Genomic DNA, 461,373 nt, shown 5'->3' on the forward strand with positions numbered 1-461,373 from the left:
ACTTTTAACAGTCTGGATTGAGGTGAAAAGCCCGCGATGAACAAAGAAATTTTGGCTGTTGTTGAAGCCGTATCCAACGAGAAAGCGCTGCCACGCGAGAAAATTTTTGAAGCGCTGGAAAGTGCGCTAGCTACAGCAACAAAGAAAAAATATGAACAAGAGATCGATGTCCGCGTAGAGATCGATCGTAAAAGCGGTGATTTCGATACCTTCCGTCGTTGGGTTATCGTAGAAGAAGTCACTCAGCCAACTAAAGAAATTACGCTGGAAGCAGCGCGCTTTGAAGACGAAAGTCTGAACGTGGGTGAATACGTTGAAGATCAGATTGAATCTGTCACCTTTGACCGTATCACGACTCAGACCGCGAAACAGGTTATCGTACAGAAAGTACGTGAAGCTGAACGTGCGATGGTTGTCGATCAATTCCGTGAACATGAAGGCGAAATCGTCACTGGTGTGGTGAAGAAAGTAAACCGCGACAACATTTCTCTGGATCTGGGCAGCAATGCTGAAGCTGTGATCCTGCGTGAAGACATGCTGCCGCGTGAAAACTTCCGCCCGGGTGACCGTATTCGTGGCGTTCTGTACTCAGTTCGTCCGGAAGCGCGCGGTGCACAGCTGTTCGTAACCCGTTCCAAACCGGAAATGCTGATTGAGCTGTTCCGCATTGAAGTGCCGGAAATTGGCGAAGAAGTGATTGAAATTAAAGCGGCGGCCCGCGATCCGGGATCGCGTGCGAAAATCGCCGTTAAGACCAACGACAAGCGTATTGATCCGGTCGGTGCCTGTGTTGGTATGCGTGGTGCGCGCGTTCAGGCGGTTTCTACCGAACTGGGCGGCGAGCGTATCGATATCGTCCTGTGGGATGATAACCCGGCGCAGTTCGTGATTAACGCAATGGCGCCAGCAGACGTCGCTTCTATCGTGGTGGATGAAGACAAACACACCATGGATATCGCGGTTGAAGCCGGTAACCTGGCTCAGGCGATTGGACGTAATGGTCAGAACGTCCGCCTGGCTTCACAACTGAGCGGTTGGGAACTCAACGTGATGACCGTTGATGACCTGCAAGCGAAGCATCAGGCTGAAGCACATGCAGCCATCGATACCTTCACCAAATATCTCGATATCGATGAAGATTTCGCGACTGTTCTGGTAGAAGAAGGTTTTGCGACGCTGGAAGAACTGGCCTACGTGCCAATGAAAGAACTGCTGGAAATTGACGGCCTGGATGAAGCAACCGTTGAAGCGCTGCGCGAGCGTGCTAAAAACGCACTGACCACTCTGGCACTGGCCCAGGAAGAAAGCCTCGGTGATAACAAACCGGCTGACGATCTGCTGAATCTGGAAGGATTGGATCGTGAGATGGCCTTCAAACTGGCGGCCCGTGGTGTTTGTACGCTGGAAGATCTCGCTGAACAGGGCATTGATGATCTGGCTGATATCGAAGGGTTGACCGACGAAAAAGCCGGTGAGCTGATTATGGCTGCCCGTAATATTTGCTGGTTCGGCGACGAAGCGTAATAAACTGTAGCAGGAAGGAACAGTATGACAGATGTAACCGTAAAAACGCTGGCTGCAGAGATACAGACCTCCGTGGATCGCCTGGTACAGCAATTTGCTGATGCAGGTATCCCGAAGTCTGCTGACGACTCTGTGTCCGCACAAGAGAAACAAACCTTACTGGCGCATCTGAACCGTGAGAACGGCTCAGCGCCGGATAAGTTGACATTGCAGCGTAAAACGCGCAGTACTCTCAATATTCCAGGTACCGGTGGAAAAAGCAAATCGGTACAAATCGAAGTCCGCAAGACACGCACCTTTGTGAAACGCGATCCGCAAGAGGCTGAACGCCTTGCCGCGGAAGAGCAGGCGCAGCGTGAAGCGGAAGAGCAAGCCCGTCGTGAGGCAGAAGAAGCTGCCAAACGCGAGGCGCAACAAAAAGCCGAACGTGAGGCCGCAGAACAAGCTAAACGTGAAGCCGCTGATAAAGCGAAACGTGAAGCTGCGGAAAAAGACAAAGTGAGCAATCAACAGACCGACGATATGACTAAAACCGCCCAGGCCGAAAAAGCCCGCCGTGAAAATGAAGCCGCAGAACTGAAGCGTAAAGCGGAAGAAGAAGCACGTCGCAAGCTTGAAGAAGAAGCGCGCCGCGTAGCGGAAGAAGCTCGCCGTATGGCGGAAGAAAACGAGAAAAATGGCGTGAATAACGCTGAACCAGTTGAAGACACCAGCGATTATCACGTCACCACTTCTCAGCATGCTCGCCAGGCTGAAGACGAGAACGATCGTGAAGTTGAAGGCGGTCGTGGTCGTACTCGCAGCACCAAAGCAGCGCGTCCGGCGAAGAAAGGCAACAAACACGCTGAATCTAAAGCTGACCGTGAAGAAGCACGTGCAGCGGTTCGCGGCGGTAAAGGCGGTAAGCAGCGTAAAGGTTCCGCTCTGCAGCAGGGCTTCCAGAAGCCGGCTCAGGCCGTTAACCGTGACGTTGTGATCGGCGAAACCATCACCGTTGGCGATCTGGCGAACAAGATGGCGGTCAAAGGCTCTCAGGTCATCAAAGCGATGATGAAACTGGGCGCAATGGCGACTATCAACCAGGTCATCGACCAGGAAACCGCACAGCTGGTTGCCGAAGAGATGGGCCACAAAGTTATCCTGCGTCGTGAAAACGAGCTGGAAGAAGCAGTAATGAGCGACCGTGACACCGGCGCTGCGGCTGAACCGCGTGCACCGGTAGTGACCATCATGGGTCACGTTGACCACGGTAAAACGTCTCTGCTGGACTACATTCGTTCCACGAAAGTGGCCTCTGGCGAAGCGGGCGGCATTACTCAGCACATCGGTGCGTACCATGTTGAAACTGACAACGGTATGATCACCTTCCTGGATACCCCGGGTCACGCCGCGTTTACCTCCATGCGTGCTCGTGGTGCTCAGGCAACGGATATCGTTGTTCTGGTTGTTGCAGCAGACGACGGCGTGATGCCGCAGACTATCGAAGCTATCCAGCACGCGAAAGCGGCAGGTGTGCCGGTCGTTGTTGCAGTCAACAAAATCGATAAACCGGAAGCGGATCCCGATCGCGTTAAAAACGAACTGTCCCAGTACGGCATCATGCCGGAAGAGTGGGGCGGCGAGAGCCAGTTCGTTCACGTTTCTGCGAAAGCGGGTACCGGTATCGACGAACTGCTGGACGCTATCCTGCTGCAAGCCGAAGTACTGGAACTGAAAGCTGTGCGTAAAGGTATGGCGAGCGGTGCGGTTATCGAATCCTTCCTGGATAAAGGTCGTGGCCCGGTTGCTACCGTCCTGGTTCGTGAAGGTACCCTGAACAAGGGCGATATCGTTCTGTGTGGTTTCGAATACGGCCGCGTTCGTGCGATGCGTAACGAACTGGGTCAGGAAGTACTGGAAGCGGGTCCGTCCATTCCGGTGGAAATCCTCGGTCTGTCCGGTGTTCCGGCTGCGGGTGACGAAGTTACCGTTGTTCGTGACGAGAAGAAAGCCCGTGAAGTTGCACTGTACCGTCAGGGCAAATTCCGTGAAGTTAAACTGGCTCGTCAGCAGAAATCTAAACTCGAGAACATGTTCGCTAACATGACCGAAGGCGAAGTTCACGAAGTGAACATCGTACTGAAGGCCGACGTTCAGGGTTCTGTAGAAGCGATTTCCGACTCTTTACTGAAGCTGTCTACCGACGAAGTAAAAGTGAAGATCATCGGTTCTGGCGTAGGTGGTATCACCGAAACCGACGCAACCCTGGCTGCGGCATCCAACGCGATTCTGGTTGGCTTCAACGTCCGTGCTGATGCCTCTGCACGAAAAGTTATCGAATCAGAAAGCCTGGATCTGCGTTACTACTCCGTCATCTATCATCTGATCGATGAAGTGAAAGCAGCGATGAGCGGCATGCTGTCTCCGGAACTGAAACAGCAGATCATTGGTCTGGCTGAAGTTCGTGATGTGTTCAAATCACCGAAATTCGGCGCTATCGCAGGCTGTATGGTTACCGAAGGCACGATTAAACGTCACAACCCAATCCGCGTACTGCGCGACAACGTGGTTATCTATGAAGGCGAGCTGGAATCCCTGCGCCGCTTCAAAGATGACGTCAACGAAGTCCGTAACGGTATGGAATGTGGTATCGGCGTTAAGAACTACAACGACGTTCGCGTTGGCGATATGATCGAAGTGTTCGAGATCATCGAGATCAAACGTACCATCGCATAATCTTCGTAATGCCCGGTGGCACTTCGTTTACCGGGCCTACGCTAGGATTGTTAGCCGGGTTGTAGGCCTGATAAGCGTAGCGCCATCAGGCTTTAAAGCGCCACCCGGCAAGAAATTTAAAAAGGGGCTTATGGCCCCTTTTTTGTCTTTATTCTGGAGAATTTATTATGGCGAAAGAATTTGGTCGCCCGCAGCGTGTCGCGCAGGAGATGCAGAAAGAGATCGCACTGATCCTGCAACGCGAAATCAAAGACCCGCGTGTTGGTATGATGACCACCGTATCGGGCGTTGAGATGTCCCGTGACCTGGCCTATGCCAAAGTATTCGTGACGTTCCTGAACGACCAGGACGAAGCGGCCGTGAAAAACGGCATTAAGGCACTGCAGGAGGCTTCTGGCTTCATCCGCTCTCTGTTGGGGAAAGCGATGCGCCTGCGTATCGTGCCTGAGCTGACCTTCTTCTACGACAACTCACTGGTCGAAGGGATGCGCATGTCCAACCTGGTGACCAGCGTGGTGAAACATGACGATGAGCGTCGTGTGAACCCAGCGGACGACAGCAAGGAGGACTGATGAGTCGTCCTCGTCGTCGTGGTCGCGATATTCACGGTGTCCTGCTGCTGGATAAGCCGCAGGGCATGTCCAGCAATGACGTGCTGCAAAAAGTAAAGCGCATCTACAATGCCAACCGCGCGGGACATACCGGCGCGTTGGATCCGCTGGCGACAGGCATGCTGCCTATCTGCCTCGGTGAAGCAACGAAATTTTCACAGTACCTGCTGGACTCTGACAAACGTTATCGTGTGATTGCCCGCCTGGGTCAGCGTACGGATACCTCTGATGCTGATGGACAAATCGTGCAGGAACGTCCGGTGACTTTTACTGAGGAACAGCTTGCGAGTGCGCTGGAGACTTTCCGCGGCGATATCGAGCAAATTCCATCGATGTACTCGGCGCTGAAATATCAGGGCAAGAAGCTGTACGAATATGCGCGTCAAGGCATCGAGGTGCCGCGTGAAGCGCGCCCAATTACCGTTTATGAACTGCTGTTTATTCGCCACGAAGGGAATGAACTGGAGCTGGAAGTTCACTGCTCCAAAGGCACCTATATTCGTACTATTATTGACGATCTGGGTGAGAAGCTGGGATGCGGTGCACACGTAACGTATCTGCGCCGTCTGACGGTCAGCAAATATCCGGTAGATCGTATGGTGACGCTGGAACATTTGCGTGAGCTGGTAGAACAAGCTGAACAACAGAACATTCCGTCCGCACAGTTGCTTGATCCATTGCTGATGCCAATGGACAGTCCGGCATCGGATTATCCGGTGGTTAATCTGCCTTTAACATCGTCGGTTTACTTTAAAAATGGTAACCCGGTACGGACGTCAGGCGCGCCGCTGGAAGGGCTGGTGCGCGTGACGGAAGGCGATGACGGCAAGTTTATCGGCATGGGGGAAATGGACGATGAAGGTCGTGTTGCCCCCCGTCGACTGGTGGTTGAATATCCTGCATAGCGCTCTCTGTCTTGCGATAAGAAGGCGCTGCGAGTAGAATACTGCCGCTTAACGTCGCGTTAATTATTTAACAGTTCGCGCGGCGTGTACACAATATCATTCGAGCTGCATCAAGGCGGCAAGGAAGAGACAAATTCGTCTGGAACGAATTTGAACAGCCGAAGGCTGCCTCTGGTGAGGGACAAGGATGTCCCTCATTACATCCTCAGGAGCTTACTGAAGTAAGTGACTGGGGAGAGCGGACGCAGCCAACGCAGAGTCAGTTTGAAGGATAAAGTGTATACACTGGGATCGCTGAATTAGAGATCGGCATCCTTTCATTCTTAATACTTTGGAGTTTTAAAATGTCTCTAAGTACTGAAGCTACAGCTAAAATCGTTTCTGAGTTCGGTCGTGATGCAAATGACACCGGTTCTACCGATGTTCAGGTTGCTCTGTTGACTGCACAGATTAACCACCTGCAGGGCCACTTTGCAGAGCACAAAAAAGATCACCACAGCCGTCGTGGTCTGCTGCGCATGGTTTCTCAGCGTCGTAAACTGCTCGACTACCTGAAACGTAAAGATGTTGCACGCTACACCGCGCTGATCGAGCGTCTGGGTCTGCGTCGCTAATTCTTTCGAGTTTCAGAAAGAGGGGGCCTTCATGGCCCCTTTTTTCCAGCAGATGGCAGCAATTCGCTGGAAACTAATGTATTGTTGCTATGAATGATCTTCCGTTGCAGAGGTTCGCGCGGCTAATGAGAGGCTTTACCCAATACGCATGGGTTAGGGTTGTCATTAGTCGCGAGGATGCGCAGAAGATCGGGTATTAACGATGGCGCATAAATGTGCCGTCAAAAAAATAGAGAAAGGATATTATTTTGCTTAATCCGATCGTTCGTAAATTCCAGTACGGTCAGCATACCGTTACGCTGGAAACCGGCATGATGGCGCGTCAGGCGACTGCCGCTGTTATGGTTAGCATGGATGACACTGCGGTATTCGTTACCGTTGTTGGCCAGAAAAAAGCGAAACCAGGCCAGGACTTTTTCCCGCTGACCGTTAACTATCAGGAGCGTACCTACGCTGCTGGTCGTATCCCAGGTAGCTTCTTCCGTCGTGAAGGCCGTCCGAGCGAAGGCGAAACCCTGATCGCGCGTCTGATTGACCGCCCGGTTCGCCCGCTGTTCCCGGAAGGCTTCGTTAACGAAGTTCAGGTTATCGCGACCGTTGTTTCCGTTAACCCGCAGGTTAACCCGGACATCGTGGCAATGATTGGCGCATCTGCTGCGCTGACTCTGTCTGGCATCCCATTCAACGGCCCGATCGGTGCTGCACGTGTTGGTTACATCAATGACCAGTACGTACTGAACCCGACTCAGGACGAACTGAAAGAAAGCAAGCTGGACCTGGTTGTTGCCGGTACCGAAGCTGCCGTACTGATGGTTGAATCCGAAGCTGAACTGCTGAGCGAAGACCAGATGCTGGGTGCTGTGGTATTCGGTCACGAACAGCAGCAGGTTGTTATCCAGGCCATCAACGAGCTGGCGAAAGAAGCAGGCAAACCGCGTTGGGACTGGCAGCCAGAAGCGGTTAACGAAGCGCTGAACGCGCGCGTTGCTGCACTGGCAGAAGCGCGTCTGAGCGATGCTTACCGTATCACTGACAAACAAGAGCGTTATGCTCAGGTTGACGTGATCAAATCTGAAACCATCGCGCAGCTTACTGCAGAAGATGAAACCCTGGACGCTAACGAACTGGGTGAAATCCTGCACGCTATCGAGAAAAACGTTGTTCGTAGCCGCGTACTGGCAGGCGAGCCACGCATCGATGGCCGTGAAAAAGACATGATCCGTGGCCTGGACGTGCGTACTGGCGTTCTGCCGCGTACCCACGGTTCCGCACTGTTCACCCGTGGCGAAACTCAGGCGCTGGTTACTGCGACCCTGGGCACCACGCGTGATGCGCAGAACCTCGACGAACTGATGGGCGAGCGTACTGACAACTTCCTGTTCCACTACAACTTCCCTCCGTACTGCGTAGGTGAAACCGGTATGGTCGGTTCTCCGAAGCGTCGTGAGATTGGTCACGGTCGTCTGGCGAAGCGTGGCGTGCTGGCAGTGATGCCGGAACTGGATAAATTCCCGTACACCGTGCGTGTGGTTTCTGAAATCACCGAATCTAACGGTTCTTCTTCCATGGCTTCCGTATGTGGTGCTTCTCTGGCGCTGATGGACGCAGGCGTGCCAATCAAAGCCGCCGTTGCGGGTATCGCGATGGGTCTGGTGAAAGAAGGCGACAACTTTGTTGTTCTGTCTGACATCCTGGGCGACGAAGACCACCTGGGCGATATGGACTTCAAGGTAGCGGGTTCCCGCGACGGTATCTCTGCACTGCAGATGGATATCAAAATTGAAGGTATCACCAAAGAGATCATGCAGGTTGCTCTGAACCAGGCTAAAGGTGCGCGTCTGCACATCCTGGGTGTGATGGAACAAGCGATCAACGCTCCGCGTGGCGATATTTCTCAGTTCGCTCCGCGTATTCACACCATCAAGATCAGCCCGGACAAGATCAAAGACGTTATCGGTAAAGGCGGTTCTGTTATCCGTGCTCTGACCGAAGAAACTGGCACCACCATTGAAATCGAAGATGATGGTACCGTTAAGATTGCTGCGACCGACGGTGAGAAAGCGAAATATGCTATCCGTCGTATCGAAGAGATCACCGCAGAGATCGAAGTAGGCCGTATCTACAATGGTAAAGTGACCCGTATCGTTGACTTTGGCGCATTCGTTGCCATCGGTGGCGGTAAAGAAGGTCTGGTACACATCTCTCAGATCGCTGACAAGCGCGTTGAGAAAGTGACCGACTACCTGCAGATGGGCCAGGAAGTACCGGTCAAAGTTCTGGAAGTTGATCGCCAGGGCCGTGTACGTCTGAGCATTAAAGAAGCAACTGAGCAGTCTCAGCCTGCAGGCGAACCGGAAGCTCCGGCAAGCCAGGGCGAGTAAGGTTGCCATTGCCCTCCGTGAGAGCGGAGGGCCTTTAACCCGGCAGGATGCCTTGTTAGCAACCGGGGAACCTGGACGTTCATTCAATCGTTGTCTTCGGGAGTGGGAAATGAAGCCTTTTTTGCGCTGGTGTTTCGTTGCGACAGCACTCACGCTGGCTGGATGCAGTAATTCCGCCTGGCGAAAGAGTGAAGTCCTCGCAGTACCATTGCAACCGACTTTGCAGCAGGAAGTGATTCTGGCACGTATGGAACAAATTCTTGCCAGTCGGGCTTTAACCGATGACGAACGCGCACAGCTTTTATATGAGCGCGGAGTGTTGTATGATAGTCTCGGTCTGAGGGCACTGGCGCGAAATGATTTTTCACAAGCGCTGGCAATCCGACCAGATATGCCTGAAGTATTCAATTACTTAGGTATATATTTAACGCAGGCAGGCAATTTTGATGCTGCCTATGAAGCGTTTGATTCTGTACTTGAGCTTGATCCAACTTACAACTACGCGCACTTAAATCGCGGTATCGCATTGTATTACGGCGGTCGCGACAAGTTAGCGCAAGATGATCTGCTGGCGTTTTATCAAGACGATCCCAATGATCCTTTCCGCAGTCTGTGGCTTTATCTTGCCGAGCAGAAGCTCGATGAGAAGCAGGCTAAAGAAGCGTTAAAGCAACGTTTCGAAAAATCGGATAAAGAGCAATGGGGATGGAACATTGTCGAGTTCTACCTGGGCAACATTAGCGAAGCAACGCTGATGGAACGCCTGAAGGCGGACGCAACGGATAACACCTCGCTCGCTGAGCATCTCAGTGAAACCAACTTCTATTTAGGTAAGTACTACCTAAGTCTGGGGGATTTGGACAACGCTACGGCATTGTTCAAACTGGCGGTGGCTAACAACGTTCATAACTTTGTTGAGCACCGATACGCATTGTTGGAATTATCGCTCCTGGGCCAGGACCAAGATGACCTGGCAGAATCGGACCAGCAATAGCTGACGTACACATCAGCCCGTAATCTTTTTTGATTGCCATCACCTTCACGGGTGAGGGCGTTGTTGTTCGTTAATACACCTACTTTGAGCCGGTTCACACTTTTCAATGAAAATTGCAGATCAATTTCATGATGAGTTATGTAGACTGGCCGCCATTAATTTTGAGGCACACGTACTACATGGCTGAATTCGAAACCACTTTTGCAGATCTGGGCCTGAAGGCTCCTATCCTTGAAGCCCTTAACGATCTGGGTTACGAAAAACCATCTCCAATCCAGGCAGAGTGCATTCCGCATCTGCTGGGCGGCCGCGATGTTCTGGGTATGGCCCAGACGGGTAGCGGCAAAACTGCAGCGTTCTCTTTACCGCTGCTCAACAATCTTGATCCTGAGCTGAAGGCACCTCAGATTCTGGTGCTGGCACCGACCCGCGAACTGGCGGTTCAGGTTGCAGAAGCCATGACGGATTTCTCTAAACACATGCGCGGCGTGAACGTGGTTGCCCTGTACGGCGGCCAGCGTTATGACGTGCAATTACGTGCCCTGCGTCAGGGACCACAGATCGTCGTCGGTACGCCGGGCCGTCTGCTGGATCACCTGAAGCGCGGTACTCTGGACCTCTCCAAACTGAGCGGTCTGGTACTGGACGAAGCTGACGAAATGCTGCGTATGGGCTTCATCGAAGACGTTGAAACCATCATGGCACAGATCCCGGAAGGTCATCAGACCGCTCTGTTCTCTGCAACCATGCCGGAAGCGATTCGTCGTATTACCCGCCGCTTTATGAAAGAGCCGCAGGAAGTACGCATTCAGTCCAGCGTGACTACCCGTCCTGACATCAGCCAGAGCTACTGGACTGTATGGGGCATGCGTAAAAATGAAGCGCTGGTGCGTTTCCTGGAAGCAGAAGACTTTGATGCGGCGATTATCTTCGTTCGTACCAAAAATGCGACCCTGGAAGTGGCAGAAGCGCTGGAACGTAGCGGTTATAGCAGCGCGGCACTGAACGGCGACATGAACCAGTCCCTGCGTGAGCAGACTCTGGAACGTCTGAAAGATGGCCGTCTGGATATTCTGATTGCAACCGACGTTGCGGCCCGTGGCCTGGACGTTGAGCGTATCAGCCTGGTTGTTAACTACGACATCCCGATGGATTCCGAGTCTTACGTTCACCGTATCGGCCGTACCGGTCGTGCGGGTCGTGCGGGTCGTGCGCTGCTGTTCGTTGAGAACCGCGAGCGTCGTCTGCTGCGTAACATCGAACGCACCATGAAGCTGACTATTCCGGAAGTCGAACTGCCGAACGCAGACCTGCTGGGCAAACGCCGTCTGGAAAAATTCGCCGCGAAAGTACAGCAGCAGCTGGAAAGCAGCGATCTGGATCAGTACCGTGCTCTGCTGGCGAAAATGCAGCCGGAAGAAGAGCTGGATATCGAAACGCTGGCAGCAGCATTGCTGAAAATGGCTCAGGGCGAACGTCCGCTGATCCTGCCGCCAGATGCGCCGATGCGTCCGAAACGCGAATTCCGCGACCGTGATGACCGTGGTCCGCGTGACCGCAACGATCGTGGCCCGCGTGACCGCAATGACCGTGGTGGTGAAGACCGTCCGCGTCGTGAACGTCGTGACGTTGGCGATATGCAGCTGTATCGTATTGAAGTGGGTCGTGATGACGGTGTTGAAGTACGTCATATCGTTGGCGCGATTGCTAACGAAGGTGATATCAGCAGCCGTTATATCGGTAACATCAAGCTGTTTGCTTCCCACTCCACCATCGAACTGCCGAAAGGTATGCCGGGCGACGTGCTGCAGCACTTTACCCGTACCCGCATCCTGAACAAGCCGATGAACATGCAGCTGGTTGGCGATGCAGTACCGCACACCGGTGGTGAGCGTCGTGGCGGTGGCCGTTTCAGCGGTGAGCGTCGTGAAGGCGGTCGTGGTGAAGGTCGTGGCTTTAGCGGCGAACGTCGTGAAGGCGGTCGTGGCGATGGTCGTCGTTTCAGCGGCGAACGTCGTGAAGGCAACCGTGGTCCACGTCGTGACGATTCTTCTGCTCCGCGTCGTGATGACTCCGCTGGTCGTCGTCGTTTCGGCGGTGACGCATAAGCCTCACGGTTTAACAGCGTAAAGTAATATATACAGCCCCGATCGAAATGATTGGGGCTTTTTTTATTTCATTTGTACTCGTGTACTGGTACAGTGCAGCACATTAAGATGTAGTCACAATACAAATGACTGGAGAGATGGCTGAATGGCAACACTAACCACCACCCAAACATCACCTTCGCTGCTTGGCGGCGTGGTGATCATCGGCGGCACCATTATTGGCGCGGGGATGTTTTCTCTGCCTGTGGTCATGTCCGGGGCGTGGTTCTTCTGGTCAATGGCGGCACTGATCTTCACCTGGTTCTGCATGCTGCACTCCGGGCTGATGATCCTTGAAGCTAACCTCAATTACCGTATTGGCTCTAGCTTTGACACCATCACGAAAGATCTGCTGGGCAAAAGCTGGAACGTGGTGAACGGCATCTCGATTGCTTTCGTTCTCTATATTCTGACCTACGCGTATATCTCGGCGAGCGGGTCAATCCTGCATCACACCTTCTCGGAGATGTCGTTGAACGTTCCGGCGCGTGCGGCAGGTCTTGGCTTTGCGCTGCTGGTGGCGTTTGTGGTGTGGTTAAGTACCAAAGCGGTTAGCCGCATGACGGCGATTGTGCTGGGCGCGAAGGTGATTACCTTTTTCCTGACCTTCGGCAGTTTACTGGGACACGTTCAGCCCACAACGTTGTTTAACGTGGCGGAAAGCAACGCCTCGTATACGCCGTACCTGCTGATGACGCTGCCGTTCTGTCTGGCCTCATTCGGCTATCATGGCAACGTTCCGAGCCTGATGAAGTACTACGGCAAAGATCCGAAAACCATCGTTAAGTGCCTGGTCTACGGCACGCTGCTGGCGCTGGTGCTGTATACCGTATGGTTGCTGGGGACGATGGGAAACATTCCGCGTCCTGAGTTTATCGGTATTGCGCAGCAGGGCGGTAACATTGATGTGCTGGTACAGGCGCTGAGCGGTGTATTGAACAGCCGCAGTCTGGATCTGCTGCTGGTGGTGTTCTCCAACTTCGCAGTGGCGAGTTCATTCCTCGGTGTTACGCTCGGTCTGTTTGACTATCTGGCGGATCTGTTTGGCTTTGATGACTCGGCAATGGGACGTTTCAAAACGGCATTGCTGACGTTTGTCCCGCCAATTATTGGTGGACTGCTGTGGCCGAACGGTTTCCTGTACGCCATTGGCTATGCAGGACTCGCGGCAACCATCTGGGCCGCCATTGTTCCGGCGCTGCTGGCACGTAAATCCCGTGAGCGTTTCGGTAGCCCGAAATTCCGCGTCTGGGGCGGCAAGCCGATGATTGCGCTGATTCTGGTATTCGGTATCGGCAACGCAGTTATCCATATTCTGTCGAGTGTGAATCTGTTACCGGTTTATCAGTAAAACCGTTGCCCGGTGGCGCTATGCTTACCGGGCCTACATCACCGTGTAGGCCGGATAAGGCGTAGCCGCCATCCGGCACAAACCGCACTATCCCAATAGTTCCTGCTTCACATCCATCGCCAAATCAAACGAATGTAGACGTGCCTGATGATCAAAAATCTGGCCGTTAACCATAATTTCATCGGCCTGGGTTTCACGCAAAATGGCATCAAGACCGTGACGCACTTTTGCCTTATCACCAACCAGCGACATGCTCAGCGCCTGTTGCACGCCGTACTGTTCGGAAGCAGACCATAGCTGATGCATATTCTCTACCGGCGGCGGTAGCTGCCCGGTTTCGCCACGACGCAGTTTCACGAATGCCTGCTGCATCGAGGTAAAAAGAAATTCGGCATCGCGATTGCTGTCGGCGGCAATGATGTTGATGCACACCATCGCATACGGTTTTGCCAGCCGCGCTGAGGGTTTGAACTGGGTGCGATACAGATGCAGCGCCTGATGCAGCATATCCGGGGCAAAGTGCGAGGCGAAGGCAAACGGCAGACCAAGCTGGGCCGCCAGCTGTGCGCTGTACAGGCTGGAGCCTAATAACCAGACAGGGATCTGCTCGCCGTAGCCGGGAACCGGACGTACATGGGGATTAGGATCGCGGGCGTCAAACCAGTCCACCAGTTCAGAGACGTCGCGTGGGAAGTTATCGATATCACCGCTCATATGGCGGCGCAGTGCGCGCATGGTTGGCTGATCGCTGCCCGGTGCGCGACCAAGCCCGAGATCGATTCGTCCCGGATACAGCGTATTCAGGGTACCAAACTGCTCGGCGATCACCAGCGGCGAATGGTTGGGCAACATCACGCCGCCAGACCCGAGATGCAGCGTGGTGGTATTGGCAGCCAGATAACCAATCAGTACGGAGGTCGCTGCGCTGGCGATGCCGGTCATGTTGTGATGTTCCGCCAGCCAGTAGCGGTGGTAGCCGCACTTTTCAGCCAGTCGTGCGAGATCAAGCGAGTGCGTGAAGGCCTCTTTTGCCGAAGAACCTTCAGGGATTGGCGCCAGATCCAGCACCGAGAACGGAATAGTTTTGTCAGTCATAACGGCTCACTTTGTTACCGGTTAATCTTTTAATACTGCATTAAAGATTAGCGAATGTTGTTAACAAAGTGAGCTTTATAGCGTGCAGGATGAATCTAATATGCATGATGGCGCTGCGCTTATCGGGCCTACGGGATCGCTATTTGTAGACCGGATAAGGCGCTTTTGCCGCCATCCGGCTAGGCCTGCAGCTCCAGACCTGCCAGTCGCTTCCAGTAGCCGTTACAGTCACTGTGGGCGGCAAGCGGTAATGGAGCACTGCCATTTTCATTGGCACGGAAGGCGTCGAGCATGGCGAATGTTTCAGTGCCTGAAGGGGACAGACGCACAATATCAACCAGCCCCTGCATCGATGTCAGCTCGTTGCCGAGATTGTAAACATAGCCGCTCATGGTCTGGATCCCGTTGAGAACAAAGACCTGCTGATTCTCCTGCGACAGCACATCGCGCCCATTCGGGTATTTGATGCAACAGGTTTCACACTCATCTTTTGGACGGTCTTCGGAGCGTGCGGTAAAGCAGCGGGCAGAGTACGCCAGCGGCAGATGCCCGTAGCTCAGCACCTCAACTTCAAACTGATTGCGAATACCCAGCTCATCACACTGGTTGAGCAAGTTTGCCAGCCAGTCGCGGGAAAGCTCTACCGGCATACACCAGCGCACCATGCCTTGTTTGAGCAGCAAACGCAGGGTAACCGCGTTGTAGCAGTTGAGCGCATGTCCGGCGACAAACGGCAGCTTACGCTCGGCGCACATGTTTACCACGCCGAGATCGCTGGCTTCAACAAGGAAGTCGCCGTTTTCGACATAGCGCTTCAGTTCTCCCAGTTCAGAAGAGGCCTGTACCAGAGCCAGTGTTGACAGCACAACCTGTTTACCGCTGCCAGCGAGCGATTTCGCCATATCGAGCCAGTCGCCCACTTTGGTGGCGCGGCGTTTACTGCATACCGCTTCGCCAAGATAGATAACGTCGGCCTGGCTTACGGCAGCCTGCTGATAAAAATCTTCCAGCGTTTCTTTCGGCCAGTACCACAGCACCGGCCCTAAGGAATATTTCATTGCTTTTCTCACTGCCATTTACGGTGATACGCACCAAGCGTGGTCTGCGTGCCTTCGGACATGGAGCCCAGCGTTTCCATCCATTCAGGCTGTGGAACGAAGTTCTGCGGGGAGGCTTTGCAGCGGTCGATCGCCTGACGCCATACTTTTGCTACCTGGCTGACATAGGCCGGGCTGCGTTGACGGCCCTCTATTTTGACCGACGCAATATTGGCGGCCAGCAAGTCGGGCAGCAGCTCCAGCGTGTTCAGACTGGTTGGCTCTTCCAGCGCATGGTAGCGTTCACCATCGACCAGATAGCGGCCTTTACACAGCGTTGGGTAACCTGCGTTTTCGCCGTCCTGATAGCGGTCAATCAGCACTTCATTAAGACGGGATTCCAGCCCCTGTGGGGTCTGTTGCCAGCGGACGAAACGGGCAGGCGAGCAGGCACCCACCGTGTTAGGCGATTCGCCCGTCAGATAGGACGAAAGATAGCAACGGCCTTCAGCCATAATGCACAGGCTACCGAAGGCGAACACTTCCAGGGGAACTGGCGTGACACGAGCGAGCTGCTTCACCTGATGAATCGACAGCACGCGCGGCAGCACCACACGGGCAACGTCAAAGTTGCGATGGTAGAAATTAATTGCCTCTTCGTTAGTCGCAGATGCCTGAACGGAGACATGGCGCTCAATATGGGGATAGCGCTCTGCGGCATACTCAAGCATGGCGAGATCGGCAAGGATCAGGGCATCCGCACCCAGTTGTGCCGCCATATCCACGGCACGTTGCCAGCGTACATACCCATCCGGATGGGCAAAGGTGTTAATCGCAATGTGCAGCTTACGGCGATGTTGATGAACGAAACTCACCGCTTCCTGCAATTTTTTCTCGGTAAAATTAAGGCCGGCGAAATGACGGGCGTTGGTATCATCTTTCAGCCCGATGTAGACAGCATCAGCGCCGTTCTCGATGGCCGCCTTAAGCGCCGGGAGATTTCCGGCAGGGCAGAGCAGCTCCATAATTTATCCTGAAAGTTGCGCCTGAGGACGCAAAAATGTTAACGAAGAGGGATTTTAGTTAACCTTGCTGAGACAATTTTTGATTTGAGGCAGTTAAAGTCGTATTGGTGACACCAATAAAGAGGTAACAATTTCGCATCGAATTGTTGATTTATGCCGCTATGTCGTTTATTTGATATGGCAAAATAGCAGGACTATTGAAACAGGGAGTAAAGCTCGTGTTGGATAAACTGCGTTCACGCTTAGTACATTTAGGTCCTTCTCTGATGAGTGTACCGGTTAAACTGACGCCCTTTGCGCTGAAGCGCCAGGTTCTGGAGCAGGTCCTGAGCTGGCAGTTTAGTCAGGCGCTGGCCGATGGGGAGCTGGAGTTTCTCGACGGCCGCTGGCTGAGCATTCATGTGCGCGATATTGGCCTCAGATGGTATACCTCAGTAGAGAACGGCAAGCTTATCGTCAGTGAGAGCGCAGATGCTGATGTGAGTTTTAGCGCCGATGCCAGCGATCTCCTGATGATCGCGGCGCGCAAGCAGGATCCAGATACGCTTTTCTTCCAGCGTCGCCTGGTGATCGAAGGTGATACAGAGTTAGGGCTGTATGTTAAAAATCTGATGGACGCCATCGAACTGGAGCAGATGCCGAAAGCGTTACGTGTCATGCTGTTGCAGTTGGCGGATTTTGTTGAGGCGGGGATGAAAACGTCGCCAGAAACCAAACAGACCTCGGTAGGTGAAGCATGCTGATTCGAGTTGAAATTCCCATTGATGCCCCTGGTATTGATGCGCTGCTGCGCCGTTCATTTGAGAGCGATGCGGAAGCGAAATTAGTGCACGACCTGCGTGAAGATGGTTTCTTAACGCTGGGTCTGGTTGCTACCGATGACGAAGGTCAGGTAGTGGGTTACGTCGCGTTCAGCCCAGTCGATGTTCAGGGTGAAGATCTACAATGGGTCGGCATGGCGCCGTTAGCGGTAGATGAAAATTACCGTGGGCAAGGCCTGGCGCGTCAGCTGGTTTATGAAGGGCTGGATTCTCTTAACGAGTTTGGCTACGCCGCGGTGGTCACTCTGGGTGACCCGGCATTGTACAGTCGCTTTGGCTTTGAGCTGGCGGCCCATCACGACCTGCGTTGCCGCTGGCCGGGGACAGAAAGCGCATTCCAGGTGCATCGCCTGGCGGAAGATGCGCTGGAGGGCGTCTCTGGCCTGGTGGAATATCACGACCATTTCAATCGCTTTTAAGCTCCGGGGTTTGCAGGCCGCTTAATAGCGCCTCAAACCCTTCGCCTTCGACAAGGCGCTCTTTCTGCCGCTTGGTGAGTTGTTTAACGCGATACTCTATGCGCAGGGCCAGTGAACGGTCGCCGACCTGCGCCGCAAATGCCAACGTGAGTTCCCCCTTTCCGCGTAGCGCCTTCGCGCCTTTCCCACTTTGATGCTGCTTATAGCGGCGCTGCACATCGGTGGTTATTCCGGTGTATAAGGCGTTGTCAGCGGTACGGATCAGGTACAGATACCAGGGTGTCATTGTCACCATCGACGTGATAATTTTCAGGCCTACAGTATAAAAGAGAACAGAAATGGAAACACTGACTGCGGTGACTCGCTGGCTGGCAAAGCAGCACGTCGTGACCTGGTGCGTACACCATGAAGGTGAATTGTGGTGTGCCAATGCGTTTTACCTGTTTGATGCGCAGAAGATGGCGTTCTATGTGCTGACCGAAGAGAAAACGCGTCATGCGCAGATGTCCGGACCGCGCGCACCGATTGCCGGTACGGTAAATGGTCAGCCTAAAACCGTCGCTCTGATTCGTGGCGTACAGTTTAAAGGAGAAATTCGCCGCCTCGAAGGACAGGAGAGTGAGGTCGCGCGTAAAGCCTACAACCGTCGTTTCCCCGTCGCCAGAATGCTGCCAGCACCCGTATGGGAGATTCGACTGGATGAAGTCAAATTCACGGACAACACGCTGGGCTTCGGTAAAAAGATGCACTGGCTGCGTGATCTATAGTTAGAACAGTGATTAAAGACCCTGGGGAAGATAAACGATGAGTCAGGTGTTAATAACAGGTGCCACGGGGCTGGTGGGCGGAAATTTGCTGCGTATGCTGCTCAATGAACCCCGGGTCAATGCCATCACGGCGCCGACGCGTCGACCGCTGGCAGATACGGTTGGTGTCTATAACCCCCATGATCCGCAGCTAACCGATGCTCTGGCCCAGGTTACCGATCCGGTCGATATTGTCTTTTGTTGTTTGGGGACTACCCGGCGTGAAGCGGGCAGCAAAGAGGCATTTATCCATGCTGACTATACGCTGGTGGTGGATACGGCCCTGACGGGACGCCGGTTAGGCGCCCAGCATATGCTGGTGGTGAGTTCGATGGGCGCCAATGCGAATTCACCGTTTTTTTATAATCGGGTGAAAGGTGAAATGGAGCAGGCGCTGATCGCGCAGAATTGGCCGCGGCTGACGATTGTCCGGCCTTCAATGCTACTGGGTGATAGGGACAAACAGCGGACGAATGAGATGTTTTTAGCGCCGTTGTTCAGGCTGCTGCCGGGTAACTGGAAGTCGATTGAAGCGCGCGATGTTGCGCGGGCAATGCTGGCGGAAGCGCTGGCGCCTGGGCATGAAGGGGTTTCGATCCTGACCTCTTCCGAGCTACGCGAAAGGGCGAAATAACATGCCGGATGTCGGCTGAGCTTATCCGACCTACAAACGATTACGTCCTGTAGGCCGGATAAGACGCCTATGCGTCGCTATCCGGCATCTGTATTACTTAATAAAGGTAAAGGCGGTAGTAACGCGTTTCACGCCGCTTACCCGGCTGGCGATATCCGCAGCCGCCTTCGCTTCGCGTTCAGTGACCAGGCCCAGCAGGAATACTTCCCCATTTTCGGTGGTGACTTTCACGTTGGAGGATTTCACCTGATCGCTGGTCAGGAGCTGAGAGCGTACTTTGGTGGTGATCCAGGTATCGTTGGACGCATCGCCCAGGCCGATTGGCTGGCCCTGACGGATCTCATTAAAGACCTCAGTCGTACCTTCTACGCCCATCGCAATTTGTTTTGCTCGTGCAGAGAGTTCGCTATTCGGCGACTGGCCTACCAGCAGAACTTTACCCTGATAGGCGCTCACGTTGATGCGCGCTTCTTTCTTGATCTGGGCATCTTTCGACAACGCCGTATTGACGCGTAATTCCAGGGTCCCATCATCTACCTGGGTGCCGACACTGCGAGGATCCGTTGCTGCCTTCGTCCCGACAGCTGCTGTTCCGACAACGGCGGCAGCGATACAGCCTTGCAACAGCAACGCTGAGAGAACGACGGCGAGCGGCGAAAATGCCTTCATGTGTACTCCTTAATCATCCTGGTGAGGGAAAAGCGTGTTATCAATGAGATCGCAAAGGCAATTGACCGTCAGCATATGCATTTCCTGAATGCGGGCGCTGTGGTGTGACGGGATGCGGATTTCAACGTCCTGTGGCCCCAACAATCCGGCCAGTTCCCCTCCGTCATAACCGGTCAACGCAACGATCGTCATGTCGCGCGTAACGGCTGCTTCAACGGCTTTTACGATATCGCGGCTATTACCACGCGTAGAAATTGCCAATAGAACATCACCTGCATGTCCCAGCGCACGGACTTGTTTTGCATAAACTTCGTCGTGCAGGCGATCGTTGGCAATCGCAGTTAAGACCACATTATCAGTATTTAGTGCAATCGCAGGTAAACTGGGTCGCTCTGTTTCAAAACGGTTGATCATGCTGGCAGCAAAATGCTGTGCGTTGGCAGCGGATGTCCCATTACCACAACAGAGAATTTTGTTGCCATTGAGCAGGGACTGAACCAGCGTCATGGCTGCACGGGAGATCGCATCCGGGAGTGCTTCAGCCGCAGCTATCTGAGTTTGAATGCTTTCTGTAAAGCAGACCTTGATTCTGTCTAACACGCTAATCCTTAAGTACCAGGCACGTCAGGTTAATTTATTTGCCTGATGGGCAGGTTCTGATTCAACTATATGAGCGGTCGTTGAACGCGTTCTTAAACCACTCAACATCATTTCCGGTGAAGGCTAACACATCGAACCGGCAATCCACAGTATCAAAGCTCCCATTGTGGCGCGCAAGCCACAAGCGGGCGGTCTGTAATAATTTGTGTTGTTTGCTCCGGGTCACACTCGCCGCCGCGCCGCCAAATTGAGCGGACCGCCGGTAGCGGACCTCAACAAAGACGGTGGTCCTGCCTTCACGCATTATCAGGTCGATTTCGCCGCCACGTTCACGTACGTTGGCGGCGATAAAACGCAGTCCTTTGCTTTCCAGCCAGTGGCGCGCAGTCGTTTCCCACGTATCACCGGTCTGTTTACTCGTTAACTGGCGGGGACGACCTGTCCTTGCTGGTATTTGAGCCATGATAACTTCCTGTTAATCACGCAATCCTGCGTTGCGGTCAACGCGCCGGTGTTGCCGTTAATTTCGAAGCCCTGCACCTGACGCATTTGCGAGAAATGATTAGCGAGCGACCAGGCATCGACACCCATTGCATACATGCGCGCAAGCGAGTAGTCATTGCGTACTGCACTCAGCGCTTGCTGCATGAGCGGCTCGTTGCCGCCAGCCAGCATGGGAATTTCGCTGTACTGCAGGCCTTCCATCTCCAGACGGAAATCAGGACCAGCGGTACCCTGCGCGCTGCGGGAGCTGGCGTACAGCGTCGCACCGCTCTGGCTGCCGTTACGCATGGCGATCATCGGTTTAATAAACGCAATTTCCTCCGGCGTTGCCAGAATATACACGGCATCAACACGACCGCTGCCGCCAGTGATTTGGGCATCGGAAGGCGCAGCCGGTATCGTCAGACCGCCAATCGTCACGCCAGGTTGCGCAGGCACAGAGGATGCCACCGGGCTGCCCGTCAGGGAAATCCCCGAGCCGCCGTTGACACCCATTTTCAGCTCAGCCGTGGAGCCGAACTTCTGCTGCAGCACTACGCCGCCGCCCAGTTTTTGCCACTCCTGCGCAAAAGCATTAGCCACGCGATCGCCTAACGCGCTACGCGGGATTAACAGCAGTGGTGCTTGTTTTCCTTGTTCGCGGATGTGGCGTGCGGCATCGCGCGCTTCATCTTCTGGTGATAGTGCGAAGTAGCAAACATTCGCCAGATTCTGCACCGACTCTGGCTGGTTTAGCGCCAGAACGTTGAGCGGTGTATTGCTTTTCATCAGCTCTTCGACATTGTTCTTCAACAGCGGGCCGACAACAATGCTGGCTCCATCCTGCTGTACCTGAGCCAGGATCTGATTCAGCGGCTGTGATGAGGTGTCGTAAATTTTCAGCTCTGCGGACGGATTCGCCGGCGCGCTAGCGGTCGCTGGCTGTGCAGGCGCTGTTGGCTGCACAGCTGCAGCTTCTGGTTGTGCTGGCGTATCGTTGGTCAGATCGCTGACAGAAGCCTGAGAAGGGCTGGCAACACCGTCAGTCGTTTGCTGCTGTTCCGTGGTCGTCGCGGCAGCGGTATCCACAGCAGGCGCGGCAACAGCAGGGGCTGCTACGGGTTGAGTGCCCATGTTTTTTGCCGCTTCAAAGCCTTGCTGAATAGTCCGGCCAAATACAGCGGCCTGGCCATTCAGAGGCAGCAGCAGCGCAATTTTACTGGTGGAGGCGGGCTTAAAGCTCTGGACGTTGACCAGTTGCGTTGGCAACAGTTTCGCCCCAGGATTTTGCGGGTAACGTTTTTGCCAGTCAGCAATACCCGCTTTCATCATGTCCGGATCGTTACGGTTATCGAACCAGACGCGCTGGAGATCCAGCCAGCCTTGCAGCACGTTTTCATCGGCATTAATGACCAGCGCCTGCGCTTGCTCTGGCGTCATTGACGACAGGGCCTGCCAGGTGGCATCAATATTTTTCTGCTTATCGTTGGCGGCCAATAGCGGTTCCTGAGCGATCAGTGCGCGTAGCAGCGTGAGCGACGGACGCCCCTGATTGGCGTCAATTTGCGCCTGCCAGTAACGTGCCTGCTGTTTTTGCGAGAAACCGGCTGGTTTTAACTGGCCCAGTAGAGCCTGTGCGCCAGCGATATCTTTCTGCGCAAGTTTGATTTCGACAGCCAGCAGTGACTGTTCAAGACGCTGGGTATCGTTCAGTTGCTGCGGCAACTGGTTGAACAACTCGACCGCCTGCTGGCTCTTGCCTTCTTTCAGCAGTGCACGAATGGCGAGTAATTGCCAGTTGGTCTTGCTATCATCTGAGCTTTGCTGCATTTGCTGCAGATAAAAGCCGGAATCAGCCTGTGCTGTGCCCTGCATATGGGCAGCACTCTGGTCTGGCGCCTGGGTGCCACAGCCTGCGAAAATCAGTGCTGCCAGAATGACAGGCAGCGTGCGTGCAGCTTTCAAACGAGAAAATGTTGAGGGTACCATACTGTATCCAGTGATATTTTTTACGCAATGCTCAATATTAAATCGGCAATACGGACGACACAATGAAACAACACGAATCGGCGGATAATTCTCAAGGCCAACTCTTTATTGTACCTACTCCTATCGGAAATTTGGCTGATATTACCCAACGAGCGCTCGAAGTTTTACAAGCCGTTGATTTAATTGCCGCTGAAGATACCCGCCATACAGGATTGTTGTTGCAACACTTCGCGATAAACGCACGTTTGTTTGCGTTGCATGACCATAATGAGCAGCAAAAAGCCGAAACGCTGGTATTGAAACTGAAAGAAGGGCAAAACATTGCGCTGGTTTCCGATGCCGGAACACCGTTGATTAACGATCCTGGTTATCATCTGGTGCGCACCTGTCGCGAAGCGGGGATCCGCGTGGTACCTCTGCCAGGCCCTTGTGCGGCGATTGCCGCGCTGAGTGCTGCAGGTCTGCCATCAGATCGTTTTTGCTATGAGGGTTTCCTGCCAGCCAAATCGAAAGGGCGTCGTGATGCGATGAAAGCCATCGAAGCAGAACCACGTACGCTTATTTTTTATGAATCCACTCACCGCTTGCTGGACAGTCTGGAAGATATGGTTGCCGTCTGGGGCGAATCCCGCTACGTGGTGTTGGCGCGTGAACTGACCAAAACCTGGGAAACCATTCACGGTGCACCGGTTGGTGAGTTGCTGGCGTGGGTCAAAGAAGACGAAAATCGCCGTAAAGGTGAAATGGTGCTGATTGTTGAAGGACATAAAGCGCAAGAAGACGATCTTCCTGCCGATGCGCTGCGTACGTTGGCCTTATTGCAGGCAGAACTGCCGCTGAAAAAGGCTGCTGCGCTGGCCGCAGAAATCCACGGCGTGAAAAAGAATGCGCTGTATAAGTATGCGCTGGACCAGCAGGGAGAGTAAAAGTGGGTGGATATCAGCCTCCATTCGTTGTCACCCCATTGATACTCAATCAAGTGATTGAGATTGGTGAGCTTATGGGACATTGGGCGGCGATGGCGGGTAGAACATCCCCTCTTTTACGCAAAGAGAATCGCATTCGTACAATCCAGGCTTCTTTGGCGATTGAACATAATTCGTTGACGACAGAGCAGGTCACCGCTCTGATGGAAGGTAAGCGAATTCTGGCGCCAGCTAAAGATATACAGGAAGTCAGAAATGCCATTCTGGCCTATGAAAAAATGTCGGAGTGGAAAAGTGAACGGTTATCCGATCTCCTTCAGGCCCATCAGGTCCTGATGTTCGGGCTGGTCGATAATCCTGGCCAATTGCGTTCTGGGAATGTCGGTGTCTACAGGGAAAAACAACTTATCCATATGGCCCCTCCTGCCTCACAAGTTCCGCGCTTGGTTAATGACTTGCTGGGTTGGTTAAAAACGACAGAACACCACCCGCTTATTGCTGGGGCTGTTTTCCACTATGAATTTGAATGTATTCATCCTTTTTCTGATGGTAATGGGCGAATGGGGCGGTTGTGGCAAACATTAATTCTGCGGGAGTGGCGCACCGAATTGGCCTGGCTGCCGGTAGAAACGCTGATCCATTACCAGCAGGATCGGTATTATCAGGTATTAGGGCAATGCGATCGGCAAAGTAGTTGTACGCCATTCATAGAATTTATTTTGGGAAATATCATCTCTGCTTTGAAAGAGGGATTAGGGCAAGCACCGACGATGTCGGAAGAAATGTCGGAAGAAATGTCGGAAGAAATGTCGGAAGAAATGTCGGAAGAAATGTCGCCTGATTTACTGGATATAGGAAAACGTATTCTACAAATCTTGTCGAATCAGCCGGGCAGATCTGCCAAAAGTATCGCTGATGAGTGTGAAATCTCAGCCCGTACCGTAGAGCGCTATCTGAAAGCGTTGCAGCAAAAAGGAAAGTTGCAACGCGTTGGCGCGAAGAAAGGCGGGATGTGGCGGGTAAAAAACTAAACGATCAGTAATTCAACGCCTGTTTTAGCGAGCGCTGATTTGTCCTGCTTGCTGATGCTATCGTCGGTTATCACGCAATTAATCTTCTCCATTGGCAGTACCTGATTAAAGCCGCGGCGATTGAACTTTGTCGCGTCCAGCACAGCGATGACCTTATGTGCGGCAGCTGCCATGACGCTGCTAATGGAGTAGCCTTCGTTAAATGTCGTAATACCATTTGTGGCATCAATCCCATCGGCACCAACGAACATCAGGTCAGCGCTGATCCCTTGTAGAGAACGTTCGGCGATGGTGCCATGCATCGAGTGGGTTTTATGGCGCACGGTTCCACCGCAGACGACCAGCGTAATGTCTTTGTTTTCCGACAACGTGAATGCGGCGGGTAGGCTATTGGTAATAACGGTGATATTACTTTTTCGGTTTAACGCCTCCGCGATAAGCAAGGTGGTGCTTCCGCTATCCAGAATGACGGTCATGCCTTCTTCGACCATTGCGGTCGCTGCCTGGGCGATCCTTTTTTTCGGATCGCTGGCAAGTTGATACCGCTCTTCCAATATCACTTCCTGATTGTCGCCTTCAGCCAGGTGGCTTCCAGGTTTTGCCGCTCCGCCGTGAAAACGGGTGACAAGACCTTTCTCCTCTAATAACCGCAGGTCGGCGCGAATAGTCACTTCAGAAATACCAAAGGTATTCGAAAGGTCCATTACCAGCACGCTGCCTTGCGTATTAATCAGGTCGACAATTTTGTTCCTTCTCTCAAATGAGTTCATATTGATTTACCTGATAATTTAACTATCACTAGTTTAATCGAAGGATTGCGAAAGGTGAACGCTAAATTTCGAAAGTAAATGTGAGCCAGCGCAGGTTGCTGGCTCGTGAGGTCAGGCAAGTTTGAGCAGAATTTTTCCCTGCATCGGTGCGCCATTGAGTGATGCTACCGCTTTGGCAAAACTGTCCGCGTCGCCGCTATGGGCAATTAACGGCTCCAGTTGCAAACGTTTTTCGGTCAGCAAACGTGCAGCGGTTTCCCACTCCTCTCCTGGCCATGGGCTGGAGTAGTTCATCCAACTGCCGAGAATCGTTAATTCCTTACGCAGTATTTGGCCAAATACACTGGAAGTCAGCGTCAGGTCCTGGTGCAATGTACCCACTAACGCCACCTGTGCGCGAGGGCCTGCAATTTCTACAGACAGGGCTACGGTTTGTGGTGTTCCTGCTGTCTCCAGTACCAACTGATCGAACTGCATATCGGCCAGTGCGGAATAGATTTCCGCCGCACTCATCTCCCGGCTATTGAATACGTGAGTAGCTCCCAACTCTTTCGCTAACGTCAATTTTTGTGGGTTGATATCAATTGCCGTGACACTTTTTGCACCGAGTTCGCGGGCACATTGCATCGCCAGCAAACCGATAGTGCCTGCGCCAACGATAATCACGTTTTTACCTTCGCAGCCCTGGGCCAGATGGAAGGCATGCAAACCGACGGTAATCGGTTCGATGAATGCCCCGTCATCAATCGGCATATCTGAAGGCAGGCGGAACAGGTTGGCACGTTTTACGACCACATATTCCGCGTTGCCCCCTTCGCTACGCGAACCGACAAACTGATATTGCTTACATAACGAAAAGTAACCACGCTCACACTGAGGACAGTGGAAGCAGGGGAGTAGCGGCACACAGGCAACGGCGTCGCCAGGTTGCATATCAGTCACACCGGTGCCGTAGGATTCAACATAACCGCTAAATTCATGACCCAGAGTTATTGGGTAGTAATGCGCACCATGAGAGAAAATACGCGGGATATCAGAACCGCAAAGCCCTGAACTAACCACCCTGACCAATACATCGTTATCGGCTTGCAGTTGGGGCATGGGACGTTCTTCAACGCGTACGTCTCCCTCAGCGTGAATAACCACTGATTTCATAAGATTCTCCAGAAATGTGAAGGGGAGCAAATGCTCCCCAGAAATTAAGATGTGGGCTGGCTTTCTGAGATAGCGGCTGCTTTTTCGGCGGCGACGAAATTACGTGCCCGGCGCCAGGTCAATAGCACACCGGCGAAGTAAATGACGGCAATCACGGCAAACGCCACGACGTTTTGCCAGGTAAAGAGCTGAATCAGTAACCAGGTGATCGGCGAGCCCCCCTGGTCCAGAGAGGCGACCATTCCACCGGCTTTCAGTGCCCCGGCGTTGGCGGCAAGCTGGGTGTGTAAGCCGATAGTCTGGGTGGCGATCCACAAGGTGATGCCCATGATGATGACACCAGAGATCAGCGTGCGGAACAGGTTCCCCTGATGAACGGCTACCGCCATTGCTACGAAGAACCCAATAGTAGCAAGATCACCGAAGGGCAGAACCTGATTGCCTGGAACCAGGACGGCAATCAGAATGGTCAACGGAATAAAGATCAGGCTGGCGGAAACCACCGACGTATGGCCGAGCAGCAATGCGGGATCAAGACCAATTAAGAACTCCTGACCGCCAAATTTCGCCTGCAGACGTTTGCGTGCATGCTTTGCAATAGGTGTTAAGCCATCCATAATCGGTTTAATGACGCGTGGCATGAGCAGCATAACGGCAGCCGTTTTTACCGCCAGTTGCAATACTGCTTTGATGTCATACCCGGCTAACAAGCCGATCACTAAGCCCATAACAAAACCGACGGTGACTGGCTCACCAAAAGGACCGAAGCGTTTCTGTACATCATCTGCACTGAAATGAATGCGATTCAGGCCTGGGATTTTTTCAATGATCGTATCAACCAATACCGCTATTGGCCCCAGATAGGCTGATGAGCCGTGTGGGATGGCAATACCTTCGAGACCGAAAAAGTCGCGCGTGTCTTTCGCAAACCAGTCGCCAAGTTTGTAGACAAATGCGGCGTGAACGACAACGCCCAGGATGCCCAACCAGTATGAGCCCGTCGCCAGATGTAACATTGCGCCAGTGAACGTCATATGCCAGATGTTCCAGATATCGACATTGACGACCCGGGTCATTCGGGTGACCAGCATCAGGATATTGACCCCAATGGCGACAGGGATAGCAATCAAGGCGATCTGTGATGCCCATGTCATCGGTGATGAACCCGGCCAGCCAACATCAATGACATGCAGATTGATTTGAAACTGCTCCGCCATTGCTTTTGCGGCAGGCCCGATAGAATCCAGCATCAGGCCAATAACCAGGCCGATACCGACGAAGCCAATCCCAATATGCAGACCGGATTTAAAACAATCCCCGAGCTTCATCCCCAATAGTTTTGAGAAGATGATGATCACGAGCGGCAGCATGACCGTCGGACCTAAGTCGAGGATATAACGCATTATTTCGCTAAACATGGCGTCACCCCACGAGGATAGTCAGTATTTTTTGCTGCAACGCTTCGATACCCACGCCTGAAACAAAAGGCATGCCGTGGACCACAGGGATATCGCCAAAAGTACGGTCAACACGGGCGGTGGTACAGATAAGATCGGCTCCATCCATATAGGTTTCGATTTCTGTTACCCGGCACTGAACCAGGTCGAGTTGGATATTGTTGGCTTCACACAGTTCTTTAATTTCTTCTGCTGCCATTGTTGAAGTTGCTACCGCACCGCCACACGCCACAATTACTTTACGTTTCATAGGGTATTCCTTTTATTATCAGTTTGTTATCAAGCCTGCGCGCAAGGCTCAGACTCAAGGATTTTTTCCCGAAAGAGCATTGCCAGTTCAGCATCTGGCGCATTCAATAATGCTTCAATGGTGTTCGGGTTTTGCAGCTCACTAAACAGGCGACGTAACAGCTTTAGCTGAGCCGTCGGGTTCTCAACGATTAAGGCAATAATTAAAGAGACCGCTATCTCTTCATCATCATCTGCCTGCTGAAAGTTGACAGGCGTCTCTGGGCGAATCAGATAGATAGCTGGCGATTTCGCATGAACGGCTTCACAGTGCGGGATCGCAACGGCGTGACGTTCCAGCGCAATCCCGGTTGGGAACATGGCTTCACGTTCCATTAAGGCCTGCGGGTAGCTTTCATGCACGACCCCTTTGGCCAGCATCTCTTCCCCAATGTGCGCCAGCGCATGCTGACACGAGCTAAAGTTAATTCCGGTTCGGACAAAGAGTTGGCTCATATATTCTCCAGATTTCAGGCGATAACTGGCGCGCAGCCAAAGCGATAGGCACGCAGAACGTCCTGGATTTTGTCGATAATCAGATTATGGGGTGTAGCTGTGAGCGTTCCTTCTGACAGGCGTTCAAACTGCACGGGCATAAACTGGCTAATTAGCCCCAGCGGTAATGCCACACCGTTCAGGTTGGTAATTAACTTTTCCACGCTTTGACGAATACGCGGATGAGGCCAGTAGTAGCGAATACGGTCAGACAAGCTGAAGTGAATATCGACCATCGCCTGGCTCCAGGTTGGACGATAGTATTTTTTCCAGTAGTCCGGCTCATTCAGCATGACTTCATCAATCACCTCCAGCACCCGGCTCCGTTGTTCCGGAGAGATCAGCTCATTTTCCATTTGCGCCAGCGCAAAAATAGCTTCGCGAAGGGCGAAAGTCAGCGCGGGACCTACTTTCAGAATCGCATAGTGGTCACGTACCAGGTCACGATAGGCCTGACGGGTTTGATAATCGGTGGAGTGCGCCTCGTAGACCATCGGCGTCTCTTTGATCCAGGCGGAAAGCGCTTCTGCGGCTTGTGGTTGATAGTGAATGATCTGTGTGTGATCAAACTCCACGCCTGGCTGGACGACAATGGCGATCACACGGGTTAATGCGTCTTCAAGCCCTAATGCGCGAAAAGCGACCTGGTGTGTTTCCAGGGTACGGGCAGCATCTTCTTCGCGGGTCACATGTACGGTACCAATCGTACTGGCTTCTCCGCCAGGTACAGGAACTTCTGTCCCTATAACGTAAGTTAGTTGGCGTTTCTGTTCTTCAGTGGCTGTTGCTTCTGCGGCCTGGCACAGTACAGCGGCGCGCTCGGCGACAATCATCGGATCCAGCGGCGTGGGATCGTCAGCACAAGACATAGAGGCATCAAGATGGATTTTACTGAATCCAGCAGCGACATAAGCTTTAATTAAATCTACGGATTTCGCCATCGCCTCTGCTGCCGGTTCATTTTGCCAGCAGTTAGGACCGAGGTGATCGCCCCCGAGAATCAGTCTTTCACGAGGGAAACCGACTTGTTCTGCAATGTTATACACAAAGTCACGGAAATCGGCAGGCCTCATCCCGGTATAGCCGCCAAACTGATTTACCTGATTTGATGTCGCTTCGATCAGCACTTTACTGTCTGTATTGAGATCAAAACGTAATGCGGATTCAATCACCAGCGGATGGGCTGAACAAACAGAACAAATTCCCAAATGTTCACCCGCTTTATGACGAGAGATTATTTCTTTCACTTCTATCTCCGATATCTTTTGTTTATCTTCATAATATTTTTGGATTGAAGGCAAAGGGTAAAAGCATCTTTCGTGATCCAGCTTTAAAAACAAACCTTTGTCAGCACCCGTGCAATTCAAATTAATGAAGGACTTACAGCTTTCCTTCGCAGCCGCAGTCGGCGATGACTTTACGTACCACCTCTTTCATCGCCGCTTTTGCTGGCACCATGTAGTGCCGTGGATCGTTCGCATCGGTGTGGGCGCTCAAGTAGTTTTTGAGTGCGTCAGCAAAGGCGATTTTGAGTTCGGTAGCGACGTTGACTTTGCAGATCCCGAGGGCGATTGCGCGTTTAATATCCTGAGGGGGCAGGCCGGAAGCGCCATGTAAAACCAAAGGAATATCAACATATTGACGAATCTCTGCTAACCGTTCAAAGTCCAGTTTTGGCTCTGCGGTGTACAAGCCGTGGGCAGTGCCAATGGCGACGGCCAGTGAGTCGATACCTGTTTTTTCTACGAACTCTCGAGCCTGCTCAGGGTGGGTATAAAGTGCATCCTTGCCATCAACGATCAGGTCATCTTCTTGCCCACCCAGGCGTCCCAGTTCTGCTTCAACGCTGGCGTCATAGCGGTGGCAGTAATCCGTCACGCGTTTGACTAACGCGATGTTATCGGCAAACGGTAAATGGGAGCCGTCGATCATGACAGAGCGAATCCCTGAGGAGACTTTTGCTTCAATATCGCTGACGCTTTCATGGTGATCGAGATGAATTGCCAGGGGGAGGTTCCAGCTTCTGGCCAGCTCGCTGGCGATAGCGACTATATTGCCGACACCAGCGTAGCTAAAAGTACCAGGCGTTCCGGCGACGATCAACGGAGAACGTAGCTCGGCAGCCGTTTCCACGACAACCTGTAAGGTTTCGAGATTGTGGATGTTAAACGCGGGGACGGCGTAACCTTCTTGTTGAGCTTTCTTCAGCATCGTTTTGCTTGAAATGATAAACATACTTCCTCCGAAGTCTTTCGATTTCTTTCTTCGAAATAAAGTATAGGGTTTCGTAATGTTTTTTTGTGATTTTGATCTGAAAAATGAAAGTTTCGAAAGTAATGGGAGGGTTGCGAAAGTTTATGACAAAAAAAAAGAGCATGCCCGTAGACATGCTCCTGAAGAAAAAACAGTGAAAAATCAGGTTACCGGTGCCGGGTTAAATACCGCCAGCTGGTTATGTAATCCCCACTGATCCGAGAAGGTTTTCTTACGCCCGCTGGCCACATCGAGAATGAACTCGAATAGCTTCAACCCTACTTCTTCGATGGTTTCTTCTCCGGTCGCGATGGTACCTGCGTTGATGTCCATCAGGTCAAACCAACGATTAGCCAGTTCGGTACGCGTCGCCATTTTTATCACCGGCACGGCCATCAGACCGTACGGCGTACCGCGACCGGTGGTGAACACCTGCACGGTGATGCCGGAAGCAACCTGCTGCGTACCGCAAACAAAATCACTGGCGGGAGTTGCGGCGTAAATCAGGCCACGCCTGGTTGGACGCTGACCCGGCGACAATACTTCGACAATCGCGCTCTTGCCAGACTTGGCAATGGAGCCCAGCGCTTTTTCCACCACGTTTGCCAGACCGCCTTTCTTGTTGCCCGGAGAGGGGTTAGCGCTGCGGTCAGTTTTCCCCATATCGAGATAGTTGTCGTACCAGGCCATCTCTTCGAGCAGGCGTTTGCCCACCTCTTCGTTAATTGCCCGCGGGGTCAGAAGGTGGATCGCATCGCGCACTTCGGTCACTTCCGAGAACATCACGGTTGCCCCGCAACGTACCAGAAGATCGGATGCATAACCGACTGCCGGGTTGGCCGTTACGCCAGAAAACGCATCGCTACCGCCGCATTGCATGCCGACAACCAGTTCTGATGCCGGACAGGTTTCGCGCTGGCGCTGATTGAGCTTTGCCAGGTGGCGCTCAGCGACCTGCAAAATGTCTTCTACCATGGATTTAAAACCAACGTGTTTTTCATCCTGCAGGCTGACGATACTGGCGCTGTCTACCGGAATACTTTTCACATCGTGCGTCCCTTCCAGCAGGCGCTCAGGCTGGAGTTTTTCGCAGCCAAGGCCGATGACCATGACTTCACCGCCGAAGTTCGGGTTCAGCGCAATATTGTGGATTGTACGAATCGGCACGATGGCGGCTGGGGCATTGATCGCCACGCCGCAGCCGTACAAGTGATTGAGCCCCACCACGCCGTCGACGTTCGGATAGTTGGGCAGCAGATCGCGCTCAATGATTTTCACGACATAATCCACCACGCCCGCCACGCAGTGCACGCTGGTGGAGATGCCGAGCAGATTCTTGGTGCCGACGCTGCCGTCAGCATTGCGGTATCCTTCGAAGGTATACCCCTCCAGCGGCGGCAGCGGTTCCGGAACTTTGGTGGCCAGCGGTAATGTTTCCAGCGGCGGGGCTTTTGGCAGTTCAACCATAGATTCATCGATCCAGCTGCCGCGTGGGATATCGCGAACGGCGAAACCTATCACTTCACCATAGCGGACAATTTCGCCGTGAACAGGAATATCTGTTAGCGCCACTTTATGGCCCTGGGGGATATGCTCTATCAGCGTCAGTCCATCCGGAAAACGTGTCCCGGCTTTCAGACCATTGTCATTGACAATAATCGCCACATTATCTGTGTCGTGTACTTTAATATAAAACGCCGTTGGCGATTCTTGTCTAATTTCGATGTCGGCCATTGTCCAGTATTCTCCAGCCAGGTGGTGATAATAATTGTATGGGTGTTGATATGTTTAATCTAATTAAAAGCAATAAAGACTTGGTATTGTGAAATAAGAATGTCAGGAGATTAAAACTGAGAATGTGACCATGATCACTTAAACTCAGGTACACCATGCTGCCAGCGGTGGCAATACGTAAATGTGTGCATTAGCGCCCATGCTTATGTGCATCCGCCCAGGAGAATATTCTAACGACTTTTCTTTAGTGAGCATTTGCACAATGATTAACCGTGTCGTGCTGATTATACTAAATCTCGGTTTCATAGCGCCTGATAAATTATTGCGTATTTTTATTGGCGGTAATTAATTATTAAAAATACCTGTCAAATAATAATAAAAGACATGTGCCCGAGGTAGCCCGAGGTAAATAGTATGATACTGGATACGGTAGTAGAGAAAAAGAAAGGCACGCACACTCGTTATTTAATATTGCTGGTAATCTTTATTGTTACAGCCGTTAACTATGCGGACCGTGCGACGTTGTCTATTGCCGGTACGGAAGTGGCGAAAGAGCTACAGCTTAGCGCCATATCAATGGGTTACATTTTTTCGGCTTTTGGCTGGGCTTATTTGCTGATGCAAATCCCCGGCGGATGGCTGCTCGACAAGTTCGGTTCGAAGAAAGTCTACACTTACAGCCTGTTTTTCTGGTCGCTGTTTACCTTCCTGCAGGGATTCGTGGATATGTTTCCGCTGGCCTGGGCGGGTATTTCAATGTTCATCATGCGTTTCATGTTGGGCTTCTCTGAAGCGCCGTCTTTCCCGGCTAACGCACGTATTGTGGCCGCCTGGTTCCCCACGAAAGAGCGCGGCACGGCATCGGCAATTTTTAACTCCGCGCAGTACTTCTCCCTGGCGTTATTTTCCCCGCTGTTGGGGTGGTTAACTTTTGCCTGGGGCTGGGAACATGTCTTTACCGTGATGGGGGCGATCGGCTTTGTGCTGACCGGGCTGTGGGTGAAATTGATCCATAACCCGACCGAGCATCCGCGTATGTCGCAAGAAGAACTGAAGTTTATCTCTGACAACGGCGCGGTGGTCGATATGGATCACAAGAAGCCGGGCAATGCGGCATCTGGCGGGCCTAAGCTGCATTATATCAAGCAGTTGCTGACTAATCGCATGATGCTGGGGGTGTTCTTCGGACAGTATTTTATCAATACCATCACCTGGTTCTTTCTGACCTGGTTCCCGATCTACCTGGTGCAAGAAAAAGGCATGTCGATCCTGAAGGTTGGTCTGGTGGCTTCTATTCCTGCGCTGTGCGGATTTGCCGGAGGCGTGTTGGGCGGGGTGTTCTCCGATTATCTGATTAAACGCGGCTCCAGTATTACTCTGGCGCGTAAGCTGCCAATTGTGCTCGGGATGCTGCTCGCGTCGACCATCATTCTGTGTAACTACACCGATAATACCACTCTGGTGGTGGCGTTGATGGCGCTGGCGTTTTTCGGAAAAGGCTTCGGCGCGCTGGGCTGGCCGGTGATTTCCGATACCGCACCGAAAGAAATAGTCGGTCTGTGTGGTGGTGTATTTAACGTATTTGGCAACGTGGCTTCCATCGTCACCCCGCTGGTGATTGGTTACCTGGTGAGCGAGCTGCATTCATTTAATGCTGCGCTGATGTTTGTAGGATGCTCGGCGCTGATGGCGATGGTTTGCTACCTGTTTATTGTCGGTGACATTAAACGTATGGAATTGCAGAAATAAACAAAGGTATAGGCGATGAATAACACGATATTCCCGAACAAATTTAAAGCGGCCCTCGCGGCGCATCAGGTGCAGATTGGCTGCTGGTCCGCGCTGGCCAATCCAATCAGTACCGAGGTATTAGGCCTGGCAGGCTTTGACTGGCTGGTGCTGGATGGTGAGCATGCACCGAACGATATCTCGACGTTTATCCCGCAACTGATGGCACTGAAAGGTAGCATCAGCGCACCGGTTGTGCGTGTTCCGACTAATGAGCCGGTCATTATCAAGCGTCTGTTGGATATTGGGTTTTATAACTTCCTGATCCCGTTTGTTGAGACCGAAGAAGAGGCGGTAAACGCCGTAGCATCTACCCGTTATCCGCCAGAAGGGATTCGCGGCGTGTCCGTTTCCCACCGCGCCAATATGTTCGGCACGGTGCCGGACTACTTTGCTCAGTCGAATAAGAACATCACCATCATCGTGCAGATCGAAAGCCAGCAGGGTGTTGATAACGTTGATGCCATCGCGGCGACCGACGGCGTAGACGGTATTTTTGTTGGCCCGAGCGATCTGGCTGCGGCATTAGGTCATCTCGGCAATGCTTCCCACCCTGACGTACAGAACGCAATCCAGCACATCTTTGCCCGCGCAAAGGCGCACGGCAAACCCAGCGGCATTCTGGCCCCGGTAGAGGCGGATGCCCGTCGTTATCTGGAATGGGGCGCAACGTTTGTTGCTGTGGGCAGCGATCTTGGCGTATTCCGCTCGGCCACACAGAAGCTGGCTGACTCCTTTAAAAAATAACCACCATCGACAGTAGAGAGAGATAGAGATATGACAATGAAAGTTGGTTTTATTGGCCTCGGTATTATGGGTAAACCAATGAGTAAAAACCTCCTCAAGGCAGGTTACTCGCTGGTGGTTGCTGACCGTAACCCACAAGCGATTGCGGAAGTCATCGCCGCAGGCGCAGAAACCGCGACGACGGCGAAAGCCATTGCTGAACAGTGCGACGTGATTATTACCATGCTGCCGAACTCCCCGCATGTGAAAGAGGTCGCGCTGGGTGAAGGTGGCATCATTGAAGGGGCGAAACCGGGCACCGTACTGATCGATATGAGTTCCATCGCACCATTAGCCAGCCGAGAAATCAGCGACGCTCTGAAAGCGAAAGGCGTGGATATGTTGGATGCACCGGTCAGTGGCGGCGAACCGAAAGCCATTGATGGCACGTTGTCGGTGATGGTTGGCGGCGATAAAGCGATTTTCGACAAGTACTACGATCTGCTGAAGGCGATGGCGGGCTCCGTCGTGCATACCGGCGAAATTGGCGCGGGTAACGTCACCAAGCTGGCGAACCAGGTTATTGTGGCGTTGAACATTGCGGCAATGTCTGAAGCACTGACGCTGGCGACCAAAGCGGGCGTGAACCCGGATCTGGTGTATCAGGCTATTCGCGGCGGACTGGCTGGTAGCACCGTGCTGGATGCCAAAGCGCCGATGGTGATGGATCGTAACTTTAAACCCGGTTTTCGTATCGACCTGCACATCAAAGATCTGGCGAATGCGCTGGATACTTCACACGGCGTGGGGGCACAGCTGCCGCTGACCGCAGCGGTAATGGAGATGATGCAGGCACTGCGCGCTGACGGGCTGGGAACGGCTGACCACAGTGCGTTGGCATGCTACTACGAAAAACTGGCGAAAGTGGAAGTCACTCGCTAACAAGAAGGGCGCGGATGCGCGCCCTGTATTTCTTGCCTTGCGCGGCACAGTCAGGCTACATAACTATGAAAATCGTAATTGCCCCAGACTCTTATAAAGAAAGTCTGTCTGCCTCCGAGGTAGCTCAGGCAATAGAAAAAGGATTTCGGGAAGTTTTCCCCTATGCGCAATATGTTTCTGTTCCGGTTGCCGATGGCGGTGAAGGAACGGTCGAAGCCATGATTGCCGCGACGCAAGGGAGTGAACATTCAGCGTGGGTGACGGGGCCGCTGGGTGAAAAAGTGAATGCCTGCTGGGGCATGTCCGGAGAGGGTAAAACCGCGTTTATCGAAATGGCGGCAGCCAGCGGTCTGGCGCTGGTTCCTCCTGAAAAGCGTAATCCGTTAGTCACCACGTCGCGTGGCACCGGGGAGTTGATTTTGCAGGCGCTGGATAGCGGTGCGCAGAGCATTATTATTGGCATTGGCGGCAGTGCGACCAACGACGGCGGCGCGGGTATGGTGCAGGCGCTGGGGGCAAAACTCTGTGATGCTAACGGTACTGAAATCGGTTACGGCGGCGGTAGCCTGGTTTGCCTCAATACCATCGATGTTTCGGGGCTGGATCCGCGCTTAAAGACCTGTTCAATCCGCGTTGCCTGTGATGTGACAAATCCTCTGACGGGCGATACTGGCGCATCCCGCATCTTTGGCCCGCAGAAAGGGGCGACTGAGGAACACATTGTCGAGCTGGACCGCAACCTTTCCCACTATGCCGATATCATTAAAAAATCGCTCAGGGTGGATGTGAAAGACGTGCCTGGCGCAGGAGCTGCTGGTGGTATGGGGGCCGCGTTAATGGCTTTTTTAGGCGCGGAGCTACGCAGTGGTATCGAGATTGTGACTCAGGCGCTCAATCTGGAAGAACATATTCACGATTGTACGCTGGTGGTCACCGGTGAGGGACGCATCGACAGCCAGAGTGTGCATGGCAAAGTGCCGATTGGTGTGGCAAATGTGGCGAAGAAGTACCATAAACCCGTAATTGGTATTGCCGGTAGCCTGACACGCGATGTGGACGTGGTACATCAATATGGCATTGATGCGGTGTTTAGCGTATTAACCCGGATTGGCACGCTGGAGGACGCTTTCCGCGGGGCATCGGATAATATTTACCGCGCTTCAAGGAATATCGCTGCCACGCTGGCAATCGGAATGCGTAGTGCAGGGTGACAAAGGCGCACGAACCCTCTATACTGCGCGCCGAAGCTGACCAGACAGTCGCCGCTTCGTCGTCGTCCTCTTCGGGGGAGACGGGCGGAGGGGAGGAAAGTCCGGGCTCCATAGGGCAGGGTGCCAGGTAACGCCTGGGGGGGAAACCCACGACCAGTGCAACAGAGAGCAAACCGCCGATGGCCCACGCAAGTGGGATCAGGTAAGGGTGAAAGGGTGCGGTAAGAGCGCACCGCGCGGCTGGTAACAGTCCGTGGCACGGTAAACTCCACCCGGAGCAAGGCCAAATAGGGGTTCACAAGGTACGGCCCGTACTGAACCCGGGTAGGCTGCTTGAGCCAGTGAGCGATTGCTGGCCTAGATGAATGACTGTCCACGACAGAACCCGGCTTATCGGTCAGCTTCACTCTTTATAAAACCCCGCTTCGGCGGGGTTTTTGCTTTCTGGGCAGGCTAAATGAATGACTGTCCACGACGCTATGCTCAAAATAACGCGGCTTATCGGTCAGCTTCACTCTTTATAAAACCCCGCTTCGGCGGGGTTTTTGCTTTCTGGGCAGGCTAAATGAATGACTGTCCACGACGCTATGCTCAAAATAACGGGGCTTATCGGTCAGCTTCACTCTTTATAAAACCCCGCTTCGGCGGGGTTTTTGCTTTTTGGGCAGGCTAAATGAATGACTGTCCACGACGCTATGCTTAAAATAACGCGGCTTATCGGTCAGCTTCACTCTTTATAGAACCCCGCTTCGGCGGGGTTTTTGCTTTTTGGGCAGGCTAAATGAATGACTGTCCACGACGCTATACTCAAAATAACGCGGCTTATCGGTCAGCTTCGCTCTTTACAGAACCCCGCTTCGGCGGGGTTTTTGCTTTTTGGGCAGGCTAAATGAATGACTGTCCACGACGCTATGCTCAAAATAACGCGGCTTATCGGTCAGCTTCACTCTTTACAGAACCCCGCTTCGGCGGGGTTTTTGCTTTCTGGGCAGGCTAAATGAATGACTGTCCACGACGCTATACTCAAAATAACGCGCCTTATCGGTCAGCTTCGCTCTTTATAAAACCCCGCTTCGGCGGGGTTTTTGCTTTGTGAGGCGTAGCCCGCAGGAAGTCATCGTTCTATCTGTTGTAACATAAATTATGTTCCCTCTTTTGAATCACACCCTTCTACTTTATCCATATCAGAAATGCCCGTTTTTGGCGTGATAACTAGGTGTCTTTAAATTACTCATAATTGTTAACATTGAAACAACACCATCAACAAAAAAGTACATTATTAATAAACGATCGTCGTGATTTTTTTCCTGATTATTTTAGTGTCGCCTTTGTTTTATTCAGGTCGAATAAAAGGGGACAGAGTCAATTACCGATAAAATGGTTAAAAAGTGAGCAAAAAAACCGCTCAAAAAAAATTGATTAATTATTATTTTTGATTGTTGTCACAATAATGGACATTTCTATTCATAACAATGGCCCACGAATTCAGTACGAATTTCCACTTATTGCAAAATTTTAAATTAATAGGAAACCATTATGGGAACAGTAAGCTCAGGCTCTGCTCATAAAATGGGAGTCATTGCCCTAACGTTAGTGACCGCATCAAATATGATGGGGTCTGGCGTATTTATGTTGCCAACTAATCTCGCAGGAATAGGCTCCATCTCAATATGGGGATGGGTATTTACCATCATCGGCGTTATTGCACTTGCATTAGTTTTCGCTAAAACCAGTTTAATTACACCTCGTACCGGCGGTATCGTGGCTTATGCCAGTGATGCCTTTGGCCCATTCATTGGGTTTCAGACAACAATGTGCTATTGGATCAGCGCATGGGTAGGTAACGTTGCACTATTGGTCGCAGGTGTCGGCTATCTCAGTTTCTTTTTCCCAGAGCTTAAAAATCCAACTTACGGTTGTATTGCCGCAATTATTATTCTGTGGGCATTTGTTTTCCTTGCTAGTTTTGGTGCCAAAGTTGCGGGGCGGGCACAATCCTTTACCGCAACCTGCGGGTTAATCGTAATATTAGGCGTAGGATTTATTGGGTGGTTCTGGTTTAACCCATCGCTCTATACTGAAGTTTATAATGGAACGGGTCATAGTGATTCCTCAGCAATAATTTCTGCTGCGTCGATTGCGCTATGGGGCTTCCTTGGTATTGAATCTGCAGTCGTTTCTACCGGTCAGGTCGAAGATCCTGAACGTACGGTTCCTCGGGCTACCGTTATGGGGTTATTAATCGCTTCCGTATGCTATGTCGGTAGCTGCACCGTTATTATGGGGTTAGTACCACATAACGTTCTGGTCGATTCAGCAGCACCTTTTGCTGATGCCGCACGCTATATGTTCGGTAATACGGCAGGGAACATTGCTTCCGCACTGAGCATCATTGCCTGCTTTGGTTCCATTTCAGGTTGGCTGATACTTCAGTCAGAAGGCCCGCGCGCAGGTGCTCAACAAGGACTTTTCCCGAAATTCTTTGAAGAAACCAACAAGCAAGATGTCCCGATGAAAAGCCTCATTTTTACCGGTGTATTAATGAGTATTGTCTTGCTTCTGACGGCCTCTCCGAATCTGGCGAAACAATTCCAGGCTGTAATCTTAATGTCGGTATTTGCTTCACTTCTGCCATATATGTACGCCCTGATTTCGCTTCCAATTATCCTTGTTTCAAAGAAAGCCAATCGTGGAAGAACGTTTATGTTTTACTGCACGTTGGTTGTTATTGGCATGATTTACTGCATTTTTGCTTTGCTTGGTTCTGGCAGCGACTCCATATTCTGGGGCATCTTGATGATGATGGTAACCATTCCATTATTCTCTTTTGTTGCTGCCGGGCGCAGCAAGAAAGGTCAGGATATTCTTTATTTAGATAAACGTATCTAAACGTATCCAACTGTATTAGTTTCATCCATGGGAGTTTAAAATGACATTATCTATTGTCGATCAGAATAAGCTCGATGCTTTTTGGTCATATTGCGTAAAAAATCAGTATTTTAATATAGGTTACCCGGAGTCAGCCGACTTCGATTACACGATACTGGAACGGTTTATGCGTTTCTCTATAAACAATTGTGGCGACTGGGGAGAGTATTGTAATTATTTGCTGAACTCGTTTGATTTTGAAAAAGAGGTAATGGAGTATTTCGCCAGTATTTTTAAAATCCCATTTGAGGAAAGCTGGGGCTACGTTACCAATGGGGGAACGGAAGGTAATATGTTTGGCTGCTATTTGGGGCGTGAACTGTTTCCAGAAGGTACGCTTTATTACTCGAAAGATACTCATTATTCCGTTGCGAAAATTGTTAAGTTGTTGCGCATTAAATCAAGTCTGGTGGAATCACAACCGAATGGCGAGATGGACTATGATGACTTGATTCGTAAAATTCAACGCGACAACGAAGAACATCCGATTATTTTTGCAAATATCGGCACAACCGTTCGTGGCGCTATTGATAATATTGCTGAGATCCAACAACGGATTGGTCAATTGGGTATCAAACGTGACGATTATTATCTACACGCTGATGCTGCGCTGAGCGGTATGATTTTGCCGTTTGTGAACGATCCGCAACCTTTTAACTTCGCTGATGGTATTGATTCTATTGGCGTTTCCGGCCACAAAATGATTGGCTCGCCTATTCCCTGCGGCATTGTGGTAGCGAAAAGGAAAAACGTTGACCGGATTTCTGTCGAAATTGATTACATCTCTGCACACGATAAAACCATTTCTGGTTCTCGTAACGGCCACACACCGCTAATGATGTGGGAAGCGATTCGCAGCCATTCCTGGAGCGACTGGCAACGCCGCATTGAACATAGCCTGAATATGGCGCAGTACGCAGTCGATCGCTTACAGGCTGCGGGTATTGATGCCTGGCGCAATAAAAACTCAATTACCGTGGTTTTCCCTTGCCCGTCAGAAGCCGTCTGGAAGAAGCACTGTTTGGCCACCTCCGGTGACATCGCTCACCTGATTACCACTGCCCACCACCTTGACTCCAGCAAGATTGATGAGCTGATTGACGATGTCATTGCCGACCTGAACCAACAGGCGGCATGAAGAAAGGGCAGTGATAATCATCACTGCCCTCAGGAGCGCCGCAACCGATGCCGAGACCAATCATTATCGGTTGCGTCTGTCAGGCTCTGTTCTTACAGAGCCTGCAACGAGATTACCGCTTTACCGATGGGTTGTAACGACAAACTTTGGCCCTGAACATGCGCGGGAGAAGTCCCGTTCATCTCACCATGATCTATTAAATGAGGACTGGCATGGATAAATGTTGCGCGAAGACAAACCAAATGGGCCTGCTTGCGCTGACCATGATGACAGCATCAAATATGATGGGTAGCGGTGTGTTTATGCTGCCTGCCACGCTTGCGAGAATAGGTTCAATCTCTGTCTGGGGATGGGGACTCGCGTTTTTAGCGATTGCTGCCCTGGCACTCATTTTCTGCAAAATGAGTGAGTTATTTCCGCGCAATGGCGGCATCATAGCCAGTATTACTGCCAGTTTTGGCCCCTTTATCGGCCTACAAATGACATTGTTCTATTGGTTGTCAACGTGGATTGGCAACTGCGCGCTGCTGTTAGCCGGCGTGGGATATCTCTCTTTCTTCTTCCCGGTATTACACAACCCACTTTATGGCACGACGGCATGCATTGTGCTGCTTTGGTGCTCTGTTCTTTGGGGATTACGTGGCGCAAAACGGGTTGGCTATATGCAAATGTTCACGGGCAGTTGCATGGTGCTGGTGATCCTCAGCATCGGCGTCATGGGCTGGGGGCATTTTGACGTTGCTCGTTATCAGGCTGCCTGGAATCTGAGTGGCGTCAGTGATCATCAGGCAATCATTAACGCGGCAACCATTTCATTATGGGGTTTTCTGGGGATTGAGTCTGCATCTGTCTCGTTTAGCCAAGTGAAAAACCCACGCCGCACTATACCTCTGGCCACCTTGTTAGGTTTGGGGATCGCTGGGTTATGTTATGCCAGTTCAACCAATGTCATGATGGGGCTGCTCCCCCATGATGTGCTGATGAACTCTTCCTCACCTTTTGCCGACAGTGCAAAAGCAATGTGGGGCAGTACGGCTGGGGCGATTATTTCAGCCATGGTTGTTATCGCTTGCCTCGGTGCGATGCCTGGTTGGCAAATCCTGCAAACGGAAGTCCCCAGGGCTGCGGCGGAAGATAATTTGCTCCCTGCTTTTTTTGCCCGTACTAACCGCCATGGTGTTCCCTGGTGTGGGTTGGTTTTTACTGCAGCGCTGATGACTGCACTCCTGCTATTCACATTGTCGCCAAATCTGCAGAACCAGTTCCAGAGCGTGATTACATTGGCCATCTCTGCCAGCTTACTCCCCTATGCATTTGCTGCAGTCTCACTGCCGGTCATGATGGTTGTTCATCGCCGGGGAGGTGATGCCAGTTTCTGGACTTATTGCTGCCTCAGTCTGGTTGCGTTGAGCTTTATTGCGCTGGCGTTAATGACAGAGAGTGCCTCCACCGTGGTATGGGGAATTATTTTACAGATGATCACCATCCCTCTTTACCTTCTTTATGTTGCCCGGCGCCATCGTCTGAACAAGAGTGTCCCGCAGCACAATTTAACTGAACAATCTTTTTCTTTATTAAGCAAGGAGTTGTCATGAGCAAAATTCAGGCCATACGAGGTATGCGCGATGTGCTGCCTGACGAAACACCAATGTGGCAGTGGCTGGAGCGTAAATTTCATCAAATGGCGTTTCGTTATGGATACCAGGAAATGCGTCTGCCGCTCCTGGAACCCGTTGCGCTCTTTGAACGTGCGGTGGGTGAAGCGACCGATATCGTCTCAAAAGAAATGTACGACTTTACCGATAAAAGCGGCGAGCATATTACCTTGCGTCCGGAAGGAACCAGCGGATGTATGCGGGCGGTCCTGGAAAATAACATGTGTTACAACAAGTCACAGCGTTTGTGGTATCAGGGGCCGATGTTTCGTTACGAGCGTCCGCAAAAAGGGCGGTTACGCCAGTTCACGCAGTTTGGCGTCGAAGCCTTCGGAATGTCCGGTGCCGATGTTGATGCTGAACTGATCTTTATGGTGCGCGATCTATTTGAAGATTTAGGCATATCACAGAACGTCCGGCTGGAAATTAACTCATTAGGGACGCCGGAAGAACGCCAGGCACATCGTAGGGAACTGGTGAGTTGGTTTACTCAGCATAGAGACGTGTTGGACGAAGACAGCATCAAGCGCCTGGACGTAAACCCTCTGCGAATCCTCGATAGTAAAAACCCTGAAATGCAAGAAATGATAGAAAATGCACCACGTTTACTGGATTTTTTGGGGGATGATTCACAGCGGCATTTCAATACGTTGCGGACTCTGCTCGACAATGCCGATATAACCTATCACATTAACCCACGACTGGTGCGCGGGTTGGATTACTATTCACGCACTGTTTTTGAATGGATTACCGATGACTTAGGTTCTCAGGGGACAGTCTGCGGTGGTGGTCGTTATGATGGTCTGGCTGAGTTATTTAATGGTAAGAAATTGCCTGCCTGTGGGTTCGCCATAGGTATCGAACGATTGTTGCTTCTGCTGCAGACCGTTTATGACGGCCTGAATCCTCAGTGGCAATTCCATCCTGATGTTGTGATTACCAGTGAGCTGGAGGATGGGGGTATACAGGTGCAAGTGCTGGCTTGCGCGCTTCGTCGAGACTTGCCTGGTTTACGTGTCCTCACTGATTGTAGCGGTACCAAACTTAAACGACAGCATCAAAATGCCCTTAAGAGTGGTTGTCGTTTTATTCTGACCATTAATGCTGATCAACAAATTCGTCTTTGGGATTTACAAAATAACCAGCAAAATTTACTAGCGATTCAAGATATTGCATTACGACTTGATGAGCTTAACCAGAAATAAATGAACTGGGCTATCAAAAGGGTATCTTGTTGTCTTTTGGTAGCTCCTGTAAGATTCTTTAGAAATCGTAATATATTAACAGACGTGGCTTATGCACTAATAAAAAACACTATTTAGCCAACTTAAATATTATTTACACATTATTCCTATGCCACGAAAAAACCGATTATTTATCGATGGAATTCCTCACCTCGTGCAATTGTGCGGGCATAATGATGAAACTATTTTTAAAGGTGAAGAGGATTACCAGTATTTTTATCAATGCGTCGATACCGCAATGAGTATCTATGCAGTAAAATTACATGCGTATTCACTTTCATCAAAGAAAATATTTTTATTTCTGTCCGCTCCTGATAAAGAATGCCTCGGGCGTTTTATGCAATATATCGCCAAAGGTTACACCCACTACTTCAACCACCGTCACCAACGCCACGGAACGCTTTGGGATAGTCGATACAACTGCTGCCCCGTCGAACCCAACGCCTATTTCTTACTGACAAAAAAATACGTTGAATGCCATTGCGTGGATGAAACACCTCATCATAGCTTTGCTGATTCCCCCGAAGTGCGGATCACTCCCCATGAAGAGTACCTGCGTCTCGGAGAAAATGCGGCGCAGCGTTCAGGTGCCTACCAGCGATTTTGCCTGGGGATGATTGTTCCAGCAGTCATTACGCGTATTGAGTCATCACTGGTGCAAAACTGCCTACTGGCAACGACGCCTTACTCTCAGTCGCTGGAAGAAAAATATCAGCGAAATCTGCGGCCACGAAAAAGTGGTCGTCCACGTAAGCATTACCAGAACCCCGCCGCGGACTGGGAGTGGCTGGAAAAAAAAGCGGAGTATTTATTGCAGCAGTATTGCTACAAGGAGATCCGCATGCCACTTCTTGAAAGGCTGGAAGAAAACGCGACGAGGTCTTTTTCCGGTGAAAGTGATGAGCTAATGCTTAATCATCAGGCGTTATTTCGTGGTGATGGAACGATGGGCTGTCTACGGCTTCTATCGCAATATCAGAATTTACAAATCGGCACACGATTATGGTATCTGGGGGCAATGTTCCGCCGTCAGAACCAGCAGAACATCAGCCAATTTCACCAATTAGGCGTGGAAGCGTTTGGCTATCCAGATATTGGCATTGAGATTGAACTCATTTCCTTACAGTACGATTTTTTCAAATCACTACAGCTGTTGCCGTTTGTCGAACTCAAAATCAATGCATTAGGCAATGTCGAGGAGTTCACTCAATTTCGCCGTCACTTGCAGCAATACTATCAGCCGCTGGCATCACTGCTTAATGCCCGGCAGTTAGCTTGCCTGGAGCAACATCCAGAGCGTTTACTGAGTGATAAAGATAATTTGATGCTGCGGCTGGCAGAAAAAGCGCCGCAACTTGAAGCATGCCTGTCATTACAATCCCGTCAGCGTTTTACGCATCTTTGCGACTCACTGACTTCACTGAATATTCCTTTTACCCACGATAAAAATCTCTTCCCCGTAAATGACTATAACGACCAGCTTTTCGAATGGTATGCGGATTCGTTGCATCACAATAAATTACTGTGTCGGGGCGGGCGTTACGACAATAGCGCCAGCCGGCTGATTGGGCATCCTGTCTCTGCATGTGGCTTCGCTTTTATGCTGGAACCGATTATGCAGTTGCTCACCGCGACGAAAAAAAGCAGCGATTACGCTAAGCATGTCGATGTTGTCATCATACCCAGCCAGGAACGGGCACGGGATCAGGCAATACTGCTTGGCCGCCGGCTCAGGCGTAATTTCCCGCATTTGAGCATTGTCAATGATTGCTCCACGCTACGCTTATCGACCCGGCAGAAGAACGCGCAACGCCAGGGGGCACGTTTTATTTTGCTTATCGACGGTAGCGACAATGAGGTCACTTTTTGTGATGAAGAAAACCATTGCTGGGTGCAAATCCCCCTTCATGAAGTGACAGCGCATTTAAGTATGGCGTTAATGATGTAACCCGGCGGCTCGCAATGAGAAGTGGCTTTCCCTTTATTGAAGGGGATAACTTTCTTTTTCTGGCAAAAGGTACTGGTGGATATTTCCCGTTTTGTGACAAGCAACACAAAACGCTGTGCGATACGTTTTTCTCGAGAATAAATGAACGCAATCGATCGCCATCACAAAATTACTTGCTGATAAATCGTACAAAATCAGTGTTAATGTAATGTTGCATATGATAATTTTATGTATTGTTTAATTTAAATATTAATAAATGCAATGTTTCTTTACAAACAAATAAGGCGAAAAAATGTGATGCATGGCGTTATTTATTCATGGTTACAATTAAAATATAATTAAATTTGATAAGTTGCTTATTAAATTTAAGCATCATTTTGCCGGATAATTGCTCTGTAATTGATTGAAATATAGCCTTTCACGATTTTTGGAAATAGCGAAAAAAACAGGTGTGTTATTGCCATAAAATTCCGTTATCCCCCCATCTTTTTTTGATTAAAGTCAGGTTAAAGTGAGATCATGTTTTTGTAATTCATTGATTACAAAGTGTTTTATTGTTTCATAATAATCTTACAAAATGTAAGTGAAGGGGATTTGTGAGTGGTCGCACATATCCTCGATTGCTTAATTTGGTACACTTCCTGCCGTCAACAAAGTAATTAACGCAGGTCGATATGAATACTATTACTCTCCCTAAAACACAGCATTTAGTGGTCTTTCAGGAAGTCATTAGAAGTGGTTCTATCGGCTCGGCTGCAAAAGAATTAGGTTTAACTCAACCCGCTGTCAGCAAAATCATTAACGATGTTGAGGCTTATTTTGGCATTGAGTTAGTCGTACGTAAAAATACCGGTGTGACGCTGACCCAGGCAGGTCAGGTGATGCTTTCATGGTCTGAATCCATTACCCGCGAAATGAAAAACATGGTTGATGAGATGAACAGCATGACCAGCAACGCGGTCGTTGATGTGTCGTTTGGCTTTCCTTCACTGATTGCCTTTACCATCATGTCCGGCATGATTAAAAAATTCAAAGAAGTGTTCCCGAAAGCGCAGGTTTCTATGTATGAAGCTCAGCTCTCCTCCTTCTTACCGGCGATTCGTGACGGGCGTCTGGACTTCGCCATCGGTACGCTAAGTGATGAGATGAAACTGCACGATCTGCACGTCGAGCCGCTCTTTGAGTCAGACTTCATCCTGGTTGCCAGCAAGTCCCGAACATGCACCGGCATCACCTCGCTGAGCGCGTTGAAAAACGAACAGTGGGTGTTGCCACAAACGAATATGGGGTACTACAGCGAACTTCTCACCACGTTACAAAATAATGGCATCAGCAGTGAAAACATCGTTAAAACAGACTCTGTCGTTACGATTTATAATCTTGTTCTCAATGCTGATTTCTTAACAGTAATTCCCTGCGATATGACCACACCGTTTGGCTCAAACCAGTTTATTACTATCCCGGTAGAAGAAACCTTACCCGTCGCGCGTTATGCCGCCGTATGGTCGAAAAATTATCGAATTAAAAAAGCAGCATCTATTTTGGTGGAATTAGCCAAAGAGTATTCATCATATAATTGTCGGAGACGAAGGCAATTAATTGAAATTGATTAAAGATTGAATTTGTTTTAACACAAAATAAACGCCATCTGTCTATATCTGACAATGGTCACGGCTATCTATTTACTTTAATACCCTAGTAAGAGGTTCTAATGCACATTACATACGATCTCCCAGTTGCAATTGAAGATATCCTCGAAGCGAAAAAAAGACTGGCGGGGAAAATTTATAAAACGGGAATGCCTCGCTCTAACTATTTTAGTGAACGTTGCAAAGGGGAGATTTTCCTCAAATTCGAGAACATGCAGCGTACGGGCTCATTTAAAATCCGTGGTGCTTTTAATAAGCTCAGTTCATTAACCGAAGCCGAAAGACGCAAAGGTGTGGTGGCGTGTTCTGCGGGTAACCATGCACAGGGCGTTTCTCTCTCCTGCGCTATGCTCGGTATCGACGGCAAAGTGGTGATGCCAAAAGGCGCGCCGAAATCTAAAGTGGCGGCAACTTGCGATTACTCCGCAGAAGTTGTGCTGCACGGCGACAACTTCAACGACACCATCGCGAAGGTCAGCGAGATTGTGGAAACTGAAGGCCGTATCTTTATTCCGCCATATGATGACCCGAAAGTTATTGCTGGTCAGGGCACTATTGGTCTGGAAATTCTGGAAGATCTGTACGATGTCGATAACGTGATTGTGCCAATTGGCGGTGGCGGACTGATTGCGGGTGTTGCCGTAGCAATTAAATCTATCAACCCAACAATTAGAATTATTGGTGTGCAGTCTGAAAACGTTCACGGCATGGCGGCATCTTTCCACGCTGGAGAAATAACCACGCACCGAACGACCGGCACCCTGGCGGATGGCTGTGACGTCTCTCGCCCGGGTACTTTAACGTATGAAATCGTTCGTGAGTTGGTAGATGACATTGTCCTGGTCAGCGAAGATGAAATTCGCAACAGCATGGTGGCATTAATTCAGCGAAATAAAGTTGTGACTGAAGGTGCCGGCGCGCTGGCATGCGCAGCATTATTAAGCGGGAAATTAGATAGCTATATCCAGAACAGAAAAACAGTCAGCATTATTTCTGGCGGTAATATCGATCTTTCTCGTGTATCCCAAATTACTGGTTTAGTTGACGCTTAATATACTTCGTTGAGGATAGGATATGAGTACTACTGATAGCATTGTATCCAGCCAGACAAAACAATCGTCCTGGCGCAAATCAGACACCACCTGGACACTGGGTTTATTTGGTACAGCCATCGGCGCCGGGGTGTTGTTCTTCCCTATCCGCGCAGGTTTTGGCGGCTTGATCCCCATTCTGTTGATGCTGGTGTTAGCATACCCCATCGCTTTCTACTGCCACCGTGCGCTGGCACGCCTGTGTCTTTCCGGTTCTAATCCTTCCGGCAACATCACAGAAACGGTTGAAGAGCACTTTGGTAAAACGGGCGGCGTGGTTATCACGTTCCTCTACTTCTTTGCGATTTGTCCGCTGCTGTGGATTTACGGCGTCACCATTACCAACACCTTTATGACCTTCTGGGAAAACCAGTTACAGATGCCTGCGCTGAACCGTGGCTTTGTCGCCCTGTTCCTGCTGCTGCTGATGGCATTCGTCATCTGGTTTGGTAAGGATCTGATGGTTAAAGTGATGAGCTACCTGGTATGGCCGTTTATTACCAGCCTGGTGCTTATCTCTCTGTCATTGATTCCTTACTGGAACTCTGCGGTTATCCAGCAGGTTGATCTCAGCAATATCGCGCTGACGGGTCATGACGGTATTCTGGTCACTGTGTGGCTGGGTATTTCCATCATGGTGTTCTCTTTCAACTTCTCGCCGATTGTTTCTTCCTTCGTGGTCTCTAAACGTGAAGAGTATGAGAAAGATTTTGGTCGTGAATTTACCGAGCAGAAATGTTCTAAAATCATCTCCCGCGCCAGTATGCTGATGGTTGCGGTGGTAATGTTCTTCGCCTTTAGCTGCCTGTTCACACTCTCTCCGGCCAACATGGCTGAAGCGAAAGCGCAGAACATTCCAGTACTGTCTTACCTGGCGAACCACTTCGCGTCACTGTCCGGTACGAAGTCCACCTTCGCCACCGTTCTGGAATACGGTGCTTCTATCATTGCGCTGGTTGCTATCTTCAAATCTTTCTTCGGTCACTATCTGGGCACGCTGGAAGGTCTGAACGGTCTGGTGCTGAAGTTTGGTTACAAAGGCGATAAAACCAAAGTTTCCGCCGGCAAACTCAACACTATCAGCATGATCTTCATCATGGGTTCCACCTGGGTTGTAGCTTACGCCAACCCGAACATCCTGGACCTGATTGAAGCGATGGGTGCGCCAATTATCGCCTCACTGCTCTGCCTGCTGCCGATGTATGCCATCCGTAAAGCGCCGTCACTGGCGAAATACCGTGGCCGTCTGGATAACGTGTTTGTTACCGTGATTGGTTTGCTGACCATCCTGAACATCGTTTACAAACTGTTTTAATCCATAAGCTCAGGATGAGCGGAGTAGTGAAATGAATGAGTTTCCGGTAGTACTGGTTATTAACTGCGGTTCATCTTCCATTAAATTCTCAGTGCTGGATGCAGCAAACTGTGAAGTTTTAATGGCGGGAATTGCAGACGGTATTAACTCTGAAAATGCGTTCATAGCCATTAATGGAGGTGAGCCAGCTAAGCTGGCTCACCACAGCTACGAAGATGCATTAAAGGCTATTGCCGTTGAACTGGAGAACCGTAATTTAATGGACAGCGTGGCCCTAATTGGCCACCGTATTGCCCACGGCGGAAATATCTTTACCGAATCAGCAATTATTACTGACGAAGTTATCGAGAATATTCGCCGGGTCTCTCCTTTAGCACCGTTACATAATTATGCGAACCTGAGTGGGATCGAGTCCGCTCAGCACCTTTTCCCAGGCGTGCAGCAGGTCGCGGTATTTGATACCAGCTTCCACCAGACAATGGCGCCTGAAGCGTATATGTACGGTTTACCGTGGAAATATTTTGAGGAGCTGGGTGTTCGTCGTTATGGCTTCCACGGCACGTCGCACCGTTATGTTTCTCAACGTGCGCATGAGCTGCTTGAGCTACCGCATGACGATTCTGGCCTGGTTGTGGCTCACCTCGGGAACGGCGCGTCTATCTGTGCGGTACGTAATGGACAGAGCGTTGATACCTCAATGGGTATGACGCCGCTGGAAGGGCTGATGATGGGCACACGCAGTGGCGACGTCGATTTTGGCGCGATGGCGTGGATTGCCAGCGAAACCAACCAGACGCTGAGCGACCTTGAGCGCGTAGTGAATAAGGAATCTGGCCTGTTGGGTATTTCCGGTTTGTCGTCCGACTTACGTACGCTGGAAAAAGCCTGGCACGAAGGACACGAACGCGCACAACTGGCGATTAAAACGTTTGTGCATCGTATTGCACGCCATATCGCCGGACATGCCGCATCACTGCATCGTCTTGATGGGATTATTTTCACCGGTGGAATAGGTGAGAACTCGGTATTAATTCGTCGTCTGGTGATTGAGCATCTTGCCGTTTTAGGTGTGAATATCGACAGCGAGATGAATAGTCTGCCAAATTCTCACGGCGAAAGAATTATCTCTAATAAAGATTCTCGTGTTATTTGTGCGGTAATTCCCACAAATGAAGAGAAAATGATTGCGCGTGATGCCATTGCGTTAGGCAAAATTAATACACCAGTAGAATTTGCATAATTAAATTTCAGCAGAGAGATTATTTTTCATGAAGGTAAATATCGATACCAGCGATATGCTGTATGCCGAAGCCTGGAATGGCTTTAAAGGTACGGACTGGAAAGAAGAAATTAATGTCCGTGATTTTATTCAGCACAACTACACGCCTTATGAAGGGGATGAATCTTTCCTCGCCGAAGCAACTCCAGCAACCACTGCGCTGTGGGAAAAGGTTATGGCGGGTATTCGTATTGAAAACTCAACGCATGCGCCGGTTGATTTCGATACCAATATTGCAACGACAATTACCGCACACGATGCGGGTTATATTGAACAGGAACTGGAAAAGATTGTCGGTCTGCAAACGGATAAGCCGCTCAAGCGCGCTCTGCATCCGTTTGGCGGCATCAATATGATCAAAAGCTCTTTTGATGCTTATGGTCGTGAGATGGACGCTGATTTTGAATATCAGTTTACAGAACTGCGTAAAACCCATAACCAGGGTGTGTTCGATGCCTACTCTCCGGATATGCTGCGCTGTCGTAAATCCGGCGTACTGACGGGCCTGCCGGATGGTTATGGTCGTGGCCGCATTATCGGCGACTACCGCCGCGTGGCGCTGTACGGTATTCGCTACCTGGTGCGTGAACGTGAACTGCAATTTGCCGATCTCCAGTCGAATCTGGAGTGGGGCCAGAATCTTGAAGCCACGATTCGCCTGCGTGAAGAACTGTCTGAACACCGTCGCGCCCTGCTGCAAATGCAGGAAATGGCGGCGAAGTATGGTTGCGATATCTCCCGCCCGGCGCGTAATGCGCAGGAAGCGGTACAGTGGGTGTACTTTGCTTACCTGGCTGCGGTGAAATCCCAGAACGGCGGCGCGATGTCGCTGGGCCGTACCGCATCGTTCCTCGATATCTACATTGAGCGTGACTTTAAAGCAGGTACCTTAACCGAGCAGCAGGCGCAGGAACTGATCGACCACTTCATCATGAAGATCCGTATGGTGCGCTTCCTGCGTACGCCGGAATTCGACACCCTGTTCTCCGGTGACCCTATTTGGGCGACCGAAGTTATCGGTGGGATGGGGCTGGATGGCCGCACGCTGGTGACGAAAAACTCGTTCCGCTACCTGCATACGCTGCACACCATGGGACCGGCACCTGAGCCGAACCTGACGGTGCTGTGGTCTGAGCAGCTACCGATTGCTTTCAAAAAATATGCCGCCCAGGTATCTATCGTCACATCGTCTTTGCAGTATGAAAACGACGACCTGATGCGTGCAGACTTTGACAGCGATGACTATGCCATTGCCTGCTGCGTTAGCCCGATGGTTATCGGCAAACAAATGCAGTTCTTCGGTGCACGTGCCAACCTCGCCAAAACGTTGCTGTACGCAATCAACGGCGGTGTGGATGAGAAACTGAAAATCCAGGTCGGACCGAAAACCGCACCGTTGATGGATGATGTGCTGGATTACGACACGGTGATGGAGAGCCTGGACCACTTTATGGACTGGCTGGCCGTGCAGTACATCAGCGCTCTGAATATCATCCACTACATGCACGACAAGTACAGCTACGAAGCGTCGCTGATGGCGCTGCACGATCGTGACGTCTATCGCACGATGGCGTGTGGTATGGCGGGCCTCTCCGTAGCGGCGGATTCTCTGTCAGCGATTAAGTACGCGCGAGTGAAACCAATTCGTGATGAAAATGGTCTGGCTGTCGATTTCGAAATCGAAGGCGACTATCCGCAATACGGTAACAACGACGAGCGCGTAGACAGCATTGCCTGCGACCTGGTTGAACGCTTTATGAAGAAAATTAAAGTGTTGCCAACCTATCGTAACGCGGTGCCGACGCAGTCCATTCTGACCATCACCTCCAACGTGGTGTATGGACAGAAAACCGGTAATACGCCGGATGGACGTCGCGCGGGCACGCCATTCGCGCCAGGGGCGAACCCGATGCACGGCCGCGATCGTAAAGGGGCTGTCGCGTCATTAACGTCTGTTGCCAAACTGCCATTTACCTATGCCAAAGATGGTATCTCGTACACCTTCTCCATTGTGCCGGCTGCGCTGGGCAAAGAGGACAGCGTACGTAAAACCAACCTGGTCGGTCTGCTGGACGGATATTTCCATCACGAAGCGCATGTGGAAGGCGGGCAGCATCTGAACGTTAACGTCATGAACCGTGAAATGTTGATGGATGCTATTGAACACCCGGAAAACTATCCGAACCTGACGATCCGCGTGTCTGGCTATGCGGTGCGCTTTAACGCGCTGACCCGCGAACAGCAGCAGGATGTTATTTCACGTACTTTCACCCAGGCGCTCTGACGCCGGAGGGGCTATGAGAAAAGTTATTGCAACCGAATGCGCGCCAGGGGCGATTGGGCCTTACGTACAAGGTGTGGATCTGGGCAGCATGGTGTTGACGTCAGGTCAAATCCCGGTGTGTCCGCAGACCGGTGAAGTGGCTGACAACGTGGTCGATCAGGCACGTCAGAGTCTGGAAAACGTGAAAGCGATTGTCGAGTCCGCCGGTTTGAAAGTAAGCGATATCGTAAAGACGACCGTTTTCGTTTCTGACCTGAACGACTTCGCCACGATTAACCAGGTGTACCAGCAGTTCTTTGATGAGCACAAGGCAATCTACCCCACGCGCAGCTGCGTGCAGGTCGCCCGCTTACCGAAGGATGTAAAGCTGGAGATTGAAGCCATCGCCGTACGTGGCGACACGGTGTAATCCCCTGCGGGGCGATCGTGCGGATCGCCCCGATCCTTTAATGAGTGTGAAACCTGGTCTTCACTGAACGGCAATCCGAGGGTGTGGATATGATTAGCGCATTCGATATTTTTAAGATTGGCATTGGACCTTCCAGCTCCCATACCGTGGGGCCAATGAACGCAGGTAAAAGCTTTATCGATCTGTTGGTCAGCAGCGGGGAACTCTCCAAGGCTACGCATATTGTGGTCGATCTTTATGGATCACTTTCCCTGACCGGAAAAGGTCATGCGACAGATGTCGCCATCATGATGGGGTTGGCCGGTAACAGTCCGCAAAACGTTAATATAGATTCAATCGCTGGTTTTACTCAGGAAGTGGCCCGTACCGGACGTTTACCGGTTGCTGAGGGTACACATGTTGTCGATTTCTCTCCAGATGAAAATATTCTCTTCCATAGCGAAACGCTGCCGCGCCATGAAAATGGCATGCGTATCACCGCGTGGAACGGCACCGAAACGCTATTAAGCAAAACCTATTACTCTGTCGGCGGTGGTTTTATCGTTGAAGAGGAGCAGTTTGGTCAGGCACATGACGTTGAAGCACACGTGCCCTACAACTTTCATTCCGCTGGCGAACTGCTGAAACTGTGCGAGCGAAACGGACTTTCCGTTTCCGGTCTGATGATGCAAAACGAGCTGGCGATGCGCAGCAAAGAAGAGATTGATGCTGGCTTCGCCGCGATCTGGGATGTCATGCACGCTGGTATTGAACGCGGCATGAACACCGAAGGCGTTCTGCCTGGTCCACTCAATGTTCCGCGTCGCGCCGTGGCACTGCGTCGGCTGCTGGTCTCCAGTGATAACTTGTCCAGCGATCCGATGAACGTCATTGACTGGATCAACATGTTCGCGCTGGCCGTGAGCGAAGAAAACGCCGCCGGGTGTCGGGTTGTGACCGCACCGACCAATGGCGCATGCGGGATTATCCCTGCCGTGCTGGCTTATTACGACAAGTTCCGCCGTCCGGTGAATGCCAACTCCATCGCCCGTTATTTGCTGGCTGCCGGGGCGATAGGCGCGCTGTATAAGATGAACGCCTCGATTTCTGGTGCCGAAGTCGGCTGCCAGGGTGAAATTGGCGTAGCCTGTTCCATGGCGGCAGCCGGGCTGACAGAACTGCTTGGCGGTAGCCCGTCACAGGTTTGTATTGCGGCGGAAATTGCGATGGAGCATAACCTGGGGCTGACCTGCGATCCGGTCGCCGGACAGGTGCAGATTCCGTGTATTGAACGTAATGCGATCAATGCAGTGAAAGCCGTCAACGCCGCGCGAATGGCGTTACGCCGGACGTCCGAGCCACGCGTGTCACTCGATAAAGTGATCGAGACCATGTACGAGACGGGCAAAGACATGAACGACAAATACCGTGAAACCTCACGTGGAGGCCTGGCAATTAAAGTGGTTTGTACCTGAGGTTAATGGCCGTGATTACGATTTGCACGCTTTTGTAGGCCGGATAAGGCGCAAGCGCCGCCATCCGGCAATGAATCAATTAACATAGCAGAATAAAAAAGGTGCACTTTAGTGCACATTTTTTGTTGTGATCGGCTTCAAAATTAGAAATTACATTCTTTATGTGAGTTTAAAAGAGAAAATATTTCTTAACTATCAGCAATTACAGGGGATTGTTTGTGAAGTTTTTCTCTAACCCTGCGCGTATGATTTCTTCATTACTCCAATAGCTTGCCTGCATCTCACGTACTGCGTATCGCCTTGAAGCAGTGCGATAAAATAAAAAAAACCTCTACCTACACATTAAGCGGGAAATTATGGAAACGGCAACGAATAGTAGCGTAATACTCGACGCATCAGCGCCTGCGCGTCGGGCGGGAATGACCGAAAGTGAATGGCGGGAAGCCATTAAGTTCGACAGCACGGACACGGGCTGGGTCATTATGAGTATTGGTATGGCAATTGGTGCGGGGATTGTTTTCCTTCCCGTCCAGGTAGGGCTGATGGGGCTGTGGGTTTTCTTGCTCTCCTCGATTATCGGCTATCCTGCGATGTATTTATTCCAGCGCCTGTTTATCAACACGCTGGCGGAATCCCCGGAATGCAAAGACTACCCGAGCGTAATCAGCGGCTATTTGGGTAAAAACTGGGGCATCCTGTTAGGCGCATTATATTTTGTGATGCTGGTTATCTGGATGTTCGTGTACTCCACGGCTATCACTAACGATAGCGCCTCTTATCTGCACACGTTTGGCGTCACTGAAGGGTTGCTGTCTGACAGCCCGTTCTATGGCCTGGTGCTGATTTGCATCCTCGTTGCCATCTCGTCACGCGGAGAAAAACTGCTGTTTAAAATCTCTACCGGTATGGTACTGACCAAGCTGCTGGTGGTCGCGGCGCTCGGTGTATCGATGGTCGGGATGTGGCATTTATATAACGCAGGTTCGCTGCCGCCGATGGCGCTGCTGATCAAAAATGCAATTATCACGCTGCCGTTTACCCTGACTTCAATTCTGTTTATTCAGACGCTAAGCCCGATGGTTATTTCGTACCGCTCTCGTGAGAAATCGATTGAAGTGGCACGCCATAAAGCTCTGCGTGCCATGAACATCGCGTTCGGTATTCTGTTTGTCACCGTCTTTTTCTACGCCGTGTCCTTCACGCTGGCGATGGGCCACGACGAAGCGGTTAAAGCCTATGAGCAGAATATTTCCGCTCTGGCGATTGCCGCGCAGTTTATCAGTGGTGATGGTGCAGGGTGGGTGAAAATCGTCAGCGTTATCCTGAACATTTTCGCCGTGATGACCGCCTTCTTCGGTGTTTACTTAGGCTTTCGTGAGGCCACTCAGGGGATCGTGATGAATGTGCTGCGCCGCAAAATGCCAGCCGAGAAGATCAACGAAACTCTGGTTCAACGCGGCATTATGGTCTTCGCTATCTTACTGGCCTGGAGTGCAATTGTGCTCAATGCGCCGGTACTGAGCTTCACCTCTATTTGTAGCCCAATCTTCGGCATGGTGGGCTGCTTGATCCCGGCCTGGCTGGTCTACAAAGTTCCTGCATTGCACAAATACAAAGGCGCCTCTCTGTACCTGATTATCGTTACCGGCCTGTTGTTGTGCGTTTCTCCGTTCCTGGCATTTTCCTGAGTTATCTGAGCAAGGGTTGTTGTTATGTTTGAGACTACATTGAATCCATTATGGGATAGTTTTATTCGCGCGGTGCAGGAAGAAGTGAAACCTGCGCTGGGTTGTACTGAACCTATCTCTCTGGCTCTGGCGGCGGCCGCCGCTTCTGCTGAGCTGGACGGCGCGGTGGAACGCATTGATGCGTGGGTCTCACCAAACCTGATGAAAAACGGCATGGGCGTTACCGTACCGGGTACCGGAATGGTCGGGTTACCTGTCGCGGCGGCGCTGGGTGCGCTGGGGGGAAATGCCCAAGCCGGTTTGGAGGTACTGAAAGACGCGTCGCCACAAGCGATTGCCGATGCCAAAGCGATGCTGACCGCCGGGAAGGTGGCGGTGATGCTGCAGGAGCCTTGCGAGGATATCCTCTTTTCCCGCGCTAAGGTATACAGCTCGGAAGGTTGGGCGTGCGTGACGATTGTCGGCGGTCATACCAACATTGTGCATATCGAGACCAACAAAGGCGTGGTGTTTACTCAGCCTGAGCAGGTTCAGGCTGATGAGCAGGAATCCCCGCTGGCAGTGCTATCCCACACGTCGCTGGAAGAGATTGTGGCATTTGTGAATGCTGTGCCGTTTGACGCTATTCGCTTTATTCTTGATGCGGCAAAACTGAACGGCGCGTTGTCTCAGGAAGGATTAAGCGGTAGCTGGGGCTTGCATATCGGCACCACGCTTGAGAAACAGTGCGCACGTGGTCTGCTGGCTAACGATCTCTCAACCGCCATTCTTATTCGTACCAGCGCGGCATCGGATGCGCGAATGGGCGGGGCGACGTTGCCCGCAATGAGTAATTCCGGTTCCGGCAATCAGGGTATTACTGCCACTGTTCCGGTGATGGTGGTGGCTGAACACTTTGGGGCCGATGAAGAGAAACTGGCTCGTGCGCTGATGTTATCTCACCTGAGTGCTATCTACATCCATCATCAGCTTCCGCGTTTGTCTGCGCTGTGTGCGGCAACGACCGCAGCAATGGGCGCCGCGGCAGGTATGGCATGGGTGGTGGATGGTCGTTACGGCACTATCGCTATGGCTATTAGCAGCATGATTGGCGATGTGAGTGGGATGATTTGCGATGGCGCCTCGAACAGCTGTGCAATGAAAGTCTCTACCAGTGCGTCAGCAGCCTGGAAAGCGGTACTTATGGCGCTGGATGATACCGCAGTGACGGGGAATGAAGGCATTGTGGCGCATAACGTGGAACAATCTATCGCTAACTTGTGTGCGCTGGCGTGTCGTTCAATGCAGGAAACCGACAAGCAGATCATTGAGATTATGGCCAGCAAGGCACATTAATCTGGCGACTGACTGCCTGATGGCGCGCAGATTTCCGGCCTGCGGGGGCGCATCGTTACAAAACCGTAGGCCGGATAAGACGCATTAGCGTCGCCATCCGGCATAACGCTAAGCCGCCTTTTCAGGCGGCTTCTTCTTCTTCCAGACGCAGCTCGGCATCTGCAACGATTGCTTCCAGTTCCGTTAGCATCTCCTCGTAGCCAAAGACGACGCTTTCCTGTTTTTTGGCCTCAACTCGCGGCTGGCGTTTTTTTGATGACTTCTTGCTCAATAGTCGTACTCCCTTGATTCCAATGACTATACGGGCAAATCTATCAGCAAAGCGCGCAATGGGGTATCGGCAACTAACGTTATGTTAGTTTCATCACGAATAAATGCGCCATCACCGCAGGTAAGCGCTTCTTTTTCGGCACCTGAAGTGACCGCGTGGAACGTGCCATGGATCGACTGCAAATATGCGCGAGGTCCATGCAATTGAAAACTCAGTGATTCACCTTTTTGCAGCTCAACATGATGTACCCACACCTGCTGGCGAAGATGCAGACTGCCCTGTTCACCGTCAGGTGAAGCAAGCAGTTGATGCTTGCCGGCATTCAGCGTCGCTTTTTGCACGCAGGTGTTTTCTCGCTGCGGGCAGGCGTCCAGCCATAGCTGCATTCTGGTCAGGGGCTTGTCTTTGCTGATATTGTGCTCGCTGTAGCTGATCCCAGGTTGCGTAGCGAGCAGTAACACCTCTCCGGCTTTGGCCTGAATATGGTTACCTTCGCTGTCGCGATACTCTGCTTCCCCTTCGAGGATCAGATTGACGATATCAACCTTTGGATAGGTACGTGGCTGGAAAGAGGCCCCCGGTGCCAGAACTTCCTGGTTCAGAACACGCAGCGAGGCATAACCCAGCAATTTAGGATCAAAATAGTGTCCAAAGGAGAAGGTATAACGGGCCTGCAGCCAGCCGTAGTCTGCTTGCCCGCATTGTTTGGCTGTACGGGTAGTAATCATAGTTCTTGACCTCTCTTTACTTCCTTTTATGTTAAATGGCTAGACGCTGCATTGTTAGCCAGATATTCTGCCCGGTATGTTCAAATTTCCTGAATGAGAACGAGATGGCCAAAGAACGGGCTTTAACGCTTGAAGCGTTACGCGTCATGGACGCAATAGACAGGCGCGGCAGCTTTGCCGCGGCGGCGGATGAACTGGGACGCGTACCTTCCGCCCTCAGCTACACCATGCAGAAACTGGAAGAAGAGCTGGATGTTGTGCTGTTTGACCGCTCAGGTCACCGCACAAAATTTACCAACGTCGGGCGTATGCTGCTTGAACGCGGCCGCGTGTTGCTGGAGGCTGCCGATAAGCTGACGACCGATGCTGAAGCGCTGGCCCGTGGTTGGGAAACGCATCTGACGATTGTCACCGAAGCATTGGTGCCAACGGCGGCATTCTTCCCGCTTATTGACCGCCTCGCTGGAAAGGCAAACACGCAGCTTTCCGTTATCACTGAAGTGCTGGCCGGGGCGTGGGAGCGTCTGGAGCAGGGCAGAGCGGATATCGTGATCGCGCCGGATATGCATTTCCGCTCGTCATCAGAAATTAACTCGCGCAAGCTGTACTCGCTGATGAACGTTTATGTGGCGGCACCGAATCACCCGATCCACCAGGAGCCGGAACCGTTGTCAGAAGTCACTCGTGTGAAATACCGGGGCATAGCGGTGGCGGATACGGCCCGTGAACGCCCGGTGCTGACCGTTCAGCTTCTCGATAAACAACCGCGTCTGACGGTCAGCACTATTGAAGATAAGCGTCAGGCGCTGTTAGCCGGGTTGGGTGTAGCGACCATGCCGTATCCGTTGGTCGAAGAGGATATTGCCGCAGGTCGGCTGCGTGTGGTTAGCCCGGAATCGACAAATGAAATAGATATCATCATGGCCTGGCGTCGGGACAGTATGGGCGAAGCGAAGTCCTGGTGTTTGCGGGAAATCCCGAAACTGTTTGCGGGTAAATAGCCTGACTGTTACGCCGGATGCGGTGCAATTGCACCTTATCCGGCCTACAAAAGGGTGTATGACGTCAGGACAGTTGTTTAGGGTCAGCGCCGAAGCGGTTGCTACCCGGCGTGCCGTTTTGACAGTTGAAAAGGATGATGACCAACCAGCCAATGATGGGGATCAGCAATACTAACAGCCACCATGCTGAACGGTCGGTGTCATGCAAACGCCGAAACTGAACAGCCCACCACGGTATAAAAACCAGAATTGCATAAATCGTTGTTAATACGCCTTCTCCCCCGGCGCGTTGCCAGCCAAACATCCTGTCTAACGCGCTCAGCACGAACGTAAAGATGATGTTGACCAAAATAAACATCCAGTACTCTTTGCGCCGTGCACGACCACCAAAACCAAAGTAGTTCTTTAATACGTTTAAATACCAATCCATTTTCGCCTCGTTCTGCGTTCAATTACTTGTTTTTAAAGCAATCAAAATAAGAATAGCTGCGAATATAATGATGGTAAATATTTATGGTGTGAATTATTTGAGCAGAAAATGTGTAATGCTGTTCAGTTAACGCCTCAGTTTCAGAAAGTGTCACCTGAGCGGGTAGAAATTATGAATATGCGCTCTCAGAGAAAGGGTTCCGTTCACTTCATGTTCATCCTTTCTCTGAAACATCGATTCCTGTGAACGTGTAAAGGGCGTTCTCCGCCACGCCCTTTACAATCCCGGCGGGAGCCTGGGATGCAAGGGAGGCGGCGGTGAGCCTCCCTTGCACGTTCACGGGTAACGGCGTTTCAGAGAAATGACACCGCTGAGGTGAACGGAACCCTGAGCAAGAATCACATGTTCACCATAAATGCTTAGCTGAACGGCATTGCCCAAAAGGGGACCCGTGTAAATCACGCGAAACGCTCGTTACGCCCGTGGGGTTCGTTGAGATCCTGCCACGGGCCGATAGAAATAATACCGGTCGGGTTGATGGTCTTGTGACTGCGGAAATAGTGATTGCGGATGTGATCGAAATTGACGGTGTCTGCAATGCCTGGCATCTGGTAGATATCACGCAGAAAACCGTACAGATTCAGATAGTCGCTGATCCGATGCTTGTCGCATTTGAAGTGGGTGACATATACCGGATCAAAACGTACCAGCGTAGTCCATAGGCGAATGTCAGCTTCTGTTAACTGGTCGCCAGTCAGGTAGCGATGCTGACCGAGAATCTGCTCCAGTCGCGCCAGTGATTCAAAGACTTTTTCTACTGCGCTGTCATACGCTTCCTGGCTGGTAGCAAAACCGGCTTTATAAACGCCATTATTGACGTTGTCATAAATCCAACTGTTCAGATCGTCAATTTTGCTTTGCAGGGCTGGTGGATAGTAATCCCCGGCTTTTGCGCCCAGCGCATCAAACGCGGTGTTAAACATGCGGATGATTTCTGCCGATTCGTTGCTGACGATGGTGTGATTTTTTTTATCCCACAGCACCGGAACCGTTACCCGGCCGCTGTAGTGCGGATCGGCGTGTAAATACAGTTGATAGAGAAACTCGTGCTGATAAAGCGTATCACCGGTTGCTGCCGGGAAGTTGTTATCAAACGTCCAGCCGTTTTCCAGCATCAGCGGATGCACTACGGAAACGGAAATGAAGGGTTCCAGACCTTTGAGTTTACGCATAATCAGCGTGCGATGTGCCCACGGGCAGGCCAGAGAAACGTACAGATGATAGCGGTCTTTTTCGGCGGCAAAGCCACCTTCGCCAGTTGGGCCTGGCGCGCCATCCGCGGTAAGCCAGTTACGGAAAGCCGATGCAGAACGTTGAAATTTTCCACCGGTTGATTTGGTATCGTACCAGGTGTCATGCCAGACGCCGTCAATCAGTTGTCCCATTATCTCTCTCCCGGATAGCAAAACGAGGAGTTAATCCCCTCGTCTTTTAATAAGTATATACCCTAAATAATTCGAGTTGCAGGAAGGCGGCAAGGGAAAGACAAATTCGTCTGGAACGAATTTGAACAGCCAAAGGTTGCCTTCGGTGAGGGACATGGATGTCCCTCATTAAACGCCCAGGAGCATAGATAACTATGTGACTGGGGTTTCTGAGTGAAGCCAACACACCTGCAACTTGAAGAATGACGGGTATAGTTTGATTACCACTTTTTATTCAGTACACGGTCGATACTGAATGCGCCCGGACCAGTGATAGCCAGCAGCAGGAAGCCGCCTGCGATGGTCAGGTTTTTCATGAACATCAGAGAGTTCATCCCTTCCGCAAAGTTGCTGTGGAAGAGGAACGCCGTCAGCAGGGTGAAGCCTGCGGTGAACAGCGCGGTAGTACGGGTCAGGAAACCAAACAGGATTGCCAGGCCGCCGCCGAACTCAAGCAGAATAACCAGCGGCAACATAAAACCAGGGACGCCCATGGCTTCCATATACTGTTGGGTACCCGCATATCCGGTGATCTTTCCCCAACCTGCAGTAATAAACAGGATTGGCATCAGAATGCGCGCTACCAGTACACCAACATCTTCTAATTTTTTCATCGTACTCTCCAGGAAACCACTCAGGCGGATTATTTTGTTTTTTGTGCATCAACGCTGCAGAGCGCGTCGTTGCTGTCGATGGAGAGAATCATAGACGTACAGAATGACAATTGTTAGCAAGGAAAACTGTCAGTAATTTTCAAAAAATTTGAGGAACCCGCAAAATAGGGGATACGGCAGGGGTTAACCGCGCAATTGTTGCTGTCTGATTGTCGATTTAATCAAACGCCATGCGCTCCAGACGCTAAAGCCGCGTTTAGCCCAGCGGACCAGCAGATTAGGATTACGAATGGTCCGTACAGCCATAATACTGCTGCCGACCAGCACCCAGGCGCGCAGGTTCAGCAGCGTTTTCCAGCCACGATCGTATACGTCAGTCGCCTCCAGCCAGTCGCGGCGGGTGGCAGACAGATCCAGCCGTTGCTGCTGGATCTGACCAAGCAGTCGTGCCTTACGTTTTTGGCGCTCGACGTTACTGCTCATTAGACATCATCCTCCAGGGCCTGCCTGTCATTAGCGAGTTCGTGGCGTGTATGGCGTAACAGTGTTGATTTACGGGCTTTACGTAATGTCCATATCCCGCCAACGAGCGCCAAAAGCAACAGCACAACGGTGGTGGCAATCATCGCGTTCAGGCGGTACTGAGGGTCAATGGCCCAGATGATAAGCACCATCAGACTCATCAGCCCAAATGCCGCAAAGAGCATAGTCAGTCCCAGCATCAGCACGATCTGGACAAGGTTAGCTTTTTCCTCTTCCAGTTCAACGACGGCCAGCCGTAGTCGGGTCTCTACGATCTCAACGAGAATCGTGAGGACCCGTTGTCCAATCCCCAGGACGCTTTTGCCTGGACCTTGTGCCTGTTGAGAGTCAGCCATTGTTAGCGGCGCGACAGCAGTACACCAAGCACCACACCGACCGCAGCGCCAATACCAACGCCTGTCCATGGGTTTTCGCGCACATAGTTATCGGCTTTGGCGGCCGCTTCACGGGTTTGCTTAGCAATCACATCGCTGGTCTCGCTCAGACGATGGCGGCTCTCGCGCAGCGCATGTTCGGCTTTGCTGCGAATTTTACTCATCTCTTCCTTCGACTTATCGCCAGAGGAGCTCAGTACTTCTTCGAGCGTATCCGCAAGGGATTTCAGCTCAGCGCGCAGATTTTCCGTAGCGTTATCTTTCGACATAGTTTTCTCCAGGTGAGTGGGTAGTTACCGTACTTAGTAATCGCGGGTCTCAAGTTCCTTCAGCTCTTTCTGAGCCTCTGCAAGCTTACGTTCGCGTTTTGCGATTTTATCCGCATCGCCTTTTTGCTTCGCTTCGGCTAAATCACGCTGACGTTCGGCTATCTCATTTTTCTGCTCTGCGATTTTTTTCTGGTGACTCGCGCGCAGTTTGCTGTCAGTACAGTTTGCCCGAACTTCACTAAGCGCTTTGTTTAACCCATTGATGCGGCTCTGATTATTGTGTTTTTCGGCATAGCTAATTTCCCGCTGAATATCTTGTTCTTTTTCCTGACAGAGGGAGTTAGCGTAGCTGCCGGCACTGAGAGCGAAAAGACTCATTGCCAAAGCGATGCGGTATTTCATTCTTGAACCTTCCATTGTGATGCGACCCGATGTTTTGTAGTCGATGCTCCAGAATAATAAAGCTGTAGGTCATAACTTCAGTTTATTAATCATAGGCACTAAACGGTGAAATCACCAAAGTGAGTGATCTAATTCAGATTCCTGGAGATTAACCAAAGCGGTGCGGCGTATCCCGTAAACGAGATAACCACTGCACTGCCTGATTGTCATCATCCTGTTGAGCAATAACGAAGCCGTGTGGCAATGTTCTGTCCAGTACAGCTTTTGCGGCTGCGCTCTGCGCGCTGGAATCAAAGGTGATCAGCAGCGCGTCATTTTGCGGAGTAATACTTTTAAAACGAATGCCGTTGGCATCCAGATGATGCCAGATAGAGAAGCCGTCTGGCATGCTGGCACCCTGGTTTATGGCGCGAATGGCAAGCGTCGATTCCTGCTGGCGAATGACCGACCAGGTCAGGATTAACGCGCCCAAAAACAGCATAAAGGAGGTGGTCCAGGCCAGTCGTCGGAGCGTTATGCGTGATTTCAGCATAATTTACCCTCGGTTCCCGTATTTCTTTTTCCAGAGTACAACCAGTGAGCCGGCCAGGCCAACCACCAGTAATACGACAGGCAGCAGCATCAGGCAGGACATGAGTTGATCTTCATACTTTAGAAAAACAGGTGTTTTGCCCAGTAGATAGCCCAGCGTGGTCAGAATCAGTACCCACAATAGCCCGCTCATCCAGTTGAAGAACTGAAAACGCGCATTATTCAGGCCTGACAGCCCGGCAATGGTCGGCAGTAATGTTCTGACGAACGCAATGAAGCGACCGACCAACAGCGCGGATAAGCCATGCTTGTGGAAAAGATGATGCGCGCGTTGGTGATAATGAGCCGGAAGATGTGAAAGCCAGTTCTGCACGGTGCGGGTATTACCCAACCATCGGCCCTGAATATAGCTGAGCCAACAACCGAGGCTGGCTGCGGTGGTGAGTAGCAGTACCGTTTGCGGAAAACCCATTGCGCCTTTGGCAATAAGTACGCCGACCAGTACCAGCAAGCTGTCGCCAGGTAAAAAGGCCGCGGGTAGCAACCCATTTTCCAGGAACAAAATTGTAAACAGTACAAAATACAGCATACCAATCATGGAAGGATTGGCCAGAGTTTCAAAATCCTGAGCCCATAAAGCATTCAGTAATTGAGTCAGTAGTTCCATTCAGTATTCCTGGAGAATCGGTTATGGTCACGCCGTTGTTCATGAGTTTGTAATGCCACGATTTTATTGGTGTTTTTTGCATGGATCGCGGTCTGCACAAATTCACGGCCTGAACTGTTCCCTGTTAAGTTGTGAAGTAAGCAAGCACTAACACATAAAAAATTCAAAACGCTTTTAATTGTAACAAAGGTCAACGTAGTCCGTTATATAAATTACGGTGGTTGAGCTCTGATTTTGCTTATCGCAAGGGAGTGAGGCGAGAGGATTTACACAGGCTGACACTTTATACCTAATGCTTACCGAGCGTCAGAAACAGGCGCGGTTATCGCGCCTGTGAAAGTCAGAACGTTTATTTTGTGCTGTTTGCCGCGGTATCCAGATGAACGACCGGATTTTCCGTGAAAAGGTAACGATCCGCGTTGAACTCAAAATCATCGCTGGTTTCGTTAAACAGCATCTGTTTCGTGTTCTCAAGGTGCTGCCACATCGCCAGTTTGGCTGCATGCGGATCTTTGCGAATTAATGCCCGCAGGATCTGGTCATGGTCATCACACCAGTTGTCTACCGTGCGCAGATCAATGTGATCGTGCAATTTCTTCCAGTAGGGGTTGTGAACACGCTGAGTCCACATTTTTTCAACAATGGCGGCCAGAGCTGAGTTTTGTGTCGCCAGCGCAACCTGAACATGGAACTGCAGGTCCCATTCGGAGTCACGAAAGCTTTTTTCGTTGCGCGATTTCTCCTGGATTTCCATCAGTTTCATGATGTCCTGCTTGGTCACCTGGGTGGCGGCAAACTCGGCGATGTTGCTCTCAATAAGCTGACGCGCTTGCAGCAATTCAAAAGGACCGTAGCTGGCGAATTCCAGACCTTCGTCGGGAGCAACATAATGTTTAGGTTGGTTAGAGATGACGTGGATACCCGATCCTTTACGCACCTCAACGTAGCCTTCAACCTCGAGCATGATAATCGCTTCACGAACCACGGTACGGCTGACGTTCTTTTCATCGGCAATAAAGCGCTCGGCGGGAAGTTTATCGCCCACCAGATAGACGCCTTGCTCGATGCGTTCTTTTAGATCGGCAGCAAGTTGTTGGTACAAACGTCGTGGTTCAGTGATTTCCATATGCACTCCAGGCATGATACGGCAGACTATATTTGTTATACCACTTTTGCGATGGCGGCTCTACTCGCACCGACAAAAAAGCCGCCAGTCAACTGGCGGCTCTGCATTATATACCTATGACGACTCGCGTCAGGTTAATTTTGCGTAGCGGGAGAGCCGGTTTGCGGGCCCGAATCAATCTCGCTTGCCGACTTGTTCTGCAGTACCGTCCAGATGACTAACGCACCAAGCAGGTCGAATACTGCCAGTACGGCGAACAGTGGGCTAAAGCCGATGGTGTCAGCCAGGGCGCCAACGACCAGGGCAAACAGAGTACTCGCCAGCCAGGCTGACATCCCCGTCAGGCCGTTAGCGGTCGCGACTTCATTGCGGCCAAATACGTCAGAAGAGAGCGTAATCAGCGCGCCAGACAGTGCCTGGTGAGCAAAACCACCGACGCACAGCAGGGCGATAGCAATATACGGGCTGGTGAACAGACCAATCATCCCTGGGCCAATCATCAGCAGTGCGCCCATGGTGACGACCATTTTACGGGACACGATCAGGTTTACGCCGAACCAGCGCTGGAACAGTGGCGGTAAGTAACCCCCGATGATACAGCCGAGGTCAGCGAACAGCATTGGCATCCATGCGAACATCGCAATCTCTTTCAGGTTAAAGCCGTAGACTTTAAACATGAACAGCGGGATCCAGGCGTTGAATGTACCCCAGGCCGGCTCTGCCAGGAAACGCGGCAGCGCGATGCCCCAGAACTGGCGGTTACGCAGGATCTGGCCAAGCGACATTTTCTTCGCGGTACTGTTTTTATGCTGTGATTCCTGACCGTTAAGGATGTAATCACGTTCTTCGTCAGACAGTTTTTTCTGGTCGCGTGGGTGTTTATAGAAAACAAGCCAGGACATCGCCCAGATGAAGCTCAGGGCACCAGAAATAATGAACGCCATCTGCCAGCTGTGCATGACGATAGCCCACACGACCAGCGGCGGAGCAATCATCGCGCCGATAGAAGAACCAACGTTAAAGTAACCGACAGCAATAGAACGCTCTTTTGCCGGGAACCATTCAGAACTGGCTTTCAGACCCGCTGGGATCATCGCGGCTTCTGCGGCACCGACTGCACCTCGTGCCAGTGCCAGTCCACCCCAGCTACCAGCCAGCGCCGTGGCACCACAGAAGACGGCCCACAGAACGGCGAACATCGCGTAACCTACTTTGGTGCCGAGCACATCCAGCACGTAGCCAGCAACGGGTTGCATTACGGTGTAAGCAGCAGAATACGCTGCGATGATATAGGAGTACTGTTGAGTGGAGATGTGTAACTCTTCCATCAGCGTTGGCGCAGCTGCCGCCACAGTGTTACGTGTCAGGTAACCCAGCACGGTGCCAAGCGTCACCAGTGCGATCATGTACCAACGTAACCCTTTAATTTTACGCATGTAAAACCTCATCGTTTTGTTATGTCCGCTAACGAGCGGTCATCTTCCAGTCCAGGGCGGAGGATGTTCTTTTACGAAGGGCGTGACCGAAAAAAAACCGGCACTGCCCCGAACTTTGCCATGTCAATGATTGTGCTAATTCGGTTTCCGTACCGGTCAATCCGATGGTGGACCATCGGTAATTTGCATTCCGTCGGCTTATGTATCGCGACGGCAAAAAGATAACTTGTCATACAGCTTTAAAAGGTGAGTGCCATCACAAAAGTGTGAATCTTCGTGTGGTCATTAATTCGATTCAGCAAAGCCAGTGCTGGCGCGGCTTGCCATGAGTTTTACCTCTTTGAGAGTAATTTTTTTGTCATCATTTGTTGATCTAACTCACGAAAATATCTTCAGTGTATGGAAATTGGTGTGATAACTTTGACAACATCAAAACATAAGCAATCTGACGCACTCGCTGAGAGGAAGACGATAATGACCCCGTTTATGACTGAAGATTTCCTGCTGGATACCGAATTTGCCCGCCGTCTGTATCATGATTACGCCAAAGACCAGCCAATCTTCGACTACCACTGCCATTTGCCGCCGCAACAAATCGCTGATAACTACCGTTTTAACAACCTGTATGACATCTGGCTGAAGGGTGATCACTACAAGTGGCGCGCCATGCGCACTAACGGTGTCGCTGAACGCCTGTGTACAGGTGATGCGTCCGATCGCGAGAAGTTTGACGCATGGGCAGCCACGGTCCCGCACACCATCGGTAACCCGCTCTATCACTGGACGCATCTTGAACTGCGTCGCCCATTTGGTATTACAGGTAAGCTGTTGTCTCCTGCAACTGCCGATGAAATCTGGAACCAGTGCAACGAATTGCTGGCGCAGGATCAGTTTTCCGCGCGTGGAATCATGCAGCAGATGAATGTAAAAATGGTCGGTACCACCGATGATCCGATCGACTCTCTGGAGCATCACGCTGCGGTCGCGAAAGACAGCACCTTTGCTATCAAAGTGCTGCCAAGCTGGCGTCCGGATAAAGCCTTTAACATTGAACTGGCGACCTTTAACGATTACATGGCGAAGCTGGGGGAAGTTTCTGACACCGAGATCCGCCGCTTTACCGACCTGCAAACCGCGCTAACTAAACGTCTTGATCACTTTGCGGCTCACGGCTGTAAAGTCTCCGACCATGCGCTGGATGTGGTGTTATTTGCTGAGTCTAACGAAGCTGAACTGGATAGCATCCTGGCGCGTCGTCTGGCGGGTGAAACCCTGAGCGAGCACGAAGTTGCCCAGTTCAAAACTGCCGTACTGGTGTTCCTTGGCGCTGAATACGCACGTCGCGAATGGGTGCAGCAGTACCACATTGGCGCATTGCGTAATAACAACCTGCGTCAGTTCAAACTGCTGGGCGCGGATGTCGGTTTCGACTCCATTAACGACCGTCCGATGGCTGAAGAACTGTCCAAACTGCTAAGCAAGCAGAATGAACAGAACCTGCTGCCGAAAACCATTCTCTACTGCCTGAACCCGCGTGATAACGAAGTGCTGGGCACCATGATCGGTAACTTCCAGGGCGAAGGTATGCCGGGCAAGATGCAGTTCGGTTCCGGCTGGTGGTTTAACGACCAGAAAGATGGGATGGAACGTCAGATGACGCAGCTGGCCCAGCTCGGTTTGCTGAGCCGCTTCGTCGGCATGCTGACCGATAGCCGTAGCTTCCTGTCATACACGCGCCATGAATATTTCCGTCGCATCCTGTGCCAGATGATTGGCCGTTGGGTTGCTGCAGGTGAAGCACCGGCAGATATCCAGTTGCTGGGTGAAATGGTCAGAAATATTTGCTTTAACAATGCGCGTGATTACTTCGCCATTGAACTGAACTAAGGCCCGGGTGAAGGTATGCAATACATCAAGATCCATGCGCTGGATAACGTCGCGGTTGCGCTTGCTGATTTGGCTGAAGGAACCGAAGTCACCGTTGATGGGCAGGCGATTACCCTGCGCCAGGCGGTAACACGTGGCCATAAATTTGCTTTACGCGATATTGCGCAAGGCGAAAACGTCGTTAAATATGGTTTGCCAATTGGCCATACGCTGGTTGATGTCGCTGCGGGTGAGCACATTCATTCTCACAACACGCGCACGAATCTGAGCGATCTGGACACGTATAGCTACCAACCGGATTTTCAGGCGGAAGTTGCTCAGGCAGCCGATCGCGACGTGCAGATTTATCGCCGCGCGAACGGCGATGTTGGGGTACGTAACGAGTTGTGGATACTGCCGACCGTCGGCTGCGTCAATGCGATGGCACGTCAGATGCAAACCCGTTTTCTGAAAGAGACCCACGACGCCGAAGGTATCGACGGCGTTCATCTCTTCAGCCACACCTACGGTTGCTCGCAACTGGGTGACGACCACATCAACACCCGCACCATGCTGCAAAACATGGTGCGCCACCCGAACGCGGGGGCGGTGCTGGTGGTGGGGCTTGGTTGTGAAAACAACCAGGTGGATGCCTTCCGCGAAACCTTAGGCGAGTATGATCCTGAACGCGTGCACTTCATGGTCTGCCAACATCAGGAAGACGAAGTGGAGGCGGGGATCGAGCATCTCCACCAGCTGTACAGCGTGATGCGTAACGATAAGCGTGAGCCGGGTAAACTCGGCGAGCTGAAGTTCGGTCTGGAATGTGGCGGATCTGACGGCTTGTCTGGGATCACCGCTAACCCGATGCTGGGGCGTTTTTCTGACTACGTGATCGCGAACGGCGGGACTACCGTGCTGACTGAAGTCCCGGAGATGTTCGGTGCCGAGCAGCTATTAATGGACCACTGCCGCGACGAAGAAACTTTCGGTAAGCTGGTGACCATGGTCAATGACTTCAAACAATACTTCATTGCTCACGACCAGCCGATCTACGAGAATCCATCGCCGGGGAACAAAGCGGGTGGCATCACCACGCTGGAAGATAAATCGCTGGGATGTACACAGAAAGCGGGTTCCAGCAAAGTTGTCGATGTACTGCGCTACGGCGAACGCCTGAAAACGCCAGGTCTGAATCTGTTAAGTGCTCCGGGCAATGACGCCGTTGCGACCAGTGCGCTGGCGGGGGCCGGCTGTCATATGGTGTTGTTCAGTACCGGGCGCGGTACACCGTACGGCGGTTTTGTACCGACGGTGAAAATCGCCACCAACAGCGAGCTGGCCGCGAAGAAAAAGCATTGGATCGACTTTGATGCCGGGCAGCTAATCCACGGTAAAGCGATGCCGCAACTGCTGAACGAGTTTGTCGATACCATCGTTGAGTTTGCCAACGGTAAACCGACCTGTAACGAACGCAATGATTTCCGGGAACTGGCTATTTTCAAAAGTGGCGTAACGTTGTAATTACCCTTCATCTTTTGCACCACAGCGGTGTTGGCTGCGTTCGCCCACCCCGGTCACTTACTCATGTAAGCTCCCGGGGATGTGCGAACTTGCCGCCTTGCTGTGGCACAAAATCTTTTGGGTAAGATTGTTTATGGTGGAATCTAAAAACGGCGTTTCATAATATGGAGCGCCGTTTGTTTTCGCATTACCTGACAAGGATCATTCATGACCGCGTATTGGCTGGCCCAGGGTGTAGGTGTCATCGCCTTTCTGATCGGGATTACCACTTTTTTTAATCGTGACGAGCGTCGGTTCCGGCTACAGCTCGCCGTCTATAGCGCCACCATTGGCGTGCATTTTTTCCTGATGGGCGCCTGGCCTGCAGGAATGAGTGCCGAGCTCAACACTATCCGCACAATCGTTTCGATGCATACCCGCAAGATGTGGGTAATGATGGTTTTTATTGTCCTCACGCTGGTTCTTGGCTTGGCAAAATTACAGCATGCGATGGAACTGTTGCCGATAATCGGTACGCTGGCCAGCACCTGGGCGCTGTTTCGTTGCAAAGGGTTAACCGTGCGCTGTGTGATGTGGTGCGCAACCGCCTGCTGGGTTATCCATAATTTTTGGTTAGGATCGATTGGCGGGACGATGATCGAAGGTAGTTTTCTGGTGATGAACGGCCTGAACATTATTCGCTTCCGGCGCATGCAAAAACGCGGCATTGATCCGTTCAAGATTGAAAAAAGCGTACAAGAAGAGAACCCCTCCGCCCGATGACGGAGGGGCGCAGAGATTAGCCGCGCAGGGCGTTATTTGCCAGACGCTCGTCTTCTGCCTGGCAGGCTGCAGCGGTAAACAGGACGTCTGTCGAAGAGTTCAGCGCCGTTTCACAGGAATCCTGCAATACGCCGATGATAAAGCCAACGGCGACCACCTGCATGGCGATGTCATTCGGGATACCGAACATGTTGCACGCCAGTGGGATCAGTAGCAGAGAGCCCCCCGCGACGCCCGATGCGCCGCAAGCACACAGCGAAGCCACCACACTCAGCAACAGTGCCGTCGGTAAATCGACCGGAATACCCAGCGTATTCACCGCCGCCAGCGTCAGAACCGTGATGGTAATCGCCGCGCCTGCCATATTGATGGTGGCGCCCAGCGGGATAGATACCGAATAGGTATCACGATCCAGGTTCAGCTTCTCACACAGCGCCATATTCACCGGAATATTGGCTGCAGAGCTGCGGGTAAAGAAGGCGTACACGCCGCTTTCACGCAGGCATGCCAATACCAGTGGGTACGGGTTACGGCGAATTTTCCAGAACACCAGCAGCGGGTTGACCACCAGCGCAACCAGCAGCATACAGCCAACCAGTACGGCCAGCAGCTGCGCGTAGCCCCAGAGGGTGGCAAAACCCGTGGTTGCCAGTGTGGAAGAGACCAGACCGAAGATACCTATCGGTGCAAAGCGGATAACCAGTCTCACCATAAACGTGACGGCATCGGACATATCATTGACCAGATTCTTGGTCGTCTCATTACCATGGCGTAGCGCAAAGCCAAGGCCGACTGCCCATACCAGAATACCGATATAGTTAGCATTCAGCAGCGCATCAATGGGGTTAGAAACCATGCTCATCAGCAGGCTGCGCATCACCTCAATAATGCCGGATGGCGGCACGATATCGCTGGCGCTGCTGGAAAGATGCAGCGTCGAAGGGAAGGCAAAGCTGAACACCACGGCGGCTAATGCCGCTGAAAATGTTCCCAGCAGGTAAAGGAACAGAATGGGGCGGATATTGGTTTTTTGCCCGTGCTGGTGGTTGGCGATAGAGGCCATTACCAGCATCAGCACGAGGATTGGGGCGACGGCTTTTAATGCGCCGACGAACAGTGTCCCCAGCAGGCCGACGGCTTCTGCCGCAGGTTTTGAAACCAGTGCCAGCAAAATCCCCAGTACCAAACCGACCAAAATTTGTTTAACCAGGCTCCCCTGCGCCAAACGCGAGATCAGCCCCGATGAACGTAGCATAGTCATGTAGTCATCCTTTGAATTGTGTTGTTGCTCACCCGTTGTGCGTTCTCATGACGCATCTTTCTGGATGTAACAAAGTGTTTGCATGGCTGAGTATAAGGAAAGATGCCGGTTCTGGAAGATAAATATCCTGGTTTCCGCGCTCAGATCATATTTTATAACTTTAAATTAACATTGTTTTGACATGTCCAGCAAAAAGCCCGACGCACGCAATGTGCGGTCGGGCTTTATCAACTAGCTAAGTAAAAGTTACTGTATTTGCTGCTTTTTATCGTGCTGGTGGTTGACCCACGCATTCACAACCAGCGTCACAAACAGAATACCGAAGACCACACCTAACGAGATAGCGATCGGGATATGGTAGAAATCGACGATCAGCATCTTGATACCGATAAACACCAGGATTATCGACAAACCATATTTCAGCATCGAGAAACGCTCCGCCACACCTGCCAACAGGAAGTACATCGCACGCAGACCCAGGATAGCGAACAGGTTAGAGGTCAGTACGATGAACGGGTCGGTGGTGACGGCAAAGATTGCCGGAATACTGTCGACGGCAAAAATCACATCGCTCAGTTCAACCAGGATCAATACCAGCATCAGTGGCGTTGCAAACAGCAGACCGTTTTTACGCACGAAGAATTTTTCGTCTTCAATGGTATCGGTCATACGTAAATGGCCGCGCAGCCAACGCACTAACGGTTTGTCGCCAATACCGGAAGCGTCTTCTTTCGCCAGCGCCATCTTCACGCCGGTAAACAGCAGGAATGCGCCGAACACGTACAGCAGCCATTCGAACTGGGCGATAAGCCAACTGCCCGTGAAGATCATGATCGTACGTAATACAATCGCGCCCAGTACGCCATACACCAGTACCCGACGTTGCAGTGCCGCAGGTACGGAGAAGTAACTGAACAGCATCAACCAGACAAAGACGTTATCTACCGCCAGCGATTTCTCGATCAGATAGCCGGTCAGGAACGCCAGCGCCTGCGGGTCGGCAACGGCACGGCCCTGAGTCTCAGCCAGGTACCACCAGAATGCCGCGTTAAACAGCAACGACAACGTTACCCAGACGATTGACCAGGCCGCGGCCTGCTTCATCGACATCGTATGTGCGCCACGACGACCCTGTAGCAGCAGATCGATGGCCAGCATAATGACCACCACGACAGCGAAGCCACCCCATAACAACGGTGTGCCAACAGTATTCATTTTATTTCCCCATGCATAAAAAAAACGGCCAACGCCGAATGACGTTAGCCGCTGCTTTTTATGCATAGACCTTGCCATTCGGCAAGGTCTCACTTACAACAACAAAGGAATACGACAGCGTATTCCTTTGTTATCGCCCGGTGACCGGATGTGGTTTTTCACACATCGTAATGACGATCAACCGACAACGAAGTTACTCCCCTTTGCGGGTTACAAAATATTACAGGCCATGCCTGCAGTCAATGGCCTGCAACATTCGTTTTACACACTTTTACGCAGTCAGCGGTATCTCAGCATCATCTGCGGGGAAAATAACGCCGGTCTGGCGGCGAATCTCCGTTTGCAGTTTGGCGGTAATACGACTGACGGCCAGTGCCGGATGATCCACTTCGCCGGATTCAACCAGATGAGCAAAAGCCTCTGCCTCATAAAGCATAGTATTGATGTGCTGAGGCACCGTAAGATCCTGCGTTTTGCCACCGCGTGGAATAAAGCACACTTTCTGACACTCGGAAATCTTCTCGACAACCAGCGACCCTGATTCGCCCTGAATTTCGCTGGCCAGCACGGAATCACTGACTTTCGAGTGCTGCAACGTGACGCTAAAATCGCCGTAATTGAGTACGACCACACCGTGGGCATCAACGCCGCTTTCCAGCAGGCTGGCACTTGCCTGAACGCTCAGTGGTTCACCCCACAGCGCAACCGCAGCGGCCAGACAGTAAAAGCCGATATCCATAATCGAACCGTTAGAAAACGCCGGATTAAACGTATTGGGATTTTCACCGTCCAGATAACGCTGATAACGTGAAGAATACTGGCAGTAATTGATCAGCGCTTTCCTGACTCGCCCAATTTTGGGTAGTGATTGCTGTAATAGCAGGAAATTAGGCAGGCTGGCGGTCTTAAACGCTTCAAACAGCACGACCTGATTTTCGTGCGCGCAGGCGATAGCGGCTTCGGCTTGTGCCAGGTTTGAGGCCAGCGGTTTCTCGCAAATGACATGCTTTTTGTGTTGTAGAAACAGCGTTGTCTGCGGGAAGTGCAGAGAGTTCGGGCTGGCAATGTAAACGGCATCAATGGCGTCGCTTTGCGCCATTGCCTCCAGCGAGGTAAACAGATGCTCGACGGGATAATCATTGGCGAAGGTCTGTGCCTGTTCAAGGCTACGGGAATACACTGCGGTTAACTTATATTTGCCGGTTTCATGGGCGGCATCCACAAACTGGCGGGTGATCCAGTTTGTGCCAATCACTGCGAAACGTATCATAAATGCCTTCAGGCTGCGAAAAGGGATCCTTGCGTCAATTTAGCATGCCCTGAAGACAAAGCCAGTGCGCGACTACGCAGTTTGCTTCAGCGATTGTTGCGTGAGCCACAGGCGGGTATCAAACTCCAACTGGTGGTACTGCGGTTCCATATGGCAGCACAACTGATAAAACGCTTTGTCGTGCTCTTTTTCTTTCAGGTGCGCCAGTTCATGCACCACGATCATGCGTAAAAAGGGCTCCGGGGCGTTACGAAATACGGTGGCGACGCGGATCTCCGCTTTGGCTTTGAGCTTGCCGCCCTGCACGCGGGAGACGGCAGTATGCAGCCCCAGCGCATTTTTCAGCACGTGTATCTTACTGTCATACATGACCTTATTCAGCGGCGGGGCGTTGCGCAGGAACTGATTTTTCAGATCCTGGGTATATTGCCAGAGCGCTTTGTCAGTTGCGAAGTCATGTGTACCTGGATAGCGCTTCCCCAGCACTGCGCCCAGGCGCTGCTCAGCAATCAGCGTTCTCACTTGAGAAAGCAAATGTTCCGGGTAGCCCTGGAGGTAAGTTAGTTGGTTCATTCATGTCCACGCAAATCATAAAAGTGTATACTCACGCACCCTTTTCAGGGATACGCCGAAATTTTACCATTCAGGAGGGCCGATGAGCCACATAGACAACGGTTTCCGTTCGCTGTCACTTAAACGTTTCCCGGAAACGGATGACGTTAACCCGCTGCTGGCGTGGGAAGCTGCAGATGAATATCTGTTGCAACAGCTGGACGATACCGAGATTAGCGGCCCGGTGCTTCTCCTGAATGATACTTTCGGCGCGCTGGGTAGTGCACTGGCGGAACATACACCATACAGCATTGGCGACTCTTATTTAAGCGAGCTGGGGACGCGCGAAAACCTGCGCCATAACGATATCGCGGAATCCAGCGTCAAGTTTCTCGACAGCACCGCGGAATACCCGCAGGCGCCGGGCGTGGTGCTGATTAAGCTGCCAAAAACCATGGCGCTGCTGGAGCAGCAACTGCGTGCGCTGCGTGACGTGGTGACGCCAGAAACGCGTATCATCGCCGGGGCAAAAGCGCGTGACATTCATACCTCAACGCTTGAGTTGTTTGAAAAGGTTCTAGGCCCAACCACCACCACGCTGGCGTGGAAAAAAGCCCGTCTGATTAACTGCACTTTCAGTAATCCAGAATTGGCTGATGCCTCGCAGACGCTGAGCTGGAAACTGGAAGGCACCGACTGGACTATCCATAACCATGCCAACGTCTTCTCCCGTACCGGGCTGGATATCGGCGCACGTTTCTTTATTGAGCACCTGCCGGAAAATCTGGAAGGGGAGATTGTCGATCTCGGTTGTGGCAATGGTGTGATTGGCCTGACGTTGCTGGAGAAGAACCCGCAAGCGAGCGTGGTGTTTGTGGATGAATCACCGATGGCGGTTGCATCAAGCCGCCTGAACGTCGAAAGCAACATGCCTGAAGCGTTGGATCGCTGTGAATTTATGATCAACAACGCGCTGTCTGGCGTGGAGCCTTTTCGCTTTAACGCTGTGCTGTGTAACCCGCCGTTTCATCAGAAACATGCGCTGACCGATAACATCGCCTGGGAGATGTTCCACCATGCGCGTCGCTGCCTGAAAATCAATGGTGAACTGTACATCGTGGCCAACCGTCACCTCGACTACTTCCACAAGCTGAAGAAGATTTTCGGCAACTGCGAGACCATCGCCACCAACAATAAGTTTGTGGTGTTGAAAGCGGTCAAAACCGGTCGTCGCCGCTAATAGCGTGTGCCGGATGGCGGCTAACGCCTTATCCGGCCTACAACGAGCTACCCCGTAGGCCTGATAAGCGTAGCGCCATCAGGCAATGATGTGGGCAATTACCTTATCCGGCCTACGAAAGACGTGACGTTAAATTTCCAGTGCCAGTCGGGTGCCTTGCGCAATTGCGCGTCGGGCATCCAGCTCCATCGCCACATCACATCCCCCGATCAGATGTACTGTTTTACCCGCAGCATGCAGCGGATCAAGCAGCTCCCGGCGTGGTTCCTGGCCGGCGCAAATCACCACGTGATCCACATTCAGGATCTGCAGCGCGCCGTCGATCATCACGTGTAGCCCGTCATCATCGATCTTCTGATAGCTCACCGCCGGGATCATTTTTACGCCGCGTGAAAGCAGGGTGGCGCGGTGGATCCATCCCGTTGTTTTACCTAAACCTTGCCCTGGTTTGCTGGCTTTACGCTGCAACATCACTATCTGGCGTGGGCTGCGGGGTAGATGTGGGCCTTCCGGGCGTAAACCGCCGGGCTGCTGCAGGCTGGTGTCGATACCCCATTCCACGCAGAACTCGGCAATATTCTGGCTGGTGGGATCGCCGGGCTGACTCAGATACATGGCGGTATCGAAACCGATCCCTCCGCAGCCAACGATCGCCACGCGTTTCCCTACCGGCGTTTTATCACGCAGGACATCGAGATAGCTCAGCACTTTAGGGTGTTCAATACCGTCGATCGGCGGCATGCGCGGTTCGATCCCGCTGGCGAGGATCACTTCATCAAAGGCTTGCAGTTCGTGGGCGTTAACAAACTGATTGAGTTTCAGCGTGACACCCGTTACGTCGATCATCCGACGGTAGTAGCGCAGTGTTTCATAGAATTCTTCTTTGCCGGGGATCTGCTTGGCGATATTAAACTGCCCGCCAATCTCACCATGCGCGTCAAATAACGTCACGTGGTGACCACGTGCGGCGGCGTTAATGGCAAAAGCGAGACCCGCAGGACCCGCACCCACAACGGCCAGATTCTTCAGGTGAGTGGCTGCAACAATGGGCATTTTGGTTTCATGACAAGCGCGTGGGTTCACCAGACAGGAGGTAACTTTTCCCACGAAAATCTGATCCAGGCAAGCCTGGTTGCAGCCGATACAGGTGTTGATCTCATCGGATCGTCCGCTTTGTGCTTTTGACAGCAGCTCAGCATCGGCAAGGAACGGTCGGGCCATCGATACCATATCGGCATCGCCGCGTGCCAGAATGTCATCCGCAACGGTCGGATCGTTAATACGGTTAGTGGTGACCAGTGGGATCGTCACATGACCTTTCAGCTTGCGTGTTACCCAGCTAAACGCACCCCGGGGGACCGGTGTGGCGATGGTGGGGATACGCGCCTCATGCCAGCCAATACCGGTATTAATTATTGTGGCACCTGCGGCTTCTATCGCCTGTGCTAACTGGACGGTTTCGTCAAAGGTTCCGCCTTGCTCCACCAGGTCGAGCATCGACAGGCGGAAGATAATAATAAAGTCACTGCCGGCACGCTGGCGCACCGCCCGTACGACTTCCACGGCAAAACGCATACGGTTGGCATAGTCACCACCCCAGTCATCATTACGCTGGTTGGTGCGCAGGGTCAGGAATTCGTTGATCAGATAGCCTTCCGAGCCCATCACTTCCACGCCATCGTAACCTGCCTCCCGCGCCAGCTGTGCACAATGGGCGAAATCTTCAATCAGTTGCAGCACTTCATCGTGCGTCAGTTCATGCGGCGTAAAGCGGTTAATAGGGGCCTGAATGGCTGAAGGCGCAACCAGATGCGGCTGGTAGCTGTAACGCCCGGTGTGCAGGATTTGCAGGGCGATTTTTCCGCCTTCGTCGTGAACCGCATCGGTAATGATACGGTGGTGCGCCAGCTGGCTGGTGTCGTTCAGCATCGCGCCGCCTTCCATCCCCACGCCCGATAGCGCGGGCGCAATTCCTCCGGTCACAATCAGGGCTACGCCGTGACGAGCGCGTTCGGCGTAGAACGCAGCCAGCCGTTCTGCACCATCGGGATACTCTTCCAGACCGGTATGCATTGAACCCATCAGCACGCGGTTTTTAAGCGTGGTGAATCCCAAATCGAGCGGGGCGAACAGCGACGGATAGCTCATAAAGGTGTCCAGTATGTAAAATTATTGTTATGTGGTCGGATGAGTTACTAATTTAGCCGTCGCCGCGCAAAAGGGAAAAGGGGAATGCCGTGATTGTGATGGGATTCAAAAAAGGAGCGGGGCCAGAGAACGAATTTGCCGGATGTCGGTGCCAGCACCTTATCCGGCCTGTGAAAATGTGGCTTTGTCGGCCGGATAAGCGAAGCGTCATCCGGCAAAATGCCACCGATTACTGTTTTTTAAGAAAATCGTTATACAGCATGTAAAGATGCGCAGCGCTCCAGGAGAAGTTAGGTGCGCCCTGCTGTGCGCCGGTTAGCGGGTTATAGTTTTCCTGAATGGGGCCTTCTGCCGTCAGCCCTTTGGCATGCTGGAAGAAAGTATCGGCCAGTTTTAGCGCTTCATCGCGATAGCCATAACGCTCCATCCCTTTTAGCCCGAACCAGAACTGATCCACCCACACGCGCCCGCGCCAGTATATGTCCGCGCCGAAGGCCGGATTGGTCAGTGCTGCGGTGCCAAGTGGAACATATGTGTTGAACTCTTTCGGATCGAGCATCACGCTAACTACCGCATCCGCGTGGGATTGTGTGGCCGCACCGTTAAACAGCGGTGACCAGCCTTCCGGGCCTTTGCCACGCTCAACAATCGGTTTTCCTGCGCAGCCGTTTGCCAACGGCTGGTCTTCGATCCTGATGTCGTAGAAGAATCGTGTGGTTGAATCAAACATGCAGGTATTGATGTAATCCGCCAGCTTCTTCGCTAACGTTTGATAGTGCTTCGCGTCTGCTGGTTTACCGAGGATCGTTGCCATCTCTGCCAGATAATGGTTATCACTGTACATGTAGCTGGTCTGATCGACAGACTCCTGAAGCAATGAGTAACCGACCAGATTGCCATTTTTATCCCGGTTTTCAGCAAAATTGACCGTCCAGTCACTGCGTTTACCCCCGTTGGCAATGTACTTATCCAGCTGATCTTTATCGATAAAACCAAATACGGCGGCATCATCACGCCCGGATTCCCAGCCAGCGGCTTCCTGTGCCGGGATCGTCAGGCTGTCATACTGCCCCTTACTGATGACAGCTGCGTAGTGACTCAACCCGGAGAGGGTCTCTTCCTTGTCGCCCTGTTTCACCGTGAATAGCATTTCGCCGCTGTCGGTGTTGTGAGCCTTATCCCGTGTGGCGCCGTACTCAGGGACACCATTTCCATTGTGATCGCGGTTACGTAACCACCAGTCGTGGTACGCGACCAGCTTCGGGTACATCTCTTCGAGCCAGGCCTTATCTTTGGTGACGTTGTAGACTTCCATCACCGACCATGCCGCCAGGCTGGGCTTGGTGTTGCGCTCGTTCCAGTTTCCGCCGTCACCACCACGCTCTGGGATCGTGTTCCAGGTCACTAAGTCGAGGATCATCCCGGCATCTTGCGGGCGTATCGGATCGTTGAGCTGGATTTGCCAGTCAAAGAGCGCACGAATGCTGTCTTTGGCAATCTCTGGGTTGAAGTGCACCATTGCCGAGGCAATTTTCCAGCTATCCCAGGCATAGGTCTGGTTGCCGGAGAACCAACGGGCCGTCACCGACGGCGTTACGGTATTGTGTTTTACTGCGCCTTCCGGGACACGCCAGTTACCGGTTAAGGTTTCAATCGCTTTTACTGCGACGCGAGTTTGCTCGGCTGTCGCATCCGGATTGTTCAACCCTTTTTTGAGGTACTCTTCCCAGCGCTGTTGGGAAGCGAGCATGTAAGACGTCGGGCGCGCCAGAATATCGCGGATTTGCGCCTGTTCTTTACTGACTTCCAGTGAAGTCAGCAGATGTGAATAAGTGGTATAGAACGTGGTGGAACCTTTGATATGCGCCCTGCTGGTGAAGCGATGACCACTGATCTTCGTCTTCATCGGCAGCGATTTATGCACCTGATATTCTGACTCGCCAGAGGTAAGCAGATCCCAGGTCGAACGCACTTTGCCGAAGGTGACTTTCAGGCCATCGCGGGTGGTGACGATTTTGCGCTGATAATCTGGATACTCTTCATCGACGGTTTTGGTCGATGTCGGCTTTCCGTCTTTTGCCTCCACTTTTTCCAGCAGCTCGCCATCCCACACCAGATCCAGTGGAGTATCACTCGTTATTCTGGTTTCAAGCAGCGAGGTGTGTGAATCCGCAAAACGCAGGGTCAGGTTAATTTCGATGCCGGGGGCCGTCAGTTTTTGTATCAGTGCGCCCGGAATGCTGTACGCCTGCATCGTGAAGGCCACTTTTTTACCGCTCTGGTACACCGTCAGGCGATCAAAGTTAGTCGCCATAAAATTAATGTACTCTTCAGTTAGCAGAGCGACGCCGGGGAAGCCCCCCATGGTATTTGGGCCGTCTGGCAGCAGGTGCCCATGCCATGAACCCAGATCGAAGAAAGGATTAAAGCGCTGATGGCTGTCGTTATTGGTATCACGCATATATTCAGGTGCGCCGTGGCGATCGATAACATCTTTAAAATCGAATGCGGTTGCTGCATGCGCTGACATGCTAAATAGTAACGCGCAGGCTAGCGGGGTTAACGAATATATTTTTTTCATAATGACGAAGCTCCTTTTCACATTTAGCGAAATAAACAGAGAAATTAATGACCCCAGTAGTAATACTGCATCAGGAATATTTTGTTATCTGAATCGTCAGTACTGTTACCCAGGTTGAATCGGCTATCAAAAGCCGTGGCGAATTTACCGCCGCCATATTCGTACCAGATGCCGAATTGCGCATAGGATGTGGTTGTGTCGGGATCGTTATCCAGGTTGTGTTGCGCGTAGCTGTAGGCTGTAGAGAGATAAAAGCCTTTAAACGCCTCATACATGGCGCTGACCATTGTGCCGGTTTCCGTTCCCGGATTACCCAGCCCTTCGCCACGTCCGGTATGGTGCCAGACACGTGCGCCGAAGTTCGGCGTCAGAATACCGGTGACAAAAAGCTGGCCGGTGCCATCGGTAATTTCTGTTCCGCCCATCCAGGTGACATCTTTCATAAAGTCATACTGGATATAGCCGTTTGCCATTGCAGGGTAGATATATTTATCGGAGTAGCGATCGTATTTACCAAAATGCAGCCACGCTTTATCTTCATCGGTATGACCAGCCGGTGTCGCGATGATGCTATAACGGAAATCACCGCTAAGGTTTTGTACTTTGACTGCTGTGGCAATATCGCGGGTATTGGGAAGTTCATAACCAAACTCTGGTGTGAAATCTGCCCAATATTGCAGATCGTCCAGGGAAGAGTCGTTATGCAGGCTCAGGATAATTTCGGTTTTATCATCGGTACGATACCCCCCCCAAAAGCGGTTTATCCCTCCTTCAAAACCACCCCAGCCATGATCGGGCACCCAGGCATTACCATCGTGGTCTGCCTGTACTGTCCACCCTTCACCATATATAAGCCCGAACCAGTGGTCATATTGACCTTCCACGCCACCTTCAATATAAGTGCCGTCTTCGTATTTTCCTTTATAATCCCCCTCCAGCGCCGTATAACCTCCCACCCCTATCTCGCCATAAAAACGATATGAAGGTTCGGTATTCGTGATTTCTGGCGTTTTGGTGTCGTCATGTTCGGCAGGAATGCTTTCTGCTGCGACAACCAGAGGCAAGTAACAACAAAAGGAAAGGGCGATCAGTACCCTGGAGGTATTAAGATTAAATGTCATTTTTCTATTCCATCAGAAGAAATTATTATATTTTTATATTACTCATGCCGTTATATCATTCATAAGCCCACCGCGCTGTCGTGTTATTGACGGCGAGGCGGGCTTTAAACAATAAATCTATAACGGAAATTAAAGTTAAACTTTATTAAAGAGTGAGTTATCGTGAGGGTTTTTGATCCTCCAGCGGTTATACATAATACTGCAATAATAGAACACGGCAATAATACTAACCGGTCCAAGAATGACCTGAATTAATGCGCCCATAAAGTTTGCACTCCAGTCTTCTGGTCCTGGAATTAATGCCGCAACCGTCGAGGCAGTAAAAATAATAACTATTGGTGCAACGGATAACAGTGCCCAAAAACGCCCTTTTCCCAGGAAGTGGAAATCACGGACGTAGTCATGGTGGTTGGGCTTCATACGTAGCTTGATATAGCCTGCAACCATAAACAGCACAGGAATTGTTGCCGCCCCGCCATCAAGATTTTTAACGGCCACGAGGATGGTATTCATTTCAGAGTTAAACTGACCCAGCATAAACAGGATAATGATAATTGTGACCACGACACCCTGCATCTTCAGGGCATTGACTGGCGTACCCTCACTGTTTACCTCAGAGAGTTTATGGCCAAAGATACCTTTGGGCGCATCAACAAACAGCATTTTAACCGGTGCGGCGGTCCATAACATCAGCGAGCCGCACAGGGTGGTGATCATCAGGAATAAGGCGATGACGTTGGTCCACCAGTCGGGGAAGCCTAACTGTTGGAAGGCCACGTAAATAGCGGATAACAAGCCAAGGTTGGCGGCCTGATCTGCAGGTAAAATAAAATTCATCAGGATAGACGAAATAACAATGATACCTGAGAAGATAAATACGTTAAGAATTAACCCAGTTCTGAAGTTACGATCGCCACCCCGAATGTTACGTTTGTATGCCGCTAATGCTTCCAGCCCACCTAACGATTGCAAGGCCCATGACATTGAGGCTATTTTTGACCAGGATAAATCAATGTGCTGTAAATACTCTGGCGCAATCGGCGTTCCGTTAAATGTGACCGTACCGGAAGATAGCTTCCAGGTTGCCGCGATGATGAACAACATCGTCAGTGCAAATCCGGCGTATCCAGAGAACGACAGCGCACGCGATAGCCATTTTGGCCCCTTCATCGATACCCATGTTGCCAGCCAGAACAGCGCGATTGAAGTGATACTGATCACCGGCTTAAACCAGGTTTGATTGGTTAATGCGGTAACAAAGGCAACATCGCTGGTACAGGTGTAGATAAAATAGGTAATGATGTTAGGTAACAGGTCAACGAAATAAAAAATGTTAACGTAGAAATAGAAAAAACCGGCAATAAATCCCAGTTTTCGACCCAAAATCAGGTTCAACCATGTCTGATATCCACTCTCAGATTCACGTAGCTTTTTAATCGATGACAGCTCAATGATCATGAAGGTGTAAGGAATTGCATAAAATAATGAAGCGAAAGCATATAATAACCAGGAGTTATACCCCCAGTCAGTGTATTGGCTTACAACGCCTTTAAGAACAAATCCTCCTCCGGCAATGGAGAAAAACAGGAATGTTATTAATGACATCTGATATCTTGCATCGGATTTTTCAGACATACCATTTCCCTTTACTTATGTATCAATATAGTTCTATTTAGAAGCGCATTTCGAATGCCCGGTAGCGGACATTCGAAAAGGGGAGAAATAAAAATCACCTTACGTATTGCGACGTACCGGGCGTAAATAAAAATCATAGTGATAAGGTTGGGCCGGTAGTTGATAATCCTTGGGGGGCAAAGAACCCCATGAATTTTGACCACCTGTGCCCATCTGCGCTAAATCGATGTTCCATGTGGTGATATCTCCTGGCTGAACATCAACGCCATGTTTGCGTGATAATGGTGTTAACCCGGATGCGCTACTGCCGTTATTGTCTGCGACAAAATCGAGCTCACTGGCGGCGAAAGGCCAGGCACTGGTATTTAATAATTGCGAGTCGGCAATGGCCTCCAGACCAAGCCCGTCGTGATTGACAATACGCACCCAGCGAACATCCGTTTTATTGCCGCTTTCCTGTGGTCGCGGGTAAGCATGAAATTGCGCCCAGGTCGTTCCGCCGTAGATACCCGCTTTGGCGCCTTTTCTGTCCGCATAGGTTTCCACCGGACCACGGCCAAACCACTGGATATAGTTAAATTCGCTGGACAATGTCAGCTGAGTACCCATACGCAGTAAAAGAGGAAGCTCACGAGTGCCCGGTATAAAATCAACGCTGACACGCATCTCACCGGTCGAATAGATGGTGTAGGTCAGCACATATTTGCAGTCCACGGTGGGGAGCGAGAATTCACTGGTCACGATCGCTTCGTGGCTGGCGGTCTGCGATACGTTGAGGTCGGATAATACGCGCTGCTTAGCGGCATCTTTCCAGACTGCAGACTTTTCGAAAAGTCTGGCGCCCAGATCGTTATCCGTGAGCCCACGCCAGAAATTTGGTTCGATACCGGTAAGGAGAAGATCTTTTCCGCTAACGGTAAAGCGATCCATACGACCACTGAGGCGATCAAACGCAAGAGAGAAATAAGATCCAGTGATCTCAATAGCAGAAGACGTTTCTTGTACCGAGAGAGCAAGAGAATAGGCCTCAGGGGAGATATGAAACGTAGCGGGAGGCGTGATGCTGAACTGCTCCCAGGCAATTTCATAGCCACTGCCAATAAGCGGTGCTTCGTTTTTAGTGACGGCACTGAGTGTCACCAGGTACTCTTTATTCTCCTGAAGCGCCAGGTTTGCTACGGGAACATTAACTGAAAGGCGCAGGCCAGGGGCAAGGGAAAGGGAACCCAGACTGCCGTTGGCGATTTGCTGCCCGTCTTCAGAGAGGCTGTACTGAATATCGAGGTGGCGCAGGTCGATAAAATCGTATCGGTTTTCTATTTCAAACAGGCCTGATGCCGGATTTATTGCATGGAAATAGACAGGCTGATAGACCTTTTTCACTTCCGCCATATGAGGATGCGGAACCCGGTCAGCGGCGACCAGACCATCGTTCAAAAAATTGCCGTCACTGGGTTTATCCGGGTGATAATCTTTACCGTATCCCCAATATTTTTGGCCACGCTCGTTGGTTAATGCCAGCGCGTGATCCATCCACTCCCAAATAAAGCCCCCCTGCAGATTGTCGTGGCTGTCGATTATGTTCCAGTAATCGCGCAGAATTCCGACGGAATTACCCATGGCGTGGGCATACTCAATCATAATCATTGGACGATCGTTACCTTGCCGGGCAAACTGTTCCAGGCGTTCAAGGGTCGGGTACATCGGGCACACAATGTCGCTATAGTGTGCTTCACCGGCAGGTTCGTACTGGACTGGGCGGCTATCGTCCTTTTCTTTTATCCATTGATAAAGCGTTTCAAAGACACGTCCGGTTCCGGCCTCGTTGCCCATCGACCAAACGATAACGCAGGCATGGTTTTTGTCGCGTTCAACCATAGCCTGTACGCGATCTAAGTGTGCGGGTATCCAGGATTCGGTATCGCCAATTTGCGTTTCTGGCTTTAGCGCCAACGGGTGCGATTCGATATTCGCTTCATCAACAATGTAGATGCCATATTCATCACATAACTGATACCAGCGTGAATGGCAGGGGAAATGGCTGGTGCGTACCGCATTGATATTGTGCTCTTTCATGAGCCGAATATCGGTCAGCATGTTTTCTTCCGTAGGCACATGCCCTAGCGTCGGGTGCAGTTCGTGGCGGTTAACCCCTTTTATTTTGATCGCTTTACCGTTTACCGTAAGCTGGCTGTTGATGATTTGTACTTTGCGAAAACCTATTTTATGGCTGGTCGCTTCGATGGTTTCACCGTGCTGATCGGTGAGTGTCAGTAATAATGTATAGAGGTTAGGTGTTTCTGCGCTCCACAAACGAGGGTTCTGCAGGCGATCGCTAAAGCTAAACTGTTGTGTTGTTCCGCTACGCGTAAATGGTTGATTGTACTCTATTAATACAGACAGATTATTTGCGTCGTCCAGCAGTTTGATATTCAGTGACAGATTATCTGGATGGCTATCGTAGTGAGTTAGGCTCACGCTAACGCTTAATATTCCCTGGGTAAAATCATCGTTCAACTCTGGCTTGCAATACACATCATAAATACGTGTTTTCGCTGTCGAATAGATAAAAACTTCCCGTTCAAGGCCAGACATATCCAGCATGTCTTGTTTTTCTACATAACTGGCGTTAGACCAACGATAAATTTGCAGCGAAATCGTGTTTTCCCCTTCCCGAATATAGGGGGTGATATTAAATTCAGCTGGGTTCTTCGCATTCTGGGTATAGCCTACGCGCTGGCCGTTAATCCAGATAAACGATGCGGTTCTGGCTCCGGCCAGTTGCAGGAAAATTTCACGTCCAGACCAGCGTTGGTCGAGGTAAAATGTACGGCGGTAAGACCCCACCGGGTTATAGTCGCGCGGTATCTCTGGCCAGTTGGTGGTGAATGGAAAACGCTCGTCAATATAAATCGCTTTATCAAACCCTTGTGCTTCCCAATTGCCTGGAACCTGAATGGTATCCCAGGTCGAAACATCATAATCTTCTTCATAAAACGTTTTGGGTCTGGACCGTGGGTTGCTCGCGCAGTTAAATTTCCAGATCCCATTCAGAGACAGAAAATTACTGGCCTCGGCGGGAATATTCTTGATTGCCAGATATTGGCTGGTAAAGGGGAACAGGTATGGTCGTGGCAGCTCTTTGTTAATTCCATTGATACGATGGTCTTCCAATACAGCAGGAACATGATCGTGTTCTGTATATAAAGAAATAATCTGTTGCTTGTCAGAGACAACGACGCTCATAATACATCTCCAGATATTATTTATGGCATTTGTAATTTAAAACTATCAATGATATGAATTAGTTATGCGATTTGTTTATATAATTCAGATAAAATATAAATAAATGCGTTTACCATGCACTGGCGCAATAGTCTGTTTATACCAGCCTGGTGTTCTCTTCCGTGATGATTTTAATAACCAATTTTTTCACGATAGCGTGGGTAATGAATCGATATGCCTCGTCAGTATCACAGATGAATACTTGTCCAGCGTTGACCTGTACGGTTTGTCCCAAACCTTTCAGGTATTCACGGTCGGTGTCTGTCCGGTAGCAGTCAATTTCCTGTAGCTGGGTTTTCGGCGCGTATTCGATTTTTTGTGTGCCCTGTAAAAAGTAATGCACCTCAATGCAGCGGCGATGGCCGATAAACAGGGCATCCGTTGTGCTGTCGATTCTGACGTCGTAGTTCAGCGTCTCTCCCTGCGAGTAAACCACACCGGGAGAGAGGCTATCGAGCTTTCCTATCACCTCTGCGCAACGCTGCCAGTGATTTTTCGTATGCGTATGTTGTTGCAACTGTTCTACGTTATCGATAATCCTCATTTTCTTTCCTTACGCATGAATCGACCGTTAACAGCCTGTGCTCAACGACACCATAGGTAATTATTTTAGTAAACTTTTTACTAAATAAAATAGAGGAATTCGATTTACTTTAACTCGATCACGAAATAGAGAAAATTGACGGGCTGTGAGGAAGGGAGGATTTGCCCGACGACACTATCGGGCAAAGCGAACGCTAGCGGGTTGTACCGCGCAGTTTCAGCTGGCTGGGGACATAGACCTGAAGCGGCAACACGCGGCCATCGCGCGCTTTTTCAATCAGCAGGTTAACACCCTGAATGCCCATCATCTCAGAGTGGATACGCACGGTGGAGAGTGGGGGAAAGGTAAAACGCGCGGTAGGGATATCATTGACGCTGATGAGCGAAATTTGCTCCGGAATCCGGACCCCATTTTCATGAATTGCCCGTAATACGCCGATAGCGATAGAGTCAGAAGCAACAAACAAGGCTGACGGATAATCTTGTTTTTCCAGCATTTTTTTGGCTAGTTCATAGCCAGATGCGCTGGAGAAACCGCCCCGGTAGATATCCATTTCTGAAACGACACCTTTCTGCTGCCCGTATTTCACAAAGGCAACTTCGCGGATATCCGCTTCTCCTGGCACGTCCTGACCACCAATAAAACCGATGCGTGTCGCCCCCTGTTTGATGAAAAAGTCGATGATCTCCTGGCTAATGCGTACCAGATCGGTATCAACGAAATCGTAACCGCCGCCCGGCGGTTGATAATCAATAAAACAGATATTGTCCGTTAGCGCTGTGGCGGTCTGGCGTATTGCATCGCTGGCCTTCCCAACCACAAGGACACCCGTCAGCTTTTTGATACTGGGTGGCACATGATGTTCATAGCAGTTGGTGAGCTCAATACCCAGCTTTTCACACTGCGTTTCAATACCGTGGCGGATAGACAGATAGTAGGGATCGTTGATCTCCAGCTTCTGCTGGTAACTGTAAAGTGCGAGGATGTGGTGCTGACTGGCAACACTCACCTGCATTTTGTGGGAAGAACTGCTCCTGTACTCCAGCTTTTCTGCAATCTCCAGAATACGATGCCGGGTTTCCTCTTTCACATTCAGGTTTGGATCGTCATTCAGAACGCGGGAAACCGTTGCCAGAGAAACGCCTGCTTCCGCAGCTATATCTTTAAGTGTTGCCATATTTGCCTTTCATTCCACCATTCGACCGCATGGGCTGTTTATTGTAAATGAAGCCCCATGAGATGCATCTGTTTTTAGTAAATTCTTCGCGCTTTATCTTCCACGAAAAATCGACTATTTTTTAGTAAAAATTTACTAAGGAGAGAGATATGGATACCGTAGCCTTTGCCGATTTTGCCCGGATGGAAATACGTGTTGGAAAAGTAGCGCAAGTGAAGCGCCACGCGAATGCCGATAAGCTCTATATCGTGCAGGTTGATGTCGGCGATAGAACGCTGCAAACGGTAACCAGTCTGGTGCCGTATTATCGCGAAGAGGAGCTAATGGGGAAAACGGTAGTGGTGCTGTGTAACCTGCAAAAGGCCAAAATGCGCGGTGAAACCTCTGAATGCATGTTGCTGTGCGCCGAAACTGATGATGGCAGTGAAAGCGTGCTGTTGACGCCTGAACGCATCATGCCGGCGGGGGTACGGATTGTTTAAGTTTAGGCTAATTGCCGGATGGCGGCTACGCCTTATCCGGCCTACAAAAGGGTGTCTTTTATAGGCCGGGTAAGGTTGTTACACCTGCTCCACGCTCACCCGTAATGCGGCCAGGGCTTTGCGGGTTGATCGCAATACCAGTTCGCATTGCTCGATCGTTAATGTTAACGGCGGTTCGATACGGATCGTCTTCGCGTTATTCAGCGTTCCGGCGACCAGCACTCGTTGACGGAACATTTCACTGGCAAAGCTGTAGCCAATCTCATTATCGACAAACTCAATCGCCATCAGCATGCCTTTACCGCGAACGTCGTGTACCAGATCCGGATATTCACGCGCCAGATGACGGAAACCATCCAGCAACATATCGCCTTTCTGCTCTGCCTGAGCGGGTAAATTTTGCTCCAGCAGGACGTTAATGGTTGCCAGCGCCGCCGCGCATGAGAGCGGGTTGCCACCGAACGTGGTGGTATGCAGGAAAGGATTGTCGAACAGGACGGAGAACACTTCTTCGGTGGCAATGGTCGCGCCAATTGGCATCACGCCACCCCCAAGCGCCTTGGCCAGACACAGAATGTCAGGTTGCACGTTTTCATGTTCGCAGGCGAACATCTTGCCGGTGCGCCCCATGCCGGTTTGCACTTCGTCGAGGATCATCAGCGCGCCAAACTCATCGCAAAGTTTACGTACCGCGGTTAAATACCCTTGCGGCGGCAGGATCACGCCTCCTTCCCCCTGGATTGGCTCCAGAATCACGGCGGCAACATCGTCGCCGGTCTTTTTGCATTCGCTCAGGACGGTGCGCATGGCATCAATATCGCCAAAAGGAACATGGCGGAAGCCCGGCAGCAGCGGCATAAACGGTTTGCGGAAGGTTGATTTAGCGGTGGCGGATAGCGACCCCAGCGATTTACCGTGGAAGGCTCCGCTGGTGGCAATAAATGTGAATTTACCGCGCGGCGATTGATACGCTTTCGCCAGTTTTAGCGCCGCTTCGACTGACTCGGTCCCGCTGTTACTGAAGAAACTGTATTTCAGTTTTCCGGGAGCCAGTGCAGCAAGCGTTTTTGCCAGCATGGCCCGTAATGGGTCAAGTAATTCCTGGCTGTGCAGAGGTTGTTTCGCGAGTTGATTCTGTACGGCGGAGACCACTACTGGATTACGGTGCCCCACGTTGAAAATTCCAAAACCTCCCAGGCAATCGACAAACTCCTGTCCCTGGGTGTCGACAAGCGTATTCAGGCTTCCCGCTTGCCACTCTACGGCTCCGTAATCCCCGCCGGCAGTTACAGATTTTCGATACTCTAAAAACCCCGGATTGACATGCTCTTTGAAGTAATCAATCACCTCTCGGTTTAGTGCTTTCATTTCCTCATGATCAAGCGTTCGCTTCTCGATGAGATTCAGTGCGTGTGCGCTGCAGGCCAGAGCCGATGCGCTGGAAGGTAACCTGTTCAAAATATGCTCCCGGAGCTCGCGTATCACATGATACTGAATTAAGTATTGCAGGGATTGCGCCATCCCGACGCGCTTAACGAAAATCGGGATAAACACCAGGGAAGATCTTGCTTGTGCAACATTTAATCTCAAACATTAACATTTGCTGGCATTTTGCCCAGGTTTACGTGCGTAAAACCGACGGGAAAAACGCGTTATTGCGCTAAAAGTGGGCGAAAATTGCACTATTGCGGTGCGCAGAGTGAAGGTGTGTTGAATAGTTACGTAATGAAAGTATTTTAAATCAATGAATTAGAAAACATACAAATTTTGAGGTTTAATCGCAAATTGCGATCTAAATCAAATTTAACAACTAAAGTTAAAAAGATTAGCGCCGAAATAACATAAGCCGAAAGAGTTAACAACCAGATAACCTGCACAGGACGCAACCATGTCTTCTCATCCCTACGTTAGTCAGCAAAATACACCGCTGGATGATGATATCACCCTCATGTCGACCACCGATTTACAAAGCTATATCACCCATGCGAACGATACCTTTGTCCAGGTCAGCGGCTATCCGCTGAATGAATTGCTTGCTCAGCCGCACAACCTGGTTCGTCACCCGGACATGCCGAAAGCGGCGTTTGCGGATATGTGGTACACCCTGAAACAGGGGGAACCGTGGAGCGGTATTGTGAAAAACCGGCGGAAGAATGGCGATCACTACTGGGTGAGGGCCAATGCGGTGCCGATGGTGCGGGAAGGGCGCGTAACCGGGTATATGTCGATCCGTACCCGGGCGACGGAAGCGGAAATTGCGGCGGTCGAACCTTTATATAAAGCACTCAATGAAGGCCGCTGTCATCGGCGCGTCCATAAGGGGCTGGTGGTACGTAAAGGCTGGTTGGGTAAACTCCCGTCGCTTCCGGTTCGCTGGCGGGTGCGCAGTGTCATGGCTTTCATGTTTGTCATCCTGGCAACTGCGCTACAGCAGATGGGGGCTGAATGGCCGCAACTGTTGGTGAGCGCGCTGGTGATGATGCTGGCGACGGTTATTTTCGAATGGCAGATTGTGCGTCCAATCGAGAATGTTGCCCAGCAGGCACTGAAAGTAGCGACTGGCGAGCGCAACAGCGTGACCCATCTTAACCGTAGCGATGAACTGGGTCTGATGCTACGGGCGGTGGGGCAGTTAGGGTTAATGTGCCGCTGGCTTATTCATGACGTGTCGAGTCAGGTCAGCTGTGTGCGTAACGACAGTGAAACGCTGGCGAAAGGCAGTGATGATTTAAACAAGCATACGCAGCAGACGGTAGAGAATGTGCAGGAAACGGTCACCACCATGAATCAGATGGCGGCATCGGTGAAGCAAAACTCTGCGACGGCAGCGGCGGCTGACAAGCTGTCTATTGCCGCCAGCAGCGCGGCGACACAGGGCGGTGAGGCGATGGATACGGTCATTAAAACAATGGACGATATTGCCAACAGCACCCAACGGATCGGCACTATCACGACCCTGATTAACGATATCGCCTTCCAGACAAATATTCTGGCGCTGAATGCGGCGGTTGAAGCGGCCAGGGCTGGCGAACAAGGAAAAGGATTTGCGGTAGTGGCCGGAGAGGTACGCCATCTTGCCAGTCGTAGTGCAAGCGCAGCAAATGACATCCGTAAACTGATTGATGCCAGCGCCGACAAGGTGCAGTCCGGCTCCGATCAGGTTCATGCCGCAGGGCGGACAATGGATGATATTGTGGCGCAGGTCCAGAACGTGACGCAGTTGATTGCTCAAATTAGCCATTCAACGCTGGAGCAGTCAGATGGACTTTCCAGCCTGACCCGTGCCGTAAATGAGTTGAGCAATATTACGCAGAAAAATGCCGAACTGGTCGAAGAGAGCGCGCAGATTTCAGCAATGGTAAAACATCGTGCCGGTCGCCTGGAAGATGCGGTGACTGTGCTGCATTAATTCTCACCCCATCCCATTTTCCCGCCAAACGCTTATCGTCCCCGGTAGGCGTTTTTGTAATAATTTTGTTAATTATATATTAAATAATACCACTTTGGTATTACGGTTCTATTTTCATTATTCCATTTTGACGGCGAGCGCCCTGTTTTTAAATATTGTTAAATATCGCTTATATAACGATCGGTCTTGCTTGATTCATCGTCAAAAGCTATTTGGTAACATTGATGTAAATTAAAAAACGATCAATATCATAAAGTTAGGTTAATGCTGACCGATAAGGATATCTGTCTGAAGAAAACTGTCTCCAGGGAGAAAATATGTTCTTGCATAACGTAAAGATTCGCTCGAAATTATTTATCGCGTTTGGTTTGTTTATTGTACTGATGATGGTGAGTTCGGGCCTTTCGCTGTTGAGTCTGGATCGTAGTAACAGTGGGATGCAGAACATCATTACCAATGACTATCCGATTACGGTAAAAGCCAATCTGCTCATTGATAATTTTCAGGAGTTTGTCAGTACTCAACAATTGATGTTATTGGATGAGGAAGGCAAATGGACCCAGGCGTCCCAGAAAAAGCTCGATACCATCAGCCAGCAAATTTCTGCTCTGCTGGATGGGCTGAGTGCTGCGCCGCTCAATGATGCCTCCAAAAAAATTGTTGCGGATATCCGCGATGTGCGTGAGCAGTATCTGGCTTCCCGATTCCGCATTCTGCAGGCGCTGCAGAATCACGATCGCTCCGGTGCGATGCACGAGATGATGACCCGCACGGTGAATGTGCAGCAGGCGTATAAAGCAAAAGTGCAGGAATTGATCGCCATTGAAGATGCCCAGATGCAGAAGGCGGGCGCTCAGGTGGAATATGATTTCCACACCAATCGTGCGCTGTTGATTACTCTGGCGCTGATTAGCATTGCCGCTGGTTGTGTGATGGGTTGGTATATTGTGCGCTCAATTACCCGACCCCTTAATGAAGCCGTGCAGTTTGCCGAGGCGATTGCGCAGGGCGACCTTACTCGCAGCATCAGTATGGAACAGAAGGATGAGACCGGTGTGCTGCTGCAAGCGCTGATGGCAATGAAAACCCGACTGTTAGAGATTGTCGAGGAAGTGCAAAACGGCTCCGAGAATATCTCTGCGGCGGCGGCACAGATTGTCGCGGGTAATCAGGATTTGGCTGCGCGTACCGAAGAACAGGCAAGCTCGGTAGAACAGACCGCGGCGTCGATGGAACAAATTACCGCGACGGTCAAAACGACGGCAGACCATACCCATGAAGCGACGAAGCTGTCTACGGGAGCGGCGACGGTCGTGAAAAACAACGGTGAGATGATGAATCAGGTGACGCAGAAAATACGCGTGATTAATGAAACCTCTAACCGTATGTCAGAAATTATCAACCTGATCGATTCGATTGCTTTTCAAACCAATATTTTGGCGCTGAATGCGGCTGTCGAAGCGGCGCGCGCCGGTGAGCACGGGCGTGGTTTCGCGGTAGTTGCCGGAGAAGTGCGTCAACTGGCGCAAAAAAGCGCATCGTCTGCCAGTGAGATCCGCAATCTGATTGAAGACTCCACCAGTCAAACCCGGGAAGGACTGGCGCTGGTTGAAAAAGCCAACGCGTTGATCACTGGAATGGTCACTAACGTTGAAGAAATGGATGTGATATTGCGGGAAATCGGTCAGGCCAGCCGCGAGCAGACGGACGGTATTTCGCAGATTAACAGTGCGATTGGCCTGATCGACACCACTACGCAACAGAACTCCTGTCTGGTAGAGGAGTCCGTTGCGGCAGCGGCGTCATTAAACGAACAGGCATTACACTTAAAAGAGATGATTAAAGTGTTCCGCTTGCGTAAAGAGGACGCGCAGCCTGCTTAATCAAGCTGGGTGATGTCCAGCGATGCGCGATCGATAATACCGATGATCTTCTTGATTTGCGCTTCGCTGGTGTCACCGTGATTGACCCGCAGATCCAGCACGGCTTTAAAATTCTCCAGTGCTCTTTTCATCTGTGGATTCTTGCGTAATTCAAAGCCGACACAGCGTGCTTTAATACGTTCGTGGATATGTTCCAGATGTTCCTGGTTCTCTTCCAGCCATTGCAGGCCTTGCTCCGTGATTGTAATTTGCTTACGTCCACCTTCCTCGTCACGGATGGCGATAAGCGACTGATCCTGCAAGAAATCCAGTGTCGGGTAAATCACGCCCGGGCTTGGGGTGTAATTACCCTGAGTCAATGTTTCAATGGCTTTGATTAGCTCATAACCGTGACTGGCATCGCGGGTCAAAATGTCGAGAATCACCAGACGTAATTCGCCGTGGCCGAAGAAACGCTGACGTCGACCGCCACCACCGCCGCGCCCGTGGCGGTGTCCGCAGCCATGCTCATGGTGGTGTTCTTTGTTACAGCCTTCCTGATGACGTTCTTCACCTTTACAGCAACCTTCGTGGTGTTCACTGTGATGACCTTCGTGGCGATGCCCTTCACCCTTACAGCAGCCTTCGTGCTGGTGTTCTGCATGTTTGCAGCACCCTTCATGATGATCTTGCATCATTCATCTCCTGATGTTGTTTAGATATATCTAATTTATATCTAAACTTTTTCTATTTGCAAGCTTATGTGGAAATATTAATTTAATTTCTTGATTTATATGTATTTATTTTTATTGCGGCGTTTTGGAGGCTCTGTCCAGACCCTATCAAAAAAGTTCTTGCAATATTCTCAATTAGCAATCATTATCATTTGTAATTCATTTAGATATATCTAATCTCTGTCACTAAGGCGAAAAAATGATAAATAACACTTCACGCTATCCACAGCGCGTTCGCAATGAGCTGCGCTTCCGTGAACTGACCGTCCTGCGGGTTGAACGTATCAGCGCGGGTTTCCAGCGCATTGTACTGGGCGGTGACGCTCTGGATGGTTTTAGCTCACAGGGTTTTGACGACCACACCAAGGTCTTTTTCCCTGAGCCGGGCAGTCACTTTGTGCCACCCGTGGTGACGGATGAGGGGATTGTCTGGCCAGAGGGTGTACGCCCGGTATCCCGTGATTACACGCCGTTGTATGACCCGGCACGCCATGAACTGGCGCTGGATTTTTATATCCACGACGGCGGCGTGGCGAGTACGTGGGCGATGAATGCGCGTGAAGGTGACAAATTGACGATTGGCGGACCGCGTGGCTCGCTGGTGGTACCAGAAGACTATGCGTACCAGGTTTACGTGTGTGATGAATCTGGAATGCCAGCGCTACGTCGTCGGCTGGAGGCGATCGGTCGTTTAGCGGTACGTCCAAACGTGACGGCGCTGGTCAGCGTACGCGATGCAGCGTATCAGGATTATTTCGCTCATCTCGACGGTTTTACGATTCAGTGGTTTGTCGGCCATGACGAACAGGCGGTGAATGAGCAGCTTTCACAGCTGACCGTGCCTGCACAGGATTATTTCATCTGGATAACTGGCGAAGGAAAAGTGGTGAAAAACCTGAGCGCCCGCTTTGTTACTGAGGCTTTCGATCAGCAGTTGGTGCGTGCCGCGGCTTACTGGCATCAACGGTCGGAACGTTAATTAATAATGTGACGGTGAAACGCCAAACGCCTGGCGGAATGCATAACTAAACGCTGCGGTGCTTGAATATCCTACATCGAGCGCCACGGCGGTTACGCTTTTATTTTTCTTCAGCATGAGTACAGACTCCAGAATTCGCATTTTTTGCTTCCAGACGCTGAAGGGTAATCCGGTTTCTTTTTTGAAATGACGCGAAAAGGTGCGGGCAGACATACCCAAATGTTGTGCCCAATACTCTACTGAATGTTCCAGCGCCGGAGACGCTTGTATTGTTCGGCATACATTGGTTAATTCGCGATCCTGCGGCCAGGGTAATACAAAGGCGACCTCTGGTAATTGCAGAATAATGTCCACCAGCACACTGACCAGTTTGCCTTCTTTTGACTGGCTATCATAATGGCCTGAAATTGAATTCGTGGCGTAATGAATAAACTCTCTGGCGAAATCACTGATCGCCACGACTTTACACTCATGGATACTTTCTTCGAGAAAGCCCGGTTTAATATCCAGATTCTCTAAATGCACATCATCCAGCGCCCAAACTGCGTGCTCAGTATTATTGGGGATCCAGATGCCGTAATGCGCGGGGATTATCCAGCACTTGCCGGCGACATCAATGCGCATACTGCCTTTGCGGGCAAAATGAAACTGCATAAAAGCGTGCGAGTGCTGCGGAACATGGTGGTTGGCTTCAAGGACATAAGAGCGAAAGCAAACGTCCTGCGGCAGTTCTGCCATGGAGTCGTCCGGGAAGGAATTCCAATGTTTATGTATGAGCGTTTCCATATTGAATTCGATTCTGCTTGCGGTGAGGTGGCCGCTGCTCGATAGATCTTGTCCGCAAATCATAATACATACATTCTTTTTTCCATAATAATCTTGCGTAATAATTAATAGCCCACTTTTGGTAAATACCATGAACACGCTTTGTTCAGACGCTGTCATCGTCAATGAAACAAATGATAACTGGACCCGAATGGGAAAAGAGCTGCTCCAGCAAGCAGATATTCAGATCAATGGTTCCCGCCCCTGGGACATTCAACTTCATCATGCCGGTTTCTTTAAACGGGTGCTGCAACAAGGCTCCCTGGGGCTTGGCGAAAGCTATATGGAAGGCTGGTGGGACTGCGAACGTCTCGATGTTCTGTTCTGCAAAATCCTGAAAGCAAAACTCGACCAGCAAATGCCGGGAAATCTGAAGGATATATTGCGTATTGCCAGTGCCCGCCTGTTTAATTTGCAGTCCCGCAGTCGTGCGTGGATTGTCGGTAAAGAACACTACGATATTGGCAACGATCTCTTTGCGCTGATGCTGGATCCCCACATGCAATATTCCTGTGGTTACTGGAAAGAGGCTACCACCTTAGAAGACGCGCAAAACGCCAAATTAAAAATGATTTGCGAGAAGCTGCAACTGAAACCGGGTATGCGTTTACTGGATATTGGTTGCGGTTGGGGTGGACTGGCCGAATATGCGGCGCGCCATTATGGCGTGGCGGTAGAAGGCGTCACTATCTCGAAAGAGCAGCAAAAAATGGCGCAGCAGCGCTGTGAAGGCCTGGATGTGACCATCCTGCTTCAGGATTATCGTGACCTCGACAAGCACTACGATCGTATTGTCTCCGTGGGGATGTTTGAGCATGTAGGGCCAAAAAATTACGATACCTATTTCAGTATTGCTGACCGCTGTTTGAAATCGGACGGATTGTTCCTGCTGCATACCATCGGTAGCAATAAAAAAGGGATGAGCGTTGATCCGTGGATCAATAAATATATTTTCCCGAATGGCTGCTTACCGGCGATTTCTCATATTGCTGAAGCCAGCGAGTCGCGATTCGTGATGGAAGACTGGCATAACTTTGGCAGTGACTATGATAAAACGCTGATGGCCTGGCATGCGCGGTTTAATCAGGCGTGGCCGGAGCTGTCATCGCGTTATTCCGCAACCTTCAGAAGAATGTTCAATTATTACCTGTGCGCTTGTGCCGGAGCGTTCCGCGCCAGAGATATTGAGCTGTGGCAAGTCTTGTTTAGCCGGGGCGTAGAAGGCGGTATTCGCGTTTATCGTTAATATTCAGCCAGAAGGCGGCGCAAACGCCTTATCCGGCCTACAACCGCGTGCAAACGGTAGGCCTGATAAGCGTAGTGCATCAGGCATTTCTTTGCCGGATGGCGGCGCAAGCGCCTTATCTGGTCTACAAAGGTTTGCACTCGTAGGCCTGATAAGCGTAGTGCATCAGGCATTTCTTTGCCGGATGGCGGCGTAAACGCCTTATCCGGCCTACAAAGGTTTGCACTCGTAGGCCTAGTGCATCAGGCATTTCTTTGCCGGATGGCGGCGCAAGCGCCTTATCTGGTCTACAAAGGTTTGCACTCGTAGGCCTGATAAGCGTAGTGCATCAGGCATTTCTTTGCCGGATGGCGGCGCAAGCGCCTTATCTGGTCTACAAAGGTTTGCACTCGTAGGCCTGATAAGCGTAGTGCATCAGGCATTTCTTTGCCGGATGGCGGCGTAAACGCCTTATCTGGCCTACAAAGGTTTGCACTCGTAGGCCTGATAAGCGCAGCGCATCAGGCATTTCTTTGCCGGATGGCGGCGCAAACGCCTTATCCGGCCTACAAAGGTTTGCACTCGTAGGCCTGATAAGCGCAGCGCATCAGGCACTTATGGCTTAACCCAACTCACTCTCTGCCAGTGCTTTAAATACCATGGCGACGGCGTGTGCGCCGGGGTCCATATTGCCCAGCAGGCTTTCACCGCTGAGATACGATGCGCGACCCGCGTTGGCTTTGCTCGACAGACAGGTACGCTCTGCGCCTGCCTGTGCGGCGTCAAAAGCGGCTTGCAGGTTTTGTGGTTGTGCCAGCAGAGACGTCAGCGCGGGTTGCAGCGCATCAATCATCGTACGGTCACCCTCGTCTGCACCACCGTAGAACTTCATCTGCGCCAGCCCTGTGTTCAGGGCTTCGGCAATATCAGCCCCTTGCTCCAGCTTCTGCCCGGCGGCGGTAAAGAAGATTGACATCAGTACGCCGCTGGACCCGCCCATCACCACGGTCAGGCGTTCGCCGATCAGGGCGAACAGCGTGGCGAGGTTATCCAGTGGAAGCTGCTGGCGATGCAGCAGGTCAGCGATTTCACGTGCACCAGCGGCAAAAGTTGAACCTGTATCACCATCGCCGACTTTGGCATCCAGCGCGTTGAGGTGTGTTTCCAGATCGGAAAGCGTTCCGGTGACCTGCTCAATAATCCCGGCGACCAGCGTGTTGGCTGAAGGCTGGAATTCGACGCGCGCGCTGCGCTGCGATGATGGCACACAGTTGATTTCGCGTGGTGGGACAGGCGTCGGCCAGCTGCTGGTTTCGACTTCGGTTAACAGCGCTTTTTCGATGCTCTCTTCCAGTACGATGGCGGTCAGCGAGAAACCTTTCATATCCAGGGCGGTGACCAGTGAGGCCGGGCCAATCAGCCAGTCGATACGCGGATGCAGTGGGCTGTTTGCCAGTTCCCGAGTGATGATAGCCATTTCAGCAACGGACACGCCGCCCAGATTATTAATCATCACCGCCAGACGGCCGGTTTCCGGCAGTGCCGCCATCAGTTTATCGACCATCAGAGTCACCACCTGCGCACTGTTTTGGGTAGCGATAACCGAGGCGCCAGGCTCGCCGTGAATGCCCATGCCCAGTTCGGCATGGCCTGCATGATGACGCGGTGCGGCGTCGGTTTCCTGCGGCAAATGGCAACTGGAAATGGCGACGCCCAGGCTGAAGGTGTTACTTGCTGCATACTGCGCTTCACGCAGGACGGTTGCGAGGTTGTAGCCGCGTTCAGCGAAATAGCCTGCCACTTTATGAACCAGGATAGTGCCCGCAATCCCGCGAGGGTGCTTGTTATCCGGCAGGGAGATATCGTCGCCAACAATCAGCATTTCGACGTTATAGCCAAGGCGGCGTGCTTTTTCGGCGGCGAGGCCGAAGTTAAGACGATCGCCGGTGTAATTTTTAACGATCAACAGACAGCCTGCCTCGCCTGTTACCGCCTGGATTGCGGTCAGCACTGCATCTACGCTCGGGGACGCAAACACATCGCCACAGACTGCCGCGGTCAACATCCCTTTGCCGATAAAGCCAACGTGGGCGGGTTCGTGTCCTGAGCCACCACCGGAGATCACCGCCACGTTATCTTTGTTGAGATCGCGACGAACCACGATGCGAATAGCCGGATCGCTTTCCAGACGTGCCAGATTGTTCCACGGACTGGTGATAATCGTACCGTCGATGACGTCGTTAACGAGTTGGGTACGCTGATTAAAAAAGAATTGAGACATAACGGCTCCTCGAGGTTGAGTGTAAGACAAACCCCCGAATGCATTGTCATGGTGCGGAGGCGATGGGGAGATTCTGGCGGAGTCAGCGTGGAAAAAAACAGCGGCAAAATGAGTTTCATTACGGAACGTAATTGTTATTTTTTGTTCCGTAATGGAACGTATTTGTGCGAGGAACGATCACAATGCGAGCCCGCTCGACTTTTTTATCGCCTTTTCAGTGTTGGCCACACTGCACAGTAAACGTTTTGTTACTGCTTTTAACGGCGTCAGAGAGGGGCAAAGGGAATTTGATTTTCGCGTTCTGTAAGGATTTGTCGGTAAATGAACGGATCGGGATCGCAAACCTTAGTATTTTTATGGTTAATCGTTTCAATATGGAACGTATGTCATTTTTATCTGTTTCATATCAGAACAAAAAGACGAATGATTTTTTTGTTCCCGCCTCGCCATACAGTTATTGCATCGCTCCGGTACCTCCCGTTTTCGCCGTTCGCAACAGGCTAAACAGGTTAACGCCAGGGCTCACCATGTAAAAACATGTACTTATTTGAGGATGAAAGGAATGCTAAAAGTTATTCAATCTCCAGCCAAATATCTCCAGGGTCCTGACGCTTCTACCTTATTTGGTCAATACGCTAAAAATCTGGCAGACAGCTTTTTCGTGATTGCAGATGACTTCGTCATGAAACTGGCGGGAGACAAAGTACTCAATGGCCTGCACAGCCACGGTATTAGCTGCCACGCGGAACGCTTCAATGGCGAATGCAGCCATGTCGAAATTAATCGCCTGATTGCCATTCTGAAGCAGCACGGTTGCCGTGGTGTGGTTGGGATTGGCGGTGGGAAAACGCTGGATACCGCCAAAGCGATTGGCTACTACCAGAAACTGCCGGTAGTGGTGATTCCAACTATCGCCTCAACGGATGCGCCAACCAGTGCGCTGTCTGTTATCTATACCGAAGCCGGTGAGTTCGAAGAATATCTGATCTACCCGAAAAACCCGGATATGGTTGTCATGGATACGGCAATTATCGCCAAAGCGCCGGTACGTCTGCTGGTGGCCGGGATGGGCGATGCGCTCTCGACCTGGTTTGAAGCAAAAGCGTGTTTTGATGCCAGAGCGACCAGCATGGCGGGGGGGCAGTCCACGGCGGCGGCCCTGAGCCTGGCGCGCTTGTGCTATGATACGCTGCTGGCAGAAGGTGAAAAGGCGCGTCTGGCGGCACAGGCTGGCGTGGTGACCGATGCCCTGGAACGTATCGTGGAAGCGAACACCTATCTCAGCGGCATTGGCTTTGAAAGCAGTGGTCTTGCGGGGGCACACGCCATCCATAATGGTTTCACCATTCTGGAAGAGTGTCACCATTTGTACCACGGTGAAAAAGTGGCGTTTGGTACGCTGGCGCAACTGGTGCTGCAGAACAGCCCGATGGAAGAGATCGAAACGGTGCTGAATTTCTGCCAGAAAGTGGATCTGCCGGTAACGCTGGCGCAAATGGGCGTGAAAGACGGCATCGACGCTAAGATTATGGCCGTTGCGAAAGCCACCTGCGCGGAAGGTGAAACCATTCACAATATGCCGTTCCCGGTGACGCCTGAAAGCGTCCATGCCGCTATTCTGACGGCAGACCTGTTGGGACAGCAGTGGCTGGCGCGTTAATCAGACGTCGGTAAGCCTTTTATTCGGCATCTTCTCCCCCTCTGACAGTCTCTGCCGGAGGGGTTGTCTATGGTAAAACAGCGGAAATGGATATGACGGCGCACACTCATGGCATCGGGAAGGAAGTCTCTTCGGTCATTGCTCAGTCATGGCATCGTTGCAGCAAGTTTATGCAGCGGGAAACCTGGCAGGCACCGCATCAGGCGCAGGGTCTGACTTTTGCGTCGATTTGCCGCCGTAAGACTGCGCTGCTGACGATTGGACAGGCCGCGCTGGAAGATGCCTGGGAGTTTATGGATGGACGTCCGTGCGCGCTGCTGATTCTGGACGAATCGGCTTGTATTCTCAGCCGGTGCGGCGATCCGCAGACGGTGGAACAGCTGGCGGAGCTTGGCTTTCGTGACGGTAGCTACTGTGCGGAAAGCATTATCGGCAGTTGTGCGCTATCGCTGGCAACGATGCCTGGGCAGCCGACAAAAACCTCTGGCGATCAGCATTTTAAGCAGGCGCTGCATCCGTGGTCGTTCTGCTCTACCCCGGTCTTTGATAACCATGGGCGGCTGTTTGGCTCCATCTCCCTGTGCTGCCTGGTGGAGCATGAGTGCGTTTCCGATCTCTCCCTGACGCTGGCGATTGCCAGAGAAGTCGGCAATTCTTTGCTGACCGACAGCCTGTTGGCCGAATCTAACCGCCATCTGAATCAGATGTATGGGCTGTTAGAGAGCATGGATGATGGCGTAATGGCATGGAACGAGCAGGGCGTTCTGCAGTTTCTTAATGCCCGTGCCGCTTTGCTTTTACATCTGGATGCACAGGCCAGCCAGGGTAAAAACATTAATGACCTGGTTAATCTGCCCACCTTGCTGCGCCGGGCGATCAAGCATGCTCGCGGCCTGAATCACGTCGAAGTGACTTTCGAAAGCCAGCACCAGTTTGTTGATGCTGTTATTACTCTGAAACCCATTGTTGAAGAACAGGGCAACAGCTTTATTCTGCTGCTTCATCCCGTTGAACAAATGCGTCAGTTGATGACCAGCCAGCTCGGGAAAGTCAGCCACACCTTTGAACAGATGTCGACGGATGACCCGGAAACCCGTCGGTTGATCCATTTTGGTCGCCAGGCGGCACGAGGGAGTTTCCCTATTCTGTTGTGCGGTGAAGAAGGAGTGGGTAAAGAGCTATTGAGCCAGGCTATTCACAATGAAAGTGAACGCGCCAGCGGGCCTTATATCGCCGTTAACTGCCAACTGTATGCCAACAGCGTGCTGGGGCAGGATTTTATGGGCAGTGCGCCAACCGATGATGAAAACGGTCGGCTGAGCCGCCTTGAGCTGGCGAACGGCGGTACGCTGTTTCTGGAAAAAATTGAGTATCTGGCACCCGAGTTGCAATCCGCGTTGTTGCAGGTTATCAAGCAGGGGGTATTGACCCGCCTTGATGCCCGCCGCCTGATCCCGGTCGATGTGAAAGTGATTGCCACTACCACGGTTGATCTCGCCAACCTGGTGGAGCAAAACCGCTTTAGCCGCCAGCTGTATTATGCGCTGCACTCTTTTGAGATAGTGATCCCACCACTGCGGGCACGGCGTAACAGCATTCCGGCGCTGATTCATACCCGCTTAAATAGCCTGAAAAAACGCTTTTCATCCAGTCTGAAGCTGGACGATGACGCGCTAGCACAACTGGTGGCCTATTCGTGGCCGGGCAATGATTTTGAGCTCAACAGCATTATCGAAAATATCGCTATCAGTAGCGACAATGGCCATATTCGCCTGAGTAATCTGCCGGATTATCTGTTTGCCGAACGTCCAGGCCTGGAGACTGCATCATCGCTGCTGCCGGCCAGCCTGACGTTTACCGCCATCGAAAAAGAGGCGATTATCCATGCCGCCCGCGTCACCAGCGGACGTGTGCAGGAAATGTCGCAACTGTTGAATATTGGCCGCACCACCTTGTGGCGCAAGATGAAGCAGTACGACATCGATGCCAGCCAGTTTAAGCGCAAACATCTGGAGTAGTTTCTTCGATCCTCGCCATCGAGAAGAGGGTATCTGACAGACGATTGATGTAACGCTTAAGCTCATCACGCAGCGTCAACGTTCTGTCCATGGCGATGAGGAGTCGCTCCAGCCGACGCGCCAGCGTGCGCGCAACATGCAACTGTGCCGATGCGAGGTTTTTCCCCGGAATAACAAACTCTTTTAGCGGACCGCTTTGCGTCATATTGTGATCAATAAGCTGCTCCAACGCCTGAATATCCTCGGGGCTAATCGTCTGCGTTAAGCGAGTAAGGCCCTTCTCATCACTGGCAAGTTCCGCGCCGAGCACAAACAGCGTCTTCTGGATGGTATGTAAATCCTGGCGAAGCGCTGTCAGGTGCGTGCTGGCGTAGCAGACGCCAAGCTGGGAAATCAGTTCGTCCACGGTGCCATAGGCATTCACGCGGATATCGTCTTTGTCGATACGGCTGCCGCCAAACAGCGCGGTCGTGCCCTTATCACCCGTGCGGGTATAGATGCGGTACATTTATTTTATCTCGCTGAAAGGAAGCACTTTGACCAGTTGGCCGGCATTGGCGCCAAGCGTGCGGATCTGCGCCATTCCGGCGGTGATATGACCACGGACCAGCGCCCGACCCTCGGGCAACTGGGCGTGGGTTAACGCAATATCACCCGTGGAGTTGAGACCAAGACCGACACGCAGCGTTGAGCTTTTGGCCGCAAGTTTGCTCAACGCCAGCGCACAGTCATTCTCGTCGCAACAGACAGTCCGGCACGGGACGCCTTGCTCTTCCAGTCCCCAGCACAGCTCATCAAGCACGCGGGTATCCTGCCAGCGTGAGTGATAAAACAGATGTACGCCCGGTGATGAAAGTGACATTGCGCCCCCTGTACTATCAGAAAGCCTGACGGAAGATTTCAGCGATCTCTTTCTCGTTCCCTTTACGCGGGTTCGAGAACGCGTTGCCGTCTTTCAGCGCCATTTCTGCCATGTAAGGGAAATCGGCTTCTTTGACGCCCAGCTCCTGCAAATGCTGTGGAATACCAATATCAGCGGAAAGACGGGCGATGGCGTGAATGGCCAGCTCAGCGGCATCCATGATTGACAGCCCGTCGGTGTTCTCGCCCATAAACTCAGCGATATCGGCAAATTTCTCCGGGTTGGCGATCAGGTTATAACGGGCTACATGTGGCAGCAGTACCGCATTGGCCACGCCGTGCGGCATGTCGTACAGACCACCGAGCTGGTGTGCCATCGCATGAACATAGCCGAGGTTGGCGTTGTTGAAAGCCATACCGGCCAGCAGAGAGGCGTAGGCCATATTTTCACGGGCTTTCAGGTTGCTGCCCAGCGCGACGGCCTGGCGCAAGTTACGGGCGATCAGACGGATCGCCTGGATCGCGGCGGCATCGGTGACCGGGTTAGCATCTTTGGAAATGTAAGCTTCCACGGCGTGGGTCAGCGCGTCCATCCCGGTCGCGGCGGTAAGTGGTGCTGGTTTACCGAGCATCAGCAGCGGGTCATTAATGGAAACCGACGGCAGGTTACGCCAGCTGACAATCACAAACTTCACTTTGGTTTTGGTATTGGTCAGCACGCAGTGGCGGGTGACTTCGCTGGCGGTACCCGCGGTGGTATTGACCGCAACGATTGGCGGCAGCGGATTGGTCAGCGTTTCAATCCCGGCGTAGCTGTAGAGATCGCCTTCGTGCGTGGCTGCGATACCGATACCTTTACCGCAGTCATGCGGGCTACCGCCGCCGACGGTAACGATGATATCGCACTGCTCTTTACGAAATACCTCCAGACCGTCGCGCACGTTGGTGTCTTTAGGGTTCGGCTCTACGCCGTCAAAGATGACCACCTCAATCCCGGCTTCACGCAGATGCGCCAGCGTTTTATCTACCGCACCGTCTTTTATCGCCCGCAGACCTTTATCGGTGACCAGCAGCGCTTTTTTACCGCCTAACAGTTTGCAACGTTCGCCGACAACGGAAATAGCATTTGGGCCAAAAAAGTTAACATTCGGCACAAGGTAATCAAACATACGATAGCTCATAATATACCTTCTTAGATTTAAATTATAATTCAGAGAAACAATTCAGTGCGGTCTCAGCCAATAATCTATCTTGTTCCACAGTACCGCCACTAACGCCGACAGCACCGATTAATTGTCCGTTAAATATAACAGGTAAACCGCCGCCAAAAATAACAATCCGCTGTTGGTTGGTGAGCTGTAAACCATATAGAGAAGCACCGGGTTGTACTGCGTCGGTAATTTCATGGGTGCCCTGCCGCAGACAGCAGGCGGTCCAGGCTTTATTGAGAGAAATATCACAACTGGTGACAAACGCCTCGTCCATGCGCTGTATCAGTAGCGTGTTTCCGCCGCGGTCAACAACGGAAAAGACCACCGGAACGTTGATTTCAAGCGCTTTTGCCTCGACGACAGTCGCCATTTTCTTTGCGGCCGCCAGCGTAATGGTGGCGATTTGTTGGCTCTTATTCACAGTATCTCCTGACAAGGTTGTAGGGCTGAGGTCGCAGAAAATATCGCGCTACAGCTATTTTTTCTCATTGGGTTTTCTGTATTTTCTCGCGATGCGTTATTAAGTCAATAGTGTGTATTTTTCTAAAATATTAAATTTTTTCCTGCGTTCGGCATTTATTGATAATGATCATTTAAGCGTGTCACAATTCTTCGTGGATATTCCCGTGGACCGTTTCAATATGAAACGCTGACATTTAAATATGTATCAAATTGGAACGTAATTAATTTTATTTTTTTATCGGCCTGCTCATTTAAAGTTCGGCTATTGCTGATAAAGGCGATTGCTGGGGTGGTAGAGCACCAGCGATACAGCCTGGCGTCCCTATTCTTTATCTTTTGAGTCTATAAACTATGAGAAGATCAAAACGATTCGAAGTCCTTGCGAAGCGTCCTGTAAATCAGGATGGGCTTATTGGCGAATGGCCGGAAGAAGGGCTGATCGCCATGGAAAGTCCCTACGATCCGGCCTCTTCTGTGAAGGTGGAAAAGGGTCGTATTGTTGAGCTGGACGGCAAGAGCCGCGCACAGTTCGACATGATTGACCGCTTTATTGCCGACTACGCGATAAACGTCGCTGAAACCGAGCGCGCCATGCAGCTCGACGCACTGGAGATCGCCAGAATGCTGGTGGATATCCACGTCAGTCGCGAAGAGATCATTGCCATTACTACCGCTATTACCCCGGCGAAAGCGGTGGAGGTGATGGCAAAAATGAACGTGGTAGAGATGATGATGGCGCTGCAAAAAATGCGCGCCCGACGCACCCCTTCTAACCAGTGTCACGTGACCAACCTAAAAGATAATCCGGTGCAGATTGCCGCCGATGCCGCTGAAGCGGGGATTCGTGGTTTTTCCGAACAGGAAACCACGGTCGGGATTGCCCGCTATGCGCCGTTTAACGCCCTGGCGCTGTTGGTCGGTTCTCAGTGCGGTCGTCCGGGCGTACTGACACAATGTTCCGTTGAAGAGGCTACTGAGCTGGAGCTGGGAATGCGCGGGTTAACCAGCTACGCCGAAACGGTGTCGGTCTACGGAACGGAATCGGTATTCACTGACGGCGACGATACGCCGTGGTCAAAAGCGTTTCTCGCCTCGGCCTATGCATCCCGCGGGCTGAAGATGCGCTATACCTCCGGTACCGGTTCGGAAGCCTTGATGGGCTATTCCGAGAGTAAATCGATGTTGTACCTGGAATCCCGCTGCATTTTCATTACCAAGGGCGCGGGTGTGCAGGGGCTGCAAAACGGGGCGGTCAGTTGTATCGGGATGACGGGCGCAGTGCCGTCGGGTATTCGCGCAGTGCTGGCGGAAAACCTGATTGCGTCAATGCTCGACCTTGAAGTGGCCTCGGCCAATGACCAGACCTTCTCACACTCCGATATTCGCCGTACCGCCCGCACCCTGATGCAGATGCTGCCCGGCACCGACTTTATCTTCTCTGGCTATAGTGCCGTCCCCAACTACGACAACATGTTTGCCGGTTCTAACTTCGATGCTGAAGACTTCGATGATTACAACATACTGCAACGTGACCTGATGGTTGACGGCGGCCTGCGCCCGGTAACTGAAGAAGAAACCATCGCCATCCGTAACAAGGCGGCGCGGGCTATTCAGGCGGTATTCCGCGAACTGGGCCTGCCGACAATCAGTGATGAGGAAGTGGAGGCGGCCACCTATGCTCACGGCAGCAAAGACATGCCTGCGCGCAATGTGGTGGAAGATCTGGCGGCAGTGGAAGAGATGATGAAGCGCAACATTACCGGGCTGGATATCGTCGGGGCGCTAAGCGGTAGCGGATTTGAAGATATCGCCAGCAATATTCTCAATATGTTGAGACAGCGCGTGACCGGTGATTACCTGCAAACATCGGCCATTCTGGATCGTCAGTTCGATGTGGTCAGTGCCGTGAACGACATCAATGATTATCAGGGACCCGGCACCGGCTATCGCATCAGTGCCGAACGCTGGGCGGAAATTAAAAATATTGCGGGTGTGGTTCAGCCCAGCTCGATTGAATAAGGCGGTACACCGTGGAATGCACAACTGAACGTAAGCCCGTTTTTACCTTGCAGGTCAGTGAAGGCGAGGCGGCAAAAGCAGACGATCGCGCTGACGAAGTGGTGATTGGCGTCGGACCGGCCTTTGGCAAGCACCAGCACAAAACCCTGATTGATATGCCGCACAACGCGATTCTGAAAGAGCTGGTGGCGGGGATTGAAGAAGAGGGACTGCATGCGCGAGTGGTGAGAATTCTACGCACCTCGGATGTCTCTTTTATGGCGTGGGATGCGGCGAACCTCAGCGGCTCCGGCATCGGGATTGGTATTCAGTCAAAGGGAACCACAGTGATTCATCAGCGTGATTTGCTGCCCCTGAGTAATCTTGAACTCTTCTCTCAGGCCCCGCTGCTGACGCTGGAAACCTATCGTCAGATAGGAAAGAACGCTGCGCGCTATGCACGCAAAGAGTCGCCCTCGCCGGTTCCGGTGGTCAATGACCAGATGGTGCGCCCCAAATTTATGGCCAAAGCCGCGCTGTTTCACATTAAAGAAACCAAACATGTGGTGCAGGATGCTGCGCCTGTCACGCTGCATATTGCATTAGTAAGGGAATGACCATGAACGACAACATCATGACCGCGCAGGATTATCCTTTAGCTACCCGCTGCCCGGAGAAAATCCTGACCCCCACCGGGAAACCGTTAACCGATATCACCCTTGAGAATGTGCTGGCGGGGCATGTAGGGCCGCAGGATGTGCGTATTTCCCAGCAAACGCTGGAGTATCAGGCGCAGATTGCCGAACAGATGCACCGTCACGCCGTGGCGCGCAACTTCCGTCGGGCGGCGGAACTGATTGCCATCCCGGATACCCGCATTCTGGAAATCTACAACGCGCTACGCCCGTTTCGCTCTTCATTCGCGGAGCTACAGGCGATTGCTGATGAGCTGGAGCATACCTGGCACGCGACGGTGAACGCCGGATTTGTGCGTGAGTCGGCAGAGGTGTATCAGCAGAGAAACAAGCTGCGTAAAGGCAGCCAGTGACGGAGGGAATATGCCGTTAATTGCAGGGATTGATATCGGCAACGCCACCACGGAAGTGGCGTTGGCGCAGCATGGTCGGTTTATCGCCAGCGGGATTGTCGCGACCACGGGCATGAAGGGAACGCGGGATAATATTGCCGGGGTGGTCGCTTCCCTGCAGCAGGCACTGGAAAAAACGCCATGGTCGCTTAAAGATGTGGCGAAAATCTGTATCAATGAGGCCGCACCGGTCATTGGTGATGTGGCGATGGAAACGATCACGGAAACCATCATTACCGAATCAACGATGATTGGGCATAACCCACAAACGCCCGGTGGCGTTGGCGTGGGAATGGGAACCACCATTGCAGTGGAGAAGCTGGCGGCATTGAGTGAGGATCGGTTTGCCCAGGGCTGGATCCCATTGGTGGGTGAGGAAATGGATTTCCTCGAAGCCGTTTGGCTGATCAACGACGGGTTGGATCGCGGCGTAAACGTGGTGGCGGCGATCCTGAAAAAAGATGACGGCGTGCTGGTGAACAATCGTCTGCGGCGAACAATGCCGGTGGTTGATGAAGTCACGCTGCTGGAAAAAGTGCCGGAGGGGGTGTTGGCGGCGGTCGAAGTCGCGGCCGCGGGCCAGGTTGTTCGTGCGCTGTCTAACCCCTACGGCATCGCCACGTTCTTTGCCCTGACGCCGGAGGAAACGCAAACCATCGTCCCTATTGCCAGGGCGCTGATCGGTAACCGCTCCGCCGTGGTGCTGAAAACGCCGCAGGGTGATGTGCGCTCAAGGGTGATCCCGGCGGGTAAGATCTTTATCCGCGGAGAAAGGCGCGGCGGCGAAGCTGACGTGGCGCAAGGGGCGCAGGCTATTATGCAGGCGATGAGCGCCTGTGCGCCTGTGTGTGACATTCGCGGTGAAGCGGGAACGCACGCAGGCGGTATGCTGGAACGCGTGCGTAAGGTGATGGCGTCGCTGTCCGGGCATGATATGAACGCGGTGCATATTCAGGATTTGCTGGCAGTTGATACGTTTATTCCGCGTAAGGTGCAGGGCGGCATCGCCGGGGAATGTTCGATGGAAAATGCTGTCGGCATTGCGGCGATGGTGAAATCCGATCGTTTACAAATGCAGGCCATTGCCAGCGAGCTGAGCGCGCGATTAAACACCGCTGTTGAAGTGGGGGGTGTAGAGGCCAATATGGCCGTGACTGGCGCGTTAACGACGCCTGGATGTGCTGCGCCGCTGGCGATCCTCGATTTAGGCGCTGGTTCCACTGATGCAGCCATCATCAATAGCGAAGGTGCAGTAAAGGCGGTACATCTGGCCGGCGCGGGGAATATGGTCAGCCTGTTGATTCAGACGGAACTGGGTCTGAGCGATCCGTTTCTGGCCGAGGAAATAAAAAAATACCCGCTGGCGAAAGTAGAGAGCCTGTTCAGTATTCGTCATGAGAACGGTGCGGTGGAGTTTTTCCGCGAACCACTCAGCCCGTCGGTGTTTGCCAAAGTGGTGTATCTGAAAGACGGCGAGCTGATCCCCGTGGATAACCAGACTTCGCTGGAAAAAATCCGTCTGGTGCGACGTCAGGCTAAGGAGAAGGTCTTCGTGACCAACTGCCTACGTGCATTGCGCCAGGTGTCACCTGGCGGCTCCATTCGCGATATCACTTTTGTGGTGCTGGTGGGGGGCTCATCGCTGGATTTTGAGATTCCGCAGATGATCACCGACGCGTTGGCGCATTACGGTGTCGTCGCGGGACAGGGCAATATCCGGGGGACCGAAGGGCCGCGTAATGCGGTGGCTACTGGCCTGGTTTTAGCCGGGGAAGCAAAAAAATAGCGCAGAAAACAGCCGCCGCAAGCGTTTAGCTGCGGGGTAAATCAAATAAAGGCAACGTTCTCTTTGATATCCCGGCTGAGTTGGGTACATAGTATAAATGTGTCTCTCACGTGGTTAATTTTAAGGATAAGAGCATGCCGACAGCAATTGAGAAAGCATTGGATTTTATTGGTGGTATGAACACTTCAGTGTCAGTACCCCATTCAATGGACGAAAGTACCGCTAAGGGAATCTTAAAGTATTTGCATGACTTAGGTGTGCCAGCGAGTCCGGAAGTTGTGATGGCACGGGGTGAGCAGGAGGGATGGAATCCTGAGTTCACGAAAAAAGTGGCCGGATGGGCAGAAAAAGTTGCCTCCGGTAACCGTATCCTTATCAAGAATCCAGAGTATTTTTCGACCTATATGCAGGAGCAGCTCAAAGAACTCGTGTGAGCTGACTATCGAATAAAACGCTAACGGACGTTTCCATCTTCGGGATGGCAGCGTCCAAAAGCGCTGCCCCGACTCTGATTAATTCCGATAGCCAACCTGGTGCGTTTAAAACGCGTGGCTAACTCTATATCTTAAGAATAACCACGTTTTTATTATCTGGTTCACCTCTGACGATCTCCATTTCATTAAATACGCCATTTCGTTTTGTCCTTCTGGGTACAATAAAAATATGAACATAATCAGGTCAGCGGTGCCTGGGAAATCGTTGTGATCGCAGCGCAACCTACTCTGGGCGGCGTCTGCTCACCAACACGAAGTGTGTTTTTATACTTTCCCGACTGGAATCATCGTTTTTTTATGAATGTGTCACTATAGCTAAAAGCCTCAATGACGAATCTCTCATTATTCAGCCATTCGTTACCCCAGGAATATATCTATGTCTGCTAAAACGCTGTATGAAAAATTAGTTGAATCGCATACCGTTCGGGAACTTGATAACGAAGGGCATGTTTTACTTTATATCGATCGTTCGATACTCAATGAATATACCAGTCCACAAGCATTCAGCGGGTTAAGGGAACAGGGACGGCCGGTGCGGCATCCGGAAGCCTTTCTGCTGAATGTTGATCATGTTAATCCCACCCGACCTCAGCGCGATATGCTGATGACGGATCCCGGCGGTCAGTTACAGGTTGATTATTTTCGGGAAAATGCCGCTGATTTTGGTATCACGTTATTTGATGTGCTGGACCCACGGCAAGGGATAGAACATGTCGTTGCCCACGAGCAAGGGCTGGTCATGCCCGGAATGGTGATTGCGGCTGGCGACAGCCATACCACCACTTACGGTGCGTTCGGCGCTCTGGGATTTGGTATCGGTACGTCGGAAATCGAACACCTGCTGGCGACTCAGACGCTGGTGTATCGTAAGCTGAAAACCCTGCGAGTCAGCGTTAAGGGTGAATTACCTTTTGGTTGTTCTGCAAAAGATATCGTTCTTGAATTACTCGAACGTACTGGCGCAGATGGTGCGACAGGATATGCCATCGAATTCGACGGTGAAACAATCAGTGCCCTGAGTGTTGAGGGGCGAATGACGCTTTGCAATATGGCCGTGGAGGCAGGAGCTCGCGGTGCGATTATTGCGCCGGATGCAAAGGTTTTTGACTATATCTACGGGAAGCCGCAAATGCCCGCAGGTGAACTCTGGCAACAGGCATTGCAGGAGTGGTCGCAGTTGAGTAGTGATGCAGATGCGGTTTTTGATAAGACCGTGACGATCGACTGCCTCGATCTTGAACCTAAAGTGACCTGGGGGATCAGCCCGGATCAAACCTGTGCGATCACCGGCTATGTCCCATCCCCGGAACACGAAACGCATCCACTTAAACGCCTCGCGCTTGAGAAAGCTCTCCAGTATATGGATCTGCTGCCCGGTACGCCGGTGAGTGACATTCATATTTCGCACGCTTTTATTGGCTCATGCACGAATGGCCGTATTGAAGATCTGCGGGCCGTCGCGAAAGTCGTGGCAGGACGCAAAATTGCCAGCCATGTGCGCGGGATTATTGTGCCCGGTTCAACGCAGGTCCGGTGCCAGGCGGAAGACGAGGGGCTGGCGAAAATCTTCATTGACGCTGGTTTTGAATGGCGTCAGTCGGGTTGCTCAATGTGCCTTGCGATGAACGAGGATGTACTGGCAGCAGGCGATCGCTGTGCATCGGGTACGAACCGTAATTTCCCTGGGCGGCAGGGCGCAGGGGCAAAAACGCATTTAATGAGCCCGGCGATGGTCGCGGCAGCAGCGGTAGCAGGGCATCTGGTCGATGTTCGGACATTACTTCAGGCGGGGGAATGAGATGGATACGTTTAAGCAAGTTAGCGGGCGAATTGCGCCAATGCTGGAACCGAATATCGACACCGATGTGATTATGCCGAAGCAGTTCCTGAAAGGGATCGATCGTCAGGGGTTGAATAAAGGGGTGTTTTTCGATCGTCGTTTCCTGGGCAATGGTCAGCCTAATCCCGATTTTATTCTCAATATGCCGGGCTGGCAGGACGCGACGTTTTTGCTGGTCGGCCCCAACTTTGGCTGCGGATCGAGCCGCGAACATGCCGTTTGGGGATTAAAACAGTTGGGCATCCGGGCGCTGTTAGGTTCCACTTTCGCCGGGATTTTTGATGATAACTGCCAGCGCAACGGGATCCTGACAATCTCTTTGGATGACGCGTCTCTGGCTCGTCTGGCACGGTTAGCTGCGAAGGCTGACAGCAATCTGATCACGGTTTCTCTTGAACGCTGCGAGATTGTGACAGCAGATGAAACACTTCCTTTTGTCATTAGTGAACTCAAACGAGAGATGTTGGCCGCTGGCGAAGATGCGATTGCCTGGACACTGCAATATCTGCCAGAGATCGAAAATTTTGAGGCGCAGCATTATGCGCGGCGCCCATGGTTAAAGCGTCCGGTATCCGCACGTGGCTAAGAAAAGAGATGGCGATGAAACGGGGCAATGTCGGGCAAGCAAAGAACGCAGGAGACAGTGATGAGTACAGTTATTGAACGCGGCGCTTCTCCGTTCATTTCTGGGTTTGCATTAAAGGATGTACGGCTGCCAAATGGTTTAACAATCCGGGCCGCCACCGGAGGAAGCGGTTCACCGTTGGTGCTCTTACATGGCCATCCGCAGAACCACATCACATGGCGTAAAGTCGCGCCGGAATTGGCGAAAAGCCACACGGTGATTTTGCCGGATTTACGGGGCTATGGAGACAGCGACAAGCCGGCGAGTGACCCAGCGCATCGTACCTATTCAAAGCGTATGATGGCGCAGGATATTGTCATGCTGATGGAGATTCTGGGTTATCCGCGGTTCGCTTTTGTCGGGCATGACCGTGGAGGACGGGTAGGACATCGGCTGGTCCTTGATTATCCTGACAGTGTGACGTGTTGCACGTTCATCGACATAGCCCCGACAGCCACAATGTACGCGTTAACCAATAAGGCGTTTGCCACGCGCTATTTTTGGTGGTTTTTCCTGATCCAACCTTTTCCATTACCGGAAACAATGATCGCGCACGATCCGGCATTTTTTCTGCGCAAGCATATTGCCGGTCAGTTAAAAACTGCGGGGGCGACATCAGAAGATGCGTTCAATGAATACCTGCGCTGTTACCAGAATCCAGAGATGATCCATGCGGTCTGCGAAGATTATCGTGCCGCGGCATCGATTGATCTTGAAGACGATGCTGCGGATGCGTCTGCGCGTATTGAGTGTCCATTACTGTTGCTGTGGGGGGCCCAGGGCACGGTAGGGCAGTTGTATGATGTGGTGGATACCTGGAGAGAAAAAGCAACGCGCGTGCAGGGAGAAGCATTGCCTTGCGGGCATTCTCCGCAAGAGGAGATCCCAGAGATCTTCATGCAGAAACTGCAGTCATTTTTGCGATCGGTGTTATAACATTGTCATTTTCCGTCATCTCGCTGCGATGTTATGAAAACGACGCCTGTAGGTAAAAAGCATCGCCAGCCCCTTGAGGGCTGGCCTTCTGTTGAAGATCTTTTCGTTTTTGTCACCGTTGCCCGCAACGGTGGATTTGCCCGGGCAGCGCTGGAGCTGGGGCTATCCCCCTCCTATATCAGCAAACGTATCGCTATCCTTGAAAAATGCCTCAACGTCCGGCTTTTTTTCCGTAATAACAGAGTGATGCGTCTCACACCGGAAGGCGAAAATGCGCTGGATGGGGCGATGCAGGTCGTCAGTGAAATGGATGGCTTTGTCAGTCGTCTGGATAATCAACGTGGCGTGTTGGCGGGTCATATCACCATCAACTGCTCATTTGGTTTCGGGCATAAATATGTCGCAGAGGCGCTGTCGTCATTTATGATCGCCTACCCTGATATCACGGTAAAACTCACGCTAACGGATCGTGAAGTGGATCTTGTGGAGGAGGGCGTCGATATTGAGATTCGCGTTGGGGATGACATCAATGACTTGTATATCGCACGGCAGTTGGCCACTAATCGCCGGATCCTTTGTGCTTCCCCTGAGTACCTCGAACGCCACGGTAAACCAGAGTCTGTTAGTGCGCTTGTGCAACATGATTGCCTGATGATTCAGGAAAAAAACTCGGCATTTGGCAACTGGATATTAACGGATGGCAGGCAGCAGACACATTGCCGACTAAACGGTTTTCATTCTTCCAACAGCGGCAGCGTGGTGCTCATTTGGGCACTGAAAGGTCATGGCATTACATTGCGATCGGAATGGGATGTTGCGCAGTATATTGCACGCGGTGAGCTGGTTCACGTGTTGCCCCAGTGGTATCAGGAAGCGAATATCTGGGCCGTATATACCCGGCGTTCATCAAGCTCTGATCGTATCAAAACCTGCATCGATTTCCTCACTGAATATCTTGCACAATGCTTGCCAGGCGGCAAAGCACCGGACGTGTTGTGAGCAATAGGCGCCAACTGTAGTGGCGCCGGGTGCTCTTACTTACGTCTACTGTTGGGTGTTCTTTTTGCCAGCACCCAGTGGCTTTTAGGACTTTGCGTTGGCGGTGCGGTTTTGTTGTCTGCGATAGTGGCAAAGTTATCTTTTACCCCACCACGTGGCCCGACCTCCACATAGATACCTCCGTTGTTACCGGAGTTCTCACCTGGTTTTAGAGTCATATTTTACCTCCTGATTTTTGGGCGACGATTATCGGAGGTTGAGGGGAAGATTAACATCGGCCAGATGGCATTGGCTGAAATGCATAAACACTGGGGGTAACTTATGGGAGGTATAATCGGTACTAAAAAGGACCTGCGATTTCTCGCAAGCCCTTGAAATTTGGTGGCCCCTGCTGGACTTGAACCAGCGACCAAGCGATTATGAGTCATAAAACTGACATGTTTTTAATTGTTCGTCATTGTCTCTGTTTGTATTTTTAATTGTCTATAATCAATCAGTTATGAAGTTATTTTTGTTTCTGATTGGTTCTCTCATTTCCCCATTGTACTATCCTTACCTGACCCATTACCTGACCCAAAATGGGCATTGGGTCAGGTAACGCTTATCCTCAGAAAGGTAACCTCATGGCCGCTAATCTTACCGAGACTGCTATACGTGGATTGAAGACAAAAAGTACGTCGTACTACGTGTGGAGCAACAGTGCTCAACGTGGTACTGGCAGGCTTGGCGTTAAGGTTCAGCCTTCAGGCAGCAAAGTTTTTTATTTCCGTTATTACGTTGAGAAAGGGAAAAAAGAGAAGTTCATCCAGTTGGGCATCTGGCCTGAGATGAAACTCGTAACAGCCAATGAGCTGGCGAAAAAGTATGGTGCCTGGCTTGTTGAAGGAAAAGAACCCCAGCAAGAGCTTGAGCAACAGCGCCTGGCCGAACAGCACATTATACAGATCCATCGTTCTCAGGGCTCATTTGAAGAGCTGGTGCATGGCTACGTTAACAAGATGAAGCTCGACAATAAGCGGACCTGGGCTGATGTTCTGAAGCGCCTTGAAAAAGAGTGCTACACGGTTATCCCTCGCGAAACTAAAGCGAAAGATGTAACACCTCTTCAGGTCAAAACCATCCTCTCAGGCATTATCCAGCGTGATGCGGTAGTCCATGCAAACCGCATTCGTTCCTACCTGATGGCGGCATTTAACTACGGCCTGAAAGCCGATAACGATCCGATGAATACCAGCGTGGGTATTACGTTTGGTCTTGAAGTAAATCCGGTATCGGCCATACCGAAGCAGTCCTCGGCGGAGAAAGTGGGTGATACATGGTTAATGCTGGAAGAACTGCGTTTTGTCATGGAGCAGTTCGCACAGGCCACTAATGTTGGGCCGCTGATGCAGCATCTTATCCGCTTCTGTGTCTATGCTGGTGGACAGCGCCCGTTTGAAATGATTGCCAGCCAGTGGAGTGCTATTGATTGGCAACAGAAGACGTTGCTGGTCATAGCCGATGTATCGAAAAACAAGCGTGAGCACCTGATCCCGCTGACTGAATCGGCACTACAGGAATTAGCCTCAGTTAAAGAGCTGACTAAGGAAAGTAACAGTCCCTATATTTTTCCGTTATCAACGAACGGTGAGCGCCCAGTGCGCACGGATAGTCTGGCGCGTTCCATCATGTATTTTCGGGCCTTTAATCCTGAGTTTAAATTTTTCACGGCGCGAGATTTACGCCGTACCTGTAAAACGCTGATGGGGGAGGCGGGGATCAGCAAAGAGATCCGTGACCGTATTCAAAATCACGCTTTGAACGACGTTAGCTCGAAACACTATGATCGTTATGATTACCTGCCTGAAAAGCGTAGGGCGCTTGAGATCTGGGAAGACCGGGTTAATAACTATCAGCGGCAGCATGAAAACAACGTTGTGAACCTGTTTGGGCGGAAGTAGCATTTATCTGGACAAGGCTACCAGGTAAGAACGTTGTGTGGCTGGTGTTCTCTGCGGCATCAAAAAATTGCGATGCCGCCGAGATACTGGCGGAGGGCTATACGAGACTTTCTTCTTTATTTCGGTGACCGCCTGAGCGGTCACGTCTAATAAATGGCAGTATATTGAAGGCGGCACAGGCTCTCGCCTTTAGCACGTAGACACTCCGATTAATATCACGCTAGGTAATACTACTTTTCTGGCAACACGAACCGAACTTCAATGCGACGCTGACGAGCATCTTCCGGTGCAACACCGGGAATAGGCTGCGAGTCACCATATCCGGCAACAATCACTCGGCGTGCAAAAGCCTGAGCAAGATCGCCAACTATAAATTTACGCGCCTCTCTTGCACGCGCTGCCGATAAGGTAAAATTATCGTCATAGACAGTGCAGAAACTTTCAAAGTTAGTCACCGGACGGGTAACTGGAAGATTATCCGTATACCCTTCAATATAAACTTGTCCGCTTCTAAATTCGGTAAGAAATCTGACGACCTGCGTTTCAATCGTCGCCAATGCCTGGCTTGCCTGAGATGCAATGCAGGCGCTGCCGCGATTGAAAACTCCATCACGCAACGTAATTTTTTGCGAGTTGACATCCAGCGCAACTAAGCCTTCATTTGCCGTTCCATCAAGTGTGGTTTTAATACTTCCCAACATTTCCCCTACCCGGGCTCGCTGGGCATTGACTCCCTGTTCCATTTCCTGCTTATGCTTAATATCTGACCATGTTTTCTGTAGTACAGACATCACCAGCAGTAACATAACTACAGCCATTACTCCCGACATCAGGTCGGAGATCGAGACCCACTCATTAGGTTTATCTTTCATGAGTGAGCACCTCAGACTGCATCATTAACGATGTTCATGGTCGATAACGTTTGGTCGATATGTTGTAATGTATTGGCAAGTGGCGTCAGGCTTTTTTCAATTTGCTGAACCAGGTGGTTCCGTTCTGGCGGTGACAGCATTTTACGAATCCCTCCCAGCTCTTCCAGAGAACGGATCAATCTGTCATCGAGCGAAGAAAGTGCAGCAGAGGCATCAGTATTACTCAGCATTTCATCACGTAATGATTCAATGCTGTGCACCAGTTTACCGACACCTGCAGTGACCCTGTCCATTCCCGGCTGAAGAGGGCTCTCTTTCTGCATGAGCTGGAGTTGATTCACCAGCGTTTCAATCGCATCTGCATTTCTTTCACCTGATGTCGTCATCTCCGCATAACGGTTGTTCAGGCTGGCTACTTGCCGATTGCTGCTGGATACCGCTGTTAGTCCGTTAACTATTTGCTCACGCAAATCATCAACCAGTTTTGTCATAGCGATCACTTTTTCATTTAAAGTTTCACTGGTGATCATAAATTCACGCTGCGCATCACGCTGAGTTTTCATCGATTGATCGATGGAAATTCGAACTTCACTCATTGTGGTGCCAACGTTTTGAGAAAGGTCGGTAACTGCACTGGAAATGCCATCTGTTGCATTTGCCATACTGGTGGATATCGATTCCATATTCTGGCTAAAACTTTCGCCCATTTGGGAGATAGTGGAACCAAGATCGGTTTTAACCGTACCTAACATATCGGTAATGCCTGTACGGAAATCACCGATAACCTGTTGCAAATCACCGGCGGAATCCCCCATTTCTTGTGCTGCCGATGACATTTTTTCGGCTGAATGTTGAATGGCAGACAGGTTACTACTGTTGGTATTAATGAAGTGCTGTAACGATTCTCGGGTCGTCGTTAACTCTGTTATCTGTTGTTGCCCTTGCACAGACTGATCTTTGGTACCCTTAACGATATTGTTTTGAATTTCATGCAAGAGGTCTTGCAGTTTTACCAATTGCTCATTTTGGTTAATACGCTGTTGTTCAGCGTTATCACCCTGACCGGCGATCCTCATATATATCGCGGCTACCTCGGCATGGTGTGAATGGTTAACTTGCCGGGAATTTTCGCTTTCCTCGTGAATACTGTTGCATACGTGCTGCAATCCATCGATATGTTGCTGCTGAGTACTACGGGATATATCTGTCAATTGTTCCAGATATGTTTCCTGTATTTTGCGTTGTTGTGCGGCAGCATGGCCCTGCTCAATCAGGGGCTGTAAAAACGACTCCATACCTGAAGAGAACTTGCTCAGCAACTGCCGTGTGGCTTCGCTTTCCACCTGCATTCTGTCGTTCAAACCCTGTAATGCTGCCAGATACTGTAACTGGGTCTCTTTATGTTCAGCGCGCTTTTGCTCTCGTGACTGGTCGAACACTTGCTTCATCTGCTGTGCGCACCAGCGTAAACGCTTCTCGTCATATCCTAACCCAGCAGCACAGGCTTTAAGGATCAGATACGCCATGATCCCCCATGTCGACGTTTTAAATTTCGTCCCCAGCCCTTCCATCATCCCCATCAGATTCGACATGGCGTTATCCATGCCTGCGGAGTTAGCATCAATCAAAATATCCGATGCTTTATTAAGGGCAATTCCCAGACCGAGGAAAGTGCCTAGCAACCCTAAAATTAACAAAATGCCCGGCATGATATCGGCCATTTTTTCTGCTGGACTGGCAACTGCTGCGCTGATTTCGTTGACTGAACCATGATCAACATCGAGATGGTCTGCCCCATTATTCAGTGCATCACCTTGCCATTTTCTGTCCCAAAAGCGCTGATTTGCCTGCCAGAGCAATAAACCAATCGTCAGTAAAACTAAAAAAAGCATTGTGCCGCCAAACAGCATCTGAATGACGTCGAATTCCGGCAATATAAAGGCAAAAAATTCATGAAACGTCATGCTGCCACCTCGACAAGCTTGCTTGCACGTGCGCGGCTGGCTTTTTCAAAGATATTGGCAAAATCGATAATTAAGCTTTGTTGCTCGGTATTAAGTTCTTCCCAACGCTTACCAAACTGAGCACACTCAATAATAATCATCCCAACCGTGCTGCTGTCTTCCATCAAATATTCTTGGTCAGCAAATTCTTCAGGCTCTTTTTCTAGCATTTGCAGAAATCCTTCTGCTGCAAAAACATAATTACGCATTTCATTGGTTCGTTTGCGTTTTGTTTCCATCTCAGCCTGTTGCACTGGTAAACGAGCTTCCAGGTCGTTGAGCATTGGTACTTCATCTTCCTGAAGATCACCAAGGCGCTGGCCAATCTGTAGACGTCGCAGAAGTACTTGTTCTTTCGACAGACCGTCATTCAGCGATTTCCATTCATTTTCCATATCCTGCAGGTTATACCCCCAGGCCATTATCATTTCTTCGAACACGAAGGGGATAAGTTTCTTGCCAAAACGCGCCATCACAACACGATCCAGGCGTTGCGTTGCCTCATCGCTCAACTGAGGGTTAGGTTTTAGCAATTCGTTGCCAGTTTCAATAAGAAACAGGTCGTCATCGGTTATCGTATCAATGTCCTGCGCACGCGTAAGATGCTGCTCAGTATCTTTCAGTAACTTCTGCGAAGCGCGTAACCGCAGATAATGTTCGAAATCGTTGATCTGAATGTTATCCAGGACGTCCTTAATACGCGTTGAGAGTTGGGCATATAAGGTAATCAGGCTCGCCAGATCAACAGCACTCGCTGCTTCCCCGCGCATCTGGTTACGCGCTTCGCGTAAAGCTTGCTCATGCTCACTGGCCTCATCCATTTCTTCAGGTGTAAGAAACAAATCTTTAAGTTGTTTGGCTTTATTAATTGCCCACTCAATGGCCTTGCCAATACGTTTCGCCAGATCACTCTTATCCCATTCGACCAACAGCCCCAACGCTTTATCCAGCGCTTTCAAAGCGCCACCCACCCACGGGAATTGTGGCAACATCTTTTCAGCTAATTTTGCTGCGTTTTGCACGATAGGGCGAATCACATTACTGATAAATGGCTTCACCTTTTCCCAGATGCTCTTTACACTTCCCACAAAGGTCTCAGCTTTCTCTGCCATCCAGGAAACGGTTTTAGCTGCGGTTTCTTTAATACCATTCCATACCCGGCTGGCAGTGCTTGCCAATCCACTTGCTACGCTGCTGCAAAAACTGCCGACACTTGACCAGAAACCCATAATCTTCTCCTGTTGTTTTTATTGGATACCTAATAATTTTTTTGCTGTGTTGACTTCACTGGCTGTACGTCCCGAATGATTGGCTATCGCTTGGTGGGAGGCCAAAACTTGTTCTATCGCACTCCGTAAATGAGCGATGTTAAGTTGTGCAGTCTCTCCGGTGCGTTCTGCTTCCAGCAGCACTTTAGGCAGTGCCAGACGCATACAGGTACGGATCTCTCGTCCTGCCAGTCCTTCGGATAGTTCGCTTGCGGCGGTGAGAAGAGTTTCTCTTTCTTCTGCGAGTGGAATTTCAGCAACCACGAATTTGTTCCAGAGATGGTAACGGGCTGTAAGATCAGGAAGCGTAAATTCAACGTGATAGCCAATACGGCTGCGGAACGCCTCATCATAGTTACGTGCGAAATTAGTCGCGAAAACTACAATGCCGTCAAAACGCTCCAGCTCGATCAGTAACGTAGAGCGCATCGCATTAACTTCATTATCAACGCCTTGTGTGACAGAGGAGAGTCGTTTCCCCAGTAACGTGTCGGCTTCATCGAAAAAGAGCAGCGCTCCGGTTTCCTTAGCCTGCGCAAAAGCAGCCTGGATATTTTTAGCCGTTTCTCCCATAAACTTGCTTTCCAGTTCTGCAATACCAAGAGCAATAAAGGGCATTCGTAACTGTCCAGCCAGTGCCTCGGCGCAAAGCGTTTTCCCGGTGCCGGGAGGGCCATAAAAATTTAGTATCGCCGTCGACCCCATAGGATCAACGACTGAAAAATTCCATTCCTGGTAGATCGTTGTATGAAAACGCAGACGAGCCATGCATTCATCAAGAGAGGAGCGGGTGGTCTGGGATAAGATGACATCTTTATCGAGAGTAAATCTCGGGTCTGTCGGTATATTTTTTTTTCCATTTTCGTCGTCATCTTGTGGAGATAACGGCTGTCTAAACGGTGCTGAATTGTTACTGTGCGCTGACATAAGATCTTCATTCATAGAGAGATGTTTAAGTTCCGTTAAACCAGGGCTGTCTTGTCCCTGAAAAATTATCATATTGATAATCATGTGAAATATAACTTTAGGTGTTATCGGCCTGTGGCTTGGTCACTTGAGTAAAAAAATTTCGGAAAGTGTACTACCGCAGTCAGTGCACAGTCAGCGCTGCTTGTTGCGTTCTGCTGCTAACGAGTAGTTGGCTGTGAAAGTCATCCTTCAGTGGCGTTATTTTTTGAACATATGAGTGCATGAAATCGTCAACTGAATCGCCACAGGTTTAACAGACACCTCAGAGTCATTTAAGATGACTTAAAGAGAGGTGCCCATGAGCGGTAAGCGTTATCCCGAAGAGTTTAAAATTGAAGCGGTAAAACAGGTTGTTGATCGCGGCCATTCTGTTTCCAGCGTGGCAACACGTCTCGGTATCACCACCCATAGTCTTTATGCCTGGATAAAGGCATATGGCCCGGATTCCTCAACCAATAGAGTCCAGTCAGACGCTCAGGCCGAGATCCGACGCCTCCAGAAAGAGCTGAAGCGGGTTACCGACGAACGGGACATATTAAAAAAAGCCGCTGTAGATTCAATTGGTCAACGCAACAACCATGTGAAAACATGTGGTTGCGGAGGATCGTTTGATGAAACGTACATTTACAGCAAAAGAAAAATCGCTCGTTTTCGACTTGTGGAAGAGTGGGACAGGATTTAGTGAAATAGCTAAGATTCTGGATTCAAAACCCGGAACTATTTTCACCATGTTGAGGGACACCGGCGGCATAAAACCCAATGAGCGTAAGCGGGCCGTCGCACACCTGACCTTGTCTGAACGTGAGGAAATACGCGCTGGCCTGTCAGCCAAAATGAGTATTCGGGCGATTGCTACTGCATTAAGACGCTCTCCTTCGACGATCTCGCGAGAAGTCCAGCGTAATCGTGGCAGGCGCTATTACAAAGCTGTTGATGCTAATAATCGCGCCAACAGGATGGCTAAACGTCCCAAACCGTGTTTGCTGGATCAGAATGAGCCGCTGAGGGACCTTGTTCTGGAAAAGCTGGAATTAAAGTGGTCTCCGGAGCAAATTTCGGGATGGTTAAAACGAACGAAGCCGCGTCAGAAAACGATGCGAATATCAGCTGAGACAATTTATAAGACGCTGTACTTTCGTTGTCGTGAAGCTCTGCACCACCTGAATATTCAGCATCTGCGGCGTTCGCACAGCCTGAGGCATGGGCGACGCCACACCCGCAAAGGGGAAAGAGGAACAATCAATATCGTGAATGGCACGCCAATCCATGAGCGCGCGCGGCATATTGATAACAGGCGCTCTGTTGGACACTGGGAGGGGGATTTAGTCTCGGGCACAAAAAACTCGCATATTGCCACTCTGGTAGATCGTAAATCGCGCTATACGCTTATTCTCAGGTTAAAGGGGAAAGATGCTGTTTCAGTGAATCAGGCTCTTACTGAAAAATTCCTGAGCTTACCGCCCGAACTCAGGCAATCATTGACGTGGGACAGAGGAATGGAGCTGGCCAGGCATCTGGAATTTAGCAGCAGCACGGGAGTGAAAGTTTATTTTTGCGATCCTCAAAGTCCCTGGCAACGAGGCACCAACGAAAATACGAATGGACTAATACGACAGTTCTTCCCCAAAAAAACATGCCTTGCTCAATACACACAGCAGGAGCTGGATCAGGTTGCAGCGCAACTAAACACCAGGCCGAGAAAGACACTGAAGTTCAAAACACCGAAAGAGATAATTGAAAAGGGTGTTGCGTTGACAGGTTGAATCTACAGCGGCGTACTTCGCAAAGCTGTCCGACTGAGGTACGCCTTTATCCGTGACAACACCCATTGCTGGCCTGTCCGACTGCTTTGTCGGGTGCTGGATGTGCATCCGAGTGGTTTTTACGCCTGGCTTCAGCAGCCGGATTCACGGCGGCATCATGCTGACCTGAGGCTGACGGGGCTGATAAAGCAGTTCTGGCTCGAGTCGGGTTGCGTTTATGGTTATCGCAAGATCCACCTCGACCTGCGGGATACCGGACAACAGTGCGGAGTTAACCGTGTCTGGCGACTGATGAAGCGTGCCGGGATAAGGGCTCAGGTCGGGTACCGTAGCCCACGGGCACGTAAGGGTGAAACCAGCATCGTACGCCCAACAGGCTCCAGCGGCAGTTCAACCCGGAAGCACCGGATGAGCGTTGGGTAACGGACATCACCTACATCCGGACTCACGAAGGCTGGCTGTATCTGGCTGTGGTTGTTGACCTGTTCTCGCGCAAAGTTATTGGCTGGTCAATGCAGCCCCGGATGACAAAGGATATTGTCCTGAATGCACTTCAGATGGCCGTGTGGCGACGTAATCCTCAAAAGCAGATGCTGGTTCATTCTGATCAAGGCAGTCAGTACACAAGCTATGAGTAGCAGTCGTTCCTGAAATCACACGGGCTGGAGGGCAGTATGAGCCGTCGCGGTAACTGTCATGACAACGCAGTCGCAGAAAGTTTTTTCCAGCTACTGAAACGTGAACGGATAAAGAAAAAGATCTACGGAACGCGAGAAGAAGCTCGCGGTGATATTTTTGATTACATCGAAATGTTTTATAACAGTAAGCGTCGGCATGGTTCGAGTGATCATATGCCACCAACTGAATACGAAAACCAATATTATCAGCGGCTCGGAAGTGTCTAGATTATCTGTGGCGATTCACACGCTTTAAATGACGTCAGCTCGAAACACTATGACCACTATGATTATCTGACTGAAAAGCGCAGGGCGCTTGAGATCTGGGAAGATCGGGTTAATAACTATCAACGGCAGCAGGAAAACAACGTTGTTAACTTGTTTGGGCGGAGGTAAAAGCTTGTCAAAATATGAGCTTAATTCAGCGGAAGAACGGTATCAGCCGGGCTCTGGGGACTTGGTGCTGGCTAATAAGCTGGGAATCATTGATGAACAGGAAATGGATACGCTGGAGTCTGGCTTGCTGCTGATGCTGTATGAGCATCTATTTATTGAGAGCCAGCCGCCTGAGGCGCTGGTTTTTGAGCACATCAGCAGGTGGCATCGCCAATGGCTGGGGAATGTGTACGACTGGGCGGGGAGGCTGCGTAATGCCAACCTAACTAAGGATGGCTTTCAGTTTGCGGCTGCCGACAGGATTCCGCTGCTGCTTGATGGCTTCGAGAAGCAGTTTCTTTCTCGGTCTGGTGAACTCAAATCCCTGGCTCGTCTGGAGCTGGTAAGTTATCTGGCTGAATGCCATGTGGAGTTTATTTTGATCCACCCCTTCAGAGAAGGTAACGGGCGTCTGTCGCGGCTACTTTGTGATGTGCTGTCGGTTCTGGCAGGGAAGGGCTTACTTGATTACAGCCTGTGGGATGTGCACAAGGCGTTTTACTTTAAGGCAATACAGGCAGGTGTATCAGGGAACTACAGCCCTATGAAGCAACTAGTGAGCGACATCTTGCCAGATTAACGGGCGAGGCCAACGGCTTTCGCCTGTGCCTGATTTTGTTTGAGTTGCTGCTCAATTTTTTGCACAGAAACACCGGTTTCTATTGCGGTTGAGCTGGCAACAGAACGATAGATTTGAGTTTTAGTGATCTGGCTGTGTACTGTTTTTTTTGTCATTTTGAAGCCCTCGTTTTGCTGCACTGATTCTAGTTCGGAAGGGAACTGCCCGCAAGGCTGTTATCAGTTAGGAGAAAGTTGTGAATACCGGCACTACTCGTAGAGTAGTACCGTGCTTCTCTTAGCTTGAAATGATGAAAATTCTGTCCTTTCGTTAAATATTTTTTAAATTTATCGCTCCATTTTGATACAATGCCTTGTAAAATATAAGGTTAATGTATTGGTGGTGATAAATGCAAAACAATTCCAATTCCAATTCCAATTCCAATTCCAATTCCAATTCCAATTCCAATTCCAATTCCAATTCCAATTCCAATTCCAATTCCAATTTTTTCGATGCTACTGATCTTTTTAAAATTCCTGAGCAGCTGAATATCCCTGATGGTTTATGTAGTGCTGGTGACTTCTCTAAAAAATTTCATGTGAGACTAGAGGATATCATTTCCACATGGCTGGACAATAAAATTAACTTGTATGTTAATCTTCGTTCAGAATACTGTCGAATCAATCGTTATGCTAATAAAGAAGAACACCGCTACGATACTTTTGACATCAGTGTTGGTAGAGACTTCTATCAACATGAAAAAAGCCCACAGGCTGCCACAAGGAGTTTCATACCTTGCGCTCAATCTGAAATAAAAGAGGATACAAATTTCAATAGGAGTAGTTTTTATAAATATGTTTACAATGGATATGCTAGTGGCTTTTGGCGACTGCAGCCTACCAACACCACTCACTTGGTAAAAGATAATTACAATCTTAAAAATGCTAATGAATTGTGGGATGAAATTCCAGAAGAGGTTAAAGTTTTTGGTCGGGATGATAAGGATTATTTAATTTTTGATAAAAATATCTTTGTCTCTCATGAATGCTTGTATATTGATAACTTTGGGTGCCAAGAATTATCCCGATTTTTTACAATTAAAGAAAATGAAATTCATGAAGTGGAAGGTTATTATATACAAAGCTTTATTGTTTTAATGTTGCTTAAAATAAGTTTTTCAGAAAAAGATGGTAAAATTAATCGTTTAAACGCAGCTGATATATTGAATGTGGTGAGGAATGACTGTCATATATCCTTAAAGGATGTTAGCGATAAAAGTATATCTAGATGGGTTAACGACTCTTTAATAGAAGAGGGACAGTTATCTTTAGCTGTTGAGGATGGTCGCCTTTCTACAGTAAAGGATAATGTTATATATTTGCTTATTAAATACGGTCATGCAAATCGTACATCAAAAGAATTGGCTAATTTATTGAGCAAGGAGGGGGACGGCTATCAATTACAGCAGAGCATTACATCGTCGCAATTAGTGAACTATATTGATGCTCTTGTTCTCAAGTATGCATCACTTCATTTTAAATAAATATCTCAATAAGGTTCTCAATAGACATTAGCTTAATGGGGACCCATCTTCTTTAAATTTTGATTTGAATCGTACAAACTGCCTCTGTCGAAACGAAGGAGGCAGTATGAGTACAACATCTAACATTCCAACCCCTGAACAACGGCAGCAAATTCTGCATGTCTACGGTGAGAAAGGTGACCGTCTGGTCCGGGAAAAAGAGCGCCAGTATATCACTTCGATTTCTCGCTCGACAGCCTGGAAGCTCGAAAAGGCTGGCAAGTTTCCCCAACGTAAATCACTTGGGGCGAAGTCGTGTGGCTGGTTGCTTAGTGATCTTTTGTACTGGATAAATGAAAGATAGTCATCAAAAATTTATTAGAACAACATTAATTATTTCTAAAAGTGAGGCACGATGAATGTATGTCTAAGATAAATAGATCTAAACAAGATCAAGAGCTCTGTCTTGAATTTCAGATACTACCTACTTTTGTGCAACGGTTAATAAGCTACATACATTACAAAACAGGAGCTCGCGCTGAACTTATTTTAATCGTATTACTTGGGGTAATGGCATTTTCCTGCCAGGATAAATTTGATGTTCAGATTAAAAACGGGAGAACATTTACATCACTTTATCTCCTTTTATTAGCACGTTCAGGTAGCAGGAAATCAACAGTATTCAAAGCACTGATGGAAACAATCCATCAAATGGAAAAGGAACTGAAGAATATCTTTCTGGAAAAGGAAAAACTTTATGAACTGAAAAAATTATCTTGGGATACGGAATTAAAAGAACTTAAAAAGCAATTTAGCAAAGCTGTTCGCCAGAAGGTTAATGTAGCTGAAACACGCGAAGCACTGGAGGAATGTCAGAAAAGTGGACCGGTAGCACCCGTAAGAAAGTATCTGACTAAAAATGATTCGACAAGCGAGGGACTTAAAAAGACATTAGCTCTGGGATCTCCGTCATTAATGCTCGGTTCTGATGAAGCAGGAGGGGTGTTTGACAGTAGCCTTTTTCGAGATATATCAGTTCTAAACTCTCTTTGGGGAGAAGGGCGAATCTCAGACAGCAGAGCATCTCGCGACAGCTATGATGTTGATGATGTCCGGCTGACCATATTGCTTTTACTGCAACCTACATTATTTAACGACTTTATAAACAAGCAAGGAAAAAAGTTAAGAAATTCAGGATTCTTAGCCCGTTTATTATTAATCGATCTTGAGCAAATACCTGAACTGTGCGATATCCCTGATGCCTGTTCATGGTCTGATGAGCCAGGGCTTGATGGTTTTTTATCTATTCTCGTTAAGCATTTACAAGACGGGATAGAGCGTAGAGAAAAAAATGAAGAACGTATCTGTATTACTTTATCTGAAGAGGCGAAAGCGTTATGGGATACACACAACAAACGAATCAGAGAACTCATGCAACCAGGAGAGGAGTTGCATCACTATGATGATGTTGGTTCCAGAATTATGGAGCAAGTTACGAGAATTGCAGCAGTAATACAAATGTTTATTACACCCGAATCATCAATAATTACTAAGGATACTTTTCTATCAGCAGTTAAAATAAGCGAATGGTGTACTACTCATTTAATTTTAAAAGTAGACGCTAACAGAAAACCTAGCGAGAAAGAAAAATTGTTATTTTGGCTTGAGGAACATGTTATCACTAATAAGTCTTTCGACTTCAGGAGGCATAGCATTCGTAGAGATGGCCCAAATTCTCTTAGGAACATAGAGCGCCTGATACCCGTTTTAAAGGAACTTGAAAAAGATGGTAAGGTACAGTTATTTAAAGAGGATGGAATTGACTATGTTAAATTTACTGGTTCAGAAGCGAAATCTAGTGATTTGGCTAAAGCATTAAACATACCGTTAATTTCATCCGGATCTATTGGCTTTAATAAGTTGCCAAAGAATAAATAACTTCAGAGTAGCTAAAGTCTTTCTGGAAATTTTTTTTGTTCTAATGTTCAATAACCATGCGGCATCAACTTAAATTACTAGGGAGATCAATTCATGATTTTAAGGTGGTATATGTAATATACCTTAATTAAGGTGCCATACCTAATCAGTACTTATCAATAGTAACGCCCCTACAGAAATTATATCCAACATCACGTGGGTAGCGTGAGGGCTACCCATTATCCAAAGATTATTATTTACATACTTAAGGATTATTATGGAATCACAATATTCACTTACCAATGAAGAAATCCATGACTTGGTAGAAATAGCCTCCAGAAAGTATAGATCACCCATTGACCTAAATATTCTCAACCCACTGCTTAACATGGTCTACGGCACACTGATGAAGAATAACCGAATACTAGGTATTCGTACTGACTCGAGATTCGCTCAGTCCCATGTACCAGGAGAGCCTGATCTACCAATATGCTTCCAGCGGGATGATGAGCAGGCAATCACTCGCTTCTACGAGTCACTGAAAAGCCAGTTACGAGCAGATCATAACCGGTCCAGAAGACCGGGAGATCCGACATTACCATCTTATGGATGGTGCAGGGAACGCGATACAAGCGTACACCCACATTATCACCTTGTGTTGTTGTTCAATGCAGACGTCTATGGGTACCTGGGGAATTACCAGGACCCCGATGCTGACAATATGGCTACCCGAATACAGAAAGCCTGGTGCAGTGCTTTAGGGCTTGATTACCCAGATTACGCAGCATTAACTGAATTTCCACCAAATACTGTTTACAGGTTTAGCAGATTTGATGCACTGGATCGTAACCCAGTCTACTGGAATTTCCTGGTTCGACTGGCGTATTTGGCCAAAACCAGAACTAAGGATGTCCACAGCGGTTACCGCAACTTTGGCACAAGCCAATACTCAGGCTAATTATTCGTAAGGCATAGTGCTCAACCCAATAACCGTTGCGCCGGGAAAGATGTGATCTTACTCGCATAAAAAACACTCTCCCTAGCGAAGAAATTTTAAATCGTGAATCCAAACCCTGCTACAACCCGCTACATGTAGCAGCTGTAGCAGCCTTTCAGAAAACAAGACGTAAGCGATACGGCTTATAACAACCGGCTTGAACGTTCAAATATCAGCTATCAGCGTAAACAGGCAATGTACATGAGGATGGCAGCGCTCCCGGCGGTGAGGGCGTCCGAGGAGTACTACTTCGCCTTCGCCACCGGTGCCCCTCAAAAGCAAATCCAGTCGTTGCGATCCCTGAGCTTCATCGAGTGTAACGAAAACATCATGTTGCTGGGGCAATCAGGCGTGGGGAAAACGCATCTGGCGATAGCCATGGGCTACGAAGCAGTACGGGCGGGCATCAAGGTTCATTTCACAACAGCAGCGGACCTGCTGCTACAGCTGTCGACTTGACAGCGCCAGGGTCCCTACAAAATTACACTCAATCGCGGTGTCATGGCCCCAAAGCTGTTTATCATCGATGAAATAGGCTATTTTCCGTTCAGCCAGGAGGACGTCAAGATGTTCTTCTAGATATCGCCAAATGTTATGAGAAGAGCGCGATGATCCTGACATCCAACCTGCCGTTCGGGCAGTGGGGCCAGACGTTCGCATGTGACTCAGCTCTGCCCATTTCAAAAAGTAATCCTCCGGCTGAGAATTACCCTGAATAGCTTAAAGCAGAACAGGTTATAATATTTTCCCTCATAGGCTATCGCCCAAAGTTACTGGAAAGGATAAGTAAGGGATGCAATTCATCACTAATGGCCAATAACCGTGCCGTGTCTTTCCACTGATTTTTTTATTATTGCGACATAGTCTGTCGCATGCATCTAGCATACTCAGGTCGTTATCTGGTGGAGAATAAACCGGTTAAGTATTGACGGCTATTGCCGATAAATCTGATATATATAAGTGTGTTACACATTCAGCGTGCTGCTACAGGAACCGTAATGGCAAAGCGAACAAATAGCGTCGATACCACGTTTTTTTCTCTTGAGCTGTTGCGTCGTATTCCGCGCAGTCAGCGCATTACCGCCCAAGAGTTGCATCAGCAACTTACAGATGCGGGAATTGAGCGCAATGTGCGTACCATTCAGCGCCAGCTTGAACGCCTTAGCCAGCACTTCGATCTAGAGTGTGATGATCGCTGCCGCCCCTATGGCTGGCGATGGCGGGCAGGTTCGCGAGGCCTGAGCATGGCGCAGCTATCGCCAGCAGAATCGCTGCTGATGCAAATGGCGCAGGCGCATTTAAAGCATCTGCTACCCGCGCATCTGATGGCTTCATTTTCGCCGTTTTTTAGCCAAGCGGGACACACTCTTAGCCACAGCGAACAGGCGCAGCGAGAGCGGGAATGGTCGCAGAAGGTGCGGGTGGTCGCTGCCAGCCAGTCGCTCCTACCACCAGTGATTCAGGAAGGCGTGTTTGACGCGGTCAGTGAAGCGCTTTATCACAACCGTTGGCTGAATATTGATTACAGCAATGCTCACGGTACTCGCCGTCAGGCGGAGGTGATGCCCCTCGGGCTAGCGCAACAGGGCTCGCGGCTGTATCTGGTTTGCCGCTTTAAAGGCTACGATAACGAACGCAGTCTGGCCCTGAACCGCATTACCTCGGCGGTCTGCAGTACCTTTCACTTTGCACGCCCCGCAGATTTTAACCTCAAACGTTACGACGATGATGGACGCTTCGGATTCGGCGAGGGGAGAAGTATCCGCATTCATTTCACCCTCGAAACTGCGCGAGCGCGATTGTTGCTGGAGTCGCCACTGTCAGCGGATCAACAGGTCAGCGAGCTTGAAGACGGGCGGCTGCATTTTAGCGCCACGGTCATCGACAGCCCGATGCTTGATGGCTTTCTTGCCACCTTTGGCAACACCATTAGCAACATTAAACGCGAATCAAACAATGTCAGTACAGAACAGGAAAACAATGATGAGTAATGGTGATCGTCAACTGCTGCCAGTATTACGCGATGCATCGGATAGCGAATTGGCCCCGCTGGTGGAATACATTACGAAGGCGTTCAGCAACGGTATTGAGAGTAAAGCACGTTATAAATCCCATTATCCCGCACACAGTCAGTATGCCGATCTGATTGCCCATGAGCTGTGCGAGTTTGGTGGCAATACCGTCGTCAATCTGTTTCGCGGCGGCGGCCCGGAGTGGAAAACCGTGGTGATCGATGTGGCGGACAAGTTTGACGCGACCTACGAGACGGACTGGAGCGTTGATCGTATCGAACTAGCTGTGCTGGCGGCAATTACTCGCAAGGCTTGGTCGGATATGGACCAAGCTCAACGCAAAAATCTGCTTGAAAAAATGGATCTTACTCAGGGTAGTACGATGCTTTTCCCAGAAGCAAAATTAATGACGCAGTTGCAGTCTAGCCGCTTCTCAAGTTTGCTCTTGGCATCGTTAATTGCCAACGTCTTTGCCAGCCAACTGCTCGGACGGACGGTGGTGATGTCCGCAGCCTCGTTTGTGGCTGCGCGAGGGGCTGCTTCTTTCCTGGGGCCGATTGGCTGGGTGATTACTGGGCTTTGGACCGCCCTAGATCTGGCGGGACCAGCGTTTCGCGTTACGCTCCCTGCAGTCGTTCAGGTAGCACTACTTCGCCAACGGATTCATGCTACGCCGGAAGCCGATAAAGTTTGGTGGGAGTATCATCGCTGGCAGGATGAGAAAGATGCTGACAGCTGGGTGGCGAACATGTTTCGTATGGTAGGACTTTCTACTGCAGCCAGTGTAAGGCGTGAGCGCAATATGGCGTTTGAGCAGGGAGTAGTGGCCGGGCAACAGCAGACGACGGAAGAGTATGCAGATAAGGTCCTCAAACAAATGGATGAAGTTCAGCGTTTTGAAAAACGTTGTGAGGCAATGCTGGCTGTTGCCTTTGCTTGTGCTAAAGAGGAAGGTATCGCGTCGTCTGACGTGCGTAGCGATATCGAAACCTGCTGCTTGGGGATGATGAGCGGGCATCTTTCCTCGATATTACAAGCCACAATTAATCGTCTTATTGCCAATCCGCCTGATATCCACACTGCGCTTGAACAGGCGTTCGAGTTAGGTATTCAGGAAACTGAGGCTGCTGAGCTAATGGCGGTGCTTCGTGAGGCATTTAGCCAGCGTGCAGGTGTGTTTTAAGGGGAGATTATGGACAGAAAAACACTTTTATTGCGTCTGAACCAGCAGCGTCAACGACAGACAAGAGAGCTCATACCATCACCAACAAAAGAGGTCGTTACAGTATCCGATGTCAGTGTTTGGCAGGCACATCAGCAAGTTCGGCAGTATCAACAGAAGTGGCGCACGGAACAAACAACATTGATGCTGGCTGAGTGCCGACAGCGTCTTCTGCATAGCATTATTGGTCCGTTTGGGCTGGGGAGTATTGTCTCTGCATGGGACAAGGTGGGGGGGAATGTCGATACCATTCATAATGTTCGCTCCGGGGTGTATGCCACGGAAGAGGAGCAAGTGCGTTATGAAAGCCGCGGTAAGTACAACAGTGATCCATACCATAAGCACGACAACTACAAGAAGACCAACGCCGAAAACAGTAAAAAACAGGATGCAGGCGAAGCAGTGGATGCCTATACCGGACAGGCACTGAGCAGGAATACCGATGCGGAGCAGGATCACCTTATTTCTGCCGCCTCAATCCATAACGACCCTGCGGTTTGGCTGGCGGAAGCAAATGGAGCTGATCTGGCGAACCACAAAACCAATCTGCATCAGACGCACCACTCGATCAATGAATCGAAGTTGCAAAAGAGTGCAGAGGAGTACATCGCCTGGTTGAACAAAAACCGCGCCGATCGCGATTCCAAAATTGCCCGGTTGGAAGAGAAAGCCAAAAATGAGCCTCTGAGCAAAAAAGATCAGAACGCACTGGAGAAGTACAAACAGCAGAACGCCGTCGATCAGGAAAAATTGCGCGAGCTGGATGAAGTGGCGCGCAAGCAGTATGAAAGCAGTCTTCGTTGGGGCTACTACGGTAGTGCGAAATTCGGTGCATATTTACTGAAAACCAGTGCTGTCGAAGCGGGGAAAATGGGCCTACAGCAGGCGATTGGCTTGGTGTTGACGGATTTTGTTGACGGCCTGTTGTTGGAAGTTCACGACAGCTGGCATAACGGGTTTTGTGATGGGGTGGACCAGGAGTATGTTTGGGATGCGTTAAAAATCCGTGCTGGGCGGGTGGCAAAGAGCTGTCTCGATAACTGGCGCAACGTGCTAACGGCGTTCCGTTACGGGGCCATAAGCGGGATCATTAGTAACTTGATGACAACGCTGATAAATACTTTCTTCACCACCGCACGCAGCCTAGTGCGAATGATCCGTGAAGGGGTTTTTTCGCTGTTCCGCGCAGCCAAAACCGTACTGATGCGACCAGAGGGTACAAGCCGTGCTGAAGCACTAGATGCAGGGCTGAAGATTGCCGTCAGCGGCGCATTCGTCATTGGTGGCGTACTGCTTGAAGAGTACCTCAGCAAAACTCTCGGTGCGCTGCTTACCGTTCTGCCCGGTGGGCTAATCACTACTCTAGTGGCTGTGTTGACGGGGTGCGTCACCGGCCTTGGTACCGTATTAACGGTCTATATGCTCGATCGATTAGATCTGTTTGGTGCGCAGCACCAGCAGGAAGACAATGCAGTACTAACGATGTTACAGGACGGCAGGGCGCAGGCCGATGCGCGTCTGCAGGCTCTGTTGGGATCGGACCCGAAACCTGTCTAAATACATCAAAGGCACCGAGGAGATATACGCAGAGAATTGGTGTTTGAAACATACACTGCTAAAGAGTTTGATTTGTACCAGATTGAATTTTTTTTCAAAAATATGGCGGAATATTATATATGGACTTACATGGTCATTTGCTTTATGTGGATATCACCCAGATCTGCGGCATCGGCTGTGCGTTCTGCATGTATGCGGATAAGCACGTAACGGGTAAGAGTATGGTGCTGTCAACGCAGGCACGTGACAACCTGTCGGCGCTCATTAATGATCCATCCGTAAAGCGTATTTCCGTGAGTGGCGAAGGTGAACCGCTCAATAACATTCATACCTTTTATGAGTTACTGGCGTTGTCCCGAGGGGGCAACAGCTTTGAGTTTATCACCAGCGGTTTTTTTCGCCATGAGAAGATGGAAAAGATCTTTGATGAGATCAATCGTCTTGTCTCCGCCAATGGTGATACCTGTAATATTCGCCTGAGTTCAGATAGCCACCATATTGAAAAAGTAAAATGGCGTGCACATGGATTTAGCCTGGATTATGTTCAGCGCAAAAAACCGTCATCGCTCAGTTTTTCATTTCGCTCAATTGATATCGATCGGGCCTTCACTCGCGAATATCTGGTGAGTGAACTGGCCTCATGGGGAATTAACGCCAGCATAAAGCCAGTCAGCGTACTGGAAGACAAATTATTAATAGGTGCGGACACGTTTAACATCGACTACAAAAATCTGGTTCATCCGGCAAGAGATACGCCGGAGGGTTATCTGGACTTACAGGGATATATTGCCGCGATTGAGTCCAAAGTGGATAAACCTTTTACCTTTGGCAGCCTGAACCGTGCACCCCAGCCCAATGGCATGGACGTGACAATTAAACCCAACGGCGATGTGTTTATGTACGGTATTGAGACCGAGCGTGTTGCAAATATCCATTCTGATGCGATCGACTGGCATCATCTGGCGAGCCATGTGCGGGATAATCCCTTGTCGCGCGCGTTATATACCCAGCCGTTAACCGAACTGCTGGCGCGGCTGGAAGACACTCCGCAGCTTCGCGCGATCATCGCGACCGCCAATAATCCTTACTGGCTGGTCAAAGAGATGGGGAAGCATTCCGGGTTGCTTGAACAATGGAAGGCAGCATGATTGATTCGCACTGCCACTCGTTCTACTCGAAACATGCTGTAGGTACTATCGACGAACTTGTTTGTGCCTCGATTGCTGCGGGGGTGACGGTACTCACCATCACTGATCATGCTCCGTTCCCTGTGGATGCGCAGAACCGTTTGCTGGAATCGGAACTGGAGAGCTATTTCACCGATATTGATAAGGCGCAGCAGGCCTATAAAGGCGAGATCACGCTGCTACGCGGACTGGAACTCGATTATATGCCGGGTACTGAGCGTTATAACCGGCAATTACTTGCCCGCTATCCAATGGATTTTGTCATCGGTTCAATTCACTACGTCACTGTTGCCGATGAGCCGATGGTGAAGGTCTGGGAACTACCCCGGTTAGCGGCAGACTCCTTTCTGGACAAGTACTTTGCTCAGCTTGAAGCGTTGCTGGAAAGCCGGTTGTTTGATGCGGTTGGGCACGCTGACACGCTACTGCGCGCAATCCCAGAGGATGTGTTTTTGCGTCGCTTTGAACCGTTGATTGCGCCGCTCGTACGCAGCGGTATTGCATATGAACTGAATGCTTCGGGCCTGCGAAAATCCAGCCTTGATCCTACGACGGGTAAAGAAATTGCAGGAAGATGGTCCTATCCTTCCCGCGCTTTGCTGGAGAAATTACTGAGGAACAATGTTCCATTGACCATCGGATCCGATGCGCATGATCCTCGTGATGCCGGAACGGGGATCGCCGAGTTGATGGAGGCACTTAGGCCATTAGGGCTTCAATCCATCAGCTATTATCAGCAGCGTCAACGTATTGATGTTCTGTTGGATGACCTTCAATTTCACACTGTGCCAGTGTCTCGCTAAGGATCTTCACCATGAATGGACTAAAAACTCCGCATTCACTTGCGTGGAACACGTTGCACAACGAACCGCTCGCAACCCAGTTGGCAATGTTTCGCCAGGCCAGTGCACAGATCAATGCGCAGGATGTTAAATCCGGTTTTCGCGCGTTCGCGACCGATTTGCTGGCGCGCGGTTTGATCGACATGTCCGATTACGTCGCTATTTTTGGTGGTAAGGCGCTGCATTATCTGACGCCGAATGCGACTGGATCATTTTGCGATATGCGCACCGGTGCTGACGCTACAACATTGGCGGGCATTTATAGCCGTGCGAAATATGGCGGAGTGAGCGAGATACGCTATCTGGCACGGTGCGTTATCGACTATCTTGCCGCAGAACTGGATGACACCTCTTCTTCATGGTCAGGGTTGTTTTGCCAGGCCAAAGAGGAGGGAGAGAGTGTTGTTATGATGACTACGGGCTGGCGTAATGTGCCTTCCACGGCCAATGTGCTCTACGATATCGTGGTTGAGGAAATTAATCTCACGTTGGCGCATAAAGGATTGCCCACCATTATCAACGTTAAACTGCCCAGGATTGCGCCGCCGTGTGAAAATTACGCTAGCCTTAGTCAGGCCGAGCGCGATCGGGTCAATCTTGTGCAGGATCATGTGATTCCAGCGGAGAATTTTTACCGCTGGAGCGGCGTGCATGTCATTTTTGGAGATGACGTGCTGGTGACTGGGGCAACGGCGGACAAAGTGTTGTATGAATCGCTGTGTAACGGCGCCCGGTCATTTCGTGCCATTTACCCAGTGGCGCTAGATCCCCGGGTGGCATTAACTGATGCGTCGGTGGAGGATCGGCTGAACAGCGTGAGCGTAAAGCAGCATTTGGATGAAAACGTCGCGCAACTGCTCTCTGCTCCGGGCTATCAGCCCATTCTGCGTGCGTTGCGTCTGTTATTTGGCGAAGACAACCGGGATAGTTTACCGGCTTTCCTGCCAAATGTGCCGGTGCTGACCTGGCTTAATCTGTATAAGTCAGCGTTAAATAATGAGTTTTTGGCTCAACCTGCATGCGCGCCATCACTAGTGATGCTCAGAACATATCTGATGCAAAATGGGCTGTTGTGTGCGAAAGGTAAGGTGCTGGTGAAATGATGTCCGACACTACCCATTACGTTAGTTACTGGGAAAACGCACCGGGTCAGACCATGCCGGCTTATGTTGCCCTGGCACTGGTTTCTATGCGCAGAGCTCTGGGCGATCGTTTTCTTCTGCTTACGTCGCGATCGGTAAGCGAGCACATCGATGCTGACATCATGAATAAAGCTTGGGCTTTTGAACCGCTGAGCTTTACGCTGGCGAACGGCATTGAAGCTATTGTGGCGAAGAGCGATTTCATTCGCATGGCGTTTGTACATCGCTGGGGCGGGGCATGGTTGGATGCGGATACGTTGCTGTTTAGAGATCCGAGTGTTGAGTTATTTCCGACAGGGCTGAGCCATAAATTGCACTGGCATAGCGAGTGTATTTTCGCGTCCCTGCCGGGAAACCCCATACTTGCGCAAGCCTTAGCTATAGGGCTTGAGAGCGAGAATCACGCTTGGGGTAATCCTGGGAGAATCAAAAATAACATTGCCCAGGCTGCCGATGCTGTCATCCCGATTGGCGGGGAGGTCATCGATCCCGGATATCGTCCGCTTTACAACTTTGCTGGTTGCGAGGTGATGCGTCGCACCGATATTGCCGTCGGGGCATTTTTGATTAACGACGTGGCCATTCTCAAACTTTACAACACCTATTTCCGGCGTACCGAAGCCCGGAGAGAAACCGTGGCTGAATTTCTGGCGGGTGGCTCGCTGCTGGCAAAACTGTTTTTGCATATTGAGGCGAATACGGATTACTGGGTTGATGAAAGTGACAAATTGATAGCTTCCGTTGCCTGAGTACCGCGTTCGCCCAGTACGATAGCTTCAGCGGGTAAGTGGAGTCGACAGTGCGTGGCGCCATTGAGGTTAATGCGCGGCGCGATTACTTCGTGAATGGTCGGCGTCCGGCGGTGTGGCGAGCTGTGGGCAATATACAGCCATGCGGGGATGCGTTCAGTTAAATGGCTGAATTCAAGTTCAATGCGCAGTAGATCGAATATCTCGGTGGTGCGTCCACTGGGAGTCCAAGCCAGCGGTGCGGTACGGTGATCGGGCCGCACGACTGCGACAGGAACGCTGAATTCAAGGTTGATCGTCCCGGCATAACAGCCTGCAACTTCAGGAAATTTTTCACAGATTAAGGGCAGTTGTCGCGCCAGCGTGCCCGTCGCTACCCCTAGCCCAGGGATGATTCTGGCGTTAAGCGACATGCTGTTTTTCGCTTCTGCTGGCAGTGTTAAGAGAGTCTGCAATGCGTTCATTAATGACGTTAGCGAAAAAGTATCCATATTTTTTTTGCCCGTACGACGGAGTGTGTCTGGCTGTTGCTCGCTGTAGATCACTTGTGTAAAAGGTGAGCGAGGCGGCAACCATGGGTTGTGTTGACCTGCAATCAACGGGTAGATCGCCACCAGCTTCGCTTTCAGGCCAACAGCCATATGCACAATGGCTGTATCCACACTAACAACTGCCTGCGCGCGGCGAATATAGCCTGCAACCTTTTCGGGTGTTAGCCCGTCGTGCAAGACTGCCACATTATCGCGTGCAACTGCGTTTTCCAGATGCTGTGCACTGTGCAGCGTTGAAGGGCTGCAAAGAATTCCCACGGAATGGCCGGGAAACTCGTCGGTGATAGCTTGTAGAGCTGCGGTTGCACGGGAAGGGGATAGCCCCTTGTCTCTTCGGCTGGCATAAGGATTAAAAAGTATTTGGGGGGAAAGTGCCGCAGGCGGGAGCTCGGCAGGCAACGGAACAATGTACTGGGTGTCGATCACTTTCGCGCCCAGATCCTGCAGAATATATTTGTACTGCTCCACGATATTGAGTGTGTTTGCAGCAAAACCCATTTTACGATTCACACAGCGCAGTGAATCATCAAGGGAATAGATACTCGCCGGGCGGAGTAACCGCATAAAAACGATTTCGGCAGGTTGTAGTCGTCCAACCAGATGAACAACGGCATCGACATTACTTAGTTGGTTCACCAATCTGCGTAGTTCACCAAGCCCTGGATGCGGATTCGTAACGATGACGTCATCCACACCGAAGGTGTTGGTATGCATTTCAGCTAACTCGTTAACCGTAAGTACAGTCAATCGGGCATTGAGCTTACGTGATTCGCGAAAAAAGAAAGAAGATACGATGGAGTCGCCCAATTTTGCGTCCCAGCGAAGCAGAAGAATATGCAGTTTTTCGCCGGGGGTTTTCGTGGGCAGAGGTTTGTCCGCCAGCAGGCGAAATATCAACCTGGAAACCGCTTTGCGTAAAATCTGAAAACTTATCATATGCTCACTAGTCTTTTGCTCAGGGGGCCGATCCCGGCCACACGGTTTTTTCAGGGTGATGCGGCGTATTCTAATTAGCCTCAAACTCCATTTAGCTGCCAATTGGGAAGCGCAATAGCAAGCGAGGTGAGCTGAGATTCGGTCAAAGCCATTATTAACAGGGCGGAAAGCAACCAACGGTTTATACCGACTAAGGAACACAAACACACCTAAATCAATGTTGTTCAATACCGAGCGCGCGCCTGATGAACGTCTGATCCACAAACCCAATCGTTCGACTCCAAACGTCCTGAGTATCCCGAAGATACTGGCACAACCCATCCACATCAGCTTGGTCGGAAAATTCCAGCAAATCTACAAGCCGGTGTAACGTCTGAATGGGAATGCCAATCTCCTCCAAGGCACTTACACCTGGCGGAAGATGAAAATTCTCGAACGTCATTTTGACATGCGTGTAATCGACTTTGCTGCGGATACCTCGCTTCAATGCATGGTATTTGACTACATCCTCCATTAAGCTGAGCACCTTAGGTAGGGTGTAACCGAAAGTATTGGTGATGAGCTTCAAATCATTGTTAATGGCGATGGAAAGAGAGCGTTTTTCCTCTTCAGACACCCACTGCCGTGCGCGATCAATCTGGTTTTTCAGATATTCCGAATAGCTTGCAGCGTTTGAATAACAGGCAAGTTTGGCGACCATGACATCAGTAGGATTAACAGGGACTCCATTGCGACTGAACGTAGAGGGAACCAGTCTGGCAATTATCTTTGCAAAGGTCTTGAGGAAGTTTGTTGCAGGAGTCCAGTGAAACACCAGCGAGGCAAATTCGGTGTCGTCCATCATCTCGAACATGCTTTGCAGCACTTCGAGTTGCTCGACACGGAAGTATGAGTGCTTTTTCACAAGTTCGATAGAAACACGCTCGTTTATGAAGACTTCATCAAAGCGATCCTGTGAAAACTCGGACAAGTGGTCTGGTTGAACGCTGGCCAAGAGGCTAATTGGGGTATCAATATCTTGAATACCAAGCGGAATTTCCACCTCTTGATTGAGGCTGTCTTCCGGGATTTCCTCTAGGCAAAAGATTTTGCCGACGAAGTGAACGCCCATGCGCCCGGCGCGCCCTTTGATGTTCCCATGGGTGAATTTGTCAATGCTGCGAGGTCCATCGCGGTTATCGTAGATCACGACGTTTTTGGCGATAGTGTTGACGCCTTCAATGATCGTTGAGGTACAAAGTAAGAAGCGCAGTTTTCCTGCATTGAATTGGTCAGCGGTGTATTGCTGCAGCGCTCTCGGCAGCGCGCCAAAATGCAAGCCGATACCGTTTCTGAGTGCCACCGTGTAATCCCAGTCGGCATCGAACTCTTGGCTGACCCAGTCAATATGAGGACTCTCAGTCAGAGTGCCATGCCCGAGCCTGATCAGCTCGCGAGCCACTCGACCGGCAACAGTTGGTGACTTACAATAGATGATTGTTGCACCGACGCACGCGTGCGCGATTTTCGCCAGCGCTTTGAGCTTGGCTTCGTCGTCACTCGCTTTGATGCCGAACGTCTGAACATCTAGTGCCACCGTGTTGAAGTCGGTGGAAACAAAAGTATGCGGATACCCAAGTCTTTCGAGACCGCGAATGCTGTTAACGAATGGTCCAGTCAGATAAAACTGCCTGGAGACCTTGAGCAGTTTGCTCAACGCAATGTTAAGCTCGATAACTCGCTCGTCTTGATGATCAACTTTCCCGCTTTTGAGTTGCCGGAACGCCAACTTGTAAAACTCGTCAATGACGAAGAGGTCAATGTCGATATCGTCTGTGACCTCGCAGCGCACACTGCGGATAGTCTTGTCACGAAGCATTCGGGTGACATGGTAAGCGGCTACGCAGTCCTGAAATAAGAAACCGTGCTTGGCGGCTACTCCGCCTGAATCGTTCGACTCCATTTAGACATCCGTGACAATTTTGCGAAAATTAAGGAGATGTTTTGACACAGTCCAATCGGATCACTGCATCATCACCAGTGATCTAAATACTTCACAGCCATTCTCGGTCGCAGGTATCAAGCTTTTCAGGATTCCACAAATATTGGAACCCTGACGTCTAATTTGGTTATATAACATACAGTCCCAACTAACGTAAGGTGGGCGCAGCCTTAATCAAGGTTTTAGTTTTCAAATAGTTCAGAGCTGAGACTGCCAACGGCACTACGGCACTACGGCACTACGGCACTACGGCACTATGGCACCGCCAGCGATTGTAATCACACTTGATATTATAAAACACAGTTTCACGCATTATTTCCTGGTTGGTAAGGTCATATCACGATGCTCTTTGAGCAATGTCAACATTGCGTGTTCATGGCTTTCTATGTTGTTGATGCCTTGCCCATCCGGCCCCCACTCCTTATAGCTCATCATGATGGCTTGTTTTAGACTCTCTGCTCGTTCTGTTTCGATGTAGAATTTTTTCTTGTCTGCTGGTGAATAATTACTAAGTCTCGAGTTACTGCTTGGTGAGATCAGGCAGAGGTTACCGAAACGATGGACATCATCCCCCATTTTGTTTGCGCCAGAGGGATCTGTTTGAGGAAAGTAGTGCTCAACCGATGTTCGGCTCGGTGAAAACTGGAAACCGTCAAAATGCTTCTTAATCTCGGGATTATTAAGCCCTTTACCATCAAATGATTGGCCAGCATTAAGATCACGCCACAAACGATAATCGAGTAAATTGAACACAAAGTTCTGCACACTGGTACCACGATGCAGAGCTTCGACATTGAATTGTTCCGTTTCACCACAAATCTCTGACAGGAACTCGTGGCTGAGTTGTTCAAGTTCTCTGAGGTAAGCAGCTCCGTCAACATTAAGTTGGTCCGAAGTCAGGGTATTCAAAATGGCCAGCGAGCGATTGAGCCATCGCTTGTAAACATAGGCAGGGTGGGAGACATGGAACATCGACAAGATCATCGCTAGTTGTTTATTTACACCAGACAGTTCATCTTGATCGAAAGAGTTGTTATAGCTAAAGCTCGAATTCCTGTCTCTGGCATAGTATTCAAGCGTCAGCAGACTCCACTTCTCAGCTTGATCTCGCTTAATGATATAGCGGTCAAACAAGCCCCTAAACTTTAGTAAGTTAAAAGCAAACTGGGTGATTTTTTTTCGGTCATTTTTTATGATTTCAAATGCCTGAAGTAGCTTTTTATCGTCCAAAGACACGTCATTATCCACTGTCACTTTTAGCACATGCAGTAGGAAGTTGGAGAAATCGATAATCGAATCAAAACGCTGCTCTTTTGCTTTTTCATCGTTGTCATCAGTGTGATGAAAGCGTCGCCTTTCGATAATTTCCCGTAGCGTCGGCTTTTCGTGTGTATCAGGATTAGTTTCTATAGCACATTTGATCGCATCAAAATCGGCAGGGAATCCTAGCCACTGTTCACCAAATAATGCTTTGCGAGTCTCTGGGCTAAAGCCCAATTGCACATATCGGTTCATATCAGCGCAGGCATCCCATATGGCAGAAAAGCCGTTTCTTGCGGCAGTATCACCGTTGTAAACTGACATCAAATTCGCTTTCAACACTTCGTGTTTTTCTAGCTGTTCACCACGGTTATTCATGATCTCAAAGTAGTGGTTGAGATCAGTCTCTGTTGGCACCGGAACCCGCAAAATAGTGACGCGCTGGAGTAGATATCGGCAAAAGTTGTTGGTGTCGATATTCTCTTTCTCAAAGTAGCGTTCAATAATAGTAAACGCCGCTCGGATTGAGGGTTCTTCAGGATCATTGCTCTGAGCCTGTTGAAACAGGTTATTTAGCGTTCGGGCTGATTTAGGACGGCTGTCAAAGTCGAGATTAAGGTGAAGCGGGGATAAATCTTGTTCGCTGCAACAAGCAACTTTTTTTAAGTATGCGAGCAAAATCGACAGCGTTGTGTACCTTTGCTGTCCATCAATCGTTTCATAGACTATTACGCCTTGATGTGCGCTATCAGCACCATCTCTGACATATACCACCAAGCTGCCCAGATAGTATTTCGGGTCTTCCTGTTGCTCTGCATTTTTAAGGGCTTCAGCAGCATCTGCAATGTCCCGAATAAGCTGTTCAATCTCCGGCGCGCCCCAGGCGTAGTTACGCTGATAAATAGGGATAACATAATGGCTATTAGCGCTAAATAACTGTTCGATGGTCAGCAAGGCTAAATCATTACTCGTCGGCATCTACATCTCCCAGCATCTGAGCGATTGAATATTCTACGGGTTTGGCATTTTGAAAACGAATGTTTATACAACGCTTTGGCTGAAAGCGTAGGACTTGTTGTGGGTGGATCGCTTTATCGAGCAATCTCAATAGTCCTCGGGGCTCACGCGCATAACCATCAACACTGTCCATACCGATTTTTTGATATTGCAAGCGCAAGTAGTAACTCCAACAAAAACAGATTGTTGCGGCTTTAATTAATTCTTTGTCGCCAAACTTATCGTAATAGGCCATCACTGCACACATAAAGAGATTTTTAATATACATATCCCCTTTGCGTGAACTGCCAGCGTAACTGGTATGTTTTTTTAAGAAATTGCCAAGCAGCGCGTTGTCACCTTCAAATAGGGTGTGATGCAGGGATTTGTAGTGCTGGATATACTCAAAAAAGCGCTTTCCGTTAATTATTAACTGATTAACCTGGAACGGAAAAGGTTTATTCTGCTTGTCCCACTTCCTGATAGGGTCATTATTGTAGTGCTCAACCGCAAAATCCAGGGCGAGCAGAGACTGCAGATAGTGGTAATCAGAAGTGGAGAGGTTGACGCCTTTGAACACCTCAAGATTGTGGCGGCTGAACTGCACGCCATAATCGCCATCCAGCCATCGGCGCAGGCGGAACAAATACTCGCCCATAATGAGGTGAAGGTTAGCGGATTCATCATCCGGACTGACTCCTTGCTCCCACAGGCTAACGTGGTGTAGTCGTTCCGCTTGCTCTGTAGCATCCATCATTTCGCGCAAATGGTATGCCTTTAGTAAGTCATGGGGCGCGAGGGCCTTACCCCTGGCGTTTTGCGAGTCGAAAAACTGAAAGGCTTCGCTCAAATCATCGAGCGTCACTTCGATCAGTTCACACTTGTTACACACGAAGTGAAGTAGTGATTTGCGCTCGTTATCATTTAGTCCCACGAGGCGGTTCTCAATGACTTTGGCATTGTGCTCAAGGTTATTGATGCTAACCCTTGAAGCAAAAGATTGTTCCAACAGGGGCGTTGAAAACTCATCACTCTGATCGAGCACTGAGCAAAGCAAGGTTAAGGTCAGAAGGCGCTGCTGACCATCAACGATATCGAGTTCACCTTCATAAGCAGGTTTTAACTTATCCCGGTGCAACACCACAGTCCCAAGGCGGTAGCTCTGTTTATTTTGGTGGGTTAACACATCATCAATTAGTTGATTGACGTGTTTTTGTTGCCATTTGTAGGGGCGCTGGTATGACGGAATAGCGAGGCGCTGTTCTAGCAGCATCCTCGTTTTTTTTACCTGATAGGATACAGTTCCCATGGCTACATTGCCTGCTCAACAATCGCATCTGCCGGTTGGAGTTGGATATTCTGGCTGGTTCCCTGACGAGTTTTTCGCATATCCCTGAGTGTCATTAGCTCATTTCCTTTTTGTTGTAGTCGGATTCAAGTCCGAAGATAAACGTTAAGCCGCCCTTTATCGTCATGCGAATATTGCCGATGACTACATGTTCCTCAGACACTGATTCGGTCTGCTGCATCACGCGCACAGATAAGTTAATCGCAGCTAAAGTATCTTACCTCAAAGCATTACTCGGCCGTTCCCAGATGAGAAATAACGCCGTGATACAGACGCAAATAATAGATGCCGGACGAAAGCTCAGATGTGGCCATGTGCATAGGTGGCAATTTGTGTACACCATAAACTCACCACCACATGGCCAATCCTTAGTGTCTTACTTGACCACTTCCATCAGCTTACCGAAGCTATCCACTACGTCATACTTCACGTTTTCTGGATCAAACTTCTTGTTGATCTCATCGAAGAATTTACGGGCACATTTAATCTTGGTGGCTTCAATAGGCCGTAAATCCAGTGATGACATCGAGCCCTTGGTCTCAGCAACGAAATACACATGCTTGACCGAGCCTTCTTTAAAGGAAATGGCCCAGTCGGGGTTGTAATCGCCGACAGGGGTTGGGATCAGAAAACCACGTGGCAACTTGGCATATACCACCACATCCTTGCTAGTATCCAACTCTTCAACGAACTTGCGCTCAATCGCAGAGTCGGTAAGCACGTAATCATAGATGTGATTTTGCAATTTATTCCCAGCCTTACTGAGATCCTGTTTGCTCTGACCCGTGGTAAAGATGTCCAAATCAAACTTGTCTTCTAGCGTGTCATAGGCCAAATGCTCGATAATGACATTGGCCTTTTGTTCGTTGACCAAGCGAATGGCTTCGGCAATGAAGCTTTCTGGGTTACTCTTGAATTGTGCGAAGATATCAGCATTAAGGCCTTTAAGAATTTCGGCAACGGTGCGTCTTGTAAGCAAAGTCCCCTCTGCTAACTTGCCAATCAGATCGTACTGCACAGCGGAGTGGATGGAGACGTTGTGCGATTCTGTTTCGGTAACTTTCAACTCGAAGGCATTACCCTTTTTGAGGTCATCGTAAGTTGCCGTATCAGCCTGCTCGCCACGGTGAATGGTGTATTGCAACGGCGTCACTCGCAACCCAGCATTCTTGTCATTGAGCGCCTTGATCGCATTGTTCACTAGCTCAACATCATCAAACAACACGTTGTAAGTAGCCTTGCGATTGATTCGCCCCCACAGCGCCTTAAATTCCTGTTTTTCAAAGTTGGCGTTGGTCTGCAGTCTTTTGGGCTTGCGACCATCGTCTATCTGCATGAGTTGGCTTTCGCTGAATACGCTATCAATCAGCTGAAATATCTGCTCTGCATAGGGTTGCAGTTCATCCGGCAATGCCTCCAGCGTGCCGTCTTTCTTAGCTTGATGGTACTTCTCCGTGATATTGCGTTTCTTATCGACGTAGCCGTTCTGGATCAGATAAAACTCGATGTCCGTGGCCTGGTCCTCTGATACCGTAATTGAGCCTTCCTTCGTGTTCAGCATCTTGCCCGTGAAGTAGGCCTTGTCCGCCACACGAGGACGAGCTGACAAGGACTCGCTAATGTCCTTCTGCAAGGCTGTTACGAAGTCCTTGTAACTTTCGCTGGCCACAACTGTCAGTACGTTAATGTCATGAACAATGGACGGGTGATCCATGCGATCACCATTCTGATTAACGGACAAACGCAGGCCACGCCCGACCTCCTGGCGACGTGAAATGGTGTTATCACTATGCTTGAGCGTGCAGATAACAAACACGTTCGGGTTATCCCAACCCTCACGCAAGGCCGAGTGTGAGAATATAAAACGCACCGGCTCAGCGAGTGATAATAGCCGTTCCTTGTCTTTGAGGATCAGATCATAAGCATCTACGTCATCAGACAAGCCAGCATTTTCACCGCGCGCAGCGGTCTTGGGATCAGTGAGGCGCTTGCTCTTCTTGTCGATGGAAAAGTAGCCGCTGTGTGTCTTATCGGCCGCAATGCGGCGTAGATATTTAGCATAAGGGGCATCCCCCTCCATAAACCCATTATCAAAGGCTTCTTGAAGGTGCTTAGCGTACTCCTCTTCAAAGATTTTTGCGTACTCGCCTTTTTCATCGGCAGCAGAATAGTCCCGGTATCGGGCTACTTCGTCGATAAAGAACAACGAGAGGACCTTCACCCCTTTATCGAAGAGTTCCATCTCCTTGTCAAAGTGCGCCTTGATCGTCTCACGGATCTGAATACGGCGCAGCGCTATCTCGGAAATATCACCAGTCGCATCACCCACCGTCAGCTCTACGCCATTGGTAAAGCTCAAGGTGTCCGTATTGGCATTTATGTCCGATACCACAAACCCATCGCGGTATTGATCCAGCTCGTTCGATAGCACAAACAGATTGTCACCTTTGCCCAGCTTGCGGGTGACGCGCTTGATGTTGCCACCGCTGAGTTTCTGTTCGAACTCCACAACCGCGACTGGTGGTTTTTTATTTGAGATTTCGATGGCTTGTAAATAGAAATAGGCATTGGTTCCCGCCAGTCCCTTCACCGAGATCCCGCGCACCTCAATCTTCTTCACCAGCTTCTGGTTGTAGGCATCAAGCGCATCCAGGCGGTGGATCTTGTTGTGTGTGGTCTTGTGGGTAGCGGAATAGCGCAACACCATCAGCGGTTTGAAATTTGCGAGGGAATCCAGCGTCTTGCTCCCCTCCATCCGCTGTGGCTCATCGAGGATCAAGATGGGGCGGTTTGCGCTGATCACATCGATCGGGCGACGTGACTGAAAATCATCGAGCGCTTCGTAGATGCGGCGATTATCTTTGCCGGTGGCATTAAACGCTTGTACGTTGATCACCATGACATTGATACCAGCATCGGAAGAAAAACTCTCAAGATGGTGTAGCTGCTTAGAGTTGTAAATAAAGAAGCGCGCCTTCTTGTGGTAGGTCTCCTGAAAGTGCTCAGCCGTGATTTCCAACGACTTGACCACGCCTTCGCGGATAGCAATGCTCGGTACCACTATGACGAACTTGCTCCAGCCGTACTGTTTGTTCAGCTCGAAGATTGTTTTGATGTAGCAGTAGGTCTTGCCCGTACCTGTTTCCATCTCGATATCAAGATTTAACTTGGCGACCTTAGTCTTAACCAAGTCCTTCGACAACGGCAGGTTTTGCTGACGCTGGGCCAGTTGAATGTTCTCCCGTAAGGTATCCTCACTGAGGGTTAGCTCAGCATTTTTAAAACCGGTATCTAGCGCAAACAGATCACCCATGCCATTTTTGGTATTACCAGGGTCAAGGCGATAGCTCATGGCTGCATTAGTGGCCGGTGGCTGCCCCTGAAAAATATCTACGACCGCCTGCACGGCGGCAGCCTGATAGGGCTGATGTTTGAATTTAAGCTTCATCGCACGCCCCTCAGATACATTTCACTTCGGTGACGGGCGACAAGAGCTTGAAAATCTGCTCAACGTTGATCTTGACCGCGCTGTTCTTGTAGCCCGCGTCGCGGAACACCACACGCAGTGGCTGACGCTTGGCCAGTTCCTTCACAAAGGCTTCGTCAATGCTGCCACTGGCGTCGAAGCAGGCGGCAAGCACATTCCCATCGACAAAGAACACGTCCTTACCTTGAATGGACTGCTTGGCAATGGGCAACGCCAGATCGACACCCCAATCCAGCATTACCTGGAACAGCAGGTCCTCAGGTGTGCGGTCAGGCTTGATGTTGTCGACGAACAGATCAAACTTAGATTTGTCGAGAGAGTCAGGCGTGTAGTAAACATCGGCCATATTGGATGCGTCGATCTTAAGGACACGGAAGCCAACATCGTGGCGTTTGCCTTCATTGATTTGCCGGCCAGCACGGCGAATCCTCTCTTTGCTGATTTCGGCGATCGTCTTGTATCCAGCTTTGAATGCTTCTGAACTCTCGTCGCATGGTTCAGGTACCTGAACCATGATGAAATGACGATTGCCACCATCTTCTGCATTAAGCTTCATCACGGCATGAGCAGTCGTGGACGAACCAGCAAAAAAATCAAGAATCAGGTCGGATTTTCCAGTGGCTATTTTCAAGCAGCGTTCAATTAACTCTACCGGCTTAGGGGTATCGAATACTTTTTTTCCGAATAGCCCCTTAATGGTGAGACTTGCCTTTTTGTTGCCCTCAATTCCTTCCCAAAGATTAGACGGTTGCTTGAGCCGTCCCTCGAGATAGAACTTCTGATAGGGTTTCCAGCCTTCACTGCTTTGCTTCCACTCGATCCTGTTTTGCTTAACTAAGTCCCAGTATGAGTCTTCACCACAGCGCCACCTACTCTCATAACCAGTAGGCCCAATAGGAAAAACGACTGTCCCATCAGGAGCTTTGATTCCGAAGTGCATGGTTGGTCGATCTTCTCTGCGATCTTCACCACCGGTTTTTCGAAGAGTTCTGTTTAGGTATTTTCCACCGTCATCTTCTTGGTCATAAATTTTTTCATCTTCGCTTGAGAATGGGAGACCCAGAATCGCGCTCTCCGACGACTTCGCGTACACGAGGATATAGTCGATTTCGTTAACGAGTATGTTATATCCCTGTCCACTCGGAGTTCCTGTAGGACGAGAAACGACCCCTCTACAGTTTTCTGCACCAAATATTTCGTCACAAACCTCTTTCAGATTGGACAGCTCATTCTCATCAATGCTGATAAAAATTAGGCCGGTATCCGCAAGGAGATTGCGAGCAAGTCGCAAACGAGAGTACATCATGCTAAGCCAATCTGAATGGAATCGGCCATTGGATGCGGTGTTTGCTACCAATCGGTTTCCTGAGTCATCGACTTGATTAGACTGAAGCAAAAATTTCCCCGTATCCACGGCAAAATCATCGTCATAGATGAAATCATTACCCGTGTTGTACGGCGGGTCGATGTAAATCATCTTGACCTTGCCGAGGTAGGTCTCCTGCAGAAGCTTCAGCGCATCGAGGTTGTCGCCCTCGATGAACAGGTTCTTCGTCCTATCGAAGTCCACGCTTTCTTCGCAACTGGGGCGTAGCGTCTTGGCAATCGGCGCGTTAGCCGCAAGCAAGGCTTCGCGCTTACCCGGCCAGTTCAGGTGATAGCGTTCCTGTGGTCCCTCGACAATCGAATCGGCCAGTTCCTGCCGTAATTGGTCAAAATCTACCGCCAACTTCACGGTGCCGTCCTCGCCCTTGGCTTCGGTGACGCAGCCAGGAAACAGATCGTGAATGCGGGCGATGTTGTCCTGCGTGAGATTTGGTGAATGCATTTTTAGCTTTTCCATGTTCTTTTCCTCTGGACGTCGCACTGTTGCGCGGCGTCCTAATTCTTTCTGGGCTGGTTTTATTCGGCGTCAGAATTGTTTTGGTGTTTGAGCTCGGCAAATTTGGCAGCCATCGTTGGGTTGCCGCGCGTGAGTCGCTTGACCGTCAGGTCTTCGGCTTTATCGTTGGCAAGCCGTAGATTGTTGGCGGACTTGTGCAGGGCTTCTTTGGTCTTTTCAAGGTCCTTGATGGCTTCGTCGATGCGCTTGACCGCTTCTTCAAACCCATCTGAAGCCAAACGCCAGTTGCGACCGAATGCGGTCTTGAAGTCATCGAGCTGGGTTTCAAATTGGGTGATGTCGATGTTCTGCGCCTTCACCAGCGCCAACTCGGACTTGTATTGAAGTGACTTCATCGCCGCATTGCGTAGCAGCGTGATGATGGGGATGAAGAACTGCGGCCGGACGACGTACATCTTCGGGTAGCGGTGAAACACGTCAACGATCCCAGCGTTGTAAAGCTCACTGTCGGGCTCCAGCAGGGATACTAGCACGGCGTATTCGCAACCTTTTTCGGTGCGGTCCTTGTCGAGCTCCTTGAAGAAGTCTTCGTTTTTCTTCTTGGTGGCTGTTTCGTCACCTTCGTTCTTCATCTCGAACATGATCGAGACGATCTCGGTGCCTGTATCATCCATGTCCCGGAAGATGTAGTCGCCCTTGCTGCCGGTGCGCACGTCGTTGTCTTTTTCGAAGTAGGCCTTTGGGAATGCGGTCGCCCGGAGACGGTTAAACTCAATCTCGCAATGCTGCTCCAGGGTTTCCCCAATCATCTTGGTCGACAGCCGTGCCTTCATGTCCCGCAGACGTACGATCTCACCATCGCGATCCTTGAGCTGTGTTTCGTATTTATCCTTGAGCGCAGTCTCGGCAAGTTGCTTTTCCAGCGCAGCTCGATCTAGTCCGCTCTTGAGTTCGTCACGCTCCTTCGCCACCACGCTCACCGCTTCGGTGAGCGCGAGCTTTTGCGCCACTTCGCCCGCTGCAAGCTTGGCCTGCAGACGCTGAATCTCCGCATCCTTGGTGGCCTCGGCTTGCTGTAGCTCACTTAATCGCTTCGCCTCGGCCAGTTGAGCTTTAGTTTCATTCTCTTGCTTTGCTTTTTCCAGCGCGTTCGCCAGCGCATCGCGATCTTTTTCTACCGCGCTCAGCGCCTCACTGACAGCAAGCTTTTGCGCCACCTCTCCTGCATCCAGCCTAGCCTTTAATGCCTGGATTTCGGCATCCTTTGCAGAAGCAGCCTTCTGCAATTCGCTGGTAACCTTGGCTTGAGCCAGCTCGACCGCGTTTTGCTTGTCCCTTTCGGCCAGCTCAAGGCGTTCATGTAGCTGCTTCTCAAAGTCAGCATCGCGAACCTGTTTAAGAATGTCTGCGTAACCAGCTTCATCAATCTTGAAAGCCTTGCCGCAATGGGGGCAGATGATTTCATGCATAGTCATTTTCCTTCAACCTTGGCCAAAATTTGCTGGAGCATCTCTGGCACCGCCCCTGCGGATTTGAGTGTCGCCGTGCGGTATGCGAGTTGATTCTTCGAGAGACGGATACCTGTGGCAACCTCGATTTCACTGCAGGCGGCTAGCCACTCAGGCCAGTTGGCTATGAGAAATGATTCCAGATGGTCTTCAAAAATGGCGACTGTGTCGCCGACGACAGCCTCCGGAAAATCCGCTTCAGCAATGCCGAAGTATTTCAGAGTTGTCCGGTTTTCTCGGGCGTTTTTTGCAAGTTCTTCATCGATCTTGTTTTGCTGTTTTCCTTTGGCTTTTGCTCGTGCCGCACATGCTCTGTCAGCATCGAAAAGCGCATAAACCGGGATACCGAGTGCGGACAGGATGGCATGGACAAGAGGGATCGACGTCTTGCCTCCGACTGGGACAATGGAAATGCCAGCGGCTTCAAGCGCACCAAGAGACATTTTGTCGCCTATACCGTGGAACACCGATGACTCGGTGGTACCCTCCACAAGAAAAGCGCGATGGGCAAAGAGGGCTACAGCCAGTTGATCTGAAACGATGCCATCTAACTGACGTTCGACAACATCAGCGTTCACTATCTGGTGCAGTCTGGTCTTCACATCATCAACGGAGGCAAAGTGGATAGCCACAGTCGGAGTCTCTCCAGATGATCGCGTCAATCTCCTGACTTGATCAAAATGGCGGGCCTCAAGGAAATAAGGGCTGTGCGTAGCATACGTCACCTGGATACACTTGTCGGGGTCTTCGACAAGTGAGCGGAGCACTTTTGCAAACGCCTGTGCCTGAATCGGGTGCTGAAAGAGTTCTGGCTCCTCGATTGCTAAGCAGATGACCCCGTCGGCTGATGCAGAGCCGGACTGTGCCAAGAGCTGGAGCGCCGAGATCAAAATCGTCCGCTGAAAACCATGCCCCTGTCGCTCTACCGCTGTTTCGGTTGTGCCATCGAGCACGGCTACTTCGAACGTGGTCTTGGGGGCTTTGAGCTCCACCTCTGCCGGAGAAACAGTGACTGCCCGACCCGGTGAATAGGATGCAACAACCGCGTTAAGCTGAGTCGTCATGACATCAAGTTGTGCTTTGAATTTCTCGTCGTACACCTTTTGCTGTTGTGTTCGTGATTCCTCGACGATCTTAGCAATCTCTTCATCAGCTGAAGCACGATCAACCGAACGCTCAAGAATGCGTCCAATGATACTCGACTTTCCGTCGATTGATTCTTCACTTGCGCGAAGGTCTGCAGTCACCAGCACGAAATCGAAAAGGCCGCTCATCTTGCCGCCACTGTTGAAACCGAAAAAGTTTGTCTGCAATGATTCGGGGGCGTCTACGAGTAGTTCTGTATGTGATGCTTCCCAAGTAGTCATTGCCTGCTCAATGGCTGTACCGGTAGTGGCTGTAGGAAGCTCCAGCTCTGGGCGACTAGTTCTGAGATTGGTATAAAGCTCCCTCTTCGCCGCTACGCCATTTGCAGTTTTGATTGCGTTGAACTCTGGGAATCCCTTTGCGTTTGCAGAGAGCACATCGGTGCCATCAGACGAAAGGCGCTTCCATGCCGTGAATGTGGCAGCGCCCTCTGGAGTGTACCTACCAAGTGCCTCCCGATCCTTTTCGGTGAGATCTGCGAACGTAACTTGCACCTCAATGTCTTCATTAGCCTCTCCAAAAGAGCAGTCTTTCTCTGTCAATGAGCCGGGCTTGCCGTTGAAGAACCAATCGAGTGCATGTAGCACAGTCGACTTGCCAGCGCCGTTCGGCCCTATGAATGTCGTAACGGAGTCGAAGGGAATCGTGACGTCTTTGAGTGCACGGAAGTTCTTGATGCGAACGGATTGAATTTTCATTTCAGTTTTATTCCCTTACACCTGTTGTGATCTATCAATGTTTGAGCTTTTCCAATTCAATTTTCAATATCCGCAGTTTGGCGTTGATCTCTACCTTGCGGTTGAATTGTTTTTCTTTGGCAAGTCTGCTGGCGGCTTTTTCAACCTCACGCTGCTTGGCTGCAATCAGTTCGACACGTGCGACCAAGTCCACGAGACTTTCTTGTGGGCGCGCAGGGGTGGGGATCAGGCGGTGAAGCATAAGCTCATACAAGCCGCCCAAGTCGAGAGCTAAGGGCATGGCGGCGCGCTCATAGTCACTCGGCAACCAGGCTGTCGTAAAGTAGTCACTCATGACCCAACGGCTGGCGTCTGACTCATTCGGTCGTTTGTATGCAGCGATCACCTTTGTTCGGCCATTAAAGCTCAGCTCGAAGATGATGGGAAACTGCACCGCGCCATCTATGCAACGCAAAACATCCAGATTCAGCTCCGATGTCTTGAGCTGGATTGAGAAAATCTGAAGCTCAGGCACTCCCGGCCTGGCGGGCAGATTGATCGTTTCCGGGGCCAACTTATATTGCCAGACGATCTGCTCTACTTGCTCGACGAACAAGTCCTTCAGCCTTGTATTGGCGCCGCTGTGTTCGTAGATCTTATTCTTTGGCAGGGTACGACCAAAGACAGCCTGCTTCGGATAGTAGATGAACGCGGTATTCGACCCAAATCGCGCAGACTGACTCATCCGGCCTCCTGAATCACGAGGAAGGTAATCAGTTCGAAGTCGTCTAGCCCGACGATAGTATTGACCAACGCGGTGGTCTTTCCGCCGCAGAAGAGGCTGTCCAGATCCTTCTCTTCCTTCACCTCGATCATTGAGCGGATGGCCTTGCCAAGCAGGTCCGAATACATCTGCATCTTGCGGCCATCGGCCGTTTCCTTATTGAACAGGAGACAGGCATCTGTAATAGGCTGGGCTTGTCCCTTGCAGCAGGAGCGAACCAGATCCAGCAAACGTTTGACTTCGGTGTAATCGTGAATGACTTCCCCCTCGCGATTAATGTAGACGAGGTAATAAGGGTGCAGGCGGTTGTGCTGACTGACGTTGACGCTTGGATTCCGGTTGCGTAGCGTGAAGATCACACCCGGGCGTAGGCCCATCTCCGGCTTGGCAGGCACTACGGCGTGCATCCCGCTTGGCACGTTGCTCAATTCGCCATTGACCTTCACATAGTTGAGCAAGTCCATTCGGAAGTCATTGAGCCCGAGATCAGTAATCGACACTCCGGTTTTCAGGTCTTCCAGCTCAATCACTTCCTCTTGCAAACGTCGCAATTGCTCTTTGCGATAAGACACATCGTTGGCTTGGGCGCTCAGCACATTGTCGTCACCGGTGGCTGTGACATCGGCAATCATCATTCGGCTCTCAACCCGTTCCTTCAGGTTGATGTATTCGTCGAGCGAGATGTCTGGCCAGTAGTTAACCAGTTGGATGCTGCTGTTGGGTGAGCCGATGCGATCCACACGGCCGAAGCGCTGGATGATGCGCACGGGATTCCAGTGGATGTCGTAGTTGATGAGGTAGTCGCAGTCCTGCAGGTTCTGACCTTCAGAGATACAATCGGTGCCGATCAACACATCTATCTCTGCCTCCTCATTTGGCAGCACGATGGCTTTCTCCTTCGAGTGCGGCGAGAAGAGGGTAAGCAGTTCCTGGAAGTCATAGCTCTTCTTGAGCGTGCTCTTCGGTGCCCCTTTGCCGGTGACTTTTGCACTGTGCAAGGTCTGTGTAGCCAGCAATTCCTGAGCCAAATTGGCATACAGATAGTCAGCGGTGTCGGCGAAGGCGGTGAAGATCAGCACCTTCTTGTTGCCGGGATTCAAAGGTGCTGCGATCTTCTCCAGAACCAGTGTCTTGAGATGCTGCAGTTTGGCATCATCGGCAGCCGTGATCTTGTTCATCGACGTCAGCAAAGCATCAATGATTTCCAGATCGACCTTCAGCTCGTGCTCCCAAGAAGGCAAGTCCATATCGGCGAGGCTGATTTTGACCTTGCCTCCGATCTCACTGTCGCCATTGATTGGCAGGTCGTCGTCCGCGTCGAGGTTTTCTAACTGGTCGGTGAGGTCATTGATTCTGCTGTCAATGCCACTGAGGCCGCCAGTCTCATTGAAAGTGCTGATCTTGCCTAGTGTATTCGTGTGGTTCGCACGCAGGGACTTGAGCGTCAAGCGGAAAGACTCAATCGAGCTTTCCAGGCGCTTGAGCAGGTTGGTCGTCATCAATGCCTGCAGGCTCTTTTCTCGGTCGACTTGTTTAAGCTTGCCTTTCCCTGCAACCTGAGTGTCATACATTTCCTCGTACTTCTTGAGCCGACTGGGCAGGATGTAGCTGATCGGCGCGTAAACAGCGAGCTTGAGTAACGACAGCTGCTCGAAAATTTCGTTGAAGCTCATCACATCCGTTCGCTGCGTGAGCGGGCTATGGAACGACAAGGGTTTGCGGCGCTCAGGGAATTGGCCGATTTCCTTGGTATCATAGAAGGTCTGAATATGCTTGCGCGAACGTGCGATGGTGACGCTGTCGAGCAATTCGAAGAAGTCGAAATCCAACGAATCCAGGATGGCCCGCGCTGTGCGCTCTTCCGATGGAAGCTTTGCCCACGCATTGAAGCTGGCCTGTGCACTACGGAAAATGTCCTCTACCGTCTTGCCGGTGAGCAGCTTCTTGCTGAGGTTTTCGGAGTCGCCTTCGTAGGCCAGTGCCAGTTGGTTGCGCAGGTCGTTGAAGCGGTTGTTCACCGGGGTGGCCGAAAGCATCAATACCTTGGTTTTCACTCCCTCCTTGATAACCTTGTTCATCAGCTTCTGGTAGCGGGTTTCCTTGTCCTTATAGGCGTCATTGTTGCGGAAGTTGTGCGACTCGTCGATGACGACAAGGTCGTAGTTGCCCCAGTTGATACGATTCAGCGGTGTGCCGAACGACTCACCGCTCGTACGGCTGAGGTCGGTATGACAAAGCACGTCGTAGTTGAACCGGTCGCGAGCAAATATGTTGGTCTTGAGGTTGCGGCTGTAGTTCAGCCAGTTGTCCGCCAGCTTCTTAGGGCATAAAACCAAAACTGACTTGTTGCGCAGTTCGTAATACTTTACCACGGCCAGCGCGGTAAAAGTCTTTCCCAAACCCACGCTGTCGGCCAAGATGCAGCCGCTGTAGCTTTCAAGTTTGTTGATGATCCCGGTAGCAGCATCTTTCTGGTAATTGAAGAGTTTGTTCCAGATGAGCGTGTCTTGATAGCCCGTGCGGTCGTTCGGCAGGACATCCTCGTTGATGTCGTCCAGAAACTCATTGAAGATATTGTAGAGCATCAGGAAGTAGATGCTCTCTGGCGAGTTTTCCTGGTAGACGGATGCAATTTGATCGCAGATCTGCGCCGTTACATCCTCCAGCTTCTCGGGGTCCTGCCAGATCTGGTTAAACAGACTGAGGTAGGTCGCCGTAAATGTCGGCTCGTCCATCTTGTTGACGAAGTTGGAGACAGCGTTGCCCTGCTGGTAGCCGAGATCGACGGCGGTAAAGCCGTGCAGTGGCATGTAGGCAGTATCTGCGGCAGCAGCCTGAATGCAAGTAAACTGCTGCATCGGTGCCTTGCTGCGATTGGACTTGAATGTTGCCTTGCGCCGCATCCAGTCCGCGCACTCTTTTGCAATTGCGCGCTGGGTCAGTTTGTTACGCAACTGAATTTCGAACTCACTCCCGTACAAGCTCCGTTCGCGGTCAGCCTTCGGTATGTGGAATTCTCTGCGTTCCTTGCGAATCTTGTCGGTAACCTCGTTAGCGGTAAACGTCGGCGAGGTAAAGATGAATTGCAGCTCGTCGATTTTTTCCAGCTCTGCTTTGAGCGCTTCGAACGCGTACATCGAAAAGCAGGAAGCGGCGATCTTCAGGCGAGCACCAGGTTTGAGCGTCTGCTTTAGGTCGTCTCCGAGCAGGCGGTTGATATTGTCGATCAGTTCCATTAATAGTCAGCCTTCTTAGTGGCGCTATAGCCTGGTGCCAGTAAGGCATTTTTTACGCCGTAAATTGCGAGATGATCTTTGAGCCATAACCGGTACTCCGGTCCACGAAGGCAATGATCGGGTGAGCAGTCTACCCGCCAGCGCTGCAACATATAGCCCACCACCGCAGCGCGAACGCGCATTCTGATCGAACCATCTGTCATCCCGTAGTCCATCTTGATAATATCGGGCCGCTCAACGCTCGGGTGCGGCACTAAATCGAGCTCGACGATGCGCGTCCACTGGATGTCGTTATCCTGCCGTTCGTTGTCCTGTGGCTCCTCGTCGAGCAATGTTGGTACTTCGATGCGGGTGACGACGAAATCCCGAAACTCTCTACTCTTGCGATCAAAGGCCCGGACGTGCCAGCGCAGGCCGGTATCAACCAAGGCAAAGGGCACAATTACCCGCTCGGACTCGCCGCCGCTCATCGAGTGGTAGCGGATGGCGACAGGTCGCTTGGCGTGGATGGCTCGGCAAATCGCTGCTAACACATCCATCTTGGGGATGCACAGGGCTGCGGGGGATTCACATGGTAGCAGCGCCTGCATTGAGCCGTTCACGCCATCGCCAAAGCCGAAAGCTAGCGCAGACAGAACACGCTGCGATACGTGTTTGAACAACGGGGAAAACGCCTGCCCGATGCGATAGATCTTGTTGCTACCATCGAAGGTGATGTTATGCGGCACGATTTCCCGGTACAAAGCCAAATCGCGTGTCGCCCCTGCTGGAGCCACGCCGAAGCGCTCAATCAGATCTGGGCGACCGATCTCACCGAAGAAGTAGAGCCGAAAATCGATGTAGGCCAGCCGCTCTCGCTGGGCCACACTCAAGTCCTCAAGCCGCTTAGAAGGGGAGCTAGGCATAAATCATCACTATAGGGAAAAAATGATATTTAATACGGTAATCCATAAAGTGCCAAGATTATAATCAAATTGATGACAATCAGCATTAATACTTATGTAACAGCAAGAATTTATGTCTTGAATGTAGGCAGTCATCGTATGGGTTGATGTTTCTATACCGTTAAATTGATGCCATCCAACTATAAAACCTTGCTGCCCAAGGCCCTATAGCCCCCTCAGGCAATTTGCCCTTATCCACTATTTTGGTATTGGGATGAGGGATACCAGAATAACCTAACGACTCAGGGACCGGGATCACAGGCGGCTGTGGCTCGTCGCTTACCTTAATTCAAATTATTTTCAGATAGATATCATTCTTCTGAACATACCCGATTAACGGCAGAATCTCACGATTCTGCCGTTTTTGTATTATTTTTCAGAGGAGTAGTAATGAACAATTCTGAAGGTTTGAAGTCGTTTCACCAATCGCTTTCTGGTCTGCCACAGTGGGCATCAGAGCGGATTCTGCAGCAAATAAACCAGTTAACCGACTACGAGCCAGTGATCGGCATTCTGGGTAAAACCGGCGCGGGAAAGAGTAGCCTTTGCAATGCCTTGTTTGTCGGCGAAGTATCGCCGGTCAGCGATGTGGCGGCCTGCACCCGTGAACCTTTACGCTTTCGTCTGCTGGTTGGCGACCGCCATATGACGCTGGTGGACCTGCCCGGTGTGGGCGAAAGTGGCGCTCGCGATAACGAATATGCTGCGCTGTATCGCGAACAGCTTCCCCGGCTTGACCTGGTGCTGTGGCTGATTAAGGCCGATGACCGGGCGCTGGCAGTGGATGAACACTTTTATCATCAAGTGATTGGGGAGGCATACCGGCATAAGGTGCTGTTTGTTATCAGCCAGTCGGATAAGGTCGAGCCCACCAGCGGTGGGGGGCCATTGTCCAAAGAGCAGAAGCAGAATATCAGCCGTAAAATCTGTCTGCTGCATGAGCTGTTCCAGCCCGTACATCCAGTGTGTGCCGTGTCGGTCCGTCTTCAGTGGGGGCTTAAGGTGATGGCCGAGCGAATGATTAAGTGCCTGCCACGTGAGGCCACCAGCCCGGTGGTGTCGCAACTCCAGCCTTCCTTTCGCACGACGGTAGTCCGGGAACAGGCGCGTAGCGATTTTGGTGAAACCGTCGGTGCTGTACTCGATAGCATCAGTGCCTTTCCCCTGATACCCGCCCCGGTGCGGGCCGTCATTCAGGCCGTGCGCACCACCGTGGTGTCAGTGGCCCGTGCCGTCTGGGATTTCTTCTTCTGAGTATTTAACCCATCCCTGTTATTTCCCTAACCCTGTCGCCGATGCGACGGGGATTTCTTTTATTTGTTTTCCCATTATGAGGAGTCTGCTTATGACCCGTCTGGCTTCGCGCTTTGGCGCAGCAAACCTTATCCGTCGCGACCGCCCGTTAACCCGTGAGGAGCTGTTTCGCGTGGTGCCCAGTGTGTTCAGCGAGGACAAACATGAATCCCGCAGTGAGCGTTATACCTATATACCTACCATCTCCCTGCTCGACAGCTTACAGCGAGAAGGCTTCCAGCCATTCTTTGCCTGTCAGACCCGGGTACGTGACCCGGGTCGTCGTGAACATACGAAACACATGCTGCGCCTTCGTCGGGAGGGGCAGATTACCGGTAAGCAGGTGCCGGAAATCATTTTGCTGAATTCACATGATGGCACCAGTTCGTACCAGATGTTGCCGGGACTATTTCGCGCAGTTTGTCAGAACGGGCTCGTCTGTGGTGAGTCGTTTGGCGAGGTGCGGGTGCCGCACAAGGGGGACGTGGTGAGTCAGGTAATTGAAGGCGCGTATGAGGTACTGGGCATTTTTGACCGTGTGGAGGAGAAGCGGGATGCGATGCAGTCGTTGCTGTTGCAGCCTCCTGCGCAACAGGCACTGGCACAGGCTGCACTGACGTACCGGTTCGGGGAGGACCACCAGCCGGTTGCGCCGTCACAGGTGCTCTCCCCGCGCCGCTGGCAGGATGAGAGTAACGACCTGTGGACCACGTACCAGCGTATTCAGGAGAACCTGATTAAGGGCGGTCTCAGTGGGCGTAACGCCAAAGGAGGACGGTCACATACCCGTGCCGTTCGTGGTATTGACGGGGACGTGAAACTTAACCGGGCACTATGGGTGATGGCGGAAGCCCTGCTCAGTGGTTTTCAGCCTGCGTGAGTTCACACTTTGCATCAAATAACATTACAGCAATGTTAATAAATGACACTTCCTGTCATTTCTGGCGGGGATTTTTGCTGGTTAATTCACCGGAAAATGGCGCAGGCCTGACAGATACAGGCTTCAGGCCTTCCTCAAAATAGCCGCTCCCGCAGACATATCCTGTCAACCCCCTCCTTTAAAATCGCATGCCTTTCAACCGGTTAACCTTCACGGAGAATACATCATGCCACTGGCAGAGCGCCGCTACGACAGACTGGCGGTCAGGCTGTCGCTGATTATCAGCCGCCTCGTGGCGGGTGAAACGCTGAACATGCAAAAGCTCGCGACCGAGTTTGATGTGTCAGTCCGCACCCTTTACAGGGATTTTCGTGAGCGGCTGATTTATCTGGACCTCGAATGTCATCAGGGCTGCTATCGCCTGCGGTCAGGGGCCGGGCCGCAGGGCGAGCTGGATGTCCTGACTTTTGCCCACCGTACCGGCATCGCCGGTCTCTTTCCGGGGCTGGACCGTCGGCTGGTGAACTTGCTGTTAAACTGCGAGGGTGCTCCCTGCCTGACCGGAGATGCTGTTTCTGCGGGCTCGCCCGCGACCCCGCTGTCCTTTTACCGGCTGGTACAGGCCATTACCACTTGCCAGCGTGTCACGCTGCTGGCTGACGGAAAACGATGCGAAAGATTGTCCCCTTATCGGCTGATTGCGCAGCAGGGCCACTGGTACCTGATTGCGGAGCACAACGACCATCCGGCGGTATTTGCGCTCGGTGATATTCACCTTGTGCAGCCCCTTACCGAGAGTTTCAGACGTAACGAGCGCCTTTACCGTCTGACGGAAGATTTAAGTTTTATCCGGGCACTGCCGCATTTTGGTGTTGTCCTGCAGTCGCTTAACAGCCTGTCTTCACCCTGAGTTTTACTGGTCTGCATCCGTCTGGCGGGTGCGGGCCTTTTTATTATTTACACACAACAAGGTACTAATGATGAAGCGAAACCTGAACACCAGCTACCGGCTGGTATGGAACGAGGTTCTGGGAGCATTTGTTGTTGTCTCAGAGCTGGCAAAAGCCAAAGGAAAGCGCAGTACTGCCGTTCTGGCGCTGGCGGTTGCCGGACTGGTGGCAAGTCCTGCCGCACTGGCTGACGATGCGCCGGGAAACACCCGTACGGTAGCGGCCGGTGAGGTAGTCAATGGTGCGGTGATCGGCAATCACGACTCACAGATCGTTTTCGGTAAGACAAACAACACAGTCATCAACACAGGCCTGGAGTTCGGTGCTGATAATGATGACAACAGCGGTGGTCAGTGGGTACAGACGGGGGGCGTGGCAAACCAGACCACCATTAATAATAGCGGGCTGCAGGGTGTACTGGCTGGCGGCAGCGCCACAGACACCACAGTCAACAGCGGTGGTGGTCAGAGCGTGCATGGTCAAGCTTCAGATACCACGCTTGACGGTGGTACACAGTGGGTACACAGCGGCGGTATTACCTCCGGCACGATCATTAATAAAGACGGGGCTCAGCTGGTAAAAGCTGGAGCGCAGGCTACCGGTAGTGTGGTGAATACCGGAGCACAGGGTGGTCCCGATGCAGAGAACAACGACGGGCAGTGGGTTGCCGGTACCGCAACTGATACCACCATTAATAACGATGGTCGGCAGACTATTGCGACAGGAGGCCTTGCCACCGGCACAGTGATTAAAGCGGGCGGCGACCAGAGTGTGCACGGTTCGGCAAATACGACCCGCCTGGATGGCGGTTATCAGTACGTGCATGCCGGTGCATCTGCAAGTGACACGGTAATCAATGCGGGCGGCTGGCAGGTGGTGAAAAGCGGTGCGACAGCCGACAACACCACAGTTAATGCGGACGGTAAACTGCAGGTGGGTGCCGGAGGCAACGCCACGAACGTTACCCAGAATGCCGGGGGCGCGCTGGTGACGAACACCAGTGCCACCGTCTCCGGGACCAACAGTCTGGGTAACTTCAGTGTTGATGCCGCGAATGCCAGTGCCACTAATGTGCTACTGGAAAATGGCGGGCGTCTTGATGTACTGGGCAACGGCAGCGCCGATACCACTACGGTCAATCAGGGCGGTATTCTGGCTGTAGCGACCGGTGGTAAGGCGCAGAACATCGTGATGCATGACGGCGGTGTGCTAATTGCCGATACCGGCGCAACGGTCAGTGGAACGAACACCTCCGGCGCATTCGGCATTGACGGTGCAACCGGTAAGGCCAGTAACCTGCGTCTTGATAACGGCAGTCAGTTCACTGTACTGGGTAATGGCAGTGCGGATAACACCACCGTCGGGGCTGGCAGTACGCTGAACGTGGCACAGGGTGGAACGCTCACCGGCACCACCTCATTTGGCGACGGTGCATCGCTGACGGGGAGCGCCACCAACAGCGGACAACTGCATTTCAGCACGGGTAACGGACAGGGTGCGGCCATCAGCGGTTCGGTAAGCGGTGAGGGGCAGCTACTCAAGGACGGTGACGGCACCCTGACGGTCAGCAACGGCACGCTGTCCCAGTCACAGGTAAACCTGAATCAGGGTACGCTGGCGCTGAACAATGCCATCATCAACAGCGACATCATTGCGCAGTCCGGTACGCAGGTCCGCCTGACCGGCAACTCGGTGCTGAACGGGGCGATTGACCCGACTGACGTCACCCTCGACAGCGGTGCCAGCTGGAATATTCAGCGTGGTGCAGCGGTGAAATCGGTGCTCGACAACCTGGACAATGCCGGAACCATCAGTTTTGCACCCGCACAGGCAAACAGTCCGTTTGTCCCTGAAACCCTGACGGTGACGAATCTCACGGGCCGTAGCGGCACCATGAATCTGTCCATTCGTCTTGATGACCCGACCTTCCCGACCGATATGCTGGTCATTGACGGCGGGCAGGCAACCGGTAAAACCTGGCTGAACTTCACCAATACCGGTGATGCAGGGCTGGGCCTGGCGACAACTGGCAACGGTATCAAAGTGGTGGATGCGATTAACGGGGCCACCACCGAAGCCGGAGCCTTTGCGCTGGGCCGCAAACTGCAGGCCGGGGCGTACAACTACACCCTGAGCCACGGTAGTGCCGATGAAAACTGGTATCTCTCCAGCGAAGCCGGCTACCGTGCCGAAGTGGCACTGTACTCATCTTTGTTTGCCCAGAGCATGGATTATGACCGTGCGCTGGCCGGGACATACAGCCAGCGCAGCAGTGCGGTGAATGACCAGGGATTCTGGGGGCGTATTCAGGGCGGGCATACCGGGCATGACGGTAACGGCGGCATTGCCCAGGGCGACACCCCGGAAAGCAGTGGCAGCTATGGCTTTATTCAGCTCGGCGGAGACCTGTTCAAACACGACACCGGTACGCTTTCGCTGACCAGTGGACTCTATGGCGCGGCAGGCCAGTCGTCGGTGGATGTGAAAAACGATGACCGCTCTGCGGCAGGCTCCGTGCGTGACACGGTGTACAGCCTCGGCGGGTATCTGACAGCCGTTCAGGATGCCAGCGGGCTGTGGGCCGATGTGGTGGCACAGGGCTCCCGTCACAGCCTGAAGGCAAGCTCAGCGGATAACCGTTTTGAAACTGACGGCACCGGCTGGCTGGCCTCTGTGGAAACCGGTCTGCCGTTTAACATCAGTCAGGGACTGGTGCTGGAGCCACAGCTGCAGTACGTCTGGCAGGGCCTGTCTCTGGATAACGGGCATGACAACGGCGGTTACGTGAACTTTGGTGACGGTAGTGCGCAGCATGTCCGCGCCGGGCTTCGTTTCGGCAGTTCGTCTGAAATGGACTTCGGTCAGGGTACCTCCACGGTTGCGGGTTTGACTGACAGCATGAAGCACAGCACAAGCGAAATGCCGATGAACTGGTGGGTGCGTCCGTCGGTTATCCGCACTTTCAGTTCAGACGGCGATATGAGCATGGGCACTGCGACTGCAGGCAGCAATGTCAGCTTCACCCCGTCTCAGGATGGTACCTCGCTTGACCTGCAGGCGGGTATTGAAGCGCGTGTCCGCCAGAACGTGACGCTGGGTGTACAGGGCGGTTATACCCGCAGCGTCAGCGGCAACAGTGCTGCTGGCTACAACGGTCAGGCAACGCTGAAAGTCGCTTTCTGATAACGCATCTGTCCCATTTACGGGGCATCACATAACCACTCTAGGCCCCTGTTGTTCTCGCAGCAGGGGCCTTTTGCATTCAATCGCAACACCGTTTTCTCTCTTTAGACTCACCCGCTTTATCCCGATTTTTATCAACTACATCACGCCAGCCCCTAGCGGCTGGCTTTTCTATTACGGAGCAACTCCATGACCACACAAACTGATACAGCCCACTCGCCGATGAGTGATTCACACATGTCTACCCTCATTACGGCCAGCCTGGTACCCGATGAACAGCGCCTGGGTTTCTGGCCGCTGCACTTCGGGCGTATCCCGCAGTGGATTTTTATCGAGACCCGTATCTTTGGCTGGATGGACCGCTTCTGTGAAGACTACAGCGGCGGTATCTGGCATTTCCACATACTCAGCAACGGTGGCGCGTTTATGGCCCCCGAAGCTGACATTGATGAGAAATGGAGGCTGCTCAACAACATGAATGGCAATGGCGCAGAAATGAGTGCGGAAGCCGCAGGCATTGCCGTGTGTCTGATTGAGTACAGCCATCACGCCTGTCGTACGGAGTGCGATGCCATGACAGAGCATTATTTCCGACTGCGTGATTACGCCCTACAGCACCCTGAATCCCATGCCATTTTTGCCATCATTGATTAAGGAGTTTTGCTATGGAGAAACAACTGACTCTCTTTACACCGGAACTGCCATTGACCTCGCTGCGCACCATCAAACGAGCCCTGAGTCTGCTTGACCAGCACCTGCGCGAACCGGGTGTGGCGTTTACTTCCACGCAGGCTGCTCGCGACTGGCTCAGGCTGAAGATGGGAACCCTTGAGCGCGAAGAGTTTGTCGTGCTGTACCTCAATAACCAGAACCAGCTGCTTGCCCACGAAATGCTTTTTACCGGCACCCTCAGTCACACTGAAGTTCATCCCCGCGAGGTGGTGAAACGCGCCCTGTACTTTAACGCGGCAGCAGTGATATTTGCCCATAACCACCCATCCGGGGAGGTGAATCCAAGTCAGGCAGACAAAGCCATTACCCAGCGACTGGTACAGGCGTTGATGCTGGTGGAGATCCGGGTGCCCGACCACCTGATTGTCGGCGGCAGGCAGATATTCTCCTTCGCCGAACATGGTCTGCTGTGAGGGGGAAGGGTCAGTGAAAATCATCAGCAAGCGTCAGGCGATGGCGATATACCGCCAGCATCCTCAGTCCAGGTTGTTTCGCTTCTGTACCGGCAAATATAAGTGGTCCGGCAGTATCTGCCACTATGCCGGTCGGGAGGTACAGGACATCAACGGTGTGCTGGCCGTATTTGCTGAACGCCGTCAGGACCGTAACGGTCCCTATGTCGTATTGCGCAGCGTTACCCTGAATTAATTCACATTTAAGGAAGGCTAAAATTGTCGAATAAAATACCGCCTGTAAACCACAATATCGCCGAACCCTGGTGGGGGCTTAAACGCGATATCACACCCTGTTTTGGCGCTCGCCTGGTGCAGGAGGGCAACCGGCTGCACTATCTCGCCGACCGCGCCAGTATCACCGGGCAGTTCAGCGACGCGGATTTACGCCATCTGGACCAGGCATTTCCGCTGCTGCTCAAACAGCTTGAACTGATGCTCACCAGCGGTGAACTCAATCCCCGCCATCAGCACGGCGTCACGCTCTACGCAAAAGGGCTGACCTGCAACGCGGATACACTCGGCAGTTGCGGATATGTCTATATAGCGATTTACCCGACACCTGCAACAACAGAATAAACCTCCCGGCATTTTTGCTTCATTTAACTAACCAATAAAGGTTTCCATTATGCAAACACAACCTGTTCCCCCGACACAGGAGGCTTCACCACGCCCGTCACCAGTGGAGATCTGGCTCCGCCTTTTGAGTCACCTGCTGGACCGTCACTACGGTCTGACGTTAAACGACACGCCATTTTGCAATGATGGTGTGATCCAGGAGCATATCGACGCCGGTATCTCACTGTGCGACGCGGTGAATTTTATCGTGGAGAAATACGCCCTGATACGCACCGATCGTCACGGTTTCAGCGCAGAAACACAGTCCCCACTCATCAGCAGTATTGATATCCTTCGCGCCCGTAAGGCCTGTGGACTGATGGCACGCAATGGCTACAGACTGGTGACCGATATCACCACCGGCAAATACAGCGAGGTGACTCGATGAAACTCTCCATGACCGTGGAAGCCGATGCCGTCACTATGCAGGCCCTCAACATGGGGCGGATCGCTGTTGATATCGACGGTATTGAACTGGCCGACCTGATTGATGTGGTCTGTGATAACGGTTATTCGCTTCGCGTTGCTGACGAACCTGGGAGGCTGGTTGTGGAAGATCCACTCCCGTCGGCCGCCCGGCTGAACGGCATTCAGTGCAGTACCGCCCATATCTCCGAAGCTGACAACAACCTGCTGTTCACTCTTTCGCATCAGCATGAAGACTTTGGCGAAAGCGAATGGATTACGTACACCGGCTCCGGCTATTTGTTGCGTCTGGATGCGTGGTCGTTTCCGGTATTACGGCTTAAACATCTCGGTCTGTCGAAAGCCTGTCGTCGCCTGGTGGTGACCCTTATGCGTCACTACTCTGTTGGTATTGTTCACCTTGATGCCTTTGGTGAGGTATTGCCGGGCTTTGACATTTTCGACTGGTAATCCAACCTCAATCACCACAAGGTTTCACATGCCGGAATTAACCACCGAAGCGGCTCTCAACATTCTGATTGGCTGGCTGCAGGACAACATCGATTGTGGCAGCGAAATTATCTTCGATAACGACGAAGACAATACCGATTCAGCAGTGCTGTTACCCTGGATTGAACGTACGCTTCAGGACGTTCGCGATCTCCACCATCTTCAGCTTTTGCAACAGGCCAGTACAGATTAACCACCGAACCGTACTCATCACTTACTCATAAGCGCCAGCCCTCACCGGCTGGCGTTTTGCTTTATATAAAGGAAATGACTGATGTCAGAACTTACTCTCACCGGACCCGAAGTGTTAACCGGCCACACCGACATAATTTGCTCCACCAGCATTGAGCGCATCATCACCGGACGTAATGCCGCACTGGCGCAGATTGAAGCGCTCATTCAGCAACTCGACGATATCTCAATACTGACCCGCAGTATCGGGGGAAAAACCGCTCTGGACTGGGCTATGAAGCAGGACTTCCGCTGTGGCTGCTGGTTGATAGAAAAAAGAGAAACGGCGATGAAAGCCATTACACGCAATCTTGATCGCGGTATATGGCGGGATTTAATGAAAAAGTCGGGCATGCTTTCCATCATGGACGCACAGGCCCGTGATCAGTGGTACAACAGCCTGGAAAAGGAGGATATTCCGGTGGTCAGCGAAGCGAATATCCTGAGCACGTTTGAGCAACTGCATCTCAACAAAATAGATGTCTTCGAACGTGGGGTCATCAACGTCTTCAAAGGGCTATCGTGGGATTACAAAACCAATAGTCCCTGCAGCTTTGGTAAAAAGATCATCGTCAACAATCTGGTGGCGCATAGCCGCTGGGGCTTTAGCTTAAACTGGGGCTGGCGGCGGGATCAATTAGCGGACCTGGAACGAATGCTGTTTCTGCTTGATGGTAAACCGATACCCGACAACCGTGGCGATGTTACTACTCGATTGATGGAGCATATTCGGGACAACCCTTCGAAGGATATTTACGAAGATGATTTCTTCAGTATCCGTTACTTTCAGAAGGGAACAGTACACATCACTTTTAAACGGATCGACCTGACAGAAAAGATGAATGATATCGTGGCGAAGCACTATCCGGGGATGCTGGCAGCGAGATGAAGAGGGCAGGGAGGTAATTCCTTACCTGACCCATTACCTGACCCGATTCGTATAAAACGAAAAAGGAGTCAGACGATTTCTCATCTAACTCCTTGTTTTATTTGGTGGCCCCTACTGGACTTGAACCAGTGACCAAGCGATTATGAGTCGCCTGCTCTAACCACTGAGCTAAGGGGCCGTGGCGGTGGATTATAAAGTAACTCCGCGTTGCAATCCAGACATAAGCGTACGGATGCTGTTTTTATAAACAATGTATTTTCAGTTCGTTATACTTGTCCCTTGATGTATTGTTCGGAGTAATTATGGTTAAGGACATACTGGCGTCGGGGTTGCGGGTGGTGTTTTGCGGCATCAATCCGGGGCTGTCTTCCGCAGGAACAGGATTCCCCTTTGCACACCCCGCTAATCGCTTCTGGAAGGTCATCCATCAGGCGGGATTTACCGAACGCCAGCTAAAGCCGGAAGAGGCGCAACACCTACTGGATTTCCGCTGCGGCGTCACCAAATTCGTCGACAGGCCAACGGTGCAAGCCAATGAAGTGAAGCTACAGGAGATGCGTAGCGGTGGCCGTAAGCTCATCGAGAAGATAGAAGAGTTCCAACCCGCAGCGCTCGCAATCCTCGGGAAACAGGCATTTGAGCAGGGGCTCAGTCAACGTGGCGCGCAGTGGGGGAAACAGACGCTGACGATTGGTGCGACGCAGATTTGGGTATTGCCGAACCCCAGTGGGTTAAGCCGGATCACGCTGGATAAACTGGTGGAGGCGTATCGGGAAGTGAATGTGGTGTTGAAGGCGCGTGGCCTGTAGCCCGGCCAAGCGTAGCGCCGCCGGGGAATGCTTCGATTAACAGGCGAAAAAAAAGCTCCCATCAGGGAGCTTTTTCACGTTTTAAACCTGAAGATTAATCGTCCAGGAAGCTACGCAGCACTTCAGAACGGCTCGGGTGGCGCAGTTTACGCAATGCCTTCGCTTCAATCTGACGGATACGTTCGCGGGTAACGTCGAACTGTTTACCGACTTCTTCCAGCGTGTGGTCGGTGTTCATATCGATACCGAAACGCATACGCAGGACTTTCGCTTCACGAGCGGTCAGGCCAGCCAGCACGTCGTGCGTTGCGGCACGCAGGCTCTCGGTAGTCGCAGAGTCCAGCGGCAGCTCGAGGGTGGTATCCTCGATGAAATCACCCAGATGCGAATCTTCATCATCGCCGATCGGCGTTTCCATGGAGATAGGCTCTTTCGCGATCTTCAGCACTTTACGGATCTTGTCTTCCGGCATCAGCATACGTTCAGCCAGTTCTTCTGGCGTCGGCTCGCGACCCATCTCTTGCAGCATCTGGCGGGAGATACGGTTGAGCTTGTTGATGGTCTCAATCATATGTACCGGGATACGGATGGTACGCGCCTGATCCGCGATCGAACGGGTGATCGCCTGACGGATCCACCAGGTTGCATAGGTGGAGAACTTGTAACCACGACGGTATTCAAACTTATCTACCGCTTTCATCAGACCGATGTTGCCTTCCTGAATCAGATCCAGGAACTGCAGGCCACGGTTGGTGTATTTCTTAGCGATAGAGATAACCAGACGTAAGTTCGCTTCAACCATCTCTTTTTTCGCACGGCGGGCTTTCGCTTCACCGATGGACATACGACGGTTGATGTCTTTAACCTGCTCGATGGTCAGGCCGGTTTCTTCTTCAATTTGACGCAGTTTCTGCAGGCCGCGGTGAACATCATCTGCCACATCGTGCAGTTTTTCAGACCACGGTTTGTTCATCGCGATTGCCGCGTTGAACCAGGTTTCGCTGGTTTCATTGCCGGTGAACAGAGTGATGAAGTTTTTCTTCGGCATTTTGCACTGCTCAACGCAGAGCTTCATGATCAGACGTTCCTGAGTACGCACGCGGTCCATCATGACGCGCATGCTGTTGACCAGGTAGTCGAACTGTTTTGGCACCAGGCGGAACTGCTTGAATACTTCAGACAGCTTCTGAATTTCTTCCTGCGCGGCTGCATGGCTGCGGCCTTTCGCTTTGATAGTGTCGCGGGTGATTTCGTACTGGGTACGCAGTTCACCGAATTTTTCACGCGCTAACTCAGGGTCGATGCTGTTGTCGTCGTCGCTGCTGTCGTCGTCGCCGTCTTCTTCATCTTCGTCTTCGTCATCATCCATCTCTTCCTGAGAAAGTTCAGATCCGACGTGGGTCGCGGTTGGCGCCATGTCTTCTTCTGCGTTCGGATCGACAAAGCCGGTGATCAGATCGGAAAGACGTGCTTCTTCAGCTTCTACACGATCGTACTGCTCAAGCAGGTAGGTGATGGCTTCCGGGTATTCGGCAACGGAGCATTGAACCTGGTTAATCCCGTCTTCGATGCGTTTAGCGATGTCGATTTCGCCTTCACGGGTTAACAGTTCAACGGTACCCATTTCACGCATGTACATGCGGACCGGGTCAGTTGTACGGCCGATTTCGGACTCAACGCTGGACAGAACCTGGGCAGCCGCTTCTTCCGCGTCTTCATCGGTGCTGTTGGAGGTTTCAGCAAGCAGCAGATCATCGGCATCCGGTGCTTCTTCCATCACCTGAATACCCATGTCATTGATCATTTGGATGATGTCTTCGATTTGATCTGAATCGACGATATCTTCCGGCAGATGGTCATTGACCTCGGCATAGGTCAGATAGCCTTGCTCCTTACCACGTTGGACAAGAAGCTTCAGCTGTGACTGCGGGTTTTGCTCCATAAGACGGTATCCACACTTAATTCGTTTGATTGGTGTTGGGCGGTAAAACCGCCAACGGCAAAACGAGGGCATACTTATATTTTGCCGCTGCCTCTCCGTGCGGCTGTCGGGGGCTTCCCGATCGATATTCGGCAGTTAAGCCGTTAAATACTTCATCCTTCACGTTGTCTCTGCGTTAGCTGCGTTCGTTACTCGGCTCATCCTGAGCCTCGCCCCTTACGGGGCCGCCGCAAGCAGCGTTCAAATCCGCTCCCGGTGGATTTGTCATCCTGGTCATGTACTGATGTACACTCCCAGGCGTTCGTTCACTTGCTGCCTTGATACAACGCGAATGATTTTGTCTTTGTTTTGTCTTTCTCTTATTTCTTGGCCAGTTCCTGGTTCAGCGTCCAGAGTTCCCGGCGTTCTTCGCTGCTTAAACCGTGTGTGCGCTCACGAGCTATCAACTCTTCCTGGCGCAGTTCAAGCATCGAGTCAAACATATGGTTGAGTGAGTCGGTGAAGGTTTTTTCTGCGATATCTTTATCTGCTATATCGTCCCACATCGACAGTTTTTCAAGGGTCGCAGCATCATTTGTACCGCGATAGTGTTCTAAAAGTTGTCCGGTGGTCAGACCTGGCTGAGACAGACAAGTGTTGACCAGTTCTCTGAATAAGCCAAGTCCAGGCAGCTTATTTTGATCCAGTGCGTCTAACGGCGGAACCAGCGGGGCCAAATCCGGGTTTTGCACCAGTAACCCTATAAGTATACGCATGGTCGTACGTTTTAGCTGTGGAACAGGGCGGGAAGCCCCATTTTCTGCCAGTTTTGGCATTAAACGTTCAAGCTGGCTGTCATCCAGAATGCCGAGCTTGTTTCCCAACTCCTGTCGCAGGTAAATGCGCAACGTTTCGCCTGGTACCTGAGTAATCAGCGGCAATGCCAGCGTGCTGAGCTGTGCGCGTCCGTCCGGAGTACTCAAATCGACCTGCGGCAACAGGCTGTTAAATAAAAACGCGGAGAGCGGCAGCGCCTGCTCCATCCGGGCTTCAAAGGCCTCTTTCCCTTCTTTACGCACCAGCGTATCGGGGTCTTCGCCGTCAGGTAAAAACATAAAGCGTAGCTGGCGGCCGTCTGTCATATAAGGCAGTGCGGTTTCCAGCGCGCGCCATGCTGCGTCGCGTCCGGCACGGTCGCCGTCGTAACAGCAAATTACGTTGTTCGTCGCACGGAACAACAGCTGGATGTGATCGGCGGTGGTTGACGTCCCAAGGGATGCCACGGCGTAGTTAATGCCGTATTGCGCCAGCGCTACCACATCCATATAGCCTTCGACCACTAACAGGCGCTGTGGATCGGCGTTATCCTGTTGGGCTTCATAAAGGCCATACAGCTGGCGACCTTTATGGAAAATATCGGTTTCAGGGGAGTTCAGATACTTCGGCAGGGCATCGCCCAGCACGCGTCCACCAAAACCAATGACCCGACCACGTTTGTCGCGGATGGGGAACATCACCCGTTCGCGGAAGCGATCGTAACTGCGTCCCTGATCGTTGGTGACCAACATCCCCGCATCGACCAGCGATTTGCGATTCTCAGCATTGCCGCCAAACCGTTTCAGGACGTTGTCCCAGCCGGGGGGCGCAAAACCAATAGCAAAACGGGTGATAACGTCGCTACTTAATCCTCGCTTTTCCAGGTACTGGCGCGCAGGGGTAGCGGCGGGCTGCATCAAAGACTGTTGATAAAAAGTATTCAGGCCGTCCATCAATTGATAAAGGCTTTGCCGTTGATGGCGCTCTATCTGACTGGGGCCACTGCCTGCTTCATAGGGCACTTCAAGGTTGTGCATTGCGGCCAGTTCTTCGACGGTTTCCACAAACTCGAGCTTGTCGTAGTTCATGAGAAAGTCGACGGCGTTGCCGTGTGCGCCGCACCCAAAGCAGTGATAAAACTGTTTTTCACCGTTTACGGTGAAAGAGGGGGTTTTTTCGTTATGGAACGGACAGCACGCGTGATAATTTTTGCCCTGCTTTTTCAGCTTTACCCGCGCGTCGATGAGATCGACGATGTCGGTTCTTGCCAGCAGGTCATTGATAAAAACGCGAGGAATTCGTCCAGCCATAAGCCCCTGTTTTTTGATGACTCATATACACAAAATCATTCAGGATGCATCAAGGCGGCAAGGAAGCGAATCCTCAGGAGCGTACAACAGTACGTGACTGGGGTGAGCGACTGCAGCCAACACTGAGGCAGCTTGAATGATGACGTGTATAAACGAAAATAAGCCGCGCATTCCTTCCGGAAGCACGGCCTTACAACTACAACTCAGTCTGAATTGAGAGCGTTGGCTCTCAATGGATTAGTACAGACGAGTACGGCGTGCGTTTTCGCGAGCCAGTTTCTTCGCGTGACGTTTCACAGCAGAAGCTTTAGCGCGCTTACGTTCGGTAGTCGGTTTTTCATAGAACTCACGACGACGAACTTCCGCCAGAACACCTGCTTTTTCGCATGAACGCTTGAAGCGACGCAGTGCTACGTCGAACGGCTCGTTTTCACGTACTTTAATTACCGGCATGTAACTCTCACCTTTAATAAATTCGGTTTGCCGCTGGCATCAACGCCAGCTTATTTCAAAATGGTGCGGAATTTTACTGCAATTGCTGCTGCTTTGTAAAGCACCGACGCGATTTTGAAAGGGACTTTTATAAGGACAAGGAGTATACACGAGCGAAACTCCTGGGGCGAACAAAGTTTTACATCAACCCGCATTGGTCCTACACTGCGCGGTAATAAAGCGAGGTAAAACAAGTCATGCGTGTACTGGGTATTGAAACATCCTGCGATGAAACCGGCATCGCCATTTACGACGATGAAAAAGGTCTTTTAGCCAACCAATTGTATAGTCAGGTGAAATTACACGCTGACTACGGCGGCGTAGTGCCAGAACTGGCCTCGCGCGATCACGTACGTAAAACCGTACCGCTGATCCAGGCCGCGCTGAAAGAAGCGGGATTGACGGCAAAAGAGATTGATGCGGTGGCGTATACCGCAGGTCCTGGTCTGGTTGGCGCGCTGCTGGTTGGCGCAACCGTGGGGCGTTCGCTGGCGTTCGCCTGGGGCGTTCCAGCAATTCCGGTACACCACATGGAAGGCCATCTGTTAGCCCCAATGCTGGAAGAAAATCCGCCTGCTTTCCCGTTTGTTGCGCTGCTGGTTTCCGGCGGTCACACGCAGCTGATTAGCGTCACCGGAATTGGTCAGTATGAACTGCTGGGCGAATCGATTGATGATGCCGCTGGCGAAGCGTTCGACAAAACCGCCAAGCTGCTGGGGCTGGATTATCCTGGCGGTCCAATGCTGTCAAAACTGGCATCACAGGGCGTTGAAAAACGTTTTGTCTTCCCGCGCCCGATGACCGACCGTCCAGGGCTGGATTTCAGCTTCTCCGGTCTGAAAACGTTTGCTGCGAATACCATTCGTAATAACGAAAATGACGATCAGACACGCGCAGATATCGCTCGTGCCTTTGAAGATGCGGTTGTCGATACGCTGATGATCAAGTGCAAGCGCGCACTGGATCAAACCGGTTTTAAACGTCTGGTGATGGCGGGAGGCGTCAGTGCGAACCGTACGCTGCGTGCAAAACTGGCCGAGATGATGCAAAAACGTCGTGGTGAAGTGTTCTATGCGCGTCCGGAATTTTGCACCGACAACGGGGCAATGATCGCCTATGCCGGCATGGTGCGTTTTAAAGCGGGCGCGACGGCGGATCTTGGCGTGACGGTACGTCCACGCTGGCCGCTGGCGGAATTACCGGCGGCATAAGCTCATAATATCGTAGGCCCGGGAAGCGCAGCGCCACCGGGCAATACGCTACATCCGCAGCATTCCCTTCTCTTCCAGAAACGCGATAATTGTTTCCAGACCCTCTCCGGATTTTAAATTACTGAACGTCCATGGCCGCTCGCCGCGCATGCGCAAGGTATCGCGCTCCATCACCTCCAGCGAGGCGCCGACGTAAGGAGCCAGATCGGTTTTATTGATCACCAGAAAATCAGACTTTGTGATCCCCGGACCACCTTTGCGCGGGATCTTTTCGCCCTCGGCAACGTCGATCACGTAGATCGTCAGATCGGCCAGTTCCGGACTAAAGGTAGCGCTCAGGTTATCGCCGCCGCTTTCCACAAAAATTAGATCCAGATTGCCGAATTTGTCACTCAGCGCTTCTACTGCCGCCAGGTTCATTGACGCATCTTCGCGGATGGCGGTATGCGGGCAGCCGCCGGTTTCCACACCGACGATCCTGTCTGGCTCCAGTGCGCCCGCCTCGGTGAGAATGCGCTGATCTTCTTTGGTGTAGATATCGTTGGTCACCACCGCCAACTGATAGCTGCTGCGCATGGCTTTGCATAACGCTTCCAGCAGCGCCGTTTTGCCGGAACCCACCGGGCCGCCAACGCCCACACGCAGGGGATGCTTGTTGTTACTCATTTTTTCTCCTCAGGAGCGGAATAGTCGGGAATATTGCGTTTCGTGGCGGGCAGAGGCGATGGCGGCCAGTGGCGTTGAGGAGCCGAGACTGGCGTCAGGGCAAGCCAGTGCCTGTGCCAGACCCTGCGCATAGCGATCGCAAAGCGAGATAATCAAGCGCTGCGCCGCCTGCTGACCAAAGGGGACCAGTTTGACGCCGGCCATCACCGCGCTTTCAATCCAGCTGTAGCCGAAGCTTAACGCCAGCTCTGTCAGCGGGATTTTCCAGCGTACGCCCAGCCAGGCCATGCCACAGAGCTGGCTTTCACTAAAGAGCGCGCGCCATTGTGGGGAACAATCGGGCTCCCAGTCGGTGACCAGGCGCGTAAAAGCGGCGCCCCGGCTGCGTTCTTCATCCCGCAGTTCACGGGTTTCCCGGCAGGCCAATAACCAGGCCGTCCAGCGGTGTGCCGCCGTAAGATCGTCCTGCTCGCAGGCACGATACAGCCTTGCCAGCAGCGGCAGGTCGACGGTAAAAAAGTTCTGTTCCATCTGCTGGATTTGCCAGCCAGAGAAGTCATCGACGCTTTTCACCCAGCCGATTTCCACCGCCCACTCCAGACCCTGGGACCAGGTAAACGACCCCACCGGGAGCGCACTGCTGGCGAGCTGCATCAGACGTAGCTGTTGGGTGTTATGCATCAGTGCGCATGACCGTGGTGATGGCCGTGTGACTCGCTGGCATAAGCGCCTGCTTCTGGTTCAAACGGCAACTGGGCGAACGTGACCTCGAGGTTGAATTGGCGCAGCATATCGTCCAGCACATGATCGTGGTGGTAGCGCAATTCAGCGGGCAGGATTTGCAGAGGAACGTGGCGGTTGCCGAGGTGATAACAGGCTTTAGCGAGCAGGAAAGGATCGGCGCAGCGCACGACAGAAACCGACTCCGGCGCGGCGATCACTTCGATGACTTCGCTGCCTTCGTCGTTGGTCAGCAGATCGCCGCCGCGCAACAGTAAACCTCGCGGTAGCATCAGCCCGGCTTCGCGGCCGTCGTTCAACGCGACTCTGGCGCGACTTTTTACCCGAATATCAATGGGCAGCGTGACGCTTGCGGTGACTGTGTGGGCGTGGTTAAGGCGTTGGGTCAGATAGATCATCATCACTCCTTAAAACAGGAAATAGCGTTGCGCCATCGGCAACACATCTGCCGGTTCGCTGGTGATAAGTTCGCCATCAATACGCACCTCGTAGGTTTGGGCATCGACGGTGATATTGGGCTGTAGGCTGTTGTGGATCATGTCGGCTTTTTTCACCGTCCGGCAGCCTTTAACAACAGCGATGGCACTTTGCAGATTGAGCTGTAGCGGGAGGTTTAGCGCATCAGCAGCCTGAGAGATAAATGTCAGACGACTGTGATGCCGCGCCGCGCCGAGCGCGCCAAACATCATGCGGTAATGCACTGGCTGCGGGGTCGGGATCGAGGCATTGATATCGCCCATCGGCGCGCAGGCAATCATCCCGCCCTTAACGATCGTTGCCGGTTTTACGCCAAAGAATGCCGGTGACCACAGCACCAGGTCAGCCAGTTTGCCAGGCTCAATGGAACCGACTTCGTGGGCGATACCGTGGGTCAGCGCCGGGTTGATGGTGTATTTGGCGATATAGCGTTTAACGCGTTGGTTATCGTTATCGCCGGTTTCTTCCGCCAGCGGACCGCGCTGGACCTTCATGCGGTGCGCCACTTGCCAGGTACGCAGGATCACTTCGCCCACACGCCCCATGGCTTGAGAATCAGATGAGGTCAGGGAAAATGCGCCAATATCGTGCAGCACATCTTCGGCGGCGATCGTTTCCCGACGAATTCGCGATTCGGCAAAAGCCACGTCCTCGGCGATATCCGGGTCGAGGTGGTGGCAGACCATTAACATATCGAGGTGCTCGTCGATGGTGTTGACGGTGTAAGGCAGCGTTGGGTTGGTAGAAGAGGGCAGGATATTCGCGTGTGCGCAGGCGGTGATGATGTCCGGCGCATGGCCGCCACCCGCCCCTTCGGTGTGGAAGGTATGAATCGTGCGATCGCCAATTGCCGCCAGCGTATCTTCGACGAAGCCAGACTCATTCAACGTGTCGCTGTGCAACGCGACCTGAATGTCCATTTCATCAGCGACGGTCAGTGCGCAGTCGATAGCCGCCGGGGTGGCACCCCAGTCTTCGTGGATCTTCAGGCCAATTGCCCCCGCAGCGACTTGTTCGCGTAGCGTGTCGGGATTCGAACCATTGCCCTTGCCCAACAGACCGATATTGACCGGCAGCGCATCAGCCGCCTGGAGCATACGGGCGATATACCATGGACCTGGCGTACAGGTGGTGGCATGGGTTCCTGCCGCCGGCCCCGTGCCGCCGCCGATCATTGTCGTCACGCCAGATACCAGTGCCTCTTGCGCCTGCTGCGGGCAGATCCAGTGAATATGGGTGTCCACTCCGCCAGCGGTGACGATCTTACCTTCTCCGGCGATCGCTTCTGTGCCAACGCCGACAGGGATCGTGACGTCAGGTTGAATATCCGGGTTACCTGCTTTGCCAATGGCGAAGATCCTGCCGTTTTTGATGCCAATATCTGCTTTAACGATCCCCCAGTGATCGACGATCAGCGCGTTGGTTATCACCAGATCCACACACGCTTGCGCGCGCATTTGACCCTGACCCATACCGTCGCGGATCACTTTTCCGCCGCCGAACTTGACCTCTTCGCCGTAGGTGGTGAAGTCTTTTTCTACTTCGATCCACAGTTCCGTATCTGCCAGCCGTACTTTATCGCCGGTTGTCGGGCCAAACATGTCAACGTAAGCCTGCCGGGACAGTTCATTCATTTTCTGCCTCCAGTGCACCCATGACTTCACCGCGAAAACCCACGATCCGCTGTGCACCGGCCACACGCACCAGTTCGACTTCCCGCTTTTGTCCGGGTTCGAAACGTACTGCGGTACCCGCAGCAATATTCAGGCGAAAACCGCGTGCGGACTGACGGTCAAAATGTAGCGCCGGATTGGCTTCGTAAAAGTGATAGTGCGATCCCACCTGGATGGGGCGGTCGCCATGATTTTCCACCACGATCGTGCGGGTTATCCGGCCCGAATTGATCGCGATAGTTCCCGTTGAGATCTGATATTCACCAGGGATCATTGCTGCTCCTTAAACGATCGGGGTATGGACGGTGACCAGCTTAGAACCGTCCGGAAACGTGGCTTCTACCTGAATATCCGGGATCATCTCCGGAACGCCTTCCATCACTTGATCGCGGGTGATAACGTGGCGACCGTCTTCCATCAGTGAGGCAACAGTTTTGCCATCACGCGCACCTTCCATAATAAAAGCGCTGATCAACGCTACTGATTCCGGGTAGTTCAGCTTTAGCCCGCGGGCCAGGCGGCGCTCTGCCACCAACGCAGCGGTAAACAGCAACAGCTTGTCTTTTTCTCGGGGGGTCAGTTCCATAATGGTTCTCTTAGGTTTGCCAGATTCGCGGGAGTACAGGAGATTTCTGCGTAAGCAGTGGGCGTACAAATTGCCAGATATCGCGCATCACGCGCTGAACGACCAGGTTGTCATCTGCCAGAAAACGTAGCGTAAGCAATGCGTCGTTAAGCGTGGCTCCGGCGTAATTTCCCAGTGGTGTGAGCCGTTCACGTACTCCTTCCAGCATATTTTCGTTCGCCGGGTAGCACAGCAGTGTGCCAACCCAGGGATGCCGGGCAATGCTGCTCAAGTCTCCATCCTGCAACTTCAGGCGTTCTATCAGGAGCGGTTGTCCATCCCGCCATACTTCCAGACGGTTCTGCAGCGTGCCGTGACTGAACGTTTCCTGCAGTACCGGTCGTCCGAGACACAAGAGATCCCAGGCAAACAGATGACTTTCATGTGTCAGGTGAAAGACTGACTGGAGAGTGGCATTGGCGCCGGGAAAGAGGATCGTGTCCTGCGGTAGCCATTCCAGCGTGGCGTGTGGGGCGAGGGTAAAATGCTGGCGTAGCTGCGCCTGCGGCCCACGGCTACGATAGAACTTGCCCGCACCGGGCATGGTTATTAAGGCATGGCTGTGTTCGCTGAGTGAAACGGAAATATGCAACTCGTCACCGCCGACAATGCCGCCGGGAGGATGCAGTAAATAGAGATGACAGACGTCGTTTTCCGGGTAAAACGGGCGCTGGACCGTTAACGGGCCGTGATGACGCGACGAGGCAAGCACCGTTTTGTGTGTGGTGCGGGTAAACTGCAGATCCAGTTCGGCCTGCCAGCCCCGTGTATGTGTCTCGTGCGCAACCGTATCCAGAGCGTTTCCCTTATCGGCATGAGGGTATTTGCATACAAAAAAGTATGCCTCAGCGCAGTGGGAAAAGGGTCATATGAGAAGCTTATGGGAAAAGGGGCGACAATACGCCGCCCCAATGGGGTTTACAGTAAAACGAGGGGCATCCAGACCAGGCCGGTTATCACCAGCAGCACGAGGAAGATCAGGCCGAAAATGGCACCTAATCGCCAGTAATCTACCGTCGGTAAATAGCCGCTACCGTAGTAGATAGGGCTTGGGCCGGTTGCATAGGGGGTCAGAATGCTGCCCAAACCAATCGCCGCACCCACCATCAGGCAGAAGACGGGTAGTGGGATAGCGGGCATCGCCAGCGCGGCGGCAATCATCATCGGCGCCAGTGCCGAGGTATAGGCCGTGGCGCTGGCAAAGAAGTAGCGCAGCAGATAAAACACCACGATCAGTGCCACCATCACCATCATTGGCGAATAGCCGCTCAGCCCGTTTGCCAGCAGCTTGCCGAACCAGGTAATAAAACCGGTGTTATTGAGCCCGGTGGCGAGCGTTATCAGCGAGGCCAGCCAGAAAAAGACGTTCCACGCGGCTTTATTACTGACGATGTCATCCCAACTGATGATGCGCAGCACCAGCATCAGTGCTACCACGCTGTAACCGACCATCGCGGCATCGATATAGTCACCGCCGAAGATCCACAGCACCAGCGCGCCGACCATCAGCACCAGCATCTTTTTCTCGCGCACACACAGCGGCCCCATTGCTTTTAGCTCGGTGTCTGCCCAGCGCGGTACCTGGTCGCCGGATTTTAGCACCGGCGGGTACAACACGTACGCCAGCCAGGGCACGATCAACACCAGCAAAATACTCAGCGGTAACATCCCTAAGAACCAGTCGCCCCAGCTTAGCGCCGTGTGAGATGCGCCTTTCATCAGACCGATTAGCAGCAAGTTTGGTGCCATCGCCGTTAAGAAAATAGCGCTGGTAACGCAATCAGCGACAATCCCCATCCACATAATGTAAGAGCCGATAGAGCGGGCGCTGGGATCATTGGGCTGTGAGTTATACAGCGGTGGCAGGTTGCGGATGATCGGATAGATAATCCCGGCACCACGCGCAGAGTTAGAGGGTGTGACAGGAGCAAGGATCAGCTCAGAGAACATCACCGCGTAGCCGAGAAACAACGTACGGTGCCCCATCTTTTTCACCAGCATCAGCGCAATACGTCGACCAAGTCCGGTTTTCTCATAGCCAGTGCCAAACATAAAGGCCGCGAAAATCAGCCAGATAACCGAGTTAGAAAAACCCGATACCGCCCATGACAGCGATTTGGCGGTAAATTTAAAACCGTCCTGCGCGAGTTGTTCAGGGCTGAACAGGATCCACGGCGACAGTACCGCGATAATCGAAATACCAATCATCGCGACTACCGCACCCGGTACAGGTTCCAGAATGAGCCCGACAATCACACCGGTAAAGACGGCAAAATAGAGCCAGGTGTGGCTCTCAAGACCGGTGGGAATGGGCAGAACAGCAATAATGGCGATGACCACCAGCGGAGCCAGGTATCGCCACCAACCAGCTAAAGGTGCCATTGTTGTATCCCTGCGAAAGGGGGAGGGGCGTAGCGCCCCTCCGGAAGGGTTATTTGATGTAGTGCACGTGCTCGCAGATTTCTTCCACGATCGGGTCGCGGCGTTCAGCGAACAACTTTTTGTTTTCAGCGATCAGGTTATTGCCGTGGGTGTCGATGGAAACAATCAGTGGGCCGAACTCTTTTACCCGGCATACCCACAGGGATTCCGGCATGCCCAACTCCGTCCAGTGCACTTCTTCGATCTCTTCAACCTGGGTTGCCGCAACGACTGCGCAGCCAGCTGGGAAGATCACGTGTAGCGCTTTGAACTGCTTGCAGCCTTCTTCCGTCAACGGTCCCATACCGCCCTTACCGACCACCAGTTTCACACCTGTTTGTTCAATGAACTCTTTCTCGAAGGCTTCCATACGCATGCTGGTGGTTGGGCCAACGGAAACCATCTCCCATTTTTCACCGTTCTTACGCACGATCGGTCCGGCGTGGAAAATTGCTTTACCGTTTAGATCGTACGGGATCGGGCGCTTAAGTTCGATCAGGCGGCGGTGGCACACGTCGCGACAAGTCACCAGCGTACCGGTCAGGTAAATGACATCGCCAACGCGGATGTCTGCCAGATCTTCGGCTTTGATCGGGGTTGTCAGGATCTTTTTCATAACGCGCTCCGGGTGTGAGACAGGTTTTCGAAGGAGAGGTCAGCATGAACCAGCAGCGTGCCGCGACGGTGCGCCCAGCAGCCAGTAGAGACGGCAACGCCGATAGTGGAGGGATGGCGTGCGGCAGATTCGATATGCACGCCCATGACGGAGCTATTCCCGGTCAACCCTTGTGGGCCAATGCCCAGGCGGTTAAGTCCCTCTTCCAGGCGCAGTTCCAGTTCAGCCGCTTTCGGGTTCGGGTGACGTGACCCGATAGGACGCAGTACCGCTTTTCGTGACAGCACGGCCGCGGTTTCTACAGAGGTCGCAATACCGACACCGACCAGCACCGGCGGGCAGGCGTTGACCGCCAGCGTGGAGATATTTTCGAAGACAAATTTCACTACGCCTTCGTAGCCTTCAGAAGGCATTAACACTTTGGAGCGTCCCGGCAACGTACAGCCACCGCCCGCCATGTAGACTTCGATTTCTGCATCGTCGCCGTCAGGGATGATATCCCAGGTGACCCACGGCACACCGGTACCGGTATTTTTACCGGTATTCACTTCGTCAAAAATCTCGACCGCGTTATGACGCAGCGGCGCTTTGACGGTCGCGTCTTCAACGGCTTGTTTCAAAATGCTTTGCAGTTCGCCCAGTAGCGGAAAGCGGGAGCCGACTTTTACAAAGAACATGATTTCGCCGGTGTCCTGACAGGCCGGGCGATTCAGGTCGATAGCCTTCTGCATGTTGTCAAACATGGTGTGGTAAATGATTTTACCCATCGGCGAGGTTTCGCCTTCGCGTAGCTGTTTTAATTTATCTACGACGTCGTCAGGCATGCGGGTAGAAATCATGGCGGTAAAGTCTGCGACAATGTTCGTCAGCGTATTTATCGCATTTTGGTTATTTTGCTTGCTCATCTTGTTAACTCCAGTTCTTTTATTTATCTGGAAATAAATTCTCCGGCACAAACTACCACTAAAAATGTGGTTTTATATTATTTGCCACTGTGAATATCCAATTAACAGTTCGTGAATGATGTCCGGATAAGGCAATAAAAATTGCGCGAGGGCAGGGTTTCATTCGCATCAGAGAATTACACTGCGGTTAACAACATCACGGATATACTGAACATGCTGAACACTTATCCCCTGGCGAAAGACCTGCAGGTGCTGGTTGAGATTGTTCATAGTGGCAGCTTTAGCGCAGCCGCCGCGACGCTTGGACAAACGCCTGCGTTTGTGACAAAACGCATTCAGATCCTCGAATCTACGCTGAGCACAACACTGCTTAGCCGCTCTGCGCGCGGCGTGGCACTCACGGAAAGCGGGCAACGCTGTTATGAACATGCGCTGGAGATCCTTGCCCGTTATCAGCATCTGGTGGATGACGTTACACAAATCAAAACGCGTCCGGAAGGGATGATTCGTATCGGCTGTAGTTTTGGATTTGGGCGTAGTTATATTGCCCCGGCAATTACCGAATTGATGCACAGCTATCCTGAATTACAGGTGCATTTTGAGCTTTACGATCGGCAAATTGATTTAGCTCAGGATAATATCGATCTGGATATTCGAATTAATGATGACATTCCTGATTATTATATTGCGCATTTGTTAACGAAAAATAAAAGAATATTGTGTGCCGCACCGATATATTTACAAAAATATGGCCAGCCGATGACGTTACAGGAATTAAGTCATCACGATTGCCTGGTAACGAAAGAGCGCGATATGACCCACGGGGTATGGGAGCTCGACAACGGTCAGGAGAAAAAAACGGTTAAGGTGGCAGGGCACCTTTCGTCCAACAGCGGTGAGATTGTGCTGCAATGGGCGCTGCAAGGAAAAGGGATTATGTTACGCTCCGAATGGGATGTGCAGCCGTTCCTGCGCAACGGCGAGTTGGTTCGTGTACTGCCAGGCTACGCGCAGAGCGCCAATATTTGGGCGGTTTATAAGGAGCCGCTGTATCGCAGCGTGAAGTTGCGTGTGTGCGTGGAGTTTCTGGCAACGTGGTGTCAGCACAGATTGGGTAAGCCTGTTGAGGGGTATCAGATCCCACAAGCCGGATAAGACGCGCTAGCGTCGCCATCCGGCAAGAAAATCATTCAGGGTCTTTTTCGCGCTTTTTCTTTAGCTTGGTCCAGATTTTTGTCTCCTGACGACGCCACAGACGCTGGATGTTGTCATGGTGACGCAGCAGAATTAAGCATGACAGCATGGAGACCGGAAAGGTGAACTGAGGGTTGAACCACCAGACGTAGAACGGCGCAATCAGTGCGCTGACGATAGCGCCTAATGATGAATAGCCGCTCAGCAGGACGGTGAGCAGCCAGGTACCGGCCATTACGCCAGTAAGATCCCAACCAATCGGCGCAATCGCGCCAAAGGCGGTGGCGACGCCTTTTCCACCTTTAAAGCCGAAAAATATCGGCCAAATATGTCCCAGGCAGGCCGCGATAGCGATCAATCCCAACCAGAAGGGGCTGACGCCTAGCGCGTATGCCCCCCAGACGGGTAACATACCTTTCAGGACGTCGAAAATCAGCACGGCGACGGCGGCTCCTTTGCCTCCAATTCGCAGCACGTTTGTCGCGCCCGGATTCCCTGAGCCGCTTGTACGCGGGTCCGGCAATCCAGCGAGGCGGCATACCAGAATGGCACTGGAAATTGAGCCGCAGAGGTACGCGAAGATAATCATTCCAGGCGCGATTGCACTCATAAGCTGTTCCGTTTTGAAAATGTCGTGTAAAACGCTACTTCTGTGGATAATACGCATATTTCGCCGGAAGTGGTATCCGGGTTAGCCAAAAAGCAGGCAGGTCGTGATGGATATTGTATTTATAGAGCAACTTTCAGTAATCACCACTATCGGTGTTTATGACTGGGAACAAACTATCGAACAAAAACTGGTGTTCGATATCGAAATGGCATGGGATAACCGTAAATCTGCCAAAAGTGATGATGTCGCTGATTGCCTGAGCTATGCTGATATTGCTCAAACAGTTGTTAATCATGTGGAAGGTGGGCGTTTTGCGCTGGTAGAACGTGTGGCGGAAGAGGTGGCGGATCTCTTGCTCAGCCGCTTTAATTCTCCATGGGTGCGCATCAAGCTGAGCAAACCTGGTGCGGTGGCCCGTGCGGCAAACGTCGGGGTTATCATCGAACGTAGCAATAATCTGAAAGAAAATAATTAACTTAATAATATCTAAACCAAACAGGTATAAAAGGGTCCTGACGTCGGCTCTTTTTTGCCGTGCTTTTTCTCTTTCGTTAGGGGTTTATTGATGAGTGATATGCACTCGCTGCTGGTAGCGGCAATTTTGGGTGTGGTCGAAGGGCTGACGGAGTTCCTACCCGTTTCCAGTACCGGCCATATGATAATTGTTGGCCACCTGCTAGGTTTTGAGGGCGATACCGCAAAAACGTTTGAAGTCGTGATCCAACTGGGTTCCATTCTGGCGGTAGTGGTGATGTTCTGGCGACGTCTGTTTGGTTTAATTGGCATTCACTTTGGCAAGACCCCGCATGAAGGCTCTGGTAAAGGGCGACTGACCCTCGGGCATATCTTGTTGGGGATGGTTCCTGCTGTGGTTCTGGGTCTGGTCTTCCACGACACCATCAAGTCACTGTTTAACCCAATCAACGTGATGTACGCGCTGGTGGTGGGGGGCGTGCTGCTGATTGTCGCAGAGTGCCTCAAACCAAAAGAGCCGCGCGCGCCGGGTCTGGACGATATGACTTACCGCCAGGCGTTTATGATTGGCTGTTTCCAGTGTCTGGCGCTATGGCCCGGTTTTTCCCGTTCCGGAGCGACGATTTCTGGCGGTATGCTGATGGGTGTGAGCCGTTATGCGGCATCTGAATTCTCATTCCTGCTGGCGGTCCCGATGATGATGGGCGCGACGGCGCTGGATCTCTACAAAAGCTGGTCGTTCCTGACTGCGTCAGACATTCCAATGTTTGCTGTCGGCTTCGTGACGGCGTTTATCGTGGCGCTGGTGGCGATCAAGACCTTCCTGCAACTGATTAAACGTATCTCGTTTATTCCGTTTGCGATTTATCGTTTTGTGGTCGCCGCCGCCGTTTACGTGGTGTTCTTCTGATGACTTTCCGTGGTGCCGGATGGCGGCGTTCCGCCTTATCCGGCCTACGGGTTATATCCGTTTCGAAGCTGTAGACCGGATAAGCGCAGCGCATCCGGCAATGCATTTCCTACGCTTTTGGGCAGCGCTGTTCCTTCCAGCTAGCCACCGCCGCAATGCGGCGTCGGGTTAGCTCCTCGCGAATTTCCGGCCCTTTGAATCCTGCCTCAACGACCTCTTTCGTTGGCACAGTCTGTGCAACCAGCCAGGCCTCGCGTAGCAATCTGCCCTGCGGATAATCTGCTGCTTCAAAACCGGTTCGGCCACGAACGTCGGCCTCGCTGGTCAGCGCGATTTGTTCCACACGTTGCGGTTTACGCCAGGCGTCAATGGAATCAAACAGTTTCACGATGGTTTTGGGCTGCAGGATCGGGAAGGTATGAATCAGATCGTGAAATTCGGCTACCAGTTTGGCTAAATCGCGGATGTCATTGGGCACGCGCATGCGTTGGCACAGTTGTTCTACCAACTTAACGCCTGCCGGGCCGTGACCATGGTGGCGCGGCCAGAGTGCTTTGGGTGTCAATGCTTTACCGAGATCGTGACACAGCGTGGCGAAACGCACGTCGACCTCCGGGCTTAACATGGCCGCCATCGATAGCGTCATCAGCGTGTGAATGCCGGTGTCGATTTCCGGATGCCATTGTGCGGGGGCCGGAACGCCAAACAGAGCATCTACTTCCGGGAACAGCACGCGCAGGGCATCGCAATCGCGCAGGACCTGGAAAAATACCTGCGGATTACGGGTGGTTAAGGCGCTTTCTGTCTCTTTCCACACGCGTTCTGGCGTCAGGTGTTCCAGCTCGCCAGCAGCGGCCATGTTGCGCATCAGCGTCATGGTTTCATCAGCAACACGAAAGCCGAGGTGTGCATAGCGGGCAGCAAAACGCGCCACGCGCAGAACGCGCAGCGGATCTTCACTAAAAGCAGGGGATACATGGCGCAACAAACGATTTTCCAGATCGCCACGGCCGTTATACGGATCGATAATCTCTCCGTCGTCGTCACGGGCCAACGCGTTGATCGTCAGATCGCGGCGCTGAAGATCGGCTTCCAGCGAAACGTCCGGCGCGGCATAACAGGTGAATCCGGTGTAGCCTGAGCCCGATTTTCGTTCGGTGCGCGCCAGCGCATACTCTTCCCGGGTGCGTGGGTGGAGAAACACAGGGAAATCGCGACCTACCTGCTGATAGCCCGCGTCAAGCATCTCCTGCGGCGTGGCGCCGACAACGACCCAATCTTTATCTTTAATCGGTAGCCCTAATAACGCATCCCGAACAGCACCACCGACCAGATAAATCTTCACACCACATTCCTTTTGAAAAACAGTATTCCTTAATAATATGTCAGTGTGGCGGAGAAGGCGATTCAGTTCATCCAGCGATCTTTGCGCTTCCGGCTCGGGATCATGTGTGGCAGAACCAGACCGAGAAGCAGGCCGAGTCCGAGCACGCCGCCGCCATACATAAACCATTGCATGATGATAGTACGTTGCTTGTCATCAAGCTGCAGGTTAGCGGCGCTGACTTTCTTTTGCGCCACAATAAGCTCGTTCTTCAGCTTCTGGTTTTCTTCCTTCAACCCGTCGATCACGCTGTCGCTTTGCGCTACTTTTTGCTGCATATCGGCGGTGCGTTGATTCCACGTGGTGTCGATATTATTGAGCTTATCGGTCAGTGTTTTAACCTGGTTTTCCAGATCGGGTACACGGGTACGCAGGCTTGGCGTACTGTTCAGCTCTTTAAGTGGGATCCACGCGGTACGTCCGGTGCTGTCTTTCACCTGGGCGTAGTTGGTGTTGGCGTCAGTCTGTAAAAGCGTGACTTCCTCGCCGGCGTTAACCGTGCCCACGAGGCGATAATTATCTCCCGGACCGCTGCGGACCCAGGTATTCAGTTCATCAGAGACATAGCGCTTCTCTTCGGCATGAGAGACTGCAGTGGCGCTAAGTGCGAGTAAAGTTAATCCAATCAGGCGTAATTTTGGCATCAGGCTGTCGTTATTGTCATAGAAAGTGGAACGATAGTAGTGGCATCAGTGTCTCTACGCAAAGCATTCGACATCAATCGGAATCATCTGTGTCCTTTTTGCCACCACCCGAAACTTTTACGCCCGTCAAATTGCACGTTGCATGGCAATTTGGCGCAAAATACTATCTACTGACAATAAAGAATGCACTTAGTTCGCAGTCTGTTTTCTCAACTGTGACATAACCCATAAGTACAAGACCATGGCCCAGGAAATCGAATTAAAGTTTATCGTCAATAGTGATGCTGTAGATGCGCTACGTGAACGTCTGAATACGTTGGGGGGAGAGCATCACGCCCCCAGTCAGTTGCTGAATATTTACTACGAAACCCCGGATGCCTGGTTGCGAGGCCATGATATGGGGTTGCGTATTCGCGGTGAGAACGGTCGTTATGAAATGACCATGAAAATTGCCGGACGGGTAACGGGCGGTCTGCATCAACGACCAGAATATAATGTCGCCTTGAGCGCGCCGGAACTGGATCTCACCCAGTTTCCTGCTGAGGTGTGGCCCAATGGTGAACTGCCCGCCGATCTTGCCTCTCAGGTGCAACCGTTGTTCAGCACCGACTTTTACCGCGAGAAATGGTTGGTTGATGTCGACGGCAGCCGGATTGAAATCGCTCTCGATCTGGGGGAAGTGAAGGCCGGCGAGTTTGCAGAACCCCTCTGCGAGCTTGAACTTGAGTTGTTGAGCGGCGATACCCGTGCGGTACTGAAGCTGGCAAGTCAGCTGGTGTCACAAACCGGTTTACGCCAGGGCAGTCTGAGCAAGGCGGCTCGTGGTTATCATCTGGCGCAGGGGAACGTGCCGCGTGAAATCAAACCGACGGGTATTCTGCAAGTCCCTGCGAAAGCGAACATTGAACAAGGGCTGGAAGCGGCGCTGGAGCAGGCATTGTCGCAATGGCAGTATCACGAAGAGTTGTGGGTGCGCGGCGTCAAAGGCGCGAAAGACGGCGTGTTGGCTGCAATAGGGTTGGTTCGCCACGTCCTGATGCTCTTTGGTGGTCATGTTCCGCGTAAAGCGAGCGCTCACTTACGTGATTTGCTGACCCAGTCGGAAGCGATCATTGCGTCGGACGTTTCTGCCGTTTCGGCGGTTTATAGTACGCAAACGGCAATGGCTAAACTGGCACTTACCGAATGGCTGGTAACCAAAGGGTGGCAAACGTTCCTTGATGCAAAAGCGCAGGCTAAAATTACCGACTCCTTTAAGCGTTTTTCTGACACCCATCTTTCACGTCATGCCGCTGAACTGAAAACGGCTTTTGCGCAACCGCTGGGCGATCAGTACGCCGATCAACTCCCTCGTCTGACGCGCAATATTGATAGCATGCTGATGCTGGCGGGTTACTACGATGAGAATGTCGCATCAGAATGGATTGCTAACTGGCAGGGGCTGCGTCATGCCATCGAAACCCGCCAACATATTGAAATTGAACACTTCCGCAACGAAGCGATCTCTCAGGAGCCGTTCTGGCTGCACAGCGGTAAACGATAACCAGGACCGAGGCCGGGATGCCTGATGGCGCTGCGCTTATCAGGCCTACGCGATGGATGTCAGTGTCATGTAGGCCGGATAAAGCGAAATGCCGCCATTCGGCACCATTCAAAGGATAACCCGTAAATGAAGCAGCTCTCTTCACCGTTACAGCAGTACTGGCCGACCGTTGTTGAGCGGCTGCCAGCAGCAATATCTGAGTCTTCACTGAGTGTACAGGCGAAGTCAGTGCTTACATTCAGTGATTTTGTTCGCGACAGTGTGATTGCCCATCCTGAGTGGCTGGTGGAGCTGGAAAGCGCCGCACCACAGGCTGATGAATGGCAACACTATGTCACCTGGTTACAGCAAGCGTTGCACGACGTCAGTGATGAAGCGACGTTGATGCGTGAACTGCGTCTGTTCCGCCGTCGCATCATGGTGCGCATTGCCTGGGCGCAGACGCTGTCGCTGGTGGCTGAAGAGAGTATTTTGCAACAGCTAAGTCACCTGGCGGAGACGCTGATCATTGCCGCACGTGATTGGCTGTATGACGCCTGTTGCCGTGAGTGGGGAACGCCCTGTAATCAGGAAGGCACCCCGCAACCGCTGCTGATTTTAGGGATGGGAAAACTCGGTGGCGGCGAGCTGAATTTTTCTTCTGATATCGATCTGATTTTCGCCTGGCCGGAACATGGCTCTACACAGGGTGGACGGCGTGAACTGGATAACGCGCAGTTCTTTACCCGTTTGGGGCAGCGACTCATCAAGGTGTTGGATCAGCCAACAATGGATGGGTTTGTTTATCGGGTAGACATGCGCTTACGTCCGTTTGGCGACAGCGGTCCGTTGGTGCTGAGCTTCTCCGCGCTGGAAGATTATTACCAGGAGCAAGGGCGCGACTGGGAACGCTATGCCATGGTGAAAGCACGTATCATGGGCGATGCCGACGGTACTTATGTCAGCGAGCTTCGCGCTATGCTACGACCGTTTGTCTTCCGTCGCTACATCGATTTCAGTGTGATCCAGTCGCTGCGTAACATGAAAGGAATGATTGCCCGTGAAGTTCGCCGTCGTGGCCTGAAGGACAACATCAAGCTCGGCGCGGGCGGTATTCGTGAAATCGAATTTATCGTTCAGGTATTCCAACTGATCCGCGGCGGGCGTGAGCCTTCCCTGCAATCCCGTTCGCTTTTACCCACACTGAGCGCCATCAATACGCTGCATTTGCTGTCCGATACCGATGCGGAACAACTGCGGACGGCCTATCTCTATTTACGCCGCCTGGAAAACCTGCTGCAGAGTATCAATGACGAACAGACCCAAACGCTGCCGAGCGATGAGCTGAACCGGGCAAGACTGGCGTGGGGGATGCATGTCGATGACTGGCAGCAACTGACCGATGTGCTGGCGGTACATATGAGTAATGTGCGCCGGGTGTTTAATGAGTTAATTGGCGATGACGAAGCCGAAACTCAGGAAGAGTCGCTGTCGGAACAGTGGCGCGAGCTGTGGCAGGATGCGTTGCAGGAAGATGATACGACGCCAGTGCTGATGCATCTGGCGGATGACGATCGCCGCCGTGTGCTGACGCTGATCGCTGATTTCCGTAAAGAGCTGGATAAGCGCACGATAGGCCCGCGGGGGCGTCAGGTGCTGGATCATTTGATGCCGCATCTGTTGAGCGATGTCTGTTCCCGCGATGATGCCTCCGTGCCGTTGTCGCGTATTACTCCGCTGCTGGTGGGCATTGTCACTCGCACGACTTATCTGGAACTGTTGAGCGAATTCCCAGGGGCGCTTAAACATCTGATTTCGCTGTGCGCTGCCTCACCCATGGTGGCCAGCCAACTGGCACGTTATCCGTTGTTGCTTGATGAGCTGCTGGACCCCAACACGCTGTATCAACCCACGGCGACTGACGCCTATCGTGATGAGCTACGTCAGTATTTACTGCGCGTACCGGAAGATGACGAAGAGCAGCAACTGGAAGCCCTGCGTCAGTTTAAGCAAACGCAGTTGCTGCGTATTGCGGCGGCTGATATCGCCGGGACGCTGCCGGTGATGAAGGTTAGCGATCATCTGACCTGGCTGGCGGAAGCCATTATTGATGCCGTAGTTCAGCAGGCGTGGACGCAAATGGTCGCCCGCTACGGGCAGCCAACGCATCTTGGCGATCGCGAAGGTCGCGGTTTTGCCGTTGTAGGCTACGGAAAACTGGGCGGTTGGGAGCTGGGCTATAGCTCCGATCTCGACTTGATCTTCCTGCATGACTGTCCGATGGATGTGATGACTGACGGCGAACGTGAGATTGACGGGCGGCAGTTCTACCTGCGCCTGTCGCAGCGCATTATGCATCTTTTCAGTACCCGCACCTCATCTGGCATTTTGTATGAAGTGGATGCACGCCTGCGTCCGTCAGGCGCCGCGGGGATGCTGGTGACCTCAACAGATGCTTTCGCTGACTACCAACGTAACGAAGCCTGGACGTGGGAGCATCAGGCGCTGGTGCGGGCTCGTGTGGTGTACGGCGACCCGCAACTAACCTCTCAGTTTGATGTGGTGCGGCGCGATATCATGACCCTCGCCCGTGATGGAAAAACATTGCAGACAGATGTGCGCGAAATGCGTGAGAAAATGCGTGCCCATTTGGGCAATAAGCATCGCGATCGTTTTGATATCAAAGCAGATGAAGGGGGTATCACCGACATTGAGTTTATTACGCAATATCTGGTGCTGCGCTATGCCCATGAAAAACCCAAGCTGACGCGCTGGTCGGATAACGTGCGCATTCTGGAATTACTGGCGCAAAACGACATTATGGACGAACAGGAAGCGCTGGCGCTTACCCGCGCTTACACAACGCTGCGCGATGAACTTCACCATCTTGCCCTGCAGGAACTTCCGGGCCATGTCGCACCGGAGAGCTTCAGTGCTGAACGTACGCTGGTGCGTGACAGCTGGCAGAAGTGGCTGGTTGCCGAGTGAAGTGTGCTATTATCGCGCGCAAATTTTAAGACCCTCAGAGAATCTCTCAGGAGACAGGAATGAAAGTAACGCTGCCAGAGTTTGAACGTGCAGGAGTCATGGTTGTCGGTGATGTGATGCTGGATCGCTACTGGTACGGCCCTACCAGCCGTATCTCCCCGGAAGCGCCGGTCCCGGTGGTCAAAGTGGATACCATTGAAGAACGTCCCGGTGGCGCAGCAAACGTGGCGATGAACATTGCCTCTCTGGGAGCGAATTCGCGTCTGGTGGGCCTGACCGGCATTGACGATGCGGCGCGTGCACTCAGTAAAACGCTGGCGGACGTAAACGTAAAATGTGACTTCGTTTCTGTACCAACGCATCCGACGATAACCAAGCTGCGCGTGCTTTCCCGCAACCAGCAGCTGATTCGCCTGGATTTTGAAGAAGGCTTTGAAGGTGTGGATCCGCAGCCACTGCATGAGCGTATCAATCAGGCACTGGGATCTATCGGCGCGCTGGTGCTGTCGGACTACGCCAAAGGTGCGCTGGCAAGCGTGCAGCAGATGATTGCGCTGGCGCGGAAGGCTGGGGTTCCGGTGCTTATCGATCCGAAAGGGACTGATTTTGAACGCTACCGCGGTGCAACGCTGCTGACGCCAAATCTGTCCGAATTTGAGGCGGTCGCGGGTAAGTGCAAGAGCGAAGATGAACTGGTTGAACGCGGCATGAAGGTGATTGCGGATTTCGGCCTTTCTGCACTGTTAATCACGCGCTCCGAACAGGGCATGACGCTGCTGCAACCGGGCAAAGCGCCATTGCACATGCCGACCCAGGCGCAGGAAGTGTATGACGTGACCGGGGCGGGCGATACGGTTATCGGCGTGCTGGCAGCGACGCTTGCCGCGGGTAATTCGCTGGAAGAGGCGTGCTATTTTGCTAACGCGGCAGCAGGTGTTGTTGTCGGTAAGCTGGGGACCTCTACGGTTTCACCGATCGAGCTGGAAAACGCCGTGCGTGGTCGCGCGGACACCGGTTTTGGCGTGATGAGTGAAGATGAGCTGAAGCAGGCTGTCGCCAGCGCCCGCAAACGTGGTGAGAAAGTGGTGATGACCAACGGTGTCTTTGACATCCTGCATGCGGGGCATGTCTCCTATCTGGCAAATGCGCGCAAGCTGGGTGACCGTCTGATCGTCGCGGTTAACAGCGATGCGTCCACCAAACGTCTGAAAGGTGAAACGCGCCCGGTTAACCCGCTTGAACAACGTATGATCGTGCTGGGTGCGCTGGAGTCTGTCGACTGGGTCGTCTCTTTTGAAGAGGATACGCCGCAGCGTCTGATTGCCGGTGTTCTGCCGGATCTGCTGGTCAAAGGCGGCGATTACAAGCCGGACGAGATTGCCGGCAGCAAAGAGGTGTGGGCCAACGGCGGAGAAGTGTTGGTACTCAACTTCGAAGATGGTTGTTCGACGACCAATATCATCAAAAAGATCCAGAAAGACAGCGATAAGTGAACGCTGACCTGATTGCCGGATGGCGCGTCGCCATCCGGCATTTTTACGCTTTATTTTTCCGTCACAGCGCTACTTTCCACTGCTTTCATCGGTTCGGCAAGTGCCGACAGCGAACCACCGGACAAGCCAATTTCATTTAACAGCGAGTCGATCAGCGGCGCTTGTGTACGATAGGTAAGGGCTGCGGATAATGCCTGCTCTGCGAGATTCCCACCGTTTACGTTACCTGCGGTCACTTCACCGACTGCGCCGCCGCGATTGAGACCATCAACCTGAATAATCTTGATCCCATCGATAGACTTCATTGGCTCAACGGATTTCTCAATAACCGCTGGCAGGGACTGCAGCAGCGCCAGCTTAAATTTCAGGCTGGTCTGTTCATCGGAAAGCACGTTGATGGCATCGTTAAGTGCGCGTTGTGCTTCTGCTTCCGCGAGGCCTTTTTTCCGCGTTGCTTCGGCGAGTTCAACAATCGCTGCCGCCTGCAATTCTGCCGCTTCTTTCTCCGCTTTCGCGCGTACGGTCAGCTCAACAGCCTGGGTTTCCGCATCTTGGGCTGCGGCAATCAATGCCACCTGTTTGGCACGATCCGCTTCTGCGGTCTGGCGGGTGGTTTCTACGTTCTGCTGGGCGCGAACCGCATCGGCCAGGGCATCGTTAGCGCGTGCTTCAGCCTGAGACTGCTGTTCGGACTTGGCGGCAATGGCGATGGACTTGGTCTGGTTAGCGATCTCTGTTGCCTGCTGCTGTTCGATCTCTTTGATGCGAACTTCACGCTCGGCCTCGACTTTTCTTGAACGCACCGCCTGTTCGCGATCGATTTCTGTTTCCTGAATTTGGCGTTCGGCAAGGATACGCGTCTGTTCAGCTTCGCGATGACGCTCGGCTTCAAAGGCGGCAATTTTGGCGTTTTGCTCAGCTGTGCGGGTTTTCACCTGCTGCTCCTGCTCGAGCGTCATGAAGGCTTCCTGCTGCTCGATCTCCAGCTTGCGCGACAGCGCATCACGATTTTTCTCACGAACGGCAACTTCTACGTCCTGCTCGACTTCGTTACGTTCGCGACGACGACGTTCCGTTTCCTGGGTCAGTTTGGTCAGACCCTCGGCATCAAAGGCGTTGTTGGGGTTGAAATGGACTTTTTCGGTCTGGTTAAAGTTGGTGAGTGAAACGCTCTCCAGCTCCAGGCCGTTTTTGGACAGGTCTTCCGCGACGGTGTTTTGTACGCCCTGAACGAAGTTTTCACGCGTATCCTGCAGCTCGTGCATGGTCATCTGCGACGCAGTGGCACGCAGGGCATCGACAAACTTATCTTCGATAAGCACACGTAAATCCTCTGGTGACAGCGTCCGCTGTCCCAGCGTCTGTGCGGCGGTTGCAATCCCTTCAACAGACGGTTTTACACGCACGAAAAAGGCGACGACGACATCTACGCGCATACGGTCTTTGGTGATGAGACTGTCGACAGTAGAACGGCTCACCTCAAGTTTGAGGGTGTTCATGTTGATAGGAATGATTTCGTGGAAGATAGGCATGACAATTGCGCCGCCGCTCATCACCACTTTTTGCCCGCCAAGGCCGGTACGCACAAACGCTTGTTCAGCAGACGCACGACGATACAGGCGGGCAAAAATAATCCCGATAATTACTAAGACGACCACCGCGACAATGGCGGTAAACATCCATGAAGGTAACATGCCAAAAACATCATCCATTTATGAGATCCCTCTGTGTAAAATTATAAAACAGTCGGCCAGGGGTTTAACTCGGCCAGGTAACGCGTTGCGGAGAGTCGGCAGATAATCAGTACCTTGTCTCCTTTTTTGAATTCTTTGCCTGCTTCAGGCTCCAGCAGCACATAGTGGATCTGCCCGAACTTGTCGGTAAATTTGCCTTCGCAGGGCGTTCCGGCACTTGCAGAATGTCCGGTAATGATTGCCATGCTGCCGATAAATTCATCTTCAGCGAGGGCGGTGGTTTCATCCCGCGGTAGCCACGGGGCGATGATTTTTCCGCTGTAATGCACGGCAAAGACCGCAAGAATGAAGCTCACCGGCGCGAGCAGCAGGTTGCTGAGCGGAGCCTGCCACAGCGTGACCCAACCATGCTGAAGAAGGATACCGAAGAGCCCAAAGAAACCTGCGAGTAAGCACAGCACGATCAGCGCGGGGATTCGCCCAATATTGAGATAGTGAAGCGCCTGGCCGATATTGCCGGAGGTCAGGGCATCGTAGTGTTCAAGGTGAGCATCAAGCGCGCCTGAAAGGAAATGGCCGCAAATAAGAGAGATGATTTCCAGTAGGCCAATCAGCAGTACAAATGAAATAGCAAACAGGTAGGGGTCGTTATAATCCGCAAATAGAACCAAGTATTTTCCTCCTGTTACTGCGTTCCCTGTCCGTGTCAAAAGTAATAGTTTTACCTCTTACTTTTACATGACGTTACAATAACATGCGTTACCCTGGTCTTAAATCCGAAAAGGGGCTCATCTCCCTCTTAGATTTCGTAGGAAACTGTGAAGCAGGCGGTTTTTTTGCGCACAATATGTACAGAATAACTTCGTATCCAGGGAAATACTGAAATCAGAAAAAGCATATGGCCTTAACAGATATTCAATAACTGGAGGGTATGCTCATGAACAGCAATATGTATTCACTGAACAATTTCGATTTCCTGGCCCGGAGTTTTGCCAGAATGCAGGCTGAGGGCCGACCCGTTGATATCCAGGCTGTCACTGGAAATATGGATGAGGAACATCGCAGCTGGTTTTGCAAACGCTATGCACTTTACTGCCAGCAGGCAACAGAGGCGAAAAAATTAGAACTGGAACACTGACATATTAACGGGCCTTACGGCCCGTTGTCGTTTTTATACTTGTGGATCGACTGGCGGGATTGCGGGCGCCGGCTTAACTTCAGCCGTTTTTTCACGCGCTTCAAGCTCCGTCAGGCGTTGCTCAAGCAGCGCCAGTTTTTCACGGGTACGCAGTAAAACCTGGGTTTGTACGTCAAACTCTTCGCGGCTTACCAGATCCAGACGTGTCAGCTGCGACTGCAGCGTTTGGCGAATTTTCTTCTCAACGTCTTCGCCAAACTCCCGGATCCCTTTCGGCATCGACTCGTGAACCTGACGAGCAATCTGCTCAATTTTTTTCGGGTCAATCATTATGGTTTCCCTGAACTGGTACGTGTTGCTGCCTATTGTAGTGCGAACTGCCCCAGGCATAAACCAGAATTGTGTGAAGCTAAGTCGAGTAAAGGCGTTGATGAAGGTAATCAATAGCGTTATAGTTAACCCGCTTATTCTCAGGGCGGGGCGAAATTCCCCACCGGCGGTAAATCAACGAATGTTGAAAGCCCGCGAGCGCTTTTTGTTACGGCAAAAAGGTCAGCAGATCCGGTGTAATTCCGGGGCCGACGGTTAGAGTCCGGATGGGAGAGAGTAACGATCCAGTCGGGCATGGACCCGCTCACGTTATTTTTTTGCCGCTTTGACGGCACTCCTAAGACTGCCCTGATTCTGGTAACCATAATTTTAGTGAGGTTTTTTTACCATGAATCAGACGCTACTTTCCTCTTTTGGTACGCCTTTCGAACGTGTTGAACATGCGCTTGCTGCGCTGCGTGAAGGACGCGGTGTGATGGTGCTTGACGATGAAGACCGTGAAAACGAAGGTGATATGATTTTCCCGGCAGAAACCATGACTGTTGAACAGATGGCGCTGACCATCCGTCACGGTAGCGGTATTGTTTGCCTGTGCATCACTGAAGACCGACGCAAACAGCTCGATCTGCCGATGATGGTGGAAAATAACACCAGCGCTTACGGTACGGGTTTTACCGTGACCATTGAAGCGGCAGAAGGTGTGACTACCGGTGTTTCCGCTGCAGACCGTGTTACAACGGTGCGTGCGGCAATTAAGGATGGCGCTAAACCTTCCGATCTGAACCGCCCGGGTCACGTTTTCCCGCTGCGTGCTCAGGCTGGTGGTGTGTTAACTCGCGGCGGCCACACCGAAGCCACCATCGATCTGGTGACGCTGGCTGGTTTTAAACCGGCTGGTGTGCTGTGCGAATTGACTAATGATGATGGCACCATGGCGCGCGCGCCGGAGTGCATTGCGTTTGCCGGCAAGCACAATATGGCTGTAGTCACTATCGAAGATTTAGTGGCTTACCGTCAGGCGCACGAGCGCAAAGCCAGCTAATTGCTGACTACCGCGACAACCGCGGTAGGGATAAAAAAACCGAAGTCAGTTTTCTGGCTTCGGTTTTTTGTTGTTATAGCCGGATAATTTAGCTTTAGTTAGATGGGATGCTCTGGTACTACGTATCAACACTAAATAATAGTTATTAATATATTTTTCTTATGCTGATGCGTTGTCATAATTTAATAGTATAGCCCGTAAATGTTTAAATAAATATCCCGCTCCGCGAGAAAATTATTAATTATCAGTGGGTAACATTTTTATTATTCTTTGAATGACAATGAGGGACGTTGTTCTGGATAATGAATTTTTATTTAGTCGTGTAAATGTGATGATATTGTTTCCTTTTTAATGCAGGTTTTTCGATTAGCGTTATCCGTTACGTTATATGATCAAAATCATATATTTGTTTTCATGTTATGCCACTATAGAGGTAGGTCAGAATATAGTTATGTAAAATTTTAACGTTAAATGTTTAATGATGTTAAATTTTAAGGGTAAAAGAATGTTTATTGCCTGGTATTGGATTGTATTAATTGCACTCGTTGCTGTCGGTTATTATTGCCATATGAAACGTTATTGCAGAGCGTTCCGGCAAGACAGAGATGCATTACTCGAGGCGCGCAACAAACTGTTTCGCCATACGGGCGAAGGTGGTACCACCGCCAAGGACCACGAATAGCGGCCCTGCCACCATGAATGAGGCGGATGTTCTGAATCACAGAGCCGCATCCGCCATCGGCTTCACCCGATGCCCATAGATTGCAGGATAACCAGGCTGAGGCCCATTACCGACATTCCACACAGTACCCCATAGCTGGGATTATTATTGGGGTCGATCTCTTTTGCCAGCGGCATCAGCTCATCAACGGATAATGCGACCATAATTCCGGCGACCGCGGCCATAATTGCCGCCATCACCACGGGCGAAATCAAACTACCCAGAATTAACCATGCCAGTACCCCACCTAATATTTCCGCCATGCCCGAGATCCCTGCCCAGAATATAGCGGTACGTTTGGAGCCTGTGGCAGCATAAACGGGCCCGGCAACGGCTAAACCTTCAGGAATATTGTGCAATGCGACGGCCAGTGCAATACCAAAACCCAGCTCCAGGTTGCTGCTGGCAGTAACAAAAGTCGCGATCCCTTCCGGAAAGTTGTGCAGGCTGATACCCAGAGTTAATAAAATCGCGGTACGCTTAATGGAACCGGGCAACGGCTGTGTGGTTTTTTGGACTAAATCCTGAGGGTGAGCGTGCGGCAGTAAACGATCCAGGCCAAAGTAGCCCAGCAAACCAACGATAAACATCCCGTAACCCAGCACCGGCGACATTCCCTCTGCTGCCAGTGCCGCTGGCAACATTTCCATCAGGGAGATCAGCAACATGATGCCTGCGGCAAAACCCAGAGAAAACGCGAGAACGCGGTTAGAGGGTTTTTGTCCCAGCACGCCAAGAAATGCACCGATAAATGTGGCGGCGCCTGCCAGTAAGGTCAGAAGTAAAGGTACTGACATCGACAAATAAAACTCCTTATCAATCTGCTGTTCGGGGCGGATCGTCAAAATAACTGATGATCTTCATCATGGTTATCTGAGTTCTTCATCAACCGAAAAAGCGTATTGTGGTGATATCAAAATGACTCCCTCAGTAAGGATATCATCATGTCTTCAACTCGTATGCCAGCATTGTTTTTGGGACACGGTAGCCCAATGAATGTTCTGGAAGATAACGTTTATACCCGCGCCTGGCAGCAACTGGGGGAAGCGTTGCCGCGCCCGAAAGCGATTGTTGTGGTCTCGGCACACTGGTTCACTCGTGGGACAGGTGTGACCGCGATGGAAGCACCAAAAACGATCCACGATTTTGGTGGTTTCCCGCAAGCACTGTATGACACGCATTATCCGGCCCCGGGATCTCCTGAACTGGCCCAGCATCTGGTGGATCTGCTTTCTCCAGTGCCAGTCACGTTAGATAAAGAGGCGTGGGGATTTGACCACGGCTCATGGGGTGTGCTGATCAAAATGTACCCGAACGCAGATATCCCGATGGTGCAGTTGAGTGTCGATAGCACCAAACCTGCGGCCTGGCACTTTGAAATCGGCCGTAAGCTGGCAGCGTTGCGCGATGAAGGCATTATGCTGGTGGCCAGTGGCAACGTGGTACATAACCTGCGTACAGCACGCTGGCGCGGTGAGAATACACCATACCCGTGGGCGACTTCATTCAATGAGTATGTGAAAGCCAACCTGACCTGGCAGGGACCGGTTGAACAGCATCCGCTGGTGAATTATCTCGAGCATGAAGGCGGATCGTTGTCGAACCCGACGCCGGATCACTTCCTGCCGCTGCTGTATGTTTTAGGCGCATGGGATGGTAAAGAGTCTGTCACGATCCCGGTCGATGGCATTGAGATGGGTAGCCTGAGTATGTTGTCGGTGCAGGTCGGATGATGAATGCCCGATGGCGCTGCGCTTATCGGGCATTAAATTCGTGTCGTAGGCCGGGAAAGGCGAAGCCGCCACCCGGCACTCTCAATTATTCGACAAAAATATGCGGATAGAAACGTGACAGATCCTGGGTGATCAACGCACGGTCTTCACGAATGCCGATCCCGGCAGGTTGATCGTTAATCAGCCAGCTGCCGATCAGCATATAGCTGTCGCCAAACTTTGGTAGCTGATGGAACTGCTGCACGATCATGCCTTCTTCACCGTATGGCCCTTCCACGGCTTCGATGGTTTTACCGTTTTCGATAATGGAAACGTTAGCCCCTTCACGCGAGAAGATCGGTTTCACGACAAACTTATCCATCTGCGGATAGTCGTCTTCGGCGAAATATGCCGGTAGCAGATTCGGATGATCCGGGAACATTTCCCACAGCAGCGGCAACAGTGCTTTGTTGGAGATAATGCTCTTCCATGCCGGTTCCAGCCAGCGAACGCCAGCGTCTTCCAGCTTGGTGGAGAACATTTCACGCAGCATAAACTCCCACGGATATAGCTTGAACAGGTTAGCTATCACCTGATCCTGCATGTCCGTGAACTGACCTTTTTCACCGAGCCCGATATCTTCGACATAGAGAAATTCAGTGGCAATTTCAGCCTCAGCCGCGCAATCCTGCAAATACTGGATCGTTCCACGATCTTCGACCGTATCGCGACAGCAGGTCAGGTGCAGCAACTGAAAACCGTACTGCTCGCGCAGCTCAGTGAAACGTTCGATCAGTTTTTCCTGCAGGCTGTTGAACTGATCGCTGCCTTCCGGTAGGTTGCCCGCATTAAGCTGATCTTCCAGCCAGATCCACTGGAAAAAAGCAGCTTCATACAATGAGGTTGGCGTATCTGCGTTGTTTTCCAGCAGCTTGGGCTCACCCGTGCCATCCCACGCCAGATCGAGACGGGAATAGAGCGACGGCTGCTGTGTCAGCCAGGACTGGCGAACAAAGCCCCAGGTATGTTTTGGAATGCGAAACTTGGTCATCAGCTCATCGCTGTTGATGACTCTTTCCACCACTTTGAGGCACATCTGATGCAGCTCTGCGGTGACCTCTTCCAGTTTTTCAACCTGGGCCAGCGTGAGCTTGTAGTAGGCATCTTCACACCAGTACGGCTCGCCGTACATGGTGTGAAAGTTGAAACCGTATTCGGTAGCTTTGTCGCGCCAGTCCGGGCGCTCAACAATACTGACTCTTTCCATAGGGATCAGCCACCCATCGAACGTGTCGTGGTGCCGCTGGCGCTACGTTGCATGGTGCTCTGTTTTGCCACCGACTCACCAAATCCGCCGCGCGTAACGGTAGACGTGGTGGCAGGTTTTGGTGCCATCGCGGTTTTCGGCACGGTCATGGTGCGGCCCGGTGTGGCGGCACCGTAGTTTTTACCGCCGGCATCGGTGTATTTGCCATATGCTGGGCTGGCCGGATTTTTCGAGCTGAACAGCGGTTGTTGCGCGCCCATGCCGCCGCCCATCATCCGACCCATCATGTAACCCGCCATCAGCGGCATCCAGAAGCTGCCACTGCTTTGATTCTGCGCCTGAGCCTGGCCTTCGCCCGTAGGCGCCATTCCTGCCTGGGCAGGTGCCTGCTGGCACTGACCTTCACCGAACTCGGCAATACAGTCTTCGCGCGTAGCGTATTTTGGCGCCGTGCGTTCAGCTTCTTTCAGTGCGTTGTTGAATGCGGTAGTACATTCAGCGCTTTTACCCGGATTCGCCGCAGAGCAGTCGTCCGCATTCTGATAAAGCGAAACCGTTTCGTCACTCTTTTCACAGCCTGCCAGCATAAAAACAGCGGTCACAGCCAGAGCGACAGGAGTCAGATGGCGTGCGCTCCAGCTTTTGCGGAACGACGCGTGATGTATAGATTTTGTCCGTTTCATTTATGTCTTCCAGGACCCAGTGGTAAATACTGCTCAGAATAGAGGATGGCTGGTCGAAATTGAAGCGGGAAGAGGCGAGAATGCGGGAGAAGGGGCGGATCTTTACGTTGTCTTACGTTCAGACGGGGCCGAAGCCCCGTCATCAACATCAATTACGGAACGGGTTGTTGCCGTTACTGCTGCTGGTTGTCCGTGCTGCTGCCGGTTTGACCGCCGGTGCCGCACTGTTTGCGGTATAACCATCTGCTGCGGCGTCTTGCTGGGTGTTTTCCGGCGCAACGGCGTCAGGCGCGGTGGAAATAGGTTTGCCCAGCGTATTGTTCAGCGCCACCAGATCCTGCTCGTTAAGCGTACCGAGCGCAGACTTGATGTTTAACTGATTGATAAGATAAGTATAACGCGCATTTGCCAACTGCTGCTTAGCGTTGTACAGCGTGGTGGTGGCATCCAACACGTCCACGATGGTACGTGTACCGACAGAATAACCCGCTTCCATCGCATCCAGGGAGCTTTGCGCAGAGACAACGGCTTGTTTGTACGCATTAATGCTACTGATAGACGCATTAATGTTGTTGAATGATGAACGAACGGTCTGTACTACGCTGCGGTGCGCGCTTTCCAGTTGCTCGCTGGCGCCAACAAAGTTGTACTGCGCTTGTTTAACCTGCGAGTTAACCATCCCGCCCTGGTACAGCGGCAGCGAGAAGTTCAGACCAATTTTGTTCTGGCCCTGGTTGCTGTCGTCATACTGAGAGGTGTTAGTTTTAGAACCACTGTAAGAGGTATCAGAAACACCAGTCGAGGCGGTTAAACCCAGTGTCGGCAGATGACCGTCCTGCGCCAGACGAATTTGCTCACGCGCCAGATCCTGGCTTAAACGTGCCTGCAATAACGTCAGGTTGCGGTTTTCTGCTTCTTTCAGCAGCGAATTCACCGCCTGCGGTTTGTTGGTTTTAAAACCATCAACATTCAGCGAGGCCAGTTCCGGGTAGTAATTGCCGGTAACCTGACGCAGCTGCTCAACGGCGTTGTCCAGGTTGTTACGCGCGGTAACTTCGTTCGCCAACACGGTATCGTACTGTGAACGGGCGTTCTGTACGTCAGTGATGGCAACCAGGCCAACGTTAAAACGCTGGGTCGTCTGATCTAACTGACGATAAACGGCGTCTTTTTGTGCCTGGGTATAAGAGAGCACGTCAATCGCGTTCAATACGTTAAAATAGGCCGTGGCGGTATTCAGGATCAGCGTTTGCTGATCGGTCTGATAGGTCACGTCCTGGATGCCCGCTGATTTTTCTTGCAGCGTCAGGGCACGCCATTTTGACATATCGAACAGAGTCTGAGTCAGGCTTAACGAAGCACTGGTCGCGTTGGAGTTGACGCCATTGGCATCACGAAAGCCATTGCTGTAGGTGTAATCGGCACCTAAGCCCAGTTGCGGCAGTAAAGGACTACGCGCTTCGTTAATTTTTTCGAATGCAGCATCGCGATCGGCGGCGGATTTACGTAATTCCGGGTTGCTCAGGCGTGCTTGCTGATAAACCTGCATCAGGTTTTCTGCCTGGCTCAGAGTACTGAACCCCGACAGGCTCAGGCCGATAAGGATGGGGAGCAATTTCTTCATTTGCATTCCTTGTTGTGAAGCAGTATTTAGCGCTGATCAAATTGTAAAAATATTTGCTGATTCTAGCAGAATCCGCCACTTCAAAAAGTTGGCGTTACGTGCCATACGGCGTTAATTTGCATCAATTTAACACAAGGGCGCTCAAACAGCAGTCAAACGACCTTGAAATTCACACTTTAATCACTATTGGTACCAGGACAGCACAATGCGTAAACCAGACAACTTGCCAATGACATTCACTAAAAATGATGTAGAAATTATTGCACGAGAAACACTATACCGCGGTTTTTTTTCACTGGATCTTTATCGCTTCCGTCATCGCCTGTTTAACGGTGGTATGAGCGGTGAAGTGAAGCGTGAAATTTTTGAGCGCGGACACGCGGCAGTCTTGCTACCCTTTGACCCTGAGCGGGATGAAGTTGTGCTGGTTGAACAGATCCGTATCGCGGCCTATGACACCAGCGAAACGCCGTATCTGTTGGAAATGGTAGCCGGAATGATTGAAGAAGGTGAAACCGTTGAAGATGTGGCTCGCCGTGAAGCAATGGAAGAAGCCGGACTGGATGTGAAGCGGACTAAGCCCGTGCTGAGCTATCTGGCAAGCCCGGGCGGCACCAGTGAGCGCCTGTCGATTTTGGTAGGTGAAGTGGACGCTTCGACCGCAAATGGTATCCATGGTCTGGCGGATGAAAACGAAGATATTCGTGTTCATGTGGTGAGTCGGGAGCAGGCTTACCAATGGGTAGAAGAGGGGATAATCGACAACGCGGCTTCTGTCATCGCCTTGCAATGGTTACAGCTGCACTATCAAGAGTTAAAAACTGAGTGGAAAAAATGAAGCGTTACACACCTGACTTCCCTGAAATGATGCGCCTGTGCGAAACCAATTTTTCGCAGTTGCGCCGCCTGTTGCCACGCAATGATGCAGCCGGTGAAACAGTGAGCTATCAGGTTGCAAACGCACAATATCGATTAACGATTGTTGAATCGACCCGATACACTACGCTTGTCGCGATTGAACAAACGGCACCAGCGGTTACCTACTGGAGCCTGCCGTCGCTGACTGTGCGCCTGTATCATGATGCGAGGGTGGCTGAAGTGTGTTCAAGTCAGCAGATCTTTCGCTTCAAAGCGCGGTATGATTATCCAAATAAAAAGTTGCATCAACGCGACGAAAAGCATCAAATTAATCAGTTTTTGGCCGACTGGTTACGGTACTGTTTAGCACATGGAGCGATGGCGATTCCGGTTTATTAGCGTCGTGAAACCTAAGGACACCATTTGGAAAGCCTGTTAACCCTTCCTTTGGCTGGTGAGGCCAGAGTCAGGATCTTACAAATTACAGACACTCACCTGTTTGCCGAAAAGCATGAAACCTTACTGGGTGTGAACACCTGGGATAGCTACCAGTGCGTACTGGATGCAATACATGCAGAGTCGCCAGAGTACGATCTCATCGTCGCGACTGGGGATTTGGCGCAGGATCAATCCGCTGCGGCTTATCAGCATTTTGCTGAGGGCATCGCAAGTTTTCGTGCGCCCTGCGTTTGGTTACCCGGTAATCACGATTTTCAGCCAGCGATGTACAGCGCGCTTCAGGATGCGGGTATTTCCCCCGCCAAACGCATCTTCATCGGTGAACAGTGGCAAATCTTGTTGCTGGACAGCCAGGTTTTCGGCGTCCCTCACGGTGAGTTAAGCGAATTTCAGCTTGAGTGGCTGGAGCGTAAACTTGCCGATGCGCCTGAACGTAATACGTTGCTGCTTCTGCATCATCATCCTTTGCCTGCGGGCTGCAGTTGGCTCGATCAACACAGTCTGCGTAATGCGGCGGAGCTCGACAACGTGCTGGCGAACTATCCGCGCGTGAAGTATCTGCTCTGCGGGCATATTCATCAGGAGCTGGATCTCGACTGGAACGGCCGCCGACTGCTGGCGACACCGTCGACCTGCGTGCAGTTTAAACCGCACTGTTCCAACTTCACATTGGATACCATCAGCCCCGGCTGGCGGACGCTGGAACTCTTTGCCGACGGTACGTTGCAGACCCAGGTGTGTCGTCTACAGGGAAATCGGTTCCACCCTGATACCGCTTCAGAAGGCTACTGATGTCTACGCTTCTCTATCTTCATGGATTCAATAGTTCTCCTCGTTCGGCGAAGGCGTGTCTGCTAAAAAACTGGCTGGCGGAGCACCATCCGCACGTTGAGATGATTGTACCGCAGTTACCTCCATATCCAGCCCAGGCGGCAGAGATGCTGGAGTCAATTATCCTTGAACATGGCGGCGAGTCGCTGGGGATTGTCGGCTCTTCCTTAGGAGGCTATTACGCCACCTGGCTGTCGCAATGTTTTATGCTGCCAGCGGTGGTCGTGAATCCTGCTGTACGGCCTTACGAACTGCTGGTCGACTATCTCGGTCAAAACGAGAACCCCTACACGGGGCAGCAATATGTGCTAGAGTCACGCCATATTTACGATCTTAAAGTCATGCAGATTGACCCGCTGGAAGCGCCTGATTTGATCTGGCTGCTTCAACAAACGGGCGATGAAGTGCTGGACTACCGCCAGGCGGTGGCGTATTACGCCTCCTGCCGTCAGACAGTTATTGAGGGCGGAAACCACGCATTCACGGGCTTCGAAGATTATTTCAACCCGATTGTCGATTTCCTTGGACTGCACAGTTTCTGACGATCAATTCGAATTGCTAATTTAAACCATGACGCAAACTTATAACGCTGATGCCATTGAGGTACTCACTGGGCTTGAGCCGGTACGCCGTCGCCCTGGGATGTACACTGACACGACCCGTCCTAACCATCTTGGGCAGGAAGTGATTGATAACAGTGTGGATGAAGCACTGGCTGGCCACGCGAAACGCGTGGATGTGATCTTACATGCCGATCAATCGCTGGAAGTCATTGACGACGGACGCGGCATGCCGGTGGATATTCACCCAGAAGAAGGCGTTCCTGCGGTCGAGCTGATCCTCTGTCGCCTGCATGCAGGCGGTAAGTTTTCCAATAAGAACTACCAGTTTTCAGGCGGTTTACACGGGGTGGGTATCTCCGTGGTCAACGCGCTTTCAAAACGTGTAGAAGTGAACGTGCGTCGCGATGGTCAGGTCTACAACATCGCGTTTGAAAACGGTGACAAAGTGCAGGATCTGCAGGTGGTCGGTACTTGCGGTAAACGCAATACCGGTACCAGCGTGCACTTCTGGCCGGATGAAACCTTCTTTGACAGCCCACGTTTCTCTGTTTCTCGCTTAACGCACGTACTGAAAGCCAAAGCGGTACTGTGCCCGGGCGTAGAAATTACCTTTAAAGATGAAGTTAACAACAGCGAGCAGCGCTGGTGCTACCAGGACGGTCTGAATGACTACCTGAGCGAAGCCGTAAACGGCCTGCCAACGCTGCCGGAAAAACCGTTTATCGGTAACTTCAGTGGTGAAACTGAGACTGTAGACTGGGCGTTGCTGTGGCTGCCTGAAGGCGGTGAATTACTGACTGAAAGTTATGTCAACCTGATCCCTACTATGCAGGGCGGTACGCATGTTAACGGTCTGCGCCAGGGACTGCTGGATGCGATGCGCGAATTCTGCGAGTACCGTAATATTCTGCCGCGCGGCGTGAAGCTGTCAGCAGAAGATATCTGGGATCGTTGCGCCTATGTGCTGTCGGTAAAAATGCAGGATCCACAGTTTGCCGGACAGACCAAAGAGCGTCTTTCTTCACGTCAGTGTGCGGCATTCGTTTCTGGCGTGGTGAAAGATGCCTTTAGCCTGTGGCTGAACCAGAACGTGCAGTCAGCCGAACTGCTGGCGGAAATGGCGATTTCCAGCGCGCAGCGTCGTTTGCGTGCGGCGAAAAAAGTGGTACGCAAAAAGCTGACCAGCGGTCCGGCGCTACCGGGGAAACTGGCGGACTGTACCGCACAGGATCTCAATCGCACCGAACTGTTTCTCGTCGAAGGTGACTCAGCGGGCGGATCGGCCAAGCAGGCGCGCGATCGTGAATTCCAGGCGATCATGCCGCTGAAAGGTAAGATCCTCAATACCTGGGAAGTCTCTTCTGATGAAGTGCTGGCCTCGCAGGAAGTTCACGATATTTCGGTAGCGATCGGTATCGATCCAGACAGCGATGATCTGAGCCAGCTGCGCTATGGCAAGATCTGTATTCTGGCGGATGCGGACTCCGATGGTCTGCACATCGCGACGCTGTTGTGTGCGCTGTTTGTGAAACACTTCCGAACGCTGGTGAAACACGGTCACGTCTATGTGGCGCTGCCGCCGTTGTACCGTATCGATCTCGGCAAAGAAGTGTATTACGCGCTGACAGAAGAAGAAAAAGCGGGCGTGCTGGAGCAGTTAAAGCGCAAGAAAGGGAAACCGAACGTACAACGCTTTAAAGGTCTGGGTGAAATGAACCCGATGCAGCTACGTGAAACGACGCTGGACCCCAATACGCGTCGCCTGGTGCAGCTCATCATTGATGATGAGGACGATCAGCGTACGAATGCGGTGATGGATATGCTGCTGGCCAAGAAACGTTCAGAGGATCGTCGCAACTGGTTGCAGGAGAAAGGTGACCTGGCGGATCTCGAAGGGTAATTGCATGTAGAAAAGCCGGAAAGGGGCGTAAAATGCCTTATCCGGCTCTCATCTGACGAAGCGATTATATGCCGGATAGCAAAGCGTCACCCGGCAAATCGACAATCTTAAATGCCCGACTCCAGAATACGAATATTCATGTCCAGCACGTCGCCTTTCACGGCTTCGCTGTAGGCTTTCATATGCGGGGTCTGCAAATGCGCTTCAAGATGCGCGATGCTTTCCCACTGTTCAACCATCACGATTGAATCTGGTGCTGTGGTCTGAAAACTCACACCCGCAGCATGATCCACCATCGGCGCATAGCCGTGGCAGCCTTCTTCCTTCAGTACGGTCGGAACGATTTTAGCAAACTGATCCAGTACCGCCTGGCGGTGATGTTGACCTGGACGTGTACGGATTTCTGCAATAACGGTAAGCATGGTTAACTCCTTCTAATTCCAGGTGACTAGTTAACCAAAAATCTCGGTCAGATGCTTGCGATATTCTGCGATATAACGCGGAACATCTGGCATTTTAATCACGTCATTGGTGATAAACGTCGGCAGTGCTTCCATTCCCAGGAACTGATTTGCTTTATGGAACGGCAGATACACGCCATCAACGCCAACACCATGGAAGAATTGGTCTTTTTCAGTGAAGGCTTCCATTGGTGCGTTCCAGGTCAGGGAAAGCATGTATTTTTTGCCCTGAATCAGCCCGCCGGAACCGTATTTTTTAGAGGCATCTGAACGTGTACGACCATCGCTGGCGTACAGCGTACCGTGACCTTCGGTAAACACATCATCGATGTATTTTTTCACCGTCCACGGTGCACCCATCCACCAGCCCGGCATTTGCCAGATAACCACATCGGCCCAGACGAAGTTCTGCACTTGCGTTTTAATGTCGTAATCGCCATCTGCACGCACGATTTTAACATCATGCCCGAGGTCGCGCAGGAGGCCATCCGCGACCTCGGTCAGGGTGTCGTTTAACTGACCGTTAGAGTGAGCGAATTTTTTCGCACCATTGATAATCAGAATGTTGCTCATTTTGTGTCCTCAAGGAAATACGTTTGAGGACGATTTTACCCCCACGGGCGGTGCGGTGAAATTAGCAAAATGTGCAAAGTCTTTTGCATTATTAGCAATAATGCGGTCTTTACCAGCTGATTTTGGCCTCAAACCCGCCTTCCGGGGCATTACCAAACGAGGCAGACATCCCGTGTAAGGTCGCGATACGACGAACGATCGACAGGCCCAAACCACTGCCGGTAACGCTTTGTCCCGGCGGACGATAAAAGCGTTCACCAATGTGTGTCAGGACTTCCGGTGCCACGCCCGGGCCGTTATCTTTGACGCTAAAATAGCGGGCGTTGAGCGTCACTTCCACAATGCTACCCTGCGGGCTGTAGCGAATCGCATTATCCAGCAGATTCCGCACCATCAGGCTGAGTAACAAGGGTTGTCCCATACGCTTGATATCGTGGGCGTTAATCTGCAAACGCACATCAATATGCGCCTGCCGGGCCGAATGGTAGATATCCATCACTGAAGATTGCAGCAACTCCTCCAGCGAGATTTCCGCTACATCCTGAAGGTTGTCGAGGGAGTCAAGGCGCGAAAGCGTCAGTAACTGATCGACCAGACGCGTGGCGCGATCGATCCCGGCCTGCATCTGCATTAAGGCTTTTTGCCTTGCCTGAGGATCATCGTCAGACAGTTGCGCCACTTCGGTTTGCACTTTCAACGCCGTCAGCGGACTACGCAGCTCGTGAGCAGCATCTGAAGTAAAGCGCCGTTCACGCACCATGGTGGTATGAATACGAGTGAAAAGTTGATTGAGTGATTCAACCAACGGGCGGACCTCGCCAGGAATGCCTTTCAAACTGAGCGGTTCTTCTGATTCCGGGTCGCGTAAACGTAGCGCCTGCGCCAGTTTTTTCAGTGGTTTAAGTTCAAGACTTAACAACACAATCAGGATTAACAGCATCAGCGGCAAAGCGACCAACCACGGCACCAATTGTGCTGTCACAATCGCTAAAGCCATATCTTCACGATATTCCCATTCCTGGCCGACAACGATTCGATACTTTTTATCTGCGGAAGTCAGCCAGACAAAACGCCATTTATCGTTGTCGCCATTCAGATAGCCATCGTCAAAACCTTCCCGGCGATAGCTATAGGGAATGTACTGGCCATTGTCGCCATCGTGAAGAACCATTTTCCCTTCTGGCGTGTAGGCCGCAAAGGTCAGAACATCGTCGTCAATATGACCATGTTTGAATTTTTTCGGGGTATGCGCTATGCGTTCAGAGGCTTTTAGTTCATCGAGATCCAGCGTGATAAGGCGTTTGGCGAACAGCATCTGTTGCGTGTCGAACATCTCATTCACGTTATCGGTCGTTTGCTTCCAGGCGACAAAGCTGGAAATCAGCCAGGTCACTAAAACCAAAATCATGAATATAAGCGTTAGCCTGACGCGCAGGCTGAGGCGTTGTGTGAGTTTCATGCGTCACCCAAGGTGTAGCCAATACCATGTACAGTGCGGATAAAGTCGCTGCCGAGCTTACGGCGTAAGTGGTGGACGTGCACTTCAACGGCGTTGCTGGAGACGTTTTCATCCCAGGTATACAGTTTTTCTTCGATCAGTTTGCGGGGCAGCACGCGGCCTTTATTACGCATCAGTAGTTCCAGTAGGGCGAACTCTTTGGGTTTGAGTGACAAAGGTTCACCTGCGACTGTCGCGACCAGCGCGCCGGGATCAAGCGAGACCTGACCATGGCTCAGAGTGTTGCTGGCCTGGCCGCTGGCGCGGCGTACCAATGCTTCCAGTCTGGCGGCAACCTCGATGAGTGCAAAGGGTTTGCACAGATAGTCATCCGCGCCCAGGCGCAGGCCTTCAACGCGTTCTGTCAGCGCATCCCGAGCCGTCAGAATCAGCACAGGCTCTTGCTTACCTTTTGCCCGCCATTCGCGCAGGATATCGCGCCCGTCGATACCAGGCAGCGTCAGGTCAAGGATCACCGCATCATAAGGGGCGCTGTACAGCGCTTCTTTTCCCTGACGACCTTCGGTAAACCAGTCGATGCTGAAACCCATTTTACTCAGACCTGTTTTAAGGCCATCGCCAATCAACGTGTCATCTTCGATCAGTAAAATACGCATATGTTCTTCCCTGCGATAACGCTCTTTGCCGACAGTAAACCTTGTGATAACGGTCTCTGTACAGCAAAAAAAGTATCTTTTTTTGCCTTAAGAACTTGTTAAGGATTAACTTATTAAATAGTCGTAAACCAACATGAAAGGGAGACATGAAGATGAAAAAATTAGCTGCAATGGTTGCTGTGATGGCATTGTGTTCCGCACCTGTTTTTGCCGCACAGCAGGGCGGTTTCTCTGGACCTACGACGACGCAAAGTCAAAATGGCGGGTTTACTGGCCCGAACGGCAGCAGCACCACTGTTGAAAGTGCAAAATCACTGCGTGATGACACCTGGGTCACGCTACGCGGGAACATCGTTGAACGTATTTCCGACGATCTGTACCTGTTTAAGGATGCCACTGGCACGGTTAATGTGGATATCGACCATAAACGCTGGAACGGCGTAACCGTCGGCCCGCAGGATACGGTTGAAATTCAGGGTGAAGTGGATAAAGACTGGAACTCCGTTGAAATCGACGTGAAACAAATCCGCAAAGTAAATCCGTAATCCTACGAAGAGTGCGCAAGATCGGTCAGGATTCAATGCGGCCAGGTGGACAGAATAAGCCACAAGGAGGCAGTGATGAATGACCGATTCAGCGCGGCTTATGCCAGACGATTGCGGTGTGTTTGTGAACACATTGAGCGTCATCTGGATGAGCCCCTTACACTTGAGGCGTTAAGCCGAATGGCGCACAGTTCGCCATTTCATTTTCATCGGCAGTTTACTGCCTGGAGTGGTCAACCGCTTTATCGCTATATCCAGTGGCTTCGTCTGCGCCGTGCTTCATGGCGACTGGCGTTTAACCCGCAGGATAAAGTCATTGATATTGCGCTGGATGCCGGGTTTCAGAATCCGGAGTCGTTCACACGTGCTTTCAAAACTGCGTTTGGTAAAAGCCCTCGCCAGTTCCGGCAAACCCCGGACTGGCTGGACTGGCACCAGCGTATTCCTAAGCAGGTATTTCAGGAGCAGCACGTAATGGACGTAAAAATTGTCGATGTCCCTCGTATTCAGGTGGCGATGTTAACGCATCGGGGCCATCCGGATTTGGTTAACGCCAGCGCCGCAAAGTTTATCGAATGGCGACGCACGACGGGCTTGTCACCGGTTGCTGGCAGCCAGACATTTGGCATTGCCTGGCATGACCCACAGAGCACGCCGCCGGCAGAGTTTCGTTTTGATATTTGCGGTAGCGTCAGCCAGGCGGTCCCCGAAAATGCGTTTGGCGTCGTGAACAGTGAGATTCCCGCCGGACGCTGTGCAGTAGTGCGCCACGAGGGGGCGTTGGATACGCTTTCTGACAGCGTGTGGTTTCTTTTCCGGGAATGGTTACCGGGTAGCGGTGAAACATTGCGTGATTTCCCGGTCTATTTCCAGTATCTCAATTTCGTGCATGAGGTTGCCGAACACGAGTTACTCACGGATATTTATTTGCCGTTGGTATAGCGTTGTTCACAATCAATTCCTGGCGATGCATTGTTATTTCTGCGTCGCCAAATCCACTGAACTTTGTGACTCAACACGCCAGATAGGGTAGTATCTGCGGCAATATTGCCCTTCAATAGACGGGTATAAGTTGAGGAACCACGATTAATGAGCGATATGGCAGAGCGCCTTGCGCTGCATGAATTCACGGAAAACGCCTATCTGAACTACTCCATGTACGTCATCATGGACAGGGCGTTACCGTTTATTGGTGATGGTCTGAAACCTGTTCAGCGTCGCATCGTTTACGCGATGTCCGAACTGGGGCTGAACGCCAGCGCCAAGTTTAAAAAATCCGCCCGTACCGTCGGTGACGTATTGGGTAAATACCATCCGCACGGCGACAGTGCCTGCTATGAAGCGATGGTGCTGATGGCCCAGCCGTTCTCTTACCGTTATCCGCTGGTTGACGGGCAGGGGAACTGGGGGGCGCCAGACGATCCGAAATCCTTCGCCGCGATGCGTTACACGGAATCCCGCCTGTCGAAATATGCAGAAGTCCTGCTGGGTGAACTCGGTCAGGGAACATCGGATTGGGTGCCAAACTTCGACGGCACCATGCAGGAGCCGAAAATGCTGCCTGCGCGTCTGCCGAATATCCTGCTGAACGGCACGACCGGGATTGCCGTGGGTATGGCGACGGATATTCCACCGCATAACCTGCGTGAAGTGGCCAAAGCGGCAATTACGCTGATTGAACAGCCGAAAACGACGCTGGATCAGCTGCTGGATATCGTACAGGGGCCGGATTATCCGACCGAAGCAGAGATCATTACCTCGCGTGCGGAGATTCGTAAGATTTACGAAAACGGACGCGGCTCTGTTCGCATGCGTGCGGTATGGACGAAAGAAGATGGCGCGGTAGTGATTTCCGCGCTGCCGCATCAGGTTTCTGGGGCAAAAGTACTGGAGCAGATCGCGGCTCAAATGCGCAATAAAAAGCTGCCAATGGTAGACGACCTGCGCGATGAATCGGATCACGAAAACCCGACTCGTCTGGTGATTGTCCCGCGGTCGAATCGCGTGGATATGGAACAGGTGATGAACCATCTGTTTGCCACTACCGATCTGGAAAAAAGCTATCGCATTAACCTGAACATGATTGGCCTCGACGGTCGTCCGGCAGTTAAAAACCTACTGGAGATCCTCACCGAGTGGCTGACGTTCCGTCGCGATACCGTGCGCCGCCGCCTGAACTATCGCCTGGAGAAAGTACTCAAACGCCTGCACATTCTTGAAGGTTTGCTGATAGCGTTCCTCAACATTGACGAAGTCATTGAAATTATTCGTCATGAAGATGAACCTAAACCCGAGCTGATGTCGCGGTTTGGTATTTCAGAAACTCAGGCGGAAGCCATTCTTGAGCTGAAATTACGTCACCTTGCCAAACTGGAAGAGATGAAAATCCGCGGTGAGCAGGATGAACTGGCTAAAGAGCGCGATCAACTGCAGGGCATTCTGGCCTCTGAACGCAAAATGAGTAACCTGCTGAAGAAAGAACTGCAGGCGGATGCGGATGCCTATGGTGACGATCGCCGTTCTCCATTGCGGGAGCGTGAAGAAGCGAAGGCGATGAGCGAGCACGACATGTTACCGTCTGAGCCGGTGACCATTGTGCTGTCCCAGAGTGGCTGGGTGCGAAGTGCGAAAGGCCACGATATCGATGCTCCTGGCTTAAGCTATAAAGCGGGTGATAGCTTTAAATCGGCGGTGAAAGGGAAGAGCAACCAGCCGGTCGTATTCGTTGACTCAACCGGGCGTAGCTATGCTATCGACCCAATTACGCTGCCGTCGGCACGGGGGCAGGGGGAACCGTTGACCGGTAAACTCACGCTGCCACCGGGCGCGACGGTTGAGCATATGCTGATGGAAGGCGACGATCAGAAACTGCTGATGGCATCTGATGCCGGTTACGGTTTTGTCTGCACCTTCAATGACCTCGTCGCGCGTAACCGTGCGGGCAAGGCATTGATTACGCTGCCGGAAAACGCGCATGTTATGCCGCCGGTGGTGATTGAAGATGAAACCGATATGCTGCTGGCTATTACCCATGCGGGCCGCATGTTGATGTTCCCGGTGAGCGATTTGCCGCAGTTGTCGAAAGGCAAAGGGAACAAGATAATCAATATTCCTTCTGCGGAAGCGGCGAAAGGCGAAGATGGTCTGGCACAACTCTACGTGCTGCCGCCGCAAAGCACGCTGACTATCCACGTCGGGAAACGCAAAATTAAACTGCGTCCTGAAGAGCTACAGAAGGTAACCGGCGAGCGTGGTCGTCGCGGTACGCTCATGCGCGGTCTGCAACGCATCGACCGTGTTGAGATTGACTCGCCTCGACGCGCCAGTCACGGCGACAGCGAAGAATAACGCCAGCGTCTGGCTCTCCCTGTTTTCGCACAGGGAGAGCTTGTTTTAAAAATTCCCGTGAAACCGTTGTTTATTCGTGCGTTGCGATTAACAATACGCTTTTCCAGAGAGCCGCTCTTAACAATGCCCTAACCTGATGCAGTATCCGGAATCAGGTGACGTAGAATGCCAGGCTCTTAGGCCTTTAGAGGTTGTTATGCTATATATTTTTCGTTTAATTATTACTGTTATTTACTGCATTTTGGTCTGTATTTTCGGTTGCATATACTGTCTGTTCAGCCCAAGAAATCCAAAACACGTTGCGACGTTCGGCCATATGTTTGGTCGCCTGGCTCCCCTGTATGGCCTGAAGGTCGAGTGCCGCATGCCGCCTGACGCCAAGAACTATGGTAATGCTATCTATATTTGTAACCACCAGAATAACTATGACATGGTTACCGCAGCGAATATCGTTCAGCCGCCGACGGTCACAGTAGGTAAAAAAAGCCTGTTGTGGATCCCTTTCTTCGGACTGCTGTACTGGCTCACCGGTAATCTGTTGATCGACAGAAATAACCGCGCCAAAGCGCACAGCACCATTGCGGCGGTTGTGAACCACTTTAAAAAGCGTCGTATCTCTATCTGGATGTTCCCTGAAGGAACGCGTAGCCGTGGCCGTGGTCTGCTGCCGTTTAAAACAGGTGCGTTCCATGCGGCAATTGCTGCAGGTGTCCCGGTTATCCCTGTTTGCGTTTCAACGACCTCTAATAAGATCAAATTGAACCGGCTGAATAATGGGCTGGCGATTGTAGAGATGCTGCCGCCAGTGGATATCAGTCATTTTGGTAAAGATCAGGTTCGTGAACTGGCAGCGCATTGCCGTACGCTGATGGAACAAAAAATCGCAGAACTCGATAAAGAAGTTGCTGAGCGGGAAGCCGCCGGTAAGGTTTAATTCGCTCATTTCGGGTTTGTTACAGGAAATGATTTCCTGCGTGTTAATCGCCAGTTTTTCATGGAGCTTATATGTCATTCAGTCGGCGTCAGTTCATTCAGGCATCGGGGATCGCATTGTGTGCAGGTGCTGTTCCGCTGAAGGCTAATGCTGCCGGTCAGCAACAACCGCTACCTGTTCCCCCCCTGCTGGAGTCCCGTCGGGGACAGCCGCTATTTATGACGCTGCAACGTGCGCACTGGTCGTTTACGCCTGGCACGCGCGCACCCGTCTGGGGTGTTAACGGGCGCTACCTGGGGCCGACAATCCGCGTCTGGAAAGGCGATGACGTCAAGCTTATCTACAGCAACCGTCTGACAGAAAATGTCTCAATGACCGTTGCCGGATTACAGGTTCCAGGTCCTCTTATGGGGGGGCCGGCGCGTATGATGTCGCCTAATGCGGACTGGGCGCCCGTGCTGCCGATCCGCCAGAGCGCTGCGACCTTGTGGTATCACGCCAATACGCCAAATCGCACTGCCCAGCAGGTCTATAACGGTCTTGCCGGGATGTGGCTGGTTGAAGATGAAGTGAGTAAATCACTGCCGATCCCTAACCACTATGGCGTGGATGATTTTCCAGTCATTATTCAGGATAAGCGCCTGGATAACTTCGGTACGCCAGAATATAGCGAGCCGGGCAGCGGGGGGTTTGTGGGGGATACTCTTCTGGTCAACGGGGCGCAAAGTCCGTATGTCGAAGTGTCCCGTGGCTGGGTGCGTTTACGTTTGCTGAATGCCTCAAACTCGCGTCGTTATCTGCTGAAAATGAGCGATGGTCGTGCGCTGCATGTTATCTCAGGCGATCAGGGGTTTTTACCCGCGCCGGTTTCGGTGAAGCAGCTTTCGCTGGCGCCAGGTGAGCGACGTGAGATTCTGGTCGATATGACCAACGGTGATGAGGTTTCGATTACCTGCGGCGAGGCGGCCAGTATTGTTGACAGGATCCGTGGTTTCTTTGAGCCTTCCAGTATCCTGATCTCCACGCTGGTACTGACTCTGCGACCAACCGGCCTTCTGCCGCTGGTAACGGATAGCCTGCCAATGCGTCTGTTACCCACCGAAATTTTGAGCGGTTCGCCGATTCGCAGCCGTGATATTAGCCTTGATGACGATCCCGGAATCAATGGCCAACTGTGGGATGTCAATCGCATGGATATCACGGCGCAGCAGGGCTCCTGGGAGCGCTGGACCGTGCGCGCAGATATGCCGCAGTCGTTCCATATTGAAGGCGTCTCTTTCCTGATCCGTAATGTGAATGGCGCGATGCCGTTCCCGGAAGACCGTGGCTGGAAAGATACCGTCTGGGTTGATGGGCAAGTGGAGTTGCTGGTCTATTATGGACAGCCTTCCTGGGCGCATTTCCCGTTCTACTTCAACAGCCAGACGCTGGAAATGGCAGACCGTGGTTCTATTGGCCAGATGCTGGTGAATCCGGCTCCGTAACGGATATTCCTGTGCCGGGTAGCGGTTTTGTCAACCCGGCATGGGCCGTGCGAAAGCACAGGCACGGTCAGCGTAGCACCAGCAGTGACGAAATTTAACATTCTTACAATACTCCTTCATTTCCCTTGTTGATCCAGCGTATAATCCCCGGCCTTTGATTATTTTTTTACCATTTTTTGGAAGCATTATGAGCGCAATATCCCTGATCCAACCGGACAGAGACCTTTTCTCCTGGCCGCAGTACTGGGCCGCCTGCTTTGGGCCGGCACCATTTTTGCCGATGTCACGCGACGAAATGGATCAACTTGGCTGGGATAGCTGCGACATCATTCTGGTTACCGGCGATGCGTACGTCGATCACCCGAGCTTCGGCATGGCTATTTGCGGTCGCATGCTGGAAGCGCAGGGCTTTCGCGTGGGGATCATCGCCCAGCCGGAGTGGAACAGCAAAGATGACTTTATGCGTCTGGGCAAACCGAATCTGTTCTTCGGCGTAACCGCCGGCAACATGGATTCGATGATCAATCGTTATACCGCCGATCGCCGACTGCGCCATGACGATGCCTATACGCCGGACAACGTGGCGGGTAAACGCCCGGACCGCGCGACGCTGGTTTATACCCAGCGCTGTAAAGAAGCCTGGAAAGATGTGCCGGTTATTCTCGGCGGTATTGAAGCCAGCCTGCGCCGTACTGCACATTACGATTACTGGTCAGATACCGTGCGTCGTTCCGTGCTGGTGGATTCAAAAGCGGACATGCTGATGTTTGGCAACGGCGAGCGCCCATTGGTGGAAGTCGCACACCGTCTGGCGATGGGTGAAACCATTGATCAGATCCGCGACGTGCGGAATACCGCGATTATGGTCAAAGAAGCGCTGCCGGGCTGGAGCGGGGTGGATTCCACGCGTCTGGATATGCCAGGAAAAATTGACCCCATCCCCCATCCGTATGGCGAAGACTTGCCGTGTGCCGACAACAAACCGGTGGCACCGAAAAAACAAGAAGCGAAAGCGGTAACCGTACAGCCGCCGCGTCCGAAGCCGTGGGAAAAAACCTACGTACTGCTGCCGTCTTTCGAGAAAGTGAAGAGCGACAAAGTACTGTACGCCCATGCGTCGCGTATTCTGCACCACGAAACGAACCCAGGCTGCGCACGAGCGCTGATGCAAAAGCATGGCGATCGCTATATTTGGGTTAACCCGCCAGCGATCCCGTTGTCGACTGAAGAAATGGACAGCGTCTTTGCACTGCCGTACAAGCGTGTACCGCATCCGGCATACGGTAGCAGCCGTATTCCCGCCTATGAGATGATCCGTTTTTCGATCAATATCATGCGTGGCTGTTTTGGTGGTTGTTCGTTCTGTTCGATCACCGAGCACGAAGGGCGCATTATCCAGAGCCGTTCTGAAGATTCGATCATCAATGAGATCGAAGCCATTCGCGATACCGTTCCGGGCTTTACCGGCGTGATTTCCGATCTCGGTGGTCCAACGGCAAACATGTATATGCTGCGCTGTAAGTCTCCGCGTGCAGAACAGACCTGTCGTCGTCTGTCATGCGTCTACCCGGATATCTGTCCGCACATGGACACCAACCACGAACCGACGATTAACCTCTATCGCCGTGCACGTGATTTGAAAGGCATTAAAAAGATCCTCATCGCTTCGGGCGTGCGTTATGACATCGCGGTTGAAGACCCACGCTATATCAAAGAGCTGGCGACCCACCACGTTGGCGGCTATCTGAAGATTGCGCCAGAGCATACCGAAGAAGGCCCATTGTCGAAGATGATGAAGCCGGGGATGGGCAGCTACGACCGCTTTAAAGAGTTGTTTGATACCTATTCTAAACAGGCCGGTAAAGAGCAGTACCTGATCCCCTATTTTATCTCTGCGCACCCGGGTACGCGTGATGAGGATATGGTGAATCTGGCTCTGTGGCTGAAACAGCGTCGTTTCCGTTTGGATCAAGTGCAGAACTTCTATCCATCACCGCTGGCAAACTCTACAACCATGTATTACACCGGGAAAAACCCGTTGGGCAAAATTGGTTATAAGAGTGAAGATGTGGTGGTGCCAAGAGGTGATAAACAGCGCCGTCTGCATAAAGCGCTGCTGCGTTACCATGATCCTGCTAACTGGCCGTTAATCCGTCAGGCGCTGGAAGATATGGGGAAAAAGCATCTGATTGGCGGTCGTCGCGAATGTCTGGTTCCGGCCCCGACGCTGGAAGAGATGCGTGAAGCACGTCGCCAGAACCGCCACACCCGCCCGGCTCTGACCAAGCATACGCCGGTCGCGCACCAGCGTCAGACACCTGCGGCGAATAAAAAACGCGGTAAGGTTGCGGGACGTTAAACGGTCTTACCTGGTGGTGAAGTGTGGACCAGGCCTACGAACTGCACAGTTTTGTAGGCCGGATAAGGTGCCTGCACCGCCATCCGGCAGACGTGCTCCGTATTTATGCTTCGCGAATTCTGGCCGCTAATGCGGCCAGTTTTTCATCGTCAGCCCGTTCGTGGTCATGTGACGACAGATACCCTTCATACTGCTCGAAAAATTTAGTCTGCCGGGACTCAATTGGTTTCCAGTGCGTCAAATCACCTGTGCCATGCATAGGGCTGAGCTTACTGTGCACATGATCCACGCCAAACCCTTCGAAAAACATCCCTGTACGGCTGACGTCCGGGAAAGCGTTATCCAGTTTTTTCGCCACCTTTTGGGTCGCCAGCATCAGGTCTGCCAGTGCCTGCGGCGGCATATCAAATGCATAGCTGGGGTAGTGCTTTTTCGGGATCACCACGGTAAAACCGTCGGTGTTCGGGAAAATCGACAGAAAGGCCAGGTGGTGCTCGTCTTCCCAGACTTTATGGCAGGGCGCTTTACCTTCAACAATTTGACAGAAAATACAGGTCATTCCTTTTCTCCGTAGATAAGACGTTTCGTCAGGACGCAGTCAGTTTAGTACAGACCCAGCATCTTCCACCACATCAGCCCTACGGTGATAAAGACGGCTTGATTAAACAGGCTGATGATGAATCCTGTGCGCCACCAGACGCCCGTTGGAACGTACCCGGCACCAAACAGAATCGGGCCGCGAGCGTGGGTGTACTGAGTGAGGGAACAGTACAGGCTACTGGTGAAGGCCAGCATCAACGCCGTAGGCGCTGCGGGGATATTCAGATGCAGACCGACGCCGAGGAAAACGGCGTACAGCGCCGCAATCTGCGCATTACCGCTGGCAAAAAAGTAGTGAGTATAAAAGTACGCGGCGTTGAGCAGCAGCAGGACAACCACCCAACTGGTCCCATGCATGGTACTGCTCAGGCTATCGCCAATCAGGTTGCCAAACCAGGTGGTAAAGCCCAGTTTTTTCAACTGGTTCGCCATCATCAATAGTGCGGCAAACCAGATCAACGTATCCCACGCACCTTTCTCGCTTTTGACATCTTCCCAGCTTAGAACGCCACTGAGCAGCAAGATGGATAAACCAACAAATGAGGCGGTGGTGGCGTCGACGCCCAGCGTATCACCAAAAATCCACAGCACCAGCAGGACACCGACGGTAGCCAGCATCAGCCATTCACCGCGTGACATACGGCCCATTTCCGCCAGCTCTTTACGCGCCAGATTCGGGGCATCCGGCGTGTGTTTAATTTCCGGGCGCACAATCCAGTAGACCAGTAATGGAACCAGCAGTAAGGAAACCAGGCAAGGCAGCAGCGCCGCCATAAACCAACTGCCCCAGGTGAGCGTGACCCCCGCGTTGGCTGCCAGTTTCACTGCCAACAGGTTGCCGGTATAGCCGGTCATAAAGAGCGCGGCGGTGACGTCGTTGACGTTGCCAATACAGGTGATAAGAAAGGTGCCGATCTTACTGCGGGATTCATCTTCCGGGTTCGAATGGAAACTGCGCGCCAGAGAGTCGGCAATCGGATAGATGACGCCGCCGCAGCGTGCCGTATTGCTTGGCATTGCGGGGGAAAGTATCAGGTCCGCAAACGCCAGTCCGTAGGCGAGTCCCAGCGTGCGCTTGCCGAGCAGGCGGATCATCTGCAGCGCAATACGTCGACCGAGGCCGGTTTTGATAAACCCGCGGGCAATCATAAAGGCGACGACAATCAGCCAGATCAGCGAACTGTTCAGTTCGCTCAGTGCGGTGGTAATGGCACCGCTGGCGGTTTTATCCCCGGCAGCATAAGCGAGGGCAAAAACGGTAATACCGATAATGCCGACTGCGCCAATAGGCAGAACTTTTGCCACGATAGAAGCAATGGTAGCAACGAAGATAATGGCTGAATGCCAGGCTGGCGCACTTAACCCACTGGGTGGGGTAAGCTGCCAGAGCCCGGCAGAAATAAATAGTATAAGAATCAATGGGAGCCATTTGACGCCTTGCTGTGTTTTTCCCGCCATGGTCACGCACCTATAGATATTTGTGATGTATTCATGAGAACAATATTATTACTGAATAATTAGTAAGTTATATTGCGTAATGCTGCACGTGGATGTGCCATAAATACATCTATAGTTGTGCGTTTATTGTTTCTTAATATTTCGGCAAGGGAAAAGCCCGACGGGAATGCCGGGCTGGAGAGGAGAGATTAACCGCCGAACTGATCCGGGTCAGGGCCCAGGCGTTTACCTTGATCGAGTTTTGCGATTTCACCGAGTTCATCTTTGTCCAGGCGGAAGTCCCAGACGTTGAAGTTCTCTGCAATGCGGGCAGGGGTGACGGATTTCGGGATCACCACCAGGCCGCTATCCAGATGCCAGCGAATGACGACCTGCGCCGGTGATTTGCCATATTTTTCAGCGAGGTCACGGATGATCTTTTGATCAAATACATCTTTACCGCCTTGCGCCAGCGGGCTCCAGGATTCGGTCTGGATTTTATGCGTTGCGTTCCAGGCGTGAAGCTGGCGTTGCTGCATAAGCGGATGAAGTTCGATCTGGTTAATCACCGGAGGGACGCCGGTTTCATCCATCAGGCGCTGGAGATGATTGATCTGAAAGTTGCACACGCCGATGCTCTTAATCAGCCCCTCTTTTTGCAGGTCGATCATGTTTTCCCACGCTTCAACGTAGTGATCGATCGCCGGGACAGGCCAGTGCATCAGGTAGAGATCGAGGTAATCGAGCTGGAGTTTCTCCATGCTTTCGAGCAACGCTTCCCGCGGGCGTTTCTGGTCATCATTCCACAACTTGGTGGTAATGAATAACTCTTCGCGCGGTACGCCAGCATCGCGTATTGCTTTGCCGACTCCTTCTTCGTTTTTGTACGCCGCAGCGGTATCAATTGAGCGATACCCTACTTCCAGCGCTTTATGAATGGCGGTGATGACTTCTTCGTTGCTTGCCTTCCAGACCCCCAGGCCCAGTTGCGGCATGACGTTACCATCCTGTAGCTTGATAATGGTTGGACCGGTCATAATTCCCCCCACACTTAATCCTTCAGGCTGCCTCTTGGTTGGCTGCTTGCGTTTACCCTGGTCACGGACTTATGTACGCTCCCGGGGATTCACTCAATTGCCGCCTCGATGCATCTGAATGATTGGGTGTAAATTGAGTACACCGGAGCAAGCCCCGGTGAGGTTTATGTGACTTAAGCCTGGTATAAATAGCCAAAAACGAAAGTCAGAGGTCAAAAAACCTTAGCGGGCAGCTTCGTAAATCCGGCGGCTGACGTCCAGCGTAATGTCCTGATGTTCGCCCAGTTTCGTACCGCCATGCGCTTCCAGTTTTTCCAGCAGTGCCGGGATGGAGCTGCCATCCAGACCGTAGTCAGACAGGCGAGTCGGTACACCCATTTGTTCGAAGAACTGACGGGTGGCGGCAATCGCGGCATCAATGCGCTGGTCTTCGGAGCCTTCGGTGATATTCCAGATGCGCTCTGCGTATTGCAGCAGTTTGGCACGCTTGGTATCGCGTTTTTCATTCCACAATGCAGGCAGGACGATTGCCAGCGTCTGAGCGTGGTCAAGTCCGTGCATTGCCGTCAGTTCGTGACCCAGCATATGGGTTGCCCAGTCCTGCGGTACGCCTGCGCCGATCAGACCGTTCAGTGCCTGAGTGGCTGCCCACATGACGTTCGCACGCACATTGTAGTTTTCCGGTTCCTGCAACGCTTTCGGACCGTCTTCTATCAGCGTCAGCAGAATGCCTTCGGCGAAGCGATCCTGAATTTTCCCGTCTACCGGATAAGTCACGTATTGTTCTACGGTATGAACAAAAGCATCTACCACGCCGTTGGCAACCTGACGCGGCGGCAGGGTATAGGTGTAAACCGGATCGAGTACAGCAAATACCGGCTGGACAAACGGGGTCATGAAGGCCAGTTTGTCGCCAGTCGTTTTACGCGAAATTACCGCACCAGAGTTAGATTCAGAGCCGGTTGCTGGCAGGGTCAGTACCGAGCCCATTGGGACGGCGCTTTGTACGTGGTTACCGCGTGTTTCCAGAATGCGCCACGGGTCAACGCCGTCAGCATAATGTGCCGCTGCGGCGATGAATTTTGTGCCATCCAGCACCGAACCGCCGCCTACCGCCAGCAGGAATGTCACCTTCTCATCACGCACGATTTTTACCGCGTTCATCAGCGTTTCATAGGATGGGTTCGGCTCAATACCGCCAAACTCGAGCACATCCAGACCTTTCAGTGCGTCCTGAACGTGTGCCAGAACGCCTGTTTTTTTCACGCTACCACCGCCGTAGGTAATCAGTACGCGAGCATCCTGCGGGATTTGGTCGCGCAGTTCTGCAATCGCGCCTTTACCAAACAGAATGCGGGTTGGGGTATGGAGATTAAAGTTGTTCATTGCTCGTTACCTTGTGTGGGTAAAAAAGAGGGTAGGCGAGTGTCTGCCTGATGGTGAACATTGTGGTCGTCAGACGCGTTCCTCTCAATGCTCATTTCTGCCGATGTCTTGCCCATTTCTACAGACTACTGGAGAAAATGGATAAAAGTGCGCACTATATCAAGGTTGCAAATCAATGATGAAGTGGTGCCCTATGAACCGTGATGAGATCTGTCTCCTGCTGACAGATAAAATTAAGCAGCTGAAAAATAATGAAAATAAATTGAATGATCTGCTGCCTGATATTCGCTTACTGTACGGCTCTGAACCCGGGGTGCGCACACCCGTGATGTATCAGCCTGGCATTATATTTCTCTTTTCAGGATATAAAATTGGTTATATCAACGAGCGTGTCTTTCGCTATGATGCCAACGAATACTTACTGCTCACAGTACCTTTACCCTTTGAATGTGAAACTTATGCGACACCGGACGTTCCGTTGGCTGGTATCCGCCTGAACGTCGATATCCTGCAGTTGCAGGAATTGCTGATGGATATTGGCGAGGATGAGTTGTTTCAACCCGCAATGGCGGCAAGCGGGATCAATTCGGCGACGCTATCCGATGAAATTCTCTGTGCTGCGGAACGCCTGCTGGATGTGATGGAGCGGCCATTGGATGCACGTATTTTGGGAAAACAGATTATTCGTGAGATCCTCTACCATGTGCTGACCGGGCCGCGTGGCGGAGCCTTGCTGGCGCTGGTCAGTCGCCAGACGCATTTCAGTTTGATAAGCCGTGTGCTGAAGCGAATTGAAACCAAGTACACCGAAAATCTTAATGTTGAGCAACTGGCGGCAGAGGCCAATATGAGCGTGTCGGCGTTCCATCATAATTTTAAATCGGTGACCAGTACTTCACCGTTGCAGTATCTGAAGAGCTATCGATTGCATAAAGCGCGGATGATGATGATTCATGACGGGATGAAAGCCAGTGCGGCGGCCATGCGTGTGGGTTATGAGAGCGCATCGCAGTTTAGTCGGGAGTTCAAACGTTACTTTGGCGTCACGCCAGGGGAAGATGCAGCCAGAATTCGGATGATGCAGGGGAGTTGATCTCTTGTCGGTCAGACTGGTTCACCGTAGGCCTTAAAGCCGTGCACTGTAAGGCGAAATGCCGGGGTTTACCCGGCCTACGGACGCAGCTCAGGCGCTACAGTATTTTTTTTTAATCACCACAAACAGCGTTCCCAGCAGACCTGCGGTTAGCAGGGCGATGGGCAGGATCATTAAAAAGGTCATTACCTGATCTTCGTGACGTTTAACAAACGGGATCATGCTGAGCGCATAGCCGAAACTGGTGACCACAGTGACCCACAGCAGACCGCTCAGCCAGTTAAAAAACTGGAAGCGACGGTTAGGCAGCCCTGAAATCCCCGCCATGGTTGGCAGCAGGGTGCGAACAAACGCCAGGAAACGTCCGGCGAGCAGCGCCATCAACCCGTGTTGGTCAAACATACAGGTCGCACGCTGATGATATTTTTCAGGTAATTGTGCCAGCCAGCCTTTCACTGTTCGCGTATTACCCAGCCAGCGCCCCTGAATGTAGCTCAGCCAGCAACCGAGGCTGGCAGCGGCAGTCAGAATCGCTATGGTAGGTAAAAAACTCATCACGTCCTGAGCGATCAGCGCTCCTGCCAGTAATAGCAGGCTGTCACCGGGCAAAAAGGAAGCGGGCAGTAGGCCATTTTCTAAAAACAGCGTGGCGAACATCACAAAGTACACCACGCTCACGACGTGTGGGTCCGCCAGCGCGGCAAAATCGTGTTGCCAGAGCGCGGAGATAATATCTTGAATGACTACCATGGACTTTCCTGTGGAACAGCGTTTATAGGTGGATTGTACTCCTGAATTGTCCGGGATGCCTTGATCCCGGACGCAACAATTGCAGACTTTTCCACCAGAAGTGTCTGCATATATGTCCATCTGCGGCAATGTTACTCGATTCGGGTAAATCCTGCGGCTAAATCGGCAATCAGATCGTCAACATTCTCTAAACCGATGTGTAAACGGATGAGCGTTCCGCTGAAGTCCACTTTGCCTTGTGGACGGATTGCTGCGATATGTTCCGGTTGGTTAGCCAGAATCAGTGATTCAAAACCGCCCCAGGAATAGGCCATGCTGAACAGGCTGAAGTGATCCAGATACGCAGACAGCTCTTCATTATTTAGCTTCTTATTCAGAACAAATGAGAACAGACCGCTGCTACCGGTAAAATCGCGTTTCCAGAACTCGTGTCCCTTGCTGCCGGGAAGCGCCGGGTGATTCACGCGGGCAACCTGCGGATGGTCAGCCAGCCATTCGGCGACTTTTAAACTGCTTTCATGGTGTTGGCGCAGGCGAACGCTTAACGTCCGCAATCCGCGGCTGGTCATATAGGCGGTATCAGCATCCAGCATTTGTCCCATCAGATAGGCGTTTTCACGCAGTTGATCCCAGCAACGGGCATTGGATACCGCTGTCCCAACCATGCCGTCAGAATGACCAATCAGATATTTCGTCCCTGCCTGAATTGAGATATCGATACCGAAATCCAGCGCGTTGAACAACACGCCCGCAGCCCAGGTGTTATCAATCATGATGATCGCGTCAGGCACTACGCTTCTGACTGCGGCAACAATGGCTGGAACATCATGAACTTCCATGGTGACAGAACCTGGAGATTCCAGAAAAACGACTTTAGTGTTCGGCTGTATATGCTTCACAATATCCGCGCCGACCAGCGGATCGAACCAGCCGGTTGTCACGCCAAGCTTGCCCAGCACCTTAGTGCAGAAATCCTGGCTGGGTTCATAGGCGGTGTTGGTCATCAGCACATGATCGCCTTGTTCAACAAAGGCAAGGATGGTGTTGGCAACGGCTGCTGCACCGCAGGGGAACAGGGCGCAGCCCGCGCCGCCTTCCAGTTCACACATCGCTTCCTGCAGTGAGAAATGCGTCAGCGTGCCGCGACGTCCATAGAAAAGGGCACCGTTTGCGCGGTTATGCGTCGCCTGTTTTTTCGCCTCAACGGTGTCGAATACCAGTGAAGACGCGCGCTGGATCACGCTATTTACCGAACCCAGCGTGTATTTTTTACTACGCCCGGCGTGAACGAGTTTGGTCTCAAGCTGCTTATCTGCCATGTTGTATTACCTGTTTTTATACGTCTGGATGTCTAAACTAGCATGAATCTCATCTGCCGCGTCCTGCAGAATAGCCATAAAGTACAAAATATTCTCAAATCGATTTCTGGTGACTTTTTTACTGCGTGAGCGCAAGGAAAAGAAACCAAAGGTGCGGCACTATGTAAATAGTAATGAGAACGACTATCAATTCGACGTCGTTTTGATATGATTACGCTCAGATTTTGTGATTTGCGTCCTGGAGATACAGAGTGGGTAATAATTTGATGCAGACGGACCTTTCCGTCTGGGGTATGTATCAGCACGCCGATATCGTGGTTAAGTGCGTGATGATTGGGCTGATTTTGGCGTCAGTGGTCACCTGGGCTATCTTCTTTAGTAAGAGCCTTGAGTTCTTTACGCAGAAGCGCCGTCTTAAGCGCGAACAGCAAATGCTGGCAGATGCCCGCTCTTTAGAAATGGCAAGTGAGATTGCCGCTGGATTCGATGCCAAAAGCCTGGGTTCTCTGCTGATTAATGAAGCGCAGAATGAACTGGAACTGTCAGCAGGCAGTGATGATAACGAAGGGATCAAAGAGCGTACCGGTTTCCGTCTGGAGCGTCGCGTTGCCGCCGTCGGCCGTCAGATGGGGCGGGGTAATGGATACCTGGCAACCATCGGGGCTATCTCTCCATTTGTCGGGTTGTTTGGTACAGTATGGGGCATCATGAATAGCTTCATCGGTATCGCACAAACCCAAACCACCAACCTGGCTGTTGTTGCTCCAGGTATTGCAGAAGCCTTGTTAGCGACCGCGATCGGTCTGGTCGCGGCAATCCCTGCTGTTGTTATCTACAACATTTTTGCTCGTCAGATTGGCAGCTATAAAGCGATGCTGGGCGATGTCGCGGCGCAGGTGCTGTTGCTGCAAAGTCGTGACCTGGACCTGAGTGCAAGCGCGTCTGCACACCCGGTACGTGCTGCGCAGAAATTACGTGTAGGATAATGTTCCATGGCAATGAGCTTTAATGAAAACCTGGACGATAACGGTGAAATGCATGACATCAACGTGACGCCGTTTATCGACGTCATGCTGGTATTGTTGATCATCTTTATGGTGGCAGCACCGCTGGCAACCGTGGATGTGAAGGTGAATCTCCCTGCATCCACCAGTACGCCGCAACCGCGTCCGGAAAAACCGGTTTACCTGTCAGTAAAAGCCGATAACACCATGTTTATTGGTAACGATCAGGTCACCGATGAGACGATGATTAACGAGCTAAACGCGTTAACGGAAGGCAAGAAAGACACCACTGTCTTCTTCCGGGCAGATAAAACCGTCGACTACGAAACCATGATGAAGGTTATGGATACGTTGCATCAGGCGGGCTACCTGAAGATTGGTTTGGTCGGTGAAGAGACGGTGAAAGCCAAATAATCCTTGTTGCCGGGTACAGGTTCGACCTTACCCGGCAAGCTTCTCCTGATATCACTCCCCTGCAAGTCTTTTGCCTTATCTGTTCTCGTCCAACGCCACCGTCGTGATTTTTGTGGGCTCGTAGTTCCCTTCGGATAGCTTACGGGTCAGGCGCAGTGTGGCGGTTTCACGCGCAAGCAGATGCTGGTAAGTGCTTTCCAGACGGGCCATGATTTTGTCCCGCAATTCTGGTTGCTGAGCGATGATGGCCTCGATAGTGGCACCGTAAATCTCTTCTTTGGCTTGCAGTGCGTAGATTTCATGACGATTTTGCCATTTCATTCGCACCAGCGCGGCGGGTATAGAAACCATCTCTTGAGCAAGGCTTTCCAGCGTCGCGTTTTTATTGGCTATCAACACAGACAGATTTTGTTTTAAGACAAACTCATCACTTTTATGGTTATCTAAAGCCAAATAAACATTATTATCTTCAACATCTTTCATTTTATTTCTCTTCCAGAGAATAAAAAATAGGATCGTTGGTTTCGCGAGTAATTAAATTAAGCCAAATTTTGTTGCCTTGTTCATTTATCATGGCTGTTTTTTTGGCCAAAATTTTACTTAATTCCTGGGCGTTAATGTCGCCTTCCGCCTGTAATGAATTGAGCAGGCGAGTAAATGACTCGATTTTTGCGGCGCGGAAAAGACGCTCTTTTAAATGACGATCGCACTCTTCAAATAACATATTCCGGGACTGGCCGGTAGCTGCAGAACTAATCAAAATTTCTGATTCGTAATCACTTAGCGTTATCTTTCCCTGAGTCAAATTTTCACTATTTTCTGTGGCGTTTGTATTGTTCGGGGTTGCGGATAAATGAAAACGAGAGGGAACAAGATGCTCGGGAAGCATGTTGAAATATCCTTTGCTGCCAATAATATGATGTTTTTAATAAGGTAGGCCGCGTTGACAATAGCATGGGGTAATTTTAAAATCAAAAAAAATGGAGCCTGCTATGAACAGTATATTTTATTCTGTTATTACCCTGCTATTGCTTACCTGCGGGGTACTTTTGCTAATGCGTAGTGCAAATAAAAACCGTTATGCCGAAGATGTTAACGCACAGCACCAGCCGGAACTGCTAAGTAAAGAAGAGGGAGAAGATCATTTTTCTGCCCTGATGAATTCGATTACTCCGGTATGGTATTGGCGAGTCAATCACGAATATATCGATTTTATCCACTCTACAGTCAAGCGGATGACGATGGTGGAGCTGAATGAAACGCCCGGGCTCTTTGACGCACAGCGGCGCTGTAGCGATCTTAACTCTGCGGTTTATAAGTATTACGACAATATCAAAAAGCGCTGCCTCAGCGGGGAGAAAGTCCCGCACGCCGATCTGGATGTGCTTAACTTGCGACAGTGCTTCAGGGAGTTCAGCCTGGAAGCATATCCTGCACTTGTCGCGCTGGTGTGGCCGGAATACCAGCGTCCGTTGATTAAAGAGGACGAGGTGTGAGGCGAGATTGACTTGCCCGCTCTCATCAGCGGGCCATTAAGGCCGGGTAGGACGACACCCGGCGTCATGGTCAGATCGTTACTTGTCTGATGAGGCTTGCCACAGATTGAGCTTGCCGTCCGCGACATGTTTATCGATCTGCGCCAGTTCTTCGGTGCTGAATGTCAGGTTTGCCAGTGCCTGAACGTTCTCTTCTAACTGCTCAGGTCGGCTGGCGCCAATTAATACCGATGTGACCCGGTTATCTTTTAGTAACCAGCTTAACGCCATTTGCGCCATCGACTGCCCACGCTGTTGAGCCATCTCATTGAGCAAACGCAGACTGTTAAGATTTGCTTCCGTCAGCATATTTTCCGTCAGTCCACGGACTTTTTTCCCTTCACGCTGCATGCGGGAACCATCAGGAATGCCGTTGAGGTATTTCCCTGTCAGCAACCCCTGCGCTAACGGGGTGAAAGCAATACAGCCCATCCCGTTGGATTCCAGCGTATCCAGCAAGCCGCTGCTGTCTACCCAGCGGTTAAGCAGGTTGTAGGATGGCTGGTGGATAAGCAGCGGAATTTTCCATTCCCGCAGCAGTTCGGCCATCTTCTGCGTGCGCTCTGGCGAATAAGATGAGATGCCGACATACAGCGCTTTGCCACTTTGCACGGCATGGGCCAGCGCGGAAGCGGTCTCTTCCATTGGGGTGTTTTCATCAACGCGGTGCGAATAGAAGATATCGACATAGTCGAGACCCATACGCTTAAGGCTCTGGTCGAGGCTGGCCAGCAGATACTTGCGTGAGCCGCCAGAACCGTACGGCCCCGGCCACATGTCGTAACCCGCTTTGGTCGAGATGATCAATTCATCACGATATTGTGCAAAATCCTCGCGCAGTAAGCGACCAAAATTCTCTTCAGCACTGCCCGGAGGCGGCCCGTAGTTATTGGCTAAATCAAAATGCGTGATCCCTAAATCAAATGCTTTTCGCAGCAGTGCTCGTTGTGAATCCAGAGCGTGAACGTGTCCAAAACTGTGCCATAAACCCAGCGACAGCGCGGGCAAGCGCAAACCGCTGCGACCACAGTAGCGATAGAGCATTTGCTCATAACGTTCAGGATTGGCAAACCAGGCCATGAGATCTCCTTAGTGCAGGTGAATTTCAAAACAACGTTTCTATTCTAGCGGGTTCGTGGTGAATATCCCGTTCACCAGGTCACATTGGGATGAAAAACTGGGCAAAAACAGACCACTGTGCTTTGCTTAAAAAAACATCATTCAGGAGTGCGACCATGCCGCGTTTGACTGCTAAAGACTTTCCGCAGGAGTTGCTCGATTACTATGACTATTACGCCCATGGCAAAATATCTAAACGAGAGTTTCTGAATCTGGCGGCGAAATATGCGGTAGGGGGCATGACGGCACTGGCGCTATTCAATTTGCTGAAACCGAATTATGCTCTGGCAACGCAGGTAGAATTTACCGATCCCGATATTCTGGCAGAATACATTACCTATCCATCGCCTGATGGGCATGGTGATGTGCGAGGTTATCTGGTGAAACCCGCGAAGGCGACGGGGAAGGTTCCGGCAGTGGTTGTGGTACATGAGAATCGCGGTTTGAATCCGTATATTGAGGATGTTGCACGGCGGGTGGCGAAGGCCGGTTATATTGCGCTGGCCCCCGATGGATTAAGTTCACTGGGCGGTTATCCCGGCAATGATGATAAAGGCCGGGAATTACAGCAGCAGGTTGATCCCGTTAAGCTGATGAATGATTTTTTTGCCGCTATTGAATTTATGCAGCGTTATTCGATGACGACGGGAAAGGTGGGGATCATCGGATTTTGCTACGGCGGCGGTGTGGCGAATGCCGCGGCTGTTGCTTTCCCTGAACTGGCATGTGCGGTGCACTTTTATGGGCGTCAGGTTCCGGCTTCCGATGTCCCTAAAATTAATGCGCCTTTATTATTACACTATGCAGAACTAGACACACGAATTAATGAAGGCTGGCCCGCTTATGAAGCTGCACTCAAAGCGAATAAGAAAATCTATCAAGCATATATCTATCCCGGTGTTAATCATGGTTTTCATAACGATTCGACACCCCGTTATGATAAAGCAGCTGCTGATTTAGCCTGGGAACGCACTCTTGCCTGGTTTGATAAATATTTGTTATGAAAAACAACGCATTATTTACAGCTTTAGGTTAATTATCTGAATAATAATGCTACCTAATTTCATTAACATTCATATTGATATGACCCGCAGGGATAATAGATAGACTTAAAAAAGTAAAAAAATAAAGAACGTATTATATCTTCTCCATTGCCTGCCGATAACAAGGGAAAGTATCGCCTGATGGCGAATTCCTCATCAATGGCAAGGAAATTATTATGTATTTGCTGAAAAACTTCACTATTCGTATTGTCATGCTGGCAATACTTGGACTTTTTTGCCTGCTCTGGTCGGGCGTGGGTTTATTCAGTCTTCATGCTTTATCAAAAATATCAGAAGGGAATGATATTGACCGCCATCTCGTCAAACAGATGACGGTGCTGAGCCAGGGGAACGATCAGTACTTTCGCTTTGTGACGCGCCTGAGCCGCGCAGTGGATGTCAAAATTGGTGGTGGAACGCCTGATTTCACACCTGCCCAGCAATCGCTGGATAATCTGAGCCAAAAGCTCCAGGAGATGAAAACATTGTCTCCCGGTCCGATGGACCCGGAAATTTCAGCAGCAGTGCTGGCCAAGTGGCAAGCTTTACTGGATAAAGGCGTGATACCGCAAATGCAGCTGGCGCAGCAGGGCTCGCTGACGGCGTTTTCGGAACATGCCAGCACGATTACGCCCGCACTGAGCCGTGAATTTGGTGCCAGCGCTGAACGGTTTAATGCCGCCGCCGGCATGCGACTGGACGCGACGCGTATTATGGTAGACGGTAAAACGTCGATCATTCGGACACTGATTATGACTGCCGTTATCCTCGGGATCGCCCTCCTTTTCTTCACCGATCGTTACCTCGTTACCATGATGGTGAAACCTCTCGGCCGTATTCGCCAGCAGTTCCGCCAGATTGCCCAGGGCGATCTCAGCCATCCGATTGAAGAATTCGGCCGGAACTGTGTCGGCCAACTGGTCCCTTTATTGTGCGCAATGCAGGACAGCCTGCGTGAAGCCGTAAGTACGATTCGTTCAGGCAGTGACAACATCTGGCGAGGCGCTACGGAAATTTCTACCGGCAACAACGATCTCTCTTCCCGTACTGAAGAGCAGGCGGCGGCGCTGGAAGAGACGGCTGCCAGCATGGAAGAGCTGACCGCAACGGTAAAACTTAACGCCGAAAATGCGCGTGAGGCCAGCCAGCTTGCCGATACCGCAACAGAAACGGCGGGTAAAGGAAGCAAGTTGGTTTCTGAAGTGGTCGACACCATGGATGGTATTGCAGCCAGTTCTAAACAGATCGCAGAAATTACCTCCGTCATTAATAGCATTGCTTTCCAGACCAACATTCTGGCGCTTAACGCCGCCGTTGAAGCGGCCAGGGCTGGTGAACAGGGACGTGGTTTTGCCGTGGTAGCGGGGGAAGTACGCAATCTCGCCAGCCGTAGCGCCGGCGCGGCAAAAGAGATTGAGACATTAATCGGTGAATCGTCGCGTCGTGTCGATCAGGGGGCGCGACTGGTCAAAGAGACCGGGTTAACGATGGAAGCGATTCTGCGCGGCGCGACCGAAGTGACCGTTATCATGAAACAAATTGCCTCTGCTTCTGAAGAGCAGAATAAAGGCATCTCGCAGGTCAGCGTTGCGATCACTCAGATGGACAGCGTGACGCAACAGAATGCCGCGTTAGTAGAACAAGTCTCCGCTGCGGCAGTAGCGCTGGAACGGCAAACGGAAGAGCTGCAACGCTCTGTACAGCAATTCCGGCTTTCAGCTAACGATGTGCAATATGCATCGACAAATACTGCTTCCCCTTCCGCAGAAAGCAGAACCTCTGCAGCGCTTAAAACGGACGAGTGGGTGTCCTTTTAATCTGGCACAAAAAAGTGCGTGATACCTCTGGCCTTTGCTTAAAAAATCGCTATATAATTTGTTATATAGCGATTGGAGGTTATGCATGGACAACCATTTTGGTAAGGGCCTGATGGCCGGATTGAACGCCTCAAGTGCGGACAGTGCTCGTTCAGTGGCGAATTTTTGTTCAGATTATAAACGCGGTTTTGTTCTGGGTTTTTCACATCGAATGTTTGAAAAAACGGGCGACCGACAGCTCAGCGCATGGGAAGCGGGGATCCTGACGCGCCGTTACGGGCTGGATAAAGAGATGGTGATGGATTTCTTCAAAGAGAACCAGTCGAGTACAACAATTCGGTTTTTCATGGCCGGCTATCGGCTCGAAGCTTGATCCAAAAGGGGTATTATCTTGCTTTAATTAATTACACTATTGACCTACGCCTTCGTTTTGTTGCTCCGCCGAAGTATTATAATGCACATAACCATATAAAAAGTGTGGTAATGGCGCGCCGATCGCAATAAGCAACATGCGAATGGTGCAAAATAAAAGCCAGGTCTTCGCAACGGAATAACAATAAAATGACTGGAGATAATTCTCTCATCAATTCGAACGGCATCAATCGCCGTGATTTCATGAAGCTTTGTGCAGCACTGGCCGCTACCATGGGGCTCAGTAGCAAAGCCGCCGCAGAAATGGCCGAATCAGTTTCTCGTCCTCAGCGCCCACCGGTTATCTGGATTGGTGCTCAGGAGTGTACGGGTTGTACTGAATCGCTGCTTCGTGCGACACACCCTACAGTGGAAAACCTCGTTCTGGAGACGATCTCTCTGGAATACCATGAGGTACTCTCTGCCGCCTTTGGCCACCAGGTCGAAGAGAACAAACATAACGCTCTGGAGAAGTACAAAGGGCAATATGTTCTGGTGGTAGATGGTTCTATACCACTAAAAGATAATGGTATTTACTGCATGGTTGCCGGTGAGCCAATTGTGGATCACATCCGCAGAGCGGCCGAAGGTGCAGCAGCTATCATCGCTATCGGCTCTTGTGCCGCATGGGGTGGTGTCGCTGCCGCTGGCGTGAACCCAACGGGCGCAGTCGGCTTGCAAGAAGTTATGCCAGGCAAAACCATCATCAACATCCCAGGCTGTCCGCCTAACCCGCATAACTTCCTCGCCACGGTCGCGCATATCATCACTTATGGTAAGCCGCCGAAGCTGGATACTAAAAACCGTCCGACATTTGCCTACGGTCGTTTGATTCACGAACACTGCGAACGTCGCCCGCACTTTGATGCCGGTCGTTTTGCTAAAGAGTTCGGCGATGAAGGCCACCGTGAAGGTTGGTGCCTCTATCATCTGGGCTGTAAAGGGCCAGAAACGTACGGCAACTGCTCAACATTGCAATTCTGCGACGTTGGCGGCGTGTGGCCGGTGGCGATCGGCCACCCTTGCTACGGCTGTAACGAAGAAGGCGTCGGTTTCCATAAAGGCATTCACCAACTCGCCCATGTGGAAAACCAAACCCCGCGTTCAGAGAAGCCTGATGTCAACATGAAAGAAGGCGGCAACATTTCAGCTGGGGCTATTGGGCTGCTTGGCGGCGTAGTAGGACTGGTTGCCGGCGTCAGCGTGATGGCGGTACGTGAACTGGGGCGTCAGCAGAAGAAAGATAACGCTGACTCACGGGGAGAATAACCGTGAACAGACGTAACTTTATTAAAGCAGCCTCCAGCGGGGCATTGCTGTTGGGCGCTGCGCCGTCCATCAGTCATGCGGCTGCAGAAAACCGTCCGCCGATCCCAGGTTCACTTGGGATGCTCTATGATTCGACGCTGTGCGTAGGCTGCCAGGCCTGCGTCACCAAGTGTCAGGATATCAACTTCCCGGCGCGTAACCCGGAAGGCGAGCAGACCTGGTCGAACAACGACAAACTGTCACCGTACACCAACAACATCATCCAGGTGTGGCGTAGCGGAACAGGTGTTAACAAAGACCAGGAAGAGAATGGCTACGCGTACATTAAGAAACAGTGTATGCACTGTGTCGATCCGAACTGCGTCTCCGTTTGCCCGGTTTCCGCGCTGAAGAAAGACCCGAAAACCGGCATCGTCCACTATGACAAAGATGTCTGTACTGGCTGCCGCTATTGCATGGTTGCCTGCCCGTACAACGTGCCTAAGTACGACTACAACAACCCGTTTGGTGCGCTTCACAAATGTGAACTGTGTAACCAGAAAGGCGTTGAACGTCTGGACAAAGGCGGTTTACCGGGGTGTGTTGAAGTGTGTCCTGCCGGTGCCGTGATTTTTGGTACGCGTGAAGAGCTGATGGCTGAGGCGAAAAAACGTCTCGCACTGAAGCCTGGTAGCGAATACCACTATCCGCGTCAGACAGTGAACGCTGGTGATACCTATTTGCATACGGTACCGAAGTACTATCCGCACCTGTACGGTGAAAAGGAAGGCGGTGGTACGCAGGTTATGGTGCTGACGGGTGTTCCTTACGAGGATTTGGATCTGCCAAAACTGGATGACCTTTCAACCGGTGCGCGTTCCGAACATGTTCAACATTCCCTGTATAAGGGCATGATTTTACCCCTGGCAGCGCTGGCGGGCTTAACCGTGCTGGTTCGTCGTAATACGAAAAACGACCATCACGATGGAGGAGACGATCATGAGTCATGATCCTAAACCGCTGGGCGGAAGAATAATCAGCAAACCGGTCATTATTTTTGGGCCGTTAATCGTCCTGTGTATGCTCCTGATCGTAAAACGTCTGGTCTTCGGATTGGGGTCAGTTTCCGATCTGAACGGCGGTTTCCCGTGGGGCGTATGGATCGCATTTGACCTGTTGATCGGTACCGGTTTCGCGTGTGGTGGTTGGGCGCTGGCGTGGGCGGTGTATGTTTTCAACAAAGGACAATACCATCCGCTGGTACGTCCGGCGCTGCTGGCGAGCCTGTTTGGTTACTCGCTGGGTGGTTTGTCGATCACCATTGACGTCGGTCGTTACTGGAACCTGCCGTATTTCTACATTCCTGGTCACTTCAACGTGAACTCGGTACTGTTTGAAACGGCGGTCTGTATGACCATCTATATCGGTATCATGGCGCTGGAATTTGCTCCGGCCTTGTTCGAACGTCTGGGCTGGAAAGTATCGCTCAAGCGTTTGAATAAAGTGATGTTCTTTATTATCGCTCTCGGCGCGCTGCTGCCGACCATGCACCAGTCTTCAATGGGTTCATTGATGATTTCTGCGGGCTATAAAGTACATCCGCTATGGCAAGCTTATGAAATGTTGCCACTTTTCTCTGTATTAACCGCCTTTATAATGGGTTTCTCGATCGTCATTTTTGAAGGCTCACTGGTACAAGCGGGTCTGAAAGGTAACGGTCCGGACGAGAAAAGTCTGTTCATCAAGCTGACGAATACCATCAGCATATTGCTGGCGATTTTCGTGGTCCTGCGCTTTGGCGAGTTGATCTACCGCGACAAGCTGTCGTATGCGTTTGCAGGCGATCTTTACTCCGTGATGTTCTGGATTGAAGTCGTGCTGATGGTCTTCCCGCTGGTGGTGCTGCGTGTCACGAAACTGCGCAATGACTCGCGTATGCTGTATCTGTCCGCGTTGAGCGCATTGCTGGGTTGTGCAACATGGCGTCTGTCCTATTCGCTGGTGGCATTCAATCCTGGTGGTGGCTACCACTACTTCCCGACATGGGAAGAACTGTTGATTTCTATTGGTTTTGTGGCTATTGAGATTTGTGCATACATCGTACTCATTCGTCTACTGCCGATACTTCCTCCTTTAAAACAAAACGATCAAAATCGTCATGAGGCGAGCAAAGCATGAGCCAGAGAATTACTATTGATCCGGTAACCCGTATTGAGGGTCATTTACGCATCGACTGCGAAATCGAAAATGGCGTGGTATCTAAAGCATGGGCTTCCGGTACCATGTGGCGCGGCATGGAAGAGATCGTGAAGAATCGCGATCCGCGCGATGCCTGGATGATTGTTCAGCGTATTTGTGGTGTTTGCACCACAACTCACGCTATCTCTTCTGTTCGTGCAGCTGAAAGCGCGCTGAATATTGATGTTCCGGTGAACGCACAGTACATCCGTAACATCATTCTGGCCGCGCATACCACGCATGACCATATCGTGCACTTCTACCAGCTCTCTGCGCTGGACTGGGTGGATATTACTTCCGCACTGAAAGCCGATCCGGCGAAAGCCTCGGCGATGCTGAACGGCGTGTCCTCCTGGCATCTGAACAGCGCTGAAGAGTTCACCAAGGTACAGAACAAGATCAAAGACCTTGTTGCCAGCGGTCAGTTAGGTATTTTTGCCAACGGCTGCTGGGGTCACCCGGCAATGCAGTTGCCGCCGGAAGTGAACCTGATTGCGGTTGCACACTACCTGCAGGCGCTGGAATGCCAGCGTGATGCTAACCGCGTTGTGGCGCTGTTGGGCGGTAAAACACCGCACATTCAGAACCTGGCCGTTGGTGGGGTTGCGAACCCCATTAACCTTGACGGCCTTGGTGTACTGAACCTTGAACGTCTGATGTACATCAAGTCCTTCATCGATAAGCTGAGCGACTTTGTTGAGCAGGTTTACAAGGTGGATACCGCAGTTATTGCTGCGTTCTATCCTGAGTGGCTGGAACGTGGTCAGGGTGCGGTTAACTACCTGAGCGCGCCGGAATTCCCGACTGACGGTAAAAACGGTAGCTTCCTGTTCCCAGGCGGTTATATCACCGATGCTGATCTGTCGACCTATCGTCCGATCACTTCTCATTCAGATGAGTACCTGATTAAAGGGATTCAGGAGAGTGCGAAACACGCGTGGTACAAAGACGAAGCGCCGCAGGCACCGTGGGAAGGCACAACGGTTCCTGATTACACCGGTTGGTCAGACGACGGCAAATACTCCTGGGTTAAAGCGCCGACCTTCTACGGTAAAACGGTTGAAGTGGGTCCGCTGGCCAACATGCTGTGTAAACTTGCAGCTAAACGCGAGTCAACTCATGCCAAGCTGAATGAAATCATCGCGATTTACACCAAGCTGACCGGTAAAACTATCGCAGTGTCGCAGCTGCACTCTACGCTGGGCCGTATCATTGGTCGTACCGTTCACTGCTGTGAACTGCAGAATGTTCTGCAGGATCAGTACAACGCGCTGATCGTGAACATCGGTAAAGGCGACCACACCACCTTCGTGAAACCGGATATCCCGGCAACAGGCGAATTCAAAGGTGTCGGTTTCCTTGAAGCGCCGCGCGGTATGCTTTCTCACTGGATGGTGATTAAAGACGGCATTATCAGCAACTACCAGGCGGTTGTTCCGTCAACCTGGAACTCCGGCCCACGTAACTTTAATGATGAAGTGGGTCCGTATGAGCGCTCGCTGGTCGGTACGCCGATTGCCGATCCAAACAAACCGCTGGAAGTGGTTCGTACCATTCACTCCTTCGACCCTTGTATGTCATGTGCGGTGCATGTGGTGGACGTTGACGGGAACGAAGTGGTCTCAGTTAAGGTTCTGTAATGCGGATATTAGTCTTAGGGGTCGGCAATATTTTGCTGACCGATGAAGCCATCGGGGTACGTATCGTTGAGGCATTAGAACAACGATACATCCTGCCAGACTATGTTGATGTTCTGGACGGTGGTACGGCTGGGATGGAGCTTCTCGGCGATATGGCGAACAGAGATCATCTGATTATCGCTGACGCCATTGTGTCGAGAAAAAACACGCCGGGAACGATGATGGTCCTGCGGGACGAAGAGATTCCGGCGTTGTTTACCAACAAAATCTCACCGCACCAGCTTGGCCTGGCCGACGTTTTGTCGGCCCTGCGTTTTACCGGCGAGTTTCCGAAAAAACTGACTTTGGTCGGCGTTATTCCGGAATCGCTGGAACCGCACATCGGGCTGACACCGACGGTTGAAGCGATGATTGAACCTGCGCTTGAGCAGGTTCTTGCTGCGCTGCGCGAGTCTGGCGTTGAAGCTATTCCACGGGAGAAGGCACATGTCTGAGGAGTTCTTAGGCTTTCAGACAGCCCCGAAGCAGCAAATTCAGGCCGCGTTTGAAGAGGTTGCCCGACGTTCGATGCACGATCTTTCTTTTCTGCATCCGAACATGCCGGTGTATGTCTCTGATTTTACGCTGTTTGAAGGGCAGTGGACGGGATGCGTTATCACGCCCTGGATGCTCAGTGCACTGATTTTCCCCGGGCCGGATCAGATCTGGCCCGTGCGTAAAGTCAGCGAAAAAATTGGGTTGCGTCTGCCGTATGGCGAGATGACCTTTACCGTGGGTGAACTGGATGGTGTATCGCAATACCTCTCCTGCTCGCTGATGTCGCCGCTTTCGCATAGTCTGTCGGCGCAGGAAGGCGTTCGCCTGACTGACGATTGCGCGCGGATGGTGTTATCGCTACCGGTAAGTGACCCGAATGCACCGCAGATGGGACGTCGTGCGCTGCTGTTGGGCCGGCGGAACTGCGAAAATGCATGAGCTGTCTCTTTGTCAGAGCGCGGTTGAGATTATTCAACAGCAGGCAGAGCAGCACGGTGTCAAACGCGTAACCGGCGTTTGGTTGGAAATTGGCGCACTCTCCTGCGTTGAGGAGAGTGCCGTCCGTTTCAGTTTCGACATCGTCTGTCAGGGTACGCTGGCGCAGGGTTGTGAACTGCATATTGATTACAAACCCGCCCAGGCGTGGTGCTGGGATTGCAGTCAGGTCGTAGAGATCACCCAGCATGATGCACAGTGTCCTCTCTGTCAGGGCGATCGTCTGCGGGTAGATGCTGGCGATTCACTGAAAGTGAAAAGTATTGAAGTCGAATAGCCCATAGGTTGCTATGGGGCGGAGTCAGATATGTGTATTGGAGTCCCTGGTCAGGTTCTGGCCGTTGGTGAAGATATTCACCAGCTTGCGCAGGTTGAAGTGTGCGGCATCAAGCGTGATGTTAATATTGCCCTGATATGTGAAGGCGAGCCTGCCGAACTGGTCGGGCAATGGGTGCTGGTGCACGTAGGGTTCGCCATGAGCATCATTGATGAAGATGAAGCTAAATTCACGTTGGATGCACTTCGCCGCATGGAGTATGACGTTACCAGCGCGTGATTTTATGCCGGATGGCGACGCCCCGGCGTCGCCATCCGGCATTTTGCGTTAACCCTGACGTTTATCTTCGGTATTGGTATCGAAGTCGCTGGCATCATGGCGTTCATGAAGCTGCTCATTCAACGGTCCGTTAGTGCGGTTTACAATGCGACCACGCTTAACTGCCGGACGTGCTGCAATCTCTTTTGCCCAGCGTTGAACGTGCTTGTAGCTACCCGCATCAAGGAATTCTGCCGCATCATAGACATTCCCCAATACCACATTGCCAAACCACGGCCAGACCGCCATATCGGCAATGGTGTACTCATCTCCCGCCACAAACTGATGATGTGCAAGTTGCTTATCCAGCACGTCGAGTAAACGCTTGGCTTCCATGGTGAAGCGATTGATTGCGTACTCAATTTTAACCGGCGCATAGTTGTAGAAGTGGCCAAAACCACCACCGAGGAAGGGAGCCGCACCCTGTAGCCAGAATAACCAGTTCAGCGTTTCGGTACGTTTCGCCAAATCCTGCGGCAGGAAGTAACCATATTTTTCCGCCAGATAGAGCAGGATCGAACCAGATTCAAATACACGTACCGGCGGGTTTTGTGAATGGTCGCGCAGCGCCGGGATCTTAGAGTTTGGATTCACTTCAACAAAGCCGCTGGAGAACTGATCGCCATCGCCAATGCGAATGATCCAGGCATCGTATTCCGCCCCCTTGACGCCCTGCGCCAGCAACTCTTCCAGCATAATCGTCACTTTCTGACCGTTTGGCGTACCCAGCGAGTACAGCTGCAACGGATGTTTGCCGACCGGTAGCGTTTTCTCGTGCGTTGCACCGGAAACCGGGCGGTTGATATTGGCGAATGCACCGCCGTTTGATTTTTCCCACGTCCAGACTTTCGCGGGCTGATAAGTGTTGTCTGACATGTTGACCTGCCTTCTGAGTGGTTGTGTTGAAGCAGTGTAGCAGCTAGGTAGAACTCAATTTAACAGATTGGGACTTTATGTCGCTTTATGCTGAAAGGGGAAGATAAAACTAATCCGTTCATTGTACCCAGGCTGTACTCCATGAAGAGGAAATCAATATTGGACGGAAATTGCTACCGTACTCACCATCAATAATTGGCGGTCAGTAAGCAGTAACAATGAAAAATGGTGTTCCAGGAGTTAGCGGTTATCAGGGCCCGGCAGGTGGGTGGGGCGCGGTAAAAGCCGTCACTGCTTCGGTGTTTTCGCAAAAAGCTGTTGCTCGCGACATTATCGCGATGTTCAAAATGAACCAGGTGAAAGGGTTCGATTGTCCGGGCTGCGCGTGGCCGGACCCCGGGCATCGTGCGCCAATGGAGCTGTGCGAAAACGGCGTTAAGGCGGTCTCCTGGGAGACAACCCGCAAGAAAGCGTCACCGGAATTTTTCAGCCGTCACCCGGTTTCCACGCTCTGGCACTACAGCGACTATGAGCTGGAAAATATCGGTCGTCTGACGCATCCAATGAAATACGATGCCGCATCAGACACCTGGCAGGCGGTGGATTGGGATATCGCGTTTCAGGAAATCGGCGAGCGCTTGCGCAGCTATGATTCCGCTGAACAGGTTGAGTTTTATACCTCAGGCAGAACGTCCAACGAGGCTGCGTTCCTGTACCAACTTTTTGCCCGTGAATACGGCAGCAGCAACTTCCCTGATTGCTCAAACATGTGCCACGGTCCTACCAGCGCAGGGTTAACACAGGCCATTGGCCTTGGGAAAGGAACCGTTGAGCTCAATGATTTTGACCATTGCGATCTGGTGATTTGTATTGGGCACAACCCTGGCACGAACCATCCGCGCATGCTCACCACGCTGCGCGATGTTGCCAGACGCGGGGCTAAGATTATCTCCATCAATCCGCTGACCGAACGAGGGCTTGAGCGCTTTAGCTTCCCGCAGAGTCCGAAAGAGATGTTCACCGGCCAGGCAACGGAACTCAGCAGCGACTACTACCAGGTCAAAATGGGCGGTGATGCCTCATTGCTTAAAGGCATCATGAAGGCGCTGATCGAAATGGATGAAGCGCGGATATTGTTGAACAGACAACCTTGTCTCGATCATGCCTTTATCGATGAGCATACCGAAGGCTATTCGGCGCTGTATGACGATCTACGCCAGTGTAGCTGGGCGGCGCTGGAAGTGGACTCCGGCCTGACGCGTAGCCAGATGGAAGACCTGGCGCACAGTTACAGCAAGTCCCGCGCAACTATCATCTGCTACGGTCTGGGGATCACCCAGCATAAAAACGGTACTGAGAACGTTCAGCAATTGATCAATCTGCTGTTGCTGAAAGGCAATATCGGCAAGCAGGGCGCAGGGATCTGCCCGCTGCGCGGTCATTCTAATGTGCAGGGCGATCGTTCGGTGGGGATCAACGAGGCGGCATCAGAAGACTTCCTGCAACGCCTGGAAGCGCATTTCTCTATCACCGTTTCGCGTAAGCATGGTCGCTCCAGCGTGGAGAGTATTCGGGCAATTGAGCGGGGAGAGGCGAAAGCGCTTATCTGCATGGGGGGAAACCTGGCGGTGGCTATGCCGCAACCACAGCGTACCTTCGCCGCGATGAAAAAGCTGGATCTGCAGGTCCATATCGCAACCAAGCTCAATCGATCGCATTTGCTGTTGGCTAAACATAACTATCTGCTACCCGCATTGGGTAGAACGGAACGCGATCTGCAAGCGACAGGCATTCAGTCGGTGACCGTCGAGGATTCAATGTCGATGGTCCACGCTTCCTGTGGTGGGCTGAAACCCGCTTCGCGATGGTTAAAGTCTGAACCGGCAATTGTGGCGGCAATGGCACGCGCCACGCTGCCGCTTTCGCCGGTAAACTGGGAAGCATTAACCGGGGACTACGCGTTGATCCGTGACGCCATTGAAGCCGTGATTCCGGCATTCCACAACTACAACGCGCGTATTACCGAGCCAGGCGGATTTCGTATGGATACACCAGCCTCACGCCGTGAATGGCGCACGGAGAATGGCAAAGCCAACTTTATCGTCAGCCGCCAACGGGCCGTGGTGCGGGAAAACCAACCTGCGGATGCGCTGGTTCTGGCGACGTTGCGCAGTCACGATCAATACAACACCACTATCTATGGCATGAACGACCGCTATCGTGGCATTACCGGTCGGCGCGACGTGGTGTTTTTGAGTGCCACTGAAGCAGCGGCTCGCGGCCTGAGTCAGGGGGATGTGGTCAACGTTCAGGCGCTGGACGATAACGGGCTGCCCTGTGCCGATCGCGTGATGTACGGGTTAACGGTGGTGATTTACAACATGGCCGCGGGCTCAATTGGTGCTTATCTGCCGGAAGCGAATGTGTTGTTGTCACTGGATGCGGTAGACACTGAAAGCTTAACTCCGGCGTATAAAAGCGTACCGGTGACGTTGAAGAAGGCGTAGTTCCTGCTGTGAATTTTTCGCCTCTGAGCGCCAGCCGCTGCGTTGAGGTGTATGATAGGTCGACCTCTGTCCGGTTAGTGTCGCAGAGCAGGCAATCAGAGCGAAAAATTCACGCCAACCTGCTCAGGCTGTATTGTTTTGAGGTAAGGTGCATGAGCAAAGGAACGACCAGTCAGGATGCCCCATTCGGGACATTATTGGGCTACGCCCCAGGCGGCGTAGCAATCTACTCTTCAGATTACAGCTCCCTCGACCCACGGGACTACGACGATGATGCTGCTTTTCGTAGCTATATCGACGACGAATATATGGGCCACAAATGGCAGTGCGTAGAATTTGCACGCCGTTTTCTCTTCCTCAACTATGGCATGGTCTTCACCGATGTGGGCATGGCCTGGGAGATCTTCTCCTTGCGCTTCCTGCGTGAAGTGGTGAATGACAACATCCTGCCGTTACAGGCATTCCCGAATGGTTCGCCTCGTGCGCCGGTTGCAGGTGCTCTGCTTATCTGGCAGAAAGGCGGCGAATTTAAAGACACCGGCCATGTGGCGGTCGTCACCCAATTGCTGGAAAACAAAATCCGTATTGCCGAGCAGAACGTGATCCATACGCCGCTGCCCCCAGGGCAGCAGTGGACACGCGAGCTGGAAATGGTAGTGGAAAATGGCTGTTACACGCTGCGTGACACTTTTGATGACACCACCATCCTTGGCTGGATGATCCAGACTGACGACACTCGCCACAGCCTGCCGCAGCCGGAGATCGCCAATGACTCCCTAAAAATTGGCGGCGCACGACTGGAAGATAACGGGCAGTTTGACGGTAAGTGGCTCGATGAGCAGGACCCGCTGCAAAAAGCTTACGTGCTGGCGAACGGTCATGTGATTAATCAGGATCCGCATCAGTACTTCACGATTACCGAAAGTGCAGAGCAGGAGCTGATTAAAGCGACCAACGAGCTGCACCTGATGTATCTGCACGCAACCGACAAAGTGCTAAAAGACGATAATCTGCTGGCGCTGTTTGATATCCCGAAAATCCTCTGGCCACGCCTGCGTCTTTCCTGGCAACGGCGTCGGCATCACATGATTACGGGGCGTATGGATTTCTGTATGGATGAGCGTGGGTTGAAAGTGTACGAGTACAACGCCGATTCCGCATCCTGCCATACCGAAGCCGGTCTGATCCTCGAAAGATGGGCCGAGCGTGGCTACACAGGGCAGGGACACAACCCGGCTGAAGGGTTGATCAACGAACTGGCGGGGGCCTGGAAGCACAGCCGCGCACGTCCGTTTGTCCACATCATGCAGGATAAGGATATCGAGGAAAACTATCACGCGCAGTTTATGCAGCAGGCGCTGCGTCAGGCCGGGTTTGACAGCAAAATTCTGCGTGGCCTCGATGAGCTACGTTGGGATGACGCCGGTCAGTTGATTGACGGTGATGGTCGTCTGGTGAACTGTGTCTGGAAAACCTGGGCATGGGAAACCGCGATTGAGCAGGTGCGAGAGGTCAGCGAAACGGAGTACGCCGCGGTGCCGATTCGTACCGGACATACCCAGCAGGAAGTGCGCTTGATAGACGTGTTGCTGCGCCCGGAAGTATTGGTATTTGAACCACTGTGGACAGTGATTCCTGGGAACAAAGCGATTCTACCGATTCTGTGGCAGCTATTCCCTCATCATCGCTATCTGCTTGATACGGATTTCACAGTGAATGATGAGCTGGCGAAAACGGGTTATGCGGTGAAACCTATTGCAGGACGTTGTGGCAGCAACATCGATCTGGTAAGTCATCAGGAAGAGTTGCTGGATAAAACCAGCGGTAAGTTTGCCGAGCAGAAGAACATTTATCAGCAACTTTGGTGTCTGCCAAAGGTTGCTGGTAAATATATTCAGGTCTGTACCTTCACCGTAGGTGGTAACTACGGCGGGACCTGCCTGCGCGGTGACGAGTCGCTGGTGATTAAAAAAGAGAGCGATATCGAGCCGTTGATTGTGGTGAAGGAAGCGTAATCTTTCTGCGTGATCCGGAATGAGGTGTGAAAAGCCGAAGTATATCTTCGGCTTTCTTTATTTATAGTTAAATTGATTTTGATTATGTTTTAATAAATGACGTGGCCTATACATATAATGGTAAGTATTCCCATTGGTAATATTTCAAAATAAAAATACATTTATTCAGTGAATGCATTTAACGTTAATTAATTCCTGTTGTTTGTATTAGATAAAGTGCTTCTTGATCTCTCTTTTAAATAAATAATACTGATGTATTATTTGATTGATTGGTGATATTGATCATGTTTTCTATTAGAGAATATATCGGATTACATCGTCACACTAATTATAATCATTAATTGTCATTAACAGTCGTTGTTGACTGCCCACAGAAATGACGTTGTATGAGACTCGTTGAGCGATTGGAAAATGCTCCGTTAGGAAACGCAAAATATCGGCAGGAATCGCCGGTCTGAGAGGGATGTATGGGTGACAGTTTTCAGAATGAAGTGCCGACGGCACGCGTTAATATCAAGTTAGATTTACATACCGGAGGCGTTCAGAAAAAGGTTGAATTGCCGTTAAAACTTTTGACCGTGGGTGATTTCAGTAATGGTAGAGAACAACGACCGCTATCGGAACGCGAAAAGGTTGATATTAATAAGAATAATTTCAACGATGTGTTAGCTAAGTTCTCACCAGTCGTTAATCTGAGTGTTAAAAATACGTTAGCTGGTGATGGTAGAAAAGACGATATTAATCTTACCTTTAAAAATATCCGCGATTTTGAGCCCGAGCAGGTAGCTAGAAATATCCCACAATTACGCGTTCTGTTGGCAATGCGTAACTTACTTCGTGACCTGAAATCTAACTTACTTGATAACGCTGCTTTTCGTCGCGAGCTGGAAACCATCCTTAAGGATCCAGCCCTGAGTCAGGAACTGCGTGATGAACTGGCAACCATGATGCCAGAAGAGATTTAACGCTATACAGGGTTTCCTCCGCTTAATTGGCAGGAATAGTAAAGGATCATAATAAGGAATATGTTGATGTCTGTTCAGGAACATACCTCTTCAGTCGCGGCCACTACGACCAGTGAACGTAGCGTTTATCAATCCCTCTTTGACAAAATTAATCTTTCCCCGGTTTCGGCATTAAAAAATGTAGATGCGTGGCAGAGCGATGAAGCGCTTTCTGATGCCGCTCCGGCTGAACGCGTGACCGCAGCTATTCAGGTTCTGGTTTCATGTCTGGCGGACGCCGCACAGCCTGTAGAGCGCCTGGATAAAACGCTGCTTGATGAACAAATTGCGCGCCTCGATAAGCAGATTAGCGATCAGGTAAATGAAGTCATGCATCATGCTGAGTTTCAGAAGCAAGAATCGCTCTGGCGCGGTTTACATTCGATGATCACCGGCATCGACTTTCGTCGAAATGTCCGGGTAGAAATGATGGATATCAGCAAGGATGCGTTACGTGATGATTTTGACGACGCGCCGGAGCTTATCCAGAGCGGGTTATACCGTCATGTTTATATTGAAGAATATGATCAGCCTGGCGGCGAACCCATTGCGGCAATGATTTCAGCGTACGAATTTGATAACAGCCCGCAGGATATTGCACTGCTGCGCAATATTTCTGGCGTGTCGGCAGCCTGTCATATGCCGTTCATTGGTTCCGTTGGCCCGACATTTTTCCTGAAGGAAAATATGGAAGAAGTCGCGGCCATAAAAGACATCAATGATTATTTCGAACGTGCTGAATACATTAAGTGGAAAGCATTTCGTGATAGCGACGATTCACGCTATATCGGGCTGACTATGCCGCGTGTACTGGGTCGTCTGCCGTATGGTCCTGATACCGTGCCGGTACGTAGCTTCAACTATGTTGAAGAGGTGAAGGGGCCGGATCACGAAAAATACCTGTGGACCAGCGCATCTTTCTCTTTCGCTGTGAACATGGTGAAAAGTTTTATCAAGAACGGCTGGTGCGTCCAGATCCGTGGGCCACAGGCGGGCGGCGCAGTTAAAGATTTGCCTATCCATTTGTACGATCTGGGTACGGGTAATCAGGTGAAGATTCCGTCTGAGGTGATGATTCCGGAAACCCGGGAGTTTGAATTCGCCAATCTTGGCTTTATTCCGCTTTCTTATTATAAGAATCGTGATTACGCCTGCTTCTTCTCTGCTAATTCGGCTCAGAAACCTGCGCAGTTTGATACCCCGGAAGCGACGGCTAACAGTCGGATTAACTCTCGTTTGCCGTATATCTTCCTGCTTTCTCGTATCGCTCATTACCTGAAAATACTGCAGCGAGAAAATATTGGGACGACCAAAGATCGCCGCTTGCTTGAGCTTGAACTTAATAACTGGTTGCGCAGTCTGGTAACCGAAATGACCGATCCTGGCGATGACTTGCAGGCATCACACCCGCTGCGTGATGGGCGTGTCGTGGTGGAGGATATTGAGGATAACCCCGGTTTCTTCCGTGTGCGCCTGTATGCCATTCCGCATTTCCAGGTTGAAGGTATGGACGTCAGCTTGTCGTTAGTTTCACAAATGCCTAAGTCGAAATCTTAACGACGCAGTGCACAGGAGGTGCGATGAAGATCTATCGTCCGTTATGGAGCGAGGGGGCCTTTCTGGCTCCCCAGCAGTTTCAGCAACAGGCACGTTGGGATGCCTATGTAGCTGACGTTGTTGCTCACATGTCACTTTCATCACCGTGGGGCGTCATCAGCGCGGAGTTTGATGAAAGTGCGCTAACGGTTTCCCGTTTGAACCCCGTTAATCTGGTTGTGCGCTTTCCTGACGGTACGTTAGTGGATACAGGAATTTCAGATAACCTGCCTCCGGCGTGTGATTTATCGCATCTTACTGGTTACAGCAGCGTTGATATCGTGCTGGCGTTACCGCTGCTTTCAGCTAATGGCGGCAATCTTTCATCAGGCAACGGCGTTAGCCGTCCGTGTCGCTGGCAGCAGGAATGGCTGCCAGTGCAGGATCTCGCAGGTCAGGAACGGACTGATATGGCAGTGCTGCGGCATGCTATCACCCTCCGCTATGCCCATGACGATAACAGCGCTTACCTGACTTGCCCGGTAGCTTGCCTTATTCGTAATGCTCAGGGGCAATGGGAGTTGGGACGCGATTTTTTACCCCCAGCGCTTTCACTCTCAGCCAGCCCCTCATTAATCAATTCGCTCAGTGATTTGGTGCATCGTATCCAGGCTCGTTGTCGCCGCCTGATGGCCTTGCGCCGAGAAAGTAACGAACGAATGGCGGATTTTGCGGTAGCAGATGTTTCGTTGTTTTGGCTGCTGAATGCGCTTAATAGCTCGGAGCCAGTTCTGAAAGAAATGCTGCAAAACCCAGGCCGTCACCCCGAACTTTTGTGGCGCGAGCTAGCGCGGCTAGCGGGTAGCCTGCTGACTTTTTCATTAGACAATGATGTCAGCGTTGTACCGCCATACCAGCACGCAAATCCGCAGCAGGTATTCCCACCACTGTTTGCACTGCTGGTGGAACTGCTGGAAGCCAGCCTGCCATCTCGCGTTGTCGCTATTGAACTGACGCAAGAGCGACAGTTCTGGTACGGCGCGTTGTCGGATGCCCGACTGCGTGAAGGCGCTGATTTTTACCTTTCCGTTCGTTCGGATCTTCCTGCGCATGTCCTCCTTACACAATTCCCACAGCTCTGTAAAGCAGGGAGCCGGGCAGATGTCTCTGATGTCGTCAATGTGGCACTGAGCGGTATTCCATTAAAACCGCTGACGCATGTACCCGCAGCCATCCCGTTACGACTGGAAAATCAATACTTTGCTCTTGAGATTAATCATCCAGCAGCCCAGGCCATGCTGGATGCCGGTAATTGCGCTTTCTATGTGCCGGGAACGCTGGGAGAGATTCAACTTGAGCTTTTCGCTGTATTAAGGGATTGAAATAAATGAATAGGGATATTGATCAGGTGTTCTGGCCAACCTGGCTTGCTGTCAGCCAGTTACGTGGCGGGGTGGAAGTCGATGATGGGGCGGCTTTCTATCGCCGGGCCTGCCAATGGGTTGATTCTGCGCGTGAGACATTGCGTGACATGGGGTACAGCGAACACAGCGTTGAACACATGCTCTACACGCAATGTGCGTTACTGGACGAAAGCGTGTTGAACCGCAACCGGCAGGATAGCGGTTACATTACCTGGCTTGCGACACCTTTACAGGCCCGCTTTTTCAACACCACCAATGCAGGAGAAGAGCTCTGGGAGCGCATCCGTACCGTACTACGTGAGCCCGTTCCTGATACCGCCGTATTAACCTGCTTTTATCGTGCAATCACGCTCGGTTTTGTTGGGCGCTATCGTGAGCAAGGTGACGAGCGTCGTGAAGATGTTCTTGAAGCGCTGGCGACTCAGGCGATGCCTTTTAAGTTAATGCACGATGCGCCAGTAATTATGCGGGCTTCCGGCTTTTCTGGCGGAAAGCGTCGCTGGTGGCTGGCATGGATTGTCGGCGCGGTGGCGTTGGGTGCTTTGTGGTTAATATTTTCTCATGTCTTACAAGGGCAGATTGCTCAGCTTATTGGGCAGGGTTAAGACATGGCTCAGTTGCGAGGGATCGTTAACTATGTGCTGGCAGCCGTGCTGGCTTTGTTGCTGGTCTGGGGATTTAGTCCGTTAAGTGCGGGTGTCCGGGGCGGCCTTACCGTCTTTATTTTACTGTTTTCCATTCCAGGGATCGTTTATGGCTGGCGTCAACACGGTCGGTTGAAGTCTGCTCATTCTGCTCATGAAGTTCCGCTCCCACCGGAGAGTTTCAGTGGGCCTGTTGTGCTGGTGTGTGGCGATAATGACCCCTTGTTTGCAGGACGCGGCGATTCTTGCGAGAGTTCGCAGGGCTGGTATTTATCTGTCCAGTCCCCGGAGCATTATATTGCTCTGGTTCGTCAGATAGCAGTGCAACGTCCAGGGCTTCTTATGCGCGTTTCCGTGATGTTGGCATTGACTCCGGAACGGCATAATGATGAAGACGCGCTTAAGCACATGCTGCTCAGTTGGCGGCGTGTAGTGGCTCAGAGCCGGCGTTGGTTATCAGGTATACCACCGTTTTGGCTGTGCTGTTGGCTGAATACTCCCCAATGCCATGAGAGTGTTCGTTGGTTTATCCGTACGCCTCAGGATGCGGAAGTGCAGTCGGCTACGGGATTAGACGACTTTGCGCCTTTCTCTTCGCAAGAGCGCCCGGCTCGCCATTCTCATCTTACACATGCAGTGTGGTTAGATAATTTACTGGGATGGCTGCAGAAGTTACAAGGCGACACCGAGCGCCATGCTCCGCCTCTTTTCTCTGCTTTACGGGTAGTGTGTTTCACCTCATTAGCGGTCTGCGAAAATAATCTGTGGCAACGGCATGTCACGGCGCAAACAACACTTTCCCCTGCGGCGTCTGCAGTGTCCGAGCTGCTGCCTTTTCCTGATTTAGCGCTGCCTTTTTTATCTCGCCGCCAGGCGCTGACAGCATTTCAGCGAACCGTGGGCGTAAGTGGTCTGTTATGCGGCATTTTTGTCGGACTGGCAATGACATGCAGCTTTATCAACAACCAACATCTCATCAGGATCACCAACGATCATTTGACGGTATACCGCCAGCTTAGCGGTAATCCTGCCGCGCCAAAGATTCAGGCTCAGGATCAACTTCGTCGGGATGCGCAGCGGCTAGATCGCTGGTATCAGCGCGGTGAACCCCTTTCTCTTTCAATGGGATTGTATCAGGGGATGAGATTGCTTCCGCCTCTGCTGGTCGCCCTCAGCGACTGGCTACCATCTGAAAAACCGAAAGTGACCTCCCCGCAAACCGTACGTCTGGACAGTATGTCGCTGTTTGATACGGGCAAATGGGCGTTAAAAGCAGGTTCAACAAAAGTACTCATTGGGGCTTTGGTCAATATCAAAGCTAAGCCCGGTTGGCTGATTGTCATCGCCGGGCATACCGATGATGTGGGTGACGATAAATCTAATCAGCAGCTTTCTCTCAAACGTGCGGAATCTGTTCGCGACTGGATGCGCGATACCGGTGATGTTGCGGAGAGCTGTTTTGCCGTTCAGGGCTATGGCGAATTACGTCCTTACAAAACCAACGATACGCCGGAGGGCCGGGCTGCCAACCGCCGTGTAGAGATCAGTCTGGTACCGCAGGCTGATGCCTGTCGGGTGCCGGGCATGAAGGAACCGTCACCGGAAGGCGGTGACGCATTAGCGAAGTAAAAATGGAGAAAGAGTTATGGCAATTCCAGTCTACCTTTGGCTGAAAGACGACGGCGGTGCGGATATTAAAGGCTCTGTTGATGTGAAAGACCGTGTGGGCAGTATCGAAGTCGTGGCCCAGGAACATAACCTGTACATCCCTACCGATAACAACACCGGTAAGTTGACCGGGACGCGCATCCATACCCCGTTCCTTTTCACTAAGGAAATCGATGCTTCCAGCCCGTATCTGTACAAGGCTGTAACCACTGGTCAGACCCTGCGTCAGGCAGAGTTCAAATGGTATCGCATCAATGATGCGGGTCAGGAAGTGGAATACTTCAATACCACTCTGCACAACGTGAAAGTGGTGAAAGTAAACCCTGTGATGTACGACATCAAAGAACAATCTAAAGAGAAGCATAACCACCTGGAACGGATTGAACTGCGCTACGAGAAGGTCGTCTGGACGTATAAGGATGGCAACATTATCCATTCTGACGCCTGGAACGAGCGTACCACCGCGTAATGCACTAACGGATGAGGATTTCCTCATCCGTTTTTTTATGCCCTCAGCTGATCATCCGGGACGGGGGTTTAGCAGAGAGTTTCAACGTCATTTATTACCTTATGGGCATTGGATTACGGCTACGGGCGGTAGCGTGCCTGAATACAGGGAGTCAGGAAGCAAATGGAACACCAGTCAGCAGTGTTATTACGACGTCTCAACCCCTATTGTGCTCAGGCGCTTGAAGCAGCGGCATCGTTATGCCAGACGCGCGCGCATGCAGAAATCACGCCCGAACACTGGTTACTCAAGCTGCTGGAGCAGGGAGAGGGCGATATTACTGTCATTGCTCGTCGTTATGAATGGGATATCGACAATCTCTGGCAGTCGCTGCTGACGCATCTGGATGTTCAGCCTCGTTCCGTGAAAAGCCGTCCACAGTTGTCTGATGTGCTCCTTTCATTAATGCAACAAGCGTGGCTGTGTGCCGCAACGGATGAAAATTCGCAGATACGTGGTGTACATCTGCTGATGGCGCTGGTAGGAAAGCCTTCACTATTGAAGTGTGACGGCCTGTGGCCTCTTTTGAGCGCCGGGCATACTCAACTGGAACGCCTCCTGCCGCTATTAAATGTCCAGTCGGATGAACGTCCTGAGAGACAGCAAGAAGCCGCTCTGGCGCAGATTTCTCCAGATGACGAAGTGCGTCCTGGCCTGGCTCAGTCGACGTTGTCGCCAGCGTTACAAGGTGTGCTCGATAAATTTACGCTGGACGTGACCGAGAAAGCGCGTGCTGGCGATATCGACCCGATATTTGGTCGCGATAATGAAATCCGGCAAATGGTGGACGTGCTGTCCCGTCGGCGAAAAAACAATCCCATTTTGGTCGGGGAACCTGGCGTCGGCAAGACCGCTCTGGTGGAGGGGCTGGCGCTGCGTATTGCTGAAGGTAACGTGCCTGATAGCCTGAAATCAGTAACACTACGCACGCTGGATCTTGGGTTGTTACAAGCCGGCGCTGGAGTGAAAGGTGAGTTTGAGCAGCGGTTAAAAAATATCATTGATGCCGTTCAGCAATCGGCAACGCCTGTTCTGCTCTTTATCGATGAAGCACATACCATCATCGGGGCCGGAAATCAGGCGGGGGGGGCGGACGCAGCCAACCTGCTAAAACCTGCCCTGGCCAGAGGTGAGCTACGAACCATCGCGGCGACCACATGGAGCGAATATAAACAGTATTTTGAGCGTGATGCTGCGCTGGAGCGACGTTTTCAGATGGTTAAAGTTGATGAGCCGGATGATGACACTGCCTGCTTGATGCTGCGTGGTCTGAAATCACGCTATGCAGAACATCATGGCGTTCACATCACCGACGAAGCGGTTAAAGCCGCCGTTACGCTCTCTCGCCGCTATCTTACCGGGCGGCAATTACCCGACAAAGCCGTCGACCTGTTGGATACCGCAGGTGCCAGAGTGCGGATGAGCCTTGATACCGTTCCGGAACCGCTGACGCGTTTGAAGTCGGAGATCACCGCGCTTGAAATTGAAAAGCAGGCATTGCTTGCAGACCTCGCGGTAGGAAATGGTCAGCATGGTGAAAGGCTGGCCAGCATTGAACAGCGGGAAAATCGTCTGCTTGTCGAACTGGATGAACGTGAAACCCAGTACGGCCAGGAATTAACGCTCACTGAGCAACTGCTGGCCAGCCGCCGTGATATTTCTCGTCAGGCGGAAACGGTTGAATTGCAGCAGCAGCTTAGTGTGCTTCAGCAGGGCCATCCGTTACTGTTTCCGGATGTAGACGCGCGCACCGTTGCTACGGTAATCGCCGACTGGACCGGCGTACCTTTGTCTTCATTAATGAAAGATTCCCAGGCGGATTTGCTGACGCTTGAAACCCAGATGGGAAACCGCGTTGTCGGGCAGGATTATGCGCTGAATACTATCGCACAGCGGCTGCGGGCATCAAAAACAGGGCTTACGCCGGAAAACGGCCCACAGGGTGTGTTTCTGCTTACCGGGCCAAGCGGAACCGGCAAAACAGAGACAGCGCTGGCTCTGGCTGACATTCTGTTTGGTGGCGAAAAATCGCTGATCACGATTAATTTGTCTGAGTATCAAGAGCCGCACACCGTGAGCCAGCTAAAGGGTTCACCGCCGGGATACGTGGGTTATGGTCAGGGAGGGATCCTGACCGAAGCTGTGCGAAAACGCCCCTATAGCGTGGTACTGCTGGATGAAGTAGAAAAAGCGCATCGCGACGTCATGAACCTGTTTTACCAGGTATTTGACCGTGGCTTCATGCGTGACGGCGAAGGTCGTGAAATTGATTTTCGCAATACTGTTATTTTGATGACTTCCAATCTTGGCGGCGATGCAGTGATGCAACGGCTGGAAGAACAGCCGGAAACCACAGAGTCTGAGTTGCACGAACTGCTGCGCCCACTTTTGCGCGACCATTTCCAGCCGGCGCTACTGGCCCGCTTCCAGACGATTATCTACCATCCGCTCAGTGAACCGGCGTTACGTACGATTGTACAAATGAAGCTGGATCAGGTTAGCCAGCGATTGCTGCGCCACTACGGCATCACCACGACGATATCCGAGAACCTTTTTGATGCCCTGACCGCCGCTTGCCTGCTACCGGATACGGGGGCGAGGAATATTGATAGTCTGCTGAATCAACAGATCTTACCGGTGCTCAGCCAGCAGTTGTTAACGTATCTTTCCCGGCAGCAAAAACCACACTCTCTGATCCTTAGCTGGGATGAGTTCAAGGGCATCATGATGGAGTTTGAGAGTGCCAAATAATATTAAGGAAGATGGTCTCAGAACACTTACATCTGGAGAGATTGAACTGGCAAAGTCTGTATTTGGTTCCACTCTCCAGTATCATAAAGTGTGGATCCACAGGGAAAGTTATTTGCCTTTTAATTTACAGGATTCGAATACGGCGATGACGCCTGACGGTGAGATTTACTTTCGCAATCTGTACCGGGACGATTTTTCTCAGACATTACCCTATTCGCAACATTTATTTATCCATGAAATGAGCCATGTCTGGCAGCGAGAAAAGGGCATGAATGTTATTTGTAGAGGCCTGGTGAGTTGGTTAGTCAGTTATCGATATGAACTGGATGGGCGACTTCTAAGTGAGTACCCTATGGAGCAGCAGGCTCAAATTATTGCGGATAGTTTTATTCTACAAAAGAGTGGATATAGAACGTGGCTGGATATGCGCTTCAATCATAATATAACTTTAGATGGGGATATTCATGAAAGTGTAATCCGAGAATCTTATAGGAATACTCTTCGAGGATTCCCCTGGTGATGAAAAGTAGATTGTTTTTTTGTTTCAGTCTGTTGAGTTACAGTCTGGTATTCCTCACCGGATGTCCAGGATATGGGGATGTGTTACTTCTTGATAAGGAAGCTGTGGTTAGCATGGTTGGGGAAAATGTCTGTTTCTGGGTTTATGATTCTGCGAAACATAAACCCAGTATCATTTCTATCACCCAACGAGGATCTGAATTCGGAAGGGAAAAATTCACTATAGATCCACCATTGATATTGATTGACGATAAATGGTGTATTACTCCAAATTTTTATATTTTTCCAGATAAGGGGCAGTTTATCGTTTCCTATAGTCTACCAAATGATAGTTTAGATGACCGACCGCAGCGCGTTGTTAGTGGTGTGGAAGTCTCTAATGGGAATGTCCACAATTTTCATCTTACCGATATGGAGATCATACGACCATATTCTGAGATGGATAGGTAAAACACATCAAGTATGTATAAATCATAATGACTTCACTATGGATTATTAAAGAGAATGAGTCCATATGGTTTTATATGGAGTTTGCTATAAAAATTCCATTAGATAAGCACGGTGAGAGCTTCTTTGGTAAAAATAGCTAAGAGGTTAATTAATGCAACTTTACTGAGTTACAGTCTGGTATTTCTCACCGGGTGTCCAGGATATGGTGACAGATCGTTTACTGATGAAGAAGCAGTGGTTAGCATGATTGGAAAAAATATCTGCTTCTGGGTGAAGGACTCTGAAGAATACAAACCAGGTATCATTACGATTACTCGTAGAGGTGCTGATTTTGGTAATGAAAAAATTCATGCCAAACCCACCGCTCATTCTTCTTGATAATAAATGGTGCATAACACCCAATTTTTATACTTTCCCAGATAGTGGCCAGTTTATAGTTACGTATACGTTAGGGGGCTTATTCAAATGATAGGCACGAAGTATTGTTAGTGGGGTGGAGGTCTCTAACGATCGTATTTATAACATCCATCTTACCGATATGGAAATAGCGAGGCCTGATTATGCGATGGATAAATTATTTTTTAATGGAAAATAAAGTGTGTTGAACGGAGTTAATCTTATGTATAAGTCACAGCAAACAATGGCAACTACGCTTAATCGATATTTTTTATCTATTCCTTCTTGTTCTTCTGTGTTGGATGTTGAGGATTTCAATGGTTCAGAAGGACTGAGCCGAAATTATTACTATGATATTTTATTTACCAGTGCGGATAAAGATATTCAGGCCAATCAATTCTTGCGTCAGGTGGCAACATTGACGATGGGTGGTGGCCAGCTGGGATTCATGACGACGCAAAAAATAGTCCATGGTGTGATAACTGATTTTCAGCGGTTATCTGGCTCTGCCGATGAATCAAGATATCATATTACGTTAACGCCTTATCTCTCTCTGCTGGATAAACAGTTCCGCACGCACCGCTTTTTCATTAATAAATCGGTCCCGGAAGTGGTGGGTGAAATCCTGCAGGAGCATGCCCTGCACGGCTGGGAGTATGAATTCACGCTGACGCAGAGTTATCCGAAGCGTGAACAGATAAATCAGTATCAGGAGAGCGACCTGGCGTTCATTGAGCGTCTGCTGGCGGAAGTGGGGATATTTTACTTCTTCACGCTGCAGCCGGACACGCGGACAGAAGTGGTGCATTTTGCAGACCAGCAGAGCGCCTATGAGTTTGATAAACGGCTGGCGCTGGACAGCCCGTCAGGGATGAGTGACAGCGGGGTGGACTCTGTCTGGGGACTGAACATTCTGCACCAGGTGGCACAGGCGGGAGTGACGACAAAAGACTATAACCACCGCGAAGCGCAGAAGGTGCTGCAGTCGGCGAGGGCGGATATCACCGGCGGTGAAGGCGGGGAAATGCGCTATGGCGAGGTGTATCACTACAAACCGCGTCATCTTGAAACCGGGGAGGTCTCTTCTCCTGCGCCGGAAACCGGGAACTTCTGGGCGCGACTGGACCATGAGCGTTTTCTGGCAGAGCAGACGCTGATAACGGGTTTCAGCACGGATGCGGGGTTGCGTCCGGGACAGGTGCTGACGATAACGGACAGCAGCGTGCCGTCGACGCTGCCGGGCGTGCTGCAGCAGCCTGTGGTGGTGGTCCGGACCGGGTTCAGCGGCAGCAGGAAGGATGCGCTGAAAGTGTCGCTGGCAGCGGTACCGTACAGTGAGACGCAGTGCTGGCGTCCGGCGCTGAAGGCGAGACCGAAGGTCAGCGGCACGCTGACGGCGCGGGTCAGCAGCCCGAAGAGCGGGGATATCTACGCGCATCAGACGGCGGAGGGGCTGTACCGGGTGAAGTTCGATGCAGACCAGGACAGCAAACAGCAGGGCTATGAGAGCATGCTGCTGCGCCTTGCCAAACCCTACGGCGGCGACACCTACGGTATTCACTTCCCGCTGATACAGGGCACAGAAGTGGCGGTGGCGTTCCATGAAGGTGACCCGGACCGACCCTATATCGCCCATGTGCTGCATGACTCCCGGCATCCTGACCACGTGACACAGGCAAACCATACTCGCAACGTCATCCGCACGCCCGCGAACAACAAGCTGCGCATGGAGGACAAACGGGGTGAGGAGCACGTCAAGCTCAGTACCGAGTACGGCGGGAAGACGCAACTTAATCTGGGGCATAACGTGGATGCCGGGCATGCGTTGCGGGGAGAGGGCTTTGAACTGCGTACAGACCAGTGGGGAGCTATTCGGGCTGGAAAGGGGATCTTTATCAGTGCCGATCGCCAGGAATTAGCTGGAGGTTTGCAGCTAGATATGCATGAAGCACTAGCTAACTTACAAGCTGCGCTTCAGGATGCGAAAGGTATTCGCTCTGCGGCAGAAAAAGCGAAAGCAGAACTGGCTGATATAGAGAGGCAAAAAGCATTGTTGATGGAGTCTATGACAGACCTCAAGAAACAGGCTTTACTTTTTTCTGCCCCTGCTGGTATAGCGCAGGTAACTCCCGCCAGTATCCAACTTTCATCAGGTGAGAATGTCATTGTGACCTCTGGAGCGGACACCGATGTCAGTGTCGCTAAAAAATTCCGCCTGGGTGTGAAAGAAACAATAAGTCTTTTCGCTCAGTGGATGGGGATTAAGATTTTCGCCAGCAAAGGAAAAGTGGAAATTCAGGCGCAGGGAGATGCAATGGATCTGCTGGCAAAGAAAACGTTGAGTATAGCCAGCAAGGATGAGCAGGTGATCATTACCGCAGCGACAGAGTTAGTGCTCAGTTGTGGTGGAGCATATATCAGGCTTAAAGATGGCGAAATAGAAGTCGGGGCGCCTGGCAACGTTCGCGTCAAGAGTATTGGAATTCAGAAAATGGCGCCTGCAATATTGAACGCCAGCATAGAGTTACCGGATCCTTGCGCCACTGCCATTGATGCTGCGGGTGGTACACAAAGTCCTACAGTGACGCTGGGCTGATGGAGGGCCAATAATGAAGGGATCTTTAATAACTTATGATTACTCCTTACAGGCAATGCAAAATCAGGGGGGGGATATTGGCGAGGAAATATTTAATCATTTCAGAACGATAAATAGAAATTGTATATTAATGATTGACGCTGCAATTATAAGATTAAGGAATCAAAGTTCATCATTCTACAACCAAATAATAGATAGAGGGGTTGTGAGGGTACCAGTTGCTAATCGTTACCTAACCTCAGAATTTGAGCCGTGTTTGGTTTCACTGGATTTATCTTTACCTGAGGATTGTAAAATACTACATGAAAGTATTATGCAAGCCTTGAAAGAGATCGAACCTAATGAAATACTGCTGGGTAAGGGCAGGATGATTTGTGGTTGGCTCACTTGTGAAGAAGATATTATCAATCTCGCTGCTTACCTGGGAAAAGTTGCTATCCAACAACGTGATGGTAAAGATGTTTTGCTTCGGTATTATGACCCTGCAATTATGATCTCTCTTTTATCCATCCTGGATGATTGGCAACAACAACGTTTGTTAGGACCAGTCGAAGTGTGGAGTTTTATTGATGGCGATGGGCAGCTTATCAATAAAATAAATCAGTCTGATAATCAACTGCGACTTTCATATACGTTATCGCTTAGCGCTGGCAACTGGCGTGATATAGATTTCATCGGGATAAAAAATAGGATTATCTGTAATTATCGCTTAGCGCATTTGAGTAGTGAACGTTTTTCGGAGTCATCGGTATTTAATCTATTACAGCAGTCACTTAAAATAGCCGGGATGTGTGCTTTTGATGATGAAGAAGATCTTATTAAGTGGGGGGAGTGTTCAATTAATATTGCTCCAGAGTTTTATAACCATGGGACTATTAAAAGGTTGCTTGAAATAAATAGCCTAAGTGGGAAGAAAAAATTCATTCAAATAATATCTCATGTCACAGAACAGCAATGGAATGAAATTCGCACAGATCATTAATTAAGCGATTTACAGTTCGAATATGCAGGAGAACAGGGATGAAAAATCATAAATGTGACTGTATGTCACAGGGACCGGCATTAATACCCGTACGCTATGCGGTGGTTCCTGAATATATTCAGGAAGCACTGCCGGCGTGGGCAAAACCAGGAGCGTCGTCTTATCCGGCAGAAAGTGAAAATTATCACTATGCGCTGCGTGCGATGCGCAGGGGATATATCTATATCTACTATCCGTACCTGACGGACTGGGAAGCATGGTCAGTGTGTGATGATGGCAGTTTGTGGAAGCAACTGTCGGCGAAAAATGTTCTGGAGAAGTCAGAGCCTGACTGTCGGCAGGGAACCTACAGTAACGGCGGAAAGGATTTTCTGACACTGCCATATGAAGTCCTGGAGAATGATATCTGGGTAGCATTCACACAGTGTCCCTGGACGGAAAAGACGCTGGAGCGTTACGCGGGCGATGACGGGCAACGGCAGAGCAGAATGCAGCGCCTGAGTGCATCAAACTGGACGTCACCGCAGACTTCAGAGCAAACGGCAGAAGCAACGACAGGCAATCTTACAGGGGTTCTGGACTACATCTCCCCGCTGGGAAGTCAGCTGAGTCCGGCAATGCAGTTACCTTATGGTACCCATACTAAAATCCGCGTCAGCCAGTGTGTGAGTGAACGCTATGCAATAGTCAAAGAGCCGGGGCCACAGGAGACATTGTACCCGTGGAAGAGCGGGGTGGCCGGAAACACAATCCGGCAGATGAAGGAACGGGGAGTGAAGCCAGACGGTTCTCCCGTCACGCCGTTGCTGATGGCGCTGCATGATGCAACAGGGATAACGCATGAGCTGACGGGATGGACGAATGATGTCCTGGCGATGGCGAAGATATATGGTGAAGAACGCGCCCTGGAGTTCTGCACCCAGAGTCTGATTAACGGTGTTGAGAATATTATAAAAAAGAGTGCTGAGCAGAATGTGGAACAGCAGCTCGCGGCAATGGGTGGCTCACTTTCAACATCTCGTGATATGGATTACGCATATGGAATGTATGTCTGGAACGAGGGGCGGAAAGGCAATACGAATATTATAAGCCGGGAAGAATTCGAGCGTCAGGCGAAGAAAAGACAGGAGCAGAGCCTGAAAAGTTCGCGAGTGGCAAATAGCCAGCGCAGATATAAAAGAAAGATAAAGCAAGAACGTCTGGATTCGTTTATTAAATGTGGTGAAGACCTGACGCACAAAATCGATAAACAACTCGAAGTACTAATTGGTTTCCGCTGCCAATGGCTTAAATTTTCAGGTTTTATTCGTACACTGCAGGATTTTTATTCTGACCTTCCACTGGATAATTTGCATTTTCGTGAGATAGCAGCCTTTGCAATGTCTGGGTTAGGTGCGGCGAAATCTGGTGTGGGTTTACTGGATGACTGGATAAAAGATTATTCTACTACTGATGAAAACAACCTCGTCTGGCGTACTCATTTTTACAATGCACCTGAGTTAATAACTGTTGCTGAGCCTTTGCTTGCCAGTGTGCGCAAAGGAGTGAGTCAGCCGGTTACAGAACAAAGTTTGTTGGCATTTTTTGAGTCAAAATCCGGCGACCTGGTTAAATTATTTGAAGGGTTTAGTAAAGCAACAGCTGCGCTGGATGAGCCACCTGGAAATGATGCAGTCTGGTCAAAGCGGGTGCTGTATCAAGTTGATCAGCATATGGCAACCCTGGGTTCCCGTTTATTCTCCGTTTCGGGTGTGGGACCGAAACTGGACACTATAAACGATCTTGTCGTTAAAACGCTCTGTTCTCTTTCGGCAGGTAAAACAGTAGCGGAGATAAAGTCTTTCTCGAGTAAATATTTTGGCTGGGCGACCGAGCGTAGTTACTATATAAACGACATGCTTTTTATTAATCCTCAGAAAGACAGAGTGTCAGGGCGTTTAAAGGTTGCTCAGGTGCGGTTTTCCGAACTGGAAAAGGCGACTGCGGACTTCAGTATCACGGGCGCGAAAAAAAATGCTTATCGTGCGACAAGTATTAATTTTCTGGTGCTGTTTTTTAATATGACGGAGCTATATAACCAGGCAGATCATTTTAAACGTGATGACTTTTCCAGTTATGCCAAACTGGTCTCTGCGGGATTTGCCACCACGGGAGGCGCGATTGATATTGTCAGTAAAATGATGGATGTCATAAAAAAGGATGATAAATCATTTCCGAAACTGAAATGGGTAGGTGCCAGTTGTGCGATGCTCAATGCTATTGCATCGTTGGGGGCTGATTTTTCAGATTTATATCTATTAAAAGATGAGAAAGCAGGAAGTAAAAAAAATGCATATAGATTGTTGTATTTTGGAAAGGTTCTTAATGATGTTACAACCATTATTTCAGTCAGCGGCAAAGTCTTGCCTGCTTTAATCTCAAAATTTGGCTGGAGTACGGCTGTCGGCAGTATGGAGGTGTGGCTGGGGCGTGCGGCGACACCTACGGTGTATGCGCTGGGAATTGAGTGGATTGGCGCCCTCTCGTCCTGGCAGTTCGCTTTGCTTCTGGTGGTCGCAGAGTATGCTCTGAAAGAGTATTTTTTTGAAGATGAAATTCAAATCTGGTTGCAGAACACGCTGTTTGGTGAAAAATTTTCGATAGATATTGATAGCTGTTCTGAAGAAAAAAAAGCAGAACTTATAGTGAAATGCGGAAAATCACTGACGGAATGCTTACGTAAAATAGAATCTTCCAGCAAATAAGAGTGATTTATATTTTCCAGTAAAGATATTTAAGAAATATCAACATGGTTGTATTCACATATTGTAAGAATAAATTATGAAAAAAGAACTGAAATTTTCTGACGGGTTGCGAAGAAGCCTCGAAGGCAGCAATAAAAAATATCCGCTTCATAACTATCTGCAGCAAAAAAGTGAGCTGGCGCGAACGCAGGAAATTCTGCGCAATATTGAGGCCAGAAATGAAAAAGGAAAATGGCTGGCACATTTTCGCCTGAAAGAGAAAGAGCTGCTGGACGTGCTGAATAACGCCCCGCCGGACCCGGTGCTGCCACCTCCGGCGCCGCTGATTAAGGTTCGGGGCGTTATTGAAAAACTGACGCAGCGGCGAGTAGTGCAGCATTTCGACGTTCTGTCCTATCCGGAAGGAAGCGCCTACTACGCCCGGTATAAAAAGAAGATGGCGGCATCGGCGGTGGTCTGGGCGGCCAGCGGCTCGGGAGGGACGGCCTCGGCCCTGCTGCAGGACTATGACAGGCCGTTGTGCGGGGCCTGGTATCTGACCGGACGTATTAACGGCAGGCGTTTTTCGGGCTGGCTGGGATGTCACTGGTGCTATGAAGGGGAGGAGGTGGAACTGCTGGCGGCCCCGGTTGGCGAGGAGTATCTGGTGTATGCCATCCACAAGCCGGAGGAGCAGTCCCTGTGTATGACGCCGGGGTGTTACCGGGGGAAGAAGCAGGCGCGCCGGGCGGCAGTGCGTATCCCGCTACGGGTTTGTTACTTATGTTTTGCCATTTCCATCGCTGCTCTGCTATGTGGTGATGGTTTAGCATCATTTTATGATCCTATGTTCTATTTATTTATAGTTGAAGCAATAATTTTTCTGCTGGTGATGTGTCTGCTTCCTGCGGCGTGGTCAATTTACAAACACAAGCCGTTACCGGAAGAAACACTGTCAGAGGAGATATTCACCCTGCTGGGCTGGGAAAACGTGGCGGATATTAACCTGGAAACGCTCCATAAACGGCGAAAAAAAGAGTGGAAGCGAACGGGGAGCCCGCCAAACCCTCTGCGCAAAGGTACCCCCTTTGATTATTCAGGGGGGACACATTGTTTTTTTTATTATTAATACGGATGTTGAATGGTTCTTAACGGCATGGATAAAATATGAAAAAAGAACTGAAATTTTCGGACGGGTTGCGAAGAAGCCTCGAAGGCAGCAATAAAAAATATCCGCTACATAACTATCTGCAGCAAAAAAGTGAGCTGGCGCGAACGCAGGAAATTCTGCGCAATATTGAGGCCAGAAATGAAAAAGGAAAATGGCTGGCACATTTTCGCCTGAAAGAGAAAGAGCTGCTGGACGTGCTGAATAACGCCCCGCCGGACCCGGTGCTGCCGCCTCCGGCGCCGCTGATTAAGGTTCGGGGCGTTATTGAAAAACTGACGCAGCGGCGAGTAGTGCAGCATTTCGACGTTCTGTCCTATCCGGAAGGAAGCGCCTACTACGCCCGGTATAAAAAGAAGATGGCGGCATCGGCGGTGGTCTGGGCGGCCAGCGGCTCGGGAGGGACGGCCTCGGCCCTGCTGCAGGACTATGACAGGCCGTTGTGCGGGGCCTGGTATCTGACCGGACGTATTAACGGCAGGCGTTTTTCGGGCTGGCTGGGATGTCACTGGTGCTATGAAGGGGAGGAGGTGGAACTGCTGGCGGCCCCGGTTGGCGAGGAGTATCTGGTGTATGCCATCCACAAGCCGGAGGAGCAATCCCTGTGTATGACGCCGGGGTGTTACCGGGGGAAGAAGCAGGCGCGCCGGGCGGCAGTACGTATTCCGTTGCGGGTTTGTTATCTGTGCCTGGCTCTTATTATCCCATTATATATACATGTATATAATGGATGGGAGGCATTCTCAAATCCATATTTTTATTCACTTATGGCAGTAGCTTTTCTGGCCTTACTGGGGTTGTGTCTGCTTCCTGCGGCCTGGTCAATTTACAAACACAAGCCGTTACCGGAAGAAACGCTGTCAGAGGAGATATTCACCCTGCTGGGCTGGGAAAACGTGGCGGATATTAACCTGGAAACGCTCCATAAACGGCGAAAAAAAGAGTGGAAGCGAACAGGGAGTCCGCCAAACCCTCTGCGCAAAGGTACCCCCTTTGATTATTCAGGGGGGACACATTGTTTTTTTTATTATTAATACGGATGTTGAATGGTTCTTAACGGCATGGATAACTTATGAAAAAAGAACTGAAATTTTCGGACGGGTTGCGAAGAAGCCTCGAAGGCAGCAATAAAAAATATCCGCTTCATAACTATCTGCAGCAAAAAAGTGAGCTGGCGCGAACGCAGGAAATTCTGCGCAATATATCGGGCTGGCTGAAATGAAAAATCATAAATGTGACTGTATGTCACAGGGACCGGCATTACTGCCTGTACGCTATGCGGTGGTTCCTGAATATATTCAGGAAGCACTTCCAGCGTGGGCAAAACCAGGTGCGTCGTCTTATCCGGCAGAAAGTGAAAATTATCACTATGCGCTGCGTGCGATGCGCAGGGGTTATATCTATATCTACTATCCGTACCTGACGGACTGGGAAGCGTGGTCAGTGTGTGATGACGGCAGTTTGTGGAAACAGCTATCGGCGAAAAATGTTCTGGAGAAGTCAGAGCCTGACTGTCGGCAGGGAACCTACAGTAACGGCGGAAAGGATTTTCTGACGCTGCCATATGAAGTCCTGGAGAATGATATCTGGATAGCATTCACACAGTGTCCCTGGACGAAAAAAACGATGGAGCGTTACGCGGGCGATGACGGGCAACGGCAGAGCAGAATGCAGCGCCTGAGTGCATCAAACTGGACGTCACCGCAGACTTCAGAACAAACGGCAGAAGCAACGACAGGCAATCTTACAGGGGTTCTGGATTACATCGCGCCGCAGGGAAGCCAGCTGAGTCCGGCAATGTTGTTACCGTATGGCACCCATACAAAAATCCGCGTCAGCCAGTGTGTGAGTGAACGCTATGCCATAGTCAAAGAGCCGGGGCCGCAGGAGACATTGTACCCGTGGAAGAGCGGAGTGACAGGAAACACAATCCGGCAGATGAAGGAACGGGGGGTGAAGCCAGACGGTTCCCCCGTCACGCCGTTGCTGATGGCGCTGCATGATGCAGCAGGGATAACGCATGAGCTGACGGGATGGACGAATGATGTCCTGGCGATGGCGAAGATATATGGTGAAGAACGCGCTCTGGAGTTCTGCACACAGAGTTTGATTAACGGAGTTAAGGAGATTGTTAACAAAAGCTCGGAACAGAATGTTGAAGCCCAACTTTCTGTATTACCCCAGGAAACATATATCTCTCCTCCTGCAATGGATTATTCTTATGATATGTATGCCCAGAATGAGAAATCTAAAGGTACAGACCCGAAGGATATACTAACCCGCGAAGAATTCGAAAAGCAGGTACTGGGAAAACAACACGAAGTTTATAAAAAACACCAGGTAGCTAATGATTGGTCGAAATATTCTCGAATGATCAAGCAGACTAAATGGGAGTCTTTTAATAAATGTTGTGCTGATCTAACACAAAAAATTGATGAACAACTCGCTAAGCTGATTAGCTATCGTTGTGAATGGTTACAGGCTTCTTTATTTATAACAATGTTACAGGATTTTTTCTCTAACGATCCTGTTGATAATGCGAACTATCGTGAAATTGCTGCCTTTGCGATGACTGGTCTTGGTGAGTCGCAATCAGGTGTAAAATTGCTGGATGACTGGATAGACGCATACACTACGACAAATGAAGCTAATCTCGTCTGGAGAACACATTTTTATAATAATCCAGAGATCATGGCAGATGCGGAGTCATTATTGACTAGCTTGCACCAGTGTAACATCGCTCCGGTTTCTGAAAATGATGTACTCTACTTTTTTGAGAAGAATGGCGCTAAACTTAATAAAATATTTAAAGGTTTTGAAAAAGCAACGAGTGAAATTTCAAAACCACTGGCTGGCAATGTCGTATTCTCGAAAAGAGTGCTGTATCAAATGGACCAGCACATGGCAACCGTAGGGGCCAGGTTTTTTTCCGTGTCACGGATTGGACCTGTTCTCAATACCATGAATGACCTCATTGTTCGAACCCTTTTCTCACTATCTTCTGGAAAGTCAGAGTTAGAAACCAAAATATTGTTCAGTAAATATTATGGTTGGGCTACGGAACGCAGGGCTTACATTACCGGCACTGTTTTTTACAGCCCGCAAAGAGCCATTCGGGCTGATCTTCTCCGGGGGGCGAGTAAGAAATATGCCGCACTTGAAAAAGCGTATGCCAATTACCTTAGCCAGCCTGTGGGAACTTCTGGTTATGCGGTGACCAGCATTAGAATTTTTGTTTTATTTTTCAATGTTGCTGAGTTGTATAACCAACTCGATAATTTTAAAAATGAACCTGCTAACTACGCGAAGGTAGTCAGCGCAATATCGGCAACGGCGAGCGGGATGATTGATATTGCAACCCCTGCAATGGAGGTCATTCTTAAAGAGAAAAATAGTCTCCACTACATGAAAATGTTTGGCGCAGGATGCTCGCTGATAAGTGCAGGTATTTCGCTGGGGTTAGATATTTCCACATTATTGAACAAAGTTAGTTTACCGAATTCCAGTAAAAAATGGGCATTTACGGGTTTATATTCAATCAAGACACTTAGCGATGTTGCCATTATTGCTAAAGCGGAAGGGAAATTGATGTCGGTGCTGATTGAACGCTTTGGCTGGAAGACTGCTAAAGGGGAATTAGCCGTATGGTTGGGGAGGGCAGCTGCGCCACAATTCACAAAGTTAGGCGTCGAATGGGTGGGGCTGTTGGCTTCCTGGGAGGTAGCCCTGTTATTGATGGTCGCTGAATATATTCTGACGGAATATTATTCACGTGATGCCTTACAGTCGTGGATTGAGAATGGCTTGTTTGGTGATAATTGTTCGATTGATATCGATAGTTGTACTTCGGAAAAAATCAATATATTTATTGATGAAACCAGGAATTCACTGCAAGAAAGCTTACGTCAATTATCTTCAGCTAAAAAACAACAACGTGGAAAACCAATAATTTACTGGCCATTTATTATCTATGATGCGCCGGAAGTCCCTGCTGTGGTTTAATTTTGGAACAACGAAATACTATGACAGAAGATGACGAACTGTTCGCCGATATGCCCCGGGCCTATATCCGGGGTCTGGAGAAGGGTAAAGGATATGTGAAAGAGAACTTTCTCCGGGAGCGCAGGGAATGGATGAAATTAAGACAAACCATTGCGCACTATGAATCAGACGGCAAGAAAAAACACAAAAAACGGCTGGCAGAATTGTACCGTGAAGAAAAGCCGCTGGCAGAAGCGCTGGCTGATATGCCACCGGACCCGGTACTGCCCCCGCCAGCCCCGCTGATAAAGGTCAGGGGAGTGGTGACAAACTACCACCAGCGCTGCCTGACGCACTATTTTGACACCAAAGCCTATCCGCAAACGTGGGAATATTTCAGCAGGCAGGATGAGAACATGGCGTCTGCCGCAATGGTACTGGCCTCGACGGGGTCAGCGGCAACGGCACAGGGCATGGTGGAGAGCAATGAAGACAGGGTTCCTGCTGCAGCGTGGTACGTTACGGGCGAAATCAATGGCCGGCAGTTTTCAGGGTGGCTGGGCGCCCCCTATTGCCGGGAAGGTGAGGAAGTGGAGTTGATTGCTGCCCCGGTGGGAGATAAGTACCTGGTATATGCCCTTGTCCGGCCACATGCGCGCTCGCTGACCATGCCGCCGTGGTGTTACCAGGGAATACGACGGGCACGAATAGACGCGATGAAAGTCCCCATTTCGATCGTTATTTTGTTAATTATTACGATGTTGGTAGTGTTTATTTACCAGGACGGCTGGGTTGTTACTGAAAAAATAGTGAGTGGGGTAACGATGTTCCTGACCATGGGGACCTTTCTGTATATCCTGCCCGCAATATGGACGATCTGGCGACGACATCCCTTCCCGAAAGAACAGCTGACGGAAGAGATATTGACTGTTGCTGGCTGGGATAATGTGACCAATATTGACCTTCTGAAACACGACAAGAAAAAAATAAAAGAATTTAAGAAGCAAGGGCGATCTATTCGATTACTTAAATCAGGATGGTGGTTTTATTACTATTAGCTGGAATTAAAAGATTAAATACTATGACAGAAGATGACGAACTGTTCGCCGATATGCCCCGGGCCTATATCCGGGGGCTGGAGAAGGGTAAGGGGTATATTGAAGAAAACTATCTCCGGGAGCGCAGGGAATGGATGAAATTAAGACAAACCATTGCGCACTACGAATCGGATGGCAAGAAGAAGCATAAAAAGCGGCTGGCAGAACTGTACCGTGAAGAAAAGCCGCTGGCAGAAGCGCTGGCTGATATGCCACCGGACCCGGTACTGCCCCCGCCAGCCCCGCTGATAAAGGTCAGGGGAGTGGTGACAAACTACCACCAGCGCTGCCTGACGCACTATTTTGACACCAAAGCCTATCCGCAGACGTGGGAATATTTCAGCAGGCAGGATGAGAACATGGCGTCTGCCGCAATGGTGCTGGCCTCGACGGGGTCAGCGGCAACGGCACAGGGCATGGTGGAGAGCAATGAAGACAGGGTTCCTGCTGCAGCGTGGTACGTTACTGGCGAAATCAATGGCCGGCAGTTTTCAGGGTGGCTGGGCGCGCCCTATTGCCGGGAAGGTGAGGAAGTGGAGCTGATTGCTGCCCCGGTGGGAGAGGAGTACCTGGTATATGCCCTTGTCCGGCCACATGCGCGCTCGCTGACAATGCCGCCGTGGTGTTACCAGGGAATACGACGGGCACGAATAGACGCGATGAAAGTCCCCATTTCGGTCGTTATTATTCTGGCTATTCTGCTGCTGATAGTGGGTTTGTATAAAGAAGATTGGGTCCTTAGTGAAGGATTGATGCAAGTGATAACGATATTTTTGGTTACGGGGACCTTTCTGTATATCCTGCCCGCAATATGGACGATCTGGCGGCGACATCCTTTTCCGAAAGAACAGCTGACGGAAGAGATATTGATTGTTGCTGGCTGGGATAATGTGACCAATATTGACCTTCTTAAACACGACAAGAAAAAAATAAAAGAATTTAAGAAGCAAGGGCGATCTATTCGATTACTTAAATCAGGATGGTGGTTTTATTACTATTAGCTGGAATTAAAAGATTAAATACTATGACAGAAGATGACGAACTGTTCGCCGATATGCCCCGGGCCTATATCCGGGGTCTGGAGAAGGGTAAAGGGTATGTGAAAGAGAACTTTCTCCGGGAGCGCAGGGAATGGATAAAATTAAGACAAACCATTGCGCACTATGAATCGGAAGGCAAGAAGGAGCATAAAAAACGGCTGGCGGAACTGTATCATGAAGAAAAGCAGCTGGCAGAAGCGCTGGCTGATATGCCACCAGACCCGGTACTGCCCCCGCCAGCCCCGCTGATAAAGGTCAGTGGCGTGGTGACAAACTACCACCAGCGCTGCCTGACGCACTATTTTGACACCAAAGCCTATCCGCAAACGTGGGAATATTTCAGCAGGCAGGATGAGAACATGGCGTCTGCCGCAATGGTGCTGGCCTCGACGGGGTCAGCGGCAACGGCACAGGGCATGGTGGAGAGCAATGAAGACAGGGTTCCTGCTGCAGCGTGGTACGTTACTGGCGAAATCAATGGCCGGCAGTTTTCAGGGTGGCTGGGCGCGCCCTATTGCCGGGAAGGTGAGGAAGTGGAACTGATTGCCGCGCCGGTGGGAGATGAGTACCTGGTATATGCCCTTATCCGGGCACATGCGCGCTCGCTGACCATGCCGCCGTGGTGTTACCAGGGAATACGACGGGCACGAATAGACGCGATGAAAGTCCCCATTTCGGTCGTTATTATTCTGGCTATTCTGTTGCTGATAGTGGGTTTGTATAAAGAAGATTGGGTCCTTAGTGAAGGATTACTGCAAGTGATAATGATCTTTTTGGTTACGGGAACCTTTCTGTATATCCTGCCCGCAATATGGACAATCTGGCGACGACATCCTTTTCCGAAAGAACAGCTGACGGAAGAGATATTGACTGTTGCTGGCTGGGATAATGTGACTAATATTGATTTGCGCAGATTAAAACGCAGAAGAATAAAAGAATTCAAAAAAAATGGAAAATCTGTGCGGGTAATGACATCGGGATGATGGTTTTTTTATTATTAGACGAATTTTATTTTTGGGTTTAATTTTAAAGCTAATATTTATTACCAGGTAAGATGTTATTATCTGATCTTTATCTGATTATATAGATGTGTTGGATAATCTTTTGTTTTTTCAAAGTGTTATGTCTTAATGGTTATATTTTTTATAGTGAGGATTTATGTTGCTAGGCTTGGTCAGACTCAATGATCCATTAAGTAGTGGTGGTAAAGTAATTTCAGTTTCGTCAACGATAACTATCGATGGTTTAGGTGTCGCATTACTTGATGATACTGTTATATGCCCTATTCCATTTCATGGAGTAAATAAGATAATCCAGGGTTCTACAGAGTGGATCTCAGATGGAAAACCAGTAGTTGTGCATAAATGTATGTGTCAATGTGGCTGTTATGTTATTTCAACCCTTCCCTGTAGCGGGATTTGGTAAATTAAAATGAGTTGGAATATCCCAAGTAAAAAGAAAATACAACCTGTACCTTCTATAAGGTGGGGGCGTGATAGTGGTGTTTTTTTCTCATTGTTAATAACTATTGTTCTGTTATTCACTCTGTTTTATTATATTACTCATAATAGTGATTTTTTTTATTATGCTTTTGCAGTATCGATAAGTGTTTTTTTAATGTTTATCATATACATAGGGCTTAGGTTATTTCAACTGGGTGTGTCTCTTGAAAAAAATGAAATGATATTAACGGAAGGTTCTAATATTGATTGTGAGTGGTCTGAATGGGCATCTGATTATATAAGTATTGTAGATTATAGTTATCTCTTTCCCGAAGAATCACGGATATCCAGTTTACTTGAAATAAACGAATTCAATGCCATTGGAACCAGAGTGTTACATTTTCCAGAATCGGTAGATTATACTGTTTTATTCCATGAGTTATTGGCTCCCATGAGAGCCAGATTAATTGAGGTTACTTCTGAAAAATGTTTGGTTATTAACTTTATTATTGGTCAGATGTCAGGGGTTTCAGCATGGCAGCCTTTTTTATTGGCCTGGGAGCGACTTGGGCTCTCTGAAGATATAATTAAAAACAGTGAATTTATCTTGCACGATTATGTATTAAATATTAATGAATGGCTAAGCGTTACGGAGGATAAATTCAGGTTAATTATTGTAGGGGAAAAATCAACGGATATCAAAGATAATCACCATGGTACGGGGGATGGGATGTGTGCTTTTCTTTTCGCTCCGCCGATGTTAGTTAATCATAATAATAGTGTCGAGAAAGCAAGGTTGTATAGGTCTATCGCTACGAATGAAGGTGAACTACTCAAAGACCTTAGCGATCTTGTTTTTTATCAGGCCAGGGTTGGGATAGTTGACAACTTATTGATAGGCAAACATAGCGATAAACAAGATGTGGCTAAGGTGGCAGTTCTTCTTAATGAACATAATAAAAATCTTGAGCAATATTATGCAGAGTTATATATCGGCATTCACGGAGAGTTTGATATCTGGATGATGTTGATGTTCTCTTTATTAAATGGGAAAAACGTGAGTGCTGTGGATCTAATATTCTCAGAATCGAATGGGAAGATTATATTGTCGAGGGTTAAAAAAATTAGAAATCAGGAATAGATATATGAACAAGTCCACCTTGTTGCGGCTATTTGGTTGGCTATGTATTTTGGTTGTCGTTGGTTTGATATGTTATGTAGTGCTTTTTTATTACGGAGAGTATTTGGGGGTGGAGACCCAAACAACAAGGATAATCGTCGTTACAACTGTTTTATTAGCGCTGTGTTATATTTTTAAATTATGGCAGATGAATGCGCTGAAATCAGTGCTGATATCGTATGTTCCATTGTTAAAATATAAATCAATTATTTATTTTTTTATGCCATGGAAATCATCTGATAAGGCAAATGTGGGAAATAATACGACCGCCACATTAGATAGTAATATATTCATTAACATCCATTCTACACTTAAAGAGAATTACGGCCGCCGCTGGCGCGCCAAAACGCGTGTCCTGCTGGTGATGGGAGATGCCACTCAGGTTGAGCAACTGGTGCCTAAACTCACTACTCAGCGCTGGGTTGAAGGGGATGGCGTGGTGTTAATCTGGGGAGGTAGGCTCACTGAAACGCCAGATGCCTCGTTGTTTGATGCGATACGCAAGCTGCATCGGCGCCCGCTGGATGGGATTGTATGGGTAACCCCCACTTTTCAGCACCAGCAGGCATTGGTTCAATCGACACCCGTTGTCTCTTTAACCGCAGAACAAATAGATAATGCCGCCCGCCATCTTCAGGCTGTTTTTACCTCGCTTCGCTGGCGAGTGCCGTTATACCTTTGGTCGCTGCATGGCGCTCAATTCGTCCGGGATGACGTAACCCTGCACTCTGCGACGTGTTTGTTCCCTGCTGGATGCACCACGGCGTTATGTCGTTCGCAGTTGACCTCGCTGGCAATGCAGGTGGCGGAGCAAGGCACGCAGCAGGTTACGTGCAATATCCGCGATAACTTCTTACTGAAAATGGCTAATTTGCTGATACCTGGAGCAGAAGCCATCAGCGAATCGTTGTCCACTTTTTTCAGCCCGCACCGGCCTCTGCCGCTGGCGGCGGTCATCCTGAGCCAGTATGCGGAAAATACCTCATCGCGCGTTGCGCATGCCTGGATGCGTGATGATCGCTGGCGTGCGTTGCTTGATTCACTCCCTGCGTTACCAGCTGAACTTAAGGCACAGCGTACAGGCCGTTCAGGGATGCGCGTGTTGGCCGTCTGTACAGCCAGTTTGATGCTGCTATGGGGGGCAGGAATGGTGGTGTCTTTCCTGGCGAATCGCAATCTGATCGGCGAAAGTCTGGATCAGGCGAGACTGGCTGGCGGCCCGGATGCACCGCTCGCTGAGCGTTTTACGGCGCTATCTGCTCTTCAGCAAACGCCAGGCATGCTTCGCTGGCGTCAGCAGAATGGGGTGCCGTGGTACTACCGCTTCGGCTTAAGCCAAAATGATGCTCTGCTGGATGCGCTATGGCCGCGTTATACGCGTATCGCTATTCCGCTCCTGCGTGATGAAGCCGCTCAACATCTCACTCAGGAATTAACGGCTTTAACCCGACTGGCTCCAGACAGCCCACAGTTTGCCGCTCGGGCAAAAATTGCCTACAACCAACTGAAAATGTATCTGATGCTCTCCCGGCCTGAACAGATGGAGGCGTCATTTTTTAGTCAGACGTTGATGCAAGACTGGCCGGAGCGAGTAGGTATTTCGCGCGCATCATGGCAGGGCGTTGGGCCTGGACTTTGGCAATTCTGGGGAGAACACCTTCAGGCGCACCCTGAATGGAAAATAGCAGCCGATAAAAATCTGATTAGCCAGGTGCGAACGCTGTTAATTCGTCAGATGGGGATCCGCAATGGCGAAGCCGCCCTGTATCAGAAAATTATTGAACAGGTAACGCCGCATTACACCGATCTTCGTCTGGAAGACATGACCGGTGATACCCGGGCAGAGCACGTATTTTATACCCGGAATTCGGTTGCTGGCGTGTATACCCGCAAAGCCTGGGAAGAAGAGGTTTTGCCCGCCATAGAAAAAATCGTCAACAACCGCCGGGAAGAAATGGATCAGGTGCTGGGGGATGATACGCATTCTGCAAGCGATCCTCTCTCTCCACAGGCGTTAAAGGCGCGTCTTAGCGAGCGTTACTTCACGGATTTTGCCGACAACTGGCTCGATTTTCTCAACAGTATTCGCTGGAAGCGCACCCAGACGCTAAGCGATGCCATCGATCAACTCACGTTGATTGCAGATATCCGTCAGTCTCCTCTGGTTGCGTTAATGAATACCCTCGCCGTTCAGGGACGCACAGGGTTAACCGGTGAAGCGCTGTCGGACTCACTGGTGAAGTCGGCAAAGGATCTGTTTAACACGAAAGAAAAGCAAACCATTGACCAGCATGCGCGGGAAGAAGGCCCTATGGCGAGTACCTTCTCGCCAATTCTGGCATTGATGGATGAACAATCGGCTGGGCAGGATATTAGCCACCTGAGTCTGCAAACCTACCTGACCCGGGTAACGCAGGTCAGACTGAAACTCCAGCAGATTACTAACGCTGCCGATCCGCAGGGAATGAGTCAGGCTCTGGCGCAAACGGTGTTTCAGGGCAAAACCATCGATCTCACCACCACGCGTGACTATGGCAATCTGGTGGCGGCCAGTCTGGGGCAAGCATGGAGTGGATTCGGTCAAACGATGTTTGTTCAGCCGCTGGAGCAGTCATGGCAGCAGGTGTTGCAACCGACCGCGGCGGGCCTGAATGCGCAATGGAAGGCGCTGATTGTGAATGACTGGAACAGCGCATTCGGCGGACGTTATCCGTTTCGCGATGTTGGCAGTGAGGCTTCTCTGCCGCTGCTGGCGCAATATCTGCGAAGCGATAATGGTCGGATCCCGCATTTTCTCGAAAGCCATTTAAGCGGTGTGCTGCATAAACAGGGTAGCCACTGGGTTGCCGACACGGTGAATGCTCAGGGACTGGTGTTTAATCCGGTGTTCCTCGAGGCGATGGACCAGCTCAGTCAAATTGCGGATGTCGCATTTATTCGTGGAGAAGCCGGGATGCGTTTTGAACTGCGTCCTGGAACGGCGCGGGATGTGATGCAGACTGACCTCGTGCTGGATGGGCAGAAACTCACCTACGTTAACCAGATGCCAGCGTGGAAAAACGTTGTCTGGCCTGCCGATACGCAAGCGTCAGGGGCAACCCTAAGCTGGGTGAGCACCAATACGGGAACCCGAATCTACTCAGATTACCCCGGTACCTGGGGATGGATAAGACTGCTTGAGAAAGCGGAGATAACCGACAACGCTGGCGTGAGCAGCGGTTTTAATCTGCGCTGGACTGCGCAGAATGGATTGCCGCTGAACTACACCCTGAGAACGGAAGCGGGTGAAGGCCCGCTCGCATTACTCAAACTCCGCGACTTTGAACTACCAGAAGCAATTTTTATTGTTAGCAGCAAGATTTCCTCAGAGGAAGAAGAATGAGCGCTCTGAAACGCCTACTGGCTGCCAGCACGGCTTCGCCAGATGAGCAACCGCAACTAATGGAACAGGCGCAAACGCAGACTGCGCTATGGAAAAACTGGCTATTGCCCATTTCAGCAGCCAATCCCGGTGGTGAAGATCCAGGCTATGACGATGATTTTCAGCGTATGCGAGAGGAGGTGAATAAACTTTCTGGCGCGCAAACGGATCTCATCATTGAGCTCGCGGAAAAAATTCTGACCCATACCTGTAAAGATGTCCGTGTTGTCACCTACTACACATGGGCGCGTTTGCATCAGGATGGTGAGTCCGGCCTGGCGGATGGTCTGATTTTGCTGGCTGGCCTGATGCAGCAATATGGCGATTCTCTCCATCCCTTAAAAGCCAACAGCCATAAGGCCGCCCTTGAATGGCTGGCAGGCGGACGGATGCTGGATAGCCTGGCGCGTTTTCCCGAGGTTTCACGACCTGACACGCAACGGATTGCCGGTGCGCTGATGTTGCTGGAGCAGCAGTTTAGTCAGCGAGAGGAGAGCATTCGTCCAGGGCTTGGGGCGTTGTATAGCGCGCTGGAAAATCGGCTGGCACAGTCTGGCGGCGCTCAGGCATTGGTACCGCAGAATATCAGTGCTCAACCCAGCCGGCACAGCGCAGAAACCCTTGTCCTCAAAAGTATTGCTTCTGGCCGTGAGCTGCTGGAACAGGCACGGTTGTTGGCGAAATACTTAAGCGATCAGCCGGATGGCTGGCTGGCGGCGCATCATTTGATGAAGAGTGTGCGGCTCGATACGGTCAGCCAGCTTCCTCCGCCAGATGGCACCGGACGTACACGCCTGGAATCGCCCAAGAGTGATTACCGTGCGCAGCTCAAGCGTCTGTATTTACAGCAAAACTGGACTGAACTGATTGAGTTAACTGACAGCTTATTTGTTGAGGGAGTGAATCATTTTTGGCTGGACGTGCAGTGGTACCTTCATCAGGCGTTAACCAGGGCGGGTTCGCCATGGGATAAAAATGCCACGATTATCATCAGTGATCTGAAAATGCTGCTACATCGGATGCCGGGTCTGGAAACGCTGGCCTTTAACGACGGAACTCCCTTTGCTGATGACGTCACCCGCGAGTGGATAGCCCGTGACGTGCTGCAGGAAAGCGACTGGCAGACGGAAAAAGTCGCTGCGACTACCGCAGGGGCGGACGACGATATTCTGTTACTTGAAAGCGAGGCGCTGGCGCTGGCGGATAGCGAAGGCGTTGAAGCCGCGCTTGCCTGGCTTCAGACTCGCCCCGGCATTATTTCACGTCGACAGCGTTGGTTACGCCAACTGTTGATGGCCCGTCTGACCGAACAATGTGGGCGCAACGATCTCGCGTTGCATTTGCTTGGCGAATTGAATACGACAGCACACTCTCTCACCCTCAAACAATGGGAGCCTGAACTGCTGTTTGAAGTCAAAGCGCGACGGCTGAAACTTCTGCGTTTAAAAGCCAACCGCAGTGAAAGTGACAAAGCGCGTCTGGCGTCAGAGATGGACTCCCTGTTGTCCGGTTTGGTCGCCATTGATCCCGCCAGAGCTGCCGTCTTGTGTGGCTAAAACTAAATAAGCGAACTGTAAAATGGAAGATTTAACTCTGCGTTATTATGACGCGGAAATGCGTTATTTAAGGGAAGCGGCAAAAGAGTTTGCACAGGCGCATCCGGATCGTGCAGCGATGCTGGATCTGGATAAAGCCGGCATTCCCGATCCGTATGTGGAGCGATTATTTGAAGGTTTTGCATTTTCGATGGGGCGCTTGCGCGCCAAAATAGATGATCATCTTCCTGAATTTACCGAAGGCTTGATGAGCCTGCTGTGGCCACATTATTTACGTACCATTCCCTCCTTAAGTATTGTCGAGCTTTTACCTGATATTGATGTACTGAAAATGAGCGAACGGATTAATGCGGGGTTTGGCGTATTGTCCCAGCCCGTTGGCCCGAAAAAAACGGTATGTCAGTATCGTACTACTCAGCCCGTCACGCTCAATCCGTTGTCTGTCACGGCGGTGAATATGGATGCCGAACCTGACGGACGCTCGGTTATCCGTATGCGAATAAAGTGCAATCCACAGATGGACTGGTCGCAAACCGATCTGACACGCCTCAGCCTTTACCTGAGCGGCGACGCGCCGGTGACCCACGCGCTGCACCTTGCTTTGACAAAGCGTCTGGCCTCTCTTTATTTGAGACTCCCCAACAGCGTAGAACGTATTCGACTGGAGGGGTACTTTTCCCCGGGCGGATTTGCCGGTGAAGACAGTTTATGGCCAAAAGGCGATGCGGCGTTTGGCGGCTGGCAATTATTGCTTGAATATTTTACGTTCCGCGAAAAATTTATGTTTGTCCATCTTAACGGTCTGGAAAAGGTAACGTTTCCTGCCGGTATAGATTGTTTTGAAATAGAAGCTGTACTGACTCAACAGTGGCGTTCTGAGCTTCCTCTGGGGAGTGAAAATATCCGTCTTCATTGCGTTCCGGTTATTAATCTCTTCACTCTGGAAGCCGATCCGCTGGTGGTTAATGGGCTTGAAAGCGAATATTTGCTGCGTCCGCGCAGATTACAGGATGGTCACACGGAAATTTATTCGGTGGATGCGGTTTCTGGTTCGCAGCGAACGCGTAATGCCGTCTATGCCCCATTCACCAGCTTTCGCCACAAGGGCGGAATGATGCGCCGTAATGCGCCCGAACGTTACTACCATACTCGCGTCAGACGCGGCGTATCCGGATTATATGATACCTGGCTGATACTCGGAGGCGATGCCTGGGAGCGGGATCGTCTTGCTGAGTATGAAACTGTGTCATTGAAAGTGACCGGCACAAACGGTCAGCTACCCAGACGAGCTTTGCAGAGTTCATTGCTTAATCGTTGTGAGCAGATCCTCCAGACGCCGCTTGCCGTGCGTAATCTGTGTAAGCCGACTCTCCCCGCTTACCCTCCCGCAGAGGATCGTTTTCACTGGCGCGTGTTGAGCCACCTGGGATCCAGCTTTCTAAATATGATGGCCAGCGCTGAAGTGCTCAAAGGAACGTTGTCTCTCTATAACTGGCAGGATGATGAGCTTAATTATCGTCGCCTGGATGCGATCATGGATGTTCAACAACATGAAATACAGCGCTTTGAAAAAGGATTTCTACTCCGTGGTGTGGACATCGAAATAACGCTTGATGAGAGCGGATTTACCGGTGAGGGCGATATTCATCTGTTTGGAGAAATGCTTAACCGCTTTTTTGCATTATATGCGGATATTCATTTGTTTAATCAGCTTACTTTAATCATACAGCCGGCAGGGAAAAGCTTGCGATGGACAGAGAATCACAATCAGCGGCTACCCGGCTGCTAAATAGCCTTGGCGAAAATCTGCCACGTACCAATTTTTATCGTTTCTGCCAGTTGCTGGAACAGGGGAACCCGCAAGCGCCAGCTCCTGGGAGCCAACAAAGTCCGCGCTTCGATGCCATTCGTTTTCGCCCTCATCCGGGGATGGGGTTTCCGGCGGGTGAGCTAAAAAGTGCAGAATATGATCCGCAGCAACCCACACTGCCACCAACGGTTCGGGTCACTTTTATGGGGTTGTATGGCGTGGAATCGCCGTTGCCGACAACCTATCAGGATGATATCGCCCAGCGTCAGGAAGGTTCGGACGTTGCCGCTGAGTTTCTGGATATTTTTAATCACCGCTTAATTACGCAGTTTTATCGAATCTGGCGTAAATACAGTTATCCAGCGACCTTTCGCCCCGGCGGTACAGATGAAACATCGCAATATTTACTGGGGCTAACCGGGTTGGGGATTCCCGGATGCGCCACACAAACGGAAGCCCCGCTATCACGTTTTTTAGCGCTGTTAGGAATAATGAGAATGCCAACGCGTACGGCGGAAGGAATATCCGCGCTGGTTTCTTTATTATCACCAACAACAAATATCACCGTGACCCCTCATGATAAACGTTCAATCCTGCTGGATAAGGCGTTAAAAATGAGTGCGCGGCAACCCGTTAGCCTCCATTCTCGTCCGGTGATGGGGCATAGCGCCGTAGATATTAACAGTCAGGTGCTAATTACTCTGACAACGGATGTTCCCGATGAAGTTCGCGACTGGTTACCCGGTGGTCAGCTTTACCATGATTTTCTCGCGCTGATGCACGTTTATTTAGGTGCCAGAGTGAATGCGAGGCTGCAATTACGTATTCCTCGTTCGGCGCTTCCGGATGCTCAACTTACCAGTCATAACAGCGAACGCGCGGTACAGCTCGGCCGCACGGCTGTAATGCGTCTGGATAATCCGGAAATTAAGAATCAACTCATAACGATTAAGCTTGGGCTCTGGCAGAGCCTTAGTCAACATGATCAGCGGAGGGAAGCCGATGAGACTGGCGATTATCGCTATTAATTTTGCCGTAATAACCGCAATGACCAGCCAAATCACCGGATGTGGTCTGACACAAAAAGTATCTGAAGGCGCGGTATCATTAACGAAGTCAATTTTTTATAAGGAAATTAAAACATTGCATTTGGATCTTTCCGCCAGAGAAGCCGCTAATAAAAATGCGCAGGGCATTGCGCTTTCAACAGTTGTACGTATTTACCAGCTCAAAGATCGTAAAGCATTTGATTCGGCAAACTATCAGTCTTTATTTGCGCAAGACAGCACGGTGGTGAAAGCAGATTTATTGGCTCAGAAAGATATTCGGGTACGTCCTGGTGAAAGCGTAACTGTCGATATTCCACTCGAAAAGGAAGCGCAATATGTTGGCGTGGCGGGAATGTTCATTTCTCCCGATCAGTCTGAGGATTCATGGCGTGTCGTATTAGGTCGTGAAGATCTCGATTCTGATAAAGCGCGAGTGATTGAATTAAATTCTCAGGCTCTGGTTCTTCAGATGCAGGAGGACGAGTCATGATTAAACGGCCTTCTCTTTATGACATCTTGTTGGGTAATTTTTCCGGTGGTTTTCCTTTGCACGGAGTCAGTGAAAACACGCAGGTCATCTTGTCCGTTCTGGATAATATGCAGCGCATTTTGAATACCCGCGCCGGTAGCCTCAAACATTTACCCGACTACGGTCTGCCGGATATGACCAAAATCCTCCAGGGTATGCCAGGAACGGCGCATCAGCTTATCAGCACGCTTTCTCAGGTTTTGTTGAAGTATGAACCGCGACTAAAAGGTATTCAGGTAACGATGCAGAAGCAGGAAACGCCGGGGCATTTGCGTTATGCAATCGATGCTGAACTGCAGGACCTTGGTATTGTTCGCTATGGCACTGACTTTACCCCTGAGGGGCGGGTCCTTATTCGTCATCTTAAGAAGCAGGGCTGGCTTGAGACGAGGGTGTACTGATATGGAAAAGAATCGCATCACCACCGGTGGCTACCCGCGTGCTTTTACGGAGTTCGGGCTGTTACGCGATGAAATCAGCAAACTGACTCACCCCGCACGCCCGGATGTTGACTGGCACAACGTTGAACAGTTAAGCCTGACATTGTTTCGTCATAACGGCGTCGAACTGCAAACCCTGGCCTGGTATACCGTCGGCAGAATACGTAATGCGGGCCTGATGGGGCTTGCCGAAGGCGCGGAACTCATGGAAGCCTTATTGACGCACCACTGGAGTGCTATATGGCCGCAGCAGACGCATGCCCGCGTTGAGATTCTGGCATGGCTGTCTGCCCGTTTACAGCAAGAATTGCGTACGTTGACGCTGTCATATGCTGATTTATCAATGGTGTATCGGGTTGAACAGAGTTTAAAACATGTCTGCGAAGTGCTGCAACGGCTTGAGTTGAAAGCGCTGAGTAAACTGGAGGCTGTTGTTACCTGGATGCGCAATGCTGCTTTGCGCCTGGAGAAGGCTGAAGCGGATTCGGGAGCGGCCGCTGTGATGATACCGGCTTCAGGTGCGACCATTAACGTTGATACGTCTTTGCCACAGTTGGTCTTTGTGGTTAATAAACCCGTGTCACCAGAGCAATCGGGCGCAACGGTTTTTGCTACTCAAAACGAACAGGGAACCCGACGGATGTGGTTAGGGTTTGCTGTCGGTGTCATGGTGACTGCGGTCGTAAGTACAGGTGCTTTTCTTGGTATCACTCATATGCGCACCGACGGATATGAACTGGTGAAGCCATTGCCGCAGAGGCTGACGCCAGAGCAATTGTCCACGTTGAGGCAATCTTCAGATTTGCAGGAGCAGAAGCAGGAAATAATTACCGCAACGCAAGGGCAATTGGACGTTTTACATGACCTGTCACCTCTATGGTCGAGGGAGTATGCCGCATCATTAGCGCAGCAGTTAGTCACCCTGTGGCCGGAGGAATCGCAGACGACGACATTCGTTAGTGGGTTACAGAAAGCGTTAACCACGGAAGCATTGCCGGAAAGCGCTCTGCAAAACTGGCATGATGCCCAGCAGGGTCTGGAAGCGTTAACCGCCAGGCTAAATACGCTTGATGAACGCAAAGGTAAATATCTGACGGGGTCGGAGCTGAAATCAGCCATTTTCACTATTCGCCACCAGCTTGACCAAACGCCGCCGACAGAAGAGTTATTGCGTCAAATAGATGACGAATTAAAAAAGCAGGGGAGTGTATCACCCGCTTTGTATCAGCAGCTTGATATGCGGATTAATCAGCTTCTTAATCGTTATGCGCTATTGAAACAAAGCGCTACGGGGAGGGAGTAAATTATATCAAACAAAAGCAAAAACCCGCCTTGTGGGCGGGTTCTTTAAATAGTGGTGCCCGGACTCGGGAGCATTCAGCTATCTATTAAATTGAATTTCATCGTAGTGCAGAACAAACATTGCCTTGCTGTAAAACCGGAGAGCCAGGCTCCCCGGTTTATCCCACGATTACCAGCTGTAACGCAGATTCAGACTGCCGTTAAGGTCGCCGTAATCATTGCTGCCTTTCTGGCCTGCCACCTGCCCGGTGACACTCCACCGGCTGTTCAGGTTAGCCTGTATCCCCACTTTCAGCTCTGCGCGGCTGGACGGTAAATCCTGCGTCACTTCCGTGTCGCCAAACGTGGCCGATGCAGTATCGCTGGTGTACAGCCAGTTAGCTTCCATAAATGGCTGGATAACCGCGTTCCCGCTCTTGTGCAGCTTACCGTCCACGCGCAGGCCGAGCCGCGATGTCCAGCTGTCGCCATCCTGGCCACTGATGCGGGTACCGCCGTCGTCGGTAACGCTGTCTGCATCGTAACGCTGCCAGGTGAGCTGCGCCTGCGGCGTCAGGCTGACGGTGTTACCGTTGCTGAGTGCAATATCATAACGATAGCCCGTCTCCAGCGAGGCGGCGCTGGCCGTGGAGTCGTAATGGACGGAACTGAGCCCGTCGTTATCCACGTTGTTATTGTAGGTGCCGTACTGGTACCAGCTGTCCACATACAGACCCCGGTGGTTTTGCTCATCGGCAAACCAGGTGGCGTAGAGGCCAATGTTATAGCCGTCCACGTTGCCGGAGGCAGAGAACCGGCTGCCGTCGGCACCTCGGTTACCGGTGCTGTCGGTGTCCGCATTGATATAGCTGCCCATCAGGCCAGCGGTGAAGCTCTGTTCGCCGTTATTCCAGGCCAGAACATCGCCGCCGAGCTGGAACTGTGAGTAGTTGTTGTCGATATCCACATTGCCACCGGCTGCCTGTGATTCAGCCGACCCGGCCTTAAAGCGCATCCAGACGCTGCCATCATCAGAGCGGTACTGGCTGCCCTCGCGGTCGTAAAGCGTCTGCATCTGCAGGTTACGCGCCATCCACTGGTTACCAAGGTAAGCGCCGATATCGGCACGGTACTGTGGGGTGGCAGGGGTGACGTTGCCGCCATCATCCGTTGGGGTGTCAGGGGTGACGTTGCCGCCATCGTCCGGTGGGGTGACGTTGCCGCCATCATCCGGTGGGGTTGTCTGTGCTTCGGAATTCAGATACCAGTCGCCGTTCTTCTCCGACAGGGTATAAGTCCAGGCATTAATATCAACGTGACCCTTATAGAGGGCAAAATCACCGTCCGACTGGCCGCCGACATCAATCAGCTCAATGCCGTTGGCAGTTTGCGTCCCCACGCCGCCGACGTTGGTGACGTACAGGGTGGTGCTGCCGGAAGTGTCGCCGGTAATAACCAGCCTGTCTGTCGCGGAACTGTCATCGTCCAGTTGAGTATTGAGGTACAGATTACCGTTGTTACCGGTGTAGTTGCCGTTAATGGTCAGAGTGTTGCCGGTTTCGTTACCCCGGCTGACGGTCACATTGCCGGTGTTATTAACGTCACCGTTCACTACACCTGTACCGCCAAACGAGGCGCCGGCGGCGACATTAACATCCTGGGTGCTGCCTGAGTTGCCAATCACACCGGTATCCGTCAGCAACAGCGTCCCGTCATTAACCAGGGTGTCACCACTGTAGGTACTGACCCCGGAGAGAACCAGTTCACCGGCCCCCGTTTTGGTAAGGGATCCGGTGCCGTCGAAGACCATGTCCTCTGTGCGGCTCACATTAGCGTCCACATCAAAAAGAAGCTCGCCGTTACTGGTAACCACTCCCGTATTGGATATAAGCGCACCGCCGGTATAAATGCGCGTGGTGCCTTCCAGCGTGGCCTGTTCAGACTCCAGCGAGAGTATCCCTCCGTTCACCGTGGTGTCCGTGGCAAGGTTACCGTTATATACATCCAGCTCTGACCCTTTATCCAGCCAGACATTGCTGGCGGTGCCGCCTGTAATGCTGAAACTGCCCCCTTTTTCGTGGGTGCCCGTCACTTCAGCGCCGGTTCCTGTCACTATCTTGGCCCCCGAAGCCAGCATCACATCCGTGGCGGTGCCGCCAGACTGAATGATGATTTTCCCACCCTGGTTCACCGTGGTGTCCGTGGCGGAGCCGCCATTATAAATGTTGATTTCCCCACCCTGGTTCACCTTGGTGTTTATGAGCGAGCCAAAATCCCTGAGCACGTCTCCAGAGTTCGCCACCCAGCCAGAGTACTCGCTACCGGCATTTATGTATATGATGGTTGTTGCCTGCGCAGGCACGGCGCACAGCGTCAGCAGCATGACGGCCGTGGCGCAGGCCGTGCGGTGGAAGGAGTGTGTGTTCAGGAGGTGGAGAGCGGCAAAGGTGCCAGAGGAGGACGGGTCGGGCACCGGCTTCATGATTAATGCGAAACAGCTTCCCGCCTGTGAAACGGCGCCGGCGGCTCTTGCCTGCGCCTTAATCCGGCTGTCACCCCGTGCAAACTCAGACGCTACCGTCCAGATATTACAGGCGGCATTCCAAACAATGTTATATGTTCTGTTCATAAATTATCACTTCCTTGTATTAAAGCGTTGCGTAAAAAATCCTGAATGGCGGGGAATAAACAACCGGGTATCAGATTACCCCGTCAGGTTATTTTATTGGTCATGCTGAAAATGTATGGCCCTCCAGGTGGTGGGTATTTACCTGATTAGTTAATATTTAATGTGTAAATATGATTTGTCTTGAATATAAACACCATGAATTAAAAATAAATATTAAATCACGGTGCTGGAAATAATAGCACCCTCTGTCAGGCAAACCAGAAGAACTTTGTGTAGTTAAGATTAAATATTAGTTAAGCATTTCTAATGCATGGAGGAACTGGTGACGCGTTCCTGTGAGGAGAGTGGGCGTGGTGATTTTTTGTCTTTTAATTCAATGGGTAACGATGTTTCCGTGGGTGGGGTTAACAAAATTAAAATAACTATGACGTTAATTATTATATCAGTGATGAGTCAGTTTATATTAATTCAAAAATAAAATCCATGCTAATGGCGCTCCTGTTTTTATAAATAATATTCAGTATTTATATTATAAGAAGCTGTAACATAAAACTGTGTTATTTAAGCGTCGCCATTCTGACTGCCGGACCGAATTTTCAGGTTCAGGCTGCGGATTCTGCAAACATCAATTTTGCAGGCAACATAACAACCGCAACCTGCGAAGTCAGCGTTGATAATAAAGGGACCTCTGCTGAGGTTAAACTTGCTGATATTACTGTTCCGTCAATGCAGGCTGCCATCAGCACTCCGGCAATGATAACCCCCTTTCAAATCACCGTTAAAAACTGTGCAACACCGCCGGCAAGTGGCAATGTCAAAGGCCAGTTTTCAACAGCGGGCTATTTCAACAGCACGACGAATGCATTGCTGAACACGGCATCAGGGGGAGATAAAGCTGCGGGGTTCCAGGTAGAAGAAACCCGGACCGTCATCGATTTCAAATCCGCCACACCGCAGTCTGAAGAACCTTATGACACCACGGCCGGTGCGACATTTAACTACACCGTGGGTTATCTCTATATTCAGGCCCGTGTATCCCGACAATTGGCCCGGTTAAAGCATTTACCACGTTCACCACAATTATCCTTAACTAATCGTGTGTATTTATAAATAGTTACTTAATAGTGGTGGACATGGTCATTCAGGGCAGCCGGAACATCACAGAAATAATATGAAGATGAGAAACATATACAGAGTCATTCTGTTTTACGGCGCTGTTTCATTCAGCCACGCGTCTGTCGCCAGCCTGGTTATTAACGTCACCCCGGTTAGTTATCCTTCTGATGCCCGGGAAGTATTAATTAAAATGGTTAACCAGGGCCAGCAGCCTTTATTAATACAGTCATGGTTAGATGATGGTCACGAAGATGTTGACCCACAAGCCTTAAATGTGCCGTTTATTGCCTCCCCGTCGATTATCGACACCTTTTATCTGCCCTGTTTTTGAGTGCAATCGTTATCCACAGGAGAATATTTGGGGCAAATATGGGCAGGCGATTAGCTTTTAATTCCTGGCATTACAACCGGAGATTGTTGTTTGAAAGGTATTCACGCTGTTAGAACCCGTCCCGCCCCATCTTGTTGAAAGCCTGGCCGTTGATACCCTCCCGGCGAATTCCCCTCAGTTTGGGCCCGAATGCACAGAGCTTTGTAATTATTGCCTTGCCCTGACGCAAACGCTGGCGGGGCAGGGGTTTTCTTCAGAAACGGAGAAATTCCTTAGCTGGTTGCGGTATGACCTGATCAACTATTTTGCGGCAGAAATGAAAGCCCCGCGCTTGCTGCGAACCGCCGACGGCGTGAAGTTTATTGACGGGGTGGCGGCATGATACAACCGGACTGGCATTCTGCTGACATCATCGCGGCGCTGAAAAAACAGGGGACGTCGCTGTCCGCCGTTTCCCGCAAATCAGGGCTGGCGTCCTCCACGCTGGCAAATGCGTTGATAAAGCACTGGCCCAAGGGGGAAAGGCTGATCGCTGAAGCGTTGGGTGTGGCGCCAGAGTATATCTGGCCTTCGCGATATAGATAGCCGGGGCTGGGATGGGGCTCAGAATTTCTGTCCCCAGAAAGCAAAAAAACCGCCATAGGCGGGTTCTTCTAAATAGTGGTGCCCGGACTCGGAATCGAACATTTGTGCAATCCTATGTTTTATTGAATAAAAAATAATGTATATAGTTTTTTACCAACGAATATTTACCAACAAATCATAGGTGTTGTCAATTTAAATCAATAAGTTAAGTTATTGTTCGTTAGTAGACATCAGTAAACATGGGTTCATGCATAATGTAAATATCGTGTTGTCAAATAAAAAAGCACTTTTTGCTAAAGTCTATAACTAATTGTTTTTAATTAAGTTATCTTCTTTTGTTCTCGTTTTCTCTCTAAAAGCTGTGAAAACTCTAAAAATAGGTGTTGATCGTCATAAGCGATATTCGAATAATACATTACATCAAATAACACAAGGAAAAATATATGAAAGAAAAAACAAAACTTATCCGTATTTCTGAAGTAATCGATCGTACTGGATTCTGTAGAGCTTGGATTTATCGACTGATTAAAAATAATAGTTTTCCATCACCTGTAAAAACAGGTGAACGGTCTATCGCATTCATTGAAAGTGAAGTTGATCAGTGGATTGATGAAAAGATTTTTTATTCACGTAATCAGGCTGCGTAAAAACACTCTCACTTACTATTTGTTATCTTGAATATTGATTACACTATTTATAGTGTAAAACGTCTAAAATCGCATACAGAGCGTTTTAAGGCTATATATGGAAAATATTAGATACTTCGAGTAAAGGCCGGATAAAATCCAGCCTTTTTTTATTTTCTTTTATCTAATTGATCATGGTGTTTAAAATATTTTTCATTCTATATTGACAGGTAATATATAGAGATCTATAAAGAATAAAGATACAAAAAAAGCCAGATATTAAATCTGACTTTTTAAGGACTAAAAAAGTTTTCGCTGACTTTTTTAAGTCTTGTAATCAGTTATACGAGAACGTGATTACAAATATAAATAAAGTATTATCTAATCAACTTATATTTGTCAAATCTAAATCCCAACTTTTTACAAGTCTTTTAAATACCATTTCCAGAACCCTTTTTAATCCTCAAAAGCAATAACGTTAAAACCTGCTGTATCAGGTATAAGAATGAAGGTTCCTCAAGTGATTGGCGGTTCTTATGTTATTGTGGCAGTGCCGGGTGATACGTAGCTGCCAACCTGAATCGCAATACCTAAAGTTTTTTTGAACATTAGTATAGCTTCTTTAGTAAAACGAGAAGTGTTTTAAAATAGCAATGGTATTGTTTGCGTGGGTCGTGGGGGAAGTATCAGAATGGAAACGTTCTGAATATTTTCAAGACGCAATGAGCATCTTCTATCTTTCCATTTTTGGCGTGGGGGGTAGGGGGGGAATGCTTAAAGAAAAACTAAGTTTTCCTGACGGAAAACTACTACGACTGAAAGTCGCCATCTAAAACCCCAGAACCTAAGCTGATAAAATTCTAGTACTACTAGTACAAAAAATAAAAAATAAGAGTAAAACTAGATCAAAAAATATTAAAATATTTCCCACGCCAGATATCCCACTATAGAGCTTTGCCCGCTGGTCTCCCTTCAAGATCCGAATCCTAAATAGGCAATATCGGTATAAAAGATCGATAATTAAGTATTGATAGGTTTTGTCAATCAAAGGCTGTTGGATCGATCGGCGTTTAATTGGTATAAACGATCGATTAATTACTTATAATAGTTTATATCTATCGTGATGTGATTTTCGATCGGTACAAACGATATGACGAACTATGAAAATAATTGAATTCTAAGACGTTTGCAGGTCGATCGTAGATCTGTGCCATTGGTGAGGAAAAAATATGCGCAAGTTGATGTTAGCAGCAGGTCTTGCCGTCCTGCTTTCGGGTTGTGGTGATGATGGGATTTATGGCAACTATATAAATCAACAGTATGGCGTCAGACTTGATATTCAGAAAGACGTGATCAAGTTTCGTGATGGTGTTTTTACCGTTAAAAGCTGGGATGAAAGTAAGAAACCCGTCTATATCGCTAGAACTCAAAACAAAGATCTCGGTTCTTGGACTTTTAAAATAGAAAAAGTCAAAGATGGTGTTGTTTACCAAGGTGCAGTTTTTAAGAAAGATTAGAGGATTAGAAAATGGAAAACAATACTATTCAATGCCCCTACTGTCTAAAAGAAAGCCAGAAAGGGGTTCACGTATGCACTGGATGTCAAGCAGCTGTATTATACGGTGCTCCTCCGGGTTGGTGTGTATTTTTAGTTATACTTGGCTCTTTTATAATATCTATTTTGATCGGGCTGAGTGCAGGGATAGTTGCATTTAATATAAGTTTGTTTGTCATTGCGATTGTTGGGTTTATTATTAGCAAGTTGGCTTTCTCTGACAGGATTTCTTTCAGGCGAAGAATGTAAAATACGTCTTCCAAGGTGATGGCTCCCTACGTGAACCATCACCCATAACAAGTTTATTTATTCATTGCGTCATCAAGCACTAAATCGGAACCCGCTTGCGGGACCCCACGATTTAGCACTTGACGATTTTACCCCGCTGCAAAATTTACGCAAAGCTACCAGAACGACAATATATTATTTACTCTATCTTTTATTTGCATTTTATTTTTCGTGCAGTGTATTTATTTATGTAGCCGCTATATTGACAAACTTTTTATATCGGTTATTTATTTAAATGTAGATTGAGTTCAGCTTTATTTTTGTTTTTCGGAAACTGAGGCAAGGTGTAATCCCGTAGCCGGTATTATACCCCAATCTTCGATTGGCCCCCTCTCACTTCGTTCGGAGGGTTGAAAAACAAAAAGCTCTACCTTCCGCTTATCACCTATCAAGGTGAGCGGTAAACAATAGTTAGTTTTACATTTTAATCATTAACCAAGGAGTTATATATGGCATTACCTAAAAGCATTAAAGAGTTTTATAGTTATGATGAGTATTATTTTATTAAAGAATGTTCACGTTGTGCTTGTAGAAGAAAGCATATGTTATATACAGATTTAGTAGATATTGAAAGATCAGTTCCATATTCAGAAAATGTCTCAGATGCTCAACAAATGTTCGAGTGGGCATGTGAAGAGACAGAAATAGTTCAAGCTGAAGTTGCTTTTGTTTCCTGCTGTAAATGTCATAAGCGAGATATGATCAGCTTTCTTGATTGTTTTACTGATGATGTTTTGAAAAAATATAAAAAAACATTAAGCAAGGATAAATAAATATGATTATTGTATCTGTGGGAATGATGCTTCTTTGTATTATGCTTGGCGGTTTTATGATTAGAAGCTGTATGGGAAAAACAAACTCTTCAAGCGAAGCAAAACAAGCAATATCAGATGTTAGAAAAATAATAGATAAAAAAGAACTTATAAAATACAAAAGGAGACATCAACAATGATTATGGAATATGAAATGAAACTTAATATATTAGCGCGTTTTTTTTACTATATTGAGCAGGATAAAGACACACCTTTTGATTACTCTAGCTATGACGAACAATGTTTATGTTATTTTGTCGCTAATAGATATATTAACGAAAATAAAGCTGGTGATCTTATACAGGCATTAATAGATACTAATGACGATGATTATATAAAAGCTATAAGAGATTATGTTCAGTATACAGCTTTAAATGAAGTGAGAAAGAAATATGAAGACAGATAGAAAAAGAGGACGTATAGAGTTAAATCACGAAGAACGCAGAGATATATCTATACAGTTTAGAGTAAACAAAGCAGAGTTTGAATATTTAAGATCATTAGTTGAAGCATCCGGCCTTGAGAGAGGCCATTACATCCGAAGAGAAATATTAAAATCTGAACCTGTTGTAAGAAGAAAGATGCCAGAAGTTAACCAGAAAACATATATACAGCTTTCAGCTATTGGTAATAATATAAATCAATCAATAAAAAAACTAAATAACAATGAATATTTTGATAAAAATGAAGTTGATAAGCTTATGTTTAATATAAAGCAAGTTAGCAGAAGGATATTAGAAATAAACAAGGATCTAAATTATGAAGGGATACGTAGCTAAATCAGGTAAATCATTTAAAAATAGAGTTGATTATATATTAAAAGATGATCACAGTTTTATTTGTAGCAATATGTCAGCAGATAAAAATAACGTTAGTGATTTAACTGATGAGTTTAAAACTGTAAGCAGCTTTAGACAAGATATAAAAAAACCAGTCTTTCATGCGTTTTTATCTCTTCCCAAGAATGAACATTTAACAGATGAGAAATGGGAAGAGATAGCAAAAGACTATTTGAAAGAAATGAATATCGATATAGAAAAACATCAATATATTTGTGTGCGCCATAAAGATACGGAGCAAGATCACATTCATATAGTAGCCAATCGCATCGGTTTGGACGGTTCCGTATGGCATGGTAAGCACTCAGCATTTAACACAATAGCAGCTTGTGAACGTCTTGAGATAAAGCACGACTTAACCATAACTAAGAGCTTGCAGGGGCAAAAATCAGACGTATTAACACCAACCAAGAATGAGATCGAGCAAGCCCTACGTACAGGTGAGAAACCAGCTCGTATCGTGCTACAGAACGCATTACAGGCGGCTATGTTGGGTAAACCAGATCTACAGACGTTCATAGACAGACTACAGGCTGTAGGCATCGATCCGGCCTTCAACGTTGCAAGCACTGGCAACGTCGCCGGGGTGTCATTTGGTATCAAAAATAATGAAAAAAATATTTTCTTCAAGGGTTCATCTCTTGGCAAAAAATTTAGTTGGAACACTATAAAAAGTAAGGTGAAATATGACAAAAATAGAGATGATGAACTCATTAGGAGCTTCTCAGCAAGAAAAGATGATGAACCAAATAGTGTTGGACGATCATTTGTTGAACCAAATATCAATGACAGTAGAACCTCTGACAGAATCAATGATGATATTATCGGAGTCGGTCAGTACGGCATTAAATCAGACGCAACAGACACTAACCAGAGTGAACAACTCATTAGAAGCAACAACAACTGCTTTAAACTCAGCGAAAAATATAATAGACCAGCAAGCCATAAAGTTAGAAGAACAACACAAAAAGCTGCACAAATACTCAACAGAGTTAAAAAACAATACCATAAAGAATCAATCAAAACTTATAATAAAAGTCGCTTCAATAGTAGGCGTGATACATTTAGTGGCGGTTCTATCAGTAGGATACTTGATCATGCAGAAACAGCCACAACAGCCACGAATAAATTTAGACTCAAAAGCGGTAGCAGTTTCAATAGTAGAGCAGCTAAGATCGAAGAAATGAGAGAGCGATTAGGGATACAGAAACCAATAATAGTGCCTAAGAGTAGAGAAAAAATCATTCATGATAAAATAAAGAAAAACTCATATAATATAGCAGTAGGAAAAGATGACTTCAGAAAAAGATTAAAGTCAAAATTAAAAAAAGATACATTAAATATGGATGAGTGTATTAAGAACTCAGTATATAAAATGTTTTGATTGTATACATTTTAAATTTCACCTTAATCAAATAAAAAATGATACCTATTGTGTTCAAAAATATACTTTATTAAAAAGATATGATATCAATAGGTGGGCTAATGAAAGCCCGTATTTTATATTGAGTTGGATTTATTGCTTTAACGATTTTGGAGATGATCCAATCTGTAAAATTATGTCAAAGACACTATCCTGAACTTTAATTAATTCCTCATTCGTGATCTCTATTTCATCATATCTCAATGAAGCATCACCAATTATTGTAGGAATCTTGTATTCATCTATCTTATTTTGATAATTTTTGTTAAACATACTAACTAAATGATTCAATTGGTGGCCCTTTCCTTTAAGCTCTGGTCGTGTTGCTCCAGTCTTCAATAGCCATGATTTTAGTATTTTTTCCAAAAATTGATTATAGGCCCATTTAGAATTTGCCAGATGGGGTTGATTTAGAATGAAGTTATTCTTTATTCCTTCCAGATCGTTTGTTGCGGCTCTTATCATTTCTAAATTACTCAGTCTCCAGTCTGAGATAATAATTGCCGCATTTAATCCTTTTTGAAAGGATGAAAATATATAAGACTGTTCTTTGTCAGATAAAGATTTTGAAAAATCTTGTGTAATACCATCTATCATTTCAAGAATGTTTGTTTCGTTCCCATTTTTTTTGACATTTAAATCTTGGTCAATAAAAAAATTGCATTCACCATAAAAGTTAGGAACTCTACAAGTTAATATTTGACCTCGTAAGAGCAACAATAAAAAGCCAATATCATAGTTGGTGTGCAGCCTGTTTCCATATCTTTCTTTATACCACTCTTGCACAATATAAGTTACTCTGTAAGACTCATTCAATGACTTTTTTTCTATTGGGCAAAAGATAGGTAAACTAATATCGTATTTTTTGCTAACCTCTGATAGGCATCGCCCTATGCGGTGAGGTATAGGTGTTTTATCTGCGTCAAAACCGTGGTCGACCTTTCCGATAAAACTTTTTAACTCTGATTCATTAATCATAAATCAAATCCTATTCATAAAGTTTTTTGCAAAGTCAAAAGGCATAATATGCTTTTCTTTGTTCATATCCAAATAATCGGACCACCACTGCAGCATTAACCGTCTTTGGGTAATATGTTTAGCTTTGTGAATATAAGCCGCACGAACATTATTTTGTTCCTTGTGGCTCATTTGCCGTTCTATGGCGTCTTCAGTCCAGATACCTGATTCAACCAGACTACTACAAGCCATCGTGCGGAAACCGTGGCCGCATATATCTTTTTGTGTGTCATAGCCCATAAGCCGCAATGCTTTATTAACTGTATTCTCGCTCATAGGTTTACGATAATCATGACAACCGATAAATATCAAGCCCTCACCATTGCTAATATCATAACTAATATCTTTTAGCTCTTTTAGTATTTCAATGGCCTGATGACTTAACGGCACATAATGCGGTATCCGCATTTTAGATCCTCTCTCAGAAAATCTAACGTTCTCGATCTCGTCTCTTTCTGGCGGAATAACCCATAAAGCATTTTTAAAATCTATTTCAGGCCAACGAGCAAACCGCAATTCACTTGAGCGGATGAATACAAGCATAGTGAGCTTTAAAGCTAATATCGTTAATCTACGCCCATTATAAGCATCAATACGAGCAAGTAGATCGGGTATTTGCTCAAGTTCAAGCGCTGGGTAATGCGTTCTTTTAGGTGTGATTAACGTGCCGCCGAGTTCATTAGCGGGATTATGGTTAATCATATCTTCTTGAACAGCATAACGCATGATAGCTGTAATACGTTGTTTCAGGCGTGAAGCCGTTTCGTGCTGGCCTTTACCCTCAATTTTACGAAGCGGAAGCAACAGATCGCGCGTAGTCAACTTGGTAATATCTTTTGAGCCGATAGCAGGGAAAAGATGATTGATGAGGCTGTTTAAAATCCGTTCACTATGCTGAGGTATCCAGCGCTCACTGACAGACATTTTTTTGTGCCAGTCCCGCGCCACTGCCTCAAACGTAAAATCTCCGCGCTCCTCAGCTTTTACAGCCTTTTTTTGCTGCAACGGGTCAACTCCATTAGCTAACAGAGATTTCATCTCTAAGAGGCTTGTACGAGCTTCTGAGATCGATACAGAAGGGTAGGTGCCAATTGAGAAGACCTTTTGCTTACCATCGAAGCGATAAGCCGCTTGCCAATATTTGGAACCGTTGGGATGCACCAGCAGATAAAGCCCCTTACCATCTGATAGCTTGATCTGCTTGTCGGAAGGCTTGGCGTTTTTTACAGCAATATCAGTTAAGCGCATGATAAGCCCCCATGTGCAAATGTTGGTAAAAATCTCATCGAACTGAGATTACCAACATTTTTACCAACAAATAAGGGGCGCTGCCAGTAGATTTTAACGGACAGTAGTAGACAGCTAGAAGGGGATAACTTGTTGACTTTATAAAGCAAAACGGACGTCAGTAGACGTCCGTTTCTAAATGAGTGGTGCCCGGACTCGGAATCGAACCAAGGACACGGGGATTTTCAATCCCCTGCTCTACCGACTGAGCTATCCGGGCAACGAGGCGCATTAAACCCGATTCACTTCGTTTCGTCAACGAAATTTCTTCAAATCAATGCAGACTGCACAATCTATCACCACATTGCTGGTATTGCACGCATTCTCAGGCAAAAAATGCCGTCCATGCTGCGGAAAGCGGCATTGCCAGTAGCAGGGCGGGAAGCATATTCACCACCGCAAACATTTTGATTCCGCAAATACGTAGACCCGTCGCCAGCAACAGCAGTCCGCCTACCGCGCTGAAATCGGCCATCATGGCTGGGGTCGTCAGCGGTAAAATCAGAGCTGCGCAGGTGGCGAGCGTCAACTGGATTGCCAGCATCGGTATGAAAATGGCAGACACGGCGATCCCTAGCGAGCAGGCGAAGATAATAGCGGTGAAGAAATCGAGAAATGACTTCGCGATTAAAATATTCGGATCGCCGGTCATCCCTTCATGAATTGCCCCGAAGATCCCGGTCCCACTGGCGCAAAATAGCACGATGATGGCCACATAGCTCTGGATGAAAGATTCGTGCGTGGTGTTGGCATCCGACCGGGTGAAAAGCTGCTGCGCTTTGGCGACCGCGGTATTGATCCCTTTTTCCAGATAACAGAACTCGCCAATTAATGCACCGACCAACGTAGCCAGAACCATCACCGGTAGGTTAGCGCATTTGATAACCAGCAAAATACCAATCCCCAAAGAGCACAGTCCGAATATGGAGGTCATGGAGGCACGAATGCGTTCTGGTAAATGTTGGCTGAGTAGTGCGCCGAGAACACCACCAAATAAAATGGCGCCAGCATTAATAAAGGGTCCAATTACCACGTTTGCTCCTGCATACCCATTATCGTCTTGATGCTAAAGGCAATTCGCTGGGTAAATTATGTTTTCAGATTGCATTATTATGCCGCGAATGGCAGACGAAATGCTTGTTTATCTGTGAGGTCTATGCACTGGATTTTATCTTGCGCCTGATAGTGAAAGCTGCCATGATTGCGCGAATTTTCTCCTGTCTGAATGGGGCTGCCTGGGATGTTATTATTACCCTTACATCACCTTTCTGCGCGACGTTTGCCCCTTCCTGCGACATCTCTTTATTCTCTCACCATGCGGTGACGGCAGCGCACGCTCACTGCAGGATAACAGTAAAATCAGAGGCTATCTGCTTTTACTGATGTCTGGCGGTCGGGGCTGGTGACCAGTTTGACCTGTCATTTCGTGGGGCTTAGCAATGCGGCTTTGCCCGGGACTTTTGATTCTCCCGATACGGGTTTTTGCGCTTATGAAATCAATGAATATTGCCGCCAGTGGTGAACTGGTTTCTCGTCTGTCTACTCATCGCAAGGTGGTGACGCTGGACAGTACCGATTTTACTGACGTCGCGGCAGTCGTCATTACCGTTGCGGACAGCCGCAGCGGGATCCTGGCTTTGTTGAAACGCACCGGGTTTTACATTCCGGTGTTTATCTTTTCAGAGACCAACGTGGATGTACCCGCCGACGTTGAGGCGGTTATCTGCGGCAATGCGCAGGACTGGCTGGAGCTGGAGTCCGCCGCCTGTCGCTATGAGGAAGATCTGCTGCCGCCATTCTATGACACGCTGACACAATATGTTGAAATGGGGAACAGCACCTTTGCCTGTCCGGGACACCAGCATGGCGAGTTTTTTAAGAAGCACCCTGCGGGTCGTCATTTCTATGAATTCTTTGGCGAGAACCTGTTTCGCGCGGACATGTGCAACGCTGACGTTAAGCTTGGCGATCTGCTGATTCATGAAGGGTCCGCGAAACATGCACAAAAGTTTGCGGCTAAAGTCTTCCACGCCGATAAAACCTACTTTGTGCTGAACGGGACCTCTGCTGCAAATAAAGTGGTGACCAATGCGCTGCTGACGCGTGGTGATCTGGTGCTTTTTGACCGTAACAACCATAAGTCGAACCACCACGGCGCGCTGATCCAGGCAGGCGCTACGCCGGTCTATCTGGAAGCGGCGCGTAATCCGTTTGGCTTTATTGGCGGCATTGATGAACACTGCTTTGATGAGGCGTATCTGCGCCAGCAGATCCGTGAAGTCGCACCGCAAAAGGCTGACCAGCCGCGTCCGTTCCGTCTGGCGATCATTCAACTCGGCACTTATGACGGCACGATCTACAACGCCCGGCAGGTGATCGACAAGATCGGTAGCCTGTGTGATTACATCCTGTTTGATTCCGCATGGGTTGGTTACGAACAGTTTATCCCGATGATGGCCGATGGCTCGCCGCTGCTGCTGGAGCTGAATGCTAACGATCCGGGGATCTTTGTCACCCAGTCGGTGCATAAACAGCAGGCCGGATTCTCGCAAACCTCGCAGATCCACAAAAAGGATAACCATATTCGTGGTCAGGCGCGTTTCTGCCCGCATAAGCGCCTGAACAACGCGTTTATGCTGCATGCTTCCACCAGCCCGTTTTATCCACTGTTTGCGGCGCTGGATGTTAATGCCAAAATCCATGAAGGCGAGAGCGGTCGTCGGCTATGGGCGGAGTGCGTGGCGCTGGGCATTGAGGCCCGTAAAGCGATACTTACCCGCTGTAAGATGATTCAGCCGTTTATTCCCCCGTTGGTTGATGGTAAACCGTGGGAAACCTATCCAACGGCGGTGATTGCCAGTGAGCGTCGCTTCTTTAGCTTTGAACCTGGCGAAAAATGGCATGGCTTTTCCGGTTATGCGCGTGACCAGTATTTTGTCGATCCCTGCAAGTTGCTGCTAACCACCCCCGGCATTGATGCGCAAACCGGGAAATACACGGCGTTCGGTATCCCGGCAACGATTCTGGCGCACTACCTGCGTGAAAATGGCATCGTGCCGGAGAAATGCGATCTGAACTCGATTCTGTTCCTGCTCACTCCGGCAGAAAGCGCAGAAAAAATGGCACAACTGGTGGCGATGCTGGCGCAGTTTGAACAGCATATTGAAGATGACACGCCGCTGGCTGACGTGTTGCCGACAATCTTCAATAAGTATCCGGTACGCTACCGGGACTACACGTTGCGTGAACTGTGTCAGGAGATGCATTCACTGTACGTCAGCTTTGATGTGAAGGATCTGCAAAAGGCCATGTTCCGTCAGGCGAGCCTGCCTGCCGTGGCGATGAACCCGCAGGATGCCAACAGCGCTTTTATTCGTGGTGATGTTGAACTGGTTCGCATTTGCGATGCGGAAGGCCGTATAGCCGCTGAGGGAGCGCTGCCTTATCCTCCAGGTGTGCTGTGCGTGGTGCCAGGTGAAGTATGGGGCGGGGCGGTACAGCGTTATTTTCTGGCGCTGGAAGAGGGCGTAAACCTGCTGCCGGGCTTTTCGCCGGAGCTGCAGGGCGTTTACAGCGAGACTGATGCGGACGGTATTAAGCGTCTGTATGGTTATGTTGTGAAGTAAGCGCCGTCTGGCCAAAAAGAAGGTCACCATTAGGTGACCTTCTTTCATCAATAAAGATTAATGTGCGATAGTCTGCGTGCCAGTCGGAACGCGTACGTGTTTGTATTTAAACAGTGCCACGAAAGCGAAGGCCAGAACCAGTGAGTAGCCAGCGAAGATCAGCCACACCGTCTGCCAGTCAGTGATACCATTCAGCGTGTAGTACTCAACCACTTTACCGCTCACCAGACCGCCCAGAATACAACCGAAGCCGTTGGTCATCATCAGGAACATACCCTGTGCACTGGCGCGGATTTCAGGACGTACCTCTTTCTCTACAAACACGGAGCCCGAGATGTTGAAGAAGTCGAAGGCGCAGCCGTAAACAATCATCGACAGAACCAGCAGCACGGTACCGAACGGAGTCGGATCGCCGTAGGCAAACAGACCGAAGCGCAGCATCCACGCCACAATACTGATAAGCATCACGTTCTTGATACCGTAACGGCTTAAGAAGAACGGAATGGTCAGGATAAACAGGGTTTCAGAGATCTGGGAAATCGACATCATCACCGACGCGTGCTCAACGATAAAGCTACCAGAGAACAGCGGGTTGTTATCGAAGCTGTGCAGGAAGGTATTACCGAACATATTGGTAATCTGCAATTCTGCGCCCAGCATCATTGAGAAGATGAAGAAAATGGCCATACGCTTGTTTTTAAACAGCGCGAAAGCATCCAGGCCAAGCATTGATGTCCAGCTCTGGTTTTTCTGCTGATTGGCAACCGGAATATGTGGCAGCGTCAGGGTGAACAGCGCCAGCACCACGGACAGGGTTGCGCCGATATACAGTTGCATATGGCTCAGTTCAAAGCCAGAGAAGCTAACCGCCCACATCGCCAGAATAAAGCCGATGGTGCCCCAGATACGGATTGGCGGGAAGTCGGTGACAATATCCATCCCGGCAGACTGCAGGCGATAGTAAGAGATGGTGTTGATTAACCCGAGCGTTGGCATATAGGCCAGCGAGTTAAGCAAAATCACAAAGAACATTGCTCCAGGCGTGGTCACTTCGGCTGCGGCGAACAGCGTTCCTGCGCCGACCAGGTGACAAAGCGCATAAACCCATTTCGCACTGATCCATTTATCTGCCACGATCCCTAACAGGGTCGGCATAAACACGGCGGCAATCCCCAGCGAGCTATACACTGCGCCGATGGATGCACCGTCGAATTTAAGGGTGACAAACATATAGGAGCCGAGGGTTGTCAGCCAACTCCCCCACAGGCAGAACTGCAGAAACGAGAGAACTTTCAGCTGCAGCTTAAGATTCATGTTAATTTCCTCACACCGTAATGCGGATGGATGTTTTAAAAGGCACATTTGCCGTTGCAATATGATGTGATTCTATCAATGAGAGACACTCTTTTTTTGTTAGCTGTGACAAATATTTGCAAACAATTTCTAATTGCAAAGCAAAATAGTGACGGAGTTAACACTTTTCCCTCCTCTGCCGCAGGAATGAGCGGGCAGAGGAGGAGGGGATTATCGACGTCGATAGGTTTTCTGCGCGGAATTGACCTTGTAAAGATAGCGACGTGATTCTGCAGAGGGATGTCGTGTGGTCAGAGTTTGGTAAACGTCCCCTGGTGACATGCTATTGATAATATTCGCGGCCTGAATTTTATCGTTAGAGAAAACGCGCAGCACGCTTCCCGCGCCGCCGTTATAGGCGGTGATGACCGCATAGCGACGCGAGGTTGGATTATCAATACCGCCCAGATAGACGTTGTTGAGCATCGCCAGATAGGCCGTCCCCGTATCAATGTTGCTGGCCGGGTCGAACAGGAAGCTGCGGCTTGGGGTACCTGAGCGCCCCTGAGAACGGAACACATCTTTCCCGGCGCTATGTTGTACTACCTGCATGAGTCCCAGTGCATCGGCATGGCTGACCGCATAGGGGTTAAAAGAGGATTCGGTCTGCATGATAGCCAGAATCAGCGACTCATCAACGCCATACTTCCGTGATGCCTGACGCACCATACCAACGTACTTATGCGCACGTTTATCAAGGTGGTTTGGCACCAGATTAATGGTCACGCTATAGATGATACGCAGGCCGTTGCTGCGGCTTTTCAGTCGCGTTTGCAGCAGGTAGTTGGCGAAATTTGTCGCACGCCCCTCCCAGCGAATCGGTTGACCAGTATTATCAACGACCTGCCCGTAGAGGAACGGTTCTTTGGAAATTTTGATGTCATCGACATCGGAATAGAGATCGATAGATCCCGGATCATCGCCCATCAGCAATGTCTTGATGATCGCCCGACGCAGGTGTCCGGCGGGATCTGTCCCGGCAATGGTCTCGACGGTGATTGTACCGTCATCGAAGTTGATATGGCTGCGGGTTTGATACTGATCGGTATACTTCACGTAGTCCTTCGGACCCGCAATCAGCACTTCCTTAAATCCCCACAGATTCTCAATGTTATGGGCAAACTGCCCCATCAGAATATCAAAACCGTTGGTATCCTTGACCCAGGCTTCATTATAGGAATCGCCTTTTTTGGTCGAACTGGAACAGGAGATGAGCAACGGCGCAATAACGGCAAGCGCGAGAAATTTTTTCATCATTCCGGGAGTGCGTGTTGTGTTTGTTATTTGCAAGGACCAGATTAAATCGTAGGCCGGATAAGCGCAGCGCCATCCGGCAACGGTTCTTATGACTCTGGCGTATAGCCTTCAATATGCACATCCTTACCTTCAAACAGGAAGTTAATCATTTCCTGCTCCAGCAGTTTGCGGTGCTCGACGTTCATCATATTGAGTTTTTTCTCGTTAATCAGCATGGTTTGTTTATGCTGCCACTGCGCCCACGCTTCTTTAGAAATCTCGTTATAAATGCGTTTTCCCAGGTCGCCCGGGTACAGCTGAAAATCCTGGCCTTCGGCTTCGCGTTGCAGGAAAGTGCAAAAAATTGTTCTGCTCATTAAAAAATCCTCTCTATCGACCGATACGTTAAATCTGCGTACCGGCGCGTAATTGCTGTAACAAACGCTCCACGGGAGCCGCCAGGCCGACTGACGGCGGTTGCGCTAAGTTATACCAGAGCGCGTTGCCTTCATCCATGCATGCGGTGAATGAGGACACGCGAAGCCACATAGGCACAATATCTAAATGGAAATGGCTAAAGGTATGGCGAAACGCATTAAGTTGGGTCAGATTATCTGCGTTAATTTGTCGTTGCGCCAGCCACTGACGAAGCCCATCTTCATCGTCAAACTGCGGAAAACAGTATAATCCCCCCCATAAGCCGCTGGGTGGGCGCTGCGCGAGCAGCACCTCATCATCATGTTGCATCAGTAAAAAATAGCCCGTCCGTTCGGGTAACGTCTGTTTGGGCTTTTTACCGGGGTATTGTGCCCAGCTTGCATTGGCGGTCGCCACACAGCCATTTTCTAACGGGCACAGCGAGCACTTAGGTTTTGAGCGCGTGCAGACCATTGCCCCTAAATCCATCATTGCCTGGTTGAAACGCTCAACGCCGTGGGCGGGCGTGACCTGCTCGCTCAGTTCCCACAGTTTCTTCTCGACCTCTTTCTTACCCGGCCAGCCGCTGACAGCATAACAGCGAGCCAGCACGCGTTTAACGTTGCCGTCGAGAATCGGAAAATGCTGACCCAGAGAAAGCGAAAGGATCGCGCCTGCGGTTGAACGTCCGACGCCAGGCAGGGCGGCCACCTCATCAAAGGTCTGTGGAAATATTCCGCCATGCAGCGTCACAACCTGCTGCGCGGCTTTATGCAGATTCCGGGCTCGGGCGTAATAGCCAAGGCCGGTCCATAAATGCAACACTTCATCCAGCGGCGCATGGGCTAAATCCGTAACCGTTGGGAAGCGCGCCATAAAACGCTCATAATAAGGGATGACGGTCGCAACCTGGGTTTGTTGCAGCATGACTTCTGAGAGCCATACTTTGTAAGGCGTCTTGTCAATTTGCCAGGGCAGCGTTTTCCGCCCGTATTTGTCGTACCAGCTCAAAACCTGAGCCGAAAATTGAGACGCTTGCATGATTACCGTTTCATTATTGCCGGGGGCAAGATTGCAGCACAGAGGCAACGGGGTGTAAACCGGAACTTTCCGCTGCTCACTTTCTTCCTTTACTTGCATCCGGCAACTAACTTTGGATAATGCCCGTTTTCGGAACTCAAACACAGCAGACTAAACTTTTATGAAGAACGACGTCATTTCACCGGAATTTGATGAAAACGGCCGCCCTTTGCGCCGGATTCGTAGTTTTGTTCGTCGCCAGGGGCGACTGACGAAAGGGCAGGAACACGCGCTGGAAAACTACTGGCCGGTGATGGGCGTTGAGTTCAGCGAAGAGCCCTTGGATTTCACAACGCTGTTTGGTCGCGATGCGCCAGTGACGCTGGAAATTGGTTTTGGTATGGGCGCTTCGCTGGTAGCGATGGCGAAAGCGTGCCCGGAACAAAATTTCCTCGGCATTGAGGTTCACTCGCCGGGCGTTGGCGCGTGTCTGGCTTCAGCCCATGAAGAGGGCGTCGAGAACCTGCGCGTCATGTGCCATGATGCCGTTGAAGTCCTGCATAAAATGATTCCTGACAATTCTTTATCTATGGTTCAGCTGTTTTTCCCTGACCCGTGGCATAAAGCACGTCATAATAAACGCCGTATCGTTCAGGTACCGTTTGCTGAGCATATCTTAAGCAAGCTGAAGCTGGGCGGCGTGTTCCATATGGCGACCGACTGGGAAGCCTATGCGGAGCACATGCTGGAAGTGATGTCCTCCATTGACGGGTATAAAAACCAGTCAGAGAGTAACGATTATGTACCGCGCCCACAATCGCGCCCGGTAACCAAATTTGAACAACGTGGTCATCGTCTTGGCCACGGCGTATGGGACTTAATGTTCGAGAGGGTGAAATAATGGCAAAGAACCGTAGCCGTCGTTTGCGTAAAAAAATGCACATCGACGAATTCCAGGAAGTCGGATTTTCGGTTGCATGGCGTTTCCCGGAAGGTACATCGGGCGAGCAGGTCGATAAAATCGTTGATGACTTTATTGAGGAAGTGATTGAGCCGAACAAGCTGGCTTTTGACGGCAGCGGCTATCTGGCCTGGGAAGGTCTGATCTGCCTGCAGGAAATCGGCAAATGCACCGAAGAGCATCAGGCGATTGTCCGTAAGTGGCTGGAAGAGCACAAACTTGAAGAAGTGCGCACCAGCGAACTTTTCGATGTTTGGTGGGACTAAGTAGCACAGGGTCGGCAAATGCCGGCCCGATTTGTATTGAGGGATAGATATGATGCGCAAAACGCTGCTGGCGGCAGTCCTCACGTTCACGGCGATGGCCGCACATGCAGATTACCAGTGCAGCGTCACCCCGCGTGACGATGTGATTTTGAGCCCGCAAACGGTGCAGGTGAAAGGCGAAAACGGCGATCTGGTTATCACGCCGGCTGGCAACGTCACCTTCAACGGCAAACAGTACACCCTGAATGCTGCACAGCGTGAGCAGGCAAAAGATTATCAGGCGGCATTGCGAAGCAGTCTGCCATGGATTGATGAGGGAGCCAGAGCGCGCGTGGAAAAAGGACGCGTGGCGCTGGATAAAATCATCGCCAAAGAAGTGGGTGAAAGCAGCAATATGCGCGGCCGCTTAACCAAGCTTGATGCGCAATTGAAAGAGCAGATGAATCGTATCATCGAGCACCGTACAGACGGCCTGACCTTCCATTATAAGGCAATCGATCAGGTGCGTGCTGATGGCCAACAGCTGGTCAATCAGGCGATGGGCGGCATTTTGCAGGATAGCATTAACGAAATGGGCGCTAAAGCCGTGCTCAAAGGCGGCGGCAATCCGCTGCAGGGTGTGCTTGGTAGTCTGGGCGGTTTGCAAACGTCAATTCAGAATGAGTGGAAGAATCAGGAACAAGACTTCCAGCAGTTTGGCAAAGATGTTTGCGCCCGCGTCGTGACGCTGGAAAACGATCGTAAAACGCTGGTTAGCACTCTGAAATAATCTTCACCTCTTTTTAACGGCACAGAAACATTTCTGTGCCATTTTATTTTGTGTTTATCTTCTTTTTTGATATCCATCTCTAAGAATGACAATTTGATGGAGATATAAATCTGGTTAATTGGATTGCGTCACATTATTCATCTGTGGGATGGACATAATGCAGCAAATTCAAGTAACTGGAGAAATAACATGGAGTTTTTCAGAAAAACGGCACTGGCAGCACTGGTTATGGGTTTCAGCGGTGCAGCGCTGGCATTACCCAATATCACCATTTTAGCGACTGGTGGGACGATTGCTGGTGGCGGTGATTCCGCGACAAAATCTAACTACACGGCGGGTAAAGTTGGTGTAGAAAACCTGGTAGATGCAGTGCCTCAGCTGAAAGACATTGCGGTCGTGAAAGGTGAGCAGGTAGTGAATATCGGCTCCCAGGATATGAATGACGAAGTCTGGTTAACGCTGGCGAAAAAGATTAATACCGAGTGTGATAAAACCGACGGCTTCGTGGTAACGCATGGTACGGATACCATGGAAGAAACCGCCTATTTCCTCGACCTGACCGTCAAGTGCAACAAGCCGGTGGTACTGGTCGGCGCAATGCGTCCGTCTACGGGTATGAGCGCCGATGGCCCGTTCAACCTGTATAACGCAGTGGTAACCGCCGCAGATAAAGCCTCTGCTAACCGCGGTGTGCTGGTGGTGATGAACGACACCGTTATGGATGGTCGCGACGTGACCAAAACCAATACCACCGATGTCGCTACCTTCAAATCCGTTAACTATGGCCCGCTGGGTTATATCCATAACGGAAAAATCGACTACCAGCGTACGCCTGCGCGTAAGCACACCACATCGACTCCGTTTGATGTTTCTAAGCTGACCGAGCTGCCGAAAGTGGGGATTGTTTACAACTACGCGAATGCTTCTGACCTGCCGGCAAAAGCGCTGGTTGATGCCGGTTACGCCGGGATCGTCAGTGCGGGTGTCGGTAACGGCAACCTGTATAAAACCATTTTTGATACGCTGGCAACTGCCGCGCATAAAGGTACGGTAGTCGTACGTTCATCCCGTGTACCGACGGGGGCAACTACCCAGGATGCGGAAGTGGATGATGCGAAATACGGGTTTGTGGCTTCAGGCTCGCTGAACCCGCAAAAAGCGCGTGTTCTGCTGCAGCTGGCGCTGACCGAAACCAAAGATCCTAAGCAGATTCAGGAAATGTTTAATCAGTATTAATGGCTGAAGATGGCTGCGCTTATCGCCCTAACCCTGTAGGCCTGATAAGCGTAGCGTCATCAGGCAATTTGCCGGATACGGCTCAAGGCCTTATCCGGCTACATCGTAAGCGTATTACTCCGCCAGAAACAGCTCCAGCAGTGAGTTTAAAAACAGCTTACCGTGCTGGGTAATCTGCCAGTACTCATCGCACTCGCTCAAATAGCCCTGCGCAATAGCCTCTTCAATCTGTTGACGAATAACCTCTTCGCGAAGCCCGGTGTACTGCGTGAATTCAGCGCGTGGCGCGGCTTCCAGCAGCCGGAAACGATTCATAAAGAATTCGAACGGCTTATCGGCTTCAGCAACATCACGCTGGCTTTCGAGATAACGCCCTTGCATATAGCCGCGTGGATGCCGCGTTTTGGTGGTGCGCAGGATGCGCCCGTCCGGGAAGGTGACTTTACCGTGTGCGCCGCAGCCAATGCCAAGATAGTCACCAAAGCGCCAGTAGTTCAGGTTGTGCTGACATTGATAGCCCGGTTTTGCATAAGCTGAGGTCTCATACTGTTGATATCCGGCAGCGGTCAGCAACTGGTGGCCTTGTTCAAAAATATCCCACAGCGCGTCATCGTCTGGTAATACGGGAGGACGAGATCCGAACAGCGTGTTGGGTTCAATCGTCAGTTGATACCAGGAGAGATGCGGCGGATTCAGCGCGATAGCTTGCTGTAAATCGCCCAGCGCCTCTTCCAGCGTTTGATCCGGCAGACCGTGCATCAGATCAAGGTTAAAGCTGCGTAGCCCCAGACCACTCGCCAGGTGTGCTGCTCGTTTGGCTTCTTCCGGTCCGTGGATACGTCCCAGACGTTCGAGCTTGGCGGAGCTAAAGCTCTGTACGCCAATAGATATCCGGTTGACCCCGGCGCGTTGATAATCGACGAAGCGATCGGCTTCCACCGTCCCGGGGTTCGCTTCCATCGTGATTTCTGCATCTGCCGCCAGATTCAGGCGCGCACGCACGCCGTCGAGCAGCGTTTGCATCGCCGGGCCAGAGAGCAGGCTCGGCGTACCGCCACCAATAAAGATCGTCTTTATTTCACGTCCCTGAGCGTGGGCTACCTCGGTATCCAGATCGCTCAGCAGATGTTGCACATAGTAGTCATGTGGGACTTCGCCCTTCAACGCATGCGAGTTGAAATCACAGTAGGGGCATTTCTGCACGCACCACGGGATGTGAATATACAGACTTAGCGGTGGAAGCTTAACCATTACGCAGGGCATCCAGCAGCAGCTTCAGCGCCTGTCCGCGGTGAGAAATCGCACTTTTTTCTTCACGGGTCAGTTCTGCCGCGGTTTTTCCTTCAGACGGCACAAAGAAGATAGGATCGTAGCCAAAACCACCGCTACCGGCAGGTTCGCGGGTGATTACACCCGGCCAGCTTCCGTGGCAAACAATGGGGGTCGGATCATCTGCGTGGCGCAGATAAACCAGTACGCAGTGGAATTGCGCCTGGCGCTTCTCGTCGGGCACATCCTGCAAAGTATGCAGCAACTTTTCCAGGTTCTGCCTGTCAGTCGCATCTTCACCAGAATAGCGTGCTGAATAGATACCTGGTGCGCCGCCCAGCACGTCTACTGCCAGGCCGGAATCATCAGCAATAGCAGGAAGCCCGGTAATTTGCGCGGCATGGCGCGCTTTCAGAATGGCATTTTCAATAAACGTCAGGCCGGTTTCTTCAGCGGAATCAACGCCCAGATCCGTTTGGGCAACGACATCAAGGCCGAAATCGCTCAGAAGAGAGGCGAGTTCACGCACTTTACCGGCATTGCCGGTCGCGAGGACAACTTTTTGCATGGGATACCTAATCAGTTAGCGCCGCTATTGCTGGCGGGATCTGTTGCGGATGAATGATTTTAACCTGTTTATGACGGCCAAGCTCGCCCTTCTCAATGACGATCTGGCTTTTCGCTACGCGGAACTGTTTACCGAGAAACTTCACCAGATGGCTGTTCGCTTGCCCGTCGACCGGCGGGGCAGTAATGGCGACTTTTAGCTCGTCGCCATGTAAGCCCACAATACTGTCACGGCTGGCTTTCGGCTGAATGTAGAGCCGTAAAACCAGACCGTCATCGCAGGGTGTCACGGCACTCATAGCGCCATCCACAGCCCCGGCAGCAACATATTGCCTGTCGCCTGTAATACCTCTGCGATCCCCATGTTAATGACATAGAGCAGCAGCACCAGAATCATTGGGGAGAAGTCAATTCCGCCCATGCCTGGAAGTATGCGACGGATAGGGCGCAGCAGCGGGTCTGCCAGTTGAATCAGCACGTATTCCACAGGGCTGCGGCCCTGACTGACCCAGCTCATGATTGCCATCACTAAAAGCACCCAGAAAATCAGCAATCCAATGGTTTTCAGGACGATCAGCACGGCGGCGATCCAGATGATCGGCTGGAACGTCACCACCTTAAACAGCACGATGGCTTTGATAAAGCTGAGAACCAGCGCAACCAATGCCGATGCGCTGTCGATCGGCCCCATCGGGGGAATGATGCGGCGTAATGGCCCAATAATGGGCTGGGTGATTTTCACAATAAACTGTGAGAACGGGTTGTAAAAATCGCAGCGAGACCACTGCATCCACACACGCAATAGCAGCGCCATGGTATACAGCTCAATTACCGTTGAGAGCAGGAAGGTCAACGTATTCATGGTGTTCCTTAGTTTTCCTTAATTTTTTGTGTAATCACGAGCACCAAAAATGGCAGTGCCAATGCGCACCATCGTGCTACCCGCCGCGATGGCGGCATCCATATCATCAGACATCCCCAGTGAGAGGGTGTCGATATCTGGGTAGCGTGTTTTCAACCCGGCAAATGCTACAGCCATTTGCTGGGCAACTTCAAACTGCCTTACATAATCTGACTCTGGCGCCGGGATCGCCATCAGCCCACGTAGGGTTATACGTGGTAGTGCGGCGACGTCGGCGGCCAGCGCATCAAGCTCAGCCAGCGGAATACCTGACTTGCTGTTCTCATCGCTGATATTTATCTGAATCAGTACATTCAGCGGTGGCAGATCGGCCGGGCGTTGTTCGCTCAGGCGAGCCGCGATACGCAGACGGTCGATTGTATGACACCAGTCAAAATGTTCAGCCACCAGACGGCTTTTGTTGGACTGTAGCGGGCCGATAAAGTGCCACTGCAGACCTTCAATACCGCTTTCTTTGAAGTAGCGGATCTTATCCACGCCTTCCTGAACATAGTTTTCGCCAAAGGCGCGCTGCCCTGCAACGATGGCTTCTTCGATGGCGCTCGCAGGTTTGGTTTTACTGACTGCAAGCAACGTAACTTCTTCTGAAGACCGCCCGCAACGCGTCGCGGCGGCTGAGATTTTGTCCCGGACATGTGCCAGGTTATGCGCGATATCGTTCATTTTCCGAGGATGTTCATATGAATATGGAAGAAATAGTGGCCCTTAGTGTAAAGCATAACGTGTCGGATCTACACCTGTGCAATGCATGGCCTGCGCGTTGGCGCATACGCGGAAAGGTCGAAATCGCGCCATTTGCTACGCCGGACGTAGAGACACTGCTGATGTACTGGCTCAATGATCAACAGCAGGTACAGTGGCGTGAGCAGGGGCAAATTGATTTTGCTGTTGCGCTGGCAGATTCCCGGCGTTTACGCGCCAGCGCATTCACTCACCAGCAGGGCGTTTCGCTGGCACTGAGATTGTTGCCGCTTGCCTGCCCTCAGTTAGACGAACTCCAGACACCCGCGCTCATTCCTGACCTGCTGCGCAGTGAAAATGGGTTAATTCTGGTTACGGGAGCCACGGGTAGCGGCAAGTCGACCACATTGGCTGCGATGGTGGAGCACCTTAATCAACATGTTGGGGGGCATATACTGACGTTGGAAGATCCCATTGAGTACCGTTATACCAGCCAGCGCAGTCTGATCCAGCAGAGAGAGGTCGGCGTACACTGCACTTCTTTTGCCGCCGGTTTACGCGGCGCGCTACGTGAAGATCCCGACGTCATTTTGCTGGGCGAGCTGCGCGACGTAGAAACCATCCGGCTGGCGTTAACGGCGGCGGAGACGGGGCATCTGGTGCTGGCAACGCTACACACGCGTGGGGCTGCACAAGCCATTGTGCGGCTGGTAGACACTTTTGCGGCATCAGAGAAAGATCCCGTGCGTAATCAACTGGCGGATAGCCTGCGGGCAGTGCTTTCACAGAAACTGGAAGAAGATAAGCAGGGCGGACGGGTGGCGTTATTTGAACTGCTCGTTAATACACCCGCCGTTGGCAACCTGATCCGCGAAGGGAAGAACCACCAGCTACCCGGCGTGATACAAACCGGGCAGCAATCAGGTATGCAGACATTTGCTCAAAGCTATCAACAGCGACAGGCGCAGGGACGGCTTTAGTAGCCCTGTTCGAAATAGCTTTCGAGGATCACAACGGCTGACGCGGAGTCTACTTTGCCTTTATTCAGCGCACGGTATCCACCCTGTTCAAACAGGCCGGAGCGGGCTTCGACGGTACTTAGCCGTTCGTCATGCAATGTCACGGTGACACCGAAACGACCATGAATGCGGTTGGCAAATTTGCGTGCGCGTGCGGTCAGGGGTTGCTCAGTACCATCCATATTGAGTGGCAGGCCGACGATGATTTCATCTGGTTGCCACTCTTTTAGCAGGCGTTCAATCAAATTCCAGTCCGGCGTACCGTCCTGCGCTTTGATTGCAGGCAGGGGTCTGGCTGTGCCGGTAATTCGTTGACCAATCGCCACACCAATGCTTTTGGTTCCAAAATCAAATGAGAGTAACGTTTCGCTCATTATGCATGTCCCGCCACGCCAGGCATGGTCAAAATATCTATGCCGATAAGTTTTGCAGCGTCGCGCCAGCGATCGGCGATCGGTGTTTTAAACAAAATATTGAGATCGGCGGGGGCGGTGAGCCAGGCGTTATCCAACAGTTCTTGTTCAAGCTGGCCCTTTTCCCAGGATGAATAACCTAATGCGACCAGCACTTCGGACGGTTGTTCCTGGGTGCCTAAGGTTTCTAAAACATCGCGGGATGTCGTGATGATAGTGTTATCGGAAATTAAGATACTGGATGCAAAACGGGCGGGCGGGGTATGCAGAATAAATCCGCGGTCTTCCGCCAACGGGCCGCCAAGCATCACTGCTTTATCCAGACGGATGGACGGATCGCGTCCTTCAGGCGTGATCTTCAGTTTTTCCAGAATCCCTTCAATCTGTAGGTTTTCCAGGGGTTTATTGACGATAATCCCCATCGCACCGTTCTCATTATGTTCACAGATGTACACCACGGCGCGGCGGAAAATAGGATCCTGGAGAGCAGGCATGGCAATCAGAAAGTGATGCTGTAAATTCATTGTCAGAGGTTCTGTTTCCTGGTTCAAAAAAGCAACAGCGCCCAGTATGTGGGCAAAGCGAGAAGATGTCACCCTCTGAAAATAGCGTTGCCGGATGACGGTTGCGCTTTATCCGGCCTACGGGGTGCAATTCCAGGCCGGATAAGACGCGAAGGCGCCGCTATCCGGCAACGTATTTACTTCTGGAGACGCGCCTCGATGGCATCCATCAGCATTCCGGTAATAGAGACCGGGAATTCCGCTTCGATTTCACGAATACAGGTTGGGCTGGTGACGTTAATTTCCGTCAGGCGATCGCCAATGATATCCAGACCGACAAAGATCAGACCTTTGGCTTTCAGCGTTGGTCCAATGCGACGGGCAATTTCCCAGTCGCTGTCGGTTAATGGACGCGGTTCGCCACGACCACCGGCAGCCAGGTTGCCTCGGGTTTCTCCACCCTGCGGAATGCGCGCCAGGCAATACGGTACAGGTTCGCCATCGACGACCAGGACACGCTTGTCGCCGTCTTTAATTGCGGGCAGATAGTTCTGCGCCATGCAGTAGCGGGTGCCGTGCTCGGTCAACGTTTCGGCAATCACGCCGAGGTTCGGATCGCCTTCCTTCACGCGGAAGATAGATGCGCCGCCCATACCGTCCAGCGGTTTGAGAATAATGTCGTTGTGCTTTTGCCAGAAGGCTTTCAGCTGTGCCTTGTTACGCGTGACCAGCGTTTCCGGTGTCAGGTCGGCGAACCAGGCGGTGAACAGCTTTTCGTTACAATCGCGCAGACTCTGCGGCTTGTTAACGATCAGCGTCCCTTGTTCTTCTGCACGTTCCAGAATGTAGGTTGCGTAGATGAACTCAGTATCAAACGGGGGGTCCTTACGCATCAGGATGACGTCCAGGTCTGCCAGCGGGAGATCCTGTTCGTTGTTGAACTCATACCATTTGTCGTAGTTCTGCTCGACGCTCAGAGTACGCGTACGGGCGCGGGCTTCCCCGTTTTCCAGATAAAGATCGGCCATCTCCATATAGTGAAGTTCATAACCACGACGTTGTGCTTCCAGCAGCATAGCAAAGCTGGAATCTTTCTTGATGTTGATGCTTGCGATGGGGTCCATCACGATGCCGAGCTTAATCATGTTCTTCTCCGTTTATGCCTTAGCCCAGATCGCCAAAACGCACCTGAAGCGCGGTAATGGCGGTGAGCGCAGTTGTCTCTGTACGCAGAACGCGAGGTCCTAACAGGATATCAGTAAACTGATAACGTGCGGTCATGGCAATTTCATCTGCCGACAGCCCACCTTCCGGGCCAATCAGCAAGCGGATACGCTCTACGGGTAGCGGCAGTGTGTTAATGCTGGCGCTGGCGCGCGGGTGCAGGTTCAGCTTCAACCCTTCGTCTTGTTCGGCGCACCATGTTTCCAGATCCATTGCCGGGCGAATTTCAGGTACCCGGTTACGACCGCACTGTTCGCAGGCGGCAATGGCGATCTTCTGCCACTGCTGGAGCTTCTTGTTCAGGCGTTCACTGTCCAGTTTAACGCCGCAGCGCTCAGAAAAAAGTGGCGTAATGAGGCTTACACCCAGTTCGATCGATTTTTGGATAGTGAATTCCATTTTTTCGCCACGTGACATGACTTGTCCAAGATGGATATGCAACGGTGATTCACGATCGTCGAGCTCGGCGTTAAGTACCTTCACGTCCACGCTTTTCTTACTGGCATGGGTGATTTCGGCGTCAAATACCTGATTGCTGCCGTCAAATAGCTGTAGCGCCTGGCCGGGTCCCATACGCAGTACGCGACCAATATGATTGGCGGCATCCTCACACAGTGAAATTTGGCTACCGGAAGTGATTGGTTCAGGGTGATAAATGCGGGGAATGCGCATAGTTAAACATCCGCGTCATGGCCCTGAGCTATTAAAGGCCAGGGCATGGTTAAAAATATTGACGCTAGTGTAGGTTAGCTCTTTTGCGCCTGGCAAGCGCGTTGCACATATGGGTTATGGTTACCCTGTATCTTTGCAATACGTTCATCACGTTCACACTCCCAGTCGGTCACCGGATACTGCTTATTCCAGGCGTTAAAAAGCTGGGTTTGTTGGCGGGAGAGCGTCAGGTCGTACTGGTCACGCATGTAAAAGTAGGTGCGTGCAATAGCGCCACGGGCGCGGGCTGGCGGCTCGGCAACTTTCTCTTTGAAGTCGACTTTCATGGCGCACTGTCCATATTGGCCTTCGCCGCCGTTCCACTGGCTGTACATGAAGTTTGCGCGATCGCCATTGACTTCACCTACTGCCGGCTGCAGGTTATGCATATCGCTTTCCATCTTGCGATAGACCGGATCTTTGGCGCAGTTTTTACGCCCTCCGTCCTGCCAGCACTGGCGCTGATGGCCAAATTGCCATGCCGGAACCACGTGTTCCCACTCAATTCGGCTGGCGCGGTTTTCATTTTTTCGTACTTTATAGCCGCAGGACTCGAGGTCCACGACCCCTTTTTTGCCTTGCCAGTTAATTTTACAGCCACAATAGAAATCGCCCGGCGCATCGGCGTTAACTTTGACGCCTGCCGCTTTTGCCTGAGAAAAACTGTTGATGCCTTCGGCTAAAACCGGACCTGAAAACGCAGCGGCTAACAGGGCCGCTGCAAAAGAAAGATTACGGTACATCACGAACTCCGTGTCAAAACGAGCCCGCAACGTAGCGAAAGTTGTTCCTGTATGCAATCAGTTAGATCAGAAAAGTTCCTGATAATTCTGAAGATTATTCTGCAATCAGCGGCTCACCGCAGTGGACGCAGCGGTAGGTGGCCTCACCGCGTACAACACGGTTATGTCGACGGACGGTCAGTTGGTGCTCCTGACACTTACAGCGGTAGGTAAAGGTTTTGCGCTGCACCGATTGCAGTTCAAACTGATGCGTGCGTCGGGCCGGGACGCCCAGCACGCTTTCCATCATCCATTTCCACTCTTTGCCATGCGGTGGCACGCGGCCAAAGTGCTTCCACACCAGCAAGTGTGCCAGTTCATGTGGAACCACCTCATTCACGAATGCGTCGACATTCTCCGTCAACAGTACCGGATTGAGGCGGATTTCGTAGGTTTGTAACCACGCGGTGCCTGCAGCGGTGCCGCGCTGTTGGTACACCAGCTTAGGTTCCGGATAATTACGCTCGAGCTTGAGATTGGCCTGTGCGAGTTTTTCCCGCAGGCTGCGCATAACGGCTTGCTGGATAGCGATGGGAAGACGGGAGGTTTTCATAACGCCAGAGGATAGTGCGACAGGGAAGGGACTGCAAGAGGAAGGCTTCCTCCGCTGGGGAGGAAGCCTTTGGTGATTAGTCGTGTGCGCCAATTTCGCGCAGTTTACGACCTTTCATCAGGTTACGTTCGATGTGTTCCAAAGAGACGTTTTTGGTTTCCGGAATCAGCCACAGGGTCAGGAAGATGAACAGTACGTTCAGGCCACCGTAGACCCAGAAGGTGTTGGCGCTGCCCAGCGAGTTCAGCATCGTCAGGAAGGTTGCGCCGACAATCATGTTGGCTATCCAGTTGGTTGCGGTAGAGCAGGTGATACCGAAATCGCGGCCTTTCAGCGGCTGAATTTCAGAGCACAGTACCCAAATCAGCGGACCGGCGCTCATGGCGAAACCAACAATAAACATCAGCAGCATCAGCACCGCGAAGTATTGAGCGGCTGCCGAGTGAATACCCACGTGCATCATTGTCCCCAGTACGCCCATACCGACGGCCATCACGATAAAGCCGAGGATCAGCGTAGGTTTACGTCCCCAACGGTCAACCAGGCCAATGGCGATAAAGGTTGCCAGCACGTTAGTCAGACCGACAATAACGGTCCCCCACATCTGTTCAGTGGTATTGGTATAACCCGCCAGTTCAAAGATTTTTGGCGCGTAGTACATGATGACGTTCATCCCAGTGAACTGCTGCATCACCTGTAACAGTACGCCCAGGAACACCGCGCGACGGAAGTTGCTGTTTTCTTTAAACAGCGCCCAGCCACTCTGTTTTACCTGCAGGCTTTCACGAATCTCATCCAGCTCGCGCTTAGCTTCTGCACTGGTATCACGCAGACGCAACAGGACGCGCTCGGCATCGACAAAGCGACGTTTAGCCGCGAACCAGCGCGGGCTGTCTGGCAGGAAGATAACGCCAACCAGCAGTAACAACGCCGGGATGATGATCACGCCCAGCATCCAGCGCCATGCGCCGCTGTAGCTAAACGCGGTATCGGACAGATAGGCACCAAGGATCCCGATGGTGATCATTAGCTGATACATGGAGATCATGCTGCCGCGAATTTTTTCCGGCGCGATTTCAGACAGGTACAACGGCGCGGTGTAAGACGCAACGCCGACAGCCAGACCCAGCAGTACGCGAGAAACCAGCAGTACTTCCACGTTTGGCGCCGCGGCGGAGAACAGCGAACCGGCAACAAACAGGATGGCGCCGATCATCAGGCTTTTTTTACGACCCAGTTTGAAGGAGAGCCAGCCGCTACCGACAGCGCCGACAGCTGCACCAAACATCATGGAGCTTACCACCCATTCCTGAGTGTGTGCAGTAATTTGGAACTCATCGGTGATGAAAGGTAAAGCACCCGCAATAACACCGATATCCAGGCCAAAAAGTAATCCTGCCAGGGCGGCAAGGAAGCAGACAAAGAATGTCATGGCTTTGTTGGAACGCCCCGCTTTTTTATAGTCAGGCATGATGCCCTCCGGTTGGGTAACTAGTTTTGTTGATGTTAAGGGTAGGTGAGTACGGGGTAAAAAAATGCGAATCACATCACATTAGTGTAATCGGTTACACTAGCATTCATAACGGTTATTGGTTAACTATTTGAAAGTTAACATTTTATAATGCGATTAAATATAGCTGATTGCCTGGAATTAAGACAATCCTGAAAAGTAATGTAACAGTGATGCAGGCGCGACGGAAAAGAGATGTTAACTCGTTGTGGATAGAAAAGCGGTGATGTGTAATCGCTTTCATTTTTATTGAAAGAGATGATTCACTGTATTGTTCAGGTGACGAGGCGTTGGGGGAAAATTGGGGAATAAAAAAAGACCAGCGCGAGGGCTGGTCTTACTAAGCGGACAGTCTTCAGAAAATTACTTCAGACCGGCAGCGTCACGCAGCAGTTGCGCTTTGTCGGTTTTTTCCCATGGGAAATGTTCACGACCAAAGTGACCGTAAGCTGCGGTTTCTTTGTAGATCGGGTGCAGTAGATCCAGCATCTGAATCAGACCGTATGGACGCAGATCGAAGAACTCGCGCACCAGCAGAGTCAGCTGTTCTGAAGGTACTTTTTCGGTACCAAAGGTTTCAACCATGATAGAGGTCGGTTCGGCTACACCAATAGCGTAGGAAACCTGAATCTCACAACGGTCTGCCAGGCCTGCAGCGACGATATTTTTCGCCACATAACGTGCAGCGTAGGCCGCAGAACGGTCAACTTTAGACGGATCTTTACCGGAGAATGCACCGCCGCCGTGACGCGCCATGCCGCCGTAGGTATCAACGATGATTTTACGACCGGTCAGACCGCAGTCGCCCATCGGGCCGCCGATCACAAAACGACCCGTTGGGTTGATGAAGAATTTGGTCGCAGCGGTCAGCCATTCGGTCGGCAGTACCGGCTTGATGATCTCTTCCATAACGGCTTCTTGCAGCGATTTCTGGTCGATATCTTCAGAGTGCTGAGTAGACAGAACCACGGCATCAATACCGACGATTTTGCCGTCGTCATACTGGAAGGTTACCTGGCTTTTTGCATCCGGACGCAGCCAGGATAAGGTGCCGTTTTTACGCACTTCAGCCTGACGCTGCACCAGACGGTGAGCATAGGTAATAGGTGCTGGCATCAGCACGTCGGTTTCGTTGGTTGCATAACCAAACATCAGGCCCTGGTCGCCTGCGCCCTGTTCCAGCGGATCTGCACGGTCAACGCCCTGGTTGATGTCCGGAGACTGTTTACCAATCGCGCTCAGTACCGCACAAGAGTTGGCGTCAAAGCCCATGTCGGAATGCACATAGCCAATTTCGCGAACCGTGTTACGGGTGATCTCTTCGATATCAACCCATGCGCTGGTGGTGATCTCACCGCCAACTAAAACCATTCCGGTCTTGACGTAGGTTTCGCAGGCAACGCGTGCTTTCGGATCCTGCTCAAGGATTGCATCCAGCACGGCATCAGAGATTTGGTCAGCGATTTTGTCAGGATGCCCTTCTGATACGGACTCGGACGTAAAAAGGTGTTTTGCCATATTTAATTTCACCTAAGGAGAATTTGGTTAGCTCAAACTGTCGAGTGGAATAGCCATGTGTAGAAGATTCTACCATGAGTCTGCAGATGACGGACACTGGCAGTCTGAGTGTTAATCGGTATAGATGGATTAACATCTGGACGGCTATTTTAGGACAGTTCTTCGCCTGATTTCCAGCTTTTTTTGATTGAGGTCGCATTGTACTGAAAATGTAACTGGAAATTTTTCCTGACGGTGCTGGCAATGTGCATATTTATCTTTTGCATTTTGATCTTCTTATCGGTATAAAACGCGGCGCGCGGCTCATATCCGTCATACTTCAAGTTGCATGTGCGTTGGCAGTACTCGCTCGCCCCAGTCACTTACTCATGTAAGCTCCCGGGGACTCCCTGCGTTGCCGCCTTCCAGCAACTCGAATTATTTAGGATAGACAAAAGCACACGACGTTTTCATCGTGTTGCCACTTCCAGCCGGGTTAAAACTTTAGCTTTGGCTTGTGGGTTCGTTCCGCCAGGAGCGACCGTGGAGGTGATACGAGATAATGAACCGTTGTATTCTGCTGAATCTGCCACACCATTCTGGTGTACATATGTCCCCCGCAATCTGCATCTTGCATACCTGCCGATGTTATACCCATCTCGGCGCTTCTCAGGACTCCAGGGCCGGCTACGGTCACTAAGGACTGAACAAGGGCGCTCTTGGTAAACAAGAGTTTTCTCGTGGTTTCGCCGAACCGTCAGCATTAAGTTCGGTTACGTGTTTACAATGATATGAAAAAGAAACCGGTCGCACAGTCGGAGCGTCAGCACTATCTGCTGGAAAATCTGCCTGTTTATGGGTTGTTATCGCTTCTTCGGATTGCGATAGTAGTCAACTGTTTTACACTTGTTAATAAAATCTGAGGTTCGCTATGTCTGACGACATTTTCATGGGTTCGCCTTCGTCAGCGGGCGGACAGGGTGTACTACGCTCCATGCAGGAGGTTGCAATGAGTTCCCAGGAAGCCAGCAAGATGCTGCGTACATACAATATTGCCTGGTGGGGTAATAATTATTACGACGTCAATGAATTAGGCCACATTAGCGTGTGCCCGGACCCTGACGTCCCAGAAGCGCGTGTCGATCTCGCTGAACTGGTAAAAGCCCGTGAAGCACAGGGGCAACGTCTGCCTGCGCTGTTTTGCTTCCCGCAGATCCTGCAGCATCGTCTGCGCTCGATTAACGCGGCGTTCAAACGTGCACGTGAATCATACGGCTACAACGGCGACTACTTCCTGGTTTACCCGATCAAAGTAAACCAGCATCGTCGTGTTATTGAATCGCTGATCCACTCTGGCGAACCGTTAGGTCTGGAAGCGGGTTCGAAAGCGGAACTGATGGCGGTGCTGGCGCACGCGGGAATGACCCGTAGCGTGATCGTATGTAACGGTTATAAAGACCGCGAATACATTCGCCTGGCGCTGGTCGGCGAGAAGATGGGCCACAAGGTCTATCTGGTTATCGAGAAGATGTCTGAAATCGCCATCGTGCTGGAAGAAGCCGAGCGCCTGAACGTCGTGCCACGCCTCGGTGTTCGTGCGCGTCTGGCCTCCCAGGGGTCCGGTAAATGGCAGTCTTCCGGCGGCGAGAAATCCAAGTTTGGCCTGGCGGCAAACCAGGTGCTGCAACTGGTGGAAATTCTGCGCGAGCGCGGTCGTCTGGACAGCATTCAACTGCTGCACTTCCACCTTGGTTCGCAGATGGCGAACATTCGCGATATCGCTACCGGCGTACGTGAATCAGCCCGTTTCTACGTTGAACTGCATAAACTGGGCGTAAATATCCAGTGCTTCGATGTGGGTGGTGGTCTGGGCGTGGACTATGAAGGTACCCGCTCGCAGTCCGACTGCTCTGTGAACTACGGCCTGAACGAATACGCCAACAATATTATCTGGGCGATTGGCGATGCCTGTGAAGAACATGGCTTGCCGCACCCGACGGTGATCACCGAATCTGGACGTGCTGTTACTGCACACCATACCGTACTGGTGTCGAACATTATCGGCGTTGAGCGTAGCGAACACACCGAAGCCACACCGCCGGCTGAAGATGCTCCGCGCGCCTTGCAAAGTATGTGGGAAACGTGGCAGGAGATGCACGAGCCGGGAACCCGTCGCTCGTTACGTGAATGGTTGCACGATAGCCAGATGGATTTGCACGATATTCACGTCGGCTACTCTTCAGGCACTTTTAGCCTGCAGGAACGCGCATGGGCTGAACAGCTCTATCTGAATATGTGCCACGAAGTGCAGAAACAGCTCGACCCGAGCAACCGCGCGCATCGTCCGATTATCGACGAGTTGCAGGAGCGTATGGCGGATAAGATTTACGTCAACTTCTCTCTGTTCCAGTCGATGCCGGATGCGTGGGGTATCGATCAACTGTTCCCGGTGATGCCGCTGGAAGGGCTGAACCAGGCGCCGGAGCGCCGGGCGGTGCTGCTGGATATCACCTGTGACTCCGACGGTGCTATCGACCACTACGTCGACGGCGACGGAATTGCCACCACCATGCCGATGCCGGAATACGATCCGGAGAATCCGCCGATGCTGGGCTTCTTTATGGTGGGGGCGTATCAGGAGATCCTCGGTAACATGCACAACCTGTTCGGTGATACCGAAGCGGTTGACGTGTTCGTCTTCCCTGATGGCAGTGTCGAAGTTGAGTTGTCTGACGAGGGCGATACCGTGGCAGACATGCTGCAGTACGTGCAGCTTGATCCGAATACCCTGTTGACACAGTTCCGTGATCAGGTGAAAAACACCGATCTGGACGCGGAGTTGCAGCAGCAGTTCCTCGAAGAGTTCGAAGCAGGGCTGTACGGATATACCTATCTCGAAGACGAGTAACGGTAAATGTTCAGTGGTGTTGCGCTTACCGGAGCTACGAAAGTAGGCGGATAAGGCGCAACCGCCATCCGGCAGTCAGATGCAGAGAGGGCGGCATTTACGGCGCTCACTTGAATCCGTACAAATTAACGGCGATAATTCGCCCATACAAGTAGTCACGTAAATCAATCCCTTCCTCGTCGGGCTTAACGACGCGGAGGGGATTTTTTTTCACCGATTTTATAAGAGGTCAGTACATGAGCACCTTAGGTCATCAATACGACAACTCCCTGGTTTCTAACGCCTTTGGTTTTTTGCGTCTGCCGATGAACTTCATGCCGTACGACAGCGATGCCGACTGGGTAATCACCGGCGTACCGTTTGATATGGCAACATCTGGTCGTGCGGGCGGGCGTCATGGTCCGGCGGCGATCCGTCAGGTTTCCACTAACCTGGCCTGGGAACACAACCGTTTCCCGTGGAATTTCGATATGCGCGAACGTTTGAACGTCGTGGACTGCGGCGATCTGGTTTATGCGTTTGGCGATGCCCGTGAAATGAGCGAAAAGCTGCAGGCGCATGCTGAGAAGCTGCTTGCTGCTGGTAAGCGTATGCTCTCTTTCGGTGGTGACCACTTTGTCACGCTGCCGCTGCTGCGCGCTCACGCGAAGCACTTTGGCAAAATGGCGCTGGTGCACTTTGATGCGCATACCGACACCTACGCTAACGGCTGTGAATTTGACCACGGCACCATGTTCTATACCGCGCCGAACGAAGGTCTGATCGATCCGAATCACTCTGTGCAGATTGGTATTCGTACTGAATTCGATAAAGACAACGGCTTTACCGTACTGGATGCCTGCCAGGTGAACGATCGCAGTGTGGATGACATCATTGCGCAGGTTAAGCAGGTAGTCGGTGATATGCCAGTATACCTGACCTTTGATATCGACTGTCTGGATCCTGCGTTTGCCCCAGGTACCGGTACGCCGGTGATCGGCGGCCTGACTTCCGATCGTGCAATCAAACTGGTACGTGGTATGAAAGATCTGAACATCGTCGGTATGGACGTTGTAGAAGTCGCGCCTGCTTACGATCAGTCAGAGATCACCGCGCTGGCTGCGGCAACGTTAGCGCTGGAGATGCTGTATATCCAGGCGGCCAAAAAAGGCGAATAAGTTGTTTTTGCCGGATGGCGCTGCGCTTATCCGGCCTACAAGTATCAACCCGCTGTAGGCCGGAAAGGCAACGCCGCATCCGGCACGATTAACGGTTATTTGATCCCGTCCGCGCTCATGCGATCGCGAATATGTTGCGCACGTTCTGCGGATGCCGGGTGATCGTCAAACATTGAGCTTTGACGTCCTGCCTCCAGTTTTGCCAGTTTCTCAAAGCTGGTGGCTAAACCCGCCGGGTTAATGCCGCGCTTGCGCAACAAATCATACGAGTAATCATCCGCTTCGGATTCCTGGCGTTGAGAGAACTGTGAATTCACCAGTTTCTCGCCAAGATCGCCCAGTTGTGACTGCGACAGGCTGCCGACGATGCCGCCCGCAGATGCCGCTGCAGCACGCACGGCGTTGGTGCCTAGCGCAACCTGCATACCTTTTTTCACGTGACCCAGCGCAACGTGGCCCATTTCGTGGCCGATGACTGCTTCAACTTCGTTATCCGTCATCATATCCATCAGGCCGCTGTACACGCGGATACAGCCGTTTGCCATGGCAAAGGCATTCACATCTTTCGCCATATAGACTTTGTAGTTCACTGGCTGACCGTTAATGTTGTCGCCAAGCGCAGTGGCGATTTTGCTAAGACGCGTCGCATATTCGCTGCCAGCCGGGGCGATGGTAGCTTTGCTGTCCATATCCTTACAGGCCTGATCGCTGAGCGCTTTCACCTGAGCATCGCTCAGGCTGTAGGCCTGAAACGCCTCTGCGCCAGAAGAAAGCAGTCCATTGGAGTCCATATTCTGGCAACCGGTCAATGCCGTCGCCATGCTCATAGCAAGCAGTAAAGCGCGAATTTTCATGTTTTCTCTTCCGCACAAAGTCAGGATTATTCTAAAAATTGCGTCGTTTGCAGGTAAACCGACGCTCAGCCTAAGTATAAAGAAAAGAACAATAAGCGGGCGAGTAGATTGCGCAACATGCGCGCATGATCCAGAGATTTCTGAAACAGTAAAAGGATGCTCCATGTACATGACACGCGGCTTGGGTTACATTGTTGGCACTTTTTTCCGGCGTAGCCCAAAACGCTCTGTCGTCAAGTCGTTAAGGGCACGGCCTTCATTATCCGATCTGGAGTCAAAATGTCCTCACGTAAAGAGCTTGCCAATGCTATTCGTGCGCTGAGCATGGACGCAGTACAGAAAGCCAAATCCGGTCACCCGGGTGCCCCGATGGGTATGGCTGACATTGCCGAAGTCCTGTGGCGTGATTTCCTGAACCACAACCCGACTAACCCGTCCTGGGCTGACCGTGACCGCTTCGTGCTGTCCAACGGCCACGGCTCCATGCTGATTTATAGTCTGCTGCACCTCACCGGCTACGATCTGCCGATGTCCGAGCTGCAGAACTTCCGTCAGCTGCACTCTAAAACCCCGGGACACCCGGAAGTCGGTTACACCGCAGGTGTGGAAACCACGACGGGTCCTCTGGGTCAGGGTATTGCGAATGCAGTGGGTATGGCTATTGCTGAAAAAACACTGGCGGCGCAGTTTAACCGTCCGGGCCACGACATTGTTAACCACTTCACCTATGCGTTCATGGGCGACGGCTGCATGATGGAAGGTATCTCTCACGAGGTATGCTCCCTGGCCGGTACGCTGAAGCTGGGCAAACTGGTGGCGTTCTACGATGACAACGGTATCTCTATCGATGGTCACGTTGAAGGCTGGTTCACCGATGACACCGCCAAACGCTTTGAAGCTTACGGCTGGCACGTGGTGCGTGGCGTTGATGGTCACGATGCTGACGCGATTAAGCGCGCCGTTGAAGAAGCCCGTGCGGTCACCGATAAACCGTCCCTGCTGATGTGCAAAACCATCATCGGTTTCGGTTCCCCGAACAAAGCCGGCACCCATGACTCTCACGGTGCGCCGCTGGGCGATGCTGAGATCGCACTGACCCGCGAACAGCTTGGCTGGAAATACGCGCCGTTTGAAATCCCGTCTGATATCTACGCGCAGTGGGATGCGAAAGAAGCAGGCCAGGCGAAAGAAGCGGCATGGAACGAGAAGTTCGCTGCTTATGCCAAAGCCTTCCCGCAGGAAGCCGCTGAATTCACCCGTCGTATGAAAGGTGAAATGCCGTCTGATTTCGACGCGAAAGCGAATGAATTCATTGCTAAACTGCAGGCGAACCCGTCCAAAATCGCCAGCCGTAAAGCATCCCAGAACGCGATTGAAGCGTTTGGTCCGTTGCTGCCAGAATTCCTTGGTGGCTCTGCCGACCTGGCACCATCAAACCTGACCATCTGGTCTGGCTCTAAAGCGATTAACGAAGATGCTGCCGGTAACTACATCCATTACGGTGTACGTGAATTCGGTATGACCGCTATCGCCAACGGTATCTCTCTGCACGGTGGTTTCCTGCCGTACACCTCCACCTTCCTGATGTTCGTGGAATATGCCCGTAACGCGGTGCGTATGGCGGCCCTCATGAAACAGCGCCAGGTGATGGTCTACACCCATGACTCCATCGGTCTGGGCGAAGATGGCCCGACTCACCAGCCGGTAGAGCAGGTCGCTTCTCTGCGCGTGACCCCGAACATGAGCACATGGCGTCCGTGTGACCAGGTTGAATCCGCTGTGGCGTGGAAATACGGTGTTGAGCGTCAGGACGGCCCGACCGCGCTGATCCTCTCCCGTCAGAACCTGGCGCAGCAGGAACGTACTGCAGAGCAACTGGCGAACATCGCTCGCGGTGGCTACGTGCTGAAAGACTGTGCCGGTCAACCGGAACTGATCTTCATCGCGACCGGCTCTGAAGTTGAGCTGGCGGTGGCGGCATGGGACAAACTGACCGCTGAAGGCGTTAAAGCGCGCGTGGTCTCCATGCCGTCTACCGATGCTTTCGATAAGCAGGATGCGGCTTACCGCGAATCCGTACTGCCGAAAGCTGTCTCTGCTCGCGTGGCCATCGAAGCGGGTATCGCGGACTACTGGTTCAAATACGTGGGCCTGAACGGCGCAATCGTCGGGATGACCACCTTCGGTGAGTCTGCACCGGCAGAGCTGCTGTTTGAAGAGTTCGGCTTTACCGTCGACAACGTCGTCGCGAAAGCAAAAGAACTGCTGTAATTACGGTTACAGATGAAAACGGGTCGCTCAGGCGGCCCGTTTTTTTTGCTTATCAGAGCCGTTCAGGGTGTAATTTCCCGGACTCAAGCCGCACCACGCGGGAAAAGTGGCGCTGTGTAAACGCCGGATCATGACTTATCGCGACTACGCTGGTTCCTCGTGCGCGACACACCGCAAGCCAATTTTCGAATACGCCCAGCCAGTGTGTGTCAAAATCCCGGCTGGGTTCATCAAGCAGCAAAATGGCGGGTGCAATAGCCTCCAGACTGGCAACAGCGACCATGCGGCGCTGCGCGGTATGCAAATCCAGTGGATGGGCATCGGCAACCTCTTCTAACTGGCAGAGTTGCAGTGCGGCTGCAGTGCGTTGCGCAACTTCTGTTGCAGGGCGTTTCTGCAATCGCAATCCAAAAGCCACTTCCTCTGCCACCTTGCTGTGAAAGAGTTGATTTTCAGCTTCCTGAAACAGGACGCCGAGCGATTGAGCACGCTCCCGGTTTTTCAGTTGCGCAATTGGACGGCTCTGCAGGGTGATTGTGCCGGACGACGGGGACAGTAGTCCGGCCATGACGCGCAGCAATGTGGATTTTCCGGCACCATTATCGCCCGTTAAGGCCAGCCATTCCCCTTCTCTGAGTTCAAGCGAGATAGTGCGCAAGCAGTCATCGGCGGCGTTCGGCCAGCGATAGCTGACCTGGTTGAGCGTTAGCATAATGGCGAGAGTGCTCCGTCGTGCAGTCGCCACGCCTGCTGGCAGTAGCTAAGGAAAGGGGAATGATTGCGCTCGAACAACACAATCAATGCTTGATGTTCTTGTGCCCATTGCTGCAGTCGCTCCAGTAGCATCGTAGTTGCCTGTGCCGTCAGGCGGCTGAACGCTTCATCGAGAATCAATATCTTCGGCTGCATGGCGAGTGCACTGGCAATCACCACCCGCTGGGTTTCGCCGCCGGAAAGCGATCCGGGATGGCGATGACGTAGTGGCTGACATGCTGTCAGTGTGAGGGCTGCGTCAATTCGACGCATAATTTCAGCCTCGTCCAGACAGAGGTTTTCCGGGCCAAATGCCACTTCCTCCTCAACGCTAAAAGTACAACCGGACAGTTGCAGGTAAGGTGATTGTTGTACGAGTTGGATGGTGCATGATTGTTCGACGAGTGATAGTTGTCCTACAGGATTTCCCAGCAGCTTCCCTTTCCCTTCGATCTTCCCGGGAAGAAAATCGGGGTACCAGCCTGCTATCAGTTGCGCCAGCGTACTTTTCCCGCTGCCATTATCGCCAAAGATAGCCACCATACCGGGGTCAGCGTAGTGGAAATTGAAGAGGGCGGGTGGACGTGTGGCATGCGCCGGAAGATAGCAAAACTGTTCTAACGTAACCATATCCAGACTCCTGTTTCGACCACCATCAGTACGACCATGGCGTAGCGTGCCAGGCGCTGGACGGTGCTGTCTGGCGGTGCCCACAGCGTGGTACGTGTACGATGCAGGCGAAACCCCCGCATATCCAACGCCGCACCGCGTACAACCAGATCGTTGAGCGCATTATGCGTGAGTGGCACGATAAGCGCTGGCATCGCGCGTAGCCGTTGATACCAGCCTTCGTCCAGTGGCACGCCGCGTGCGCGCTGGGCTTCATGAATAATCGCTAACTGATGTTTTAGCTGTTCGACGACCAGTAATGGCCCTGCAAACAGGTAGGCCACACCAGGCGGCAGACGGGAAGCAAACAGGGCGCGCATAAATCGTGAGACCGGAACGTACTGCATCCACAGTTGTGACGTGGATACGATGGCCAGGATCCGTAGCCAGAGCGTAATGGCATTTGCCCAACGCTCGGGTTCGCGCGGTTGCCCACCGATCCATTCGGTAAGCCATCCGCCATGTACCAGCCACAGCCCCAGGCCGAAGGGGATCACCAGCCAGACGACATACTTCGCCCGCGGTCGTGTCGCCTTCATACACAGCAAGCAGAGAAAGGTTGCTGTGCTGTACAGGCTAAGTGGTACTCCTGCTGGTAACAGGAGTGTGGTGCAGGCGGCGAGCGCCCACAGCGCTAACGACGTAAACGGATGCATTTAGCGCACAGCAGACATCGTTGGGAAATGGCGAGTCGTGCGTAGCGGAAGCTGACGCAGCAGTACCCAGACGATCACCGCCGTCAGAATTTTATCGACCAGATTCGCGCCGAGAACCGTGATAGCAACAGATTCAACCAGGTTCTGGCCGACAGAATGCATCCAGGCGACAAATAAATCAGCACCGCTGCCGGTGACGCCACCAAACAACGTGGTGCGGATAGGCACGGCAACAAGCGTGACGGCCAGGGTGATGATCACTCCGCTGACGACCACTTTGGGTAAGGTGCGAAACCAGCCAGCCCGCGCCAGCCAACCAGCAACCAGGCCGATAACCATCGCTACGGGAGCGAAGGCGGCTGCAATTGGATCGGTCAGCAGTCCCCACAGCAGATTCGTGAGCAAGCCAGTCAACATCCCCACAACCGGGCCTAACAGTACCGCGCTAATTAAGGTGCCAATGGAGTCGAGAAAAATGGGCAATTTCAACATACTGATAAGCTGCCCCCCGACCATGTTGATAGCTATAGCAATGACAATCAGTACCAGAGACTGGCTGGAAAATTGGCGACGCGCCATAGATGACCTCTTTTAAGTGAAGCGTTAGCGGGATGAAATAACCAGTTCGTCATAACCGGAAACGGCGCAGGGTTGACGACTAAATGCCAGACTTGTTAGTTCGCCAATGACCAGTTCCAGTGTGGTTCGCACAGTACAGCCTGCCATCATGTGGCCCCCCAGCATGGCGCCTTGTGGATCGGACACCGCAAGATGGAGGTGTTCGCCAGTAAGTTCCAGCGTGCCGTTCAGGGAGATGACTTCCCAGGTACCGGTGAGTAATGTGGTTTCTTCACGCCCGGCGTAGCGTAACGCGACGTTGGTCAGGCTTCCGGTACAACCTGCTATCCATGCCGCCTGCAACTGGTGTTGTTGGATAAAGGCATGTAGCTGTGAAAAGACTTCCTGACCGGGTAACAAACGCAGCGCATGAAAGCGAGCTTCAGATGATTGAGGATTGAATGTAGCCATTATTGAGGGACTCCGAGACTCGGACGTAGCGCTGATAATATAGACGCAGGTTAGGGAGCTTTCTGATATAAATCAGGATTTGTGACACGGCAACGAAATAATCTTGCTACGCTTATTCGCAATTCTGGAATATGGAATAAATTTAGCCGTGAAGGGCTTTAAAATGTGACGTAAGTCAGATAACTGTGTTCTGTTGCTGGACAATCATTCCTTTTATTCCGCGTTTCGCTTATTCTAGCTGAAGCGTTTCAGTCGATTAAATGTTCGACAATTAATCAATTAGTCGCAGTTTGCGACAGGTAAGGTTTCCCTGAGCGGTTTGCTGCATTACTCTGTCAGCCACATCGTTTCTGAGAAATCCTTGCAGGAGACCTATGACCGTACGCGTAGCGATTAATGGTTTCGGTCGCATCGGACGTAACGTGGTTCGTGCTTTGTATGAATCCGGGCGTCGGGCGGAAATCACCGTGGTGGCTATCAACGAACTGGCGGATGCCGCAGGCATGGCGCATTTGTTGAAATATGACACCAGCCATGGGCGTTTTGCCTGGGATGTTCGTCAGGAACGTGACCAGCTCATCGTTGGCGATGACGCGATTCGCATTCTGCATGAGCGAACCCTTGATGCGCTTCCGTGGCGTGAATTGGGCGTCGACGTTGTGCTGGACTGCACCGGTGTCTTCGGCAACCGCGAACACGGCGAGGCGCACATTGCTGCTGGTGCTAAAAAAGTGCTCTTTTCACATCCTGGTAGTCCCGACATCGACGCAACGGTTGTATTTGGCGTAAATCAGGATCAGCTGCGCGCTGAGCACCGGATCGTCTCCAACGCCTCCTGCACCACGAATTGTATAATTCCCGTCATTAAATTGCTGGATGATGCTTACGGCATCGAGTCTGGTACCGTCACGACGATCCACTCCGCGATGCACGATCAGCAGGTTATTGATGCCTATCATCCCGACCTGCGTCGCACGCGAGCGGCTAGCCAGTCGATCATCCCGGTTGATACCAAACTGGCGGCAGGTATCACACGAATTTTTCCGCAATTTAACGATCGTTTTGAAGCGATTGCGGTACGTGTACCGACCATTAATGTGACGGCGATCGACTTAAGCGTGACGGTGAAAAAACCGGTAAAAGCCAGTGAAGTCAACCAGTTGCTGCAAAAAGCAGCACAAGGTGCATTTCATGGTATAGTTGACTATACGGAATTACCGTTGGTCTCTGTAGATTTTAACCACGACCCGCACAGCGCCATCGTTGATGGTACGCAAACGCGCGTGAGTGGCGCTCACCTGATCAAGACCCTGGTCTGGTGCGATAATGAATGGGGCTTTGCTAACCGTATGCTCGACACAACGTTAGCGATGGCTGCTATTGGTTTCAGGTAAGGCGCGTGAGCGCTTGCAAAACTTTAAGAATCAACGAGAGGATTCACCATGTCTGTAATTAAGATGACCGATCTGGATCTTGCTGGTAAACGTGTTTTTATCCGTGCGGATCTGAACGTACCAGTTAAAGAAGGGAAAGTAACCAGCGATGCGCGTATCCGTGCTTCCCTGCCAACCATCGAACTGGCCCTGAAACAGGGTGCTAAAGTGATGGTAACTTCCCACCTGGGTCGTCCTACCGAAGGCGAGTACAACGAAGAATTCTCTCTGCTGCCGGTTGTTAACTACCTGAAAGACAAACTGTCTGCTCCGGTTCGCCTGGTAAAAGATTACCTGGACGGCGTTGAAGTCGCTGCCGGTGAACTGGTTGTTCTGGAAAACGTTCGCTTCAACAAAGGCGAGAAGAAAGACGACGAAGCGCTGTCCAAAAAATATGCCGCACTGTGTGACGTATTCGTGATGGACGCATTCGGTACTGCACACCGTGCACAGGCTTCCACTCACGGTATCGGTAAATTCGCTGATGTAGCGTGTGCGGGTCCGCTGCTGGCTGAAGAGCTGGATGCACTGGGTAAAGCGCTGAAAGAACCAGCTCGCCCAATGGTCGCTATCGTTGGTGGTTCTAAAGTTTCTACCAAACTGACTGTTCTGGACTCCCTGTCTAAGATCGCTGACCAGCTGATCGTTGGCGGTGGTATTGCGAATACCTTTGTTGCCGCTCAAGGCCACAACGTCGGTAAATCCCTGTACGAAGCTGACCTGGTTGACGAAGCTAAGCGTCTGCTGACCACTTGCGACATCCCGGTACCGACCGACGTCCGCGTAGCGACTGAGTTCTCTGAAACTGCACCGGCTACGCTGAAATCCGTTAGCGATGTGAAAGAAGACGAGCAGATTCTGGATATCGGCGACGCTTCTGCACAGCAACTGGCTGACATCCTGAAAAATGCGAAAACCATTCTGTGGAACGGCCCGGTTGGCGTGTTCGAATTCCCGAACTTCCGCAAAGGTACTGAAATTGTTGCTAACGCTATTGCAGACAGCGAAGCGTTCTCTATCGCAGGCGGCGGTGACACCCTGGCAGCAATCGACCTGTTCGGTATTGCTGACAAAATCTCCTACATCTCTACTGGCGGCGGCGCATTCCTCGAATTCGTGGAAGGCAAAGTCCTGCCAGCAGTAGCGATGCTCGAAGAGCGCGCTAAGAAGTAATTCAGTTCAGGCGGGGTGACCCGCCTGTTTTTCAGCGCGCTTAAACGCTCGCGAACCTTCTTCAACGGTCGAAGATACAGATACAGGACTACGTAACATGTCTAAAATTTTTGATTTCGTAAAACCGGGCGTCATCACTGGCGACGACGTTCAGAAAGTTTTCCAGGTAGCTAAAGAAAACAATTTTGCTCTGCCAGCTGTTAACTGCGTTGGTACCGACTCCATCAACGCCGTTCTGGAAACCGCTGCAAAAGTTAAAGCGCCGGTAATCGTACAGTTCTCCAACGGTGGTGCTTCTTTCATCGCGGGTAAAGGCGTGAAGTCCGACGTTCCTCAGGGCGCTGCAATCCTGGGTGCTATCTCTGGCGCACATCACGTTCACCAGATGGCTGAACACTACGGTGTTCCGGTTATCCTGCACACTGACCACTGCGCGAAGAAACTGCTGCCGTGGATCGACGGTCTGCTGGACGCGGGTGAAAAACACTTTGCAGCAACGGGCAAACCGCTGTTCTCTTCTCACATGATCGACCTGTCTGAAGAGTCTCTGGAAGAGAACATCGAAATCTGCTCCAAATATCTGGCGCGTATGTCCAAAATGGGCATGACTCTGGAAATCGAACTGGGTTGCACCGGTGGTGAAGAAGACGGCGTGGACAACAGCCACATGGACGCTTCTGCCCTGTACACCCAACCAGAAGACGTTGATTACGCGTTCACTGAGCTGAGCAAAATCAGCCCGCGTTTCACCATCGCAGCTTCCTTCGGCAACGTACACGGCGTGTACAAGCCAGGCAACGTGGTTCTGACCCCGACCATCCTGCGCGATTCTCAGGACTATGTTTCTAAGAAACATAACCTGCCGCACAACAGCCTGAACTTCGTGTTCCACGGCGGTTCCGGTTCTACTGCTCAGGAAATCAAAGACTCCGTAAGCTACGGCGTAGTGAAAATGAACATCGATACCGATACCCAATGGGCTACCTGGGAAGGCGTTCTGAACTACTACAAAGCCAACGAAGCTTACCTGCAGGGTCAGCTGGGCAACCCGAAAGGCGAAGATCAGCCGAACAAGAAATACTACGATCCGCGCGTATGGCTGCGTGCTGGTCAGGCAACCATGATCACCCGTCTGGAACAGGCTTTCAAAGAACTGAACGCGGTTGACGTTCTGTAATTTACGTCGTTCTACGTGACATGAGGCCCGCAAATGCGGGCCTTTTTTATTGCCATGACAATGTGCTGCTGACAGAGAATTCTGTGATCTGTTTGGCAAAATTCGGGTTTATTGTTTACCCTTGTCAGGTTGCCCGCCCCGGTGGGGTGGCTTTATTTCTCCCGTTTGGGTAAGCAAAAAAGGAATAGTAAATGGAAGATTTGAATGTTGTCGACAGCATAAATGGTGCGGGCACCTGGCTGGTCCGCAACCAGGAACTGCTGTTGAGCTATGCCGTCAACATCGTTGCGGCCATCGCCATTGTTATTATCGGTATGATTGTGGCGCGTATCGTATCGAACACGGTTAACCGTCTGATGGTGGCGCGTAAGATTGATGCGACCGTAGCCGACTTCCTCTCTGCGCTGGTGCGCTACGGGATAATTGCGTTCACGCTGATTGCCGCCCTCGGGCGCGTTGGGGTGCAGACGGCTTCGGTGATTGCCGTTCTCGGTGCGGCAGGTTTAGCCGTTGGTCTGGCATTACAAGGTTCGTTGTCTAACCTTGCCGCAGGTGTGCTGCTGGTGATGTTCCGCCCGTTCCGTGCGAGTGAGTATGTTGACCTCGGCGGCGTAGCCGGAACCGTACTTAACGTGCAGATTTTCTCCACGACCATGCGTACCGTAGATGGCAAGATTGTGGTGATCCCCAACGGCAAAATCATCGCCGGGAATATCATCAACTTCTCTCGTGAACCGGTTCGCCGTAACGAATTTATTATCGGTGTAGCTTACGATTCCGATATCGATCAGGTGAAGAAAATCCTTACCGATATCATCCAGTCTGACGAGCGTATCCTGAAAGATCGAGAAATGACGGTGCGTCTGAATGAGCTGGGGGCTTCCTCCATTAACTTTGTGGTACGTGTCTGGAGTAACAGCGGCGACCTGCAAAGTGTCTACTGGGATGTGCTGGAGCGTATTAAACGTGAGTTCGACGCCAACGGTATCAGCTTCCCATATCCGCAGATGGATGTGAATTTCAAGCGCGTGAAAGAGCGCGCTGCAGAGTAATCTTTTCCGTACCACGGTGCCGGATGGCGCTTCGCTTATCCGGCCTACTCAGATTTCTATACTGTAGGCCGGATCAGGCACAAGCCGCCATCCGGCATTTTCCCTCCAGCTATTAATTCCTCTTATCCCTGATTAATATTATAAATTTCCGCTAATGATTTTCCCGCGCTATAGTCTGCGCTTAAGAGAAATAGCTCGGGATAAATAACGTGATATCTTATTATTTTCAAGGTCTTGCGCTTGGTGCAGCCATGATCCTTCCACTTGGACCGCAGAACGCTTTTGTGATGAATCAGGGTATTCGTCGCCAGTATCACATCATGATTGCCTTACTTTGCGCTATCAGCGACTTAGTGCTGATCTGTGCCGGTATCTTTGGGGGGAGTGCCTTGTTGATGCAGTCGCCGTGGTTGATGGCGCTGGTGACCTGGGGCGGGGTGGCGTTTTTGCTCTGGTATGGCTTTGGAGCGTTAAAAACGGCGCTGAGCAGTAACCTGGAGCTGGCCAGTGCCGAGGTGATGAAGCAGGGCCGCTGGAAAATCATCGCCACCATGCTGGCGGTGACCTGGCTAAACCCACATGTCTATTTGGATACTTTTGTGGTACTGGGCAGCCTCGGCGGCCAACTGGACGTGGAACCTAAGCGCTGGTTTGCACTGGGAACCGTCAGCGCATCGTTCCTGTGGTTCTTTGGTCTGGCACTGCTGGCGGCCTGGCTGGCCCCGCGTCTGCGTACTGCTAAAGCCCAGCGCATTATCAATACGCTGGTGGGATTAGTGATGTGGTTTATCGCTTTTCAGTTGGCAAAAGAAGGTGTTGCGCACGTTCATGCGCTGTTCAACTAAGTGTTGTCTGATGGACAATGCGGCGAGATCGGCTAAGCTTGCCTGCATGCGCCCTGAGTTTAGGGGTATATGTAACATGGAGGAACGACAGTGAAGTTCAAAGTCATCGCCCTGGCGGCATTAGTCGGATTCAGCGCACTATCGGTACAGGCAAACGAATTGCCCAATGGACCACACATCGTGACTTCCGGAACGGCAAGCGTCGATGCGACACCCGATATTGCCACTCTGGCAATTGAAGTGAACGTAGCGGCGAAGGATGCAGCATCTGCGAAAAAGCAAGCCGACGAGCGTGTGGCGCAGTATCTTTCCTTCCTTGAGCAAAACCAGATAGCGAAGAAGGATATTAGCTCCGCCAATCTGCGTACGCAGCCGGACTACGACTACCAGAATGGTAAAAGCGTACTGAAAGGCTATCGTGCGGTACGTACTGTTGAGGTTACGTTGCGTCAGCTGGATAAGCTGAACGCCCTGCTGGATGGTGCGCTGAAAGCGGGTCTGAATGAGATCCGCTCGGTATCGCTGGGTGTGGCTCAGCCAGATGCCTACAAAGACAAGGCACGTAAAGCCGCAATTGATGATGCCATTCATCAGGCTGAACAGCTGGCGGCGGGCTTTAATAGCAAACTTGGCCCGGTGTACAGTGTGCGCTACCACGTTTCCAATTATCAGCCGAGCCCAATGGTACGGATGATGAAGGCAGACGCGGCACCTGCTGCATCGGCTCAGGAAACCTACGAACAGCCGGTTATTCAGTTTGACGATCAGGTTGATGTGGTTTTCCAGATCGAACCCGCGGCGGGTCAGCCAGCAGCAGCGCCTGCCAAAACGCAGTAATCTTTTCAGACCCGGCTTATCCGCCGGGTTTTTTCTGTGAACAACTGTAAAAATGCGACCGCATCGCGAGTCTTTTTTTTGTCTTGATGAGGATATGCCGTAGTGATTTTATGAGGTGACTATGGATATTTTTATCTCGAAAAAGATGCGTAATTTCATTCTGCTGGCGCAAACGAATAACATCGCCAGAGCGGCAGAAAAAATACACATGACCGCATCGCCGTTTGGCAAAAGCATTGCTGCACTGGAAGATCAAATCGGCTATACGCTGTTTACCCGTAAAGATAACAACATCAGTCTGAACAAAGCCGGTCAGGAGCTGTATCAGAAATTATTTCCCGTCTATCAGCGGCTATCTGCTATTGATAACGAAATCCATAATGCCTCTCGTCGCTCGCGGGAAATCGTCATCGGCATCGACAATACCTATCCAACCATTATTTTTGACCAGCTGATTAGCCTTGGCGATAAGTACGATGGTATCAGCGCCCAGGCCGTCGAGTTCAGTGAAAATGGGGTGATTGATAATCTGTTCGACCGACAGCTTGATTTTATTATCTCGCCGCAGCGTGTGTCTCCCCGGGTGCAGGAGCTGGATAATCTGGCAGTAAGTGAATTACCGCCGTTACGCCTGGGGTTTCTGGTATCCCGGCGTTACGAAGAAAAACAGCCACAGGATTTGCTGCGTGAGCTGCCCTGGTTGCAGATGCGCTTCCAGAATCGCGCCAACTTTGAGGCGATGCTGGATGCTTACATGCGTCCCTGTGGGATCAATCCGACGATTATCTATCGCCCGTACAGCTTTATGGCCAAGATCAGCGCCGTGGAGCGGGGCCAGTTTCTGACGGTCATCCCGCATTTTGCCTGGCGACTGGTGAATCCTTCAACGTTGAAATATTTCGATGCCCCCGGCAGTCCAATGTACATGCAGGAGTTTCTCTATTCGCTGAAAAATCATCGCTATACCGCCACGATGCTCCAGCATATTGCTGAGGATCGTGACGGTACGGCAACTTAACCCAGCATGGAACCGGTCTCGAGAAGGTTGCGATGCAGATCGAAGGCATGACTGAGATCGTGATGAATATGCCCACCGGGCGCCTTTTCCAGATAGTGGTGCAGGTAGTCCCGGTACAGCGGATGAGCACAGTTGTCGATGATGGTATGTGCCCGTTGCAGAGGAGATAGCCCGCGCAGATCGGCAATGCCCTGTTCAGTGACGATCACTTTCACACTATGCTCGCTGTGATCGACATGGCTGCACATCGGCACAATAGTGGATATTTTCCCGCCTTTGGCGATTGACGGGGCCATAAAAATCGACAGATAGGCGTTACGTTCGAAATCGCCGCTACCGCCAATACCGTTCATCAGATTGACCCCCGCGACATGCGTGGAGTTAGCATGGCCATAAATATCAAACTCCAGGCCGACATTAAGCGCAATCACCCCCAGACGACGGATAATCTCCGGATTGTTGGAGATCTCCTGCGGGCGCAACACAATCCGGCTGCTGAAGAAATCCATGTTGTTGTAGATCTTTTGCAGCGATGGGGCGGAAATGGTCAGGCTGGAGGCGCTGGCGCCGGTTACTTTCCCTGTTTCCAGCAGATGCACCACCGATTCCTGCAGCACCTCCGAATACATCATAAAGGGCGGAATATCCGGGTTTTCCCCCAGTCGTGCCATCACTGCGTTATTGATATTGCCCACGCCGCTCTGCAGGGGCAAAAACTCAGGTGGAATACGTTTGTGCGCCATTTCTGCCAGCAGAAAGGTGACTACGTTATCGGCAATTTGCTGGCTGACCGGATTGGTTTTATCTGACGCATCACCGGCATCTGGCAGCTCGGTATCCACTATCGCAACGACCTTTTTCGGGTCTACCTGCACGCACTGTGTCCCTACACGATCCATGGTATGAAAGATGGGTACGCTGTTCCGCCGCGGTGGCGCGCCTGGAATAACAATGTCGGCAAGCTCTGCCACACGCGGGTTATGATAGTGGTTCAGTTCGATTACCACTTTTTTTGCCCGCAGCAGCCAGGTTGGCGCATTGCCGATCCCGCTGGTGAGCCAAATCCGTCCATCTGGCGCGACGGCTGAAGCTTCAATAACGGCAATATCAATCTCGCCAAAAAAGCCGTAATTGACCATCTGCGCAACCTCACTCAGATGGAGATCGACAAATCTCACCTGGCCCTGGTTAATTTTCTCGCGCAGGCCGGAGGAGGTTTGATAAGGCGCACGCCATGAAACGGCATCTGCCTCTGATAATGCATCGTCAGCAGCAGCGCCAATTGACGCCCCAGTCAGTAACCGAATCTGAAAGGGCTGCCCGGCCTGATGCTGTTCGCAGGCGCGTCGGGCAAGCGCTGTCGGCAATGCTTTTGGTGAGCCTGCTGGTGTGAATCCGCTAAATGCCACCATATCATCGTGTTGGATAATTTCTGCCGCTTCTTCAGCGCTCATCCGTTTCATGGCTCTCTCCTTTCTCTGACCGCAATTAGTGGCCGATAAAATTCGGTTTACGTTTTTCCATAAACGCATTCATCCCTTCCTGATAGTCCTCGCTGTCGTACACCGCGCGACGCATACCCTGGATACGTTCGAACTCGTCGGAATTCATAGTGTGTGCTTCACCCAGCACGCGCAGCTCTTCTTTGATAACGGCGATCGCCAGCGGCGCTTTTTCTGAGATGTGGTGCGCCATTTGCAAGGTGAAATCTTCCAGTTCGTCGACAGGGACGACATGGTTAAGTATCCCGACGGCCATGGCGCGTTGTGCTGTAATGGGCGAGGCGGTAAAAATCAGCTCTTTCACGATATGAAAGCCAGCGTCACGGGTCAGGTTGTGGATGCCCACCAGGTTATAGGGCACACCAAGGTTGACTGGCGTCATCGAAAAGGTGGACGTTTCAGCGGAGATAATCAGATCGGAACTCATGATCATCTCAAATGCCCCTCCCCAGACGCTGCCTTCAACCATGGAGATCACGGGTTTCGGATATTTTTGGATCATGCGGGTTATCTGACGCAGCGGATCGTCATAGGAGAGGGGATCGCGACGTCCGGTTGGGAGTTCATGAATGTCATGCCCGGCAGAGAACACTTTTGCCCCGCTTGGTGCGCGCAGAATAATGCAGCGAATTTCCGGGCGATTGAGATCGCTCAGCGCCTGTATCAGATCGTCGATAAATACTTTACTCAGGGCATTGAGCTTGCGGGCATAGTTGAATTCAATGACCGCGACTTTCTGGATGATGACAACGTTGACGTATTGATAAGACATAATGTTCTCTTTATTCAAAGTAATGATGCTGGATAAATTCGCTGATGTGCCGCAGCCCGGTGCGCGGCGAAAGATCATTGTTTTTCACGGACTGTAGCGTTTGCTGGAAATAGCGGTCGAAATCCGTACAGGCAAACAGCAGATGCAGCGCCTCTTCTTCAGCCTGTTTCTGTATCCACTCAACCGCCTGTTGTTGACGCACTTTTTCCAGCCGACCGCTGGTGGTAAGACGCGTTCTGAAGTCGGTTATCGTCTGCCAGATTTCCTCGATGCCACGCTTTTCGAGCGCACTACAGGTCAGAACCTGCGGCTGCCACTCGTCATACTTGCGGCGCAGAATGTGCAGGGCGGATTGATACATGTGGCGGGTAATGGCGACGTTGCTGCGGTTATCACCGTCATCTTTGTTGACAACGATCAGGTCAGCCATCTCCATCATCCCTTTCTTGATGCCCTGTAGCTCGTCACCGCCGCCGGCTATCTGCAACGAGATAAAACAATCTACCATCCGGGCCACTTCGGTTTCGGACTGCCCGACGCCGACGGTTTCCACAATCACCACGTCAAATCCCGCCGCTTCGCACAGCAGCATTAACTCACGCGCACGCTGGCTGGCGCCGCCTAAATGCCCGCCGGAAGGCACCGGGCGAATAAACGCAGATTCTGCGCGGGCAAGCTCCGTCATCCTGGTTTTATCACCCAGAATGCTGCCGCCGCTAACCGGGCTGCTGGGATCGACTGCAATAACTGCTACCCGCAATCCGTGGCGGATCAACAGCATACCGAACGCTTCCAGGAACGTGCTTTTGCCCGCGCCCGGCGTACCGGTGATCCCCAAACGCAGGGCGTTACCGGTGAACGGCATAATTGCGTCCAGCAACTGCGTACTCAGCGGCTGGTGGCGCGGATGGCTACTTTCGACCAGCGTCATCGCCTGCGCGAGCGTGGCGCGCTCACCCAGGCGCAGGCGCCGGACGGTATCCTCAAGCGTGGCGCGCTCACCCAGGCGCAGGCGCCGGACGGTATCCTCAAGCGTGGCGGCGTTAATCATGATGTTGGTTAATGCGGGTTAACACATCGCGGACGCTGTCGAGCATTGGCGTACCAGGGCCATAAATGGCAGCGACACCACGTTCGTGCAGGAAGGCGTAATCCTGCGGCGGGATAACCCCTCCTGCGACCACGCAGATATCTTCGCGCCCCCAGTTTTTGAGCGCGGTGACCAGTTCCGGGATTAGCGTTTTATGACCTGCTGCCAGTGATGATGCGCCAATCACATGCACATCGTTTTCTACTGCCAGGCGGGCAATCTCTTCCGGTGTGGAGAACATCGGACTGAGATCAACATCGAATCCGAGGTCGGAGTAGGCGCTGGCGATCACCTTCGCGCCGCGATCGTGGCCGTCCTGGCCCATCTTGGCGATTAGAATGCGCGGGCGACGGCCATGCTCAGCCAGAAATTGCTCTGTTTGCGCAACGATAGCGTCAAACTCATCGGCGGATTTATCAGACTGGTGATAGCTTTGCGCAATGACCCCGGTAACGCACTGGCTGGGAACCAGATAGCGGTCAAAGGCAACCTCCAGCGCGTCGGAGATTTCACCCAGCGTGGCGCGAACACGGGCGGCGCTAATCGCCGCGGCCAACAAGTTTTCATTGTGCTGTGCGGCGTGGGTCAGCGCTGACAGTGCAGTTTTGACGGCATCATTGTCACGTGTAGCGCGGATATGCTGCAACGAAGCAATCTGCTCGTTACGCACCTTCACGTTGTCGATCTCCAGCACAGACGTCTCGTCTTCTTTATCCAGTTTGTACTTGTTCACGCCAACGATGACGCGCTTGCCCTGGTCGATCAGCGATTGCTCACGTGCCGAGGCTTCTTCGATCATCCGTTTCGGCAACCCGGCTTCGATCGCTTTCGCCATGCCGCCGACTTCATCGATCTGTTTGATGATCGTGCGTGCCTGCTTAACGATGTGATCGGTGAGCGACTCGACGTAATACGATCCGGCCAGCGGATCGACGGTGCGGCAGATCTCCGATTCTTCCTGAATGATGATCTGCGTATTGCGCGCAATGCGCGCGGAGAAATCCGTCGGCAGACCGAGCGCTTCATCAAAGGCGTTGGTATGCAAAGACTGCGTACCGCCGAGTGTGGCACCGAGTGCTTCGATGGTGGTGCGAATGACGTTGTTGTACGGGTCCTGCTCGGTCAGGCTCCAGCCGGATGTCTGACAGTGGGTTCGCAGAGCGAGAGATTTTGGGTTGGTTGCGCCAAAACTGCTGACCGCTTCGCTCCACAAATAACGCGCTGCGCGCAACATGGCGACATTCATGAACAGATCCATGCCGATACCGAAGAAAAATGACAGGCGCGGGGCAAAGTCATCAATTTTCAATCCTGCAGAGAGTGCGGCTTTGATGTACTCAATACCGTCAGCCAGCGTAAATGCCACCTGCTGCACGCAGTTCGCGCCGGCTTCGCCCATGTGGTAGCCGCTGATGCTGATGGTATTAAAGCGCGGCATGTTGCCAGAACACCAGGCGATGATGTCGGCGATAATGCGCATTGAGGGCTTCGGTGGGTAAATGTAGGTGTTACGACACAGATATTCTTTCAGTATGTCGTTCTGAATCGTGCCGGTGAGTTGTTCCGGCGTCACGCCTTGCTCCTGCGCCGCCACAATATAAAACGCCAACACGGGCAGGACTGCACCATTCATTGTCATTGAGACGGACATTTTATCCAGCGGGATCTGGTCGAACAGTATCTTCATATCTTCGACGGTATCGATCGCCACGCCGGCTTTGCCGACGTCACCCGCCACACGAGGATTATCAGAGTCATAGCCACGGTGAGTGGCAAGATCAAAGGCGACGGAAAGCCCTTTTTGCCCGGCGGCGAGGTTGCGGCGGTAAAAGGCGTTGGACTCTTTGGCTGTTGAGAAACCGGCGTACTGGCGAATGGTCCACGGCTGCGCGGTATACATGGTGGCACGCGGACCGCGCACATACGGCGGCAGGCCGGGGAGAGTACCGGTTACTTCCAGATTATCGAGATCGGCCTCGGTATACAGCGGCTTGATGGCAATCCCTTCCGCCGTCTGTCTTTCCAGCGATTCGACGGTTTTTTCCCGGCGACTGAGTTCTTTATTGGCGAGTGTTTGCCACTCCTGTACGTTTGCCATTTTTTGCTCCGTATTACGCAATAAGTTGAATCTTTACGAATACGGTGAGCTTTTTCAGTCAGCTTGTCGCCAGCAAAAAATAGCCAACAGGGCGTCGTTTTTTGCCGCATGGTGTGTTTGATTTTGTGATGTCTTTCAAAGACGTGGAGGGAATAACATGAAAAAGCGGTAAGAGGGGGGGGGAGGCCGGATAAGGCGTTACGCCGCCATCCGGCACTCAGAGGCAATAAATAGTTTAATCCTGGCGCAGTACGTTGTGACCGTAAGCCAGCAGAGCGTCGGTGACGTTACGCATCATGCGGCTTTCCGGCGCAAAGCGATGCCAGTACAGCATCCGGCGCTGGAACAGGCCCGGCGTTAAGTCGATAAGCTCGCCGCTTGCCAGTTCTTTCTCAATCTGTAAGTGTGGGATCATGCAGCAGGTGGTGCCCTGACGCGCCAACTGGACGAAGGCTTCAGACGAGTTAACGATATGGCACGGTACGCTGCCCGGCGGCAAATCGAAGTTCTGCTGCAGGAAGGCCTGATGCATATCGTCGAGGTGGTCAAAAGCCACCGCTGGTGCTTTCAGCAGGGCGGAGCGGGTAACGCCATTAGGGAAGTAGCGTTCGGCAAAGGCTTTAGAGCCAACAAAAAGATAGTCGAGCGCGCCGAGCTTATCCACCAGGCAGCTTGGCAGTGCCTGATGCTGAATACTCACCGCACCCACTACTTCACCCCGGCGCAGACGTTCCTGGGTCCGGGTTTCATCTTCAACCTGCAGGTTCAGACGAATCGGTGAATTGGCCAGTACCGGCGCCAGCGCCGGAAGCAACCAGGTCGCCAGGCTGTCGGCGTTCACCGCCAGCGAGAGCAGCAGCGGCGTGGATCCGGTTTGTTCATCACCCAGCCACTCATCTTCCAGCAGTTCAACCTGGCGCAACAGGGCCAGAAGCTTTTGTCCTTGTTCGGTAGGGCGCGGGGGGACGGTACGCACCAGCAACGGTTGTCCGAACATATTCTCAAGCTGTTTTATGCGCTGTGAAACCGCGGATTGCGTGATGCACAGCTTTTGCGCCGCGCGCTCAAATCCTCGTTCACGAATAACCGCATCCAGTGCTTGTAGTGTTCTGTAGTCCGGACGTTTCATTGCTTTGGCGCACTCCTGAAATTTTTGCTTGTTCTGCACTATGACACAATTTTAGGTTGGGTAAAGACGAAATCCGCCGCCAGCTTGCGGGTGTGGGAACATTTTTCTGCACAATGTTCTATAATGCGCGTGAATTTTCCCACCATATTCACACCACAGGCGAAACGATCATGACGCAGGATGAACTGAAAAAAGCAGTAGGATGGGCGGCACTTCAGTATGTACAGCCCGGCACCATTGTGGGCGTAGGTACCGGTTCAACAGCCGCACACTTTATTGATGCGCTGGGCACAATGAAAGGTCAGATTGAAGGCGCAGTGTCCAGCTCGGACGCCTCGACTGAAAAGCTGAAAAGCCTTGGCATCCACGTGTTCGATCTTAACGAAGTGGACAGCCTCGGCGTATACGTTGATGGCGCGGATGAAATCAACGGCCATATGCAGATGATCAAAGGCGGCGGCGCTGCGCTGACGCGCGAAAAAATCATTGCTTCCGTGGCGAAGAAATTTATCTGCATCGCGGACGCGTCCAAGGAAGTCGATATTCTTGGCAACTTCCCGCTGCCGGTGGAAGTGATCCCAATGGCGCGTAGCGCAGTTGCGCGTCAACTGGTGAAGTTGGGCGGTCGTCCTGAATATCGTCAGGGCGTGGTCACTGACAATGGTAACGTGATCCTTGATGTACACGGCCTGGAGATCCTCGACGCCGTGGCGATGGAAAACGCCATCAATGCGATTCCGGGCGTAGTAACCGTGGGTCTGTTCGCCAACCGTGGTGCGGATGTGGCGCTGATTGGCACACCGGACGGCGTGAAAACTATCGTAAAATGATCTGACGGGAGCGTCTTCTCCCGTTAAAAAAATTTTAGCAGGGCAAATTTGGTGACTTGTGTCACGTTTATAATATTGTCCTGCCGATCCCTCCAAAGAAAAAGTTATCGCCAGTATTTTCCTCTGACAATTCCCGCTGAATGACATTTCCTCAGCATGACGACGCAAACGTTCATATTGCCGCAATATTATTTTTTGATATGTTGAAGAGGAGGATGAAAATCCCACACACAACACATCAGTTTGAACAAAAAAAGACAGGGTCGGGAAATGGCAAAGGTATCACTGGAGAAAGATAAGATTAAATTTCTGCTGGTTGAAGGTGTGCACCAAAAAGCACTCGAAAACCTTCGTGCAGCAGGTTATACCAACATTGAGTTTCACAAAGGCGCTCTGGACACCGAACAGCTGAAAGAGTCCATCCGTGATGCCCACTTCATTGGCCTGCGATCCCGAACCCATCTGACTGAAGATGTGATTGACGCCGCAGAGAAACTGGTCGCGATTGGCTGCTTCTGCATTGGTACCAATCAGGTTGATCTGAGCGCGGCGGCAAAGCGCGGGATCCCCGTGTTTAACGCGCCATTCTCTAACACGCGTTCCGTTGCCGAACTGGTGATTGGCGAACTGCTGCTACTGCTACGCGGCGTGCCGGAAGCGAACGCCAAAGCGCACCGCGGCGTGTGGAATAAACTGGCTACCGGCTCTTTTGAAGCGCGTGGCAAAAAACTGGGGATCATCGGCTACGGCCACATTGGTACTCAGTTGGGTATTCTGGCTGAATCGCTGGGGATGCACGTTTATTTCTATGATATTGAAAATAAACTGCCGCTGGGCAACGCCACGCAGGTACAGCATCTTTCCGACCTGCTGAATATGAGCGATGTGGTCAGCCTCCACGTGCCGGAAAACGCCTCCACCAAAAATCTGATGGGCGCGCATGAGATTGCGCTGATGAAACCAGGCGCACTGCTGATCAACGCTGCACGCGGAACGGTTGTCGATATCCCTGCGCTGTGTGATGCGCTGGCAACGAAACATCTGGCAGGAGCGGCCATCGATGTCTTCCCAACGGAGCCTGCATCTAACAGCGATCCGTTCACCTCGCCGCTGTGTGATTTTGATAACGTGATCCTGACGCCGCATATCGGTGGTTCCACGCTGGAAGCGCAGGAAAACATCGGCCTGGAAGTTGCGGGTAAACTGACGAAGTATTCCGACAATGGCTCTACGCTGTCTGCCGTTAACTTCCCGGAAGTTTCGCTGCCGCTGCACGGCGGTCGTCGTCTGATGCACATTCACGAAAACCGCCCAGGCGTACTGACCGCGCTGAACCAGATTTTTGCCGAGCAGGGCGTCAACATTGCCGCGCAGTATCTGCAGACTTCCGCGCAGGTCGGTTACGTGGTTATCGATATTGAAGCGGATGAAGATGTGGCGGAGAAAGCTCTGCTGGCGATGAAAGCCCTGCCGGGAACCATTCGCGCTCGTCTGCTGTACTGACTTCCTCTATATGGGCAGGCGGTTGACCTGCCCATCTTTCCTTTGCTTTCCCTGCCTCAGCCTCTCTTCCTGTAACGCATACATTCTGTTTTCGAGCCTTGCCGCAATGGGTAATTAAAGGCAGCGTTGCGTGTTGTACAGCACTAAAAGGAATTTACGATAGAGGCTCAGCATCGCGCTGAAACGGGAAAGCCCCTACCGAAGCAGGGGCTTTAAAAAGGAAAGGGACGATGATGAGAGTCGTCATCATGCTGCTGATCCTGTTAATCATCGCTTGGCCAGCATATTAACAGAGAGTACGCAGGAGGGAGGTTCGCCTCCCTCACCCTTCACCGAGGAATTTAGGTCAAAAAAACGGCGCTGTCAATCGGCAAAAAACGGCTACCACTCCCAAATTTTGGATGGCGTCACCACCGCAGGCAGCGGGATATCCCACTCTTCGACAGGCAATTTTTCCACTCGCTGACAATCGTGCGCGTAGCCTACGGGCTGGATCTGATGCTGCTGCCAGTTTTGCAACGTACGGTCATAAAATCCACCTCCCATACCCAGGCGTTGCCCGACCTCATCAAACGCCACTAACGGCGTAATCAGCACATCCAGCTGTGACAGCGGCAATACGTCGCGTACATCAAGCCGTGGCTCCTGGATTTTTAAGCGATTGGTGACTAGCTCGCTGTGCGGATGATAGTGCAGGAACAGTAAATTACCGGCGCTGAAGGGATGAAGAACCGGAAGATAGACGCGCTTGCCCGCTCGCCAAAGCTGATCTATTAGCGGCTGGGTATCGAGTTCGCCATCGAACGAGAGGAATACCGCCACGGTATGAGCGAGTACAACAGGGGGATAGCTGAGCATTCGGGTCGCGGCTTGCTGGCCGAAATGTTCTTGTTGATCGGGCGTTAATGCACGACGGCGTTGCCGAATGAGTTGACGTATTTCTTGCCGGGATAAAGGAAGTTCAGAAAGTAGTGTCATGGCTGTTGCCAGGTAGAAGGGAATCTCCGAGATGCCGCCGCAGGCTGTAACCCTTGAACCCTTGGTTCAAGGTGAATGCGTCGTCACAGTTTTAAGGCTTCTCGGACGAGCCGAGCATGCTCACCAACCGTGGAGCGCCACATTCTTGTGGTATGAAATATCGGCTCAGGGGACTGGCCCGCTTGCAAACATCTCAGAGAAATTTTGTCTTCACGGTCACTCTACCACAGTAAACCGAAAAGTGTTATTCAAAGTTTTGGCCCGTTTTTTCGGTTATGCGACCCTGATCAAGCAACGCTTGTTCGATGGTCTGTTGTAGCATCCGAATACGTTGTTCCATGCTCGCCGCGTAATCACGCGTCTTCGCTTTTTCCTGAGTTAATTCATAGCTGATGTTCAACGCGGCGATGAAAACCAGCTGCTCAGTATTTGTGACTCTAGTGCGAACTTTCAGATCTTGCAATCGCTGATTCAGATCGTCCGCAGCCTGATTCAACGCATCCCTTTGTTCAGGCGGGCAATTCACTCGCAGTGAACGGCCAAATATTTGGATATCGACGGGTTGTGCAGACATGCCACCTTCCTGCTGATTGACTGCGCTGCCTTCGTCTCCAGACCGTGGGTCCGCGAAGGGGCGACACTATAGCTACCCTGGTATCAAGATACAAGCCCTTTTCTGGTCCACCAGGGTCCAAAGTGGTAGCATATCATGAATATCCTCCCTTTGATGACGAATGCTTATGTCTATACAGAACGAAATGCCTGGTTACAACGAAGTTAGCCAGTTTTTGAACCAACAAGGGGCCGGATTGACCCCCGCTGAAATGCACGGTTTGATCAGCGGGATGATTTGCGGTGGCAACAACGACAGCTCATGGCAGCCGCTGTTGCACGACCTGACGAACGAAGGTCTGGCTTTCGGTCACGAGCTGGCTCAGGCTCTGCTGAAAATGCACTCTGCCACCAGCGATGCGCTGGAAGATGATGGCTTCCTTTTTCAGCTTTATCTGCCTGAAGGCGATGACGTTAGCGTGTTCGATCGCGCCGATGCGTTGGCTGGCTGGGTAAACCACTTTTTGCTGGGCCTCGGTGTGACACAACCGAAGCTCGACAAAGTGACCGGTGAAACCGGCGAAGCGATCGATGATCTGCGTAATATCGCCCAGTTGGGCTATGACGAAGACGAAGATCAGGAAGAGCTGGAAATGTCGCTCGAAGAGATCATCGAATACGTGCGTGTTGCCGCGTTGCTGTGCCATGACACATTCACGCGTCAGCAACCGACCGCACCGGAAGTCCGTAAACCGACTCTGCACTAAGAACGAAACGCAAAGGAGAGTGTGATGAGCGAGATATCTCAGCAAGAATTCCAGCGTCGTCGCCAGGCATTATTGGCGCAAATGCAGCCCGGGAGCGCCGCGCTAATTTTCGCGGCACCCGAAGCGACACGCAGCGCGGACAGTGAATATCCGTACCGCCAAAGCAGTGATTTCTGGTACTTCACCGGTTTTAACGAACCTGAAGCCGTGCTGGTGCTGATTAAAAGTGATGACACTCATAACCACAGCGTTTTGTTCAACCGGGTTCGCGACCTGACTGCAGAGATCTGGTTTGGCCGCCGTCTGGGCCAGGATGCTGCCCCGGCAAAACTTGGCGTTGACCGGGCGCTGGCCTTCAGCGAAATCAACCAACAGCTGCACCTGTTGCTCAATGGCCTGGACGCGGTGTATCACGCGCAGGGTGAATATGCCTGGGCCGACGAGATAGTCAGTACGGCGCTGGATAAGCTGCGTAAAGGTTCCCGGCAAAATCTGCACGCGCCTGCCGCAATTATCGACTGGCGTCCGATGGTGCATGAGATGCGCCTGTTTAAATCGCCAGAAGAGATTGCTGTTATGCGCCGGGCTGGGGAAATTACCGCCCTGGCGCATACCCGCGCGATGGAAAAATGTCGCCCGGGGATGTTTGAATACCACCTGGAAGGGGAGATTCACCACGAATTCACCCGTCATGGTGCGCGTTACCCATCCTATAACACCATCGTTGGCAGCGGTGCAAACGGCTGTATCCTGCATTACACCGAAAACGAAAGTGAAATGCGTGATGGCGACCTGGTGCTGATTGACGCTGGATGCGAATACAAAGGCTACGCGGGCGATATCACGCGTACCTTCCCGGTTAACGGCAAATTTACGCCAGCCCAGCGTGAAGTCTACGACATTGTGCTGGAGTCGTTAGAGACCAGCCTGCGTTTGTATCGCCCGGGAACCTCCATTCAGGAGGTGACTGGCGAAGTGGTGCGCATCATGATTACCGGCCTGGTGAAGCTTGGTATCCTGCACGGTGAAGTCGATCAGTTGATTACCGAGAATGCGCACCGCCCTTTCTTTATGCATGGTCTCAGCCACTGGCTGGGTCTGGATGTTCATGACGTCGGTGTTTATGGTCAGGATCGTTCGCGTATTCTGGAGCCGGGAATGGTGCTCACGGTTGAGCCTGGGTTGTATATCGCTCCGGATGCTGATGTCCCTCCTGCTTACCGCGGTATCGGCATTCGTATTGAAGATGACATCCTTATTACCGAAGATGGTAACGAAAACCTGACCGCTGGTGTGGTCAAGAAGGCGGAAGACATTGAAGCCCTGATGGCTGCGGCGCGACTGCAATGAGCGTGATTATCGTCGGTGGCGGCATGGTCGGCGCGACGCTGGCGCTGGCCATTTCAGCGCTGAGCCATGGGACGCTGCCTGTTCATCTGATAGAAGCGAGCGAACCTGAAACCGATCGCCACCCGGGATTTGATGCCCGGGCAATTGCGCTGGCGGCAGGAACCTGCCAACAGCTGGCGCGAATCGGCGTGTGGCAGGCGATTGCCGATTGCGCAACGGCAATCAAAACGGTACACGTCAGTGACCGTGGGCATGCCGGATTCGTCACGCTGGATGCGCAGGAATACTCTATTTCAGCGCTCGGTCAGGTGGTAGAACTGCACGATGTGGGGCTACGTCTTTTTGCGCTGCTGCGTAAAGCGCCGGGTGTCACATTGCACTGTCCCGCTCGTGTCGCCAGCGTGTCGCGCACGCAAGAACGTGTTGATGTTACACTGGAAAATGGCGAAACGATTACGGGGCATCTGTTGGTAGCAGCAGACGGCACGCGCTCTGCGTTGGCGACAGCCTGTGGGGTTGACTGGCTGCAACAGCCGTATGAACAACTGGCCGTCATTGCTAACGTCACGACTTCCGTTCCTCACGACGGGCGTGCCTATGAGCGTTTCACACCGCATGGTCCGCTGGCTATGTTGCCAATGGCGGAGGGGCGATGCTCGCTGGTGTGGTGTCATCCGCTGGAGAAGCGTGAAGAGATCATGTCCTGGTCAGATGAACAGTTTTGCCGCGAACTGCAACGCGCATTTGGCTGGCGATTGGGTCGCATTACACAAGCGGGCAAACGCAGCGCTTACCCGCTGTCTTTAACAACCGCGCTGAAAGCGATTACCCATCGTACGGTGCTGGTAGGTAATGCGGCGCAGACGCTGCATCCGATTGCCGGACAAGGTTTTAACCTTGGGCTTCGTGATGTCATGAGTCTTGCCGAAACGCTGACTCAGGCCCGGGATGATGCCGAAGATGTGGGCGATTATGCGGTGCTTTCGCGTTATCAACAGCGTCGTCAGCGCGATCGCGAGGCGACGATTGGTGTCACCAACAGTCTGGTGTATCTGTTCGCCAATCGCTGGGCTCCGCTGGTCGTTGGGCGTAACGCCGGACTGATGGCGATGGAATTATTCACACCCACGCGCGATGCGTTGGCGGAGCGGACCCTGGGTTGGGTTGCGCGATAAATATGACCTGTAGGCCGAATTAAAGAAGTAGGCCTGATAAGCGCAGCGCCATCAGGCAATGTAGCGGAATGGATGACGGATGGCGGCTTTGCCTTATCCGGCCTACGGTTTTTGATTGTCCTATTTTCAGGAGCAAACAGTGCAAAGTGTTGATGTAGCAATTGTTGGTGGCGGCATGGTGGGACTGGCGGTTGCCTGCGGTCTACAGGGCAGCGGATTACGCGTTGCTGTGTTAGAACAACATGTTCCGCAGCCTCTGGCGGCGGATGCACCTCCTCAGCTTCGCGTGTCGGCCATTAACGCCGCCAGTGAAAAACTACTGACCCGCCTTGGCGTATGGTCAGACATTGTTGCCCGCCGTGCTTGTTGCTACCACGGGATGGAAGTCTGGGATAAAGACAGCTTTGGGCGTATCGAATTTGATGACCAGAGTATGGGTTACAGCCATTTGGGGCATATCGTCGAAAACGCGGTGATTCACTACGCATTGTGGCAAAAAGCGCAGCGTTCAGCGGATATCGCGCTGATGGCCCCGGCTGAGTTACAGCAGGTGGCCTGGGGAGAAAACGAGGCGTTCCTGACGCTGAAAGATGGCTCCATGCTGACCGCCCGTCTGGTGATTGGTGCTGACGGTGCAAACTCGTGGCTGCGCAACAAAGCGGATATTCCGCTGACGTTCTGGGATTACCGTCATCATGCGCTGGTGGCGACGATCCGTACGCAAGAAGCCCACGGCGCGGTTGCGCGTCAGGCGTTTCATGGCGAAGGTATCCTGGCGTTCCTGCCGCTTAGCGACCCCCATCTGTGCTCTATTGTCTGGTCACTCTCGCCACAGGATGCTGAACGTATGCAGCAGGCAAGCGCAGAGGATTTCAATCAGGCGCTGAATATCGCTTTTGATAATCGCCTGGGGTTATGCCAGCTTGAAAGCGAACGCCAGACGTTTCCGCTGACGGGACGCTATGCCCGTCAGTTTGCCGCCCATCGCATGGCGCTGGTGGGTGATGCGGCGCATACCATTCATCCGCTGGCAGGACAGGGCGTGAACCTCGGTTTTATGGATGCGGCGGAGTTGATTGATGAGCTTAAGCGCCTGCAACGCCAGGGGAAGGACATCGGTCAGTACCTCTATCTGCGTCGCTATGAGCGTAGCCGTAAGCACAGTGCTGCGCTGATGCTGGCTGGTATGCAGGGATTCCGCGAGCTGTTTGCCGGCGCGAACCCGGCGAAGAAACTGCTGCGTGATATAGGTCTGAAACTGGCCGATACCCTCCCAGGCGTAAAACCACAACTCATCCGTCAGGCGATGGGGTTAAACGATCTCCCTGAGTGGTTGCGCTAACGTCCGCCAGGACAATTTTAAGAGTTTGAGACCCGTCACACTTTCCTCTCCCGGCGTGCGCGCCGGGATGCTTCTCTCATTTGAAATAATCTAATTCCACGCCTTTTTTCGCATTAGTTTTTTTAATATTACTATTTTTTCATAACGCCATTTTTCACATTTTTTCCACATTTAATATGGATTGCTGGCGGTGTGTTTAGTTTTGTTTGTCGGTTGTTCTGATTTCATGGTTGTTTCTTGGTTTTTTATTCTGTGGATGAGATTGCCATTTTTTGCCATAAGCTAATGTGATGGCTAATTTTGTCTTATGGTTTAGCGTCTGTTTCAGTGGTAAGTTCAAGCCAAAGAGAACGTTTGCGTCGCAGCCCCCGGAGCGGCTGTGGTGCTGGGTTTCGTGGCGAAGATTTCACCACGAAAGAGTTGATAGCCCCGCTTATTCAACGAGGAAAAGATGGCTCAACAGACTCCTTTGTACGAACAACACACGCTATGTGGCGCGCGCATGGTTGATTTCCATGGCTGGATGATGCCACTGCATTACGGTTCTCAGCTCGATGAGCACCATGCTGTCCGCACCGATGCCGGTATGTTTGATGTGTCGCATATGACCATCGTCGACCTGCGCGGCAGCCGCACCCGGGAGTTCTTGCGTTATCTGCTGGCAAACGACGTCGCGAAGCTAACGAAGACAGGTAAAGCCCTTTACTCCGGTATGCTCAATGCGTCGGGGGGCGTGATAGATGACCTGATTGTCTACTACTTCACTGAAGATTTCTTCCGCCTCGTTGTAAACTCCGCCACCCGCGAAAAAGACCTCTCCTGGATTACCCAACACGCAGAACCTTACGCCATCGACATCACTGTTCGTGATGACCTGTCGCTGATCGCGGTGCAGGGACCAAACGCGCAGGCAAAAGCTGCCACGCTGTTTACTGACGAACAACGCCATGCTGTTGAAGGTATGAAACCGTTCTTCGGCGTTCAGGCGGGTGATTTGTTTATCGCGACCACGGGTTATACCGGCGAAGCGGGATATGAAATTGCCATGCCGAATGAAAAAGCCGCGGATTTCTGGCGTGCGCTGGTCGAAGCCGGTGTTCAGCCTTGCGGTCTGGGCGCGCGTGATACGCTGCGTTTAGAAGCCGGTATGAACCTGTATGGTCAGGAGATGGATGAAGGTATCTCCCCGCTGGCGGCCAATATGGGCTGGACTATCGCGTGGGAACCGACCGATCGCGACTTTATTGGTCGTGAAGCGCTGGAAATGCAGCGCGAAAAAGGCCACGAGAAACTGGTCGGCCTGGTCATGACGGAGAAAGGTGTGCTGCGTAATGAACTGCCAGTTCGTTTTACTGATGCGTCGGGCAACCAGCATGAAGGCATCATCACCAGCGGAACCTTCTCCCCAACGTTGGGCTACAGCATCGCGCTGGCACGCGTTCCTGCGGGTATCGGCGAAACGGCGATTGTGCAAATTCGTAACCGCGAAATGCCAGTTAAAGTCACTAAACCTATTTTTGTGCGTAACGGCAAAGCCGTCGCGTAATTCATCCTTTTTTGGAGATTGATTGATGAGCAACGTACCTGCAGAACTGAAATACAGCAAAGAACACGAATGGCTGCGCAAAGAAGCTGACGGTTCTTACACCGTTGGTATCACCGAACACGCTCAGGAGCTGCTGGGCGACATGGTTTTCGTTGATCTGCCCGACGTTGGCACGACCGTTAGCGCGGGTGATGACTGCGCCGTTGCGGAATCCGTAAAAGCGGCATCTGATATTTATGCGCCAGTCGGCGGTGAGATTGTTGCAGTGAATGATGCACTCAGCGACTCTCCGGAGCTGGTTAACAGCGAGCCGTATGCCGGTGGCTGGATCTTCAAAATTAAAGCCAGCGATGAAAGTGAGATTGAATCGCTGCTGGATGCGACTGCATATGAAGCTTTGTTAGAAGACGAGTAAATACGCTTTTGCCGGATGGCACTGCGCTTATCCGGCCTACAAAGCATGCGTAGGCCCGGTAAGCGCTAGCGCCACCGGGCACGTAGACAGAGACAATCACGATTCACTGCACGTTTCAGGAACCATCGCCCATGACACAGACGTTAAGCCAGCTTGAAAACAGCGGCGCTTTCATTGAACGCCACATCGGACCGGACGCCGCGCAGCAGCAAGAGATGCTGAATGCGGTTGGCGCCGAGTCGTTAAACGCGCTGATCGGCCAGATTGTGCCGAAAGACATTCAGCTCGCAACCCCGCCGCAGGTGGGCGAGGCGGCGACCGAATACGCTGCGCTGGCTGAATTAAAAGCCATCGCCGGGCGTAACAAGCGCTTCACGTCCTACATTGGCATGGGCTACACCGCCGTGCAGTTGCCACCGGTTATCCTGCGTAACATGCTGGAAAACCCAGGTTGGTACACCGCGTACACGCCGTATCAGCCAGAAGTTTCTCAGGGCCGTCTGGAAGCGCTGCTGAACTTCCAGCAAGTGACGCTGGACCTGACGGGTCTGGATATGGCCTCCGCCTCTCTGCTGGATGAAGCCACTGCGGCCGCTGAAGCTATGGCGATGGCCAAACGCGTCAGTAAACTGAAAAACGCCAACCGTTTCTTTGTGGCGGCTGATGTTCATCCGCAAACCCTGGATGTCGTGCGTACTCGTGCAGAAACCTTTGGCTTTGACGTTATCGTCGATGACGCGGAAAAAGCACTGGATCACCAGGATGTGTTCGGCGTGCTGTTACAGCAGGTTGGAACTACTGGTGAAGTGCACGACTACAGCACACTGATTGCTGAACTGAAATCCCGTAAAGTCGTGGTCAGCGTCGCTGCCGATTTTATGGCGCTGGTTCTGCTGACCGCGCCGGGTAAACAGGGCGCAGACATTGTGTTCGGCTCTGCGCAGCGTTTCGGCGTACCGATGGGCTACGGCGGCCCGCACGCGGCGTTCTTTGCTGCTAAAGATGAATTCAAACGCTCTATGCCTGGCCGTATTATCGGCGTATCGAAAGATGCGGCAGGCAATACCGCACTGCGTATGGCGATGCAGACTCGTGAGCAGCATATCCGTCGCGAGAAAGCGAACTCCAACATTTGTACCTCGCAGGTCCTGCTGGCCAACATCGCCAGCCTGTATGCCGTTTATCATGGTCCGGTAGGCCTGAAACGTATTGCTAACCGCATCCACCGCCTGGCCGATATTCTGGCGGCGGGTCTGCAACAGAAAGGGCTGAAGCTGCGACATGCGCATTACTTCGACACCTTGTGTGTAGAAGTGGCCGATAAAGCGGCGGTACTGGCGCGTGCTGAAGCGGCTGAAATCAACCTGCGCAGCGATATTCATAACGCAGTAGGTATCACGCTCGATGAAACCACCACTCGCGAAAATGTTGTGCAATTGTTTAACGTCCTGCTGGGCGACAGCCACGGCCTGAATATCGATACGCTGGATAAAGACGTGGCGCTCGACAGCCGTTCTATTCAGGACAGCATGCTGCGTGATGACGCAATCCTCAGCCATCCGGTATTTAATCGCTACCATAGCGAAACTGAAATGATGCGCTACATGCACTCGCTGGAGCGTAAAGATCTGGCGCTGAACCAGGCGATGATCCCGCTGGGCTCCTGCACCATGAAGCTTAATGCGGCAGCTGAGATGATTCCAATCACCTGGCCGGAATTTGCCGAACTGCACCCGTTCTGCCCGCCAGAGCAGGCGGAAGGGTATCACCAGATGATAGGTCAACTGTCTGACTGGCTGGTTAAACTGACCGGTTATGACGCCGTTTGCATGCAGCCGAACTCCGGTGCACAGGGCGAATATGCTGGCCTGCTGGCAATTCGTCATTATCACGAAAGCCGTAATGAAGGTCATCGTGATATCTGCCTGATCCCGGCTTCTGCACATGGTACCAACCCGGCCTCTGCTCAAATGGCAGGTATGCAGGTCGTTGTTGTTGCGTGTGATAAGAACGGCAATATCGACCTTGCCTGTCTGCGTGAAAAAGCAGAACAACATGCTGCAAATCTTTCCTGCATCATGGTCACCTATCCGTCTACGCACGGCGTCTATGAAGAAACCATCCGTGAAGTATGCGAAATTGTGCACCAGTTTGGCGGTCAGGTTTACCTTGATGGCGCGAACATGAACGCCCAGGTTGGTATCACTTCGCCAGGCTTTATTGGCGCAGATGTCTCACACCTCAACCTGCATAAAACGTTCTGCATTCCGCACGGCGGCGGCGGCCCAGGTATGGGACCGATTGGCGTTAAATCGCATCTGGCACCGTTCGTGCCGGGCCACAGTGTGGTACAGATTGAAGGGATGCTCACCCGTCAGGGCGCAGTTTCTGCGGCCCCGTTCGGTAGCGCATCTATTCTGCCAATCAGTTGGATGTACATCCGCATGATGGGGGCAGAAGGCCTGAAGCAGGCAAGCCAGGTGGCTATTCTAAATGCCAACTACATTGCCAGCCGTCTGAAGGATGCATATCCGGTGCTGTATACCGGTCGTGATGGCCGTGTGGCACATGAATGTATTCTCGACATTCGCCCTCTGAAAGAAGAGACCGGCATCAGCGAACTGGATGTTGCCAAGCGTCTGATCGATTACGGTTTCCATGCGCCGACCATGTCATTCCCGGTTGCGGGTACGCTGATGGTCGAACCAACGGAATCCGAAGGCAAAGTGGAACTGGATCGCTTTATCAATGCGATGCTGGCTATCCGCGCTGAGATCGAGCGCGTGAAAGCCGGTGAGTGGCCGCTGGAAGATAACCCGCTGGTTAACGCACCGCACACCCAGAACGAGCTGGTGGCGGAGTGGACCCACGGTTATAGCCGCGAAATCGCCGTCTTCCCGGCAGGTGTGGCAAACAAATACTGGCCGACCGTGAAACGCCTTGATGACGTTTACGGCGACCGTAACCTGTTCTGCTCCTGCGTGCCGATGAGCGAATATCAGTAACTTTTTCGCGTAGTAAAGCCGTTTCCAGGCCGGGTAAGGCGAAGCCGCCTCCCGGCTTTTTCATATCTGGAGGAAAGCATGGGTATCGCACTGGTTACTGGCGGCAGTCGTGGTATTGGGCGGGCAACCGCGTTGCAGCTGGCAGAAGCGGGGTACACGGTTGCGGTTAACTTTCATCATAATATTCGCGCCGCAACAGAGGTGGTCAATCGCATCATCGCTGCTGGAGGGAACGCGTTCATTCTGCGTGCGGATATCAGCGATGAGAGTCAGGTGGCGGCGATGTTTGACGCGATTGACCGCGAAAGCGAACCATTGGCTGCACTGGTCAATAATGCCGGGATTTTGTTTGAGCAGAGCACGGTGGAGAACCTAACGGCTGAGCGAATCAACCGTGTCCTGGCAACCAATGTGACCGGCTATTTTCTGTGTTGTCGGGAAGCGGTGAAACGGATGTCGTTCAAGCACGGGGGGCAAGGCGGGGCGATTGTGAATGTTTCTTCAGCGGCATCACGACTTGGCGCGCCTTTCGAATACGTTGATTATGCCGCATCGAAAGGCGCGGTGGATTCGCTAACGACCGGACTGGCGCTGGAAGTGGCGGCGCAGGGGATTCGTGTAAACTGCGTACGGCCAGGCCTGATCTACACTGAGATGCATGCGTCAGGTGGGGAACCAGGAAGGGTTGATCGCGTGAAATCCATGTTGCCAATGCAGCGAGGCGGACAGCCGGAAGAGGTCGCGCAGGCGATAGTGTGGCTGCTGAGTGAAAAGGCGTCCTACGTAACGGGCAGTTTTCTGGAGCTGGCCGGCGGGAAGTAGGATTTAATCGCCGGATGGCGCTGCGCTTATCCGGCCTACGGGAGCATAACCTGTAGGCTGGATAAGATGTTTACGCCATCCGGCAAAAATCAAAGTTTCTCGCCGTTGCTGGAAATTACCTCTTTGTACCAGTTAAAACTTTTCTTGCGCGAACGCGACATATCGCCGGTGCCGTCGTCGTGTTTGTTCACGTAGATAAAGCCGTAACGTTTGCTGTACTGACCGGTGGTGAACGAGACGCAGTCGATGCACCCCCACGGCGTGTAGCCCATCAGATCCACGCCATCATACGTTACCGCTTTCATCATCTCTTCGACATGAGCACGCAGATAGTCGATACGATAGTCATCGTTGATGCTACCGTCTGGTTCCACTTTGTCGTAGGCACCAAAACCGTTTTCGACGATAAACAGCGGTTTCTGATAGCGCTCGTACAGTTCGCATAACGCATAGCGCAGCCCAACGGGATCTACCTGCCAGCCCCAGTCGGAGGCCTTGACGTGTGGGTTTGGCACACTGCCTTCAAAACCCGAGATTGCATCGCCGCTGCCGCCTTCTGCTTTTACTGCGTTAGTCATGTAATAGCTGAAGCCGAGATAGTCGCAGGTGCCTTCGCGCAGAATTTGTTTATCACCCTCTTCCATCGTGATGTTGAATTCGCGGCGTTCCCATTCGTTCAGCACATAAGACGGGTAGTAACCGCGCAGTTGAACGTCGGTGAAAACGTAGCGTTCACGCATTGATTCCTGCGCGAACATCACATCCTCAGGCTTACAGGAAAACGGATACAGCGGCACCATCGCCAGCATGCAGCCCACTTTCATTTCCGGGTTGATGCGACGTGCCGCCTTTACCGCCAGCGCACTGGCAATAAACTGGTGATGCAGCACCTGATACATGGTTTCTTCTGGATTTTCATGTTCGGTATACACCACGCCGGAGCAGCAATAGCCAAACAGTGGTGCGCGCCAGTTACGCTGGTTGTTGATTTCATTGAAGGTCATCCAGTATTTGACCTTGTGCTTGTAGCGCTCAAAGACCACTTCAGCAAAACGAACAAAGAAATCGACGACTTTACGATTGGTCCAGCTACCGTACTGTTGAACCAGATGCAGCGGCATTTCGAAGTGGGAAAGGGTGATAACCGGCTCGATGTTGTATTTGAGCAATTCATCGAACATCTCATCGTAAAACTTCAGACCTTCTTCGTTCGGTTGTAATTCGTCACCTTGCGGGAAGATACGGGTCCATGCGATAGAGGTACGGAAGCACTTGAAACCCATTTCGGCAAACAGTTTAATGTCTTCTTTGTAATGACCGTAAAAATCGACAGCTTCATGGTTGGGGTAGTATTTACCGGGCACGACTTCCTGGGTGATTTCTCGTGGAACGCCGTGTGCCCCGCCGGTCAGTACATCGCAAATGCTGGGGCCTTTGCCACCTTTGTTCCAGCCGCCTTCAACCTGATGCGCCGCTACTGCGCCGCCCCATAAAAAATCTTTTGGTAAGGTAAGTTCTTCCATCTGCGCTCAGTCTCAAATTAATACAATCTGATTTTGAGTCTAACAAAGGAAAGATAAATGTCACGATATAACAAAATAGCGAAAATGTGATTTGTTACATCAAAAAAACATATTGTTTTTTTACGCTAACCTTTTCGCCAGCTTGCGGCCGAGTGATTCCAGAATATAAATAACAGGGATTTGCGTGGTAATATCATAGACCCCAGCAATGCGGGTTTGCGGTACGTGCCAGGAGAGGTTAAAGTCGGCGAGTTTCGCCAGTCGCGAGTGCTCATGGCAGGTAATCGACAGGACTTTACAGTTATGCAGGCTGAACTGGCTGGCGAAACGCAGGATTTCCTCTGTTTCGCCAGAGACGGACAGGACAATCGCCAGCGCGTTTCTGGCCATATCATTGGTTACCGGAAAATAAGGATCGTCGATATGGTTACTGAATTTACCTACATTTGAGAAAAAACGTGCGCCATATTTTGCAAGCGCTCCTGATGTGCCTGCACCGACGAATATGATGCGCTCGGAGGATAATATAATATCAACAGCCTGATCCAGCAGTTTATCAAACTCGTCATTGTTCACGCCTTTAAAAAAGCTGATTATCTCGCTGGCGCCAAAATTAGCCTGTTGCGGTTCATTCTGCGCTAAATATAATTTAAAGCGTACGCGAAATTCTGAGTAGCCCTCACACTTAAGCTTGCGGCAAAAGCGCAACACGGTAGTTGTGGATACGCCCACGGCATCGGCCAGTTCGCGAATGGTCATGTACATGACTTTGTCACGGTTTTTGATGACATAGTTATAGACCAGCATCTCAAGATTGTTGAGACTGGCGATGGCAGCGTGGGAGAACATACTCACAATGGCAAAACTCACTCATCAGACTTCATCTACAGGGAATAATAACATGCAGCCAAATGACATCACTTTTTTTCAACGCTTCCAGGATGACATTCTGGCCGGACGTAAGACCATCACCATTCGCGATGAGTCTGAATCACACTTCAAAGCCGGCGATATTCTGCGCGTTGGGCGCTTCGAGGATGATGGCTACTTCTGCACGATTGAAGTCGTCGGCACCTCAACCGTTACACTGGATACGCTAACGGAAAAACATGCCCAGCAGGAAAACATGACGCTTGAAGAACTTAAACAGGTGATTGCCGAGATTTACCCGGATCAAACGCAATTTTATGTGATTGATTTTAAATGCCTTTAACTTTTTAGGTGCAGTTGTTAGCTGAAATATAAAATGTAATCATATGATTTTTATTGATTATTTATTATTTGATAAATATTTTAGCTAACAGGTGTTCACTGGAACCATTCTCAGTTACGCTAGAGGCGCAATCACGAAAGTGTTCGTTTTACCGGAGTAACATATGGTTCAGAAGCCATTAATCGCGCAGGGATATTCGCTGGCTGAGGAGATAGCCAATAGCATCAGTCACGGTATCGGGCTGGTGTTTGGGATTGTCGGACTGGTGCTGTTGCTGGTTCAGGCAGTGGATACCAATGCCAGTGCTATGGCGATTACCAGCTATAGCCTGTATGGCGGCAGCATGATCCTGCTGTTCCTTGCTTCAACCTTGTATCACGCCATCCCTCATCAGAAAGCGAAAATCTGGCTGAAAAAATTCGACCATTGCGCTATTTATCTGCTGATTGCCGGGACTTATACGCCGTTTCTGCTGGTGGGACTGGATTCGCCGCTGGCGCGTGGATTGATGATCGTTATCTGGACTCTGGCGCTGCTTGGTATTTTATTCAAACTGACTATTGCTCACCGCTTTAAGGTTTTGTCGCTGGTGACCTATCTGACGATGGGGTGGTTATCGCTGATTGTGGTGTATCAACTGGCGGTTAAGCTGGCGGCAGGCGGTGTGACGTTGTTGGCTGTGGGGGGCGTGGTCTATTCGCTGGGCGTGATTTTCTACGTCTGCAAACGTATTCCTTACAACCATGCTATCTGGCATGGGTTTGTGCTGGGTGGCAGTGTTTGTCACTTTCTGGCGATTTATTTGTACGTTGGGTAACACGCATAGATCCAGTGCAACCCCAGGGTCGGCGTACACGCCTCGCCCTGGATATGTTTTGTAGGCCGGATAAGGCAACGCCGCTATCCGGCGGCATGCACTGAATTGCCTGATGGCGCTGCGCTTATCAGGCCTACTAATTACTCTTCGTTTAACGAATACGGCAGCGGCACAATGTGCAGCGTTTTCGCATCATCACGAACGCGGAACACGCTGTCTGCTTCCATATCGTTATTCATCACGACCTGTACTAACACCTGACCATCGGCCAGTTGCACGGCAGCAAGCACGGTACCGGTACGACGCCAGTTCTCACCCATTTTTAGTTCCAGATCTTCACCCGCTTCCGGTACCCGGCTGGCAGTACCCGCCAGGGTCCACATTGCGCGTTTATTAGCGCCGCGGAATTTTGCGCGGGCAACCATTTCCTGGCCGGTGTAACAGCCTTTTTTGAAGCTAATACCACCCAGAGCCTGAAGGTTCGTGGCCTGCGGAATAAACTGACCGCTGTTGGCGGTGTCGATCACCGGGATACCCGCTTCGATATCCAGCGCCAGCCATTGCTGGCTGTTATTCAATTCTGCTTCGCCACGCAGTTTCTCCGCAATCATCTCAGCGGTTGCGACATCAACGATCAGCAGGAAGCGTTCAGACGGATGCTCGAACCACAGCAGGGTGGAAGCGCCGTAGGTAACGACCTGCTTATCGCTGGTTGGCAGTTCGCTAAAGAGATTGGCTAGCGCCGCACGCGCCTGGAAGCCTGCCACGCCCAGCAGGACGCGTTCATCATCCGGGGCAATCACGACCTTCGAGAAGACGGCGTATTTTTTCAGTTCGGTTAATTGGGCTTCACGCAGGCTACGGCGTTCAAGCCAGGCAAAACCATCAGCCTGACGGAAGAGACGCAGGTTGCTCCACATTTTACCTTTGGCGTCGCAATGAGCTGCCAGCAGGTGTTGTTGTTCGGTCATCTGGCTGACATCAGCGGTGACCTGGCCCTGGATGTATTTTTCACTGTCGACACCGGTAATGGTGGCGAGAGCCCAGTCGTCGAGCGTCATTAGCGTCAGAGGCAAACGTGCCGACGCAAACGGCTGGCGAGGAGGAAACGATGTAAAAGCCATAATAATGTCCTGATTTGCTTAACGCGGTAATAATGACTAATGGTAAAAGAGCTATGGGCTATTGCAAGCGGTTTAAACGTCCTGTTTGTGCCTTATATTAAGCTTTGCGAGGAGATATCCAAAAAAGTGAACCCTTTGACTTAATGTGGTTTTATTTAGCGATCGCGCTTCCGTTTACTGATATTCCCGTAAAAGAGCGTGAAAAACACGTTACAATAGCCGGATACTTCGTTTTCGCGAGACAGGGAAAAGAACATGGATATTAACAACAAAGCACGTATTCATTGGGCATGCCGCCGCGGTATGCGGGAACTGGACATCTCTATCATGCCGTTTTTCGAACATGAGTATGACAACTTAAGTGACGAAGAAAAACGCATCTTTATCCGTCTGCTGGAATGCGATGATCCAGACTTATTTAACTGGTTGATGAATCATGGGAAACCGGCTGATGAGCAGCTGGAGCAGATGGTGCGACTCATCCAGACACGGAATCGGGAACGTGGTCCAGTGGCAATCTGATTTACGCGTTTCATGGCGCGCACAGTGGCTCTCTCTGCTCATTCATGGGCTGGTTGCGGTATTCATTTTATTGATGCCCTGGCCATTGAGCTACACCCCATTATGGCTGGTGCTGCTCTCTCTGGTGGTGTTTGATAGCGTACGCAGTCAGCGTCGCATTAACGCTTGTCAGGGAGAGATTAGACTGTTAATGGACGGTCGCCTGCGCTGGCAGGGGCAGGAGTGGTCTATCGTTTGTGCACCCTGGATGATTAAAACGGGCATGATGCTGCGTTTGCGTTCAGATGCGGGAAAACGTCAGCATTTGTGGCTGGCAGCGGACAGCATGGATGACGCTGAGTGGCGGGATTTGCGGCGGTTAATGCTGCAACAGGCGAAGCAGGGTTAACGCCGGCGAATGACTGATGGCGAGCAGCTACGGTTTAGTGCGCTATGTAGGCCGGAGAAGGCATTCACGCCGTCATCCGGCAACACGGTTATCAGGACCAGTGTTCGGCCATTTCACCGAGAATTTGCTCACACCAGACCTGAATACGTTCATCGCTGAGGTCGTATTGGTTAGTTTCATCCAGAGCTAAACCGACAAACAGCTGCCCATCGGCAATCACGGGTTTATCGCTGGTGAATTCATAACCTTCTGTTGGCCAGTAACCGACAAATTTTACGCCTTTGGTGACCAGTTTATCGTGCAGCATACCCAGCGCATCCAGGAACCATTCGCCGTATCCTAACTGATCGCCCATACCGTAAAGCGCAACAATTTTGCCTTCCAGGTTGAGGTCGTCCAGTTGTTCCCAGACCGCTTCCCAGTCCTCCTGAATTTCACCGAAATCCCAGGTCGGGATGCCCAAAATGAGCACGTCATACTGCTCCATTAGGGCCGGGGAATCATCCTTGAGATTGTGCAGTGTCACCAGTTCGGGACCAAGGATATCGCGGATTTTTTCTGCTGCCATTTCGGTGTAGCACGTGCTGGAACCGTAAAAAAGACCCATGTTCATGACGTAAACATCTCAATTCTGTTGTAGCGTTGCGGCTAGTGTAACAGAATCGCCGCAATCTCGGCACAATGAGGCATAATGCATCAAAAATGAGAGTGAATTAAGGGGCGCGAGTGGAACAAGATCTGGCACGCATCGAGCAATTTCTTGATGCCCTGTGGCTGGAGCGAAATCTGGCGGAGAACACGTTAAGTGCGTATCGTCGCGATCTGACAATGCTTGTTGAATGGTTGCACCATCGTGGCGTTTCACTGGCGACGGCGCAGAGCGATGATTTGCAGGCATTGCTGGCTGAGCGGATGGATGGCGGGTATAAAGCCACCAGTTCAGCACGTTTGCTCAGTGCCATGCGGCGTTTTTTTCAGCATCTTTACGGCGAAAAATATCGCGAAGACGATCCAAGCGCCTCGCTTGCTTCACCTAAACTTCCGCAGCGTTTGCCAAAAGATCTTAGCGAAGCGCAGGTAGAACGGCTGCTGCAGGCCCCGCTTATTGACCAACCGCTTGAGCTACGCGACAAAGCGATGCTGGAGGTTTTGTACGCCACGGGGTTGCGCGTATCAGAGTTGGTGGGGCTGACGATGAGTGATATTAGTCTGCGCCAGGGCGTTGTGCGGGTGATTGGTAAAGGCAACAAAGAGCGACTTGTGCCGTTGGGCGAAGAAGCTGTGTACTGGCTGGAAACATACCTGGAACACGGTCGTCCATGGTTGCTCAACGGCGTATCGATTGACGTACTGTTTCCCAGCCAGCGTGCGCAGCAGATGACCCGTCAGACTTTCTGGCATCGTATTAAGCACTATGCTGTGTTAGCAGGGATCGACAGCGAGAAACTGTCGCCGCACGTATTGCGGCACGCTTTTGCCACACATTTGCTCAATCACGGCGCTGACCTGCGCGTGGTGCAGATGCTGCTGGGACATAGCGATCTCTCGACTACGCAGATTTATACACATGTCGCAACGGAGCGCTTGCGTCAACTACATCAACAGCATCACCCACGAGCGTGAGTGCTGACAGTAAAGGATAGGTTATGAAGAAACGTTTTATGATGCTCACCCTGCTGGCTACTGCGTTTTCAGGAATGGTGCATGCAGACGATGCGGCTATTCGCCAGTCATTAGCGAAGCTGGGTGTGCAGAGCACCGAAATTCAACCTGCTCCGGTTGCGGGCATGAAAACCGTACTGACCAATAGCGGTGTGCTGTACGTGACTGAAGACGGCAAGCATATTATTCAGGGGCCGATGTATGACGTCAGTGGCGCAAGCCCGGTAAATGTCACTAACCAACTGCTGATGAAACATCTGAATGCGCTGGAAAAAGAGATGATTGTCTACAAAGCGCCGCAAGAAAAACACGTCATCACCATTTTCACCGACATCACCTGTGGTTACTGCCACAAGCTGCATGAAGAGATGAAAGACTACAACGCGCTGGGCATCACCGTCCGTTATCTGGCCTTCCCTCGCCAGGGACTGGAAAGCCAGGCCGAGCAGGACATGAAGTCAATCTGGTGTGCAAAAGATAAAAACAAAGCCTTTGACGATGCGATGGCGGGTAAGGGCGTGAAAGCGGCGACCTGTGATGTAGATATTGCGAATCATTACGCACTGGGCGTGCAGTTTGGCGTGAGTGGCACACCGGCGATTGTCCTGAGCAACGGCTATGTTGTTCCGGGCTATCAGGGGCCGAAAGAGATGAAAGAATTTCTCGACGCACACGAAAAACAGACCAGCGGTAAATAATTCGCGTGAAACAACAGATACAACTCCGTCGGCGTGAGGCCGACGAGACAGCCGAACTGCCTGCGGATTTGCCTCCCTTGTTGCGTCGTTTGTACGCCAGTCGTGGCGTGCGTAGTGCGCAGGAGCTTGAGCGTAGCGTGAAAGGGATGTTGCCGTGGCAGCATTTGAACGGCGTCGAAAAAGCGGTTGAGATCCTCTATAACGCCTTTCGCGAAGGAACCCGCATCATTGTGGTGGGGGATTTCGATGCCGATGGTGCGACCAGCACGGCGCTGAGCATCCTGGCGATGCGTGCGTTGGGCTGTAGTAATGTTGACTACCTGGTGCCCAACCGTTTTGAAGACGGATATGGCTTAAGCCCGGAAGTCGTGGATCAGGCGCATGCCCGTGGCGCTCAGTTGATCGTTACTGTGGACAACGGCATCTCTTCTCATGCGGGTGTTGAGCATGCCAGAGCGCTGAAGATTCCGGTGGTGGTGACCGATCACCACCTACCAGGCGATACGCTGCCGGGCGCGGAAGCAATCATCAATCCTAACCTGCACGACTGTGAATTTCCGTCGAAATCGCTGGCAGGCGTGGGGGTAGCCTTCTACCTGATGTTGGCGCTGCGCACCTTCCTGCGCGACAAAGGCTGGTTTGATGAACGCGGAATTGCACCGCCGAACCTGGCCGATTTGCTCGATCTGGTTGCTTTGGGCACGGTAGCAGACGTGGTGCCGCTGGATGCCAATAACCGTATCCTGACGTGGCAAGGCTTAAGCCGTATCCGTGCTGGAAAGTGCCGCCCTGGCATTAAGGCGCTACTGGAGATTTCCAATCGTGACCCGCTTAAACTGGCCGCCAGTGATTTAGGTTTTGCCCTCGGGCCACGCTTGAATGCGGCAGGTCGTCTGGATGATATGTCCGTCGGCGTAGCGCTGTTGCTGTGCGACAACATTGGCGAAGCGCGCGTGTTGGCCAATGAGCTGGACGCACTCAACCAGACGCGCAAAGAGATTGAACAGGGGATGCAGGCAGAAGCCCTAACCCTGTGTGAAAAGCTGGAGCGCAGTAGTGACACTCTCCCGGGTGGCCTGGCGATGTATCATCCCGAATGGCACCAGGGGGTGGTCGGCATTCTGGCATCGCGTATTAAAGAGCGTTTCCATCGTCCGGTAATCGCTTTTGCTCCTGCGGGTGATGGCACCTTAAAAGGTTCCGGACGTTCGATCCAGGGACTGCATATGCGTGATGTACTGGAACGTTTGGATACGCTTTATCCCGGCATGATCATTAAGTTTGGTGGACATGCGATGGCAGCAGGTCTGTCGCTGGAAGAAGCGCAGTTCGAGCATTTCCAGCAGCGTTTTGGCGAACTGGTAACGGAATGGCTTGACCCCGCTTTATTACAGGGTGAGGTAGTCTCTGATGGTCCGCTGAGTGTGGCAGAGATGACCATGGAGGTCGCGCAAATGCTGCGTGATGCCGGTCCGTGGGGGCAGATGTTCCCGGAGCCGCTGTTTGATGGACATTTTCGCCTGCTCCAGCAACGTCTGGTTGGTGAGCGTCACCTGAAAGTGATGGTTGAGCCGGTTGGCGGCGGGCCGCTGCTGGACGGCATTGCGTTTAATGTCGATACTGCCTGCTGGCCGGATAACGGCGTACGTGAAGTTCAGCTTGCCTACAAACTGGATATTAATGAGTTTCGCGGCAACCGCTCATTGCAAATCATTATCGATAATATCTGGCCACTTTAGCGTCACTATATCTATAAAAAAGAGCGTGAATTGGTTACAATCCCGCTCTTATAACCGCATTTTGACTCGTTCAATAAAAGAAATCAGACCATGTTTGAAATTAATCCGGTAAATAACCGCATTCAGGACCTCACGGAACGCTCAGACGTTCTTAGGGGGTATCTTTGACTATGATGCAAAGAAAGAGCGTCTGGAAGAAGTAAACGCCGAGCTGGAACAGCCGGACGTCTGGAACGAACCCGAACGCGCACAGGCGCTGGGTAAAGAACGTTCTTCCCTTGAGGCCATTGTCGACACGCTCGACCAGATGAGCCAGGGCCTGGAAGATGTCTCCGGCCTGCTGGAACTGGCTGTAGAAGCCGACGACGAAGAAACCTTTAACGAAGCCGTAGCAGAACTCGATACGCTGGAAGATAAACTGGCACAGCTGGAATTCCGTCGTATGTTCTCCGGTGAATATGACAGCGCAGATTGCTATCTTGATATTCAGGCTGGCTCCGGCGGTACCGAAGCGCAGGATTGGGCCAGCATGCTGATGCGTATGTATCTGCGTTGGGCTGAAGCTCGCGGCTTTAAGACGGAAATTATTGAAGAGTCTGAAGGTGAAGTGGCGGGTATTAAATCCGTGACCATCAGAATCGCCGGAGAATATGCTTACGGTTGGTTGCGCACGGAAACCGGTGTACATCGTCTGGTACGTAAGAGCCCGTTCGATTCCGGCGGCCGTCGCCATACGTCGTTTAGTTCTGCGTTTGTTTATCCGGAAGTTGACGATGATATCGATATCGATATCAACCCAGCGGATCTGCGTATCGACGTTTACCGCGCCTCGGGTGCGGGCGGTCAGCACGTTAACCGTACGGAATCTGCGGTACGTATCACTCACATCCCGACCGGGATTGTAACGCAGTGCCAGAACGACCGTTCCCAGCACAAGAATAAAGACCAGGCCATGAAGCAGATGAAAGCGAAGCTTTATGAACTGGAAATGCAGAAGAAGAATGCCGAGAAACAGGCGATGGAAGACACCAAGTCCGACATCGGCTGGGGTAGCCAGATTCGTTCTTATGTCCTTGATGACTCCCGCATTAAAGATCTGCGTACCGGGGTTGAAACCCGCAACACGCAGGCCGTGCTGGATGGCAGCCTGGATCAATTTATCGAAGCAAGTTTGAAAGCAGGGTTATGAGGAACCAACATGTCTGAACAACACGCACAGGGCGCTGACGCGGTAGCCGACCTTAACAATGAACTGAAAACGCGTCGTGAGAAGCTGGCTAGCCTGCGCGAGCAGGGTATCCCGTTCCCGAACGATTTCCGTCGCGATCATACCTCAGACCAACTGCACGCTGACTTCGACGCGAAAGAAAACGAAGAGCTGGAAGCGCTGAACATTGAGGTATCCGTTGCTGGCCGCATGATGACCCGTCGTATTATGGGTAAAGCATCATTCGTTACGCTGCAGGATGTTGGCGGCCGTATTCAGCTGTACGTTGCGCGCGACGATCTGCCGGAAGGCGTCTACAACGAGCAGTTCAAAAAATGGGATCTGGGCGATATCCTCGGCGCGAAAGGTAAGTTGTTTAAGACCAAAACCGGCGAACTGTCCATCCACTGCACCGAGCTGCGTCTGCTGACCAAAGCCCTGCGTCCGCTGCCGGATAAATTCCATGGTCTGCAGGATCAGGAAGCGCGCTACCGCCAGCGTTACCTGGATCTCATCTCTAACGATGAATCCCGCAACACCTTTAAAGTGCGTTCACAGATCATGGCGGGTATCCGTCAGTTTATGGTGGGCCGCGGCTTTATGGAAGTTGAAACACCGATGATGCAGGTGATCCCCGGCGGTGCGGCAGCCCGTCCGTTTATCACCCACCATAACGCGCTGGATCTGGACATGTACCTGCGTATTGCGCCGGAACTGTACCTCAAGCGTCTGGTAGTGGGCGGTTTCGAACGCGTATTCGAAATTAACCGTAACTTCCGTAACGAAGGCATCTCCGTTCGTCATAACCCAGAGTTCACCATGATGGAACTCTATATGGCTTATGCAGACTACAAAGACCTGATCGAGCTGACCGAATCCCTGTTCCGTACGCTGGCGCAGAACGTTCTCGGAACGACCGAAGTGCCTTACGGTGAAGAAGTCTTCGACTTCGGTAAGCCGTTCGAAAAACTGACCATGCGCGAAGCGATTCAGAAATACCGTCCGGAAACCAATATGGCCGATCTGGATAACTTCGACTCTGCAAAAGCGATTGCTGAATCTATCGGCATCAAGGTTGAGAAGAGCTGGGGTCTGGGCCGCATCGTGACGGAGATCTTTGAAGAAGTTGCTGAAGCGCACCTGATTCAGCCGACCTTCATTACCGAGTACCCGGCAGAAGTTTCTCCGCTGGCGCGTCGTAATGATGAAAACCCGGAAATCACCGATCGCTTTGAATTCTTCATTGGTGGTCGCGAAATCGGTAACGGTTTCAGCGAGCTGAACGATGCAGAAGATCAGGCGCAGCGTTTCCAGGATCAGGTTAATGCTAAAGATGCAGGCGATGACGAAGCGATGTTCTACGACGAAGACTACGTGACCGCTCTGGAACACGGTCTGCCGCCGACTGCAGGTCTGGGTATTGGTATCGACCGTATGGTGATGCTGTTCACTAACAGCCACACCATCCGCGACGTGATACTGTTCCCGGCAATGCGCCCGGTTAAGTAAGATGTGAACTGCCGGATGGCGGCTGATGCCTTATCCGGCCTACGCGGAGACGATTCGTAGGCCGGATAAAACGCGTTTGCGTTGCCATCCGGCAATCAATTACGGTTAGCAAACTCGCGCAATAATTCTCGTGCTTTATCATTCGATGCCTGCATTACCATCCACGGGCTGAAGGCCCACGGCGTGGCATCCAGAGCACGCAAGATATCCTCAAGTTCACTCCACTGCTCATCCATTACTTCATCCGCGTTTGACCGTATCGCACTGATAACTCGTGCGGCATATACCGGACAAACTTCATTTTCCACAATTCCACTGGGATCTGCGGCGCAATAGCGAAAATCAGCGTAGACGGGCGTGAGTGCGCGAATGTCAGCTCCCAACTCGAAGCGAGCGCGACGGATAATGGCGTCTTCAGTTGTTTCCCCTGATTGTGGATGACCGCACACCGAGTTTGTCCAGACACCTGGCCAGGCTTTTTTGTGCAGTGAACGACGGGTAACTAACAGCTGGCCCTGGTCGTTAAAAATCCAACAGGAAAACGCGAGATGTAGAGGGGTATTGTGTGTGTGAGCGGCATACTTCTCGAGTATACCTGAAGGTATATCTTGCTCATCCAGCAAAACGACATGTTCCCCGGCCATGACAACTCCTGAAAAGAAAAAATAACCCGGCACAAACCCGCCGGGTCATGTACTCAGGCCACTAGGGTAGCCCATAAATGGGACAAAGGCATTACCAAAACAAGCCCTGGCAGCATGTTGGCGACCGAACGTAGTTTAATGTTGCAGATGCGCAATCCGGTCGCGACCATGAGCAATCCGCCATCATGTCGGGGGTGGTCCTCGACTGGCTGGAGTCCGGCCTGGAAGCCGCGATATTGCTACCTTCTTCAGAAGTCGGCGCGGATAAACTCAGCCAGTGCTATGTGGTGGATGTATTCCCCTCGCCACAAATATTTTATCCGGTGCTGGCGAAATTACCGCCCATGCTTTATTTACCCGCGCTGATGGATATTATTACGCAGGGATATCCGTTTAATACACCAGGTGGAGCCGAAGCGATTGGGGATCCTCCAGCTGGCTGGTATGATAATTGCCTCTGGTTTGGAGGTGAACGTTCGTGTTTAGTGCAGAATGCCTGATGAGTAAACGCTTTTATATCTTGATAATGTTGGTGGGCAGCCTGATCGTTGCAGGATGTTCCAGTTCATCTGATTCCGGCTCTACGTATACCGTGAAGCGTGGCGATACGCTGTACGCGATTTCGCGCTCTACCGGTACCAGCGTCAGGGATCTCGCCCGTCTCAACAACATATCTCCTCCCTATACCATCGAAGTAGGGCAAAGGCTGAAGCTTAGCGGTAGCACGAAAACCAGCCCGACTTCCGGCAAGACCACCACCAAATCGTCCACAAAAACAGCGGCAGTCAGACCGTCGTCCTCCGTACCGCAGTCATCCTGGCCGCCGGTGGGACAACGCTGCTGGCAGTGGCCAGCCAGCGGAAAAGTGATCCTGCCTTATTCAACGGCGGATGGCGGCAACAAGGGTATTGATATCTCAGCTGCGCGCGGCACGCCGGTTTATGCGGCGGGAGCAGGGAAGGTGGTTTATGTCGGCAACCAGCTGCGGGGATATGGCAACCTCATCATGATTAAGCACAGTGAGGATTACATTACCGCTTATGCGCATAATGATACGCTACTGGTGAATAACGGGCAGAGCGTGAAGGCCGGGCAGAAAATTGCCACCATGGGTAGCACTGATGCGGCGTCTGTACGCTTGCACTTCCAGATTCGCTATCGCGCAACGGCGATTGATCCGCTGCGTTATTTACCGCCGCAGGGGAGTAAACCTAAGTGCTAAAAGGCTATTTTATCAGCAGTTAGCATCGTTTGGGCTTGTCAGAGGATGCGTAAGGTCTATAATGGCCCACGCACCTCTTCGCGGGCGTAGTTCAATGGTAGAACGAGAGCTTCCCAAGCTCTATACGAGGGTTCGATTCCCTTCGCCCGCTCCATGACACTTCTTAAAGTATTCTAACCTACTGAATCCCTTGGGATATGGCCTAAAGCCTTCCGATAGTTTTACTCACTGCAACTAACACTGTGACTAACTTTGTTGAAGTAGTGAGCAAACCTAAGGTCTCAGTACATGCTCAACTCAAGAACCTACCTTTATCAGCGTAACGGTGTCTTCTACATCCGTCTCAGGATGAAGACCACTAGTCGCCTGACCTCTTCGCTTCCTTCTCACAACCGTTATAAACTAGCGTCAGTATCATTACGTACCAAGGATAGACGTACCGCTATGGCTCACTCAAGGCACATCAAGGCAGCACTCAAGGCAATACACGCAGACAGACCCAACGCTACCTATGAGGAGATGAGGGAGCATCTTAAGGACATCGCTGAGTGGGAACTATCGACGGGCCGCTCTGACCTCTTCGAGCCTGACATGAGGGAAACATATAGCGGGCTTTATACAGAACTCGGTGGGAACCTTGTTGATGCACTAGCCTGTGAACCCCTTAGCATTGACCAGCATCGTTACATTCACGAGGCTTTGGGTGTGCTTAAGGCCTGTATGAAGCGTATCGATGCGGGAGACAGTAAGCCACTCATAGATTATATCGATGGTTTTAGTGGTATTGAGCGGCAAGATGACCAAGCCTCTGTGTCCTTATCTGTTGGTGCTCCAGAAGTAAAACCAGAAGTCACGCCCAGCGTCACCGTATCAAGTCTCTTTGAGCAATACGAAGCGGAGAACGCTCAGAACTGGAAGCCAGCCACCTTAAGAGAAAACAAAGCGTCCCACGCAGCGTTAATCGAAATATTCGACTATCTGGGTCTCAATGCTGAAGCCAGTAGAGCAGACATGCTCAGAGTCCGTGATGTGCTCCAGCAGTTACCCAAGAACCGTAAGCAGCGCTTCAAGGATTCCACACTGGCTGACCTGCTGAACCGTGGGGATAAGACCGATTGTCTGGATGTCGTTACCATCAACAATAAGTATCTCATCAAAATGGCGGCTGTCTTTAAGTGGGCTGTCCGTAATGACCTGATTAAAAAGAATATGACTGAGGGGCTGGAGCTAAAGGTTCCCCAGCGTAAAGCCTCTGAGGCCCGTAACGCCTTTTCTACGGAGCAGGTAGGGCAACTACTGGTCGCCGCTAAGTCATACTCTCAGAAGGCTTCAGGTAAACCTTATCACTACTACGTTACCGCTTTGGCTGCCATCACTGGGGCAAGGCTTAACGAGGTGGCTCAGCTTCAGGTTAAAGACGTTAGGGCCACTGAGGCTGGGGTGTAGTGGTCAACAAAAACTGGCCACAGCTTTAGAGTTTTTCCAGAACAATCGTTCTGATTCATTCGGCGTCAAACCACCATTATATTGATGAGGTCTGAGCTGGCTGTAATATCCTGTGATGTAATTCGTTATTGCCGTGCTGGCTTGGCTAAAATTCGCGTAGCCATTATCCGGTACCCACTCTGTTTTCAGGCTTCTGAAGAACCGTTCCATTGGGCTGTTATCCCAGCAATTTCCCCGGCGACTCAGGCTTTGCTTTATCTGATATCTCCACAGTAACTGTCTGAAATTCCTGCTGGTATAGTGACTGCCTTGATCCGAGTGATACAGTAAATTAGCCGGTTTTCCCCGTGCTTCCCAGGCCATCGACAGGGCTTTACCTGTCAGTGCGGAATCAGGGAAAAATGACATCGCCCAGCCAACCGGTTTACGGGAAAACAAATCGAGTACAACAGCCAGATAAGCCCAGCGTTTTCCCGTCCAGATATAAGTCACATCACCACACCAGGCCTGATTAGGCTCGGTAACAGCAAACTGGCGATCCAGATAATTAGGGATCTCAATGTGTTCCTTAGACGCCTTCTTATAACGATGGCCAGGTTGCTGACAGCTGATAATATTGAGCGCTTTCATCAGCTTTGTTGCCCGCCAGCGGCTCAGTTTTATACCTTTGGTGGTGACCATTGCGGCAATGCTTCGCGCTCCTGCTGAACCGTTACTTTCGCGATAAACTTCACGCACAAGGCTCAGTAATGCCACTCTCGTGGCGTCAGGCTTCCTGGGCTGCCGCCAGTATTTATAACTGCTGCGATGAACCCCAAACACGTTGCACACAACGGCAACAGGAAACCGCGCCCTGAGTTTCTCAACTAATGAGAATTGTTCAGGGAGTCTGACATCAAGAGCGCGGTAGCCTTTTTTAATATATCCCGTTCCATTTCAACGCGTTGAAGTCTTTTCTTCAACTCACGTATCTCAATCTGCTCAGGTGTCATGGGTGAAGCTATGGGTGATTTTCCCGCTCGCTCTTCTTTCAGTTGTCGAACCCATTTATCCATCGTGGATTTGCCGACATTCATCGCAGTGGCAGCGGCGGCAACGGTGTAATGCTGATCGAGTACAAGCTGGGCAGCCTCGAGGCGAAACTCGGGGCTAAAATTGCGTCTGTTACGTCCGGTCATAATGTCACCTGTTTTGACTATGAGGTGATGATATCACCTCTATTCAGGTGGCCAAATTCACTATGCCACTACACTATTGCTTGGGGACTTTGAGTAGGTCAGTAGGGTGCGGCTTAGGGTGCATATTTAAAATGAGGTAATCAAGCAATGAGTAATCGACATAAACATGCAGGCCATATTATCACTATTGAAAGTCACAGCTTCAAGGCCAATGAGTCAGGTATGTGGAATCTTACCGAAATATGGAAGGTCCTCAGCTTGCCTAACAATAAGTTACCTTCTCAGTGGCGCGGTAAGGTAACCAAAAGACTCACCGACATGCAAAAAATGCACGTCGAGAAGATTGGCATTGAAAGCATAACCTTCGCAGACAAGCAGGCGACATTGAAGTACGCCGGGTGGGTCTCCGATGATTTTGAAGACATGGTCTATGCGGCCTTTGAATCCATCCTTGAGATGCCAGAGATTGCAGAGGCAGTCGCCAATAAGATGGTCGAGCTTGGCTATCACGCTGAAGCTGAGCTATTGGAACGACATAAGGATGACTACAGGGAAGCTATGCAGAACCTTAACAAGATTAGTAAACGTGTTGACGGCAGGAAGCCTGAGCGCATCTACAAGGCCGTGATTAACGGTTATCTGACGAAATACCAAGGGTTATCCATGATCTCTCGCAGCAGCGTCTGGTACACCCGAACAGTGAATCTATGATGGCTATCGATCACGATAGATGCCAGCGATCAATTTCAAGTTACCGATCGAGATAAACGATCAGCGCGATGGCAGCAATCAGGCTATCCTACCGTCAGTCACTGAATGGATTATTTTAGGAAAATCATTATGGTAAGAGGTGTAGGGTCGTTGATTGCTATGGCTGCGCTACTGTTGGTTGCGGGATGTATGGCTGGTTACATTTACGGTGGTATCCCGTGGTCTACCTATTACGCAGTTGGTCGGGCTGTTAAGGCGTTTTGGTGGGCCGCCGGGTTGTTATTCATTGCTGGCATATTGTATCGCATTGTTTTCAATAGGTTGTCAGGTATATGCGGTATCCTTTTATGTGTAGCTATTGGGGTAGCTCTGGTGCTGACAGGTTTTCATTATGCGGTTGGCGGCAGCGCTTGGTGGCGGTGAGGGATGCTTACAGCCTTCTTTTTCTAAAATCTCCCACAAAAATCTGAGCGCCTATCTGATAGTTCATCCTCTCGCGTTGTCCCCGTAGCCCTCCTTGAGTTTGCCCTGAACCGAGGGAGGCTACCCCTTGAAGTTGAAACATTGGGAGCCTTACCATATGTTCTGGCCTTTGTTCTATTCCGTTTGTGGGAATATTAAAGGTATCCGACCTTGACCAGAGATCACTCAATGTGTAACCATAGCTGTAACCAAATGGATTCATCATCTCTTTAAGAAACAAATGGTTAGTGAATGATTGTCTTCGATGCTTCGATTCCCTTCGCCCGCTCCAAACTTAAGTTTCCTGAAGTCTGCCCCGCTCAATTACCCCTTGATAAATCAGTAGCTATAGCATTCTTTTCATCAATTGAACTCAATGTACTCCTTCATGGTGAGTACATAAAATACCGGCCATAGTGACCGGTATTCAGCATTATTACCTATTCTTTAATAATGTCTCTGGTGAGAGGAGTAGAGGGGGTTAATATTCCACGCCGTTAACCCAAAGCATGCTCTTATTCTTCCAGATCACGTAAGGTCAGCAATTTGGTTTTTTTCACCTGCTCGATGTCTTTGGTTCCACCGAGCATCATATTGATGACTAATTCCTTGTTGAGTTGCTCGACAACAGAAGCAACACCTTGAGCCCCGCCAAGGTTTAGACCGTACAGGACAGGACGTCCGATAGCCACGATATCAGCGCCGCTAGCGATAGCTTTAAATACATGTGAACCACGACGTACACCACTATCAAAAATAATGGGCACGCGTTTATTTACAACTTTTGCGATAGAGGGCAATACATCAAATGAGGATGGCCCACTATCGAGTTGCCTTCCCCCGTGGTTAGAAACCCAGATAGCTGCAGCCCCGGCCTTAATAGCAACCTCTGCATCTTCCGGCGACTGAATTCCTTTCACAATGACCGGCAAACCGGAGATTTGGTGGACGTATTTAATATCTTCCGGTGTGAAAGCTTGCTTGGCTTGTGCGTAAATTTCGCTGATACCAGAACCTTTGCCTGTTTTTGAATCATCATCACTCTGCTTCGCAAACATCTCAAGATTTGCAAAGCCGAGAGGGAACTGGAAATTATTCTTTATATCGTCTTCGCGATATCCACCAACGGGTGAATCGACAGTCAGAATGATCGCTTTTGCACCATGTTTAACCGCTTCATTCAATATAAATTCGTTAAATTTATTATTTTTACTCATATAGAGCTGGAAGAAGAAAGGGTTTCCCTCTGATGCCCTGGAAACGTCTTCAATGGTTTTATTTCCGTAGGTGCTTAAAGAGAAAATTGAACCTACCTGGGCCATTCCTCGGGCTGTGGCGAGTTCACCGGCTTCGTGCGCCAGACCCTGGGCTGCCATTGGCGCCTGGATTATGGGGGTTTTTAGCGGAATGCCCAGCAAACTGGTTGAAAGATTGATATTTTTTAATTCAATACCTTGCAATACTCGTGGAACGATGAATTTCTTATCAAAGCTCTCGGTATTGCTGCGCAGATTATTTTCATCTTCCGCGCCTCCACGAATATAACCAAATGCTCCCTTTTCCATTCTGGCTTTTACTTGATCTTCAAGAGAGTCAATGTTGACCATTTTAATGGGGTGCTCTTCGGTGCTGGCTTTATATGCTTCGGCTTGCGCCAGACCTGATGAAATCATCATCGCGACAGAGGCTATGGCCAGAGTTTTTTTATTCACTTTCATTCTTACTTCCTTGTTATTGGCGTATTGCTTCAGCCTGAATATTAATATCAACTGTTTTGCTCATTCCTATGTTGACGAGATAATCAACCCCCCATTGGGTACGATCAATTTTTGCAGAGAAATCGCCACCGCAGACCTGAGCGTTGAAAACCGGACTCATATAGCAGCCGAATTTGGTCGTCGTTAACGTGACAGGTTTAGTAACACCTTTCATCGTCAACATCCCTTCAATGGAGGCGGGCTTGCCCTCAGAGAAGTTCCATTTTGTTGATTTGAATACAATATCCGGATATTTTTCTGCATCAAGTATATCGCTGCTACGGATATGTTTATCAAATGCTTCCAGACCGGTATTGAGAGACTTAACAGGAATGGTTACCTGCAGTTCACCTTGCTGTTTCTCTGGAAGATATTTTACTTCTCCGCTGATGGAGTAAAAGCCACCATGGTTGGTTGATGTCTGAAAATGGTCGATATTAAATGTCGAATTCGTATGCGTACTATCTAATTTATATACTTCGGCATGTGCAATATTCAAAAAACCTAATGCGCATACTGCGATTAATATGTTCTTGTTCATGGTGTAACCTCAGAGATAGAAAACAGATGCATTTATAATTTATGTGTTATAACCCGTCCAGAGTGAAAAGTGGGAAGCAGTGTCCCATTTATAGAACGATAGGGAGATACAGGGAGATTATTCGCTATTGAATAATCTCCCTGCTTCACTTTGGAATTATAAGGATATACTGGATTTAATATTACCCGCTCAATCTCTGATCACGCTTATAAAAATAAATTTTCCTGCGATAACAGGTTATCCTTGCATGAGATATTCTTTATGTTCCAAAACGCCTCGCAGATGCGGTGAGCCTGATGAGGTGCTGGAAATCCTCCTGAATGCGCAAAAAGGCGCTTTCGTAAAGGAAGATGGCGAGTAGCTGGTAGATAAAGCAGGCAAACGACTGGAATAGGTATTAAGGGGGTCAGCCCCCCTCCGTTTTCCCTCAGAGTATCACGCCAGCATCGGGCGGTAGTGTGCTGTTACCTTCACCCAGATTACGTTGTAGCAATACGGTATCGAGCCAGCGACCATGCTTGAAGCTAATATTCTTTAGCGTGCCGACCTCGGTAAATCCGACCTGCTGGTGGACTTTCAGCGATCCCTGATTATTGCTGTCGCCGACGATGGCAATCATCTGTCGATAGCCGTGTGTTTCTGCCCATGAAATGACATGGTGTAGTAGCGCTTTGCCCGCGCCCTGACGTTGTGCTGCCGGATCGATATAAATCGAATCTTCGAGCGTATAGCGGTAGGCATAGCGCTCACGGTAGCGGGTGAGATAACAATAACCGATGACTTTTTCGTCCTGCAGGGCCACAACCCACGGCAACCCCAGCTCGCGGATCTTAGTCAGGCGAACAAGCATTTCGCGGGTATCTGGCGGATCAGTCTCAAAGCTGGCAGTCCCGTGAAGAACATGATGTGCGTAGATAGTATGGATAGCGGGGATGTGCTTTTCTTCTGCGTTAACGATTTTCATTGACCAGCTCCCGTTGGCGTCTTTTGCCAGATTACCTGAAAGAATGCGCAAAGGGTAAGCGCAAAAGCTTATGGTTCAATGGACATCATTCAATAGCATTAGGCTTGTATTTTGTAAGGATAAAAATTGATTGTCGTTGATATCGTCAATAATTTAACAAATAGATAAGTACAGTTTTGCGGAATGATAAATACACCTGGGCGTAGTAGAATTAACAATTACCTGCGGTGGTTCATTGGGGGATTTCACAATGCCATTTTTGGTAGGGGATAAATTTAATGTTCATAAAACCCTTTAATTTCATTTTGTTATATCTTTATCTAATTCTTTTTACCTGGTTTTGTGTTGCGCATTTCATCCTGAAACTTAGCCGTTTACAATTAACTGATGTTATTTATAGTGTTATCAGTTACTGTTAATTATCAGGTTTTTCCTGTCAATTCTCAAAATGCTTATCAGGCAAACAGTTACCTGGTGTTTCTATATTTGCTGATAATAGTTATCATCGTTACGTGGTTTCGTCACGGAAACTTAATCTAAATCCAGTATTCGATCCCAAGAGTATTAGGATAATTTGGTTTAAAATACTTTTTTTGCCTAAGAGTTTTCTTATAACATAGCAAGACCCCACACTGAGTGATAAAATTCCTGAGCTTTCGCCAGCCTCTTAACGACGAGTGGAAGAGTCATACGGAGTCAATAAGACGAAAGAATTAAATGATTTTTAGCCATATTACGAAATAAGCGGCAGTGCACTTTACATGGTCGGCAACCGTCAGGGAATGACTATAACTTATTGAAAACGCTTATTTTTACTATGATGTAAGATATAAGGGCAGATATGTTCAGTATGCGTCGACATGCCAACTTTATTAAATGCTTCAAGTCAGTAACCTGTTTATTTACAGCAAGCGTTCTTTTCCCAATGCAAGCCTCTGCAGCAGTATCAGATTATGATGCGTTGATTATTGAAGCGCGAGGTGGTAATAGCACACCGTTATTGCGCTACCTTGAGGAGCAGGGAAAGAAAAGTGCGTTAACGCCAAATCAGGTGGCTGACTGGCTGCAGGTATCCAGTTGGGTTGATAACAACGATAAAGCAACCATTGATATCTGGCAGCGGTATCGTGGGCAGATGGATGTGCCTGCACGCGGCAAAGTGGCCGCTGCGCGTGCGTATCGCAATCAGAAGAGCTGGAATGAATCATTAGCGCTCTGGGAGAGCGTTGTACAGGAAGAGCCTGAGAACGCCGATGTACGTACCGGCTGGATCATGACGCTGGCGGATGCACGTTACAATCAGCAGGCCCTGACTGAAGCGAATAAATGGGCACGCGCGCATCCGGGGGCTGACTCTGATGCACTGCTTGCCTATGTGTATCATTCACAGGGAAAAAACTGGGATGCGCTGTTAGTCGCCAGCCAGGCGGATGAAGTCGATCCGGGTAACAAAAATGCGAAATCCACGCTGTTGTCAGCGCTGTCAGCCAACCGTGTCGCTGAACCTGCGTTGGAACTGACGGAAGAGGTTCCGACATCTGACCCCGTTAAGCGGCGTCTGGCGCTTGATGCTGCAGCCGAAAAGGTGCGCGCTTCTTATACCTCTGCACGAAATGAAGATGAGCGTTTTCTCGTGGCGGATAAAGCGCTTGCCCGCTATGACCAGTTGCTGGCAGCCTGGAAAGATGATCCCGCAGCCCAGGGCGATGTGCGCCGGGCGAGAATTGACCGCATGGGCGCCCTGCTGGTGCGTAAGCGTACTGCCGACGTGATTCAGGAATACGAATCTCTCTCCGCGGACGGTGAAGTGCCCAACTATGCCAAACGTTGGGTGGCTTCGGCGTGGCTTAGCGAACGTCAGCCGGAAAAGACCGAAGCAATGCTGGCGAGCATCTATTATCCGAACGGACCTATCCCTGTGACGCCGCTCACTCCTGAAGATCAACAGGATCTGTTCTATGCGCATATTGATAATGAAAACTTTGCTGCCGCTAAAAAACAAGTCGATGACTTGATCAAAGAGAGCCCGTATCTGCGTCGTATCTATGGCTCGCCAACGCCACAGCCTAAGGATAACTGGCTGCTCGGGCAGACGCTGCTGACGCAATATCATCTTGCTGCCAATGAACTGCCAGAAGCAGAAAAACTCTCAGAACATCTGGCACGAACGGGTTCTGGTAACCAGGGGCTGCGCATAACCTATGCCTCCGTTTTAGAAGCCCGTGGATTGCCACATGCGGCGGAAAAAGAACTTAAGCTTGCGGAAGTGATCGAGCCCAGCAACCTGGAGCTGGAACGTCAGCAGGCCTATGTGGCGCTGGATCTTCAGGAGTGGAAACAGGCCGACGAGCTGACCGATGATGTCATCGCCCGAAGCCCGGATGACGAAGCGACGCTGCGCCTGGCACGAATCCGTGATGTGCACAAAATGTCGGAAGTGCGTGTCAGCGGTACGCAGGGTATCTCCTCCGATAGTCCGGTCAGCGGTAAGAATGACTTCAACATCAATACTGCGATTTACAGTCCGCCGATTAATGACAACTGGCGACTGTTTACCGGTTTCAACTTTGCCACCGGCGAGTTTGAAGAAGGAAAAGGCATCAGCCGCGATCTGGCGGCCGGTGCTGAATGGACTTCACGTGATTACTGGGCCGAAATGGAACTGTCTGGCCGTAATTATGGCGACGGGCAGAAAATGGGGGGCCGTCTTTCAGCCTGGCATGACTTCAATGATAACTGGCGCGTGGGTGGGTCAGCAGAGCGTCTCTCCCGCAATACGCCACTGCGTGCGCTGCGTAGCGGCGTATATGCCAACGGCGGCGATATGTATGTCCGCTGGTACCAAAATGAACGGCGAGAGTATCAATTGTCGTTTGCTGCCTCACACTTCTCGGATGGTAACGATCGTATCGAATACGGGCTTAGCGGAAAGGAGCGTATGTGGACAACACCGCGTTTCACGCTGGACTTTACTCCGGGTATCGGCGGTAGCACCAACACCAAAGAGAATGTGCCGTATTACAACCCCAAAAGTGATTTCTCTGTGGTACCCGGCTTGACCGCGGAGCAGGTACTTTACCGACACTATGACACCGTGTGGACACAGCAGGGAGTGGCTGGCGTGGGCGGCTACTGGCAACAAGGTGAAGACGCGGGGGCTATCGTCCAGTTGGGTTACGGTCAACGGCTTAAATGGAACAACGTCGTAGATGGCGGGGTGATGCTGGTGTGGGATAAACGCCCCTACGACGGTAAACGTGAGCGGAATATCTCCCTCGCTTTCGATTTGAATGTCAGGTTTTAAGGATAGTTCATGCTGAAAAGATGCCTATGGCTTAGCGCACTCATCGCTGGCTGGTTGATGATTACCGCGTGCAGTAGTGCGCACAATACGACGCCTCGCTACGTTCCTCCTGATGAGAGAACGCCGCTGACGGCCGATCACCCGTGGCCGAAAAATAGTTTTTTGGTTCTCGGCTATCACGATGTAGAGGATGATGCAGCCGATCAGCGTTACCTCTCTGTGCGTACCAGCGCGCTGAGCGATCAAATCGCCTGGCTGCGTGATAATGGCTATAACCCGATCAGCGTCCAGCAAATTCTGGATGCTCATGACGGTAAAATCGTGCTGCCGGAAAAAGCAGTTCTGCTCACCTTTGATGACGGGTATAGCAGTTTCTATACCCGCGTCTGGCCGCTGCTGAAAGCTTACAACTGGCCAGCTCTTTGGGCACCGGTTGGAAGCTGGGTGGATGCCCCTGCGGACAAAAAAGTCGATTTTGGTGGACTGATGACGGCGCGCGATAAATTCGCCACCTGGAAGATGGTTGAAGAAATGGGTAAATCGCCGTTGGTGGAAATCGGCGCGCATACCTGGAATTCGCACTTCGGTGCAGAGGCGAACCCGCAGGGAAGTAAAGAACCCGCGGTGGCAAACCGTCTCTACGATAAGAAAACCGGCACTTACGAAACGGACGAGCAATACTATCGCCGTATTAATACCGATATCTCTTTGATCACCAATAAAATTAAAGCGGTAACGGGGAAATCGCCACGTGCCTGGGTCTGGCCATACGGTGCCGCCAGTGGGACGACCTTAAACCTGGCCAAAGAGCAAGGTTATAAGATGGCGTTTACGCTCAATGAAGGGCTGGCGAATGCGGCATTCCTTGATGATATCCCGCGTGTACTGATCTCCGATAACCCATCGCTCAAGCGTTTTGCCAGCCAGGTTGCTCAGGTGCGCGAACCGCAGACGATGCGCGTGATGCATGTTGACCTGGATTACGTCTATGACAAAGATCCCGCCCAGCAGAAGAGAAACATCGATAAGCTGATTCAGCGTGTCTATGACATGCGTATCTCTCATGTCTTCCTGCAGGCATATGCCGATCCGCAGGGCGACGGGAATATTCGCGAGGTCTATTTCCCTAACCGCTGGCTGCCGATGCGCGCCGATCTGTTTAACTATATTTCCTGGCAGTTACAAACCCGTGCAGGGGTTACCGTGTACGCCTGGATGCCGGTGCTGGCTTTCGATCTGGATGCCTCAATTCCGCGTGTAACGGCATGGGATCCAAAAACCGGACGTACGGCTATCGATCGTGAACAGTATGTGCGTCTTTCTCCGTGGGATAGCGAAGCGCGTAAACGCATTACCGAGATCTACGAAGACCTGGCGAAGCACGCCAGCTTCAAAGGTATCTTGTTCCATGACGATGCCTTCCTGACGGATTTTGAAGATGCGTCGCCGGAGGCGTTAGCCGCTTACCGTGCCGCAGGACTTCCGGGGAGCATCGAGCAAATCCGTAATAACCCTCAGGCGTTTGAGCGCTGGACTCGCCTGAAAAGTAAGATGCTGATCGACTTCACTAAGCAGTTGACGCAATCGGTACGCAATATTCGCGGTCCGCAGGTGCAAACCGCCCGTAATATCTATGCTATGCCGGTACTGGAACCTGAAAGTGAAGCCTGGTTTGCGCAAAACCTGAATGATTTCCTGAATACCTATGACTGGACAGCGCCCATGGCGATGCCATTCATGGAGAAAATCCCGGCCAATGATGCTAACGCCTGGCTCGACCGACTGGTGAATGCTGTTGCACAGACGCCCGGCGCGCTGGATAAAACCGTGTTTGAACTGCAGGCACGCGACTGGCGTAAATCCGGGGAACAGGCCGAAATCAGTGGTAAACAACTCGCCGAATGGATGCGTCAGCTTAAGTTAAGCGGCGCAGGTAACTACGGCTATTACCCGGATGATTTCATCAGCGATAAACCTGAGATGTCAGAGATTCGTTCGACGTTCTCCTCATACTGGTACCCGCAAAAATGACCGATCGCATAATTGCTTTCCTGATACTTTGCCTGATGTTCAGCCTGCCGTTTGGCGTGGCTGTCGTCTTCACGGGTGAAGTGATGTTGAACTTTGTCTTCTTCTGGCCCTTGTTCATGTCTGCATTGTGGATAAGCGGCGGGGTCTATTTCTGGTTTTACCGCGAGCGTCACTGGAAGTGGGGAGATGAAACGCCGCCGCCGACTCTGGAGGGAAATCCGCTGGTCTCGATTTTGATCCCGTGTTTTAACGAAGGGATCAACGCGCGCGAAACGATCGAGGCCGCACTGGCTCAGCGATATAAGAATATTGAAGTTATTGCCATCAATGATGGTTCGACAGATGACACGCACGATGTTCTGGAACAGCTGGCAACAGAGTACCCCAGCCTGCGAGTGATTCACTTAGCGGAAAACCAGGGCAAAGCCTTGGCGCTTAAGACCGGTGCTGCGGCAGCGCGCAGTGATTATCTGGTTTGCATCGATGGGGATGCGTTACTGGATCGTGATGCTGTCGCCTATATCGTGGCGCCGCTTATCCAGTTCCCGCGCGTTGGTGCGGTGACCGGTAACCCGCGTATTCGTACCCGTTCGACGTTAATTGGCCGCGTACAGGTCGGCGAGTTCTCGTCGATTATCGGCTTAATCAAGCGTACCCAGCGAGTCTACGGGCAGATATTTACCGTTTCAGGTGTCGTTGCCGCGTTTCGTCGCCGGGCGTTGGCTGAAGTTGGTTACTGGAGCCCGGACATGATAACCGAAGATATCGACATCAGTTGGAAGCTGCAATTGCGCCACTGGTCGGTATTCTTTGAGCCGCGTGCGCTGTGCTGGATCCTGATGCCTGAAACGTTGAAAGGACTGTGGAAGCAGCGTCTGCGCTGGGCACAAGGTGGGGCGGAGGTGTTTATCGTTAACATGCGCCGCCTGTGGTCGTGGGAATTCCGCCGTATGTGGCCGCTGTTCCTTGAGTTCTGTTTCTCTACCGCTTGGGCATTTGCTTATGCGGTTAGTATCGTGCTGTTCCTGTTAGGGCTGCTATTCCCGATGCCAGACACGCTGTATGTCCAGCATCTGTTCCCGCCAGCCTTCACTGGACTTATCCTCGGCGTGGTCTGCCTGTTGCAGTTTGCGGTGAGCCTGATGATTGAACGGCGCTATGAAAAAGGGATTGGGGCCTCGTTGTTCTGGATCATCTGGTTCCCGGTGGTGTACTGGATGCTGAGTCTGTTCACCACGCTGGTGGCGTTCCCGAAAGTGATGCTCAAACGCAAACGCGGCAGGGCGCGCTGGGTCAGTCCTGACCGCGGTATCGGGAGGATTGAATCATGAACCAACCGCTGATTTTTACCGAACGGCGCCTGCTGCCGCGCCTCATCGACGTCGTGTTGACGCTTATTGCCTGGATTGGGTTCTTATACCTGATTTATAAAGGGCTGATCGTCGCACTGGCGCATTCACCGTATATGGGGGTTCGCCCCTTTTTCACGACCCTGGATACGGTGACGTTTTACATCCTTATCGCCCTGGTCAATGGTCTGGTGCTTATTGGTTGGGCGAAGTACAACCAGTATCGTTTTCGGGTAGAACGCCGCAGCCGCAGGCCGGGTCTGGAAGACCATGAGCTGGCCGAAAGTTTACGCATTACCCGCGAACTGGTTACAGAACTGAACAAAGCGAGGGTGCTGACGGTTCACCATCATGAGAATGGCGAGATCAGCCATATCGATGTGGACAGAGATATTGCCGATAATCGCCTGCCGCCGCCAACGCCGGCGATGCTGGAGTATTTGCCGACGGAGCCGCAGCCGTCGTTGCACACAAGGGCCGAGTGATATTTCTGCTTTCAGCCGCTTCCTTCAGCCTCGCATGGGTCTATGATTAGACCCAGACAATAAAAAAATGCGAGGCAATGTCGTGGATAAGGAACTACTGGATGCAGGTTACCGGGCCTATACCGGCGAGAAGATTGATGTCTATTTCAACACGGGGATGTGCCAACATTCGGGCAATTGCGTGCGGGGAAGCGCAAAACTTTTCAACCTGAAGCGTAAACCGTGGATCATCCCGGATGAAGTCGATGTTGCGACGGTTATCAGGGTTATTGATACCTGTCCGAGTGGTGCGCTGAAATATCGCCAGAAATAAGTGAGGGAACCATGGAAATTCTTGCAGGCCATAACAAGTTTTATGTTAACGATGCTGAAGGCAAGCAGGTCGCCGAGATTGTTTTTGTGCCGACGGGCGAGCATCTAAGCATCATTGAGCATACCGATGTTGACCCCAGTCTGAAAGGTCAGGGCGTGGGTAAACTGCTGGTGGCGAAGGTGGTGGAGAAAATGCGCGCCGAAAACCGCAAAGTGATCCCGCTGTGTCCGTTTGCCAAACATGAGTTTGATAAAACGCGCGAGTATGATGATATTCGTGCCTGAAGACTGATTTCCGCCGGATAGTCTTATCCGGCACATCACTGCCGATGCAGCAGATCCTGATAAATCCCCGTCAGTACCCCTTGTGGGCCAAACTCTTTTTTAATCCACTGCGTTACGCGACCGGTTGCCGCGTGCTGGGTTGCCAACAGCATGCGTGAATCCTGACGAGGGTTATGGATCTGTCGCGTGACCAGCAGCGACTTTTCCATCGCTTCGCGCACCATATAGTCCGGCAGAAAACCGATGCCTTCACCCAGAATCTGGCACTGACATTTGGTATTAAAATCAGGAACCAGAATCGACTCCTGCCCGTGCAGCAACCAGCCGACCTTCTTGTTGATGGTGTGCGCAGTGTCCTCCACCATAATGTTTGGGTACAGGCGCAACTGACTCTCTGAAATCGGCTCGGGCATAAAGGCCAGTGGGTGATCCGGTGCGATAGCGAACGACCAGCGGATCGCGCCGATTTCGGTGTAATCAATCCCGCCGCCGTCCAGCAGGGTATCGGGCGCGCCAATAGCGATATTGGCCAGGTTATTGATGATCGAGTCCCAGACGCCGTTATAGACCTCGGTGGTCACGGTTATCTGGCAGGTCGGAAACTGCTTTTTGAGCACCTGTAGCAGCCGGGCAGTGTGCTGTGGGGTATACAACAGCTGGTTAATGCAAATGCGTACCCTGGCTTCAATCCCCTGGGCGATGGTATCGATGCTGCGCTTGATGGCGTGGAAGTCATTCAGCAGATCGGTTGCTTTGCGAAAGAAGTAGCGACCGGACTCAGTGAGCTCAATGCTGCGGGTACTGCGGGTAAACAGCACCACATCGAGTCCCATCTCCATGCGTTTGATGGTGTAGCTGATGGCCGACGTTGTTAAGCCAAGCTCCTCAGCGGCCTTACTGAAACTGCTATAGCGCGCTGCCATCGTAAAGGCCAGCAGGTTTTCCTCGGTAAAAATTGAATTCATCCGTTCTCCCCTCAGGCCATGCGGCGATGTCCACGATACGATGATTGTTGAATGTATTTGTAATCCTTATCGAGAGCAATCAGTTTTGAACAGAATTTAACACTAGGGTTACATTTGATTTGAAGGCAATCACACTTCTGTATTTTAGTTGCGACCCGCTATTCGTGCTGCATACCGCCTGATTTCCCCAGGCTCTGATTCGCCGCTAAAACGGCTTCAGTCATAAGGGAAAGATTGCACTACAGCACGTTTTACTCTCATTGTTAAATTTGATTCAACAATCGACACGCTTACGATGAATGAAATTTAAGCGGATGTTATTCTCTAAACTCTGTTGCTATTCTCAGGTTATCGGAAATATGAAGAGTCTAAAAAACTGCAGGAGAGTGATTATGTCAGAGAAAGAACTTATTACTGAATTTCTGCTGGCGGCAGAACAGGGTAACGCCGAAGGATTAAAATCCTGTCTGGAAAAAAATGTGGATATTAATGCCACCAACCGCCAGGGCCGTACTGCCATTATTATTGCCAGCCTGAATAAACATTATGACTGCGTTTCTTTATTGATTGCTGCCGGTGCTGATATTAATAAACAAGATCAAACCTGTTTTAATCCATTTCTGATTAGCTGCCTGACAAATGATTTAACACTGCTGCGCACGGTATTACCGGCTAACCCGGATCTTGAGCGCCTGAGCCGTTTTGGCGGTGTCGGCATTACGCCTGCCAGTGAGAAAGGTCATGTTGAGATCGTGCGTGAGCTGCTGCTGCGTACCGATATTAACGTCAACCACACCAATTTCGTTGGCTGGACGCCGCTGCTGGAAGCTATCGTACTCAATGACGGTGGCGCGAAGCAGCAGGAAATCGTCAAGCTGCTGCTCGACCATGGCGCGAACCCGCATATGACGGATAAATACGGTAAAACCCCGCTAGAGCTGGCGAAGGAAAAGGGGTATCACGAAATTGCCGAGCTGCTGATTGCCGCCGGAGCCTGACAGAGGAGCGCCGCTATCGCCACGCCATCACGGCGATGCGTTCGGGCGCTAACCGCTGACGGCGCGTTTCTTTCATTCCGGGGAACCGGGCGAGTCGAACAGGTTTTTTCCCGCGCGGTGAATCTGTTCATACCCGAGCAGCAGCGATTATTGACGTTACTGAGTGAAGGCTGTGATAACGCGCCCAATAGCTGTCGGCTGGCGCTGACGCATTGTGAAGACCTGTTTCATCCCGGTGAGCCGGTCAGTTTTACCGAATCAGGGATTGTCGTTGGTAAGGATAAGTGGATAGAGACTTCCGGGTGCCTGCCGTGGCGAATGCCACAGTGGACGCCAGATGCAACCGCGTTCTCAGCTATTCGGTGGCCGCGCTGGGAAGAGGATATCCGCCAACAGCTTAAAAACGACGACACCTTATTTCTGTACCAGGGTGACAACCCGTTTTATCAGGAAATCACCCGTGAACTACTCCAGCGTCGCCAGACATTAATGACGGCGCTGAAAACAGGAGAAAATATCTCTGCTGCCGTCAGCCGTTTAATTGGTCTGGGCATTGGGCTGACGCCATCATCCGATGATTATTTAGTGGGTCTAAGTACCATTTTATTTATTCCAGGACACCCGCTGGGAAAATATCGGGGAGCGTTTTTAGCCGCCTTGCAGCGTGACGGAAATAATACGACATTGCTCAGTAAAATTACGCTGGAGGAGGCTTTTCATCAGCGCTATCGGGAAAGTGTCGCACGACTGCTGAACCATATTATTAATGAGCAACAACACGTTTCTACGCAATATATAACTGATATTAAAAATATCGGCTCAAGTTCTGGCTGCGACATGCTATACGGCATGGCGGATGCCTGCGCCCTGAGCCACAGGTCCGGAGGGAATTATGTCGATCAGGATAGTTGTTAAAAAGAATACGTATTTTGATTCTGTCTCACTGATGTCTATTTCAACACGCGCAAATAAGCTCGATGGTGTGGAGCAGGCGTTCGTGGCAATGGCGACAGAAATGAACAAGGGTGTGTTGAAGAATCTTGGCTTGCTTACGCCTGAGCTGGAAGACGCGAAGAGTGGCGATCTGATGATTGTCATTAAAGGCGCGAGTGAAGCGGCGAACGAGCAGACGCTGGTAGCGATTGAAGATCTGTTCACGCATAAAGAGCAGGGCGGCCAGCATGAAGCGCGCTACGCCACGCTTGCCAGTGCTAAAAAGCACGTACCTGACAGTAACCTGGCGGTTATCTCGGTTAACGGTCTGTTTGCCGCACGTGAGGCACGTCAGGCACTGCAAAATAACCTCAATGTGATGCTGTTCTCGGACAACGTTTCTCTTGAGGACGAACTGGCGCTTAAGCAGCTGGCACACGAAAAAGGACTGTTGATGATGGGGCCAGACTGCGGGACCGCCATTATTAACGGCGCGGCGCTGTGTTTTGGTAATGCAGTACGTCGCGGCAACATTGGTATTGTGGGGGCATCCGGTACCGGTAGCCAGGAACTGAGCGTGCGTATTCATGAGTTTGGCGGCGGTATTTCCCAACTGATCGGCACGGGTGGACGCGATCTAAGCGAGAAAATTGGTGGTCTGATGATGCTTGACGCGATTGGCATGTTGGAAGCCGATCCGCAAACCGAAATCATTGCACTGATCTCCAAACCGCCTGCGCCTGCGGTGGCCCGTAAGGTACTGGAACGCGCACGCGCCTGCCGCAAACCGGTCGTGGTCTGTTTCCTCGGACGTGATGCCGCTCCTGCGGATGAAGCGGGGCTGCAGTTCGCACGTGGCACAAAAGAAGCTGCGCTGAAAGCGGTACTGCTGACGGGTGTGAAAAAAGAGAGTCTGGACCTGCATCCGCTGAACTGGCCGCTGATTGAAGAGGTTCGTGCCCGTCTGACGCCACAGCAAAAGTACATTCGTGGGCTGTTCTGCGGCGGCACGCTGTGCGATGAAGCGATGTTTGCCGCAATGGAAAAACATGCCGAAGTGTACAGCAACATTCATCCGGACCCGGCATTCCGTCTACAGGATCTCAACCGCAGTATTGCACATACCTTCCTCGATTTCGGTGATGACGATTTTACCAACGGCAAACCGCACCCGATGATCGATCCGACCAACCGCATTAGTCGTCTGTTGCAGGAAGCGCGCGATCCTGAAGTGGGCGTGATCGTGATGGATTTCGTCCTCGGCTTTGGATCGCATGAAGATCCGGTTGGCGTGATGCTTGAGGCGATCGTTGAAGCCAAAGCGATCGCTGCTGCAGAGGGGCGTCCGCTTGAAATTCTTGGCTATGTGCTGGGAACCGATCAGGATACGCCGTCACTGGAAAAACAGTGCCAGATGCTGACCGATGCCGGGGTTATCTGGGCGAGCAGTAGCAGCAACACCGGATTGCTGGCGCGTGAATTTATCTGTAAAGGGGAGGAAGCCTGATGAGCCAGACACTGTTTAACCAGCCGCTGAACGTGATTAACGTCGGCATCGCGATGTTCAGCGATGACCTGAAAAAGCAGAACGTACCTGTGACCCAACTCGACTGGACTCCGCCAGGGCAGGGCAACATGCAGGTGGTCGCGGCGCTGGATCAGATTGCCGATTCTCCGCTGGCAGACAAAATTACTGCCGCTAATCAGCTGGCGCTGGAACGCATTATCCAGTCACATCCGGTGCTGGTGGGGTATGACCAGGCCATTAACGTGGTGCCGGGTATGACCCGTAACACCATCCTGCACGCCGGGCCGCCAATCCGTTGGGAAAAAATGTGCGGTGCGATGAAAGGGGCGGTCACCGGGGCGCTGGTATTTGAAGGGCTGGCAAAAGATCTGGATGCAGCCGCAGAACTGGCGGCTTCTGGCGAAATTATCTTCTCCCCATGCCACGAACATGACTGTGTGGGATCGATGGCGGGCGTCACCTCTGCCTCAATGTTCATGCACATCGTTGAGAACAAAACCTACGGCAACCGCGCATATACCAATATGAGCGAGCAGATGGCGAAGATCCTGCGTATGGGGGCGAACGATCAGAGCGTTATCGATCGTCTGAACTGGATGCGCGATGTGATGGGCCCAATGCTGCGTGATGCCATGAAGCTGGCGGGCGAAATCGATCTGCGTCTGATGTTGGCGCAGGCGCTGCACATGGGGGATGAATGCCATAACCGCAACAATGCCGGGACTGCGCTACTGATTCAGGCGCTGACGCCGTGGATCATTCAGACCGGTTATCCGGTTGAGCAACAGCGGGAAGTGTTTGAGTTTGTCCTCAGCAGTGATTACTTCTCCGGCCCGACCTGGATGGCGATGTGTAAAGCGGCGATGGACGCTGCACACGGTATCGAATACAGCACCGTAGTGACGACGATGGCGCGTAACGGTGTTGAATTCGGTCTGCGCATCAGTGGTTTACCGGGTCAATGGTTTACCGGTCCGGCGCAGCAGGTGATTGGCCCGATGTTTGCGGGCTATAAGCCGGAAGACTCCGGACGCGATATCGGCGATAGCGCGATTACCGAAACCTACGGTATTGGCGGTTTCGCGATGGCGACGGCACCGGCCATTGTGGCGCTGGTGGGCGGTACGGTTGAAGAAGCTGTCGACTTCTCTCGCCAGATGCGTGAAATCACGTTGGGCGAAAACCCGAACGTCACCATTCCGTTGCTCGGTTTTATGGGTGTACCAACGGCTATCGATATTACGCGCGTGGGCAGCACCGGCATTCTGCCGGTGATCAATACCGCGATTGCGCATAAAGATGCAGGGATCGGCATGATCGGCGCCGGAATTGTACACCCGCCGTTCGCCTGTTTCGAAAAGGCGATCCTCAACTGGCGTGACCGCTACTGCTCATAACAATAACCGGGGCTAACGCCGTTAGCCCCACGGTAGCGAAGCGAAAAACGTTGCTTACCTGCAGGGCTGGGCGATCTCCGCGATCGCAAACGATGCTTAACCTGTTAAGGATATTCCATGAACAGCATAAAACTAGAATGGAAACGTGGTGACTGGGCGGCTTACTTCGGGCTGATGACCAACAACCTGACTAACCTGCTGACAATGATGGGCCTGCTCATTTTTGTTGTCGGCATCCCGACTGAAATAGTTTACGGCCGCATTGCGCCAGCCTTTGGTCTGGCGGTGCTGGTGGCCAGTATCTGTTACGCCTGGTTTGGTTTGCAGATGGCAAAACACACCGGCCGTAATGATGTGACGGCGCTGCCGTCCGGGCCCAGCGCACCGTCAATCTTTACCGTGACGTTCCTGGTGCTGATGCCGGTTTATCAGCAAACCAAAGATGCCAACTTCGCCATCCAGATAGCACTGGTATGGTGCTTTGTGGAAGCGTTGATCCTGGTGGGCGGCTCCTTCCTGGGCGAGACCATCCGCAAGATGATCCCGCGTACGGTACTGCTCTCCTGTTTATCCGGTCTGGGTCTGCTGCTGTTGGCGATGAACCCCATGCTGCAGGCGTTTGAAGCGCCGACCGTTTCTTTCATCGTCCTGTTGCTGATTTTCATCAACTGGTTCGGTAAGAAACCGATTTTTGCCCGCATTCCGACCGGTTTGCTGCTGCTGATTGCCGGTACGGCCCTGGCATGGATCTCCGGTCTGCAAAGCCCGGAAGCGATTAAAGCCTCGATGTCGTCTTTTGGCTTTAACCCGCCAGAAATCCATGTCGACAGCTTCCTGCAAGGTTTGCCGCATGCGCTACCGTATCTGGCTTCTGCAGTTCCGCTGGGTCTGGCGAACTATATTTTTGACCTCGAGAACATTGAAAGTGCGCACGCCGCGGGCGATGAGTACAACACCCGTAAAGTTATGATGGCGAACGGTTTTGCCTCCATGCTTGGCTGCATGCTGGGTAACCCGTTCCCGGTGACTGTGTATGTCGGACATGCGGGCTGGAAAGCAATGGGCGCCAGCATCGGTTATACCCTGGCATCTGGTATCACCATGTTCCTGGTGCCGCTGTTTGGGCTGGGCGCGTTTATGCTCGCCATTATTCCGATGACTGCGATAGTGCCGATTCTGGTGTTTATCGGCGTGGTGACCGCCAACCAGGTGGTGCGAGAAACGCCCAAAGTCGAGGTTCCCGTCATTTTCATCTGTCTGTTCCCGTGGATCGCCAACTGGGCATTGACCATCGTCAACAGCGTGATGGGCGCTGCCGGAACCTCTGCGGGGAAACTGGGCAGTGACCTGCTGCACAGTAAAGGCGTGTACTACGACGGGCTGGTGCATCTGGGAAGCGGCGCGCCGCTGGCCAGTATGCTGTGGGGCTGTGTCGCTATCTTCGCCATCATGAACAAGCCGTTACGTGGGGCGATTGCCGCCGCCTTCGGTGCACTGTTGTCGTTGTTTGGTGTGATTCACTCCCCGGCAGTGGGTTTTGCCGAAGGCAGCTCGATGATGTTTGTTGTGGCCTACCTGATGATGAGCGGCATGTTCGTCGTCAAACATATTCTCGACAGTCGTGAAGCGGCTACTGCGCCTGAGCAGGAACCGACGAAAACAACCTGAATCGCCTGCAAGCGGAAGAAAATACGATGAAAGAACTTGTGGTCGTTGCCATTGGCGGCAACAGCATTATCAAAGATAACGCCAGCCAGTCGATTGAGCACCAGGCTGAAGCGGTAAAAGCGGTGGCGGACACGGTGCTGGAGATGTTGGCATCGGACTACAACATTGTGCTGACACACGGTAACGGACCGCAGGTGGGGCTGGATCTACGGCGGGCTGAAATCGCGCACGAACGCGAAGGTTTGCCGCTGACGCCGCTGGCAAACTGCGTCGCTGATACTCAGGGCGGTATTGGCTACCTGATCCAACAGGCGCTGAATAACCGTCTGGCGCGACGCGGTGAGCAGAAAGCGGTGACGGTAGTCACGCAGGTAGAGGTCGATAAGAACGATCCCGGGTTTGCGAATCCAACCAAGCCTATCGGCGCATTCTTTAGTGAAGCTCAGCGTGACGAGCTGCAGCGGATTAATCCAGGCTGGCGTTTTGTTGAGGATTCCGGGCGCGGTTACCGGCGGGTTGTGGCTTCCCCTGAACCCAAACGTATTGTTGAAGCAGAGGCTATCAAAACGCTGACTCAGCAAGGTTTTGTGGTGATTGGCGCAGGCGGCGGCGGGATCCCGGTAGTCCGTAGCGAGCACGGGGATTATCACAGCGTGGACGCAGTGATTGATAAAGATCTCTCTACTGCGCTGCTGGCGCAGGAGATCCGCGCCGACATTCTGGTGATCACTACTGGCGTAGAGAAAGTGTGTATTCACTTCGGCAAGCCCAACCAGCAGGCGCTGGATACGGTGGATATTGCGACAATGACCCGCTACATGCAGGAAGGTCACTTCCCGCCAGGCAGCATGTTACCCAAAATTATCGCCAGCCTGACGTTCCTCGCACGTGGCGGTAAGCGGGTGATCATCACCACGCCGGAATGCCTGCCTGCCGCACTGCGCGGTGAAACGGGTACCCATATTGTCCATTCCTGAGAGGAGATGCGAATGAAGGAAAATAACAGCCGCCGCGAATTTTTAAGTCAGAGCGGAAAAATGGTCACTGCTGCTGCGCTGTTTGGCGCAGTGGCGCCAGTCGCGTATGCTGCTAATCCTGTCGGGACAGCCTGCGGGGCGAAGAACACCATGACGATTAACGATAAACACTACTACCTCGATAACGTTCTGCTGGAAGCGGGATTTGATTACGAAAATGCCGTGGTGGTACATACCCGTACTGCACTGCAAACCGTTGAAATTCAGGACGGGAAGATTGTTGCGCTACGCGAGAATAAGCAGCATCCGGATGCGGCGCTGCCGCATTACGATGCCGGCGGAAAGCTCATGCTACCCGCGATGCGCGATATGCATATTCATCTGGATAAAACCTTTTACGGTGGCCCGTGGCGCTCATTGAACCGTCCGGCGGGCACCACTATTCAGGATATGATCCGCCTGGAACAAAAGCTGCTACCCGAACTGCAGCCTTATACTCAGGAGCGGGCGGAAAAGCTTATCGATCTGCTGCAATCAAAAGGGACATCGATTGCCCGCAGCCACTGCAATATTGAGCCAGTTTCCGGGTTGAAAAATCTGGAGAACCTGCAGGCGGTACTGGCGCGTCGTCAGCCCGGTTTCGCTTGTGAAATCGTGGCGTTCCCCCAGCATGGTCTGCTGTTATCGAAGTCTGAACCGCTGATGCGTGAAGCAATGCAGGCGGGGGCACAGTACGTGGGCGGTCTGGACCCGACCAGCGTCGATGGGGCCATGGAAAAATCCCTCGACACCATGTTCCAGATTGCGCTCGATTACAATAAAGGTGTGGATATCCATTTGCATGAAACCAGCCCGGCAGGTGTGGCGGCGGTAAATTACATGGTGGAGACGGTGGAGAAAACGCCACAGCTGAAGGGCAAACTGACCATCAGCCATGCTTTCGCATTGGCAACGCTGAACGAACAGCAGGTTGATGCGTTGGCAACCCGTATGGCGGCGCAGCAGATTACCATTGCCTCGACGGTACCTATCGGCACCTTGCACATGCCGCTGAAACAGCTGCGTGATAAAGGCGTGGAGGTGATTACCGGCACCGACAGCGTGATTGACCACTGGTCGCCGTATGGGCTGGGGGATATGCTGGAGAAAGCCAATCTGTATGCTCAGCTGTATATTCGCCCGAACGAACTCAACCTGTCGCGGGCGCTGTTCCTCGCCACCGGCGATGTGCTGCCGCTGAACGATAAAGGCGAACGTGTGTGGCCGAAAGCACAGGATGATGCAAGTTTTGTGCTGGTCGATGCGTCCTGCTCTGCGGAAGCGGTCGCGAGGATTTCCCCTCGCACCGCGACCTTCCACAAAGGGCAGTTAGTGTGGGGAAGCGTCGCCAGCTAGTCCTGCTACACGCGCAGCGGCACAGGTTGCTGCGCGTTTCCCTCTGTTGGCTGTTAACCGACGATCCCCAGATAGCCGTGAATCCCCATGTAGAGTCCGACCATGCCGATGAGTGCGCTGGAAAAATAGGGTGCTTTACGCGCCAGTGTGTTAAATCCGCTCCAGCGTTTCGCCGCCTGTTGTACGCTGATAGCCGCGCCAACCCCTACCGTTACCAGCGTTATCGCCAGTCCGAGGCTAAAGCACAGCACCATCGTTGCCCCCAGCGTAAAGGCTTTGAGCTGGATACAAATCAGTAAGACGGTAATAGCCGCAGGGCACGGGATCAGGCCACCGGTCAGACCAAACAGTAAAATTTGCCCGTTGGTCACCTCTTTACCCTGAAAACGGCGCTGGATATCGTTGGCATGTGCGCGTTCGTGCGCGTCCTGATACTCTTTCGAACCCTCGCTCAGCCCTGCCAACGCGGCATGGTTATGGTTATGGTCATGTTCGTGATCATGGTCATGTTCGTGATGATGGTGGCCATGGTCATGATGATGGTGGCCATGGTCATGATGATGGTGGTCATGGTCATGGTCATGGTCATGGTCATGGTCGTGATCATGATGATGGTCGTGATGTGTCTGAGTCAGCCAGTTCTGCTCGCCTTGCCATGTCCGCCAGAACATCCAGAATGCAGTGCCCAAAATAATGATCGCCGAGACAAACTGTAGCCAGGGTTCGACGGCCTGGGCCGTGAACGCTTTGCTGATATACATTCCGCCGAGTGCAATCAACCATACTATGGCCGTATGCGACAGGGTAGCCGCCAGCCCCAGCATCACTGCCTGCTTGATAGTCCCCTTTATGGCAATAATAAACGCCGCCATCATTGTTTTTGAATGACCCGGTTCCAGGCCGTGTAACACCCCCAATAAAATTGCACTGGGAATGAAGAACCAGGCGTTGCCTTGCTGAAGAAGCGTAGAAAATTCACCCATGAGAATGATTCTTAGTTGTCTAATTTTTCCTGATTCTACTCCCCCCCAGTATCAAATACTACCCCCCAGTAGAATGTCGATGGTATTGTCGCTACGGATTTACGTTAATTAAGGTAATGCTATGTCACATACGATCCGCGACAAACAGAAGCTCAAAGCCCGTGCCAGTAAGATTCAGGGCCAGGTAGTGGCGCTGAAAACCATGCTTGATGAACCGCATGAATGCGCGGCTGTGTTGCAGCAGATTGCGGCGATCCGCGGCGCGGTAAACGGATTAATGCGTGAGGTGATTAAAGGTCATCTGACCGAGCATATTGTGCATCAGGGCGATGAAATAAAACGTGAAGAGGATTTGGACGTGGTCCTGAAGGTATTGGATTCTTACATCAAATAAGGCGGAGTGCGGCTCATCCACGTTCAATACCGTCCAGCTAAGCATGTCGGGTGAACATGTGATTCTTGTTCAGGGTTCCGTTCACCTCAGCAGTGTCATTTATCTGAAGCACCGATACCCGTGAACGTGTAAAGGGCGTTTTCCGCCACGCCCTTTACAATCCCGGCTCCCGGCGGGAAAATTGTTGCTGCGCAATACCCTCCGCTTATTCCTCCAGGCTATCGGGCCGGGCGCGAGGTAGCGTCCCTGCAAAGCGCGCCCTGAGCCAGCATCCATGCTGGCTCTCCCGGCCTTACGGAAACACGTCGGCAATTTTCAGCCGGACCAGCCATGCCTGACCATCTGTATTTTTATTTGAATATATCTGAACAGCAAAACAGATTTAACTGAAAATCAGAGAGTTGAAGCGATGGCCCATATCCGGCTGAAAATCGATAAGGCGTTGACGGCTGACCGGGGCTGCCCGCAGGGATGCGGGCAGAGGGGACGGCCTGCAGGGACGCAGGCTCGGCCCCGACCCGACAGGCAGACGGCATAAGACGAATGAATCGCGCAGCGACGATTTTCCGTGCCGGGAGCCAGGGATGCAAGGGAGGCGGCGGTGAGCCTCCCTTGCACGTTCACATGAATCGGTGCTTCAGAGACGCGATGAACATGAGTGAACGGAACCTTTTCTCTGAGATAGCATGTTCATTACTTCCGCCAACACAGGTTGATACTTTCTGAAACTGGGTCGTTAGCTGAACGACATTGCCCCCCGTTCAGGAGAATGAGCCGTTGATAACGTCATTTAGCCAAAAAACATCACCGATACGCACAACAGACCGACAATCAGGGTGATCAGATTACCCACTGAACGGTACGGCTTCAGCGCCGGGATCAGATAGGTCGATAAAGTCGGCATGATAAACAAAATCATGGCGATGAGCGGACCACTGATCGCGTAAATCATTGAAATGGCATTAGGGTTAATGCAGCAGATGATAAACGTAATAGCCGAAACCAACATAATGGACAGAGCGCGGTTAAAGGCCCGGCTTTTCTTCACGCCTACCTGATGCAGCGACGTTTTTACGACTTCTGTCGCCCCTTCAATCACGCCAAAGTAGGTGCCGAGGAACGATTTTGACATCGCCACCACGGCAACGATAATCCCGGAAATCGACAACCACGCCGGAGCGTTGGGCATCATCGACAGCGCCGACAGGATGGTTACACCTTCATGTTTGGCATCTTCAATGTAGTTTGCCGGAATAGAAAGCAGACAGCTAAAGACGAAAAACAGTACGCTCAGGCAGATGATGACGTAGGCGACCTTCATGATTTTTTTGCATTTACCCATGGCCTGCTCGCCGTATTTCTCGCGTCTGTCGATGGCAAACGTGGAGATAATGGGCGTATGGCTAAAAGCGAAAACCATCACGGGGATAGAGATCCATACCTGATGCAGCGTGTGCTGATCGAAAGACATCTGGCCGGTGAGTAGCGTCGGCTGCCAGCTTCCGGTCAGGTACAGCGAGAGAAACAAAAAGTATGCGATCAGTGGGAATACCAGAAAGCCCATCACCCGGATGGTAGCCTGGCGACCCATCAGGAAAATTAAATTCAGCACCAGCACCACGCCGAAACTGACCAGCATGCGCACGCGTAGATCGATCGTGATATGTTTTGCCAACTGTTCGGTGAGTGAGTTGGTGATCGCGACAGCGTAGATCAGCACCACCACAAAGAAGGCAATAAAATAAAGCGTCGTGATCAGGCTGCCTATCTTCTTGCCATAGTAGTGGGTGACTGCACCGGTGATCCCTTCACCTGCAGAGGTTTTTGATGACAGGATAAACTGGCATAGCGCCTTGTGCGGCCAGTAGGTTAAAGGCCAGGCGACGAGTGCGGTGATAAAAAGTACCACCGCGCCTGCAGAACCCAGCTGTATGGGAAGGAAGAGGGTTCCTGCGCCGACGGCAGTCCCATATAGTGCGAAGCTCCAGAGAGTCTCTTCTTTTGACCAAAATTTCGACATTATTTGAACGTATCAACTATAAAATAAACAAAAAGAAGCGCAATTTACCACAAATGAGAGGGGCTGGGGGAGGTGTGAACAAGTGGGCTGGTGAATGGATGAATAGCCGGAATTGAGAAAATTCCGACTATTCTTTGAATTATCAGGCAGTAACGCGCTGCTGACGACGCTTCATTACGCGCTCGCGCAATGTGTCATAAGCCCAGTTATAGAACATGGTGTATGGCAGGAAGAACAGGAAGAAACCTATTTCCAGCGTGAATGCCTGAAGCAGGCTAACGTTTAGCACATACGCCACGATGCTGACCCCGATGACGATAAAACCACTCTCGAAACCTAAGGCGTGAAATGCGCGGACTTTCGCCGTACGTTTTACCAGGTGTGATGGCCACAGCCGGTCAAACAGGGCGTTATAAATGATATTCCAAATCATTGCTGTCGTTGCCAGCAGAATGGTCAGCCCGCCCATTTCCAGTACCGAGCGCTGCATCAACCATGCGGTGGTTGGTGCGAGAATCGCGGTCGCAATGCCCTCAAAACAGACAGCATGAAAAATGCGCTCCACTAACGAGCGACGTTGGACAGTATCGTGTTGCATAACCTACAAACCTTCTTTGATGCCCGGATAACGGAATGGTGGTAATTTTATCGTTTTATGTGATATCTAAAAGATAGTATCCATCGATAAAGTAGATAGTTCATGCGTTACTCTCCTGAAGCATTAACGGCATTTGTTGAGACGGTGTCCTGCGGTTCATTTTCTGCGGCGGCCCGGCGGCTACGTAAAAGCCAGTCCACCATCAGCACGGCGATTGCACATCTGGAGGCCGATCTTGGCTTTGCGCTGTTTGACCGTTCGTCACGTCAGCCAACGCTTACCGAGCAAGGCAAGCGGGTGCTTGGTTACGTACAGGCGATTTTGTCAGCCAGCGAGCGCCTGGATGAAGCGGCGATTTCGCTGTCGGGTAATACGGAAGCGCGTCTGACTTTTGTTCTTTCTGACACGCTGCATCCGGATGTACTGGAAGAATTGATGGTGCAGTTTGACCGCAAGTTCCCCCACACTGAATTTGAATGTCTGATTGGTGAAGATGAAGATGTGATTGATTTGCTGCAAAAAGGACGCGCGCAGGTTGGGCTGATCGAAGCGCGAGAAAATTATCCGACAGATATGGGCGTCACGCGTTTGCCGATGCAAAGCTGGATGGGACTGTACGTTGCGGCCACGCATCCGCTGGCGACGCAAAAAAAACTGCAATGGGAGCAGCTCCACACCTGGCGCGAACTGCGTCTGAACACTTATCTGGAAAGTGGGACCAACGTCGCACGTGGTCCTGTCTGGTCTGCTCCCAACTACCTGTTGTTGCTGAGTATGGCGGTACAGGGATTTGGCTGGTGCGCACTACCTTGCGCGCTGGTGGAAGAGTTTGCGGCAGAAAAACCACTGGTTCAGTTGAAGATACCTGGCTGGCCAAAAGCTATCTCAATCGATCTGTTATGGAATAAGAAATCTCCTCCCGGGGTGGCGGGAAGTTGGTTACGCGACCATTTACAGCAAAGTGGCGTCGCGATGACGAATAAATGATACCTATTTCCTTTGTGATAAAAATCACCGTTTTTAAACAACCTTGATAACTATTTTTAACAATCATCTACTATTGCGATGTTATTTTGCGCTGAGGTGGTGATGAAAGAGGTTGTGATAGTCGGGGCGTTACGGACACCGATTGGCTGCTTCCAGGGGACGCTGGCGCGCCACTCTGCCGTTGAACTCGGCAGCATGGTGGTCAGGGCATTACTGGAACGCACTGGCGTGGATGTTCACGCTGTTGATGAAGTTATCCTTGGCCAGGTCCTCACTGCGGGGGCCGGACAGAACCCGGCCCGTCAGTCTGCTATCAATGGTGGATTACCCAATACCGTTTCCGCTATTACCATTAATGATGTGTGTGGTTCAGGTTTGAAAGCGCTGCACCTGGCGACTCAGGCTATCCAGTGTGGTGAAGCTGATATCGTGATAGCAGGTGGGCAAGAGAATATGAGCCGCGCCCCGCATGTCCTCACCGACAGCCGCACCGGGGCGCAACTGGGTAATAGTCAACTGGTTGACAGCCTGGTGCACGACGGTCTGTGGGATGCTTTCAACGACTACCATATGGGCGTTACCGCGGAAAACCTGGCGCGGGAATACGGTATCAGCCGCGAATTACAGGACGCCTACGCGCTGCACTCGCAGCACAAAGCGCGGATGGCAATCGACGCTGGACGCTTTAAAGATGAAATCGTGCCGGTGGTGACCCAACGAAACGGGCAATCCTTTGTGGTGGATACCGATGAGCAACCGCGCACCGATGCCAGTGCAGAGGGGCTGGCGCGTCTGGACCCTACTTTTGACAGGCTCGGTTCGGTAACGGCGGGTAATGCGTCATCGATAAACGATGGTGCTGCCGCCGTGATGATGATGAGCGAGTCCAAAGCGCAGGCGTTGAATTTGCCGGTACTGGCCCGTATTCGCGCTTTTGCCAGCGTCGGCGTTGACCCCGCACTGATGGGGATTGCGCCAGTGTACGCGACGCGTCGCTGCCTTGAGCGCGTCGGCTGGCAACTGGCGGATGTCGATTTGATTGAAGCCAATTAAGCATTCGCCGCGCAGGCATTATCCGTTGGGAAAATGCTGGAATGGGACGAGCGGCGGGTGAATGTGAACGGTGGGGCCATTGCGCTCGGCCACCCAATTGGTGCCTCTGGTTGCCGTATTCTGGTGTCGTTGGTCCACGAGATGGTTAAACGCCGGGCGCATAAAGGGCTGGCAACGTTATGTATTGGTGGTGGCCAGGGCGTCGCACTGGCCATCGAACGTGATTAAGTCTTTAAAATCCCCCGTCAGATACACCACCACCGCGCAGTCCCGCTTCATGTAAAAAAGCCCTCCACAAGGAGGGCAAGGCCAGTTACAGAAACATCCACTCTAAAACAACGTCAACTTATCAAAACATCGTTTCATTTCGTGTGATTCACAACGCACTTTGTAAGAAAAGGTGTGTGAATTCCTCTTCAGCAGGGCTGTTTTTTCACCGCGCTACTTTTACCTCTTATTAGCTATGCTCTAGTGATTTTTCATAACAAACTGTTTTATTTGTGGTTTATTTATTTTCTTTGGTGCGGGTTTGGTCGCTTATCCAGGCTAGCGTGATCGCAATTACACTTTTGATAATAAGATGCGGAAAAAGTAAAACATCGTTTTAGTTATAATTGAAAACCCGTTCCGGGAGAGATATCATGAACGCATTAGGTAAAACGGAACGGCGTTTTGCTATCGCTCAAGAATTCACGGTCAATTTATCACTGGAGGTAAATGTGGACGTAAGACAAAGCATCCATAGTGCGCATGCTAAAACCCTGGATACCCAGGCGCTGCGTAATGAGTTTTTGGTAGAAGAAGTGTTTGTTGCTGACGAATACACCATGGTCTACAGCCACATTGACCGCATTATTGTTGGCGGCATTATGCCAGTGGGCAAAACCGTATCTGTGGGTGGCGAAGTGGGTAAGCAACTGGGCGTAACCTACTTCCTGGAGCGCCGTGAGTTAGGCGTGATCAACATCGGTGGACCGGGCACGATTACCGTTGACGGCCAGTGCTATGAAATTGGTCATCGCGATGCGCTGTATGTCGGTAAAGGGGCAAAAGAAGTTGTTTTTGCCAGCATTGACCCTGCAAAACCCGCCAAGTTCTATTATAACTGCGCGCCGGCACACATGACTTATCCAACCAAAAAAGTGACCCCAGCCGACGTTGCGCCAGTGACGTTGGGTGATGATCTCACGAGTAACCGCCGTACCATCAACAAGTATTTTGTGCCGGACGTACTGGAAACTTGCCAACTGAGCATGGGCCTGACCGAACTGGCGCCTGGCAACCTGTGGAACACCATGCCGTGCCATACCCATGAACGCCGTATGGAAGTCTATTTCTACTTCAATATGGAAGAAGACACCTGTGTCTTCCACATGATGGGGCAGCCTCAGGAAACGCGTCATATCGTGATGCACAATGAGCAGGCGGTCATTTCCCCTAGCTGGTCTATCCATTCTGGCGTGGGTACGAAAGCCTATACCTTCATCTGGGGTATGGTTGGCGAAAATCAGGTCTTTGATGATATGGACCACGTTGCAGTCAAAGATCTGCGCTAGTCGCGGGCGGCTACTCAGCCTGTCTGTGACGGGCATTATAAAAAATAAGGATTTACAATGATTTTGAATGCATTCTCTCTTGAAGGTAAAGTCGCCGTTGTGACGGGTTGTGACACCGGTTTGGGTCAGGGGATGGCGCTGGGTCTGGCGGAAGCAGGTTGTGATATCGTGGGTATCAACATTGTTGAGCCGACGGAAACCATCGAACGTGTTACCGCACTGGGCCGCCGTTTTTTAAGCCTGACCGCCGATCTGCGTCAGATTGATGGTATTCCGGCACTGCTGGAGCGTGCGGTCGCAGAATTCGGTCATATCGACATTCTGGTGAACAACGCCGGTCTTATCCGTCGTGAAGATGCTATCGACTTCAGTGAAAAAGACTGGGACGACGTGATGAACCTGAACATTAAGAGCGTGTTCTTCATGTCTCAGGCGGCGGCGAAGCACTTCATTGCCCAGGGTAACGGCGGTAAAATTATTAATATCGCCTCTATGCTCTCCTTCCAGGGCGGCATTCGCGTTCCGTCTTACACCGCGTCTAAAAGCGGCGTAATGGGCGTGACGCGTCTGATGGCCAACGAGTGGGCAAAACATAACATCAACGTGAATGCGATCGCACCGGGTTACATGGCGACCAACAACACGCAGCAGCTGCGTGCCGATGAGCAGCGTAGCGCCGAAATTCTCGATCGTATCCCGGCGGGTCGTTGGGGTCTGCCAAGCGATCTGATGGGGCCAGTAGTGTTCCTGGCCTCCAGCGCATCTGACTACATTAACGGTTATACCGTTGCGGTCGACGGTGGCTGGCTGGCACGTTAATTTATCGTCCAGCATCAACAAACCCTGCCAATGGCAGGGTTTTTTTTGGTTTTAAGTTATTTTAATCCATATTCTGTTTATAAATTAATCCATACATAATTATATATGTATGGATTGGTAATAATTAATACTCTTTAATATCAGTGTATTAAATTTAATTGAGTGATTAGCGGTAAATTTTAAAATTGGAATATCCATCACATAACGATGTGGTGCAGCAATTTCATCCATGTTTTTGCCGTTTCCCGCCTGACGCTTCCTGCAAGGGATCCCTTACTTTCATCGACATGGCTTACTCTGTATCTGGCAGGAAAAAATGGTCTCAATTAATCATGAAGCTGCTTTAACACCGCGTACGCAGCGCGATACGCGACGTATGAATTTGTTTGTCTCTATTTCTGCGGCTGTCGCAGGGTTGTTATTTGGTCTCGATATCGGCGTAATTGCCGGCGCGTTGCCTTTTATCACCGATCACTTTGTATTGACCAGCCGTCTGCAGGAGTGGGTGGTGAGCAGTATGATGCTGGGTGCGGCAATTGGTGCGCTGTTTAACGGCTGGTTGTCATTCCGACTGGGGCGCAAATACAGCCTGATGGCCGGGGCGATCCTGTTTGTCGTTGGTTCCCTGGGGTCGGCATTGGCTTCCAGCGTGGAAATGCTCATTGTTGCCCGCGTGGTACTGGGCGTTGCCGTAGGTATCGCCTCCTACACTGCGCCACTCTACTTGTCTGAAATGGCCAGTGAGAATGTGCGTGGCAAGATGATCAGTATGTATCAACTGATGGTTACGTTGGGCATTGTGCTGGCCTTTTTATCCGATACCGCGTTTAGCTACAGCGGTAACTGGCGCGCTATGCTGGGCGTATTGGCGCTCCCGGCAGTATTGCTGATTGTTCTGGTCGTTTTCCTGCCTAACAGCCCGCGCTGGCTGGCAGAGAAAGGTCGCCATATTGAAGCAGAAGAAGTATTACGCATGTTGCGTGATACGTCAGAAAAGGCCCGTGATGAGCTGAACGAAATTCGTGAAAGTCTGAAGCTGAAGCAGGGCGGTTGGGCACTGTTTAAAATTAACCGAAACGTACGGCGTGCGGTTTTCCTCGGGATGTTGTTGCAGGCAATGCAGCAGTTTACCGGGATGAACATCATTATGTACTACGCGCCGCGCATTTTTAAAATGGCCGGTTTTACCACCACTGAACAGCAGATGATTGCGACGTTGGTTGTAGGCTTAACTTTTATGTTCGCGACTTTTATTGCTGTTTTTACAGTAGATAAAGCCGGACGCAAACCGGCGCTGAAAATTGGTTTCAGCGTGATGGCCATTGGGACCCTGGTCCTCGGCTATTGCCTGATGCAGTTTGATAACGGCACCGCATCCAGTGGGCTTTCCTGGTTGTCAGTCGGCATGACCATGATGTGTATCGCCGGTTATGCAATGAGCGCCGCACCGGTGGTGTGGATCCTGTGTTCTGAGATTCAGCCGCTGAAATGTCGCGATTTTGGCATCACCTGTTCCACTACCACGAACTGGGTGTCGAACATGATTATCGGCGCAACCTTCCTGACGTTGCTCGACAGTATTGGCGCCGCGGGTACGTTCTGGCTTTATACCGCACTGAACGTCGTCTTTATCGGTATTACATTCTGGCTCATTCCAGAAACCAAAAACGTCACGCTGGAACACATCGAGCGCAAGCTGATGGCTGGCGAGAAGCTAAGAGATATTGGGGTGTAAATAGTGAGACGCAGTGTCGGATGACGTCTCGTGCAGAGGCCGGGTAAGCGTAAGCGATACCCGGCATTTTTGTATAACAAGGTTTGAGAATAGAGAGATTACGCCTGCAGGAAGTCTTCGCGCACCGGCGTGAAGGTATCGAGCAATGTTCCCGGCTGTAAGCAGACGCAGCCATGCATAATGTTAGGCTTTTTATACAGGGTGTCTCCTGCACTGACGACATGCTTTTCTTCCCCAATCGTAAATTCAAACTCACCCGATAAAACGTAGGTGAGTTGTTCATGCGGATGGTTGTGCATCGGGCCAACTGCGCCCTGCTCGAAATTAACTTCCACGGCCATCATTTTTCCATCGTGAGCCAGAATACGCCGGGTAACGCCGTTACCCAGATCTTCAAGCGTGGTTTCTTTATGAAAAATAAACATTCGATATTCCTGCAATAAAATGAAACATTATTTCATTAAATTTATATCAGAAAATTAAAAAAGGAAATGCGGGCCGACAGATGTGGAAAGTTGATCACATCTTTGGTTCACTGGGAGGACCACCACGAATAAGGGCAAATGATGAAAACGATCGGTCTGTTAGGCGGAATGAGCTGGGAATCCACTATTCCCTATTATCGTCTGATTAATGAAGGGGTTAAGCAGAATCTGGGCGGTCTGCATTCTGCGAAAATTCTGCTGCACAGCGTCGATTTCCATGAGATTGAAGCCTGTCAGTCGAACGGTGACTGGCAGCGGGCAGGGGAGATCCTGGCGCAGGCTGCGCTGGGGTTACAGCAAGCGGGTGCTGAAGGGATTGTGCTGTGTACCAACACCATGCATAAAGTGGCCGAGGCCATTGAAACGGCCTGCGATGCCCCGTTTTTGCACATTGCCGATGCAACGGGGCGGGCCATACAACAGCAGAAGATGAGTAACGTCGCGCTGTTGGGCACGCGTTACACCATGGAACAGGATTTCTATCGTGGGCGTTTACAGACGGAATTTGGCATTAGCACGCTAATCCCTGACGCTAGCGACCGACAGAAAATAAACCAGATTATTTTCGAGGAGCTTTGCCTTGGTGAATTTAGCGAAACGTCCCGCGACTATTACCTGAGCGTGATTGAGCAACTGGCTCGTCAGGGGGCACAAGGGGTGATCTTCGGCTGCACCGAAATTGGCCTGCTGGTACCCACTGAAATGAGCCCGTTGCCGGTCTTCGATACCGCGGCGATCCATGCGCAGGATGCCGTGACGTTTATGCTTTCACCTGAGACTGCAAAATAGCCTCCAGCGGGTCGGTAATCCGGTGGAGATGGGCCTGTAGATGTGCCGTAAAAGCATCAACCAGCGCGGATGCCGGGCGATGCAGTGGATGAATCAGGCTGACGGTAAAAGGTACTGAAACACTAAAACGCCGGATGGCAATCCCGCTGCCTGCGTAGTCCAGGGCGGTCAGCGGGTTTACTACCGAGATCCCCACGCCGGCACGTACCATCGCACAAATTGATGCGGCACTGTGCGTTTCTATGACCATTCGGCGCTTGACCTGATGATCATTAAACAGGGTATCCAGCAACTGGCGATAGCTGTCGGTGCGCGACAGGCTGATATAGTTTTCCCCCTGAAAATCTTGCGGTGTTAATACCGCTTTCCCGGTCAGCGGATGTCCCTGCGGCAGCACGCAAACTTCATCCAGCGACAGTAATTCAGTGCGTTTAGTCCCGGCGGGGGTATGCAGGGTCTCAGTAAACCCGAGATCGTGACGTTGTGCTGATAGCCACTCTTCCAGCAGCGGCGACTCCTGCGGCACAATCTGAATGTTAACCTGCGGGTAGCGGGTGAGGAAGGGTTGCAGCAACGGCGGTAAAAAGGACTGCGAGAACACGGGCAGGCAGACAATCGACAGCTCGCCCTGACGAAATTCACGCAGGCTTTCGGCGGCGCTGACAATCCGCTCCAGGCCATACCAGGATCGCTGCACCTCTTCAAACAGGCGTAGCCCTTGTACTGTAGGATGCAGCCGGCCTCGCGTACGTTCGAACAGTGTTAACCCCAGAACTTTTTCAAATCTTGCCAGCTCGCGACTGACGGTAGGCTGCGAGGTGTGCAGCATCCGTGCGGCTTCCGTCAGGTTACCTGCTGTCATAACGGCGTGAAAAATTTCAATGTGGCGCAAGTTAACGGCGGGCATTGGCGATCCTCAAATAAACATCCCATATCATTTTTGCATAGACTTGCGATAAAACGATATTTTTTATTCTCTTCATGCTGTGGCGTAATCATAAAAAAGCCAATACCGGAGCACAGCATGCCACGTCCACTCAACAGCACTGATACTGACCTGACCGCAGATAACCTACTGCGTCTGCCCGCCGAATTCGGCTGTCCGGTATGGGTTTACGATGCGCAGATTATCCGCGCGCAGATAGCCAAACTGAGTCAGTTTGACGTGGTGCGTTTTGCCCAAAAGGCCTGCTCGAATATTCATATTTTGCGTCTGATGCGTGAGCAGGGCGTGAAGGTGGACTCAGTCTCGTTGGGCGAGATTGAACGTGCGCTGGCGGCAGGTTTTGTGCCGGAGAATGATGAAATCGTCTTTACCGCCGATATGATTGACCAGGCGACGCTGGCCCGGGTGCATGAGCTACGTATTCCTGTAAACGCCGGGTCGGTTGATATGCTGGAACAGCTGGGCCAGGTTTCGCCAGGGCATCGTGTATGGCTGCGCGTCAACCCAGGTTTTGGTCACGGGCATAGCCAGAAAACCAATACCGGCGGCGAGAACAGCAAGCACGGTATCTGGTACAGCGATCTACCGGCGGCGCTGGAAGTTATTCAACGTTACCAGCTGAAACTGGTGGGCATTCACATGCATATCGGCTCCGGTGTGGACTACGGCCATCTGGAGCAAGTGTGTGGCGCGATGGTGCGTCAGGTTGTTGAATTCGGTCAGGATCTGGACGCTATATCTGCGGGCGGAGGTTTGTCGATCCCATATCGCGAAGGAGAAGAGGCGATCAACACCGATCACTACGTTGGTTTGTGGAGCGCGGCACGCGATCAAATAGCCAAACATCTGGGGCATCCGGTGAAACTTGAGATCGAGCCAGGTCGTTTTCTGGTGGCGGAAGCGGGTGTGCTGGTGGCGCAAGTGCGCAGTGTGAAAGAGATGGGCAGTCGTCACTTCGTGTTGATCGACGCGGGCTTTAACGATCTGATGCGACCGGCAATGTACGGCAGCTATCACCATATCTCCGCATTGGCCGGGGATGGCCGCTCGCTGGATAATGCGGAGCAGATTGAGACGGTGGTTGCCGGTCCACTGTGCGAATCGGGCGATGTTTTTACCCAACAGGAAGGCGGCAAAGTCGAAACCCGTCTATTACCTGCGGTAGTGCCGGGAGATTACCTGGTATTGCATGATACCGGTGCATATGGCGCGTCGATGTCGTCGAACTACAATAGCCGCCCGCTGCTACCGGAAGTGCTGTTTGATAACGGCGTGGCGCGACTGATTCGCCGTCGTCAGACCATTGAAGAGCTGTTAGCGCTGGAGATTATCTGATTGCATGCCGGATGGCGCTACGCTTATCCGGCCTACGAAGTTAACGGTGGGGCCTGCAGGCCGGATAAGGCGAAACCGCCATCCGGCATCTGATTACTTAAAGTACGGTCCGAGCGTTACGGAGTCACGCAACACCAGGGTACCCGTAAACGGTGGAATGGGTTCTACGTCTTCGTTATTAGCCAGACGAATAGCCTGATCGATTGCCGTGGTTATCATGGTATCAATCGGCAGATAGACGGTGGAGAGTCCTGGCTCCAGCCACTTCGCGCTGGGCGCATCATCAAAACCAAACAACGAAACATCCTCGGGGATCTTTAGTCCAGCCTGATGTAATGCTTTCGATGCACCTAACGCCATGTCATCGTTACAGGCGAACAGTGCGCTGAATTTCACCCCTTCATCTAACAGTTCACGACAGGCTTCATAGCCCCTGGTCATCGTTGAATCGCCGTATTTGACCCTGGCAGGTTCCCAGGGAATACCGTTTTTTTCCAGCGCCTTACGATATCCCATCAACCGGGATTTACCGGTTGGCGTATGGCCGGGGACGGTGATGCAGGCAATATCACGATGTCCTTGCGAGATGAGGTAATCGACGGCCTGAAACGCCGCGTCTTCCTGTTCAAAGAAAATCGCGCGGTCGCGGGCCTGGCTGACGTCGCGGTTAATGACCAGCAATGGCATATCAATGCGGGTCATCAGCGACAGAATCGCCTTTTCGCTCATGTAGCGGGTGTAGAGAATAATGGCGTCGCACTGTCGGTCGGCCAGCATTTGAACGGCTTCCTGCTCACGCTCTGGTGTGTCATGGCCGTCGGTGACAATCAGCTGTTTGCCGTGAGACTCCGTCTGGCGCGATGCCTGTTGCAGCAAACGACCAAAGTAGAATCCATCAAATGTAGACACCACCAAACCAATGCTGTTGCTGGTGCGGTTTGCCAGTGAACGCGCTAAAAAATTAGGCCGATAATCTAATGCCTGCATGGCGTTGAAGACTTTCTGGCGCGTGCTTTCTTTAACCTGCCCCGTACCATTAAGTACGCGTGAAACGGTCGCTTTCGATACGCCAGCATGTCGTGAAACGTCTAACATCGTTGTCATGACGCAATCCTGATTAATCGTTTGACGAAGAATTTCCCGGCTCAGTCAGCGCCGAAACGGAATGCCGACGTACCAGCGTTGGGTTAAAGACGTGAGTGATTTCCGGGACCGGGCGTTTTTCGGCCAGCGCCAGCGCCAGTTCGGCGGCCTGGGTTGCCATCGTCACGATAGGGTAACGTACCGTCGTCAGCCGCGGACGCACGTAGCGTGAAACCAGTACATCATCAAAGCCAATCAGCGAGATTTCGCCTGGTACATCAATGCCATTATCGTTTAACACACCCATAGCGCCCGCCGCCATTGAGTCGTTATAGCAGGCGATAGCCGTGAAGTTTTTGCCGCGACCAAGCAGCTCAGTCATTGCCTGCTCGCCGCCGCTTTCATCGGGCTCGCCAAACGTGACCAGTCGATCGTTTACCGGAATATTGCTTTCTGCCAGCGCGTCGTAATAGCCTTGCAAACGATCTTCCGCATCTGAAATGCTGTGGTTGGAACACAGATAACCGATGCGCGTATGGCCCTGCTGAATAAGATGACGGGTTGCCAGCCAGGCACCGTAACGATCGTCCAGCGCAACGCAGCGTTGTTCGAATCCCGGTAAGATTCGGTTGATCAGTACCATACCGGGGATCTGTTTCATCAATGATGCCAGTTCGGCATCCGGGATAATTTTAGCGTGGACCACGAGGGCTGCGCAGCGGTGGCGAATAAGTTGCTCAATCGCCTGACGTTCCTTTTGCTCGTTATGGTAGCCGTTGCCAATCAGTAAAAAATTACCGGTGTTATAGGCCACCTGCTCGACAGCTTTAACCATTGCCCCAAAGAATGGATCGGACACATCACCTACTACCAGACCGACGGTTTCAGTAGATTGTTGCGCCAGCGCACGCGCGTTGGCGTTGGGGTGGTAGCTGAGTGATTCCATTGCACTCATTACAGCCAGACGCGATGCTTCGCTGGCTTTGGGGGAGTCATTGATCACTCGAGAAACGGTGGCGACTGATACACCAGCTAGTCGGGCTACATCCTTTATGGTCGCCATGATAGTACCTGTTGTGGGTAAACGCTTACATCCCGCCAGTGTTACGGAAAACGGCTGTCTGTTCAAGCAGATTGCCCGTCAGGACGTCGCAAATGTGAGCGGACACGAGCGAAGTAAGACAGAAAATAGAAAATGAAAACCTTTGCTTACACTTTGCGATGTGCTGTTGCGATTGTTCGCTGGTGAGGGGAGAGAGCGGATTGATAGAGTTGAGATCCCAGAGGTATTGATAGGTGAAATCAACTTTCGGGTTGATCACAAAATTTACACCAGCCTGCGCAGATGCGCAGGTTTTTTTTTGCGTCCAGCGTACCTGTAACAGTAACCGATAATTTACACAACTCGTTGCACTTGGGTTCATTCCTTTGCGTTTTCCAACTGGCGGAACGGCGCAGTGACGGCCACAATCAAGATCCCAGAGGTATTGATTGGTGAGATTATTCGGTACGCACTTCGTACCTGTCTCTTGCACCGACCTGCGCGGATGCGCAGGTTTTTTTTCGGACTCTATTTACCCGTTATCTGTCGCGCCCATTCCCCAACTCGTATAATCTCCCATCATTGATGTTCATATAATTAATGGTACAGGGAGTTGAGATGCTATTTGGCTTTTTTCGTAACCTGTTTCGCGTGCTTTTTCGTGTTCGCGTCACGGGCGATGTCAGCGTGCTACGGGGAGAACGCGTCTTAATTACGCCTAACCATGTCTCATTTATCGATGGTATCCTGCTGGCGCTCTTTTTACCGATTCGCCCTGTGTTTGCCGTTTACACCTCTATTAGTCAGCAATGGTATATGCGCTGGCTCACTCCACTGATTGATTTCGTACCGCTAGACCCAACCAAACCGATGTCGATTAAACATCTGGTACGTCTGGTCGAGCAGGGCCGTCCGGTGGTTATCTTCCCGGAAGGGCGTATTTCGACCACCGGTTCACTGATGAAAATCTACGACGGCGCCGGGTTCGTTGCCGCAAAATCAAAGGCGACGGTGGTGCCTGTGCGTATTGAAGGCGCGGAACTGACCCATTTCAGCCGTCTGAAAGGTCTGGTTAAACAGCGATTCTTCCCGCAAATCAGCATCCATATCCTACCGCCAACGGCATTGCCGATGCCGGAAGCGCCGCGCGCACGCGATCGTCGCAAAATTGCCGGTGAAATGCTGCACCAGATTATGATGGAAGCGCGTATGGCCGTCCGCCCGCGTGAAACGTTATACGAGTCTCTGCTGGCGGCAAAATACCGGTTTGGCGCAGGCAAAAACTGCATTGAAGATATTAAGTTCACGCCGGACAGCTATCGCAAACTGCTGACGAAAACGCTGTTTGTCGCACGTATTCTGGAAAAATACAGCACCGAGGGTGAAAGAATCGGCCTGATGCTGCCAAATGCGGGTATCAGCGCGGCGGTTATTTTTGGCGCCATTGCGCGTCGACGTATCCCGGCCATGATGAACTATACGGCGGGTGTGAAGGGGTTAACCAGCGCCATTACCGCGTCAGAAATCAAAACCATTTTTACCTCCCGGCAGTTTCTCGATAAGGGCAAGCTCTGGCATTTACCGGAACAACTCACGCAAGTGCGCTGGGTGTATCTGGAAGACTTGAAGGCCGATGTGACGTTTAGCGATAAGCTGTGGATTTTCTCACACCTGCTGGCGCCGCATCTGGCACAGGTGAAACAGCAGCCGGAAGAGGCCGCGGTGATCCTCTTTACCTCGGGATCAGAAGGCCATCCGAAAGGTGTCGTTCACAGCCATAAGAGCATTCTGGCGAACGTCGAGCAGATTAAGACGATTGCCGATTTCACCGCCGACGATCGCTTTATGTCAGCATTGCCGCTATTTCACTCGTTTGGCCTGACGGTAGGGTTATTCACGCCGTTGCTAACCGGCGCTGAAGTGTTTTTGTACCCCAGTCCGCTGCATTACCGCGTCGTTCCTGAGCTGGTATATGACCGTAACTGCACCGTGTTGTTTGGTACCTCAACGTTCCTCGGCAATTATGCGCGGTTTGCTCACCCGTACGATTTCCACCGTCTGCGCTATGTTGTTGCCGGAGCCGAAAAGCTGCAAGACAGCACGAAACAGTTGTGGCAGGAGAAATTTGGTCTGCGCGTCCTTGAAGGTTATGGCGTGACGGAGTGTGCGCCGGTGGTGTCGATTAACGTACCGATGGCGGCGAAATCGGGAACGGTAGGGCGCATTCTGCCTGGTATGGATGCCCGACTGTTGGCCGTTCCTGGTATTGAGGATGGCGGGCGTTTACAGCTGAAAGGCCCTAATATAATGAGCGGCTATCTGCGCGTCGAAAAGCCGGGTGTACTGGAAGTCCCGACCGCAGAAAATGCCCAGGGTCAGATAGAACACGGCTGGTACGACACCGGTGATGTCGTGCGCTTTGATGAAAATGGCTTTGTACAGATTCAGGGGCGTGCCAAGCGCTTTGCTAAAATCGCCGGTGAGATGGTGTCACTGGAGATGGTTGAACAGCTGGCGCTGGCGGTATCTGCTGACAAAATGCATGCCACGGCTATCAAGAGCGATGCCAATAAAGGGGAAGCGCTGGTGCTGTTTACTACCGACGGCGAGCTGACCCGTGAAAAATTACTCCAGTATGCGCGCATCCACGGCATTCCAGAGCTTGCCGTACCGCGTGATATCCGCCACCTGAAACAACTCCCTCTGCTCGGCAGCGGTAAGCCAGATTTTGTCACACTGAAAAGCTGGGTCGATGAACCGGAAAAACAACATGCGTGAGTCAGTACACACTAGCACTTCAATCTGGTCCAAAGGGATGATGTCCGTTATCGCCGCGCAGTTTTTGTCAGCGTTTGGCGATAACGCGTTGTTGTTTGCTACCCTGGCTTTGCTCAAGGCGCAGTTCTACCCGGACTGGAGTCAGCCAATCCTGCAAATGGTGTTTGTGGGCGCTTACATTCTGTTTGCTCCTTTTGTCGGGCAGGTCGCGGATAGCTTTGCGAAAGGCAGAGTGATGATGTTCGCCAACGGTCTCAAGCTGCTGGGGGCGGCGAGTATCTGTTTCGGCGTTAACCCATTTCTCGGGTATACGCTGGTGGGTATTGGCGCGGCGGCGTATTCTCCGGCCAAGTATGGCATCCTGGGTGAGCTGACGACTGGCGACAAACTGGTGAAAGCCAACGGTCTGATGGAAGCTTCCACCATTGCCGCTATCTTGCTGGGTTCTGTTGCTGGCGGTGTGCTGGCCGACTGGCATGTCATTGCTGCGCTTTCCGCCTGCGCCCTGGCCTATGCTGGTGCCGTGGTGGCTAACCTGTATATCCCGAAACTGGCCGCGGCTCGCCCCGGTCAGTCGTGGCATCTGGGGAAAATGACGCGCAGTTTCTTCTGTGCCGCCTCTTCGCTGTGGCGCGACGGTGAAACACGTTTCTCGTTGGTCGGAACCAGCCTGTTTTGGGGCGCGGGCGTCACGCTGCGTTTTCTGCTGGTGCTGTGGGTGCCAGTGGCGCTGGGTATTACCGATAACGCCACGCCGACCTATCTCAACGCTATGGTGGCTATCGGGATTGTTGTGGGAGCCGGCGCGGCAGCAAAACTGGTGACGCTGGAAACGGTGTCGCGCTGTATGCCTGCGGGGATACTGATAGGCGTAGTCGTCCTGATCTTCTCGCTCCAGCATGCGCTGTTGCCAGCCTATGCCTTACTGATGCTTATCGGCGTGTTAGGCGGTTTTTTTGTCGTGCCGTTGAATGCGTTGCTGCAGGAGCGGGGCAAGAAAAGCGTCGGTGCGGGTAATGCGATAGCGGTGCAAAACCTGGGTGAAAACAGCGCGATGTTGCTGATGCTCGGTATCTACTCACTGGCGGTGTTGGTGGGTATTCCTGCGGTAGCCATTGGCGTTGGATTTGGTGCGCTGTTTGCCCTGGCGATTACGGCGCTGTGGATCTGGCAGCGCCGCCGGTAACATTGCTGGATGGTGACGCAGCGTCTTATCCGGCCTACAGGAAGAACAATTTGTAGGTCTGATAAACGCAGCGTCATCAGGCACTAAAAATTACGGTGCAGGATAGGTATACACCTGATGCACCGCTTCAATCTCCGCCAGTACTTCTTCACTCAACTCCAGATACAGGCTTTCAACGTTGGTTTTTAGCTGCTCCATTGTCGTTGCGCCCAGCAGTGTGCTGGCGACAAACGGCTGACGACGAACAAAGGCCAGCGCCATCTGCGCAGGATCGAGGTTATGGCGTTTGGCGATATCCACATAGGCAGCTACCGCTTTTTGCGTTTGCTCGCTGCTGTAGCGCGTAAAACGGCTAAACAGCGTATTGCGTGCGCCGGCAGGTTTCGCGCCGTTTAGGTATTTGCCGGTTAAGGTGCCAAAACCAAGGCACGAGTAGGCCAGTAGCTCAACGCCTTCATACTGGCTCACTTCGGCCAGTCCAACTTCAAAGCTGCGGTTTAGCAGGCTGTACGGGTTCTGGATAGTGGCGATACGCGGCAGGTCATGCTTGTCTGCCAGGTGCAGGTAACGCATTACGCCAAACGCCGTTTCGTTGGAAACACCGATGTAACGAATCTTGCCCGCACGCTGAAACTCAGCCAGCGCGTCCAGCGTATCCAGCAGGGAAACAACTGGCGCGGAGTCCGTCCAGCTATACCCTAGCTTACCAAAGCAGTTTGTCGGACGCTGGGGCCAGTGGACCTGATAGAGATCGAGATAATCGGTCTGCAGTCTTTTCAGACTGTCGTGCAGTGCCTCACGGATGTTTTTACGATCCAGCGCCTGATTCGGTCGAATACCGCTGTCATTGTTACGCGCCGGGCCGCTGACTTTAGAGGCAACGATCAGTTTTTCGCGGCTGCCGTGCTTGGCGAGCCAGTTGCCCACGTAAGTTTCGGTGAGTCCCTGGGTTTCTGGGCGAGGCGGTACCGGATACATCTCGGCAACGTCGATTAAATTTATGCCTTGTGCAACGGCATAGTCGAGCTGTGCATGTGCGTCGGCTTCGCTGTTTTGTTCACCAAACGTCATTGTGCCCAGCCCCAGTGTACTGACTTCCAGCGAGCTGTGGGGTATACGGTGATATTGCATAGCCGTTTCCTTTTTATAATCACGACATAAGGATTATAAAAATGGCTGAGGGAAGGGAAAAAGGGAAGCAAAATCGTTAAGGCCAGCAGCGCGGCTGACCTTAACCATCAACGCTCAATGATTTGAGAGACTTCGTCGCGGTTAATTTGCATCGCATTGCCTTGCTGATCGTGGTAACTCACCAGACCGGTATCATCGTCAATTTCTGGTTTACCATCGGTCAGGATCATTCGACCATCTTTTGTTGCCATCACATAATCACTGCTGCATCCGGAAACGGCAAAAGCCAGCCCGACGGCGGAAATTAAAACTGCCCATTTTTTCATCTGCTTATCCTCACATGGCCTGCGTCTGACACTAGTTTAGTAATAACGCGAAGTTGTGCAGGGCGAAAGCAGTAAAATCTTAATCTGTGAGAGAGGGAAGGTGCGCAGGGAGTATTCGCTCCCCATGCGGGGAGCGAAAGCGTCTGTCAGAGCGGATTTTTTTTATTGCGCCACAGGTTCAGGGTCTCTACAGCGATAGAGAAGAACATCGCGAAGTAAATGTATCCTTTCGGCACATGGACATCGAAGCTTTCCAGAATTAGCGTGAAGCCAACCAGTATCAGGAAAGAGAGTGCCAGCATTTTTACCGAAGGGTGACGATCAACAAACTCACCAATTGGGCGGGCTGCAAACATCATTACACCCACGGCAATCACGACGGCTGCCATCATAATAAACAGATGATCGGACAAGCCTACTGCGGTGATTACTGAGTCCAGACTGAAGATAATATCCAACAGCATGATCTGCACAATCGCGCCGAGGAAAGAAGAGACGCGGGTTTTCAGCCCTTCCTCTTCGCCCTCAATGGACTCGTGGATCTCTTTACTCGCTTTCCAGATCAGGAACAATCCGCCGAGCAGAAGGATCAGATCGCGCGCTGAAATCGCCTCGCCAAACAGCTCGAATAACGGGTTAGTGAGCCGCGTTACCCATGCGATGGATGCCAGCAGCGCCAGACGCATCACCATCGCTGCCGCCAGCCCGATTCGTCGGGCATGATTGCGTTGTGCTGTTGGGAGTTTTGCTACAACCAGAGAAAGGAAAATAATATTGTCGATCCCGAGAACGATCTCCAGCAGCGTCAGCGTACCGAGCGCGAGCCAGGCGTTAGGATCGGTTATCCATGCAAATAACATCGAACAAAGTCCTGCCAAAAAAAAGAAGCGGTAATTATAGGCGCGTAACGCGACGGGCGAAAGGTCAGGGTGTGTTATTGAGCCTGGAATAGAAAATGCCGTTCCAGCAGTGCGCGGGTGAAGTTCTTTTTCAGATAAAACCCGCGTGGCAGAGTCAGGATCGGTTCACCATGGGCACCGATTGCCTCGGTAAGCGCCCGGGCGTTGGCGGCTTTTGGGCGTAGTTGTAAAACTTCACCATGACGGGCGGTGATACGTTCGACGTGCCCTAACACAATCATGTCCATTAACTCTTCCCAGTCCAGACGCAACTGTCGATCTTCCTCTTCATTCGGACTCCACAACAGCGGAGAGCCAACGCGACGTTCAGCCACAGGGATGCTGCGTGCACCTTCTACGGGTATCCACAATACGCGTTTAAGCTTGTGTCGAACATGGCTGGTTTCCCAGGTCACGCCGGTATTGCCGGTTAACGGTGCCACGCAGACAAAGGTCGTTTCCAACGGTCTGCCAAGGCTATCCACAGGGATCGTTTTTAACTCCACGCCCAGCGCGGCGAAATCCTGCTCCGGTTTACTGCCCGCACTGGCCCCAAGCCAGATTTCCAGCAGTACGCCAATCCAGCCTTTGTCCCGCTTCAGATCCTTTGGCGCAACGAGTCCTGCCATCGCCGCCAGTTCTCCCAACGTGTAGCCCGAAAGTTGCCGTGCCTGGTGCAGCAACTGGGCTTCGGATTCAGGAGGAGAAAGCAATGGATGGAGTTCTGGCATCAGGTTTACCCTTGGGTTAAAAAATGAGCAATGATTTTATACCGTGTGGACAGAGTTTATCTTTTTCCACATGCTTTATCCAATTGCATGATTTATAGTGGTTTTTATATTTTTATGTAGAGTGTTGCGCAACAGAAAACGGGGTTTTCCAATTCTGGTCACTGACAATGAACAGGATCTTACACCATGTTATCCACAGAAAGATGGGATAACTGTGAAAAACCCCCACTACTGTTTCAATTTACAGCCTTGACGTGCGACGAAAATCGAATTTTCACACAAATTGTGCCTAACTTATTGGCATAATCTGTGGATAAAACCAACGCTGGTCGATCTTTCATCAGCTCGAAGATTGTATGCGTGATGCACATCACATTTCTGCATGTTTAGCTACAGTTGTTGCTTTTAACTTAATGAATATATAAGACTATTTTTGGAGTGTGACGGATGTCCTGTTCAGACTGTTCCGGGTTTTCCCATAGTAATTCCGTACTTCTTCACAACTATATCCACAGAAAAGGTGAATAAAATCGCCTATGTAGCGTATCTTCTGTTTATAACTCGGCCATTTGCTGTGAGTTATTCAATTGTTATTAGAATATCGCCCCCTTAACAGAGTGGTTTACCGCCCCTCTGGAGTGTGAAACAATCGTTTGTATATAAGGTTTATGTTGAGGTAGTCCGGTGATTGATGACGATGGCTACCGCCCGAATGTAGGGATAGTAATTTGTAACCGCCAGGGGCAGGTCATGTGGGCCCGGCGATTTGGTCAGCACTCCTGGCAATTCCCGCAAGGCGGGATAAATGCAGGAGAGACAGCAGAGCAGGCGATGTACCGGGAACTCTTTGAAGAAGTCGGTCTGAGTCGTAAAGATGTGCGGATCCTTGCTTCTACTCGTAACTGGTTGCGTTACAAGTTACCGAAACGTTTGGTGCGTTGGGACACAAAGCCGGTTTGTATCGGCCAGAAACAAAAATGGTTTCTTCTGCAGTTGGTCAGCAGTGATGCTGAAATCAATATGCAAACCAGCAGTACACCTGAGTTCGACGGCTGGCGCTGGGTGAGTTACTGGTATCCGGTTCGACAGGTGGTGTCATTTAAACGCGATGTCTATCGCAGGGTGATGAAAGAATTCGCAAGTGTTGTGATGGCGCTTCAGGAGAGCACTCCTAAGCCGCAAAGCGCACCTGCGTACAGACGTAAAAGAGGTTAAGCTACGCAAATTATGCTCACCCGCCTGCGCGAAATAGTCGAAAAGGTGGCCAGTGCCCCACGTCTCAATGAGGCGTTGAATATTCTGGTTACTGACATCTGTCTTGCGATGGATACAGAGGTCTGCTCGGTCTACCTGGCCGATCACGACCGGCGCTGCTATTACCTGATGGCGACCCGAGGGCTTAAAAAACCACGCGGTCGCACTGTTGCACTGGCGTTTGATGAAGGGATCGTTGGCCTGGTTGGCAGGCTGGCGGAACCTATCAACCTCGCCGATGCGCAAAAACACCCCAGCTTTAAATATATTCCTTCGGTGAAAGAAGAACGTTTTCGTGCGTTCTTAGGCGTACCGATCATCCAGCGACGCCAGTTATTAGGCGTCCTGGTGGTACAGCAACGTGAGTTGCGCCAGTACGACGAAAGCGAAGAATCTTTTCTGGTCACGCTTGCCACACAAATGGCCGCTATTCTGTCTCAGTCGCAGTTAACCGCGCTATTTGGGCAATACCGGCAAACGCGTATCCGTGCGTTGCCTGCCGCTCCCGGTGTGGCAATCGCTGAAGGCTGGCAGGATGCCACGCTGCCGCTGATGGAGCAGGTGTATCAGGCTTCAACGTTGGATCCGGTGCTTGAGCGTGAACGCCTGACTGGCGCACTGGAAGAAGCCGCGAATGAATTTCGCCGCTACAGTAAGCGTTTTGCTGCCGGGGCACAGAAAGAGACGGCGGCAATTTTTGATCTCTATTCGCACCTGCTCTCCGATACCCGTCTGCGCCGCGAGTTGTTCGCGGAAGTGGATAACGGCTCGGTGGCCGAGTGGGCGGTTAAAACGATCATTGAGAAGTTTGCCGAACAGTTTGCCGCGCTAAGCGATAACTATCTTAAAGAACGCGCCGGGGATTTGCGCGCGTTGGGGCAGCGTTTGCTGTTCCATCTTGATGACTCAGTTCAGGGACCGAATGCCTGGCCGGAACGTTTCGTGCTGGTGGCGGATGAGCTGTCTGCCACTACGCTGGCGGAACTTCCCCAGGACCGGTTGGTAGGGGTTGTCGTCAGGGATGGTGCCGCCAACTCTCACGCGGCGATTATGGTCCGTGCGCTGGGGATCCCGACCGTAATGGGGGCTGATATCCAGCCGTCTGTGTTGCACCGCCGCACGTTGGTGGTGGATGGCTATCGTGGCGAACTGTTGGTTGATCCGGAGCCGGTATTAATCCAGGAATACCAGCGTCTCATTAGTGAAGAGATCGAACTGAGCCGTCTGGCGGAAGATGATGTTAATCAACCGGCACAGTTGAAAAGCGGCGAGCGCGTGAAGGTGATGCTCAACGCGGGGCTAAGTCCGGAACATGAAGAGAAGCTGGGTAGCCGAATTGACGGTATCGGGCTGTATCGTACTGAAATTCCGTTCATGCTGCAAAGCGGCTTTCCATCTGAAGAAGAGCAGGTCGCGCAGTATCAGGGCATGCTGCAGATGTTTAACGATAAGCCCGTAACTCTGCGTACGCTGGATGTCGGGGCCGATAAACAACTGCCGTACATGCCCATCAGCGAAGAGAATCCATGCCTTGGCTGGCGAGGGATCCGCATAACGCTCGATCAACCGGAGATCTTTTTGATCCAGGTTCGCGCCATGCTGCGTGCGAATGCGGCAACCGGAAACCTGAGCATTTTACTGCCGATGGTGACCAGTATTGATGAAGTGGATGAAGCGCGACGCCTGATAGAACGTGCCGGACGCGAAGTGGAAGAGATGATCGGCTACGAGATCCCAAAACCACGTATTGGCATCATGCTGGAAGTCCCGTCGATGGTGTTTATGCTGCCGCATTTGGCAAACAGGATCGATTTTATCTCGGTTGGGACCAACGATCTGACCCAGTATATTTTGGCTGTCGACCGGAACAACACACGCGTTGCCAGTATTTATGACAGCCTGCATCCGGGGATGTTACGTGCGCTGGCCATGATTGCGCAGGAGGCGGAGAAAAGCGGCATCGATTTGCGCTTGTGTGGTGAAATGGCGGGTGACCCGATGTGCGTCACCATCCTTATTGGGCTTGGTTTCCGTCATTTATCGATGAACGGGCGTTCTGTAGCACGTGTGAAATACCTGCTGCGCCATATCGATTTTGACGAAGCGCAAACGCTGGCGCAGCGCAGCCTGGAAGCGCAACTGGCGACGGAAGTGCGTCATCAGGTGGCGGCATTTATGGAACGCCGCGGTATGGGGGGGTTGATTCGCGGAGGATTGTAGGCCTGATAAGCGTAGCGCCATCAGGCAATACGGGGGTAAAGATTAGCTATACAGATCTTTTACATCTTCCCGGCATCCGCTGCGATCCCCTTGTGCTATCATTCGCACCTTTGGAGCGCCTGCATTATGCAGGCGCGCTTATCAATTGCTGTCTGACTTCAGCGAAATAACAAGAACTTGTGGTGACAGATGACCAGTAGCTATCTGCATTTTCCGGATTTCGATCCGGTCATTTTCTCAATTGGACCCGTCGCGCTTCACTGGTACGGCATGATGTATCTGGTGGGGTTTATTTTCGCGATGTGGCTGGCAACGCGCCGGGCTAATCGCCCGGGCAGTGGCTGGACCAAAAACGAAGTAGAAAACTTACTTTATGCAGGCTTCCTCGGGGTCTTCCTCGGCGGGCGTATTGGCTACGTGCTGTTCTATAACTTCCCGCTGTTCCTTGATAACCCGTTGTATCTGTTCCGCGTCTGGGATGGGGGCATGTCCTTCCATGGCGGGCTTATCGGGGTGATCCTGGTGATGATTATCTTCGCCAAACGCACCAAGCGTACATTCTTCCAGGTCTCTGATTTTATTGCTCCACTGATTCCGTTTGGTTTGGGCGCAGGCCGTCTGGGTAACTTTATTAACGGTGAACTGTGGGGGCGCGTCGACCCGAACTTCAAGTATGCCATGTTGTTCCCAGGCTCCCGCACTGAAGATATTTTATTGCTGCAAACCAACCCGCAGTGGCAGTCTATTTTTGACACATACGGCTCTTTGCCTCGCCATGCCTCACAGCTTTATGAGATGGCGCTGGAAGGGGTTGTGCTGTTTATCATTCTTAACCTGTTTATTCGCAAACCTCGTCCGATGGGCTCGGTTTCCGGTCTGTTCCTGATTGGCTATGGCGCGTTTCGTATTATCGTCGAATTCTTCCGCCAGCCGGATGCGCAGTTTACCGGCACATGGGTTCAGTACATCAGCATGGGGCAGATCCTGTCTATCCCGATGATTGTCGCAGGTATTATTATGATGGTTTGGGCGTATCGTCGCAGCCCGCAGCAACACGTTTCCTGAGGAACCATGAAACAGTATTTAGAACTGATGCAAAAAGTGCTGGATGAAGGCACACAGAAAAACGACCGTACCGGAACCGGAACGCTTTCCATTTTTGGCCATCAGATGCGTTTTAATCTGCAGGAAGGGTTTCCGCTGGTTACGACTAAACGCTGCCATTTACGCTCGATCATCCATGAGCTGTTGTGGTTTTTGCAGGGCGACACCAACGTTGCCTACCTGCATGAAAACAACGTCTCAATCTGGGATGAATGGGCAGATGAGAACGGTAATTTAGGTCCGGTGTACGGCAAACAGTGGCGTGCATGGCCAACACCGGATGGCCGTCATATTGACCAGATCACGACGGTGCTGAACCAGTTGAAAAACGACCCGGATTCCCGTCGTATTATCGTTTCCGCGTGGAACGTAGGCGAACTGGATAAGATGGCGTTGGCGCCGTGTCATGCGTTTTTCCAGTTCTACGTGGCGGATGGTAAACTCTCTTGCCAACTGTATCAGCGTTCATGCGATGTGTTCCTCGGTCTGCCGTTCAACATCGCCAGCTACGCCTTACTGGTTCACATGATGGCGCAGCAGTGCGATCTTGAAGTCGGTGATTTTGTCTGGACAGGCGGCGACACGCACCTGTACAGCAACCATATGGATCAAACACATCTGCAGCTTAGCCGTGAGCCACGCGCGCTGCCGAAGCTGGTTATCAAACGTAAACCCGATTCAATTTTCGACTATCGTTTCGACGATTTCGACATTGAGGGTTACGATCCGCACCCAGGCATTAAAGCACCGGTCGCTATCTGATCGGGGCTAATCCTGTCACAACCGGCGCCTTACGCGTCGGTTTTTTTTTGCCTTACATTCCATTCTGCGGCGCTGATTCCTGAAATTTTGTAACGTGATGCAATGCGATAAATATTCTCCGTAGCTTGCCGAAGAAGCTGAATTTCCCCCTCGTTATTAATTTCTCTCACGCCATACTGACGGCATGAAAAAACAACAAGGCTACACGCTTCTCGAAACCCTGATTGCAATGCTGATTGTCGCGGCGCTTGGCGCATCGGGGTTGTACGGTTGGCAGCGCTGGCAACAGCAGCAGCGGTTATGGCAAACAGCCAGCCAGGTGCGGGATTACCTGCTGCAATTGCGTGAAGATGCTAACTGGCGCAATCGTGATCACGTCATCAACGTGCTCCGCGAAGGGGGAACATGGTGTCTGGCAAGCTCAGCGACGTCACAAACTTCATGTCAGCCTGCTTCACCGTTGATATTTACGCCACTCTGGGCTGATGTCGAGATGGTAGAGATAACACCGTCACTGGCTTTTTTCGGCCTACGTAATACCGCATGGGCCGGGCATATCTACCTGAAGAATGCTGCAGGTGAATGGCGTGTGGTGGTGTCTGGTTGGGGACGAATCAGGCTTTGCGAACGCGGTGAGGCGGATCAATGTCGGTAAGTGAACGTGGCTTTTCACTGTTTGAGGTGCTTATCGCTATGGTGATAAGCAGTATTTTACTCCTCAGCGCTGCGCGATTTTTACCTGCGCTGCAGCGCGAGATTTTGCATAACACTCGTCAGCTGGTGCTTGAAGATGAGCTCTGGCAGCGGATCTATACCGTGGCGAAGCATCTCCAGCGGGCTGGCTATTGTCGGGGAAACTGTATCGGAGAAGGGCTGATGATATCAGCCGCGGGAGACTGTGTCATTGCACGCTGGGATGCCAACAGCAACGGTGTCTGGGAAGATATTCCGGCAAAGGAGGCCGATGCCGTTGGGTTTCGTGTTCAAGATAAGGTGCTGGAAACCTTGCGTGGCGCGACAACCTGCGTGGGAAAAGGTTGGGATAAAATGACCGATCCGGATTCTATTCAGATTGAGGTATTTCAGGTGGAACGCCTGAATATCAGCGGATTTGCGCCAGTGCTTTCGTTGCACCTGCGCGGGAGAAGCAACGCCGATCCTCAAAAGGTCATTGAGGCATTCTATGACGTCACAGGGTTCAATCTGTGAACCGCGAGCGAGGTGTTTCATCGCTTGCAATGGTACTTTTACTCCTGGTACTCGGCAGTCTGTTGCTGCAAGGTGTGAGCCGACAGGAGGCGAGTTTTGCGTCGCGGGTGGCAACGGAAAGCCAGTCGCTACAACATCAGGCAGTGGTGCAATCCGCCATGGAATGGGCACGTATGCAGCCCTGGAGCTTGCAGGTGGCAACCCAGTGTCGACGCTATTCCACGCAGGGGGCGACAGTCTGTCTGCGTGTGCTCGACGACGATCTTGTGCTGCTTATTGCGCAATATGAAGGTATATCGTTATGGCGTCAGGGGATGATTATCGAGGGTACTATCGAATTCTCAGCGCATGGCTGGAGCGATTTCTGTCCGTTAAAGGAGCTGGCGCTATGTCTGATACCCTGAACAGACAGCGTGGTTTTAGCCTGCCGGAAGTGATGTTGGCAATGGTGCTGATGGTAATGATCGTGACCGCCCTATCTGGGTATCAGCGGGCGCTAATGAAGAGTTTTTTAGTCAGAAGCCAGTACCAACAACTGTGGCATCACGCCTGGCAGCAAACGCAGTTGCATGTGTTTTCACCACCTTTAAACTGGCAAATTAACCGAATGCAGACAACGGTAGCGGGATGTGTCAGCATCAATGTTAAAATTACTTCCCCTCTGGGCAGGCAGGGTCAGATGATACGACTGCACTGCCCAAATCGTCAGTAGTCAGGAGTCGCTATGTTAAGGGTCTACCACTCCAATCGTCTGGATGTGCTGGAAGCGTTGATGGAATATATCGTTGAGCGCGAGCGGCTGGACGACCCCTTTGAGCCCGAGATGATCCTGGTTCAAAGCACCGGTATGGCGCAGTGGTTGCAAATGACTCTGGCACAGAAGTTTGGTATTGCCGCTAACATTGATTTCCCGCTGCCAGCGAGTTTTATCTGGGATATGTTTGTGCGCGTATTGCCGGATATCCCAAAAGAGAGCGCATTCAGCAAACAGAGCATGAGCTGGAAGCTGATGACGCTGCTACCCCAATTGCTGGATAACGATGATTTCGCACTGCTACGCCACTATCTCACCGACGACACAGACAAACGTAAGCTGTTTCAGCTTTCATCACGCGCCGCGGATTTGTTCGACCAGTATTTAGTCTACCGTCCTGAATGGCTGACGCAGTGGGAGGCGGGGCAGCAGGTGGAAGGATTAGGAGACGCTCAGGCCTGGCAAGCGCCATTGTGGAAAGCGCTGGTGGAATACACGGCTGAACTGGGACAGCCACGCTGGCACCGTGCCAATTTATACCAGCGATTTATTCAGACTCTGGAAAGTACGTCTGACTGCCCGCAAGGCTTGCCCTCGCGCGTCTTTATCTGTGGTATCTCCGCGCTACCGCCCGTGTATCTGCAGGCATTACAAGCGCTGGGTAAGCACATTGATATTCATCTGCTTTTTACCAATCCATGTCGTTACTACTGGGGAGATATTAAAGACCCCGCTTATCTGGCTAAACTGTTGGCGCGTCAGCGTCGGCATAGCTTTGAAGAACGACATTTACCGCTGTTTCGCGATAGTCAGAATGCAGAAGGACTGTTTAACAGCGATGGCGAGCAGGATGTGGGGAATCCGATGTTGGCCTCATGGGGAAAACTCGGACGTGACTACATATATCTGCTTTCGGAACTGGAAAACAGCCAGGAGCTGGATGCGTTTGTCGATATCACCCCTGATAACCTTTTGCATAATATTCAGTCAGATATTCTTGAGCTGGACAGTCGGGCTGTGGCGGGAGTCAGTCTGGAGGAGTATTCACGTAGCGACAATAAACGGTTGCTTGAGCCAAATGATACCAGTGTGACGTTCCATGTCTGTCATAGCCCACAACGCGAAGTGGAAATACTCCACGACCGATTGCTGGCAATGCTGGAAGCGGACCCAACGCTGACGCCGCGCGACATCATCGTGATGGTGGCGGATATCGACAGCTACAGCCCATTTATTCAGGCTGTCTTTGGCAGTGCCCCGGCCGATCGTTACCTGCCGTATGCTATTTCCGATCGTCGGGCGCGTCAGTCTCATCCTGTCTTACAGGCGTTTATTAGCCTGCTTTCGCTACCGGACAGCCGCTTTGTCTCGGAGGATGTGCTGGCATTACTGGATGTGCCTGTGCTGGCTGCGCGTTTCAACGTCAATGAAGAAGGGTTGCGCTATCTTCGTTTGTGGGTCAATGAGTCTGGAATTCGCTGGGGCATTGACGACGACAACGTGCGCGAACTCGCGCTTCCTCCAACTGGCCAGCATACCTGGCAATTTGGTTTAACACGTATGCTGCTGGGCTATGCGATGGAAAGCGCACAGGGTGAGTGGCAGTCGGTATTGCCCTATGATGAGTCCAGTGGTTTGATTGCCGAGTTAGTCGGGCATTTGGCCTCGCTGCTGATGCAGCTTAATCTCTGGCGCCGGGAGCTGGCAGTAGAGCGTCCGTTGGAGGTGTGGCTACCTGTTTGTCGCGAAATGCTGAATGATTTCTTCCTGCCGGATGCTGATACCGAAGCCGCGATGACGCTGATTGAACAGCAGTGGCAGGCCATTATTGGCGAAGGGTTGGGAGCCGAGTATGACGGTGCCATACCGCTTTCGTTGTTGCGTGATGAGCTGGCACAGCGACTCGATCAGGAACGAATCAGCCAGCGTTTCCTGGCAGGGCCTGTCAATATCTGTACGCTGATGCCGATGCGCTCCATTCCTTTCAAGGTGGTGTGTCTGCTTGGGATGAACGATGGCGTTTATCCACGCCAGCTTGCACCGCTGGGCTTTGATCTGATGAGCCAAAAACCGAGGCGTGGTGACCGAAGCCGCCGTGATGATGACCGCTATCTGTTCCTGGAAGCGCTGATTTCGGCGCAGCAAACGCTCTATATCAGCTACATCGGCCGCTCAATTCAGGATAACAGTGAGCGCTTCCCGTCGGTGCTGGTGCAGGAACTTATGGATTACATTGGGCAAAGCCACTATTTGCCGGGCGATGAATTACTCACAAGCGATCAAAGTGAAGCGAAAGTAAAAGCGCACATTACCCGTTTACATACACGTATGCCCTTTGATGCACAAAACTATCTGCCAGGTGAGCAGCAAAGTTATGCCCGCGAGTGGTTGCCAGCGGCAAGCCTGTCAGGCAAAGCGCACACGGATTTTGTCCAGCCGCTTCCCTTTGAAATGCCTGAAACCCTGACGCTGGAAACGCTGCAACGCTTTTGGGCTCATCCGGTACGGGCGTTTTTCCAGATGCGCCTGAGGGTAAATTTCCGCTCTGAAGAGAGCGAGATCCCGGAAACTGAACCCTTTATCCTTGAAGGGCTTAGCCGCTATCAGCTTAATCAGCAGTTGCTTAATACGCTGGTCGAAGAACACGATGCAGAACGTTTGTTCCGCCGCTTCCGTGCGGCGGGGTCGCTTCCCTATGGTGCATTTGGTGAAATTCTCTGGGATACACAACACCAGGAGATGCAGTCGTTGGCTGAGCGCATTATTGCCTGTCGTCAGCCTGGCCAAAGCATGGAAATCGACCTGACCTGTAATGGCGTACAAATTACGGGTTGGCTCCCGCAGGTACAGGAAGACGGATTGTTGCGCTGGCGCCCATCTCTGATAAGCGTTTCGCAGGGAGTGCAACTTTGGCTGGAACATCTTGTCTATTGTGCCAGTGGCGGCGCGGGAGAAAGCCGGTTGTTCTTACGCAAAGACGGCGAGTGGCGTTTCCCTCCACTGGAGGCCGAACAGGCATTACAGTATCTGTCGCAACTTATTGAGGGATATCGGGAAGGCATGTCGTCACCGCTACTGGTATTACCGGAAAGTGGTGGGGCGTGGATAAAAACCTGTTATGACGCCGTAAATGATGCCATGTTAGATGACGATGATACGTTGCAAAAAGCGCGCAGTAAGTTTTTGCAAGCCTATGAAGGCAATATGATGGTACGCGGTGAAGGTGATGATATTTGGTATCAACGCCTGTGGCGTCAACTGGAGCCTGAAACTCTGGAGACTATTGTTTTACAGTCTCAGCGTTATCTGTTACCGATTTTTCGATTTAATCAGTCGTGACGATTGTATAAAAATTGCGCAATTTGATGGCTTCCACTATGATGCGCTTTCTGTCACGGACTGATTCTTACAAAGAGAAGAGGCTGACGCGTTCAGCACAGAGTCTTGCCCTGTTCAGACCACGCTAAATGCGTTGTTTGCAGTGAACAGGTGAATACGTTAATGATGAGGTTTGTGAATGCCCCGCAGCACCTGGTTCAGCGCATTACTGTTGTTCGTCGCCTTTTGGGCGCCCGTAAGTCAGGCAGATACTGGTTGGCAGCCTTTAGCTGAAACCATCCGTAAAAGCGATAAAGATACCCGCCAGTATCAGGCCGTGCGCCTTGATAATGGTATGGTCGTGTTGCTGGTATCCGATCCTCAGGCCGTGAAATCTCTCTCTGCACTGGTGGTGCCAGTCGGCTCGCTGGAAGATCCGGACGATCACCAGGGGCTGGCGCATTACCTTGAACACATGTGTCTGATGGGGTCGAAAAAATATCCACAGCCGGACAGCCTGGCCGAGTTCCTGAAAATGCACGGTGGTAGCCACAATGCCAGCACTGCGCCTTACCGCACCGCTTTCTATCTTGAAGTTGAAAATGACGCGCTGGTCGGGGCGGTGGATCGCCTGGCCGATGCGATTGCCGATCCGTTGCTGGATAAAAAATATGCCGATCGCGAGCGAAATGCCGTTAATTCTGAGCTGACGCTGGCGCGTACCCGCGACGGTATGCGTATGGCGCAGGTGAGCGCGGAGACGATCAACCCGGCGCACCCTGGTTCGCGCTTCTCCGGCGGAAATCTGGAAACGTTGAGCGATAAGCCGGGCAACCCGGTGGAGCAAGCTTTACAAAAATTTCATGAAAAGTACTACTCAGCTAACCTGATGAAGGCGGTGATTTACAGCAATAAACCGTTGCCAGAGTTGGCGAAGATAGCTGCTGACACCTTTGGCCGCGTGCCAAACAGAAATATCGAAAAACCGGAGATAACCGTCCCGGTTGTCACCGACGCGCAAAAGGGCGTCATCATCCACTATGTTCCCGCGATGCCGCGTAAAGTGCTGCGCGTTGAGTTTCGTATCGATAACAACAGCGCGCAGTTTCGCAGCAAAACCGATGAGCTGGTGACCTACCTGATTGGTAATCGCAGCCCGGGAACGTTGTCAGACTGGTTGCAAAAGCAGGGATTAGTTGAGGGCATTCGTGCAGACTCCGATCCTGTCGTTAATGGCAACAGCGGTGTATTAGCGATTTCCGCGACGTTAACCGACAAAGGGCTGGCAAATCGAGATGAGGTTGTCGCCGAAATATTTAGTTATATCAATCTGTTACGTGAAAAAGGTATCGATAAACGCTATTTTGACGAGCTGGCGCACGTGCTGGATCTCGACTTCCGTTACCCCTCCATCACTCGTGATATGGACTACGTGGAATGGCTGGCGGATACCATGATCCGCGTTCCTATCGAACATACGCTCGATGCGGTAAACATTGCCGACCAGTACGATGCCAAAGCCGTTGAGCAACGGTTAGCGATGATGACGCCGCAAAATGCGCGCATCTGGTATATCAGTGAGAAAGAGCCACACAATAAAACCGCTTATTTTGTCAATGCGCCTTATCAGGTAGATAAAATCAGCGAGAAAACATTCGCCGACTGGCAGCAAAAAGCGCAGGGCATTGCGCTGTCGTTGCCGGAGCTGAACCCGTATATTCCAGATGATTTCACGCTGATTAAGACGGATAAAAAATATGCTCATCCGGAGCTGATCGTTGATGAGCCTGATTTACGCGTGGTGTATGCCCCGAGTCAATATTTTGCCAGCGAGCCAAAGGTTGATGTCAGCGTGATACTGCGTAACCCGAAAGCGATGGACAGTGCCAGAAACCAGGTCTTATTTGCCCTGAACGATTATCTGGCGGGTATTGCACTCGACCAGTTAAGTAACCAGGCCGCGGTGGGGGGTATTGGTTTTTCTACTAACGCTAATAACGGCCTGATGCTCAATGCCAACGGCTATACTCAGCGTTTGCCGCAGCTTTTCCAGGCGTTGCTGAGCGGTTATTTCAGTTACACCTCAACAGATGAACAGCTGGAACAGGCGAAATCCTGGTACGCCCAGATGATGGACTCTGCGGAGAAAGGCAAAGCCTACGATCAGGCGATCATGCCGGTTCAGATGCTGTCTCAGGTACCGTACTTCTCACGTGATGAACGTCGTGAGCTGTTGCCATCTATTACGTTGAAAGACGTGATGGCCTACCGTGACACCTTAAAAGCCGGTGCGCGTCCCGAATTCCTGGTGATCGGCAATATGAGTGAAACTCAGGCGAAAACCATGGCTCGGGATATCCAGAAGCAGCTTGGCGCGAACGGCTCACAGTGGTGCCGAAACAAAGATGTTGTGGTAGACAAGCGGCAGTCTGTCATCTTTGAAAAAGCGGGCAGTAGTACGGATTCAGCGCTGGCGGCGGTGTTTGTACCCACCGGCTATGACGAGTACACCAGCTCGGCTTACAGCGCGATGCTAGGACAGATTGTTCAACCGTGGTTCTACAATCAACTGCGTACTGAAGAGCAATTAGGTTATGCCGTCTTTGCTTTCCCAATGAGCGTTGGCCGTCAGTGGGGAATGGGCTTCCTGTTGCAAAGCAGCGACAAGCAACCGTCCTATCTCTGGGAACGTTATAAGGCATTTTTCCCGACGGCGGAAGCGAAGCTGCGGGCGATGAATGCTGATGAGTTCGCACAAATTCAGCAGGCGATCATCGCGCAAATGCTGCAGGCTCCGCAAACTTTGGGGGCCGAAGCCTCTCAGTTAAGCAAAGATTTCGATCGCGGCAATATGCGCTTCGATTCACGTGATAAAATCGTGGCTCAGATTAAACTGCTGACGCCGCAAAAGCTTGCCGACTTCTTCCATCAGGCGGTGGTTGAGCCGCAAGGCATGGCGATACTGTCACAGGTTTCCGGTAGCCAGAATGGGAAAGCAGAATATGTGCACCCGGAAGGCTGGAAAGTGTGGCAGACCGTCAGCGCGTTGCAGCAAACCTTACCCCTGATGAGTGATAAGAATGAATGATGCCGCTGAGCCCCTTGATCCCCTACGCTTGCCCCTGACGGGTGAGCGTCTGATTGAAGCCTCTGCAGGCACCGGTAAGACCTTTACCATCGCCGCCCTGTATTTACGTTTACTGCTTGGACTGGGCGGCTCTGCCGCCTTTCCTCGTCCTCTGACTGTTGAAGAGCTGCTCGTGGTTACTTTCACTGAAGCTGCGACAGAAGAGCTGCGAGGTCGAATTCGTAGCAACATTCATGAACTACGCATCGCCTGCCTGCGTGAAACCACGGATAACCCGCTCTACGCCCGTTTGTTGGAAGAAATCGCCGATAAAAAGCAGGCCGCACGGTGGTTGTTATTGGCTGAAAGACAGATGGATGAAGCCGCGGTGTTTACCATCCACGGCTTTTGTCAGCGCATGCTCAGTCTGAATGCCTTTGAGTCAGGCATGTTGTTTGAACAGCAGTTGATTGAGGATGAATCGCTGTTGCGCTATCAGGCCTGCGCAGACTTCTGGCGTCGACATTGTTACCCGCTGTCTCGCGACATTGCACAGGTTGTTTTTGAAACGTGGAAAGGTCCACAGGCGCTGCTAAGGGATATCGATCGCTACCTGCAGGGTGAATCCCCGGTGATTAAAGCACCACCGCCAGCTGATGAAACGCTGGCCGCCCGGCACGAAAAAATTCTGACGCGTATCGACCAGATTAAGCAACAATGGCGTGATTCCGTCGCTGAACTGGACGGTCTACTGGAAGCATCCGGGATCGACCGGCGTAAATTTAATCGTGGTAATCAGGGAAAGTGGATCGAAAAGATCAGCGCCTGGGCACAGGAAGAAACCCGGAGCTACCAGCTTCCTGACGCACTGGAGAAATTCTCTCAGCGTTTTCTGGAAGACCGCACCAAAGCTGGTGGTGTAACCCCTCAACATCCGCTGTTTGTCGCGATTGATGAACTGCTGAGTGAACCGCTGACAATCCGCGATCTGGTGATCACCCGGGCATTGTCGGAAATCCGCGAGGCGGTCGCCCAGGAAAAACGCCGACGCGGTGAGCTGGGTTTTGACGATATGCTCAGTCGCCTGGATGCGGCGCTGCGTAGCGAAAGCGGCGATGCGCTGGCGGCGGCTATTCGTACCCGTTTTCCGGTGGCGATGATCGATGAATTCCAGGATACCGACCCGCAGCAATACCGTATTTTCCGCCGTATCTGGCAGCATCAACCGGATACAGCGTTGTTGCTGATAGGCGATCCTAAACAGGCTATTTACGCCTTTCGTGGCGCGGATATTTTTACCTACATGAAGGCGCGTAGCGAAGTCAGCGCGCACTATACGCTTGATACTAACTGGCGTTCGGCCCCAGGCATGGTCAACAGTGTCAATACGTTGTTCAGCCAGATGAGCGACGCTTTTATGTTCCGCGAAATCCCCTTTAGCCCGGTGAGATCCGCAGAGAAAAATCAGTCGCTACGGTTTGTGCTGGAAGGGGAAACGCAGCCGGCGATGAGTATGTGGCTGATGGAAGGGGACAGCTGTGGCGTGGGGGATTATCAGAGCTTTATGGCCCAGGTGTGTGCGACACAAATTCGCGATTGGCTTAAAGCCGGGCACTCTGGCGAAGCGTTGCTGGTCAGCGGTAAAACGTCCAGGCCGGTACGCGCATCTGATATCAGCGTACTGGTGCGCAGCCGCCAGGAGGCGGCGCTGGTACGCGATGCGTTGACGCAACTGGCCATCCCATCGGTATATCTTTCAAACCGTGACAGCGTCTTTGATACGCTGGAAGCGCAGGAACTGTTGTGGGTTCTGCAGGCAGTGATGACGCCGGAGCGTGAAAATACGCTGCGTAGTGCGCTGGCAACCTCAATGATGGGATTGAATGCGCAGGATATTGAAGCGCTGAATACTGACGAAAAAGCCTGGGATGCGGTTGTTGAGGAATTTGATAGCTACCGACAGATCTGGAATCGACGCGGTGTGATGCCGATGCTGCGCGCGTTGATGTCCGCTCGCCATATTGCGGAAAACCTGCTGGCAACGGCAGGGGGCGAACGCCGTCTGACCGACATTTTGCATATCAGCGAACTGCTCCAGGAAGCGGGATCGCAACTGGAAAGCGAGCATGCGCTGGTACGCTGGCTATCGCAACATATTCTGGAGCCTGACAGTAATGCGTCCAGCCAGCAGCTCAGGCTGGAAAGTGATAAGCATCTGGTCAAAATCGTCACTATCCATAAATCAAAAGGGCTGGAATATCCGCTGGTCTGGCTGCCATTTATCACCAATTTCCGCGTCCAGGATCAGGCGTTCTATCACGATCGCAGTTCGTTTGAAGCCGTGCTGGATCTCAGCGAAGCGGACGAAAGCGTCGAGCTGGCAGAGGCGGAACGCCTGGCAGAAGACTTGCGTTTGCTTTACGTCGCGCTTACCCGCTCGGTCTGGCACTGCAGCCTTGGCGTGGCGCCGTTGGTCCGCCGTCGGAGCGATAAAAAAGGGGATACCGATGTGCATCAAAGTGCTCTTGGTCGCCTGTTGCAACGGGGTGAACCAATGGATGCCGCAGGTCTGCGTAGCGCTATTGAGGCGCTGTGCGGTGAGGATATCGCCTGCCTGACGCCGAATGAACCGGATGGTGAGCGCTGGCAGGTTGTACAGCCCGCCAGTTCTACGTTGAATGCAAAAATGCTGCAACGAACGCCTGGTGACAGTTGGCGTGTTACCAGCTATTCCGGTCTGCAACAGCGTGGGCATGGTATCGCACAAGATCTGATTCCACGTCTGGATATCGACGCGGCAGGCGTCGGTGAAGCCATTGAGGAATCAGGCCTTACGCCACACCAGTTTCCTCGCGGTGCGTCACCAGGAACATTTTTGCATAGCTTGTTTGAAGATCTGGATTTCACCCAGCCGGTTGAGCCAGTGTGGGTACAAGAAAAGCTCGCGCTTGGCGGATATGACGCGCACTGGGAGCCCGTTCTGACGCAGTGGCTGAATACTATTTTGCATGCGCCGCTCAATGAAACCGGCGTGAGTTTGAGCGATCTTTCTGCGCGTGAAAAACAGGTGGAGATGGAGTTTTACCTGCCGATTTCGCAACCGCTGGTAGCCGACCAGCTCGATGCAGTGATCCGTAAATACGATCCTCTTTCGGCCGGCTGCCCGCCGCTGGACTTTATGCAGGTACGCGGCATGCTGAAAGGGTTTATTGACCTGGTGTTCCGCCACCAGGGGCGCTATTACCTGCTCGACTACAAGTCAAACTGGCTGGGTGAAGACAGTTCTGCGTATACCCAACAGGCAATGGCCTCAGCCATGCAGGCGCACCGCTACGATCTGCAGTATCAGTTGTATACCCTGGCGCTGCACCGTTATCTGCGCCATCGCATCGCTGATTATGACTATGAACGCCATTTTGGCGGCGTTATCTATCTTTTCCTGCGCGGCGTTGACGGCGACGATCCGCAGCAGGGAATTTACGCTACCCGACCAGACGGAGAATTGATCGCGTTGATGGACGAGATGTTTGCCGGTGCGGTACTGGAGGAGAGGCAATGACAATCCAGAAACGATTGCTGGAGGCCGTAGAGCAAAAACAGCTCCGTCCTCTGGATGCACAGTTTGCGCTGGCGGTTGCCGGAAACGACAGCCCAGCCGTTACGCTGGCGGCGGCTCTGCTTAGCCGTGAAGCGGGCGAGGGGCACGTTTGTTTACCGCTTTCCCGGCTATCTTTACGCGAAGATGCCCATCCGCTGTTGAGCGCCTGGCTGTGCGAGGCCGGTGAACCGGAAGACTGGGCGGAATGTCTGCTGGCCTCCGCTGCGGTAAGTCACGGCGAACAGCCAACGCCGCTGGTGTTATATGACAATCGCCTGTATTTGAACCGTATGTGGCATAACGAACGCGCGGTGGCGCACTTTTTCAGCGAGGTTAACCAGGCCATTGAAGTGGACGAGCCACGGTTGACCCGCACGCTGGAAGCGCTCTTCCCACCATCGGAGGGAGTGAACTGGCAAAAAGTGGCGGCTGCTGTGGCGTTGACCCGCCGTATATCGGTGATCTCCGGGGGACCAGGCACCGGTAAAACGACAACGGTAGCCAGGCTGCTGGCAGCATTGATTCAGATGGCGGAGGGGGAGCGTTGTCGTATCCGTCTGGCGGCGCCGACGGGAAAAGCGGCAGCGCGTCTGACGGCATCGCTGGGGGCTGCACTGCGTGAGTTACCGCTGACCGATGAGCAAAAGAAACGTATTCCCGATGATGCCAGTACGCTGCACCGATTGTTAGGTGCACAGCCAGGCAGCCAGCGTCTGCGCCACCATGCGGGTAATCCACTGCATCTGGACGTGCTGGTGGTGGATGAAGCTTCGATGATTGACTTGCCGATGATGTCGCGCCTTATTGAAGCGCTACCGCCGCACGGACGGGTGATTTTTCTTGGCGATCGTGACCAGCTTGCCTCCGTTGAGGCGGGGGCGGTGCTGGGAGACATTTGTGCATTTGTGAATGACGGATTTACCGCGGAACGTGCCAAACAACTTAGTCGGCTGACCGGTAGTCCCATTCCAGCGGGAGCCGGAACCCAGGCCGCGTCTTTACGTGACAGTTTATGCTTGCTGCAAAAGAGTTACCGTTTTGGCAGTGATTCTGGCATCGGTCAACTGGCTGCGGCCATTAATCGGGGTGACAAGACCGCGGTTAAAACCGTTTTCCAGCAGGGATTTAGCGATATCGAAAAACGCACGTTACGCAGCAGTGAAGATTATGCCGCGATGCTGGATGAAGCGCTGGCGGGGTATGATCGCTACCTGGATTTACTGCGTGAAGGGGCTGCGCCGGACACCATTATTCAGGCCTTCAATGATTATCAGTTGCTGTGCGCACTGCGCGAAGGTCCATTTGGCGTTAGCGGATTGAATGAGCGCATTGAGCAGACGATGGTGCAAAAACGTAAAATTCCCCGTTCGACGCACAGTCGTTGGTATGAGGGAAGGCCGGTGATGATTTCGCGCAATGACAGTTCGCTGGGGTTATTTAACGGTGATATCGGCATTGCGCTCGATCGTGGACAAGGGCTGAGGGTGTGGTTTGCGCTGCCGGACGGTTCGATTAAGTCGGTGCAACCCAGCCGCTTGCCGGAGCATGAAACGACCTGGGCGATGACGGTACACAAATCTCAGGGTTCTGAGTTCGACCATGCGGCGTTGATTTTACCCAGCCAGCATTCCCCCGTGGTTACCCGCGAGCTGGTTTATACCGCTGTGACCCGTGCCCGCCGCCGCTTGTCGCTGTATGCCGATGAGCGGATTCTGAGTAGCGCCATTGCCACGCGCACTGAACGCCGCAGCGGATTGTCAGCATTATTTAATGACGGCCTGCAGCGTGCCTGATGGCGACGCTAACGCCTCTTATCAGGCCTACGGTGCCAGCGAGGTAGGCCGGATAAGGCATTTATGCCGCATCCGGCAATGACCACTATCCCAGATCCGCCATCAATACTTTTGACCGCCGCTGATAGTTGTACATCTCTTTTTTGCTTTCCGGCAGCAGATCGATATCGACCGGCGTGAAGCCGCGCTCCTGGAACCAGTGAATGCTGCGCGTCGTCAGCACGAACAGCTTGCTGAGCCCCATCTGTCTGGCCTGCACAGCGATCCGCTCCAGCAAAACTTCACCGCGGGATGAGCTACGGTAGTCCGGATGTACTGCCACGCACGCCATTTCACCAATCTTCTCCTCCGGAAAAGGGTACAGGGCTGCACAGGCAATGGTCAGATTATCGCGCTGAATTATGGTGAACTTGTCGATCTCCATTTCCAGTTGTTCACGGGAGCGACGCACCAGAATACCTTGCTGCTCCAAAGGACGAATCAATTCCAGAATGCCGCCAATATCGTTAATGGTGGCGCGACGGATCTGCTCGGCGCTTTCCATCACGATTTGCGTACCGATCCCATCTCGGGAGAACAGTTCTTGTAACAACGCGCCATCTTCCTGATAGCTAATCAGGTGACAACGGCGCACGCCGCTACGGCAGGCTTTAACGGCACCGCGCAGGAAACGCACCGTACCGGAGCTGTAATCACCTTTCTCTTCCTGTGACTCAACACGCGCTTGCGCTTCGTTGGGAAAGAGTTCGGAAACAATATCGCCATGATCGTTAGTCACCCCTTGAGAGGAGCAAAAACCGATCATTTTCTCTGCTTTCAGTTTGATCGCCAACTGGGTGGCAACCTCTTCGGAGGTCAGATTAAAGCTCTCACCGGTCACGGAAACAGCGACCGGGCCCAGCAGAACAATAGCGCCGCTGTCCAGTTGACGGTGAATCGCTTCTTCATCAATTCGACGAATACGTCCGCTATGGCAGTAATCCACACCGTCATCCACACCCAACGGTTGCGAGATAATAAAATTACCGCTGACCACATTGATGTGTGCGCCCTGCAAAGGCGTATTGTTCAGGCTCATCGACAGGCGGGCGGTAATATCAAGCTGGAGCAAACCCGCAGCCTGCTTGACCAGCTCCAGGGTTTTGGCGTCGGTAACGCGCGTATTTTTGTGATACACCGGTTCATGGTGATGCGCGGCCAGATTGGCATCAATCTGCGGCCGTGCGCCATAGACTACGACAAGGCGAATGCCGAGGCTATGAAGGAGACCAATGTCATTGACGATACTGGAAAAGTTTTCATGCTCGATGGCTTCGCCGCCCAGCATAATGACAAACGTTTTTCCCCGATGGGTATTAATATAGGGAACAGAATGGCGGAATCCCTGTACCAGTTCGGTTCTGCGCTCCTTCACCACGGCACACCCTCATTGCATGATTATTCGTAATTTGTGTATTTTTATTCTGTTTTAGCACTATGCGCAAGCGTAATTTTTACCCCTGCCGAAGATTTTTCTCAGTAATGCCGTGAATATAAAAACAATGTTTACCCTTTTATAGATGACAGATTATGCGTCATTCGCTAAAGTTTCCGGTCAATTCGGACGTTTTACGTATTACCTCAATATAGATTTCTTTTGCTCGGGAGAAGCATGTCGGGATCCAACTCAGCAATCAGTCGCCGCCGTTTACTGCAAGGTGCGGGTGCTATGTGGCTTTTAAGCGTCAGCCAGGTCGGTTTGGCTGCCGTGAGTCAGGTCGTTGCCGTACGTATCTGGCCTGCGTCCAGTTATACCCGCGTTACGGTGGAATCCAACCGTCTGCTGAAATACAAACAGTTTGCCCTGAGTAATCCTGAGCGTGTGGTTGTCGATATTGAAGGCGTCAATTTGAACTCGGTGCTCAAGGGCATAGGGACGCAGATCCGCCCGGACGATCCCTACATTAAGTCCGCACGCGTCGGGCAGTTTGACCCGCAGACCGTGCGGATGGTGTTTGAACTGAAACAAAATGTGAAACCGCAACTCTTTGCTCTGGCTCCCGTAGCCGGTTTTAAAGAGCGTCTGGTGATGGATCTCTATCCTGCCAATGCGCAGGATGTCCAGGACCCTCTGCTGGCGTTGCTGGAAGATTACAACAAAGGCGATCTGGATAAACAGGTGCCACCTGCGCAAAGCGGCCCACAGCCGGGTAAAGCGGGGCGCGATCGTCCGATTGTTATTATGCTTGACCCAGGCCACGGCGGAGAAGACTCCGGTGCCGTGGGGAAATACAAGACACGTGAAAAAGATGTGGTATTGCAGATAGCCCGTCGCCTGCGAGCGCTTATCGAGAAAGAAGGCAACATGAAGGTCTATATGACGCGTAATGAAGATATCTTCATTCCGTTAAAAGTGCGCGTGGCGAAAGCCCAGAAACAGCGTGCTGACCTGTTTGTTTCTATTCATGCCGATGCGTTTACCAGTCGCCAACCCAGTGGTTCGTCGGTGTTTGCACTCTCAACCAAAGGCGCGACCAGTACAGCGGCAAAATATCTGGCACAAACCCAGAACGCCTCGGATCTCATCGGTGGCGTCAGCAAAAGCGGTGATCGCTACGTTGACCACACCATGTTTGATATGGTGCAATCGCTGACCATCGCCGACAGCCTGAAATTTGGTAAAGCAGTGCTGAATAAGCTGGGTAAAATTAACAACCTGCATAAGAATCAGGTTGAGCAAGCTGGATTCGCGGTGCTGAAAGCGCCGGATATTCCCTCTATCCTCGTAGAAACGGCATTTATCAGTAACGTTGAAGAAGAGCGCAAGCTCAAAACGGCGACCTTCCAGCAGGAAGTGGCGGAGTCGATTCTGGCCGGGATTAAAGCTTATTTTGCTGATGGCGCGACGCTGGCGAGAAGGGGATAAATACACGCCCTGGGCATTCTGACGCAATAAAATGTACGAATGTCCAGGGGGGGGATATTATAGTTGAATTATTTACAGGTCTCGTTAATATCGTCAAATGGGTGTCAATATAATTTTATATTTAGAGGGTATTAAATTATTTGTTTGATTAATGTTTGATCTTGTCTTATTCATGTTAAATATATAATTTATTTTTATATCCATCCTTAATAGATGGATTTTTTGCATTTATTTTTTCCTAAAATAAACTTAATGCTTTATTCTCGCTAGATAGTCTGCCTTTCCCTGAAATACAATCTTAATGCATAACCTCTGGCAGGAATGCAATCATCGCAAACTGCGGTTTTTGGATATATATTAATAAGGGAAACGATGAAAAAATTAACTATTGCGGCTATCGCTATGGCATTTGCAGGTAGTGCTTTTGCTGGCGATCAGGACACAGCAGATATTCATTTTGCTGGTGAAGTGCAGACTAACATCTGTACAGCGTCGCTTGTGGGGGGCGGGACTTCAGTGCAACTGGATCCAACGGATGTTAAGACTGTCTCGGCAGCGACTACCGACTCGGTAATGAAGAAAGATTTCGCCGTCTCTCTGGATTGCACCGCTCAGGGCTCCAAAGATAGCATTAGCGGTGCGGGCTATAACACCGTAACAGGGTATCTGTCACCGGGAAACGGGACATCAATAAACTCCAGTACTCCTGCGCTGGATAACACCAACGTTACGGTGGCGGGTGCGCAAGGGGTTGGTTTCCAGGTCCAGAATAAAGATGACGGCAATGCAGTCCAGACTTTTACTTCTGCGGATGGATTTTCGAAAGCGATTGATACAGATGCGCCAATGCTGTTCAGTTATAACGTGGGCTACCTGAAAACGGGTACCGTCAGCGGTGGTCTGGTTGCGGCTGATGCCATGTTTATCGCAACCTATCAGTAATAAAAATAATATCAGGCAGGGCTGGTCGAGTCCTGCTTTTTGTTCTGCAAGGAGAGAACATGCGTAAAGGAATACCGTTATTGTTGCTCCTGATGATATTTGGCCAAAAGTCCCTGGCGGCTGACTTTAGTGTATCGGGGAACATTTTTAAAAAAACCTGTACCCTACAAACGGGAGACGGTACTTCAATCGCCCTAACAGAGGTGAGTACGCAGACATTAAGCGACTCGACGACCCTCGTTTCCGCGAAAGAATTTATTATTAACGTCGATTGTAGTAGCCCAATGTCAGGCTGGCCGATCTGGGATGAAGTGACGGGGAAGTTTACTACCAATGGTGAGGTCGATAACAACGTAAAAGCGTTAAAAAATACGATTGTCGATGCCAGCGGCGCAAAAAATGTCGGGTTACAGATTAAAGATAAAACGACTGGGGCCATTGTTGATTTCAGTACAACGCAGCAGTTCACACTGTCTTTGGGCGATAACGATAGCGCCTTATTTCGCTTTGAAGTTGGTTATATCAGCCTCGGTGAACCTGGGAAAGGCGATGTGCATGCGGCGGCGACCTTTACCCTGACCTACGCCTGACGGAGTGCCGGTGAATAAATTAATTGCTCTACTGCTATCTGGGCTTGTGTGGGGGAACTCAGCGTGTGCTGCCGATACGCTGGAATATGATTTTACCGGTCGGGTAACGGAGACAACCTGTAAGGTTGAGCTTTACAATATGAATGGCTCATCGGCTACCAGTATTTTCGGTGAATTTAAAAGAGATGCAATGCCAGCCATCGGCGACATTGTGTGGACGTATGCGGGGGGGAAGTATGGCAACGCCTTCTATTTCCGCGTCACTTGCCCGTCCGGGAATGCGGCGACAGAGGTGACCGGCAAAATCAGTACATCGCAGGAAGTTGATGCTGCCACCATGGCACTGAAAAATATGAATGACAGCACCAATCAGTTCGGCATTGTACTTAAAGATACCGATCAAAATAAGATGATCGATTTCAGCACGGTCGAGAATACCCAATCTTTTACTCAGCAGGGGGATACTCGGGTGGCGGATTTTAATTTCGACGTGGGGATAGTGCGTTACGGCGAGAGTGTTGATTATGGTAGTGTGGCGTCGTCCATTGTATTTTCTGCGACCTTTCAGTAAGGAGAATACATGAACTATTTCCCGTTTTTTTTATTCCTGATGGTTTTTTCTGTCTATAGTGCAGATAGCCTACAGACACCGGAAATCCCCATCGAAGTGAAAATTTCCCCTTACCCCGTGGAATGTAATATTTGGATGGAGGTTAATGGTGTGAAAACCACGGTAATTACCCTGGATACCGTCTCTTTACAGGATATTCAGCAGGCCACCACTACCGCAAAACCATTTACTGTCCGTATTGTGTGTACTGAACTCTCTGAAGGTTTCCCGTTCCATCTTCGCTGGTCGACCACGGGAGAGGTGGATTCAACAACCCAGGCTCTGAAAAATACCACTTTTTCAGGGGCGAACAATGTTGGTTTTGTGGTGAGCGATCAATCGATATCCCCTGCTTCCGTGGTGAATTTTGAGTCGGGGAGCAGTAAAAGTTACTCCATTATAAGCGCTGATTTAATCGCTGGTAATAGCGATTGTTATGATTTGGGGGGAAGTTATTGTAAGAACTGGGCAACTGAATATTCGGTTGGCTATATAACCTATGGCACGGCTGGGGCGGGTATGGTTACCGCCGAGGCAACAGTGACTATCAATTTTGATTAAATAAGTTGGGTGTGTTTTTATTTGATTTAGATATTTCCAGAGTCTGAAAATTCATATTATTGTAAAAATGAAAGGGATTTTATATGAAAAAATGTTTATATTCGACTTTGATGGCGTTCTCATTGGCCTTGAGTAGCACGGCGTCATGGGCCAGCGTAGTGATTCAGGGGACGCGGGTTATTTATCCTGAAGCGGCGAAAGAAGTCACGGTAAAAATGGTCAATGAAGGCACATCGCCTTTATTAGTACAGTCGTGGCTGGATGATGGTAATGAAAATGGCGATCCGGCCAAAATGAAGTTACCGTTTATTGTTACGCCACCGGTCTCGCGTCTTGATCCGCAAAAAGGTCAGAGTGTGCGTATTAACTGGACCGGTCAGGCATTGCCACAGGATAAAGAGAGTATTTTTTGGTTTAACGTGCTGGAAATTCCGCCTAAAGATAAGAGTGTAGAAGGCAAAAGTAAGCTCAATCTGGCGCTGCGTTCACGCATTAAATTCTTTTATCGCCCGACGTCACTGCAGGGCAGTTTTATTGATGGTTTGAATAACGTTAAGTGGTCGCTGGTCAACGATGCGGGTAACGTGGCGATCGTCCTGAAAAATGACTCACCCTATTATCTCTCACTGATAGGCGGCTCGGTATGGGCTGGGGCGAAAAAATACGATTATAAGCCGAAAATGTTGAGCCCTCTTAGCGAAGAGCGCTTTGTTGTGCCACAGCTCACGACGACGTCCGTTAATAAAGTGTCATGGGTTGCGTTGAATGACTACGGTGCAGATTCGGAAGTTGTCAAAACGGTTAAATAAAACCAGCACGCGTTGTTTTACAGGATTATTAATATAAGGGAAGGATGGTGCGCCGATTATCTCGAGCTGTTTATTTATCAACGTTGCTGTCCGGTTTTTTTTCTCTGGCATCCGCACAGGCGGATGAAAGTATTCCTGAAGAAAGCGCCAGCCCTGAGCCTGAGATTGTGGAGTTTAGTGACGCCTTTTTAATGGGGGAGGCGAGCAGTCAACTTGACCTGAAGCGTTTTTCACGCGGAAATCCCGTTCTCCCTGGTACATACAACGTTAAAGTTTTCCTTAATGGCAAGGAAATGTTCAAGACGCAGTTGACCTTTAACGAAAATAATACCGATTATGCGTCGGCATGCTTTACCCATGCGCTGCTGGAGCAGCTTAATGTGAACCCCGAGTCATTGCATCAGGAGGATGAGGACGCCTGCTACGATCTGGTCGCCACGCTACCAAAGTCATCTAGCCGCTACGACCCGTTGACTCAGGAGCTGGATGTGACGATCCCGCAGCTTTATCTGGTCAGCCACCCGGCGGGATATATATCGCCCTCGCGTTGGGACGCCGGGATCCCGATGGCGCTGCTTTCTTATAACGCCAACGCCTGGCATAGCAAAAGTGACAATACCACGCAGGACACCTTTTACAGTGGGGTGATGTTGGGGGTTAACCTTGGTGCATGGCGTTTACGTTCGAATGGCGCGTACAACTGGGATAACGACGACGGCGGAAGGTACAGCAGCTACGATCTGTTTGTTGCACGCGATATTGTGCCGTTACGCGCAAAACTGGAAGCGGGAGACGTACGTACCAACGCTAACATGATGGATTCCGTCGCGCTGGATGGCGTGCACCTTTACAACGATGCGCAGATGGACCCATCGGCCAATAGCTATGTGCCGGTTATTCGTGGCGTAGCGAATAGCAATGCTAAAGTGACCGTACGCCAGGAAGGGCGTATTGTCACGCAGGTTACTGTCCCGCCTGGGCCGTTTGCCATCAGTGATTATTATGCCGCGCAGAACGGCAGCGATCTGGATGTTACCGTCGAGGAGTCTGACGGTAGTACTCGCGTATTTTCTATGCCCTATGCCTCTATTGCCCATTTGCTGCGTCCTGGCGAAGTGGATTGGGATATCGGTATCGGCACGGTGGATAAAGACACGGTTGATGAAACGCTGTGGGCAGGTGTCGCCACCGGCTCTTATGGCCTGAGCAATATGTTTACCGCCTACGGCGGTGTGCAAATGGTAGAAAATTTATACACCGCCGGCATGCTCGGTGTGGCAATGAATACCAGCATCGGGGCATTTTCATTCGACGTGACGCATTCACAAACTACTGCTGATGACGTTGGCACCTTAAAAGGGCAGAGCTACAGCCTTAACTACAGCAAAAATTTCACGGCGACGGGCACCACCTTCAGCGTGGTCGGCTACCGTTTTTCCTCAGAAAACTACTTTTCGATGAGCGATGCGCTGTCGCTCAAAAATACGCTGGATAATTATGCTTCTGATAACAACACCTCCACCCAGGAGGCGTATCACGCGTATACGCATACGCGCAATGAGATACAGGCCAACATCTATCAGGACGTCACTATCGATGATGAAAGTTTTGGCTCGTTTTATCTGAACGGGACCTGGCGTAGCTATTGGGGCGATGATGGCAATACGTCGCAGTATTCCGTGGGGTATAGCAATTCTGTGGGGAGTGTGAGTTACAGCATTTCCGTCCAACGCAGCTATGACGAGTTTGGCGAAGCAGACGACAGCATCAACCTTGGTTTCTCTATCCCGTTGGGATCGGGCTCCAGCTCGGACTATCGCCCGTTCTCCAGTATGAGCATCAACAGCAGTAGCGATTTTAAAGGTAACGACAGTATCAGCGCGATGGCGACAGGGAACTCGCGAGACAATATGTATAACTACTCTCTGAACACCACCAGCAGTCGTAACAAAGACAGCGAAGATCTCACCACCATCGGCAGTTGGGTGACGCGCAACGGCGCCTACAGCACAACCTCATTGTCAGCGACGCAAGGGCTTAACGGCGATCAACAGTACTCGCTGAGCACAACCGGCGGGCTGGTGCTGCACAGTGGCGGGCTGACGCTGGCTTCCGGCTATTTAACGCCAGACTCGGCGATGGCGCTGGTGCACGCCAGCGGTGCCAAAGGCGCGTCCGCCTCGACGGGCAATGGGCAGGTAGATGGTTTTGGCAATATGATCGTTACCAGCCTGAGTCCCTACCGGGAAAACACTGTTGGTCTGAATATTGACACCATGGAAAACGATGTTGCGATCGATAACACCACTGGCGTCGTGGTACCGACCAGTGGAGCGCTGGTGCGCGTGAATATCGAAACCGATGCCCGTAAGGCATTTATGCTGGAGCTGACGCGCGATGATGGCGGGTTTATTCCGCTGGCGGCGGATGTGCAGGATGGCGCTGGCAACTCGGTCGGCACCGTCGGCCAGGCGGGGATCGCCTTTGTGCGCGGCGCGGAGGACAGCGGCACGCTTTCCGTTATTTGGGGTAATGGCGCTGAAGGGCGCTGCCAGGTGAGCTATCAGTTGGATGATCATGCCAGCATGATCGGTAAAACGCCGCTTATTTCCGGCCTGCGCTGCCGGATCGCTTCAGCCAGCATAAAGGTGACGCCATGATACATAACCAAATTTTTCGTCATTTAGCATTTGGCCTGTTTTCATTTTGCTTTAGCGCCGCGGCTTTTGCCGCTTGTGAGTCTACCAATGTGTCCCAATGTATAGGGAGTAGCAAGAATGTTCGTGTAACGCTTACTGCAACGCTTGCAACCCCTTCATGTAATGTCTCTTTGGGCGGGGAGAGTAATCTGGGAGGCAAATCTATGACCGTGGATTTCGGTCAGATTATCGCTACCGATCTGGGGATTTCTTCGAGTGGGGAGTCGCGCTATGTTCGCCCTTTAGGCATATTTTTAACGGGTTGCGATAATATTCTTCATAAAGTGTTGGTAACGTTTTCAGCGCCTGTCCCCTCCGGTAATGAGGAGCGTATAGTTGATGAGACTTTATATGTGACTATTGGAATAAAGGACCGGGTCAGCGCTTCTTTCGTCACATTTAATAAAGAGAGAGACATAATTTTAAAGAGTAGCGATGAGGGATATGTTGCTATGTACGATATATATCTTTTTAAACAATACGTAAATAACCTCAAAATTGGTAATTTGGATAAGTCATTTCAGATTATTGTTCGTTATAACTAAACGGGATTATTATGCGCTATTATATTGCTTATTTATTCACGGCGATCTTGTCTTCTCCGACTTTAACGATGGCGGCAGAGACGTTTATTACCGCGCCAATGATGGATGTTACCGTAAAGGCAGCGATCACATTACCCGTATGCAATATTAATGTTATACAGAATGTTGTCCTTCCTTATGCCTATCCTGAACAGTTTGCTGCTGGCGGCATATTTAGCTCTTTAGGACCCACTGATTACAGTGGGGGCGACATCTATACGCCGTTTAATATTACGCTTACTAACTGCGGTAGCGAGACGGCGCCAATACCCAGGACACTACGTTTAACAGTGAGTGGTTATTCAGAAGTGGATGGTGTATTTAAAGCAATTTATTCAAATGCAACTGATGTTTATTATAGTACAAACCTCGGAGTTGTTATCTTTAATACGGATGGCGCCAGCGCGAGAAATGTCCTGTTGAATGAAATTATCTTAACCAATCAAACAGCGACGGATAGTGAACAAGTTTTCCATTTCGCGGCGCGTTTTCAGAAAGTGGACACGGGTGAAGAGGTTGTGGCCGGGTCTTATGTGGCGAATGTTTCCGTGACTGCAGCTTATGAATAAAAAGGATATTTGATGCTGAAAAAATATGGTGTTATCACGCTGCTACTGTTGGGGTTATGTGGCGTTCGCAGCGTATTGGCGAGTTGTTCATTTACCACTCCGGCGGAACAATATATTAATCAAACAATGACATCATCGCCCATAACGGCCGTCACGCTGAGCGGCAAGGGGATGGCCCTGAGTATGCAGCAGTTATTCCAGAGTTCGGTACTGTCCGGTGGGCCGGTAATTTCCACCTGTAATCCGACCACGGGGGGCTCTATCCCTGTTTCAGGGCGTAGTTGGTCTGTTATTGCACTATCTAAAACGATGCCTGATGGAGGATTTTTGATAATGGCAGGTGGATCATCTGCATCTGACTTTGGTTATGGATTCTGGTATACCGTAACGTATGGTGATGGTAGCGGGAGCTTCTCGGGGCATCTTAAGAAAGGAACGATGTTCTATGCGACACCTGCTCAGCTTAATGGCGCTAAGTGGGAGATTCAGGCCGAATTATGGTATTTGGGCGGAAATTATGGCGATCAGATCAAAGATAAGCAGATTAGAGCCTTTGACACGACGACTTTTGGAATAGGTTTTGCTGGTGTCGATAAAGGGTTCTATTTTTATTCCCCTGCCATTCCGATTACGCCAACCACATGTAACTTGTCCGTTGACAGGACAAGCGTTGATTTTGGTGCGTTTAACTTTCTACAATATGGAGGCGGTGGCGCTAAAAATGGGCCGACGCAATCAATTTCAGTGCGCAACAATAATTGCACGATGCTAACTAAAATAGAGTATCGCATACTGAGCAATGGCAATCCGGTGAGTTCTGACCAGCATTTGTTACTCAACAAACTGACTGGCGATGATGCTGCCAGTGGTTTTGGTGTCGCGTTCTATTCCTATGTCACATTTATTATTGATGCTCCTCCGGGGACCAACTTCGAGCCAGTCCAGTTCAATACAATGGACCCTGATAACTTCGGCCAGTCGATTTACCTTTATCTTGAGCCCGACGGAACGCCGTTAAGGAATGGAAAATTCGAGGCTACCGCTACCATTAACGTTAATTACTATTAATCCCGGCGACTACCGCCTGTATCAGATGCAGGCGGACGGCAGATACAAAAAAACCGCATCAAGCTCAACGCTTTTGCGGTTTTATTTTTAAGGCCTTATTAAGCGACCTTAACAGATTGTGTTGGTTGCGGGGGCCGGATTTGAACCGACGACCTTCGGGTTATGAGCCCGACGAGCTACCAGGCTGCTCCACCCCGCGTCCGTCTTTTTGCTTTGTATTTCAAATTACTTTGCAAAAACTTTACATCAAATTTTAATTGGTTGCGGGGGCCGGATTTGAACCGACGACCTTCGGGTTATGAGCCCGACGAGCTACCAGGCTGCTCCACCCCGCGTCCGTCTTTTTGCTTTGTATTTCAAATTACTTCGCAAAAATCTTACATCAAATTTTAATTGGTTGCGGGGGCCAGATTTGAACTGACGACCTTCGGGTTATGAGCCCGACGAGCTACCAGGCTGCTCCACCCCGCGTCCGTGGATGCGCACTATACTCTGCTAATGATTTCATGCAACCTTTTTTTACGTGGATCACTGTTTTCGGTTGAAAATGAACAAAAACAACGCATTCTGGTTTATTTTTTGCGCAAAATTTGTGTTGGGGTATGTATTCGCATTTCATTAGGTTCGGGGGTTTGTTATCTTCGTCTCGCATTCAGGCAACATAAGACGAGAACAATGAAAGGACGTTGGGCAAAATATCTTCTGGCGGGAGCGGTTGTCGCAATGCTCGCCGCGTGTTCCTCAAAACCCACCGATCGTGGGCAGCAGTATAAAGACGGGAAATTTACCCAGCCTTTCTCACTGGTGAACCAGCCTGATGCGGTTGGCGCGCCAATCAATGCCGGTGATTTCGCCGAGCAGGTTAATCAGATCCGTAGCGCATCGCCTCGTTTATATGGCAATCAGAGCAATGTCTACGATGCTATCCAACAGTGGTTACGGGCGGGCGGTGATACGCGCAGTATGCGCCAGTTTGGTATTGATGCCTGGCAAATGGAAGGGGCGGACAATTACGGTAACGTCCAGTTTACCGGTTACTACACGCCGGTTATTCAGGCGCGCCACACGCGTCAGGGTGAGTTCCAGTATCCTATCTATCGCATGCCGCCAAAACGTGGGCGCTTACCCTCTCGGGCCGAGATCTACGCAGGCGCGCTAAGCGACAATTACATTCTGGCGTACAGCAACTCCCTGATGGACAACTTTATTATGGATGTTCAGGGCAGTGGTTATATCGATTTTGGCGACGGCAGCCCGCTTAACTTCTTTAGCTATGCCGGGAAAAACGGCCACGCCTATCGCAGTATTGGTAAAGTGCTGATCGATCGCGGTGAAGTGAAGAAAGAAGATATGTCGATGCAGGCCATTCGCCATTGGGGTGAAACGCACAGCGAGGCCGAAGTGCGTGAGCTGCTGGAGCAGAACCCATCGTTTGTCTTCTTTAAGCCGCAATCTTTTGCGCCGGTGAAAGGGGCCAGTGCGGTACCGCTGATTGGTCGTGCATCCGTGGCGTCTGACCGCAGTATTATCCCGGCAGGTACGACGTTACTGGCGGAAGTTCCGCTGCTGGACAATAACGGGAAATTCACCGGTCAGTATGAATTACGTCTGATGGTCGCGTTAGATGTCGGTGGGGCGATCAAAGGCCAGCACTTCGACATCTATCAGGGTATTGGTGCAGACGCCGGACACCGTGCCGGGTGGTATAATCACTACGGACGCGTGTGGGTGCTGAAAACAGCGGCCAACGCGGGTAACGTATTTAGCGGTTAATTGCCTGATGACGGCTGCGCTTTATCAGGCCTGCTCAATAATGTAGGCCGGATAAGCGAAGCGCCATCCGGCAGTCATACTGCTCGGTATTAATGAATTTGAGGTTCTATGTCTGTGGTTATCAGTGACGCCTGGCGTCAGCGTTTTGGCGGCACGGCACGCCTGTATGGCGAAAATGCGCTGCAGCTGTTTGCCCAATCGCACGTTTGTGTCGTAGGAATTGGCGGTGTGGGATCGTGGGCGGCGGAAGCGCTGGCGCGTACCGGTATTGGCGCGATTACTCTCATCGATATGGATGATGTGTGCGTCACTAATACTAACCGTCAAATCCATGCCTTGCGTGATAACGTCGGCCTGGCGAAAGCCGAGGTGATGGCCGAACGTATCCGCCAGATTAACCCGGAGTGCCGGGTGACCGTGGTTGATGATTTTGTCACACCGGATAACGTTGCCGACTATATGAGCGCAGGATTCTCGTATGTTATTGATGCAATTGATAGTGTGCGCCCAAAAGCGGCGCTGATCGCATATTGCCGACGTAATAAAGTTCCGCTGGTGACCACCGGCGGTGCGGGGGGACAGATTGATCCCACGCAGATTCAGGTGGTTGATTTGGCAAAAACCATCCAGGACCCACTGGCGGCGAAGCTACGTGAGCGGCTGAAAAGTGATTTTGGGGTGGTGAAAAACAGCAAAGGCAAGTTGGGCGTGGATTGCGTGTTTTCGACGGAGGCGTTAGTTTACCCGCAGGCAGATGGCTCGGTGTGTGCAATGAAGGCCACGGCGGAAGGGCCGAAGCGTATGGATTGTGCATCCGGGTTTGGCGCTGCCACCATGGTGACGGCGACTTTTGGTTTTGTGGCCGTGTCCCACGCGCTGAAGAAGATGATGGCGAAGGCGGCGCGCCAACCCTGATTGTGTCGGATGGCGCTGCGCTATCCGACCTACTGTTCACGCCGTGTTATAGGCCGGATAAGACGCATCAACGTTGCCATCCGGCATCCTGAGCTGCCTCAACGAGCGCATTCAGCCCCTGGCTACGTGACGCGCTCAGTTGTGCGCTTAAGCCCAACTCATCAAATAACGCCATCGGCGAACGCGCCTGTAACTCCGCGGTAGTTTTACCTTCGATAGCAGTGAGTAGTACCGCCAGCAGGCCGCGTACAATTCGGCCTTCACTATCACCGAAGAAGTGAAGTGTGCCATTCTCATGCAGACTGTATCCCAGCCAAACGCGGTTTTCACATCCGGCAATCTCTTTTGCCTGCGCCTTCAAATCATCCGAAAGGGCCGGAAGTTGCTTACCCAGTAGAATAAGTTGACGATATTTATCTTCCCACTGGGTGAGCGGGATAAAAATATTGCGTAACGTCTCTTCGGTTACGGTTGTGCCAAACGGGTGTCCGGCGAGCAGAGGAGTTGTCATTAATCCACCAATATTTCCAGTGCGCGGTCAACGGCAGTGACCAACGTATCGACATCACTTTGGCTATTATAAGGTGCAAATGAGGCGCGCAGCGTCCCGGAGACGCCCAGCTCGGCCAGTAACGGTTGCGCACAGTGCTGTCCGGCGCGCAACGCAATGCCATACTCAGCCAGCAGCGTCACCATATCGCTGTGGTGCACACCTATAAAATCAAAGGCTAACAGACTGGAGTCCTGGCAGCGGAAGGAGCGAAATCCCGGCCGTTTCGCCAGTGCATCTTCTGCCAGCGTTGCCAGACTGCGGCTCCAGTTTTCGGCTTGCACGATATCAATATCCGCAAGCCATTCAAGCGCCGCACTTAATCCAATGACGCCCGCAACGTTCGGCGTACCTGCCTCAAGCTTCCACGGTGCTGCCTGTGTGGTGAAACCGTCAAAGCTGACTTCGCTAATCATTTTACCGCCGCCGAGCCACGGTGACATGGCCTCCAACAGTTCGGGTTTACCATACAATACGCCAATGCCCGTCGGACCATATAATTTGTGGCCAGAAAAGGCATAGAAATCAATATCTAACTGCTGGACGTCAGCGGGGAAATGTACAACTCCCTGAGCGCCATCCACCATCACCACCATGCCTGCTGCATGAGCAAGCGTAATCGCGCGGGCTAAGTCAGGGCAGCCGCCGGTGACGTTCGACATCTGACCGAGAGCCAGAATGCGGCTGCGCGGAGTGATGAGGTCAACCAGACGCTCGACGTCCGGTAGCAAATGGGCATTGAGTGGAAGCTTGACGACTTTAGCCCCCGTTTGCTCCGCCACCATCAGCCAGGGAACCAGGTTGGCATGATGCTCCGCCACGCTGACGATAATCTCGTCGCCCGGTTGTAAGCGCGGACGCGCATAGCTTTGGGCAACCATGTTGATAGCCTCCGTCGTACCGCGGGTCCAGACCACCGTCTTGTCATCGGGAGCATTGATGAGACGTGCGACTTTTTCCCGTGCGGCCTCATAGCGTGCGGTCAGACGCTGGGCTTCAGCAAACTGGCTGCGATGGACGTTCCCGGCGCTCAGGCTATAAAACTGATGGGTCGCCTCAATCACCGACTGCGGCTTCAATGCCGTCGCGGCGCTGTCGAGATAGACGCCTGCATCGTTGAGTGCGGGAAATTGTGCGCGAAACTGCGTGGGGTTAAAAGCGTTCATGGTATTCCTCAGTTCAGTAAACGGATCGTGGCGCAAAAAGGGCGCAGACACAAGGGTTGCGCTAACCATCGGAATCCTCTGGATATCCCGGCGAAGTCTGTGCAGTGTCTTATGCTAAATAGTGTTAGGCGAATGATTTTGCCTGTTATGGAATTCGTTTTATCTGGCATAAATTGCTGTGAGGAGAAGAATATGAAAAAGACTGCCGCCATAATCTCTGCCTGTATGCTGACTTTTGCCCTGAGCGCCTGTTCCGGTCCGAATTACGTGATGCACACCAACGATGGCCGGACAATCGTGTCTGACGGTAAGCCAAAGACCGATAATGAGACAGGAATGATTTCGTATAAAGACGCTAACGGCAACAAACAGCAGATTAACCGTACCGATGTGAAAGAGATGGTAGAACTGGAGAAATAGCCGGTCGTCATTGGCAGACACACGGACAAAAAAAAGCACCGCAATTTGGCGGTGCTACATTAATCACTATGGACAGACAGGGTAAATGTACAGGAAGTGAAAAAGGGTAGCTTGGCTACCATGGTCTGAATCGCAGACCAATTGCAAACACAACAACACAACATCACAACCGTAAGCCAAAAGCCCACCAGAACACGCATTCCGATAAAACTTTTCGTTCCGGCTTCAGGAAGTGCCGCCACTATAGGTATTTGCTGGTAGAACCTCAACGGACAATTTATAATGGCTCAGATTAAAAAAACTAATAGGTTACAGCCTGTTAGATAATTGTTAAATTCATTTAACATCAAAGCCTAAAAGTCATGTCAAAACGATTACCAC

The 461,373-nt window shown here is 51.4% G+C and carries 408 protein-coding genes, 6 tRNA genes, 2 other RNA genes, 11 pseudogenes and 1 riboswitch (2 of these 428 cut by a window edge); of the genes and pseudogenes, 259 read left to right on the top strand and 168 right to left on the bottom strand.

What is annotated here, in order from left to right; translation table 11 throughout:
* From rimP to mtr, 11 genes are all read left to right on the top strand, one after another.
* A protein-coding gene (gene rimP, locus HV261_RS05305; RefSeq protein ID WP_003024996.1) for a ribosome maturation factor RimP crosses the window boundary here: on the top strand, window positions 1–8 show its final stretch. The gene continues 445 nt to the left of window position 1, outside the view; 8 of the gene's 453 nt are visible here — the last part of the coding sequence; its start codon lies beyond the left edge, outside the window; the stop codon is at window positions 6–8.
* A 28-nt stretch (window positions 9–36) separates the two neighbouring features.
* Window positions 37–1,524, top strand: coding sequence for a transcription termination factor NusA (gene nusA / locus HV261_RS05310; RefSeq protein ID WP_202037648.1), 1,488 nt, complete (start codon window positions 37–39; stop codon window positions 1,522–1,524).
* Window positions 1,525–1,548: 24 nt separating this feature from the next.
* The gene (gene infB / locus HV261_RS05315) at window positions 1,549–4,239 is read left to right on the top strand and encodes a translation initiation factor IF-2 (RefSeq protein WP_003828710.1); all 2,691 of its coding nucleotides are present in this window, start codon (window positions 1,549–1,551) and stop codon (window positions 4,237–4,239) included.
* A gap of 167 nt (window positions 4,240–4,406) precedes the next feature.
* Window positions 4,407–4,811 (top strand): 30S ribosome-binding factor RbfA, encoded by a 405-nt coding sequence (gene rbfA, locus HV261_RS05320; RefSeq protein WP_003024988.1) that lies wholly within the window; start codon window positions 4,407–4,409, stop codon window positions 4,809–4,811.
* A complete protein-coding gene (truB, locus tag HV261_RS05325; RefSeq protein ID WP_202037649.1) occupies window positions 4,811–5,755 on the top strand; it encodes a tRNA pseudouridine(55) synthase TruB in 945 nt (314 codons plus the stop codon). The genes rbfA and truB overlap by 1 nt, the downstream gene beginning before the upstream one ends.
* A 344-nt stretch (window positions 5,756–6,099) precedes the next feature.
* Window positions 6,100–6,369, top strand: a complete 270-nt coding sequence (gene rpsO / locus HV261_RS05330; protein ID WP_000059465.1) for a 30S ribosomal protein S15 — start codon at window positions 6,100–6,102, stop codon at window positions 6,367–6,369.
* Window positions 6,370–6,617: 248 nt separating this feature from the next.
* On the top strand, window positions 6,618–8,750 hold the full coding sequence (gene pnp, locus HV261_RS05335; RefSeq protein ID WP_137382415.1) for a polyribonucleotide nucleotidyltransferase: 2,133 nt from the start codon (window positions 6,618–6,620) through the stop codon (window positions 8,748–8,750).
* A 109-nt stretch (window positions 8,751–8,859) separates the two neighbouring features.
* Window positions 8,860–9,744, top strand: a complete 885-nt coding sequence (gene nlpI / locus HV261_RS05340; protein ID WP_003024982.1) for a lipoprotein NlpI — start codon at window positions 8,860–8,862, stop codon at window positions 9,742–9,744.
* Window positions 9,745–9,850: 106 nt separating this feature from the next.
* Window positions 9,851–9,931: a protein YrbN gene (yrbN, locus tag HV261_RS05345; RefSeq protein ID WP_010723222.1), complete on the top strand. Its 81-nt coding sequence runs from the start codon at window positions 9,851–9,853 to the stop codon at window positions 9,929–9,931.
* A complete protein-coding gene (locus tag HV261_RS05350; RefSeq protein ID WP_137382414.1) occupies window positions 9,924–11,852 on the top strand; it encodes a DEAD/DEAH family ATP-dependent RNA helicase in 1,929 nt (642 codons plus the stop codon). Before yrbN ends, HV261_RS05350 begins: the two co-directional genes overlap by 8 nt.
* Before the next feature lie 145 nt (window positions 11,853–11,997).
* Window positions 11,998–13,242: a tryptophan permease gene (gene mtr, locus HV261_RS05355; protein ID WP_149282135.1), complete on the top strand. Its 1,245-nt coding sequence runs from the start codon at window positions 11,998–12,000 to the stop codon at window positions 13,240–13,242.
* A gap of 87 nt (window positions 13,243–13,329) precedes the next feature.
* Here mtr and HV261_RS05360 read toward each other — a convergent pair whose 3' ends face one another.
* From HV261_RS05360 to ubiU, 3 genes are all read right to left on the bottom strand, one after another.
* Window positions 13,330–14,337 carry a luciferase-like monooxygenase gene (locus tag HV261_RS05360; protein ID WP_202037650.1) on the bottom strand — a complete coding sequence of 336 codons (1,008 nt, stop codon included), beginning with the start codon at window positions 14,335–14,337 and terminating at the stop codon, window positions 13,330–13,332.
* Between the two features lie 179 nt (window positions 14,338–14,516).
* A complete protein-coding gene (locus HV261_RS05365; RefSeq protein ID WP_434542777.1) occupies window positions 14,517–15,395 on the bottom strand; it encodes a U32 family peptidase in 879 nt (292 codons plus the stop codon).
* An 8-nt stretch (window positions 15,396–15,403) separates the two neighbouring features.
* Window positions 15,404–16,399: a ubiquinone anaerobic biosynthesis protein UbiU gene (ubiU, locus tag HV261_RS05370; RefSeq protein ID WP_137382410.1), complete on the bottom strand. Its 996-nt coding sequence runs from the start codon at window positions 16,397–16,399 to the stop codon at window positions 15,404–15,406.
* 218 nt (window positions 16,400–16,617) lie between these two features.
* On the opposite strand from ubiU, the gene ubiT reads away from it, so the two are divergent.
* Complete coding sequence (gene ubiT, locus HV261_RS05375) at window positions 16,618–17,142, top strand: ubiquinone anaerobic biosynthesis accessory factor UbiT (protein WP_137382409.1); 525 nt, start codon at window positions 16,618–16,620, stop codon at window positions 17,140–17,142.
* Window positions 17,136–17,639 carry a GNAT family N-acetyltransferase gene (locus HV261_RS05380; RefSeq protein WP_048213385.1) on the top strand — a complete coding sequence of 168 codons (504 nt, stop codon included), beginning with the start codon at window positions 17,136–17,138 and terminating at the stop codon, window positions 17,637–17,639. The genes ubiT and HV261_RS05380 overlap by 7 nt, the downstream gene beginning before the upstream one ends.
* Here the strand turns inward: HV261_RS05380 and HV261_RS05385 are convergent.
* Window positions 17,626–17,925 carry a GIY-YIG nuclease family protein gene (locus tag HV261_RS05385; protein ID WP_181510125.1) on the bottom strand — a complete coding sequence of 100 codons (300 nt, stop codon included), beginning with the start codon at window positions 17,923–17,925 and terminating at the stop codon, window positions 17,626–17,628. The two genes, HV261_RS05380 and HV261_RS05385, sit on opposite strands and share 14 nt — an antisense overlap.
* Window positions 17,926–17,977: 52 nt before the next feature.
* On the opposite strand from HV261_RS05385, the gene HV261_RS05390 reads away from it, so the two are divergent.
* Both HV261_RS05390 and HV261_RS05395 read left to right on the top strand, forming a co-directional pair.
* Window positions 17,978–18,406 (top strand): YhbP family protein, encoded by a 429-nt coding sequence (locus HV261_RS05390; protein WP_202037652.1) that lies wholly within the window; start codon window positions 17,978–17,980, stop codon window positions 18,404–18,406.
* 37 nt (window positions 18,407–18,443) lie between these two features.
* A complete protein-coding gene (locus HV261_RS05395) occupies window positions 18,444–19,079 on the top strand; it encodes an NAD(P)H-binding protein (RefSeq protein ID WP_202037653.1) in 636 nt (211 codons plus the stop codon).
* A gap of 93 nt (window positions 19,080–19,172) precedes the next feature.
* Here HV261_RS05395 and dolP read toward each other — a convergent pair whose 3' ends face one another.
* The 4 genes from dolP to HV261_RS05415 form a co-directional block, all read right to left on the bottom strand.
* Entirely contained in the window at window positions 19,173–19,748 is a 576-nt protein-coding gene (dolP, locus tag HV261_RS05400) for a division/outer membrane stress-associated lipid-binding lipoprotein (protein WP_202037654.1), read from the bottom strand.
* Between the two features lie 9 nt (window positions 19,749–19,757).
* The gene (gene diaA, locus HV261_RS05405; RefSeq protein ID WP_048213380.1) at window positions 19,758–20,348 is read right to left on the bottom strand and encodes a DnaA initiator-associating protein DiaA; all 591 of its coding nucleotides are present in this window, start codon (window positions 20,346–20,348) and stop codon (window positions 19,758–19,760) included.
* A gap of 61 nt (window positions 20,349–20,409) precedes the next feature.
* Entirely contained in the window at window positions 20,410–20,811 is a 402-nt protein-coding gene (locus tag HV261_RS05410) for a YraN family protein (RefSeq protein ID WP_137382404.1), read from the bottom strand.
* A complete protein-coding gene (locus tag HV261_RS05415; protein WP_202037655.1) occupies window positions 20,769–22,820 on the bottom strand; it encodes a penicillin-binding protein activator in 2,052 nt (683 codons plus the stop codon). The genes HV261_RS05410 and HV261_RS05415 overlap by 43 nt, the downstream gene beginning before the upstream one ends.
* Window positions 22,821–22,882: 62 nt before the next feature.
* Between HV261_RS05415 and rsmI the strand changes: the two genes are divergently transcribed.
* On the top strand, window positions 22,883–23,746 hold the full coding sequence (gene rsmI / locus HV261_RS05420; RefSeq protein ID WP_202037656.1) for a 16S rRNA (cytidine(1402)-2'-O)-methyltransferase: 864 nt from the start codon (window positions 22,883–22,885) through the stop codon (window positions 23,744–23,746).
* Between the two features lie 2 nt (window positions 23,747–23,748).
* Window positions 23,749–24,777, top strand: coding sequence for a Fic family protein (locus tag HV261_RS05425; protein WP_202037657.1), 1,029 nt, complete (start codon window positions 23,749–23,751; stop codon window positions 24,775–24,777).
* Here HV261_RS05425 and HV261_RS05430 read toward each other — a convergent pair.
* From HV261_RS05430 to garD, 8 genes are all read right to left on the bottom strand, one after another.
* Complete coding sequence (locus tag HV261_RS05430) at window positions 24,774–25,547, bottom strand: DeoR/GlpR family DNA-binding transcription regulator (protein ID WP_048213375.1); 774 nt, start codon at window positions 25,545–25,547, stop codon at window positions 24,774–24,776. The two genes, HV261_RS05425 and HV261_RS05430, sit on opposite strands and share 4 nt — an antisense overlap.
* A 111-nt stretch (window positions 25,548–25,658) precedes the next feature.
* Window positions 25,659–26,702 carry a galactitol-1-phosphate 5-dehydrogenase gene (gene gatD / locus HV261_RS05435; protein ID WP_202037658.1) on the bottom strand — a complete coding sequence of 348 codons (1,044 nt, stop codon included), beginning with the start codon at window positions 26,700–26,702 and terminating at the stop codon, window positions 25,659–25,661.
* A gap of 44 nt (window positions 26,703–26,746) precedes the next feature.
* Window positions 26,747–28,120, bottom strand: coding sequence for a galactitol-specific PTS transporter subunit IIC (locus HV261_RS05440; protein WP_202037659.1), 1,374 nt, complete (start codon window positions 28,118–28,120; stop codon window positions 26,747–26,749).
* 4 nt (window positions 28,121–28,124) lie between these two features.
* A complete protein-coding gene (gene gatB / locus HV261_RS05445) occupies window positions 28,125–28,409 on the bottom strand; it encodes a PTS galactitol transporter subunit IIB (RefSeq protein WP_003828616.1) in 285 nt (94 codons plus the stop codon).
* A gap of 29 nt (window positions 28,410–28,438) precedes the next feature.
* Window positions 28,439–28,903, bottom strand: coding sequence for a PTS galactitol transporter subunit IIA (gatA, locus tag HV261_RS05450; RefSeq protein WP_202037660.1), 465 nt, complete (start codon window positions 28,901–28,903; stop codon window positions 28,439–28,441).
* A 14-nt stretch (window positions 28,904–28,917) separates the two neighbouring features.
* Window positions 28,918–30,189 carry a tagatose-bisphosphate aldolase subunit GatZ gene (gene gatZ, locus HV261_RS05455; RefSeq protein WP_202037661.1) on the bottom strand — a complete coding sequence of 424 codons (1,272 nt, stop codon included), beginning with the start codon at window positions 30,187–30,189 and terminating at the stop codon, window positions 28,918–28,920.
* Window positions 30,190–30,322: 133 nt separating this feature from the next.
* Window positions 30,323–31,177, bottom strand: coding sequence for a tagatose bisphosphate family class II aldolase (locus HV261_RS05460; protein WP_202037662.1), 855 nt, complete (start codon window positions 31,175–31,177; stop codon window positions 30,323–30,325).
* Between the two features lie 180 nt (window positions 31,178–31,357).
* Window positions 31,358–32,929, bottom strand: coding sequence for a galactarate dehydratase (gene garD, locus HV261_RS05465; protein ID WP_202037663.1), 1,572 nt, complete (start codon window positions 32,927–32,929; stop codon window positions 31,358–31,360).
* Between the two features lie 414 nt (window positions 32,930–33,343).
* Here garD and garP point away from each other — a divergent pair, with 414 nt between their 5' ends.
* The 19 genes from garP to HV261_RS05560 all read left to right on the top strand — a co-directional run bounded on the left by garP (window position 33,344) and on the right by HV261_RS05560 (window position 59,013).
* Window positions 33,344–34,678, top strand: coding sequence for a galactarate/glucarate/glycerate transporter GarP (gene garP / locus HV261_RS05470; RefSeq protein ID WP_202037664.1), 1,335 nt, complete (start codon window positions 33,344–33,346; stop codon window positions 34,676–34,678).
* A gap of 15 nt (window positions 34,679–34,693) precedes the next feature.
* Window positions 34,694–35,464, top strand: a complete 771-nt coding sequence (garL, locus tag HV261_RS05475) for a 2-dehydro-3-deoxyglucarate aldolase (RefSeq protein WP_202037665.1) — start codon at window positions 34,694–34,696, stop codon at window positions 35,462–35,464.
* Window positions 35,465–35,494: 30 nt separating this feature from the next.
* Window positions 35,495–36,385, top strand: coding sequence for a 2-hydroxy-3-oxopropionate reductase (garR, locus tag HV261_RS05480; RefSeq protein WP_202037666.1), 891 nt, complete (start codon window positions 35,495–35,497; stop codon window positions 36,383–36,385).
* 65 nt (window positions 36,386–36,450) lie between these two features.
* Window positions 36,451–37,596 (top strand): glycerate 2-kinase, encoded by a 1,146-nt coding sequence (garK, locus tag HV261_RS05485; RefSeq protein ID WP_202037667.1) that lies wholly within the window; start codon window positions 36,451–36,453, stop codon window positions 37,594–37,596.
* A 32-nt stretch (window positions 37,597–37,628) separates the two neighbouring features.
* Window positions 37,629–38,005, top strand: an RNA gene (gene rnpB, locus HV261_RS05490) — RNase P RNA component class A.
* Between the two features lie 1,127 nt (window positions 38,006–39,132).
* Complete coding sequence (gene hdcC / locus HV261_RS05495) at window positions 39,133–40,485, top strand: histidine-histamine antiporter (protein WP_202037668.1); 1,353 nt, start codon at window positions 39,133–39,135, stop codon at window positions 40,483–40,485.
* Window positions 40,486–40,525: 40 nt separating this feature from the next.
* The gene (locus tag HV261_RS05500) at window positions 40,526–41,662 is read left to right on the top strand and encodes a histidine decarboxylase (protein WP_048213363.1); all 1,137 of its coding nucleotides are present in this window, start codon (window positions 40,526–40,528) and stop codon (window positions 41,660–41,662) included.
* Window positions 41,663–41,874: 212 nt separating this feature from the next.
* Entirely contained in the window at window positions 41,875–43,257 is a 1,383-nt protein-coding gene (locus tag HV261_RS05505) for an amino acid permease (protein ID WP_249357544.1), read from the top strand.
* Window positions 43,254–44,522, top strand: coding sequence for a histidine--tRNA ligase (gene hisS / locus HV261_RS05510; RefSeq protein ID WP_202037669.1), 1,269 nt, complete (start codon window positions 43,254–43,256; stop codon window positions 44,520–44,522). The genes HV261_RS05505 and hisS overlap by 4 nt, the downstream gene beginning before the upstream one ends.
* Window positions 44,523–44,670: 148 nt before the next feature.
* Window positions 44,671–46,509: an ATP phosphoribosyltransferase regulatory subunit gene (locus tag HV261_RS05515; protein ID WP_202037670.1), complete on the top strand. Its 1,839-nt coding sequence runs from the start codon at window positions 44,671–44,673 to the stop codon at window positions 46,507–46,509.
* 674 nt (window positions 46,510–47,183) lie between these two features.
* Window positions 47,184–48,122 (top strand): transcriptional regulator TdcA, encoded by a 939-nt coding sequence (gene tdcA, locus HV261_RS05520; RefSeq protein WP_003828596.1) that lies wholly within the window; start codon window positions 47,184–47,186, stop codon window positions 48,120–48,122.
* Window positions 48,123–48,220: 98 nt separating this feature from the next.
* The gene (gene tdcB, locus HV261_RS05525; RefSeq protein ID WP_202037671.1) at window positions 48,221–49,210 is read left to right on the top strand and encodes a bifunctional threonine ammonia-lyase/L-serine ammonia-lyase TdcB; all 990 of its coding nucleotides are present in this window, start codon (window positions 48,221–48,223) and stop codon (window positions 49,208–49,210) included.
* A gap of 22 nt (window positions 49,211–49,232) precedes the next feature.
* Complete coding sequence (gene tdcC / locus HV261_RS05530; protein ID WP_202037672.1) at window positions 49,233–50,564, top strand: threonine/serine transporter TdcC; 1,332 nt, start codon at window positions 49,233–49,235, stop codon at window positions 50,562–50,564.
* 31 nt (window positions 50,565–50,595) lie between these two features.
* Complete coding sequence (gene tdcD, locus HV261_RS05535; protein WP_202037673.1) at window positions 50,596–51,804, top strand: propionate kinase; 1,209 nt, start codon at window positions 50,596–50,598, stop codon at window positions 51,802–51,804.
* Window positions 51,805–51,832: 28 nt separating this feature from the next.
* Window positions 51,833–54,127, top strand: coding sequence for a formate C-acetyltransferase (gene pflB, locus HV261_RS05540; RefSeq protein WP_202037674.1), 2,295 nt, complete (start codon window positions 51,833–51,835; stop codon window positions 54,125–54,127).
* 13 nt (window positions 54,128–54,140) lie between these two features.
* Window positions 54,141–54,536, top strand: coding sequence for an enamine/imine deaminase (locus tag HV261_RS05545; RefSeq protein WP_202037675.1), 396 nt, complete (start codon window positions 54,141–54,143; stop codon window positions 54,534–54,536).
* An 89-nt stretch (window positions 54,537–54,625) separates the two neighbouring features.
* Window positions 54,626–55,990, top strand: a complete 1,365-nt coding sequence (gene tdcG / locus HV261_RS05550) for an L-serine ammonia-lyase (RefSeq protein ID WP_202037676.1) — start codon at window positions 54,626–54,628, stop codon at window positions 55,988–55,990.
* Between the two features lie 356 nt (window positions 55,991–56,346).
* Window positions 56,347–57,678, top strand: coding sequence for an SLC5/6 family protein (locus HV261_RS05555; RefSeq protein WP_040230536.1), 1,332 nt, complete (start codon window positions 56,347–56,349; stop codon window positions 57,676–57,678).
* Window positions 57,679–57,702: 24 nt separating this feature from the next.
* Window positions 57,703–59,013: an L-cysteine desulfidase family protein gene (locus HV261_RS05560; RefSeq protein WP_202037677.1), complete on the top strand. Its 1,311-nt coding sequence runs from the start codon at window positions 57,703–57,705 to the stop codon at window positions 59,011–59,013.
* A 121-nt stretch (window positions 59,014–59,134) separates the two neighbouring features.
* Here HV261_RS05560 and HV261_RS05565 read toward each other — a convergent pair whose 3' ends face one another.
* Together HV261_RS05565 and HV261_RS05570 are read right to left on the bottom strand one after the other, a co-directional pair.
* Window positions 59,135–59,284, bottom strand: coding sequence for a protein YhaL (locus HV261_RS05565; protein ID WP_137382493.1), 150 nt, complete (start codon window positions 59,282–59,284; stop codon window positions 59,135–59,137).
* Window positions 59,285–59,310: 26 nt separating this feature from the next.
* Window positions 59,311–60,012: a pirin family protein gene (locus HV261_RS05570; protein WP_101742427.1), complete on the bottom strand. Its 702-nt coding sequence runs from the start codon at window positions 60,010–60,012 to the stop codon at window positions 59,311–59,313.
* Between the two features lie 104 nt (window positions 60,013–60,116).
* On the opposite strand from HV261_RS05570, the gene yhaJ reads away from it, so the two are divergent.
* The gene (yhaJ, locus tag HV261_RS05575) at window positions 60,117–61,013 is read left to right on the top strand and encodes a DNA-binding transcriptional regulator YhaJ (protein WP_137382495.1); all 897 of its coding nucleotides are present in this window, start codon (window positions 60,117–60,119) and stop codon (window positions 61,011–61,013) included.
* Window positions 61,014–61,077: 64 nt separating this feature from the next.
* Here the strand turns inward: yhaJ and HV261_RS05580 are convergent, their stop codons facing one another.
* The 11 genes from HV261_RS05580 to exuT all read right to left on the bottom strand — a co-directional run bounded on the left by HV261_RS05580 (window position 61,078) and on the right by exuT (window position 68,889).
* Window positions 61,078–61,443: a DUF805 domain-containing protein gene (locus tag HV261_RS05580; RefSeq protein ID WP_202037678.1), complete on the bottom strand. Its 366-nt coding sequence runs from the start codon at window positions 61,441–61,443 to the stop codon at window positions 61,078–61,080.
* Window positions 61,444–61,901: 458 nt separating this feature from the next.
* Window positions 61,902–62,888, bottom strand: coding sequence for a glutathionyl-hydroquinone reductase YqjG (gene yqjG, locus HV261_RS05585; RefSeq protein ID WP_202037679.1), 987 nt, complete (start codon window positions 62,886–62,888; stop codon window positions 61,902–61,904).
* A 260-nt stretch (window positions 62,889–63,148) separates the two neighbouring features.
* Window positions 63,149–63,541: a DoxX family protein gene (locus tag HV261_RS05590; protein WP_005131473.1), complete on the bottom strand. Its 393-nt coding sequence runs from the start codon at window positions 63,539–63,541 to the stop codon at window positions 63,149–63,151.
* Between the two features lie 183 nt (window positions 63,542–63,724).
* Window positions 63,725–64,024 (bottom strand): YqjK-like family protein, encoded by a 300-nt coding sequence (locus HV261_RS05595; protein WP_202037680.1) that lies wholly within the window; start codon window positions 64,022–64,024, stop codon window positions 63,725–63,727.
* A complete protein-coding gene (locus tag HV261_RS05600) occupies window positions 64,024–64,419 on the bottom strand; it encodes a phage holin family protein (RefSeq protein WP_202037681.1) in 396 nt (131 codons plus the stop codon). The genes HV261_RS05595 and HV261_RS05600 overlap by 1 nt, the downstream gene beginning before the upstream one ends.
* A gap of 2 nt (window positions 64,420–64,421) precedes the next feature.
* Window positions 64,422–64,727, bottom strand: coding sequence for an ElaB/YgaM/YqjD family protein (locus tag HV261_RS05605; protein WP_003024832.1), 306 nt, complete (start codon window positions 64,725–64,727; stop codon window positions 64,422–64,424).
* 33 nt (window positions 64,728–64,760) lie between these two features.
* On the bottom strand, window positions 64,761–65,129 hold the full coding sequence (locus HV261_RS05610; RefSeq protein WP_202037682.1) for a DUF1090 domain-containing protein: 369 nt from the start codon (window positions 65,127–65,129) through the stop codon (window positions 64,761–64,763).
* A gap of 148 nt (window positions 65,130–65,277) precedes the next feature.
* Entirely contained in the window at window positions 65,278–65,661 is a 384-nt protein-coding gene (gene mzrA / locus HV261_RS05615; protein WP_137382502.1) for an EnvZ/OmpR regulon moderator MzrA, read from the bottom strand.
* A 3-nt stretch (window positions 65,662–65,664) separates the two neighbouring features.
* Window positions 65,665–66,327: a DedA family general envelope maintenance protein YqjA gene (gene yqjA, locus HV261_RS05620; RefSeq protein WP_005131462.1), complete on the bottom strand. Its 663-nt coding sequence runs from the start codon at window positions 66,325–66,327 to the stop codon at window positions 65,665–65,667.
* Between the two features lie 349 nt (window positions 66,328–66,676).
* Entirely contained in the window at window positions 66,677–67,453 is a 777-nt protein-coding gene (gene exuR, locus HV261_RS05625; RefSeq protein ID WP_005131459.1) for a transcriptional regulator ExuR, read from the bottom strand.
* Between the two features lie 134 nt (window positions 67,454–67,587).
* Window positions 67,588–68,889, bottom strand: a complete 1,302-nt coding sequence (gene exuT, locus HV261_RS05630; protein WP_048213342.1) for a hexuronate transporter ExuT — start codon at window positions 68,887–68,889, stop codon at window positions 67,588–67,590.
* Between the two features lie 474 nt (window positions 68,890–69,363).
* Between exuT and uxaC the strand changes: the two genes are divergently transcribed.
* The 3 genes from uxaC (at window position 69,364) to HV261_RS05645 (ending at window position 73,041) form a co-directional block, all read left to right on the top strand.
* Entirely contained in the window at window positions 69,364–70,776 is a 1,413-nt protein-coding gene (uxaC, locus tag HV261_RS05635; RefSeq protein ID WP_202037683.1) for a glucuronate isomerase, read from the top strand.
* Window positions 70,777–70,791: 15 nt separating this feature from the next.
* Window positions 70,792–72,279: a UxaA family hydrolase gene (locus HV261_RS05640; RefSeq protein WP_202037684.1), complete on the top strand. Its 1,488-nt coding sequence runs from the start codon at window positions 70,792–70,794 to the stop codon at window positions 72,277–72,279.
* 207 nt (window positions 72,280–72,486) lie between these two features.
* On the top strand, window positions 72,487–73,041 hold the full coding sequence (locus HV261_RS05645) for a YgjV family protein (RefSeq protein WP_202037685.1): 555 nt from the start codon (window positions 72,487–72,489) through the stop codon (window positions 73,039–73,041).
* A 16-nt stretch (window positions 73,042–73,057) separates the two neighbouring features.
* Here the strand turns inward: HV261_RS05645 and sstT are convergent, their stop codons facing one another.
* From sstT to HV261_RS05665, 4 genes are all read right to left on the bottom strand, one after another.
* The gene (sstT, locus tag HV261_RS05650) at window positions 73,058–74,302 is read right to left on the bottom strand and encodes a serine/threonine transporter SstT (protein ID WP_202037686.1); all 1,245 of its coding nucleotides are present in this window, start codon (window positions 74,300–74,302) and stop codon (window positions 73,058–73,060) included.
* Between the two features lie 246 nt (window positions 74,303–74,548).
* Entirely contained in the window at window positions 74,549–75,517 is a 969-nt protein-coding gene (locus tag HV261_RS05655) for a TerC family protein (RefSeq protein WP_137382507.1), read from the bottom strand.
* A gap of 271 nt (window positions 75,518–75,788) precedes the next feature.
* Window positions 75,789–76,787: a Gfo/Idh/MocA family protein gene (locus HV261_RS05660; protein WP_202037687.1), complete on the bottom strand. Its 999-nt coding sequence runs from the start codon at window positions 76,785–76,787 to the stop codon at window positions 75,789–75,791.
* A gap of 72 nt (window positions 76,788–76,859) precedes the next feature.
* On the bottom strand, window positions 76,860–77,360 hold the full coding sequence (locus HV261_RS05665) for a M48 metallopeptidase family protein (protein WP_202037688.1): 501 nt from the start codon (window positions 77,358–77,360) through the stop codon (window positions 76,860–76,862).
* Between the two features lie 82 nt (window positions 77,361–77,442).
* Here HV261_RS05665 and rlmG point away from each other — a divergent pair, with 82 nt between their 5' ends.
* A complete protein-coding gene (gene rlmG / locus HV261_RS05670) occupies window positions 77,443–78,579 on the top strand; it encodes a 23S rRNA (guanine(1835)-N(2))-methyltransferase RlmG (RefSeq protein WP_202037689.1) in 1,137 nt (378 codons plus the stop codon).
* A gap of 129 nt (window positions 78,580–78,708) precedes the next feature.
* Here the strand turns inward: rlmG and HV261_RS05675 are convergent, their stop codons facing one another.
* From HV261_RS05675 to ebgR, 7 genes are all read right to left on the bottom strand, one after another.
* Window positions 78,709–80,727, bottom strand: a complete 2,019-nt coding sequence (locus HV261_RS05675) for an oxidoreductase (RefSeq protein ID WP_202037690.1) — start codon at window positions 80,725–80,727, stop codon at window positions 78,709–78,711.
* Between the two features lie 229 nt (window positions 80,728–80,956).
* Window positions 80,957–83,308, bottom strand: coding sequence for an alpha-glucosidase (gene ygjK, locus HV261_RS05680; RefSeq protein ID WP_202037691.1), 2,352 nt, complete (start codon window positions 83,306–83,308; stop codon window positions 80,957–80,959).
* A gap of 44 nt (window positions 83,309–83,352) precedes the next feature.
* Window positions 83,353–84,429, bottom strand: coding sequence for a protein YgjJ (ygjJ, locus tag HV261_RS05685; RefSeq protein WP_202037692.1), 1,077 nt, complete (start codon window positions 84,427–84,429; stop codon window positions 83,353–83,355).
* 135 nt (window positions 84,430–84,564) lie between these two features.
* Window positions 84,565–86,064, bottom strand: coding sequence for an APC family permease (locus HV261_RS05690; protein WP_202037693.1), 1,500 nt, complete (start codon window positions 86,062–86,064; stop codon window positions 84,565–84,567).
* 99 nt (window positions 86,065–86,163) lie between these two features.
* Window positions 86,164–89,310, bottom strand: coding sequence for a glycoside hydrolase family 2 TIM barrel-domain containing protein (locus tag HV261_RS05695; protein WP_202037694.1), 3,147 nt, complete (start codon window positions 89,308–89,310; stop codon window positions 86,164–86,166).
* Window positions 89,311–89,446: 136 nt separating this feature from the next.
* The gene (locus tag HV261_RS05700) at window positions 89,447–89,893 is read right to left on the bottom strand and encodes a beta-galactosidase subunit beta (RefSeq protein ID WP_202037695.1); all 447 of its coding nucleotides are present in this window, start codon (window positions 89,891–89,893) and stop codon (window positions 89,447–89,449) included.
* A gap of 193 nt (window positions 89,894–90,086) precedes the next feature.
* The gene (gene ebgR / locus HV261_RS05705) at window positions 90,087–91,070 is read right to left on the bottom strand and encodes a transcriptional regulator EbgR (RefSeq protein WP_202037696.1); all 984 of its coding nucleotides are present in this window, start codon (window positions 91,068–91,070) and stop codon (window positions 90,087–90,089) included.
* A gap of 149 nt (window positions 91,071–91,219) precedes the next feature.
* Here ebgR and HV261_RS05710 point away from each other — a divergent pair, with 149 nt between their 5' ends.
* The gene (locus tag HV261_RS05710) at window positions 91,220–91,552 is read left to right on the top strand and encodes a tRNA-binding protein (protein ID WP_202037697.1); all 333 of its coding nucleotides are present in this window, start codon (window positions 91,220–91,222) and stop codon (window positions 91,550–91,552) included.
* Between the two features lie 78 nt (window positions 91,553–91,630).
* Here HV261_RS05710 and ygjG read toward each other — a convergent pair whose 3' ends face one another.
* Complete coding sequence (ygjG, locus tag HV261_RS05715) at window positions 91,631–93,010, bottom strand: putrescine aminotransferase (protein WP_167335587.1); 1,380 nt, start codon at window positions 93,008–93,010, stop codon at window positions 91,631–91,633.
* Window positions 93,011–93,440: 430 nt separating this feature from the next.
* On the opposite strand from ygjG, the gene HV261_RS05720 reads away from it, so the two are divergent.
* Window positions 93,441–94,961, top strand: a complete 1,521-nt coding sequence (locus tag HV261_RS05720; protein WP_202037698.1) for a methyl-accepting chemotaxis protein — start codon at window positions 93,441–93,443, stop codon at window positions 94,959–94,961.
* A 317-nt stretch (window positions 94,962–95,278) separates the two neighbouring features.
* Complete coding sequence (locus HV261_RS05725; RefSeq protein WP_202037699.1) at window positions 95,279–96,844, top strand: methyl-accepting chemotaxis protein; 1,566 nt, start codon at window positions 95,279–95,281, stop codon at window positions 96,842–96,844.
* Here HV261_RS05725 and HV261_RS05730 read toward each other — a convergent pair.
* The gene (locus HV261_RS05730; protein WP_202039661.1) at window positions 96,841–97,518 is read right to left on the bottom strand and encodes a PadR family transcriptional regulator; all 678 of its coding nucleotides are present in this window, start codon (window positions 97,516–97,518) and stop codon (window positions 96,841–96,843) included. The two genes, HV261_RS05725 and HV261_RS05730, sit on opposite strands and share 4 nt — an antisense overlap.
* A gap of 241 nt (window positions 97,519–97,759) precedes the next feature.
* Here HV261_RS05730 and HV261_RS05735 point away from each other — a divergent pair, with 241 nt between their 5' ends.
* A complete protein-coding gene (locus HV261_RS05735; RefSeq protein ID WP_202039662.1) occupies window positions 97,760–98,536 on the top strand; it encodes a siderophore-interacting protein in 777 nt (258 codons plus the stop codon).
* Here HV261_RS05735 and HV261_RS05740 read toward each other — a convergent pair whose 3' ends face one another.
* Window positions 98,537–99,385, bottom strand: coding sequence for a helix-turn-helix transcriptional regulator (locus HV261_RS05740; RefSeq protein ID WP_202039663.1), 849 nt, complete (start codon window positions 99,383–99,385; stop codon window positions 98,537–98,539). It abuts the gene before it with no gap.
* Between the two features lie 67 nt (window positions 99,386–99,452).
* Here HV261_RS05740 and cfa point away from each other — a divergent pair, with 67 nt between their 5' ends.
* A complete protein-coding gene (cfa, locus tag HV261_RS05745; RefSeq protein ID WP_137382521.1) occupies window positions 99,453–100,607 on the top strand; it encodes a cyclopropane fatty acyl phospholipid synthase in 1,155 nt (384 codons plus the stop codon).
* Between the two features lie 287 nt (window positions 100,608–100,894).
* On the opposite strand, the pseudogene HV261_RS27915 reads toward cfa, so the two are convergent.
* Window positions 100,895–101,104, bottom strand: a pseudogene (locus tag HV261_RS27915) (hypothetical protein); the annotation flags it as partial.
* Between the two features lie 104 nt (window positions 101,105–101,208).
* Window positions 101,209–102,867 carry a glycerone kinase gene (locus HV261_RS05750; protein ID WP_202037700.1) on the bottom strand — a complete coding sequence of 553 codons (1,659 nt, stop codon included), beginning with the start codon at window positions 102,865–102,867 and terminating at the stop codon, window positions 101,209–101,211.
* 562 nt (window positions 102,868–103,429) lie between these two features.
* Here HV261_RS05750 and HV261_RS05755 point away from each other — a divergent pair.
* Window positions 103,430–104,527 (top strand): glycerol dehydrogenase, encoded by a 1,098-nt coding sequence (locus tag HV261_RS05755; RefSeq protein WP_005131422.1) that lies wholly within the window; start codon window positions 103,430–103,432, stop codon window positions 104,525–104,527.
* Window positions 104,528–104,619: 92 nt separating this feature from the next.
* A complete protein-coding gene (gene dhaR / locus HV261_RS05760) occupies window positions 104,620–106,545 on the top strand; it encodes a dihydroxyacetone kinase operon transcriptional regulator DhaR (protein WP_202037701.1) in 1,926 nt (641 codons plus the stop codon).
* On the opposite strand, the gene HV261_RS05765 is transcribed toward dhaR, so the two are convergent.
* From HV261_RS05765 to HV261_RS05780, 4 genes are read right to left on the bottom strand one after another with little or no spacing between them, the layout of a single operon-like run.
* Window positions 106,523–107,053: a cob(I)yrinic acid a,c-diamide adenosyltransferase gene (locus HV261_RS05765; protein WP_202037702.1), complete on the bottom strand. Its 531-nt coding sequence runs from the start codon at window positions 107,051–107,053 to the stop codon at window positions 106,523–106,525. The two genes, dhaR and HV261_RS05765, sit on opposite strands and share 23 nt — an antisense overlap.
* A complete protein-coding gene (locus tag HV261_RS05770; protein ID WP_202037703.1) occupies window positions 107,054–107,407 on the bottom strand; it encodes a glycerol dehydratase reactivase beta/small subunit family protein in 354 nt (117 codons plus the stop codon). It lies immediately after the preceding gene.
* Window positions 107,408–107,423: 16 nt separating this feature from the next.
* Window positions 107,424–108,587 carry a 1,3-propanediol dehydrogenase gene (dhaT, locus tag HV261_RS05775; RefSeq protein WP_202037704.1) on the bottom strand — a complete coding sequence of 388 codons (1,164 nt, stop codon included), beginning with the start codon at window positions 108,585–108,587 and terminating at the stop codon, window positions 107,424–107,426.
* Between the two features lie 22 nt (window positions 108,588–108,609).
* Window positions 108,610–109,038: a GlcG/HbpS family heme-binding protein gene (locus HV261_RS05780; protein WP_202037705.1), complete on the bottom strand. Its 429-nt coding sequence runs from the start codon at window positions 109,036–109,038 to the stop codon at window positions 108,610–108,612.
* Between the two features lie 392 nt (window positions 109,039–109,430).
* On the opposite strand from HV261_RS05780, the gene HV261_RS05785 reads away from it, so the two are divergent.
* The 9 genes from HV261_RS05785 to HV261_RS05825 all read left to right on the top strand — a co-directional run bounded on the left by HV261_RS05785 (window position 109,431) and on the right by HV261_RS05825 (window position 118,844).
* Window positions 109,431–111,098: a propanediol/glycerol family dehydratase large subunit gene (locus tag HV261_RS05785; RefSeq protein ID WP_040230554.1), complete on the top strand. Its 1,668-nt coding sequence runs from the start codon at window positions 109,431–109,433 to the stop codon at window positions 111,096–111,098.
* Window positions 111,099–111,109: 11 nt separating this feature from the next.
* Window positions 111,110–111,694 carry a propanediol/glycerol family dehydratase medium subunit gene (locus tag HV261_RS05790; RefSeq protein WP_040230555.1) on the top strand — a complete coding sequence of 195 codons (585 nt, stop codon included), beginning with the start codon at window positions 111,110–111,112 and terminating at the stop codon, window positions 111,692–111,694.
* A gap of 2 nt (window positions 111,695–111,696) precedes the next feature.
* On the top strand, window positions 111,697–112,125 hold the full coding sequence (locus tag HV261_RS05795) for a diol dehydratase small subunit (RefSeq protein ID WP_202037706.1): 429 nt from the start codon (window positions 111,697–111,699) through the stop codon (window positions 112,123–112,125).
* 10 nt (window positions 112,126–112,135) lie between these two features.
* The gene (locus tag HV261_RS05800; RefSeq protein WP_202037707.1) at window positions 112,136–113,950 is read left to right on the top strand and encodes a diol dehydratase reactivase subunit alpha; all 1,815 of its coding nucleotides are present in this window, start codon (window positions 112,136–112,138) and stop codon (window positions 113,948–113,950) included.
* Between the two features lie 110 nt (window positions 113,951–114,060).
* A complete protein-coding gene (locus HV261_RS05805; RefSeq protein WP_071887391.1) occupies window positions 114,061–114,384 on the top strand; it encodes a DUF1889 family protein in 324 nt (107 codons plus the stop codon).
* A gap of 436 nt (window positions 114,385–114,820) precedes the next feature.
* The gene (gene leuC / locus HV261_RS05810) at window positions 114,821–116,242 is read left to right on the top strand and encodes a 3-isopropylmalate dehydratase large subunit (protein WP_202037708.1); all 1,422 of its coding nucleotides are present in this window, start codon (window positions 114,821–114,823) and stop codon (window positions 116,240–116,242) included.
* Between the two features lies 1 nt (window position 116,243).
* The gene (gene leuD, locus HV261_RS05815; RefSeq protein WP_202037709.1) at window positions 116,244–116,870 is read left to right on the top strand and encodes a 3-isopropylmalate dehydratase small subunit; all 627 of its coding nucleotides are present in this window, start codon (window positions 116,244–116,246) and stop codon (window positions 116,868–116,870) included.
* 60 nt (window positions 116,871–116,930) lie between these two features.
* Complete coding sequence (locus HV261_RS05820) at window positions 116,931–117,845, top strand: alpha/beta fold hydrolase (RefSeq protein WP_202037710.1); 915 nt, start codon at window positions 116,931–116,933, stop codon at window positions 117,843–117,845.
* A 33-nt stretch (window positions 117,846–117,878) separates the two neighbouring features.
* On the top strand, window positions 117,879–118,844 hold the full coding sequence (locus HV261_RS05825; RefSeq protein ID WP_202037711.1) for a LysR family transcriptional regulator: 966 nt from the start codon (window positions 117,879–117,881) through the stop codon (window positions 118,842–118,844).
* Here the strand turns inward: HV261_RS05825 and HV261_RS05830 are convergent.
* Window positions 118,789–119,062 (bottom strand): annotated as a pseudogene (locus tag HV261_RS05830) (cytoplasmic protein). The gene HV261_RS05825 and the pseudogene HV261_RS05830 sit on opposite strands and share 56 nt — an antisense overlap.
* Window positions 119,063–119,467: 405 nt before the next feature.
* Between HV261_RS05830 and HV261_RS05835 the strand changes: the two are divergent.
* Entirely contained in the window at window positions 119,468–120,784 is a 1,317-nt protein-coding gene (locus HV261_RS05835) for a tyrosine-type recombinase/integrase (protein ID WP_202037712.1), read from the top strand.
* 230 nt (window positions 120,785–121,014) lie between these two features.
* Here HV261_RS05835 and HV261_RS05840 read toward each other — a convergent pair whose 3' ends face one another.
* From HV261_RS05840 to HV261_RS05855, 4 genes are read right to left on the bottom strand one after another with little or no spacing between them, the layout of a single operon-like run.
* Window positions 121,015–121,656, bottom strand: coding sequence for an OmpA/MotB family protein (locus HV261_RS05840; protein WP_049121188.1), 642 nt, complete (start codon window positions 121,654–121,656; stop codon window positions 121,015–121,017).
* Between the two features lie 11 nt (window positions 121,657–121,667).
* The gene (locus tag HV261_RS05845) at window positions 121,668–123,620 is read right to left on the bottom strand and encodes a hypothetical protein (RefSeq protein ID WP_063923221.1); all 1,953 of its coding nucleotides are present in this window, start codon (window positions 123,618–123,620) and stop codon (window positions 121,668–121,670) included.
* On the bottom strand, window positions 123,617–124,888 hold the full coding sequence (locus HV261_RS05850; RefSeq protein ID WP_049121186.1) for a hypothetical protein: 1,272 nt from the start codon (window positions 124,886–124,888) through the stop codon (window positions 123,617–123,619). Before HV261_RS05850 ends, HV261_RS05845 begins: the two co-directional genes overlap by 4 nt.
* Before the next feature lie 18 nt (window positions 124,889–124,906).
* Entirely contained in the window at window positions 124,907–125,938 is a 1,032-nt protein-coding gene (locus HV261_RS05855) for an ATP-binding protein (RefSeq protein WP_227675402.1), read from the bottom strand.
* A 256-nt stretch (window positions 125,939–126,194) separates the two neighbouring features.
* Here HV261_RS05855 and HV261_RS05860 point away from each other — a divergent pair.
* From HV261_RS05860 to HV261_RS05880, 5 genes and pseudogenes are all read left to right on the top strand, one after another.
* Window positions 126,195–126,443 (top strand): annotated as a pseudogene (locus HV261_RS05860) (transposase); the annotation flags it as partial.
* A 64-nt stretch (window positions 126,444–126,507) separates the two neighbouring features.
* Window positions 126,508–127,659 carry an IS30 family transposase gene (locus HV261_RS05865; protein WP_045261367.1) on the top strand — a complete coding sequence of 384 codons (1,152 nt, stop codon included), beginning with the start codon at window positions 126,508–126,510 and terminating at the stop codon, window positions 127,657–127,659.
* Window positions 127,660–127,671: 12 nt separating this feature from the next.
* Window positions 127,672–128,564, top strand: a pseudogene (locus tag HV261_RS05870) (IS3 family transposase); the annotation flags it as partial.
* Between the two features lie 15 nt (window positions 128,565–128,579).
* Window positions 128,580–128,732: pseudogene (locus tag HV261_RS05875) on the top strand (tyrosine-type recombinase/integrase); the annotation flags it as partial.
* 4 nt (window positions 128,733–128,736) lie between these two features.
* The gene (locus HV261_RS05880; protein WP_181498635.1) at window positions 128,737–129,351 is read left to right on the top strand and encodes a Fic/DOC family protein; all 615 of its coding nucleotides are present in this window, start codon (window positions 128,737–128,739) and stop codon (window positions 129,349–129,351) included.
* Here HV261_RS05880 and HV261_RS05885 read toward each other — a convergent pair.
* Window positions 129,348–129,506: a hypothetical protein gene (locus tag HV261_RS05885; RefSeq protein ID WP_102016203.1), complete on the bottom strand. Its 159-nt coding sequence runs from the start codon at window positions 129,504–129,506 to the stop codon at window positions 129,348–129,350. The genes HV261_RS05880 and HV261_RS05885 overlap by 4 nt on opposite strands.
* Before the next feature lie 233 nt (window positions 129,507–129,739).
* On the opposite strand from HV261_RS05885, the gene HV261_RS05890 reads away from it, so the two are divergent.
* The 12 genes and pseudogenes from HV261_RS05890 (at window position 129,740) to HV261_RS05945 (ending at window position 142,477) form a co-directional block, all read left to right on the top strand.
* Window positions 129,740–130,873: a hypothetical protein gene (locus HV261_RS05890; RefSeq protein WP_326929128.1), complete on the top strand. Its 1,134-nt coding sequence runs from the start codon at window positions 129,740–129,742 to the stop codon at window positions 130,871–130,873.
* A 106-nt stretch (window positions 130,874–130,979) separates the two neighbouring features.
* Entirely contained in the window at window positions 130,980–131,216 is a 237-nt protein-coding gene (locus HV261_RS05895; RefSeq protein WP_048218657.1) for a helix-turn-helix transcriptional regulator, read from the top strand.
* 59 nt (window positions 131,217–131,275) lie between these two features.
* Window positions 131,276–132,790: a YfjI family protein gene (locus tag HV261_RS05900; protein WP_059444734.1), complete on the top strand. Its 1,515-nt coding sequence runs from the start codon at window positions 131,276–131,278 to the stop codon at window positions 132,788–132,790.
* A 256-nt stretch (window positions 132,791–133,046) separates the two neighbouring features.
* Complete coding sequence (locus HV261_RS05905) at window positions 133,047–133,727, top strand: inovirus Gp2 family protein (protein WP_048218655.1); 681 nt, start codon at window positions 133,047–133,049, stop codon at window positions 133,725–133,727.
* A gap of 246 nt (window positions 133,728–133,973) precedes the next feature.
* A pseudogene (locus HV261_RS05910) lies at window positions 133,974–134,485 on the top strand (ATP-binding protein).
* 279 nt (window positions 134,486–134,764) lie between these two features.
* On the top strand, window positions 134,765–135,757 hold the full coding sequence (locus HV261_RS05915) for a helix-turn-helix transcriptional regulator (protein WP_059444736.1): 993 nt from the start codon (window positions 134,765–134,767) through the stop codon (window positions 135,755–135,757).
* On the top strand, window positions 135,747–136,961 hold the full coding sequence (locus tag HV261_RS05920; RefSeq protein ID WP_059444737.1) for a YaaW family protein: 1,215 nt from the start codon (window positions 135,747–135,749) through the stop codon (window positions 136,959–136,961). The genes HV261_RS05915 and HV261_RS05920 overlap by 11 nt, the downstream gene beginning before the upstream one ends.
* A 9-nt stretch (window positions 136,962–136,970) precedes the next feature.
* Window positions 136,971–138,557 carry a membrane protein gene (locus HV261_RS05925; RefSeq protein WP_048218651.1) on the top strand — a complete coding sequence of 529 codons (1,587 nt, stop codon included), beginning with the start codon at window positions 136,971–136,973 and terminating at the stop codon, window positions 138,555–138,557.
* A gap of 119 nt (window positions 138,558–138,676) precedes the next feature.
* Window positions 138,677–139,705 (top strand): Ophion anti-phage phosphatase OpnB, encoded by a 1,029-nt coding sequence (opnB, locus tag HV261_RS05930; RefSeq protein WP_043082422.1) that lies wholly within the window; start codon window positions 138,677–138,679, stop codon window positions 139,703–139,705.
* A complete protein-coding gene (locus HV261_RS05935; protein WP_043082420.1) occupies window positions 139,702–140,547 on the top strand; it encodes a histidinol-phosphatase in 846 nt (281 codons plus the stop codon). The genes opnB and HV261_RS05935 overlap by 4 nt, the downstream gene beginning before the upstream one ends.
* A gap of 11 nt (window positions 140,548–140,558) precedes the next feature.
* A complete protein-coding gene (gene opnC, locus HV261_RS05940; protein ID WP_043082419.1) occupies window positions 140,559–141,689 on the top strand; it encodes an Ophion anti-phage protein OpnC in 1,131 nt (376 codons plus the stop codon).
* The gene (locus HV261_RS05945; RefSeq protein ID WP_048218650.1) at window positions 141,686–142,477 is read left to right on the top strand and encodes a glycosyltransferase family 32 protein; all 792 of its coding nucleotides are present in this window, start codon (window positions 141,686–141,688) and stop codon (window positions 142,475–142,477) included. The genes opnC and HV261_RS05945 overlap by 4 nt, the downstream gene beginning before the upstream one ends.
* Here the strand turns inward: HV261_RS05945 and HV261_RS05950 are convergent.
* The 11 genes from HV261_RS05950 to HV261_RS06000 all read right to left on the bottom strand — a co-directional run bounded on the left by HV261_RS05950 (window position 142,432) and on the right by HV261_RS06000 (window position 163,096).
* Window positions 142,432–143,964 (bottom strand): glycosyltransferase family 9 protein, encoded by a 1,533-nt coding sequence (locus HV261_RS05950; protein ID WP_059444738.1) that lies wholly within the window; start codon window positions 143,962–143,964, stop codon window positions 142,432–142,434. The two genes, HV261_RS05945 and HV261_RS05950, sit on opposite strands and share 46 nt — an antisense overlap.
* 214 nt (window positions 143,965–144,178) lie before the next feature.
* Window positions 144,179–145,906, bottom strand: a complete 1,728-nt coding sequence (locus HV261_RS05955; RefSeq protein ID WP_202037713.1) for a dsDNA nuclease domain-containing protein — start codon at window positions 145,904–145,906, stop codon at window positions 144,179–144,181.
* A 351-nt stretch (window positions 145,907–146,257) separates the two neighbouring features.
* On the bottom strand, window positions 146,258–148,183 hold the full coding sequence (locus tag HV261_RS05960) for a GmrSD restriction endonuclease domain-containing protein (protein WP_048218646.1): 1,926 nt from the start codon (window positions 148,181–148,183) through the stop codon (window positions 146,258–146,260).
* The gene (locus HV261_RS05965) at window positions 148,170–149,510 is read right to left on the bottom strand and encodes a DUF262 domain-containing protein (protein WP_049015590.1); all 1,341 of its coding nucleotides are present in this window, start codon (window positions 149,508–149,510) and stop codon (window positions 148,170–148,172) included. The genes HV261_RS05960 and HV261_RS05965 overlap by 14 nt, the downstream gene beginning before the upstream one ends.
* Window positions 149,511–149,925: 415 nt before the next feature.
* A complete protein-coding gene (locus tag HV261_RS05970; RefSeq protein WP_115190170.1) occupies window positions 149,926–152,997 on the bottom strand; it encodes a type III restriction-modification system endonuclease in 3,072 nt (1,023 codons plus the stop codon).
* Between the two features lie 10 nt (window positions 152,998–153,007).
* Window positions 153,008–154,879 carry a site-specific DNA-methyltransferase gene (locus tag HV261_RS05975; RefSeq protein ID WP_059444742.1) on the bottom strand — a complete coding sequence of 624 codons (1,872 nt, stop codon included), beginning with the start codon at window positions 154,877–154,879 and terminating at the stop codon, window positions 153,008–153,010.
* Window positions 154,880–154,938: 59 nt separating this feature from the next.
* Window positions 154,939–156,348 carry a DUF2130 domain-containing protein gene (locus HV261_RS05980; protein ID WP_049015593.1) on the bottom strand — a complete coding sequence of 470 codons (1,410 nt, stop codon included), beginning with the start codon at window positions 156,346–156,348 and terminating at the stop codon, window positions 154,939–154,941.
* Window positions 156,349–156,350: 2 nt separating this feature from the next.
* Window positions 156,351–158,231 (bottom strand): ATP-dependent nuclease, encoded by a 1,881-nt coding sequence (locus HV261_RS05985; protein ID WP_059444743.1) that lies wholly within the window; start codon window positions 158,229–158,231, stop codon window positions 156,351–156,353.
* 34 nt (window positions 158,232–158,265) lie between these two features.
* Window positions 158,266–158,955, bottom strand: coding sequence for a DUF4391 domain-containing protein (locus HV261_RS05990; RefSeq protein WP_202037714.1), 690 nt, complete (start codon window positions 158,953–158,955; stop codon window positions 158,266–158,268).
* Window positions 158,952–162,230, bottom strand: coding sequence for a helicase-related protein (locus tag HV261_RS05995; RefSeq protein ID WP_202037715.1), 3,279 nt, complete (start codon window positions 162,228–162,230; stop codon window positions 158,952–158,954). Before HV261_RS05995 ends, HV261_RS05990 begins: the two co-directional genes overlap by 4 nt.
* Complete coding sequence (locus tag HV261_RS06000; RefSeq protein WP_472974272.1) at window positions 162,230–163,096, bottom strand: helix-turn-helix transcriptional regulator; 867 nt, start codon at window positions 163,094–163,096, stop codon at window positions 162,230–162,232. Before HV261_RS06000 ends, HV261_RS05995 begins: the two co-directional genes overlap by 1 nt.
* A gap of 468 nt (window positions 163,097–163,564) precedes the next feature.
* Here HV261_RS06000 and HV261_RS06005 point away from each other — a divergent pair, with 468 nt between their 5' ends.
* The 12 genes from HV261_RS06005 (at window position 163,565) to HV261_RS06060 (ending at window position 173,317) form a co-directional block, all read left to right on the top strand.
* Complete coding sequence (locus HV261_RS06005; RefSeq protein ID WP_202037716.1) at window positions 163,565–164,428, top strand: GTPase family protein; 864 nt, start codon at window positions 163,565–163,567, stop codon at window positions 164,426–164,428.
* A gap of 91 nt (window positions 164,429–164,519) precedes the next feature.
* Window positions 164,520–165,347, top strand: coding sequence for a DUF932 domain-containing protein (locus tag HV261_RS06010; RefSeq protein WP_049015603.1), 828 nt, complete (start codon window positions 164,520–164,522; stop codon window positions 165,345–165,347).
* 226 nt (window positions 165,348–165,573) lie between these two features.
* A complete protein-coding gene (locus HV261_RS06015; protein WP_045888219.1) occupies window positions 165,574–166,257 on the top strand; it encodes a helix-turn-helix transcriptional regulator in 684 nt (227 codons plus the stop codon).
* A 70-nt stretch (window positions 166,258–166,327) separates the two neighbouring features.
* Window positions 166,328–169,480, top strand: coding sequence for an AIDA repeat-containing protein (locus HV261_RS06020; protein ID WP_049015608.1), 3,153 nt, complete (start codon window positions 166,328–166,330; stop codon window positions 169,478–169,480).
* Between the two features lie 189 nt (window positions 169,481–169,669).
* Window positions 169,670–170,134, top strand: a complete 465-nt coding sequence (locus tag HV261_RS06025; RefSeq protein ID WP_025798997.1) for an antirestriction protein — start codon at window positions 169,670–169,672, stop codon at window positions 170,132–170,134.
* A gap of 11 nt (window positions 170,135–170,145) precedes the next feature.
* Window positions 170,146–170,625, top strand: a complete 480-nt coding sequence (locus HV261_RS06030) for a RadC family protein (protein WP_025798999.1) — start codon at window positions 170,146–170,148, stop codon at window positions 170,623–170,625.
* A 13-nt stretch (window positions 170,626–170,638) separates the two neighbouring features.
* Entirely contained in the window at window positions 170,639–170,860 is a 222-nt protein-coding gene (locus HV261_RS06035; protein WP_045888217.1) for a DUF987 domain-containing protein, read from the top strand.
* A 23-nt stretch (window positions 170,861–170,883) separates the two neighbouring features.
* Complete coding sequence (locus tag HV261_RS06040) at window positions 170,884–171,243, top strand: type IV toxin-antitoxin system YeeU family antitoxin (RefSeq protein ID WP_025799001.1); 360 nt, start codon at window positions 170,884–170,886, stop codon at window positions 171,241–171,243.
* 49 nt (window positions 171,244–171,292) lie between these two features.
* On the top strand, window positions 171,293–171,670 hold the full coding sequence (locus HV261_RS06045; RefSeq protein WP_025799003.1) for a TA system toxin CbtA family protein: 378 nt from the start codon (window positions 171,293–171,295) through the stop codon (window positions 171,668–171,670).
* Window positions 171,667–172,158: a DUF5983 family protein gene (locus HV261_RS06050; protein WP_045888216.1), complete on the top strand. Its 492-nt coding sequence runs from the start codon at window positions 171,667–171,669 to the stop codon at window positions 172,156–172,158. The genes HV261_RS06045 and HV261_RS06050 overlap by 4 nt, the downstream gene beginning before the upstream one ends.
* Before the next feature lie 28 nt (window positions 172,159–172,186).
* Complete coding sequence (locus HV261_RS06055) at window positions 172,187–172,390, top strand: DUF957 domain-containing protein (RefSeq protein WP_025799007.1); 204 nt, start codon at window positions 172,187–172,189, stop codon at window positions 172,388–172,390.
* Window positions 172,391–172,471: 81 nt separating this feature from the next.
* Entirely contained in the window at window positions 172,472–173,317 is an 846-nt protein-coding gene (locus HV261_RS06060; RefSeq protein WP_025799009.1) for a DUF4942 domain-containing protein, read from the top strand.
* Window positions 173,318–173,419: 102 nt separating this feature from the next.
* Here the strand turns inward: HV261_RS06060 and HV261_RS06065 are convergent.
* Window positions 173,420–173,495 (bottom strand) — tRNA-Ile (locus HV261_RS06065).
* A gap of 124 nt (window positions 173,496–173,619) precedes the next feature.
* On the opposite strand from HV261_RS06065, the gene mug reads away from it, so the two are divergent.
* Window positions 173,620–174,126 carry a G/U mismatch-specific DNA glycosylase gene (mug, locus tag HV261_RS06070; protein ID WP_202037717.1) on the top strand — a complete coding sequence of 169 codons (507 nt, stop codon included), beginning with the start codon at window positions 173,620–173,622 and terminating at the stop codon, window positions 174,124–174,126.
* Between the two features lie 94 nt (window positions 174,127–174,220).
* Here mug and rpoD read toward each other — a convergent pair whose 3' ends face one another.
* The 3 genes from rpoD to rpsU form a co-directional block, all read right to left on the bottom strand.
* Window positions 174,221–176,068 carry an RNA polymerase sigma factor RpoD gene (rpoD, locus tag HV261_RS06075; protein WP_202037718.1) on the bottom strand — a complete coding sequence of 616 codons (1,848 nt, stop codon included), beginning with the start codon at window positions 176,066–176,068 and terminating at the stop codon, window positions 174,221–174,223.
* 359 nt (window positions 176,069–176,427) lie between these two features.
* The gene (gene dnaG, locus HV261_RS06080; RefSeq protein ID WP_202037719.1) at window positions 176,428–178,173 is read right to left on the bottom strand and encodes a DNA primase; all 1,746 of its coding nucleotides are present in this window, start codon (window positions 178,171–178,173) and stop codon (window positions 176,428–176,430) included.
* 237 nt (window positions 178,174–178,410) lie between these two features.
* Window positions 178,411–178,626, bottom strand: a complete 216-nt coding sequence (gene rpsU / locus HV261_RS06085) for a 30S ribosomal protein S21 (protein WP_001144069.1) — start codon at window positions 178,624–178,626, stop codon at window positions 178,411–178,413.
* 236 nt (window positions 178,627–178,862) lie between these two features.
* On the opposite strand from rpsU, the gene tsaD reads away from it, so the two are divergent.
* Complete coding sequence (tsaD, locus tag HV261_RS06090) at window positions 178,863–179,876, top strand: tRNA (adenosine(37)-N6)-threonylcarbamoyltransferase complex transferase subunit TsaD (RefSeq protein ID WP_038633989.1); 1,014 nt, start codon at window positions 178,863–178,865, stop codon at window positions 179,874–179,876.
* Window positions 179,877–179,924: 48 nt separating this feature from the next.
* Here tsaD and ureG read toward each other — a convergent pair whose 3' ends face one another.
* From ureG to ttdA, 10 genes are all read right to left on the bottom strand, one after another.
* Complete coding sequence (gene ureG / locus HV261_RS06095) at window positions 179,925–180,542, bottom strand: urease accessory protein UreG (RefSeq protein WP_202037720.1); 618 nt, start codon at window positions 180,540–180,542, stop codon at window positions 179,925–179,927.
* A gap of 9 nt (window positions 180,543–180,551) precedes the next feature.
* Window positions 180,552–181,223 (bottom strand): urease accessory protein UreF, encoded by a 672-nt coding sequence (locus HV261_RS06100; RefSeq protein WP_202037721.1) that lies wholly within the window; start codon window positions 181,221–181,223, stop codon window positions 180,552–180,554.
* Entirely contained in the window at window positions 181,223–181,681 is a 459-nt protein-coding gene (gene ureE / locus HV261_RS06105; RefSeq protein WP_202039664.1) for an urease accessory protein UreE, read from the bottom strand. Before ureE ends, HV261_RS06100 begins: the two co-directional genes overlap by 1 nt.
* Before the next feature lie 9 nt (window positions 181,682–181,690).
* Window positions 181,691–183,394 (bottom strand): urease subunit alpha, encoded by a 1,704-nt coding sequence (gene ureC / locus HV261_RS06110; protein WP_202037722.1) that lies wholly within the window; start codon window positions 183,392–183,394, stop codon window positions 181,691–181,693.
* Window positions 183,387–183,707 (bottom strand): urease subunit beta, encoded by a 321-nt coding sequence (locus HV261_RS06115; RefSeq protein WP_202037723.1) that lies wholly within the window; start codon window positions 183,705–183,707, stop codon window positions 183,387–183,389. The genes ureC and HV261_RS06115 overlap by 8 nt, the downstream gene beginning before the upstream one ends.
* Window positions 183,708–183,716: 9 nt before the next feature.
* The gene (locus HV261_RS06120; protein ID WP_202037724.1) at window positions 183,717–184,019 is read right to left on the bottom strand and encodes an urease subunit gamma; all 303 of its coding nucleotides are present in this window, start codon (window positions 184,017–184,019) and stop codon (window positions 183,717–183,719) included.
* 10 nt (window positions 184,020–184,029) lie between these two features.
* Window positions 184,030–184,854, bottom strand: a complete 825-nt coding sequence (locus HV261_RS06125) for an urease accessory protein UreD (RefSeq protein WP_220472509.1) — start codon at window positions 184,852–184,854, stop codon at window positions 184,030–184,032.
* 122 nt (window positions 184,855–184,976) lie between these two features.
* Window positions 184,977–186,440 (bottom strand): anion permease, encoded by a 1,464-nt coding sequence (locus tag HV261_RS06130; RefSeq protein WP_202037726.1) that lies wholly within the window; start codon window positions 186,438–186,440, stop codon window positions 184,977–184,979.
* Window positions 186,441–186,489: 49 nt separating this feature from the next.
* The gene (gene ttdB, locus HV261_RS06135) at window positions 186,490–187,095 is read right to left on the bottom strand and encodes a L(+)-tartrate dehydratase subunit beta (protein WP_115454410.1); all 606 of its coding nucleotides are present in this window, start codon (window positions 187,093–187,095) and stop codon (window positions 186,490–186,492) included.
* Window positions 187,092–188,000 (bottom strand): L(+)-tartrate dehydratase subunit alpha, encoded by a 909-nt coding sequence (ttdA, locus tag HV261_RS06140; protein WP_202037727.1) that lies wholly within the window; start codon window positions 187,998–188,000, stop codon window positions 187,092–187,094. Before ttdA ends, ttdB begins: the two co-directional genes overlap by 4 nt.
* Before the next feature lie 213 nt (window positions 188,001–188,213).
* On the opposite strand from ttdA, the gene ttdR reads away from it, so the two are divergent.
* Window positions 188,214–189,155, top strand: coding sequence for an L-tartrate utilization transcriptional activator TtdR (gene ttdR / locus HV261_RS06145; protein ID WP_202037728.1), 942 nt, complete (start codon window positions 188,214–188,216; stop codon window positions 189,153–189,155).
* Window positions 189,156–189,186: 31 nt separating this feature from the next.
* On the opposite strand, the gene plsY is transcribed toward ttdR, so the two are convergent.
* On the bottom strand, window positions 189,187–189,804 hold the full coding sequence (gene plsY, locus HV261_RS06150) for a glycerol-3-phosphate 1-O-acyltransferase PlsY (RefSeq protein ID WP_202037729.1): 618 nt from the start codon (window positions 189,802–189,804) through the stop codon (window positions 189,187–189,189).
* Window positions 189,805–189,910: 106 nt separating this feature from the next.
* On the opposite strand from plsY, the gene folB reads away from it, so the two are divergent.
* Window positions 189,911–190,279, top strand: coding sequence for a bifunctional dihydroneopterin aldolase/7,8-dihydroneopterin epimerase (gene folB / locus HV261_RS06155; protein ID WP_137382544.1), 369 nt, complete (start codon window positions 189,911–189,913; stop codon window positions 190,277–190,279).
* A gap of 90 nt (window positions 190,280–190,369) precedes the next feature.
* On the top strand, window positions 190,370–191,188 hold the full coding sequence (gene bacA / locus HV261_RS06160) for an undecaprenyl-diphosphate phosphatase (RefSeq protein WP_202037730.1): 819 nt from the start codon (window positions 190,370–190,372) through the stop codon (window positions 191,186–191,188).
* A 109-nt stretch (window positions 191,189–191,297) separates the two neighbouring features.
* Here bacA and HV261_RS06165 read toward each other — a convergent pair whose 3' ends face one another.
* A complete protein-coding gene (locus tag HV261_RS06165) occupies window positions 191,298–192,533 on the bottom strand; it encodes a multifunctional CCA addition/repair protein (RefSeq protein ID WP_202037731.1) in 1,236 nt (411 codons plus the stop codon).
* Window positions 192,534–192,595: 62 nt separating this feature from the next.
* Window positions 192,596–193,216 (bottom strand): TIGR04211 family SH3 domain-containing protein, encoded by a 621-nt coding sequence (locus HV261_RS06170; RefSeq protein WP_137382547.1) that lies wholly within the window; start codon window positions 193,214–193,216, stop codon window positions 192,596–192,598.
* A 241-nt stretch (window positions 193,217–193,457) separates the two neighbouring features.
* On the opposite strand from HV261_RS06170, the gene HV261_RS06175 reads away from it, so the two are divergent.
* The 3 genes from HV261_RS06175 (at window position 193,458) to hldE (ending at window position 199,219) form a co-directional block, all read left to right on the top strand.
* Window positions 193,458–194,759 (top strand): CYTH domain-containing protein, encoded by a 1,302-nt coding sequence (locus tag HV261_RS06175; RefSeq protein ID WP_202037732.1) that lies wholly within the window; start codon window positions 193,458–193,460, stop codon window positions 194,757–194,759.
* A gap of 126 nt (window positions 194,760–194,885) precedes the next feature.
* Window positions 194,886–197,726, top strand: coding sequence for a bifunctional [glutamate--ammonia ligase]-adenylyl-L-tyrosine phosphorylase/[glutamate--ammonia-ligase] adenylyltransferase (glnE, locus tag HV261_RS06180; RefSeq protein WP_202037733.1), 2,841 nt, complete (start codon window positions 194,886–194,888; stop codon window positions 197,724–197,726).
* 59 nt (window positions 197,727–197,785) lie between these two features.
* A complete protein-coding gene (hldE, locus tag HV261_RS06185) occupies window positions 197,786–199,219 on the top strand; it encodes a bifunctional D-glycero-beta-D-manno-heptose-7-phosphate kinase/D-glycero-beta-D-manno-heptose 1-phosphate adenylyltransferase HldE (RefSeq protein WP_137382550.1) in 1,434 nt (477 codons plus the stop codon).
* Window positions 199,220–199,269: 50 nt separating this feature from the next.
* Here hldE and HV261_RS06190 read toward each other — a convergent pair whose 3' ends face one another.
* Both HV261_RS06190 and HV261_RS06195 read right to left on the bottom strand, forming a co-directional pair.
* Complete coding sequence (locus tag HV261_RS06190; RefSeq protein ID WP_137382551.1) at window positions 199,270–200,931, bottom strand: flotillin family protein; 1,662 nt, start codon at window positions 200,929–200,931, stop codon at window positions 199,270–199,272.
* 23 nt (window positions 200,932–200,954) lie between these two features.
* Window positions 200,955–201,584, bottom strand: a complete 630-nt coding sequence (locus tag HV261_RS06195; RefSeq protein WP_137382552.1) for an OB-fold-containig protein — start codon at window positions 201,582–201,584, stop codon at window positions 200,955–200,957.
* 260 nt (window positions 201,585–201,844) lie between these two features.
* Between HV261_RS06195 and glgS the strand changes: the two genes are divergently transcribed.
* On the top strand, window positions 201,845–202,051 hold the full coding sequence (gene glgS, locus HV261_RS06200) for a cell surface composition regulator GlgS (RefSeq protein ID WP_137382553.1): 207 nt from the start codon (window positions 201,845–201,847) through the stop codon (window positions 202,049–202,051).
* 33 nt (window positions 202,052–202,084) lie between these two features.
* On the opposite strand, the gene ubiK is transcribed toward glgS, so the two are convergent.
* The gene (gene ubiK / locus HV261_RS06205) at window positions 202,085–202,381 is read right to left on the bottom strand and encodes a ubiquinone biosynthesis accessory factor UbiK (RefSeq protein ID WP_202037734.1); all 297 of its coding nucleotides are present in this window, start codon (window positions 202,379–202,381) and stop codon (window positions 202,085–202,087) included.
* Between the two features lie 132 nt (window positions 202,382–202,513).
* Window positions 202,514–202,663, top strand: a riboswitch (FMN riboswitch).
* Between the two features lie 106 nt (window positions 202,664–202,769).
* Between ubiK and ribB the strand changes: the two genes are divergently transcribed.
* Window positions 202,770–203,423, top strand: coding sequence for a 3,4-dihydroxy-2-butanone-4-phosphate synthase (ribB, locus tag HV261_RS06210; RefSeq protein ID WP_137382554.1), 654 nt, complete (start codon window positions 202,770–202,772; stop codon window positions 203,421–203,423).
* Between the two features lie 505 nt (window positions 203,424–203,928).
* Window positions 203,929–204,105 carry a hypothetical protein gene (locus HV261_RS06215; protein WP_202037735.1) on the top strand — a complete coding sequence of 59 codons (177 nt, stop codon included), beginning with the start codon at window positions 203,929–203,931 and terminating at the stop codon, window positions 204,103–204,105.
* A gap of 62 nt (window positions 204,106–204,167) precedes the next feature.
* On the opposite strand, the gene zupT is transcribed toward HV261_RS06215, so the two are convergent.
* Window positions 204,168–204,941, bottom strand: a complete 774-nt coding sequence (gene zupT / locus HV261_RS06220; RefSeq protein ID WP_003024600.1) for a zinc transporter ZupT — start codon at window positions 204,939–204,941, stop codon at window positions 204,168–204,170.
* A 147-nt stretch (window positions 204,942–205,088) separates the two neighbouring features.
* On the opposite strand from zupT, the gene ygiD reads away from it, so the two are divergent.
* Window positions 205,089–205,877, top strand: a complete 789-nt coding sequence (gene ygiD / locus HV261_RS06225; RefSeq protein WP_202037736.1) for a 4,5-DOPA-extradiol-dioxygenase — start codon at window positions 205,089–205,091, stop codon at window positions 205,875–205,877.
* A gap of 85 nt (window positions 205,878–205,962) precedes the next feature.
* On the opposite strand, the gene HV261_RS06230 is transcribed toward ygiD, so the two are convergent.
* The 3 genes from HV261_RS06230 to tolC form a co-directional block, all read right to left on the bottom strand.
* Complete coding sequence (locus HV261_RS06230) at window positions 205,963–207,123, bottom strand: glutathionylspermidine synthase family protein (RefSeq protein WP_202037737.1); 1,161 nt, start codon at window positions 207,121–207,123, stop codon at window positions 205,963–205,965.
* Window positions 207,124–207,128: 5 nt separating this feature from the next.
* Complete coding sequence (locus HV261_RS06235) at window positions 207,129–207,806, bottom strand: DUF1190 family protein (protein ID WP_016154521.1); 678 nt, start codon at window positions 207,804–207,806, stop codon at window positions 207,129–207,131.
* 148 nt (window positions 207,807–207,954) lie between these two features.
* Window positions 207,955–209,436: an outer membrane channel protein TolC gene (gene tolC, locus HV261_RS06240; protein WP_137382557.1), complete on the bottom strand. Its 1,482-nt coding sequence runs from the start codon at window positions 209,434–209,436 to the stop codon at window positions 207,955–207,957.
* Window positions 209,437–209,635: 199 nt separating this feature from the next.
* On the opposite strand from tolC, the gene nudF reads away from it, so the two are divergent.
* Genes nudF through parE form a run of 5 tightly spaced genes read left to right on the top strand, consistent with a single transcriptional unit; the run spans window position 209,636 to window position 214,041 of the window.
* Window positions 209,636–210,268, top strand: a complete 633-nt coding sequence (gene nudF / locus HV261_RS06245; protein WP_040233966.1) for an ADP-ribose diphosphatase — start codon at window positions 209,636–209,638, stop codon at window positions 210,266–210,268.
* Window positions 210,265–210,687 (top strand): DUF1249 family protein, encoded by a 423-nt coding sequence (locus tag HV261_RS06250; protein WP_005123087.1) that lies wholly within the window; start codon window positions 210,265–210,267, stop codon window positions 210,685–210,687. Before nudF ends, HV261_RS06250 begins: the two co-directional genes overlap by 4 nt.
* A gap of 24 nt (window positions 210,688–210,711) precedes the next feature.
* Window positions 210,712–211,539, top strand: coding sequence for a 3',5'-cyclic-AMP phosphodiesterase (cpdA, locus tag HV261_RS06255; protein ID WP_202037738.1), 828 nt, complete (start codon window positions 210,712–210,714; stop codon window positions 211,537–211,539).
* On the top strand, window positions 211,539–212,120 hold the full coding sequence (gene yqiA, locus HV261_RS06260) for an esterase YqiA (RefSeq protein WP_003024575.1): 582 nt from the start codon (window positions 211,539–211,541) through the stop codon (window positions 212,118–212,120). The genes cpdA and yqiA overlap by 1 nt, the downstream gene beginning before the upstream one ends.
* A 28-nt stretch (window positions 212,121–212,148) precedes the next feature.
* The gene (gene parE, locus HV261_RS06265) at window positions 212,149–214,041 is read left to right on the top strand and encodes a DNA topoisomerase IV subunit B (protein ID WP_040233967.1); all 1,893 of its coding nucleotides are present in this window, start codon (window positions 212,149–212,151) and stop codon (window positions 214,039–214,041) included.
* A 107-nt stretch (window positions 214,042–214,148) separates the two neighbouring features.
* On the opposite strand, the gene HV261_RS06270 is transcribed toward parE, so the two are convergent.
* The 4 genes from HV261_RS06270 to qseB all read right to left on the bottom strand — a co-directional run bounded on the left by HV261_RS06270 (window position 214,149) and on the right by qseB (window position 217,190).
* Complete coding sequence (locus HV261_RS06270) at window positions 214,149–214,463, bottom strand: putative quinol monooxygenase (RefSeq protein WP_003024557.1); 315 nt, start codon at window positions 214,461–214,463, stop codon at window positions 214,149–214,151.
* Between the two features lie 30 nt (window positions 214,464–214,493).
* Window positions 214,494–215,075: an NAD(P)H-dependent oxidoreductase gene (locus HV261_RS06275; RefSeq protein WP_202037739.1), complete on the bottom strand. Its 582-nt coding sequence runs from the start codon at window positions 215,073–215,075 to the stop codon at window positions 214,494–214,496.
* A gap of 109 nt (window positions 215,076–215,184) precedes the next feature.
* Window positions 215,185–216,534, bottom strand: coding sequence for a quorum sensing histidine kinase QseC (gene qseC, locus HV261_RS06280; RefSeq protein WP_202037740.1), 1,350 nt, complete (start codon window positions 216,532–216,534; stop codon window positions 215,185–215,187).
* Entirely contained in the window at window positions 216,531–217,190 is a 660-nt protein-coding gene (gene qseB, locus HV261_RS06285; RefSeq protein ID WP_202037741.1) for a quorum sensing response regulator transcription factor QseB, read from the bottom strand. The genes qseC and qseB overlap by 4 nt, the downstream gene beginning before the upstream one ends.
* 152 nt (window positions 217,191–217,342) lie before the next feature.
* Here qseB and HV261_RS06290 point away from each other — a divergent pair, with 152 nt between their 5' ends.
* From HV261_RS06290 to HV261_RS06315, 6 genes are all read left to right on the top strand, one after another.
* Window positions 217,343–217,735, top strand: a complete 393-nt coding sequence (locus tag HV261_RS06290; protein ID WP_202037742.1) for a YgiW/YdeI family stress tolerance OB fold protein — start codon at window positions 217,343–217,345, stop codon at window positions 217,733–217,735.
* A 75-nt stretch (window positions 217,736–217,810) separates the two neighbouring features.
* Window positions 217,811–218,677, top strand: a complete 867-nt coding sequence (locus tag HV261_RS06295; protein WP_137382564.1) for an AraC family transcriptional regulator — start codon at window positions 217,811–217,813, stop codon at window positions 218,675–218,677.
* Window positions 218,678–218,824: 147 nt separating this feature from the next.
* Entirely contained in the window at window positions 218,825–221,083 is a 2,259-nt protein-coding gene (gene parC, locus HV261_RS06300) for a DNA topoisomerase IV subunit A (RefSeq protein ID WP_101742476.1), read from the top strand.
* Window positions 221,084–221,279: 196 nt separating this feature from the next.
* A complete protein-coding gene (gene plsC / locus HV261_RS06305) occupies window positions 221,280–222,017 on the top strand; it encodes a 1-acylglycerol-3-phosphate O-acyltransferase (protein WP_202037743.1) in 738 nt (245 codons plus the stop codon).
* 71 nt (window positions 222,018–222,088) lie between these two features.
* Window positions 222,089–223,501, top strand: a complete 1,413-nt coding sequence (gene ftsP, locus HV261_RS06310; protein WP_005123112.1) for a cell division protein FtsP — start codon at window positions 222,089–222,091, stop codon at window positions 223,499–223,501.
* Between the two features lie 187 nt (window positions 223,502–223,688).
* Window positions 223,689–225,860 (top strand): YgiQ family radical SAM protein, encoded by a 2,172-nt coding sequence (locus HV261_RS06315; protein ID WP_202037744.1) that lies wholly within the window; start codon window positions 223,689–223,691, stop codon window positions 225,858–225,860.
* A gap of 103 nt (window positions 225,861–225,963) precedes the next feature.
* Here HV261_RS06315 and HV261_RS06320 read toward each other — a convergent pair whose 3' ends face one another.
* The 4 genes from HV261_RS06320 to yqhD all read right to left on the bottom strand — a co-directional run bounded on the left by HV261_RS06320 (window position 225,964) and on the right by yqhD (window position 230,320).
* Window positions 225,964–226,419 carry an HIT family protein gene (locus HV261_RS06320; RefSeq protein ID WP_137382567.1) on the bottom strand — a complete coding sequence of 152 codons (456 nt, stop codon included), beginning with the start codon at window positions 226,417–226,419 and terminating at the stop codon, window positions 225,964–225,966.
* Between the two features lie 44 nt (window positions 226,420–226,463).
* A complete protein-coding gene (locus tag HV261_RS06325; protein WP_202037745.1) occupies window positions 226,464–227,918 on the bottom strand; it encodes a DASS family sodium-coupled anion symporter in 1,455 nt (484 codons plus the stop codon).
* A gap of 188 nt (window positions 227,919–228,106) precedes the next feature.
* Entirely contained in the window at window positions 228,107–228,934 is an 828-nt protein-coding gene (gene dkgA / locus HV261_RS06330; protein WP_137382569.1) for a 2,5-didehydrogluconate reductase DkgA, read from the bottom strand.
* Between the two features lie 222 nt (window positions 228,935–229,156).
* Entirely contained in the window at window positions 229,157–230,320 is a 1,164-nt protein-coding gene (gene yqhD / locus HV261_RS06335; protein WP_202037746.1) for an alcohol dehydrogenase, read from the bottom strand.
* A 193-nt stretch (window positions 230,321–230,513) separates the two neighbouring features.
* Here yqhD and HV261_RS06340 point away from each other — a divergent pair, with 193 nt between their 5' ends.
* Window positions 230,514–231,413, top strand: coding sequence for an AraC family transcriptional regulator (locus tag HV261_RS06340; protein WP_137382571.1), 900 nt, complete (start codon window positions 230,514–230,516; stop codon window positions 231,411–231,413).
* 90 nt (window positions 231,414–231,503) lie between these two features.
* On the opposite strand, the gene yghB is transcribed toward HV261_RS06340, so the two are convergent.
* Both yghB and metC read right to left on the bottom strand, forming a co-directional pair.
* Window positions 231,504–232,163, bottom strand: coding sequence for a DedA family general envelope maintenance protein YghB (yghB, locus tag HV261_RS06345; RefSeq protein WP_137382572.1), 660 nt, complete (start codon window positions 232,161–232,163; stop codon window positions 231,504–231,506).
* A 131-nt stretch (window positions 232,164–232,294) separates the two neighbouring features.
* Window positions 232,295–233,482 carry a cystathionine beta-lyase gene (metC, locus tag HV261_RS06350; RefSeq protein ID WP_202037747.1) on the bottom strand — a complete coding sequence of 396 codons (1,188 nt, stop codon included), beginning with the start codon at window positions 233,480–233,482 and terminating at the stop codon, window positions 232,295–232,297.
* Window positions 233,483–233,733: 251 nt separating this feature from the next.
* On the opposite strand from metC, the gene exbB reads away from it, so the two are divergent.
* Entirely contained in the window at window positions 233,734–234,468 is a 735-nt protein-coding gene (exbB, locus tag HV261_RS06355) for a tol-pal system-associated acyl-CoA thioesterase (protein ID WP_137382574.1), read from the top strand.
* Between the two features lie 6 nt (window positions 234,469–234,474).
* Complete coding sequence (exbD, locus tag HV261_RS06360) at window positions 234,475–234,900, top strand: TonB system transport protein ExbD (protein ID WP_005123131.1); 426 nt, start codon at window positions 234,475–234,477, stop codon at window positions 234,898–234,900.
* Between the two features lie 75 nt (window positions 234,901–234,975).
* Here the strand turns inward: exbD and HV261_RS06365 are convergent, their stop codons facing one another.
* Both HV261_RS06365 and HV261_RS06370 read right to left on the bottom strand, forming a co-directional pair.
* Window positions 234,976–235,383, bottom strand: a complete 408-nt coding sequence (locus HV261_RS06365) for a hypothetical protein (protein ID WP_005123132.1) — start codon at window positions 235,381–235,383, stop codon at window positions 234,976–234,978.
* 1 nt (window position 235,384) lies between these two features.
* Window positions 235,385–235,789: a hypothetical protein gene (locus tag HV261_RS06370; protein WP_202037748.1), complete on the bottom strand. Its 405-nt coding sequence runs from the start codon at window positions 235,787–235,789 to the stop codon at window positions 235,385–235,387.
* 103 nt (window positions 235,790–235,892) lie between these two features.
* Here HV261_RS06370 and HV261_RS06375 point away from each other — a divergent pair, with 103 nt between their 5' ends.
* Entirely contained in the window at window positions 235,893–236,396 is a 504-nt protein-coding gene (locus tag HV261_RS06375; RefSeq protein WP_326929129.1) for an ESA_00282 family adhesion-associated protein, read from the top strand.
* Window positions 236,397–236,474: 78 nt separating this feature from the next.
* Here the strand turns inward: HV261_RS06375 and mgrA are convergent, their stop codons facing one another.
* Window positions 236,475–237,515, bottom strand: a complete 1,041-nt coding sequence (mgrA, locus tag HV261_RS06380) for an aldo/keto reductase (protein WP_202037750.1) — start codon at window positions 237,513–237,515, stop codon at window positions 236,475–236,477.
* Window positions 237,516–237,670: 155 nt separating this feature from the next.
* On the opposite strand from mgrA, the gene yghX reads away from it, so the two are divergent.
* From yghX to hybG, 11 genes are all read left to right on the top strand, one after another.
* Window positions 237,671–238,558, top strand: coding sequence for a YghX family hydrolase (gene yghX / locus HV261_RS06385; protein ID WP_202037751.1), 888 nt, complete (start codon window positions 237,671–237,673; stop codon window positions 238,556–238,558).
* 215 nt (window positions 238,559–238,773) lie between these two features.
* Window positions 238,774–240,414, top strand: coding sequence for a methyl-accepting chemotaxis protein (locus HV261_RS06390; protein ID WP_202037752.1), 1,641 nt, complete (start codon window positions 238,774–238,776; stop codon window positions 240,412–240,414).
* Between the two features lie 85 nt (window positions 240,415–240,499).
* The gene (locus HV261_RS06395; protein WP_048213218.1) at window positions 240,500–240,787 is read left to right on the top strand and encodes a DUF2623 family protein; all 288 of its coding nucleotides are present in this window, start codon (window positions 240,500–240,502) and stop codon (window positions 240,785–240,787) included.
* Between the two features lie 188 nt (window positions 240,788–240,975).
* Window positions 240,976–242,094 carry a hydrogenase 2 small subunit gene (hybO, locus tag HV261_RS06400; protein WP_202037753.1) on the top strand — a complete coding sequence of 373 codons (1,119 nt, stop codon included), beginning with the start codon at window positions 240,976–240,978 and terminating at the stop codon, window positions 242,092–242,094.
* A gap of 2 nt (window positions 242,095–242,096) precedes the next feature.
* Complete coding sequence (gene hybA / locus HV261_RS06405) at window positions 242,097–243,083, top strand: hydrogenase 2 operon protein HybA (protein ID WP_005123143.1); 987 nt, start codon at window positions 242,097–242,099, stop codon at window positions 243,081–243,083.
* Window positions 243,073–244,251 carry a Ni/Fe-hydrogenase cytochrome b subunit gene (gene hybB / locus HV261_RS06410; protein WP_202037754.1) on the top strand — a complete coding sequence of 393 codons (1,179 nt, stop codon included), beginning with the start codon at window positions 243,073–243,075 and terminating at the stop codon, window positions 244,249–244,251. The genes hybA and hybB overlap by 11 nt, the downstream gene beginning before the upstream one ends.
* Complete coding sequence (gene hybC / locus HV261_RS06415) at window positions 244,248–245,951, top strand: hydrogenase 2 large subunit (protein WP_137382581.1); 1,704 nt, start codon at window positions 244,248–244,250, stop codon at window positions 245,949–245,951. Before hybB ends, hybC begins: the two co-directional genes overlap by 4 nt.
* A complete protein-coding gene (locus tag HV261_RS06420; RefSeq protein WP_202037755.1) occupies window positions 245,951–246,445 on the top strand; it encodes a HyaD/HybD family hydrogenase maturation endopeptidase in 495 nt (164 codons plus the stop codon). The genes hybC and HV261_RS06420 overlap by 1 nt, the downstream gene beginning before the upstream one ends.
* The gene (gene hybE, locus HV261_RS06425) at window positions 246,438–246,926 is read left to right on the top strand and encodes a hydrogenase-2 assembly chaperone (RefSeq protein ID WP_137382582.1); all 489 of its coding nucleotides are present in this window, start codon (window positions 246,438–246,440) and stop codon (window positions 246,924–246,926) included. Before HV261_RS06420 ends, hybE begins: the two co-directional genes overlap by 8 nt.
* A complete protein-coding gene (hypA, locus tag HV261_RS06430; protein WP_153752251.1) occupies window positions 246,919–247,260 on the top strand; it encodes a hydrogenase maturation nickel metallochaperone HypA in 342 nt (113 codons plus the stop codon). Before hybE ends, hypA begins: the two co-directional genes overlap by 8 nt.
* 30 nt (window positions 247,261–247,290) lie before the next feature.
* Window positions 247,291–247,539: a hydrogenase maturation factor HybG gene (gene hybG, locus HV261_RS06435; protein WP_048213216.1), complete on the top strand. Its 249-nt coding sequence runs from the start codon at window positions 247,291–247,293 to the stop codon at window positions 247,537–247,539.
* A 48-nt stretch (window positions 247,540–247,587) separates the two neighbouring features.
* Here the strand turns inward: hybG and yghU are convergent, their stop codons facing one another.
* Complete coding sequence (gene yghU / locus HV261_RS06440; protein ID WP_137382583.1) at window positions 247,588–248,454, bottom strand: glutathione-dependent disulfide-bond oxidoreductase; 867 nt, start codon at window positions 248,452–248,454, stop codon at window positions 247,588–247,590.
* Between the two features lie 218 nt (window positions 248,455–248,672).
* Between yghU and HV261_RS06445 the strand changes: the two genes are divergently transcribed.
* The 31 genes from HV261_RS06445 to HV261_RS06595 all read left to right on the top strand — a co-directional run bounded on the left by HV261_RS06445 (window position 248,673) and on the right by HV261_RS06595 (window position 290,193).
* Entirely contained in the window at window positions 248,673–250,961 is a 2,289-nt protein-coding gene (locus HV261_RS06445; RefSeq protein WP_202037756.1) for an FdhF/YdeP family oxidoreductase, read from the top strand.
* Window positions 250,962–251,113: 152 nt separating this feature from the next.
* Window positions 251,114–252,976: a bifunctional glutathionylspermidine amidase/synthase gene (gene gss, locus HV261_RS06450; RefSeq protein WP_137382585.1), complete on the top strand. Its 1,863-nt coding sequence runs from the start codon at window positions 251,114–251,116 to the stop codon at window positions 252,974–252,976.
* A 467-nt stretch (window positions 252,977–253,443) separates the two neighbouring features.
* Window positions 253,444–253,941, top strand: a complete 498-nt coding sequence (gene tssB / locus HV261_RS06455) for a type VI secretion system contractile sheath small subunit (protein ID WP_202037757.1) — start codon at window positions 253,444–253,446, stop codon at window positions 253,939–253,941.
* 66 nt (window positions 253,942–254,007) lie between these two features.
* A complete protein-coding gene (tssC, locus tag HV261_RS06460; protein WP_137382587.1) occupies window positions 254,008–255,537 on the top strand; it encodes a type VI secretion system contractile sheath large subunit in 1,530 nt (509 codons plus the stop codon).
* Window positions 255,538–255,560: 23 nt separating this feature from the next.
* On the top strand, window positions 255,561–256,898 hold the full coding sequence (gene tssK, locus HV261_RS06465; protein ID WP_202037758.1) for a type VI secretion system baseplate subunit TssK: 1,338 nt from the start codon (window positions 255,561–255,563) through the stop codon (window positions 256,896–256,898).
* 5 nt (window positions 256,899–256,903) lie between these two features.
* Window positions 256,904–257,545, top strand: a complete 642-nt coding sequence (tssL, locus tag HV261_RS06470; RefSeq protein ID WP_202037759.1) for a type VI secretion system protein TssL, short form — start codon at window positions 256,904–256,906, stop codon at window positions 257,543–257,545.
* A 3-nt stretch (window positions 257,546–257,548) separates the two neighbouring features.
* A complete protein-coding gene (locus HV261_RS06475) occupies window positions 257,549–259,213 on the top strand; it encodes an OmpA family protein (RefSeq protein ID WP_202037760.1) in 1,665 nt (554 codons plus the stop codon).
* A 16-nt stretch (window positions 259,214–259,229) separates the two neighbouring features.
* Entirely contained in the window at window positions 259,230–259,721 is a 492-nt protein-coding gene (tssD, locus tag HV261_RS06480; RefSeq protein WP_137382591.1) for a type VI secretion system tube protein TssD, read from the top strand.
* 162 nt (window positions 259,722–259,883) lie between these two features.
* Window positions 259,884–262,511, top strand: a complete 2,628-nt coding sequence (tssH, locus tag HV261_RS06485) for a type VI secretion system ATPase TssH (protein ID WP_202037761.1) — start codon at window positions 259,884–259,886, stop codon at window positions 262,509–262,511.
* Entirely contained in the window at window positions 262,501–263,031 is a 531-nt protein-coding gene (locus HV261_RS06490) for a type IV secretion protein Rhs (protein ID WP_202037762.1), read from the top strand. Before tssH ends, HV261_RS06490 begins: the two co-directional genes overlap by 11 nt.
* The gene (locus tag HV261_RS06495; protein WP_096755695.1) at window positions 263,031–263,480 is read left to right on the top strand and encodes a putative T6SS immunity periplasmic lipoprotein; all 450 of its coding nucleotides are present in this window, start codon (window positions 263,031–263,033) and stop codon (window positions 263,478–263,480) included. Before HV261_RS06490 ends, HV261_RS06495 begins: the two co-directional genes overlap by 1 nt.
* A 123-nt stretch (window positions 263,481–263,603) precedes the next feature.
* Window positions 263,604–263,858, top strand: a complete 255-nt coding sequence (locus tag HV261_RS06500; RefSeq protein WP_202037763.1) for a putative T6SS immunity periplasmic lipoprotein — start codon at window positions 263,604–263,606, stop codon at window positions 263,856–263,858.
* A gap of 241 nt (window positions 263,859–264,099) precedes the next feature.
* Window positions 264,100–266,472: a type VI secretion system Vgr family protein gene (locus HV261_RS06505; protein ID WP_202037764.1), complete on the top strand. Its 2,373-nt coding sequence runs from the start codon at window positions 264,100–264,102 to the stop codon at window positions 266,470–266,472.
* 13 nt (window positions 266,473–266,485) lie between these two features.
* The gene (locus HV261_RS06510) at window positions 266,486–267,454 is read left to right on the top strand and encodes a DUF4123 domain-containing protein (RefSeq protein ID WP_202037765.1); all 969 of its coding nucleotides are present in this window, start codon (window positions 266,486–266,488) and stop codon (window positions 267,452–267,454) included.
* Between the two features lie 38 nt (window positions 267,455–267,492).
* Window positions 267,493–270,198: a T6SS effector BTH_I2691 family protein gene (locus HV261_RS06515; RefSeq protein ID WP_202037766.1), complete on the top strand. Its 2,706-nt coding sequence runs from the start codon at window positions 267,493–267,495 to the stop codon at window positions 270,196–270,198.
* Between the two features lie 76 nt (window positions 270,199–270,274).
* Entirely contained in the window at window positions 270,275–271,306 is a 1,032-nt protein-coding gene (locus tag HV261_RS06520; RefSeq protein WP_202037767.1) for a putative type VI secretion system effector, read from the top strand.
* 38 nt (window positions 271,307–271,344) lie between these two features.
* A complete protein-coding gene (locus tag HV261_RS06525; RefSeq protein ID WP_202037768.1) occupies window positions 271,345–272,379 on the top strand; it encodes a putative type VI secretion system effector in 1,035 nt (344 codons plus the stop codon).
* 38 nt (window positions 272,380–272,417) lie between these two features.
* Window positions 272,418–272,567: a hypothetical protein gene (locus HV261_RS06530; protein WP_153880624.1), complete on the top strand. Its 150-nt coding sequence runs from the start codon at window positions 272,418–272,420 to the stop codon at window positions 272,565–272,567.
* Entirely contained in the window at window positions 272,564–275,347 is a 2,784-nt protein-coding gene (locus HV261_RS06535; protein WP_202037769.1) for a T6SS effector BTH_I2691 family protein, read from the top strand. The genes HV261_RS06530 and HV261_RS06535 overlap by 4 nt, the downstream gene beginning before the upstream one ends.
* 20 nt (window positions 275,348–275,367) lie before the next feature.
* Window positions 275,368–276,384, top strand: a complete 1,017-nt coding sequence (locus HV261_RS06540) for a putative type VI secretion system effector (protein ID WP_202037770.1) — start codon at window positions 275,368–275,370, stop codon at window positions 276,382–276,384.
* Window positions 276,385–276,407: 23 nt separating this feature from the next.
* Entirely contained in the window at window positions 276,408–277,424 is a 1,017-nt protein-coding gene (locus HV261_RS06545) for a putative type VI secretion system effector (protein ID WP_202037771.1), read from the top strand.
* 23 nt (window positions 277,425–277,447) lie between these two features.
* Window positions 277,448–278,446: a putative type VI secretion system effector gene (locus HV261_RS06550; RefSeq protein ID WP_202037772.1), complete on the top strand. Its 999-nt coding sequence runs from the start codon at window positions 277,448–277,450 to the stop codon at window positions 278,444–278,446.
* Between the two features lie 175 nt (window positions 278,447–278,621).
* Complete coding sequence (locus HV261_RS06555) at window positions 278,622–278,888, top strand: PAAR domain-containing protein (RefSeq protein WP_202037773.1); 267 nt, start codon at window positions 278,622–278,624, stop codon at window positions 278,886–278,888.
* Between the two features lie 6 nt (window positions 278,889–278,894).
* Window positions 278,895–280,046 carry a hypothetical protein gene (locus tag HV261_RS06560; protein ID WP_202037774.1) on the top strand — a complete coding sequence of 384 codons (1,152 nt, stop codon included), beginning with the start codon at window positions 278,895–278,897 and terminating at the stop codon, window positions 280,044–280,046.
* 4 nt (window positions 280,047–280,050) lie between these two features.
* A complete protein-coding gene (locus HV261_RS06565) occupies window positions 280,051–283,467 on the top strand; it encodes an ImcF-related family protein (RefSeq protein WP_202037775.1) in 3,417 nt (1,138 codons plus the stop codon).
* On the top strand, window positions 283,464–285,062 hold the full coding sequence (gene tssA / locus HV261_RS06570; RefSeq protein WP_202037776.1) for a type VI secretion system protein TssA: 1,599 nt from the start codon (window positions 283,464–283,466) through the stop codon (window positions 285,060–285,062). Before HV261_RS06565 ends, tssA begins: the two co-directional genes overlap by 4 nt.
* Window positions 285,063–285,084: 22 nt before the next feature.
* Window positions 285,085–286,851 (top strand): type VI secretion system baseplate subunit TssF, encoded by a 1,767-nt coding sequence (gene tssF / locus HV261_RS06575; protein WP_202037777.1) that lies wholly within the window; start codon window positions 285,085–285,087, stop codon window positions 286,849–286,851.
* A complete protein-coding gene (tssG, locus tag HV261_RS06580) occupies window positions 286,812–287,900 on the top strand; it encodes a type VI secretion system baseplate subunit TssG (protein WP_202037778.1) in 1,089 nt (362 codons plus the stop codon). Before tssF ends, tssG begins: the two co-directional genes overlap by 40 nt.
* Window positions 287,875–288,411 carry a type VI secretion system lipoprotein TssJ gene (gene tssJ / locus HV261_RS06585; protein WP_202037779.1) on the top strand — a complete coding sequence of 179 codons (537 nt, stop codon included), beginning with the start codon at window positions 287,875–287,877 and terminating at the stop codon, window positions 288,409–288,411. The genes tssG and tssJ overlap by 26 nt, the downstream gene beginning before the upstream one ends.
* Window positions 288,408–288,851: a type VI secretion system baseplate subunit TssE gene (tssE, locus tag HV261_RS06590; RefSeq protein WP_137382603.1), complete on the top strand. Its 444-nt coding sequence runs from the start codon at window positions 288,408–288,410 to the stop codon at window positions 288,849–288,851. The genes tssJ and tssE overlap by 4 nt, the downstream gene beginning before the upstream one ends.
* 1 nt (window position 288,852) lies before the next feature.
* Complete coding sequence (locus HV261_RS06595) at window positions 288,853–290,193, top strand: VasL domain-containing protein (protein ID WP_202037780.1); 1,341 nt, start codon at window positions 288,853–288,855, stop codon at window positions 290,191–290,193.
* A 168-nt stretch (window positions 290,194–290,361) separates the two neighbouring features.
* Here HV261_RS06595 and HV261_RS06600 read toward each other — a convergent pair whose 3' ends face one another.
* Window positions 290,362–292,800 (bottom strand): autotransporter outer membrane beta-barrel domain-containing protein, encoded by a 2,439-nt coding sequence (locus tag HV261_RS06600; protein WP_202037781.1) that lies wholly within the window; start codon window positions 292,798–292,800, stop codon window positions 290,362–290,364.
* Between the two features lie 726 nt (window positions 292,801–293,526).
* Between HV261_RS06600 and HV261_RS06605 the strand changes: the two genes are divergently transcribed.
* The 12 genes and pseudogenes from HV261_RS06605 to HV261_RS06655 all read left to right on the top strand — a co-directional run bounded on the left by HV261_RS06605 (window position 293,527) and on the right by HV261_RS06655 (window position 300,336).
* Window positions 293,527–293,910: a fimbrial protein gene (locus HV261_RS06605; protein ID WP_326929131.1), complete on the top strand. Its 384-nt coding sequence runs from the start codon at window positions 293,527–293,529 to the stop codon at window positions 293,908–293,910.
* 67 nt (window positions 293,911–293,977) lie between these two features.
* The gene (locus tag HV261_RS06610; RefSeq protein ID WP_326929132.1) at window positions 293,978–294,247 is read left to right on the top strand and encodes a fimbria/pilus periplasmic chaperone; all 270 of its coding nucleotides are present in this window, start codon (window positions 293,978–293,980) and stop codon (window positions 294,245–294,247) included.
* Between the two features lie 103 nt (window positions 294,248–294,350).
* A pseudogene (locus HV261_RS27610) lies at window positions 294,351–294,629 on the top strand (hypothetical protein); the annotation flags it as partial.
* Window positions 294,626–294,832, top strand: a complete 207-nt coding sequence (locus HV261_RS06615) for a helix-turn-helix domain-containing protein (RefSeq protein WP_202037782.1) — start codon at window positions 294,626–294,628, stop codon at window positions 294,830–294,832. The pseudogene HV261_RS27610 and the gene HV261_RS06615, both read left to right, overlap by 4 nt.
* Window positions 294,833–295,275: 443 nt before the next feature.
* Entirely contained in the window at window positions 295,276–295,479 is a 204-nt protein-coding gene (locus tag HV261_RS06620) for a helix-turn-helix transcriptional regulator (protein WP_035339627.1), read from the top strand.
* Window positions 295,480–296,687: 1,208 nt separating this feature from the next.
* Window positions 296,688–296,975 (top strand): hypothetical protein, encoded by a 288-nt coding sequence (locus HV261_RS06625; protein ID WP_134440073.1) that lies wholly within the window; start codon window positions 296,688–296,690, stop codon window positions 296,973–296,975.
* Between the two features lie 11 nt (window positions 296,976–296,986).
* On the top strand, window positions 296,987–297,262 hold the full coding sequence (locus HV261_RS27615) for a hypothetical protein (RefSeq protein WP_134440071.1): 276 nt from the start codon (window positions 296,987–296,989) through the stop codon (window positions 297,260–297,262).
* 488 nt (window positions 297,263–297,750) lie between these two features.
* Entirely contained in the window at window positions 297,751–298,074 is a 324-nt protein-coding gene (locus tag HV261_RS06635) for a hypothetical protein (RefSeq protein WP_134440069.1), read from the top strand.
* A 2-nt stretch (window positions 298,075–298,076) separates the two neighbouring features.
* A complete protein-coding gene (locus HV261_RS06640) occupies window positions 298,077–298,253 on the top strand; it encodes a hypothetical protein (RefSeq protein WP_162835190.1) in 177 nt (58 codons plus the stop codon).
* Entirely contained in the window at window positions 298,250–298,519 is a 270-nt protein-coding gene (locus HV261_RS06645; RefSeq protein WP_101983367.1) for a hypothetical protein, read from the top strand. The genes HV261_RS06640 and HV261_RS06645 overlap by 4 nt, the downstream gene beginning before the upstream one ends.
* Window positions 298,506–298,892, top strand: coding sequence for a plasmid mobilization protein (locus tag HV261_RS06650; protein ID WP_110229049.1), 387 nt, complete (start codon window positions 298,506–298,508; stop codon window positions 298,890–298,892). Before HV261_RS06645 ends, HV261_RS06650 begins: the two co-directional genes overlap by 14 nt.
* The gene (locus HV261_RS06655) at window positions 298,873–300,336 is read left to right on the top strand and encodes a relaxase/mobilization nuclease domain-containing protein (protein ID WP_110229048.1); all 1,464 of its coding nucleotides are present in this window, start codon (window positions 298,873–298,875) and stop codon (window positions 300,334–300,336) included. Before HV261_RS06650 ends, HV261_RS06655 begins: the two co-directional genes overlap by 20 nt.
* A gap of 132 nt (window positions 300,337–300,468) precedes the next feature.
* Here the strand turns inward: HV261_RS06655 and HV261_RS06660 are convergent, their stop codons facing one another.
* From HV261_RS06660 to HV261_RS06675, 4 genes are all read right to left on the bottom strand, one after another.
* Window positions 300,469–301,353: a HEPN domain-containing protein gene (locus tag HV261_RS06660; RefSeq protein ID WP_101982860.1), complete on the bottom strand. Its 885-nt coding sequence runs from the start codon at window positions 301,351–301,353 to the stop codon at window positions 300,469–300,471.
* Between the two features lie 3 nt (window positions 301,354–301,356).
* Window positions 301,357–302,640 (bottom strand): tyrosine-type recombinase/integrase, encoded by a 1,284-nt coding sequence (locus tag HV261_RS06665; protein ID WP_134440067.1) that lies wholly within the window; start codon window positions 302,638–302,640, stop codon window positions 301,357–301,359.
* 183 nt (window positions 302,641–302,823) lie between these two features.
* A tRNA-Phe gene (locus HV261_RS06670) sits at window positions 302,824–302,899 on the bottom strand.
* Between the two features lie 105 nt (window positions 302,900–303,004).
* Window positions 303,005–303,712 (bottom strand): DUF554 domain-containing protein, encoded by a 708-nt coding sequence (locus HV261_RS06675; RefSeq protein WP_202037783.1) that lies wholly within the window; start codon window positions 303,710–303,712, stop codon window positions 303,005–303,007.
* Window positions 303,713–304,169: 457 nt separating this feature from the next.
* Between HV261_RS06675 and speC the strand changes: the two genes are divergently transcribed.
* Window positions 304,170–306,305 (top strand): ornithine decarboxylase, encoded by a 2,136-nt coding sequence (gene speC, locus HV261_RS06680; protein ID WP_202037784.1) that lies wholly within the window; start codon window positions 304,170–304,172, stop codon window positions 306,303–306,305.
* A 57-nt stretch (window positions 306,306–306,362) separates the two neighbouring features.
* Here speC and HV261_RS06685 read toward each other — a convergent pair whose 3' ends face one another.
* The 4 genes from HV261_RS06685 to mutY form a co-directional block, all read right to left on the bottom strand.
* On the bottom strand, window positions 306,363–307,619 hold the full coding sequence (locus HV261_RS06685; RefSeq protein WP_202037785.1) for a nucleoside permease: 1,257 nt from the start codon (window positions 307,617–307,619) through the stop codon (window positions 306,363–306,365).
* A 210-nt stretch (window positions 307,620–307,829) separates the two neighbouring features.
* Window positions 307,830–308,915: a membrane-bound lytic murein transglycosylase MltC gene (gene mltC, locus HV261_RS06690; RefSeq protein ID WP_137382608.1), complete on the bottom strand. Its 1,086-nt coding sequence runs from the start codon at window positions 308,913–308,915 to the stop codon at window positions 307,830–307,832.
* Window positions 308,916–309,001: 86 nt separating this feature from the next.
* Window positions 309,002–309,271: an oxidative damage protection protein gene (locus HV261_RS06695; protein ID WP_003027126.1), complete on the bottom strand. Its 270-nt coding sequence runs from the start codon at window positions 309,269–309,271 to the stop codon at window positions 309,002–309,004.
* Between the two features lie 28 nt (window positions 309,272–309,299).
* A complete protein-coding gene (gene mutY / locus HV261_RS06700) occupies window positions 309,300–310,352 on the bottom strand; it encodes an A/G-specific adenine glycosylase (protein ID WP_202037786.1) in 1,053 nt (350 codons plus the stop codon).
* A 160-nt stretch (window positions 310,353–310,512) separates the two neighbouring features.
* Between mutY and trmB the strand changes: the two genes are divergently transcribed.
* From trmB to ansB, 4 genes are all read left to right on the top strand, one after another.
* Window positions 310,513–311,232, top strand: a complete 720-nt coding sequence (trmB, locus tag HV261_RS06705; protein ID WP_202037787.1) for a tRNA (guanosine(46)-N7)-methyltransferase TrmB — start codon at window positions 310,513–310,515, stop codon at window positions 311,230–311,232.
* Window positions 311,232–311,558, top strand: coding sequence for a YggL family protein (locus tag HV261_RS06710; RefSeq protein WP_202037788.1), 327 nt, complete (start codon window positions 311,232–311,234; stop codon window positions 311,556–311,558). Before trmB ends, HV261_RS06710 begins: the two co-directional genes overlap by 1 nt.
* Window positions 311,559–311,607: 49 nt before the next feature.
* Window positions 311,608–312,327, top strand: a complete 720-nt coding sequence (locus HV261_RS06715) for a YggN family protein (RefSeq protein ID WP_202037789.1) — start codon at window positions 311,608–311,610, stop codon at window positions 312,325–312,327.
* Between the two features lie 189 nt (window positions 312,328–312,516).
* A complete protein-coding gene (gene ansB, locus HV261_RS06720; protein WP_040232083.1) occupies window positions 312,517–313,563 on the top strand; it encodes an L-asparaginase 2 in 1,047 nt (348 codons plus the stop codon).
* Window positions 313,564–313,677: 114 nt separating this feature from the next.
* Here ansB and hemW read toward each other — a convergent pair whose 3' ends face one another.
* The 5 genes from hemW to HV261_RS06745 are packed head-to-tail and all read right to left on the bottom strand — an operon-like array spanning window position 313,678 to window position 316,984.
* A complete protein-coding gene (gene hemW / locus HV261_RS06725; RefSeq protein WP_202037790.1) occupies window positions 313,678–314,814 on the bottom strand; it encodes a radical SAM family heme chaperone HemW in 1,137 nt (378 codons plus the stop codon).
* Entirely contained in the window at window positions 314,807–315,400 is a 594-nt protein-coding gene (locus tag HV261_RS06730; protein WP_202037791.1) for an XTP/dITP diphosphatase, read from the bottom strand. The genes hemW and HV261_RS06730 overlap by 8 nt, the downstream gene beginning before the upstream one ends.
* A 7-nt stretch (window positions 315,401–315,407) precedes the next feature.
* The gene (yggU, locus tag HV261_RS06735) at window positions 315,408–315,698 is read right to left on the bottom strand and encodes a DUF167 family protein YggU (protein ID WP_202037792.1); all 291 of its coding nucleotides are present in this window, start codon (window positions 315,696–315,698) and stop codon (window positions 315,408–315,410) included.
* On the bottom strand, window positions 315,695–316,261 hold the full coding sequence (locus HV261_RS06740; RefSeq protein ID WP_003825417.1) for a YggT family protein: 567 nt from the start codon (window positions 316,259–316,261) through the stop codon (window positions 315,695–315,697). Before HV261_RS06740 ends, yggU begins: the two co-directional genes overlap by 4 nt.
* Before the next feature lie 18 nt (window positions 316,262–316,279).
* Window positions 316,280–316,984 carry a YggS family pyridoxal phosphate-dependent enzyme gene (locus tag HV261_RS06745; protein ID WP_202037793.1) on the bottom strand — a complete coding sequence of 235 codons (705 nt, stop codon included), beginning with the start codon at window positions 316,982–316,984 and terminating at the stop codon, window positions 316,280–316,282.
* 17 nt (window positions 316,985–317,001) lie between these two features.
* Between HV261_RS06745 and HV261_RS06750 the strand changes: the two genes are divergently transcribed.
* The gene (locus tag HV261_RS06750) at window positions 317,002–317,982 is read left to right on the top strand and encodes a type IV pilus twitching motility protein PilT (protein ID WP_202037794.1); all 981 of its coding nucleotides are present in this window, start codon (window positions 317,002–317,004) and stop codon (window positions 317,980–317,982) included.
* On the opposite strand, the gene ruvX is transcribed toward HV261_RS06750, so the two are convergent.
* The 8 genes from ruvX to metK all read right to left on the bottom strand — a co-directional run bounded on the left by ruvX (window position 317,979) and on the right by metK (window position 325,235).
* A complete protein-coding gene (gene ruvX / locus HV261_RS06755) occupies window positions 317,979–318,395 on the bottom strand; it encodes a Holliday junction resolvase RuvX (RefSeq protein ID WP_182269195.1) in 417 nt (138 codons plus the stop codon). The genes HV261_RS06750 and ruvX overlap by 4 nt on opposite strands.
* Window positions 318,395–318,958: a YqgE/AlgH family protein gene (locus tag HV261_RS06760; RefSeq protein ID WP_170974365.1), complete on the bottom strand. Its 564-nt coding sequence runs from the start codon at window positions 318,956–318,958 to the stop codon at window positions 318,395–318,397. The genes ruvX and HV261_RS06760 overlap by 1 nt, the downstream gene beginning before the upstream one ends.
* 176 nt (window positions 318,959–319,134) lie before the next feature.
* Entirely contained in the window at window positions 319,135–320,082 is a 948-nt protein-coding gene (gene gshB, locus HV261_RS06765) for a glutathione synthase (protein ID WP_202037795.1), read from the bottom strand.
* 19 nt (window positions 320,083–320,101) lie between these two features.
* On the bottom strand, window positions 320,102–320,833 hold the full coding sequence (gene rsmE / locus HV261_RS06770; protein ID WP_202037796.1) for a 16S rRNA (uracil(1498)-N(3))-methyltransferase: 732 nt from the start codon (window positions 320,831–320,833) through the stop codon (window positions 320,102–320,104).
* Window positions 320,834–320,907: 74 nt separating this feature from the next.
* Window positions 320,908–321,615, bottom strand: a complete 708-nt coding sequence (gene endA, locus HV261_RS06775) for a deoxyribonuclease I (RefSeq protein WP_202037797.1) — start codon at window positions 321,613–321,615, stop codon at window positions 320,908–320,910.
* Window positions 321,616–321,709: 94 nt separating this feature from the next.
* The gene (locus tag HV261_RS06780) at window positions 321,710–322,207 is read right to left on the bottom strand and encodes a SprT family zinc-dependent metalloprotease (RefSeq protein WP_202037798.1); all 498 of its coding nucleotides are present in this window, start codon (window positions 322,205–322,207) and stop codon (window positions 321,710–321,712) included.
* A gap of 76 nt (window positions 322,208–322,283) precedes the next feature.
* Complete coding sequence (galP, locus tag HV261_RS06785; RefSeq protein WP_137382622.1) at window positions 322,284–323,678, bottom strand: galactose/proton symporter; 1,395 nt, start codon at window positions 323,676–323,678, stop codon at window positions 322,284–322,286.
* Between the two features lie 402 nt (window positions 323,679–324,080).
* Window positions 324,081–325,235 (bottom strand): methionine adenosyltransferase, encoded by a 1,155-nt coding sequence (metK, locus tag HV261_RS06790; RefSeq protein ID WP_137382623.1) that lies wholly within the window; start codon window positions 325,233–325,235, stop codon window positions 324,081–324,083.
* A 541-nt stretch (window positions 325,236–325,776) separates the two neighbouring features.
* Between metK and yqgG the strand changes: the two genes are divergently transcribed.
* The 4 genes from yqgG to speB all read left to right on the top strand — a co-directional run bounded on the left by yqgG (window position 325,777) and on the right by speB (window position 329,279).
* Window positions 325,777–325,914, top strand: a complete 138-nt coding sequence (yqgG, locus tag HV261_RS27620) for a small protein YqgG (protein ID WP_326929133.1) — start codon at window positions 325,777–325,779, stop codon at window positions 325,912–325,914.
* Window positions 325,915–326,005: 91 nt separating this feature from the next.
* Complete coding sequence (gene yqgB, locus HV261_RS06800; protein ID WP_202037800.1) at window positions 326,006–326,137, top strand: acid stress response protein YqgB; 132 nt, start codon at window positions 326,006–326,008, stop codon at window positions 326,135–326,137.
* A gap of 8 nt (window positions 326,138–326,145) precedes the next feature.
* Window positions 326,146–328,122, top strand: coding sequence for a biosynthetic arginine decarboxylase (speA, locus tag HV261_RS06805; RefSeq protein ID WP_137382625.1), 1,977 nt, complete (start codon window positions 326,146–326,148; stop codon window positions 328,120–328,122).
* Between the two features lie 236 nt (window positions 328,123–328,358).
* A complete protein-coding gene (speB, locus tag HV261_RS06810) occupies window positions 328,359–329,279 on the top strand; it encodes an agmatinase (protein WP_202037801.1) in 921 nt (306 codons plus the stop codon).
* A 95-nt stretch (window positions 329,280–329,374) separates the two neighbouring features.
* Here the strand turns inward: speB and loiP are convergent, their stop codons facing one another.
* Entirely contained in the window at window positions 329,375–330,133 is a 759-nt protein-coding gene (loiP, locus tag HV261_RS06815) for a metalloprotease LoiP (RefSeq protein ID WP_202037802.1), read from the bottom strand.
* A 279-nt stretch (window positions 330,134–330,412) separates the two neighbouring features.
* Here loiP and tkt point away from each other — a divergent pair, with 279 nt between their 5' ends.
* Complete coding sequence (gene tkt, locus HV261_RS06820) at window positions 330,413–332,404, top strand: transketolase (protein WP_202037803.1); 1,992 nt, start codon at window positions 330,413–330,415, stop codon at window positions 332,402–332,404.
* Window positions 332,405–332,456: 52 nt separating this feature from the next.
* On the opposite strand, the gene HV261_RS06825 is transcribed toward tkt, so the two are convergent.
* From HV261_RS06825 to HV261_RS06845, 5 genes are read right to left on the bottom strand one after another with little or no spacing between them, the layout of a single operon-like run.
* Window positions 332,457–333,116 (bottom strand): ABC transporter ATP-binding protein, encoded by a 660-nt coding sequence (locus tag HV261_RS06825; RefSeq protein ID WP_202037804.1) that lies wholly within the window; start codon window positions 333,114–333,116, stop codon window positions 332,457–332,459.
* Window positions 333,110–333,787: an ABC transporter ATP-binding protein gene (locus tag HV261_RS06830; protein ID WP_202037805.1), complete on the bottom strand. Its 678-nt coding sequence runs from the start codon at window positions 333,785–333,787 to the stop codon at window positions 333,110–333,112. The genes HV261_RS06825 and HV261_RS06830 overlap by 7 nt, the downstream gene beginning before the upstream one ends.
* Complete coding sequence (locus HV261_RS06835) at window positions 333,775–334,482, bottom strand: energy-coupling factor transporter transmembrane component T (RefSeq protein WP_202037806.1); 708 nt, start codon at window positions 334,480–334,482, stop codon at window positions 333,775–333,777. Before HV261_RS06835 ends, HV261_RS06830 begins: the two co-directional genes overlap by 13 nt.
* Window positions 334,483–335,061, bottom strand: coding sequence for an ECF transporter S component (locus HV261_RS06840; RefSeq protein WP_137382632.1), 579 nt, complete (start codon window positions 335,059–335,061; stop codon window positions 334,483–334,485).
* 24 nt (window positions 335,062–335,085) lie between these two features.
* The gene (locus tag HV261_RS06845; protein ID WP_202037807.1) at window positions 335,086–335,511 is read right to left on the bottom strand and encodes a PPC domain-containing DNA-binding protein; all 426 of its coding nucleotides are present in this window, start codon (window positions 335,509–335,511) and stop codon (window positions 335,086–335,088) included.
* Window positions 335,512–335,885: 374 nt separating this feature from the next.
* Between HV261_RS06845 and epd the strand changes: the two genes are divergently transcribed.
* From epd to srsR, 7 genes are all read left to right on the top strand, one after another.
* On the top strand, window positions 335,886–336,905 hold the full coding sequence (gene epd / locus HV261_RS06850) for an erythrose-4-phosphate dehydrogenase (RefSeq protein ID WP_137399006.1): 1,020 nt from the start codon (window positions 335,886–335,888) through the stop codon (window positions 336,903–336,905).
* A gap of 48 nt (window positions 336,906–336,953) precedes the next feature.
* Window positions 336,954–338,117, top strand: a complete 1,164-nt coding sequence (gene pgk / locus HV261_RS06855; protein WP_043017527.1) for a phosphoglycerate kinase — start codon at window positions 336,954–336,956, stop codon at window positions 338,115–338,117.
* Window positions 338,118–338,214: 97 nt separating this feature from the next.
* Window positions 338,215–339,294 carry a class II fructose-bisphosphate aldolase gene (gene fbaA / locus HV261_RS06860; RefSeq protein ID WP_135324390.1) on the top strand — a complete coding sequence of 360 codons (1,080 nt, stop codon included), beginning with the start codon at window positions 338,215–338,217 and terminating at the stop codon, window positions 339,292–339,294.
* Window positions 339,295–339,485: 191 nt separating this feature from the next.
* Window positions 339,486–340,346, top strand: coding sequence for a small-conductance mechanosensitive channel MscS (locus HV261_RS06865; RefSeq protein WP_137382635.1), 861 nt, complete (start codon window positions 339,486–339,488; stop codon window positions 340,344–340,346).
* A 209-nt stretch (window positions 340,347–340,555) separates the two neighbouring features.
* Complete coding sequence (gene argO / locus HV261_RS06870) at window positions 340,556–341,191, top strand: arginine exporter ArgO (protein WP_202037808.1); 636 nt, start codon at window positions 340,556–340,558, stop codon at window positions 341,189–341,191.
* Between the two features lie 90 nt (window positions 341,192–341,281).
* Window positions 341,282–342,028, top strand: a complete 747-nt coding sequence (locus HV261_RS06875) for an oxidative stress defense protein (RefSeq protein ID WP_137382637.1) — start codon at window positions 341,282–341,284, stop codon at window positions 342,026–342,028.
* Between the two features lie 121 nt (window positions 342,029–342,149).
* On the top strand, window positions 342,150–343,046 hold the full coding sequence (gene srsR, locus HV261_RS06880; RefSeq protein WP_202037809.1) for a LysR family transcriptional regulator SrsR: 897 nt from the start codon (window positions 342,150–342,152) through the stop codon (window positions 343,044–343,046).
* Here the strand turns inward: srsR and scpC are convergent.
* The 5 genes from scpC to argP form a co-directional block, all read right to left on the bottom strand.
* The gene (gene scpC, locus HV261_RS06885; RefSeq protein WP_202037810.1) at window positions 343,043–344,509 is read right to left on the bottom strand and encodes a succinyl-CoA:acetate CoA-transferase ScpC; all 1,467 of its coding nucleotides are present in this window, start codon (window positions 344,507–344,509) and stop codon (window positions 343,043–343,045) included. The genes srsR and scpC overlap by 4 nt on opposite strands.
* 25 nt (window positions 344,510–344,534) lie before the next feature.
* A complete protein-coding gene (gene scpB / locus HV261_RS06890) occupies window positions 344,535–345,320 on the bottom strand; it encodes a methylmalonyl-CoA decarboxylase (RefSeq protein ID WP_202037811.1) in 786 nt (261 codons plus the stop codon).
* 10 nt (window positions 345,321–345,330) lie between these two features.
* Complete coding sequence (meaB, locus tag HV261_RS06895; RefSeq protein ID WP_202039665.1) at window positions 345,331–346,326, bottom strand: methylmalonyl Co-A mutase-associated GTPase MeaB; 996 nt, start codon at window positions 346,324–346,326, stop codon at window positions 345,331–345,333.
* A gap of 37 nt (window positions 346,327–346,363) precedes the next feature.
* Window positions 346,364–348,508 carry a methylmalonyl-CoA mutase gene (gene scpA, locus HV261_RS06900; protein WP_202037812.1) on the bottom strand — a complete coding sequence of 715 codons (2,145 nt, stop codon included), beginning with the start codon at window positions 348,506–348,508 and terminating at the stop codon, window positions 346,364–346,366.
* Window positions 348,509–348,743: 235 nt separating this feature from the next.
* Window positions 348,744–349,637 carry a DNA-binding transcriptional regulator ArgP gene (argP, locus tag HV261_RS06905; protein ID WP_137382643.1) on the bottom strand — a complete coding sequence of 298 codons (894 nt, stop codon included), beginning with the start codon at window positions 349,635–349,637 and terminating at the stop codon, window positions 348,744–348,746.
* 170 nt (window positions 349,638–349,807) lie between these two features.
* On the opposite strand from argP, the gene rpiA reads away from it, so the two are divergent.
* Both rpiA and serA read left to right on the top strand, forming a co-directional pair.
* Entirely contained in the window at window positions 349,808–350,467 is a 660-nt protein-coding gene (gene rpiA, locus HV261_RS06910) for a ribose-5-phosphate isomerase RpiA (protein WP_003026986.1), read from the top strand.
* A gap of 270 nt (window positions 350,468–350,737) precedes the next feature.
* A complete protein-coding gene (gene serA, locus HV261_RS06915) occupies window positions 350,738–351,970 on the top strand; it encodes a phosphoglycerate dehydrogenase (RefSeq protein WP_137382644.1) in 1,233 nt (410 codons plus the stop codon).
* A 381-nt stretch (window positions 351,971–352,351) separates the two neighbouring features.
* Here the strand turns inward: serA and HV261_RS06920 are convergent, their stop codons facing one another.
* The 3 genes from HV261_RS06920 to zapA form a co-directional block, all read right to left on the bottom strand.
* On the bottom strand, window positions 352,352–352,948 hold the full coding sequence (locus HV261_RS06920; protein WP_202037813.1) for a 5-formyltetrahydrofolate cyclo-ligase: 597 nt from the start codon (window positions 352,946–352,948) through the stop codon (window positions 352,352–352,354).
* Window positions 352,949–352,967: 19 nt separating this feature from the next.
* Window positions 352,968–353,151, bottom strand: a non-coding RNA gene (ssrS, locus tag HV261_RS06925) — 6S RNA.
* Between the two features lie 41 nt (window positions 353,152–353,192).
* Entirely contained in the window at window positions 353,193–353,522 is a 330-nt protein-coding gene (gene zapA, locus HV261_RS06930; protein WP_006686880.1) for a cell division protein ZapA, read from the bottom strand.
* 166 nt (window positions 353,523–353,688) lie between these two features.
* On the opposite strand from zapA, the gene HV261_RS06935 reads away from it, so the two are divergent.
* The 8 genes from HV261_RS06935 to HV261_RS06970 all read left to right on the top strand — a co-directional run bounded on the left by HV261_RS06935 (window position 353,689) and on the right by HV261_RS06970 (window position 363,922).
* Entirely contained in the window at window positions 353,689–354,267 is a 579-nt protein-coding gene (locus HV261_RS06935) for a YecA/YgfB family protein (RefSeq protein WP_003026978.1), read from the top strand.
* A 24-nt stretch (window positions 354,268–354,291) separates the two neighbouring features.
* Window positions 354,292–355,617 (top strand): Xaa-Pro aminopeptidase, encoded by a 1,326-nt coding sequence (gene pepP / locus HV261_RS06940; RefSeq protein WP_202037814.1) that lies wholly within the window; start codon window positions 354,292–354,294, stop codon window positions 355,615–355,617.
* Window positions 355,614–356,792: a 2-octaprenyl-6-methoxyphenyl hydroxylase gene (gene ubiH, locus HV261_RS06945; RefSeq protein ID WP_202037815.1), complete on the top strand. Its 1,179-nt coding sequence runs from the start codon at window positions 355,614–355,616 to the stop codon at window positions 356,790–356,792. Before pepP ends, ubiH begins: the two co-directional genes overlap by 4 nt.
* Before the next feature lie 139 nt (window positions 356,793–356,931).
* Complete coding sequence (gene ubiI, locus HV261_RS06950; RefSeq protein WP_202037816.1) at window positions 356,932–358,134, top strand: FAD-dependent 2-octaprenylphenol hydroxylase; 1,203 nt, start codon at window positions 356,932–356,934, stop codon at window positions 358,132–358,134.
* Window positions 358,135–358,585: 451 nt separating this feature from the next.
* Entirely contained in the window at window positions 358,586–359,680 is a 1,095-nt protein-coding gene (gene gcvT / locus HV261_RS06955) for a glycine cleavage system aminomethyltransferase GcvT (RefSeq protein WP_202037817.1), read from the top strand.
* Window positions 359,681–359,705: 25 nt separating this feature from the next.
* A complete protein-coding gene (gene gcvH / locus HV261_RS06960; RefSeq protein ID WP_137382650.1) occupies window positions 359,706–360,095 on the top strand; it encodes a glycine cleavage system protein GcvH in 390 nt (129 codons plus the stop codon).
* A 131-nt stretch (window positions 360,096–360,226) separates the two neighbouring features.
* Complete coding sequence (gcvP, locus tag HV261_RS06965; RefSeq protein WP_202037818.1) at window positions 360,227–363,100, top strand: aminomethyl-transferring glycine dehydrogenase; 2,874 nt, start codon at window positions 360,227–360,229, stop codon at window positions 363,098–363,100.
* Window positions 363,101–363,178: 78 nt separating this feature from the next.
* Window positions 363,179–363,922: an SDR family oxidoreductase gene (locus tag HV261_RS06970; protein WP_202037819.1), complete on the top strand. Its 744-nt coding sequence runs from the start codon at window positions 363,179–363,181 to the stop codon at window positions 363,920–363,922.
* A gap of 89 nt (window positions 363,923–364,011) precedes the next feature.
* On the opposite strand, the gene bglA is transcribed toward HV261_RS06970, so the two are convergent.
* Both bglA and HV261_RS06980 read right to left on the bottom strand, forming a co-directional pair.
* On the bottom strand, window positions 364,012–365,445 hold the full coding sequence (gene bglA, locus HV261_RS06975) for a 6-phospho-beta-glucosidase BglA (RefSeq protein ID WP_202037820.1): 1,434 nt from the start codon (window positions 365,443–365,445) through the stop codon (window positions 364,012–364,014).
* A gap of 120 nt (window positions 365,446–365,565) precedes the next feature.
* Entirely contained in the window at window positions 365,566–366,294 is a 729-nt protein-coding gene (locus HV261_RS06980) for a MurR/RpiR family transcriptional regulator (protein ID WP_202039666.1), read from the bottom strand.
* A 52-nt stretch (window positions 366,295–366,346) separates the two neighbouring features.
* On the opposite strand from HV261_RS06980, the gene yqfB reads away from it, so the two are divergent.
* Window positions 366,347–366,658: a N(4)-acetylcytidine aminohydrolase gene (gene yqfB, locus HV261_RS06985; protein WP_202037821.1), complete on the top strand. Its 312-nt coding sequence runs from the start codon at window positions 366,347–366,349 to the stop codon at window positions 366,656–366,658.
* A gap of 163 nt (window positions 366,659–366,821) precedes the next feature.
* Window positions 366,822–367,475, top strand: a complete 654-nt coding sequence (gene trhA, locus HV261_RS06990; RefSeq protein ID WP_202037822.1) for a PAQR family membrane homeostasis protein TrhA — start codon at window positions 366,822–366,824, stop codon at window positions 367,473–367,475.
* A 140-nt stretch (window positions 367,476–367,615) separates the two neighbouring features.
* On the opposite strand, the gene ygfZ is transcribed toward trhA, so the two are convergent.
* Complete coding sequence (gene ygfZ, locus HV261_RS06995) at window positions 367,616–368,599, bottom strand: tRNA-modifying protein YgfZ (protein WP_202037823.1); 984 nt, start codon at window positions 368,597–368,599, stop codon at window positions 367,616–367,618.
* Between the two features lie 255 nt (window positions 368,600–368,854).
* On the opposite strand from ygfZ, the gene sdhE reads away from it, so the two are divergent.
* Complete coding sequence (sdhE, locus tag HV261_RS07000) at window positions 368,855–369,121, top strand: FAD assembly factor SdhE (RefSeq protein WP_005123351.1); 267 nt, start codon at window positions 368,855–368,857, stop codon at window positions 369,119–369,121.
* Complete coding sequence (locus HV261_RS07005) at window positions 369,102–369,509, top strand: protein YgfX (RefSeq protein ID WP_137382657.1); 408 nt, start codon at window positions 369,102–369,104, stop codon at window positions 369,507–369,509. Before sdhE ends, HV261_RS07005 begins: the two co-directional genes overlap by 20 nt.
* A gap of 91 nt (window positions 369,510–369,600) precedes the next feature.
* Here HV261_RS07005 and fldB read toward each other — a convergent pair whose 3' ends face one another.
* Entirely contained in the window at window positions 369,601–370,122 is a 522-nt protein-coding gene (gene fldB, locus HV261_RS07010; protein WP_202037824.1) for a flavodoxin FldB, read from the bottom strand.
* Between the two features lie 113 nt (window positions 370,123–370,235).
* Here fldB and xerD point away from each other — a divergent pair, with 113 nt between their 5' ends.
* From xerD to lysS, 5 genes are all read left to right on the top strand, one after another.
* On the top strand, window positions 370,236–371,132 hold the full coding sequence (xerD, locus tag HV261_RS07015) for a site-specific tyrosine recombinase XerD (RefSeq protein WP_202037825.1): 897 nt from the start codon (window positions 370,236–370,238) through the stop codon (window positions 371,130–371,132).
* 23 nt (window positions 371,133–371,155) lie between these two features.
* Window positions 371,156–371,869, top strand: coding sequence for a bifunctional protein-disulfide isomerase/oxidoreductase DsbC (gene dsbC, locus HV261_RS07020; RefSeq protein WP_202037826.1), 714 nt, complete (start codon window positions 371,156–371,158; stop codon window positions 371,867–371,869).
* A 5-nt stretch (window positions 371,870–371,874) separates the two neighbouring features.
* Window positions 371,875–373,608 (top strand): single-stranded-DNA-specific exonuclease RecJ, encoded by a 1,734-nt coding sequence (recJ, locus tag HV261_RS07025; RefSeq protein WP_202037827.1) that lies wholly within the window; start codon window positions 371,875–371,877, stop codon window positions 373,606–373,608.
* A gap of 90 nt (window positions 373,609–373,698) precedes the next feature.
* Window positions 373,699–374,797, top strand: a protein-coding gene (prfB, locus tag HV261_RS07030) for a peptide chain release factor 2 (protein ID WP_096878465.1) whose coding sequence is annotated in 2 segments (ribosomal slippage) — window positions 373,699–373,773 and window positions 373,775–374,797 — 1,098 coding nt in all. Because the reading frame shifts where the segments join, the coding sequence is not laid out codon by codon here.
* 9 nt (window positions 374,798–374,806) lie between these two features.
* Window positions 374,807–376,324 (top strand): lysine--tRNA ligase, encoded by a 1,518-nt coding sequence (gene lysS / locus HV261_RS07035; RefSeq protein ID WP_115642921.1) that lies wholly within the window; start codon window positions 374,807–374,809, stop codon window positions 376,322–376,324.
* Between the two features lie 95 nt (window positions 376,325–376,419).
* Here lysS and idi read toward each other — a convergent pair whose 3' ends face one another.
* Both idi and HV261_RS07045 read right to left on the bottom strand, forming a co-directional pair.
* The gene (gene idi / locus HV261_RS07040) at window positions 376,420–376,968 is read right to left on the bottom strand and encodes an isopentenyl-diphosphate Delta-isomerase (RefSeq protein WP_202037828.1); all 549 of its coding nucleotides are present in this window, start codon (window positions 376,966–376,968) and stop codon (window positions 376,420–376,422) included.
* A 53-nt stretch (window positions 376,969–377,021) separates the two neighbouring features.
* Window positions 377,022–377,150, bottom strand: a pseudogene (locus HV261_RS07045) (DUF554 family protein); the annotation flags it as partial.
* 9 nt (window positions 377,151–377,159) lie between these two features.
* Between HV261_RS07045 and HV261_RS07050 the strand changes: the two are divergent.
* The 4 genes and pseudogenes from HV261_RS07050 to HV261_RS07065 form a co-directional block, all read left to right on the top strand.
* A pseudogene (locus HV261_RS07050) lies at window positions 377,160–377,369 on the top strand (LysR family transcriptional regulator); the annotation flags it as partial.
* A gap of 98 nt (window positions 377,370–377,467) precedes the next feature.
* Window positions 377,468–378,190 carry an amidase activator ActS gene (gene actS, locus HV261_RS07055; RefSeq protein ID WP_202037829.1) on the top strand — a complete coding sequence of 241 codons (723 nt, stop codon included), beginning with the start codon at window positions 377,468–377,470 and terminating at the stop codon, window positions 378,188–378,190.
* 80 nt (window positions 378,191–378,270) lie between these two features.
* Window positions 378,271–378,344: transfer RNA gene (locus tag HV261_RS07060), tRNA-Gly, on the top strand.
* Window positions 378,345–378,478: 134 nt separating this feature from the next.
* Window positions 378,479–379,630: pseudogene (locus tag HV261_RS07065) on the top strand (integrase); the annotation flags it as partial.
* 9 nt (window positions 379,631–379,639) lie between these two features.
* Here HV261_RS07065 and HV261_RS07070 read toward each other — a convergent pair.
* Window positions 379,640–380,814 (bottom strand): IS3 family transposase gene (locus HV261_RS07070; RefSeq protein WP_137399272.1). Its coding sequence is split into 2 segments (ribosomal slippage): window positions 379,640–380,556 and window positions 380,556–380,814, totalling 1,176 coding nucleotides; the frame shifts between segments, so codons are not numbered across the junction.
* Between the two features lie 147 nt (window positions 380,815–380,961).
* Between HV261_RS07070 and HV261_RS07075 the strand changes: the two genes are divergently transcribed.
* Complete coding sequence (locus tag HV261_RS07075; protein WP_202037830.1) at window positions 380,962–381,525, top strand: hypothetical protein; 564 nt, start codon at window positions 380,962–380,964, stop codon at window positions 381,523–381,525.
* A gap of 977 nt (window positions 381,526–382,502) precedes the next feature.
* On the opposite strand, the gene HV261_RS07080 is transcribed toward HV261_RS07075, so the two are convergent.
* The 3 genes from HV261_RS07080 to HV261_RS07090 form a co-directional block, all read right to left on the bottom strand.
* On the bottom strand, window positions 382,503–383,705 hold the full coding sequence (locus tag HV261_RS07080) for a lactate oxidase (RefSeq protein ID WP_202037831.1): 1,203 nt from the start codon (window positions 383,703–383,705) through the stop codon (window positions 382,503–382,505).
* Window positions 383,706–383,718: 13 nt separating this feature from the next.
* A complete protein-coding gene (locus HV261_RS07085; RefSeq protein WP_202037832.1) occupies window positions 383,719–384,285 on the bottom strand; it encodes a YceI family protein in 567 nt (188 codons plus the stop codon).
* Between the two features lie 427 nt (window positions 384,286–384,712).
* Window positions 384,713–385,249 carry a GNAT family N-acetyltransferase gene (locus HV261_RS07090; RefSeq protein ID WP_202037833.1) on the bottom strand — a complete coding sequence of 179 codons (537 nt, stop codon included), beginning with the start codon at window positions 385,247–385,249 and terminating at the stop codon, window positions 384,713–384,715.
* Between the two features lie 841 nt (window positions 385,250–386,090).
* Between HV261_RS07090 and pgaA the strand changes: the two genes are divergently transcribed.
* The 6 genes from pgaA to HV261_RS07120 all read left to right on the top strand — a co-directional run bounded on the left by pgaA (window position 386,091) and on the right by HV261_RS07120 (window position 393,015).
* A complete protein-coding gene (gene pgaA / locus HV261_RS07095; protein ID WP_202037834.1) occupies window positions 386,091–388,553 on the top strand; it encodes a poly-beta-1,6 N-acetyl-D-glucosamine export porin PgaA in 2,463 nt (820 codons plus the stop codon).
* 9 nt (window positions 388,554–388,562) lie between these two features.
* Entirely contained in the window at window positions 388,563–390,584 is a 2,022-nt protein-coding gene (pgaB, locus tag HV261_RS07100; protein WP_137382670.1) for a poly-beta-1,6-N-acetyl-D-glucosamine N-deacetylase PgaB, read from the top strand.
* Complete coding sequence (pgaC, locus tag HV261_RS07105; RefSeq protein ID WP_040232145.1) at window positions 390,581–391,915, top strand: poly-beta-1,6-N-acetyl-D-glucosamine synthase; 1,335 nt, start codon at window positions 390,581–390,583, stop codon at window positions 391,913–391,915. Before pgaB ends, pgaC begins: the two co-directional genes overlap by 4 nt.
* Window positions 391,912–392,418 carry a poly-beta-1,6-N-acetyl-D-glucosamine biosynthesis protein PgaD gene (gene pgaD, locus HV261_RS07110; RefSeq protein WP_202037835.1) on the top strand — a complete coding sequence of 169 codons (507 nt, stop codon included), beginning with the start codon at window positions 391,912–391,914 and terminating at the stop codon, window positions 392,416–392,418. The genes pgaC and pgaD overlap by 4 nt, the downstream gene beginning before the upstream one ends.
* 82 nt (window positions 392,419–392,500) lie before the next feature.
* Window positions 392,501–392,731, top strand: coding sequence for a 4Fe-4S mono-cluster protein YjdI (yjdI, locus tag HV261_RS07115; protein ID WP_005123368.1), 231 nt, complete (start codon window positions 392,501–392,503; stop codon window positions 392,729–392,731).
* Window positions 392,732–392,742: 11 nt separating this feature from the next.
* On the top strand, window positions 392,743–393,015 hold the full coding sequence (locus tag HV261_RS07120; protein ID WP_101741591.1) for a GNAT family N-acetyltransferase: 273 nt from the start codon (window positions 392,743–392,745) through the stop codon (window positions 393,013–393,015).
* Between the two features lie 35 nt (window positions 393,016–393,050).
* On the opposite strand, the gene HV261_RS07125 is transcribed toward HV261_RS07120, so the two are convergent.
* Window positions 393,051–393,980, bottom strand: a complete 930-nt coding sequence (locus HV261_RS07125) for a LysR substrate-binding domain-containing protein (RefSeq protein ID WP_005123372.1) — start codon at window positions 393,978–393,980, stop codon at window positions 393,051–393,053.
* Window positions 393,981–394,372: 392 nt separating this feature from the next.
* Here HV261_RS07125 and HV261_RS07130 point away from each other — a divergent pair, with 392 nt between their 5' ends.
* The 7 genes from HV261_RS07130 (at window position 394,373) to HV261_RS07160 (ending at window position 402,876) form a co-directional block, all read left to right on the top strand.
* Window positions 394,373–394,978, top strand: a complete 606-nt coding sequence (locus HV261_RS07130; RefSeq protein ID WP_202037837.1) for an ankyrin repeat domain-containing protein — start codon at window positions 394,373–394,375, stop codon at window positions 394,976–394,978.
* Window positions 394,979–394,993: 15 nt separating this feature from the next.
* A complete protein-coding gene (locus HV261_RS07135) occupies window positions 394,994–395,893 on the top strand; it encodes an oxamate carbamoyltransferase subunit AllH family protein (RefSeq protein WP_524536651.1) in 900 nt (299 codons plus the stop codon).
* On the top strand, window positions 395,871–397,418 hold the full coding sequence (fdrA, locus tag HV261_RS07140; RefSeq protein ID WP_202037839.1) for an acyl-CoA synthetase FdrA: 1,548 nt from the start codon (window positions 395,871–395,873) through the stop codon (window positions 397,416–397,418). The genes HV261_RS07135 and fdrA overlap by 23 nt, the downstream gene beginning before the upstream one ends.
* The gene (locus tag HV261_RS07145) at window positions 397,418–398,836 is read left to right on the top strand and encodes a YlbE family protein (RefSeq protein WP_202037840.1); all 1,419 of its coding nucleotides are present in this window, start codon (window positions 397,418–397,420) and stop codon (window positions 398,834–398,836) included. Before fdrA ends, HV261_RS07145 begins: the two co-directional genes overlap by 1 nt.
* A gap of 117 nt (window positions 398,837–398,953) precedes the next feature.
* On the top strand, window positions 398,954–400,504 hold the full coding sequence (locus HV261_RS07150) for a xanthine permease (protein ID WP_137382677.1): 1,551 nt from the start codon (window positions 398,954–398,956) through the stop codon (window positions 400,502–400,504).
* Between the two features lie 26 nt (window positions 400,505–400,530).
* Window positions 400,531–401,481, top strand: coding sequence for a carbamate kinase family protein (locus HV261_RS07155; protein WP_202037841.1), 951 nt, complete (start codon window positions 400,531–400,533; stop codon window positions 401,479–401,481).
* Between the two features lie 12 nt (window positions 401,482–401,493).
* The gene (locus HV261_RS07160) at window positions 401,494–402,876 is read left to right on the top strand and encodes an amidohydrolase family protein (RefSeq protein ID WP_202037842.1); all 1,383 of its coding nucleotides are present in this window, start codon (window positions 401,494–401,496) and stop codon (window positions 402,874–402,876) included.
* Window positions 402,877–402,929: 53 nt separating this feature from the next.
* Here HV261_RS07160 and HV261_RS07165 read toward each other — a convergent pair whose 3' ends face one another.
* Window positions 402,930–403,859: a nickel/cobalt efflux protein RcnA gene (locus tag HV261_RS07165; RefSeq protein WP_202037843.1), complete on the bottom strand. Its 930-nt coding sequence runs from the start codon at window positions 403,857–403,859 to the stop codon at window positions 402,930–402,932.
* Window positions 403,860–403,980: 121 nt separating this feature from the next.
* Between HV261_RS07165 and rcnR the strand changes: the two genes are divergently transcribed.
* Entirely contained in the window at window positions 403,981–404,253 is a 273-nt protein-coding gene (gene rcnR, locus HV261_RS07170) for a Ni(II)/Co(II)-binding transcriptional repressor RcnR (protein ID WP_005123385.1), read from the top strand.
* Window positions 404,254–405,043: 790 nt separating this feature from the next.
* Here the strand turns inward: rcnR and HV261_RS07175 are convergent.
* Together HV261_RS07175 and HV261_RS07180 are read right to left on the bottom strand one after the other, a co-directional pair.
* Window positions 405,044–406,273 (bottom strand): amino acid permease, encoded by a 1,230-nt coding sequence (locus tag HV261_RS07175; protein WP_202037844.1) that lies wholly within the window; start codon window positions 406,271–406,273, stop codon window positions 405,044–405,046.
* 142 nt (window positions 406,274–406,415) lie between these two features.
* A complete protein-coding gene (locus HV261_RS07180) occupies window positions 406,416–406,871 on the bottom strand; it encodes a multidrug/biocide efflux PACE transporter (RefSeq protein ID WP_079938616.1) in 456 nt (151 codons plus the stop codon).
* 102 nt (window positions 406,872–406,973) lie between these two features.
* On the opposite strand from HV261_RS07180, the gene HV261_RS07185 reads away from it, so the two are divergent.
* The 5 genes and pseudogenes from HV261_RS07185 to araE all read left to right on the top strand — a co-directional run bounded on the left by HV261_RS07185 (window position 406,974) and on the right by araE (window position 413,021).
* Entirely contained in the window at window positions 406,974–407,858 is an 885-nt protein-coding gene (locus HV261_RS07185; RefSeq protein ID WP_202037845.1) for a LysR family transcriptional regulator, read from the top strand.
* Window positions 407,859–407,960: 102 nt separating this feature from the next.
* Window positions 407,961–409,139: pseudogene (locus HV261_RS07190) on the top strand (thiolase family protein).
* A gap of 491 nt (window positions 409,140–409,630) precedes the next feature.
* The gene (gene kduI / locus HV261_RS07195; RefSeq protein WP_005123391.1) at window positions 409,631–410,467 is read left to right on the top strand and encodes a 5-dehydro-4-deoxy-D-glucuronate isomerase; all 837 of its coding nucleotides are present in this window, start codon (window positions 409,631–409,633) and stop codon (window positions 410,465–410,467) included.
* Window positions 410,468–410,524: 57 nt separating this feature from the next.
* Window positions 410,525–411,286 (top strand): 2-dehydro-3-deoxy-D-gluconate 5-dehydrogenase KduD, encoded by a 762-nt coding sequence (gene kduD / locus HV261_RS07200; protein ID WP_005123393.1) that lies wholly within the window; start codon window positions 410,525–410,527, stop codon window positions 411,284–411,286.
* 316 nt (window positions 411,287–411,602) lie between these two features.
* A complete protein-coding gene (araE, locus tag HV261_RS07205; protein WP_202037846.1) occupies window positions 411,603–413,021 on the top strand; it encodes an arabinose-proton symporter AraE in 1,419 nt (472 codons plus the stop codon).
* A 98-nt stretch (window positions 413,022–413,119) separates the two neighbouring features.
* On the opposite strand, the gene HV261_RS07210 is transcribed toward araE, so the two are convergent.
* Complete coding sequence (locus HV261_RS07210) at window positions 413,120–413,446, bottom strand: cupin domain-containing protein (RefSeq protein WP_202037847.1); 327 nt, start codon at window positions 413,444–413,446, stop codon at window positions 413,120–413,122.
* Window positions 413,447–413,587: 141 nt separating this feature from the next.
* On the opposite strand from HV261_RS07210, the gene HV261_RS07215 reads away from it, so the two are divergent.
* A complete protein-coding gene (locus HV261_RS07215; RefSeq protein WP_202039667.1) occupies window positions 413,588–414,295 on the top strand; it encodes an aspartate/glutamate racemase in 708 nt (235 codons plus the stop codon).
* Here the strand turns inward: HV261_RS07215 and HV261_RS07220 are convergent.
* Window positions 414,267–415,202, bottom strand: coding sequence for a LysR family transcriptional regulator (locus HV261_RS07220; protein ID WP_202037848.1), 936 nt, complete (start codon window positions 415,200–415,202; stop codon window positions 414,267–414,269). The genes HV261_RS07215 and HV261_RS07220 overlap by 29 nt on opposite strands.
* A 117-nt stretch (window positions 415,203–415,319) precedes the next feature.
* On the opposite strand from HV261_RS07220, the gene lysA reads away from it, so the two are divergent.
* Window positions 415,320–416,576 (top strand): diaminopimelate decarboxylase, encoded by a 1,257-nt coding sequence (gene lysA, locus HV261_RS07225; RefSeq protein WP_202037849.1) that lies wholly within the window; start codon window positions 415,320–415,322, stop codon window positions 416,574–416,576.
* Window positions 416,577–416,669: 93 nt separating this feature from the next.
* Here the strand turns inward: lysA and HV261_RS07230 are convergent, their stop codons facing one another.
* Complete coding sequence (locus HV261_RS07230) at window positions 416,670–417,671, bottom strand: LacI family DNA-binding transcriptional regulator (protein WP_202039668.1); 1,002 nt, start codon at window positions 417,669–417,671, stop codon at window positions 416,670–416,672.
* Window positions 417,672–417,693: 22 nt separating this feature from the next.
* Window positions 417,694–418,722, bottom strand: coding sequence for an HTH-type transcriptional regulator GalR (gene galR, locus HV261_RS07235; protein ID WP_202037850.1), 1,029 nt, complete (start codon window positions 418,720–418,722; stop codon window positions 417,694–417,696).
* A gap of 597 nt (window positions 418,723–419,319) precedes the next feature.
* On the opposite strand from galR, the gene aas reads away from it, so the two are divergent.
* Window positions 419,320–421,479, top strand: coding sequence for a bifunctional acyl-ACP--phospholipid O-acyltransferase/long-chain-fatty-acid--ACP ligase (aas, locus tag HV261_RS07240; protein ID WP_202037851.1), 2,160 nt, complete (start codon window positions 419,320–419,322; stop codon window positions 421,477–421,479).
* Complete coding sequence (gene lplT, locus HV261_RS07245; protein WP_137382691.1) at window positions 421,472–422,665, top strand: lysophospholipid transporter LplT; 1,194 nt, start codon at window positions 421,472–421,474, stop codon at window positions 422,663–422,665. Before aas ends, lplT begins: the two co-directional genes overlap by 8 nt.
* Before the next feature lie 90 nt (window positions 422,666–422,755).
* Here the strand turns inward: lplT and HV261_RS07250 are convergent, their stop codons facing one another.
* The 4 genes from HV261_RS07250 to mutH form a co-directional block, all read right to left on the bottom strand.
* Window positions 422,756–423,796 (bottom strand): NADP(H)-dependent aldo-keto reductase, encoded by a 1,041-nt coding sequence (locus HV261_RS07250; protein ID WP_137382692.1) that lies wholly within the window; start codon window positions 423,794–423,796, stop codon window positions 422,756–422,758.
* Between the two features lie 107 nt (window positions 423,797–423,903).
* Window positions 423,904–424,122 (bottom strand): lipoprotein YgdR, encoded by a 219-nt coding sequence (ygdR, locus tag HV261_RS07255; protein WP_005123410.1) that lies wholly within the window; start codon window positions 424,120–424,122, stop codon window positions 423,904–423,906.
* A 146-nt stretch (window positions 424,123–424,268) separates the two neighbouring features.
* The gene (locus HV261_RS07260; protein ID WP_040232169.1) at window positions 424,269–424,982 is read right to left on the bottom strand and encodes a TerC family protein; all 714 of its coding nucleotides are present in this window, start codon (window positions 424,980–424,982) and stop codon (window positions 424,269–424,271) included.
* 74 nt (window positions 424,983–425,056) lie between these two features.
* Window positions 425,057–425,752, bottom strand: coding sequence for a DNA mismatch repair endonuclease MutH (gene mutH, locus HV261_RS07265; protein WP_202037852.1), 696 nt, complete (start codon window positions 425,750–425,752; stop codon window positions 425,057–425,059).
* Between the two features lie 684 nt (window positions 425,753–426,436).
* Between mutH and rppH the strand changes: the two genes are divergently transcribed.
* The 12 genes from rppH (at window position 426,437) to recD (ending at window position 444,831) form a co-directional block, all read left to right on the top strand.
* Complete coding sequence (gene rppH / locus HV261_RS07270) at window positions 426,437–426,967, top strand: RNA pyrophosphohydrolase (RefSeq protein ID WP_003825602.1); 531 nt, start codon at window positions 426,437–426,439, stop codon at window positions 426,965–426,967.
* 12 nt (window positions 426,968–426,979) lie between these two features.
* Complete coding sequence (gene ptsP, locus HV261_RS07275) at window positions 426,980–429,226, top strand: phosphoenolpyruvate--protein phosphotransferase (RefSeq protein ID WP_115642935.1); 2,247 nt, start codon at window positions 426,980–426,982, stop codon at window positions 429,224–429,226.
* A gap of 189 nt (window positions 429,227–429,415) precedes the next feature.
* On the top strand, window positions 429,416–430,291 hold the full coding sequence (lgt, locus tag HV261_RS07280; RefSeq protein WP_048213109.1) for a prolipoprotein diacylglyceryl transferase: 876 nt from the start codon (window positions 429,416–429,418) through the stop codon (window positions 430,289–430,291).
* A 6-nt stretch (window positions 430,292–430,297) separates the two neighbouring features.
* Window positions 430,298–431,092, top strand: coding sequence for a thymidylate synthase (thyA, locus tag HV261_RS07285; RefSeq protein ID WP_137382695.1), 795 nt, complete (start codon window positions 430,298–430,300; stop codon window positions 431,090–431,092).
* Between the two features lie 184 nt (window positions 431,093–431,276).
* A complete protein-coding gene (locus HV261_RS07290) occupies window positions 431,277–431,747 on the top strand; it encodes a prepilin peptidase-dependent protein (protein ID WP_202037853.1) in 471 nt (156 codons plus the stop codon).
* On the top strand, window positions 431,738–432,301 hold the full coding sequence (locus tag HV261_RS07295; RefSeq protein ID WP_202037854.1) for a prepilin peptidase-dependent protein: 564 nt from the start codon (window positions 431,738–431,740) through the stop codon (window positions 432,299–432,301). The genes HV261_RS07290 and HV261_RS07295 overlap by 10 nt, the downstream gene beginning before the upstream one ends.
* Window positions 432,298–432,705 carry a DUF2509 family protein gene (locus HV261_RS07300; protein ID WP_202037855.1) on the top strand — a complete coding sequence of 136 codons (408 nt, stop codon included), beginning with the start codon at window positions 432,298–432,300 and terminating at the stop codon, window positions 432,703–432,705. The genes HV261_RS07295 and HV261_RS07300 overlap by 4 nt, the downstream gene beginning before the upstream one ends.
* Window positions 432,690–433,013 (top strand): prepilin-type N-terminal cleavage/methylation domain-containing protein, encoded by a 324-nt coding sequence (locus tag HV261_RS07305; RefSeq protein ID WP_202037856.1) that lies wholly within the window; start codon window positions 432,690–432,692, stop codon window positions 433,011–433,013. The genes HV261_RS07300 and HV261_RS07305 overlap by 16 nt, the downstream gene beginning before the upstream one ends.
* Window positions 433,014–433,025: 12 nt before the next feature.
* Window positions 433,026–436,394 (top strand): exodeoxyribonuclease V subunit gamma, encoded by a 3,369-nt coding sequence (gene recC / locus HV261_RS07310; RefSeq protein ID WP_202037857.1) that lies wholly within the window; start codon window positions 433,026–433,028, stop codon window positions 436,392–436,394.
* Between the two features lie 178 nt (window positions 436,395–436,572).
* A complete protein-coding gene (gene ptrA, locus HV261_RS07315; protein WP_202037858.1) occupies window positions 436,573–439,461 on the top strand; it encodes a pitrilysin in 2,889 nt (962 codons plus the stop codon).
* The gene (recB, locus tag HV261_RS07320) at window positions 439,454–442,999 is read left to right on the top strand and encodes an exodeoxyribonuclease V subunit beta (RefSeq protein WP_202037859.1); all 3,546 of its coding nucleotides are present in this window, start codon (window positions 439,454–439,456) and stop codon (window positions 442,997–442,999) included. The genes ptrA and recB overlap by 8 nt, the downstream gene beginning before the upstream one ends.
* A complete protein-coding gene (recD, locus tag HV261_RS07325) occupies window positions 442,996–444,831 on the top strand; it encodes an exodeoxyribonuclease V subunit alpha (protein ID WP_202037860.1) in 1,836 nt (611 codons plus the stop codon). Before recB ends, recD begins: the two co-directional genes overlap by 4 nt.
* An 85-nt stretch (window positions 444,832–444,916) precedes the next feature.
* On the opposite strand, the gene argA is transcribed toward recD, so the two are convergent.
* Complete coding sequence (gene argA / locus HV261_RS07330; protein ID WP_202037861.1) at window positions 444,917–446,248, bottom strand: amino-acid N-acetyltransferase; 1,332 nt, start codon at window positions 446,246–446,248, stop codon at window positions 444,917–444,919.
* A gap of 234 nt (window positions 446,249–446,482) precedes the next feature.
* Here argA and amiC point away from each other — a divergent pair, with 234 nt between their 5' ends.
* From amiC to HV261_RS07380, 10 genes are all read left to right on the top strand, one after another.
* A complete protein-coding gene (gene amiC / locus HV261_RS07335) occupies window positions 446,483–447,736 on the top strand; it encodes an N-acetylmuramoyl-L-alanine amidase AmiC (protein WP_137382705.1) in 1,254 nt (417 codons plus the stop codon).
* Window positions 447,737–448,108: 372 nt separating this feature from the next.
* Window positions 448,109–448,678 carry a fimbrial protein gene (locus HV261_RS07340; RefSeq protein WP_202037862.1) on the top strand — a complete coding sequence of 190 codons (570 nt, stop codon included), beginning with the start codon at window positions 448,109–448,111 and terminating at the stop codon, window positions 448,676–448,678.
* A 59-nt stretch (window positions 448,679–448,737) separates the two neighbouring features.
* Window positions 448,738–449,268, top strand: a complete 531-nt coding sequence (locus HV261_RS07345) for a fimbrial protein (RefSeq protein ID WP_202037863.1) — start codon at window positions 448,738–448,740, stop codon at window positions 449,266–449,268.
* Window positions 449,269–449,278: 10 nt separating this feature from the next.
* The gene (locus tag HV261_RS07350) at window positions 449,279–449,839 is read left to right on the top strand and encodes a fimbrial protein (RefSeq protein WP_202037864.1); all 561 of its coding nucleotides are present in this window, start codon (window positions 449,279–449,281) and stop codon (window positions 449,837–449,839) included.
* A gap of 9 nt (window positions 449,840–449,848) precedes the next feature.
* Window positions 449,849–450,439 carry a fimbrial protein gene (locus HV261_RS07355; protein ID WP_202037865.1) on the top strand — a complete coding sequence of 197 codons (591 nt, stop codon included), beginning with the start codon at window positions 449,849–449,851 and terminating at the stop codon, window positions 450,437–450,439.
* A gap of 83 nt (window positions 450,440–450,522) precedes the next feature.
* Entirely contained in the window at window positions 450,523–451,248 is a 726-nt protein-coding gene (locus tag HV261_RS07360; protein WP_326929134.1) for a fimbria/pilus periplasmic chaperone, read from the top strand.
* Window positions 451,249–451,292: 44 nt separating this feature from the next.
* A complete protein-coding gene (locus HV261_RS07365; protein WP_202037866.1) occupies window positions 451,293–453,908 on the top strand; it encodes an outer membrane usher protein in 2,616 nt (871 codons plus the stop codon).
* A complete protein-coding gene (locus tag HV261_RS07370; RefSeq protein ID WP_202037867.1) occupies window positions 453,905–454,492 on the top strand; it encodes a fimbrial protein in 588 nt (195 codons plus the stop codon). The genes HV261_RS07365 and HV261_RS07370 overlap by 4 nt, the downstream gene beginning before the upstream one ends.
* An 11-nt stretch (window positions 454,493–454,503) precedes the next feature.
* Window positions 454,504–455,100 (top strand): fimbrial protein, encoded by a 597-nt coding sequence (locus HV261_RS07375; RefSeq protein WP_202037868.1) that lies wholly within the window; start codon window positions 454,504–454,506, stop codon window positions 455,098–455,100.
* A gap of 12 nt (window positions 455,101–455,112) precedes the next feature.
* Window positions 455,113–456,168, top strand: coding sequence for a fimbrial protein (locus HV261_RS07380; protein ID WP_202037869.1), 1,056 nt, complete (start codon window positions 455,113–455,115; stop codon window positions 456,166–456,168).
* A 122-nt stretch (window positions 456,169–456,290) separates the two neighbouring features.
* On the opposite strand, the gene HV261_RS07385 is transcribed toward HV261_RS07380, so the two are convergent.
* The 3 genes from HV261_RS07385 to HV261_RS07395 form a co-directional block, all read right to left on the bottom strand.
* Window positions 456,291–456,367 (bottom strand) — tRNA-Met (locus HV261_RS07385).
* Window positions 456,368–456,426: 59 nt separating this feature from the next.
* Window positions 456,427–456,503 (bottom strand) — tRNA-Met (locus HV261_RS07390).
* Window positions 456,504–456,562: 59 nt separating this feature from the next.
* Window positions 456,563–456,639: transfer RNA gene (locus HV261_RS07395), tRNA-Met, on the bottom strand.
* Window positions 456,640–456,843: 204 nt separating this feature from the next.
* Between HV261_RS07395 and mltA the strand changes: the two genes are divergently transcribed.
* The gene (mltA, locus tag HV261_RS07400; RefSeq protein WP_202037870.1) at window positions 456,844–457,941 is read left to right on the top strand and encodes a murein transglycosylase A; all 1,098 of its coding nucleotides are present in this window, start codon (window positions 456,844–456,846) and stop codon (window positions 457,939–457,941) included.
* Between the two features lie 108 nt (window positions 457,942–458,049).
* Window positions 458,050–458,856, top strand: a complete 807-nt coding sequence (tcdA, locus tag HV261_RS07405) for a tRNA cyclic N6-threonylcarbamoyladenosine(37) synthase TcdA (RefSeq protein ID WP_202037871.1) — start codon at window positions 458,050–458,052, stop codon at window positions 458,854–458,856.
* A 67-nt stretch (window positions 458,857–458,923) separates the two neighbouring features.
* Here the strand turns inward: tcdA and csdE are convergent, their stop codons facing one another.
* Both csdE and csdA read right to left on the bottom strand, forming a co-directional pair.
* A complete protein-coding gene (csdE, locus tag HV261_RS07410; RefSeq protein ID WP_202037872.1) occupies window positions 458,924–459,367 on the bottom strand; it encodes a cysteine desulfurase sulfur acceptor subunit CsdE in 444 nt (147 codons plus the stop codon).
* Window positions 459,367–460,572 (bottom strand): cysteine desulfurase CsdA, encoded by a 1,206-nt coding sequence (gene csdA, locus HV261_RS07415; RefSeq protein WP_202037873.1) that lies wholly within the window; start codon window positions 460,570–460,572, stop codon window positions 459,367–459,369. Before csdA ends, csdE begins: the two co-directional genes overlap by 1 nt.
* Before the next feature lie 192 nt (window positions 460,573–460,764).
* On the opposite strand from csdA, the gene HV261_RS07420 reads away from it, so the two are divergent.
* Entirely contained in the window at window positions 460,765–460,992 is a 228-nt protein-coding gene (locus HV261_RS07420) for a YgdI/YgdR family lipoprotein (protein ID WP_202037874.1), read from the top strand.
* A gap of 362 nt (window positions 460,993–461,354) precedes the next feature.
* A protein-coding gene (gene gcvA, locus HV261_RS07425) for a glycine cleavage system transcriptional regulator GcvA (protein ID WP_005130970.1) crosses the window boundary here: on the top strand, window positions 461,355–461,373 show its 5' portion. It continues 899 nt past the right edge of the window; 19 of the gene's 918 nt are visible here — the first part of the coding sequence; the start codon lies at window positions 461,355–461,357; its stop codon lies off the right edge, out of view.

It is taken from the genome of Citrobacter sp. RHBSTW-00671, assembly GCF_014103415.1.
GTDB lineage: Bacteria > Pseudomonadota > Gammaproteobacteria > Enterobacterales > Enterobacteriaceae > Citrobacter.

Bases quoted from the DNA above. Each gene is read 5' to 3' on its own strand.
- rpiA (WP_003026986.1), top strand. From the start codon at position 349,808: ATGACGCAGGATGAACTGAAAAAAGCAGTAGGATGGGCGGCACTTCAG.
- tcdA (WP_202037871.1), top strand. From the start codon at position 458,050: ATGTCTGTGGTTATCAGTGACGCCTGGCGTCAGCGTTTTGGCGGCACG.
- HV261_RS05640 (WP_202037684.1), top strand. From the start codon at position 70,792: ATGCAATACATCAAGATCCATGCGCTGGATAACGTCGCGGTTGCGCTT.
- HV261_RS05970 (WP_115190170.1), bottom strand. From the start codon at position 152,997: ATGAAGCTTAAATTCAAACATCAGCCCTATCAGGCTGCCGCCGTGCAG.
- glnE (WP_202037733.1), top strand. From the start codon at position 194,886: ATGAAGCAGCTCTCTTCACCGTTACAGCAGTACTGGCCGACCGTTGTT.
- HV261_RS05840 (WP_049121188.1), bottom strand. From the start codon at position 121,656: ATGAAAGATAAACCTAATGAGTGGGTCTCGATCTCCGACCTGATGTCG.
- HV261_RS07260 (WP_040232169.1), bottom strand. From the start codon at position 424,982: ATGTTATTTGCATGGATAACCGATCCTAACGCCTGGCTCGCGCTCGGT.
- speC (WP_202037784.1), top strand. From the start codon at position 304,170: ATGAAATCAATGAATATTGCCGCCAGTGGTGAACTGGTTTCTCGTCTG.
- HV261_RS07355 (WP_202037865.1), top strand. From the start codon at position 449,849: ATGAACTATTTCCCGTTTTTTTTATTCCTGATGGTTTTTTCTGTCTAT.
- leuC (WP_202037708.1), top strand. From the start codon at position 114,821: ATGTCTGCTAAAACGCTGTATGAAAAATTAGTTGAATCGCATACCGTT.
- HV261_RS06545 (WP_202037771.1), top strand. From the start codon at position 276,408: ATGACAGAAGATGACGAACTGTTCGCCGATATGCCCCGGGCCTATATC.
- gcvH (WP_137382650.1), top strand. From the start codon at position 359,706: ATGAGCAACGTACCTGCAGAACTGAAATACAGCAAAGAACACGAATGG.
- araE (WP_202037846.1), top strand. From the start codon at position 411,603: ATGGTCTCAATTAATCATGAAGCTGCTTTAACACCGCGTACGCAGCGC.
- HV261_RS07160 (WP_202037842.1), top strand. From the start codon at position 401,494: ATGAAGGAAAATAACAGCCGCCGCGAATTTTTAAGTCAGAGCGGAAAA.
- HV261_RS06115 (WP_202037723.1), bottom strand. From the start codon at position 183,707: ATGATCCCTGGTGAATATCAGATCTCAACGGGAACTATCGCGATCAAT.
- yqjG (WP_202037679.1), bottom strand. From the start codon at position 62,888: ATGGGACAACTGATTGACGGCGTCTGGCATGACACCTGGTACGATACC.
- HV261_RS06250 (WP_005123087.1), top strand. From the start codon at position 210,265: ATGAAGCGTTACACACCTGACTTCCCTGAAATGATGCGCCTGTGCGAA.
- tolC (WP_137382557.1), bottom strand. From the start codon at position 209,436: ATGCAAATGAAGAAATTGCTCCCCATCCTTATCGGCCTGAGCCTGTCG.
- HV261_RS07125 (WP_005123372.1), bottom strand. From the start codon at position 393,980: ATGAATTCAATTTTTACCGAGGAAAACCTGCTGGCCTTTACGATGGCA.
- mzrA (WP_137382502.1), bottom strand. From the start codon at position 65,661: ATGCTGAAATCACGCATAACGCTCCGACGACTGGCCTGGACCACCTCC.
- ygjK (WP_202037691.1), bottom strand. From the start codon at position 83,308: ATGAAAAAAATATATTCGTTAACCCCGCTAGCCTGCGCGTTACTATTT.
- ribB (WP_137382554.1), top strand. From the start codon at position 202,770: ATGAATCAGACGCTACTTTCCTCTTTTGGTACGCCTTTCGAACGTGTT.
- HV261_RS06290 (WP_202037742.1), top strand. From the start codon at position 217,343: ATGAAAAAATTAGCTGCAATGGTTGCTGTGATGGCATTGTGTTCCGCA.
- rsmI (WP_202037656.1), top strand. From the start codon at position 22,883: ATGAAACAACACGAATCGGCGGATAATTCTCAAGGCCAACTCTTTATT.
- HV261_RS05595 (WP_202037680.1), bottom strand. From the start codon at position 64,024: ATGAGCAGTAACGTCGAGCGCCAAAAACGTAAGGCACGACTGCTTGGT.
- HV261_RS05885 (WP_102016203.1), bottom strand. From the start codon at position 129,506: ATGACAAAAAAAACAGTACACAGCCAGATCACTAAAACTCAAATCTAT.
- yrbN (WP_010723222.1), top strand. From the start codon at position 9,851: ATGAAAATTGCAGATCAATTTCATGATGAGTTATGTAGACTGGCCGCC.
- folB (WP_137382544.1), top strand. From the start codon at position 189,911: ATGGATATTGTATTTATAGAGCAACTTTCAGTAATCACCACTATCGGT.
- ygfZ (WP_202037823.1), bottom strand. From the start codon at position 368,599: ATGGCTTTTACATCGTTTCCTCCTCGCCAGCCGTTTGCGTCGGCACGT.
- tssE (WP_137382603.1), top strand. From the start codon at position 288,408: ATGATTAAACGGCCTTCTCTTTATGACATCTTGTTGGGTAATTTTTCC.
- HV261_RS06190 (WP_137382551.1), bottom strand. From the start codon at position 200,931: ATGGATGATGTTTTTGGCATGTTACCTTCATGGATGTTTACCGCCATT.
- pgaA (WP_202037834.1), top strand. From the start codon at position 386,091: ATGTTCAGTATGCGTCGACATGCCAACTTTATTAAATGCTTCAAGTCA.
- HV261_RS06050 (WP_045888216.1), top strand. From the start codon at position 171,667: ATGAAACTCTCCATGACCGTGGAAGCCGATGCCGTCACTATGCAGGCC.
- HV261_RS05850 (WP_049121186.1), bottom strand. From the start codon at position 124,888: ATGGGTTTCTGGTCAAGTGTCGGCAGTTTTTGCAGCAGCGTAGCAAGT.
- HV261_RS07360 (WP_326929134.1), top strand. From the start codon at position 450,523: ATGAAAAAATGTTTATATTCGACTTTGATGGCGTTCTCATTGGCCTTG.
- HV261_RS07340 (WP_202037862.1), top strand. From the start codon at position 448,109: ATGAAAAAATTAACTATTGCGGCTATCGCTATGGCATTTGCAGGTAGT.
- HV261_RS05555 (WP_040230536.1), top strand. From the start codon at position 56,347: ATGGAAACGGCAACGAATAGTAGCGTAATACTCGACGCATCAGCGCCT.
- zapA (WP_006686880.1), bottom strand. From the start codon at position 353,522: ATGTCTGCACAACCCGTCGATATCCAAATATTTGGCCGTTCACTGCGA.
- opnB (WP_043082422.1), top strand. From the start codon at position 138,677: ATGGACTTACATGGTCATTTGCTTTATGTGGATATCACCCAGATCTGC.
- HV261_RS06600 (WP_202037781.1), bottom strand. From the start codon at position 292,800: ATGAACAGAACATATAACATTGTTTGGAATGCCGCCTGTAATATCTGG.
- HV261_RS06045 (WP_025799003.1), top strand. From the start codon at position 171,293: ATGCAAACACAACCTGTTCCCCCGACACAGGAGGCTTCACCACGCCCG.
- HV261_RS05725 (WP_202037699.1), top strand. From the start codon at position 95,279: ATGTTCTTGCATAACGTAAAGATTCGCTCGAAATTATTTATCGCGTTT.
- HV261_RS05700 (WP_202037695.1), bottom strand. From the start codon at position 89,893: ATGAGGATTATCGATAACGTAGAACAGTTGCAACAACATACGCATACG.
- HV261_RS06935 (WP_003026978.1), top strand. From the start codon at position 353,689: ATGTCTATACAGAACGAAATGCCTGGTTACAACGAAGTTAGCCAGTTT.
- aas (WP_202037851.1), top strand. From the start codon at position 419,320: ATGCTATTTGGCTTTTTTCGTAACCTGTTTCGCGTGCTTTTTCGTGTT.
- HV261_RS05350 (WP_137382414.1), top strand. From the start codon at position 9,924: ATGGCTGAATTCGAAACCACTTTTGCAGATCTGGGCCTGAAGGCTCCT.
- fldB (WP_202037824.1), bottom strand. From the start codon at position 370,122: ATGAACATGGGTCTTTTTTACGGTTCCAGCACGTGCTACACCGAAATG.
- HV261_RS07365 (WP_202037866.1), top strand. From the start codon at position 451,293: ATGGTGCGCCGATTATCTCGAGCTGTTTATTTATCAACGTTGCTGTCC.
- HV261_RS05890 (WP_326929128.1), top strand. From the start codon at position 129,740: ATGCAAAACAATTCCAATTCCAATTCCAATTCCAATTCCAATTCCAAT.
- HV261_RS05825 (WP_202037711.1), top strand. From the start codon at position 117,879: ATGAAAACGACGCCTGTAGGTAAAAAGCATCGCCAGCCCCTTGAGGGC.
- HV261_RS07370 (WP_202037867.1), top strand. From the start codon at position 453,905: ATGATACATAACCAAATTTTTCGTCATTTAGCATTTGGCCTGTTTTCA.
- HV261_RS05730 (WP_202039661.1), bottom strand. From the start codon at position 97,518: ATGCAAGATCATCATGAAGGGTGCTGCAAACATGCAGAACACCAGCAC.
- HV261_RS06665 (WP_134440067.1), bottom strand. From the start codon at position 302,640: ATGCGCTTAACTGATATTGCTGTAAAAAACGCCAAGCCTTCCGACAAG.
- HV261_RS05360 (WP_202037650.1), bottom strand. From the start codon at position 14,337: ATGACTGACAAAACTATTCCGTTCTCGGTGCTGGATCTGGCGCCAATC.
- yghU (WP_137382583.1), bottom strand. From the start codon at position 248,454: ATGTCAGACAACACTTATCAGCCCGCGAAAGTCTGGACGTGGGAAAAA.
- HV261_RS05955 (WP_202037713.1), bottom strand. From the start codon at position 145,906: ATGGAGTCGAACGATTCAGGCGGAGTAGCCGCCAAGCACGGTTTCTTA.
- HV261_RS07375 (WP_202037868.1), top strand. From the start codon at position 454,504: ATGCGCTATTATATTGCTTATTTATTCACGGCGATCTTGTCTTCTCCG.
- HV261_RS05900 (WP_059444734.1), top strand. From the start codon at position 131,276: ATGTCTAAGATAAATAGATCTAAACAAGATCAAGAGCTCTGTCTTGAA.
- HV261_RS06645 (WP_101983367.1), top strand. From the start codon at position 298,250: ATGATTATGGAATATGAAATGAAACTTAATATATTAGCGCGTTTTTTT.
- HV261_RS06555 (WP_202037773.1), top strand. From the start codon at position 278,622: ATGTTGCTAGGCTTGGTCAGACTCAATGATCCATTAAGTAGTGGTGGT.
- ttdA (WP_202037727.1), bottom strand. From the start codon at position 188,000: ATGAGCAAGCAAAATAACCAAAATGCGATAAATACGCTGACGAACATT.
- scpA (WP_202037812.1), bottom strand. From the start codon at position 348,508: ATGGCAAACGTACAGGAGTGGCAAACACTCGCCAATAAAGAACTCAGT.
- garL (WP_202037665.1), top strand. From the start codon at position 34,694: ATGAATAACACGATATTCCCGAACAAATTTAAAGCGGCCCTCGCGGCG.
- hdcC (WP_202037668.1), top strand. From the start codon at position 39,133: ATGGGAACAGTAAGCTCAGGCTCTGCTCATAAAATGGGAGTCATTGCC.
- HV261_RS05380 (WP_048213385.1), top strand. From the start codon at position 17,136: ATGCTGATTCGAGTTGAAATTCCCATTGATGCCCCTGGTATTGATGCG.
- garP (WP_202037664.1), top strand. From the start codon at position 33,344: ATGATACTGGATACGGTAGTAGAGAAAAAGAAAGGCACGCACACTCGT.
- yghB (WP_137382572.1), bottom strand. From the start codon at position 232,163: ATGGTAGTCATTCAAGATATTATCTCCGCGCTCTGGCAACACGATTTT.
- argP (WP_137382643.1), bottom strand. From the start codon at position 349,637: ATGAAACGTCCGGACTACAGAACACTACAAGCACTGGATGCGGTTATT.
- hisS (WP_202037669.1), top strand. From the start codon at position 43,254: ATGAGCAAAATTCAGGCCATACGAGGTATGCGCGATGTGCTGCCTGAC.
- HV261_RS05385 (WP_181510125.1), bottom strand. From the start codon at position 17,925: ATGACACCCTGGTATCTGTACCTGATCCGTACCGCTGACAACGCCTTA.
- HV261_RS06340 (WP_137382571.1), top strand. From the start codon at position 230,514: ATGAACCGTGATGAGATCTGTCTCCTGCTGACAGATAAAATTAAGCAG.
- HV261_RS05365 (WP_434542777.1), bottom strand. From the start codon at position 15,395: ATGAAATATTCCTTAGGGCCGGTGCTGTGGTACTGGCCGAAAGAAACG.
- HV261_RS06010 (WP_049015603.1), top strand. From the start codon at position 164,520: ATGACCCGTCTGGCTTCGCGCTTTGGCGCAGCAAACCTTATCCGTCGC.
- trhA (WP_202037822.1), top strand. From the start codon at position 366,822: ATGGTTCAGAAGCCATTAATCGCGCAGGGATATTCGCTGGCTGAGGAG.
- HV261_RS07150 (WP_137382677.1), top strand. From the start codon at position 398,954: ATGAACAGCATAAAACTAGAATGGAAACGTGGTGACTGGGCGGCTTAC.
- rpsU (WP_001144069.1), bottom strand. From the start codon at position 178,626: ATGCCGGTAATTAAAGTACGTGAAAACGAGCCGTTCGACGTAGCACTG.
- HV261_RS05950 (WP_059444738.1), bottom strand. From the start codon at position 143,964: ATGATAAGTTTTCAGATTTTACGCAAAGCGGTTTCCAGGTTGATATTT.
- HV261_RS05975 (WP_059444742.1), bottom strand. From the start codon at position 154,879: ATGGAAAAGCTAAAAATGCATTCACCAAATCTCACGCAGGACAACATC.
- speA (WP_137382625.1), top strand. From the start codon at position 326,146: ATGTCTGACGACATTTTCATGGGTTCGCCTTCGTCAGCGGGCGGACAG.
- HV261_RS07420 (WP_202037874.1), top strand. From the start codon at position 460,765: ATGAAAAAGACTGCCGCCATAATCTCTGCCTGTATGCTGACTTTTGCC.
- HV261_RS05590 (WP_005131473.1), bottom strand. From the start codon at position 63,541: ATGAAAAAATTAGAAGATGTTGGTGTACTGGTAGCGCGCATTCTGATG.
- HV261_RS05820 (WP_202037710.1), top strand. From the start codon at position 116,931: ATGAGTACAGTTATTGAACGCGGCGCTTCTCCGTTCATTTCTGGGTTT.
- HV261_RS07210 (WP_202037847.1), bottom strand. From the start codon at position 413,446: ATGTTTATTTTTCATAAAGAAACCACGCTTGAAGATCTGGGTAACGGC.
- HV261_RS06830 (WP_202037805.1), bottom strand. From the start codon at position 333,787: ATGGTTACGTTAGAACAGTTTTGCTATCTTCCGGCGCATGCCACACGT.
- loiP (WP_202037802.1), bottom strand. From the start codon at position 330,133: ATGAAAATTCGCGCTTTACTGCTTGCTATGAGCATGGCGACGGCATTG.
- HV261_RS05505 (WP_249357544.1), top strand. From the start codon at position 41,875: ATGGATAAATGTTGCGCGAAGACAAACCAAATGGGCCTGCTTGCGCTG.
- qseC (WP_202037740.1), bottom strand. From the start codon at position 216,534: ATGAAACTCACACAACGCCTCAGCCTGCGCGTCAGGCTAACGCTTATA.
- dolP (WP_202037654.1), bottom strand. From the start codon at position 19,748: ATGAAGGCATTTTCGCCGCTCGCCGTCGTTCTCTCAGCGTTGCTGTTG.
- HV261_RS05720 (WP_202037698.1), top strand. From the start codon at position 93,441: ATGTCTTCTCATCCCTACGTTAGTCAGCAAAATACACCGCTGGATGAT.
- serA (WP_137382644.1), top strand. From the start codon at position 350,738: ATGGCAAAGGTATCACTGGAGAAAGATAAGATTAAATTTCTGCTGGTT.
- HV261_RS05915 (WP_059444736.1), top strand. From the start codon at position 134,765: ATGGCAAAGCGAACAAATAGCGTCGATACCACGTTTTTTTCTCTTGAG.
- HV261_RS06685 (WP_202037785.1), bottom strand. From the start codon at position 307,619: ATGAATCTTAAGCTGCAGCTGAAAGTTCTCTCGTTTCTGCAGTTCTGC.
- gatB (WP_003828616.1), bottom strand. From the start codon at position 28,409: ATGAAACGTAAAGTAATTGTGGCGTGTGGCGGTGCGGTAGCAACTTCA.
- exbD (WP_005123131.1), top strand. From the start codon at position 234,475: ATGGCAATGAGCTTTAATGAAAACCTGGACGATAACGGTGAAATGCAT.
- tssG (WP_202037778.1), top strand. From the start codon at position 286,812: ATGGACAGAGAATCACAATCAGCGGCTACCCGGCTGCTAAATAGCCTT.
- HV261_RS05655 (WP_137382507.1), bottom strand. From the start codon at position 75,517: ATGAATACTGTTGGCACACCGTTGTTATGGGGTGGCTTCGCTGTCGTG.
- HV261_RS06650 (WP_110229049.1), top strand. From the start codon at position 298,506: ATGAAGACAGATAGAAAAAGAGGACGTATAGAGTTAAATCACGAAGAA.
- HV261_RS05710 (WP_202037697.1), top strand. From the start codon at position 91,220: ATGGATACCGTAGCCTTTGCCGATTTTGCCCGGATGGAAATACGTGTT.
- mltC (WP_137382608.1), bottom strand. From the start codon at position 308,915: ATGATGAAAAAATTTCTCGCGCTTGCCGTTATTGCGCCGTTGCTCATC.
- HV261_RS07290 (WP_202037853.1), top strand. From the start codon at position 431,277: ATGAAAAAACAACAAGGCTACACGCTTCTCGAAACCCTGATTGCAATG.
- yhaJ (WP_137382495.1), top strand. From the start codon at position 60,117: ATGGCCAAAGAACGGGCTTTAACGCTTGAAGCGTTACGCGTCATGGAC.
- dsbC (WP_202037826.1), top strand. From the start codon at position 371,156: ATGAAGAAACGTTTTATGATGCTCACCCTGCTGGCTACTGCGTTTTCA.
- tdcB (WP_202037671.1), top strand. From the start codon at position 48,221: ATGCACATTACATACGATCTCCCAGTTGCAATTGAAGATATCCTCGAA.
- tssL (WP_202037759.1), top strand. From the start codon at position 256,904: ATGAATAGGGATATTGATCAGGTGTTCTGGCCAACCTGGCTTGCTGTC.
- gss (WP_137382585.1), top strand. From the start codon at position 251,114: ATGAGCAAAGGAACGACCAGTCAGGATGCCCCATTCGGGACATTATTG.
- parE (WP_040233967.1), top strand. From the start codon at position 212,149: ATGACGCAAACTTATAACGCTGATGCCATTGAGGTACTCACTGGGCTT.
- pgk (WP_043017527.1), top strand. From the start codon at position 336,954: ATGTCTGTAATTAAGATGACCGATCTGGATCTTGCTGGTAAACGTGTT.
- HV261_RS06510 (WP_202037765.1), top strand. From the start codon at position 266,486: ATGAAGGGATCTTTAATAACTTATGATTACTCCTTACAGGCAATGCAA.
- HV261_RS05755 (WP_005131422.1), top strand. From the start codon at position 103,430: ATGCTAAAAGTTATTCAATCTCCAGCCAAATATCTCCAGGGTCCTGAC.
- HV261_RS06395 (WP_048213218.1), top strand. From the start codon at position 240,500: ATGGACAACCATTTTGGTAAGGGCCTGATGGCCGGATTGAACGCCTCA.
- HV261_RS05765 (WP_202037702.1), bottom strand. From the start codon at position 107,053: ATGTACCGCATCTATACCCGCACGGGTGATAAGGGCACGACCGCGCTG.
- rbfA (WP_003024988.1), top strand. From the start codon at position 4,407: ATGGCGAAAGAATTTGGTCGCCCGCAGCGTGTCGCGCAGGAGATGCAG.
- HV261_RS06495 (WP_096755695.1), top strand. From the start codon at position 263,031: ATGAAAAGTAGATTGTTTTTTTGTTTCAGTCTGTTGAGTTACAGTCTG.
- HV261_RS06655 (WP_110229048.1), top strand. From the start codon at position 298,873: ATGAAGGGATACGTAGCTAAATCAGGTAAATCATTTAAAAATAGAGTT.
- nudF (WP_040233966.1), top strand. From the start codon at position 209,636: ATGCGTAAACCAGACAACTTGCCAATGACATTCACTAAAAATGATGTA.
- HV261_RS05690 (WP_202037693.1), bottom strand. From the start codon at position 86,064: ATGTCTGAAAAATCCGATGCAAGATATCAGATGTCATTAATAACATTC.
- HV261_RS07080 (WP_202037831.1), bottom strand. From the start codon at position 383,705: ATGAAAGTGAATAAAAAAACTCTGGCCATAGCCTCTGTCGCGATGATG.
- ttdB (WP_115454410.1), bottom strand. From the start codon at position 187,095: ATGAAAAAGATCCTGACAACCCCGATCAAAGCCGAAGATCTGGCAGAC.
- HV261_RS06475 (WP_202037760.1), top strand. From the start codon at position 257,549: ATGGCTCAGTTGCGAGGGATCGTTAACTATGTGCTGGCAGCCGTGCTG.
- HV261_RS05740 (WP_202039663.1), bottom strand. From the start codon at position 99,385: ATGATTTGCGGACAAGATCTATCGAGCAGCGGCCACCTCACCGCAAGC.
- HV261_RS06745 (WP_202037793.1), bottom strand. From the start codon at position 316,984: ATGAACGATATCGCGCATAACCTGGCACATGTCCGGGACAAAATCTCA.
- galP (WP_137382622.1), bottom strand. From the start codon at position 323,678: ATGCCTGACTATAAAAAAGCGGGGCGTTCCAACAAAGCCATGACATTC.
- HV261_RS05795 (WP_202037706.1), top strand. From the start codon at position 111,697: ATGAACGACAACATCATGACCGCGCAGGATTATCCTTTAGCTACCCGC.
- HV261_RS07345 (WP_202037863.1), top strand. From the start codon at position 448,738: ATGCGTAAAGGAATACCGTTATTGTTGCTCCTGATGATATTTGGCCAA.
- tdcC (WP_202037672.1), top strand. From the start codon at position 49,233: ATGAGTACTACTGATAGCATTGTATCCAGCCAGACAAAACAATCGTCC.
- HV261_RS07180 (WP_079938616.1), bottom strand. From the start codon at position 406,871: ATGCAACACGATACTGTCCAACGTCGCTCGTTAGTGGAGCGCATTTTT.
- infB (WP_003828710.1), top strand. From the start codon at position 1,549: ATGACAGATGTAACCGTAAAAACGCTGGCTGCAGAGATACAGACCTCC.
- hybO (WP_202037753.1), top strand. From the start codon at position 240,976: ATGACTGGAGATAATTCTCTCATCAATTCGAACGGCATCAATCGCCGT.
- lplT (WP_137382691.1), top strand. From the start codon at position 421,472: ATGCGTGAGTCAGTACACACTAGCACTTCAATCTGGTCCAAAGGGATG.
- HV261_RS05430 (WP_048213375.1), bottom strand. From the start codon at position 25,547: ATGAACTCATTTGAGAGAAGGAACAAAATTGTCGACCTGATTAATACG.
- HV261_RS06605 (WP_326929131.1), top strand. From the start codon at position 293,527: ATGCAGGCTGCCATCAGCACTCCGGCAATGATAACCCCCTTTCAAATC.
- ruvX (WP_182269195.1), bottom strand. From the start codon at position 318,395: ATGAGCGAAACGTTACTCTCATTTGATTTTGGAACCAAAAGCATTGGT.
- HV261_RS06215 (WP_202037735.1), top strand. From the start codon at position 203,929: ATGTTTATTGCCTGGTATTGGATTGTATTAATTGCACTCGTTGCTGTC.
- HV261_RS06595 (WP_202037780.1), top strand. From the start codon at position 288,853: ATGGAAAAGAATCGCATCACCACCGGTGGCTACCCGCGTGCTTTTACG.
- rcnR (WP_005123385.1), top strand. From the start codon at position 403,981: ATGTCACATACGATCCGCGACAAACAGAAGCTCAAAGCCCGTGCCAGT.
- yggU (WP_202037792.1), bottom strand. From the start codon at position 315,698: ATGAGTGCCGTGACACCCTGCGATGACGGTCTGGTTTTACGGCTCTAC.
- HV261_RS06315 (WP_202037744.1), top strand. From the start codon at position 223,689: ATGAGCGCAATATCCCTGATCCAACCGGACAGAGACCTTTTCTCCTGG.
- gcvP (WP_202037818.1), top strand. From the start codon at position 360,227: ATGACACAGACGTTAAGCCAGCTTGAAAACAGCGGCGCTTTCATTGAA.
- yqgB (WP_202037800.1), top strand. From the start codon at position 326,006: ATGAAAAAGAAACCGGTCGCACAGTCGGAGCGTCAGCACTATCTGCTG.
- HV261_RS06565 (WP_202037775.1), top strand. From the start codon at position 280,051: ATGAACAAGTCCACCTTGTTGCGGCTATTTGGTTGGCTATGTATTTTG.
- HV261_RS06370 (WP_202037748.1), bottom strand. From the start codon at position 235,789: ATGCTTCCCGAGCATCTTGTTCCCTCTCGTTTTCATTTATCCGCAACC.
- HV261_RS06055 (WP_025799007.1), top strand. From the start codon at position 172,187: ATGCCGGAATTAACCACCGAAGCGGCTCTCAACATTCTGATTGGCTGG.
- nlpI (WP_003024982.1), top strand. From the start codon at position 8,860: ATGAAGCCTTTTTTGCGCTGGTGTTTCGTTGCGACAGCACTCACGCTG.
- HV261_RS05845 (WP_063923221.1), bottom strand. From the start codon at position 123,620: ATGACGTTTCATGAATTTTTTGCCTTTATATTGCCGGAATTCGACGTC.
- HV261_RS07215 (WP_202039667.1), top strand. From the start codon at position 413,588: ATGAAAACGATCGGTCTGTTAGGCGGAATGAGCTGGGAATCCACTATT.
- HV261_RS06640 (WP_162835190.1), top strand. From the start codon at position 298,077: ATGATTATTGTATCTGTGGGAATGATGCTTCTTTGTATTATGCTTGGC.
- HV261_RS06535 (WP_202037769.1), top strand. From the start codon at position 272,564: ATGAAAAATCATAAATGTGACTGTATGTCACAGGGACCGGCATTACTG.
- csdE (WP_202037872.1), bottom strand. From the start codon at position 459,367: ATGACAACTCCTCTGCTCGCCGGACACCCGTTTGGCACAACCGTAACC.
- pgaC (WP_040232145.1), top strand. From the start codon at position 390,581: ATGACCGATCGCATAATTGCTTTCCTGATACTTTGCCTGATGTTCAGC.
- HV261_RS07305 (WP_202037856.1), top strand. From the start codon at position 432,690: ATGTCTGATACCCTGAACAGACAGCGTGGTTTTAGCCTGCCGGAAGTG.
- HV261_RS06325 (WP_202037745.1), bottom strand. From the start codon at position 227,918: ATGGCGGGAAAAACACAGCAAGGCGTCAAATGGCTCCCATTGATTCTT.
- HV261_RS06030 (WP_025798999.1), top strand. From the start codon at position 170,146: ATGGAGAAACAACTGACTCTCTTTACACCGGAACTGCCATTGACCTCG.
- ttdR (WP_202037728.1), top strand. From the start codon at position 188,214: ATGCTGAACACTTATCCCCTGGCGAAAGACCTGCAGGTGCTGGTTGAG.
- mltA (WP_202037870.1), top strand. From the start codon at position 456,844: ATGAAAGGACGTTGGGCAAAATATCTTCTGGCGGGAGCGGTTGTCGCA.
- ftsP (WP_005123112.1), top strand. From the start codon at position 222,089: ATGTCATTCAGTCGGCGTCAGTTCATTCAGGCATCGGGGATCGCATTG.
- pgaB (WP_137382670.1), top strand. From the start codon at position 388,563: ATGCTGAAAAGATGCCTATGGCTTAGCGCACTCATCGCTGGCTGGTTG.
- yqgG (WP_326929133.1), top strand. From the start codon at position 325,777: ATGAACCGTTGTATTCTGCTGAATCTGCCACACCATTCTGGTGTACAT.
- scpC (WP_202037810.1), bottom strand. From the start codon at position 344,509: ATGAAACGGATGAGCGCTGAAGAAGCGGCAGAAATTATCCAACACGAT.
- scpB (WP_202037811.1), bottom strand. From the start codon at position 345,320: ATGTCTTATCAATACGTCAACGTTGTCATCATCCAGAAAGTCGCGGTC.
- HV261_RS07220 (WP_202037848.1), bottom strand. From the start codon at position 415,202: ATGCCCGCCGTTAACTTGCGCCACATTGAAATTTTTCACGCCGTTATG.
- HV261_RS06715 (WP_202037789.1), top strand. From the start codon at position 311,608: ATGATGCGCAAAACGCTGCTGGCGGCAGTCCTCACGTTCACGGCGATG.
- HV261_RS06275 (WP_202037739.1), bottom strand. From the start codon at position 215,075: ATGAGCAACATTCTGATTATCAATGGTGCGAAAAAATTCGCTCACTCT.
- endA (WP_202037797.1), bottom strand. From the start codon at position 321,615: ATGTACCGTAATCTTTCTTTTGCAGCGGCCCTGTTAGCCGCTGCGTTT.
- garR (WP_202037666.1), top strand. From the start codon at position 35,495: ATGACAATGAAAGTTGGTTTTATTGGCCTCGGTATTATGGGTAAACCA.
- HV261_RS06825 (WP_202037804.1), bottom strand. From the start codon at position 333,116: ATGCTAACGCTCAACCAGGTCAGCTATCGCTGGCCGAACGCCGCCGAT.
- ptrA (WP_202037858.1), top strand. From the start codon at position 436,573: ATGCCCCGCAGCACCTGGTTCAGCGCATTACTGTTGTTCGTCGCCTTT.
- HV261_RS06610 (WP_326929132.1), top strand. From the start codon at position 293,978: ATGAGAAACATATACAGAGTCATTCTGTTTTACGGCGCTGTTTCATTC.
- metK (WP_137382623.1), bottom strand. From the start codon at position 325,235: ATGGCAAAACACCTTTTTACGTCCGAGTCCGTATCAGAAGGGCATCCT.
- HV261_RS06780 (WP_202037798.1), bottom strand. From the start codon at position 322,207: ATGAAAACCTCCCGTCTTCCCATCGCTATCCAGCAAGCCGTTATGCGC.
- HV261_RS06375 (WP_326929129.1), top strand. From the start codon at position 235,893: ATGAACAGTATATTTTATTCTGTTATTACCCTGCTATTGCTTACCTGC.
- HV261_RS07145 (WP_202037840.1), top strand. From the start codon at position 397,418: ATGAGCCAGACACTGTTTAACCAGCCGCTGAACGTGATTAACGTCGGC.
- HV261_RS06560 (WP_202037774.1), top strand. From the start codon at position 278,895: ATGAGTTGGAATATCCCAAGTAAAAAGAAAATACAACCTGTACCTTCT.
- HV261_RS06845 (WP_202037807.1), bottom strand. From the start codon at position 335,511: ATGGCTACATTCAATCCTCAATCATCTGAAGCTCGCTTTCATGCGCTG.
- HV261_RS06170 (WP_137382547.1), bottom strand. From the start codon at position 193,216: ATGCCAAAATTACGCCTGATTGGATTAACTTTACTCGCACTTAGCGCC.
- yghX (WP_202037751.1), top strand. From the start codon at position 237,671: ATGCCGCGTTTGACTGCTAAAGACTTTCCGCAGGAGTTGCTCGATTAC.
- tdcA (WP_003828596.1), top strand. From the start codon at position 47,184: ATGAATACTATTACTCTCCCTAAAACACAGCATTTAGTGGTCTTTCAG.
- HV261_RS05675 (WP_202037690.1), bottom strand. From the start codon at position 80,727: ATGAGCTATCCGTCGCTGTTCGCCCCGCTCGATTTGGGATTCACCACG.
- tdcD (WP_202037673.1), top strand. From the start codon at position 50,596: ATGAATGAGTTTCCGGTAGTACTGGTTATTAACTGCGGTTCATCTTCC.
- hldE (WP_137382550.1), top strand. From the start codon at position 197,786: ATGAAAGTAACGCTGCCAGAGTTTGAACGTGCAGGAGTCATGGTTGTC.
- galR (WP_202037850.1), bottom strand. From the start codon at position 418,722: ATGGCGACCATAAAGGATGTAGCCCGACTAGCTGGTGTATCAGTCGCC.
- HV261_RS07085 (WP_202037832.1), bottom strand. From the start codon at position 384,285: ATGAACAAGAACATATTAATCGCAGTATGCGCATTAGGTTTTTTGAAT.
- uxaC (WP_202037683.1), top strand. From the start codon at position 69,364: ATGACCCCGTTTATGACTGAAGATTTCCTGCTGGATACCGAATTTGCC.
- tssA (WP_202037776.1), top strand. From the start codon at position 283,464: ATGAGCGCTCTGAAACGCCTACTGGCTGCCAGCACGGCTTCGCCAGAT.
- HV261_RS05925 (WP_048218651.1), top strand. From the start codon at position 136,971: ATGGACAGAAAAACACTTTTATTGCGTCTGAACCAGCAGCGTCAACGA.
- metC (WP_202037747.1), bottom strand. From the start codon at position 233,482: ATGGCAGATAAGCAGCTTGAGACCAAACTCGTTCACGCCGGGCGTAGT.
- HV261_RS05390 (WP_202037652.1), top strand. From the start codon at position 17,978: ATGGAAACACTGACTGCGGTGACTCGCTGGCTGGCAAAGCAGCACGTC.
- HV261_RS05570 (WP_101742427.1), bottom strand. From the start codon at position 60,012: ATGATTACTACCCGTACAGCCAAACAATGCGGGCAAGCAGACTACGGC.
- HV261_RS06710 (WP_202037788.1), top strand. From the start codon at position 311,232: ATGGCAAAGAACCGTAGCCGTCGTTTGCGTAAAAAAATGCACATCGAC.
- glgS (WP_137382553.1), top strand. From the start codon at position 201,845: ATGCTCATGAACAGCAATATGTATTCACTGAACAATTTCGATTTCCTG.
- HV261_RS06920 (WP_202037813.1), bottom strand. From the start codon at position 352,948: ATGACACTACTTTCTGAACTTCCTTTATCCCGGCAAGAAATACGTCAA.
- HV261_RS06550 (WP_202037772.1), top strand. From the start codon at position 277,448: ATGACAGAAGATGACGAACTGTTCGCCGATATGCCCCGGGCCTATATC.
- HV261_RS06530 (WP_153880624.1), top strand. From the start codon at position 272,418: ATGAAAAAAGAACTGAAATTTTCGGACGGGTTGCGAAGAAGCCTCGAA.
- HV261_RS05605 (WP_003024832.1), bottom strand. From the start codon at position 64,727: ATGTCGAAAGATAACGCTACGGAAAATCTGCGCGCTGAGCTGAAATCC.
- hybE (WP_137382582.1), top strand. From the start codon at position 246,438: ATGTCTGAGGAGTTCTTAGGCTTTCAGACAGCCCCGAAGCAGCAAATT.
- HV261_RS06130 (WP_202037726.1), bottom strand. From the start codon at position 186,440: ATGGCACCTTTAGCTGGTTGGTGGCGATACCTGGCTCCGCTGGTGGTC.
- ptsP (WP_115642935.1), top strand. From the start codon at position 426,980: ATGCTCACCCGCCTGCGCGAAATAGTCGAAAAGGTGGCCAGTGCCCCA.
- HV261_RS05990 (WP_202037714.1), bottom strand. From the start codon at position 158,955: ATGAGTCAGTCTGCGCGATTTGGGTCGAATACCGCGTTCATCTACTAT.
- cfa (WP_137382521.1), top strand. From the start codon at position 99,453: ATGAACACGCTTTGTTCAGACGCTGTCATCGTCAATGAAACAAATGAT.
- pflB (WP_202037674.1), top strand. From the start codon at position 51,833: ATGAAGGTAAATATCGATACCAGCGATATGCTGTATGCCGAAGCCTGG.
- HV261_RS05945 (WP_048218650.1), top strand. From the start codon at position 141,686: ATGATGTCCGACACTACCCATTACGTTAGTTACTGGGAAAACGCACCG.
- HV261_RS27615 (WP_134440071.1), top strand. From the start codon at position 296,987: ATGGAAAACAATACTATTCAATGCCCCTACTGTCTAAAAGAAAGCCAG.
- HV261_RS06120 (WP_202037724.1), bottom strand. From the start codon at position 184,019: ATGGAACTGACCCCCCGAGAAAAAGACAAGCTGTTGCTGTTTACCGCT.
- HV261_RS06295 (WP_137382564.1), top strand. From the start codon at position 217,811: ATGAATGACCGATTCAGCGCGGCTTATGCCAGACGATTGCGGTGTGTT.
- ubiK (WP_202037734.1), bottom strand. From the start codon at position 202,381: ATGATTGACCCGAAAAAAATTGAGCAGATTGCTCGTCAGGTTCACGAG.
- HV261_RS06695 (WP_003027126.1), bottom strand. From the start codon at position 309,271: ATGAGCAGAACAATTTTTTGCACTTTCCTGCAACGCGAAGCCGAAGGC.
- leuD (WP_202037709.1), top strand. From the start codon at position 116,244: ATGGATACGTTTAAGCAAGTTAGCGGGCGAATTGCGCCAATGCTGGAA.
- rpoD (WP_202037718.1), bottom strand. From the start codon at position 176,068: ATGGAGCAAAACCCGCAGTCACAGCTGAAGCTTCTTGTCCAACGTGGT.
- HV261_RS05410 (WP_137382404.1), bottom strand. From the start codon at position 20,811: ATGGCTCAAATACCAGCAAGGACAGGTCGTCCCCGCCAGTTAACGAGT.
- tssK (WP_202037758.1), top strand. From the start codon at position 255,561: ATGAAGATCTATCGTCCGTTATGGAGCGAGGGGGCCTTTCTGGCTCCC.
- HV261_RS07175 (WP_202037844.1), bottom strand. From the start codon at position 406,273: ATGTCGAAATTTTGGTCAAAAGAAGAGACTCTCTGGAGCTTCGCACTA.
- idi (WP_202037828.1), bottom strand. From the start codon at position 376,968: ATGGCCGGGGAACATGTCGTTTTGCTGGATGAGCAAGATATACCTTCA.
- actS (WP_202037829.1), top strand. From the start codon at position 377,468: ATGAGTAAACGCTTTTATATCTTGATAATGTTGGTGGGCAGCCTGATC.
- HV261_RS06015 (WP_045888219.1), top strand. From the start codon at position 165,574: ATGCCACTGGCAGAGCGCCGCTACGACAGACTGGCGGTCAGGCTGTCG.
- HV261_RS06445 (WP_202037756.1), top strand. From the start codon at position 248,673: ATGAAAAATGGTGTTCCAGGAGTTAGCGGTTATCAGGGCCCGGCAGGT.
- HV261_RS05935 (WP_043082420.1), top strand. From the start codon at position 139,702: ATGATTGATTCGCACTGCCACTCGTTCTACTCGAAACATGCTGTAGGT.
- HV261_RS05560 (WP_202037677.1), top strand. From the start codon at position 57,703: ATGTTTGAGACTACATTGAATCCATTATGGGATAGTTTTATTCGCGCG.
- HV261_RS06625 (WP_134440073.1), top strand. From the start codon at position 296,688: ATGCGCAAGTTGATGTTAGCAGCAGGTCTTGCCGTCCTGCTTTCGGGT.
- HV261_RS06540 (WP_202037770.1), top strand. From the start codon at position 275,368: ATGACAGAAGATGACGAACTGTTCGCCGATATGCCCCGGGCCTATATC.
- mgrA (WP_202037750.1), bottom strand. From the start codon at position 237,515: ATGGCCTGGTTTGCCAATCCTGAACGTTATGAGCAAATGCTCTATCGC.
- HV261_RS06980 (WP_202039666.1), bottom strand. From the start codon at position 366,294: ATGTTCTCCCACGCTGCCATCGCCAGTCTCAACAATCTTGAGATGCTG.
- ygiD (WP_202037736.1), top strand. From the start codon at position 205,089: ATGTCTTCAACTCGTATGCCAGCATTGTTTTTGGGACACGGTAGCCCA.
- tssB (WP_202037757.1), top strand. From the start codon at position 253,444: ATGGGTGACAGTTTTCAGAATGAAGTGCCGACGGCACGCGTTAATATC.
- rlmG (WP_202037689.1), top strand. From the start codon at position 77,443: ATGAGCCACATAGACAACGGTTTCCGTTCGCTGTCACTTAAACGTTTC.
- ureG (WP_202037720.1), bottom strand. From the start codon at position 180,542: ATGAGTAACAACAAGCATCCCCTGCGTGTGGGCGTTGGCGGCCCGGTG.
- HV261_RS05835 (WP_202037712.1), top strand. From the start codon at position 119,468: ATGGCCGCTAATCTTACCGAGACTGCTATACGTGGATTGAAGACAAAA.
- HV261_RS06750 (WP_202037794.1), top strand. From the start codon at position 317,002: ATGAATATGGAAGAAATAGTGGCCCTTAGTGTAAAGCATAACGTGTCG.
- recC (WP_202037857.1), top strand. From the start codon at position 433,026: ATGTTAAGGGTCTACCACTCCAATCGTCTGGATGTGCTGGAAGCGTTG.
- tssH (WP_202037761.1), top strand. From the start codon at position 259,884: ATGGAACACCAGTCAGCAGTGTTATTACGACGTCTCAACCCCTATTGT.
- HV261_RS06175 (WP_202037732.1), top strand. From the start codon at position 193,458: ATGGCCCAGGAAATCGAATTAAAGTTTATCGTCAATAGTGATGCTGTA.
- yqjA (WP_005131462.1), bottom strand. From the start codon at position 66,327: ATGGAACTACTGACTCAATTACTGAATGCTTTATGGGCTCAGGATTTT.
- HV261_RS05895 (WP_048218657.1), top strand. From the start codon at position 130,980: ATGAGTACAACATCTAACATTCCAACCCCTGAACAACGGCAGCAAATT.
- kduD (WP_005123393.1), top strand. From the start codon at position 410,525: ATGATTTTGAATGCATTCTCTCTTGAAGGTAAAGTCGCCGTTGTGACG.
- lysS (WP_115642921.1), top strand. From the start codon at position 374,807: ATGTCTGAACAACACGCACAGGGCGCTGACGCGGTAGCCGACCTTAAC.
- yqfB (WP_202037821.1), top strand. From the start codon at position 366,347: ATGCAGCCAAATGACATCACTTTTTTTCAACGCTTCCAGGATGACATT.
- recD (WP_202037860.1), top strand. From the start codon at position 442,996: ATGACAATCCAGAAACGATTGCTGGAGGCCGTAGAGCAAAAACAGCTC.
- ubiH (WP_202037815.1), top strand. From the start codon at position 355,614: ATGAGCGTGATTATCGTCGGTGGCGGCATGGTCGGCGCGACGCTGGCG.
- yqhD (WP_202037746.1), bottom strand. From the start codon at position 230,320: ATGAACAACTTTAATCTCCATACCCCAACCCGCATTCTGTTTGGTAAA.
- truB (WP_202037649.1), top strand. From the start codon at position 4,811: ATGAGTCGTCCTCGTCGTCGTGGTCGCGATATTCACGGTGTCCTGCTG.
- HV261_RS07155 (WP_202037841.1), top strand. From the start codon at position 400,531: ATGAAAGAACTTGTGGTCGTTGCCATTGGCGGCAACAGCATTATCAAA.
- HV261_RS05440 (WP_202037659.1), bottom strand. From the start codon at position 28,120: ATGTTTAGCGAAATAATGCGTTATATCCTCGACTTAGGTCCGACGGTC.
- nusA (WP_202037648.1), top strand. From the start codon at position 37: ATGAACAAAGAAATTTTGGCTGTTGTTGAAGCCGTATCCAACGAGAAA.
- HV261_RS05865 (WP_045261367.1), top strand. From the start codon at position 126,508: ATGAAACGTACATTTACAGCAAAAGAAAAATCGCTCGTTTTCGACTTG.
- HV261_RS07230 (WP_202039668.1), bottom strand. From the start codon at position 417,671: ATGTTAGACGTTTCACGACATGCTGGCGTATCGAAAGCGACCGTTTCA.
- ubiU (WP_137382410.1), bottom strand. From the start codon at position 16,399: ATGGAGCTGCTCTGCCCTGCCGGAAATCTCCCGGCGCTTAAGGCGGCC.
- HV261_RS06760 (WP_170974365.1), bottom strand. From the start codon at position 318,958: ATGAATTTACAGCATCACTTTCTGATTGCCATGCCTGCTCTCCAGGAT.
- tssJ (WP_202037779.1), top strand. From the start codon at position 287,875: ATGAGACTGGCGATTATCGCTATTAATTTTGCCGTAATAACCGCAATG.
- HV261_RS05600 (WP_202037681.1), bottom strand. From the start codon at position 64,419: ATGGCTGACTCTCAACAGGCACAAGGTCCAGGCAAAAGCGTCCTGGGG.
- mutY (WP_202037786.1), bottom strand. From the start codon at position 310,352: ATGCAAGCGTCTCAATTTTCGGCTCAGGTTTTGAGCTGGTACGACAAA.
- HV261_RS06730 (WP_202037791.1), bottom strand. From the start codon at position 315,400: ATGCAAAAAGTTGTCCTCGCGACCGGCAATGCCGGTAAAGTGCGTGAA.
- HV261_RS06060 (WP_025799009.1), top strand. From the start codon at position 172,472: ATGTCAGAACTTACTCTCACCGGACCCGAAGTGTTAACCGGCCACACC.
- dhaT (WP_202037704.1), bottom strand. From the start codon at position 108,587: ATGAGCTATCGTATGTTTGATTACCTTGTGCCGAATGTTAACTTTTTT.
- HV261_RS06100 (WP_202037721.1), bottom strand. From the start codon at position 181,223: ATGCATAACACCCAACAGCTACGTCTGATGCAGCTCGCCAGCAGTGCG.
- HV261_RS06420 (WP_202037755.1), top strand. From the start codon at position 245,951: ATGCGGATATTAGTCTTAGGGGTCGGCAATATTTTGCTGACCGATGAA.
- tdcG (WP_202037676.1), top strand. From the start codon at position 54,626: ATGATTAGCGCATTCGATATTTTTAAGATTGGCATTGGACCTTCCAGC.
- HV261_RS05920 (WP_059444737.1), top strand. From the start codon at position 135,747: ATGATGAGTAATGGTGATCGTCAACTGCTGCCAGTATTACGCGATGCA.
- ygjJ (WP_202037692.1), bottom strand. From the start codon at position 84,429: ATGACATTTAATCTTAATACCTCCAGGGTACTGATCGCCCTTTCCTTT.
- HV261_RS05770 (WP_202037703.1), bottom strand. From the start codon at position 107,407: ATGTCACTTTCATCACCGGGCGTACATCTGTTTTATCACTCACGCTGG.
- rsmE (WP_202037796.1), bottom strand. From the start codon at position 320,833: ATGCGCATTCCCCGCATTTATCACCCTGAACCAATCACTTCCGGTAGC.
- HV261_RS06525 (WP_202037768.1), top strand. From the start codon at position 271,345: ATGAAAAAAGAACTGAAATTTTCGGACGGGTTGCGAAGAAGCCTCGAA.
- hybC (WP_137382581.1), top strand. From the start codon at position 244,248: ATGAGCCAGAGAATTACTATTGATCCGGTAACCCGTATTGAGGGTCAT.
- parC (WP_101742476.1), top strand. From the start codon at position 218,825: ATGAGCGATATGGCAGAGCGCCTTGCGCTGCATGAATTCACGGAAAAC.
- sdhE (WP_005123351.1), top strand. From the start codon at position 368,855: ATGGATATTAACAACAAAGCACGTATTCATTGGGCATGCCGCCGCGGT.
- amiC (WP_137382705.1), top strand. From the start codon at position 446,483: ATGTCGGGATCCAACTCAGCAATCAGTCGCCGCCGTTTACTGCAAGGT.
- HV261_RS05965 (WP_049015590.1), bottom strand. From the start codon at position 149,510: ATGGGAACTGTATCCTATCAGGTAAAAAAAACGAGGATGCTGCTAGAA.
- HV261_RS06230 (WP_202037737.1), bottom strand. From the start codon at position 207,123: ATGGAAAGAGTCAGTATTGTTGAGCGCCCGGACTGGCGCGACAAAGCT.
- HV261_RS06365 (WP_005123132.1), bottom strand. From the start codon at position 235,383: ATGAAAGATGTTGAAGATAATAATGTTTATTTGGCTTTAGATAACCAT.
- pgaD (WP_202037835.1), top strand. From the start codon at position 391,912: ATGAACCAACCGCTGATTTTTACCGAACGGCGCCTGCTGCCGCGCCTC.
- HV261_RS06515 (WP_202037766.1), top strand. From the start codon at position 267,493: ATGAAAAATCATAAATGTGACTGTATGTCACAGGGACCGGCATTAATA.
- dnaG (WP_202037719.1), bottom strand. From the start codon at position 178,173: ATGGCTGGACGAATTCCTCGCGTTTTTATCAATGACCTGCTGGCAAGA.
- plsC (WP_202037743.1), top strand. From the start codon at position 221,280: ATGCTATATATTTTTCGTTTAATTATTACTGTTATTTACTGCATTTTG.
- hypA (WP_153752251.1), top strand. From the start codon at position 246,919: ATGCATGAGCTGTCTCTTTGTCAGAGCGCGGTTGAGATTATTCAACAG.
- HV261_RS06235 (WP_016154521.1), bottom strand. From the start codon at position 207,806: ATGAAACGGACAAAATCTATACATCACGCGTCGTTCCGCAAAAGCTGG.
- lgt (WP_048213109.1), top strand. From the start codon at position 429,416: ATGACCAGTAGCTATCTGCATTTTCCGGATTTCGATCCGGTCATTTTC.
- HV261_RS06270 (WP_003024557.1), bottom strand. From the start codon at position 214,463: ATGCTTACCGTTATTGCAGAAATCCGTACACGTCCAGGTCAACATCAC.
- HV261_RS06660 (WP_101982860.1), bottom strand. From the start codon at position 301,353: ATGATTAATGAATCAGAGTTAAAAAGTTTTATCGGAAAGGTCGACCAC.
- HV261_RS05980 (WP_049015593.1), bottom strand. From the start codon at position 156,348: ATGCATGAAATCATCTGCCCCCATTGCGGCAAGGCTTTCAAGATTGAT.
- thyA (WP_137382695.1), top strand. From the start codon at position 430,298: ATGAAACAGTATTTAGAACTGATGCAAAAAGTGCTGGATGAAGGCACA.
- ygdR (WP_005123410.1), bottom strand. From the start codon at position 424,122: ATGAAAAAATGGGCAGTTTTAATTTCCGCCGTCGGGCTGGCTTTTGCC.
- srsR (WP_202037809.1), top strand. From the start codon at position 342,150: ATGGATATTTTTATCTCGAAAAAGATGCGTAATTTCATTCTGCTGGCG.
- HV261_RS06840 (WP_137382632.1), bottom strand. From the start codon at position 335,061: ATGGCGCGTCGCCAATTTTCCAGCCAGTCTCTGGTACTGATTGTCATT.
- HV261_RS05415 (WP_202037655.1), bottom strand. From the start codon at position 22,820: ATGGTACCCTCAACATTTTCTCGTTTGAAAGCTGCACGCACGCTGCCT.
- HV261_RS06020 (WP_049015608.1), top strand. From the start codon at position 166,328: ATGAAGCGAAACCTGAACACCAGCTACCGGCTGGTATGGAACGAGGTT.
- HV261_RS05580 (WP_202037678.1), bottom strand. From the start codon at position 61,443: ATGGATTGGTATTTAAACGTATTAAAGAACTACTTTGGTTTTGGTGGT.
- zupT (WP_003024600.1), bottom strand. From the start codon at position 204,941: ATGTCAGTACCTTTACTTCTGACCTTACTGGCAGGCGCCGCCACATTT.
- fdrA (WP_202037839.1), top strand. From the start codon at position 395,871: ATGTCGATCAGGATAGTTGTTAAAAAGAATACGTATTTTGATTCTGTC.
- HV261_RS05695 (WP_202037694.1), bottom strand. From the start codon at position 89,310: ATGAGCGTCGTTGTCTCTGACAAGCAACAGATTATTTCTTTATATACA.
- speB (WP_202037801.1), top strand. From the start codon at position 328,359: ATGAGCACCTTAGGTCATCAATACGACAACTCCCTGGTTTCTAACGCC.
- HV261_RS06005 (WP_202037716.1), top strand. From the start codon at position 163,565: ATGAACAATTCTGAAGGTTTGAAGTCGTTTCACCAATCGCTTTCTGGT.
- HV261_RS06505 (WP_202037764.1), top strand. From the start codon at position 264,100: ATGTATAAGTCACAGCAAACAATGGCAACTACGCTTAATCGATATTTT.
- HV261_RS07380 (WP_202037869.1), top strand. From the start codon at position 455,113: ATGCTGAAAAAATATGGTGTTATCACGCTGCTACTGTTGGGGTTATGT.
- HV261_RS06835 (WP_202037806.1), bottom strand. From the start codon at position 334,482: ATGCATCCGTTTACGTCGTTAGCGCTGTGGGCGCTCGCCGCCTGCACC.
- HV261_RS06615 (WP_202037782.1), top strand. From the start codon at position 294,626: ATGATACAACCGGACTGGCATTCTGCTGACATCATCGCGGCGCTGAAA.
- HV261_RS05905 (WP_048218655.1), top strand. From the start codon at position 133,047: ATGGAATCACAATATTCACTTACCAATGAAGAAATCCATGACTTGGTA.
- exuR (WP_005131459.1), bottom strand. From the start codon at position 67,453: ATGGAAATCACTGAACCACGACGTTTGTACCAACAACTTGCTGCCGAT.
- trmB (WP_202037787.1), top strand. From the start codon at position 310,513: ATGAAGAACGACGTCATTTCACCGGAATTTGATGAAAACGGCCGCCCT.
- HV261_RS05785 (WP_040230554.1), top strand. From the start codon at position 109,431: ATGAGAAGATCAAAACGATTCGAAGTCCTTGCGAAGCGTCCTGTAAAT.
- HV261_RS07185 (WP_202037845.1), top strand. From the start codon at position 406,974: ATGCGTTACTCTCCTGAAGCATTAACGGCATTTGTTGAGACGGTGTCC.
- mug (WP_202037717.1), top strand. From the start codon at position 173,620: ATGGTTAAGGACATACTGGCGTCGGGGTTGCGGGTGGTGTTTTGCGGC.
- HV261_RS05985 (WP_059444743.1), bottom strand. From the start codon at position 158,231: ATGAAAATTCAATCCGTTCGCATCAAGAACTTCCGTGCACTCAAAGAC.
- HV261_RS06865 (WP_137382635.1), top strand. From the start codon at position 339,486: ATGGAAGATTTGAATGTTGTCGACAGCATAAATGGTGCGGGCACCTGG.
- HV261_RS05395 (WP_202037653.1), top strand. From the start codon at position 18,444: ATGAGTCAGGTGTTAATAACAGGTGCCACGGGGCTGGTGGGCGGAAAT.
- gshB (WP_202037795.1), bottom strand. From the start codon at position 320,082: ATGATTAAGCTCGGCATCGTGATGGACCCCATCGCAAGCATCAACATC.
- hemW (WP_202037790.1), bottom strand. From the start codon at position 314,814: ATGGTTAAGCTTCCACCGCTAAGTCTGTATATTCACATCCCGTGGTGC.
- HV261_RS05660 (WP_202037687.1), bottom strand. From the start codon at position 76,787: ATGATACGTTTCGCAGTGATTGGCACAAACTGGATCACCCGCCAGTTT.
- mutH (WP_202037852.1), bottom strand. From the start codon at position 425,752: ATGCCAGAACTCCATCCATTGCTTTCTCCTCCTGAATCCGAAGCCCAG.
- HV261_RS07090 (WP_202037833.1), bottom strand. From the start codon at position 385,249: ATGAAAATCGTTAACGCAGAAGAAAAGCACATCCCCGCTATCCATACT.
- sstT (WP_202037686.1), bottom strand. From the start codon at position 74,302: ATGACTATGCTACGTTCATCGGGGCTGATCTCGCGTTTGGCGCAGGGG.
- qseB (WP_202037741.1), bottom strand. From the start codon at position 217,190: ATGCGTATTTTACTGATCGAAGATGACACGTTGATTGGCGATGGCCTT.
- HV261_RS05960 (WP_048218646.1), bottom strand. From the start codon at position 148,183: ATGCCGACGAGTAATGATTTAGCCTTGCTGACCATCGAACAGTTATTT.
- exuT (WP_048213342.1), bottom strand. From the start codon at position 68,889: ATGCGTAAAATTAAAGGGTTACGTTGGTACATGATCGCACTGGTGACG.
- ansB (WP_040232083.1), top strand. From the start codon at position 312,517: ATGGAGTTTTTCAGAAAAACGGCACTGGCAGCACTGGTTATGGGTTTC.
- lysA (WP_202037849.1), top strand. From the start codon at position 415,320: ATGCCACGTCCACTCAACAGCACTGATACTGACCTGACCGCAGATAAC.
- hybB (WP_202037754.1), top strand. From the start codon at position 243,073: ATGAGTCATGATCCTAAACCGCTGGGCGGAAGAATAATCAGCAAACCG.
- HV261_RS05460 (WP_202037662.1), bottom strand. From the start codon at position 31,177: ATGTTTATCATTTCAAGCAAAACGATGCTGAAGAAAGCTCAACAAGAA.
- HV261_RS05645 (WP_202037685.1), top strand. From the start codon at position 72,487: ATGACCGCGTATTGGCTGGCCCAGGGTGTAGGTGTCATCGCCTTTCTG.
- gatA (WP_202037660.1), bottom strand. From the start codon at position 28,903: ATGAGCCAACTCTTTGTCCGAACCGGAATTAACTTTAGCTCGTGTCAG.
- HV261_RS06635 (WP_134440069.1), top strand. From the start codon at position 297,751: ATGGCATTACCTAAAAGCATTAAAGAGTTTTATAGTTATGATGAGTAT.
- dhaR (WP_202037701.1), top strand. From the start codon at position 104,620: ATGACGGCGCACACTCATGGCATCGGGAAGGAAGTCTCTTCGGTCATT.
- tsaD (WP_038633989.1), top strand. From the start codon at position 178,863: ATGCGTGTACTGGGTATTGAAACATCCTGCGATGAAACCGGCATCGCC.
- HV261_RS05500 (WP_048213363.1), top strand. From the start codon at position 40,526: ATGACATTATCTATTGTCGATCAGAATAAGCTCGATGCTTTTTGGTCA.
- HV261_RS07120 (WP_101741591.1), top strand. From the start codon at position 392,743: ATGGAAATTCTTGCAGGCCATAACAAGTTTTATGTTAACGATGCTGAA.
- HV261_RS07130 (WP_202037837.1), top strand. From the start codon at position 394,373: ATGTCAGAGAAAGAACTTATTACTGAATTTCTGCTGGCGGCAGAACAG.
- HV261_RS07165 (WP_202037843.1), bottom strand. From the start codon at position 403,859: ATGGGTGAATTTTCTACGCTTCTTCAGCAAGGCAACGCCTGGTTCTTC.
- HV261_RS06320 (WP_137382567.1), bottom strand. From the start codon at position 226,419: ATGACCTGTATTTTCTGTCAAATTGTTGAAGGTAAAGCGCCCTGCCAT.
- tkt (WP_202037803.1), top strand. From the start codon at position 330,413: ATGTCCTCACGTAAAGAGCTTGCCAATGCTATTCGTGCGCTGAGCATG.
- ebgR (WP_202037696.1), bottom strand. From the start codon at position 91,070: ATGGCAACACTTAAAGATATAGCTGCGGAAGCAGGCGTTTCTCTGGCA.
- HV261_RS05665 (WP_202037688.1), bottom strand. From the start codon at position 77,360: ATGAACCAACTAACTTACCTCCAGGGCTACCCGGAACATTTGCTTTCT.
- epd (WP_137399006.1), top strand. From the start codon at position 335,886: ATGACCGTACGCGTAGCGATTAATGGTTTCGGTCGCATCGGACGTAAC.
- plsY (WP_202037729.1), bottom strand. From the start codon at position 189,804: ATGAGTGCAATCGCGCCTGGAATGATTATCTTCGCGTACCTCTGCGGC.
- HV261_RS05995 (WP_202037715.1), bottom strand. From the start codon at position 162,230: ATGGAACTGATCGACAATATCAACCGCCTGCTCGGAGACGACCTAAAG.
- bacA (WP_202037730.1), top strand. From the start codon at position 190,370: ATGAGTGATATGCACTCGCTGCTGGTAGCGGCAATTTTGGGTGTGGTC.
- yqiA (WP_003024575.1), top strand. From the start codon at position 211,539: ATGTCTACGCTTCTCTATCTTCATGGATTCAATAGTTCTCCTCGTTCG.
- HV261_RS06740 (WP_003825417.1), bottom strand. From the start codon at position 316,261: ATGAATACGTTGACCTTCCTGCTCTCAACGGTAATTGAGCTGTATACC.
- tssD (WP_137382591.1), top strand. From the start codon at position 259,230: ATGGCAATTCCAGTCTACCTTTGGCTGAAAGACGACGGCGGTGCGGAT.
- HV261_RS07075 (WP_202037830.1), top strand. From the start codon at position 380,962: ATGAGTAATCGACATAAACATGCAGGCCATATTATCACTATTGAAAGT.
- tssC (WP_137382587.1), top strand. From the start codon at position 254,008: ATGTCTGTTCAGGAACATACCTCTTCAGTCGCGGCCACTACGACCAGT.
- csdA (WP_202037873.1), bottom strand. From the start codon at position 460,572: ATGAACGCTTTTAACCCCACGCAGTTTCGCGCACAATTTCCCGCACTC.
- HV261_RS05750 (WP_202037700.1), bottom strand. From the start codon at position 102,867: ATGTCTCAATTCTTTTTTAATCAGCGTACCCAACTCGTTAACGACGTC.
- HV261_RS05545 (WP_202037675.1), top strand. From the start codon at position 54,141: ATGAGAAAAGTTATTGCAACCGAATGCGCGCCAGGGGCGATTGGGCCT.
- HV261_RS06025 (WP_025798997.1), top strand. From the start codon at position 169,670: ATGACCACACAAACTGATACAGCCCACTCGCCGATGAGTGATTCACAC.
- mtr (WP_149282135.1), top strand. From the start codon at position 11,998: ATGGCAACACTAACCACCACCCAAACATCACCTTCGCTGCTTGGCGGC.
- ureE (WP_202039664.1), bottom strand. From the start codon at position 181,681: ATGATCTATCTGACCCAACGCCTTAACCACGCCCACACAGTCACCGCA.
- bglA (WP_202037820.1), bottom strand. From the start codon at position 365,445: ATGGAAGAACTTACCTTACCAAAAGATTTTTTATGGGGCGGCGCAGTA.
- gatD (WP_202037658.1), bottom strand. From the start codon at position 26,702: ATGAAATCAGTGGTTATTCACGCTGAGGGAGACGTACGCGTTGAAGAA.
- HV261_RS06520 (WP_202037767.1), top strand. From the start codon at position 270,275: ATGAAAAAAGAACTGAAATTTTCTGACGGGTTGCGAAGAAGCCTCGAA.
- opnC (WP_043082419.1), top strand. From the start codon at position 140,559: ATGAATGGACTAAAAACTCCGCATTCACTTGCGTGGAACACGTTGCAC.
- recB (WP_202037859.1), top strand. From the start codon at position 439,454: ATGAATGATGCCGCTGAGCCCCTTGATCCCCTACGCTTGCCCCTGACG.
- hybG (WP_048213216.1), top strand. From the start codon at position 247,291: ATGTGTATTGGAGTCCCTGGTCAGGTTCTGGCCGTTGGTGAAGATATT.
- HV261_RS07250 (WP_137382692.1), bottom strand. From the start codon at position 423,796: ATGCAATATCACCGTATACCCCACAGCTCGCTGGAAGTCAGTACACTG.
- gcvT (WP_202037817.1), top strand. From the start codon at position 358,586: ATGGCTCAACAGACTCCTTTGTACGAACAACACACGCTATGTGGCGCG.
- pepP (WP_202037814.1), top strand. From the start codon at position 354,292: ATGAGCGAGATATCTCAGCAAGAATTCCAGCGTCGTCGCCAGGCATTA.
- fbaA (WP_135324390.1), top strand. From the start codon at position 338,215: ATGTCTAAAATTTTTGATTTCGTAAAACCGGGCGTCATCACTGGCGAC.
- HV261_RS05515 (WP_202037670.1), top strand. From the start codon at position 44,671: ATGCCACGAAAAAACCGATTATTTATCGATGGAATTCCTCACCTCGTG.
- HV261_RS05800 (WP_202037707.1), top strand. From the start codon at position 112,136: ATGCCGTTAATTGCAGGGATTGATATCGGCAACGCCACCACGGAAGTG.
- garK (WP_202037667.1), top strand. From the start codon at position 36,451: ATGAAAATCGTAATTGCCCCAGACTCTTATAAAGAAAGTCTGTCTGCC.
- HV261_RS06620 (WP_035339627.1), top strand. From the start codon at position 295,276: ATGAAAGAAAAAACAAAACTTATCCGTATTTCTGAAGTAATCGATCGT.
- tssF (WP_202037777.1), top strand. From the start codon at position 285,085: ATGGAAGATTTAACTCTGCGTTATTATGACGCGGAAATGCGTTATTTA.
- ureC (WP_202037722.1), bottom strand. From the start codon at position 183,394: ATGAATGAACTGTCCCGGCAGGCTTACGTTGACATGTTTGGCCCGACA.
- HV261_RS07295 (WP_202037854.1), top strand. From the start codon at position 431,738: ATGTCGGTAAGTGAACGTGGCTTTTCACTGTTTGAGGTGCTTATCGCT.
- HV261_RS05610 (WP_202037682.1), bottom strand. From the start codon at position 65,129: ATGAAATACCGCATCGCTTTGGCAATGAGTCTTTTCGCTCTCAGTGCC.
- garD (WP_202037663.1), bottom strand. From the start codon at position 32,929: ATGGCCGACATCGAAATTAGACAAGAATCGCCAACGGCGTTTTATATT.
- rpsO (WP_000059465.1), top strand. From the start codon at position 6,100: ATGTCTCTAAGTACTGAAGCTACAGCTAAAATCGTTTCTGAGTTCGGT.
- HV261_RS05855 (WP_227675402.1), bottom strand. From the start codon at position 125,938: ATGATTATCAATATGATAATTTTTCAGGGACAAGACAGCCCTGGTTTA.
- HV261_RS06390 (WP_202037752.1), top strand. From the start codon at position 238,774: ATGTATTTGCTGAAAAACTTCACTATTCGTATTGTCATGCTGGCAATA.
- dkgA (WP_137382569.1), bottom strand. From the start codon at position 228,934: ATGACCGGTCCAACCATTATCAAGCTACAGGATGGTAACGTCATGCCG.
- HV261_RS06970 (WP_202037819.1), top strand. From the start codon at position 363,179: ATGGGTATCGCACTGGTTACTGGCGGCAGTCGTGGTATTGGGCGGGCA.